Genomic DNA, 449,962 nt, shown 5'->3' on the forward strand with positions numbered 1-449,962 from the left:
CCTTCGCCGCCCTGTGCGCGGGCATCGCCGGGATCCTGATCAGCTCGAACGTCTCCAGCGCCGACGGCAACAACGCCGGCCTGTGGATCGAGCTGGACGCGATCCTGGCCGTGGTGATCGGCGGCACCTCGTTGTCGGGCGGCCGGTTCTCGCTGGGCGGGACCGTGGCCGGCGCGCTCGTCATCCAGACGCTCACCACGACGATCTACTCCATCGGCGTGCCGCCCGAGACGACCCTGCTGTTCAAGGCGCTGGTCGTGACGGCGGTCTGTCTGGTGCAGTCGCCGTCGTTCCGCGCGAAGGCGCTGCGCCGGCGCGGCGGCAGCGCGCCGCCCAGCCCGGCCCCCGAGGAGAAAGTGCGGGTGACCCTGTGACGACCATGACCGTGGGCCGGGTCGCGTTGCCGGCCCGGCACCTGCCCGTGCTGGTGACGGCGTGCCTGTTCGTGGCGATGTTCGTCGTCGGCGGCCTCCGGTACGAGGGGTTCGCCAGCGGGCAGGTGGTGCTCAACGTCTTCATCGACAACGCGTTCCTGCTGGTGGTGGCGGTGGGGACGACGTTCGTGATCCTGGCCGGGGGCATCGACCTGTCGGTGGGGTCGGTGGTGGCGCTGTCCACGATGATCTCGGCGTCGCTGATGTCGGGGCCGGGGTGGCCGCCGTACGTGGTGGTGCCGGTGGTGCTGGCCGTCGGGTCCGGGCTCGGGCTGGTGATGGGGTACATCGTGCACGCCTTCGACATCCAGCCGTTCATCGTGACGCTGGCCGGGATGTTCCTGGCCAGGGGGCTGTGCTACACGATCGGCACGGACTCGATCCCGATCGAGGACCCGACGTTCACGGCGTTCGCGCAGACCAGGATCGACCTGTTCGCCGGGCTGTGGATCTCGCCGAGTGTGCTCATCGCGGTGGGGGTCGTGCTGGTGGCGGCGTACGTGCTGCACTACACCCGGCTCGGCCGGGCCGTGTACGCGACGGGCGGCAGCGAGCAGTCGGCGCTGCTCATGGGCCTGCCGGTGGGCCGGACGAAGATCACGGTCTACACGGTGAGCGGCTTCTGCTCGGCGCTCGGCGGCGTGCTGCTGTCGTTCTACATGCTCTCGGGCTACGGCCTGCACGCCGTGGGCATGGAGCTGGACGCCATCGCCGCCGTGGTGATCGGCGGCACGCTGCTCACGGGCGGCAGCGGCTTCCTGCTCGGCACGGTGCTCGGCGTGCTGGTGCTCGGCCTGATCCAGACGATCATCAGCTTCGAGGGCACGCTCAGCTCCTGGTGGACCAAGATCTTCATCGGCCTGCTGCTCTTCGTCTTCATCGTGCTGCAACGGATCTTCAGCGCGCGCCCAAGGCGCTGACCTGCGAGGAGACTGCCGCGAAAGTTACCTAAAGGTTTCCGTGAGGTTATGCTCAACCGTTGACATCGTCTTTGTTAGCGATAACAATCGGCGGGAACGAAGCGAGAACTTTGTTCTGATTCGGCACGTTCTGTGACTGAGTCCTCTGCAAGATCGGCAGTTAACGCTCACATTCCGCTGCCGCAACCCCCATTGCAAGGAGTGCCACATGAGGTTGGGACGTATCGGGGGCGTGGTGTCCGCCATCGCGCTCGCCGCGACCATGACGGCCTGCGGCTCCAGCCAGAAGACGGTCGACGCCGACGCCTCCACGTCGGCCGCCGCCGGCGGCGCGGGCGCCCTGATCGGCGTCACGATGCCCACCAAGTCGTCCGAGCGGTGGATCCACGACGGCGACAACGTCAAGCAGCAGCTCGAACAGCTGGGCTACAAGGTCGACCTCCAGTACGCGGAGAACGACATCCCGACGCAGGCCAACCAGATCGAGAACCAGATCACCAAGGGCGCCAAGCTCCTGATCATCGCCTCGATCGACGGCACCGCGATCACCTCGCAGCTCCAGCAGGCCGCCGACGCCAAGATCCCGGTCATCTCCTACGACCGCCTGATCCGCAACAGCCCCAACGTCGACTACTACGCCACCTTCGACAACTTCAAGGTCGGCGTGCAGCAGGCGACCTCGCTGCTCAAGGGCCTCGGCGTGGACGACGGCAAGAAGGGCCCGTTCAACGTCGAGCTCTTCGGCGGCTCGCCCGACGACAACAACGCCACGTTCTTCTGGAACGGCGCCATGTCGGTGCTCCAGCCCAAGATCGACGACGGCACCCTGCTGGTCAAGAGCGGCCAGAAGGACTTCAAGACCGCCGCCATCCTGCGCTGGGACCCGGCCACGGCCCAGAAGCGCATGGAGGACATCCTCACCAAGACCTACACCGGCGGCACCAAGGTGGACGGCGTGCTGTCCCCGTACGACGGCCTGTCCATCGGCATCCTGTCGGCGCTCAAGAGCTCCGGCTACGGCACCAGCGGCCAGCCCTACCCCGTCGTGACCGGCCAGGACGCCGAGCTCGCCTCGGTCAAGTCGATCATCGCCGGCGAGCAGTACTCCACCATCTTCAAGGACACCCGCAAGCTCGCCGAGCAGACGGTGAAGATGGCCGACGCGGTCCTCAAGGGCGGCAAGCCCGAGGTGAACAACACCAAGGACTACGACAACGGCAACAAGGTCGTCCCCTCCTACCTGCTCGACCCGGTGATCGTGGACAAGAGCAACTACAAGGAGATCATCGTCGGCGGCAACTACTACACCGAGGACCAGCTCAAGTAAGGGCCCGCCCCGGGGGACCGCGGTCCCCCGGGGGCACTTCCCACACCTGAGCGAGGGGCATATGACCGAGCACATCTTGCGGATGAGCGGGATCACCAAGACGTTCCCCGGCGTCAAGGCGCTGCAGGACGTCAACCTGGCCGTCCGGCGCGGCGAGATCCACGCCATCTGCGGCGAGAACGGCGCCGGCAAGTCGACGCTGATGAAGGTGCTGTCCGGGGTCTACCCGCACGGCGACTACGAAGGCGAGATCACCTTCGAGGGCGCGCGCTGCGAGTTCGCCGGCATCCGCGACAGCGAGCACGCCGGGATCGTCATCATCCACCAGGAGCTGGCGCTCAGCCCGCAGCTGTCGATCGCGGAGAACATCTTCCTCGGCAACGAGCGCGCCAGGCGCGGCTTCATCGACTGGAACCGCACCAACTACGAGGCCGCCGAGCTGATGCGCCGCGTCGGCCTCCAGGAGAACCCCACCACCACGGTCTCCGACCTCGGCGTCGGCAAGCAGCAGCTCGTCGAGATCGCCAAGGCGCTGTCGAAGGAGGTGAAGCTGCTCATCCTCGACGAGCCGACCGCCGCGCTCAACGACGACGACTCGGCCCACCTGCTCGACCTGCTGCGCGGCCTGCGGGACGAGGGCATCACCTGCGTGATCATCTCGCACAAGCTCAACGAGGTGACCGCGATCGCCGACTCCGTCACGATCATCCGCGACGGCCGCACCATCGAGACCCTGGACATGGCCACCGACCACGTCACCGAGGACCGGATCATCTCCGGCATGGTCGGCCGCGCGCTGGACAACCGCTTCCCGCCGCACGAGTCGACGATCGGCGAGGAGGTGCTGCGGATCGAGGACTGGACGGTGCACAGCCCGAGCCAGCCAGGCCGGAAGGTCGTGGACGGCGCCTCACTCACCCTGCGCAGGGGCGAGATCGTCGGCCTGGCCGGCCTGATGGGCGCCGGGCGCACCGAGCTGGCGATGAGCCTGTTCGGCCGCACGTACGGCGTGCACATCTCCGGCAAGGTCTTCAAGGACGGCGAGCCGATCGAGATCCGCAACGTGCAGGACGCGATCCGCCACGGCCTGGCCTACGCCACCGAGGACCGCAAGCGGTACGGACTCAACCTCATCGAGGACATCAAGCGCAACATCAGCGCCGCCGGGCTCAAGGGCCTGGCCCGGCGCGGCTGGGTGAACGAGAACGAGGAGTACAAGGTCGCCGAGGAGTTCCACCGGAGCATGAACATCAAGGCGCCCAGCGTCAACAGCGTCGTCGGCAAGCTGAGCGGCGGCAACCAGCAGAAGGTCGTGCTCTCCAAGTGGATCCTGACGCAACCTGACGTGCTCATCCTCGACGAGCCCACCCGCGGCATCGACGTCGGCGCCAAGTACGAGATCTACACGATCATCAACCGCCTCGCCGACCAGGGCAAGGCCGTGCTGGTGATCTCCAGTGAGTTGCCTGAGCTGCTCGGCCTGTGCGACCGCATCTACACGCTCTCCGAAGGTCGCGTCACCGGCGAGGTCCCCCGCCGGGAGGCCACCCAGGAAAGCCTCATGCATCTCATGACCAAGGGACAGGAGTAGCTCCGATGAGCAGCATCACGCCCGCCGACGTGCAGGTCGGCGCGGGAGGCGACGGGGGAGCGCCGCGGCGGCCCGGCCGGGTGTCGCTGGGCGGCATGTCGCTGAACCTGCGTTCGAGCGGCATCTACATCGCCTTCGCGCTGATCATCGTGCTGTTCTCGGTGCTCACCGACGGCGCGTTGCTCCAGCCGCAGAACATCTCCAACATCATCGTCCAGAACTCCTACGTCCTGATCCTGGCGATCGGGATGATCCTGGTCATCATCGCCGGGCACATCGACCTGTCGGTCGGCTCGGTGGTGGCGGTCACCGGGGCGCTGGCCGCCGTGCTCATGGTGAACATGGGCCTGCCGTGGCCGCTGGCCCTGCTGATCACGGTCGCCGCCGGCGCGCTGATCGGGGCCTGGCAGGGGTACTGGATCGCCTACTTCGGCATCCCGGCCTTCATCGTCACCCTGGCCGGCATGCTGCTGTTCCGCGCGCTCACCATGACCGTGCTCGGCAACCAGGGCATCGGCCCGTTCCCCGACCAGGTCCGCACGCTGGCCAACGGCTTCACCGACGGCTACCTCGGCAACGTGGGCCTCGGCCCGCTGGGCGGCGCCGACCTGTTCAGCCTGCTCATCGGCCTGGTCGCGATCGGCGGCATGGTCGCCGCGCAGTGGCGCACCCGCAACGCCCGCAGGGGCTACGGCCAGTCGGTCGAGCCGATGGCCGTGTTCGCGCTGAAGATGGCGGCCGGCGCCGCGCTGATCCTGTTCCTGGTCGTGCAGCTCGCCCGCTTCAAGAACCTGCCGTGGGTGCTGGTGCTGCTGGCCGCGCTGGTGCTGGCGTACTCGCTGATGGCCAACCGCACGGTCTTCGGCCGGCAGATCTACGCCATCGGCGGCAACCTGCAGGCGGCGGTCATGTCCGGCGTCAAGGTCAAGTCGGTGGTCTTCTGGATCTTCGTCAACATGGGCGTGCTGGCCTCCGTGGCCGGCATCATCTTCGCCGGCCGGCTCAACCAGGCGGGCCCGACCGCGGGCAACAGCTTCGAGCTGGACGCCATCGCGGCCGCCTTCATCGGCGGCGCGGCCGTCCAGGGCGGCGTGGGCAAGGTCGTCGGCGCGATCACCGGTGGTCTGATCATGGCTGTCATCAACAACGGCATGTCGCTCATCGGCTCGCCCAGTGAGCGCGTGATGCTCGTCAAGGGCGCCGTGCTGCTGGCCGCCGTCGCGTTCGACGTGTGGACCAAGCGGCGCGCCGGCGCCTCCCGCTGACCGCCGCAGGCCCCGGCAAGCCCCGCGAAAGGAGAACCCGTGGTACCGAGCCCCAGGCCGCGTCCGCCGGTCATGGCCGACGTGGCCAAGGAGGCCGGCGTGTCGCACCAGACGGTCTCACGGGTGCTCAACGACCACCCGAACGTCCGGGCCGACACCCGCGCCCGGGTGGAGGAGGCGATCGTCCGGCTGGGCTACCGGCGCAACCTGGTCGCCCGCGCGCTGGTCACCAAGCGGTCGCGCACCCTCGGGGTGGTGAGCTTCGACACCACCCTGTACGGCCCGGCCAGCATGGTCTACGGCATCGAGCAGGCGGCCAGGACCGCGGGGTACTTCGTCAGCATCGTGAGCCTGAAGTCGATCGACGCGGCCAGCGTCCGCGACGCGCTCGACTACCTGGCCGAGCAGAGCGTGGACGGGGTGGTGGTGGTCGCGCCGCAGCGCTCGGCCGCCTCCGCGCTGGAGAGCCTGCCGGCCGGGGTGCCCGCGGTCGTGGTCGAGGGCGCGCACGGCGCCGACGTCTCCGCGGTCTGCATCGACCAGGTCGAGGGCGCCAGGCTCGCCACCCGGCACCTGCTCGACCTGGGCCACGAGACGGTCTGGCACGTCGCGGGGCCGTCCGACTGGCTGGAGACCGAGGGGCGCGTCGAGGGCTGGCGGGCCACGCTGGAGGCGGCCGGCCGGCCGGTGCCCGAGCCGCTGCCCGGCGACTGGAGCCCGCGCGCCGGGTACGCGGCCGGCCGGCGCCTGGCCGGGATGGACGGGGTCACCGCGGTGTTCGCCGCCAACGACCAGATGGCGCTGGGCGTGCTGCGCGCGCTCAGCGAGGCCGGGGTGCCCGTCCCCGGGCGGATCAGCGTCGTGGGCTTCGACGACATCCCCGAGTCCGAGTTCTTCTCCCCGCCGCTCACCACGGTCCGGCAGGACTTCGACGTGGTGGGCCGCCACTGCATCGAGGTGCTGCTGCGGCAGATCGACGCCGGGCCGGCGGCGTACGAGCGCATGGTGGTGCGTCCCAGCTTCGTCGTCAGGTCCAGCACCGCGCCGGCCCGATAGCCGGCAGGCGAACAGACAACTCTCTGGAGTGCAATGTGAACGCTAACAAGTTCGTGGTCGGAGTGGACTTCGGCACGCTGTCGGGGCGCGCGGTCGTCGTCCGCGTGTCCGACGGCGCGGAGCTGGGCAGCGCCGTCCACGAGTACGCCGAGCGCGTCATCGAGCACACGCTCCCCGGCACCGGCGTGCGGCTCGGCCCCGACTGGGCGCTGCAGTCGCCGCGCGACTGGCTGGACGTGCTGCGCGTGGCCGTGCCCGGGGCCCTGGCCGCCGCCGGGGTCGCCGCCGAGGACGTGATCGGCATCGGCACCGACTTCACCGCCTGCACCGTCCTGCCGACCACGGCCGACGGCACGCCCCTGTGCTTCGAGACGCCCGAGCAGCCGCACGCCTGGCCGAAGTTGTGGAAGCACCACGCCGCCCAGCCGCACGCCGACCGCATCAACGAGCTGGCCGCGCGGCGGGGCGAGAGCTGGCTGCCGCGCTACGGCGGCAAGATCTCCTCGGAGTGGGAGTTCGCCAAGGCCCTGCAGGTCCTGGAGGAGGCCCCCGAGGTGTACGCCAGGGCCGAGCGCTGGATCGAGGCGGCCGACTGGATCGTCTGGCAGCTGTCCGGCGTCGAGAGCCGCAACATCTGCACCGCCGGCTACAAGGGCGTCTTCCAGGACGGGAGCTACCCCTCCGAGGACTTCCTCGCCGCGCTCAACCCGGGCTTCTCCGGCTTCGCCGGCAAACTGGCCACCGGCGTGGTCGGCGACGACGTCGGCGGTGTCACCCTGGCCCCCCTCGGCGGCCTGGCCGGCGTCCTGACGGCGCGGGCGGCCGGGTGGACCGGCCTGCCCGAGGGCATCGCCGTGGCCGTCGGCAACGTGGACGCCCACGTCACCGCCGCCGCCGCGGACGCTGTGCGACCCGGCCAGATGGTGGCCATCATGGGCACCTCCACCTGCCACATCATGCCCAGCGACCGGCTGGCCGAGGTGCCCGGGATGTGCGGTGTCGTCCGGGACGGCATCGTGCCCGGCCTGTGGGGCTACGAGGCCGGCCAGTCCGCCGTCGGCGACATCTTCGCCTGGTACGTCGACGCCTTCGGCACCGACGGCCACGAGCGCCTGACCGAGCTGGCCGAGCGCCAGGCCGTCGGCGCGCACGGGCTGGTCGCGCTCGACTGGTTCGGCGGCAACCGCTCGGTGCTCGTGGACCACGACCTGTCCGGCGTGATCGTCGGCCAGACCCTCGCGACCAGGCCCGAGGACGTCTACCGCGCGCTCATCGAGTCCACCGCGTACGGCGCCCGCATGATCGTCGAGACGTTCGAGAAGTCCGGCGTGCCGGTCGAGGAGTTCGTGGTCGCCGGCGGGCTGCTGAAGAACCGCTTCCTCATGCAGGTCTACGCCGACGTGCTGCGCCGCCCGCTGTCGGTCATCGGCTCCGACCAGGGCCCCGCGCTCGGCTCGGCCGTGCACGCCGCCGTCGCCGCCGGGGCCTACCCGGGCATCGAGGAGGCCGCCGCGGCGATGGGCAAGCGCACGCGGGCGGCGTACGTGCCGGACGAGGCCCGCGCCGACGCCTACGACCGCCTGTACGCCCAGTACCGCGAGCTGCACGACCACTTCGGGGACGGGCGCATGCTGCACACCCTCCGCGCGATCAGGAACGAGGCCGCCAAGTGAACCACGAGGCAATGAGAGCGACCGTCGCCGGGCTGCACGCCGAACTGGTGCACTACGGCCTGGTCGTCTGGACCGCGGGCAACGTCTCGGGCCGCGTCCCGGGCGAGGACCTGTTTGTCATCAAGCCGTCCGGGGTCTCCTACGACGAGCTGACCCCGGAGAACATGGTCGTCTGCGACCTGGACGGCAACCTCGTCGAGGGGGCCCACGCGCCCTCCAGCGACACCGCCGCGCACGCCTACGTCTACCGCGAGATGCCCGAGGTGGGCGGCGTCGTGCACACCCACTCGACCTACGCCTCGGCGTGGGCGGCCCGCGGCGAGGCCATCCCGTGCGTGCTGACGGCCATGGCCGACGAGTTCGGCGGCGAGATCCCGGTCGGCCCGTTCGCGCTGATCGGGGACGACTCCATCGGCCAGGGCGTCGTGCAGACGCTCAAGGGGCACCGCTCGCCGGCCGTCCTCATGCAGAACCACGGCGTCTTCACCATCGGCAAGGACCCCAAGGCCGCCGTCAAGGCCGCCGTGATGTGCGAGGACGTGGCCCGCACCGTCCACGTGTCCAGGCAGCTCGGCACGCCGCTGCCCATCGGCCCGGCCCACGTCGACCGCCTGTACGACCGCTATCAGAACGTCTACGGACAGAGGAGCCCGCGTTGAACATCTGGTTTCTGACCGGCAGCCAGGGACTGTACGGCGAGGACACGCTGAGCCAGGTGGCCGAGCAGTCGCGGCGCATCGCCGAACAGCTTCCCGTGCCCGTGCAGTGGCGGCCCGTGCTGACCGACGCCGCCGCGATCAGGCGCGTCATGCTGGAGGCCAACGCGGACGACGAGTGCGCCGGCGTCATCGCCTGGATGCACACCTTCTCCCCGGCCAAGATGTGGATCGCCGGCCTCGACGCGCTGCGCAAGCCGCTGCTGCACCTGCACACGCAGGCCGACGTCGAGCTGCCGTGGAGCTCCATCGACATGGACTTCATGAACCTCAACCAGGCCGCGCACGGCGACCGCGAGTTCGGGTTCGTGCAGACCCGGCTCGGCGTGCCGCGCAAGACCGTCGCCGGGCACGTCAGCGACCCGGCCGTCGGCGCGCGCGTCGAGGCGTGGGCGCGGGCGGCCAGGGGCGTGGCCGAGGTGCGGGCGCTGCGGCTGGCCCGCTTCGGCGACAACATGCGCGACGTGGCCGTGACCGAGGGGGACAAGGTCGAGGCGCAGCTGCGCTTCGGCGTCTCGGTCAACACCTACGGCGTCAACGAGCTGGTCGAGGCCGTGGACGCGGCCTCCGACGCCGACGTGTCGGCGCTGGTCAAGGAGTACGCCGAGCTGTACCGGGTGGCCCCCGAGCTGCTCGGCGAGCGCCACGAGTCGCTGCGGTACGCCGCCAGGATCGAGCTCGGCCTGCGCGGCTTCCTGGAGCGCGGCGGCTTCCGCGCCTTCACCACGAACTTCGAGGACCTCGGCGGCCTGCGTCAGCTCCCCGGCCTGGCCGTGCAGCGCCTGATGGCCGACGGCTACGGCTTCGGCGGCGAGGGCGACTGGAAGACCTCGGTCCTGCTGCGCACCCTCAAGGCCATGAAGCCGGGCGGCACGTCGTTCATGGAGGACTACACCTACGACCTGACGCCCGGCAACGAGCTCATCCTCGGCGCCCACATGCTGGAGGTCTGCCCGTCCATCGCCGCCGGGACGCCGTCGTGCGAGATCCACCCGCTGAGCATCGGCGGGCGGGAGGACCCGGTGCGGCTGGTGTTCGACGCCGCGCCCGGCCCCGGCATCGTCGTCGGCCTGGCCGACATGGGCGACAGGTTCCGCCTGGTGGCCAACGAGATCGACGTCGTCGCGCCGCCGCAGCCGCTGCCGAAGCTGCCCGTGGCCCGCGCCGTCTGGTCGCCGCGGCCGAACCTGCGCACCTCGACCGAGTCCTGGCTGACCGCCGGGGCGCCGCACCACACCGTGCTGTCCACGGCCGTCGGGCGCGAGGAGCTGACCGACCTGGCCGACATGCTCGGCGTGGAGCTGCTGGTGATCGACAAGGACACCACGACGGCGCAGTTCACCAAGGAACTGCGCTGGAACCAGGCGTACTACCGGCTCGCCCAGGGCTTCTAGTCCTCCGGCGGCTTCTTCGGGGCGTTCCTGCGCTGCTCCTCGGCACGTTCGCGGCAGCGGCGCAGGAACTCGGCGTCGTCGTCGGGGTCGGTGGCGGCGAACCGCCCCGGGCGGTCGTACTCGGGGAACGCGCTCGGGCGCGAGGCCGCCTGCGGGGCGCGTTCCGGACGGCCCGCCACGAGCCAGATGACCGAGCCGACCAGCGGGAACAGCAGGACCACCAGCACCCAAACGATCTTGGGCAGGTTCCTGCAGACCGCGTCCGGCGTGGTGATCACGTCGAAGAGGCAGTAGAGCCACAACACGAGGGTGGCCAGGCCCATGGCCTCGGACAGATACAGCACGGGGCCGAACGTAGTGACGGGCGGGGGAGTCGGCAAGGGAAACCGGATGAATAGGGTGAAGCCGTGATGTTGACCAACTGGGCGGGCAACACCGCCTTCCGGGCGCGGGCCGTCCACCGTCCCGCCTCGCTCGACGAGCTGCGCGGCCTGGTGGCCGAGAGCGACCGGGTGCGGGCCCTGGGCAGCGGTCATTCCTTCAACGACGTCGCCGACACCACCGGCGACCTCGTCGTGCTCGACCGCATGCCCGCGACGGTCGAGATCGACAGCGCGGCGCGCAAGGTCCGGGTCGCGGCCGGCACCACGTACGCGCGGCTGGCCGAGGCGGTGCACGCGGCCGGGTTCGCGCTGGAGAACATGGCCTCGCTGCCGCACATCTCGGTCGCCGGCTCGGTCGCGACCGGCACGCACGGCTCCGGCGACGCCAACCGCTGCCTGGCCGCCGCCGTGTCCGGGCTGGAGCTGGTCACCGCCGACGGCTCGCTGCTGTCCTTGTCGCGCGGGGACGACGACTTCGCCGGCGCGGTCGTCTCGCTGGGCGCCCTCGGCGTCGTCCACACGCTGACGCTCGACCTCGTACCGGCCTTCGAGCTGCGCCAGTACGTCCGCGAGGGCCTGACGCCCGACGCGCTCGACGGATTCGACGACATCATGGCGAACGGCTACAGCGTCAGCCTGTTCACCGACTGGCGCGACACCCGGATCTGGCTCAAGCGCCACGAGGAGTTCACCGCCGGCTCCTGGCACGGCACCCGCCCCGCCCCCGAACCCCGCCACCCGCTGCCCGGGATGCCCGCCGACGCCTGCACCACGCAGCTCGGCGTGCCGGGCCCCTGGCACGAGCGGCTGCCGCACTTCCGGCCCGACGCCCCGCCGAGCGGCGCCGGCGACGAGCTCCAGTCGGAGTTCCTGCTGCCCCGCGCGCACGCGGTCGCCGCGCTGCGCGAGCTGTACGCCGTCGGCGACCGCGTCCGCCCGGCCTTGCAGATCTCGGAGGTGCGCACGATCGCCGCCGACGACCTGTGGCTCAGCCCCTTCCGCGACCGCGACAGCGTCGGCGTGCACTTCACCTGGATCAGGGACGTCGCCACCGTGCTCCCGGCGATCGACCTGGTCGAGCGGACGCTCGCGCCCTTCGACCCGCGGCCCCACTGGGGCAAGCTGTTCACCCGCCGCCCCGGCTGCCCCGCCGGCTTCCGCGAGCTGGCCGGGCGGCTGGACCCGGCGGGCAAGTTCGCCAACGACTTCGTCCGGCTACTGCCGGAGGAGTAGCGGCCCGCGCCGGGCATGCGCCCGCCGTCGTAGCGGGCCACCGGTCCGGCGGACGATGTGCCGGCCGGGTCGTCGCGGCATCGTGGAGCGCATGACCGATCACCCGTTCAGATTCGGGGCCGTCGCCGGTTACGCCCCCACCGCGCAGGCCTGGACCGGGCTGGCCCGCAGGGTCGAGAGCCTGGGCTTCGCCACCCTGCTCGTCCCCGACACGCTCGGGACGCTGTCGCCGTTCGCCGCCGCGGCCGCGGCCGCCGCCGTCACCACGACGTTGCGCGTCGGCACGTACGTGATCAGCGCCCCGTACCGCACGCCCGAGACCGTCGCCTGGGAGACCGCCACCCTGCACACCCTCACCGGCGGACGCTTCGAGCTGGGGCTGGGCGCCGGCCGTCCGGGCGCCGAGCAGGACGCGGCGGCGCTCGGCGTGCCGTTCGGCACCCCGGCCGAGCGCGTGGCACGCCTGGCCGCGACGATCGACGCGGTCAAGGACGTGCCGATCCTGGTCGCCGCGACGGGCGCGCGCGTGCTGGGGCTGGCCGCGCGCACGGCCGACACGGTGGCGCTCGGCGTGCCGCCGCAGCACACCGAGGACCAGGTCGCCGCCAAGCTGGACGAGCTGTACGAGCTGGCCGGCGACCGCTTCCACGACCTGGAGCTCGGCATGAACCTGGTGGCCGCCGGCGGCGAGCCGCCCGCCTGGCTGGCCGGCCGCTTCGGCCCGCTCGGCCCCGAGGCCACCGGCCTGCTCACCGGCACCCCCGACGAGATGGCCGACGTCCTGCGGCGGCGCAGGGACCGGCTCGGGATCTCGTACGTGACGGTGAACGCCCAGTTCATCGACGCCTTCGCGCCCGTCGTGGAACGTCTGGCCGGTACCTGACGGAAACTGACAGGTAAGACCGGCAGGATGTCTCCCATGACCGCACAGGGAACCTTCGACACCGCCGGCTGGGACGCCAAGCCGCCCTTCGACGACCGCGACGGCGTCGCGCTCGGCCTCGTCAGCATGACCAAGACCTTCCACGGCGACCTGACCGGGACGAGCGTCGTCCATCTGATGGTGGCCTCGACCCCGGTGGAGGACTCGCGCGCCTACGTGGCGCTGGAACGCATCGAAGGCACCTTGGAGGGCCGGAAGGGCGGCTTCGTCGTGGCGCACCAGGCGCTGAGCGACCGCGGAGGCCAGTCGCTCACCATCACGATCGTGCCCGACTCGGGCGTCGGCGAGCTGACCGGCATCACGGGACGGATGAACATCATCATCGCCCCGGACGGCTCGCACTCCTACACCCTGGACTACGAGCTGCGGGAGAGGAAGTGACCCGGGCGAACACCCGGGTGGATGAGGGGTGGAGCTATGGGGATTCGAACCCCAGACCTCCTCCATGCCATGGAGGCGCGCTACCAACTGCGCCATAGCCCCTTGCTGCGGTCACAAGTGTATCGGACTCCGGGACCCGCCACACACATGCGCGTACCAGGCATACGCTGAGTCAAATCTTGCTACTCTCCGTGCCATGTCCAGCGTGCAGGCCGTCCCGTTGACCCCGCGGTGCGCGAAGATCCTCGCCGCTCGTGAGCATGCCGTCGTCGAGGTCAGCGCGTTCAACGGGTTCTTCACCCTGCGGGCCATCCGCAGCCTGCTGGAGTGGGCGACCCGCACGTTCACCGGTGTGCACGTGCTCGTGCCGGGCGTCGAGCTGGCCGGCACGCTGGTCGCGCGCGGGCTGCCGTCCGGGGCGGCGCTGATCAAGGCGCGGTCGGCGGCCAACAACACGCGCAACCGGGTGATCCGGGTGCTCGAAGGCATGGGCGCGGCCAACGCCACCGTCTTCGACTGGAACGAGCTGGCCGGCAACCGCGCCTACCGGCGCTCCCGGCGGGAGCTGGAGCGGCTGGCCGCCAAGGACGCCGCGTTCCGCGCCCGGTGCGTGGCGGCGGTGCTGCCGAGCGTCGGCGGCCAGGAGCTCACCCCCGAGCAGGCCGCGAACGCGCTGCCGTTCCTGCTGGCCGGGCTGCCGCTGGTGCTGAACAGCCCGGCGATCCTGCGCACGGGCTCGTCGGTGTTCTGCCACCCCGAGCCCATGCCGCTGGTGGGGGAGCTCTACGCGGGCACACTGCCCGTCTCGCGCTCGCCCCACCAGGGCTTCGTCGCCTCCCGGCCGGCCCCCGACCCCGCCTGACTCCCGGTCGGCGGTCAGCCGACCGAGCGGGCCTTGTCGATCAGGGTGACCAGCTCGGCGACCATCGGGTCCTCCGAGGTCCGCGCCAGGCGCCCGGCGTGCTCGCGCAGCGCCGGCAGGTCCAGGCCGAACGCCTTCCTGTCGCGCAGGTAGACCGCGAAGGCCGCGACCACCACGTCCACCTGCAGCCGGACCGGCGTACCGGTCCAGATCGAGGCGTTCAGCTCGTCGGCCCGCAGCGACTTGCCGGCCTCGGAGGCCGCCCGGGTGTCGGGGTCCTGCCAGCGCACGGTCGCCTGGGCGAGCTGGCCCCGCGCGCCCGGCTTGAGGTGCAGGGCGTACAGGGCCGTGACCGAGTGGCCGGGGCCGATCTCGCCGCCGTCGCGGCTGTCGTCACGGAACTCCTCGGCCGACATCGCGCGGTTCTCGTAGCCGATGAGCTGGTAGCTCTCGACGACCGAGGGGTTGAAGACGACCTGCGCCTTGGCGTCGCGGGCCCGTACCTCGATGGTGGCCGGGAGCTGGGTGGTGAAGACCTTCTCGGCCTCCTGCTCGGAGTCCACGTAGACGGCCATGCCGTCGCCGTTGTCGGCCAGCTGCTCCATCAGCTCGTCGCCGTAGTCGCGGCCGACGCCGACGGTGAGCAGCGTGACCTGCTTGCCCGCGTACTCCTTGACCTGCTCCACGATGGACCGCCACTCGGTGTCGCCCTGGTTGGCCAGGCCGTCGGAGAGCAGGACGACCCGGTTCGTGGCGGCGGCCCGGAACGCCTGCGACGCCTCCCGGTACCCGGCCAGGACGCCGCTCTGCAGGTTCGTGCCGCCGGCGGTGTCCAGCTCGTCCACCGCGGCGTGGAGCTGGCTCCTGGCGGTGAGCGGCGTCATGGAGGCCAGCACCTCCGCCTCGTCGCTGAACGCCACGAGCGACACCTGGTCGCCGGGCGCGAGCTGGTCGAGCAGCTTGTGCAGGGCCGACTTGACCAGGTCGAGGCGGCCGGTCTCGGCCATCGAGCCGGAGACGTCGACCACGAACGTGAGGTTGGCCGGGCGGCGCGCGGCCGAGTCGGAGGCGCGGGTCTGCAGGCCCACGCGGAGCACGGCCTCGTCGCGGCCGGGCAGCCGGGCGCCGTCCACGTGCACGGCGAAGCCGTCGTCGGAGGGCTGCGCGTAGTCCTGCCCGAAGGCGTTGACCCACTCCTCGGGGCGGATCTCGCCGGGCGCGGGCCAGCGCCCTTCCTGGAGCGTACGGCGGGCGTAGCCGTACGAGGCGGTGTCCACGTCCAGGGCGAAGGTGGAGATCTGCGCCTTGGTCGTGTCCTGCTCGGATTCCTGGGTGCCGGCCGGGGACGCGCTCGGCGCGGGTTGACGCTGTGTGTCGGACAGGGGGGCCCGCGCGGCGCTGCCGGTGGACGATCCGCCGGAGCCGCCGCACGCGGCGAGTCCGAGAAGCGCGGCGAGCCCGACGCTGACGGCCAGGGGACGAACGGCTAAGGGGCGACATCTCATCACAACCACCTCCGCGTCCTATGACGGAGATCCGTGTGGCAGCGGCCGGGCCGGAGACGCAAGCGAGCACAAACCGCGATCGTCACGTGATCAGTTGTGACAGATCCGGATCGATGAGGTGGGCGGGGATGTGCGCCGCGGACGGTCGCGCGGGCCTGGAGGAGGCCGCCGTCGCCCCGCCGTTACCGGCCGTCGCCCGGTCGTTATCGGCCTTCGCCCCGCCCGTCGCCCGGTTGTCGCCTGGTTGTCGGGCCGGTCGTCGGCCGGTCGCGTCACCAGTGCAGCAGGAGCAGTTCGGCGGAGAAGCCGGGCCCCAGGGCCATCAGGACGGCGGGGCGCCCGGGGTGCCCGCGGGTCTCCTGGAGCACGTGGAGCACCGAGACCGACGACAGGTTCCCGTACGTCCGCAGCGACCGCCAGGTCACGTCCAGGGCCCTGGGATCGAGGTCGAGGCTCTGCACGATCTTGTCGATGACCTTGGGGCCGCCGGGGTGGCAGATCCACGTCGGCACCTGGTCGGGGGTCAGGCCGTAGTCGGCCAGGAAGGCCCTGATGTCGTCGGCCAGCACCTGGTCCACGAAGTGGGTGAGGTCGGCGTCGAGCACGATGTGGAAGCCGTGGTCGCCCACCTCCCATCCCATCAGGTGCTCGGTGTCGGGGTAGAGCCTGCTGCGGGTGGCGACGACCTCGGGGCCCCGGCCGCGCCCGGTGGCCACGACGGCCGCCGCGCCGTCCCCGAACAGGCCGCTGGCGATCATGTTGGCGATCGAGGAGTCGTCGCGCTGGATGGTCAGCGAGCACAGCTCCACGCAGACCAGCACGGCGGCGTGGTCCGGCCAGCCGCGCAGATAGTCGTGCAGGCGCGACAGGCCCGAGGCCCCGGCGGCGCAGCCGAGGCCGAACACGGGCACCCGCTTGACGTCGCCGCGCAGCCCGAGGCGCTGGGCGAGCCTGGCGTCCAGCGAGGGCGTGGCCAGGCCGGTGGTCGAGCAGAACAGCAGGTGGTCGATCTTCCCCGGCGGCACGTCGGCCTTTTCGAGGGCGCCTCGGACGGCCTGTTCGCCCAGGTCGAGGGCGATCTCGACGTACATGGCGTTGGCGCGGGCGAAGGAGTCGAGCTTGGTGTAGCCGTCCAGCGGGAGTGCGAGGTTGCGGCCCACGACGCCGGTGGCCGCGTGGAAGCGCCGCAGCAACTCCTCGTCGCAGTCCGTCAGACGGGAGAACGCTTCGGTGATCTCCGCCTGCTCGTAGCGGTGATCGGGGAAAACGGTCTCTACCCCCGAAATATGCATATATCACTCCTGCCGCAGGGAGCGGAGCGCTAACCTGCTGGCGCCGGATATGGGCGGTTAATATGCGTATGTGCCGCTTCCGACCTCCGGCCGACCGCCCTCGACCTCCGCCGCCCCGCTTCCGGCCCCCGCCCGGCCGCCGGTTCCGCCTCCGGTTCCGCTGTCGGTTCCCGCCCGGTTGCCCACGGTCGCCGTGCTGGCCTTCGACGGGATGGCGCCGTTCGAGCTGGGGTGCGTCGTGGAGTTCTTCGGGCTGCCCCGGCCCGAGCTGGACGTCCCCTGGTACGACCTCAAGGTGTGCGCCGAGACCGCCGAGCCGCTGCGCGTGGTCGGCGGGTTCACCATGCAGGCCGCGCACGGGCTCGACGTCTTGGCGGGGGCCGGGACGGTGATCGTGCCCGGCGTGGCCGACGTCCGGGGCGAGGTCTCGGGCGAGCTGGTCGAGGCGCTGCGCCTGGCCCACGGCCGGGGCGCCCGGATGGTGTCGATCTGCTCCGGCGCGTTCGCGCTGGCCGCCGCCGGCCTCCTGGACGGCCGCGAGGCCACCACCCACTGGAGGTACGCCGACCTGCTCCAGCGGCGCTTCCCCGCCGTCCGCGTCAACCCCTCGGTCCTGTACGTGGACGGCGGCGACGTGCTGACCAGCGCGGGCAGCGCCGCCGGCCTCGACCTGCTCGTCCACCTGGTACGCAACGACCACGGGCCGAACGTGGCCAACGCGGTCGCCCGCCGCCTGGTCGTCCCGCCGCACCGGGAGGGCGGTCAGGCCCAGTTCATCGAGGCCGCCGTCACGCCCGTGGCCGACGACGGCGGCGTGGCCAGGGCGATGGGGTGGGCGCTCGACCACCTGGCCGAGCCGATCGGCGTGGCGGACCTGGCCGCGGTGGCGCACATGTCGCAACGCTCGTTCATCAGGCACTTCAAGCGGCAGACCGGGACCAGCCCGCTGCGGTGGGTGATCTCGCAGCGGGTGGCGGCGAGCCTGCCGATGCTGGAGACGACGGCGGTGCCGGTGGAGGAGATCGGGGCGGCGGTCGGGTTCGAGAGCCCGGCGACGTTCCGCCACCACTTCACCCGCGCGATGCACACCTCGCCCTCCGCCTACCGCCGCGCCTTCGGCCCCTGACTCAACCCGTCGCCGTCTGGCCGGGGCGGGGGAGAAGGCCGTCCACCAGCGCGCGCAACCCCAGCTCGTAGGTGTCCTCGGCGGTGAGCTCGGCCCAGCGGCCGCCCAGTTCGGCCAGGCGGGGCAGGGCGGCCGGGTCGAGGCCGGCGAAGACCTGGTCGCGGTAGGTCGGCCCGCCCTCCTCGCGCCTGCGCCCGGCCGCCGCGCGGACGGCGATCTCGCCCGCCGTGTAGTGCCAGATGATCCGGTAGAGGTGCACGGCGCGCTCGGCCGTCAGGCCCGCGCCGAGGGCCGCGTCGATGATCTTCTCCGGGTACCACAGCGCGCCGACCGCGAGCAGGTCGTCGGCGCGCAGCACGTCCACCGCCCAGGGGCAGCCGGCCACCGCGTCGCGCATGGCCAGGGCCACCGCGACCACCCGTTCGCGCGGGTCGGCGGGCAGGTCGGGGCGCGGCAGCCCGGCCGCGTACTCGTCGAGCAGGAGCAGCAGCAGCTCCTCCTTGTCGCGGACGTGGTGGTAGAGCGCCATCGGCGTGCTGCCGACCTCCTTGGCCAGCCTGCGCATGGTCAGCCCGCCGACGCCGTCGGCCTCGATGACCCGGTGCGCCGCTGCCACGATGTCCGCCCGCGAGATCCGGGGCGGCCTTCCAGTGCGTGCGGGCATGCCGTCATGTTACTTTCTATACATGTATAAAAAGACATCTCCCTGGACGGCGGTGGTGGTCCTGGCGTTCGCGGTCGCCGTCGGGTCACTCCAGATGACCGTCGTCGTCCCGATGCTCCCGCTGCTCCAGAGGCAGTTCGGCGCGTCACCCACCTCCGTCTCCTGGACGCTCACCGCCGGCCTGCTGTCCGGCGCGGTCGCGATCCCGCTGCTGTCCCGGCTCGGCGACATGTACGGCCGCCGCCCGGTCGCCCTGTCCGCGCTCGCCCTGCTCGTCGCAGGTGCGGCGGTCGCCGCGCTGTCCGGCGCGCTCGGCGCGGTCGTCGCCGGACGGGTGCTCCAGGGCGTGTCCGCCGCGCTGCTCCCGCTGGCCATGGGGCTGGCCAGGCAGGCGGTCCCCGCCCACCGGCTGGCCACGGCGATCGGCGTGCTGAGCGCCACGATCGGCGTGGGCAGCGGCGGCGGCATGATCCTGGCCGGGCTGGTCGGCGGCGACCACCGGGCCATGTTCTGGATCCTGGCGGCGCTGGGCGCGCTGAGCTTCGTGCTGGTGGCGGCGCTGGTGCGGGAGGCCGTGCCGGCCGGGCGGGCGGGGCGTCCCGACCTGGTGGGGGCCGTGCTCGTCGCCGGCTGGCTGGTCTGCCTGCTGCTCGCGATCAGCAAGGGCGGCGCCTGGGGCTGGACGTCGCCGCCGACGTTGGGCCTGCTCGCGGGGGCGGTCGTGCTCGCGGTGGCGTGGGTGGTCACGGCCCGGCGCACCGCCGCGCCGCTGATCGAGATCCCCATGCTGCTGCACCGGGGCACGGTGGGGGCCACGGTGGCCTCGTTCCTCATCGGGTTCGCGCTGTTCGGGGCGATCACCACGCTGTCGGCGGTCGCCCAGGGCAACCTCGGGGCCTCGGTGCTGCAGGTGGGGCTGTACCTGCTGCCGACCACGGTGCTGATGCTCGCCGTCTCGATGCTGGCCGGGCCGCTGATGCGGCGCTTCCCGGCCGCGGCGCTGGTCTCCGGCGGCTCCGCGCTGGTCACCGCCGCCGCGGTGTGGCTGGTGGTCTTCCGCGACACCGCCGCCGACCTGTACGGGGCCGCCGCCGTCCTGGGCCTCGGCGTCGGCCTGGTGTACGCGGCGCTCGGCACGATGGCCGTCGAGCACGTCGAACCGGCCAAGACCGCCGCGGCCGGAGGCGTGAACGCGCTGGTCAGGGTCGTGGGCAGCAGCCTGGCCGGAGCCGTCGGCGCGGCCGTGTCGGCCGCCGGGGGAGCGGGCTGGAGCTTCGGCGTCGCCGCCGGGGCCGCCCTGCTGGCCGCCGTGTTCGCGGCCGTCCACCGGGCGAGGGCGGTGGCGTGGGCATGAGCGCGGAACAGCGCCTGATCGCGTGGGGCGACGAACTGGTGAAGCTGCACGACGGCTTCCGGCGGGAGCTGGCACGTCTGCGGGCCGGCGGCGAGGGGTTCGACCTGCGCACGCACTGCCTGGCCTTCTGCGCCGCCCTGCACGCCCACCACGAGGGCGAGGACGCGGTGCTGTTCCCGCACCTGGCCGCCGAGCGTCCCGAGCTGGCCGACGTCCTGGCCCGGCTGGGCGCCGAGCACCGCGTGGTGGCCCGGCTGGTGGCCCGCGTCCGCGACCTGGCCGGCACGGACGCGAGCGCGGGCGACGAGCTCGACCGGCTGGCCGCCGAGCTGGAGGCCCACCTGGACTACGAGGAGGAACAGCTCGTCCCGCTGCTGAACGGCATGACCTCGATGCCCGAGAACCTCTGAGCCCGCCGCCCGTCGTCAGCGGGTGACGGGCGGGTTGAAGCGGTGGAGTTCCGGCGGGGTCCAGCCCGCCCCGACCGTGCCGTCCACCTCCGTGTACGCGGTCAGCTCGAACCGCACCGACCGTTGCTCCGCGGCCCAGTCCACCTCCGCCCGGCCGGTCAGGTGAAGGGTCCGGCCGGCGTCCCAGTCGACGAACAGCAGCCCGGCGGCCGGGTCGAGCTCCAGGTTGCCGAGCGTCATGTACATCGAGTTGCCGACGTAGTCCGGGAACTCCAGCGACCCCGGCCCGCTCACCCGGACGAACCCCGGGTTGCCGCCCCGGTGGGAGACGTCGGCCCCCAGCCCCGCGGCGCGGGTGGCGATGAAGAACGTGTCGGCCCGCTCGATCCACTCGACGTGGCCCGGCGCGAGCCGCGTCCCGCCGCCGACGACCTCCGGGACGCCGGGCGCGGCGGTGGGCTCGCGCGCCTGGATGTACTTGGGGCAGTTGGCGTACACCTGCTCCGTCCAGATCACCAGGCCGCCGCCCGCCTGGACGGCGGTGCCGTTCACGCGCATCCGGCGCCGGGTGCGCGGCTCGATGGCCAGCAGCCCGATGTCGCGTTCCGCCGTGAACAGGCCGCGCAGCGGCGCCGCGGGCAGGGCGCGGACGGTGATCGTGCGGTCGTCGTCGGCGTCGGCGAACCCCGGCTGCCCGGTCAGCACGTCGGCCCACACCTGGCCGAGGTCGTCGGCCGCGCCCGCGACCAGCAGGTGCTGGGCCCGCAGGAACGCGGCGGCCACCTCGGGGATCTCGGGACGGGTGCGCGAGCTGCCGAGCGCGCCCGGCGTCCGCACCCCGGCGCGGGCCTGGACGGCGATCTCCCCCGGATGTCTCATTTAGAAGAATCCGCAGGTGGGAGCGCCGGCCGTGGGAGCGGGACGGTCGCCCGCGGCGCCAGGGGCGGAGATCTCCAGCCGGATGCCGTCGGGGTCCTCGAAGAACACGCCGCCGGAGGAGGCGCCCTCGCCGTGCGGGACCACGCCGTCGTGGTGCAGCTTCGCGCCGATCTCCCTGATGACCTGCTCGGCCCTGCGCACCGCGTCGAGGTCCTCGACCTGGAAGGACAGGTGGTGCAGGCCGGGCAGGGCGGTGGGGAAGCGGCCGTCGCTCTGCTGCCAGAGCGTGACGACGAGCTTCCCGTCCTGGGCGAGGAGGGCGTAGCGGCGGCCGTCCTCGGCGGACTCGTGGGCGACGGTGAAGCCGAAGACGCGGCCGTAGAACTCCTTCGACCTGTCGAGGTCGGTGACGTTGAGCCCGACGTGCCCGGTCCGGAATGACATGCGACTCTCCTCGTCTAACGGTTGCACGACTGATTGGCCGTTAGAAATCAATATAACGGCAAAAGTGGGTCGTTGGCGTTAGAGAGGGCTATTTCTTGTGTTCCCGGTAGTGCCGCGCCGCCCGCGCGCGGTTGCCGCACGCCGGTGAGCACCACTCCTGGCGCGGGTGCTCCTTGACGAAATAGAGCACGCAGCGCGGGGCCCCGCAGGTGCGGAGCAGGACGCGGTCGGGGCCGGCCAGGAACTCCACGGCCGCGACGGCGAGCCGCCCCCGCAGGCGCGTGGACGGGTTCGCCTTGGTCGCGGGGGCCATGGTCAGCGCCGGCTCGCCGGTCCACGACAGCTGCGGGGCCGTGGGAGCGGCCAGGGCGGTCGCGTTGACCAGGGACAGCGACTCGGCGAAACCGGGCAGGGTGGCCGCGTCCGCGACGCTCGGCGGCTCCGGGGCGATCGCCCTGGCCAGCAGCGCCCGGACGGCCTGGCGCAGCCGTACGGTCTGCTCGCGCAACTCCTCCGTGGCGGTGAAGCCGGGCGGCAGGTCCAGGTCGGCCGCGTGCTCACGGAGCCATTCGGTCATCGCGGCGGCGTCGCGCAGCCGGTCGACGGGCCCGGAGCGGTCGGCCCTGACCGTGCCGGCGAACTCCATGGTCAGCGTGGTGGACATCTCTCCAATCTAACGCCTGCTCGATCGTGCGGCCGTTAGGTAAAGAATTGCTCATTCAGAAAGATTGCGTGATCAGAAAAAATGCGTACTCTGAAAGAGTGACCGGTTTGAGGGAACGGAAGAAGCAGGCGACCCGTGAGGCGCTGATGGACGCGGCGCTCCGGCTGGCCCTGGAGCGCGGGCTGGAGAACGTCCGGGTGGAGGACGTCGCCGAGCTGGTCGGCGTGTCGCCGCGCACGTTCAACAACTACTTCTCCAGCAAGTACGAGGCCCTCGCCGCCCGCCACACCGACCGCGTCCGGCGGACGGTGGCCGTCCTGCGCGCCCGCCCGGCGGCCGAGCCGCTGTGGGAGGCGCTGATCGCGGCCGTCGCCGAGCCCTGGGAACACGCCTTGACCAGCCCGGGGCCGCCCGACGCCGACCGGCTGGCCCTCACCAGGCTGCTGGCCGAGGAGCCGGCGTTGCGCGCCGAGGCGCTGAAGGCGCAGTTCGCGGCCGACGGCGAGCTGGCCGCGGCCGTGGCCGAGCGCACGGGCACCGACCCGGACGAAGACCTCTACCCGCACCTGGTGGCGGCCACGGTGAGCGCCGCCGTGCAGGTGGCCGTCGGCCACTGGCTGCGCTCCGACCCGCCCGTCCCGCTGGTGCCGGTGCTGCGCGAGGCGCTGCACCGCCTGGCCGCGGGGCTGCCCGCCCCCCACCCCAGAACCGAAGGAGAGACCCCATGACCTCGACAGACGCCGCGGTCGCGGACGTCGTCATCGCCGGCGCCGGCCCCAACGGCCTGATGCTGGCCTGCGAGCTCAGCCTGGCCGGAGTCCGGCCCGTCGTGCTCGAACGCCTGCCCGCCCGCAGCGGCCGGCCCAAGGCCAACGGCATCATCGGCCAGGTCGTCGGCCTGCTGCACCAGCGCGGGCTCGCCGCGGCGCCCGCGCCGGTGCCCGCGTTCGTCTTCGGCGCCATGCCGCTCGACCTGGCCGGGCTCGACGGCAACCCGCTGCGGGCGCTGCCCGTCCGGCAGCCGGAGCTGGAGGAGCTGTTCGAGCGGCGGGCCACCGAGCTGGGCGGGCAGATCCGGCGCGGCCACGAGCTGACCGGCTTCGAGCAGGACGCCGAGGGCGTCACGCTCGCGGTGACGGGCCCCGAAGGCCCCTTCGAGCTGCGGACGCGCTACCTGGTGGGCTGCGACGGCGCACACAGCCTGGTCAGGAAGCGGGCCGGCATCGGCTTCCCGGGGGTGAGCGCGCCCGACGTCGTCAGCCGCACGGCCCACGTCACCGTGCCGGGGGCGGTCGTGCGGCCCGGCACGGCCGAGATGGAGGTGCCCGGCCACGGCGCGTTCGTGCTCTACACCTGGCACCGGACCGAGCGCGGCGCGTACGCGATGCTGCCCACGGGGCCGGGCGAGCTCTCGGTCACCGCGATGGAGTGGGGCGGCGAGGTCCCCGGCGACGACGTGCCGATGACGATCGGCGAGCTGCGTGCGAGCCTGGCCCGCGTGCTCGGGGCCGACCTGCCGCTCGCCCCGCCCACCGGCGAGGGCCCCCACCTGCTCCGGCGGCTGAACGGCCGCGAGACCCGGGTGGCCGACCGCTACCGGGCGGGCCGCGTCCTGGTGGCCGGCGACGCCGCCCACGTGCACTCGGCCATGGGCGCCCCCGGGCTCAACCTCGGCCTCCAGGACGCCGCCAACCTGGCCTGGAAGCTGGCCGCCGAGCTCCAGGGCTGGGCGCCCGAGGGGCTGCTCGACACCTACGACGCCGAGCGCAGGCCCGCCGCCGAGCGGGTGGCCCTGCACTCCAGCGCCCAGCTCGCCCTGGCCGCGCCGGGCCCCGACGTGACCGCCCTGCGCACGCTGTTCGCCGAGCTGCTGGACGACGACGCCAACCGGCGGCGCGTCGCGGCGCTCATGGCGGGCTCCGACCTGCCCTACCCGACGCCCGGCAGCGGGCATCCCCTCGCCGGCCGGTTCCTGGCCGATCTGCCCGCCGAGCCCGCCTCCCGGGCCCGTCCGCTGCTGCTCGACCGCACCGGCGAGCTGCGCGTGCGGCACGAGCGGGTCGAGACGGTCACCGTGCCGTCGTGCCCGGCCGAGGCCGTGCTGGTCCGCCCCGACGGCTACGTGGCCTGGGCGGGCACGCCGGACGAGACGCTGACGCAGGCGCTAGAGACCTGGTTCGGCAAGGGTGTCGAGGTGGCGGCGTAGACAGCGGCGCATCAGGCCGGGCGTCATCCGCTCGGGGTGCAGCACGCCCTCGACCGTGAGCCCGTCGATCAGCGCGCACAGCCGTTCGGTCTCCACCTCGACGTCGGCGTCCAGGCGGCCGTGCGCGGCGATGCCCTCGATGATCCGGCCGACCAGGCGGCGCATGCCGTCGTACGCCTCGCGGGCCTGCGGCCGCAGCTCCGGCCGGGTGCGCGCGGCCGTCGTGAAGGCCAGCCAGACCGCCGCCTCCTCCAGCCGCGGCTCGTCCAGGGGCAGCAGCTCCGACAACATCTGCTCCACCAGCTCGGCCCGCTCCTCGCCGTTCCGCGCGGCGAGCAGCGGGCCGACGCGTTCCTCCAGACGCGCGCTGATCCGCTCGATCGAGGCGCGCATCGCGAAGGTCATCAGCTCGGTGTGCCCGGCGAAGTAGTGGCGGACCGAGCCGATGGCGAGCCCGGCCTCCTCCGCCACGTTCCGCAGCGACGCCTGCTCGAATCCGGCGCGGCGCACGACCCGGAACACGGCGTCGGCCACCTCGTCGCGGCGGGCCTCGGGATCCACGACTTTCGGCATGTTGTCCTTTATAGCACGGCCCTGCTAATTTATTTAGCATGGACGTGCTACTAATCGCCGCACTCGTCGTCTACTCCGTGGCCCGGCGCATGATCGGCCAGCCGCTCGTCGCCAAGGACGTGTACGCGCCGCCGGTCATCCTCATCGGCATCGGCCTCCACGGCCTGCTCGACCTGCGCCCCACCGCGCTCGACATCATGTGGCTGGCGGTCACCGCCCTGATCGGCGTCGCCTTCGGCGCAATGCGCGCGGCCACCACGCAGGTCTTCCCCAAGGAGGGCGTGCTCTGGCAGCGCTACACCTGGCGGACGCTGGTCGTGTGGGTCGTGACGTTCGCGATCAGCTTCGGCGTGGGCGCGCTGGCGCTGGCCACCGGCATGCACGAGGAGGTTCGCTCGATCCCGCTGTCGATCGGCGTCGGCCTGCTCGGCGAGGCCCTGGTGATCCTCGCCAGGTCGCGGACGGCGGGCGTGCCGTTCAGGCGTTAGTCTGCGGTCAGAACAACATTCTGTGCACGAGGAGAGCCATGCCGGACAACCTCATCTTCCGCCTGCCGCCGACGTTCGAGACGATCGAGGAGGAGCGGCGGCACCGCAAGGAACGCCTCGCGGCGGCGCTGCGCATCTTCGGCAGGTTCGGGTTCGAGGAGGGCGTGGCCGGGCACATCACCGCCCGCGACCCCGAGCTGAGCGACCACTTCTGGGTCAACCCGTTCGGCATGTCGTTCAAGCACGTCAGGGTCAGCGACCTCATCCTGGTCAACCACGAGGGCCAGGTCGTCGAGGGCCGCTACCACGTCAACGAGGCCGCCTTCGCCATCCACTCGCAGGTGCACCAGGCCCGTCCCGACGTCGTCGCGGCCGCCCACAGCCACTCGATCCACGGCCGCGCCCTGTCGGCGCTCGGCCAGACCATCGAGCCCATCACCCAGGACGCCTGCGCCTTCTACCAGGACAACGCGCTGTTCGACGACTACACGGGCGTCGTGACCGATCTGGAGGAGGGCAAGCGCATCGCCGCGACGCTGGGCGGCAACAAGGCCCTCGTGCTGCGCAATCACGGCCTGCTGACCGTCGGCGACACGGTCGACGCGGCCGCCTGGTGGTTCATCACCATGGAACGCTCGGCCCAGGTGCAGCTCCTCGCCAAGGCCGCCGGGCAGGTCGTGCCCATCGAGCCCGACAACGCCGCGCTCACCCACCAGCAGATCGGCAACGACCTGGTCGGCTGGATCAACTACCAGCCGCTGCACGACCAGATCGTGCGCGAGCAGCCCGACCTGTTCGAGTAGGGGCTCTCAGGAGCTGCGGAAGGTGTGCCGGTAGGTCAGCGGCGCGACGCCGACGGCCGCGTGCAGGTGCTGCCGGAGCGAGACCGCCGTGCCGAAGCCGGAGCGCCTGGCCACCTCCTCCACGCCGAGGTCGGTGGTCTCCAGCAGCCGCCTTGCGTGGCGGACGCGGTGGCCGGAGAGCCATTTGGCCGGGCTCATCCCGGTCTCCTCGCGAAAGCGCCTGGTGAAGGTGCGCACGCTCATCCTGGCGTGCGCGGCCAGCACGGCCAGGTCGAGCGGGGCGTCGAGGTGGGCCAGCATCCAGTCGCGGGTCGCGGCGGTGCCGCCGGCGCCGTCGTGCGGCAGGGGGCGCTCGATGTACTGCGCCTGGCCGCCGTCCCGCCAGGGCGGCATCACGCAGCGGCGGGCGGTCCGGTTGGCCACCTCGGTGCCGTGGTCGCGCTTGATCACGTACAGGCACAGGTCGAGGCCCGCCGCCACCCCGGCCGAGGTCAGCACGTCGCCGTCGTCCACGAAAAGCACGTCGGGGTCCAGCTTGACCTGGGGGAACAGGGCGGCGAACCGGGCCGCCTCGCGCCAGTGCGTGGTGGCCGGACGGCCGTCCAGCAGACCCGCCGCGGCCAGCACGAACGCGCCCGTGCAGATCGACATGACCCGCGGCCGGTTTTGCAGGGCCGCGCGCAGGGTGGCGGTGATCGTGCCGTCCTTCATCGCCCGTCCCGCGTGGATGCCGGGGACCAGCACCGTGTCGGCCGTGTCGAGCACGTCGAGGTCGTGGTCGGGCAGCACGGTGTAACCGGCCGTGCAGCGGACCGGCTCGCGGTCGGGGGAGCAGGTCACGACCTCGTAGAGCTTCTCGCCGTCCGGCGTCTCGGCCGACTCGAAGACCTGGCCGGGCACGCCGAGGTCGAGCGGGGCGAAGTGGTTCAGCACGACGACCGCGACACGATGGGCCATGGCCCGATTCTTGCACATATTGGCTTTCGGGCCACTCGCGCCGTCAAAATGCGATGAATCAGGATTGGCGCATGACGTTGAGCACCACCCCCGCCCCCACGCGGACCCGCCGGATCCATCGCGCCTGGTGGGTCGCGGCCGTGGCCTTCGTGGCCATCCTCGGCGCGGCCGGCTTCCGCGCCACCCCCGGCGTGCTGATCACCCCGCTGCACGACGAGTTCGGCTGGAGCACGGGCACGATCTCGCTGGCCGTGTCGATCAACCTGGTGCTCTACGGGATGACCGCGCCCTTCGCCGCCGCGCTGATGGACCGCTTCGGCATGCGCCGCGTGGTGTCGCTGGCCCTGCTGCTGGTCGCGGTGGGCAGCGGGCTCACCGTGATCATGACGGCGAGCTGGCACCTGCTGCTGTTCTGGGGCGTGTTCATCGGGCTCGGCACCGGGTCGATGGCGCTGGTGTTCGCCGCCACGGTGACCGACCGCTGGTTCGTCCGGCACCGGGGGCTGGTCACCGGCATCCTGACCGCGGCGGGCGCGACGGGGCAGCTCATCTTCCTGCCCGTGCTGGCCTGGCTCGCCGAGGGGCCGGGCTGGCGGGTGGCCTCCCTGACGGTGGCGGGCGCCGCGCTCGCGGTGGTGCCGTTCGTCTGGTGGTTGCTGCGCGACCACCCCGAGGAGGTGGGCACGACGGCGCTCGGCGCCGAGACGGGCGCCGTACGGACCCGGCCGGCCGGCGGGAACGCGGCGGCGCGGGCGCTGACGGTGCTGCGCTCGGCCGCGCGCACGCGGCCCTTCTGGTTCCTCGCCGGCGGCTTCGCGATCTGCGGCATGAGCACGAACGGCCTGGTCGGCACGCACTTCATCCCCGCCGCGCACGACCACGGCATGGCCGAGCCGGTCGCCGCCGGCCTGCTCGCGATCATCGGGATCTTCGACATCGCCGGGACGGTCGCCTCCGGCTGGCTCAGCGACAAGGTCAACCCCAAGCTGCTGCTCGGCGTCTACTACGGCCTGCGCGGCCTGTCGCTGATGCTGCTGCCCGGCCTGTTCGCAGCCACCACCGAGCCCAGCATGCTGATCTTCATCGTGTTCTACGGCCTGGACTGGGTGGCCACCGTGCCCCCGACCGTCGCCCTGTGCCGCCAGATCTACGGCCAGGACGGCGCGGTCGTGTTCGGCTGGGTGTTTGCCTCGCACCAGGTGGGCGCCGCCGTCGCCGCCGTGGGCGCCGGCCTGACCCGCGACCACCTCGGCGCCTACGACCTGGCCTGGTACGCCGCCGGCGCCCTCTGCCTCCTGGCCGCGGGAATGTCCCTGGCCATCCGGCATGCTAGACGGTGATGAACGAGACCGAACTGATGGTCCTCCCCCTCGTGGTCAGGATCGAGAGGGCCGCTCCCCCCGAGCGCACCGACGCGCTGGAGGCCGCCGCCATGGCCGTGCTGAGCCTGCTGGACGACCCGGGGGAGTGGGCCGCCGAGCTGCACGCCTGGCAGTCCACCGGCAAGATCCGCAAGGTGGTGCGGCGCGCCAGGGGCGCCGAGTGGCGCAGGGCCGCCGCGCTCCCCGGCCGCACGGTCGAGCACCGCACGGCGGAGGTGCGGGTGCACCCGCCCGTCCCGCTCGACGCCTGGCCCAAGGACCTGGCCCGGCTCCAGGTGGGCGGCACCGAGCTGAGGGACGCCGCCGAGCCCGGCGACCCGCCCTCCGGCCCACCGGTCCTGTGGGAGAACCCCGTGCTGACCATGTCGGCGGGCAAGGCCATGGCCCAGGCCGGGCATGCCGCGCAGCTCGCCTGGTGGGCCAGTGACGAGGCCGAGCGGGCCGCCTGGCGGGCGGACGGCCTGGCCGTCTCCGTGCGCGCCGCGCCCGGCAGGGACGACTTCGACGCCAAGGTGGCCGCCGGGCTGCCCGTGGTGCGCGACGCCGGGTTCACCGAGATCGAGCCGGGTTCGTGCACGTTCGTCGCCGAGGCGCCCTGGCTCCTGCGGCGGGTCGCTAGATCGTGAAGACGTCGGCCAGCACGCCGCCCGCCGGGGTGATCCGGGCGGGCGACGGGCTGTCGTAGACGACCATGAGCCGGCCGTCGGGCAGCACGGCCAGGCCCTCCGGATGGTCGTCGCCGACGCCGTAGGGCAGCTCCAGGACCGTTTCCAGGTCGTGCGCGGGCACCAGCCCGCCGCCCTGCCGCTCCCGCCAGCGCACGACCCGGACCGGGCCGTCCAGGCTCATCGTGGGCCCGGTGAGCAGCAGCAGGTCGCCGCCGTGCGGGCACATGTCCCGCACGCCCAGCCCGCCGAGGTCCAGGAAGTGCTTGCGGTACGGGCCGTCGAGCCGTAACCGGCCGCCGCCGTCGTCCACGGGACGGATCTCCAGCACCACCGCCCAGCCGCGCAGCACCGGCCCGCGCAGCCCCAGGTAGACCCGCTCGCCCACGACCGCGATGCCCTCGATGTCGAGCCCGTTGTCCTTGCCCGGCAGCGCCAGGAACGGCGCCAGATGGCGGTCGCCGGACAGCATGGCGGCGACGTTGCGCTCGCCGGACAGGATCGCGCCGGGCAGCGGACGCTCGCCGGTCGCGTCCAGCGGCAGGCGGACCAGGATGAACCGGTTCTCCTCGCGGACGACCGTGCCCAGCCGCCTGATCGACTTCTCCGGGCTGCCCGGCTTGGCCTTGCGGCGCTTGAGGCTGTGCGAGCCGACCGCCCACAGATGGCCGTCGGCCCTGGCCAGGCCCTCGATGTCGGCCTCGTCGAAGCGTCCGGCGGGCAGGTCCACGTAGTCGGCCAGGAAGAAGGAGCGCTCGTCGCCGAAATGGTCGCCGGTCCAGGTGAGCCGCTCGACGGTGGCGGTCTCGTCGCCGGCCACCCACAGTCCCGACGGCTCCCACCTGACCGCGGAGAGATTCGTGTGCGTCTGGGCGAACCGGGAGTCCTCGCCGAACCGCAGTTCCACCTGTTCCACCCCGCCATGATTGCACTTCGGTCGCTTCACACACGCAATGGCGGGATATGTCGTACGCTCCCGTCGTGCTCCATGGGGAAGATGAGACCGAGGGTTCACGAGTGAGAACCACAGACCGCCCTGCGAACCCTGTTTCACCGCCCAGGCGCTCCCGCATCGGCGATGTCCGGATGCGGTCGATATATCGGGGGCTCGCCGTCGTGGCGGCCGTGGCGGTCGGCGCCACGGTGATCGTCCTGGCGCTCCCGTCCGGGCCGGACGAGGTCGTGGCGGGGCCGGTAACCGCGCCGCCGGCCGCACCCGCCTCGTCCGCACCCGCCTCCTCCGCGCCGGCCCCCACGCCGTCGGCCACCCCCACGCCGACGTCGTCCGCCACGCCGACGTCCTCCCTTACGCCGACGTCCGCTCTCACGCCGACCCCGACGCCGTCGCCGGGCTCCTCGCTCGCGCCCGGCTACACCGCCATGCAGGCCCTGTACGCCGACCCGCGGGTGCCCCGCCTGACCGGCCGCGTCAAGCGGATGGCCCTGCCCCGGCCGGCCAAACGGCTGGTGAAGGACCGGCGCACCGGCCTGGCCGTGCCCCGGCTGGGCAAGCCGTGGAAGACGCACGGGGCGGCGCCGTTCACCAGCAAGCAGGTGCTGCCGGCGGTGCGCGGCGGCAGGCTGCGCGGCATGCTGGTGACCTGCCCGCTGCCGATCATGGAGCAGAAGTCGCCGCGCGACACGGCGCTGCTGGCCGCGCGCTGGACGCTCAACCACCACCCCAAGGGCTCCAAGATCAGTTGGCTCGCCTCACAACGGGTTAAAACCGGATGGATGCTCGTATACCGCGTCAAATACGGCAAACATTCCTCCCGAGCGGCCGTCGTGGTGATGGACGGGGGAATGAGCAAGCCAGGACTTGCGTTCGTCACAGTGCCTGACTCGCAGAGGAAGCGTTGGCGTGATATTGGCCGCGTGGTCTCAGGAGTGCGTGTTCTAGGCTAGAAAGATCATGTATGCGGCGATGTGGGGGAGTGACGCCGTGGAACGCTCTGGACCGCCGCAGGCACCGAACAAGGGCAAGGTCAAGCCGCCCTGGCGCTCGGAAGGCCTGCCCGGTTCGCCAGGCGGGCGGCCGAAGATCAACTGGTGGCGCTTCGTCGTCACCCTGCTCGTGGTGTACGCGGGCTTCTTCGTCGTCTCCTCCCTGGTCGACAACAACTCGGTCGAGACGATCTCCTACACCGAGTTCACCAAGCAGGTCGAGGCGAAGAACGTCAAGGACATCTACGCCCAGGGGCTGTCGGTCGAAGGCGATCTGAGGAGCGCGGCCAAGAACCCCGAGAGCAACGAGTCCTACACCAAGTTCCAGACCGAGATCCCCGCCTTCGCCAACACCGACCAGCTCGACCAGCAGCTCAAGTCGGCCCAGGTGGAGACCACGTCCAAGCCGCTGACCCGCGGCTTCTTCTCCAACCTGCTGCTGTCGCTGCTGCCCGTGCTGCTGCTGGCCGGCCTGTGGATCTGGATCATGCGCCGCGGCGCCAGCATGATGGGCGGCGGCCTGAGCGGGCTCGGCAAGTCCAAGGCCGCAAAGCCGGTCGAGGCCCACAAGGTGCGCGTCACGTTCGACGACGTCGCCGGCATCGACGAGGTGGAGAACGAGCTCGTCGAGGTCGTCGACTACCTGAAGGACCCCGGCAAGTACCGCCGGCTGGGCGCCAAGCTGCCCAAGGGCGTGCTGCTCGCCGGTCCTCCCGGCACCGGCAAGACGCTGCTGGCCAGGGCCGTGGCGGGCGAGGCCAAGGTGCCGTACTTCTCGGCCAGCGCCTCCGAGTTCATCGAGATGATCGTCGGCGTGGGCGCCTCGCGCGTCCGCGACCTGTTCGAGGAGGCCCGCAAGGTCGCGCCCTCGATCGTGTTCATCGACGAGATCGACGCCATCGGACGGGCCCGCGGCGGCGCGGGCGGCATCGGCGGCCACGACGAGCGCGAGCAGACGCTGAACCAGATCCTCACCGAGATGGACGGCTTCTCCGGCGCCGAGGGCGTGATCGTCATCGGGGCCACCAACCGGCCCGAGATCCTCGACCCGGCGCTGCTGCGTCCCGGGCGCTTCGACCGCACGGTGCAGGTGGGCCTGCCCGACGCGGCAGGACGCACGGCCATCCTGGAGGTCCACTCGCGCGGCGTGCCGCTCGACGGCGAGGTCAGCCTCGACCGCATCGCCAAGACCACCCCCGGCATGACCGGCGCCGACCTGGCGAACCTGGTCAACGAGGCCGCACTCCTCGCCGCCAAGCGCGGCAAGGAGAAGGTCGACATGTCCGACTTCGCGGACGCACTGGAGAAGCTCCAGCTCGGCGCGGCCCGCAGCATCGTGATGCCGGAGGAGGAGCGCACCCGCACCGCCTTCCACGAGGCCGGGCACGCCCTGCTCGGCATGCTCCAGCCCGGCGCCGACCCGGTCAGGAAGATCTCGATCATCCCCCGCGGCCGGGCGCTCGGCGTCACGCTGTCCACCCCCGACACCGACCGCTACGCCTACGACGAGCCGTACCTGCGCGGGCGCATCACCGGCGCGCTCGGCGGCATGGCGGCCGAGCAGGTCGTCTACGGCATCATCACCACCGGCGCCGAGAACGACCTCGAACAGGTCACCATGATCGCGCGCGGCATGGTGGGCCGCTGGGGCATGTCGGAGAAGATCGGCCCGCTGACCATCCTGCCCAACGACGGCTCCTCGCCGCAGGCGTCGCCGGCCACGCTGGCCACCGTCGACGAGGAGGCGCGGCGCATCGTGGACGAGTGCTACGAGCGCGCCGTCCAGGTGCTCACCGAGAACCGCGAACGGCTCGACGGCATCGTGGCGGCCCTGCTCGAACACGAGACGCTCGACGAGGCGAGCGCGTACGCCGCCGCCGGCCTGGCCAGCGGCAGCAAGCAGCCCGCCCTCGACTGAGCCCCGCGGGAGACCCGCCTTTCCCGAGACTTAGGGGAACCCCGGCCTTGCCTCGATCACGGCCGGGGAACGTCTCCCGCGACTCGGATCGGGGGACTGCCTTGACACTGAATGACGAGCTTCTCACCCAGCTCGGCGACTCAGGCGTAGACCAGATCGCCGGCATGCTCGGCACCGACACGGCCACGGCGCGCAAGGTCGTCGAGGCCGTGGCCGGCACCGTGATCGGCGGCATGGCCCGCAACGCCGAGCACCCCGACGGCGCCGAGGCCCTGCGCGGCGCCCTCGACGACCACGTCGACGCCGACCCCTTCAACGGCGACGTGGCCTCCCTGACCCGCGACGGCCACAGCATCCTCGGCCACGTCCTCGGCGGCCAGGGCACCGAACGGGCCGCGGCCGGGCTCTCGCAACTGGCCGGCGTCAGCTCCGGCACCATCATGCGGCTGCTCCCGCTGGTCGCCCCCATGGTCATGTCCCTCCTGGCCGGCCGCGCCGCCAAGGCCAACATGGACGCCTCCGCCCTGGCCGCCGACCTGCGCGAGGAGCACGCCTCGCTGCCCGGTGGCCTCGGCCATCTGCTCGACGGCCTGCTGAGCGGCATCTTCGGCGGCGCCGTCCCGGCCCAGGGCGGACCGTACGACCCGGCCGACCGGCAGCCCGCGAGGGGCACCCCCAACCACGACTGGTGACCGCGCGGGCCTTCGGTAAGCTGGGACGGTGATCGTTCTGGCCTCTGCCTCGCCCACCCGCCTCACCGTTCTGCGCAACGCCGGCCTCGACCCCAAGGTGATCGTCTCCGGGGTCGACGAGGACGCCTTCTCCGCGCACTCGCCGGCGGCGCTCAGCCTCGTCCTGGCCAAGGCCAAGGCGCAGGCCGTCGCGAGCGGGCTGGAGGAGGGGCTGGTCATCGGCTGCGACTCGATCCTCGAACTCGACGGCCGCCCCTACGGCAAGCCCGGCACCCCCGAGGAGGCCGTCGAGCGCTGGCGCATCATGCGCGGGCGCACCGGCCGCCTGGTGACCGGCCACTGCGTGATCGACGTGCCGGCCGGCCGGCAGGCGGCGCAGGTGGCCACCACCGTGGTGCGCTTCGGCCAGCCGTCGGAGGAGGAGATCGCCGCCTACGTCGCCACCGGTGAGCCGCTCGGCCTGGCCGGCGGGTTCAGCATCGAGGGGCGCGGCGGCTGGTTCGTCGAGGGCATCGAGGGCGACCACGGCAACGTGCTCGGGGTGTCCCTGCCGCTGCTGCGCGAGCTGTTCGACGAGCTGGGTTACGCGGTCACGTCGTTCTGGCGCTAGCCTGCCGGGCATGCGATCTCTGCGCGACTTCGCCGCCGGCGTCGGCTTCTTCTTCCAGGGTCTCGGATGGGTGTCGCGGCACGGCCGGTGGTGGCTGTTCGGGCTGATCCCGGCGGTGATCGCGTTCGCCGTCTACGTGGCGGCGCTGATCCTGCTCGGCACCCACGCGCGCGACGTGGCCGAGTTCTTCACCCCGTTCGCCGACTCGTGGAGCTGGGCCGACCTGTTCCGCACGCTGGTCGGCATCGCGATCTTCCTCGGCGGGCTGGCGCTGGCGGTGCTGACGTTCACGGCGCTGACGCTGGCGATCGGCGAGCCGTTCTACGAACGGCTCTCGGCCGAGGCCGACCCGCTGCCCGGCGCGGTGGAGCAGCCGTGGTGGCGTACGCTGCCCCGCTCGATCAGGGACAGCCTGATCACCCTGTTCTACGTGCTGCTGTTCACCGTGCCGCTGTTCTTTCTGGGGTTCGTGCCGGTGATCGGCCAGACGGTGGTGCCCGTGGTCGGCGCCTTCGTCTCCGGGTTCTTCCTGACGGTCGAGCTGACCACGCTGGCCCTCGAAAGGCGGGGGGTGGCCAGGAAGGAACGGTTCGCGCTGCTGCGCCGGAACATGGCGACCACGCTGGGGTTCGGGGTGGTGGGGTTCCTGCTGTTCCTGGTGCCGTTCGTGGCGGTGGTGGCCATGCCGGCCGCGGTGGCCGGCGCCGCCCTCCTCGTACGCGCCCGCACAACCCCCACCCCACCCCCCGACCCCACCCACGTGACCCCATCCGCGTGACCCCCCACTGGCGTAACCCCACAGGCGTAACCCCCCCACCCGCCTGATCCCCGTCTCCGGCTTCGCCGCCTGATCTGCCGGTTTGTTCCATTCGTGCGAGGTCGTCCACAGGGTGGGCCGTCGGGGCGCTCGTCATCCACAGAACCGCGCTCGGGCGTTCGCGAGGCGTGCCTCCCCGGCACCCTTGACGCTCATGACGACCAACGCCCCGGCCCCCTGCCTCACGCTCACCAGCCCGGCCGACATCCTGGCCGCCGTTCCCTACCTGGTCGGCTTCCACCCCCACGACAGCCTGGTCGTGGTCGGCCTCCACCGGGGCCAGGCCAAGGTGGCCGCGCGGTGGGACCTCCCGTTCCCCCGGGGCACCCTCGACCCCCTCCCCGGCCTGCTGTCCCGTGAAGGCGTCACCGAGCTGGTCATCGTCGGCTACGGCAGAGGCGACACGGTCACCCCCGCCGTCGACGAGGCCAGGCGGCTCGCCGCCGCATCGGAGATCCGCGTGGGCGAGGCGCTCCGCGCCCACGAAGGCCGCTACTGGTCCTACGTCTGCGACCTGCCCCGGTGCTGCCCGCCCGAAGGCACCCCGTACGACCCCACCACCAGCCAGATCGCCGCCGAGGCCACCGTGCGCGGCCTGGTCGCCCTCCCCGACCGCCGCAGTCTCGAACGCACGATCGCCCCCGCCGCCAGCCCGGTCCGCATGGCGATGCGCCAGGCCACCGCCACCGCCGTCGCCGAGGTCCGCGCCCGCCTGGTGGCCGCCCCGGACCTGGACACCTTCGCCCGCGGCTACGTCGCCGAGGCGCTCGCCGAAGTCCGCGCGACCCTGACCGCGCACGCCGACGGCCTCCGCCTCGACGACATCGCAGCCGCCCGCCTGGGCCTGGCCCTGACCGTGATCAGAGTCCGCGACGAAGCCTGGACCATGATGCGCGAGGCCCATTTGCCTCTGTGGAAAGACCTCACCCGCCGCCTGGAGCCCCGCTTCGTCCCGCCGGCCGCCTCCCTGCTGGCCATGGCGGCCTGGCGTACGGGCGACAACATCCTGGCCACCATCGCCCTCGAACGCGCCCTCACCACCGACCCCCACTACTCGATGGCCAATCTCCTGATGCACGCCCTGCAGAGCCTGCTCTCACCCGCCGTCGTCCGAGACCGCCTGCCCAGCCCCGCCGAGCTCGACACCGCCATGGGGCCGGCCAACGGCGGCTGGCTGATCCCCATGCTCGGCCTGCTCGACGACGTCCCGCCCCCGCCGGGGCCCGACCGGCACCGGGGGCCGGTCGGGAGCGCATGAAGAAAGGGTGCCGGTGGCCTCCACCAGCACCCTTCCCGCCGGAACTACAGGCTGCCTTCTTCGCGGCGCCGGCGCTCGTTGTAAGCACGCATCCGAGGGGGATAGCCCGTCAGCTGCACGTCGTACACCGGTAACGCCAGATCTCGGGCCACCTTGTGGATCACCGCGGGCGACCCGACCCTGCGCCTGGTCCACTCGCCGTCGTCGGCCACCGCCACAGCGGTCGTGTCGGTGGCGAACGTCTCAGGCTCGACGTAGAACTCGACGCCACGCCGCGAACGTGCGAAGGCGATGAGCGCTTCGATGTCGGCATCGGTCGCCTCGCGGTCGAACCGCGCGATCTTCTGCCCGCGCAGCCGACGGATACCGTAGCGGTCTCGCCATCTCATGGATCCTTTTTATACCGTCCGGAGCGCCGGTGTCGGGGATGATCTCGGGGACAGCTCGGGGTTTCTCCCGATGGCACGTCCGGCTCCGAGGACGCAGTATGAAAGTTGACTGCCGATTCCAAGGAGAGGCATGACCATCATGGCTGGGGTACCCAAGACCCCCGGGCCGGGACAGGTGCCGCCAGCTCATCTGCGCGTCACCCACCAGGACCGAGAGCACGTCGTCGAGCACGTCAAGGCTGCCTACGCGGAAGGCCGCTTCGACAAGCTGGAGTTCGACGACCGGCTGGAACGTGCGATGACCGCGCGTACGCACGGCGACCTGATGCCCATCATGAACGAGCTGTACGGGACGATGGCGGTGCCGAGATTCGCGCCGCCGATGCCCCGTCCGGTCCGTCCGGAACGGGCTCCGGAGAGCAACGAACGCGTCCAGGCCGCCTTCGGCCACCTGCTGATGGCCATCGGGATCCCGGTGGTGGGCCCGTTGATCCTGCTGCTCACGGCGGCCAAGACCTCTCCGTACCTGCGGCGGCAGGCGCTGGAGGCCCTGAACTTCCAGCTCACCGTGGTGGGGGCGACCTGCATCCTGCCGCTCACCGTCATCGGCATCGTGCTGCTGCCGGTGATCTGGGTCGGCGCCGTCGTCCTGGGCATCGTCGGTGGCATCTCGGCCCTGGCCGAGAGCAGCTTCCGCTACCCGCTGACGGTCCGCCTGGTCAAGTAACGCCTCCCGGCAGCACGCGGGGGAGCCTGCTCTCGACGAAACGGCGGCGTGCGCACGGGTTGGAGAAAAGCCGACGCGCGGTGCCGGCCAATAGACGGACGCGCAATTCGCAGAGGCGGGGGCCTCGCGGACAGCGGATGTCGGGGGGATATCCGAGAGGTGGATCGCGACGTCCGAGGATCTGGATCAGGACCAAGCGATGCCGAGACCCGGGCAACTCAGATCGGGCTCAAGGGATGTCGGGGGGGACCGGGGGCCGAGACACGCGGTACCGGGACCAAGGGACGTCGGGGGACGTCCAGGGACATCGGGGGCGTCCCCGGGAAATCATGGTCCGGGGATTTCGGGTCGGGATGCCTGAGGGATCACGGGATCGGCACCGCATCGAGGTATCCGGGGATGCGGGTGGGCGGGGGAATATCGGGTCGAGGGCCTTGAGGTATCAGGCTCGAGACCGGGGAGCGGGACCGAGGGATGTTGCGGGACATTTGGGGATGCCAAGTGCCCGGAGACTCGGGTCGGGGGCCCAAAATATCGGAACCGCGGTGTCGGGACTGCGATCGGGGAGCCGTCCGGGAGCGGGCCTGCGGGATGTCGGGGGACGTCCGGGAATGGCGAGGCCCGGGGAGATCCGGATCGGGCCCCGCGGCATGGTCGCAGCTCCCGGACATCCGGGGGCCCAGTCCTCGGGTTCCAGCCCTCCGGGCATTCCGGTCGCAGCCCCGACATTCCGGGTTCGGTCCCCGGGTGACCGATCTCCGCCCCCCGAACACCCCGATCCCGATGTCGCGGTTCCATTTCCTCGACTCCCCAGCCCTCCGATAGAGACCGGCGATCGGGCTGGGATGTCGGCAGCCAGTATCGGCGCATTTGTGGGATTCGTGGAGGGCGGTGTCGGTGGAGGGCCCGGCCCGCCCCCAGGGACGAATGAGCGGGGGCGGGGCCGAGGAGAGAGACCGAACGCGGTCAGCGGGCCAGGACTTCGTAGCGGACGGTCATCACGCCCGCCCCCAGGCTGCCGATCGCGTCGAACGCGGCCCTGGAGAGGTCGAGGCACCGGCCGCCCACGTACGGGCCGCGGTCGTTGATGCGTACGGTGACCGCCGAGCCGTTGCGCGGGTTGGTGACGCGGACACGGCTGCCCAGCGGAAGGGTCTTGTGCGCGGCGGTCATGGCGGAGGGGTTGAAGCGTTCGCCGCTGGCCGTCATCTGGGGCTCGCCGTAGTACGAGGCGCCACACGTCCCGGAGGACAGGACGCGGACCTTCGGCTTCGTGGCCCGGAGCTTGACCGGCTTGACGGTCTTGGTCGTCTTCTTCGCCGAGTCGGACGTTGCCGTGTCGGATGCCGCTGTGTCGGATGCCGCCGTGTCGGACGAGGCTGTGTCGGATGCCGACGTTTCGGTGGCGTCGGGCCGGGCGGCGGCGGGGGCCTTCGGCGCGGGGTTGGCGCCGTGCGGGGAGTTCGGGACGCCCTTCGCGCTCGGCCCCGAAGCAGTGGAGGTCGAGGCGCTGGGGCTCGAAGCCTTGGGAACCGGGGTGGCGGTCCTGGTCTGGGAGACGTTGGCCGCCACCGGCGGGTTGGGGGTGCCGGTGGAGGTGGTCGCCGTGGCGGCGTCCTTGGCGGCGGTGGTGCCGGGGGCGTCGTTGCCGACGGCGGCCCAGGCGGTGGTCGAGGCGGCGGCCACTACGGCGGCCCCAGCGGCGATGGCGGTCCAGCGGCGCTTGCCCGGGGAGAGCTTGCGGTCGTTGGGGGACGATTTGTGGGAGTGCTGGCCCAAGGTAAACCACGGTCCTAGCTAGGGGACAGGAAAGGGAAAGGCCAGGTCATGGGGGGTGGGAGGCGTGTGACGGCCTGTCCGCCCGCAAGGGATGGGGGATCCGGCGGGCGAGGACGAACATATGCGACAAACAGCAGGTAAAGACAACTTAATGCGACATACAGTGACATATCTCACTTAAGGGCGCAAGAGGCCCAGAACGCCGAGCGTACGCCGAGGATCTTGGGCTTTCCGGAGAACGACAGAACTCGTCTAACACCACGCCTCAGGCCAACCCGACCGAAGCCCACAAACAGGCGCAACTCGATCTAAGGCCGCAACTGGGCTGACCTTGATCTAAGGCCGCGAACGGCCCACCCGCCCCTCAGGTCGAGACCGAGGGCATCCTCACGCCATGAACAGCAGCGCACGGCGACAAGACGGCCAGCCTCCTCCTCGCCGCCGCACTCGCCGCGGTGCCTGTTCTTGGGTGCGCAGTCCGTTCGAGGAGGGTGTGCGGGGGATTGGTGGCGAGGCGGGGGCCACCCCGTGCTCGTCGGCGCTCGCGTGCCGCTGAGCCTGCTTCTTGGGTGTGCAGTTCCGTACGGGGAAGGGTGCGAGGGTCTGTCGGCAAGGCGGTGGGGCGGCGGTTGTTGGGCGCGGATGTGCAGCGCGTTCGGGAGTGTGTGCAGGGGGAAGCGACGGGAGCGGCAGGTGACCCCTCGCTTGCCTCCAAGGGGTCTGTGCGGTGTGGTCAGAGCATGAGGGAGCGGACGGTGTCTACGGTGTCGGCGTCCTCGGGGCGTTTGTCCGGGCGATAGCGCAGCACCCGGGCGAACCGCAGCGCCATCCCCCCGGGGTAGCGCGGCGAACGCTGCACGCCGTCGAAGGCGATCTCCACCACCAGCTCGGGCCGCAGCTTGACCGCCCACTCGTCGGTGGGGCCGTCGGCGAGTTCGAGGAAGCGTTCGGTCTGCCAGGCCAGCAGCTCGTCGGTGAGCCCCTTGAACGTCTTGCCGAGCATGACGAACCCGCCCTCGGGGTCGCGCGCGCCCAGATGCAGGTTGGACAGCTTGCCCTCGCGCCGGCCATGGCCCCACTCGGCCGCCAGGACGACCAGGTCGAGCGTGTGCCGGGGCTTGACCTTGATCCAGCCCGCGCCGCGCCGGCCGGCCGCGTACGGGGAGGACAGGGACTTCACCACCAGGCCCTCGTGGCCCGCCTTGACCACGTCGGTGAAGAACTTCTCCGCCTCGGCCACATCGGCGGTGATCAGCCGCGGCGTCAGCAGGCCGGGCGGGACGGCGCGGGCCAGGGCCTCCTGGCGCTGCGAGTACGGCAGGTCGAGCAGGTCGGCGCCGTCGGCGCGCAGCGCGTCGAAGAAGAACACGCTGAGCGGGGTCTGCTCGCGCAGCCTGGCGACGTCGGTCTTGCTGGAGACGCGGCTCGCGGTCACCTGGAACGGGTGGGGACGCCCGTCCGGCCGCAGCGCGAGGACCTCGCCGTCGAGCACCAGGTCGGCGGAGTCGAGCCCGAGCACCGCCTCGACCAGCTCGGGCACCTGCGCGGTGATGTCGTCGAGAGTGCGGGTGAAGACCCGCACCTGCGCGCCCGAGCGGTGGGCCTGCACGCGTACGCCGTCGAGCTTCCACTCCAGGGACGCGGGCGAGCCGGCCTTCTCCAGCGCGGCGGCCACGTTGGGCGCGCTGCCGGCGAGCATGGGGGAGACCGGCCGCCCCACCTCCAGCTTGAACGCGTGCAGCGCCGCCACGCCGCCCGTCAGCGCCGCCGCGCCCACGGCGGGCAGCCAGCCGCGCAGGGTGAGCGCCCGCCGCACGTCGGCCGACGGCGCGCCGGACGCCTTGGCCAGCGCTTCGATCATCACGCCGTCGAGGGCGCCCTGGCGCAGCTCGCCGTTGAGCAGCCTGCGCATGAACTGCTGCTCCTGGCTGGTCAGCCCGGCGAACAGCTCGGCGACCAGCGCTCTGCGCGCCGCCTGCGAGCCGGGGCCGGAGACGGCCTTGATCCGGGTCAGCAGCGCGTCGACGGTCGTGAGGGTGGCGGTTGCGGCGAGCTTGGGCTGCGGGACGTCCTCCAGTGAGCGCCAGCCCACGCCGATCTGGCGCTGCGGCAGGTCGCCCGACAGGTAGGCGATGGCGATCTCCGCCTCGTCCGGGCCGACCCGGGCGAGCAGTTCGGCCAGATGCCCGACCTTGCCCAGCCGTGCGGAGGTGCGCGTCACCGCGTCGGAGGTCCGGACCACGTCGATCAGAAGCACACCGCTATCGTGCCTCACCACGCCGACATTTCCCCACCCGATATGTGCCGGGTTCTCCAAAGCAGGGGTAGCCGGGCGGGCCGCCGTCGGCGGCCCGCCCGTTCCCGGTCTAGCTGACGCCGAGCAGGTCGACCACGAAGATCAGCGTCTCGCCGCCCTTGATGCGCGGCGGCGCGCCGCGGTCGCCGTAACCGAGGTGCGGCGGGATGACCAGCTTGCGACGGCCGCCGACCTTCATCCCGGCGACCCCGCGGTCCCAGCCCGCGATGACGCGGCCGCCCCCGAGCGGGAACTCGAACGCCTGGCCGCGGTTCCACGACGCGTCGAACTCCTCCCCGGACGAGAACGAGACACCCACGTAGTGGACGCTGACGTTGTGGCCCGGCTTGGCCTCGGGGCCAGTGCCTTCGACGAGGTCGACGATCTCCAGGTCGGCGGGCGGGTTGCCCTCGGGGAAGTCGATCTCGGGCTTCTCGAGTGCCACGAATGTGCTCCTGTTGACGATGACAATAACCCGACGACTCTATGCCGTCGGGGTACGGCCGTCGTTCATGCCCGCCCCTTTCTCCCGGCGCCGGGCCGCCCGAAGCCGGGAGAAAGGGCACGTCACCGGCGCCGGTGGATCACCAGCTCTGGTGCAGCGGCATGCCCTCGGCGTAACCGGAGGAGCTCTGGATGCCGACGACGGCCTGCTGGTGGAACTCCTCCAGGTTCGCCGCGCCCGCGTACGTGCACGACGACCGCAGGCCCGCGACGATCCCGTCGATCTGGTCCTCCACGCTGGGCCGCTTGGGGTCGAGGTACATGCGCGAGGTCGAGATGCCCTCCTCGAACAGCGCCTTCCTGGCCCGGTCGTAGGCGGAGTCCTCGGCCGTCCTGAGCCGTACGGCGCGGGAGGAGGCCATGCCGAAGTTCTCCTTGTACTTGCGCCCGTCGGCGTCGGTGCGGGCGTCGCCGGGCGACTCGTACGTGCCGGCGAACCACGAGCCGATCATCACGTTGGACGCCCCGGCCGCCAGCGCCAGGGCCACGTCACGGGGGTGCCGGACGCCGCCGTCCGCCCAGACGTGCCTGCCGAGCCGCCGGGCCTCGGCCGAGCATTCGAGCACCGCCGAGAACTGCGGCCGCCCGACGCCGGTCATCATCCGCGTGGTGCACATGGCGCCCGGCCCCACGCCGACCTTGAGGATGTCGGCCCCGGCCTCGACCAGGTCGCGCACGCCCTCGGCGGTCACCACGTTGCCCGCCGCGACCGGCACGCCGGGGTCGAGCGCCCGGACGGCGCGCAGGGCGGCGATCATCTTCTCCTGGTGGCCGTGGGCGGTGTCCACGACCAGGCAGTCGGCCCCGGCCTCCAGCAGTTCCTTGGCCTTGGCGGCGACGTCGCCGTTCACGCCGACGGCCGCGGCGATGCGCAGGCGGCCCTGGGCGTCGAGCGCGGGCTGGTAGAGGGTGGCCCGCAGCGCGCCCGTGCGGGTGAGGATGCCGACCAGCCGGCCCTCGTCGTCCACGATGGGGGCGAGGCGGTGGCGGCCCTCGTGCAGGCGGTCGAAGGCGCCGCGCGGGTCGAGTCCGGCGGGCAGCGTGAGCAGCTCGCTCGACATGACCTCGGACAGCTGCGTGTACATGTCCACGCCCTGGCAGTCGGCCTCGGTCACCACGCCGACGGGCCGGTTGTCCCAGTCGACGACGATGACCGCGTTGTGGGCGCGTTTGGGCAGCAGTTGCAGCGCCTCGCCCACGGTGTCGTGCGGGGTGAGGGTGAGCGGCGTGTCGTGGACCAGGTCGCGCTTCTTGACCCAGTCGACCACGTCGGCGACGACGTCGAGGGGGATGTCCTGGGGGATCACGGTGATCCCGCCGCGGCGGGCCACGGTCTCGGCCATGCGGCGGCCGGCGACCGCGGTCATGTTGGCGACGACTATGGGGATCGTGGTGCCCGTGCCGTCGTTCGTGGAGAGGTCGACCGCGAGCCGCGATCCGACCGAGGAGCGCGACGGCACCATGAACACGTCGCTGTAAGTCAAATCGTAACGAGGCTCTTGGTCGTTGAGAAACTTCACGTTCATCCATCTTATGGGGTGACAGGTCCAACAAGGGGTTTCCCCCGTTCTCCGGGGCTTATGATCGGCCGGGGACACATTTGGGGGAGGTAAGTCGTGGACATCGTCGAACGGGCCGAGCTGACCGTCGTGGGCTTCGCCGTACGCACGACGAACGCCGACGAGGCGGATCCGGCGCGGGCCGCGTTGCCCGCGCTGTGGCAGCGGGCGGGCGCGCCGGGGGCCTTCGCGCACGTGCCGGGCCGCATCGACGAGAACCTCTACGCGGTGCTGACCGACTACGAGAGCGACCACACCGGCGCCTACACGCAGATCGTCGGCATCGGCGTGCGCACGGTGCCGCGCCTGCCCGAGGGCATGGTGGCGGTGCGCGTGCCGGCCGCCAAGTCGATCCGGCTGACGGCCCGCGGGCAGCTGCCGCAGGCGCTGATCGAGGCGTGGCAGCAGGTGTGGCAGCACACCGAGTCGGGCGGCCAGCCCTCCCGCGCCTTCACCACGGACCTGGAGGTCCATCACTTCGAGGGCGCCGACCTCTACGTGGCCGTCTAGGCCCGGGGAGTCACAGGCCGAGCGCCTCGGCCGCCGCCGCGACGGCCGTCGGCTTGACCTCCTCCAGGGGGAGGCCGGCGTACTCGACCGTGCAGTCGGCCATGCCGCCGAGCGCCAGTGTGGCGCGGATCTGCTGGGCCCGCGTGAGGTCGGGGCCGAGCAGCAGGGCGATCAGCTCGCGCCGCCATTCGAACATGCGCTGACCCAGGTCCAGGTAGGCCAGGATCGAGATGTCGCGCACCATCATCCCGGTCACGTCGCGGTGGCGCCACATCAGCTCGAAGTAGTCGTCGAGCAGCGCCCGCGGGTCGCCGGGCTCCTGCCTGGCGGCGAAGCGCTCGAAGTCCTCCACCAGCGGCTGCACGATGCTGCGCACCAGGTCGTCGCGTGAGGCGAAGTGGTAGTAGAGCGCTGGCTTGGTGATGCCCAGCCGGTCGGAGATCTGGCGCAGGCTGGTGTTCTGCACGCCCTGCTCGGCGAACAGCTCGCGGGCCACCGCCTGGATGCGGGACTTTGTGTCACTGGGCATGCCTGAAGTTTATCCCTTACCTACCGTTAAGTAAGGACGCGTGCTAGCGTGGACTTACCAACCGTTAAGTAAGGAGGAGGCCATGAAGGTCCTCATCTCGGGAGCCAGCGTCACCGGGCCGGTGCTGGCGTACTGGCTGACCAGGTACGGCTTCGAGGTCACGGTGGTCGAACGCGCCCCGGCGCTCAGGAAGTCGGGCGGCCACGCGGTGGACCTGTTCCGGCCCGCCATGGACATCGTCGAGAAGATGGGGCTCCTGGAGCCGGTCATGGCGAAGAAGACCGGGACCGACTGGCTCCGGGTCCACCGCGAGGGCCGGGCGCGGCCCGTGGAGCTGGAGCTGCGCCGCATCCTCAGCGCCGTCTCCGACCGGCACGTCGAGATCATGCGCGACGACCTGAGCGAGGTCTTCCACGAGGCCACCCGGCGCGACGCCGCCTATGTCTTCGGCGACTCCATCGCCTCGATCGCCGAGGACGGCGAGGTGCGCTTCGACAGCGGCCGGCAGGACCGCTTCGACCTGGTGATCGGCGCCGACGGACTGCACTCCAACGTGCGCCGCCTGACCTTCGGCCCCGAGGAGCGCTTCGCCACCTGGATCGGCGCGTACCTCGCCGTCGCCTCCGTCCCCGACTTCCTGGGCCTCGACGGCCGGATGGAGGCCCTGGCGGGCGAGGGCTACATGGCCGCCGTCTACAGCGCCGCGCACATGGACGACGCCCGCGCCGGCTTCCTGTTCAGGACGCCCGAGCCGCTCGACTACCACTACCGGGACGTGGCCCGGCAGAAGGAACTGCTGCGCGAGCGGTTCGGCGGCCTCGGCTGGCAGGTCCCCAGGATCCTGGACGAGGTGGACCGCACGTCCGTCTTCTACTTCGACTCCATCACCCAGCTCAGGCTCGACTCCTGGTCGCGCGGCCGGGTGACGCTGGCCGGCGACGCCGGTTACTGCCCCGGGCCGGCCGTGGGCGGCAGCACGAGCCTGGCGGTCGTGGGGGCGTACGTGCTGGCGGGCGAGCTGGCCGCGCACGGCGGCGACCACCGCACGGCCTACCCCGCCTACGAGGCCGAGATCGGCGAGTACGTGCGCCGCAGCCGCGCCTTCGCCCGCCGCGCGGCCAGGGGGATCGTCCCCGGGAGCCGCTTCGACGTGTGGGCGCTCACCCAGGGCATCCGCCTGGTCAGCCACCTGCCGGTCGCCCTTACCAGGGCCGCCACCAGGATCAGCAGCAAGGGGGTGCGCCTGCACGACTCGATCCGGCTCAAGGACTACGCCGCCCACGCGCGCCCGGCGACGTCGTCCCGCCCCTGACGAAGGCTCAGGCCAGCACGCCCTGCTCCCGCAGCTTCTCCGCCTCCGCCGCCGGCAGCCCCCACGCGGACAGGTCCGTGAGGCGGGTGGCTGGCGACAGGTCCGGGTCCGGCACGCCGAGCAGGCGCGGTGCGGGCACCGGATGGGTCACGCCGCCGACCTCGGCGAACGTGCCCCGGGCGACGTTGTGCGGGTGCCGCGCGGCCTCGGCCATGGACAGGACGGGCGAGACGCAGGCGTCCGAGCCCTCGAACAGGGCCTCCCACTCGGCGCGGGTGCGCTTGGCGAACTCCTCGGCCAGCCGGGCCTTGAGCGCGGGCCACTGCGTCCTGTCGTCGCGGTCGGGCAGGCCGGTCAGGCCCATCAGGTTCACCATGGCGTCCCAGAACTGCGGTTCGAGCGAGCCGACGGCCAGGAAGCCGCCGTCGGCGGTCTCGTAGGTGTCGTACTGGGGGGCGCCGGTGTCGAGCAGGTTGGTGCCGCGCGGGCCCCAGAAGCCGCTCTGCGCGGCCTGGTAGAACATCGAGAACAGCAGGGCGGCGCCGTCCACCATGGCGGCGTCGATCACCCGGCCCTTCCCGGTGCGCTCGCGTTCGAACAGGGCCAGCAGCACGCCGTAGGCGAGCATGAGGCCGCCGCCGGCGAAGTCGCCGAGGATGTTGATCGGCGGGGTCGGCTTGCCGCCCTCGCGGCCGAGCATCGACAGCACGCCGGAGATCGCGATGTAGTCGATGTCGTGGCCGGCGGTGGGCGCGAGCGGGCCGTCCTGGCCCCAGCCGGTCATCCGGCCGTAGACCAGCCGCTCGTTCACCGCGTGCAGGTCGGCGGGGCCGATGCCGAGCCGTTCTGCGACGCCGGGACGGAAGACCTCGATCACCACGTCGGCGTTGCGGGCCAGCTCCTTGAAGGCGGCCACGCCCTCGGGCGACTTCAGGTCCAGGCCGATCGTCCGCTTGCCGCGGTCCATGACGTCCGTACGAGGTCGGTCGGAGACGGCCTGCACCCGGTCGACCCGCAGCACCTCGGCGCCGTGGTCGGCCAGCATCATCCCGGCGAACGGCCCCGGGGCCAGCCCCGCGAGCTCCAGCACGCGCACTCCGGCCAGCGGGCCGCCACTACCCTTCGACATGGACATCTCCTCGACAGTCGCACAGGCAAACGGTTGGCTTCACGGCTCCGAACCTGCCTCAGTAGAACAACATTCGGCAAGTCGTGGCAAGCGGCCTTTTGCGTCCTTCCCGCGAACTCGTGGGAGGTATGGGAAACTTGCCCACTGTTCGGGTGGTCTACAGATCGCCGGCGTCCAGCGGCTGTCTGCAGCAGGCGCTCGCGCCGCTACAGGGGTAGGACATGGTTTCGGAGAGCAACCGGCTTGTCGCCAGGCGCTACCAGTTACGGCGTGAACTGGGCCGCGGGGGTATGGGCGTCGTCTGGGAGGGCTACGACACGCTGCTCAACCGGCAGGTGGCCATCAAGGAGGTGTTGCTGCCCGAGGGGTTGTCGCCGGGCGAGCAGGAGCGCCACCTCATGCGCACCGCCCGCGAGGCCCGTACGGCGGCCAAGCTCAACCACCCCTCCGTGGTCGCGGTCTACGACGTGGTCGAGGAGGGCGGCCGGCCCTGGATCGTCATGGAGCTGGTCGCGCACCCCTCGCTCGAAGAGGTCGTGGCCACCTCGGGGGCCCTGCCCGTGCGGCAGGCGGCCGACGTGGGCCGCCAGGTGCTGTCGGCGCTCAGAGCCGCCCACGAGGCCGGGATCCTGCACAGGGACGTCAAGCCCGCCAACATCCTGCTCGCCGACGACGGCCGCGCGGTGCTGATGGACTTCGGCATCGCCACGGTCGAGGGCGACGCCTCGCTGACCAGGACGGGCATGGTGACCGGCTCGCCCAGCTTCCTGGCCCCCGAACGGGTGCGCGCGGACGAGGCCGGACCGCCCTCCGACCTGTGGTCGCTCGGCGCGACGCTGTTCGCCGCGATGGTCGGCCGCTCGCCCTTCGACCGCGGCGAGGCCATGGCGACGATCAACGCGCTGCTCAACGAGGAGCCCGACTACCGGCGCATCCCGCCGGTCATGCACCCGATCCTGAAGGGCCTGCTGCGCAAGGAGCCCGCCGACCGGGTGGACGCCGAGGAGGCCGACCGGCTGCTCGCGGCCATCGAGGTGGCGGCCAAGCCCGCCTACACCGACCTGCCGGAGAAGAAGCCGGGCAGCGGGCGCGGGCGGGCCGTGCTGGCCGTGGCCGCCGCCGCCGTCGTGGTCGTCGCGGGCGGCGCGGTCGCCTACTTCAAGCTCGCCACGCCCGCCGAGGGCGCTCCGCGCACCGCCCAGCCGGCCGCCGCGGCCAGCCCGCTGAGCCCGTCACCCTCGCAGCAGCCCACGACGAGCCGGACGCCGTCGGCGACCCCCACGCCGACCGTGCGGCGGGTGCGCCCGGCCGTACGGGCGTGGACCTCGCGGGAGGGCTGGTCGATCCTGCGCCCGATCGGCTGGCGGGGCGCGCTGCGCGAGTCCGTCACCGAGTGGACGCGCCGCGACGGCAACGCCCACCTCGGCGTGGAGGCCCTGTACTCCAGCCTCGACGCCAACCAGATCCTGCGCGACTCGGAGGAGACGCTGCGGCAGGAGGGCCAGGAGGTGATCAGCCGCGGCCGCCGCGTGGTCAACCACCGGGGCGTCAAGGCGGTCGAGTGGGAGTTCTCCTGGACCGCCGCCAGCGCCGCCGGCACCCACTGGATCAGGCCGGGCATGACCTACCACGAGGTGCGCCGCGCGGTGGTGTCCGGCGAGACGGCCTACATCCTGTCCTGGACGGTCACCCAGGACCAGTGGCTGCGCAACAGGGCCCTGATGCGACAGGTGATCGACAGCTTTACGGTGAAGGCATGAGCCCCTGGAACCTGCTCGCCCTGCCGCCGCTCCCCGAGGAGGCGACGCGCGGCCTGCTCGCCCCGCTCGGCGACCGGGTGACGGTCCGCGTGCCCGCCACCCGCGACCGGGCCGGGCTGCTGGCCGCGCTGCCCGAGGCCGAGATCGTGCTCGGCGACTGGACCTCCACGCTCGTGCTCGACGCCGAGGCGGTCAAGCACGCGCCCGCGCTGGCCTTCGTGCAGCAGCCCTCGGTGGGCGTCGACGGCCACGACCTGGCCGCCCTGGCCGAGGCCGGGGTGCCGCTGGCCAACACGCCGGGCGTCAGCGCCGTCGCGGTGTCGGAGTGGTGCCTGGCCGCCACGCTGTCGCTGTCGCGCCGGCTGGGGGCCGCCGACGCCGCCGTGCGCGCGGGGGAGTGGCCGCAGCAGGGCCTGCGCCCGCGCGAGCTGAGCGGCCGCCGGGTCGGCGTCGTCGGGTACGGCCCGATCGGCGAGAACTGCGTGCGCCTGTTCGGCGCCCTGGGCTGCGAGGTCTCCTACTGGACCAGGTCCCCGCGGCAGGCGCCGGGCCGCGCCGACCTGGAGACGCTGGTGGCCGCCAGCGACGTGCTGGTGGTGGTGATCGCGCTGTCGGAGGAGACCCGCGGGCTGATCGACCCGCGCCGCATGAAGCAGGGCGCGCTGCTGGTCAACGCGGCCAGGGGCGGGGTCGTCGACCAGGCGGCGCTGGTCGCCGCGCTGCGCGACGGGCACCTCGGCGGGGCCGCGCTCGACGTGTTCGACACCGAGCCGCTGCCCGCCGGCGACCCGCTGCGCGATCTGCCGGACGTGCTGCTGTCGCCGCACGCCGCCGGGGTGACGCCCGAGGCGACGACGCGCCTGCTCACGGCCGTGCTGGACAACCTCACGGCGGCACTGGAGGGACGAGAGGTGCGTGCCGTGCTCAATGGGATCTCACCCCTGGTTCGACGTAGATTTCCGCATTTGCCTGCCACATAGGCGTTTCACCTGGCACGATGAACAGTTTTCGTGTCTTTAACGACCCCGGTCTGTTCGAGGCGGGCTGCGGGAGATACGGTCTTACGGACGATCTCTACCAGCTCAAGGGGGTGCTTCCGTGACGACGACGATGTCGACACACCAACGGGCAGTAGAGCAGATCCGGCAGTCCTACGCCGAGATCCCCGGCGACGCCGCTCCCCGGTTGGCCAAGTCCACGTCCAACCTGTTCAGGTTCCGTGACGGAGGCAGGACGGCCAAGCTGTCGGCCCGAGACCTCGACGAGGTCATCAGCGTGGACCCGGCGACGATGACGGCCGAGGTCCAGGGCATGACCACCTACGAGCACCTCGTCGAGGCCACGTTGCCGCACGGGCTCATGCCGTACGTGGTGCCGCAGCTCAAGACGATCACGCTCGGCGGCGCCGTCACCGGCCTCGGCATCGAGTCGACCAGCTTCCGGGACGGCCTGCCGCACGAGTCGGTCGAGGAACTGGAGATCCTCACCGGCGACGGCCGCATCGTCGTGGCCCGTGACGACAACGAGCACCAGGATCTGTTCCGCGCCTTCCCCAACTCCTACGGGACGCTCGGCTACGCCCTGCGCATCCGGATCAAGCTCCGCAAGGTCCAGCCGTACGTGCACCTGACGCACATCAGGTTCACCGACGCGGCCAAGTGCATGCTGGCCATGCAGGAGATCTGCGACAGCATGGTGCACGACGGCGAGCAGGTCGACTTCGTGGACGGCGTCTTCTTCGACCCGGAGGAGATGTACATCACGCTGGGCCGCTTCGCCGACCGCGCGCCCTACGTCTCCGACTACACCGGCATGCGCATCTACTACCAGTCGATCAGGCAGCGCAGCCGCGACTGGCTGAGCATCCACGACTACCTGTGGCGCTGGGACACCGACTGGTTCTGGTGCTCGCGGGCGTTCGGCGTGCAGCAGCCGGTGGTCCGCTCGCTGATGCCGCGCCGCTGGATGCGCTCCGACGTCTACCGCAGGCTCGTCGCCCTCGACCGGCGGACCGGCCTGACCGCCCGCATCGACCGCTGGCGCGACCAGCCCGTCCAGGAGTCGGTCATCCAGGACGTCGAGGTGCCGGTCGAGCGCGGCGCGCAGTTCCTGGAGTTCTTCCACGACAAGGTGGGCATGACCCCCGTCTGGATGTGCCCGCTGCGGTCGAGCTCCCAGTGGCCGCTGTACCCGCTGGAGCCCGGGAAGCTCTACGTCAACTTCGGCTTCTGGGGCATGGTCCCGCTGCCCCGCGGCCAGTTCGACGGCTACTACAACAGGCTCATCGAGGACTCGGTACACGAGCTGGACGGCCACAAGTCGCTCTACTCGACCTCCTTCTACGCCCGTGAGCAGTTCTGGGAGCTGTACAACGGTGATGCTTATTGGCCGGTCAAGCGGGAATACGACCCGAACGGTCGCCTGCTGGACCTGTACGAAAAGTGTGTACGGGGAAGGTGAGCATGGCTCTCGCAAGCATCTTTGAGAAGATCGTCGGCTCTGACGCGAACATCTCGTTCATGGCCTATGACGGCAGCAAGGCCGGTCCCGACGGCGCCGACCTCGGTCTTGAGGTCAAGTCGCCCATCGCGGTGGCCTACCTGGCACAGGCCCCCGGGGAACTGGGTCTGGCCAGGGCGTACATCTCGGGGCACATCGATGTGCACGGCGACTTGTACACCCTGCTCGACCGCATGTGGAACATCACCACCAACGACCTGACCGCGGGCGAGAAGCTGGCCGCCGTACGGTCGCTGGGCGTCAAGCCGTTGCTGATGCGGGTGCCGCCGCCTCCGCAGGAGGTGCGTCAGAGCGCCCTGGCCCGGCTCGGCTCGCGGCACGCCAAGCAGCGTGACGCCGAGGCGATCCACCACCACTACGACGTGTCCAACCGGTTCTACCGGTGGGTGCTGGGGCCGTCCATGGCCTACACGTGCGCGACCTACCCCGAGGAGGGCGCGACGCTGGAGGAGGCCCAGTACACGAAGTTCGACCTGGTGGCCAGGAAGCTCGACCTCAAGCCGGGCATGCGCCTGCTCGACGTCGGCTGCGGCTGGGGCGGCATGGTCATCCACGCCGCCAAGCACTACGGCGTCAAGGCGCTGGGCGTGACGCTGAGCCGCCAGCAGGCCGAGTGGGCGCAGAAGGCGATCGCCGACGAGGGCCTCCAGGACCTCGCCGAAGTGCGCTTCATGGACTACCGCGACGTGCGGGAGACCGGTTTCGACGCGGTCAGCTCCATCGGCCTGACCGAGCACATCGGCAAGGACAACGTCCCGTCGTACTTCGAGTTCCTCTACGGCAAGCTCAAGCCCGGCGGCCGGCTGCTCAACCACTGCATCACCCGTCCGACGGGCAAGGAGAAGACGTTCAACAAGGGCGGCTTCATCAACCGCTACGTCTTCCCCGACGGCGAGCTGGAGTCGGTGGGCTGGCTGATCAGGCAGATGGAGGACATCGGCTTCGAGATCCGCCACGAGGAGAACCTGCGCGAGCACTACGCCAAGACCCTGCGCCACTGGTGCGACAACCTCGACGCCAACTGGGACGAGGCCGTCCAGGAGGTCGGGATGGGCACGGCCAGGGTTTGGGCCCTGTACATGGCGGGCTGCATTGTGGGCTTCGAGCGCAACAAGGTCCAGCTGCACCAGGTGCTGGGCGTCAAGCTCGACGACGACGGCCGGTCCGGTGTGCAGCTGCGCCCGGCGGTCAACTGGCCGTGACGGGCGGGAGAGGGCCCATCGCCCTCTCCCCACGGCTCACCCCGCCCCAAGGCGCGGTCCGAGCGGCCGGCCCCCTGGGTGTGTCCGGGGTCAGAGGTGGCCCACGGCGGTGACGGGCGCGCGGGTGCGCGGGCACGACCAGGTCGCGACGCCGTCCACCACCGTCGCGGCCAGCGGGTGGGTGCCGGGATGCTCGGGGCACTCCGGCCACACCGCGGGCAGCCCCTGACCCCACAGCGCCTCGACCGCCCACTCCTGCGCCTGGTCGGCGAGGTCGGCCACCTGCTCGGCCGGGCCGCCGGCGACGCCGAGGCGCAGGCCCACGCCGCTGCCGTCGGGCGCGAACAGCATGAGCACCCGCTCGCCGCCCCAGAGCGGCGTCTCCTCCCGCAGGTCCGGACGCACCCCGCAGGTGGCGCGCAGGTCGCGGAGCACGGGCAGCAGCGCGTCGGGGATCGGCTCGTCCACACCCCGGATCCTAGACGTCCCCCGGCCGGGTCCCTGAACGGCGCTTGGCGTCGCCCGGCGTAGCGTGGTCTCACGGCCGGAAGGAGGGGCGGACGGTGACGGCTGGGAACAAGATTCGGGTGCGCCGGGTCTACGAGGAGCCCGCGCCGGACGACGGCGCGCGGGTGCTGGTCGACCGGCTGTGGCCGCGCGGGCTGGCCAAGGCCGACGCCCATCTCGACGAATGGTGCAAGCAGGTCGCTCCCTCCACCGAGCTGCGCACCTGGTACCGGCACGACCCCGACCGGTTCGCGGAGTTCGGCGACCGCTACCGGGACGAGCTGGCCGAGCCTGAGCGGGCCGAGGCGGTCGCCCACCTGCGCGAGCTCGCCGGGAAGGGCCCGCTGACCCTGCTCACCGCCACCAGGCAGCCCGAGATCAGCGAGGCCGCGGTGCTCGCCGAACTGCTCGGCGCCTGACCGCCGGGGACGCTCAGCGGGCGGAGGGCCCGCCGGCGGCCAGGCCGTCGAGCGTGCGGGTGAGGAAGTGCCAGCTCAGCTCGGCGTCGCGGGTGTGGCCGTGCGGGGCGCGGAACAGGGCGACGTACTGGGCCACGTCGTCGAGGCTCCAGCGCAGCCGGTAGAGGGCCAGGGCGGCAGGGTCGGGCGTACGGCCGGTGGCGGCCGCGTACCTGGCCAGGTCGCCGGGGGTCCTGGCGACCAGCCACAGGTCCCGTTCCGGCACGGCCAGGCCGACGGTGTCCCAGTCGATCAGCAGGCAGCGGTCCTCGTGCCGGAGCACGTTGCCGGGGTGGGGTTCGCCGTGGGTGACGACGGGCGGGCCGAGGTCGCGGCAGCCGCGGTCGAAGTCGCGCAGCCGGGCGTGCAGGGTTCCGGCGTGCCGGTCGAGCAGGGCTCGGGCCCGCTCGGCGTACGGGCCGCCGGTCCACGGGCGGCCGGTCTCGTCGAGGGCCCGCTCCAGCGCCGCCCGTCCGGCCGGCTGCAGGGGGCGGGACGGGGTGGATGGGGGCGGGGGCGTGCCGTGCAGCTCGGCCAGCAGGTCGATGACCTGGGCGCGGTCGTGCTCGGCCGGCTCGTCGTCGAAGCCGCCGGTGACGCCGTCGACGAACGGGAAGACGCTCAGCGCGTACCGGGCGGCGAGCGGGCGGAGCAGCGCGCCGCCGTCGAGGTCCGGCACGGGCGCGACCACGAACTTCAGGGTCGCTGACAGCGCCGCCGCCGTCTCCAGCGCCCGGCCCAGCTCCCCGAACGCCACCCGCGCCCCTTCGCCCAGGCCACCGGCCGCCCGTGGCTCGCGGGGGAGGGGGGCATTCGGTGCGGAGGGCAGGGTGGCGGCGGTGAGGAACCAGCGTTGTCCGTCGGCGCCGGTCGCGATCCAGTGGTGGTCGCCGAAGCCCACCGGCGCGTGCGCCAGCCCGACGGCCTTGATCCCCCACGCCTCCAGGGCGGGCGCCAGCAGCGATTCGTCCAGATCCGCGGGCTTGTCACGCATCCGGCCACATTAGCGACCGCCCTCGCCGCCGGGCATCCCGATTAACAGCTCCATGGCCGCCAGCACGTCGTCCACCGTGAGGTCCGCCGGGGGAGCCGCCGCGCCCGTCCCGCGGTCGATCCAGATCGTCCGCAGTCCGGCCGCGCGTCCGCCCGCGATGTCCTTCTCCGGGTCGTCGCCCACCATCCACCCGCCCGCCGGCACGGCTCCGCACCGGTCGGCGGCGATCCGGAACAGCCGCGCGCCGGGTTTGCGCACGCCCTCCGCGCCGGAGATCGCCCACCCGTCCACCCGCTCGGCCAGCCCGGTACGCCGGATCTTGCCCGTCTGGTTGTCGGCCATCCCGTTCGTCACGATCCCGACCGCCCACCCCGCCGCCCGCAGCCGGTCGAGCCCCGCCAGCACCTCGGCACGGCACTCCACCAGCCACGGCAGCCTGGCCCGGTAGGCCCGCCACAACTCCTCGACGGGCTCGGCAAGCGCGAAGCGCTCGCGTACGCGGGCGAAGAAGGCGTCCATCGGCACGGACCCGTCGGCGTCCAGCCGTACCAGCCAGTCCACGGCGTCCGGGCCCAGCCGGCGCCCCGCGGCGAACTCGGCCGCCCACAGCCGGAACGCCGCCAGCCGGTCGATCAGCGTGTTGTCCAGGTCGAACAGCACGAGCGGGCGGGCCTCGGTGATCGGCTCAGCGGTCGGCTCAGCGGTCGGCTCGGTGATCGGCGCAGCGGGCGGCGCGGCCGGAAGGCGCGGGCCGGGGCCCGCGCCGCGGCCGGTCAGCGGAGCTCGCGCTTGAGGATCTTGCCCGTGGCCGTCATCGGCAGGGCGTCGCGGAACTCGACGATCCTCGGGTACTTGTAGGCCGCCATGTTCTCCTTGGCCCAGGCGATCAGCTCGTCCTCGGTGACCGACGAGCCGGGCGTGCGGATGACGTACGCCTTGACCTCCTCGCCGTGCGACTCGTGCGGGACGCCCACGACCGCCGCCAGGGACACCGCCTCGTGGGTCATGAGCACCTCCTCCAGCTCGCGCGGGTAGACGTTGAAGCCGCCCCGGATGATCATGTCCTTGGCCCGGTCGATGATGGCGTAGTAGCCGTCGGCGTCGCGGGTGGCGATGTCGCCGGTGCGGAACCAGCCGTCCTTGAGCACCTCGGCCGTCGCCTCCGGGCGGCCGTAGTAGCCCTTCATGACGTTGTGGCCGCGGATGGCGATCTCGCCGGGGCCCTCGCCCTCGACCGTCTTCCAGTCGCCGTCGATCAGCTTCATCTCCACGCCCCAGATGGGCGTGCCGATCGTGCCGGGCTTGGTGGGCCGTCCGAGCTGGTTGAAGCTGGCCACGGGGGAGGTTTCCGACAGGCCGTACCCCTCCAGGATGCCGATGCCGAAGGTCTGCTCGAAGTCCTTCAGCACCTCCACCGGCGAGGACGCGCCGCCGGCCACGGCCACCTTCAGGCTGCGCGGCACCTCGGCGCCCTCGGCGTGGATCTTCGTGAGCATGCCCCAGTACATCGTCGGGACGCCGGCGAAGGTCGTCACGCTCTCCTTGCGCATGAGCTCCAGGGCCTCGCCCGGCTCGAAGCGCGGCATCAGCACGACCGTCGCGCCGCGCATGAAGGCGGTGTTCATGACGGTCGTCTGGCCGAAGGAGTGGAACAGGGGCAGCACCGCGAGGTAGGTGTCGCCGCCCTCGCTGCGCGGGAACATCCGGTCGCTGATCAGGGCGTTCATCAGCATGTTCTGGTGGCTGAGCTCGGCGCCCTTGGGCTGGCCCGTGGTGCCCGAGGTGTAGAGGATCACGGCGGTGTCTTCGGGGTCGGTCTGCACCGTCTCGAAGTCGGCCGGCACGCCGTTGAGCGCCGCCCACACCGTCTCGCCGTACGGGGACTCGGTGGCCAGCGGGGTGGCGGGCAGCACGAAGAAGTGCTCGCAGCCGTCCGCGGCCTCGAAGCCCGCCTTGCCGCGCTCGCCCAGCGGCAGCTCCGGCGAGCCCTCGAAGCAGAACAGCGCCTTGGCGTCGCTGTCGTCGAGGTGGTAGGCGATCTCCCGGCCCTGCAGCAGCACGTTCAGCGGCACCACGGTGGCGCCGGCCTTGAGGATGCCGAAGTAGACGAACGGGAAGTACGGCAGGTTGGGACAGGCCAGCGCCACCTTGTCGCCCTTGCCGATGCCCCGCGACACCAGCAGGTTCGCCACCTGGCGGGCGACAGTGTCGATCATGCCGTACGGCAGGCGCATGTCGCCGAAGACGATCGCCGTGCCGTCGGGGTTGTTTCTGGCGCTGTCCTCCAGGACGACCGACAAGTTGAGCATGAACGCCTTCCTCCTCTGTACGCGCTTGCCCGCCATCTTGGCATCACCCCATACCGACCGGTAGGTAACCAAGGTTACAGATGCATATGGACGCGAAAGCTCACCTGGAGTAAGCAAGTGGCAGGTTACTTAGCCCCCTGGAGTGCTCATGCAGTACGACTACGTGATCGTCGGAGCGGGGTCCGCCGGGTGCGTGCTGGCCAACCGGCTGTCGGCGGACCCGTCGGTGTCGGTGGCGCTGGTCGAGGCGGGCGGGCATGACGACAAGCTGGAGATCCGCATGCCCGCCGGCTTCGCCAAGCTGTTCAAGACCGACTACGACTGGAACTTCACGACGGCCAAGCAGGGCGAGATGTCCGGCCGCGAGCTCTACTGGCCGCGGGGCCGGGTGATCGGGGGCTCGTCCTCGCTCAACGCGCAGATGTGGGTGCGCGGCTGCCAGGAGGACTACGACCAGTGGGGGGTGCCCGGCTGGACGTACGAGGAGGTCCTGCCCTACTTCACCAGGGCCGAGCAGCGCGTCGGCAGCAACCACGGCGGCGTCTACGGCACCTCCGGTCCGCTCTACGTCTCCGAGCTGCGCAGCCCCAACGTCACCACGGCGGCCTTCCTGCGGGCCTGCGAGGAGCTGGGCCTGACCCGGCTGGCGGAGCTGAACGGCCGCTCCAACGAGGGCTACTGCCCCACCCCCGTCACCCAGAACCGCGGCCGCAGGTGGAGCGCCGCGGACGCCTACCTGCGCCCGGCCGCCGCCAGGCCGAACCTCACCGTGCTCACCGGCGCGACCGTGGACCGCGTGGTGTTCGAGGGCTCCCGCGCGGTCGGCATCGAGCACAGCGGCGGCACCCTGGTCAGGGCGGCCAGGGAGGTCGTCCTGTCGGCGGGGGCGATCGGCTCGCCGTACCTGCTGATGCGCTCCGGGGTGGGCGCGGCCGATGAGCTGCGCGACGCGGGGGTGCCGGTCGTGCGCGAGCTGCCCGAGGTCGGCAAGAACCTCCAGGACCACCTCGCCTCCGGCGTGTACGTCGAGTGCAAGGAGCCGGTGACGCTGACCAAGGCCGAGTCCCTGGTGAACCTGCTGCGCTACATCGTGCTGCGTTCGGGCATGCTGACCACGAACGTCGGCGAGGCGGTCGCCTTCGTCCGGACCTCGGCCGAGGAGCCCGCCCCCGACATCGAGCTCGTCTTCGCCCCCGGCCCGTTCGTCGACCACGGGCTCACCCCGCCGACCGGCCACGGCCTGACCGTCGGCGTCGTGCTGCTGCAGCCGCAGAGCCGCGGCAGGGTCGGGCTGAGCGGCCGCGACGTGCTGATCGACCCCGGCTATCTGAGCGCGGAGGCCGACGTCAAGCGCCTGGTCGCCGGGCTGAAGACGGCCAAGCAGGTGTTCGCGACGAGCGCGATGAAGCGGTACGCGGGCGGCCCGATGGCGCCCTACTGGGGGCCGGAGAGCGACGAGGAGCTGGCCCGGTGGGTGCGCGAACGCGGCGAGACCCTCTACCACCCCGTCGGCACCTGCCGGATGGGCGCCGACGAGGGGTCGGTCGTGGACCCGTCGCTCCGGGTGCGCGGCCTCGAAGGGCTCAGGGTGGTGGACGTGTCCGTCATGCCGACGCTCAACCGCGGCCACACGCACGCCCCGGCGATCATGATCGGCGAGAAGGGCTCCGAGTTGATCCTGGGAGACCGGTAGCCGCGATGCGGCGGACCTTGACGTAAGTGAGCACTTGCCCAAGGCTTGGACGGTATGACGCTCTCCGCGGATCTGGACATCTCGCAGATACCGTTCTGGGGACTGCCGCAGGCGGACCGCTTGGAGACCTTCCGCCGCCTGCGCCGGCTTGAACGGCCCCTCTTCGTGCCGGAGCAGACCGTGCCGTTCATCGGCGGCGGGCCCGGCTACCACGCCCTCGTGCGCCACGCCGACGTGACCGAGGCCAGCAGGAACGCGGCCGTCTTCAGCAGCGAGCCGTGCTCCAACAGCATCCCGGACATGCCGCGCTGGCTCAGCGTCTACTTCGGTTCGATGATCAACATGGACGACCCGCGCCACGCCCGCCTGCGCAGGATCGTCTCCAGGGCCTTCACCCCGCGCATCCTGGCCAAGATGGAGGAGGACCTGGCCAGGGCCGCCGCCGAGATCGTGGACGAGGCGATCGAGCAGGGGCCGGGCGACTTCGTGGCGCAGGTCGCCGCCCGGCTCCCCGTACGGGTCATCTGCGACATGATGGGGATTCCGCCGAAATTTCATGACCTGGTGTTGCGGCGGACCAACGTCATCCTCGGCAACGCCGACCCCGAGTACACCGGCATCGACCCGAACTTCAGCCGCGTCAACGTCGCCCGCGGCCTGGCCAAGCTGCTGCGCGCCGGCTACTCGCTGAACCGGATGGCCGCCCGCCTCGGCGACGAGCGCCGCAAACGCCCGACCGGCGACCTGGTCAGCCTGCTCGTGGGCGGCGAGGAGCGGCTCAGCCCGCAGGAGCTGGGGTCGTTCTTCATCCTGCTGGTGGTGGCCGGCAGCGAGACCACCCGCAACGCCATCGCCTACGGGCTGAAGCTGTTCACCGACCATCCCGGCCAGCGGGAGCTGCTGCTGGCCGACTTCGACGCGCGCGTCGGCCGGGCGTGCGACGAGATCGTGCGCTACGCGACCCCGGTGATCCAGTTCCGCCGCACGCTGACCCGGGACCACGAGATGAACGGCGTGCCGTACAAGAAGGGCGACAAGGTGCTGCTCTTCTACAACTCGGCCAACCGCGACGAGTCCGTCTTCACCGACCCGGACGTCTTCGACATCACCCGCGACCCCAACCCGCACGTCGGCTTCGGCGGCCCCGGGCCGCACTACTGCCTGGGCGCCCACCTGGCGCGCAGGGAGATGAGCGTGATGTTCCGCGAGCTGTTCACCCGCCTGCCCGGTATCAGGACGGCCGGCGAGCCCGACTTCCTGCTGTCGAACTTCATCAACGGCATCAAGCACCTGCCGTACACGTTCTGACCGCCTCGGCCAGGTCGTCGTCCGCGCCGCGCCAGGCCACGAACCCGTCCGGCCGCACCAGCACGGTCCCGTACGGCCAGCCCTCGACCACGTGCACCGGGACGCCGGGGTCGGGCACCGGCGCGCCGGTGAACACACTGAAATCGGGCCCGACCAGGTCGAGGCTGGACCGTTCGCCGATCCACACGTGCGGCAGCCGCGAGCCGGGCGAGCCGTCGAGGCAGAGCGTCACGTCCTCGGTGGAGGGCAGGCCCTCGACCGCCGAGGCGCCGCCGTAACGGTAACCGACGTGCACGATCGGGGCGTTCACCGCGCCCGCCGCCGCCCTGAGCCGGGCGGCCTCGGGGCCGGAGCCGAAGTGCATCCGCAGGTCCCGCATCCGCAGCCGCGACTGCTCCAGCGCCAGCAGCGCGACCGGCCGCCGCTCGTCGTGGTAGGTGTCCAGCAGTGCGGGCGCCGACCGGCCGGTCAGCACGCGGGCCAGCTTCCAGGCCAGGTTGTGGGCGTCGGCGACCCCCGTGTTCAGCCCGAACGCGCCCGTCGGCGGCACGGCGTGCGCCGCGTCGCCGGCCAGGAAGACCCGCCCTTCGCGGAACCGGTCGGCGACCTGGCCGCGGGCCCGCCAGCCGAGCACGCTGACGATCTCGACCTTCAGCCCGGGGTCGCCGATCGCGGTCCTGAGCAGGTCGGGGCTCGGTTCCTGGGCGGTGTGGAAGACCCATTCGGTCTCGCCGTCGATCGCCATGAGCATGCCCGGCGCGTCGGGAGTGGTGAGCTCGGCGAGCGCGAAGCCGTACCCGTCGGTCAGGTGGCTCAGGTCGGCGTGGAACATGACGTTGTGCAGCTCGGGGCCGAGCGCGCCGGGGCCGGTCACGCCGATGCCGAGCGCCGCCCGTACCCCGCTGCGCACGCCGTCCGCGGCGATCACGTAGCGGGCGCGCAGGGTGCGGGTCCCGTCCGGGCCGGACACGACCGCCGTCACGCCGTCGGCGTCCTGCTCCAGGGAGAGCAGTTCGGTGTCGTACGCGACGTGCGCGCCGCGCTCGCGGGCGGCGTCGAGCAGCACCCGGTCCAGCCGGTTCTGCGGGCATATGCCGCGCAGCCGGGCCGGGCTGTAGGCCGCCGTGTCGAACATCCGCGTCCGGGCGGGCAGACCGGCCGCGATCGCGGCGAGGTCGGCGCCGGCCAGCGTGTCCACGGTGATCTTGCCGAGGGTCGCGTTCGTCATGTCGATGGCCACCTCGTCCACCGCCCGCTCAAGGCCGGCCTCGCGGAGCAGCTCGACCGTCCGCGGGCCGATGCCGGTGGCGCGGGGGTGCGCCCGCGGGCCGGGCTCGCGCTCGACGACCAGGGCGGGCACGCCGTGGCGGGCGAGGAAGACAGCCGCGCTCAGCCCGACGCTGCCGCCGCCGACGATCAGGACGTCGGCGTTTTGTGGGAACACTGTTTCCGTCATGGGCACACTGTAACCACGGGCGTACGATGAAGGCCAGAGGGGGGAGCCGGATGTCACTGGTGTGGAGTCGCGAGCCGTACGCGCCGAAACGTCAGGCCCTGAGCGTCGAGGCGATCGTGCGGGCCGCGATCGCGGTGGCCGACGCCGAGGGCCTCGACGCGGTGTCCATGCGCCGGGTGGCGAGCGAGGTCAAGTCGGGCACCACCTCGCTCTACCGCTACCTGGAGAACCGCGACGAGCTGCTCGACCTCATGGTCGACGCGGTGTGGGGCGAGGGGGAGCCCGGTCCGCTGACCGGAGACTGGCGGGCCGACCTGGCCGGGGTGGCCCGCGACCAGCGCGCGGGCGTGCTGCGCCATCCGTGGCTGGCCGCGCTGATGACGAGCAGGCCGGCGCTCGGGCCCAACTCGCTGCGGCGGGTGGAGCACGCGCTGTCCGCGGCCCGGCCGCTGACCTCCGACATCACCCGGGCCGCCGCCGTGATCGGGGTGATCGGCGACTACGTGCTCGGCGCGGTGGCCAAGGAGCTGGCCGAGCAGGAGGCGCTGCGCCGTACGGGGCTGTCGGAGGAGGAGTGGCGGGCGACGATCGGCCCCTATGTCCGCGAGGTGATGGCCACCGGCGCCTACCCGGAGTTCAACCGGCGGGTGGCCGAGGCCGACGACCTCAGCTTCGCCGACCAGTTCGAGTTCGGGCTGGAGTGCCTCCTTCAGGGGTTCGCGGCGCGAATCCGCTGAGCAGGGCCGCCACGGCCAGCTCGAAGCGCTCCCGGTGGTCCTCGGGCGTGCCGAGGCCGTCGGCGACCGCCCGCGCCAGCACCGGATGGTCCGCCAGGTCAAGGTCGGGCTGCCGCGGGCTGTCCGGTCCCGCCTCGGCCAGCGTGTGCCCGATCACGAACGTCGACACCGCGTTGATGACGTGCAGCGCCTCCTTGGCCGTGAAGCCCGCCCGGGTCAGCGCGGCGGCGGCGCCTTCGACCATGCCCAGGGCTCCCGGCGTGGCCACCGGCCGGATGGCGACCACCGGCATGAGCGCGGGATGCCGCAGCAGCTCGGCCCTGATCGACTCGGCGAACGCCCGCATCCACCCCCGCCAGTCGCCGGAGGGCTCGATCGTGACGCGCGAGAGCACCAGCTCGACCAGCCCGTCGAGGACCGCGTCCTTGTTCGGCACGTAGTAGTAGAGCGTCATCGCCTCCACGCCCAGCTCCTTGCCCAGCTTGCGCATGGACAGCCCGGCCGCGCCCTCGCGGTCGAGGAGTTCGAGGGCCGCCTCCAGCACCCGCTCCCTTGACATCCGCTCTCTCATACACCGTAAGATACTGCTGTCTTACACCGTAAGAGAGAGGGCCGACAGTGATCACCGACTTCTTCGCCGCCGTCAACGAACGCCGCCTCGACGACCTGGGCGACTATCTGACCCCCGACGTCGTCGACCACAACAAGATCATTTTTGGCGAGCCGGACGAGCCCGGCGCCGCCTTCGAGGGCATCCGGATGCAGCTCGACGCGTTCGACCCCTTCCACATCGAGGTCGAGGAGGTCGTCGCCGAGGGGGACAGACTGGTCGCCCGGCTCCGCATGACCGGCACGCACTCCGGCACCCACCCGCGCATGCCCACGCCCACCGGGCGCAGTTTCGACGTCGAGGCGATCTTCCTGGTCACCCTGCGCGAGGGGCGGATCAGCGAGATCCGCGCGGTCAGCGACCGGCTGGGCCTGTTCCTCCAGCTGGGCTGGGACTGGCCGGAGAGCGACTGACCCGCCCGCCCGCCAGGGCCAGCGGCAGCAGCGCGCCCGCCAGCGCCAGCCCGGCCGCCACCAGCAACATCGTGGACACCCCCGACCGGTACGGCGCCGCCAGCACCGCCACGCCCACCGCCGTGCCGACCTGCTTGAGCGTGTTCACCGTCCCGGTGGCCATGCCCACCTGATCCATCGGCGCGGTCAGGCCGACCTGGTTGGCCACCACGTTGCCCGCGCCGAGCCCCAGGCCGCCGAGGAACAGCCCGGCCATGATGGGCGTCCACCGGTCGGCCGCCGGGATCGCCATCACCAGCAGCGCCACGGTGATCAGCGCCGGGCCGGCGGCGATCAGCACGCCCATGGGCCAGCGGTGCAGCACCTGGCCGACCGCGATCGGGCCGATGACCGCGGCCACGCTGAAGGCCAGGAAACGCACCCCGGCCTCGATCGGGCTCGCCTCCAGGGGGCCCTGCACGTACAGGGTGAGGTACGTGAACCCGCCCAGCAGCGCGGCCAGCATGAGCAGCGTCGTGGCCGAGCCGACCGCGAACACCCGGTTCCGGAACAGCCCGAAGTCGATCATCGGGGTCGCCGTCCGCCGCTCGGCGAAGACGAACGCCGCCAGCAGCGCCAGCCCGGCCACCAGCAGCAGCGGCACGTCGTGGATGAGCGCCGGGATGACGGCGAACAGCGCCGCGGCGATCAGCACGACGCCCAGCGGGTCCAGGTGACCCCGGCCGCGCGACTCCGGCACCCGCTGCCGCAGCGCCACCACCACGAACACGCCGATCGGCAGGTTGATCAGGAAGATGGCCCGCCAGCCGAACGTCGCCGTCAGCACGCCGCCCACCACCGGGCCCAGCGTCATCGCCAGGCCGGAGACGGCGCTGAAGATGCCGAGCGCCCGGCCCCGGGCCGGGCCCTCCGGGTAGACCGAGGCGATCAGCGGGGTCGTGGTGCCGTACAGCGCGGACGCGCCCAGGCCCTGGACGCCCCTGGCCACGTCCAGCAGGGCAGCCGTGGGGGCCAGCGCGCAGGCCAGCGAGGCCACCGTGAAGACCGTCACGCCCACGGCCAGCATCCGGCGGCGGCCGTACCTGTCGGCCAGCACCCCGGCGGGCAGCAGGACGGCGGCCAGCGTCAGCGCGTACGCGTCCACCACCCACTGCACCTCGGGCAGGCTCGCCCCCAGGGCGGCGCGGATGTCGGGCAGCGCGATCGTCACGGCGGTCAGGTCCACCACCACGAGCACGATGGTCAGTGAGGCGAGAGCGAGAACCCATCCGCGTCGCATGCCTGCTCCTCACGATGAAAGGCCCCTTGTGCAGTGGTACTCCCGGAAGGAGGCGAATGCTAGGTTTCGCAGTCATGGAGATCAGAACGATCCACGCCAACGGTGTGGAGTTCGCGTATCTGACCGTGGGGGAGGGGCCGCTGGCGTTGTGCCTGCACGGGTTCCCCGACACCGCGCACACCTGGCGGCACCTGATGCCCGAGCTGGCCGGACGCGGCTACCGCGCCGTCGCGCCGTTCAGCCGCGGCTACGCGCCCACCGAGATCCCGGCCGACGGCGCGTACGAGGAGGCCGCCCTGGTCGCCGACGTGCGCGCGTTGCACGAGGAGCTCGGCGGCGACGAGAACGCGGTGATCGTCGGGCACGACTGGGGAGCCTTCCCCGCCTACGCCCTGGCCGGGCGTTTCCGCCGGGCGGTCGCGCTCGGGGTGCCGCCGCCGGGCGCGCAGCTTCCCGGGCTGCTGGCGTACGAGCAGCTCAAGCGGTCGTTCTACATCTTCCTGTTCCAGACCGTGCTGGCCGAGCCGGCCGCCGCAGACCCGGCCTTCCTCGACCGGCTGTGGCGGGACTGGTCGCCCGGCCACGACCCGGCCGAGGACCTGGCGTTCGTCCGGCGCAGCCTGGGCGAGCCCGCCAACATGGCGGCGGCCATCGGGTACTACCGCGCCGCGCTCGGCACCACGCCCCCCTCGGGCCGCTACCCGGACGTCGACCCCGCCACCGCGGGCCCGGTCCTGTACCTGCACGGCGAGCGCGACGGGTGCATGGGCGTGGAGATGGCCAAGGACGCGGCCGGCAGCCTGCCGCCGGGGTCGCGGGTCGAGCTGGTGGCGGACGCGGGCCACTTCCTGCACCTGGAACGGCCCGCGGAGGTCAACCGCCTCATCCTCGACTGGCTCGGCCCCGCCTCCTGACCTCGGCGATCACCGGGTGGCACCTCGGCCGGCGCGGTCCCGCCTGCTGAGTACGGTGATCACCGGGTGGCGTCCTGACAGGCTCACCGGGAGCGCCTGCTCGATCGTGAACCCGCGCGGCGCGCCGCCCGGTGTCCCGCCGGCGCCGGGATCGTCGTGGAGCAGTGCAACGGCCAGACCACCGGGTTCCAGCACCCGCCGCACCTCCCGCCACAACGGGTCCAGGCCGGGCCCGAGCAGGCCGCGCGGCGGCACCTGACGTCCCCAGGGCGGGTTCACCAGCACCCGCCGCACGCTTCCGTCCGCCACGGGGAGCCGTCCGGCGTCGGCGAGCCCCCAGCGGAACGGGCGCGGACCGTCCAGTGGCGGGGCGGCCCGCGCGTTCGCGGCGGCCGCCGCGACGGCGGCCGGGTCGCGGTCGAACCCGACGAACCCGACACCCCCGACGAGCCCGGCGAGCCCGGCGGGCCCGGCGGGCCCGGTGTGGGGCGCGCGCGTGAGCGCGTGGGCCTCGATGAGTGTGGTGCCCGCCCCGCAGCAGGGGTCGAGCACGACGCCGCGGAAGCCCTCCGCGCCCAGCCCGGCGAGCTGGGCCATCGCGGCCGCCAGCGGCGGGTGCAGCGTGCCCGGGATCGAGGCCGTCTTGTACGGCCTGCGGTGCAGCGGCCGGTCACCGGCCCGCCGGGCGATGACCGCCTGGTCGCCCTCGATCGTCACCCGCCACGCCGTCGCCCCCGCGGGTGGCCGGCCGCCGTCCCGCCGGGAGTGGTAGCGCAGGCGCCACGACCGGGCCAGCTCGGTCCCGACGGCGTCCTCGATCTCGTGCCTGGTGTAGTTGCGGCGTCCCACGAACGAGGCCGAGACCTCGACGTCGGGGCCGCCGGGCGGGCCGAGGTCGATCCCGCGGGCCGCCCGCGCCAGCCGGGCGAGCGCGGAGCGGCCGTGGCCGACCCCGTCCACCACGGCCGCGGCCAGCAGGACGTCGTCCGCGGTGCGCAATCCCAGGAGCCCGGCGCCGGGCCGGACCTCGAACCACACCTCCCGATGGCGGACGCCGACGACGACCCCGAGACGGGCACGCCGAATCTCCGCCGCGACCAGGGGCTCGGTGCCACGCACCGCCCTGGCCACCGCCAAGGTGAGCAACTGTTCTTCTCCCACGTAGCGACCCGGGACGGCGGCAGGCCGCCCCGCATCACCGGCGGTGGGTCAGCCCACGGCCCGCCGGCGGATCGCTAGCCGAGGAGGAAGAAGAACGTCATGCGCGGCACCCTACAAAGCCCCGACGGCGCGAGCCACCGGTTTTCGGGCAGCCACGTACGGTGTACGTCGAACCCATTGACGTAAGTGGTCGCTTTCCGAATGATGGCCCTATGACCGTCCTGGACTTCGACCTTTCGGACCGGAACTTCTGGGCCAGGCCCATGAGCGAGCGCGAGGCGGCGTTCGACCGGTTGCGCGCCCGCGAGACGCCGGCCTTCTTCGAGGAGATGGAGATGGCCGTCGCGCCCAAGGGGCCCGGCTACTACGCGCTGGCCAGGCACGCCGACATCCTGGAGGCGAGCCGCAACCCCGAGGTCTTCTGCTCCGGCGACGGCGGCGCGACGAACATCCCCGACATGCCCGCCGAGTTCACCGAGTACTTCGGCTCCATGATCAACATGGACGACCCCCGGCACGCCCGGCTGCGCAGGATCGTCTCCCGCGCGTTCACCCCCAAGATGATCAAACAGTTCGAGTCGGACGTCGAGGCCGCCGCCGTGCGCATCGTGGACGACCTGGTGGCCGCCGGTCCCGGCGGCGACTTCGTCACCGACGTGGCCGCGCGCCTTCCGCTGAAGATCATCTGCGACATGATGGGCATTCCCGAGCGCGACTACCGGTTCGTCTTCGACCGCTCGAACATCATCCTCGGCGGCTTCGACCCCGAGTACACCGGTGGCGACCTCGACCAGCTCGCCACCCGCCTGCTCACCGCCGGGATGGAGCTGCAGCAGCTCGTCCAGGACCTCGCCGCCCACCGCACCGCCAACCCCACCAACGACCTGACGTCCTCGCTGGTCAACGCCAACATCGACGGCGAGCGGCTGACGATGCAGGAGCTGGGGTCGTTCTTCATCCTGCTGGTGGTCGCGGGCAACGAGACGACCAGGAACGCCATCTCCTACGGCCTGCGCCTGCTCACCAAGAACCCCGACCAGCGCGCCCTGTGGCTGGAGGACGTCGAGGGCCGCGCTCCCGGGGCGGTGGAGGAGATCGTCCGGCTGGCCTCGCCGGTGAACTTCATGCGCCGCAAGGTCACCCGCGACCACGAGATGAACGGCCACCTCTACCGCGCCGGCGAGAAGGTGGTGCTGTTCTACTGGGCGGCGAACCGGGACGAGCGGGTGTTCGCCGACCCGTACCGCTTCGACATCACCCGCCACCCCAACCCGCACGTCGGCTTCGGCGGGCCGGGGCCGCACTTCTGCCTCGGCGCCCACCTGGCCCGGCGGGAGATCACGGTGATGTTCCGCGAGCTGCTGCGCCGGGTGCCGCAGATCGAGGGCGGCAGGCCCGACCGCCTGCACTCCTCGTTCATCAACGGGATCAAGCACATGGAGTGCACGTTCTGAGCCGGGCGCGGCGGCGCCCGGGGCTCAGGACTGCGCGCTCAGCTTGAGCTGGTTCATCACGGTACGGATGTCCGGCAGGAGCTGCTTGCCCTCGTCCGGGATCGACACGAACACGATGGCGGGCACGCTGCCGCCGGTGTTGACCGCCATCGTGACGATCGTGGCCTTCTCCGTGCCGGCGGTCATGGCGTAGGCGATGAGCCGGCCGGTGGAGGCGCCCACCTTGATCGGCTGCTGCGCGATCTTCCTGACCTTGTTGCCGTCCGGGTAGAAGTCCTTGCGGGCCTGCAGCACCATGCGCCGGATGACCGGCTCCAGGTCGTCCTCCTGGTACAGGGAGGACAGGTTCGCCGGCAGCGGGCCCGACATGACCTGGGCGTACTTGTCGGGCGCGACCTCCGTGTACTGGCGGGTGTCGTAGCCGAACGTGGACTTGACCGTGGCCCGCTGGTCGAGCTGCCAGCTGCCGCCCAGGCGGGGCAGGGAGACCCCGGCCGCCGCGTCCTCGACCCGGCCGGTCACCGGGGACGCCTTGCCCGGGTACTTGGGCAGGGCGGGGATCGTGGTGGAGCGCTTGCCCGTGCCCGCCTTCGTGGGGCCGGCCGAGGCCGTGGGGGAGGAGGCGGTCTTGCCCTCAGGGGTGTCCTCGCCGGCCAGCGGGCCCGCGAGGAAGGCCCACAGCAGCGCCGCGACCAGGGCGATCACGACCGAGCCGCCGAGCGCGTAGATCCAGATGGGCTTGCCCGGCTCGTCGTCCAGGGAGTCGTGGTCGCCGCCCTGGTACTCGTCGCCGAAGACGTTGTTCCAGAGCTCCTGCTGGCGGTCGGGGGGCGGGGTGCGCGAGCCGCTGATCTGACCGGCCGTCACGAAGCGGCGGTCGGGGTCGGAGGGGTCGCGGTTCAGGTTGGAGCCGGGGCGCGGCTGGTCGGGGTGGCCGTCGCCGGGCATGCCCGGTCCGGCCGGGGGCGCTCCGACGTGGGCCGCCGCGAGCGGGCCCGGGGGCATCGCGGGGTCGCCCACCATGGTGTCGGCCTGCCGGCCGCCGTACATGACGGTGTGCTCGTCGGCCGGGCCGGCGGACGGCGCGCCAGGCCCGCCAGGTCCGCGAGGTCCGCCAGGTCCACCGGGGCCGTCGAGCGGCGACGGCGCGGGCTGGACGGGGGCGTCGAGCGGGCCGGGCGCGCGGCCCAGCGTGACCGTGCGGTCCAGCGGGTCGGCGGCGGACGCCGACGGGGCGGGGGAGGGGGCAGGGGCGGGGCTGTTGGGCCAGGGCGCCGGCGTGGACAGGTTGGACCACGCGCCGGGGGACGGCGTCGGCGGCTGCGACCAGGCGGGCACCGGGTCCTGCGGCTGGGCCGGCTGCTGCTGCTCCGGCCAGGAGACGGGAACCTCCTGGCGGGGGGTCTCGGGCCAGCCCTGCTCCTGCCGGGGCGGGTCGGGCCAGGACGGCCGCGCCGGCTCCGGCCACGACGCGTCGCCGCCCCGCTGCTGCGCGCGGGAGTCGTTGCGAGACGAGTCGTTGCGCGGTGAGTCGTTCCGCGACGAATCGTTGCGCGGGACGTCGGGCCAGGAGGGGTCGGGGCGCGGCGGCTCGGGCCAGGAGGGCGCCTGCGGGGCCTCGGGCCAGGACGGCTGGGCCGGGGCGGCCTCCGGCCACGACATCGGCACGCCGGAGGACTCCTGCCCGCCGGACGGCCAGGAGGAAGGCACGTCGTTGCGGACCTCCGGCCAGGACGGTGGCAGGTGCGACGCTCCGGAGCTCGCGGAATTCTCCGTTGCCATTGCTGCCGGCCCTCCCGAGGTTGTGTCCGGATGTGCCGCTATATCCGGATTTGACGTACCAGGCATGATCTCATGGGATTTTCCAGGAGATACGGCTGGTTTCGCAGCGAAACGAGCGAAGCCGCGCGGATCGGTTGGCGGATCCTGCAGCGGCAGGTCGCCCTCCGGTCGATCTGGCTCAGCTGGGTACACCACGCGACGACAGTATTCTAAAGGGACATATGAGGTCACAACGGATACATCACCATCAGGTCTCGCTGGACCTGAAGGGTCTATTGTGCCTGCGCCGGTCCCCGGAGTATCTGCATTCCGTCGAAGACGTGCGCTAGGCTTGACACATGCGTTCCGCGACCCTGCTTCTTAGCGGGCCGCGACGGCCCTGAGAGGTCTCGCCGTCGCGGCTACCCCTCGTCGTGCACGAGGGGTTTTCTTATGGGTCCGAGTCAAGCCAGAAGGACAGTAGCCGTGAGTGAGTACGACCCGCAGGCGCTGCAGGCCAAGTGGCAGCAGCGATGGGAGGAACAGGAGCCCTACCGGGCGAGCGAGGACGCGGCCGACACCCGGGAGCGGCGCTACATGCTCGACATGTTCCCCTACCCGTCGGGCGACCTCCACATGGGCCACGGCGAGGTGTTCGCCATCGGCGACGTCGTCGCGCGCTACTGGATGCAGCAGGGCTACAACGTCCTGCACCCGATCGGCTGGGACTCCTTCGGCCTGCCCGCCGAGAACGCCGCGATCAAGCGCAACGCCCACCCCGCCGAGTGGACCTACGCCAACATCGAGACGCAGGCCCACTCCTTCCGGCGCTACGGCATCTCCTTCGACTGGTCGCGCCGCCTGCACACCAGCGACCCCGAGTACTACCGCTGGAACCAGTGGCTGTTCAACCGCTTCTTCGAGCGCGGCCTGGCCTACCGCAAGGGCGGCCTGGTCAACTGGTGCCCCAACGACCAGACGGTGCTGGCCAACGAGCAGGTCGTGGCGGGCAAGTGCGAGCGCTGCGGCGCCGACGTCATCCGCCGCGAGCTGACGCAGTGGTACTTCAAGATCACTGACTACGCCCAGCGCCTGCTGGACGACATGGAGCAGCTCGACGGCTGGCCCGAGCGCCTGCTGACCATGCAGCGCAACTGGATCGGCCGCTCCGAGGGCGCCGACGTGCTGTTCGAGATCGAGGGCCGCGACGAGCCGGTCCACGTCTACACCACGCGTCCCGACACCCTGTACGGCGCCACGTTCTTCGTGGTCGCGGTCGACGCCGCGCTGGCCGACGAGATCGTCACCGACGAGCAGCGCCCGGCCTTCGAGGCCTACCGCGCCGAGGTCGCCAAGCTGAGCGACATCGAGCGCCTGTCCACCGACAAGGAGAAGACCGGCGTCTTCCTGGGCCGCCACGCGGTCAACCCGGTCAGCGGCGAGCGCATCCCGGTCTGGGCGGCCGACTACGTGCTGTCTGACTACGGCCACGGCGCGATCATGGCCGTGCCCGCCCACGACCAGCGCGACCTCGACTTCGCCAGGAAGTTCGAGCTGCCGGTCAAGGTCGTCGTCCACACCGGCCTGGCCGACCCCGGCGAGACCGGCGAGGCCACGCCCGGCGAGGGCACGCTGGTCAACTCCGGCCCCCTCGACGGGCTGACCAAGGCCGAGGCCATCGCCAAGATCATCGAGATCCTGGAGGCCGAGGGCCGGGGCACCGGCGCGGTCAACTTCCGGCTGCGCGACTGGCTGCTGTCCCGCCAGCGGTTCTGGGGCACGCCGATCCCGATCATCCACTGTGCCGACTGCGGCGAGGTGCCCGTCCCCGACGAGCAGCTGCCCGTCACGCTGCCCGACCTGCGCGGCGAGGCGCTGGCGCCCAAGGGCGTCTCCCCGCTGGCCAGCGCCACCGAGTGGGTCAACGTCGAGTGCCCCAAGTGCGGCGGTCCGGCCAAGCGCGACACCGACACGATGGACACGTTCGTCGACTCGTCCTGGTACTTCCTGCGTTACACCTCACCCGGCTACACCGACGGGCCGTTCGACCCCGAGCAGGTGCGCAAGTGGGGCCCGATCGACCAGTACGTCGGCGGCATCGAGCACGCCGTCCTCCACCTGCTGTACTCGCGTTTCTTCACCAAGGTCCTGCACGACATGGGCATGGTGAGCTTCACCGAGCCGTTCCTGCGCATGCTGAACCAGGGGCAGGTGATCAACGGCGGCAAGGCGATGTCGAAGTCCCTGGGCAACGGCATCGACCTGGGCCAGCAGATCGACGCGTACGGCGTCGACGCCGTACGCCTGACGATGATCTTCGCCGGTCCGCCGGAGGACGACATCGACTGGGCCGACGTCTCGCCGGCCGCCTCCCAGAAGTTCCTGGCCCGCGTGCTGCGCGTGATGTCGGAGGCGACCGCCGAGCCGGGCGTGTCGTTCGAGGGCGGCGACGCCGAGCTGCGCAAGGTCACCCACCGCACGATCGACGAGGTCACCAAGCTGGTCGAGTCGCAGCGCTTCAACGTCGCGGTGGCCCGCATGATGGAGCTGACCTCGGCCGCCCGCAAGGCCATCGACTCCGGTCCCGGCGCGGCCGACCCGGCGGTGCGCGAGGCCGCCGAGTCGCTGGCCGTCATGCTGTCGCTGGTGGCGCCCTACGTCGCCGAGGAGGGCTGGGAGCGCCTGGGCCGCACCGGTCCGGTCGCCTTCGCCGGCTGGCCCGTCGCCGACCCCGCGCTGCTGGTGCAGGAGTCGGTCACGTGCGTGGTGCAGGTGGCGGGCAAGGTGCGCGACCGGCTGGAGGTCGCCCCCGACATCTCCGAGGACGAGCTGCGGGCCCTGGCCCTGGCCTCCGACAAGGTGTCCGGCTACCTCCAGGGCGCGCCGCGCAAGGTGATCGTGCGCGCGCCCAAGCTGGTCAACATCGTCCCGTAGGCGGCTAGATCCGGCGCAGGGCCGGCAGGAGCTCCTTCTCCGCCCAGTCGAAGAACGGCTCCTGCTGGTCGTGCCCGATCTGCACGAGCGCCACGTGCGTGTACCCGGCGTCGGCGAACTTCCTGACGCCCTGCACGACCGCGTCCAGGTCGTCGCCGCAGGGCACGCTCTGGGCGACGTCCTCGGGGCGCACCGAGCCGGCCGCGGCGGCGAAGTTCACCGGGCCGGGCAGCTCGGCCATGACCTTCCAGCCGCCGACGCCCGACCAGCGCCACAGCCGGTGGGCCCGCTCCTTGGCGGCCTCGGGGTCGGTGTCGTAGGCGATGGGCAGCTGGCCGTAGACCGGTCTGCCCTGGCCGCCCGCGGCGTGGAACTGCTGCACCACCTCGGGCATCGGGTCGTTGATGACCAGCACGTCGCCCAGCTCCGCGGCGAGCTCGGCCGACCGGCCGCCGGAGGCGGCGATGCCGATCGGCACCTGCTCGTCCGGCAGGTCGTAGAGCTTGGCGGAGTCGACGTCGAAGAACTCGCCCTGGTAGGTGACGTACTCGCCGCTGAACAGCTCCTTGATGATCTGCACGGCCTCGGCGAACATCCGGTGCCTGGTGTCCACCGGCGGCCAGCCCTCGCCGACGACGTGCTCGTTGAGGTTCTCGCCGGCGCCCAGGCCCAGGGTGAACCTGCCCTCGCTCAGCACCCCCATCGTGGCCGCCTTCTGCGCCACCACGGCCGGGTGGTAGCGCATGATGGGGCAGGTCACGTACGTCATGAGCGGCAGGTGCTCGGTCACCTGCGCCGCCGCGCCCAGCACCGACCAGCAGTACGGCGAGTGGCCCATCTCCTCGATCCACGGGAAGTAGTGGTCGGAGATGACCGCGTAGTCGAAGCCGACGCGCTCGGCGGTGGCGGCGTAGTCCACCAGTTCGCGGGCCGGGGTCTGCTCGGACATCAAGGTGTAGCCGATTTGTACCATGTGGTCGGGCTACCCAGGTTTGTCCGGATTAGGGTCGGGCGTCCGGAGATCAATCGTCACTGCGCAGCTCCTCGATCACCAGCCCGAGGCCGATGGCCAGCAGCCAGAGGTCCTTGGACAGGCCGATGCCCTGCTGGGTCGGGCGAAGGCTGCCCTCCTCGCGCATGCCCGGCGTCCTGAGGTAGAGCCCGAGCAGGCCCGCCGCGAACGCGGTCAGCCCCGCGCCGGCCAGCAACGACGGCACGAACGGCAGGACGAGCGCGGCCCCGAGGGCGAGCTCGCCCTTCGACAGCAGCCGGGTGAAGGCCACCGGGTCCTGGCCGCGCAGGAACGGGTACGTGCCCGCGGCCATGCCGTGCAGGCCGGCCGCCGTCTGCTCGTCGGCCTTGGTCTTGCCGATCCCGGAGTTGAGGATGATGGCGGCGGCGGCCAGGCGGCCCGGGATCTGGTGTGGGCGGACGAAAAATCGCATGATTCCTCACAGCGTGTGATTTCTGGCGATTGGCTCCTTCCCTGCCGTTCCCCGCACATCCGGGACATCGGACGGTCTTGGCTGTTCGCGGACGGTGGACCGCTGCTCTGAGAGAAAATCTTTAGCTGGTTTGGTGTCTCGCATTAGTGTCTAGCTGTGACATATGGCGCATACCTGAGATATCCACATCTGTCTGGTGACCTGGTCACCTTCGTCGCCGACGACGATGTCTGGCTCGCCCCCGTCGCCGGCGGCCGGGCCTGGCGCTTCACCGCCGACCGCGTGCCGGTCTCCACCCCGCGCTTCTCGCCCGACGGCTCGCGCATCGCGTGGACCAGCGGCAAGGAGGGCGCCCCCGAGGTGTTCGCGGCCGAGCTCGACGGCGCCGAAGGCACCCGGCTGACGCACTGGGGCAACGCCATGACCGGCGTCCGCGGCTGGACCGCGGACGGAGCCGTGCTCGCGGTCAGCTCCACCGGGGAGGCGTCGCGTACCCGGCTGTGGGCGTACGCCGTCCCGCTCGACGGCGGGCCGGCCGAGCGGCTGCCGTACGGCTGGGTCGGCGAGGCGGCCGTCAGCGGCGCGAAGGTGGCCACGGTGTCGCCGGTCTGGCGCGAGCCGTCCCAGTGGAAGCGCTACCGGGGCGGCACGGCGGCCAAGATCTGGGTCGACGCCGACGGCGACGGGGAGTTCGTCCGGCTGTTCGCCGACAGCCCCGCCCAGCACTGGGCGGTGAACTGGGTCGGCGACCGGATCGTCTACCTGTCCGACGCGGACGGCGTGGGGAACCTCTACTCGGCCCTTCCCGACGGGTCCGACGTGCGCCGGCACACCAGCCACGACGAGTTCTACGCCCGTCACGCCACGAGCGACGGCGAGCGGGTGATCTACAGCCACGCGGGCGACCTGTGGCTGCTGGAGAGCCTGGACGCCGAGCCGTACAAGCTGGAGGTGAAGCTCGGCGGCCCGCGGCCGGGACGGGCGCGCCGCCCCGCGCCCACGCGCGTCGGCGCCTTCTCCCCGGACACGACCGGGCGGGCCAGCGCGGTCGAGATCCGCGGCACCGCGCACTGGGTGACCCACCGCGACGGGCCCGCGGGCGCGCTCCGGGTGGAACCCGGCGTGCGGGTACGCCTGCCGCGCGCCCTCGGCGCCGACGGCCGGGCCGTGTGGGTCTCCGACGCCGGCGGCGAGGACGGCCTGGAGATCGGCACCCCCGGCGGCGAGATCAGGAGCCTGGCCGGCGGGCAGCTCGGCAGGGTGCTCGAGCTGACCGCCGCCCCCGACGGCAAGCACGCGGCCGTGGCCACGCACGACGGGCGGCTGCTCGTCGTGGACCTGGAGTCGGGCGACCTGCGCGAGCTCGACCGCACCACCCAGGGCGACATCAGCGGGGTGACCTTCTCGCCGGACTCCGGCTGGCTGGCCTGGGTGCATCCGGACCACGAGCCGCTGTCGCAGATCAAGATGGGCCGCGTGGACGGCACGTCGGTGATCGACGTGACGCCGCTGCGCTTCTCCGACTACGACCCGGTGTTCACCAAGGACGGCAAGCACCTGGCCTTCCTGTCGGTGCGCACGTTCGACCCGGTGTACGACGCGCACGTGTTCGACCTGTCGTTCCCGGCGGGCTGCCGGCCGTACATCGTGCCGCTGCAGGCCGCCACGCCGTCGCCGTTCGACCCCTCGTTGCAGGGACGGGGGTTCAACGGGGAGGACGACAAGCCCGGCAAGGACGACAAGAAGGACGACGCGCCGCCGCGTACCGAGGTGGACCCGGAGGCGCTGGCCTCCCGCGTGGTGCCCGTACCCGTGCCGGCGGGCCGCTACGGCAACCTCAGGACCGCCAAGGACGCGCTGCTCTGGCTCCGCCACCCCCTGACGGGCCAGCTCGGCGACGGCACCGAGCCGGTGAACGAGACCGTGCTCGAACGCTACGACCTCAAGAAGCGCGCCAAGGCCGAGCTCGGCAAGGAGGTGCGGGCCTTCGAGGTCAGCGGCGACGGCACCAGGCTCGTCACCAACGGCAAGAACGGCCTGCAGACGCGGGCGGCCGGCGAGGGCGACGAGGTCGTCACCATCGACCTCGACCGCATCACCGTCCAGATCGACCCGGTCGCCGAATGGCTCCAGGGCTACCGCGAGGCCGGCCGGCTCATGCGCGACCACTTCTGGCGCGAGGACATGGGCGGCCACGACTGGCAGGCCACGCTCGACCGGTACGAGCCGCTGGTCAGCCGCCTCGGCTGCCACTCCGAGCTGATCGACCTGCTGTGGGAGGTGCAGGGCGAGCTCGGCACCTCGCACGCCTACGCCAGGGGCCACGACGGCGTCAACGACCCGCGCCGCCGCCAGGGCCTGCTCGGCGCCGACCTGGCCAAGGACGAGGACGGGACCTGGCGGGTCGAGCGCATCCTGCCGGGCGAGACCTCCGACCACGCGGCCCGCTCGCCGCTGCTCGCGCCCGGCGTCGCGATCCGTCCCGGCGACGCGATCGTGGCGGTGGGCGGGCGTCCGGTCGATCCGGTACGCGGCCCGCTCGCGCTGCTGTCCGGCACCGCCGACCAGCCCGTGGAGCTGACCGTGCGGCCCGCGGCCGGCGGCTCGACGCGCCGGGTCGTCGTCACCCCGCTCGCCGACGACAGCCAGCTGCGCTACCACGACTGGGTGGAGAGCCGGCGGGCCTTCGTCCGCGAGTCGTCCGGTGGGCGGCTCGGTTACCTGCACGTCCCGGACATGGTGGCCTCGGGGTGGGCGCAGTTCCACCGCGACCTGCGTACCGAGATGGCCTTCGAGGGGCTGGTCGTGGACGTGCGCGAGAACGGCGGCGGGCACCTGTCGGAGCTCGTGCTGGAGAAGTTGTCGCGCAAGGTCACCGGCTGGGCGCGGGCCCGCGGCTACGAGCCGATGCGCTATCCCGAGGACTCGCCCCGCGGGCCCATCGTGGCCGTCGCCGACGAGTTCGCCGGGTCCGACGGCGACATCGTCAGCGCCGGGATCAAGAACCGCGGCCTCGGTCCGCTGGTCGGCACCAGGACCTGGGGCGGCGTCATCGGCATCGACTCGCGCTACTCCCTGGTGGACGGGACCGTGGTGACCCAGCCGCGGTACGCGTTCTGGCTGGAGGGGCCGGGCTGGGGCGTGGAGAACTACGGCGTCGATCCCGACGTCGAGGTCGTGATCACGCCGCAGGACCGGGTGGCGGGCCGCGACCCGCAGCTGGCGAAGGCGGTCGAGCTGGCGCTCGCCGCGCTGGAGGAGCGTCCGGCCGCCACCCCGCCGGAATTGCCGCCGCTGAGCTGACCGCCCTGAGGGGCGGCCCGTCGGGGCCGCCCCTCAGGCTGGCGGATCTCGGGGGAACGGCGGTTCGGCCTCGTCGCCTCGAAGAGCGCCGGGCCCCTCCTCAGTTCAGCCTGGTGAGGATCTCCGAGAGCACCGGTTCGGTCGTCGCGAAGTTCAGCCGTACGTAGTCCGCGCCGCCGGGCCCGAACGACGCGCCGTCGTTGAGCCGCACCCGGGCCTCCCGCTCGATGAGCTCGGCCATGCCCGGCTGCCCGGTGTGCAGCCAGGCCAGGTAGGTGGCCTGGGGCATCCGGTACCCGAACCGGTCCGGCAGCCGCTCGGCGAGCAGCCGGCGGTTGCGGTCGAGCAGCGCCCGGGTCCGGTCCAGCCAGGCGTCGCCGTGCCGCCAGGCCGCGACCGTGGCCTCCACCCCGAACAGGTGCGTCGACCCGAAGAGGAACGGCGGCTGCGCCGCCAGGGCCGCGCGGATCCCGGCGTGCCCGATGTGGGCGACCGAGCAGCGGATGCCGCCCAGGTTGAACGCCTTCGTGGCCGAGGTGAGGGTGACCGTGCGCTCGGGGAGGATCGTCGCGAAGGGGATGTGCCGGTGGGGCGCGTAGGTGAGGTCGGCGTGGATCTCGTCGGCCAGCACCAGCAGGTCGTGGCGTTCGGCGTGCTCGGCCAGCCCTTCCAGCTCGGCGCGGGTGAACACGCGGCCCGTCGGGTTCTGCGGGTTGACCAGCAGCAGCACCCGGCAGCCGGACAGGTCGGGCACCTCGAACCGCCACGCGTCGCCGTCCGGTTCGAGCTGGATGGGGACGAGCGGACGTTCCATGACATCGAGGGTCGTCAGGAACGGATGGTAGGCGGGGGTGTGCAGCGCGACGCCGTCCCCCGGCTCGGTCCAGAGGTGCAGCAGCACCTGGAGGGCCTGGTTGATGTCGCTGAACGTGTGGACGTGCGAGGGGTCGGCCGTCCAGCCGTGGCGGACGGCCATGCGCTCGGCGAACGCCTCGGCCAGGGGGCCGGCCTGCGGCTTGTCCAGCCAGGTCGGGTAGCCGAGGTCACCGGCGGCGCGGCGGGTCAGGGCCTCGATCACCTCGGGGGCGGTGGACAGGTCCATGTCGGCGATCCAGGCGGGGATGACACCGGGGGCGGTGATTGCCCATTTGAGACCGTCATGCGTCTCTTTGAGGTCCTTCAACTCTTTGGAGGCGGGGGTCTCTTTTGGGGCATTCGTGTCGGTCACGGGCACAGTCTAGGAGTCTGCGGTGTGGCGGTATGGGGGGCCTGATGCCGGTGCCTGCCGTCTGGTGCCTGCCGTCTGGGGCGCGGGGCTGGGTGCGTTGGGTTCCGGGGCCCGAAGGAACGTCCCGGGAGAAAGGCGAGCGGGTGATGCGACGCCGCCCTCCACGCGAGGCCGGGGTGGAAGGGCCTCGCGTGGAGGGCGGCGTTCGGTGCGTGCGACTTGCGAGGAATCGCCACATGGCGCCGACGACCACAGCCCCCGTGCGAGGGAAGCCGGATCGCGGAGAAACCGAACGGCGGCCGCAGCCTCAGGGAGGAGGGTCGGCCGGCGGAGGACTAGAGGCGGCGGAGGACGGCCACCACCTTGCCCAGCACGCTGGCCTCGTCACCGGGGATGGGCTCGTAGTTCGAGTTGTGAGGCACCAGCCACACGTGCCCGTCCTTGCGCTTGAACGTCTTGACCGTGGCCTCGCCCTCGATCATGGCGGCCACGATGTCACCGCTCTCGGCGACCGGCTGCTGGCGGACGACCACCCAGTCGCCGTCGGCGATGGCGGCCTCGATCATCGAGTCACCGGCCACCTGGAGCAGGAAGAGCGTGCCCTCGCCGACGAGCTGCTTGGGAAGGGCGAAGACGTCCTCCACGCTCTCCTCGGCCAGGATCGGGCCACCGGCGGCGATGCGGCCCACGAGCGGGACGTAGGCGGCGGTCGGCCGGCTCACCGGGGCCTCGTCGTCGGTGGCGTCGGGGTCGACCCACAACACGGGCTCGCCGGGCAGGCGCACCTCCAGGGCGCGCGGCCGGTGCGGGTCGCGGCGCAGGTATCCCTTGCGCTGCAGGGCGGTCAACTGGTGCGACACGCTGGACGTGCTCGTCAGCTGCACGGCCTCGCCGATCTCGCGCATCGAGGGCGGGTAGCCGCGCTGCTGCACCGAATCGCGGATCACTTCGAGGATCTTGCGCTGCCTGGGCGTCAGGCCCAGGGAGTCGCGTCGGCGCACCGCGAGGTCTGTGACCCCGTTAGCGTCTTCCCGCTCGCTCATGCTCTTCCTCCTCGCCTGGCGGCGGCCCGCCTCACCGGCGAACCTCCCGGTCCGTGGTCTTGATGTCGCACACAGCGACCGTATCGCTGTTGAAGATCATCTTCAAACAATTGTTCGAGTCTTCCTCGAAATTGTCGCCAGCGTGGTGTACAACATCGTACGGGAGTTCGATCGACACCGTGTTCGATTTGCTGATCTTATTTTGGCCGTTTCCTCGGGCCAGACGGCGGGAGGTCAATCGTGCGAACGACCCCGAGCACCGACCCGACCAGCGAAGACGCCAACCGGCTCACCCTCATCGCCGACGCCACCCGGGGCGCGGGCCGACGGGGGGACGACCCGCACACCGGCTCCGGCCGCCACGAAAATCCGGGAAAACGACCGGCTCCCGATTCGAACACCCGGCGGCGTCGCGCCGGCGGCTCAGGGGGAGCCGTCCACGGCTCGGGCCGCCCCCGGCTGTGGCTGGTCCCCTCCCCGCGTCCCGACACGGACACGGACGCCGACCGGACGCTGCCTCAGGAGGGCGGTGGACGGCCCCTCGCCGACGACACGCTGACTGGCCGCCGTCCCGAAGGCAAACAGGGCACCCCCGGCACGGACGTGACAAAACCCCGCGCCCGCCCGCCCGAGCCCGGCCCCTGGCGCCGACGGCCGCCCGAAGCGAGCGGACGACGTCCGGAAGACGAGACGGAGGGGCGGCGAGGCCGAGGTCAGGCGGAGGGGCCGGGCAGGCGCGGCGAGGCCGACGTGTCAGGAAGCCGAGGTCTGGCGGAGGCGTCGGGGAGGCGAGGTCAGGGGGGCCGTGCGGCGCGACCGGCGGGCCGGAACTCGGCGATCGTGCCGGAAGGGGAGCGGGAGCGCCGGGCGGAGGCCCGGGCGGACCGCCCCTGGGAACGGCGGCGTCCAGGGGAGGCCACGGGCCGGCCCGAGCTTCGCAGGCGGCGCTCTGGTGAGCCCACGGCCCGGCCCGAGACGCGAAGGCGCCGCTCAGGTGACTCGACCGAGCAGCCCGAAGCAGAGGGGCGGCGCCGGAAGAGGAGCGAGCGGTTGGGCGAGCAGGGGCGGCGCCGGGAGGAGGCCGCCGAACGGTCCAGCAAGCAGGGGCGACGCTCGGGACGGTTGGTGGAGCGGCCGGGCGAGCCAGGGCGGCGCTCAGAGCAGTCGGCCGAGCAGTCGGCCGAGCGGTCGGACAGGCAGGGGCGGCGGTCGGGACGGGCGGCGGCGCGGTTCTCGGTACGGGGGCGGCGCTCTGGGGAGGCCAAGGGCCGGGATCGGGGGCAGGTGGTGAGCGGGCCGGGGGGCTCGCGGCGCCGGGGGGCGCGGAGGAACGGGGGTTCTGGTGACGGTGAGGCTCGCGGGGGGCGGGAGATGTTGGGACGTGTTGTGGGGGCGGAAAGTGCTCCGGCCGGTGACGGTGCGGGGCTTGTGCGGGATGGCCGTACGTTGCGGCGGGGCCGTGGGCGGGGTGTCGGGGTGATTCCTACGGGGGCCGGCGTCAAGGCTCCGGCTCCTCCGGTGCGGCTGACCCGTCGGGGGCGGATCGTGCTGCTGGTGGTGGTGATGGTGCTGCTGTCCCTGGGCGGGTTCTGGCTCGGGACGCGGGCGGCCGGGCATGCGGCTGTGGGGGCCGGGGCGCCCGGCGCTTCGGCTGTGGGCGTCGGGGTGGCCGGCCGCGCGGCCGTGAGTGCTGGGCTGCCCGGCCGGGCGGGGTAGCCAGGGGCGGAGGTCGGCTGAAGGCACTCCCTGCGCGAGATCGCCGGACGCTGGGCGCAAGGGGTAGCGCTCCAGAGGGCCGACCTCATGGGTGTCCAGGGATGGGCCCAGGCTGATGGGCCCTGGCCCTAGCAAGCAGGCACAGACGGGGTCCCGCGGGAACGGGTGCGGGCTGGCATGGCCTCAGGAAGGCGGAAAGCGGGCAGGTGGCCTGGCCTCAAGGGAACGGGGGGAGGAGTCCCTCCAAGCTGCCCCACGGGCCAGGCCGGCCTGGGCCCCCACCAGGTGCGCGCCGGACGGCCTGGCACCGGCACCTCGCCCTGGCCATGCTCCCCCTGGCCATGCTCGCCCTGGCCATGCTCGCGCTGGCCATGCTCGCGCTGGCTCTGCTTGGGGCCATCGCCGCCGCCGGGCCGTCCAGTACTGATGACCGCGTCTTGGTGACGGCCCTTCAGAGCTGGCGGTTACCGGCCGTGCTCATCCTGACCTCGACCTGCACGATCACGGACGTCGTGCGCTGGTCAGGCTGATGGCGTTGTCATCAGGCAGCCGTCCGACACCGCCACTGTCAGGGCGGATCCCAACCGTGATCGCGATGTGTCACTGGAGGACAGCTAGTCGAGCGGTCGCTCAACAGGCACTCCACAGGTTCTCAACATCGGCCTGGCTACCTTCGCGGTGTCCAGTACGACGAGCACCAAGGAGAACTCGATGCGAACGTTCAACACGATGGTCGTCGGTGCGGCGGTCGCCGCCGCGGCTCTGACCGCGGGTACCCCCGCGCAGGCCTCCGTCCAGACCAGCGCCCAGACCTCCCTCACCGCCGTCACCACGGCCACCGCGGCGGCCGGCTCGGCGACGATGTCCTGCCGTGAGGTGCGTGTGTACCGTCCGGAGATGCGCAAGGGACACGTGGCCGCGACCGGCTGGGCGATCGGCTGCTCCAGCAACCAGCGCGTCAAGATCATGCTTCAGCGGAAGCGCTGGTGGGGCTGGCAGAACATCTCCAGCGCCTCCTGGTACGGGGCGGGCAAGAGGACGTTGTACAAGGGCTGCAAGCGGGGGGACACCTTCACCTACCGCCTGCAGGGCCAGGTCAGCTACTACGCGGGAAGCAAGTACGTGGTGCACAACGGCTGGAGCCCCACGATGCGCGCGAAGTGCCCGTGACGCGCTCCGTCCGCCACCCCGTGGGGTGACCATCCACGACTCCAGTGTCGCTGGGTGATCTTGAGGCGTTGGGTCGCATGGGGATGGCCACCGCGTGATCCTTCGGAGCTTGTGAAGACAGCCGAAGATCGCGCGGTGGCCGCGTGCCTGGCTCAGGGGCGGGGCTCAGGGCGCAGGGAAGCGGGTCCGACAGGGGCCCTTGAAGGCGGCACACCCCGCGCGGGCTCAAGGAGGCGGGAGCCGCTGAGTGGGGGGCCGTTCAGTACTCGCCAACGCGTTGGGTTCAGGAAGCGGACCCCGAGGGCGTGGGCGGGGCTTCGGGGGTGGCACGCGTAAGGGAAGCGGCCCAGCAAGGGCGCCCGGTGAGTCGGCCAGGTCGTGGGGAGGGCAGGGACGCAAGCGAAAGGCCAGGGGACAAGCGGAAGACGGGGAGGCAAGCAAAAGGGCGGGGGCAAGCGAAGGCCGGGTGGGGGTTCCGGGTTGTTTTGTGGGGGTAGAGGAGGGGGCTTCGGGGGTGGTGGGAGGTGGGGGGAGGCTGTGGGCTCCGGTACCTTTGTGGGGCCTGTTTGGGCTGGTCGCCGTCGGGTGCGAGGGGGCCGGTCGGGTGAGGCGCGCGAGGGGGCCGGCCGACGCGACACGCCCGGGGCTCGTGTGACGCGGGGGCTGATCAGCGACTTCAGCTCCACGGTGTTGCTCAACTTGCGTTCATGGTCGCGCGCTTCTACGGTTGGACCACAACATCTAGTAGTTACACCGATGTCGGTTCACCACACCTTGTGTTTCCGTGACCGCACCATGGCGAGCCGTGGGGCGTGCGCGAGCGTACCGCGGCGAGGGTTTTACGCGTGTGGTGGGCCGGGCGGGTCGAGGAGGCGAAGCCGTGCACTGTCCGTTCTGTCGCCACCCTGACACCAGGGTCATCGACAGCCGGTCCACGGACGACGGCGCGGCCATCAGGCGCCGGCGCACCTGTCCCGAGTGCGGGCGCAGGTTCACCACGCAGGAGACCGTCCTGCTGATGGTGAGCAAGCGTAGCGGGGTGACGGAGCCGTTCTCGCGGGACAAGGTCGTCGCGGGCGTGCGGCGGGCCTGTCAGGGCAGGCCGGTCAGCGAGGACTCGCTGGCCCAGCTCGGGCAGCGGGTAGAGGAGGCCATCCGGGCCAAGGGCGCGGCCGAGCTGCCGTCGAACGAGGTGGGCCTGGCGATCCTCGGCCCGCTCCGGGAGCTGGACGAGGTGGCCTACCTGCGATTCGCATCGGTTTATCGCGGTTTCGAGAGCCTGGCGGACTTCGAGGCCGAGATCTCACAGTTGAAGGCGGAGAAGGGGGAGTCATGACGGACACGGCCAGCGGTTCAGTGGCGCGCGGGGGTAAGCGGCCGCGGAAGGGGCTGAGGATGAAGCGGATCTTCACGAAGCCCGGCGTGCACCCGTATGACGAGGTCCAGTGGGAGCGCCGTGACGTCGTGATGACGAACTGGCGCGACGGCTCGATCAACTTCGAGCAGCGGGGTGTCGAGTTCCCCGAGTTCTGGTCGGTGAACGCGGCCAACATCGTGACGACCAAGTACTTCCGCGGCGCCGTCGGCACGCCGCAGCGCGAGTGGAGCCTGAAGCAGCTCGTCGACCGGGTGGTCGGCGTCTACACCCGCACGGGCGTCGAGCACGGCTACTTCGCCAGCGACGAGGACGCCGAGATCTTCGACCACGAGCTCAAGCACGCGCTGGTCCACCAGGTCTTCGCGTTCAACTCGCCGGTCTGGTTCAACGTGGGCACCGCCTCGCCGCAGCAGGTCAGCGCCTGTTTCATCCTCTCCGTGGACGACCAGATGGAGTCGATCCTGGAGTGGTACAAGGAAGAGGGCGTGATCTTCAAGGGCGGTTCGGGGTCGGGCGTCAACCTGTCCCGCATCCGTTCGTCCAAGGAACTGCTCTCCAGCGGCGGCACGGCCAGCGGGCCGGTCAGCTTCATGCGCGGCGCGGACGCCTCCGCGGGCACGATCAAGTCGGGCGGCGCGACGCGCCGGGCGGCCAAGATGGTCGTGCTCGACGTCGACCACCCCGACATCGAGGAGTTCATCGAGACCAAGGCGCGCGAGGAGGACAAGGTCCGCGCGCTGCGTGACGCCGGTTTCGACATGGACCTGGGCGGCAAGGACATCGTCTCCGTCCAGTACCAGAACGCCAACAACTCGGTGCGCGTCTCCGACGAGTTCATGCGCGCGGTGGAGAAGGGCGACCAGTTCGGCCTGCGTGCCCGCCTGACCGGCGAGGTCATCGAGAAGGTCGACGCCAAGGACCTGTTCCGCAAGATGGCCAAGGCCGCCTGGGAGTGCGCCGACCCGGGCGTGCAGTACGACGACACGATCAACGACTGGCACACCACGCCGGAGACCGGCCGGATCACCGCCAGCAACCCGTGCTCGGAGTACGTGCACCTGGACAACTCCTCGTGCAACCTGGCCAGCATCAACCTGCTGAAGTTCCTGAAGGACGACAACACCTTCAACGTCGCCGACTTCGTCAAGCTGACCGAGCTGATCATCACCGCGATGGACATCTCGATCACCTTCGCCGACTTCCCGACCGAGAAGATCGGCGAGACCACGCGGGCCTACCGCCAGCTCGGCATCGGCTACGCCAACCTGGGCGCGCTGCTCATGGCCACGGGCCACGCCTACGACTCCGACGGCGGCCGCGCGGTGGCCGGGGCGATCACGTCGCTGATGACCGGTGTGTCCTACCGGCGCAGCGCCGAGCTGGCCGGCGTGGTGGGCGCGTACGACGGTTACGCCCGCAACGCCGAGCCGCACAAGCGGGTCATGCGCAAGCACGCCGCCGCCAACGACAACCTGCGCACGGTCGGCACCATGGACGCGAAGATCCACGCCGAGGCGTCGCGCCAGTGGTCGGAGTGCCTGAAGGTCGGCGAGAAGAACGGCTACCGCAACGCCCAGGCCAGCCTGCTCGCCCCCACCGGCACCATCGGCCTGATGATGGACTGCGACACCACCGGCATCGAGCCCGACCTCGCGCTGGTCAAGTTCAAGAAGCTGGTCGGCGGCGGCTCGATGCAGATCGTCAACCAGACGATCCCGCGGGCGCTCAAGCAGCTCGGCTACCAGCAGGAGCAGATCGAGGCGATCGTCGAGTACATCGGCGAGCACAGCCACGTCGTCGACGCCCCTGGCCTGCGCAAGGAGCACTACGAGGTGTTCGACTGCGCGATGGGCGAGCGGGCCATCGCGCCGATGGGCCACGTGCGGATGATGGCGGCGACGCAGCCTTTCCTGTCCGGCGCGATCTCCAAGACGGTCAACCTGCCGGAGTCGGCCACGATCGACGACATCGAGCAGGTCTACCTGGAGGGCTGGAAGCTCGGCCTGAAGGCGCTGGCCGTCTACCGCGACAACTGCAAGGTCGGCCAGCCGCTGTCGGCCGGCAACGGCGCCAAGAAGGACGAGCCGAAGGCCGTCGAGGCCGAGCCCGAGGTCAAGGTCATCGAGGTCAACCGGCCGACCCGGCGGCGCATGCCCAACCAGCGTCCCAGCATGACCACCCGCTTCACCGTGGGCGGCGCCAAGGGCTACATGACCGCTTCGTCCTACCCTGACGACGGGCTCGGCGAGGTCTTCCTCAAGATGTCCAAGCAGGGCTCGACGCTGGCGGGCGTCATGGACGCCTTCTCGGTGGCGATCTCCATCGGCCTCCAGTACGGGGTGCCGCTGGAGACGTACATGAGCAAGTTCGTGAACATGCGGTTCGAGCCGGCGGGCATGACGGACGACCCGGACATCCGGATGGCCACGTCGGTGATGGACTACATCTTCCGCCGCCTGGCCCTCGACCACCTGCCCTACGACGAGCGGGCGGCGCTCGGCATCTTCTCGGCGGCCGAGCGCGCCGCGCAGCAGCGCGGCGAGGACCCGGCGGCGCTGGCGGAGGCGGTCGACCGGGAGGCGCTGGCCCAGTCGGCGCCCATCGAGAAGCCCAAGGAGGAGCCGAAGGAGGAGCCGGTCCGGGAGCTGACGCTGGAGAGCCACCAGCGCTTCACCGCCGACGCGCCGCTCTGCATGACCTGCGGCACCAAGATGCGGCCGGCCGGAAGCTGCTACGTGTGCGAGGGCTGCGGCTCGACCAGCGGCTGCAGCTGATCCACGCTGAACTGAGATGAGGGGGGCCCGGGAACGGGTCCCCTCATCGGCTTTCCGGGGGGCGGGGTCCGGTCGGGCGTTCGGGGGTCAGGTTCCGGTCGGGCGTTCCGGGGTCAGGCTCCGGTCAGCAGGTCGCGCAGGATGTCGGGTTTGTCGGTGATGATGCCGTCCACCTGGTACGTCAGCAGGCGTTGCATGACGTCGGGGCTGTCGACCGTCCAGGCGAAGACCTTCATGCCGTGCTCGTGGGCCAGCTTGACGTACGAAGGGGTGAGCGCGGCGTACGGCGGGTTGACGTGGTCGGCGAACCTGGCCAGGCCGGGCAGCGCGGCGGCGCTGGGCGTGCCGAGCAGCCCGATCGGCACCTCGGGCAGCAGCCGGTGGAAGGCGCGCATCGAGTCCCAGTCGAACGACTGAACCACCAGCCGCCCCGGCGCGAGCCAGGAGGGCTCGGCGCGCAGCGCGCGGACGATGCGGGCCTCGATGCCCGGGTAGAGCTTCGGCTCCTTGACCTCCAGCAGCATGCCGGCGCGGGACCCGGCCGTCGCGCGCAGCGCCTCCTGCAAAGTCGGCACCCGCTCGCCGGTGTACTCCCGGTCGAACCAGGAGCCCGCGTCCAGCCTGCGGATCTGCGCGAGCGTGAGGTCGCGCACCCGCCAGGGGGCCAGGCCGGGCAGGGCGCGCTCGGCGTCGGTGGTCCGGGCGAGGGTGGTGTCGTGCATCAGGACCAGCTCGTGGTCCTTGGTCTCCTGGACGTCCAGCTCGAACAGGTCGGCCCCCTGGCGGGCGGCGAGCTGGAAGGCTGCGACGGTGTTCTCCGGCGCGTACGCCGAGGCGCCCCGATGGGCGACGTTGACCATTGTGGTCACAGCGGCGGCGGAGGAGGGCGGGGAGGCCAGGGGGAGGAGGGCGAGGGGCAGGAACAGGGCGAGTCGCCGCAACATGGATCTCCTCGGTGGGGGAGAGACCGACAACCCCGACCATGACCAGCGAGGATGACCGTGAGTTGAGGGCAGAGTAACGCAGCGGTGCCCATCCGATGAGGCTTCGACACGCGGACATGCCTGAGGGCGGGCCGCCCGCGGCGGCCCGCCCTCAGCTGTCACCGAACGAGTTACCGAACGGTGTTACCGAACCCGGGTCACTTCAGGCCGGCGTCCAGCGCGGTGGTGAGGACGCCCGGATCGCCGGACATCTCCCAGATCATCGCGCCCAGCAGGCCCTTGCTCTTCAGCCAGGCCGTCTTCTTGCCGATCGACCAGGCGTCGTCGAACGTCCACCACTGCCCGTTGTTGCCGGTGTAGCAGTAGGTGGCGACGGCGACCTCGTCGTGGCGGATCGTGCAGCCGGGCACCATGGCGAGCAGGTTGCTGTAGCCGCGCGTGCCCGCCTCCTCCTGGAACTGGCCGGGAGCCGCGCCGTGCGCGTCCTGCCACTCGCCCGCCTTGCCGCCGTCGGTCACCTGCTGCCAGCCGCGGCCGTAGTAGGCCAGGCCGATGGTCAGCTTGCGCGGGTTGACGCCGGCCTGGAGGTAGACGTCCACGGCCTTCTCGACGCTGAAGTCCGGGTTGTACGGGCTGTCCGCGTCGAGGTACAGGTTGCCCTGGTGGCCGGTGCGGTTCGGCTCCCAGGAGTTGTCGCTGCCCGCGCCGTGGAAGTCGTAGCCCTGGATGTTGAAGATGTCCAGCGACTTGGCGACCTCGGGCAGGTCCCAACCGGCGGCGATCTTGGCCGGGTCGGCCGGGGTGAACGCCGTGAGCTGGTACCGCTTGCCGGTCGTCGTGGTCAGCGCGTCGAGCTGGCGGCGGAACTCGGCGATCAGCAGCGTGTTGTTGGCCTTGTCGTTCTGGCCGATGTGGTTGCCCGCGTGCCCCTCGGCGCCCGGCCACTCCCAGTCGAGGTCGATGCCGTCGAAGATGCCCGCGGCCGTGCCCGGACCGCCCTTGCCGTTGTAGTCGGGCAGGTTGCCCTTGATGTAGGTGTCGATGCAGGAGGACACGAACTTCTTGCGCGAGGCGTCGGTCGCCGCCACGTCGGAGAAGTACTTGGAGTACGTCCAGCCGCCCAGCGAGATCAGCACCTTGAGGTTCGGGTACTTCGCCTTGAGCTTCTTGAGCTGGTTGAAGTTGCCCTGCAGCTTCTCCCAGCCGGTGTCGGCGACCCCGTCGACCGACTGGGCGGAGCTGAACGGCCTGCCGTAGTCGGCCTCGGCGTCACCGGCGCCGTCGCCCTGGTTCGGGTCCTGCGGGTCGGACGTGGTGCCCTTGGTGACGCCCTGCAGGCAGGTCAGGTTCTTGGGGTCGATGTTGGCGAAGGCGTAGTTGATGTGGGTCAGCTTCGCCGCGGCTCCGGTGGTGTCCAGGTTGCGGACGAAGTACTGCCGGCCGTAGATGCCCCACTGGACGAAGTAGCCGACGCGGGCGTACCCGGTCTCGACGATGTCCGACGTCGTCACCTTCACCGGGGTGGAGGCGGCCGAGAGGTTGTCGTACAGGTCGCGGGCCTTGACCGTGAAGGAGTACTCGGTCGAGGGGGACAGGCCGGAGACGACCGCCGTCGTGCCCGTGACGGTCGTGGCCAGGGTCGAGCCGGCGAAGACGTCGTAGTTGGCCACGCCGGTGTTGTCGGTGGAGGCCGTCCAGGCCAGCGTGACGCTGCTGGAGGACTTGGCCGTGCTGCGCAGTCCCGACGGCACCGACGGCGCCTGCGAGTCGTCGGCCGGGTTGCGGGTGGTCACCTTCAGCGGCGCGGAGGCGGCCGACAGGGTGCCCTTGCGGTCCTTGGCCTTGACGGTGAACGTGTACTCGGTGTTCGGCGTCAGGCCGGAGACCGTGCCGGAGGTCTCGGTGACCGAGGCGGCCAGGGCGGAGCCGTTGTAGATCTCGTACCCGACGATGGGCAGGCTGCCCTGGGTGGCGGCGTCCCAGGCGAGGGAGACGGTCTTGGTGGTCTTGACCGGCGAGCGCAGGTTCCCGGGGGCGCCGGGCGGCGCGTCGGGGGTGCCGTCGCAGTTGACGTCGTTGATCCGGCAGCTCGTCGGCTCGGCGTTGGCCGTGCTCACGGTGAAGCTCGGGCTGTAGGGCTCGGTGGTCGCGCCCGCGTTCACGGTGGTGTTGTAGTGGACGGGGGTCAGGGTGACGGTCCGCCCGCTCTGGGTGAGTGAGCCGTTCTGGGCGTTGCTCGCGGTGACGCCCGCGGGCAGCTCGAACACGATCGACCAGCCGTTCAGCGCGGTGGTGCTGTTGTTGGCGACGATGAACTTGGCCGAGGTGCCGTTGACGTCGTACGTGGCGCTGACCGGCGGCTTGGCGGGCGGGTCACCGCCGGTGCCGTCGCAGTTGGCGCCGTTGATCAGGCAGCTCGTCGGCTGGACGGCCGAGCTCAGCGTCACCTTGGGGCTGTAGGGTTCGGTGTTCTTCCCCGCCTGCACGGTGTTGATGTAGAAAGCGGGGGTGAGCGTCACCTTGGTGCCGTTCTGGCGGATGGTGGCGTTCTGGGGGTTGCTCGCGGTGACCCCGGACGGCAGCTCGAAGACGATCGACCAGCCGCTGACGGCGGTCGTGCCCGGGTTGCTCACCAGGAAGGTGCCGGTGTTCCCGGAGAGGGAGAACGTGGCGATGAGGCGGCTCGCGGCCTGTGCGGGAAGGGTGCACATGCCGATGATCACGAGGACGGCGATCAGGGGGGTGACTAATCGGCGCACGTCAAGGACCTTTCTTTAAAGAAAGTTTCCTAACAATTACGCGGATCGTAAGCCCCTCCCACTCAACTTGCAAGGGCCTGTCTGATCTAGCCTGACAAGATGCGAGGGGTGCTGCCGGTCCTGCTGTCGGCGTGGTTCATGGCCCAGTTCGACTTCTTCGTGGTCAACGTGGCCGCGCCGGCCATCGAGCACGACCTGAGCGCCGGTCCGGCCGCCCTGGAGCTGATCGTGGCCGGGTACGCCTTCACGTACGCGGCCGGCATGATCACCGGCGGCCGGCTCGGCGACCGCTACGGCTACCGGCGGCTGTTCGTCCTCGGCGTGGCCGGGTTCACCGTCGCCTCGGTGTTGTGCGGCCTCGCGCCCGGGGCCGCCTGGCTGGTCGCCGCCCGGCTGCTCCAGGGCCTGGCCGGCGCCGTCATGGTGCCCCAGGTGCTGGCCATGATCTCGGCCGTCTACCCGCCGGAGCGCCGCGGCCGCGCCCTCGGCTGGTACGGCGCCGCCGGCGGCCTCGGCTCCATCGCCGGCCAGGTGCTCGGCGGCCTGCTGCTCACCGCCGACGTGTTCGGCCTCGGCTGGCGGGTGATCTTCCTGATCAACCTGCCGGTCGGTCTGGTCGTCGTGCCGCTGGCCCGCTGGCTGCTGCCCGAGGCCGACCCGCACAAGCCCGTCGCGTTCGACCTGCCGGGCGCGGCGGGGCTGGCCGCCGGGCTGGCGCTGCTGCTGGTGCCGCTCGGCCTCGGCAACAGCCTGGGCTGGCCCGCCTGGACGTGGGCCGCCATGGCGGCGAGCGCGCCGGTGTTCGCGCTGACCTGGTGGTGGCAGCGGACGCTGGCCGCCCGGGGCGGGCAGCCGGTGCTCGACCTCGGCCTGCTCAAGGTCCACTCCTACCTGGCGGGCGTCGGGGCGATCGTCGCGTTCATGGCGTACTTCGCCTCGTTCATGTTCACGCTGACGCTGCTGCTGCAGAGCGGGCTCGGGCTCACCGCGTTCCAGGCGGGCCTGGCCTTCGCGCCGATGGGCGTGCTGTTCACCGTGACCTCGCTGCTCGGCACCCGCCTGGTCGGCCGGTACGGGCTGGTCGTCGTCATGATCGGCGGCCTGGTCACCGCCCTGGGGCTGGCGCTGCTGGTGGCCGGGGCCGGGTGGGGGCTGCCGTACGTCATGGTCGCGCTCATGCTCGTGGGCTCGGGCAACGGCCTGGTCCTGCCGCGGCTCATCGGCGCGGCGCTGGTGGAGGTCGCGCCGCACCAGGCCGGCATCGGGTCGGGCGTGCTCAGCACGGCGCAGCAGTTCGCCGGCGCGGGCGGCGTGGCGGTGATCGGGGCGGTCTACTTCGCGGTCGCCGAGGGCGGCCACCACGCGCGGGCCATGCGCTGGTCGGCGGCCATCGACCTGGCGCTGATCCTGCTGGTGGTGGCGATGGTGGCCTACAACCGGCGGCGCGCGGTCAGGGCGTCGGCAGCAGGGCCCCGTAGAGCCGTCTCGCCTGGATCCTGACCACCAGCCGGCGGTCGGCGACCATCCGGTGCAGGAACGCCAGCTCGCCCGCGGCGTCACCGAAGGACGGCTGCATGGCCAGCAGTTCCAGGCCCACCTCGTCACCCGGCCGGTCGCTCACGGGGGACAGCTCGGCCTCGCCCTCGGCGACGGCGTAGGAGCCGAAGTCGTCGCTGGTGACGTAGAGCGCGCAGCGGGGGTCCTGGTGCAGGCGGCGCACCGTCAGCCGGTCGGCGACGGTCGAGATCCGCACCACCCGCCGCGGCGGGTCCCAGGTGTAGACCACCGTGGACAACAGCGGACGGCCGCCGCCGCCGTTCGTGGCGAGCGCGCCGAAGCGCTGGCCGGCGAGCAGCGCCGACAGGTCCTCCTCGGGCAGCTCCAGCGGCTGTGCGCCCGTCGAGCCCATCGCCCCCATTGCCTCCTGTGACATCCTTCGACCCCCGTCGTGATGCGAATATGTCAGCCTATCCCGAGTTGCCGGGAGAACGACTGGACGTCGGAGATCACCCAGTATTCGGAGAATCGTCCGTCCGTGGCACGCAGGAGGTCGTGCCCGGAGAAGGAGACGGGGGTGCCCGGCGGGGCGCTCGCGCCGGGCAGGCCGCCCCGGTAGGCGCCGGTGAACGTCCACCGGGCGGCGACCAGGTCGCCGTCGACGGCCGGGCCCACGTCGAGCGTGACCCGGACGTCGTCGAACGGCTCGTGGCCCTGCCGGATCGCCTCGATCAGCCCGTCGGGGCCGTGCACGTCCGCGCCGGGCCAGTGGCCGACGAACTCGGGGGTCACCAGGTCGTGCGCGAGGGGGAAGTCGCCGTTCCAAAGTTCGAGCAGCCAGCGCTCGTACAGTTCAGTCAGCATGGCGGCACGACTACCCGCGCGGGAGGCCCCTAGCCGCAGTTGCCCCAGCTGGTACGGCCGCCGCCGGCGATGGACCCGTCGGTGCCCTGGATCGTGCCCCAGAACTTCACGCAGGCGCCCTTGGCCCAGTACTTGACCGGCCCGGCGTACTGGCCGAACTTGCCGGCGTCCATGCGCACGATCGGGTCCTGCTTGTCGTCCTTGACCGGCTTGGGCATGACGGTGAGCCTGGCGCTCATCTGCGTCTTCGAGCCGATGAAGCTGGACTTGATGGTGACCACGCAGTTCTGGCCGGTGCCGCGGTTGTACAGGAGGTAGACCGTGCCGTAGCGCTTGCCGCCCTGGGTCTTGACGGGCTTCGCGCCGCCGGTGACGAGCCCGAAGCCCGATCCGCAGACGCCCTGCGGAGTGCTCGCGGCCGTGGCGTTCGCCGGGGTCGCGAGAACGCCGCTGAGACCGATCGCCGCCGTCAGAAGGATTGCCTTTGCGGGCATGCGCACCAGTACGTCCCTTTCGATTGGCCTTGACTGAAGATCTCGACAAGCATGCCCGAAATCTGGTTATCGGTCCAGGCTTTACGGGGGAAAGCATGGCAACGGTAAGTTGCCGCCATGACTCTCGCCATCATCAACGGATATGTCGTGCCGGTTGACGGAGATCCCATCGAGGGCGGCACCGTCCTGGTCGGCGACGGGAAGATCCTCGCCGTGGGGCGGGACGTGACCATCCCCGACTCCGCCACCGTCGTGGACGCGGACGGCGGCTGGGTGCTGCCCGGTTTCGTCGAGGCGCACGGCCATCTCGGCGTGTACGAGGAGGCCGAGGGCTGGGCGGGCAACGACACCAACGAGATGACCGACCCCAACGGGGCCCGGCTGCGCGCCCTGGACGCCATCAACCCGGCCGACCAGGGCTTCGCCGACGCGCTGTCCGGCGGGGTCACCACGGTCGTGATCAAGCCGGGCTCCGGCAACCCGATCGGCGGCCAGACGGTCGCGGTCAAGTGCTGGGGCAGGTCGGTCGACGAGATGCTGGTCAGAGAGCCGGTGAGCGTCAAGAGCGCGCTGGGGGAGAACCCCAAGCGCGTCTACGGCGACCAGAAGAAGCTGCCCTCCACCCGGCAGGGCGTGGCCGCAGTGATCCGCGACGCCCTCATGAAGGCGCAGGACTACAAGGCGAGGAAGGCCGCGGCCGAGCGCGAGGACAAGCCGTTCGACCGCGACGGCACGCTGGAGATCCTGGTCCGGGTGCTCGACGGCGAGCTGCCGTGGTGCCAGCACGCGCACCGCGCCGACGACATCGCCACCGCGCTGCGCCTGGCCGACGAGTTCGGCCACCGGCTGATCCTCAACCACGGCACCGAGGGCCACCTGCTGGCCGACACGCTGGCCGAGCGGAACGTGCCGGTCATCATCGGCCCGCTGTTCACCAGCCGGTCGAAGGTCGAGCTGCGGCAGCGCGCCCTGCGCAACCCGGGCATCCTCGCGCGGGCCGGGGTCGAGCTGGCGATCACCACCGACCATCCGGTGGTGCCCATCCACTTCCTCGTCCACCAGGCCACCCTGGCCGTCAAGGAGGGGCTCGACCGGGACACCGCGCTGCGCTCGATCACCGTCAACCCGGCCCGCATCATGGGCCTCGACGACCGGGTCGGCTCGCTGCGTCCCGGCCTCGACGGCGACGTGGTGATCTGGTCGGGCGACCCGCTCGACGTGATGAGCCGGGCGCTGAGGGTGTTCATCGCCGGGCGTGAGGTGTACTCCTACGTGGACGGGGAATCCGTCGTGGCCGATCCCTATTACCGCGAGTCACGGTGATGTAGGCGACTGTCAAGTGCGCGACGGCCGGGAACGCTCATAGTAGGTGCACTGAGTCGGAGAAAGGCGCCCCCCATGACAGCTCCGCACCCCGCCAGGAGACCCAGCAAGGCGCTCCTGATCGGACTGGTCGTCTCAGGCGTCCTGGCGCTGATCGTCCTCGGTCTCATGTTGCACAAAGGCGGGCCGGTCGGGTTCGGGCTGTCGGCGGTGCTCGGGATCGCGCCGCTGCCGGTGCTGCTGGCCGCGGTGCTCTCGCTCGACCGGCTGGAGCCGGAGCCGAAGCTGCACCTGGCCTTCGCCTTCGCGTGGGGCGCGGGCCTGGCGATCGTGCTCGGCGTCGGGCTGACGCTGGCCGGACAGGCGCTGTTCCTGCGGGCCGGGTACGGCGCCCAGCTCGTCAACGACGTCGGCACCGTGTTCCTGGCACCGGTGATCGAGGAGGCGCTGAAGGGGTCGGCGCTGCTGCTGCTCCTGCGCAGGAAGCAGGAGATCGACGGCCTGACCGACGGCATCGTCTACGCCTCCATGGCGGGGCTCGGCTTCGCCGCCGTGGAGAACATCGGCTACTACCTGATCGCGTTCGGCCAGGACGGCACCGGCGCCGCGGTCCGGCTGTTCGTGCTCAGAGGGCTGATCGACCCGCTCGGCCACCCCATCTACACCTCGATGATCGGGCTCGGCGTCGCCTACGCGCTCACCCGCCGCACGCCCGCCAGGTTCGCCGCGATCCCGCTCGGCTACCTGGGCGCGGTCGTCCTGCACGGGCTGTGGAACGGCGCCGCCTCCACCCAGTCGCTGGCCTGGCTGGGCACGGCGTACCTGGTGATCATGGTGGCGCTGGTCCTGCTCATCGTGGTCACCGTCGTCGAACGCCGCCAGCTCGTCTCGAAGATGGGCGTCTACCTGCCCGGCTACGGCCAGACCGGCCTGGTCACGGCGGAGGACCTGAAGATGCTCAGCACGCTCAAGGCCCGCAAGGCGGCCCGCAGGTGGGCCAGGGGCGCCGGGCTCGGCCGCGCGATGAGCGACTACCAGCAGGCGGCGACCGAGCTGACCGTGCTGCACCTGCGGGCCGAACGGCAGGGCATGGACCCGGCCAGGTTCGCCATGGAACGCGACGCCCTGCTCACCTCCATGGCCCACGCCCGCCGCTGGTAGCCGGGCCCGGGCTCAGCGGCGGGCTCAGGGGCGGACCCAGGGGCGGACCCAGCGGCGGGCTCAGGGGCGGGCTCAGGGGCGGGCTCAGGGGCGGGTGAGCACGGCGGACAGGGCCGTCACCGCCGCCAGCACGATGCAGGCCGCCACCGCGACCGTCGTCCCCCGGTCCACGCCGAACGCGCCGACGACCGCGGCCACGCCGGCCGCGCCCAGGGAGGAGCCGACGTAGCGGGCGGTGTTGTTGGCGCCCGACCCCATGCTGACCCGGTGGGCCGGCACGCTCTCGATCGCCAGGTGGGTGATCGAGGAGTTGATCAGCCCCGACCCGGCGCCGCTCACCACCAGCCCGGCGATGACCAGCGGCAGGTCCAACGAGCCGCCCACGCCCAGCAGGCCGGCGAACCCGAGCGCGGTCAGGCCGAGGCCGAGGGCCAGCCGGGCGGCGGTGCGCAGGCGTACCAGCCGGGACGCCAGCGACACCGCGAACGACGTGCCCGACCAGAGGCAGAACAGCAGGCCGGTCTGCAGCGGCGTCAGTGCGTGCGCGGTCTGGAGCACGGTCGGCAGGTAGCTGAGCAGGCCCACCACCGCCGCCCCGACCACCAGCGCGCCGCCGGTGGCGACCAGGAACGCCGGCCGTCCGAACAGCTCCAGGTCGAGCAGCGGCTCCGGACGCCGGCGCTCCACCGACACGAACGCCGCCACCAGCACCGCCGCCAGCGCGAACGCCCCGATCACCACCGGACGCCCCCACCCGGCACGCCCTTCGGTGACCCCCGCGACCAGCGCCCCCACGCCCAGGCTGAGCAGCACCACGCCGGGCACGTCGAACCGGCGCGGGGCGGGGGAGCGCGACTCGGCCAGCAGCCGCGCCGAGGCCACCGCCAGGGCTAGCGCGGCGGCCGACAACACCCAGTAGACCGCCCGCCAGCTCACCGCGGTGGCCAGCACGCCGGAGGCCAGCGGGCCGAGCGCGGTGCCCAGCCCGATCATGGCGCCGTACAGCCCGGTGGCCCGCACCCGCGCGGCGCCCGAGGGGTAGGCGTGGCCGACGATGCCCAGGCTGGCGGCCAGCATCGCCGCGCTCGCCCCGCCCTGCGCCAGCCTGGCCAGCACGAACACCGGCACCGACGTGCTCAGCGCGGCCGCCACCCCGGCGGCGGCCAGCACGGCCGACCCCCACACCAGCACCCGCCTGCGCCCGTGGTCGTCGGCCAGCCCGCCGGAGACCAGCAGCAGCGCCGACAGCCCGAGCGAGATGCCGCCCAGCATCCACACCGGCCCCGTCGGCCCGGCGTCCAGGGACGCGGCCGTCTGCGGCAACGTCACCATCGGCACCGTGTAGTTCGTCAGCACGAGCAGGGGCGCCGAGGACGCCACGGCCAGCGTGCCCGGCCGGACCCGGGTCAGTTCGGTCATTGAACTCATGCGGCGCAACGTATCACGGTTCGGTGAATGAACTAACATGGGTCCCATGGCGCTCGGCAAGAACTACGACGGCCAGGACTGCTCGCTGGCCAGGGCCCTGGAAGTGATCGGCGAACGGTGGACGCTGCTGGTCGTCCGCGACGCCATGTACGGCGTACGCCGCTACGGCGACTTCCTCGCCCACCTCGACATCCCGAGGGCGGTCCTGTCCCAGCGGCTCGGGGCGCTGGTCGAGGCCGGCGTGCTGGCCAGGAGCCGCTACCAGGACAACCCGCCGCGCGACGAGTACGTCCTGACCGCCACGGGCCGCGAGTTGTGGGTCCCCATGCTGGCCCTGTCCCAGTGGGGCGAGCGCAACCTCGGCGGGGACGGCCCGCGCCGCCTGTTCCACCACGCCGCCTGCGGCGCCCGGCTCGACCCGGTGTCGCGGTGCCCGTCGTGCGGCACGGCCGTCGGGCTGGAGGACATCGAGGTGCGCCCCGGCCCCGGCCTGACGGACAACCGTGATGATCCGGTCAGCGTTCTCCTCAGGGCACCCCACAGGATGCTTGCCCCGATCTCCTGACAAAATCGGGCGGTACCCCTCGAAAGGAGATCAGATGAGCTGGGCGGAGATCGGGTCCGAGGAGGAGTTGCGGGAACTGCTGGGCGAGGTGATGCCGAGGGCCGTGACCAAGGAGCGGGTCCGGCTGCACGCGCGTGACCGCGACTGGCTGGCGGCCTCCCCGTTCTGCCTGATCGCCACGTCCGACGCCGAGGGCAACTGCGACGTCTCGCCCAAGGGCGACCCGGCCGGGTTCGTCCACGTCATCGACGACACCACGATCGCCATCCCCGACCGGCCGGGCAACCGCCGGGCCGACGGGTTCCTCAACGTGCTGAAGAACCCGCACGTCGGCCTGATCTTCCTGATCCCCGGCCGCAACGAGACCCTGCGCGTGAACGGCCGCGCCCGGCTCGTGCGCGAGGCGCCGTTCTTCGACGAGATGGTCGTCAAGGGCCACCGGCCGCGGCTGGCCCTGGTGGTGGAGATCGAGCAGATCTTCTTCCACTGCGCCAAGGCGTTCCTGCGCTCGCAGCTCTGGACGCCCGACTCCTGGAACCCGTCCGTCCTGCCCTCGCACGCCACTCTGATCAAGGAGGTTCAGGTGGTCGAGGAGACGCTGGAGCAGTTGGAGTCGTACTACGGCGAGGGCTACGCCAAGAGGCTCTACGGCTGAGACCGGACGGCCGGCGGGGGGAGCCGGTCGTGTCGGGCCTCAGCGGTGCGGTGAATCCCGTGCGGTTCAGGCGGCCGGCGTCGGTCCGCCGGGGAAGCGGATCACGTTCCGGCCGCTGTAGGCCCGCAGGTCGACCACCTTGGGGTCGGTGGCCTCGGTCCTTCGGCGGCGGACCGCCGCCCGGATGTCGCGGATCTTGTGCCTGGCGATGTGCGGCGGCACCACCGCAAGCCTCTTCATGTGAGCCCCCCGTGATGTTTCTGTTACCTCTGTTATCTACCGATACAGCCGTAAGTTCGCTGTAAAGGGTAGCTAATAGGGCAACTTTCGCCCTGACGGGGTGCGCAGATCGGGTTCGGCCGACGGATGCGGACGCCTGATGGCCGTCGATTTCGGGACTCTGACACGTTTCACGGTCTTCCCCCTTCCGGGCCGCCGCCGGCTGACGGCGGCTCGGCGGGTGCCGCCACCCGCCTTGCGCGCCAACCTAACCGGGGCTCCCGGGACCGCTCAACGCATTTCTACGGCCTCGCGTGCGGGTGCGCCCGCGTCACGTCCCCGGAACCAGGCGGGCGGTCACGCCGATCCGGTTCCAGGCGTTGATCATCGCGATGGCGACGACGAGGGCGGCGAGCTGCTTGTCGTCATAGTGCTCGGCCGCCTGCTGCCACACCTCGTCCGGCACGGCCTCGCCGCGGTCGGCCAGGCGGGTCGCCTCCTCGGTCAGCGCCAGCGCGGCCCGCTCGGCCGGGGTGAAGACCGTGGCCTCCCGCCAGGCGGCGACCGACCACAGCCGCTCGTCGCTCTCCCCGGCCTTCTTCATGTCCCCGCTGTGCATGTGCACGCAGTAGCCGCAGCCGTTGATCTGGCTGGCCCGCAGCTTGACCAGCTCGATCGTGGCCGCGGGCAGGTCGCTGCCGTGCATGTACGCCTCCACCGCCAGGAACCCCCGGTACGCCTCCGGGGCGAGCTTGGCGATGTCGATGCGCTGGGTCATGGTGATCCTCCCTGTGTCGTCACTTCCATGACACAGGACGAGGCGGCCCGGCGCGATGTGACAGCTCCGGAAGGAGGGGATTCGTCTCAGCCCCGGCAGTTGCCCCACGAGCCGCGGCCGCCCCACGCCTCGACACGGTTGTCCGGGGTGCGCGTCCAGCCCGCGTACTTCACGCACTTCCAGCTACCGTCGATGTGGCCGGTCTCGGCGTAGAAGCGGTAACGCTGCACGTCCTCGCTGCGGCCGCCGCCGCGGACCTCGATGGAGGCGCCGGTGACCGTAGGGGTGCCGCGGAAGGCGGTCTTGATCGCCGCCACGCAGTTCTTCCCGGCGCTCTTGTTGTACATGAGGTAGACGTGCCCGAACACCTTCCCGTCGCGCGTCTTCATCGCGCGGTGGCCGTCCTGCACCCGGTGGTAGCCCGCGCCGCAGACGCGCTCGGGCGTCTCGGGGGCGGTGGCCGCGGAGGCGGCGGAGGGGGTGGCAGCGAGACCGGCGGCGACCAGTCCGGCCGCGATGACCGTTCGCGTCAGCACGATATTCCCTTCGGCGGGGGATATTAAGGACGTCGTCGATCTTTACCGAGACTTGACCGCAATTCAAGGGGGTTGGTGAATGCCGCTCATCGCGGTGTCCGCCGTCTGGGCGGTGTTCTGGGGGTCCTGGGCGGCTCTGCTGCCTGCCGTGAAGCAGGAGCTCGGCGTCTCGGCGGCGCAGCTCGGCACGGCGCTGAGCGCGGTGCCCGTCGGGGCCCTGCCCGCGATGGCGCTGACCGGCCGGCTGGCCCGCGGGCGCGAGCGCCATGCCCTCATGGCGACGACCGTCCTGTTCGGGCTGGCCGTGGCGGCCCTGGCCGCGGTCACCGCGTACTGGCCGCTCGTGGCCGGGCTGCTGCTGCTCGGCGCGGCCAGCGGGGCGCTGGACGTGGCGCTCAACCTGACCACGGGACGCGTCGAGCGCGAGAGCGGCCGGCGGCTCTTCCAGGCGGTGCACGCGGCCTTCCCGCTCGCCGTCATCGTGGCCGCCCCGCTCACCGGCCTGGCCCGCTCGCTCGGCATGGACGTCCGGGCCGTGCTGCTGGTGATCGCGGTGCTGGTGGCGGCGACGTCCCTGTCGCTGCCCGCCCTGCCCGTGGGCGGCGGCCGGGCCGCCCCCTCCGGCGACCACCACGCGGGGCGCCGGCTGTGGGGCGTCGCGCTGCTGCTCGGGACGCTGGCCGGATGCGTGTTGGTGATCGAGAACGCCGTCGAGCAGTGGTCGGTGCTCCTGCTGGAGGAGCACCGGGCCGCCACGCCGCTCATGGCGAGCCTGGCCCCCTCGGTCTACATGGCCGCGCTCACGGCCGGCCGGATCGCCGCGCAGACCCTGCCTCCGGTGCCCCTGCGCGCGCTGTACCTGGTCGCCGGGGTGGGCGGCGCGGCCGGGATCGGCCTGGCCGGCCTCGGTGACGGTGTGCCGCTGTCGATGGCGGGCTTCGCCCTGACGGGGCTGGCGCTCGGGCCGCTGGTGCCCGCGCTGCTCAGCCGCTCGGCCGCCGACGACCCGACCGGGACGCTGGTGTGGGGCGTGTCGATGGTCTCCTACGCCGGGTTCGTCGTCAGCCCGCTGCTGGTGGCGGGGCTGACCGGACCGTTCGGGCTGCCCGTCGCGCTAGCCGCGCTGGGCCTCCTGGGGCTGCCGCTGATCGTACGTTTCGTCATCATCAAGGGTGACTCGGCGTGAATATGGCGTTTCGTTGGGGAAAGCGCACCATGGTTCGGGGTATTGCCCCAGGTGATTCGGACGTGAAGAGGGGATCACCATGGCCGTCTGCGACAACTGCGGCAACGACTACGACATGGCCTTCGAGGTGCACGCGCAGGGAGCCGTGCACACCTTCGACTGCTTCCAGTGCGCGATCGAGGCCATGGCGCCGATCTGCGAGCACTGCGGCACCAAGGTCATCGGGCACGGCGTCCAGTCGGGCGAGCACTGGTACTGCTGCGCCCACTGCGCCCGCGAGGAGGGCAACAAGGGCATCGTCGACCGGGTGATGGCGAGCTCGTCCGCCTGACCGGACGGCGTCAGGCCGGGCCCAGCAGCGACCGCACGCGGCTCAGGGCGCGGTCGAGCGCGTCCTGAGGCACCGGCGCGGCCAGGTCGAGGGTGATGGCGTCGTTCTTCGCCTCCCACACACCGGCCACCCGGCCCTCGTGCACCACGACGGGCGAGATCCAGCCCGCCTGGCGGCTGACCTTGGGCTTGAGCGGCGGCGGGACGAGCGGGGCGAGCGTCCGCGGCGCCCCCAGGATGAACTGGTCGAAGCCCGGCAGCAGGTGGACCTCCTGCGAGGGCCGGGTGGCGGCCAGCTCGTCGGCGTGCTCGGCCAGCGCGTACAGGGTCGTGCCGTCGTCGGCCCTGACCTCCACCAGCTCCGGGGCCAGGCCCTTGACCCACGCCTTGAGCACCGCCTTCCTGGCCACGCCGCCGAACAGCCAGGTGTCGAACATCTCCGGCGTGGCCGGCCCGTGGGCCCCCAGGAACGCCCGCAGCACCCGCACGCCCGCCTCCTCCTGGCCGGGCAGCTCCCCCGGCCAGCCCGGCACCCACGACCGCGGCGCGGTGAAGGTCACCTTGCCCTCGCGGGGCGGCCCGTAGCACAGCTCGCCCAGGCGGCTCAGCGGCTTGAGCAGCGCCCCCCAGCCGGACGTCAGCGCCTCGCGGAGATGGGCGTCGCCGGTCAGCGCCACGATCGCGTCGACCAGCTCCTCACGGGTCAGCGGCGCTCCCTTCAGCGCCTCGGGGACGGCCTCGATGACGGCCTCGATCTCCGCGGCGGTCACGCCGTGCCCGCGCTGCCAGGAGCCCTTCTCCCAGAAGCGCAGCGTGCTCAGCGCCGCGCACAGGCCGGCCAGCTCGTCGGCGGGCACCAGGTGGAGGGTGCCGCGCATGAGCCAGGTCTTGACCAGGGTCCGATCGCTCCACAGGGCCCGGTCGATCTCACCGGGGTCGGGCCGGGCGCTCCTGACCGCCACCGCGAGCTGGGCCGAGGAGGCGACCTGCGCCTGCACCCCGCACAGCCGGCGGGCCACCGACACCGCGTCCGGCCCGTCGGCCGCCGCCACGAACTGCCTGCGCAGGCGCCAGGAGAGGATCTGCGGCCAGGTGAGCTCCATCGTCATGCGTCACTTCTACCGCCTCCCACCGACATTCCGCACATTGGGCGAAAAGCCGGGCTGCTGGCCACGGCCGGGGTGGCGACCAGCGAGGCCATCCACATCGCCGTGGCCGCCGCGGGGCTGGCCGCGCTCTTCGCGGCCGTGCCGGTCGCCTTCACCGTCGTACGGATCGGCGGCGCCGCGTACCTGATCTACCTGGGCGTGCGGATGTTGCGGGACCGCAAGGGCGGGGTGAGCGACATGCCCGAGCCGGGCACCGGGATGTCCGGGCGCCGGGCCTACCTGAGCGGCCTGCTGACGAACCTGCTCAACCCCAAGATGGTCACCTTCACCGTCGCCTTCCTCCCGCAGTTCGTCGATCCGGGGCTGGGGCGGATGTGGCTGCAGTTCGCCGTGCTCGGCGCCGTCCTGATCGCCTTCGAGTTCGTCGTGGACGACGCGGTGGGCGTGCTGGCCGGGCGCATCGGCGGATGGCTGCGCCGCAGCGCCGTCGCCCGCCGCCGGGTGAACACGGCGACGGGCGGCATCTTCGTCGGGCTCGGCGTGAAGCTCGCCGTGGAGCGTTGAACGCCGGTCAGCCGGTGAAGCCGATGTCCTCGTAGCGCAGGTCGTAGAATCCGCGCGCGCCGACGTTGGCCAGCGTCTGCTTGGCCGCCACGTTCTGCGGACGCTGGTAGAGCGGCAGGACGTTGACCAGCTTCCAGATCAGCCCGTCGGCCTCGTTCGTCTGGGTGCGGGCGCCGGCCGGGTCGAGGTTCTGGGCCGCCTTGTCCATGGCCTGGTCGATCTCCGGCGAGCCGGTACGGCCGAAGTTGGCGTTCCACGTCTTGCCGTTCGCCGAGTTCGCGTAGATCCCGTAGCTGCTCGAAATCGGGTAAGGCGTCCCGATGTAGGCGAAGGGCGTGATGTCGAAGTTGCCGGGGATGACGTACTTGGTGAAGAAGTCGTCGCTCGGCACCGCCTTGATGGTGAGCTTCACCCCGATCTGGGCCAGCATGTTCTGGGCCAGCTCACCCTCCGACTTGCTGAGCTGCACCCCGGACGGCACCACGAACCGCAGGTCGAGCGGCTGCCCGTTCTTCTGCCTGACGGCCCCGTTCAGCTTCCAGCCGGCCGCGTCGAGCAGCTGCTTGGCGCGTTCGGGGTTGTAGACGCCGAGACTTCCGGCGTTGTCCAGGTAGCCCTCCTGGGTGTTCATGAAGAAGTGGTTGTTCAGCAGCGCGATCGGCCAGTCGAGGCCCTGCAGGTCGGACTGCGCGATGGCCTGCCGGTTGATGCCGAGCTGGATGGCCTGGCGCACGTTCACGTCTTTGAGCGGCTCGCTCGACCCGTTGAAGGTGAAGTGCCGGAAGTCGGGCCCGGCGGCCTGGCGCACCTGGGCGCCCTGCGTGGCCCTGGCCCGCGCGTAGTCGGGCGCCGACGGCCCGACGTCGATGAGGTCGAGCTCCCCGTTGCTGAACGCGCCGATCAGCGAGTCCTGCTCCGAGGCCCGGTAGATGATCTGGTCGAGCTTGGCCCGGTTGCCCCACCAGGCGTCGTCGCGGACGATCGTGATCGTCTTGGCCGTCTGGTCGAAGCCCTTGAACTTGAACGGTCCGGCGGTCACCGGGATCTTGTTCAGCCACGCGGTGTTGAAGGCCTGCGGCGTCCGGTTCGTGGCGGCCGGCAGCAGCGGCCCGAACAGCGACTGCCAGTCGCCGAACGGCTTGGCGAAGGTGACCTTCACCTCGTGGTCGTCCTTGCCCCGCTCGACCTTCTCGATGTCCTGGTAGCCGGTGGCCGAGACGATGTGGAACTCGGGGTTGCGGCCGTTGAGCGCCTGCCACTGGGCCTGGTAGTCGGCCCAGGTGATCGGCTGCCCGTCCGACCACTTGGCCTTGGGGTTGAGCGTGTAGGTGACGACCTGCTTCGGGCTCTGGTCGGTGACCTTGGCGTCGAGCACGTAGTCGGGATCGACGGTGATCTCCGCCTTCTCGTCGGAGACGAACGGCGAGGGCAGCAACGCGTTGCTGATCACGGCCGCCACCGCCAGGTTGCCGTCGACGTGGTTCCGGTTCCACTGGCTGGGGAACTCGTTGATGCCCCAGCGCAGCGTTCCGCCGTCCTTGACCTTGTCGCGCGGCTGCGGGTTGATGTCGAAGGCCTTGATGGTCTTGTGCGCGCCTTCCGTGCCGCTCGCCGAGCCGCCCCCCGAGCCGCCGCCGCCACAGCTCACCAGCGACAGCGAGCCGGTCACGGCGACGGCCACGACAAGACGTGAAGCTTTCATCGAGCGCATTCCTCCTGATCTAGACGACGTCGAGCCTCTCGGCGTAATGGCAGGCCGCGCCCTGGTCGTCGCCCACCGGCAGCACCTCGGGCTCGACGTCCACGCAGAGCGCGCGCTCGTCGTGGGTGAGCACCGAGCGGAACTTCGGGCAACGGGTGCGGAAGCGGCAGCCGGTCGGAGGGTGGGCCGGGCTCGGCAGGTCGCCTTCGAGCAGGATGCGCTCGCGTACGCGCTCACGCGCCGGGTCGGGCAGCGGGATCGCCGACAGCAGAGCCTGCGTGTACGGATGCGCCGGAGCCCCGTAGACCGCGTCTACCTGCCCGATCTCGGCGATCCTGCCCAAATACATGACCGCCACCCGGTCGGCGATGTACCGCACCACCGCCAGGTCGTGCGCGACGAACAGGTACGACAGCCCGAGCCTGGACCGCAGCGAGCCGAGCAGGTTGATGATCCCGGCCTGGATCGACACGTCGAGCGCGGAGACCGGCTCGTCCAGCACCAGCAGCCTGGGCTCCAGCGCCAGCGCCCTGGCGATGCCGATGCGCTGGCGCTGGCCGCCGGAGAAGTCCTGGGGGTAGCGGGCGGCGTGCGCCGGGTCGAGGCCGACCAGCGCGAGCAGCTCGCCCACCCGCCGGCCCGGCCGGCGCTCGCCGTGGGTGCGCAGCGGCTCGGCCAGGATGTCGTAGACCGTCATGCGCGGGTCGAGCGAGGCCATCGGGTCCTGGAAGACGACCTGCATGTCCCGCCGGATCGCGGTGCGCCCGGCGCCGTCCAGCCGGGCGGTGTCGCGGCCGAGCACGACCACGCGCCCCTCCTGCGGCGGGACCAGCTCCAGGATCTGGGTGAGCGTGGTGGTCTTGCCGCTGCCCGACTCGCCGACCAGGCCCAGCGTCTCGCCCCGGCGGATGTCGAAGCTGACGCCCGCCACCGCGTGCACCGTGCCGACCCTGCGCTTGAACAGCGCCCCCTTGAGCAGCGGGTAGTCCTTGACCAGGCCGTCGACCTCCAGCACCGGCTGCTCGGCGCGGACCGCGGGGGCGACGGGCTCCCCGGCCGCGTGGCGGCCGGGGCCCTGAGGGCGGACGATCTCCCAGCGGATGCACGCCGCCCGGTGGCCCGTCGCCACCTCGAACAGCGGCGGCTCGGCCGCGTCGCACTCGTGGATCTTCAGCGGGCAGCGCGGCGCGAACGGGCAGCCCGGCGGCAGCGCCGCGGGGGAGGGCGGGTTCCCGGCGATCGGCAGCAGCGGCTGACGGCCGCCGCGGTCGACCCGCGGGATCGAGGCCAGCAACCCCGCCGTGTACGGCATGCGCATCCGGTAGTAGATGTCGTCGACGTCGCCCACCTCGACCGGGCGCCCGGCGTACATGACCAGGACCCGGTCGGCGAAGCCGGCCACCACGCCGAGGTCGTGCGTGATCATGATGATCGCCGCGCCGGTCTTCCGCTGGGCCTTCTTCAGCACCTCCAGCACCTGCGCCTGGATGGTCACGTCGAGCGCGGTGGTGGGCTCGTCGCAGATGATCACGTCGGGGTCGTTGGCGATGGCCATCGCGATCATCACGCGCTGCCGCATGCCGCCGGAGAACTCGTGCGGGAAGGCGAGCGCCCGCTCGCTCGGCGACGGGATGCCGACCAGCTCCAGCAGCTCGACGGCCTTGACCGCGGCGTTCTCCTTGCTCACCCGCTGGTGGACGCGGACGGCCTCGGCGATCTGGTCGCCCACCCGGTAGACGGGCGTGAGCGCCGACAGCGGGTCCTGGAACACCATCGACACGGTCTTGCCGCGGAAGCGGGTCAGCTCCCGCTCGGAGGCGCCGATCAGCTCCTTGCCGTGCAGCCGCACCGACCCGGTGACCCGGGCGCTCGGCGGCAGCAGGCCCATGACAGCGGCCGAGGTGACCGACTTGCCCGACCCGGACTCGCCCACGATGCCCAGCACCTCGCCCGGGCTCACCGAGTAGGTGACCCCGCGCACCGCGCGCACGTCGCCGAAGGACACGTGCAGGTCGCTGACCTCCAGGACGGGGTTCGCCGCCGGCCTCATCGCCGCGCCGCCGGGTCGAAGGCGTCGCGCAGCGCGTCGCCCATGAGGTTGACCGCCAGCACGGTGACCACCAGCAGCCCGGCCACGAACCAGAACGTCCAGGGCGCGTAGACCGCCGTGCGCGAGCCGTCGGCGATCAGCGTGCCGAAGGACACGTCGGGCGGCTGGATGCCGAACCCGAAGTACGACAGCGAGGTCTCGGTCAGGATGGCCGCGCTGACGTTGAGCGTGGCGTCGACGATGAGCAGCGAGGACAGGTTGGGGATCACGTGCCGGAAGATGATCCGCACCGGCGGCACCCCCATGAAGCGAGCGGCCTGGATGTACTCGCGCTCCTTCAGCGAGATCGTCATCCCCCGGACGATCTTCGAGGTCACCATCCACAGGAACAGCGCCAGCATGATCACGAACAGCACCCACTGCCCGGCCCCGAACAGCGGCGACATGATCGCCAGGATGAGGAACGCGGGCAGCACGAGCAGCAGGTCGGTCACCCAGCTCAGCGCCCGGTCGGTCCAGCCCAGGAAGTAGCCGGAGAAGGCGCCCACCACGGCCGCCACCGCCGTGGACACCAGCGCCGCCAGCAGGCCCACGATCAGCGACTTCTGCATGCCGCGCAGCGTCACCGCGTAGACGTCGGCGCCCGTCTGGAGCGTTCCGAACCAGTGCTGCGGCGAGGGCGGCTGCAGGAACGCCGTGAAGTCCTTGTCGGTGTAGGACCACGGGCTGAACAGCGGCCCGGCGAACGCCAGCAGGAACATCAGCGCCAGCACCGCGAACCCGATCAGCCCCTGCGGCGAGCGGAAGAACCGCCCGGCCACCACCCGCAGCCGCGACGGCGCCCGGCCCAGGTCGCCGGTCAGCTCCTCCGCCAGCTCCTCCTCGGAGAGCGTCATCACGCCCGCACCCTGGGGTCGAGCGCGGCGTGCAGCAGGTCGGAGGCGAGCGCGGCGCACAACACGGCCACCGCGGCCAGGAAGGAGATCGCCGCCACGGTGTTGACGTCGTTGGTGAAGATCGAGTTGATCAGCTGCTCGCCCAGCCCGTGCCAGCCGAAGATCTTCTCGGTGAAGGTGGCCCCGGTCAGCAGGGTGCCGAACGTGAAGGCGAAGTAGGTGGCCACCGGGATGAGCGCGGTGCGCAGCGCGTGGCGGGTCAGCGCCCGGCCCCTGCTCAGCCCCTTGGCCCTGGCCGTGCGGACGAAGTCGGCGCCGAGCACGTCGAGCATCATGTTGCGCTGGTAGCGGCTGAAGACCGCGACCAGGCCGACGGACAGCGAGATCGTCGGCAGGATCAGGTGTTGCACCCGGTCGAGCACGTAGCCCCAGAACCCGGTCTGCAGGCCGGCGCTGTACTCGCCGCTGACCAGCAGCACCTGGCGGCCGAAGAGGTTGTCGTTGGCCCAGGCGGCGGCCAGGATCAGCATGTTGGCCAGCACCACGACCGGCACCGCGAGCACGACGAACGACAGGCCCGTGGAGAGCCGGTCGAACCAGCCGTACTGCCGCACCGCCGCGTACGCGCCCACCAGCACGCCGAGCAGGCTCCCGAACAGCAGCCCCAGGATGACCAGCCGGAACGTGACCCCCATCCGCCGCCGAAGGTCCTCGTTCACGGGCGAGCCGGTGACGGTCTTGCCGAAGTCGCCGTGCAGCACGCCCGCGGCCCAGGTGGCGTAGCGCTGCAGCAACGGGGTCTTGTCGTTGAGGTTGAGCGCGGTGAGCTGGGCGTCGACGACGGCGGGCGGCGGTTTCGGGGTGCGGTCGGCGTAGTTGGAACGCGGGTCGAGCGCCCCGGCGGCCAGCAGGTACGCCAGGCTCGCGGCCACGCCGACCAGCACCACGTAGTTGAGCAGCCTGCGGGCCAGGAACCCCGCCATCGTCCCCCTCCCGGACGCGCACGATAGGTAGTCATACTGCTACACCCAGCAGCATCGTGGCGCGGGGAAATGCCAAAGAGGGGTTAACGTCCGGAAAGTTCGTCCACGGCGGTGCGCACGTCGTCGCTGGTGATCGTCGTGAGGTCGGCGGCGCTGGCCGACCCGCCGCCCGACGCGTGGGCGGCCAGGCGCACGTCGCGGCGCATCGCGGCCCGTTCGAACAACGAGCGGGCGAAGCGGCCGTTGCCCAGGCCGTCGATCAGGCGTTCCTCGCACACCCAGGCGAACACCTCGTCGAGGTCGCGCAGGGCCTGCTCGTCGAAGCTGTCACCGGCCTTGCCGGCCAGCAGCACCGCGATCTGCGACAGCTCGCGCGGCGAGTAGCTGGGGAAGGCCACGCGCTGGTTGAACCGGCTGGCCAGGCCCGGGTTGGTGGCCAGGAAGGAGTCCATCTCGCGCGAGTAGCCGGCCAGCACGATGACCAGCCGGTCGCGGTCGTCCTCGGCCCGTTTGAGCAGCGTCTGGACGGCCTCGGAGCCGAAGGCGTCGCCGCCCGCGTAGCCGGGGTTGACCAGGCTGTAGGCCTCGTCGATGAACAGCACGCCGCCGAGCGCCCGGTCGACCAGCTCGTTGGTCTTGATCGCGGTCGCGCCGAGGTGCTGGCCGACCAGGTCGGCCCGGTGGGCCTCGACGACGTCGGGCCTGGCCAGCAGGCCGAGCGCGGCGAAGACGCGGCCGAGCACCCGCGCGACGGTGGTCTTGCCGGTGCCGGGCGGCCCGGCGAAGACGAAGTGCCGCATCTGGGGCGGCGTGGGCAGCCCGCGCTCCTGCCGCATGCGGGCCACCTGGAGCTGGGCGGCGATGGCGTGCACCTGCCGCTTGACCGGCTCAAGACCGGCCATCGCGTCGAGGTCGGCCAGCGCCTCCTCCAGCGTGGGCGTGGCCACGTAGCCGCGGAAGCGGGCGGTCAGCTCCTCGAACGCCTTGGTCACGTCGGGCGTGGTGGTGGTCACCAGGTCGTGGGTGGTCGGGGTGCCGCCGGCGCCCACCACGCGCACGTCTCTGGCCTGCGCGGCGGCCTCGACCAGGCTGCGCACGAAGCGGGCGTTGCCCAGCTCGTCGACCAGGCCGCGCCGCTGGACGTCTTCGTAGAGGCCGAGCAGGGCGCGCCTGGCGTCGGGGGCCATCGTGTCGCCCCTGCGCCGCTGGAGCACCTCGGTGATCTCGGCCAGCTCGGGGGCGGAGTAGCTGGGGAAGCGCACCCGGGTGGCGAACCTGCTGGCCAGGCCCGGGTTGCTGGACAGGAACGAGGCCATCTCCTGCTCGTAGCCGGCCAGGATGATGATCAGGCGCTCGCGGTCGTCCTCGGCCCGTTTGAGCAGGGTCTGGACGGCCTCGGCGCCGAACCTGTCGGGCTGGCCGTCGGAGGAGTTGACCAGGCTGTAGGCCTCGTCGACGAACAGCACGCCGCCGAGCGCCCGGTCGACCAGCTCGTTGGTCTTGATCGCGGTCGCGCCGAGGAACTCGCCCACCAGGTCGGCCCGCTGCGCCTCGACCACGTAAGGGGTCTCCAGCAGGCCGAACGCGTAGAAGATCTTGGCCAGCGCGCGGGCCACGCTGGTCTTGCCGGTGCCCGGCGGGCCGACGAAGACGAAGTGCCTGGTCGGGCGTTCGGCGGTGTAGCCGGCCTCGGCCCGCAGCCGGGTGGCCTCGATGGAGGCGGCGATCGAGCGGACCTGCTCCTTGACCGGCGCCAGCCCGATCATGCCCTCCAGCTCGGCCAGCGCCTCCTCGACGGAGATCTGGGGCGGCGCGCCCGCCTTGTCGGCCTGCGGCTCGGGCCGGCCCTCGCGGGCGCGCACGCGCACCTGCTGCTCCTCGGCGGACAGCTCGGCCTTGGCCCGCCGCGCCTGGAGGAACCGGTGGACCAGCACGACGACGGCCGCCAGGCAGGCGCCCCAGAGCGCGACGGCGGCCGACAGGAAGGAGAGCCCGAAGGCCAGCACCCCGGCCGGCACGAGCGCGGCCAGCGTGGTCACCCACGGCGTGACCCAGCGGATGAGGTGGGCGGCGGCGGCCACGGGCAGGGCCAGCGCGACCATCGCGTGCAGCGCCATGGAGCCCGAGGGGAAGCGCCAGGAGAACAGCGGCAGCGCCAGCACCACCCAGCCGGCCACGACCAGCGCGGTCGCGGCGGCCCGCGGGAAGCGCATGGTCAGCGCCACGAAGGCGAGCGCCATCAGGACGAGGGGGAACGTCTTCAGCAGATCCCAGCCGAGCGCCGCGCCCACGCCCATGACGACGATGAGCAGGACGGCGTAGAGCACCCGGCGCACGGCGGGGGGGATCTGGAAATAACGCAGTCTCACCTGCTCGAACAGATCCCGCGCCGCGGCCCGCCCCGCGGCCTGGGCCCTGTCGGACTCACGCATCACGCCTCCCCGGTCCGCCCCCGGTTATACCGCACCCGACCGACGATTGGGCGGGCCTGACACGCTAGGTGGAGGTCACGAAAAGGGCGATCTGCCGTCCGAGTTCGGTGCCGGCGTCCTCCTGGAGGAAGTGGCCGGCGCCGGCGATCACCGGATGGGACAGCCCGGCCGTGCCCGCGACGGCCTTGAGCATGATGGGGGCCATGCCGCCGGTGATGGGGTCGCCGTCGGAGAAGGCCACCAGGAACGGGCGGTCGAGCGTGGTGAGGATCTGCCAGGCAGCGCGGTTGGCGGGCGCGGCGGGGTCGTCGGGCGTGATCGGCACGAGCCCGGGCAGGGCACGCGGGCCCGCTTTGTACGACTCGTCCGGGAACGGCGCGTCGTAGGCCGCCCGCACCTCGTCGCTGAGGCGCGTCCGGCAGCCCGCCTGGACCAGCCGGGCGATGTCCAGCGTGGGGGCGCCGGCGACGGTGTCCCTGAAGCGGTGCCAGACGTCGGGCATGGGAATGTCACCCGAGGGCAACCCCGTGTTGGCGGCCACGATCCTGGCCACGCGCTCGGGGTGCTCGGCGGCGATCCGCAGCCCGATCAGGCCGCCCCAGTCCTGGCCGACGACGGTGACGCGGTCCAGGGCCAGCGCGTCGAACAGCAGGGCGCGGGTCCACTCGACGTGCCTGGCGTAGGTGTGGTCGGCGGGGTCCACGGGTTTGTCCGAGCGGCCGAAGCCGATCAGGTCGGGGGCGATCGCGCGCAGCCCGGCCGCGGCCAGCTCGCGCATGACGTGGCGGTAGAGGAAGGACCAGCTCGGCTCGCCGTGCAGCAGGACGACCGGCTCGCCGTCCGCGGGTCCGGCCTCGACGTAGGCCATGCGCGGGCCGTCCGGCAGGTCGGCGTGGCGGGGCTCGTAGGGGAAGTCGGGCAGGTTCGCGAAACGCTCTTCGGGGGTGCGCAGGGTCCGCATAGAACAAAACTCTATTCACCGTCGCTGGTGCCTGCCGGGGAACTCGCCGACGAGCACCTGCTTGGGGGTGACGCGCAGCACGTCCGGACCGGCCAGGGCGATGCCGCGCACCTCCACCCAGAACCGCCGCTGCAACGGGTCGGCCGCGAACACCGCGACGCGCGGGTCGGCCGCCACGCCCTCCCACGCCTCGGGCCCGGCGATCAGCCGCAGCTCGCCGGAGGAGGTGACGGACCCGGCCGCGCCCACGACCCGGGGGCCCGCGGGGTCGCCGTAGGACAGGACGAGGCTCCTGGCGTAGGAGAACGCCTGGCGCGCCTCCGGGGTCAGGACCACCGAGGGCGCGCCGCCCATGGGCAGGTCGCACATGACGAGCGAGGCCCGCCAGGGCCCCGGCGCGCCGCGCCACCACGCGCGCAGGGCGCGGGCCGCGAACACCGTCATCGCCGCGGCGAGCGCGCCCACCCCCGCCCGCCAGCCCCAGGCCGACCCCAGCGCGCCGCCGGCGGCGCAGCCCAGGGCGGCGAGCGCCACCAGACCGCCCGCGGCCAGCAGCCAGCCGTCGCCCCCGCGGCGGGCCCGCAGCCAGGCCCGCACCATCGGGAACGGCACCGCCACCGCCGCCACCGCGGCCCGCGGCTCGACCGCCAGCGCCCCGCCGACCAGCGGCACCAGCACCGACCAGGTCCTGATGAGGACGATCCACAACGTCACGCCGGCGTTCCTGGCCGCCGTGCGCTCGCCCGTGACGCGGGCCAGCTCGGCCAGCGCGGGCATCGGCCGCCCCCGCCACGACTCCGCCAGCACCCGGACGACCGCCAGCGCCGGCCACATCAGCACCACGATCCCGGCCAGCCCCGCCCAGACCGGATCCCGCCAGGACGGCGCCGCGTGCGCCGCGCCCAGCAGCAGCCACCCCGCGAACGCCGGCACCGACAACCCGGCCGACACCACGGCCGCGCCCAGCCAGGGATCGCGCCCCGCCATGGCCGGCACGTACGCCCAGACCCCCACCCGCCGCGCCTGCCGGACCGTCAGCGGCACCAGCGCGGCCAGCGCGGCGAACCCGCACCACCGGGCCCAACCCGCGGAGTCGAGGGCCAGCGCGGCCGCCGTGACGGCGATCGTGGCCAGGGCGAGCAGCAGCCGGGCCTGGCGCGCCCACACCTCCAGCGCCCGCCTGGCCCGTCCCGTCTGGCGCGGGTCGACCGGCCAGGCGGGATCGTGGTGCGGGCGCGGACGGTCCCAGCGCAGCAGGCACAGGGCCAGGTTCACGCGGGCCTGCGGATGGGCCGGAGCCGTGGCGAGCGCGGCGCGGTAGGCCCGCCCGGCCCGCGGATGGTCGCCGCGCAGCAGCGCCAGGTCGCCGAGCAGGACCTCGGGGTCGGCCTCCTCGGGGGCGAACCGCGCGGCCAGCACGGCGTCGGCGACCGCCGCGGGCCAGCGGCCGGGGATCCGGCGGGAGATCGCGGCCAGGCGCAGGCGGGCCGACCAGGAGCCGGGCGCGAGGTCCACCGCGCGTTCTGCCGGGGGGAGGGCGTCGGCGTCGCGGCCCTGGCGTTCGTGGGCCAGGCTGATGAGGCGGCAGGCCCATTCGTCGCCGGGGTCGAGGTCGGCCGCCCGGCGCGCGGCCTCCAGCGCCGATTCGGGACGGCCCGCGTTCAGCCTGGTCAGGGCCTCGGTGCACCACTCGCGTGAGGACTTATCGGAAATATCATCTTTACCGGCACTTCCAGCGTTCCCCACGGCTCCCATGATCGGGTGACGGATGGAGGTTGGGTAGATCCGGACATATGGCTGTATCTCACTAGAGAGGTGGGGGGCCTCGCGGATCGGCCCATACCGCTATGCCGAGCGCCTGGCATGGCCTAAGCTGCCACGCAAGCCGGAGTGGAGAGCCGCGGCAGGAGAGGGCGCGAGACCGCCCCCCGTGAGTTCCCCCGCTTTCGACCGTTCTGCACGTGCAGGCCCTGGTGACCGGATCGGCCTGCAAGGAGGCCCATGACCGTCACCCAGGCCGCACCCCTCGTACGGCGTGCCGATCGCCCGCGACGGGACAACCGCTGGGCCGTCCTCGTGCTGCTCTGCCTGAGCCTGCTGCTGATCACGGTCGACGCCACCGTCCTGCACATCGCGGTGCCCGCGCTCACGGCCGCGCTCGAACCGTCCTCCGTCGAGCTGCTGTGGATCATCGACAGCTACTCGCTCGTCGTCGCGCCGCTGCTCATCGTGTTCGGCACGCTCGGCGACCGCTACGGCCGCAAGCGGCTGGTCCTGGGCGGTTTCGTGCTGTTCGGCGTGGCCTCGGCGGGAGCGGCGTTCGCGCCCACGCCGCTGACCCTGGTCCTGGCCAGGGCGCTGCTCGGCGTCGGCGGCGCCATGATCATGCCGGCCACGCTCTCGCTGATCCGCCAGGTGTTCACCGACCGGCGCGAGCGGGCCGTCGCGCTCGGCGTCTGGAGCGCGGTCGCCGCGGCCGGGGCGGCGGTGGGCCCGCTGATCGGCGGCGTGCTGGTCGGCCTCTGGTGGGGCGCGGTCTTCCTGATCAACGTGCCGATCCTGCTGGTGCTGCTGCCGCTGGCCGTCCGGCTGCTGCCGGAGTCGCCGCTGCGCAGAGAACGTCCTTGGGACGCGACGAGCGCCGTGTTGTCGGTGCTCGGCCTGCTCGCCCTGGCCTTCGGGCTGAAGGAGGCCGGGTCGGGGACGCTGCTGCCGTTCTGGGCCTCGGTGCTGGTCTTCCTCGGCGGCGCGGGGCTGCTGGTCGCGTTCGTCCGCCGCCAGTCCCGTCTGCCGGCGCCGCTGCTGGAACTGGCCCTGTTCCGGCGGCGGGAGTTCACCACCGGCGTGGCCGGCGTGCTGCTGGGCGTGTTCGCGCTGGTCGGGCTCCAGCTCATGCTGGCCCAGTACCTGCAGCTCGTGCTGGGCGACAGCCCGGTGCGCGCGGCGGTCAGGATGTTGCCGCTGGTGCTGTCGGCCGTCACCGGCGGGCTCGCGGCGGCCCACATCCTGCCCAGGATCGGCATGCGCGCCACGATGAGCGGCGGGCTCGGGCTCGTCGCGCTGGCCCTGACGCCCACGCTGGGCTGGGGCGTCGAGGGCCATCCGGTGATGCTGGCGGTCTGCTTCGTGGGCATCGGGTTCGGCGTGCAGGTGGCGCTGCTGGCCGCCTCCGACACGATCATGTCCTCGGTGCCCGAGTCCCGGGCCGGCGGGGCCGCGGCCATCGAGGAGACCGCGTACGAGCTGGGCGCGGGCCTCGGCGTCGCCGTGCTCGGCACGATCACCACGCTCGCCTACGCGCCCGCCCTGCCCGCCGTGCCCGGCGTGTCGGCGGGCGGCATGGACCAGGCCAGGCAGTCGCTGGCCGGCGCCGCCCACGTCGCCCGCGAGATCGGCGGCAGCACCGGCGACGCGCTGCTCGACGCCGCACGCTGGGCCTTCGTCAACGCCCTGCACACGACCGTGGTCGTCAGCGTCGTCCTGCTCGGCCTGACCGCCGTCGCGGTGGCCATGCTGCTCAGCCGTGATTGAGGTGTGCCGGGCCCCGGACAGGGCAGACAAATATCGTGAAACAGGCCCTGCGTGATGTCGCCGCCTTAGTCGCCCGCGTCGGCGTGGGCGGCATCTTCTTCGCCAACGGCTGGACCAAGCTGGAGGACGGGCTCACCGCCACCGGCGCGAAGTTCCTCCAGCAGGGCGCGCCCGCGCCCGGCGCGTGGGCCACGGTCACCATGCTCACCGAGCTGATCGGCGGGGCGCTGCTGATCGCCGGGCTGGGGGTCGCCGTCACCGGGCTGATCCTGTTCGCCGAGGCGCTGGGCGTCTTCCTGGTGGCCCCGCCGCTCAACCCCATCAGCATGAACGAGCTGATCCTGCTCGGGGCGGCCGCCATCCTGCTCGCCGTCGTGGGCGCCGGACGGCTGTCGGTCGACCACATGGTGGTGATCCGCAGGCGGGAGACGGAGGCGGCCAACGAGTTCGCCGCCGACGCCGAGGCCGACCGGGTCATCGCCTCGCTGCGCGACGCCGACGCACCGGCCCGCCGGCCGAAGCCGGCCGAGGACGCCGTCCCCGAGGAGGCCGGTCGGCAGGCCGGGGACGCGCCCTCGCCCATGACGGACACCATGCCGCACCCCCGGCCCCGCACGCGCCCCGCCGGCCCGCCGGCCACCGAAGAGTCCGCGCCGGCCCCCGTGCCCGGCGACACGCTGGTGGCGGGCCGCAAGAAGCCCGCGCCCCGCGGACGCCGTCCCTCAGCGGACGGCTGAGCGCGCGGGCACGCGCAGCGCGCCCTGGGTGAGCGCGATGGCCAGCAGGATGACCAGCGCGCCCACCGGCTGGTTCCAGGTGATCGTCTCGTCGAGCAGCAGCACGCCGGAGGCCACCGCGAACACCGGCAGCAGGTACGTCACCGTCGAGGTCGTCGTCACGCCCGCCAGGGCCTGGACCCGGTACAGCAGCAGGTAGGCCACGCCCGTGCCGAGGCCGCCGAGGCCCAGCAGGCTCCACCAGACCTCGGCGGGCGCCGCGGTGTCCACCAGCGGCACGCCCGCCACCAGCGTGATCACCGCGAGCTGGGCCGCGCCGGTCAGGAGCTGCCCCGCGGCCAGCACCACCGGCGGCTCGGACCGCCGCCCGGTGATGAAGCGCCCCATGTACGCCCCGCCGACCCCGTAGCACAGCGCCGCCCCGAAGCAGGCCAGGCTGCCGCCGAGCTGCCCGCCCGCCATGGGCTGCCACACCCCCAGCACCACCATGACGCCGGCGAACCCGAGACCGAGCCCGGCCGCCCGCGCGGCGGTCGCCCGCTCGGCCCGCAGCACCAGCGTGAAGGCCAGGGTGCACAGCGGCGTGGTGGCGTTCCAGATCGCGGCGACGACGGAGGAGACGTACTGCTCGCCGTAGGCGAACAGGGTGAAGGGCAGCGTGGTGAGCACGATGGAGGCGATCTGGAAGTGCCCCCACAGCCGCGGGTCGCGGGGGAGCGGCCGCCTGGTCACCGCGAGCGCGACCAGCAGGGTGACCGCGCCGACCGCCATGCGGCCGAACGACACCTGCAGCGGGTGCAGCGCGCCGACGGCGATCTTGATGAAGAAGAAACTGTTGCCCCAGATGGCGGCCAGCAGCAGGAACGCGGGCAGCCACCTCCCCGTGGCCTCGCTGCGCACGTACGCCTCCTGTAGATGAACCATCGAGGAGCGTAGCGGTCGCAACCGACAATTGGGAGAAGTCACATGTCGGCGGTGAGCCGGGCCACCACCCGCATCTTGTTCATCGCGTCCAGCGCCGCCACCTTGTACGACTCCGCCAGCGTCGGATAGTTGAACACCGCGTTGACCAGGTAGTCGACGGTCCCGCCGCAGCCCATCACGGTCTGGCCGATGTGCACCAGCTCGGTGGCCCCCGTGCCGAACACGTGCACGCCGAGCAGCCGCCGGTCCTCCGAGGAGACCAGCAGCTTGAGCATCCCGTACGAGTCGCCGATGATCTGCCCCCTGGCCAGCTCCCGGTAACGCGAGATGCCCACCTCGAACGGGATCCGGTCGCGGGTCAGCTCGTCCTCCGACCTCCCGACGAAGCTGATCTCGGGGATCGTGTAGATGCCGATGGGCGGCAGCTCCCGCAGCTCCGCCACGGGTTCGCCGCAGGCGTGCTGGGCGGCCACCCGGCCCTGCTCCATCGAGGTGGCGGCCAGCGCCGGGAAGCCGATCACGTCGCCGACCGCGTAGATGTGCGGCACGTCCGTGGCGTAGTGCTCGTCCACCCGGATCCGGCCGCGGTCGTCGGCGGCCAGCCCGGCGGCCTCCAGGTTCAGCTCGGCCGTCCTGCCCTGGCGTCCGGCCGAGTACATGACGCAGTCGGCGGGGATGCGCTTGCCGCTCTCCAGCAGGGTCAGCGCGCCGCGCGGGCGGCGTTCGACGGCGGCGACGTGCTCGCCGAAGCGGAAGGTCACCGCCAGGTCGCGCAGGTGGTACTTGAGCGCCTCGACGATCTCCAGGTCGCAGAACTCCAGCATGCGCTCGCGCCGTTCGACCACGGTCACCTTGGTGCCGAGGGCGGCGAACATGGAGGCGTACTCGATGCCGATGACCCCGGCGCCGACCACGACCATCGTCTCGGGTACCCGGTCCAGGTGCAGGATCGCGTCGGAGTCGATGACCGTGCGCTCGTCGAACTGCACGCTGTCCGGGCGCGCGGGGGAGGTGCCGGTGGCGATCACGATCCGGTCGGCGGTGACCTTGCGCTCCTCGTCGCCGCTGATCCCGATGGTGTGCGGGTCGAGGAAACGTCCGGTGCCGGGCAGGACCGTGACGTGGTTGCGGCCGAGCTGGCTGCGGATCACCTGGATCTCGCGGCCGATCACGTGCTGGGTGCGCATCCCGAGGTCGGCGACCGTGATCTCGTCCTTGACGCGGTAGCTGGCGCCGTACAGCTCCCGCTGGTTGAGGCCGGTGAGGTAGAGGACCGCCTCGCGCAGCGTCTTGGACGGGATCGTGCCGGTGTTGATGCAGACGCCGCCGATCATGTTCCGTTTCTCGACCATGGCCACGCGCCGGCCCAGCTTCGCCGCCGCGATGGCGGCCTTCTGCCCGCCGGGACCGGAGCCGAGCACCAGCACGTCGTAGTCCGCCACATCGCCCAGTGTGAGCGCGCGGGGTTACCGGCGGAAGACCCGTCGGCCAGACTGCGCGTATGCAACGTGCATTCCGTCAGGTCGACGTGTTCACCTCCGTCCCTTATCGCGGCAACCCGCTCGCGGTCGTGCTCGACGGCCAAGGGCTGGACACCGAGGAGATGCGGCGCTTCGCCGCCTGGACGAACCTGTCCGAGACGACGTTCGTGCTGCCCCCCACCGTGCCCGGGGCCGACTACCGGGTCCGGATCTTCACCGGGGGCGGCGAGCTGCCCTTCGCCGGGCATCCCACGCTCGGCACCTGCCACGCCTGGCTGGAGAGCGGCGGCCGGCCGCGGGACGCGGCGGAGATCGTCCAGGAGTGCGACGCCGGGCTGATCCGGGTGCGCAGGACCGCGGACGGGCTCGCCTTCGCCGCGCCCGAGCTGCTGCGGTCCGGGCCGGTCGAGGAGGAGCTGGCCGAGCGGCTGGCCGAGACCCTGCGCATCGGACGCGAGCGCATGCTGGCCGTCGAATGGGCCGACAACGGGCCCGGCTGGGTGGTCGTGCTGCTCACCGCCGCCGAGGAGGTGCTGGAGCTGCGGCCGGGCGCGATCGAGCACATGGTCGGCGTGGCGGGGCCCTGCCCGGAGGGCTCGCCGTACGCCTACGAGGTGCGCGTCTTCGCTCCCGACGTCGAGGATCCGGTGACCGGCAGCCTGCACGCGTCCCTGGCGCAGTTCCTGCTGCGCACGGGCCGGGCGAAGGCGCCGTACACGGCGGGGCAGGGGACCGTGCTCGGCCGCGCCGGGCGCGTGCGGATCACCGCCGACGAGCGGGACGTGTGGGTCGGCGGGTCGGTCGTCACCTGCGTCAGCGGCCAGGTCGCGTTGTGAAGCGCACCTCGTCGCCGGGCCGCAGCTGCGCCGCGACCGGCAGGTCGGCCTGCCGCACCACCGCGATCACCGGGTAGCCGCCCGTGGGCGGGTGGTCGGCGAGGAACACGATCGGCTGCCCGCTCGGCGGCACCTGCACCGCGCCGGTGACCATGCCCTCGCTCGGCAGCTCGCCCTGCCTGGCCCGCGTCAGCCCGGGCCCGCGCAGCCGCACCCCGACGCGGTTGCTGTCCTGGCTCACCTCGTACGGCCCCCCGCACAGCGCCTCCAGCGCCCCAGGGACGAACCAGTCGTCCCGCGGCCCGGCGAGCACCCGCAGCACGGCGGGGGCGGGCCCCGCCGGCGGCGCCAGGTCCACCGAGATCTCCCCGGCGGCGGACCCGCCCACCGGCAGCAGCGTCCCGGCCCGCAACGGCTCGGGGCCGAGCCCCGACAGCGAGTCGGTGGACCGGCTGCCCAGCACCGGCTCGACCGCGATCCCGCCGCGCACCGCCACGTACGTGCGCAACCCCCACTCCGGCGCACCCAACCGCAGCTCGCCCCCCGGCGGCACCCAGAACGGCACCCCCATCCGCGCCTCCGCCGGCGCGCCGGTCAGCGCCGCCCACGCGCCCTCGTGGAACCGCAGCCGCGCCAGCCCGAACGTCACCTCGACGCCCGCCGCGTCCTCGCGGTTGCCCACCAGCCGGTTGGCCAGCCGCAGGCTCGGCGCGTCGGCCGCCCCCGAACGCGGGACGCCCAGATGGGCCAGGCCCGGCCGCCCCAGATCCTGGACGGTCGCATAAGGGCCGGGCGCGATCACCTCGATCATGCGCGCTCGAACCGCACGCGCATCCCCGGCCGGAACAACGACGGCGGCTCGGCCGTCACGTCCCACACCCGCGTCGCCGTGCGCCCCAGCAGCCGCCACCCGCCGGGCGAGGCCGTCGGGTAGACCGCCGAGTACGGCCCCGCGACCGCCACCGAGCCGGCCGGCACCGACGTGCGCGGCGTGTCCAGCCGGGGCAGCTCCAGCACGGGGTCGAGCCCGGTCAGATAGGCGAACCCCGGGGCGAACCCCAGCCACCCGACCACCAGCTCGCGCCCGGTGTGCCGGGCGACCACCTCCTCGGCCGAGATCCCGGCCAGCGCCGCGACGGAATCGAGATCGGCCCCGTCATAGACGACGGGAATCGTCACCACCGGCCCGGCCGGCACGTCCGCCCCGGCCGCCGCCTCGCGGGCCGATCCGGTCAAGGCCGCCAGCCTGGCCCGCAACCGCTCCCGGTCGGCGCCCGGGGCCACCACCAGCACGGTCTCCGGCCCCGGCACGACCTCCACGACCCCCTCGGGCCGCTCGGCCCGCAGCGCCGCGTCGAGCCGGTGGGAGGCCGCCAGCGACCCGGTCTCGACGAGCAGCGCATGTTCTCCCGCCGGACGGATCACGCGAACGCCTGCAGGACCACTCCGGCCGCCAGCAGGTCGTTGCGCACGGCACGGGCCAGCCCGACGGCGTCAGGGGTGTCTCCATGGACGCACAGCGACCGGGCGGAGACGGACACCGGACTGCCGTCCACGGCCGTCACAGAGCCCTCCAGGGCCATCCGGCGGGCCCGCGCGGTGACCGCCGCCGCGTCGTGGATCACCGCGCCCGCCTCGCGCCGCGGCACCAGCGCCCCCGCCGCCGTGTACGCCCGGTCGGCGAACGCCTCGCTCACCGTCGGGACGCCCGCCGCCGCGGCCACCTCGTGCACGACCGAGACCGGCAGCGTCAGCACCGGCAGCGTCGGGTCGTAGTCGGCGACGGCGTCGATCACCGCCGCCGCCTGCACCTCGTCGCGGCAGACCCGGTTGTACAGGGCGCCGTGCGGCTTGACGTAGGAGACCCGGCCGCCCATCGCCCTGGCGATGCCGTCGACGGCCGCGAGCTGGTAGAGCACCTCGGCGCACAGCTCCTCGGGCTCGACCTCCATCTCCCTGCGGCCGAAGTGGGCCAGGTCGCGGTAGGACACCTGGGCGCCGATCGACACGCCGCGGTCGACGGCCGCGGCGCACGTGCGCCTGATCGTCACGGGGTCGCCCGCGTGGAAGCCGCAGGCGACGTTGGCGCTGGTGACGATGTCGAGCAGCGCGAGGTCGTCGCCGAGCCGCCAGATGCCGAAGCCCTCACCGAGGTCGGCGTTGAGGTCGATCACCATCCCACCATCATGGCGCAGCGCTACCTCGGCGCGACGAACAACGTCTGAGTCGCCGTGCCGACTTCGCCGCGCTCGTCGTACAGGGTGGTGCGGGTCAGGCCGCGGCCGGAGGGGCCGATCGCGGTGGCCGCGTCCATGCAGGTCCACTCGCCCACCGGGGTGCGGAACAGCGAGATCGTCAGGTCGACGTTGACGAAGACGTGGGTGGCGAAGTCGACGGCCGGGCTCACGCCGTTGCCGCTGTCGGCGAACGCGGCCAGCCGTTCGAACGGGGTGATCTCCTCGCCCTCCACCAGCGGCACGGTCAGCCTGCCCCACACCGTGGCCGGACCGGGCAGCATCGGGCCGCCGCGGGCGAACCGCCAGTCGAACGCCCTGCCGTAGCCGAAACCGGACACCAGGTAGGAGGCCGCGTGCTCGGGCGAGGGCGGCGGCACGGGCGCGGGCGGCCCGGCGGCCGGCGTGGCGGGCGTGTCGGCCTCGCGGATGCGCCACGCGGTGGCCCTGGCGTACTCGCGCCCGCCGGACAGCACGGCCGCCGACAGGCATTGCACCCGCTTGCCGTCGCGGACGACGTCGGTGACGACCTCCAGCTCGGCCACGGGCACCGGGGCGAAGACGTCGACCGCCAGCCTGGACAGCGCCAGGCCGGGCAGCGGCGCGGTGCGGTCGAGCTCGTGGACCATCAGGGCGGTCACCGGGCCCATGTGCTGGGAGCCCGGGTCCCACGGCCCCTGGGTGTGCTCGGAGGCGAGGTAGCGGCCCATGGCCAGCCGGCGGTACATCGACATGGGACGGACCCTAGATCTCGTCGGGGATGTCGGCGATGTCGTCGAGGGCGGCGGCCAGCTCGTCGGGGTCGCCGCCGATGCGCTCGGCGATCTCGATCAGCACGTGGAGCACGTCGTGGCGGTCGTGGCCGAGGTCGAGCAGGCGCTGGGCGGCCTCCCACAGCTGGGGCGGGTCGCCGTCCCACAGCCGGGTCGCGATCTCCTCGTGCCAGGCCAGGTGCTCCTGGTCGATCACGCCGCCGTGGTCGATCTCCAGTAACGTGCGCCGGTCGGCCTCGTCGGCCGGGTTGAGCCGGTCGAGGTCGATGCCGTTGTGCACGCCCTGCAGGTAGGGGAACGCGAACACCCGCCTGGCCAGCGCCGACAGGTCGCCGTCGGGCAGCAGCCGCTCCAGCAGCGGCCGGTCGAGCCCGAACGACGTCGGGTCGCGGTAGGCCTCGGGGAACTTGCCCGTGGCCTCCCACACCGCGTCGAGGGTGGCCTTGAGCCCCTGCTCGGGCAGGCCGGTGCGGCGCGCGGCGAAGCGCACCCACGCCGACAGCACGTGCGGCATCGCCTCCTGCTCGGCCGCGCTCAGCATCACCTTGCGCGGCAGCCAGTCGAGCAGGAACGTCTCGCACTTGGTCGGGCTGACCCGCAGCGGCCGGTTGAAGTCGCGCTCGCAGCCGTAGTCGATGATGTGGTCGGCGCAGCGCGAGGCCGCCGACGGGTCGGACAGGTGCTCGGCGGCGTCGGAGGCCAGGAACTCGGCGGCCAGCATGGCCCGCCGCTCGCGGCTGTAGGGCGCCTCGATGTGCAGCGGCGCCGGACGTTTGCGGCCCGGCGGCAGCGCCTTGAGCCGGGCGCGGGCGAAGGCGTGGTAGGCGCTGTAGCTCTCGCTCACCGGCGGCGGCGTCTTGGGCTCCCTGGTGGCCTTCATGGCCGAGTCCAGGAGCGCCCTGGCCTGCTCGGGCTGGATCTCCTCGAACAGCAGCATCGGGTTGCCCGCCGCCTCGGCCCTGGCCTGCTCCAGCAGCTTGTCGACGTGCGAGGACACCCACGCGTCGCGGGCCATGCCGTTCATGTTGTGGTCGACGACCACGACCAGCGCGTGCCGGTCGCTGGGCACCGATGCCTCGTTCCACCGGTAGGCGAACGTGCAGATCACCGTGTCCTGGTCGCCGTAGGCGTCGCGGGAGACGTAGCAGCCGGTGGGCTTGACCGCGCCGACCTTGTCGGCCCAGCCGGGCCTGGCCACGCCCGACTCCATCATCGCCAGCGCCGCGCCCTCGGCCTTGGCGCCCTGGCGGGCGGTGCCCAGGTAGGCCAGGCACACCAGCAGCGTCAGGGAGGCCGGGGTGCCGGCCTTGGCCGCGTAGTCGACCAGGCCCTCCCCGAGGACCTGCTCCACGTCACCGCCCCTGACCCGCCTGCCCCACCAGGCCCCGATCATGTCTGAGACCATCAGCTCCGCGTCGAGAGGGCTGCGCACCGCGAGCAGCTCGCGGGCCGCCTGCACCATCTCCTGGAACACGTCGTCGGGCGGGCTGCTCTCCCGGGGATCTCGTCGGTGTCGGCGCACGCCCTCACTCTCTCGTATTCCAGGCGCAAACGGTGAAGAGAACTCGGCCTGGTGACCCCGATGTTATCGGTGGAGCCGCGATCAGCGGGGACTTCGGGGCGGCGGGGCGGAGTTCACGATGGCGAGCAGATGCTCGCGCGCGATGCGCTCCACGACCTCCGGTGTGGGCGGGACGCCGAGATGCTCGGCGCACGCGCACACGTCGGCCACGCACCGGTCGATCGTGTCCACGGGTACGGTCAGGAACTCTTCGGCCAGCCGGAGACTGACCGGCTCCCTGAGGAAGCGTGTGGCCAGAGCGAGCATAGATGTGAGATTCCTCTGGAGACCCGGGAGCAAACCCCCAGGAACGTATGCAGGGTGACTTGCGCTCCCATTTCATCTTTTCTCGGCCTTGTGTCAAGGCTCTGAGGCGCCTGTGTTCGCTTCTCGTGCAAAGCTGTTTCCATGCGCATCCAGCTCGCCCAGCGGGACGAGGCAGACGAGCTCCTCGGCCGCAGCCCGCTCGCCCTGCTCGTCGGCATGCTGCTCGACCAGCAGATTCCCATGGAATGGGCGTTCACTGGGCCGTACACCATCTCGGAGCGCCTGGGGCACGACCTGACCGCCGAGGAGATCGCCGCCTGCGACCCCGAGGCGTTCGCCGCGCTCCTGGCGCAGAAGCCGGCCGTGCACCGATACCCCAAGTCGATGGCCGCCCGCGTCCAGCAGCTCGCGGCCTACCTCGTCGAACACTACGACGGGCGGCCCGAGCTCATCTGGAGCGACGCGGCCGACGGGAAAGACTTGTTGAAACGACTGCAGGCCCTTCCGGGATACGGCAAGCAGAAGGCCCAGATCTTTTTGGCATTGCTGGGCAAGCAGCTGGGGGTCCAGCCGTCAGGCTGGCGTGAGGCAGCCGGACTCTACGGCGAGGAGGGGTCATACCGTTCGGTCGCCGACGTGGTCGACACCGACAGCCTGGGCCGGGTGCGCGCCGCCAAACAGGAGGCCAAGCGCGCGGCCAAGGGCGAGTAACCTGATCTTGCTGCGCAATGTGGAGCGACTTTGACAGGATGCGTTGACCCTTATGGCGACCGGGCGGCGGCGGGGGCTTCCGTCGGCGCATGCCCATCGCCGATGATGTACTGCAGAATCCGGTCGCCCGGAGCTGCGCTACGCCGATACACAGTTATGGAGATGTGCCGCGTGGGAGACCCTGGCACGCGACGGAGGTGCCGACCATGAGCGCCGAGACCTCCGTTCCCCGTCCCCGGGAGTCGGATGTGGACATCTCAGACTCCGCCCTGTTCAAGGGCATGCTGTCGGAGGCCGAGTTCGCCTTCGCGTTCTTCGACGGCGATGGCCGCGTCCAGCGGGTCAACGACGTGTTCAGCGACGTCGTCAGCGTGCCCGCCGAGCGCCTGGTGGGCCGCCTGCCGGTCGAGGTGCTGGCGGCCGACCTGAGCCAGATCATCACCCACGCCGTCCAGGCCGTCATCGAGAGCGACGCGCCGGTCACCGAGGGCCGCGTGCGCGTGCGGTCCGCCGAGGGCGACACCCGCCACTGGTCGCTGTCGTTCTCACCGGTCCACGACGAGGCGGGCGAGCTGCGCGCCGTCGCGCTGGTGGGCCTCGACGTGACCGAGAGCCGGCAGACCGAGGAGGCGCTGCGCCGCAGCGAGGAGCGTTACCGCTCGCTGGTGGAGGCGCAGTCCCAGCTCGTCTGGATCACCTCGCCCACGGGCGCCGTCGTCGAGGACGCGCCCCAGTGGCGCGCCATCACCGGCCAGGGGCTGGAGGAGTACCTCGCCAACGGCTGGCTGGAGGTCGTCCACCCCGAGGAGCGCCAGCAGACCGAGGAGGCCTGGCGCGAGGCGCTGCGCGGCCGCACGATGTTCGAGTGGAACTACCGGGTCCGCACCCGGGCCAGCGGCTACCGCCACTTCGAGGTGCGCGCGGTGCCGATCATCAGGCACGGCAGGGTCGTGGAGTGGGTCGGCGCCAACACCGACGTCACCCCGCAGCGCGAGGCCGAGGAGATGCGCGGCAGGCTGACCGACCAGCTCGGCGCCGCCGCCCTGCGCACCGCCCGGCTCCAAGGCGCCACGGCCCAGCTCGCCGAGGCCCTGACGGTCGAGCAGGTCGTCCAGGTCATCATCGACGTCGGCCGCACCGCCCTGGCCGCCGACCGCTCGGCCGTGGCGCTGCTCGACACCGACCGCGCCGCGCTCAAGCTGGTCAACGGCGAGGGCATCCCCGAGGTCCAGGGCTCGGGCGACGAGATCCCGCTGTCCCACTCCAACGTGATGACGATGGCCGTCAACAGCCGCCGTCCGGTCTTCGCCGAGTCGCCCGAGTCGCTCAAGGCGCAGCTGCTGGAGGCCGGCGACGACGAGGAGGCGCTGGCGGGGTTCATCAGCCAGGGCGACGAGCGCGCCTGGGTCGGCCTGCCGCTTCTGGCCGCCGGCCGGGCGCTCGGCGCGCTGCGCTTCTCGTTCACGCGCCCGCAGAAGATCTCCCAGGAGGACGGCGTCTTCCTGGAGGCGCTGGCCGGGCAGTGCGCCCTGGCCGTCGAGCGGGCCACGCTCTTCGAGCGCGAGCACCGCACGGCCGAGACGCTCCAGCGCAGCCTGCTGCCCGACCGCCTGCCCGTGGTCAAGGGCCTGGTGCTGGCCCAGCGCTTCCGTTCTGGCAGCCGCCACGTCCAGGTCGGCGGCGACTGGTACGACGCGTTCGTCCTGCAGGACGGGCGTGTCGCGGCGGTCGTCGGCGACGTCATGGGCAAGGGCGTCAAGGCCGCGGCGGGCATGGGCCGCATCCGCAACGCGATGCGGGCGCTCGCGCTCACCAACCCGCCGCCCGCCGCCGTGCTCACGGGCCTCGACCGGGTCTTCGAGGCCACGGAAGAGGAGGAGCAGGTCACCACGCTGGCCTACATGGTCGTCGAGCCGGTCACCGGCGAGGGCACGCTGGCCATGGCGGGCCACCCGCCGCCCGTCCTGGTCTCGCCCCAGGGCACGGCGATCCTGTGCGACGCCGAGCCCGGCACGCCGCTGGGCTGGCCGACCAGTCGCCGGCAGTTCCGGTTCGTGGTGCCGCCGGGACACACCGCGGTGCTCTACTCAGACGGTCTCGTGGAGAACAGGAAGCGAGGGCTTGACGCCGGTCTCGCAGAGATTTGCAGTGTTGTGACCGAAGCGCCGCCTGAGGTGGTCAGCAGTCCGCACATGTTGCTGGACTTCCTGGTTGACCGGATGTTGTCTGGATATGAACAGGATGATGACGTTACCGCGCTCGCAATTCACGTCCCGCCGGCCACGAAGAGTGACTGAATGAAACAGTCATAACGGTTGCTTTCGGGTATCAGTGCCCCGCTTACGTACGCACTACTGTCTTGGTCGGCCTAGGGTGGAGGACAACCGCCGGGAGGTGGCCGTATGGAGTGCGGGGTCGTGCCACAATGCTGTGTCAGGTCCGTCGCGCTTCGCACGGCCTCACCGATCTCCGAGAGAGGCAACAGCCCCCAGCGGGCATCTGGGTCCATTGTCGCCACGCGTTCGTTCGAGAGGTGTTCGTGTCGCCTGCAAGTTCGACTCGCTCGAAGCCACAAGAGCTGAACGAGCCCGTCATTCAGCGACTGCTCGAGCGTGGGCGCTCGCAGGGTTTCCTCGAGTCTGAGGATGTCCGTCAGGCCTTCGAGGAGGCGGACATCCCCATGTCGCACGCCGCCGCGTTCTTGCGGAACCTCAGCAAAGAGGGCGTGACCGTGGTGGTGACCGCCGCGGATTCGGCTGCGCCGAAGAAGTCTCGTGGTCCAGCAAAGCGCCGCACCGCTGCCCCCGTCAAGACCAAGACGGCAGCGGCCGCCAAAGAGCAGCAGCCCGAGACCGTGACCGCGGTCGTGGGCGCCGCTGAGGCCGAGCCGGCCGCCAAGAAGCCGGCTCCGGCCAAGAAGGCCGCTCCCGCTCCGAAGAAGGCGGCTCCGGCCGCCGCCAAGAAGGCCAAGCCAGAAGTCAGCGCTGGGCCTGCCGAGACCAAGCCGAAGGCACCCGAGGGCCTCAAGGCGGCCGACTCCGACGACGACGATCTCGAGCTCGACGGCGACGTGGAGCTGGAGGACCTCGAGGACATCGAGGTCGACGACATCGTGGCCGAGGACGACTCCGACGCCGAGGGTGACTCCGACTCCGACGACGACTCCGACGACGAGCCCAAGGCCGCCGACGTCGCCGCCGCCACCGCGGACAAGACCGAGGACGAGGTCCTCATCCTGTCCGACGACGACGACGACGCCCCAGTCGCCCAGGTGGCCGCCGCCGGCGCCACCGCCGACCCGGTGAAGGACTACCTCAAGCAGATCGGCAAGGTCCCCCTGCTCAACGCTGAGCAGGAGGTCGAGCTGGCCAAGCGCATCGAGGCCGGTCTGTTCGCCGAGGAGCAGCTCGGCGGCGGCGAGACCGACAGTCTGCCGGTCGATGTCCGGGCCGAGCTCGAATGGATCGCCGAAGACGGCCGCCGGGCCAAGAACCACCTGCTGGAGGCCAACCTCCGGCTCGTGGTCTCGCTGGCCAAGCGCTACACCGGGCGCGGCATGCTGTTCCTCGACCTGATCCAGGAGGGCAACCTCGGTCTGATCAGGGCCGTGGAGAAGTTCGACTACACCAAGGGCTACAAGTTCTCCACCTACGCCACGTGGTGGATCCGGCAGGCGATCACGCGTGCCATGGCCGACCAGGCGCGGACCATCCGCATCCCGGTCCACATGGTCGAAGTGATCAACAAGCTGGCCCGGGTCCAGCGGCAGATGCTGCAGGACCTCGGCCGCGAGCCCACGCCGGAAGAGCTGGCCCGCGAGCTGGACATGACGCCCGAGAAGGTCGTCGAGGTCCAGAAGTACGGCCGCGAGCCCATCTCCCTCCACACCCCGCTGGGTGAGGAGGGCGACAGCGAGTTCGGTGACCTCATCGAGGACTCCGAGGCCATCGTGCCGGCCGACGCCGTCAGCTTCACGCTGCTGCAGGAGCAGCTGCACTCCGTTCTCGACACGTTGTCGGAGCGGGAGGCGGGCGTCGTGTCGATGCGGTTCGGCCTCACCGACGGGCAGCCGAAGACGCTCGACGAGATCGGCAAGGTTTACGGGGTCACCCGTGAGCGCATCCGCCAGATCGAGTCGAAGACCATGTCCAAGCTGCGTCACCCGTCCCGGTCCCAGGTTCTGCGCGACTACCTGGACTAGGAGCCACCTCGTCGATCGCCCCGTCCGGAACCCTCCGGGCGGGGCGATCGCCGTTTCCGGGGGCGTCAGGCCGGGTCGGTGACGTGCACGTCGAGCAGCCAGGGGCGGTTCGGCCGCGTGGGCTCGGCGAGGTCGACCGTCCAGCCCAGGTTGCCGAGGGTCTTGGCCAGTTCGCCGGGCATGCCGGGGGCCTCCTCCTGCTGGAGCAGGACGCGGGCGATCTCGCCCCGCGTGGCCTTGGCCATGTGGCTGACGACCTTGCCGTCGCGGAAGACGCGTACCGACACCGACCGGTCGCCGGGCTGCCAGGCCCCCGCGTACGTGGCCGAGCGCAGGTCCACCACCAGCCCCGGCAGCCGGTCCAGCTCCTTGGCCAGGTGCGTGCGCCAGTAGGCGGCCAGGCCGCCCAGCGGCGGCAGGCTGACCCCCATCGACAGGCGGTACGGCGGCACCCGGTCGGAGACGCGCAACACGCCCCACAGGCCGGAGAAGATCAGCACGGACTCCTCCGCCCTGGCCCTGGCGGCGTCGTCCAGGGTGTTCAGGCCGAGGTTGTCGTACAGGACGCCGGTGTAGAGATCGGCGGCAGGAAGGGTGGGCGCGGTCTTCAGCGCCGTGTTCTTGGCCGCCTCGCCCGCCAGACCGGGCGTCAGCCCGAGCACCTGCGCGGCGTCGCGGCGCTTGGAGGCCCGGATGAGCGCGGTCACGACCCGCTTGCGGGCACGGTCGAGCTTGGGGAAGGACAGCTCGCCGAGCGGCGGACCGCTCCCCTCGGCGGCCTTTCCTTCGGACGGCGGCAGCAGAATCAGCACAACCCCACACCCTAACGGGCCGGTCAGAGGGTGTTCGCGCTGGTCGGCTAGGCTGCGCGGATGAACGTCGACCTGCTGGTGCACCAGGCGTGGCCGGCCTACGAGCAGCGTGCCCACGACGGCTGGGTGCTGCGTTCCGCCGGCGGCGTGACCAAACGGGCGAACTCGGTGCTCGCCCTGAATGCCCCCGCCGACCTGGACGCCGCGATCGGCGCCGCCGAGGCGTTCTACGGCGAGCGGGGACAGAGCTGTGCCTTCTCCGTCGGCCCCGGCACCTGGTCCGGCCTGGACGCCGAGCTGGCCCGCAGAGGGTACGAGCTGGTCGATCCGACGGTCGTCATGGCCGGGTCGCCGTCGGCCGAGCCGCGCGGCCCGGTGCGGATCGAGGACCATCCATGGCCGGAATGGCTGGAGACCTGGTGGTCCGTGGACGGCCGGTACGGCGCCGGCCTGGAGGAGGCCGCCCGCATCTGCACCGGCGTGCCCGCCTGGTACGGGGCCGCCGAGGAGGACGGCGTGCCGGTGGCGGTCGGCCGGGTCGTGCCGCAGGGGGGCACGGCGGGGATCTTCTGCATGGCGACGTTGCCGCGGGCCCGGCGGCGCGGGCTGGCCCGTACGGTGCTGCGCGCCCTGACCAGGCATGCCGGGGCGAAGAACGCGTACCTGGTCACCACCGAGCCCAACCACGGGGCCCAGGCTCTGTACCGCAGCGAGGGTTTCCAGACCATCGGCCGATACCACTACCGCGTACGAACACCATGACCTGAGCCGTACGACCAGCCTGGACCACAGGCGTGTGCACGGCCCGAACCACGCCGCGCGCGGAGGGCCTTGGCTCCGGCGCCCAAGCGGCCCTCTGACCACCGTGCGGGGGCCCGGTACACGACAGGCACGGCCTGCGCCCCGCCTCCGCCCGCGCTCTGGATCTGCGTGCACGTGTGTCCAGGGCCGCCGCCTGCGTGCGCCCGGACATCGCCTGCGTGTGGCCTGATTCACCGCCTGCGTGTGCCCTGGACCACCGTCTTCGTGCAACCCGGCGACCGCCTTTGCGCACCCAGCCCTGCCTGTGCGCGGTCTGGCCGCTACGTGCGTGTGACCTGAACCATCGCTTGCGGGCGCTCAGGCCACCGCCTGGACGGGGTTGAACGCAGAACGGCGATCCCGGCGTGGTGTGCCGGGATCGCCGAACTGGCCGTGCAATATGTGGTTATGTGATCACAACGAACACGTCAGCGGTCGTCGTTGGGGTTCATTGATGGGGTTTCGCTGAGGCGAGCCGACTCGTCCAGGATGTCGGCGCCCTTTTCGCGCAGCGCTGCGACGTGCTGACGCCCATGGTGGGCGCAGAACAGCAGCTCCCCACCAACAGGCAGGGTCGCGCGAATGTAGGCCTGGGCGCCGCAGCGGTCGCAGCGGTCGAGGGCCGTCAGCGGCTTAACGGGGGCGAGAGCTCCAGTCACGTATCGCCTTTCGGGTCACCCCCGCCGAAGCGAGGATCTGGCGTCAGTCACTTGAGACAACATCTAACCGGACGTGGACGTTCCCAACCTCCGCCTCGCTACGCCCAGAGCAGAATGTGTCCGAAAGTAATGGTGATCAGCCGGTTGGTAACGGCAAACGTGTCGCCATGGCAAGCTTGTACGCGCGCCTGAGGGAAGAACGGTAGGCTACGCACACGTGTTCGATGCTTAGACCAGGGGAGCAAGAGTGACGGTAGTGGAGGCGGGTTACACAGCTCGTCACCTGTCGGTGCTTGAGGGCCTCGAGGCCGTACGCAAGCGGCCGGGCATGTACATCGGGTCCACCGACAGCCGCGGGCTCATGCACTGCCTCTGGGAGATCGTGGACAACGGGGTCGACGAGGCCCTGGCCGGCCACTGCGACCGCATCGAGGTCGAGCTCTACGCCGACGGCTCCATCGAGGTGCGGGACAACGGCCGCGGCATCCCCGTTGACATCCATCCCAAGACCGGCCTGGCCGGCGTCGAGCTCGTCTACACCAAGCTTCATGCCGGCGGCAAGTTCGGCAGCGGCTCCTACGGCGCCTCCGGCGGCCTCCACGGCGTGGGCGCCTCCGTGGTCAACGCCCTGTCCTCCCGGCTCGACGTCGAGGTCGACCTCGACGGGCGGGTCCACGAGATCAGCTTCAGGCGCGGCGTGCCCGGCGTCTTCGACGGCGACGGGCCCACGGCCAAGTTCAAGAAGAAGTCCGGGCTGCGGATCGGCGGCAACCTGCCCAAGAACGTCACGGGCACCCGTGTGCGCTTCTGGGCCGACAAGCAGATCTTCCTGCCCGACGCCGAGGTCTCGCTCGACGAGATCCACGTGCGCCTGCGGCAGACCGCGTTCCTGGTGCCCGGCCTGACCCTGGCGGTCTTCGACAGCAGGGGCGAGGAGCGTACCGGCGAGGAGTTCCGCTTCGACGGCGGCATCTCCGAGTTCACCGAGTTCCTGGCCCGCGACGAGCCCGTCTGCGAGGTGCTGCGGCTGCAGGGCGTGGGCCACTTCCACGAGACCGTGCCGGTCCTCGACGACCAGGGCCACATGACGCCCACCGAGGTGCAGCGCGAGCTCACCGTCGACGTGGCGGTCCGGTGGGGCAAGGGTTACGAGTCGACCGTGCGCTCGTTCGTCAACGTGATCGCCACGCCCAAGGGCGGCACCCACCTGACCGGTTTCGAGCGCGGCCTGGTCCGCACGATCAACGAGCTGCTGCGCGAGACCCGGCTGCTGAAGAGCGGCGACGACCCGGTCAACAAGGAGGACATCTCCGAGGGGCTGACCGGCGTGGTCACCGTCCGGGTGCCCGAGCCGCAGTTCGAGGGGCAGACCAAGGAGGTGCTCGGCACCTCCGCGGCCACCCGCATCGTCTCCCACGTGGTCTCGCGCGAGCTCAAGGAGCTGTTCGCCAACCCGCCGCGCGGGTTCAAGCAGCCGCTGCGGGCCGTGCTGGAGAAGATCGTCGCCGCCGCCAAGGCCCGCATCGCGGCCCGTGAGCACCGCGACAACCAGCGGCGCAAGAGCGCCCTGGAGAACTCCGCGCTGCCCGCCAAGCTGGTCGACTGCCGCAGCGACGCCGTCGACCGCAGCGAGCTGTTCATCGTCGAGGGCGACTCCGCGCTCGGCACGGCCAAGCTGGCCCGCGACTCCGAGTTCCAGGCGCTGCTGCCGATCCGCGGCAAGATCCTCAACGTGCAGAAGGCGTCCGTGAGCGACATGCTCAAGAACGCCGAGTGCGCCGCGATCATCCAGGTGGTGGGGGCCGGGTCGGGGCGTTCGTTCGACATCGAGGCGGCCCGCTACGGCAAGGTCATCCTCATGGCCGACGCCGACGTCGACGGCGCGCACATCCGCTGCCTGCTGCTCACCCTGTTCCACCGCTACATGCGGCCGATGGTGGAGGCCGGCCGGGTGTTCGCGGCCGTGCCGCCGCTGCACCGCATCGAGCTCACCAACCCCGGGCGCGGCAAGGAGAAGTACATCTACTGCTACTCCGACGCCGAGCTGCAGAAGGTCCTGCGCGACCTGGAACGGCGGGGCAAGCGCTGGAAGGACCCGGTGCAGCGGTACAAGGGCCTGGGGGAGATGGACGCCGACCAGCTCGCCGAGACCACGATGGACCCGCGGCACCGGGTGCTGCGCCGGGTGCGCATCGAGGACGCCGAGGGGGCCGAGGCCATCTTCAGCCTGCTCATGGGGAGCGACGTGGCGCCGCGACGGGAGTTCATCGTCAGCAGCGCGGCCGAGGTCGACCGCGACCACATCGACGCCTGAGCCTGGAGGCTCTCACCCGGGGTCACGCCCCTGGCCCCGGGTTTCGCTGACACCGGCTCAAGCAAGGGCCCAGATTTCCGGGGGCCTTGCGCCCATGTCCGCGGCGCTACCCTGCTTCAACCTCGTTGACAGGACACCATCGGGTCGCAACGCGATGCCGGGCTTCCGCGATGGCCTCCCATGTGTCCCCGACCGTAAGACGGGCGCGTGTCATGGGGCTGCGCCCTGGCCGGGCTTCGGCGGGCCACCGAATGTCATGTCACCGCGCCTCAATTTGGCTCCTGGGCGCTCAAGGTGCGTCATCGGGCCAGGCGATGTTGGGTACGGGAGGACGCCGGATTCCGGGTGTCATCGGGCCAGGGCGACGCCGGGCTCACGAGGACGCCGGATTGTAGGGGCAACGGGCTCAGAGCGGGCACCGGCTCAGGGGGACATTCAGGGCCTCGGAACGCCCCCGGGCAGCAGGGTTTCTGGCCCAAAGAGGTGTGGGGTTGGCGCGCGGGCTGGCTTGAGGAAGTCCTCATGGGAGGTCGGCGCGGAGCTCCCGGCCGGGGCGCGGGCGCTACACGTTTGGTAGGGCGAAGGGCTGCTTGGCAACCCCGGCGACCCGGTCTCGAAGGGTTCTGCCCCGGTCGGAAGGGCCTGTCGCTCCCGCCGCCAGACGGCCCGCCCTGGCGGCACGCTGGTCACAGGGCGTTCAGGGGGCGCTTGCGGTGATGCGCTCTCTGCCGCACGTGGTCTTTCGCAGGCAACTCGGTCTCGCCCGCCACCGACGGCTCGGCCGGATGGGATGGGCTTCGGTTGCAGCGCAGCGCGCCTTGGGTTCTGTGCCGGCTGCGGAGATGTGCAGCGGGTATGGGCCGCTCGGGCCCGTTCATGGTTACGCCTAAAGCCCCGACCGGGGTAGTGGGCGCGTCGGCTTGGGGCGTCACCCGGAACCTGCGCCGCTTCGGTGTGCCCGCGCAGAACGTGGGAGCCAGTCATCGCGGTGGCCGCTGGAAGGCGCGCTTGGGAGATCGAGGGCCTTGCACCAGCTTCGTTGACCGGCGTCGCACCGGACGGGCACTGGCCCCAAGGCCCTCAGGGCTCAGGTAGGGCTCTGAGGCCAACGGCTGGGGCTGGGGCGCTCCTAGGGCTTTCTGGCGGCTCCTGGGGCCCTGTGGCGGCGTTGGTGGGCGCGCTGGCGGGCCTCTAGGTGTTGCGGTGCAGCGAGGTGCACGGTGGGCCGCCCGCATGAGGGGCCCGAGAGGAGGCATGAGGGGCCCGAGAGGAGGCATGAGGGGGAGGGTGGCAAGTCGGGGAGCGAGGTAGGGGCCTGGGCCTGGTGCCCAGCAGCGGGATTGCATGTGGGGCTTGAGTGCTCATGGCGCATAGGCCCTGCTGGTGGGGATGGCTGCTTCTGGGACTGGCAATTCCCCGGTCCCGGGCTCGGTTCTGGGCTCTTGGTCGGCTTCTGTGGTGGGTGGGGGTTCCGGCCTGCTTCGTGCTTCCCTCCTTGTGGAGGGTAAGCGTCAATTACCTAGTGTCATCCACGGGTCGGCGGGGTACGGGCGGGACGCAGCCGTTTCGCGGATTACCTCCTCGGACGAGCCCTGCCAGATCCCCCCACGAAGTTCACGGCCCCGATGGGCGGGGGGAGAGGAACGGCGATGGGGGTGACCGCGGGCGCGGCGGTGGATCTGGGGGCGGCGCGCATGCAGATGGCGTTGTCCCTCGGCTGGCACATCATCATCGCCTGTCTCGGCGTCGGCATGCCCGCCATCACCCTGCTGGCCGAGTGGCGCGGGCATCGCACCGGGGACAACAACTACCGGCTGCTGGCGCGACGCTGGGCCAGGGCGCTCGGGGTGCTGTTCGCGGTCGGCGCGGTCTCGGGGACGATCCTGTCGTTCGAGATGGGCCTCCTGTGGCCGGGCATGATGGGCGTGTACGGCGAGGTCATCGGCCTGCCGTTCTCGCTGGAGGGCATCGCGTTCTTCGTCGAGGCCATCTTCCTCGGCATCTACCTGTACGCCTGGGACCGCCTGCGTCCCGTCCCGCATCTGCTGACCGGGATCCCGATCGTGCTGGCGGGGGTGGCCAGCGCGTTCTTCGTGGTCGCCGCCAACGCCTGGATGCAGCAGCCCACCGGGTACGAGGTCGCGGGCGGCCGGATCGTGGCCGTCGATCCATGGGCGGCGATGTTCAACCGGGCCACGCCGCCCCAGACCGTGCACATGATCCTGGCGGCGTTCATGGTGGCCGGGTTCCTGATGGCCGGCGTGTACGCGGTCGCCATGCTGCGCGGCCGGCGCGACCGCTACCACCGGCTCGGCCTGCTGCTGCCGCTCACGGTCGCGGCGGCCGTCACGCCCGTGCAGATCGGCGTCGGCGACTGGGCCGCGCACTTCGTGGCCGAGTACCAGCCGGTCAAGCTGGCCGCCATGGAGGGCGTGTTCCGTACGGGCCGGGGCGTGCCGCTGCACCTGGGCGGGGTCGCGGTGGACGGCGAGCTGAAGTACGCCCTGGAGATCCCCTACGGCCTGTCCCTGCTGGCCCACTGGAACCCGCACGCGGAGATCGCCGGCCTGGAGCAGGTGCCGCTCGCCGACCGGCCGCCGGTCAACATGGTGCACTGGGCGTTCCAGATCATGGTGCTGGTGGGCTTCGGGCTGCTGCTGCTCGGGGCCTGCCTCGCGCTGTCCTGGAAACGGCGGCGTGACCTGCCGGAGTCCCCGTGGTTCCTGCGCGCCGCCGCGCTGTCGGGCGTGGCCGCCGTGCTGGCGCTGGAGAGCGGCTGGGTGGTCACCGAGGTCGGACGCCAGCCGTGGATCGTGTTCCGGGTGATGCGCACGGCGGAGGCGGTCAACCCCGCGCCGGGCCTGGTGTACGGGTTCGCGCTGGTCACGGCCGTCTACGTGGTCCTGACCGTGGCCACCGTGTACGTGATGCGCCGTCTGTCCCGCGACGTGCCGGTGCCGCTGGCGCCGCAGGAGCCCGACGTCACCGGCTACAAGGTCGTGTGACGATGCCGCTGCCGCAGATCATGCTGGCCGTCCTGTGGATCGGGCTGACGGCGTACGTCCTGTTCGGCGGCGCCGACTTCGGCGGCGGCGTCTGGGACCTGCTGGCGGGCGGCGCCGAGCGCGGCCGGCGGCGGAGGGACCTGGTGGAGCACTCCATCGGCCCGGTCTGGGAGGCCAACCACGTCTGGTTGATCTTCGTGATCGTGCTGGCCTGGACCGGCGTGCCGTCGGTGTTCGCCTCGGTCGCCTCCACCCTCTACATCCCGCTCACGCTGGTGGCGCTGGGCGTGATCGGGCGCGGCGCGGCGTTCGCGTTCCGCAAGGTCTCCTCGCGGCTCTGGCAGCGGCGGCTGTTCGGCGCCACCTTCGCCTTCTCCTCGGTGGTGACCCCGTTCTTCCTCGGCGCCGCGGCGGGCGGCATCGCCTCCGGCCGGGTGCCGCCCGGCGTCGCCAAGGGCGACCTGGTCGGGAGCTGGGTCAACCCCACGTCGATGGCGGTCGGCGCGCTGGGCGTCGGCACGGCCGCGTACCTGGCCGCCGTCTACCTGACCCGCGACGCCCAGCGCGGCGGCCAGGAGGACCTGGCCGAGGAGTTCCGGCGGCGGGCGCTGGGCTGCGGGGCGGTGGTCGGCGTGCTGGCGGCGGTGAGCCTGCTCGTGCTGCGCGCCGACGCGCCCGCCCTGTTCGCCGAGCTGACCACCGGCCGCGCCCTGCCGCTGCTGGCGCTGTCGGTGCTGGCCGGGCTGGCCTCGCTGGTGCTGCTGTGGCGGCGGGCCTATCTGGCGGTACGCCTCAGCGCCGCGCTGGCCGTGACCGGGCTGCTGTGGGGCTGGGGCGTGGGGCAGTATCCCGTGCTGCTCCCCGGCCTCACCCTCGACCAGGCCGCGGCCACCGACGCGGTGCTGGCGGCCAGCCTGGGCTCGCTGGCCGTCGGCGCGGTCCTGCTGGTCCCGTCGTTGTGGTGGTTGTACGCCACCTTCCAGCGCGAGCGCGGCGAGATCAGTCGCCGACCGGCGTGAGCAGGCCCGTGCGCACGTCGTAGATCGCGCCCGTCACCGGCATGTCGGCGGGCAGGAACGGGGTCGTGCGGATGCGGGTGAGGTCGTGGCGCAGCGCCTCGCCCTGGTCGGGGACGGTGTGGAACTCCAGGCTGCGGGTGTCGACCCCGCGGGCGCTGGTCAGGTCGTGCACGTCGGCGTCCGTCACCTTGGTCATCCCGCAGTCGGTGTGCGGCATGACCAGGACGCGCTCGACGCCCAGCAGGTACACGGCGAGGACCAGCGTGCGCAGCACGTCGTCGGTGACCCGCGCGCCGGCGTTGCGCAGGATCTTGGCGTCGCCGGGCTGCAGGCCCAGCAGGCCCAGCGGGTCGATGCGGGAGTCCATGCAGGTCACCACGGCAAGCCCGCGGGCTGCCCGGCCGGTGAGCCCGGAGTCGCCGAAGTCCTTGGCGTACTTCGCGTTGGCGGCATACAGGTCGTCGAACGCAGTCATGCCTCAGATCTTCCCTTACGTCCCAAAGATGATGCTTTCCGGGGTGGCGACTGGCGCGAGTTCCCGAAGGTCCCACGAAAATCACTCACCTTGCGTGATGATGTCGTCACCATCTGTACGTCGTCGAAGAAGGTCAGTCGTGAGTAGGTCCGAATCGCTCGCCGCGTATCTCCGCGCTCAGGCCCGGCGCCGCCTCGACCGTGTGGAGTCCAACGACGACGGGCGCAACGCCAGATGCGCGCTGGCCCTGCTCGACACCGCCGCGTACGCCGCCGGCCTGCCCGAGGACGACCCGATCATCCTCATGCTCGACCAGGCGGGCTGCTACGGGCCGCTCGGCTGCGAGGAGTTCGACCCTGGGGAGGCCGGCGTCCGGCTGATCCGGTCGTGGACCGGCGGCGAGCCCCACGAACTCCTGCTCGCCCTGCCCGCCGCCATCGAGGCCGCCGCCTCCGCCTGACCGCGTTCAGGCCGCGGTCAGGCCCTGTTCAGGCCGTGGGCTCGTTCCCGGGCCGCCACTTGATGCCGCAGCCGATCGAGGCGCGCTGCTCGGCCGGGACGGGATCGCCCGCCAGCAGCGCGTCGACCGCCGCGCGCAGCGAGGAGCCCGTCACCGGGACCGAGTTGCCCGGGCGCGACCCGTCGAACTCTCCCCGGTAGACGAGCCGCAGGTCGCCGTCGTAGAGGAAGAAGTCGGGCGTGCAGGCCGCGCGGTAGGCCTTGGCGACGTCCTGGGTGTCGTCCAGCAGGTACGGGAACGGGAACCCCGCGCGCCGGGCCTGCCCGGCCAGGTGTGTGGGATCATCGTCGGGGTAGTTCACGCTGTCGTTGCTGCAGATGCCCACCACCGACAGCCTGGAGCCGTAGCCCGCGGCCAGCGTGCCGAGGCCCGTCTCGATGTGCCGTACGTAGGGGCAGTGGTTGGACAGGAAGACCACGAGCGTGGCGGGAGAGCCCTTGAGGTCCGCGAGCGAGACGCTGCCGCCGTCGATGGCGGTGAGGTCGAAGGCGGGCGCGGGAGTGCCCAGGGGAACCATGAACGAATTGGCAGCCATGACCCCCATTCTCGTCGGCCGGGACGCCGGCGAAACAAGTCCAGGAGGTGAATGATGGCCGGCATCGCGGAGTTCCGCACGACGGTCCTCGACTGCCCGGAGCCGCGGGCGCTCGCCGAGTTCTACTCGCGCCTGCTCGGCTGGCCCGTCACGTACGAGGACGACACCTGGGTGGTCGTCGAGGACGGCGGCTCGCCCAAGCGCCTGGCCTTCCAGCGCGTGCCCGGCCACCGGCCGCCGACCTGGCCGGAGGGCGATCGGCCGCAGCAGCTCCACATCGACGTCACCGTCACCGACATGGACAAGGCCGAGCGGCAGGTGCTGGAGATCGGCGCGACCAAGCACGAGCGGCAGCCGAGCGAGGACGACAGCTTCCGGGTCTTCCTCGACCCCGCCGGCCACACGTTCTGCCTCTGCCGCGACTGACCGGACACCCGCCCCGCGCAGGCGGGGCGGGCCTCCGTGACGCCGGTCAGCCGGGGATCACTCCTCGTCGGTCGCCGGCGGCGCCGGCGCGTCGGCCTGCGGCCCCGCGGCCAGGGCGCCGCCGACGGCGCCGATGGTGTGGGTCAGCCGCACGCCGGAGCCGTCGCGGCGGCCGATCTCCTCCGGCAGCGGCACCGGCTTGCCCACCGCCGACACGGCCTTGGCGGGCGCGGGGCCGGCCCAGGCGAGCAGCAGCTCGTCCTCGCCCTTCAGGAACCGCTGGGCCCGCACGCCGCCGGTGGCCCGGCCCTTGGCAGGGAACTCGGCGTAGTCGGAGACCTTGCCGCCCCCGACCTGCGTGCCCGGCAGCGCCGTCGAGGACCCGGCCACGGTGACCACCTGCGCCGGACGCGAGGGGTCGACCACGCCGAACCAGATCACCCGGGCGCCGCCGTCGAGCCGGATGCCGGCCATGCCGCCGGCCGGACGCCCCTGGGGGCGCACCAGCGAGGCCGGGTAACGCAGGAGCTGGGCGTCGGAGGAGATGAAGACCAGGTCGTGGTCCTCGGAGTCGAGCTCGGCGGCGCCCACCACGGTGTCGCCGTCCTTGAGAGTGATCACTTCGAAGTCGTCGCGGTTGGCCGGGTAGTCGGGCACCACCCGCTTGACCACCCCCTGGGCCGTGCCGAGCGCCAGCCCGGGGCTGTCGGGGTCGAGCGAGCCGAGGCCCACGACCTTCTCGTCGGGCTGCAGCGAGACGAACTCGGAGACCGGATGGCCGCCCGACAACGTCGGCGGGTTGGCCGAGGGCGGCAGCGTCGGCAGGTCGACGACCTGGACCCGGATCAACCGGCCCAACGACGTCACCACGCCCACCTCGCCGCGTACGGACGTGCGGGCCACCGACACCAGCACGTCGTGCGCCGAACGGTCGCCCTCACCCGCCAGCGGAGCCGCGTCGGAGGTGCGGGCCAGCAGCCCCGTGGAGGACAGCAGCGCCCAGCACGGGTCGTCGGCCACCTGGAGCGAGGCCACCGGCGTGCGGGCCACGCCCGGCGCCTCCAGCAGCACGGTACGGCGCGGCGTGGCGTACTTCTTGGCCACCTCGGCCAGCTCGCCCGAGACCACCTGCCGCAGCTTCGCCTCCGAGGACAGGATCTCGGTGAGCGCCGCGATCTCCTCGCTCAGCGTCTGCTTCTCCTGGTCGAGCTCCAGCTTGTCGAACCGGGTCAGCCGGCGCAGCGGCGTGTCGAGGATGTAGGCGGCCTGGATCTCGGTCAGGTCGAAGACCTCCATCAACCGGGCGCGGGCCTGCGCCGAGTCGTCGGAGGAACGGATGACCTGGATGACCTCGTCGATGTTGAGCAGCGCGATGATCAGGCCGTCGACCAGGTGCAGGCGCTCCTCGCGCTTGCGCCGGCGGTACTCGGACCTGCGCCGCACGACCTCCAGCCGGTGGTCGACGTAGACCTGCAGCAGCTCGCGCAGGCCGAGCGTGCGCGGCTCGCCGTCGACCAGGGCGACGTTGTTGATGCCGAAGGTCTCCTCCATCGGCGTGAGCCGGTAGAGCTCCTCCAGGACGGCCTCGGGGATGAAGCCGTTCTTGATCTCGATGACCAGGCGCAGGCCCTTGTGCCGGTCGGTGAGGTCCTTCAGGTCGGCGATGCCCTGGAGCTTCTTGCTGGTCACCAGCTCCTTGATCTTGGTGACCACGCGCTCGGGGCCGACGTTGTAGGGCAGCTCGGTGACGATGATGCCCTTGCGCCGCGGCGTGATCTGCTCGACCGCGCACCTGGCCCGCATGCGGAACGTGCCGCGCCCGGTCTCGTAGGCGTCGCGCACGCCCTGGAGCCCGATGATCGAGCCGCCGGTCGGCAGGTCGGGGCCGGGCACGAACTTCATCAGCTCGTCGAGCGTGGCGTCGGGCTTCTTGATCAGGTGGCGGGCGGCGGCCACGACCTCGGCGAGGTTGTGCGGCGCCATGTTGGTCGCCATGCCGACCGCGATGCCGGTGGTGCCGTTGACCAGCAGGTTGGGGAACGCCGACGGCATGACCGTGGGCTCGGTCTCCTGGCCGTCGTAGTTGGGCTTGAAGTTGACGGTGTCCTCGTCGAGCGACTCCACCATGAGCATCGCCGCCGGGGCCAGCCTGGCCTCGGTGTACCGCATGGCGGCCGGCAGGTCGTCGGGGGAGCCGAAGTTGCCGTGGCCGTCGACCAGCGGCAGGCGCATCGAGAACGGCTGCGCGAGGCGCACGAGGGCGTCGTAGATGGCGCTGTCGCCATGGGGGTGGAGCTTGCCCATGACGTCGCCGACGACGCGGGAGGACTTGACGTGGCCGCGCTCTGGACGCAGGCCCATCTCGCTCATGGAGTAGAGGATGCGCCGCTGCACCGGTTTGAGGCCGTCGCGAGCGTCGGGCAGAGCCCGCTGGTAGATCACCGAGTACGCGTACTCGAGATAGCTCTTGCGCATCTCGGAGGAGACGTCGATGTCGACGATCCGCTCCTCGAAGTCCTCAGGCGGGGGTGCAGTCGTACGTCGGGCCATGTCGAACATTGTGCCGAAGAGACTCGGGTGCCCGCGACTCGTCGGCGCGCCGCCCCGGGCTTGACCAAGCAATTGCTTGGGTCTTACCGTCGGAGGCGAGGACCCCGTCCACCCGCCTCCGGAGGCTTCGCCATGATCGAGTTCCATCCCGTGACCAAGCACATCGGCGCCGAGGTCACCGGGGTCGATCTGCGCAAACCCCTCTCCCCGGAAGACGTCGCGACCCTGCGCGAGGGGTGGCTGCGGCACCTGGTGCTGTTCTTCCGCGACCAGCACATCGACGACGAGCAGCACCTGCAGTTCGCCCTCAACTTCGGCACGATCAACCACCCGGCGTTCAAGAAGGACTCCGGCAGCCCGATCCACATCCTCGACCAGACCTCCCCGAAGGGCGAGGGCGGGGACGAATGGCACAGCGACAACACCTTCGAGCCCACGCCGCCGATGGGCTCGCTGCTGCGCTGCATGCAACTGCCGAGCGTGGGCGGCGACACCTGCTGGGCCAACACCTACCTGGCCTACGAGACGCTGTCGCCGTCGATCCAGCGGCTGTGCGACGAGCTGACCGCCGTGCACGACATCACGATGTCGATGAAGAAGGCGATCTCCAAGGGGCACCCGTTCGACCTGGCCGAGATCCAGGCCAAGTGGCCGCCGGTGGAGCGCCCGGTGGTCCGCGTGCACGCCGAGACCGGGCGCAAGGCCCTGTTCGTCAACCGGGCCTCCACCACCCGCCTGGTGGGGCTGAGCGACCGGGAGAACGAGGCCCTGCTGCCGCTGCTCATCGACCACATCCGCTCGCCCGAGTACCAGTGCAGGCTGAACTGGCGTCCCGGCACGCTGGCCTTCTGGGACAACCGACCCACCCAGCACTACGCGGTCGCCGACTACACCGAACGCCGCCGCATGCACCGCGTCACGATCAACGCCTTCCCCGAGCACGCGGACGAGGAGCGCCTCACAGCTTGAGCGAGGCCCAGCCCGACAGGGCGAGGAACAGGAACAGCAGCGTCTCCACGCCGTAGACGATGTTGCGTCCGGTCGGGCCGAACAGCACGTACGCCACGGCGGCGAGCGTGCACCCGACCACGAGGAGCACGTCCACCACCCCGAGCACGATCGCCAGCGCGAGGCGCACCAGGAACCACAGGAAGCCCAGGCCGAACCAGCTCGACATCGTGGAGTCGTCGTAGGCCCACCTGGACAGCGCCATGGGGGAGTAGAAGGAGGTGTCCCAGTACTCCTGCCAGCGCTCCCCGACGCCTGCCGACCGCTCCTTGACGGTGGCCTGGGCGTTCTTGAACTCGATGGTCCGCACGGCGCCGTTCGTCACGTCGATGAGCACCTGCCGGCGGACGACCTGGATCACGGCCGTGCCGTTCACCACGGCCATGAACTCGCCGGAACCGCTGTTGACCTTGTAGATGTGATCGAAGCCCGCCACGTCCGGCTTGTCCGGGCTTCTGCGGGCGTCGCGGACGACCACGTAGAAGGCGTCGTCGTCGGCCTCGGGCAGGTTGTACTCGGCGCCGATCGAGAAGATGCCGACCGGCGTGACCAGCGAGGTCTCCCCCGAGACCTGCACCTTGCCGTCGCTTCCCCATTCCAGCTTCACCGGCAGGAAGGCGGGGTGGTAGGACGCCTTCACGTCGGTCCCGGCGCAGCCCGCCGTGGTGAGGATCATGACGGCCAGCACCACCCGGGCCATCATCTCGAAGTGATCTTTCGTGTTCCTCCGGCGACGCGTCGCCGCCGGTACGACCGGGGTGTGGACAAGCCCCGTCATCAGCCCTCCTGGGGGGCGAAAGCGCTTGACGACTGCTCAACGTTCCGTCCCGCCCCCCGGTTCCGCACGGCGGACCCCGCACCTTCGTCCGGACGGGGACGCGCGGTGGGCCTGTTCCGTCGGTGGAAGCTGGTAATAAGGGGGGCATGATTGAAGCCCCCGACGCGGCGATGCTGCGCGAAGAGGCCGAGGAGCGGCTGCGGGCCCTGGCCGGCGACCACGCCCGGCTGCGAGACGACCAGTGGTCCGCCATCGAGGCGCTCGTGCTCGACCGGCGCAGGGTCCTCGTCGTGCAGCGCACCGGCTGGGGCAAGTCCGCCGTCTACTTCGTGGCCACCGCCCTGCTGCGCGAGCTCGGCGAGGGCCCCACGGTCATCGTCTCGCCGCTGCTCGCCCTCATGCGCAACCAGATCGCCGCCGCCGAGCGCGCCGGCATCAGGGCCGTCACCATCAACTCCGCCAACCCCGAGGCGTGGGAGGAGATCTACGGCCAGGTCGCCGAGGGCATGGTCGACGTGCTGCTGGTCAGCCCCGAGCGGCTCAACAACCCCGACTTCCGCGACAACGTGCTGCCCGAGCTGGCCGAGAGCGCCGGGCTCGTGGTCGTCGACGAGGCCCACTGCATCTCCGACTGGGGCCACGACTTCCGGCCCGACTACCGCCGGCTCGCCACGCTGTTCGACGAGCTGCCGCCCGGCATCCCGGTGCTGGCCACCACCGCCACGGCCAACGCCCGCGTCACCCGCGACGTCGCCGAGCAGATGGGCGAGGGCACGTTCGTGCTGCGCGGCCCGCTGGAGCGCGAGAGCCTCCACCTGAGCGTCGTCAAGCTGCCCTCGGCCGAGCAGCGCCTGGCCTGGCTGGCCCAGACCCTGCGCGAGCTGCCGGGCTCCGGCATCGTCTACACGCTCACCGTCGCCGCCGCCCACGAGATCGCCGGCTACCTGCGCGAGCAGGGTCACGAGGTGGCCGCCTACTCCGGCCAGACCGACCCGGCCGAGCGGCTGGCGGCGGAGGAGGCGCTGCTCAACAACAAGATCAAGGCGCTGGTCGCCACGAGCGCGCTCGGCATGGGGTTCGACAAGCCCGACCTGGGCTTCGTCGTGCACGTCGGCGCGCCGCAGTCGCCCGTCGCCTACTACCAGCAGGTCGGCCGGGCCGGGCGCGGCGTCGAGCGGGCCGAGGTCATCCTGCTGCCCGGCACGGAAGACCGCGAGATCTGGGCCTACTTCACCTCCCTGGCCTTCCCGCCCGAGCCCGTCGTGCGCGCCACGCTCCAGGCGCTCGAACAGGGCGGCGTGATGTCCACCCAGGCCCTGGAGACCGCGGTCGACCTGAGCCGCAGCCGCCTGGAGATGATGCTCAAGGTCCTCGACGTCGACGGAGCCGTGCGCCGGGTCAAGGGCGGCTGGGAGTCCACCGGCGAGCCCTGGGCCTACGACACCGAGCGCTACGCCCGCATCGCCGCCGAGCGCAAGGCCGAGCAGGACGCCATGCTGCGCTACCTGACCACCGAGGAGTGCCGCGAGCAGTACCTGCGCAGGCACCTCGACGACGACACCGCCACGCCCTGCGGCCGCTGCGACAACTGCACCGGCCGCCACCGCTCGCCGGAGATCGCCGCCCAGGCCGTCGAGACCGCCCGCGAACGTCTGAGCAGGCCCGGCGTCGAGATCGAGGCGCGCAGGCAGTGGCCCACCGGCCTGGCCGACCTGTCCGGCAGGATCAAGCCCGAGCTCGGCGCCGAGCCGGGCCGCGCGCTCGGCCGGCTGACCGACATCGGCTGGGGCAACCGGCTGCGCGAGCTGCTCGCCGGAGCCGACGGGCCGATGGCCGACGACATGTTCAAGGCCGTCGTCCAGGTGTTGTCGGCGTGGGACTGGCAGGAGCGGCCGGTGGCCGTGGTCAACGTGCCGTCGGCGACGCGCCCGCAGCTCGTGCGCGGCTTCGCCGAACGGCTGGCGCAGGTGGGCCGGCTGACCTACCTGGGCGAGCTGGGCTACCGGGCGGGGTCGCCCGGCCGGCAGTTCAACAGCGCCAAGCGCGTCCAGGCGATCAGGGGCACGCTGGCGATGCCGAAGGACCTCGGCGCCGCGATCGCGCAGTGCGGCGGCCCGGTGCTGCTGATCGACGACCGCGTGGACACGGGCTGGACGATGACCCTGGCGGCGGCCCTGATCCGGCACGCGGGCGCGCCGGCGGTGCTGCCGCTCGCGCTGGCCACCACGTCCTGACCGGCGGAAGGAAGCCCGGCCGGGGCAGGGGAAGCCCGGCCGGGGAACGGGTCAGAACGGCGGGCGCGCGCCCAGGTGCATGATGGCCTTGGCGGCGAGCCGGCACCCGGCGGCCAGCGACTCGGCCGGCGGCTTGCCGGCCAGCCACGGCGGCAGGAACCCGGCCGAGAACGCGTCACCCGCGCCCGTGCCGTCGACGATCTTGTCGACCGGCTCGGCGGCCACCCGGACCGGGTCGGGGCGGCCGTTGCTGAACCACAGCGCGCCCTCGGCGTTCATCTTGATGACGACCTGCGGGAACCACGCGGTGAGCACCTTGGCGGCGGCCTCGGCGTCGTCGCGGCCGGTCAGCACCTTGGCCTGGTCGATGTTGGCGAACAGCAGCTTCGCGCCGTTGGTCCATTCGAGGAACGGCTCGGCGCCCGTGCGCTCCAGCGGCGCCGAGGAGGCGCAGTCGACGGAGATCGACATGCCCGTGCGGCGCGCCATGTCGAGCGCCGCCAGACCGGCGTCGCGCGAGCCCTCGTTGACCAGCGTGTAGCCCGACAGGTGCAGGTGGGCGCCCGAGGCGAACAGGTCGCGCGGCAGGTCTTCGGGGGACAGGGCGGCGTTGGCGCCCGGGTCGGAGAGCATCGTGCGCTCGCCCTTGTGTGTGACGAGCACCACGCAGGTGCCGGTGGGCCGCTCGGGATCCATGACGAGCCGGGCGTCGACGCCGTAGCCCATCAGCTCCATGTCGCGGTTGCGGCCGGTGATGTCGGCGCCCCGGCGGCCGATGAAGGCCACCTCCGCGCCCTCGACGGCGAGCCACGAGGCGATGTTGGCGCCGGAGCCGCCGCCGTGCATCGTCACGATCGCGGGCGTGTCACTCGCCCTGGCGAGCGCGTAACGGGCGCGCGCGACCGCGTCGGTCATGAGATCGCCCACCACGACGACCCGCGTCATGATGCCACCACCTTGCTGCCTTCAGAACGACCCTGGCCACGGCAAAACTAACAGCTTCCGGGCTGTTCGTGGGGCTGACCCCGGACACCGGGCAGCAGTCGATGCACAAGCGTTGCCCAAGAGGCCCACCGGTCTTGGCATGTGGGATGCGGGTTTACGCTCGTGGCGTGGAGGCACAGTATCCGGCTCACTGGGAGGCCGACGTCGTCCTGGCCGACGGGGGCACCGCGCACGTGCGCCCCATCAGGCCCGCCGACGCCGACCGTCTCCGTGCTTTCTACTCCCGTCTGTCGGCCGAGTCGATCTATTTCCGGTTCTTCGGCCCCCGGCCCCGGCTGTCCGACCGCGACGTCGAGCGCTTCACCAACGTCGACTACGTCAACCGCGTGGCCCTCATCGCCACCATCGGCGCCGAGATGGTCGCGGTCATCCGCTACGACCGCACCGAGCCGGGCGAGGCCGAGGTCGCCTTCCTGGTCGAGGACGCCCACCAGGGCAGGGGCGTGGCCTCCGTCCTGCTGGAGCACCTGGCGGCCACGGCCCGCGAGCGCGGCATCGAGCGGTTCGTCGCCGACGTGCTGCCCGCCAACATGAAGATGATGGGCGTCCTGCGGCAGGCCGGCTACACCGCGCAGAGCCAGTTCGCCGACGGCGTCGTCCGCATGACCCTCGACCTGACCCCGACCGAGACCTCGGCGGAGGTGACGACCTCGCGCGAGCACCGGGCCGAGTCGCGCTCGATCGCGCGCCTGCTGGCCCCCGGCTCGGTCGCGGTCATCGGCGCCTCGCGCGAGCCCGGCGGCGTCGGCCAGACCGTCCTGCGCAACCTGCTGGCGGCCGACTTCACCGGCCCGGTCTACCCCGTGCACCGGCAGGTGCGGGCCGTCGCGGGCGTGCGGGCCTACCCCAGCGTGACCGAGATCGACGGCGAGGTCGACCTGGCGGTCGTGGCCGTGCCCGCCGAGGGCGTCCTCGACGTGGTCAAGGAGTGCGCCGAGAAGGGCGTGCACGGGCTGGTCGTGGTCTCCTCCGGGTTCGGCGAGACCGGCGCGTCCGGCCGCGCCCGGCAGGACGAGCTGGCCCGCATCGCCCGCTCCTACGGCCTGCGCGTGGTCGGCCCCAACTGCCTGGGCATCGCCAACACCGACCCGGCCGTCAAGCTCAACGCCACGCTGGCCGCCACCGTGCCGGGCCGCGGAAGGGTGGGTTTCTTCAGCCAGTCGGGCGCGCTCGGCACCGCGCTGCTCCAGCGCGTGGCCCAGCGCGGCATGGGCATCTCGTCGTTCGTCTCGGCCGGCAACCGCGCCGACGTCTCGGGCAACGACCTCCTGCAGTACTGGGAGGAGGACGCCGCGACCGAGGTCATCCTGCTCTACCTGGAGTCGCTGGGAAACCCGCGCAAGTTCACCCGGCTGGCCAGGCGCATCGCGCGCAACAAGCCGATCGTGGTGGTCAAGAGCGGCGGCACCCCGGCCGGCCACTCGGCCGAGGAGCTCGGGCTGCCCGACTCCGCGATCAGCTCCCTGTTCGCCCAGGCCGGCCTGATCAGGGTCGACGACCTCATCCAGCTCTTCGACGTGGGCCAGCTCCTGGCCTACCAGCCGCTGCCCGCCGGGCCCAGGGTCGCGCTCGTGACCAACTCCGACGCCCTCGGCCTGCTGGCCGCCGACTCCTGCCTGGCGGCCGGCCTCGAACCGCGCCCGCCGGTCAACCTGGGCGCCGCGGCCGGGCCGGCCGAGTTCGGCGCGGCGCTCGCCGGCGAGCTGGCCGCCGACGAGGTCGACGCGGCCGTCGTGATCTACATGCCGCCGATCCCCGGCGAGTCGGACGAGGTGGCGGCCGAGCTGCTGCGCGTCTCGCAGGGGTCCGCCAAGCCGGTGCTGGCCACGTTCCGCGGGCATCTCGGCATGCATCCGTCGCTGCGCGTGCCCAGCGGCTCCGGCGGCACGCCCGCGCGGGGCTCCATCCCGTCGTACGCGGCTCCGGAGGAGGCGGTCAGGGCCCTGGCCCACGTGGTGCGGTACGCCACCTGGCGGGCGCATCCGGCCGTGCCGCCGCCCGAGCTCGACGGCCTCGACACCGCCCGCGCCCGCGAGCTGGTGCTGGCCGCGCTGTCCGGCGCCCCGGCCCCGGCGGGGGAGGAGCCGGGCGGGTTCGCCGAGCCAGGCCCGCCGGTCGAGATCGACGCCACCGAGCTGCTGTCGTCCTACGGGCTGACCGTCTGGCCCGCCGAGGTCGTCCGCTCGCCGGAGGAGGCCGTGGCCGCCGCCGAACGGCTCGGCTGGCCCGTGGTGCTCAAGGTGGCCGACCCGGGGGCCTCGCGCCGCGCGGGCACCGTACGCCTGGGGCTCACCGGCCCCGAGATGGTGCGCCACGCCTACGCCGAGTTCGCCGACCAGCTCGGCGAGCGGGTCGAGCTGGCCGTGCAGCGCATGGCGCCGCAGCCGGCCGTGCCCACCGTCGTGGGGGTCGTCGAGGACCGCGCGTTCGGGCCGGTGGTCTCGTTCGGGCTCGGCGAGGTGACCGCCCGGCTGCTGCTGGACCAGGGCTTCCGGCTGGCGCCGCTGACCGGCGAGGACGCCGCCGCCCTGGTGCGTTCCGTACGCGCGGCCCCGCTGCTGTTCGGCGAGTACGGCTACCCGCCCGTCGCCGTCCCCGCCCTGGAGGAGCTGCTCGTCCGCGTGGGCCGCCTGGCCAACGACCTGCCGCAGGTGGCCCGGCTCGACCTCGACCAGGTGCTGGTGGGCGAGTCGGAGGTGCTGATCCTGGGCGCCCGCGCCACCCTGCGCACCCCGGCCGGACCACGCCTGGACGGCGGCCCGAGAAGGCTCTCCTGACCGCGCGCACAATGTCGCTCATGTCTAGACAAAGACGTTCATAGAGCGTTATGTCTGGCGGGTGAGTGCACTGCGCGGCCCTGGCAGGATGGAGGCATGAGGGAAACCCGAGTCTCAGCCGCGGGCCTGCGTGAAGCGATCGAGCGCAGCGGCTACTACCCCGACCTCGTCACCGATGCGGTCGAATCCGCGCTGGGCAAGGAGGCCGTGACCGCGTTCGTGGTCCACCACGAGGCCACCTTCGATCCCGCGATGGAGGTCCGCAGGCACGTCACCGTCCTGGTGCTGTCGACGTCGAGGCTGCTGGTCTGCCACACCGACGAGCACCCGGCGGTCGAGGGCGTCTCGGCCTCCCACGCGTCCACGACCACCGAGGCGGTCCGGCTGAGCCGCGTGCAGTCGGTGGCCGTCACCCGCGTGGTGCCCGACCCGGCCTCCTACGTGCCGGGCGTCCCGCCCACGGAGGTCACCCTCACCATCGGCTGGGGCGCGATCTCCCACGTCGACCTGGAGCCGGCCACCTGCGGCGACGAGAACTGCGACGCCGACCACGGCTACACCGGCGCGATCACCGCCGACGACCTGTCGCTGCGGGTCAGCGAGGCGGCCGACGGCCCCGAGGCGGTCACCCACGTGCTGGCCTTCGCCAAGGCCCTGTCCGAGGCCACCGCCCGAGCCGCCGCCTGACCACGACGGCCCGCCGTTCGGCACATCGCCCGGCCACCCCAGGCGACCGTCAGAGCCACCGTCAGGGCCGCCGCCTGACCACCCCCGGCCACTAGGATGTGGGGATGCTGCCGGACTACGGCGCCGGGTCGCTGGCGGACCTCCCCGGTTCGCTGCTGGCCGCCCTCGGCCTAACCGAGCCCAACCCGCTGGCCCTCGACCCCGCGGCGCGCGTCTGCCTGCTCCTGGTCGACGGCCTGGGGGCCGAGCTGCTCCGCGCCCACCCCGAGACCGCCCCCTTCCTGTCCGCCCTGCCCGCCCGCACCCTCACCGCCGGTTTCCCCGCCACCACCGTCACCAGCCTGTGTTCGCTCGGCACCGGCCTGACCCCGGGCGAGCACGGCATGGTCGGCCTGACGCTGGCCGTCCCCGGCACCGGCCACCTGTTCAACTGCCTGCGCTGGACCCTCCCCGGCGGCCGGACGATGGACCCCGAAGAGTGGCAGCCCGCCCCCACCGTCTACCAGCGAGCCGCGGCCCAGGGCGTCGACGCCGTCTACGTCGCTCCCGCCGAGTTCGAGGGCTCCGGCCTGACCAGGGCCGTCTACCGAGGCGTTCGCCATGTGCCCGCCGACGGCGTCGACGACATCGTCGCCCGCGTCGGCGAGGTGCTGCGCGCCGCGCCCCGCGCCCACGTCACCGCCTACTACGGCAAGCTCGACGCCGTCGGCCACATGTCCGGATGGGGTGGCGCGGAGTGGCTGGGCGAGCTGGCCGTCGTCGACCGCCTGGCCCGGCGGCTGGCCGAGTCGCTGCCGGCCGGTTCGGCCCTCTACGTCACCGCCGACCACGGCATGGTCAACGCCACCGAGAAGCTCGACGCCGAGCGGGTGCCCGCGCTGACCGAGGGCGTGGCGCTGCTCGGCGGCGAGGCCCGGGCCAGGCACGTCTACGCCGAGCCCGGAGCCGCCGGGCACGTCCTGGAGGCGTGGCGCGCGACGCTCGGCGACCGCGCCTGGGTAGTGTCCAGGCAGGAGGCGGTCGAGTCCGGGTGGTTCGGGCCCCGGGTGCGCGAGGCGTGGCTGGGGCGCATCGGCGACGTCGTGGCCGTGCCCCGCGCCGGTCTGGCCCTCACCGCCCCCACCCGTCATCCGATCGAGGCGCTGTTCACCGGCTACCACGGCTCGCTGACCGCCGCCGAGCTCAACGTCCCGCTGCTGGAGGTATCCACCCGATGAGTGCGCTGATCACGCCCGCCGAGCTCGCCGCGCTGCCCGACGTGTCCGTGCTCGACGTGCGCTGGCGGCTCGGCGGCCCGCCCGGCGTGCAGCTCTACCGCGAGGGGCACCTCGCGGGCGCCGTCTTCTGCGACGTCGACGCCGACCTCGCCGCGCCGCCCGGTCCCGCCGGCCGCCACCCGCTGCCCGGCGCCGACGAGTTCCAGCGGGCCATGCGCGCGCTGGGCGTGTCCGACGCGCGCCCGGTCGTGGTCTACGACGACGCCGGCTCCACGACCGCCGCCCGCGCCTGGTGGGCCCTGCGCTACTTCGGCCACCGATCCGTACGCGTGCTCGACGGCGGCCTGGCGGCCTGGGCCGAGGCCGGCCTGCCGATCACGAAGGACGAGCCCGAGGTCGCGCCGGGCGACTTCACCGCCAGGCCCGGCGGCATGCCGACGCTGACCGCCGACGAGGCCGCCGCGGTGGCCGCCGAGGGCGTGCTGCTCGACGCCCGCGCCGCCGAGCGGTACCGGGGCGAGGTCGAGCCCGTCGATCCGGTGGCCGGGCACGTGCCCGGCGCGGTGAGCGCGCCCACGACCGGCAACGTCGACCAGGGCGGCAGGTTCCTCGCCCCCGCCGTCCTGCGCGACCGCTTCGCGGGGCTGGGCGTGCGCGCGGGCGTCCCGGTGGGCGCCTACTGCGGGTCGGGGGTCACCGCCGCCCACGAGGTGCTGGCCCTGGAACTGGCCGGCGTGCCCGCGGCCCTCTACGTCGGCTCCTGGTCGAACTGGGTCGCCGACCCCGCCCGCCCGGTGGCCACCGGCTGACGCCCGAACGCGGTCAGCCGGCCGGACGGACGGGCCGGTCGCCCGCCCCGAAACAGACGAACCCCAGCAGGCCGGTCTTGGCCGACGCGCAGGCCAGAGCCGCGTCCGGCGCCTGCCCATCGGCCAGCAGCTCGTGGAAGGCGCCCATCATGGCCATCGCGGCCTCGTCCCCGATGGGCACCATCCCCGCCACCACGCACGAGCTCCCGCGCGCCAGGAACGTGCCCGGCAGCCCCAGCGGCGCCCCCTCCGCAGGGGTGCGGGCCATGCCGGAGTTGCACGCCGACAACACGACCAGCTCCGGCGCGCGGTGCAGGCCCAGCAGGTCGTAGGCCATGAGCTGCCCGTCGCCGAGGGTGATGCCGGACAGCAGCGGGCTGCGGGCGTGGAAGGCGCCGTGCGCGGCCAGATGGAGGACGTCGGCCTCGCCGAGCGCCGCCAGCACGGCGTCCCGGCGGCCGGGCACCGCCCGCGCGCCCGGATGGCAGGCCAGCACGCGGGCCACCTCCTCCTCCGCGTGGGCCAGCTCGGGGCCGGCCGCCGCCAGCACCACCGGCGCTCCCGCCCGCACGCGGGCCCGCCGCCGCGCCCCCACCCACGCCGCCGCGCTCGCCGCCACGCTCACAGGACGCTCGCGCAGCCCCGGCAGCGCGCCCCAGGGCAGGGTGTGCAACGGCCCCACCGGCACCACCACCAGCGGCCGGTCACCGAGCTCGGCCGCGAGCGGCCCCAGCAGCAGCCGCTCCAGCTCCGCGCCGGCGCCGGTCAGCTCGGTGAGCGCCTGCGCGGGACCGGCCACGTCGAGCCCCGCACCCCACTGACGCAGGGCGTGGCGCAGCCGCATGATCGCCTCACGCGCCTGCCGCACGCCGCCCAGCCGCCGCAGGATCAGCCGGTCGGCGGTGATCAGCACCACCAGCAGCGTCTCCTCCTCGGCCACGAACTCCACCAGCGCCGCGCCGTCGAGCGCCGCCCGGACCCGGTCGATCTCCACCAGGCCGCAGGCGTGTTCCGGCGCCGCGACCGCACGCCACCGCTCGGCCCACTCGAACACCTCGCCCGCGCACCCGTCGCGCACCGCCAGGCCCAGCCCGAAGGCGGCCAGCCGCTCACCGGACCGGGCCGCGTGCGCCCGCAGCGCCGGATCCTCGAACGTCTCCACCTGCCCGCTCACCTCGGCCAGCCCGTCGCGGACCGCCCGCAGCGCGCCCGTGACGTCCTCCCGCAGCGCCGCCTCCAGAGCCAGGGCGTGCTGGCGGACGGTCGCCGGGATCTGCGCGAGCTGCGTGGTCTGCGGCTCGGGGGCCAGCGAGGTCAGGCGGGTGCCGGCCGGCATCCAGCGTTCGGCGCGCTCGGCGTGCCGGGTGAGCCTGCGCAGCTGTGCCGAGGCCACCGGATGGTCGTCGACGGCCAGCGCCGCCTCGGCCGCGCTCAGCCGCAGCGCCGCGGCGGCGGCCATGTGCGAGGAGACGTCCTCCAGCTCGTCGGCGCACTTGATCAGATCGGCGACCAGCTCGGACGTGACCGGCCCTATCGCCAGCCTGGCGCGCAGGACGACCTCGCCGGCCAGCGGCAGCCACGACAGCCGCTCCTGCTCGGCCAGCTCGCGCGCCGCCTGCTCGGCCACCTGCCGGGCCCGGTGGGGATCGCCGGTGAGCAGCTCGACCTGGGCCAGCTTGAGCCGCGCCTCGGCCAGCGCCACCTGCGCGCCGGAGGACTCCAGATCGGGCACGGCCAGGCTCAGCATCGCCCTGGCCTCGCCGGGCAGGTGCGCCGCCAGCAGCGCGCCGGCGAAGTCGGCCCGCATCGTGGCCAGCCGCTCGGGGAAGCCGAACAGGGTGTCCTCGGCCTCCCGGTAATGCTCGAACGCGCCCGCGATGTCCCCCCGCCGCACGGCCAGGAACGGCAGGTTGGCGGCCGACAGCCGGGCCAGGTGGCGCAGGCCGGCGTACTGGGCGATCTGCAGGCAGGCCGCGATGTCGCGCATGGCGGCGTCCCAGTCGCCGCGGTAGGCGTGGATCAGGCCGCGGTTGAGCAGGCCGCCGGCCAGGAAGCGCCGGTCGTCGACCGTGCCGGGCGCGGCCACCAGGGCCCGCAGCGACCGGTCGCAGGCGGCGATGGCCTCCTGGTGGCGGCCCAGGTGGGCCAGGGCTACCGCGCGCTGCGTGTCGAGCTTGGCGCGGTCGAGGGGCGACAGGTAGGCCCAGGCCAGGGCGGCCACGCGCAGGGCCTGGAGCGGGTGCCCGCGCTCGGTGCGCACGGTGACCAGCGACAGCCGCGCCTGGGCCTGGCGCTCGGCCGGGGCGCCCGGAGTGGCGATGGCCTGCCGCAGGCAGTGTTCGGCGCTGAGGAGGTCGCCCAGCTCGCGGGCGGCCAGAGCCATGGCGCGCAGCGCGATCGCCTCGGCTTCGGGCGCCTCGGCGCGGCGGGCGGCGGCCAGGACGGTGCGGCCGGCGTAAAGGGCCTGCTCGGGATCGACGTGCGCGCGCAGCACGGCGGCCTCGGCCGCCTCGACGAGCGGACCGTGGTCGGGGGCTGATCCTGGTGGGGGAGAAGTGACGCTCATGGGGGGCTGACCGGCGGGGAGGAGGGGTGGGGGCGTACTGCGTGGGCGGCGGCGTCACGGCCGGATGCGCACCCACCTGGTCTGGACGGGGGCATGACCGGGACGGTGGCACACGATGCTCAGCCAGCCGGGCGGCAGCCCGGTGGCGGCGAACCGGCCGTCCTGGGCGACCTGCCGGGTGAGCGTCAGGTGGGGGGTGCGCACGTCGATGGCGGCGCCCTCCCCGGGATCGGGAAAGATCTGCCCGGCGACGTCGATCAGCCCGTCGCCCACGGTCACCTCCAGGTCGAAGGTGAGACCGTCGGTGACGAACCGCACCAGATGCGAGCCGTCGTCGCGGTCGGGCGCACCGGACCGCGCCGCCCGGCCACCGCCGTGGTCGGCGGGGTTGGCGGTCACCGCCTGGGGGACGCGCAGCCCGTAGATGTCACGCGCGGCGGCCGACACGTGCCCGGGCATCGGATCCATGCCGGCGGCCAGCCGGAGCGCTGCCAGGAAGTACTCGTCGTTGATCATTGCGCTGTCTCCTGTAGTGAGAGCAGAGTGCGCAGTTTCTCCAGGCAGCGGGCCCTGGTCGGCCCCACGCTGCCCACGGGCAACCCGAGCCGCATCGCCATCTGCTGGTTTCCCAGATCGGTCGCGACCAGCTGCAGCAGAGTGCGGCAGGGTTCCTGCAGGGCGGAGACCGACTTCCACAGCAGCCGCCTGCCGTCGGCCTCCAGCACGGCGGACGCCGGATCGGGCTCCTCGACGGCGCCGAAGGTGGGCCTGCCCTCCGGATCGGCGACCAGCAGGCCCGACGGCTCCTTCCGGAGCAGGAGGAGCGCCTCGCGGCGGGTGGTGGTCATCAGCCAGCCGCCCACCCGCGAGGGGTCGCGGATGTCGTGCATGTGCTGGAGCAGCCGCAGCCAGGCGCCCTGGACCGCGTCGGCGGCGTCGGCCTCGCCCAGCCCGCACGAGCGGGCCAGCGCCCACATGCGCGGGCCGAACCGGGACTCCATCTCGTCCCAGGCGGATCGGTCGCCGTCGGCCGCGTCGCGGAGCAGCTCCGCCGGATCGCGCAAGTCGCTCATGCGGCCTCCTTTCGTCCCGCACGGGGAGGTCATCCTGCCTCACCGTGATTGGCCGAGGACTGAGCGTAAACTCTACAGACTCGTGGGTACGAGAACTCCCAGATCGGGAATTTGCCGGGACTGCCGGGGGTCGAGCAGTCGTTCGACGGCTTCCTTGGCCGGTTCGCGCCGGGCGGCGTCGGCCACGGCCCCCGACACCAGCGCGGTGGCGAACGACGTGCCGCTCCAGGCCGCGTAGCCGGCGAACTCGCCGGTGTCCAGGAAGCTGCTGGTCAGCCAGTCGCCGCAGGCGCAGGCGTCGACCCAGGTGCCGTACCCGGAGAAGGGCGCGCGGCGCTCCTGGGCGGCGTCGAGGGCCGCCACGCCCACCGCGCACGGCAGGGCGGCGGGCCAGAACGGCCGGTCGGAGGCGGTGTTGCCGGCGCAGGCCACCGTCACGGTGTCCTTCAGCGCGCCGATGGCGTCGGCCAGCAGGGGCGGCGGCCGGTCGTCGAAGGAGTGGCAGCCGAAGGAGAGGTTGAGCACCTGGGGCGGGTCCTCGCGCATGCGGTGGAGGGTGCGCACCACGGTCGCCTCGTCGCCCAGGCCGTCGCCGTCGAGCACCCGGCGGACCCGCAGCCTGGCGCCCGGGGCCCGGCGGGCCAGCAGGCCGGCGACGAACGTGCCGTGCCCGGCCTGCGCCCCTTGGGCCGCGTCGGCGCTCTCCGGGCCGAGCCTGGAGTACCAGTCGCTGCCCGACCACCACGGGTGCTTGGCCACGCCGGTGTCGAGCAGGGCCACGACCACGTCCGAACGCGACCTGGCAGGTCTGAAGGATACGGGCGGCGTGGGGAACGGCCGGGACGCCGGCCCGCCGAAGAACAACGGCTGGCCGGTGAGCACGTGGTTGGGTGAGGCCCGGAAGCCCCGGTCACGAAGCTCGGCGGTGATCTCGCACGGGTCCACCCCGGCCGACAGGTGCAGGACGGTGACCCCGTCGGCCTCGGAGACCGCCTGCGTCCAGCGGGCGGCGGCCGACACCGCGCCCCGGTCGACCAGCACCTGGCCTGGCCGGATGAACGCCTCGCCGACAGATTGCATGTCCATGAGCCGGTTGTTTCCCCGCCCGCCACAACTGTCACGTGACACGCCCGCACCAACTTGGTATGGCCCCCCTCTGGTGTCCGATGGCGACCGACGGTAGTCTTCCCCTAGTCACTTGTGATCATCCCGGGGCGAGGCCGTTGGGGAAGGCGCACCTCGTACCGAAACGGGAGGTCCGGTGTCTGCTCGTGGCGTGCTTTACGTCCACTCGGCTCAGCCCGCGCTGTGCCCTCACATCGAATGGGCAGTCGCGGGTGTCCTCGGCGTGCCCGTTGATCTGACGTGGACACCGCAACCAGCCGCGCCGAACGTCGTGCGCGCGCAGGCGGAGTGGGAGGGCCGCGCCGGCATCGCGGCGGCCATCGCCTCTTCCCTCATGGGCTGGCAGCGCCTGAGATTCGAGATCACCGAGGATCCCTCGCCCGGCGTCGACGGCTCCAGGCACGCCTACACGCCGACGCTCGGCGCCTTCACGGCGGTCATCGGCGCGGCCGGGGACATCATGATCCCCGAAGACCGCCTGCGCGCCGCCATGATGATGGCCGCCCAGGGCCGGTGCGTGCTGGAGGACGAGCTCGACAAGCTGCTCGGCCGGCCGTGGGACGAAGAGCTGGAGCCGTTCAGGTACGCCGGCGACGGCGCTCCCGTCCGCTGGCTGCACGCCGCCGTCTGACCCGTCCCGCCTCCCGCCCAGCGCCTGCCGGGGGCGGCCCGCGGCAAGCACGTCATGCCCTGGAGCCGTCCGGCTTCCCGAACAACGGAAAGGCCCCGCACCGGGTCGCGGTGCGGGGCCTTTCGCGTGGATCTGACCTCTACAGCGGGATGTTGCCGTGGGCGCCCCTGGCCGGGGTGGCCTGGGCGAGCACCTTGGCGATGGCGCCGCGCGTCTCGGCGGGCTTGATCACCTCGTCGATGACGCCCAGCTCCTGGGCGCGGGCCAGGCCGCCGGCGAGCTGCTCGTGCTCCTCGGCGAGCCGCTGCTCCAGCGCGGGCCGCTCGTCCTCGGGTGCGGCGGCGAGCTCGCGCCGCTTGAGCACGCGCACCGCCGCCACCGCCCCCATGACCGCCACCTGGGTGGTCGGCCAGGCGAACACCTTGGTGGCGCCCAGCGCCCGCGAGTTCATCGCGATGTACGCCCCGCCGTAGGCCTTGCGCGTGACCACGGTGACCCGGGGCACCGACGCCTCGGCGAAGGCGTGCAGCAGCTTGGCGCCGCGCCGGACGACGCCGTCGTGCTCCTGGCCGACGCCCGGCAGGTAACCGGGTACGTCCACGAGGACAACCAACGGCACTCCGAACGCGTCACACATACGTACGAAGCGAGCGGCTTTCTCGGCGGACGTGGCGTCGAGGCAGCCGCCCAGCCGCAACGGGTTGTTGGCGACGACGCCGACCGTCCGGCCGCCGAGACGGCCCAGGGACGTGACGACGTTGGGCGCCCATTTGGCGTGCAGTTCGACGCCGGCCTCGTCGAGCAGGCCGTTGACCAGCGGCTTGACGTCGTAGGCCCGGCGCGCGGACTCCGGCAGCAGCGAGGAGAAGTCGACCTCCTCGACCGCGCCGGGCCGCACTCGGCCCTGGTGGCCGAGCAGCGTGGCGAGCCGGCGCGCCTGGAGGTAGGCCTCGGCCTCGGTCTTGGTGACGACGTGCACGACGCCGCTGCGCCTGCTGTGCGGCTCGGGGCCGCCCAGCGCCTCGCTGTCGACGCTCTCGCCGGTGACGCTGCGCACGACGTCGGGGCCGGTCACGAAGATGCGGCCGGTGTCGGCCAGGATCACCAGGTCGGTGAGCGCGGGGCCGTAGGCGGCGCCGCCGGCCGCCGGGCCGACGACCACCGAGATCTGCGGCACGACGCCCGACGCCTTGGTCATGGCCGCGAACACCCGGCCGACGGCGTGCAGCGACTCGACGCCTTCGGCGAGCCGGGCGCCGCCGGAGTGCCAGATGCCGATGACCGGCACCCGCTCGCGGACGGCCACGTCGTAGGCGTGCACGATGTGCTCGCAGCCCTCGCTGCCCATCGCGCCGCCCTGGAAGCGCGCGTCGCTGCAGAAGGCGGCGACGGGCACGCCCTCGATCCTGCCCATGGCGGCCAGGACGCCGCTGTTGTCCTGCGGGGTGATGAGCCGCAGCGAGCCCTCGTCGAGCAGCGCTGCCAGGCGGACGACTGGATCGCGGGGGTCGGCGGGCTTCTGGCCGGAGCCTTCACCCACCACCCGGCTGTCCAGTACGGTCATCAAGCCCCCTTGAAGACGACGGTCACGTTGTGCCCGCCGAACCCGAAGGAGTTGTTGACCGCGGCGATGTCGCCCTGCGGCAGCGAGCGGTTCGCGCCGTGGACGATGTCGACCTCGATGCCGTCGTCGAGGTTGTCGAGGTTGATGGTGGCCGGGACGATCCGCTCCTGCAGCGCCTTGATCGTGAAGACGGACTCGATGCCGCCGGCGCCGCCGAGCAGGTGACCGGTCATGGACTTGGTCGAGGTGACCAGCGGGTGGGTGCCGATGGCCTTGGCCACGGCCTGCACCTCGCCGACGTCGCCCGCCGGGGTGGAGGTGGCGTGCGCGTTGACGTGCTTGACGTCGAGGCCGGTGATCTCGGCGTCGGTCAGCGCCTGCGTCATCGCCATGATGATGCCGCGGCCCTCGGGCTCGGGCTGGGTGATGTGGTGGGCGTCGGCCGAGTAGCCGACGCCGGAGGCGTAGGCGTAGATGCGCGCGCCGCGCGCCTTGGCGTGCTCCTCGGACTCCAGCACCACGATGCCGGCGCCCTCGCCGAGCACGAACCCGTCACGGTCGCGGTCCCACGGCCGGGAGGCGCCCTGCGGGTCGTCGTTGCGGGTGGACATCGCCCGCGCGGCGGCGAAGGCGGCGATGTTGAGGCCGTGGATGGCGGCCTCGGTGCCGCCCGCGACCACCACGTCGGCGCGGCCGAGCCGGATCATGTCCATGGCGTAGCCGATCGCCTCGGCGCCGGAGGCGCAGGCGGAGACGGTGGCGTGCACGCCCGCCTGGGCGCCCAGGTCGATGCCGATCCAGGCGGCCGGGCCGTTGGGCATGAGCATCGGCACGGTGAAGGGCGACAGCCGGTTCCAGCCGCGCTCCTTCCACGTGTCGTAGGCGGTCAGGGTGGTGCTGATACCGCCGATGCCGCTGGAGACCACGACGCCCAGGCGCTCGGGGGCCACCTCGGGGGCGCCGGCGTCCTGCCAGGCCTCCCTGGCGGCGACCAGGGCGAACTGCTCGCTGCGGTCGAGACGGCGGGACTCGGGGCGGGGCAGCACCTCGGTGGGGTCGACCGCCGCCGTCCCCGCGAACCGCACGGGGACGGAGTCGATCCACTCCGTGGTGAGGGTCTCCACACCCGACTGACCGGCGAGGAGCGCCGTCCAGGTCGAGGTGACGTCTCCACCGACGGGCGTCGTCGCGCCGAGCCCGGTGACGACGACACGTACCCGGTTCGCACTCACGTTTTCGCGCTCCTTACTGGTCAGAACTGCTGGGTGTCAGGCCTGGATGAAGTTGAGGACGTCCTTGACCGTCTTCAGGTTCTTCAGCTGGTCGTCGGGGATCTCGACGCCGAACTCGTCCTGAGCGGCCACGGCGATCTCGACCATGGACAGGGAGTCGATGTCGAGGTCGTCGACGAAGCTCTTCTCGGGGGTCACCTCGCCGGCCGGAATGCCGGTGATCTCGTTGATGATCTTGCCGAGGCCCGCGAGGATCTCCTGCTCGGTGGCAGCCATGTCGCTACTTCTCCTTCATTTTCTGGTTTCTGTACGGCTTCCGCCGTACGAGCTGAGGTACGGCGGGAGCCGTACCGGATCCTACGGAATCTCGATCACTTGGCCCGCATAGGTCAGACCGGCGCCGAAGCCGAGGATGAGCGCGAGGTCGCCTGAGCGGACCTCGCCGCGCTCCAGCATCCGCGAGAGCGCGAGCGGGATGGAGGCCGCCGACGTGTTGCCCGCGGTGACGATGTCACGGCCGATGACGGCCTTGTCGGCACCGAGCTTGCGCGCGATGGCCTCGATGATGCGCAGGTTGGCCTGGTGGGGGACGAACGCCGCCAGCTCCGAGGGGTCGACCCCGGCGCGGGCGCACGCCTCCAGGGCCACCGGGTGCAGCGCGGTGGCCCAGCGGAAGACCGTCTGGCCCTCCTGGGAGAGGAACTTGGTGCGGTCGGCGATGGAGATGGCCTCGGACTTGTCGCCGGCGCTGCCCCAGACGACCGGGCCGATGCCGGGCGTGTCGGTCGGGCCGACCACCGCGGCGCCGGCGCCGTCGGCGAAGATCACGGCCGTGGACCGGTCGGTCCAGTCGACCCACTGCGACAGCTTCTCCGAGCCGACGACCAGCACGTTCCTGGCCGCGCCGCCGCGGACGGCGGCGCTGGCGGTGGCCAGCGCGTAGCAGAAGCCGGCGCAGGCGGCGTTGACGTCGAAGGCGCCCGGGGACTTGATGCCCAGCCGGTGGGCCACGACCGCCGCGGCGTTGGGGATCTGGGTCTCCAGCGTGCAGGTGGCCACGATCACCAGGTCGACCTCGTCGGGGGTCAGGCCGCTGGCCGCCAGCGCCTTGCCGCCGGCCTGGACCGCCATGTCCTCGACGGACTCGGTGGCCGAGGCGACCCGGCGCTCCTTGATCCCGACGCGGGACTGGATCCACTCGTCGTTGGTGTCCATGGTCTTGGCCAGGTCGTCGTTGGTGACGACGTTGTCCGGCTGGTAATGGCCGAGGGCCAGAATCCGGGCGCCGGGGGCGATGTCGGGGATCCTCACTTGATCAGCTCCCTGGCCGCGTCGAGGTCGTCGGGTGTCTTCAGCGCCACGGTCTCGACGCCGCGCAGGCCGCGCTTGGCGAGCCCCGTCAGCGTGCCGCCGGGCAGCAGCTCGATCATCTTGGTCACGCCCAGCTCGGCCATCGTCGCCATGCACAGGTCCCAGCGGACGGGGCTGCTGATCTGCGAGATGAGCCGCTGGACGAACTCGGCGCCGCCGGCGGCCGGCCGGCCGTCGGCGTTGGACAGCAGCGTGACCTGCGGGTCGCCGGGCACGACGTTCCAGGCCGCCTCGCGCAGGGCGTCGACGGCGGGGGCCATGTGCTCGGTGTGGAACGCGCCGGCCACCTTGAGCGGAATGAGCCTGGCACGGGCGGGCGCGTCGTCCTTGAAGGCGGCGAGCTGCTCCAGCGTGCCGCCCGCCACGATCTGCCCCGCGCCGTTGATGTTGGCCGGGGTCAGCCCGTGACGCTCGATCGCGGCCAGCACGTCGGCCTCCACGCCGCCGAGCACGGCGGTCATGCCGGTCTCGGTGACGGCGGCGGCCTTGGCCATGGCCTGGGCGCGCTCGCGGACCAGGCCCAGGGCCTGCTCGGAGGTGAGCACCCCGGCCAGCGCGGCCGCGGCGAACTCGCCCACGCTGTGGCCGGCCAGCACGTCGGGGGAGGCCCCCAGCGCCTCGGCGGCGGCCAGCGCGGCGGCCACCAGCAGCGGCTGGGCCACGGCGGTGTCGCGGATCTCGTCGGCGTCGGCGGTGGTGCCGTAGGCCACCAGGTCGATCCCGGCGACCTCCGACCAGGCGCCGAGTCTGTCGGCCAGACCGGGCAACTCAAGCCAGGGGGTCAGGAAGCCTGGGGTTTGGGCGCCTTGGCCCGGAGCGACGAGTACAAGCACAAAAACCACCATGCCCTGTAGAACTTCGACACGCGGATGGAGATCCGTACGAACTTTGTCCCGGGTGCTTTGTAGGAACCCTACAGTGAAGATTTCGGGAATGTTACGTTAGGGCCCGCCATGCCGCGGCGCCTTCGGAAAGCCGGCCCAGGATGAGACCGACCTGCAGCGTGAAGGCCGACCTGCCCTCGGTGGGCTGGTAGCCCGTGAGCTCGGTGATCTTCTTCAGACGGTAGCGGACCGTGTTCGGGTGCACGAACAGCAGCCGCGCCGTCGCCTCCAGGGAGGTGCCCTGTTCGAGGTAGGTGGCCAGCGTATCGAGCAGGGGTGTGCCGGCCAACGGCAGGTAGACGTTCTCGATGAGCTGCTCCCTGGCGTCGGCGTCGCCGTCGAGGGCGCGTTCGGCCAGCAGGTCCTCGGCGTGCACCGGCCTGGGGGCGTCCGGCCAGCCCGCGGACGCCTTCAGCCCGGCCAGCGCGGCCCGCGCCGACCGCGCGGCGGCGTGCAGGTCGGGCACCTCGGGACCGATGACGATCGGGCCCACGCCGAAGCGCGCCACGACCTGCCGGGCCGCGTCGTGGACGCTGTCGGCGCCGCCCACGATCACGATCAGCCGGTCGGCCTGCACGCCGGCCAGCAGGTCCATGCCGATGCGGCGGCCCTTGTCGCGCAGGCCGTCGATGACCGCGCGCGGGTCGTCGTCGGGGGCGTGCCCGGCGATCACGACGACGGGGGAGGAGGTCCAGCCGAGGGCGGCGGCCCAGGAGTGGAGGCCGTCGTCGACCTCGCCGCGCACCAGCGCGTCGACGATCAGCGCCTCCAGTCTGGCGTCCCAGGAGCCGCGGGCCTCGGCCTCGCGGGCGTAGACGTGCGCGGCGGCGAAGGCCACGTCGCGGGTGTAGCGCAGCATGGCCTGCTGGAGCTGGTCCTCGCCGCCCGGCGCGGCCAGCTCGTCGGTCTGGGCCTCGACCACCTCGACCACGATCCGGACGATGTCGACCGTCTGCTGGAGCGAGATCGAGCGCTTGAGCTCGCGCGGGGCCGTGCCGAAGAACTCGATGCTGGGCGTCGGCCGGTTCTCGCCGGCGTGCTGGAACCACTCCACGAACGCGGCGATGCCGGCCTGGGCCACCAGGCCCACCCACGAGCGGTCCTCGGCGCTGAGCGCCCGGAACCAGGGGAGCTGGTCGTCCATGCGGGCCATCGCCGCCGTGCCGAGCGCGCCCATGGCGCGCTCGAGCCTTCGCGTGGTGTCCTCCCGGGTCCGGTCTGTCACGCCTCCTAGAGTGCCAGGTCGCTTCCGATGACCGGAACGGTGGTGTTTCAGATGACCGCAACCGCCGTGATCAGGCCGATCGCCACGTGGGTGACCGCCAGCAGGCGCGCGCCGGGCTGCAGCTCCGGCTCCTTCACCAGCTCGCGTACGGAGATCCCGACGACCTTGTCGAACACCAGCATCGCCACCGTCTGCACCACGATGCCGACCAGCCCGAACACGGCCGTGCCCGCCAGCCCCTCGGCCAGCCGGCCGCCGGAGGACCAGATGGACGCGGCCACGATGAGCCCGATCGCCGCCAGCGCGGACGTGGTGAGCAGCGTCGCGTTCGCGTTGCGCTGGGTGCGGATGATCTCGCTCAGCTTGCCGGGCGTGGCCCAGTCGATCACGTAGAAGCCGACGATCAGCAGGATCACGCCGACGGCCGCGTACGCGGCGATCGCGCCGGCGCCGCGGGCCAGGACTTCGAGAAGGGTCACGTCATTTCCAATCACGGGGGTGCTTCAGTTCGCGATGCGATGAGGGACGAAGGAGGAGGTGTCGTCGGTGATCAGGCCGGTGGTCTCCCTGATGCCGAGCCCGGCGGCCTCGTCGGCGACCACCCAGGCGCCGAGCACCGGCCGCTGGCCCTCGAACGCCGGCAGGGCCTGGAACCCCTGGAAGACGTAGCCTTCCCGGCCGTAACGGCCCGGGGTCTCCTGGGTGCCCTCGGGGGTGACGATGCGCATCGAGGCGCCCTCCCTGCCCAGCAGCGGCTTGGCGATGTAGGAGGTCAGCTCGCGCGGCCCGTCGAGGTAGGCGGGCAGCAGGTTGGGATGGCCGGGGTAGAGCTCCCACAACACGGCGAGCAGCGCCTTGTTCGACAGCAGCGACTTCCACAGCGGCTCGATCCAGGTGGAGTGGCGCACCGCGTGCCGGCCGAAGTCGTCGGCGAGCATCCACTCCCAGGGGTAGAGCTTGAACGCCGAGCGGATCATCTCCTCCCCGGCGTCGACGAAACGGCGGTTGAGCTCGTCCCAGCCGATGTCCTCCATGGCGACGGCGACCGTCCGCCGGCCCGCCTGCTCGGCGGTCTCCTGCAGGTAGGCGACCGTCATGGCCTCCTCGCCCGTCTCGTCGGCGTTGGTGAAGGCGAAGTGCGTGGGGCCGGGCGGCAGCGGCAGCTCGCGCCAGCGCTCGATGAGCCGCTCGTGCAGGGAGTTCCACTGGTCGTCGCCGGGGTGGACGTCCTGCAGCCAGAACCACTGGATCACCGACGACTCCACCAGCGACGTCGGTGTGTCGGCGTTGTACTCCAGCAGCCGGGCCGGGCCGGTGCCGTCGTAGCGCAGGTCGAAGCGGCCGTACAGGTGGGGGTCGCGGCGCTCCCAGGAGCGGGCCACGGCGTCCCTGGCCCACTCGGGGACGGCGAAGTCGGCGTAGCGGCCGGTGGAGACGACGTGCTCGACGGCCCGCAGGCACATGCCGTGCAGCTCCTCGACCTGCTCCTCCAGCGACTCCACCTCCTCCAGGGACAGGACGTAGTGCACCGACTCGTCCCAGTAGGGCCTGCTCAGGCCCTCGGGGTGGGCCATCCGGTGGTAGGCCAGGCCCTGGCCCTCGATCGTCTTCTCCCAGCCGGGACGGGCGATGCCATGCTCGCGGCGCACGTCAGCTCCCGCCGCCCCAGCTGTTGCCGAAGCCGCCGCGCTGGATCGACTTGCCGCTGCGGGTGGAGATGTTCACGTCGGACGGCCGGTACGTGGTGCCGCCCTGCATGCGGTTGCCGACCCGGCGGCCGCCGTAGTACCACATGTACGCGCCGCGCGAACCGGCGTAGTAGTGGGACCCGCCGCCGCCGCTGCCGCCGTCGTCGTCGCAGTAGTCGTCGTCGACGACCTCGTACGTGCCGTCCTCCAGCTGCACCACGCAGTCGGCGGTGACGTCGTCGTCGTCCTGGGTCGCCGCGCAGTAGCCCACCAGCATCACCGACAGGACCCCGAGAATGGTCAGTGGGACGGCCTTGGACGACTTGCGTGGGGGTGGGGGAGCCGGCATGCGCGGCGGTTGTGCCATGTGGTTCCTGCTTTCCTGGGCGAATCAGCCTATCGGTGCGCTTCGCCCCTGTTCAATGCCGGTCGTCGTCCGCTCGGGTATGAATGACTCATGGAACCGGTCCAGGCCCTGCGCGAGATCGCCTTCCTGCTCGAACGCGCAGGTGAGCCCACCTATCGGGTCCGCGCGTTCCGTCGCGCGGCCGCGGTCGTGGACGACCTGCCGGAAGGGGAGCTCGCGCGGCTGGCCGGAGCCGGCGGGCTGGGCGACCTCCCCGGCATCGGCAAGGTCACCGCCCTCGTGATCAACGAAGCGCTCGACGGTCAGGTTCCGACGTATTTGCGTAGGTTGCGGGCCACCGAGGGCGTCGAGCTGGACGCCGAGACCACGGCCCTGCGCGAGGCGCTGAAGGGCGACCTGCACAGCCACTCCGACTGGTCCGACGGCGGCTCGCCGATCGAGGAGATGGCCGAGGCCGCCAGGGGGCTCGGGCACGAGTACTGGGCGCTGACCGACCACTCGCCACGCCTGACCGTGGCCAAGGGACTGTCGGCCGAGCGGCTGGAGCGGCAGCTCGACGTGGTGGCCGGGCTCAACGAGCGGCTGGCGCCCTTCCGGATCCTGACCGGCATCGAGGTCGACGTCCACCTCGACGGCTCGCTCGACCAGGACCCGGCGCTGCTCGGACGGCTCGACGTGGTCGTGGCCAGCGTCCACTCCAAGCTGCGCATGGACCGGGAGGAGATGACCCGCCGCATGGTCACCGCCGTCGCGAACCCCCTGGTCGACGTCCTCGGCCACTGCACGGGGCGGGTCGTGCGGGCGGGCGGCGAGCGCGGGGTCAAGAGGCCGGAGTCGGAGTTCGACGCCGAGCTGGTCTTCGAGGCGTGCCGGCGGTTCGGGGTCGCCGTGGAGATCAACTCCAGGCCCGACCGGCTCGACCCGCCCAAGCGGCTCATGCGGCTGGCGTACGAGACGGGGTGCGTGTTCTCGATCGACTCCGACGCGCACGCGCCCGGGCAGCTCGACTGGCAGCGCTTCGGCTGCGAGCGGGCGGCCCGGTGCGGGATCGAGGCCGCGCGGATCGTCAACACCTGGCCCCTGGACCGGCTGCTGGAGTGGACGGCGGGGTGAGCCCTGGGTGGCGGCCGAGCCAGGTCGTTGTCGCGGAGGCCGCGCGGAGCCGGTGATTGTCGGTGGCGGCGCGTAGCGTTCCGGCTGTGAACCGTACCGACCGGCTCTATGCGCTCGTCGAGGACCTGCGCGCCATCGCGCCACGCTGCCGCTCCGCCCGCGAGCTCGCCGAGCGGTTCGAGGTCAGCGTGCGCACCATCGAGCGCGACATCACCGCGTTGCAGGGGTCCGGGGTGCCGATCTACGCCGAGCCCGGTCGCAGGGGCGGCTACGCCCTCGACAAGAAGATGTCGCTGCCCCCGCTCAACTTCACCCCGGCCGAGGCGGTGGCCATCGCGGTGGCCCTCAGCCAGGCCGGCGACCAGCCGTTCGGCCGCCAGGCCCGCAGCGCGTTACGCAAGGTGGTCTCGGCCATGCCGGGGCCCGAGGGCGATCTGGCCAGGGAGCTGGCGCGGCGGGTGCAGCTCGTCAGCGAGCCGCCCGAGCCCGGCTCCCCGACCCGGCCGCTCGGCGCCGAGGGCATCTCCAGGGCCATCGAGGAGGCGCTGCTGCGGCGGCGCGTGCTCAGGCTCGACTACGCCGACGCCAAGGGCGCGCTCACCTCGCGCGACGTCGAGCCGGGGGTGTTCCTGGGCGGGCGCGGCGGTTTCTGGTACCTCGTGGCGTGGTGCCGGTTGCGGGAGGACGTCCGCGTCTTCCGGCTCGACCGCATCGCCGCGGCCGTCGTCACCGTCGAGCGCTGCCCCGAGCGGCCGCTCGAAGGGTTCGCCCCCGACGTCCCGGAGATGGTGGTCCGCGGAACCATGCTCGATTAATCATGCGAAAACACCGACATAGGGTTGTCGCCATAGCGATACATCGTTGTCTTGTTCGAAAGACGAGGAGACGATGATGGACAACACGGTGACCTGGTTCGAGATCGCGACCGACGACCCCGAAGGCGCCGAACGTTTCTACGGCGGGCTGTTCGGCTGGTCGTTCAGCCGCGACGACGACGGCCCGCTCGACTACCGCATGATCGGCTACCCGGGCGGCGAGCGGCCCGGCGGCGGGCTGTTCAACAACAAGGGCGACTTCCCCGCCCACGCGGTGTTCCACGTGCAGGTCGCCGACGTCGAGGCCGCGTGCGCCAAGAGCGAGGCGCTCGGCGGCAAGGTCGAGATGAAGGTGATCGACGACGGCGCCGGCACCGACTTCGCCTATCTGCGTGACGTCTCGGGGAGCCTGTTCGGAGTCTTCCACCGCAGGTGAGCCCTTCGGCGGCGGACGCCGCCGGAGCTCGCGGGACCTCGCCGCGATCGCGCCCCCGGGGAAGCACCTTCCCCGCCGAACCGGGGCCGCGCGACGCGGGCCGTCCCGCCTGGAAGCGGTTCACCCGCCCTGGACACGCCGCCGATCGCCGAGCGGCGGCGCGTCCAGGGCCCCTTCCCCCGACAGGGGGTTCGCGTCAGAAGCGTCAGAAGCCTCAGCAGCGTCAGAAGGCGGCGGCCGCCAGCCAGCGGGTCAGCAGGTCGTGGTCGCCGAAGACGGCCGGCGACCGCGGGGGCCGCCGACCGTAGAGCACCAGGAGCAGCTCGCTCGCCGGGCCGCGGACAGCGGCGTCGCCCTTGGTGTGGCCGCGTTCGCAGCTGACCGCCCCGTCGGCGCCCTGCGTGATGGTCCACTCGCCGTCGAGGTCGCTCGCGTGGAGGTGGATCGTGGCCCCCTCCGCGCCGAGCCCGGCCAGCGACCTGGTCACCCAGGTCGCGTACGGCAGGTTGTGCAGGAACTCCTCGACGCCGTCCACGGCGGTCGCCGCCGGGATCTCCGGGTCGAGGCCGAGTGCGAGTTCGGCGTCGGCCCGGTGGATCACCAGCTCGAAGAGCATCCTGGGCGCCCACCATCCGGCCCGCCGGTCCGGGCCCCACGTCCACACCGCGAGGTCCGGGTCGGTGGTGCGCAGCACGTCCAGGAGGGCGGCGGCGCCCTCCATGAGCCAGGCGGCGTCGCCGTGCGCGCCCTCGGCCAGGCCGCTGGGCACCTCGCGCGACCAGACGCGCTCCTGGACCCGGTTGCGCAGCACGTACGTCGCCCAGCGATGGGTCCGGCCGACATGCGTGACGAGATCGCCGATCGTCCATCCCGGGCACGTCGGCACCGGGACGGACAGATCGCTCGCCAGCGCCGCCAGCCGCGCGGCTTCGCCCTCGATCCGGGCGATGAAGGTGTCGTTGTCGGTCACCCGTCACACACTAGGCCGCCGGGCAGGTCGCGCCCTTGGCGGGCAGCTTGCCCTCCACCAGGTACGCGTCCACCAGCCCCTGCACGCACTTGCTGCCCGACAGGTACGCCCCGTGCCCCTCGCCCTCGTACGTCACCAGCCGCGCGGTCCTGAGCTGGGCCGTCAGCCGCGGCGCCCACTGGTACGGCGTGGCGGGGTCGCCCTTGCCACCCACGACCAGGATCGGCGCCGACCCGGTGGCGTTGACATGCCGCGCCTCGTTGCTGCCCTTGGCCGGCCACACCCGGCACAGCCCGCCCGAGCCCTCGCTGCCGAACAGCGGCGAGATCCGCAGCGCCGCCGCCTCGGTGCGCCGCAGCTCGGCCTCGCTGGGCCGCTCGGCGGTGTCCACGCAGGTGATGGCCGGGAAGCTGGTCATCTGCGTGGAGTAGGTGCCGTCCTCCGAGCGTCCGGTGTAGGAGTCGGCCAGGTACATCAGCGCCTCGCCGTGGCCCTTCAGCGCCTCGCCGAGCGCCTTCTCCAGGAACGGCCAGGTCAGCTCGGAGTACAGGGCGGCGGCCACGCCGGTGGAGGCCAGGCCCTGGGTGAGCTGGCGGCCGTCCACCTTCAGCGGCTTGGTGGTGAGCTGGTTCATCAGGTTCTCGACGTTGGCGTTCGCGGCGGTCACGTCCTTGCCGACCTCGCAGCCGCCCTTGACGCAGCTGCGCAGGAAGCTCTCGTACGCCTGCTGGAAGCCGCGGGTCTGGGTCAGCGTGCGCTGCTCGAAGGTGACCGTCGGGTCGAGCGGCGCGTCGAGCAGCATCCGGCCCACGTTCTTGGGGAACTGGGTGGCGTAGACGGCTCCGAGCTGGGTGCCGTACGACATGCCGACGTAGTTGAGCTTGGGGTCGCCGACGGCGGCGCGGATGCGATCCATGTCACGGGCGGCGTTGACGGTGCCGACGTAGGGGAGGACCTTGCCGGAGTGCTGCTGGCAGAGCTGGGCGAACTCCTTGTTGGCGTCCAGGCTCTCCTGACGGGTCTGCGCGTTGGTGGGCAGCGTGTCCAGGGAGACGAACCGGTCCATCTGCGCGCTGTCGCCGCAGCGCACGCCCGCGCTGCGCTCGACGCCGCGCGGGTCGAAGCTGACCAGGTCGTAGTGGGCGCGCAGGGTGGTGAGCACCTTGGCGGCCTGGTCGAGGGTGTCCACGCCGGAGGCGCCCGGCCCGCCGAAGTTGAACACCATCGAGCCGAGCCGCTTCTTCGGATCGGTGGCCGACAGCTTGATGAGCGCCAGCTCCAGCTTGTCGCCGTCGGGGCGGGAGTAGTCGAGGGGCACCGCCAGCTTCCCGCAGCGCACCGAGGCGTCCTGCTGTGCCGGTGGCTCGCCGTCCGGGCGCTTGATGTCGGTGCACGGCCCCCACGCGATCTTGTCGGTGTCGGCGGCGGGCCCGTCGGTGGCGGGCTCTGCGGGTGCACTCGCGCAGCCCGCGGCCGTTATGAGCAGGGCGGCGGCTAGGACGCGTCGCATACGAACATTCCCCTTCGTGTCTTCGGGGGAAGTAGTGCCCACGATACGGGACCTCGCGTCGAACCTGGGTGAGGCGGCACGTACCCCTCCTGGACGTGCCGCCTCACCCGTCGGACGGAGCGCAGGCCCGGACATGACGGCGCTCCCGCGAGAGACAGTTCGCGGGAGCGCGCCTTCCGGATGACTCAGACGCCCATCGACTGGGTGTCGTTGCTCTCCGCGCCGCCGGCTTCGGTGACGCCGTTCTTCAGGTGGTAGCGGGCGATGGCCTCGCGCAGCACCTCGCCGTCGAGCTCGCCCCGCTTGACCAGCCGGGTGAGCACGGCCAGCGTGATCGAGGCGGCGTCCACGTGGAAGTGGCGACGCAGCGCCGAGCGGGTGTCGGACAGGCCGAACCCGTCGGTGCCCAGCGAGGACCAGTCACCCGGCACCCACTGCGCGATCTGGTCCTGGACCGCCTTCATGTAGTCGCTGACGCCCACGAACGGGCCGCTGGCCTGCGAGAGCGCCTGCGTCACGTACGGGACGCGCTGCTCGGCGTCGGGGTTGAGCAGGTTGTGCTCCTCGCACGCCAGCGCGTCGCGCCGCAGCTCGGACCACGACGTCGCCGACCACACGTCGGCGGACACGCCCCACTCCTCGGCCAGCAGGCGCTGGGCCTCCATGGCCCACGGACCCGCCACGCCCGAGGCCAGGATGTTGGCCTTCGGCCCCTGCGTCTGCGGGCCCTCGGCGAACTTGTACAGGCCCTTGAGCAGGCCCTCGACATCGAGGTCGGCCGGCTGCGCGGGCTGCAGGTAGGGCTCGTTGTAGACGGTCAGGTAGTAGAAGACGTCCTCGGGCTGCTCGCCGTACATGCGGCGCAGGCCGTCCTTGACGATGTGGGCGACCTCGAAGGCCCAGGACGGGTCGTAGGAGACCGCGGCCGGGTTCGTCGAGGCGATGAGCGGCGTGTGGCCGTCTTCGTGCTGCAGGCCCTCGCCGTTGAGCGTGGTGCGGCCGGCGGTGGCGCCGAGCAGGAAGCCGCGGCCCATCTGGTCGCCCATCTGCCACATCTGGTCGCCGGTGCGCTGCCACCCGAACATCGAGTAGAAGATGTAGACCGGGATCATGTGCTCGCCGTGCGTGGCGTAGGAGGTGCCGGCCGCGATGGTCGAGGCCATCGAGCCCGACTCGCTGATGCCCTCGTGCAGGATCTGCCCCTGCACGGCCTCCTTGTACGACAGCAGCAGCTCCCTGTCGACCGCCTCGTACGTCTGCCCGTGGGGCGAGTAGATCTTGGCCGTCGGGAACATGGCGTCGAGACCGAACGTGCGGGCCTCGTCGGGGATGATCGGCACGAACCGGTGGCCGATCTCCTTGTCGCGCATGAGGTCCTTCAGCAGGCGCACGAACGCCATGGTGGTGGCGACCTGCTGCTTGCCCGAGCCCTTGCGGAACTGGCTGTAGACGTCGTCGCCGGGCAGCTTGACCGGCTTGGCGCGCATGACCCGCTTGGGCAGCACACCGCCGAGCGCCGCGCGGCGCTCCTTCATGTACTGGATCTCGGGGTCGTTCTCGCCCGGGTGGAAGTACGGGGGCAGCTCGCCCTCCAGGGCCGAGTCCGGGATCGGCAGGTAGAGCCGGTCGCGGAACTCCTTCAGCTCGGCCTTGGTGAGCTTCTTCATCTGGTGGGTGGCGTTGCGCGCCTCGAAGTCCTTGCCCAGCGTCCAGCCCTTGATGGTCTGGGCGAGGATCACCGTCGGCTGGCCGACGTGCTCGCGGGCCGCCTTGAAGGCCGCGTAGACCTTGCGGTAGTCGTGGCCGCCGCGCGACAGCTTGCGGATGTCGTCGTCGGACAGGTGCTCGACCATCTTGCGCAGGCGCGGGTCGCCGCCGAAGAAGTGGTCGCGGATGTAGCCGCCGGTCTCGACCGAGTAGGTCTGGAACTGGCCGTCGGGCGTGGTGTTCATCTGGTTGACCAGCACGCCGTCGACGTCGGCCGCGAGCAGCGGGTCCCAGTCGCGGCCCCACACGACCTTGATCACGTTCCAGCCGGCGCCGCGGAAGTACGACTCCAGCTCCTGGATGATCTTGCCGTTGCCGCGCACCGGGCCGTCGAGCCGCTGCAGGTTGCAGTTGATGACGAACGTGAGGTTGTCCAGCTCCTCGCGGGCGGCCAGGCCGATCGCGCCGAGCGACTCGGGCTCGTCCATCTCGCCGTCGCCCAGGAAGGCCCACACGTGGCTGCGCGAGGTGTCCTTGAGCTCGCGGTTGAGCAGGTAGCGGTTGAACCGCGCCTGGTAGATCGCGCCGATCGGGCCGAGGCCCATGGAGACCGTCGGGAACTCCCAGAAGTCGGGCATGAGCCGCGGGTGCGGGTAGGAGGGCAGGCCGCGGAAGCCGTGCGACAGCTCCTGCCGGAAGGCGTCGAGCTGGGCCTCGTTGAGGCGGCCCTCCAGGAAGGCGCGGGCGTAGATGCCCGGCGCGGCGTGGCCCTGGAAGAACACCTGGTCGCCCGACTCGCCGTGGTCCTTGCCGCGGAAGAAGTGGTTGAAGCCCACCTCGTAGAGCGAGGCCGCCGAGGCGTAGGTGGCGATGTGGCCGCCCACGTTCGTACGGGCGTTGGCCCGCGACACCATGACCGCGGCGTTCCACCGGATGTAGGCACGGATGCGCCGCTCGACGTGCTCGTCGCCCGGGAACCAGGGCTCGCGCTCCGGCGGGATCGTGTTGATGTAGTCGGTGCTGCGCAGGCCCGGCACGCCGACCTGGTGCTCGCGGGCCCGTTCCAGCATGCGGAGCATGAGGTAGCGGGCTCTGGTGCGGCCTTCGGTCTTGACGACATTGTCGAGAGACTCGAGCCACTCGTTGGTCTCACTGGGGTCGACATCAGGCAGCTGGCTGGGTAGGCCGTCGCTGATGATCGAGAATCGCTGGCGTCCGGAAGCCACTGGGTCTCGCCTTCCGAGAATGACTGAAGTCTGGTCTGGGTCGCCTTCCATCCTGGTCGCTAGTCGTAGAAAACGCATCTCTACTGACGGGTAACCAGAGCGTCCCTGCTGGCAGGGCCATGTTGGTGGCCTAGACCACCGATGGTAGGACGAATCGCCACCAAAGGTTACATCGGTGGAGCAATTTAACAAGACTAGAAAACGGACGAAATTTCCCCCCAATCCTAGGGGGCTGGCCCGGTGGGTCGGCCTCCGCCCTCAACCCTCCCCCGAACCGGGCGGTCCTCACCCGGAGGGGGCGGCCGCGCCGCGCCGCGCGAGTCTAGCCACCGTCCTTGTGGTGGGGGCGGGCGGGGCGGCGTCCGCCGAGAGGGCCGAGGCGCACACCTCTTCTCCTTGCTTCTGTACGCGCTTCGAACCCGCCTCGCGGGGCCTTCGTGACGTGCGAGGTCTCAGGCGGGCCTCGGAGCGTGCGGCCTGTCTCGGGTGTATCCCGTTGGAGAACGCGGAGGGTGGCCTCCTGGGAACTCAGGTGGCGTCAGGCCGTCGCGAAGCCGAGCCCCGCATCCTGTCGGCCCGCCCGAAGCCGGGCACCGCATCCTGTCGGTCGACCCGAGGCCGGGCCCGCACCCTGTCGGCTGGCCTGAAGCTGTGTGTCCGGCTTCCTGGACGCCCCTCTCCTTGTCTCTCTTGTCGAGCCGACCCTCTGTCGCGCATCCCGCCGCTGCCTCCGCGCGGGTGCACAAACGGCTCTCGGCCGGGCCGCTGCCGAAATGAGGCCATATCGGAACCATCAGGCGACAGAGCCGGACGCGACTCCGCCGTCCTGCCCCTGACCAGCCGTAACGCCGTGGTGGTCAGGTGATCCGACGACCACGGTCCGGCCGTGGCGGCCGAAACGTCGCGTCCGTGCCGCGTAACGTTTCGGTCATCATTTTCGGCCCCGATGAAGACCGGGCAAAAAATCGCCGTCCCCGGCATCCGCTCTTTTCTCGGGCCGTTCGTCGTACCAATGTGGAAGGTATGAATGCGACGGCAGGAGACCGGCTCCTGATGCACGGCAACACGGTCGGCGAAAGGGAGCGGAGCGGCGTCATCACCGAGGTCCACGGCACGGACGGCGAGCCTCCGTACATGGTGCGGTTCGACGACGGCCACACCGGGCTGGTCTTTCCCGGCCCTGATGCGGTCGTTGTGCCTCAGTAGGATTTCCCTGTGAGATCAGAAATCATCTCCGTGGCCACGGGTTCACGCGAGACCGTGCACGACATCACCGCTGAATGCGCTGAATTCGTGCGCGCGCAGGGAGAAGACGGCCTGTTGCACGTTTTCGTGCCGCACGCGACCGCGGGCGTGGCGCTGCTGGAGCTCGGCTCCGGCAGCGACGACGACCTGCTCGCCGCGCTGCGAGACCTGCTCCCGGCCGACGACCGCTGGCGTCATGCCCACGGTTCGCGCGGTCACGGCAGGTCACACGTCATGCCCGCGCTGATCCCGCCGTACGCCACGATCCCCGTGCTGGGCGGGAGAATGGCGTTGGGCACATGGCAGTCCGTCGCGCTGGTCGACCTCAATGTCGACAACACGCAACGCCAGGTTCGCCTGTCGTTTTTGTCAGATTGATTCTGGCCGACTACGGCCGTACCCGTGGCGACCGTTGACGACTGAGGGTCACAGCGTGTGGACTGTGCCGAAGCGATAAACCGCATAGAGCGGGGCCACTCAAGCAGGAGGGATAAACGTGAGCGCGACCGCGGGTCAGGCGCAGGGCGAGCGCGGCCTGGCCGAACGACTCGGCCTCAAGCCGGGTCAGGTGGTGCAGGAGATCGGTTGGGACGAGGACGTCGACGACGAGCTTCGCGACTCCATCGAGGACCTGACCGGCAACGAGCTGCTGGACGAGGAGAGTGACGACGTCGTCGACGTGGTGCTGCTGTGGTGGCGCGACGGCGACGGGGACCTCTTCGACGCCCTCAGCGACGCCATGCGAGCACTCGCCGAAGCCGGCCAGATCTGGCTGCTGACTCCCAAGGCCGGGCGCGATGGCCACGTGGAGCCGAGCGACATCGGGGAGGATGCCGCTACCGCGGGTCTCTCGCAGACCAGCAGCATCTCAGCCGCACCCGACTGGTCCGGGACCAGGCTCGTCGCACCGAAGGGCCGACGTTAGGAAACTCCGAGGCCGGCCGATACGGCAGGATGGTGGGCTGTGAACGCACATCCTGCCGAGGTCGGCGCACTGGCTCCGGATTTCGAGCTGCAGGACCAGCACGGCGCCCCGGTGAGACTGTCCAGGTTCCGGGGCGAGAAGGTCGTGCTGGTCTTCTATCCGCTTGCCTTCAGCGGGATCTGTGAGGGCGAGCTCACCGCGCTGCGCGACCAGCCTCTCGACGCGCGGGTGCTCGCCGTGTCGGTCGACTCCGTGTTCGCCTTGCGTGCCTGGTCCGATCGGGAAGGTTACGGATTCGCCCTACTCTCCGATTTCTGGCCACATGGACAGGTCGCCCAGGCGTACGGTGTGTTCGATGAGGCGAAGGGGCTCGCACGTCGGGGGACCTTCGTCATCGACGGCGAGGGCGTGATCCGGTGGTCGGTGATCAGTCCGATCTCCTCGGCACGTGACGTCGCCGACTACGTCAAGGCACTCGCCGACATTTCCTGACTTCGGAGGGAACGATGCCCTGCTACCGATGCGGGGCCCGGCAGACCGACCCGGTCCGTGGCGCCAGCCCGTGGCAGCGCGGGGTGCGCAACGAGTCCCAGGTGCTGATCTGCCCGGACTGTCAACGGCTGCACGACCTCGATCTCGACTCCTGCGCCACCTGCGGGTCCACCGCGCTCATCTGCCGGCTGGGGGAGATCGAGTGCCGCGGCTGCGGCGCCGTCCGGCAGGCCCGGGCGCCGAAGGGGTTCGAGGAGCAGGGGGCGTACGTGGGGTCGGGGGCTCCGCCCGGGCTGTCGGCGGAGGTCGAGGCGGCGCTCAACCGGGTGCTGGGCAGGGCCTGACCGCCTGGGCGATCTTGAGTTCGAGGCCCAGGCCTCGTGTGGTTGATCGCCAGTTCAGGGCCCTGGTGTCGCCGGCCTGGATCGCGGCGCGGCGCCGTCCTTCCGGCTGAGAGATTCTCAAGCGCCTTTTCAGACATTTGCTGACCTGCGCTATCGTCTCCTTTCGTGTCCGCTATGAGTTCGTTCGTCGTCGCGCTCGACGTCGGTGGCACGTCCATGAAGGGCGGCCTGGTCAGCGAGTCCGGTGAGGTGTTGCTGAGCGAGCGGCGCCACACTCCTCGCGAGGAGGGCCCTGAGGCGGTCGTGTCCGCCATTTCAGACTTCATCGGCCACCTGGCCTCCTCCGGCGACGGCGAACCGGCAGGCGTCGGTCTGGCCGTCCCGGGGCTGGTGTCCGAGAGCGCGGCCCTCTATGCGGCGAACCTGGGCTGGCGTGACGTCCCCGCCTCGAACTTCACCACCCTGGACATCCCCGTCATGCTGGGCCACGACGTCCGCACGGGCGGCCTGGCCGAGAGCATCCTCGGCGCCGGAAGAGGCGTCTCCGACTTCCTCTTCCTCCCGATCGGCACCGGTATCGCCGGAGCCTCGATCATCAACGGCGACCCGTACGGCGGCTCCTCCGGCTGGGCCGGCGAGATCGGCCACACCCCCGTCTTCCCCGACGGCGAACAGTGCGCGTGCGGCCAGTTCGGCTGCCTGGAGACGTACGCCTCGGCGGCCTCGGTCGGCCGCCGCTACAGCCAGCGCGCGGGCGTGGAGGGCGTACGCGCCGAGCAGGTGGTCGCCTCCGACGACCCCATCGCCATCGAGGTGTGGGACGAGGCCGTGGAGGCCCTGTCGCTCGCCCTGGCGACGTACACGCTGCTGCTGGACCCCTCGGTGATCGTCCTCGGCGGCGGCCTGGCCGAGGCCGGTCCCGCCCTCTTCGATCCCGTACGTACCCGCCTGGTCAAGCGCCTGGCCTTCCGCGACGCGCCTCCGCTCGTCCCGGCCGCGCTGGGCGTCGACGCCGGCATGCTGGGCGCCGCCCTGCTGGGCTGGCGAGCCGCCGGCCGCCCCGAACTGGGCCCCGGCTGGACGGTGAATGTGCGATCGGCCCCTCTGGTGTCGTAAGGTTAGTGCCGATCAGGGGGCGGTTAGCTCAGCGGTAGAGCACTCGCCTTACAAGCGAGGGGTCACTGGTTCGAACCCAGTACCGCCCACCAGCGTAAACGTACAATCTCTGATCTTGAAAACGGCGTCCGAGTGACTAAGTGAGGGACTAAGTCCCGAAGATCTTGTCCATCGCCGCAGCTCCCTGCATGATCACGGGCCGGATCTGATGCCGGTAGACGGTCTCGGTGACCACCGTGTTGGAGTGCCCGACGAGGCGTGAGATGTCCTCGATGGGGACGCCGGAGTCTGACAGCACGGACACGAAGCTGTGCCGTAGCTCACGAGGTGACCACTCCCGTCCGGTGAGCCCTGCCGCCTCGACGACCTTGCGGAGGTCGCGTCGTACGTTGTGGGCCGTGACGGGCGTTCCTGTCCGTGTGCAGAACACAAGGCCTGTGTCCTGCCAGCGGTCCCTTCGGCTGGGACCTCGCCCAACGCGACCGCGAAACCCCGCTGTTCACCGGCGAGAAGACCATCGCCAACCGCGACGTCGCGATCATGCTCAGCGTCCGGGCCGGCCACCCGGTCATCCACCGCCGCAGCATGTGGCACCGAGGACACACCGCCGTCATCCACGGCGCGTCGGCCCGCCTGGAGATCAACTCTTACACCAACGCCGACATGCTCCCCGACTGGGACGACCCCAAGCGCCACGCCCAGTGCCGCAAGCGGCCCGGCTTCTTCTACCAGTCGCTCGTCCGTGAACACGGCCCTGTCCGATGGCTGACTCTCACCAGTGCCCGCATCGCCTACGAAGACGAACGAGCCGCACTCGGCATGGACTACGCCGAAGCCGTCCTCATCATCCGCCGCACCACGGCCCACCCCAACGGCCGCCCCATCGAAGTCACCGAGGTCAAAGCCCCTGCCAACCGCTACGAGATCGGCTACCACCGCGAACTCGCCGACGACCCCGAAGCCGACTTCACCCCGCAAGAACTCAGCGACAACGGCATAGACCTGGTGATCTAAAGCGGTGGATGCTCATCAGCCTCGTTAGCAGGACGGACTACTGGTGAGCGCGGAACATAGACATAAGAGGTGCCATCAGGGTGGAACTCGTACTTGGCGAGCCGCTTGCGTCTCATGCTGGCCTTGGTAAGCAGAGAGAGCAGGTAGGCGACTCCGAACATCAGCCCCGGGATCCAGTACGGCAGCGTCGACTGGGCCAGCGCAAAGTACAGGCCATATATGAGCGCACCGAAGATCAATCGCCGCTCCAGGAAGAACCGGCCTTGAATGTCGTCTCTGGCCCACCAGCGGTACCGCCAGGGCAGTCGAAAGTCGAACATCTGGTACGGCAGCCAGTACCACAGGGGCGGATGTTCGCGTAAACGCAGCATGAACCCGCCGCGGAGCACGTCCACACAGTCGCGCATGGTCGGGTGGTGCTGTCCTGGCTCGGCCAGGTCCAGCAGAGTGCTCAGCAGTTCGGCGCCACGGAATTCTCGGAAACGAGGTGGATAGGCCAGGCGCATCAGTAAGTGGCAGCGGCGCTCGTAGGCGGAGGTGATGTCGGGGGTCATCACATCCCCATCCCGGGCTGGAGGTTCAGGCGTCGCTGAGCGGTGGCGGCCAGGCGCGCCAAGCGGGCGGTCTCTTCGGCCAGCACCTGACGACCGTGGCCAGTCAGGTCGTAATAGCGACGGTGACGGCCGGAGACGACCTCCTCCTTGACGACGATCACCAATCCGTCGCCCGCCAGCCGGTCGAGAGCACCGTAGAGGGTGCCCGCACCGAGCCGTACTCGTTCTTCGGACAGTTCCTGCACTGCCTTGATCACGCCGTATCCGTGAAGGGAGCCTTGGGAGAGGGCCAAGAGGATCAGATAGCTCTGCTCGCGGAGCGCCATATCCGATATATATCGCTATTCGTACTATCACTGCAAATGCGGCTGGCCGTTTTGTCTGGTCTCCCTTTGTCAACCTTCAGTTGATGCTTGACGGTCTGGCATCGGTTGATGGTTCAGAGTTTCTTTACTGGTTCAAGGGCTCGCTGCGCTCGCCACGGGGCCGCCGGCCGCTTAGCGGTCTGGCGGGCTTGCGCGTGCGGCCTGGGGGCCGTTCGCGCCCGCCACCGCACGCGGGCTGGCGCCCCCGACGTTGAGCTTTCAAGATCCTGCCGCCCCGCTTCCGGTGCTCGGGCCCGGAGGCCCTGCGCTCCGGGTCGGGCTGCCATCGATTCGCCCGGGTTGCTGCCTGTGGTGGTGCCCGGCTTGCCGCAGGGCCGTTCAGGCCGACCCGTGAAGAGGCCGCTGCTTCTTCCCTAGCCTGGTCTCCGCTTGCAGGTTCGCGGCCAGTTCATCCAACGTCGCCCCGCAACGGACGTTGGACTGGCCGCTTCTACAGGGAACGGACTGTTTCCGAATGGCCGCCCACCCTGCGGCCATGTCGTGAACCTGCCACTCCGGGTACTCGGCGATCAACTTCGCCAAGGTCATGGGCATGGTTGCACTCCGGCGACCGGCGTACAGAGTGGCCGAGACTCCCGAAGCCGGGTGTAGCGGAGAGCGATTCGGTACGCGCACCGAGTGGGCCCGGTGGAGGGGGGCCAGGCATAGATGACTCGCTGTCGTCTCGCGTCCCATGCTGGTCGCCACCAGTACCGCCCGTTGTGACACCTGACGACCGTTCCGACCCGCACGGACACCAGCGCAAGCGTGCCACTGCGCAGGATCTCCTTCACTGGGGGCTCGCTTCCGTGGATTCCGGGCGCAGACTGCGGATCGTCTCCGAGAGGGGGTGGCGTCGTTGAAGGTCCGCGTAGCGGAAGGCGACCCGGCGCGCGGCTCTCGACGGTTCGATGGCCGGATGGCGGGCGTACAGCACTCGTTTACGGCGGTCGTCCCAGCCTGCCCGCCACCAGTACCAATCGCCGTCGCACCAGACGACGAGCCCGATCCACACGGACACCAGGCTCAGGCCGTAGCCGTCATGGACGTCTGCGGATACGCCATGAGCGGCGAGGGCGTCGGCCAGGGCATCGGCGGCGTGCTTCTCTGGCGTGGGGTGTCGGTTCGGCGGTTGCATGAGTGGCCTCCCACCACGTACGGCAGTGACGTAGCGTGACGGTATGTGTCGGCTGAGCTGTGAGGCCGGAAAGAAATTCAGGGGTCCGTCGTAGGCATCGGATGAGGATGAGGTGCATGCGAGGAATGACCAGCAATCTGTCCATCGGCCAGCGCGTGGCCTGGTACCGGCGACGGCGTGGGATGTCTCAGGACGTATTGGCCGGGCTGGTGGGACGGACCACCGATTGGCTGAGCAAGGTGGAGAACGACCGCATCACCTTGGATCGTCTGTCCGTCATCAAGTCCCTGGCGAGCGTATTGGACGTGTCCCTCGGTGATCTACTGGCCGAGCCGCACCTGTTCGAGTGGACGGACGGAAGCGGCGATCAGACCATCCCCGCACTGCGCGCCGCGATCACGGACTATCGACAGCTCTCGCCGATGGCCGGGCTCGTGGAGAACGCGGAACCCTCCGATCAGGCCGACCTGCGACGTGCCCTTGCCGAGGTGTGGAGGGCGTACCAGGGAGCCCGGTACAGCTACGTGATACGGACTCTGCCCGGACTCCTGGGGAAGGCGCATCATGCTGCGCGCGCAGCGAACGGTGCCGCCCGCATGGCCGCATCGGGAGTGCTCGGGCAGGTCTACCACGCCGCTGCCAGCATCCTGGCCAAGGTGGGTGAGGCTGATCTCGCATGGATCGCCGCTGAGCGGGGACTCTCCTTTGCACGGCAATCCGGTGATCAGCTTGTGACGGCCTCATTGCTTCGCTCCGTGACCCACGCCCTTCTGTCCAACGGCCGTTACGAGGCAGCCAAGCAGCTCACGATGGACGCCGCCGACCTGCTGTCTCCTGACCTCCCGCACGCCACGGCTGAGCTGCTTTCGGTGTACGGGACGCTGTACCTCGCCGGATCGATGGCGGCGGCGCGAGACGACGACCGCAGCACGACACGCGCGTTCCTCGCCGAGGCGCAGGAAGCGGCGGTGCGGCTCGGCGGTGACGCCAACCATGTCTGGACCGCGTTCGGGCCGACGAACGTGCGTATCCATCAGGTTGCCACGGCAATCGAGCTGGGAGACATCCAGGTGGCTGTGGAGCTCGGGCCGAAGCTGGATACCAGCGGGCTTCCGATCGAACGTCGCGCTCGTCATGGCCTGGCCGTGGCGCATGCCCTGAGCCTGTGGAACCGTACCGACGACGCGATGGCCGCGCTGTTGGAGGCCGAGACCATCGCTCCCGAGCAGGTGCGCCATCACTACCTCAGCCGCCAGCTCACGATGTCGTGGATCAGAAGGCAGAAGGGCAAACCCAGTTACCAACTCGCAGCTCTCGCGCGGCGACTGCACATCGTGTGAAGACAGTCCCTGTGGCGTAAGGTCGGGGCTGTGAACGATCAGGAGGCTCCGCCGTTCGCCCAGGCCCGTGCCGCTGCCGGTGCGCTGTTCTTCGATGACAGCGGTCGTGTGCTTCTCGTCCGTCCTACGTACAAGCCCTCCATGGACATCCCGGGCGGGTACGTCGAGCCGGGGGAGACCCCGTACGAGGCGTGCGTTCGAGAGGTGCAAGAGGAGCTGGGCATTCAGCCGGCCATCGGTCGCCTCCTCGTGGTCGATTGGGCGCCTCTCCCCAAGGAGGGTGACAAGGTCCTGTTCGTGTTCGACGGCGGCACCTTGGACGGCGAGTTGCTCAAGCAGATCAGGTTCGTGGACAACGAGTTGAGCGCTTATGAGTTTCACCCCGTCGAGGAACTGGACGGGCTGTTGATCGAGCGGCTTGCCCGTCGTGTCAAGGCAGCTGCCACTGCACGCGAGCTTGGCAGGACCGTCTATCTGGAGCACGGCCAGGCCGCCCCCGCTGAGTGACTATCTGAGTGACAACGGCCCAGGACGAGCGTGGACGGTCGAGGACCAGGGCGGAACGTTCGCCGAGGTGGGACCCCGAATCACCCGAGGTCCCACCCTCTCGCGGCGAGCCTTACAAGCGAGGGGTCACTGGTTCGAACCCAGTACCGCCCACTTCCTAGAAAGCCCCGTTTCCCATCGCGGAAACGGGGCTTCGTGCCATTAGCGTGCCATCGGCCGGTGCGTGGACTCTTTGCGATCTTCGCGTGCCCTGGGGGCTGGCCCTCTCCGAGACGGTCGACCCGAAAAGCGGGGGGCAGGTATGAGGCTTCCACCCCCGAGGCGGTGCCACGCCTGCACAGCGAGCTCTACGGGGCTGCTGTTCCGCGTCTACCTGGAGGTCCCGTCGGTGCTTAGAAAGAGTGCCAGACGGACTGGACGGCGATGGACAGTCCAACGCCGTACAGCTGAGGATCATCGCGACGATCGACAAGGTTCGATTGGTGGCTGTCCCGGCGCGAGCGTGGGACATGCCCAACCCTGACATGAAGATGGCGACTAACGACACCCAGATCCCGACGCGGGCCAACACCATGGTCACGTCGAGCAGGAGGGCGAGGATGCCGAGGCAAAGGCCGACGACACCTATCCAGTTGTGCGTTGCCGGTGCTGGCATAGGCGGCTGCTGAGGGTACTGCCCGTACGGCTGTGACGGCTGGTGGGGATACGGCTGGCCGTCCTGGTCCTGCGGGCCGGGATACGCCATGCGGGGCTCCTGAGGGAGTAGGGGGGCGTGCGTAAGACGCGTCGATAGCCTGTGCGGTTTGCACCGTTACACGACAGGGCCGTTCAAGTCCTGCAAGCGCGTAATTTCAGGCTCCAGGGCGGAGGCGACTCCGACATGACACCGCACCGCGCATCCTGTGGGTCTGGGGGTCTCGAACTCGGGGTCCGGGCCGCGATTCTCGCGGCTGTTTCCGAAGTCGTATCGCTTGTAGAACTCCACGATGTACGACTGGTAGGTTCGGCGAATTTCTGTGATCCCGACCGCTCGCGGCCGCCTTCGGGACGGGTTCCGCCGGGGCCAACATGGGCGCCCGTTGGTCAGCCGGCAATTCAGCGCGTCTGCGACGGTGTGGTTGGTTGTGTGATCGCAAGGCCATCCTCGTGATCGCGTAGAACATCCGTGAGCACGCTGGAAGGTGCCCTCCCGGCGGTTGGCCACTCTATCCGCGTGAAAGGGATACGCGTCGCCGTGAAAGGAAGGCGGCGAACAACGTGGCCCCACCCGCAGCGACCAGTACGGTCGCGGGAATCCTGACGAGGCTCCGCAGGTCTGTGCAGTTGTCCAAATGGTGCAGCCTGTCGGCCAAGGCGGAGGACGGATCGAGTTGCGTCCAGGTGACTCCGACAAATGCCGAGCCGCAGGATTCACCGCCTGACGTGACGGACATCAGGCCGGTGAGAATGCCCGAGCCGATTAACAGGAAGGCGACGAACGCCATCGCTTTGGGAGACATGCCAGTCCTTACCTGGATCCAACCGCAGTGGATCATTTCATGGCGAGGCTTGAGCCGGGAAGACGTCTGGCTCAGCCAGGGGGGCGACAAGCGCCAGGGGGCAGCCCCGTTTCCATTTGCGGCAACGGGGCTTCGTGCCGTCAATGGGGATCGGCCGGTGCGCGAGCTCCTCCCGATCTCTGCGTCAACGGCGGCGGCGTGACGCTCGACGGGTCAGGTGCCTGGCATGCTCTGGGGCGTGAGAATTCGTACTGCGACGCGCCGGGATCTGCCCGCGATCATCGCGCTCCTGGCCGACGAGGACACCGTGATCGATCCCGAAACCGTTGAGGTCGACGGGGCGTACGAGCGAGCCTTCAAGGCCGTCGACACCGACGAGCGCAACGAGATGATCGTCATGGACGAGGCAGACGGTACGGTCGTCGGCTGCCTCCAGCTGACGTACATCCCCGGCCTGGGACGACACGGTCAGGAGCGGGCGCTGATCGAGGCGGTCCGGGTGCGTGCCGATCGGCGTGGGGCAGGGCTCGGGCGCGAACTGCTCACCTGGGCGATCGAGCGGGCACGCGCCCGCGGCTGCACCCTGGTCCAGCTCACCAGCAACAAGCGACGCACCGAGGCCCATCGTTTCTACGACTCTCTCGGCTTCGTCCGCAGTCACGACGGGTTCAAGCTGTCGTTCTGAGGCGGGGCGCCGAGCGGGGTGGTCATGGCCCTCTGCGAGATGAGCCGACGATTTTGATCGTGCGTACTCCGGGTTTTCCGATCAGCTCGGTGAGTGCCGGTTTCGAGTGTCCGTAGACGACCAATCCATAGATCCTGCCTTCATGTGCCGCCTGACGTAAACGGCGGAGATCGAGCCCGAAGGACTTCAGGCTCAGTGCGTCGGTTCACTGCAACTTGGCCGCCCAACGTCTGTACAGCTCGATCGGTGAAGTGTTCTCGCATTCGGTTTCATAGACCGCGCACGACCGCCAGTAGACCGGTTTGTCGGCGTCCCCGCGCGATCGGGAGAGGAACAGGAACGCGGCGTCCGATCGAATTCCTCGCACGCCCAGGGTGGTGGTCAGCTCGTTCTCGGTCATGGGGGCGGTCAGTTCCACGACGGCGGTGGAGAAGTCATTTCTGCCCAGGGCCGCTATTGCCTGGCGGGCCCGGCTTTTGGCCGGCTCGTCGGCCCCCTCGCCGCCGTGGAACGAGCGCAGCAACGGGCTCATCGTCGCCTCCGGCATGGCGGGAGCGGAGGTCCTGCCCAGCACGTCGGTCACTAATTCTTCGTGTGCTGGACGACCTCGCAGACTCGGATGCGTCTCGAAAGTGCTGACCGTCACGCCCATCGACAGGGGGCCCACACCCACCTCGTGGCCCACGATGACGTCGTACTCCGGATGCGCCACCTGAAAGGCGCCGCCATAGACCTCACGCATGCGTTCAGCGCGCCCGCCGAACAGGTGCACGCCTTCGGCCAGACAGGCGAGCAGAACGAGTATGACGACGATGACGTACCCGGTTCTGCGTGAATTCCTGGTGCGGCTGTCTGCGGTCAAGGCGGTCTCCCGTGCGTGCCGATGCCGGTCGAACAGTGGTGATCAAATCAGATCGCCGGTGAATGGGGGCGCCTGGCCGACACCGGTACGGCATCGTTTGTTCCGCCGTGCCGGCCGGTGTAGCAGTGCCGCACCAAGATCGCACTAAGATCGCGTCCCGTGTCTTCGGAACATTTATGGCGGTTTATCAGGATCGGATTAGTAAGTCTGATTCTTCTGGCGGCGGTCGCGGGGCTGGTGCTCGGCGACACCTGGCTCTGGGTGGCCGCCGAGTGGTCGCCGCCGACCTTCGGCGAGCTCTCCACGGGGGACGGGTCCGACGCCTCGGTCGGTCTTGCGCTGTTCGGGGCCGCCCTGGTGAAGGCGGCGCTCCTGTGGCGGATTCTGCGCACCCCGGAACGGGGGCCGCTGGACCGCGGGGAGAGGGCGCTGCGCCGGCTGTTGTATCTGGCGGTGGCCCACGCGCTCGTGCTGTGGTACCCCGTCGCGCTGCTCCCGGACGCGGTCGACGCGGCGTTCACGCTCGTTCTGTGGGCCGCGATCGACGTCCTCTACCTGCTCGTCATCCGGTGGCGGTCCCGCCTGTTGCGTGGGGCGGCCGGAGTGCTGTTCGCGGTGGAGCTGGCCGGGGCGGCCAATGAAGTGCTCGACGACCTCGACCTTCCGGAGCTCGGACCGGGCGGCGTCATCCAGGCGGTCCTGATCGGGGGCGGAGTGCTGGCGACCCTCGTCACCGTCCTCGGGCAGTGGCGTGACGGCCGCTGGAGCCGCGGCACGCTGATCGCCGGGGTGTCGTCGGTGGGCGTCTACGCGCTGACGATCCCGTTCAACCTGCTCGTCGGAGGGCACTTCGGCGGCGGTCTGGCGATGGTGATCGCGATCGACGCGATGGGGCTCGTCAGCACCGTGTGGATCGCGGCCACCGCTCGTGAACTGCCCGCCGAGGGCCGTCCGGCGGATCTTCCGTCCGTCCGGCGGCGCGGGTCCCGCGTCGCGGTGGCGGCTGTCGCCGTGCTGTCGCTCGTCGTACTGATCAATCCGGAGCAGGACGCGCGCCTGACCTACACCGCCGGGTCGGCGGACTGCTACGACCGGCCCAGCTTCGGCGACGTGAAGCCCGCGGAACGCGACGCCGTGTTCCTGTGCCGGGCGCGGAGCGCAGACGGCGCAGGCCCGCCGATGTTCCCGGAAACCACGTCGGACCAGGCGGTCCTCGCGTACGGACGGGCGCTGTGCCGGGCGAAGGACGCCGACGAGCAGGAGGCCATCCTGACGCGGGCCGGCAGCGCCCGGGCCGCCTGGCGGGTGTACCCCGAGGAACTGGTCTACGTCTGCCCGGAGATCATCGGCGCCACCCGTCCCGACCTGCTGCGGTCGACGGCGGAGGAGGCGGCGGCGAACGCGGCCCACATCGCCGGGGAGAACGCGAAGTGCCGGGACCCGTGGCCCCGGACGAAAGGGGTCGTCCAGGCCACGGCCAAGTACTTCCTGTTCGTCGACGGCGATCCCGGATACCTGGTCCAGGACGGCGAGGGCGAGTCGGCCATGGAGGAGGCGGAGCTGGCCACGGTCCGGTCCTACGAAGACGGCGCCCTCGTCGGGGTGGCCCGCGGCGCGGTGCTCATCGGGCACGTCGAGGACGTCGTCGATCTGTGCCTCACGGTGAAGGCCTTCCGCGCCGCGCCGCCACTGCGGACCGCCGGGTGGGACCAGGTCCACGAGGTGCCGATCGTCAGCCGCGGCGGCCGGCTCGCGGTGCCCGAGATGGGCGACGGCGGTGACGTGGGCGCGGGCGCCCCGATGCCGAACCTGGCGATCGCCGGGAAGGGCCGCTACCGGCTCCGTGTCCACGTGCGGATCGGTGAGGCAGGGGAGGAGCACCTGGTCGTCGTGTTCCCGGGCGCGTCGAGGAAGAGGCTGAAGCTGAAGTCCTGACCCGAGGCCGGGCGAGCCGGGGCTGGTCAGCGGCAAGGAGCGGATGCGGCACGGGCCGGGCGGGAACGCTCTCCGATCGCCAGATCGATGTGCACTGACTGCGACTTCTCCGTAGCGGCGGCGAAGTATTGTGGTGGAGGTCCCCGGGGTAAGGCTCTTAAGCCGAAGGGGCTGCGCAGTCCGTGAACGGAGAGCCACCTGCCATGCGAAATCGCACGTTGCGGATCCCCGCCACCGCGGCCGCCGTCCAGGAAGCCATTGACCAGGCGACGGCGGGAGAGGTCGTCCTGCTGGAGCAGGACGGTCGCCTCGTGGCCGCGGTGGTGCCCTACGAGGTGGCCGCCGCCGGCGTCGACCTGCTCAACGAGGCCCAGGACGCCGCTGACCGGCTGTCGGGGCTCAGGCTGATCGCGGAGCTCGAAGCCGGCATGGAGACGATGCGGCTCAGCGACCTGCGCCGTGAGCTTGCCTCATGAAGGGCTACTACGAGATCCAGCTCTCGTCATCGGCGGTGCGGCAGCTCCGTGCCGTGCACGCCGCGGAGCCGATGGCCGCCACGTTCGTCCTCAACGGCCTGGAGTATCTCTCCACCGACCTCGACTCGGGGCTGCTGCGCACGATCGACAAGGAAGCGGGCCTGCTCAAGGCGGAGATGGGCGACTTCGAGGCCCTGTGCTGGGTGCGGCACGAGGAGATGAGCCTGGTGATCCTGACCGTCTCACGGAGTCGTCACCCAGCGTGACGCCGCGCCCTCGTTCGCCCGGACGGCGAAGTCGCGGACGTCCCGCATCCGCCGCGTGCTGACCGGCTCGGCGTAGATGTAGGGGCACATGTCCGACCGGGTCATCTTCGATCGCTGGTAGAGCGAGAAGTCGCACCAGGCGTAGTCGTGCCGGGTGAGCTGCTCGATCACCTCCTCCCTGATGTGTGCGCCGTACATGGAGTCGTGCATCTCGATCAGGAGCGCCGGCTGGTGGTGGGCGATCGTCTCCGCCGCGCCCGCCAGCGCCTTCCCCTCATGACCCTCGATGTCCATCTTGACCAGCCGGATCCTCTCCCGGGACCGGGAGGCCATGACGTCGATCGGCAGGCCGTCGGCCGCACCGAGGAACGCGCCGTACCCCTCCTCGCCGTGGTGGAGGGTGGAAGTGACGCAGTCGGCGGGGATGGTCGCCGGCTCGCCGGCGGCGAGCGTACGGGTGCAGGGGCCGGCGGTGACGTCGTAGGGGTCCCAGAGTCGCAGTCGTGCTCCGGAGTCGTGCGCGGCCGCCGGGTGGACGTCGACGTTGCCGATCTCGTTGAGCTGCAGATTGTGGTGCAGCGCGCGCAGTGCGACCGGGTTCGGCTCGACGGCGATGACCTTCGTGAAGGCCCTGGCCATCCGTAAGGCGTAGTGGCCGACGTGGGCGCCGACGTCGAGGAAGGCCGAGCCCGGCTCGGCGAAGGACTGCAGGAGGCGCCAGATGTCCTGCTCGTGCGGCCCCGGGCCGACGCGGTCACCGCTGGCGGGCCGGAGGGCCCAGGTGAGTCCGTCACGCTGCGAGAGGGAAGGTGTCGTCGACATCAGGACTCCCGGGGAGGTGTTCCGCGCTCACCCACGTGTGATCGTTCTCGCGTCGGAGGAGATCCAGCTTCGGTGCGGGTAGTAGCTCCTGAGTTCCCGCATGCGCGAGGAGTCCGTGAAGAAGACGAACTCCAGGTTGGCCCGCCGCAGCATGCTGTGTTTCGCCTCCTCGCCCAGCAGGCCCCCGATTAGCGGGACCGCGTTGACCGCCACTTCGGTGAGCGTGGACAGGCCGGTCATCGCGAACCGTTCGGCGACCTTCGCCAGTCCGGGCATCTTCCTGCGCAGGAAGATGCCGAGCTTCGTTGGTTTGACCGCCAGATGAGGACGCGTCGCCCGGATGTGGTCGCAGATGCGCTGCCAGTAGTCGGCGGCGCAGTCGGCCAGGGCCGCGGCCAGCACGTCGTCCGCGTCATGGGCGTTCGAGACTTCGAGGTAGGACTGGATCTCGAACAGCTCCCTGGCCTGTTGGCGCAGTTCGACGATCTCCTCGAAACGCAGCATGGCCAGCAGGTCGGGCGGCGGACCCTCGACCATCCGATAGGCCGTCTCGACGAGCTCCTGCACGTCGAACTGGGGATCCGGCCGGCTGGGCGCATGCTGCGCACCGGTGAGGACGGCCTCGGCGAGGCCGGTGGCGTCCCCGGAGTTCCAGTCCGAGCCCATGATCCTCGCGTTGAACGCGCGGGCGTGCGCGGTCTCGTCGAAGAGGCCGTGGATCTGGATCAGCTCGCTGCTCACCGGCAGTCCGGAGTCGTGGAGCAGCGCGAAGATGGGAGTGTGGGAGAACCGCGGCCTCGACAGGATGTCGTCGTACCGTCTTCTCAGTTCGATCGGCTGCGCCGACAGCAGGCCGGTCAGGACGGAGTCAGGTGAGTTGGCGGCCTCGCGGACCTGCCGCATGAAGTCGTCCTTGGCGGTGACATAGTCGTAGCGGACGACTACGGAACCGTCTCCGGCGAGAACGCCGTCGAGTTCCCTGATCATGCGGTCGCGGGCGGCCGAGACCGGCGAGACGACCCATCCCTTCCCGTCGGGGCTGTTCCGCTTCCAGCTGTCCAGGACGTCCGCCAGAGAGTCGCAGGGGTCGAGCCGGTCCTCCTGGTAGAGGTAGTTGTGGGCGCGGAGCCCGACCGCGACGACGCCTCCCGCGACGAGATCTCTGAGCAGGCGGTAGAAGTTGTTCTCCCGCAGGTCCGACCTGCTGAAGTCGCCCACGACCCGGGGGTTGTCCACGAGCTGCGTGTCATGCACGTAGACCCGCTCGTTGAAGAGCGCCCCGAACACCAGCAGGGCCCGCAGCTGCATGGTGGAGCTGATGCCGGCCCAGATCGGTTCCAAGGCGGCGAATTGGGACGTGGCGCGCAAGGCGTTGATGGAGCGGGAGTCATCGCGCTTCATCTCTTCGAGATACCACCCTTCGGTCGCCACCCCTAAGGGAAGCACAGCCGGGTACCGCAGGGAAGGTCATCATGGATAGTGGCCCGGCCGGTGAGCCCGCGTCGTACGATCCGCTTGGGTCGCTCGTGGTGTCTCCTCGGGGAAGGGGCCGGTTGTGTCGTCGCTCGAAGAGGCCGTGGAGTCCAGGGATCATCTCGTCGCCGTCTGGAGCGAGCTGGTACGGGACAGAGGCGGCCGGATCGGTACGGACGACGGCGTCGTGCACATGTGGGCCGACAGCGCCTTCGGCTTCTGGAACACCGTGACCCTGGCCGGTACGGGCATCCCCGCGGACGCGCTCGGCGAGCGGCTCGCGCGGGCGGCGTCCTTCATGAGGGGCAGGTCCGAAAGCGGATATCTGTGGGTCTTCGAGGATCTGCTGAGCCCCCAGGCGCGCCAGAGCCTGTTCCGGCGCGCGGCCGAGGCGGGGCTGGAGCCGGCGTTCTCGGGCCGGGGCATGGCGGGCGACCTGTCCGTGCCCGAGCCGGATCATCCGGACCTGGAGTTCCGGCGGGTGGAGAACGAGGAGCACCTCGCCGCGTACGGCGACATCAACGCACGCGCCTACGGCATGCCGCCCGAGGCGGGCAGGCTCGCCCTGGCCGGCTCCCAACTGTGGCGCGGCGACGTGCACGCCTACCTCGGGTACAGCGACGGACGGCCGGTGACCTGCGCCGCCACCGTCGCCGGGCCGCATTCCATCTTCCTGGCGCTGGTCGCCACCCTGCCGGAGGAGATGCGCAAGGGGTACGGCGAGGCCGTCACCCGCAAGGCGATCCACGAAGGCGGCAGGCGGAGCGGGCACCGGCGGCTGGTGCTGCACGCCACGCCGGCCGGGCAGCCGGTCTACGAACGCATCGGCTGCCGCGCCAACACCGCGATCCACTTCCTCCGACTCGCCGGGCATGCCTACATCGGATGATCACGGGTAGCGCTGTGCGACCACCCCAGCTACAGAAGTGGAACACGGCATGATCACTCTCATTCTGCTCATCCTCGCCCTGGCCTGCTTCGTCCTGTCCGCCTTCAACATCGGCGGCGCGCGCGTCAACCTGCTCGCACTCGGTCTGGCGCTCTGGGTGCTCAGCGAGATCATCCCGAAGCTCGGCCAGCTCTGAGCCCCGGCGCCTGAGACCACCCCCTACGGGCAGGAACACGCACATGGACGCCCTCACCATCGTCGCTCTGCTGGCACTCCTCGCCGGAATCCTGGTCGCCCTCACCCAGAGGGTGTGGCCCATCGCGTTGTTGTGCGGGGGACTGTTCATGTCCGTGCTGGCGGACGCCGGTCTCATCGTCACGTAGGCGAAGGAGACCGGCCGCCCGGCCCGTGCGGGTTCAGCAGTAGGTGATGCCCGTGACGGTGAACGGGATGTTGTGGTAAGGCGTGTACTCCGACCGCTGGCCGGGGGAGACGCAGGGGCCGACCTCCGGCCACGAGCCCACCGTGGGGTCCGGATGGGTGACGCGGATGACCACGGCGTAGTTGCCGGAGCCGCCGCTGCAGTACGCCCAGGCGGTCTTGCCGTCCCGGCCGGTGGTGCAGCCGGTGGGGGAGGCGTGCGCGGGGGAGGCGGCGCCGAAGAGGGCGACGGTGGTGAGGACGGTCGCGAGGGGGAGGGTCAAGTGCTTTCTCGCGCGCATGTGCTGACCTCCAGTGGGTCGTCAGGCAGTGCACTCTTAGGAAAGCTTCTTAAGAGAAAGTAGCCGCACCGTCGCCGCCGTCAAGCCCCTGTCCGGTCGCCGGGACGCCGCCGTCAGCGGGGACGCGGGCCCTTCTTCTTGCGGCTCGTCGGCGCGGCGCGGCGACCGGCGCGGTTCTGGGCGGCGGGCTTGGGGGGCTGGCGTCGTGCCTGCTTCTCCTGGCGCTCGGCGGGAGCGGCGGGAGCGCGGCCCCGGGAGCTGTTGACGGTGCGGCCGCGCACGATGCCGATGAAGTCCTCCACCAGGTCGGTGGTCGCGTCGGTGGGCCAGGCCAGGGCGACCTGGGACTGGGGCGCGTCCGTGACCGGGCGGTAGGTGAGGTCTTTGCGGTGGTGGAGGCGGGCCAGCGACTGGGGGACCAGGAGCAGGCCGGTGCCGGCGGCCACCATCTCGACCGCCTCGGCCGTGGTGGCGGGACGGGTGAAGGCCGCTTGCCCGGGCCGCGACGACCACTCGATGGCGTCGTCGAGGGGATGGAAGATCTCCTCCTCGGCCAGGTCGGCGAGGGTCACCTCGTCGGCGGCGGCCACGGCGTGGTCCTTCGGCACCACGACCACCGTGGTCTCGACGTAGAGGGGGATCGCGCTCAGGCCCTCGCGGTCGATCGGGAGCCGGACGAACGCGGCGTCGGCCCCGCCGCCCCGCAGGAGGGCCAGCGCCTCGGGGGTGGGGGCCGTGACCAGCGTGAGCGGCACGTCGGGCAGCCTCTCGGCCCAGACGCCGGCCCACTTGGCGGGGGTCACGCCGGGCGCGTACGCCAGCCGGAAGTCTTCGCCGCTCTCGTCAGTCACGTCCTCAGGGTATCGATGTCGGGGACGCTGTCCCGACTGGCTAGGCTTGGGGGCATGACCTCGTCCAAACCGAAGAGCATCCAGACGATGAAGCCCGAGACGGCGGCCAAGAAGCTGGGTGTCCTCCTCTCGGCCACGCCCGCGGAGTTCCAGGCGGGCGTCGTCTCCAGGGACGAGTTGAACGAGCTGCAGGCCAAGCCGCCCGCGTGGCTCGCCGACCTGCGTCGTAACGGGCCGCACCCCAAGCAGGTCGTGGCCGCCAAGCTCGGCGTCTCCATCTCGGGGCTGCTGCGGGCCGGGATCACCGAGCCGCTCACGACCGCCGAGATCGACGCGCTGAAGGCGGAGAACCCCGACTGGCTGGAGCGGGAGCGCACCGTCCAGGCGGAGGCCCGCAAGGAAGCCCTCCGGCTCAAGCAGCGCTAGTCGCCGCGTTCCGGACCTGACGGCGCGGCCCGCCGGTGGGCAGGCCGCGCGTCACCGCCCGGTCAGGCGCGTGCCAGGTCGGGGATGCTGGACAGGCCGTGGGCGAGGTCGTCGTCCGTGGGCTCGTCGTCGGGCAGCAGCCCGGCCTGGAACATCTCGTACGCGGCCAGGTCGAAGTGGCCGTGCCCGGACAGCGCGATGAGAATCGCCTTCGACTGGCCCTGCTCACGGCAGCGCAGCGCCTCGTCGATGGCGGCCCGCACCGCGTGCGCCGACTCGGGGGCGGGCACGATGCCCTCCTCGCGGGCGAACAGCACGCCGGCCTCGAAGCAGGCGGTCTGCCGTACCGCGACCGCCTCCATCAGCCCGTTCTCGACGGCCCGGCTGATCAGCGGCGAGATGTCGTGGGCGCGCAGCCCGCCGGCGTGCACGGGCGGCGGCACGAACTTGTGGCCCAGCGTGTGCATCCGCGACAGCGGGGTGAGCCGGGCCGCGTCGGAGTGGTCGTAGGCGATGCGGCCACGGGTCAGCGTGGGGCAGGCGACCGGTTCGGCCGCGACGAGCCGGATCTCGCGCCCGCGGCGCAGCTTGTCGCGCAGGAACGGGAAGCACATCCCGGCCAGGGTGCTGCCGCCGCCGCAGGGGCCGACCACGATGTCCGGGTAGTCCTCGGCGAGCTCCATCTGGAGCATCGCCTCCTGGCCGATGACGGTCTGGTGGGCGCACACGTGGTTGAGCGAGCTGCCGCGGGTGTAGCCCAGGTCGGGATTGCCGTAGGCGACCTCCAGGGCCTCGGACTTGGCGATGCCGAGGCTGCCGGGGTGGTCGGGGTCCTCGGCCAGCACGGCCCGTCCGGCCGCGGTCAGCGGGCTGGGGCTGGAGTTGCAGACCGCGCCGTACGCCTCCATGAGGGCCCGGCGGTACGGCTTCTGCCGGTAGCTGACGCCCACCATGAACACCTGCGCGCTCAGCCCGAACATGGCCGCGGCCGAGGCGATCGAGCTGCCCCACTGGCCCGCGCCGGTCTCGGTGACCAGTCCCGTCTTGCCGATCTGCTTGTTGTAGTACGCCTGCGGCACCGCCGAGTTGGGCTTGAGGCTGCCGACCGGCGAGACGCCCTCGTACTTGTAGTAGATGCGGGCGGGGGTGTCCAGGGCGCGTTCGAGGCGGCGCGCCCGGTAGAGCGGGGTGGGCCGCCACTGGCGGTAGATGTCGCGGACCGGGCCGGGGATCTCGAACTCCGGCTCGGTGCTGAGCTCCTGGTCCACCAGGGGCTCGGCGATCGTCCTGCACAGCTCGGCCCGGGTGATCGCCGCGCCGGTGGCCGGGTCGAGGATGGGGGCCGGCTCGCCGAAGTCCGCGGCGATGTTCAGCCACGTGTACGGGATGTCGTCCTCGTTCAGGGTGTATTTGACGGTCTCGTTCAACGGATACCTCTCATAAGGACTTCGTCGAGGGATGTCAGACGCCCGCTTCCGCGGTCAGCGAGCCCTTCACGGTCTGGTCCCCGCCGCCCAGCAGCGCGGGGTGGGACGTCCTGAACCCCTCCAGGACCAGCTCGTAGGGGAAGTCGTCGAACTCGCCGTGCCAGTGCAGGAACTCCATGTGCCGCCGGCCTGCCTCGTCGTGCGGGTGGTAGACGCTGTCGGCGGTGCCGTCGAACTCCAGGGGCTTCAGGCGGTACAGCCGGCACAACATCTTGTTGAACACGGGGGTGGCCTTCACCCAGCGGCCTTCGAGCTGGACGGAGACCAGGCCGTGGAAGCGGAACACGTCGCCGCCGACGAGCTCCTTGAGCCGTCCGGAGGCCAGGTGGTTGCGCACGTCGGCGAACACCAGCCGGGACGGGATGCCGAGCGCACGGGCGGCGGCGGCGTACACCACCGACTTGTGCAGGCAGAAGCCGCTGCCCCGGGCGATGATCGTGCTGGCCCGCAGGCCGTCGCGGGACATGTCGATGTCGTAGACGTCGTACAGGATGGTGTCGCGCACCTGGTAGTAGAGGCGTACGGCCTGCTCGGTGGGCGTGGCGGCGCCCTCGACGGCCCGTTCGGCGAACTCGCGCACCACGGGGTGGCCGGCGTCCAGGAACTTCGTGGCGGCCAGGTCGGCGGCCAGGTCAGCGGTCATGTGTGTGACTCCTTGAGGCCGAGCATCCGGGCGATGCGGATCCGTTGCATCTCCGAGGTGCCGGAGTAGATGGTGCCGCCGACCGCGTCCCGGAGCTCCTTCTCCAGCCCGGTCCCGGTCAGGTAGCCGCTGCCGCCGAAGATCTGGATCGCGGCCAGCGCCGACCTGACGTTCGCCTCGCTGGTGACCACCTTGGCGATCGCGATGTCGGTGGCGACGTCCCGGCCGGCGGCGAAGCCGCGCGCGGCGTCGTACAACCAGCGCCGGGCGGTCTCCACGCCGATCTTCATGTCCACGATCTGGCCGGCGACCATCTGGAACGAGCCGATCGGCCGGCCGAACTGGCGGCGCCGGGAGGCGTGCTCGACGCAGCGGTCCAGCCGGTGCCGCATCGCGCCGGCCTGGACGATGAAGGAGCACAGGATCTCCCACCGCATCACGTGCTCCAGCACGGTGAAGCCCATGCCGGGCCGGCCCACCACGTTGGCGGCCGGGACCCGGCAGTCGCGCAGCGTCAGCTCGCCGAGCGGGGACGTGCGCAACCCCATCTTGGGCACGTCCGGGCCGGTCAGCAGGCCCGGGGTGTCCCGTTCGACCAGGAAGGCGGTCAGGCCGAACGGGCCCAGGTCGCGGTCGGTCACCGCGTAGACCACGATCAGGTCGGCGACCGGGCCGTTGGTCACGAACACCTTGTCGCCGTCGAGGATCCAGTCGTCGCCGTCCGGTTTGGCGGTCATGCCCATGCCCAGCACGTCGGAGCCGCCCCCGGGGTCGGTGATCGCGTGCGCGGTGATCGTCGTGCCGTCGCAGATGCCCGGCAGGTGGCGGGCCTTCAGCTCGGGGCTGCCGAAGCGTTGCAGCGGGATCCCGGCGCTCACGATCTGCGTGCAGAGCGAGAAGCACAGCCCGCCGTCCCGGCAGCCCTCGCCGAGGCCCTCCAGGACGTACATGGTGCTGAGCAGGTCCAGGCCGCGGCCGCCCCATTCCGGCGAGAACGGCAGGCGCAGCAGCCCGGAGGCGCGCACCTGCTCCCACTTGTGCGCCGGCAGGCCGGCGGTCCGGTCGGCGTCGCGGTCGGCGTCCAGGTGGCCTTCGCCCAGCACCTCGTACCAGTCCGCGAACTCGGCCCTGAGCTCGCGGTGTGTGTCGCTCCACTCGTCCATGGGTGACCAGATCCGTCAGTAGTGGGAGAACTCAGCCTCAGCGAGCTGGTGGCGCTCGTCGCCCTGCAGCGCGGGGGAGAAGACGCAGATCAGCCGCAGGTCCTCGCCGGGGTCGGCGATCAGGTGGTGCGGGTCGTTCTGGTCGAGCGCGTACATGGTGCCCGGCTCCAGGACGTGCTGGCGGCCGTCGGCGTCGATCACGGCGCCCCGGCCGCTGATGCAGTAGCACGCCTCCAGGTGCTTGCGGTACTGGAGGGGGGAGCTGGTGCCGGCCCAGACGATCGTGTCGGTGAGCGAGTAGCCCATGCCGTCGCGCTCGACCAGGAAGCGGTGGCTCAGGCCGTTCCCCCACTCGACCGGCGTCACGTCAGAGATCTTGCGGATGATCATTGCAGTGTCCGTTCTGCTGGTGCTGATAATGCTTTTCCGACGAATTCGTCAATGGCGGCCACGGTCCGGAAGTTCTCCGGTGCGATGTCCAGCTCGTCGACCGGGACGCCGAACTCGTCCTTGATCCAGCCGATGAGCTTCAACAGGCCCAGACTGCTGATGACCCCGTTGCGGAAAAGGTCGTAGTCGGCCTCGAGTTCGTCGGGCGGAGTATCGGGGAGATACTCGGTCACCACGAATTCTTTAATCCGGTGTGTGATGTCCACGAAAGGCAGCATCACACGCGCGCGCACGCGGTCGCATCTCCGAGAATGCGCGTGCCCGCAATAGGCTTTTGCGTGTCAGCCGATGCGCTTTCGGTCCACCTTTCCGGTCGAGGTGCGCGGGAACGGCTGCTCGACCAGCCTGATGGCGGACGGGATCGCGGCCCGCGGCAGCCGCATCGCGCAGTGCGTCCGCAGGCGCAGCCCCGACAGCCGCCCCGGCCCCGTCCCGCGGACGAACGCGGTGAGCCGGGTCTCGGTGCCGTCCACGGCCGGGACGACGGCGGCCTCCAGGACGTCGTCGTGCTCCAGCAGCACCCGCTCGATCTGCTCCAGGTTCACCCGGATGCCGCGCACCTTGAGCTGGAAGTCGTCCCGGCCGACGAGGAACAGCCGGCCGGCGGCGTCCCGGCGGACCAGGTCGCCGGTGCGGAAGAAGCGGCGGCCGTCCGGCCCGGTCACGAACCTGCCGGTCGCCGCCGCCGGGTCCGGCGTCACGTACCCGTCGGTCTGGAAGGGCGTCCAGACCAGGAGCTCGGTGCCGCCGTCGTCCGGCGGGACGGGGGCCAGATCGGGGCCGAAGGCCACGACGACGCCGGGCAGCGGGCGGCCGATCGGCAGGGGGGCGGGCCCGGCCGCCTCGGCGGCGTCGAACTCGTGCCAGAAGCTGTCGTTGGTCTCGGTGCAGCCGTAGACGTTGTGCAGCCGGGCGCGCGGGAACCGGCGCGGCAGGCCGGCGCGCAGCGGGACCGGCGCGTGGTCGCCGGTGACGATGACGTGCCGCACGTCGGGGAAGACGCCCTCCTCCAGCAGCTGGTACAGCATGGGCACGCCCTGGACGACGGTGACCCCGCAGGCGGCGAAGAAGTCGCAGACGTAGCGCGGGTTGGCGGCCAGCGCGGGGTCGACCAGGGCGACGCAGCCGCCGTGCCGCAGCGTGGCCCACACGTCCAGCAGGCACAGGTCGAAGTTGAGCGGCGCGTAGTTGAACACCACCTCGCCGGGGCCGAGGCCGAACGCGTCGCCGGCCCAGCCGGTGAACCGCGCCACCGCCCCCGCCGACAGCGGGACGATCTTCGGGGTGCCGGTCGAGCCGGACGTGGTCAGCATGAACACGGTGTCCTGCTCGGCGACCGCCACCGGCACGGGGACCGCGGGCCCGCCGCTGGGCTCGTCGCCGGGCCCGCTGATCACGGCGGTGACCACGTCGGGGTGTTCGGCGGCGTCCTCGGGGGTGGCGGCCAGCACCTCGACGCAGCCCGCCCGCGCGCACAGCTCGCCGAGCGCGACCGCGCCGAGGTCGATCGGCGGCAGCAGCAGCGGACGCCCGGCCGCCAGGCAGCCGAGCACCAGCGCGACCGCCTGCGGCGACTTACGGGCGAGCACCGCGACCGGGCCCGGCGCAAAAGCGTCGAGTTCTTTCTGGGCCCGTCCGGCCATGGCGGCCAGTTCGGCGTAGCTGACTTTCTCCGTCCTGGTTCGCAAGGCTGGTGCGGACGGTTCTCTCTCGGCGTGCGCGATGAAATCGCGGAGCAGTTCTGTGGTCATCGGAAGGTCACCCATCGATTTCTTGGTTGCCGGATACCAATGATTTTGTTCGATGTGCGACCGCGAAATCGGAAATGCGGGCTTCAGCTAATTGCCCGCGTCCGGCAGCTTCCTGCAACGCCTCGACCACGAGAACGGGTCAGGACCGTACTTCCAGTTCTTCGGCCCGCTCCGGCGGGCCGGCCGCCGGGGCGGGCGGCTCCTCCTCGGCGCGGGTGGCCAGCACGCAGCCGCCCAGGATCAGCGCGAACGAGACGACGATCAGGGCGGTCAGCGGCTCGTCCAGGATCAGCACCCCGGCGACGATGGCCACCGCCGGGTTCATGTACGTCGACACCAGCGCCCGCGACGGCCCGGCCTCCTTGATGAGCTCCACGAACACCACGAACGCCAGCCCGGTGCAGACGACGCCGAGGCCGCCCAGCGCCGCCAGCACCTGCCAGCTCGGCATGGCGGACGGCCAGGTCCAGATCGCGGCGGGCGTGTAGACCAGCGCGGCCAGGGTGAGGCAGGCGGCCGTCAGCGGGATGGTGGGCAGGTCCCGCAGGTGCCGGTCGGCGACGAGCGGGGCGATCGAATAGCAGAGCGCGGTCAGCAGCACCTCGCCCATCGCCCAGGCGTCCCCGCCGCCCAGGTGCGGCCCGGCCAGCACGGCGACGCCGGCCAGGCCGATCACCAGCCCGATCCAGCGGGTTCGGCCGAGCCGTTCACTGCCGCCGCTCAGGCGGGCCAGCGCCACGCCGAGGATGGGCGCCGCGGCGATCAGCAGGCCGCTGGTCGAGCTGGTCAGCCGCCGTTCGGCGTCCGACAGCAGCCACCAGGGCGCCAGGATCTCCAGGCAGGCGAACGCGAGGACCGGCCGCCAGTACCGCCGGACCATCGCCAGCTGCCCGCCGCGGATCGCCAGCGGCAGCAGCAGCGCGGCGCCGATCGCGGTGCGCGCGAAGACCAGCACGGGCACCGGCACGCCGCCGACCGCGACCTTGATGAGGAGGTAGGGGATGCCCCAGATCACGGACATCAGGGCGAACAGCACCCAGCCACGGCGGCTCACATGCGTCTCCTTGGGGTCGGGATGAACGGCCTGCTCATGAAATGTCTGCTCATGGACGGTCTGCTCAGGCGGAGGGCGGGGAGGCGGCAGGAGGGGCGGGAGCGGCGCCGGGGATGCGGGCCGGCGGCCTGCGGAAGACCGACGGCGAATCCATGAAAATCCTCCAGCCTATTCGCTGCCGCGCGACAATTCCCGCACGAAAGCAATTCTTCCCGAGAATCGCACGGCGCCCGTGTCGCGGCTTCTTTCAACGTGCTCTTTCAGTGGACAATCAGCTCGACGCCAAGGGATGCTGGACGCGCGACCGGAGTGCCGCCGATCGGTGTCCTCGCAGGTCAGCCGCGAAATCACCGGCCCTCGCCGGACGGCATCGGGCCGTTGGTCCCGCCGCGCCAAGCCGTGCACTGTCACCCTGAAACGGAGGGAAACCACCATGACCGATAAATCCCCCAACCCCGCGCTCCGGCAGCTCGACGTCCTCATCGGCACCTGGCGGGTCAGCAACGTCGAGGACGGCAAGGCGACCGACGCCGGCACCGTGCGCTTCGAATGGCTGGAGGGCGGCAACTTCCTGGTCCAGCACGTCGACCTGGCCGACACCAAGGCCGTGGAGTACATCGGCTACGACGAGGAGAGCAAGACCCTCAAGTCCCACCTGTTCGGCCAGTCCGCCGAGATCCTCAAGTACACCTGGGAGGTCAGCGGCGACACGCTGACCATCTGGTACGGCGACCAGGGCTCGCCCGCCCGTTTCGTCGGCAAGTTCAGCGAGGACGGCGACACCAACTCCGGCGCCTGGGAGTGGCCCGGCGGCGGCTACCAGTCCACGATGACCCGGGTCTAGCCCCGCGCGGCGCTCCGGCCCGGCGGCGAGGTCGCCGGGCTGCGGCCGGGCGCGATCTGGCAGATTCCTGTCAAGGGTGGCCGAAAAGTCCGTAAGATACGGGCCCTAATGGTACGGATGTGACTTGGGGGCCCTGACGTGACGCTGCTGTCCCGGCGAAATCTTCTCAAAACCGGCGCCATCGCGGTTCCGGCCGCGATCCTCGCACCCGCGACGGCGGCCCGGGCCGCGCGGCCGGAGCTGCCCGGGGTCGAGATGTCGGGCGTCGCGCCCGCCTCGCTGGCCGGTTTCGACAACCTGGTGAAGAAGTTCGTGCTGGACCGGAAGATCACCGCCGCGCAGCTCGCCATCATGAAGAGCGGCAAGATCGTGCTGGCCAGGGGCTACCGCTACAACGACTTCTCCAGGGCGCTGCCCGCGGTCTCGCCGACGTCGTTGTTCCGCATCGCCAGCCTGAGCAAGAACATCACCTCCGCCGCGATCATGCGGCTGGTGCAGGACGGCAAGCTCAGCCTGTCGGCCAAGGTCACCCAGCTTCTCGGGCTCACCCCGCTCGACGAGCGCATGGGCCAGGTCACCGTGCTGCGCCTCATGCAGCACCTCGGCGGCTGGGACCGCGGCGTCTCCAAGGACCAGCTCTGGCTGGACCACACCATCTCCGCCGCGCTCGACGTGCCGCTGCCGATCAGCCACGCCGACATCGTCAAGTACGCCACCGCCCGGCGGCTCGACTTCGACCCCGGCAGCAAGATGGTCTACAGCAACTACGGCTACCTGCTGCTGGGCCGGGTGATCGAGAAGGTCTCCGGCATGTCGTACGAGTCGTACGTCAAGACCAGGCTGCTCCAGCCGCTCGGCATCACCCGCATGCGGCTCGGCCGCAGCCTGCGGAGCGAGGCCGCGCCCGGCGAGGTCGCCTACGAGTCGCAGTACACCAACAAGTCGGTGGTGGACGCCTCCGGCACCGTCGTCCCCTACCAGTACGGCGGCTTCAACATGCCGAACCAGGACGCCAACGGCGGCTGGCTCGCCTCCGCCGTCGACCTGGTCCGCTGGACGCTCGCCTTCGACAAGCCCGGCACGGTGCTGAGCTCGGCCTCGATCGCCAAGCTGGTCGCCAAGCCGGAGATCGGCGTCAACCAGTACGGATCCTGGTACGGCGGCGGCTGGTGGGTGCGCCAGGTCACTGGCCACCTCAACACCTGGCACGACGGCTCGATGCCCGGCACGTACTCCTACCTGGCCCGGCTGCAGAACGGCTTCAGCTACGCGGTCGTGTTCAACCGCAGGGAGGAGACCGGGTCGCTCGACTTCGACACGATCGACGACGACATGAACAAGGTCACCGTCTCCTCCTGGCCCACGACGGACCTGACGTCCCGCTACTTCTGAGGGCGCCGCGAGGGCCGGAAATCACTACTTCTGAGCACATCGCGAGCTTCAGGTGCTCATTTCAGTGACTGGAGCTCCTTGAGGTAGTCCTTCAGCGGCTTGAGACCCACCTCCGCGCGTCGTTCGTCGACCCGCGCCTCGTCCTCGATCGGGGTGCGGGGCCGCCATTCGCCCTCGGGGGTGGTCTCCCACTGCGTCCCGTACACCTGGGGCTTCTTCTCCGCCACGCGTACACGGTCCACCAGGTAGGCCAGGTCGGACGGGTCGGCGTCGCCGTCGTCCACCGCCCGCCGCATCATCTCCAGGCCCCGGCGCTGGAAGGCCAGGTCGCGGTCGGCGTGCTGGACGAGGGCCCAGGCCGCCTGCGCGCCGTCCTTGCCGACCAGTTCGTACCCCGGCCAGCCGTAGGCGTCGAGGATCTGCCGCATGCGCTCGGTGTTGGCCTTCTCGGTCCGGTCCCAGTCCTCCTGGCTGGCCTCCAGGGTGCGCTGCTCCTGGTCCGTCTTGAGCATCTTCAACAGTTCGGCCCGCAGTGCGGGGTTCCTGGGGGCGTCGTCACCGCACGCCGTGACCATGAGGAACGCCGCGAACAGCCACAGGGACAAGACCCGCATGCCCTCGATCATCCCTCCGTCCGTCCCGGGACGCGAGGGATGACCGCTGCATCCGGGTACGCGCACTCATATCCGGGTACGCGCGCTCACATCCGGGTACGCGTGTACGTCTGAAGCGCGTCGCGGACGAACCTCGCCCCGGCGGCGTCGCCGTACATGGCGGCGAAGCGGGGGTCGTCGACGTACATGTCGCCGAGGCAGCTCACCATCTCGATCGAGCGCTCGCGGTCGCCCTCGGCCGTGGGCGTGCCCGGGATCTGGCTCAGCCACCGCACGTGCCGGGCGGCCAGCGATTGGGCGCGGTCGGACGTCGGCGAGACCCCGGCCTGCACCGCGGCGACCCACGCGGCGACCAGGTCCTCGGCCGCCCGCTTCCAGGCCCGCTGCTGGTCGAGCGTCTTGCCGTGCCACCAGTCGTTGCTCACCTGGAACGCGCGCTCGCCCCAGCGTGCGATCACGTCGTCCTTGTAGTGGTCGTTGAAGCCGGCCAGCATGACGTCCATCCGCGGTTCCGCCCCCGCCAGCAGGGCGTCCAGCGTGTGACGCACGGAGCTGATCTGCCGGTCGATGCGGTCGCGCTCGTCCTCCAGCGCGGCGATGTGGGCCCGCAGCCCGTCGCACGCGTCCACCTCGTCGGCCAGGACCTCGGCGATGGCCGGTAGGCCCATGCCGAGCCGGCGCAGCAGCAGGATCCGCTGCAGCCGCACGACCGCGGCGGAGTCGTAATGGCGGTGGCCGTTCGCGCCCACCCGGGACGGGATCAGGAGCCCGACGCTGTCGTAGTGCCGCAGGGTGCGGCTGCTGACGCCGGCCCTGGCCGCCAGCTCCTGGATCGTCCACTCCATCGGTCCAGTGTCACCCGCGGCGGAGCGTGGTCGCGATGATCTCCGCGCTGTCGGCGTGCAGGGCCTGCGCCGCCGTCCGGCCGGTCGCGGCCAGGTAGGCGTCGACCAGCCGGTTGCCCGCGGCGTACCCGGCGCCCATCGGCAGGCCCACCGGGGTGACGCCGAGGTGCTCGGCGCCGGCGTCGCCGTGCACCCAGGCGGTGAAGTTCTCCATGCCCGTCACGTCGAGGCCGGTGAGCACCTTGTCGAAGACCGCGTCGTCGTGCAGGTGGGGCACGCCGATGCGGGCGTAGCCGAGCTCGTCGCCGTAGAGCTGGCGGGCGAAGGCGTCGGCCAGGCCCTCGCCGACGATGTGCTCGCCGACCGTGACGGTCATCGGGTCCCACACCACTCCGCCCGGGCTCCATCGCAGGTTGTGGTGGAGCTCGTGCACGGCGGTGGCCTCCAGCCGCTCCACGTTCTCGGGGAAGGGCCACAGCGTGATGGCGATGTTGCCCGAGATGCCGCCGAACCCGGTCAGCCCCTTGCAGGGCCCCATGAAATGCTCGTCAGCCGGGTCGCCGAGCACGAACAGCACGGTGATGTCCGGAACCGCCAGCCCCGGCGTCGCCTCCGTCAGCACGGCGAGAGCGTCGTCGAGCGCGCGCCGTATCCGCTCCCAGGCTCCGGCCGCCTCCAGGGTGTCCAGCGCGTCGAGGCAACGCTCCTCGTCACGGTCGATGGGGAACCCGGACGTCTGGAGATGCACGGACACCAGATCGACCTCGCCCGGGTAGTAGCGGTACATCCCGGCGTTGGGCTCCAGCATCGAACGCAGCAGGCCGGCGCGGTCCGCCACCGGGGCCAGCAGGATCCGCCGCATGGCGGAGCAGGTGTCAAGAACGGTGATCGACATGGCCTCGATGCTAGAAGTTGACGCAACGTCAACGTCAACCCGAGTTTTGCCGCGTGGCGGAATCCGGCCAGACTGGGCCGGACAGTTCGAAGGAGAACCTGATGGCCAAATACCTGCTGCTCAAGCACTACCGGGGCGCGCCGGCGGCGGTCAACGACGTGCCGATGGGCCAGTGGACGCCGGAGGAGGTCGCGGCCCACGTCCAGTACATGCGGGACTTCGCCGCCCGGCTGCAGGAGAGCGGTGAGTTCGTCGACAGTCAGGGGCTCTCGCCCGAGGGCACGTTCGTCCGCTATGACGGCGAGGGGCGGCCGCCGGTCACCGACGGCCCGTTCGCCGAGACCAAGGACCTGATCGCCGGCTGGATGGTGATCGACGTCGCGAGCTACGAACGGGCGCTGCAACTGGCCGGCGAGCTGTCCGCGGCCCCCGGCGCGGGCGGCGAGCCGATCCACGAGTGGCTGGAGGTGCGGCCCTTCCTGACCGGGACGCACCTGGTGGCGGAGTGAACGAGTCGTTCTCTGACCGGGACGCACGTGGTGGACAAGTGAACGAGTCGTTTTCTGACCAGGCCGCACCTGGTGGCCGGGTGAACGAGTCGCTGCTGCGGGAGCTGGTGCCCGCCGTGATCGGCGTCGTCGTCCGCCGCGGCGCGGACTTCGCGGCGGCCGAGGACGCCGTCCAGGACGCCCTGACCGAGGCCGTGCGCGTATGGCCGGACGACTCGCCCCGCGACCCCAAGGGCTGGCTGGTCACCGTGGCCTGGCGCAAGTTCCTCGACGCCGCCCGCGCCGACGCCTCCCGGCGGCACCGCGAGACCCGCGTCGACAGCGAGCCCCCGCCGGCCCCCGGGGAGGCGGTGGACGACACGCTCCAGCTGTACTTCCTGTGCGCGCACCCGTCGCTGACGCCGGCCTCGGCCGTCGCGCTCACGCTGCGCGCGGTCGGCGGGCTGACCACGCGCCAGATCGCGCAGGCGTACCTGGTGCCGGAGGCGACCATGGCCCAGCGGATCAGCCGGGCCAAGCGCACCGTCTCCGGCGTGCGGTTCAACCAGCCCGGCGACGTCGCCACCGTGCTGCGCGTGCTCTACCTGGTCTTCAACGAGGGCTACTCCGGCGACGTCGACCTCGCCGCCGAGGCGATCCGGCTCACCCGGCTGCTCGCGGCGAAGATCAGGCACGAGGAGGTCGCGGGCCTGCTCGCGCTCATGCTGCTGCACCACGCCCGGCGACCGGCACGCACCGCCCCCGACGGGAGCCTCGTGCCCCTCGCCGAGCAGGACCGCGGCCTGTGGGACACCCGCCTGATCGCCGAGGGCGTCGACGTGCTCCAGGCGGCCCTCGCCCGCGACCGGCTGGGCGAGTTCCAGGCCCAGGCCGCCATCGCCGCGCTGCACGCCGACGCCCCGACGGCCGGGGAGACCGACTGGCCGCAGATCGTCGAGTGGTACGACGAGCTGGTGCGCCTCACCGGCAGCCCGGTGGCCCGCCTCAACCGGGCCGTCGCCGTCGGCGAGGCCGACGGCCCGCGGGCCGGTCTGGCCGCCCTGGCCGAGCTCGACCCGGCCCTGCCCCGCCACGCCGCCGTCGCGGCCTACCTGCACGAACGCGCCGGCGACCCGGCCACCGCGGCCCGCCTCTACGCCGAGGCCGCCCGGTCAGCCCCCACCCTCCCCGAACGCGACCACCTCACCCGCCAGGCGGCCCGGCTGGGCGAGGCGTGAGGGGCTAGGGCTGACGTCGTCCGGCTGGGTGGGGCGTGAAGGTCCGGGGCTGACGTCGTCCGGCTGGGCGGGGCGTGAAGGTCCGGGGCTGACGTCGTCCGGCTTCGGGCGGCCGGATCATCAGCCTCCGGTGACGACGAGTACCAGCCCGGACGCCACCAGCCCCACCTCGACCACCACCACGAACGCGCCGGCGGGCAGCCGGTCGACGATCTTCTTGCCCGCCCAGGCCCCGGCCGCGCTCGCCGGCGCCAGGGCCAGCCCGGTGGCGACGCCGGACGTGGTGAGCACGGCGGCCGCGCCGAAGACGACCAGCTTGGTCAGGTGCATCACCACCGCCGCCGCGGCCTCCGTGCCGATGTAGGCGCCGCGCAGCAGGCCGCGGGCCAGGAAGAACGGCGCGACCATCGGCCCCATGGAGCCGACCAGCGCCGAGCCGAACCCGGACACGGCTCCGACGGCCGCGAACGCCGCGTCGTCCAGCCGGACGCCATGCGGCCGCCTGCGTCGCCAGACCACCATGACCAGCAGGAACACCCCGATGACCCGGGTCAGCGCGGCCAGCGGGGCGGCGGCGAACACCAGCGCGCCGGCCGCGGCGGCGGGAACCGCCCCGGCCGCGAAGACGCCCACCAGACGGCGGTCGACCTCGTCCCGGTTGAACCACACCCGGCTGCCGTTGCCGGCGAGCTGCGCGACGGTCAGCACCGCGACGGCGTCCCGGGCGCCCAGGACCGCGACGAACACCGGCAGCAGCAGCACCCCGCCGCCGAACCCGGCCACCGCCGACAGCGTCGCGGTGGCGAACGTCGCCACCACCATGACGACCACGACCAGGACGGTGTTCACGCTTCTCACCTCCCCTGGAGGGCGCGGCCTGTCATTCTCCGGACGCGGAGCAGCAGGAGCAGCCGGGGGCGCAGGTGGCGCATCCGTCCGCCTGCTCCTCAAGGCCGGCCGGGACGGCGCAGCAGGCGTCACCGCGCCAGGCTTCGCGGCCCTCCTTGACCGCGACCGCCGCGATCACCAGCGCGGCGACCGGGTCCGCCCAGGACCAGCCGAACAGGCTGTTGAGCGCCAGTCCCACCAGCAGCACGCCGGACAGGTAGGTGCACAGCAGGGTCTGCTTGGAGTCGGCCACCGCGGAGGCGGAGCCGAGCTCGCGTCCGGCGCGGCGCTGCGCGTGGGACAGGAACGGCATGACCACCAGCGACAACGCGGCCAGGATCAGGCCGGGCGTCGAATGCTCGGCCTCGCCCACCCCCAGCAGCGTACGGACGGCGTCGAAGGTGACGTAGGCGGCCAGCGTGAAGAAGGAGATCGCGATGACGCGCAGTGCCGTCCTCTCCCGCCTTTCATGGTCGGCCGCGGAGAACTGCCAGGCCACCGCGGCGGCCGAGGCGACCTCCACCACCGAGTCCAGCCCGAACCCGACCAGCGCGGCGGAGGAGGCCAGGGTGCCGGCGGTGATGGCCGCCACCGCCTCGATCGCGTTGTAGGTGATGGTGGCCGCGACCAGCAGGCGGATGCGGCGCCGCAGGGCCGTCCGGCGCGCCGGGGTGGTGAGGTGCGCGGCGGTCACGACACCGGCTCCTGCGTGACCTCGACGGGGCCGGGACGCAGCGTCACGGCGTGGCCGGTGGCGGCCAGCAGCTGTTCGGCGGAGGCGAGCAGGTCCATCAGCTCGGGCCGGGTCAGGGAGTAGAACGACTGGCGGCCCTCGGCGCGGTAGTCGATCAGGCCGCAGTCGCGCAGACAGGCCAGATGCTTGGACACCGTGGACTGAGCCAGGCCGAGCTGGGTGGTCAGGTCGACCACGCGGGCCTCGCCACGGGCCAGGCGCTGGACGATGCGCAGCCGGGTCTCGTCGGCCAGGGAGTGGAACAGCGCGGCCGCGGGGGAGATGCCGGCGGCGATGTCCGCACTGACACAACGGCCACCTTCGGAATCAATCGCCATGTGGCGATGTTAGCCCGGATTCGGCATCTATGGCGAGGGTGGTGGTGTTCGCCTGGAGGTCGGTCTCTCGCCTTCCGGTGTCTGTCCGGAAGTGTTCGCCGGACCTCTGCCGGGTCTTTCGGGACGGGGTGGGGATCTGGGAGGCTCGCCTTCGTGAGTGCACCAGGGCCGCGGGGCCGCCCCGCCGCCGATGAGCGCGAGACCGTCGTGATCCTTCGGGTGCTCGGGACGACCGGCATCGCGGCGGGGCTGGCCTCGGCTGCGTTCATGCTGCTGCAGTGGTCGAGCCCGCCGCTGCCCTGGCTGGCGTTCCTGCTCGTCGTCGCGCTCGTCGGGGTCGGCCTGCGCGTCGAGGCGGCGATCCTGGCGCGTTCCGCTCGCTGACCCGGCGCCCCTGGCGACCGGCGTGTGTCCCGGCCGGTTGGCCGGGACGTTCAGGCGGGACGTTCGGCGGGCTCGCGCGGGTCAGCGTTCGCAGACGACGCCGTCGCCGTCGCGGTCCTGGTACCAGGCGTACTCGGGGTCGATGCCGCGGCGGTACGGGCCGTAGCCGGCGGCGTTCGCCTCGGCGCAGGTGCGGAAGCGCGGGTCGGTGCCGGCGGGCGGGGGCGGCGTGGGGGACGGGGTCGGAGTCGGGGACGGGGTCGGCGTGGAGGTGGACGTGTCACACCTGCCGGACCAGATCCGCAACTTCTCCGCCTTGGCCTTCGCCTGCTCCGTGCGGAAGAGGCTCTTGTACCCGTCGTCCGGCTTGAAGGGGACGGCCTTGCCGTAGCCGTAGCGGATCAGGTTGCGATTGACGTGCACGCCCTTGGCGTTCCACACGTGCGAGGGCGGGACGCCCGGCGTCCTGGCGGTGAGCAGGTGTGCCGTCGTCCCGGGTGGCAGGAGCGCCGCCGTACGGGCGGTGGCAGTCCTGGACCAGCACCGCCCGCGCTCGGGGGTGTCCACGCCGAGCAGCTGCACGCGGATCTTCGTGGTGCCGCGCACGACGTCGATGGTGTCGCCGTCCACGATCTTGACGACCCGTGCCGCGACCGTGCCCTTGGGGACGGCGGCCGCGTCGGCCGGCGTGCTCAGGGCGAGGGTGAGGGGCAGCAGGGCGGCCGTGGCGGTGACGATCCTGGCCGTGCTCGCGTTCGTTGGCATGGCGTGACTCCAGGGACGGATGGTCCGGACGTGAGGAGACGCGCCGACGGAGACAGGGGTGTACCGCCGGAAGGGCACGGTTATGTCACTCCTGGTCGAGGTGCGGCGACGCTGCGCTTAGGGTTTGACTGATCGCCGGCCCCCTCGGGGTGGCCGACATCCAAGGTCAGAGGCTTGTGCGGCCCCCCTCGGCCTGCCTCGTGCGGACGGTTGCGCGTGCGGGGCCGGGCGGGTCGTCAGGGACGGTCCGGCGCCGGAGCCGCGATATGCTCGTACTGGTGTTCGATAAGCTGCCTGCCTCTGGGGGAGTGTCGTGGTTGTCACCAAGGAAGCCGGATGGGTGGGCTTGAGCTGGGATGACTGGTCCGATCTGAGCGAGATCCGCGCCCGCCTCGACTCCGGCGCCGATCCGCATGCCGACCTGTGGCACGAGGGGCCGCCCCTCCACCTCGCGGCCGAGTACGGCTCGCCCGAGGTGGTCGCCGAGCTGGCCCGCCGGGTCGGCGACGTCGACGCCGCGTACGAGGGGCACAGCGCGCTCTGGCGGGCCGTGTTCGCCCACCAGAGGGACAACGCGCTCGCCCTGGTCGCCGCCGGGGCCGATCCGTGGCGGCCGATGACGGGCGGCTGGTCGCCCGGGCGGCTCAGCCTGGCCGGTCCCAACCCGGGCCTGTTCTTCCCCTTCCCGCGCGACAAGCCCACGCTCTCGGAGGCGGAGAACGCCGCCGTCGTGGAGGCCGAGCGGCTGATCGAGGCCCTGGGCGACTTCGAGTACGACGGGCTGGGGCTGGTGTGCGTCGCGGGCGTCAGCGCGGCGGAGGCCGCGCGGCGGCTCGGGGCGACGGTGGCCGAGGGAGCCGGGATCGACGGGGTCCTCGACGAGCCGTACCCGGGCGAGCGGAACGGCCTGGTGGGAGCCACCGACGTGCCGGGCGGATGCGTGATCAGTCGGCGCCGGGGTGCCGAGGTGACCAGCGCCGACGTCATCAACCGCCTGTCGGCAGGGACCGTCTGCTACGCGATGTACGCCGATCCGAAGGGCGGCAACCAGGGCTACAGCTCGCGGGACGGTGTCGTCGAGGAGTGGGACGCGTGTCCGGGCGGCGGCTGGGTGTCGCCGGACAGCTCGGCGGACGAGGTGCTGAACGCCTTCCTCTACCAGGGGGAGGGGGTGGCGTACTGCTGCGCGTACACGGGGTTGCGGCTCACCGACGCCCGGCCCGTCCTGGGGCCGCCCGACATCTGGCTGCACCTTCCGCCTCGCGGCTGACGCCGGTCGGCCGGTACGTGCTGCTCCGGACTCAGGGCATGGCGGCCGAGGCCGCGCCCAGCACGGCCCCGTGTGCGCCCAGGGTCGAGAGCCGGACGGGGATGGAGTCGAGGCCGCGGGGCGCGTACCGGCGGATCGTCTCGAACAGGGGGACGGTCAGGAGCTCGCCGAGGCCGGTGACGCCGCCGCCCAGGACGATCACGTCCGGGTCCAGGAGGGTGGCGGCGGAGGCGATCGAACGGCCGAGGATGACGGCGGCCTCGTGGATCACCTCGTGGGCCAGGAGGTCGGCGGTTTCCGGCCCAGCCTGCTGTCCGGTGGCCCTCAGGGGGTTCCGTGGGCCGGGGGTTTCGGCCGGGTGTCGCAGGGCGGGGGGCTCGGCGTTGTGTCGGGTTGTGGAGAGGGATTTGAGGTCGGGGGCGGTGCCGCCGCGGGCGTGGTAGGCCGACAGGATCGCCGGGCCTGACGCGTACGCCTCCAGGTGCCCCGTCGCGCCGCAGGGGCACGGGCGGTCGGCGTCGGCGTTCGGGGGCAGGACGGCGGGGGTGTGGCCGAGGGAGCCCGCCATGCCGTTGCGGCCACGCAGGAGTTCGCCGTCCCGTACGAGTGCGCCGCCGACGCCGGTGCCGATCGTGAGGACCAGGGCCAGGCGGCTGCCCCGGGCCGCGCCGTGCCGGGCCTCGCCGAGCGCCCAGGCGTGGACGTCGTTGAGCACGGTGACGGGCAGGCCGAGCCGTTGGGTGAAGGCGGTGGCCAGGTCGGTGCCTCGCCAGCCGGGCAGGGCGTCGGTGGCGTGCGTGACCACGCCGTTGTCGTCGATCGTCCCGGCGCTGCCGACTCCGCAGGCGATGACGTCCATTCCGGCGGCGCGTGCCTGGGTGAGCCGGTCTTCGGCCAGCTCCAGCGCAGCGGCCAGCACCGCGGCGGCACCGCGTCCGGCAGGTGTGGGGACGCGGGCGGGGAGGTGGATCTCCGTCTCACCCCCGGTGGCCAAGGCTGGGATCAGGGCGGCGGCGGTCTTGGTGCCGCCGATGTCGATGCCGAGCACGGCGGGGATGCCGTTCGTGCGGTGTCGCACGGTGGGGTTGCTGGTGGCGGGGCGCCGCACGATGGGGGCGCTGTTCAGCTGGGTGTGTACCGCCGGGGTGCTGTCTGGGAGGGGTCTCACGGCGCTGTTCGGGCGGGGGTGTTCGGCTGGGGTGCTGTCTGTGGGGAGCTGCGCGGCCCTGTTCGGGTGCGGGTGTACGTCTGTGGGGAACTGCGCGGTGTTGTTCTGGTGCGGGCGTTCAGCTGAGGGGAGTGGTGCGGTGCTGTTCGGGTGGGGGTGTTCGGTTGGACGGACTTGCGTGGTGCTGTTCGGCGAGGCGGTGCGGGTGGCGGCTGGGCGGCGTTGTGAGGGGAGCATGGGGGCGTCGGTGTGATGAGGGTGGACGCGGGATGGGGTGGGGGTCACCGGCTTGCCCTGGGGGTGGCTGCGGTGAGGTGGCGGGTGAGGGCGAGGGGGTCGGTGATGGCGGCGCCGATCACGACCGACCAGGCGCCTCGGGCGAACGCCTCCGCCACGTGGGCGTCGGTGCGGAGCCGGCCCTCGGCGACCGTACGGACCCCGAGGGCGGCGAGTTCTCCGACCAGATCGAGGTCGGGCTCATGGGGGAGCCCCGGCCGAGGGGCGGCCCCGGTCCCTGGGCGGGAGGTGGAGTCAGCGGCGGCTCTCAGGGGCGCGGCGGGATCAGTGGTGGTGGAACTCCGGGTGACGGCGGGGTCGGTGGGGGAGCTCCGGGTGACGGCGGGGTCGGTGGTGGTGGAACTCGGAGCCGGGACGGTATCTCGGGCGGTGGGGGTTGGGGTGGCGGCGGGGTTGCCCACAGGGGCGGGGGTGCTGTCGAGGGTGGGGGCGGGGGCGGTGTAGGGGGTGTAGCCGGAGAGGGTGGTGGAGATCAGGGCTGCGCCTCGGCTCCAGGCCAGCAGTCCTTCCTCAGCTGTCGAGACGTCCGCCATGACGGGTACGCCCAGCTCCTTCCATACCCGTTCGACCAGGGACGGCAGGTCGCCCGCCTCCGGTTCGGCCTCCGCCGTCACCTCCAGGGCCACCACGTCGGCGCCGGCTCGTACCAGGGCTTCGCACAGGGCGAAGGTGGGGGTGATCAGGGGGCGGGCGTGGGGGCGAGGCACCTTGGCCAGGCCGATCAGGGGCAGGCCGGTGACGGCCTTGACCGCGCGGACGTCCTCGGGGCCGTTCACGCGCAGGCCGGCCGCGCCGCCGAGTTCGGCGCAGCGGGCGAGGAGCGCGATGGTGCGCGGGTCGCGGAGGGGGTGGCCCTCGGGGGCCTGGCAGCTCACGACCAGGCCGCCTTCGATCGCGGTCACCACATCCATTTGGTACAGCCCAATCTTCCGGCATAGAGGCAGTAACCCACCTCACTTGCCCGATTGGTATAGCCCAATTACGATCGGAGCGTCAAGAGCACCCCCTGACCGAGGACGACCACCCGTGACGAAGATCGGCCGGCTCACAGACCATCTGCTCACGCTCATCGAGACCGAGCTGAAGCCGGGCGAACGGCTGCCCGCCGAGCGCGATCTCGCCGAGGAGTTCGGGGTCAGCAGGCTGACCGTGCGGCGGGCGGTCGACCGGCTGGAGACGGACCAGAGGGTCTACCGCGTCCAAGGGGCGGGGACGTTCGTCGCGCACCGGAGCATCGCCAAGACGATCGAGCTGACGTCGTTCAGCGAGGACATGCGGGGGCGGGGGCTGGAGCCGGGGTCGCGGCTGCTGGAGGCGGCCGAGGTGCCCGCCGGGGCGCGGGTGGGGCAGGCGCTCGGCATCAGCCCGGCGGACGCGGTCGTGCGGCTGTGCCGGGTGCGTACGGCCAACGGTTCGCCGATGTGCCTGGAGCGTGCCCACGTGCCGGCCGCGTTCGTGCCCGGTCTGCTCGACCGGCCGCTCGGCGGGTCGCTGTACGAGGTGCTGGCGGGGGCGTACCGGATCAGGCTGGAGCGGGCCGAGCAGTCGATCAGGGCGACGGTGCTGGAGCCGGAGGAGGCGGAGCTGCTGGAGGCGGCGCCCCTGGCGCCGGCGCTGCTGGTCGAACGGGTGGCCTACGACCAGCGGGGAAGGGCGGTCGAGGCGGCCAAGTCGATCTACCGTGGCGACCGCTACTCCTACGAGATCGCGATCCGGCGGTGACGGCCGGCCGGGGGCGAAGGGGGCTTGCCGGAGGCGACGGGTGGGGTAGACGACGGAAGGACGGGATTGTCCTCAAAGAGGTCGATCCGAGTGTTTGGCCATGCGATGGAGAGGTCGATCGGAGTGCTCGACCATGCGTCAGAGAGGTCGATCGGGGTGTTCGGCCGTGCGATGGAGTGACATGTCGGGCCGGCGGCGGGCGGTGCTGCTCGGGCTCGGTTCGGCGGAGCTGGCGCTCACCGGGGCCGCCGCCGTGGATCTGTGGCGCCGGCCGCAGCGGGAGATCCACGGCTGGAAGGGCGTCTGGTGGCTGGGCATCTTCGTGCAGCCATTCGGGCCGATCGCCTACCTGGCGTACGGCAGGCGAAGGGGCCGCGGGCGCTGACGCGAGCCACCCCTGACGCGAGCCACCCCTGACGCGAGCGTCGAAGCTCCCGTGCCGCCGGGCGGTGAAGCCGCGCGTAAGCGGGGGAAGCCACGCGTCAGCAAGGGAGGGAGGCCGCGCGTCAGCGGGCGGTGAAGCCGCCGTAGCCGTTGGGGTTCATGGTCGCGTGCGGACAGAAGCCGCCGTAGCCGTTGGTGTTCATCCGCGGGTGTCCACCCAGACGCTCACCGTGGTGTGCGGCGTGATCCCGGTGTAGGAGGTCTGCCCGGCCGGCACCCACGGGCCCTCGATCGGGATCAGGCCGACCTCGGGCAGGAAGTGGCGCTGGATCACGTGGATGCGGTGCTCGCCGGTGCCGCTCGGGCAGTAGCTGGTGGCCCAGCGTTCGGCCTGGTTGAGCTGGTACGTGCAGCCGGTGGGCGCGGCGGAGGCGGCCGGGGCGCCCAGCAGGACCAGGCCCGTGGCCAGGGCGGCGCAGCCGGCGGTCCGTCTTCTCGCGTTCATGCGGGGCTCCTCGAAGGTGTGCGCGCGGCGAGAAATTGCTTAGGAAAGTTTCCTAAACATTAGAGCCCGGGAAGCCGTACCGTCAACGGGTCACCACCTGTCGTGAACCTGCGGCCTGATCAGCTCGTCGTAGACGGCCCGTACGGCCTCCAGCGTCTTCTCCGGAAGCGGCTCCAGGTCGGCCGCGGTCGCGTTGGACCGCGCCTGGCCGGGGTTGCGCGCGCCGGGGATGACGACCGAGACGCCGGGCTGGTCGAGGATCCAGCGCAGCGCGAACTGGGCCATGGACGCCCCCTCCGGCACCAGCTCGGCCAGCCGCCGCACCGCCTCCAGGCCGGTGGCGAAGTCCACGCCGGAGAAGGTCTCGCCGACGTCGAACGACTCGCCGTGCCGGTTGTAGGTGCGATGGTCGTCGGGGGCGAACACGGTGTGCTCGTCGTAGCGGCCCGACAGCAGGCCGCTGGCCAGCGGGACGCGGGCGATGACGCCCACCCCGGCCGCGCGGGCGGCGGGCAGCACCCGCTCCAGCGGCTTGAGCCGGAACGCGTTGAGGATGATCTGCACGGTCGCCACGCCGGGCCTGGCGATGGCGGTCAGCGCCTCCTCGCAGGTCTCCACGCTGACGCCGTACGCCGCGATCTTCTGCTCGGCGACCAGCGTGTCCAGGGCGTCGAAGACCGCGTCGGAGGAGTACACCGGGGTGGGCGGGCAGTGGAGCTGGACCAGGTCGAGGGTGTCCACGCCGAGGTTGCGCCGAGAGCGCTCGTTCCAGGCGCGGAAGTTGTCCATCACGTAGTTGGCCGGCACCTGCGCCATCCGGCGGCCCATCTTGGTGGCCACGGTGAGCCCGGGATGCGCCTTGGCGAAGCGGCCGACGATCTGCTCGCTGCGGCCGTCGCCGTAGACGTCGGCGGTGTCGACGAACGTGACGCCCGCCGCCACGGCCGCCTCCAGGGTGGCGAACGCCTCGTCCTCGCTCACCTCGCCCCAGTCGGCACCGAGCTGCCAGGCGCCGAGGCCCACGACGCCGACCTGGCGTCCCGTACGTCCGAGTGTGCGGTGTTCCATGCTGTTTGTCCGTTCGTCTGGTTCCTGCGACCAGTGTTCCGGACGAAAGGTACGGGCGCGCCGCGGGGGCACGCCCGTACCGCCATCATCGGGGCCGGGAGCTGCACCGCACGCCCGTACGGCCGTCATCGGGGCCGGTAGCTGCACCGCACGCCCGTGTGCACGGTGGCCCGCAGCTCGTCCCCCAGTGCCTGGTCGGCCGACGAGACGCGGGAGATCGCCCGCCGGATCGCCTTGCCCACCGCGATCCGCGCGCGTTCCTCCGTGCCGGTGAACGGCCGCGCCCGCCCGCCGATCCCGGTCGCCGCCGACAGCTCGGCCACCAGCCACTCGCGCTCCAGCCGCAGCGCGGCGGCCCGTTCGAGGTCGTTCATCGCCTCCAGTTCGTCGATGTCGGCCTGCAACTGGGTCAGCCGCTGCCGGTAGGTCTCCCTGGCCAGGTCGTCCAGCACCGGCTGCGCCGAGGCCGGCTCGCTGTCCTGCGCCGGCGCGCCCGCGGCCAGGTCGGCGGCCAGGATCTCGCGCCCCGGGTTGGCGATCAGGGTCGCCAGGTGCTGCATGCCGACGCTGTGCTCGACGACCACCAGCCGCCCGCCGTGCTCGACCTGCCAGTGCCGTCCGTGCCTGCGCAGCCGGAACGCCCCGTGCGCCGCGCCCGCCCTGCCGACCACGGCGGGCAGCACCATGCCGAGCTCCCTGGCCTCCTGCGCGGCGGCGTTCTGGGCGGCCCGCGCCGCCTTGTCGTGCGGCCCGTCGCGCAGCGCGAGCGTCTGGCCGAGCCGCCAGCGCGACAGCGTCGCGGCGGGCCAGTGGCCGAGCGCGAGACTGGCCCGGACGGCCTCCGCCAGGTGCCCGGCGGCGCGGTCCACGTCGCCGGTCGTGAGCGCGGCCATGCCCAGGCTGTGCTGCACCGAGCCCAGGCAGAGCACGCCCAGGCTGGCCACCACCGGCAGAGCCGCGAACGGCAGCAGCAGCGCGTACGCCTCGGCGGCGGCGCCGGCGTCCTGGAGCAGGTGGGCGGTCTCGACGACGCAGTACATCGAGAACAGCCACGTGCTCGACCTCGGCAGGTCGGCCAGGTCCCGGCCGCGCAGCCGGGCCAGGTGGCCGGCCGCCGCCCTGCGGTCGCCCGAGGTGGCCGCGGCCAGCGCGAGGCCGGCCAGGTAGGAGTTGTCGATCGGGCTGAGCGTGGGCGAGCTGACCAGGTTGGCCACCGTCGGCAGCAGCTCGGCGATGCGTCCCTGGTACCAGCGGATGGCGGCGATCTGGCCGCCGTACCAGCCGGTGGCGTCCATGTCGCCGGCCTGGACGCCGCGCTCGAAGCAGTCGCCGGCCATCTTCTCCGCCTGCTCGAACCGGCCCGCCCGGATGGCCAGCATCACCCTGATCACGTCGGTCACGAACCCGACGGCCAGGTGGTCGTGCTCGGCCAGCAGGCCCCGCAGCTCCTCCAGGCAGCGTCCGGCGTGCGGGTCGGCCGCCAGGTAGAGGTCGACCGTCCGCCACAGCAGGCCCATCAGCAGGTCGCCCCTGCGCCGGGTGACCGCCGCCTGGCCGATCAGCTCCCTGGCCAGCTCCAAGCGGGCCGGCCCGTGCTCCGGCCCGAGCAGGCAGTGGTGGGCCAGGCTCAGCGCCTCGGCCAGCGCCGCCGGATCGCCCGCGCTCCTGGCCCGCGCGACGAGCCGGAGGATCTCCTCGTGGCCGCCCGCGCTGTAGTCCTCCTCCCCGGTCATCCTGATCCGCAGTCGCAGCGCCAGCGACGAGTGCGGATCGATCAGCGACAACGCGTGCCGCTGACGCGCGCGCACCATCTCCGACTCCGCGCACGTGCGGTGCTCCTGCACCCACACCCCGCCCAGGCCGAGCGCCGCCCTGGCCAGGGCGGGCACGTCGCCGCACGCCTCGGCCTGCCGGTAGGCCGATTCGAACCAGCGTCTGGCGGTCTGCAGATCCCCGTTCACGTACAAAGCGCGCTCACCGAGCACGAGCGCGAGCCTGATGTCCGGATACGGGGGCAGGCGAACCCCCAGCTCCTCTAAAACGCCCACGGTTTCCGTCCCCATTCGGTCATCCGGGCTGAGCTTCCAGACGGTCCCCCGAATACCGTTCTGCCGTAACGACGTACGGGGGCGGTGGACGGTTCAACCAAATGCGCTGGCTACCCTGTGCGCATGATTCGCCCCGCCACCCCAGCAGATGTCCCCGCCATCGTGCGCATGATCCTTGAGCTGGCCACGTACGAGAACGCCGCGCACGAGGTGCGCGTGACCGAGGAGATGCTGCGGACCTCGCTCTTCGGCGAGCGGCCCGCCGTGTTCGCGCACATCGCCGAGCAGGACGGCGAGCCCGTCGGCTTCACGATCTGGTTCCTGACCTACTCCACCTGGCGCGGCGTGCACGGCATCTACATGGAGGACCTGTACGTGCGCCCCGAGCACCGGGGCGGCGGCCACGGCCGCGCGCTGATGGCGGAACTGGCGAGGATCTGCGCCGAACGCGGCTACCAGCGCCTGGAGTGGTCGGTGCTCGACTGGAACGAGCCGTCCATCGCCTTCTACGACAAGCTCGGCGCCGTGCGGCAGGACGAGTGGCTGAAGTACCGGCTGACCGACGAGCCGCTGGAGCGGCTGTCCCGCTGAGGACGTCGGCGAAGCTGAGGACGTCGGCGAAGTGGTGTGCCGCGCAGGCCGGCCCCCCGGCGTGACCTGCGCGGCCTCCCGGTCACACTCCGACGTGCGAGCGGGACCGCTGGCCCTGCGTGCTGTCGAACATCTCGGTGCCGCGCTCTTCGAGGTCCTTGTGGGTCTCCTCGATCCGCAGCGCGACGCCGATCGCGAAGAACGTGGGCGCCCACTCGCCGATGAAGATCCCCCACCGGTCGGCCCGGTCGAGGCCCGCGCCCTCCTTGTTCTTGGAGATCATCCAGGAACAGAAGGACAGGCCGATGGACGCCAGCCCCGCGGCGTACATGTGGCCTGACTTGATGCCCATCTGGTGCAGCTTTTTGATCATTATTCCCCCCTTGCCATGAGTGCTGTTACCCCGGGGAAGACCACGTAACCAGCCAGAACTCCGTTCATTACCGGCGTGTTTCGCCGGTGACGGTTGTGCGCGCCTTGTTACCGCGGTGAATCACCCGTAACCGCCGTACCTCCGCCGGCTGCCGGAACGCGTAACGCGGCCCTCCTACCGTGGTGCTCCCGACGCCGAGCGGAGGAGAGATCGATGGCGCGCTGGATCACCGAGTGGCACCCCGACGACCCGGCCTTCTGGCAGCGGACCGGCAGGCACGTCGCCCGGCGCAACCTGGTCTTCTCCATCGTGGCCGAGCATCTGGGGTTCACCGTCTGGACCCTGTGGAGCGTCGTGGCCACCAGGATGGGGGCCTACGACTTCTCCACCGACCAGCTCTTCTGGCTCGTCGCGCTGCCGAACCTGGTCGGGGGCGTGCTGCGGGTGCCCTACACGTTCGGGCCGGGCCGGTTCGGCGGGCGCGACTTCACCGTGGCCAGCGCGGCGCTGCTGCTGGTCCCGGCCGTGCTGCTCGGGGTGGCAGTGAACGATCCCGGCACGCCGTACTGGCTGTTCCTGGTGATCGCGGCGCTGGCCGGGGTGGGCGGCGGGAACTTCGCCTCCAGCATGGCCAACATCACCTACTTCTACCCGCGCGGCAGGCAGGGGCTGGCGCTCGGGTTGAACGCGGCGGGCGGCAACGTCGGGGTCAGCTCGGTGCAGCTCGTCGTGCCGCTGGTGATCGGTTCGCTCGGGACGGCCGCCGCCGGCTGGTTCTGGATCCCGTTCATCGTGGCGGCCGCGGCCTGCGCGTGGTTCTTCATGGACAACCTGGCCGGCGCCAGGGCCGAGCCGCGCGAGCAGCTCGCGGTGGCCGGACGGGCGCAGACGTGGATCATGTCGGTCCTGTACGTCGGCACGTTCGGGTCGTTCATCGGCTACTCGACGGCGTTCCCGCTGCTGAGCAAGAGCCTGTTCCCCGAGGCGCCGTACGCGGCGGTCGCCTTCGCCGGGCCGCTGCTCGGCTCGCTGGTCAGGCCGGTGGGCGGCTGGCTGGCCGACCGGCTGGGCGGCGCGCGGGTGACGCAGTGGAACTTCGCGGCCATGGGCGCCGGGGTGCTGCTGGCCTGGGCGGCCGGCGTCGCGGGCGGCTTCTGGCTGTTCTTCCTGGCCTTCCAGCTGCTCTTCCTCACCGCGGGCATCGGCAACGGCTCGACGTACCGGATGATCCCGGCGATCTTCCACGCCAAGGCGGTCGCCGAGCGCGGCGCGGGCGCGGAGGCCCTGCTGCACGGCCGGCGCCAGGCCGCGGCGGCGATCGGCGTCATCTCGGCGGTCGGCGCGCTCGGCGGCTTCCTCGTCAACCGGGCCTTCGGCATGGCGTTCGCCGCGGCCGGCACCCCGGCCCCTGCGTTCCTGGCCTTCGCCGTCTTCTACGCCGGCTGCCTGGCGCTGACCTGGTGGTGCTACACGCGCACCGTCGGCGTCACGGTCGTCGCCAGCCTCGCCCACGCGCGGGTCTGACATGACGAAGACACACTGCCCCTACTGCGCCCTCCAGTGCGGCATGGAGATCGGCCCGGCACTGGAGATCACCCCCAGGACCGACGTCCCGGCCAACGCCCCCGGCGCGCTGTGCCAGAAGGGCTGGACGGCGGCCGAGCTGCTCACCAACGGCGAACGCCTGACCACGCCGCTCCTGCACGGCGAGCCGGTGGAGTGGGAGACCGCCCTCGACCACGTCGCCGCCCGGCTGCGCGCGATCCGCGCCGAGCACGGCCCCGACGCCGTGGCCGTGTTCGGCGGCGGCGGGCTGACCAACGAGAAGGCCTACCAGCTCGGCAAGTTCGCCAGGGTCGCGCTCGGCACCAGCCAGATCGACTACAACGGCCGCTTCTGCATGTCCTCGGCCGCCGCCGCCTCCCTCCGGGCCTTCGGCATGGACCGGGGCCTGCCGTTCCCGGTCACCGACCTGGCCGACGCCGACGTCGTGCTGCTGGCCGGCGCGAACGTGGCCGAGACCATGCCGCCGTTCGTCCGGCACCTGTCGGGGCCGCGGCTGATCGTCGTCGATCCGCGCCGCACCCCGACGGCCCGGCTCGCCTGGCTGCACCTGCAGCCCACGCCCGGCACCGACCTGGCGCTCGCCCTCGGGCTGCTGCACCTGGCGATCGCCGACGACCTCGTGGACGCGGATTACGTGGCCGCCAGGACCACCGGCTTCGACGACGTGCGCACCTCGCTGGCCGCCTGGTGGCCCGAACGCGTCGAGCGCGTCACCGGGGTGCCGGTGCACCGGATGCGGCAGGCCGTCCGCGCGCTGGCCGCCGCAGGGAACGCGTACGTGCTGACCGGGCGCGGCGCCGAGCAGCACGCCAAGGGCACCGACACCGTCACCGCGTTCATCAACCTGGCCCTGGCGCTCGGCCTGCCCGGCCGGTACGGCTCCGGCTACGGCTGCCTGACCGGCCAGGGCAACGGCCAGGGCGGCAGGGAGCACGGCCAGAAGGCCGACCAGCTCCCCGGCTACCGCCGGATCGACGACCCGGCGGCCCGCGCGCACGTGGCAGGGGTGTGGGGCGTGCGGGCCGAGGACCTGCCGGGGCCGGGGCGGACGGCGTACGAGCTGCTGGACGCGCTCGGTACTCCGCGGGGGCCGCGGGCGCTGCTGCTGTTCGGGTCCAACCCGGTGGTGTCGGCGCCCGCGTCCGGGCACGTCAGCGGCCGGATCGCCGGGCTGGACCTGCTGGTCGTGGCCGACGTGGTGCGCTCGGAGACCGCGGCCATGGCCGACGTGGTGCTCCCGGTCACCCAGTGGGCCGAGGAGAGCGGCACGATGACCAACCTGGAGGGCCGCGTCCTGCTCCGCCGCCGGGCCGTCGCGCCGCCGGAGGGCGTCCGGAGCGACCTGGACGTCATCGCCGGGCTGGCCGCCCGGCTCGGCCACCGCTTCGACACCGAGCCGGCCGCCGTCTTCGACGAGCTGTGCCGGGCCGCGGCGGGCGGCGTCGCGGACTACTCCGGCATCAGCTACGAGCGCATCGCCGCCGAGACCGGCGTCTTCTGGCCCTGCCCGGCCCAGGACCACCCCGGCACGCCCCGGCCGTTCCTGGACCGCTTCGCCCACCCGGACGGCCGCGCCCGGTTCGTCCCGGTCGAGCACCGGCCCGCGGCCGAGGAGCCCGACGCGGACTACCCGGTGTACCTGAGCACCGGCCGCGTCCTGGCCCACTACCAGAGCGGCGCCCAGACCCGCCGGATCGCGTCGCTGGTGCAAGCCGCCCCCGAGCCGTTCGTGGAGCTGCATCCCGACCTGGCCGCGCAGCTCGGCGTCGCCGCGGGCGACCTGGTGCGGGTCAGCAGCCGCAGGGGCCGGAGCAGGGCGGTGGCCAGGATCAGCGACGCCATCAGGCGCGACACCGTGTTCATGCCCTTCCACTGGGAGGGCGCCAACCGGCTCACCAACCCGGCGCTCGACCCGGTCTCCGGCATGCCGGAGTTCAAGGTCTGCGCGGTCAGGGTGGAGAGGGACTCATGAGGCTCGTCGTCGTGGGGAACGGGATGGCCGGGTCACGCCTGGTCAGCGAGGTGCGGGCGCGCGACCCGCGGATGCGGGTGACCGTGTTCGGGGCCGAGGCGGGCCCGCCGTACAACCGGGTGCTGCTGTCGGACGTGCTGGCCGGGAGCGCGCGTCCCGACCAGGTGCGCCTGGTGGACCCCTCCTGGTACGCCGCGCACGGCGTGGAGGCCGTGCCCGGCGCCGAGGTCGCCCGCATCGACCGGGACGCCAGGCACGTGGTGACCGCGGACGGGCGGCGCGAGCCGTACGACCTGCTGGTCCTGGCCACCGGCAGCCAGGCGGTCGTGCCGCCGCTGCCCGGCGTCGGGCGGGCCGTGCCGTTCCGCACGCTGGCGGACTGCGAGCGGATCATGCGGGCCGCCGGGCGGGCGCGCCGCGCGGCCGTCGTCGGCGGCGGGCTGCTCGGTATCGAGGCCGCCCGCGGCCTGGCCGGGCGCGGCCTGCCGGTCACGCTGCTGCACCTGGCCGGGCACCTGATGGAACGCCAGCTCGACGCCGAGGCGGGCCAGGTGCTCGGCGAGACCCTGGCCGGGCTCGGCGTGGCGGCCCGCACCGGCGTCAGCGCGGCCGCGGTCGAGCCGGACGGCGTCCGCCTGGCGGGCGGCGAGCTGGTCGAGGCCGACCTGGTCGTCCTGGCCTGCGGCGTGCGCCCGGTCACCGGGCTCGCCGCCGCGGCGGGGCTGGAGGTGCGGCGCGGCGTCGTCGTGGACGACGAGCTGCGCACCGGCGACCCGTCGATCTTCGCCGTCGGCGAGTGCGCCGAGCACGACGGCACGGTGTACGGCCTGGTCGCCCCCGCCTGGGAGCAGGCCGCCGTGGCGGCCGAGGTGATCACCGGCGGCAAGGCCCGTTACCGCGGCTCCCGGCTGGTCACCAGGCTCAAGGCCAGGAGCGTCGAGCTGGCCGCCATGGGCGAGACGCAGCTCGGCGAGGAGCACGCCGAGGTGGTGCGCTTCAGCCACCGCGCCCGCGGCACCTACCGCAAGCTCGTCATCCGCGACGGGCGGCTGGTGGGCGCGATCCTGCTGGGCGAGAGCGATGCCGTCGGCACCCTCACCCAGCTCTTCGACCGCGGCGGCCCGGTGCCGGGCGACCGCGCCGGCCTGCTGTTCCCGGGCCTGTCGCCGGCGCCGGTCGCGGGCAGCCCGGTGCTGATGCCGGACGCGGCCGAGGTCTGCCGGTGCAACAACGTGACCAAGGGACAGATCCGGGCGTGCTGGGAGGCCGGAGCCCGCGACGTGGCCGGGGTGGCCGCCGCCACCAGGGCCACCACCGGCTGCGGCACCTGCCGCGACGCCGTGGAGGGCATCGTCGGCTGGTTGTGCGATCAGGAAGGAGTGCCGGTATGAGGAGGATCGTCGTCGTCGGGTACGGCCCGGCCGCGCACCGCTTCGTGGAGACCCTGGCGAGCCGGGGCTTCGACGGGCGGATCACCGTCATCGGGGAGGAGCCGCGCCCGGCCTACGACCGGGTGGCGCTGACCTCGTACCTGTCGGGGGCCACCCTGGCCGACCTCACCTACCCGGTGCCCGCCGGGACCGTGACGCGGCTGGGCAGCCGGGCCGTCGCCGTCGACCGGGCGGCGCGGACGGTGACCGTCGAGGGCGGGGCCGCCGAGCCGTACGACGTGCTCGTGCTGGCGACCGGGTCGGCGCCGTTCGTGCCGCCGGTGCCAGGACGCGAGCACGCCCACGTCTACCGCACGATCGACGACCTGGACGCCATCCGGGCGGCCGCCCGGGACGCGGCCGAGGGCGTCGTGGTCGGCGGCGGCCTGCTCGGCCTGGAGGCGGCCGACGCGCTGCGGGCGCTCGGCCTGAGGGCGCACATCGTCGAGATGAGCCCCTGGCTGATGCCCCGCCAGGTGGACGAGGGCGGCGGCGCGGTGCTCAAGGGCCACATCGAGGCCCTCGGGCTCGGCGTGCACGCCGGGTCGGGCGTCCAGGAGGTCGTCACCGGGCCGGACGGCCGGGTCGCCGGGGTGCGCACGCCGTCCGGCACGCTGATCGAGGGCCAGGTCGTGGTGTTCTCGGCGGGCGTCAGGCCGCGCGACGAGCTGGCCAGGGCGTGCGGGCTGGAGGTGGGGGAGCGGGGCGGCGTCGTGGTCGACGACGGCATGCGCACCGCCGACCCGTCGGTCTACGCGATCGGCGAGTGCGCGCTGGCCGGCGGCGCGGTTCACGGTTTGGTCGGGCCGTGCAACACGATGGCCGAGGTGGCCGCCGACCGGATCATGGGCGGGACGTCGTCGTTCGCGGGCGGGGACACCTCCACGAAGCTGAAGCTGCTCGGCGTCGAGGTCGCCCAGTTCGGCGCGATGGACGGCGCCCTCGACGTCACCTACATGGACCCGGTCGCCGGGGTCTACAAGAAGCTGTTCATCAGCGACGACGCCCGCACGCTGCTCGGCGGCATCTGCGTGGGGGACGCCGGGCCGTACGCGGCGCTGCGGCCGTTCGTCGGCAAGCCGTTGCCGGCGCCGCCCTCCGACCTGCTGTTCAGCGGCTCCGGGGCGCCGCTCGACCTGCCCGGCGACGCGCAGGTCTGCTCCTGCAACAACGTGTGCGCGGGGGACGTCCGGCACGCCGTCGCCGAGCTGGGCGTGACCGACGTGCCCGGCCTCAAGGCGTGCACGCGGGCCGGCACCACGTGCGGGAGCTGCGTGCCGATGCTCAGGCAGCTCCTGGAGGAGTCGGGGGTCGAGGTCGGCAGGTCGCTGTGCGAGCACTTCGCGTACTCGCGGGCCGAGCTGTTCGACATCGTCCGGGTGCGGAAGATCACGACGTTCTCCCGGCTCATCGCCGAGCACGGGCAGGGGCGCGGCTGCGACGTCTGCAAGCCCGCGGTGGCCTCGATCCTGGCCTCGCTGCACAACGGGCACGTGCTGGACGGCGAGCGGGCCGCGTTGCAGGACACCAACGACGCCTTCCTCGCCAACATCCAGAAGAACGGCACGTACTCGGTCGTCCCGCGTATCCCGGGCGGCGAGATCACGCCGGACAAGCTCATCGTGATCGGCGAGGTCGCCCGCGACTTCGGGCTCTACACCAAGATCACCGGCGGCCAGCGCATCGACCTGTTCGGTGCCCGGGTCGAACAGCTCCCGGAGATCTGGCGACGGCTGGTGGACGCCGGCTTCGAGTCCGGCCACGCCTACGGCAAGGCGCTGCGCACGGTGAAGTCGTGCGTGGGCTCCACCTGGTGCCGCTACGGCGTCCAGGACTCCGTCGGCCTGGCCATCGCCCTGGAGCTGCGCTACCGCGGCCTGCGCTCGCCGCACAAGCTCAAGTCGGCCGTGTCCGGCTGCGCCCGCGAGTGCGCCGAGGCCAGGTCGAAGGACTTCGGCGTCATCGCCACCGAGCAGGGCTGGAACCTGTACGTCGGCGGCAACGGCGGCTTCCGGCCCCGCCACGCCGACCTGCTGGCCACCGACCTGAGCACCGGCGACCTGATCAGGACCGTCGACCGGTTCCTGATGTTCTACGTCCGCACCGCCGACCGGCTGCAGCGCACCGCCGCCTGGCTGGAGTCGCTGGACGGCGGCCTCGACCATCTCCGGAAGGTGATCATGGAAGACTCGCTCGGCATCTGCGCCGACCTCGACGCCCAGATGGAACAGCACGTCGCCACCTACGCCGACGAGTGGGCGGCGACCCTGGACGACCCGGAGAAGCTGGGCAGGTTCGTCAGCTTCGTCAACGCCCCCGGCGTGCCCGACCCGTCGATCGTGTTCGCCTCCGAGCGCGGCCAGATCAGGCCGGTGATGGCCCGATGAGCTGGACCCCGGTCTGCGAGTACGCGGCCCTGCCGCCGGAGCGCGGCGTCTGCGCGCTGGTCGGCGACCGGCAGGTGGCGCTGTTCCGCACCTACGAGGGGCACGTGCACGCCCTGGACAACCTCGACCCGTTCAGCGGCGCGTACGTGCTCTCCCGCGGCATCGTCGGCACCAGGCGGGGCGAGCCCACCGTGGCCTCGCCGCTGCACAAGCAGGTCTTCTCGCTGGTGTCGGGGGCGTGCCTGGACGAGGAGGCCGTCCAGGTGCCCGTCTACGCCGTGCGGGTGGCGGCCGGGCGGGTGGAGGTGAGCGTTTAGCCGATCAGAGCAGGGGCATTGACCTGCTGAAACACGGGGGACAGGAGGTGCGCCGTGGCCTACGACGCCTCCGCCTACGGGCGCGGGATCGCCGACATCTACGACGCCACGGTGACGGAGCTGCCGACCGGCGCGGCCGTCGAGCGGCTGGCGACGCTGGCCGAGGGCGGCCCCGTGCTGGAGTTCGGCATCGGCACCGGGCGGCTGGCGCTCCCGCTCGCCGCCCGCGGCCTGTCCGTCGCCGGGATCGACGCCTCGCCGGAGATGACCCGCGAGCTGCGCGCCAAACCCGGCGGCGCGGCCGTCCCCGTGACGGTGGGCGACTTCTCCACCATGCGGGTCGAGGGCTCGTACGCGCTGGTGGTGCTCGCGATCAACACGATCTTCGCCCTGCCCACCCAGGAGGCGCAGGTCAACTGCTTCGCCAACGCGGCCCGGCACCTGCGCGGCGGCGGGCGGTTCGTGGTCGAGGCGTGGGTGCCCGACCCGGCCGCCTTCCGCGACGGCTCGGCGCTGCGGCTGCTGTCGCTGGCCGAGGACGCCGTCCTCATCGAGGCGGCCAGGCTCGCCCCGGCCACCCAGCACATGCGCACCACCCGCGTACGGCTGACCGGCGAGGGCGTGCGGCTGCTGCCCGCCAACCACCGCTACGCCTGGCCCGCCGAGCTCGACCTGATGGCCAGGCTGGCCGGGATGGCCCTGGAACACCGCTGGGCCGACTGGATCGGCACCCCGTTCACCGACGAGAGCCGCGCGCACGTCTCCGTCTACCGCAAGGCCGCCTGATGCGCCTGCCGCCCGCGCGTGGCCCGCTCACCGACCTGCTCTTCGACCGGCTCGCCCGGCCGCCCGCGACGCTGCCCGACGCCCCCGGCCCCGACGGCGAGGAGGATCTCCAGCTCGCCCTGTTCGCCTGCTACGAGCTGCACTACCAGGGCTTCGACGAGGTGGACGACCGCTGGGAGTGGGAGCCGTCGCTGCTGCGCCTGCGCGGCCTGCTGGAGGACCGGTTCGAGCGGGAGCTGGCCGGGGCCGTGCCGCGTCCCGGGCCGGTGCCGCCCGGCGAGGTGCGGCGCGCGCTCACCGCGCTGACCGCCGAGGACGAGGACGGCCCGTCGGTCTCGCTGCACCTCCAGCGCGAGGCCGGCATCGACGCCTTCCGCGAGTTCGTGATCCACCGCTCGATCTACCACCTGAAGGAGGCCGACCCGCACACCTGGGCGATCCCGCGCCTGCGCGGCCGGCCCAAGGCGGCGCTGGTGGAGATCCAGGCCGACGAGTACGGCGGCGGCCGGCCCGAGCGCATGCACTGCGAGCTGTTCGGCCACACCATGCGCGGCCTCGGCCTCGACGACTCCTACGGCGCGTACCTGCCGCGGGTCCCCGCGGTCACCCTGGCCGTCAGCAACGCCATGTCGCTGTTCGGGCTGCACCGGCGGCTGCGCGGCGCGCTGGTCGGCCACCTGGCCGCGATCGAGATGACCTCGTCGCTGCCCAACCGCCGCTACGCCGCGGGCCTGCGCCGGCTCGGCGGCGACGCGGCGGCGGCCCGGTTCTACGAGGAGCACGTGCAGGCCGACGCCGTGCACGAGCAGATCGCCGCGGCCGACCTGTGCGGCGGGTTCGCCGCCGCCTTCCCCGCCCTGACCGGCGACGTCCTGTACGGCGCGGCCTGCGCCCTGGCCCTCGAACGCCGCTGGGCCGAGCACGTCATGGGCCGCTGGGAACGCGGCGCGTCCTCGCTGCTCGGCCAGGAGGTGCCCGCGTGATCGACCTGGACTACGTGATCCCGCTGCGCTGGCAGGACGACTCCGGCCTCGACGAGCTGACCGAGTACCTGCGCGCCCTCGCGCCGCACGTACGCGTGACCGTGGTCGACGGCAGCCGGCCCGAGCTGTACGCCCGCCACGCCCGCCGCTGGCGCTGCCTGATCCGGCACGTCAGCCCGGCGGCCGGCCTGTCCTTCGCCAACGGCAAGGTCAACGGCGTGACGACCGGGCTGCGGCTGGCCGAGGGCGACCGGGTCGTGATCGCCGACGACGACGTGCGCTACGACCTGCCCGCGCTGGCCGAGATGCACGCCCTGCTCGCCCGCGCCGAGCTGGTCAGGCCGCAGAACTACTTCGACCCCGCCCCCTGGCACGCCCGCTGGGACACTGCCCGCACCCTGCTCAACCGCGCGTTCGGCGCCGACTACCCGGGCACGTTCGGCGTCCGGCGGTCGTTCTTCCTGGCCATGGGCGGCTACGACGGCGACGTGCTGTTCGAGAACCTGGAGCTCGTCCGCACCGTGCGCGCCCACGGCGGGCGCGAGCTGCGCCCGCCCGGCCTGTACGTCCGGAGGCTGCCGTGCGACGCGCGGCGGTTCTGGTCGCAGCGGGTCCGGCAGGCCTACGACGACCTCGCCCAGCCGGTGCGGCTGGCGTCCTTCCTGGCGGTGCTGCCCGCGCTCGCGCTGGTGCGCCGTCCGCTGCCGCTGCTGGCCTCCGCCGGGGCGGCCGTCGCGCTGGCCGAGGCCGGGCGGCGGCGGGCCGGCGGGCGGCGGGTCTTCCCGGCCGGCGCCTCGCTGTTCGCGCCGGTGTGGGTGCTGGAGCGGGCGGTGTGCTCCTGGCTGGCGGTGGGGGCGGCCTGCGCGGGCGGCGTGCCGTACGCGGGGGGACGGCTCGCGCGGGCCGCCCACTCGGCGCGGTGGCTGCGCGCGCGGGCTCAGGAGTCGGCCGGCGGGTCGGGCTCGCTCGACGCCCGGAAGCCGACGGACTTGTGGGAGCCGTCGCAGAACGGCTTGGTCGACGATCGGCCGCACCGGCACAGCGCGACCGTGGCCCTTCCCGGGTCGATCGGCTCGCCGTCCTGAGTCAGCAGCTCGAAGGGGCCTCTGATCAGCAGCGGGCCGTCCTCGCAGGGCGTGACGGTGGTCGTCGGCTCGTCCATCGTCGTCACCTGCCCCGCCGGCCGGCCCTCTCACCTGCGAGGACGTCGCTAGAGCGTCTCCACGGGCGGGTAGACGTGCGGGGTGGGGTGGGCCGCGGGAAGGACGCACCGCCGCCCGGACCGGACGCTGGCACAGCGCTCGGCGTCCTCACGCTGGGGCAGTGGTTCCGGATTCGCCTGTGTTGGCCGCACTGGAGGGACGCTATAGGCGGCCCCCACCCGCCCGGTCTCGGGGCGGCAACGATCACAGCTCTGACCGGTCTCACCAATGACAGTGAAGCGTTACCGTGAGTAATGCCGACATGAGGTAAAGGGGTCGTGCGGAGTGCCTAAACCGGGCATTCGGGGACGACCGGCGAGGGCATCAACCCGGCCATGAGCAAGATTTCTGAGCGCAGGGCACTCCTGCTGGCCGCGATCGTTCCCGTCGTCCTGGTCGCGGGCTGCTCCGCGGGGAGCAACACGCAGGCGATGAAGGGGGAGGCCAGCCCGGCCACGCCGACCGAGACCATGATGACGCCCACCGAGACCGGCATGGAGTCGCCGACCACGACCGAGACCATGACCGAGACCGCCACGCCGACCGGCACCATGACGGCGGCCACCCAGCCGCGCGCCGCCGTCCAGAACTACTTCGACGCCCTGAAGTCCGGCAACGTGGACGCGGTCGTGAAGACGTTCACCAGCGACGCCGTGGTGGCCTTCGACGGGCAGGCCACGGCCACGGGCTCGCAGGCCGTCCGCAGCCTCTACGAGAAGCTGCTCAAGGACGGCGCCGACCTGAAGTCGGCCACGCACACCATCGACGAGACGCGGAACGCGGGCACCCAGGACGCCTTCGCGCGCTCGACCAGCAAGCAGGGCGACACCACCTACCGCGAGCTCTTCATGCTCTCGCACCAGGGCGGCCAGTGGCTGATCTCGCGCTTCATGAACAACCAGGGCGGCTGACCGGCCCCGCTCCGAAATACGGTAGGGGGGTACCGTGTTGCGGTCGGTGTAGCGAGCGAGAGGACCGGGAGATGGCCGGGTACACCGACGGCAAGCAGGACCACCTCCGGCGGCTGCGCCGGATCGAGGGCCAGGCGCGGGGCATCCAGCGCATGGTCGAGGACGACAAGTACTGCATCGACATCCTGACGCAGGTCTCGGCGACGACGAGCGCGTTGCAGTCGTTCGCGTTGTCGCTGCTGGAGGAGCACATGGCGCACTGTGTGGTCGAGGCGGCGCGCAAGGGCGGGGCCGAGGCGGAGGCCAAGGTCAAGGAGGCGGCCGACGCCATCGCCCGCCTCGTCCGGTCGTGACGGATCCACGCGGGGCGCGCGGGCGGGTTAGCGTGGAGGACGTGCAGGACCTGACGCGGTTCCAGAACCCCCGCTTCGCCCAGGCGTACGAGCGGATGAGCGCCGAGTCGGAGCGGCGGGGCGCGGCCGAACACCGGCGGCGCCTGCTGGCCGGGCTGGCCGGGCGGGTGCTGGAGGTCGGCGCGGGCAACGGGCTGAACTTCGCGCACTACCCGGCGGGGGTGCGCGAGGTGGTCGCCGTCGAGCCGGAGGACCGGCTGCGGCGGCTGGCCGGCCGGGCCGCGGCCGGCGCGCCGGTGCCCGTGAGCGTGGTCGCCGGGCACGCCGCGGACCTGCGGTTCGCCGACGCCTCCTTCGACGCCGTGGTGCTCTCGCTGGTGTTGTGCTCGGTGCCCGACCAGCGCGCGGTGCTCGGCGAGGTGTCCCGGGTGCTCAGGCCCGGCGGCGAGGTGCGGTTCTACGAGCACGTGCGCTCCTCGCGCGCCGCCGGCGCGCTGGTGCAGGACCTCGTGACGCCGCTGTGGCGGCGGATGGCCGGCGGGTGCCGCCTCAACCGTGACACCGAGCGCGCCCTGATCGACAGCGGGCTGGTGGTCGAGGAGCGCGAACGGTTCGCCTTCCGGCCGCTGCCGTTGTCGCCGAGGTTGCCGCACATTCTCGGACGCGCCAGGAAACCGGTTTGACCGGCTGCCCGGACGGTTCTTCTCGGCCGCTGTGGCGACAAATCTGGAAAAATGGGTTTTTGTTCTGATGCGTGTTATTGCGCTGTGGTGTCACCCGGAATACGCGGAGTGATACGGCGCTGATCCACCAACGCCAGATAAACCGCGAACGCCCCCTGCGCCCACATCCCTGCCTGCTGCGCGGTCAGCCGGACCTCCTCGCCCTCGTGCGTGACGATCAGATAACCACCCGGCGCGCGGCGCCAGGCGACCAATACGTTCTCGTAAACCAGAACGTCGAGCATCGCGGTCAGATATTCGCCTCCGGTGGCGGACACGGCGTAAGCCTCCTCGCCGAATTCTCGCCCTGATTTCTTCGTGCTGACTCCATTGTGCGCGTCGCACCGGAAATTGTCGCACCCGTTCGGCGGAAAACGGCCGGCTGCCCCGCCGAGTCGCGGGCGGGAACCCGGCGGGGCCGGGCGGTGTAGGGAGGTCGGAGGTGCGTGATGAAGAGAAACGTGGCCGTACCGGCTGCTCTGGCGGCCGCCGTGCTGGTCGTCCTGGTGGCGTCCGGATGGTGGGCGGGGGCGGCGTCCGCGTCCTCGCGCGGGGGGTGGGCGGTGACCTACCTCGATCCGCCGCCGGCGGCGTTCGCGGGCGGGAGGACGTACACGCTGGGGTTCTGGGTGCTGCAGCACGGCACGCATCCCTACGCCGGCGAGCTGGACCCCGTCGGCCTGCGCCTCACCCGGGCCGACGGCAGGACCGTCACCTTCGCCGGCACCCCGCTGCCGGAGGCCGGACACTACGCCACGTCGGTGGCCGTGCCGGACGGGGTGTGGCGGGTGGAGGGCCTCCAGGGCTGGTTCGAGCCGTACGCCGTGGGGACGCTCACGGTTCCCGGGCGGCTGCTGGCCGACCCGGTGCCGCCGGACAAGGTGGCGACGTTCGGCGGCGATGGGAAGGACCCTTGGGGCGCGGTCCGGCCGCCGGGCTTCCCGCCGGGCAAGAGCACACCGGTGCCGAGCGGTGAGCCGACCGGGACGCAGGCCGGGACGCAGGCCGGGACGCAGGTCGGAGGCGGGGCCGGGGCCGCTGGGAGTGCGGCTGCGCGGGTTCCTGCCGGAGAGGCGCCGGGCGGCGGGGTTCCGGCGTACCTGCTGGTGCCCGCGGCGGTGGCCGGCGCGCTGGTGGCGCTCGTGGCGTCCCGCCTGCCGCGCCTTCGCGGCACGCCGGGACGACCGGGACCCGCGGGACGAGCGGGACGACCGGGACGACCGTCCGGCGCGCGCCGGAACGCCGCCGCCGACGACCCTCCCGACGAGGACGGCTCCACGGAGACCCTCGTCATCGGCGGTTAGCGCCGCCAGGGCAGGTCAGGCGGAGGGCTCGCGGAACTGTTCGATCATCGCCGCGTACCCGTCGCCGGCACGGCCGCCGGCCGCCGCGCGCCGCGCCAGGTCCAGGAAGAGGTCCGGCAGCTCGGTGTTGACGCCGAGCGCCCGGCTCTCCTGCGCCAGGTGCTCCATCCCGCCCAGGTGGACGGCGAGGGTGGCGTCGGCGGCCGGGTACCGGCCCTCGTCGATCTGCCGGGCGTAGGCGGAGACGTACCCGGTCGTCACGCCGATGGCGGTGGTGGCCAGGGACGCGAAGGTCGTCGCCTTGACGTTCGCGGCGCCCAGCAGGGCGGCGCCCTGGAGGAAGCCGTTCAGCACGCCCCACATGACGCTCAGGACCGACATGTCGTACAGGGCGGACAGGGCGTGGTCCTCGCCGAGATGGACGGTCCCGTCTCCGGAGAGCGCCCGCAAGGTGGGCAGGTGCTCCTCGAAGGCGGCCTCCGGGCCGGAGTACAGCACCGTGGCGTCGGCGGTGCCGATCGCCTGGGGGAGGGCGAGGATCGCCCCGTCGAGATAGACGCTCCCGATCGTGCCCGCCCACCTCGCGGTGTCGCGGGCCTGGACGGAGGTCGCCGTGGTCAGGTTGACGAGGGTGCGGCCGGCCAGCGAGGAGGCGACCGGTTCCAGCAACCCGTGCACGGCGTCGTGGTCCGAGACGCAGACGACGACGAGCGGGCTCGCCTCGACCGCGCTTGCGACGGAGCCGGCCAGGCTGGCTCCCTTGGCGACGAGGTCGCCGGCCTTGGCCGCCGAGCGGTTCCAGACGGTGGTCGGGTGACCGTTCGCCAGGAAGGCCGTGGCCAGCGCCTGGCCCATCAGCCCGAGGCCGACGACGGTGACGGGCGCCCGGGAGGCGGACGAGAGGGACATGTGGGCTCCTGTGTGGTTCGCGCGGCTTGCGCCGCGATGGATGGCGGGGCTGCGGTCCGGCGGGGGGCGGTTCAGGCGAAGAACCCGACGATGCTGCGGATGCGGCCACCGTCGAACTCCACGACGTCGTAGCCGGTGACGGCCGGGCCGAGCCGCCAGCGGAACAACGCGCGGTCATGGTGGACGCCGACCACGGCGTCGAGGATGAACCGGAGGTCGCCGAGCCCGCTCCGGACGCGGCCGATCACCTCGGACAGCTCGGCGTGCCCGCGCAGGCCCGCGTTCTCGGGATCGACGTAGAGCGAGTCCTCGGTGAGGACGGACCTCATCAGGGCCGACCGGGCGGCGGCGTCCGGCTCGTTCCAGACGTCGAGGTAGGCGTGGATCACATCGGTGGTGCTCACCTGCTGACTCCCAACACAGCGTTCGATTACTACACGCCGTTCAGTAAACAGCATGCCGTGTAAGCTGTCGACCGTGAGCGACCCCAGGACGAGCCGCCGGGACCGGCTACGCGCCCAGACCAGCGCCGAGATCAAGGCCATCGCTCTGCAGCTCATGGCCGACGGCGGCCCCGACGCCATCTCGCTGCGCGCGATCGCCCGCGAGATGGGCATGACGGCCGGTGCGATCTACAGCTACTTCCCCACCCGCGACGACCTGGTCACGACGCTCATCGGCGACGTCTACACCTCGGCCGTCGACGCGGCCGAGGCCGCCCGCGACGCGGTGCCGGAGAACGATCCGGGCGGGCGGATCCTGGCCTGGGCCCGGGCCATGCGCGAGTGGGCGCTGGCCAACCCCGAGGGCTTCCGGCTGGTCTACGGCGACCCCGTGCCGGGCTACCGTCCGCCCGGAGAAGGTCCGGGCAAGGAGGCCGAAGCGCGCGCCTGCGCCGGCATCGTCGGGCTGGTCGCCGCGGCCTGGCCGGCGGCCCGGGAGTGCGCGTCCGGGGGCGGCGCCTACACCTGGGACGACTTCGACCCCGCCCTGGTCGCCCACGTCCGGGAGGACTTCCCGGACCTGCCGCCGGCGGCCATCGCGGTGACGCTGCGGGTGTGGGGCCGCATGCACGGGCTCGTCGCCCTGGAGATCTACGGTCACCTGCGCGCCCTCGTCCACGACCCGGCCGCCGTCTACGACGACGAGATGCGCGACCTGGTCACCTCCCTCGGCCTCAAGCACTGACCCTCCGGTCGCCGACCCGGCCGCGTTCGTGCTGGTAAGGGGGGATGTCGGTCGCGGGGAAGTCGGATTCCGATTGCTACCGTGAGGGGCAGGTGATTCTGATCTTCGGGGCTCTGCGGTAGGTGAGAGCGGTGGGCGCTGTGCTGGGGCTCGTGGCGCTGCTCGCCGCCGGGGTCGCCGCGGTGTACCTGGCCTCCCTGGCCCTGTCGCCCGGCGGAGTCGTACGGGTGGGGCCGTTCCTGTCCGGGGCGCGGCCGCGGGAGCACGCGGTGTCCCGCTTCCACGTCCGGTGGTACGCCGTGACGCTGGTCTTCCTCGCCTTCGACATGGAGATGGTCTTCATGTACCCGTGGGCCCTCGTGGTGGCCGAGGTGGGGCTGCCGGCGGTCGTGGAGATGTTCGCCTTCCTGGGGCTGCTGCTGGTCGGCGTCCTGTACGCGTGGCGGGAAGGGGCGTTCCGGTGGGCCTGAGGGGGTGGCTGCTGCGGCAGGCGGCGCTGCGGCCCCGGGTGCTCCTCGTCGCCTGCCCGTACGGGACGGGCGCGCGGCTGCTGGCCGAGGCGGAGGCGGACCGCCGTGGCTGGCCGGTGGCGGCGTCGGCGGCGGAGGCGAGCGTGATGGTGGTGTGCGGGCGTCCCGGGGCGGAGCTGGCGGCGGCCGTACGGGAGGTCTGGAGGGCGGTCCCGGTGCCGAGGGCGCTGGTGGAACTGCCGCCGGACGTCCCGGCCGACCGGGTCGTGGCCGCGCTGGACGACGCCGTCCGCACGCTGGGGGACGAACCCGTCCAGTGGCGGCAGGCCGGCGTCCTGGCCACGGGGACGTCCGCGGACGACACCCCCATGGCCGACCGAGGGGCCGACCGGGACGGGCTGAAGCTGGACCGGCTGCACGTGCCGCTGGGACCCGTGCTCGCGGACTGGCCCGCGGGGCTGGTGGTGGAGACCGTCCTGCAAGGGGACGTCATCCAGGAGGCGCGGGTGCGAACCCTGCCGGCCGACGGCACGGGGGACGCGTTCTGGACGCCGCAGCCGGGCGCGAGCCCGGCGGAGGCGCGGCGGCGGACGGCGGCGGCCCGGCTGGACGGCCTCGGCAGGCTGCTCGGCGTGGCCGGATGGCCCGCCGCCGCCGCGGACGCCCGGCGCCTGCGCGACCGCCTGCTCGCGGACGCCGTGGACGAGCGGGGAAGACGCCGATGCGTCCGGTTCACGCGGCGGGTGCGCCGGTCATGGGTCCTGCGGTGGATGTTGCGCGGCGCGGGTGAGCTCGGCCCCGACGCCCCACAGCGGCTGCGTGGGGACACCCTGGATCGTGCGCGCCGGTGGCTCGACGACGTGGAGGCCCTGACCGGAGAGGACGTGGAGGCCCTGACCGAAGAGCACGTGGACGCCCTGACCGGAGAGGACGTGGACGCCCTGACCGAAGAGCGCTCCGGACCCTGGGACGGCGATGACGTCCCGGTGGACCGGGTGCTGGCGTTGTTGCCGGGCCTGCTGGCCGGGGCCGAGCTCGCCGTGGCACGCCTGATCGTGGCCGGTCTCGATCCGGACCTCGACCGGCTGCCGTCGCCAGCCAGGGACGGGTGAACCGGTGGCTGCGGGGACGGCCGCGGGGATGGCCCTGGGGATGGCGGGGCTGACGTGGGGGGCGGCGGCCTTCGACGCGGCGCTCGGCGCGGGCCGGAGCTCGTGGCGGGCGGCGGCGGTGGCGCCGTTCAGGGAGGGGGCGCGGCTGGTGGTGCAGCAGCGGCGGCGGACGGACCGGGCCGACGTCCTGCTCACCCGGGCCGGGGTCGTGGCGTTGCCGGTGGCCGCGCTGCTGGCCGCCGTCGTCCTGCCGGTCGGGGGCGCGCCGGTGCTGGACCTGGGGGCGGGGGTGGTGTGGTTCAACGCCATGGAGGTGTGCGTCTGGGGGGCCCTGTGGCTGGTCGGGTGGGGGGTCAACGCCGTGTGGCCGCTGGTCGGCGGCTACCGGTTCCTGGTCCAGGGCCTGGCGTACGAGCTGCCGCACATGTTCGTGCTGATCACCGCGGGGGTGGGGGCGGGGTCGTTGCGGTTCGCGGACCTCGTGGCGGCGCAGCGCGGGTTGTGGTTCGTGGTGTGGATGCCGGTCGCGTTCGTGGTCTATCTCGTCTCGGCGGTGGCGATGGCGTTCTGGGGGCCGATGGGACAGCCGGTCGGGCGGGACGTGTGCGGCGGCGTGCCGGGCGAGCTGGGCGGCCCCGACCGGCTGGTCTTCCTGGCCGGACGCCACGCGCTGCTGGTCGTGGCGGCGGCCGGGGCGGTGCCGCTGTTCCTCGGGGGCGCGGCGGGGCCCGTGCTGCCCGGCTGGGCGTGGGGGCCGGTCAAGACGGCGGCGGTGCTGGCCGTGCTGGTGCTGGCCGGGCATCGCATGCCGGTCGTGCGGATGGACCGGTTCGTGCAGTTCGCGTGGGTGGTGCTGATCCCGGCGACGCTCGTGCAACTGCTGGTCGTCGCGGTGGCGGTGCTGCCGTGAACGTGGCGTTCTGGGCGCTGGCGGTCGTCGCGGTGGCGGGTGGGGTGGCGGTGTTCGTGGTGGACTCGATGGCGCGGGCGACGTTCGCGCTGCTGGTCTCGCTGCTGGCCGTGGGCGGGACGCTGCTGCTGATCGACCTGGAGTACCTGGGGGTGCTGGTCGTCCTCATGATGGTCATGGAGATGCTGGTCATGGCCGTCTTCATGATCATGTACATGATGAACCCGGCCGGGCTGATGCCGATGAAGATGGTGCACAACCAGCGGGGCGCGGCGGCCGTCGCCGGAACGGTGTTCGTCCTGCTGGCCGCCGGGGCGCTGCTCGTCCGCCCGCCGAGCCGGCGCGGACGGCCGCCGGCGGACCCCACGCACGCGCTCGGCCTGTCCCTGATGGGACCGAAGATGCTGGTCATGATGGTCGCCGGGGTGGCGATCCTGGCGACGATGATCTCGGCCGTGCTGCTGGCCACCCACCGGGGACGGTACGATCGATGACGCTCCAGGCCTTCCTGCTGCTGGCCGCCGCCCTGTTCGCCGTCGGCCTGTACGGCGTGCTGTCCCAGCAGTCGATCGTCATGCTGATGATGGGCCTGGAACTCATGATCAACGGCGTGCTCGCGGCCGCCGGCGCCTTCTGGTATCACGTCGCCCCGGCCGCCGCGGACGGCCAGGTCCTCGTCCTGGTCGCGGTCACCGTGATGGCGCTGGAGATGGCGATGGGCTTCGCCGTCACCACGGCCGTCTTCCGCGCCCGCGACGTGGACACGACCGACGCCGCCGGAGACCTCAAGGGATGAGCCCGTCCCTGTGGCTGCTGCCCGCGCTGCCCGCCGCCGCCGGCGCGCTGCTGATCGCCGTGCGCCGCGCCGCCCCCGCCCTGTCCGTCGCCACGGCCGCGCTCACCCTCGGGCTGGCCGGGCACGCGGCGGCGACCAGGCCCTCGGCGACCGCCCGGCTGATCGTCGGCGAAGGGCTGGCCGTGGACGGGCTCTCGGCGGTCATGGTGGTCACCGTGGCGGCGGTCGGGCTGGCCGTGCTGGTGTTCGCGGCGGCTGAGCAGCGGTCGGGGCGCTTCCACGGGCTGATGCTGATCTTCCTCGGCGCGATGCTGGCCACGGTGACCGCGACGGACCTCGTCCTGCTGCTGATGGGCTGGGAGGTCATGGGCGCGATGTCGTACGCGCTGATCGGCTACCGGTGGCGCGACCGGGAGCGCGTACGGTCCGGAGCCGTCGCCTTCGTCACCACCCGGGCCGGCGACCTGGGCCTGTACGTCGCCTGCGGCGCGGCCCTGGCCGCGGGCGGCGGCCTGGCGCTCGCCGGGCTGCCGGGGCTGCCGCCGCCGTGGCGGGACGTGGTGGCGGGCGGGATCGTGCTGGCCGCGCTGGGCAAGTCGGCGCAGGGGCCGTTCGCGTTCTGGCTGTCGCGGGCGATGGCGGGCCCGAGCCCGGTGTCGGCGTTCCTGCACGCGGCGACCATGGTGGTGGCGGGGGCGTACCTGCTGCTGCGGTTGCACGCCCTGCTCGCGGCCACCGGCTGGGCGGCGGCGGTGGCGGCCTGGACGGGCGCGCTGACCGCGCTGCTGCTCGGCCTGGTCGCGCTGGCGCAGCGGGACCTCAAACAGCTCCTGGCCGCCTCGACCTGCGCGCAGGTCGGGTTCATGGTGCTGGCGGCGGGGGCGTCGGCGGTCTCCGGCGGGACGGCCCACCTGGTCGCGCACGCCGCCGTCAAGAGCCTGCTGTTCCTCGCGGCGGGGGCCTGGCTGGCGGCGCTCGGCACCAAGGACCTGGCCGGGCTGCACGGCGCGGCCCGGCGGTTCCCGCTGGTGGGGGTGGCGTTCGGGGTGGGGGCCGCGGCGCTGGCCGGGTTGCCGCCGCTGTCGTTGTGGGTGACCAAGGACGCCGTCCTGGGCGGGGTCGCGCAGCCTGGACCGCGCGTGGTGGCCTTCGCCGCCGGGTTGGTGGCCGCCCTGTACGCGGGGAAGGCGCTGGCCGCGGTCTGGCGGGCCGCCGACGCGGCGACCGGCACCGGGAGCGAGCGGCGGGCCACGGGCCGGGTGGCCTGGCCCGAGCTGCTGCCGCTGCCGGTGCTCGCCCTGGTGGCGGCCGGGTTCGGGATCGTCGGGCTGCCCGCGCTGCACGGCTGGTGGTCCCGGCTGGTGGGCGACCCGGGCGCGCCCGGCCTCACGGCGGGCGAGCTGGCCCTGTCCGGGGTCCCGGCGCTCGCCCTGGTGACCGCCCTGATCGCGGTACGGCCAGGGCAGGGCGTGATCGGGGTGCGGCCCGAGACGGCCGTGATCGCGGTGCGGCCCTGGACGGTCGCGCCTTCGCGCGTGGGCGGGGTGTTCGGGCGCTGGCTGGGGCTGGAGCGGGCGGCGCGGGCCGTGGTGTGGCGGCCGCTGCTGCGGGCGGCGCGGTGGGCGGCCTGGTTCGACGAGCGGGTCGTGCACGGCGCGGTCGAGGCGGTCGCGCGGGCGGGACTGCGGGCCGCGCGGCTGGCCGGAAGCCCGCTGGAGTCGGGGCTCGACGGGCTCGTACGACGGATCGGCGGCGCGGTACGACGCCTCGGCGGGCTGGCCAGACGCCCCCAGACCGGACAGGTCCACACCTACTTCGCCCAGGCCGCCGTCGCCCTCGTCGTGCTGGCCGTCGTGTTCGCGATCGTGAGGTGAGGCGTGCTCGACGTCGTCGTGTTCCTGCCGCTGGCCGCCGCCGCCCTGTTCGTCCTGCCCGGCGTCACGGCACGCGCGGCCGGCCTGGTCCGGGTGGCCGCGTCCGCCGCCGATCTCGCCCTGGTCATCGTCCTGTGGACCGGGTACGGAGGCGGCCTGGCGTACGAGACCAGGCTGCGCTGGATCCCGACGGCGGGGGCCGGCTACCACGTCGGCGTGGACGGCCTGTCGCTGCCGCTGATCGCCATGACCGCGGTGCTGTTCCTGCTCTGCGCCGTCCACTCGCTGGGCGAGCCCGCCAGGCCCAAGGCGCACGCGGCGCTGTTCCTGTTCCTGCAGACCGTCTCCACCGGGCTGTTCGCGGCGCTCGACCTGCTGCTGTTCTTCGTCTTCTTCGACCTGTCCATCGTCGGCATGTACTTCGTGATCGTCGGCTGGGGGCACGGCGACCGGGCCAGGTCCGCGCTGACGTTCTTCCTCTACACCTTCCTGGGCTCGCTGGCGCTGCTGCTCGGCTTCGTCGGCCTCTACCTGGCCGCCGACCCGCACACCTTCGACCTGGCCGACCTCACCCGCCGCCCGCCGGACGCGGGCCCGGCCGTGCTGCTCGCCATCGGGATCGGCCTGGGGGTCAAGACGCCGGTCGTGCCCGTGCACACCTGGCTGCCGCCCGCGCACACCGACGCCCCGGCCGCCGGATCGGCCATCCTCGCCGGGGTGCTGCTGAAGATGGGCGCGTACGGGCTGGCCCGCATCGCCGTGCCGCTGCTGCCCGGCCCGTGGCGCGCGTACGCCTGGCTGGTCATCGTGATCGGCCTGGTCAGCGTCCTGTACGGCGCCCTGGTGGCGCTCGCCCAGGAGAACCTCAAACGGCTCGTCGCCTACACCTCGGTCAACCACATGGGCTACGTCGTGCTCGCCCTGGGGGCCGCCGGGCTGGCCGGGGGCCCGGCGCGGGCCAAGGAGCTGGCGGTCAGCGGCGCGGTCACCCAGATGGTCAGCCACGGTCTGGTCACCGGCGCGCTGTTCCTGATCATCGGCGTGTTGTGGGACCGCGCGGGCGGCTACGCCCTCGGCCGCTACGGCGGCATCGCGGGACGGGCGCCCGTGCTGGCCTGGCTCACGGCGGTGGCGGCGTTCGCCTCGCTCGGGCTGCCCGGACTGTCCGGGTTCATCGCCGAGTTCCAGATCTTCACCGGGGTGATCGGCTCGGGGGCCGTGGTCGCGGGCGCGCTCTCCGTGACCGGCATCCTGATCACCGCCGCGCTGTTCCTGCGGGCGCTGCAACGCGCGTTCCTCGGCGAGCCGGGCGAGCTGACGCCGCGGGTCACCGACCTGCGTCCGCGCGAGCTGGGCGCGATCGCCCCGCTGCTCGTGCTGTCCCTGCTCATCGGCCTGGCGCCGCGCCCGCTGCTGGACCTGATCGAGCCCGCCGCCCGTGCCGTCGTCGCCCTGGCGGGCCGGTGAGCGCACCCCACGGCGGCGCAGCGGTGACCGCGATGCTGCCCGAGGTCGTGATGGTGCTGGGCGCGGTGACGGCGCTGCTCGCGGGGCTGTTCGTGGCACGCGGGCGGCAGCGCGTCGCCGCCTGGGTGTGCATGGCGGCGCTCGCCGCGGCCGCCGCGGCGAGCGCCGCCGCCCTGCCGCGCCCCGCCGTCCTGGCCTTCGACGCCTACGCCGTCGATCCGCCGACCGGAGCCGCGCGGCTGACCGTCTGCCTGGCCGCCCTGCTGGCCGTGTGGCTGGCGACCGGCCGGGTCAGGGGGGACGGCAGGGAGGCCGAGCTGTACACGCTCATGGTGCTGGCGGCGCTGGGGTCCGTGCTCATGGCGGGGGCGGACGACCTGCTCGTGCTGGTGGCGGCGTACCTGCTGGCGAGCGTCCCGGCGTACGCGCTGGCGGGGTTCGCCAAGGACGCGTCCGGCACCGAGGCGGCGCTCAAGTACTACCTGATGGGCGCCTTCCTCGGCGTGCTCATGCTGGCCGGGGCCACCGTTGTGTACGGCTGGTCCGGCGCCACCGCCTACCCCGCCGCGCGCGCCCCGGCGGTGGGCGCGGTGCTGCTGCTGGCCGGGCCGCTGTTCAAGGCCGGGGGAGCGCCCGCGCACTTCTGGGTGCCCGACGTCACCGAGGGCACGTCGGCGCCGGTGGCCGCGTTCGTGACCACGGTGCCCAAGATCGGCGCGCTGGTGGCGCTGTACCGGCTGGCGACGACGGTGCTGGACGAGCCCGCGCTGCTCGCGGTGCTGGCCGCCGTGACGATGACGCTCGGCAACCTGGCCGCCTTCCAGCAGGAGAACGTACGGCGGTTGCTGGCGTACTCGACGGTCAGCCAGGCCGGTTACCTGCTGGTCCCGGTCGCGGTGGCCGGACGCACCGCCCTGGCCGCGCCCGCCCTGCTGGTCTACCTGGCCGCCTACGCGGTCACGAACCTGGGCGCGTTCGCCGTCGTGGTCGCCACCGGGGCCGAGCGGCTGCCGGACTACGCCGGGCTCGGCCGCCGCTCGCCCTGGACGGCGTTCGCGCTGGTGGTATGCCTGCTCGGCCTGGTCGGGACGCCGCCGACCGCGGTCTTCGCCGGGAAGCTGCTGATGTTCGCGGCCGCCTGGGACGGCGGGTACGCCTGGCTCGCGGTGGTCGCCGCCGCCAACACCGTCGCGAGCCTGTTCTACTACCTGCGCTGGATCCGCCCGGTCTTCGCCGCGGAGGGCCCGGCGCACCCCGCCGCGTCGAGCCCGGTCGCGCAGGTGTGCGCCGCCGCCTCGATCCTGCTCGGCCCGGCCGCCGGGCTCGCCGTGCTGATCGCCCGCTGACCCGGCGCGCGGGTCACAGGTCGCGTTCCTGGGCGTCGAGGATGGCGACCGAGACCTCGACCGCCCTGGCCGCGTCGCCCGCCTCGATCGCGGCCAGCAGGTCGTCGTGCGACGGGTCGGGCGCCAGCGCGGCCTGCTCCTGGTCCCGGACGCTGTCGCGCAGCGCGTCGCGCATGCTGCGGTAGAGGTCGGCCAGCAGCGGGTTGTGCGCGGCGTCGGCCACCAGCAGGTGGAAGTCGGCGTCGGCGTCGGCGAACCCGTCGAGGTCGCCCGCGCGCGCGGCCGACCCGCGGCGGGCCAGCGCCTCGCGCATCGCGGCCACGTCGTCGCCGGTGCGCTTGACCGCCGCCAGCCGGGCGGCCACCAGGTCGAGCCCGCGGCGCACGTCGATGATGTCCATCGCGGCCGCCCGGTCGAGCCGCCGGCGCAGCGCCACCTGCGACTCGTCGGTGGCGGTGACGTACGTGCCGTCGCCCTGCCTGGTCTGCAGCAGCCCGGCGTGGGCCAGCACCCGCACCGCCTCGCGCACCGACAGCCGGCTCATGCCGAGGCTCTCGGCGAGCCGGCTCTCGGACGGGATCTTCGTCCCGACCGGCCACGCCCCACTGGTGATCTCCCCGCGGAGCTCCTCGATGGCGGCATCGACGAGCGAGGTCCGCGCGACGTTTCGCATGCGATCTCTTCCGTCCCGGTGAGCCTCCAGCCTAGAGGAGCGCGGCGGCCAGGCGCTCGATCGTCTCGCGGCCCTCCAGCGGTGTCACCCAGGCGGCCGGCAGCGCGTCCGCGCCGCGCAGCGCGCCCACCAGGTTGCCGCAGACCGAGCCGGTCGAGTCGCTGTCGCCGGAGTGGTTGACCGACAGCAGCAGCGCCCGCTCGGGCGAGGGCTCGGCCAGGGCGCAGTAGACGCCGATGGCCAGCGCCTCCTCGGCCACCCACGCGCCGCCCAGCGTCTCCACCCGCTCGGGGGAGTGCGGGCCGGACGCGGCCAGGTCGAGTGCCGCGCGCAGGGCGCCGGACGTCTCCTCGTGCCCCGGACGACCGGCGAGCAGGCCGAGGGCGTGGCCGACGGCGGCCTCCAGCGGCTCGCCGGCCATCAGGCGGGCGACGATCGCGGCGAACGCGCCCGCGGCCAGGTAGCCGGTCGGATGGCCGTGGGTGATCTGCGCGCAGACCGCCGCCAGCTCGAACGCGGCGCCCGCGTCGTACGGGGCGACGAGCCCGAACGGCGCCGAGCGCATGACGGTGCCGCAGCCCTTGGAGTCCGGGTTCACCGGGCCGGGCACGCCGGACGGCGACGGGCCGGGGAAGGGTTGCCGCAGCCCGGACAGGCAGGCGTTGCCCGGGGCCCGCCGGGAGTACAGCCAGCCCTCCTCGCGCAGCGCGCCGGTCCGGTGCGGCCGGTCGGCGGGCGGCGGAGCCTGGTGCTCCTGGGTGTCGAGCCAGCGCAGGTACGCCTGCCGCACCTCGCCGGGCGTGCGGTCGCGGGTCAGCGCCTCGACGGTGAACAGGGTCATCTGGGTGTCGTCGGTGACGAGCGCGTGCCTGCCCCGCCAGGTCGTGACATAGCCGGTGACGCCGTCCTGGCCGTGCTGCCGGCGGATCTCCCGCAACGACTCGAACTCGATGGGCGCCCCGAGGGCGTCGCCGATCGCGCCGCCGAGCAGGCAGCCCCGGATCCGGTCCTGTGCCTCCATAGGTGGGATCTTGTCAGCTTTCTGGCCGGGTGAGACATTGCGGGGGAAATTACGACACTTGTCACGGAGGTCACGCGTGCCACAATTACGCCCGGCCCTCTTCGCGGTCGCCCTCACCTTGGCGATCGCGACCCCGGCGCAAGCCGCTGCCGGACCCACGATCACCGTCAAGGACGGCCGGACGCAGCCGGTCTTCTCCTACGCCGACGCCGTCCGCGAGCACGTGTACGTCGAGTCCACCGTGGACAGCGACCTCGACGGCGCGCTCGACCGGGTCAGGGTGGACATCATCCGTCCCAAGGAGTCCGGTCCGGGCCTGAAGGTGCCCGTGATCATCGACGAGAGTCCGTACTACGACAACTCCGGGCGCGGGAACGAGGGGGAGCGCAAGCAGTACGACGCCTCCGGCAATGTCACGAAATTCCCCCTGTTCTACGACAACTACTTCGTCCCGCGCGGCTACGCCGTGCTCAACGTGGACATGCTCGGCACCACCAGGTCCGACGGCTGCCCCGACATGGGCGGCAAGGCCGACGTGCTGGGCGGCAAGGCGGTCATCGACTGGCTGAACGGCCGCGCCAAGGCGGTCAGGGCCGACGGCACCCCCGCCGTGGCCGACTGGACCACCGGCGACGCCGCCATGATCGGCAAGTCCTACGACGGCACGCTGGCCAACGCCGTGGCCGCCACCGGCGTCGAGGGCCTGAAGACGATCGTCCCCATCTCGGCCATCAGCTCCTGGTACAAGTACCAGCGCTCGAACGGCGTGGTCTACAACTACGACTACGCCTCCTGGCTGACCAACTACGTCGACACCGACCCCGAGGCCAAGTGCCAGGCCGTCCGCGACCGCATGGACGCCGAGGACGGCGACGACACCGGGAACTACAACGCCTTCTGGAACGAACGCGACTACCTCAAGGGCCTGCTCGGCGACGCCTCGAAGGTCAAGGCCAGCGTCTTCGTCGTGCACACGGTCAACGACCTCAACGTCCGGCCGGACAACTTCTCCGCCTGGTGGCAGGCCCTGGCCCAGCGGAACGTGCCGCGCAAGATCTGGGTCGGCCAGTACCAGCACGTGGACCCGTTCGACTTCGAGGGCCGCAGGGACCTGTGGGTGGACACCCTGCACCGCTGGTTCGACCACTGGCTGCACGGCGTCCGCAACGGGATCACCAACGAGCCCCGCGCCGACGTGCAGCTCGGCCCGGCGCAGTGGACCACCCAGCGCGACTGGCCGGCCCCGTACGCGCTCAAGGCCGTGCTGCGGCCCGCCGCCGACGGCTCGCTCGGCCTGCTCAAGGCCCGCGGCGACAGCACCGCCACCTTCACCGACCTCGCGCTGAGCGAGACCGAGATGGTGGCCGACGTCGGCACGGCCAAGCCGGGCCGCGCCGCCTTCACCACCGGCGCGCTCCCGCTGGACCTGCGCCTGTCCGGCACGCCCACCGCCGACCTGCGGGTCAAGCTCGACAAGCCCACCGCCAACCTGACCGCCCTGCTCGTCGACTTCGGCGAGGACACCCGCGTCGACTGGCGGCGCGGCCAGGGCGTCACCACGCTCACCGAGGAGGACTGCCACGGCGAGAGCACCGCGGCCGACGACGCCTGCTACAAGAAGGTCACCACGAACGTGGCCACCCGGCCGCTGGAGATCGTCGCCCGCGGCTGGATCGACGTCCAGAACCGCGACTCGCTCAGCCAGGCCCAGCCGCTGCCCGTCGGCACGTACGGGACGGTCAGGTGGCAGACGCTGCCGCAGGACTACACCTTCAGGAAGGGCCACCGGATCGGCCTGGTGCTCGCCGGGACCGACACCACCTACACCAGTGAGGAGGGCACCGGCGCGACCGTCACCGTCGACCTGACCCGCAGCAGCGTGGCCGTGCCGCTCGTGCTCGGGACGCCGCTGGCCGACGTGCCCAAGGACAGCGCGACGTTCAGGGGGCCGCGACAGCTCGACCTGCCCGAGCCCGAGCCCGGGTTCCGGTTCTTCTAGCCGCGCGTGGGGCCCCGGCCGGTCCGGGGCCTCATCGGCAGTTGCTCCAGCGGACGCCGCCGGCGTCGAGCCGCCGCACGCCCTTGTCCCTGGCGACGGTCCAGCCCACCTTCAGGGTGAGCGTGCCGCCGGCGGTCGCCGTGCCGCCGGTGCGCAGGCCGTCGCCGGTGGCGCGGCCCGTCCAGACGATGGTGATCCGGCCGCGCCGCACGTCGGGCCCGCCCGGGCAGCCGGGCCGCGAACGCGGGTCCAGGACGCGGAACGTCGTGCCGTCGACGACGATGCCGCGCGTGCCGGTGGCCGAGACGACCCGGCACGTCCCGGTGCACGCCAGCGAGAACGCCCCGGCCCGCCCGGACCCCAGCCACGCCGACCGGGGCGACACCCGGGCCGTGGGCGCCGCCGGTCTCGGCAGGTCGGCCTGCCGGTCCAGGGACGACAGGGCGGACCCGGCGGCCGGGCCGATCGCGGCCGTCCAGCGTGTGGGCGTCTCGGCCGGGACGGCCGCCTGCACCGCCGCCCTGGTGACCACCGCGGGATGCGCGCGCGCGTTGAGCACGGCCCACACCAGGCCCACCACCAGCAGCCCGACGCCCAGCAGCAGGCCCAGCCTGGCCACCGTGCGGATCGGGGCCTCGGTCTCCTCCTCGGGCTCCGCCGGCTGCTCCCGCCAGAACTCCTGCCAGGGGGCCTCGCCGTCGAAGCGGTCGAGACCGCCGGGCTCGCCGTTCCAGCCGATGCCGCCGTACCGGATGATCATCGCGCCGGGCGGGGCGGCGGCGCCGTCACCACCACCGGCCTCACCGCCGCCGACCGGCGCGCTCAACGGACCGGTCACGGGGCTGTTCACCGGGCTGCCGCCCGGCCCGTTGATCACGGTGCCGCTGAGGCCGCCTTCGGCCCGGTTGTCGTAGACGAGCTTGTCGCCCGGGGAGCCGCCGCGGAAGGGCCGGGCGCGGCTCGTCGGCGTGAACGGGTGCCGCCCGCGCGCCGCCCGCCCCGGGGGCTCCTGGTCGGCGGCGGCCGCGCCCGCCGCCGACCAGGGGTTTCCCGGTGTCGCCGTCGTGGGGTCGGCGACCGGGGGCATCGGCGTCGCCCCCACGCCCGGCGGGGCCGCGAGCGGCTCCACCAGGGTGCGTGCCAGCACGGGGAAGCCGTCCGCCCGCCAGAGGGGTCCCTCTCCGGGCAGCGGCTGCGCCGAGGCGAGCCGGTTGGTCAGTGTGCCGGGCAGCTCCGCGATCGGCAGCCGGCGCAGCAGCGTGGCGGCCGACATGGTGCGGGGCGCGGCCCGGCAGGCGGTGCAGCCCTGGATGTGCCGGCTGATCCGGGCGCGGGCCCGGCGGCCCGGCGAGGTGACCCAGGCCGCCACCCGCGTGGTCAGATCAGGACATCCCGTACGGCCGCGCGCGGCGATGATCGCGGCGAACCAGCCCTCCAGCGCGTCGGCCGCCCGCGCCACCACGGCGCTGACCTCGTCCTGGCTCAGGCTGAAGACGGTGGCCAGCTCGGCGTCGGACAGGCCGTGGCGCAGGGACAGGTCGAGCAGCTCGCGCAGCGGGCGGTCGAGGGAGAGCAGCGCCTCGGGCAGCAGCTCCGACATCCGCCCCGGACGCGACCAGGAGCCGATGCTGGCCGGCTTGGCCACGAACGCGCGGTGGGCGCGGGCCAGGGCGTAGAGCCAGGGCCGGTGCAGGGCGGGGTCGCGCAGCCGGTCCGCGTAGAGGTGGGCGGACACCAGCGCGCCGGCGGCCGCCTGCTCGGCGTCGCCCGCGGCCAGCTCGGTGCGGCAGTAGTCGTAGAGGCGGGAGCCGTGCGTGTCGCACAGCTCGCGGATGGCCTGGCGCGCTTCGTCCGAGAGCGTTCGCCACATGCAGTGTCGCACCTCCTCAGCGGTGTCAGACGGGCCGGGCCCCACCGGCGGAGCCGGGAACGGTGTCGAGCAGCGAGGCCTGCGCGAGATAGGCCCGCGTGGCCTCCGGGTCGCCGGCGATGGCCCGCAGCCCGGCCATCGCCGCGGCCAGCCGGGCGCTGTCGCGCTCGCGCACGCCGGCCGGCCGCGTCTCGCCGCGCGGCATCACCCGCTGCAGCAGCACGGCCCGCCGCCGCCACGCCCACGCCTCCAGCGCGGTGGGCGGCGCGAAACCGCCGAGCACGGCCGCGATCACCTGGCCGACCTCGACGGCGTCGTGGATGCCGGCGTTCATGTTGAGGCCGCCGACCGTGGAGGTCAGGTGCGCGGCGTCGCCGACGAACAGCACCCGCCCGCAGCGGTAGGAGGTCAGCACGCCCCTGGACAGCCCGAACCGGTCGGCCCCGGTCACGTGGATGGGCCCGCTCGCCCCCGGCAGGGCGCGGCGGACCAGCATCGAGACGTTGGGCGAGGACAGCGGCTCGGTGGCGTCGCAGGGGATCCTGAAGATGATCCGCCAGTGGTCGGGCAGCGCGAGCAGCGTGCACGACTGCTGTACGTCGCGGACGTAGGTGAGCGGCGCCAGGCTCGGCAGCAGCCGGTCGAGCGGCGAGTCGGTGAACACCCGCAGCGCCTGCGTCGGGTAGGCCGACCTGGGGAAGGGCAGCCCCAGCGAGCCGCGCACCGTGCTGTGGCCGCCGTCGGCGGCGATCATGTACCGGGCCCGCGTCCAGGTCTGGCCGACGCGGACGCGGATGCCGGTGCCGCCCTCGGAGACCCCGTCGACGCGGGTGCCGAAGCGCACGTCCACGTCGGGGTAGGCGTTGAGGGCCGCGAGCAGCAGCGGGGTGAGCGCGGCCTGGTCGGCGTGGATCCTGAACGGGTGCTTGGTCAGGCCGTTGAGCCGGTTCATGCCCATCTCGGCCAGCACGATCCCCGACCGGTCGCGCCACTGCACCCGCTCGACCACGCGGCCCTTGGCGACGAGTTGCGAGGCCACGCCCAGCTCGTCGAGCAGGTCGAGCGTGGCCGGATGGAAGGTGCAGGCCCGCGCCTGCCCGGCGAGCTCGTTCTCCCGCTCCAGCACGGTGACCGGGATCCCGGCCCTGGCCAGCGAGAGCGCCGCGGTCAGCCCCGCCGGGCCGGCCCCGACGACGATCACGCCGTTCATGCGGGGCGCCTCCCCTGCTCCGCCATGTGGCGGCGGTAGGGCACCCGGCTGAGCGTGACGTGCTCGCCGATGGCCCGCGACAGGGCCCACCAGGCGGTGCAGAGGTTGGACGTGAGCAGCGTGCGGTCGTTGCCGGCGCTGAGCGGCCCGAGCACGGGCAGCGTGGCCATGCCGGTGCCGGTGAACAGCAGCACCGCGTCGCCGGGCACCTCGGCCCGCTCGACCTGGGTGATCAGCTCGGCGGGGGTGACCGCGTAGGAGGAGTAGCCGCCCTTGGCCGCCCGCACCTGCACGACCTGGGTGACGTTGAGCCCCGCCGTCTTCCAGAAGCGCTCGGCCAGCTCGGTCAGCCACGGCTGGTACGGCGAGACCAGCACGATGTCGCTCACGCCGACGTGTTCCACCGCCTCCCTGGTGGCCTGCGTGGAGGAGGCGAACGGCACGCCGGTCGAGGCCGACAGCCGCGCGCACTGGTCGGCGTCGTCGTCGGGGCCCAGCAGGTAGCGGGACTCGCTGCAGGCCATGACCAGGGCGTCCAGCGGCAGGCCGTCGAACGCGCAGACCATGCCGGGCAGGGCCTCGTTGTAGCTCTCCAGCCGTTCGGCGAGCGACACTCCCCGGTGCACGGGGAATCGGGTGACGTGCATGTCGGCGCGCGAGCCGAGCAGGCGGGTCAGCTCGGGCTCCGCCGAGGGATTGGCGGGGGCGACGATCACGCCCACCCTGCCGCGGCTCATCTCGCACCTTCCGGGTCGGGGACCGTCCGCATGACGGTCAGGCCAGCGCCTGGTCGATCTCGCCGATCGCCTGCACGGACACCTGCCGGATCCGGCGCAGCCGGTGGACGGTGCGCGCCGGGGCCTCGGCCCGCGGCGGCTCGTCCCGGCCCTCGTCCCTCGGCTCGGCGGGCTGGGGCCGTGCTCCCCGGGCGTGCACCTCGTGCGGCTGCCGCCTGGACATCTCGTCGGTGAGCATGATCACTCCTGTCGGTCGCGGATCCGGGTGACGCGGGCCGGGCGCGGCCCGCTGACGTCATGGCCACCGGCACGGGGGCCCACGCGGGCGCCGGCCCCCTGAGGGGGCGGTCGATCAGAGCCGTGGCGCCCGTCACGCCGATCGTCCCGCCCGGCGTCGCCGCCGTGCCGGTGGCGCCGGCCGGGGAGCCGGGCGGGCCCGCCTCCCCGGTCGGGGAGGCCGCCGCCCGATCACGGGCGGACGGCCGCGAGGAAAGCCGGCCCCAGGCACTACCCCTTGGTTTGGCCGGCACGCCAGCCGCTACCGCGCCGGCCGACAGCACCGTGCCGACTTTGTCGGGCACGTGACGCACGGTGCCGGAGGGATGGGGTAGCGCCGGAGCCGGCCGCATGAGGGCCGCCGGCACGGCCGCGCGCGGCGCGGGCGGTGCGGGCGGGCCGGTGGGCGGCGAGGCCCGGCGGGGGACGGGGAGCGGCGTCATCGCGCCGTCTCCGGGTCGAGCGCGGCAGCGGCCCTGTTGGGCACGCTGACGCAGACCATGCGCTCGGTCAGCCCTGCGCGCGGGCCCGAGGCGCGCGAGCGGGCGGGCGGCGCGGTGCCGGCCACCGTGCGCGCGACCCTGGCGGCCAGCGCGAGGTGCTCGGCGCAGCGCCGGCTCACCGTCGACTCCAGCCCGGCCACCTGGGCCAGCCTGAGCCTGATGGGTTCCAGCGACGACCGGCGTTCGAGCCCGTCGAGGTCGGCCAGCCGGACGGGCCAGCGCAGCGCGTCGCGGCAGCGCTCGACCACCGCGGCGGGCAGCTCGGCGGCGGGCAGCCCTTCGTGCCGCAGCCGGGTGGCGATCATGACGGCCGCGAACGACGTGCGGTCGAAGTGGGCCAGCCGCCCGGACAGGGCCGCGCCCAGCATCCTGGCGCGGTGGCCCAGGCAGACCGCGCTCCAGCCGAGCAGCAGCAGCCGGTCGGGACCCGGCTCGGTGTGCCAGCCGGCCAGCCGCAGCTCGCGGGCCATGCGGTGGTGCAGGCGCCAGCGGTGACGGGGGCTGTCCAGCCAGATCTCGACCCCGCCCAGCGGCAGCTCGGCGACCTGGACGTCGCGGCTCGTCAGCGGGCCGGCGACCCGCGCGCAGATGCGCCGGACGACCTGCTGCTGCCCCCGGGAGACCGGATCCTCCAGGAAGCGTGAGCCGTCGAGGGAGTCCATGGTCACGTCCGGCCACCTCCTTGCCGGAGACTCTCGCGAATCGTCCGGGCTGTTAAGCCACAGTTACCACGCGCTCCGATACTGTGCTGGAAAGAGGGGCTATGTCAACTCACACTTTGCGAATAAGTTGATACCTACCCGCCGGGCAGAGCTGGCCCGCGTGGCAGGGGACAGTGGGGGTCTCGTACCTTAGGCTGGGAAAAGTTCACGGGCGGTAGGAGGTGCGCCGTGGCGAACTTCGCCGAACGGCTCGATCTCGCGCTGACCAAGCGCGGCTTCACGGGCGCCCAGGTCGCCTCCGCCCTCACCGAGGCGGGCATACCCATCACGCGCGCCTACGTCAGCCAGCTGCGCACCGGCAAGCAGACCAACCCCACCCTCCAGGTGCTGCGGGCGCTGGCCGCCTGCCTCCAGGTGAGCGTGGGCTGGCTGGTGGGCGACGAGCACTACGAGTCCGGCGCGGTCGAGGACCTGCAGCTGCGGGCGGCCGCGATCGGCCTGTCGGCCTCCGGGTTGTCGGAGGGGTCGCTGGCCGTCCTGCGCGGCGTGGTCGAGCTGGCGCGCCGGGCCGAGGGGCTGCCGGGCGAGCCGGAGCCGGCGGCCGAGATCCCCGAGGCCGCCACGCCGCTCAACGACTCACAGCGCCGCGCCCTCGGCAAGCGGCTGCACGGCCTGCGCATGGGCGTGCGGCTCTCGGTCGAGCAGGTCGAGGGCTCGCTCGGCAAGGGCGCCGCCGCGATCCCCGCGATCGAGGAGGGCCGTCTCGCGCCCACGCCGATCACGGTCGAGCGCCTGCTCGGCCTCTACGGCGTCACCGCCCCGCCCGTCCGCGAGTACGTGCTCTCGCTGGCCAGGGGCGAGCGCGAGGCCGCCTGGTACGACGCCCAGTCGGTGCCCGTCTGGCTGGCCACGGCCTACGCGCTGGAGCAGCGGGCCACGGTGATCCGCACGTACCATCCCCAGTTCGTCCCGCCGATGTTGCAGACCGAGGACTACGCGCGGGCCGCGATCACCGTGGCCGGGCCGGCCACGCTCGGGCAGTCGTCGGTGGAGGAGGCCCTGGCGCTGGTCATGGCCCGCCAGGAGGCGCTGGCCGGGGCCGGTGACACGGTGTTGTGGGCGGTGATCGACGAGGCCGTGCTGCTGCGCTCGATCGTCGGCCCGCACGCCCAGCTCCGCCAGCTCGACCTGCTGCTCGACCACGCCAAGCGGCCCAACGTCTCGCTGCACGTCGTGCCGATCGACGACCCGGCGTACGTGCCCCGCACCGGCCCGTTCACGCTGTGGCGCTTCGCCGAGGCGTTCGAGCCCGACGTCGCCTGCGCCCACGGCGTCGAGGCCGACGAGCTGATCACCGACGCCGCCGCGGTCGAGACCTACCACCAGGCGTTCACGAAGTTGTCGGTGACGACCACCACCCGCGAGGAGACGTACGAGGTGCTGGAGTCCCACCGCGAACGCCTGTCGCGCTCGACAGCGAAATGATCTCCGGCCGGCGCCATTCAGGTAAGGCATATTTCCGCAGAATTCATGCTTTTCCTGTTGTCTTCCGGCGCGCAACGAGGATCATAAGGTCTGGGTCATCGAGTGGGGTCCGAAAGGACCGGCTTTTCCCGAGATAGTGGGCGAGGGGAAAGGGGCAACACTCAATGCGTCAGCGTGCCATCCGTAACTTGGCGAAGCTGGAGATGACCCGAGCCATGACCACCCGGGTGCTCGACGCGGCCGCGGGCGGGAAGAACAATTTCTCGGCCGACCGCGATCTGGTACGCCGATATGACCAGGCCGCGTCCGTGACGACCACCGCCGCGCGGGCCGTGCTGCAGTTCCTGGTGCGCGTGGTCCGGCATCTGGCGGCCGAAGGCGTGGACCAGTTCGTCGTCGTGGGCAGCGGCGTGCCCAGCGGCCTGCCTCCGGGCGGCCGGTTGCACGACGTGGCCGCGGGCTGCCACGGCGGCTCCGGAGGCGTGCCCGCCCGGGTGGTCTACGTGGAGAACGACCCGATGGTGCTGGCCGGCGCGCGGGCCACCATCGAGCCGGGCACCGATCTGGTCCGCGTGGTCGAGGGCGACGTGCGCGAGATCGACGCGATCCTCGACGACCGGGTGGTGCGCGCCTTCCTCGACTGGGACCGTCCCGTGGCCGTGCTGCTGCTGTCCGTCCACAGCCTGGCCGACGACGAGTACGTCCACTACGTGATCGAGCGGGTCCGCCGGGCGGCGTCCGACGGCAGCTACCTGTCGCTGCTGCAGACCACCTTCGACGGCGTGCCGGGCGAGTTGCTGCCGGCGGTCCGGGACCTGCTGGCGATGACGCTGCCCGGCCACGCGATCCGCGGCAGGCAGGAGGTGGCGGCGCTGCTCGACGGGCTGGTGCTGGTCGATCCTGGGCTGGTGTGGGTCCCGGAGTGGCGGCCCGACGACCACGGCGCCGCCTGCTCCGGCCGGCCGAGCTCGTCGGGCACGTACGGCGCCGTGGCGCGCGTGCCGTGAACTCCCGGGCGCCCTGGGCGTCAGGACCCGGTGAACGCCAGGGCGCCCTCAGGCCCCTGGCGAGGCGGCGGCGGGCGTGGCCGGGTCGCCGGCCGCGCCCTTCGCCGGCTCGACCCCGAACGCCAGCACCGCCACCACCGCCAGGATGAGCGGGACCGCCCCGAGCAGCGCGGTCGTGCCGATCGACGGCGCCGCCGCCCCGGCCACGAGCACGGCGGTCACGGCCACGCCGCCGGCCTTGCCCATCCCCGCCGACAGCCCGGAGCCGCGCGAGCGCACCCGGGTCGGGTAGATCTCCGAGCTGTAGGCGGCCAGCACCGCGGCGATCGTCGCCGTCCCCACGATCGGCCCGGCCAGCAGCACGTACAGCCAGGTACGGTCGTGCGCCAGCGTCTCGCCGGAGAAGGCCAGCACCGCCAGCGCCACGCCGACCAGCGCCGACAGCGTGACGATCGTCTTCTTCGCGCTCCACAGGCCGTACATGGCGGCCGAGACGAAGATCAGCGGCAGGCCCAGCAGCGTCGAGTCGCGCAGCGCCCGGTCGGCCGTCTGCTGGTCCAGGCCCAGCTTCTGCAGGTTGGACGGGATCCACAGCTGGAAGCCGTAGGTGACCAGGCCGATGCTCAGCCCGAGCACCACGACGGCCACCGTCAGCCCGGTGAACGGACGGCGGAACAGCCGCGAGTAGCCGCCCGCGTGCTCGTCCTCCACCCGCTCGACGCCGGCGGTGGCCTCCTCGGTGGTGGCGGCCGCGCCGTACCTGGCCAGGACGGCGCGGGCCTCGGCGTCGCGGCCGTGCGCGAGCAGGAAACGCGGCGACTCGGGGATGAAGCGGTTGAGCAGGATGAGGAACACGCCGGTCGGCAGCCCGACCAGCCACAGCATCCGCCAGGAGAACGTCGGCGCCAGCGACGCCGACAACCAGCTGGCCGCCAGGTAGGCGACCGCCAGGTTGCCGCCGATGAGCACCATCACCCAGCCCTTGTGCCGCGGCGGGATCGTCTCGGCCAGCAGCGAGAACGTGATCGGCAACATGCCGCCCGCGCCCAGCCCCATGGCCACGCACATGGCCAGGTTCCACTCGAAGTCCGGCATGACGCCGCAGATCGCGGTGCCGATGAACAGCACCCCGGCGAACAGGATCGACGGCTTGCGCCCGATCTTGTCGCCCATCCAGCCCCACAGCAGCGAGCCGAGCACCGTCCCGGTGAGCCCGGCCAGCGGCAGCAGCGCCACGGGCAGCTCGCCGGCCGGGTTGAGCGCGGACTTCAGGCCGTACTCCTTGGCCATGCCGGGCGCGACGAAACCGAGCGTGATCGGCTTCATGGCATCGATGATCACCGCGACCGACATGACCACGATCAGCCCGATGTGCGCCGGCCGCATGCGCGCGTCGTCCAGGGCGCGGACGCGTACCTCGGCGGCCGGTCTGGCCGTCAGCGCGCCGGGCGGGATAAGCCCGTACGCGGTGACCGCCAGCCCCGCCACGATCAGCGCCATGCCGATGGTCATCGGCAGGTCCATCGGCATGCCCGCCAGGCGGTAGTGCATGTCGGCGCCGTGCAGGTACATCGGCAGATGCAGCACGACCCCGGCCACCGTGGCCAGGAAACCGAGCCAGAAGTACAGCGGTCGAGCCAGCTCGACGCCCCCCATTGCCCCTCCGTAAGCAGAACCGTGCGCAGATCCGGGATCAGAGCAGGCGGCCGCCGCGCAGCCGCCATTCGACGAACAACACCCGCATCGGCCCGTTCACGAACAACCACTGGCCGAGCCAGACGAAGGCGAACATCACCGCGAACGCCCACGCCCTGACCGGGCCGGCGACGCCGGGGACGAGCCCGCCGTCCAGCAGCACCCACATCAGCAGCCCCTCGGGCACGGCCGTGACCAGCCCGAACAGCGTCGGCCAGTCCTTGTCCCAGCGGAACTGCATGAGCAGGTGGTACAGCAGCTCCCACCCGACGCCCACGACGGCGACGGCCAGCAGCACGAGGAAGGCGTCCCGGAAGGACATCGGCAGCACCAGGGTGATCAGCGCGGTCAGCGCCGCCCCCACCGTGGCCAGCGTGAACAGCCGGGTCTGCAGCCGCCCGGCCAGCGTGGGGATCAAGCGAGCCTCCTGTTTCCCGCCCACCGCAGCCACTGGGCCGTGGACCGCACCGGCCCGAGCCCCTTGCAGAACCCGCGCCTGGTCAGGTCGGCGGCGATGTCGAGCGCGGCGGTCTGCATGCCGAGGAAGCTGTCCACGGCCAGGAAGTGGTTGCCGGCCGTGGCGGCGCCGGAGGCGTACAGGACGCCGCCCTCGCTCTCGGCGCCGAGCACCTCGAAGTTCTGGCCGACGCTCAGCCGGCCGGCCTTGTTGGGCCGGGCGTCGCCGTGCCGCAGCAGGTCGTCGAGGACGCGGTGCTCCGGCATGTCGGCCTCCAGGCCGGTGCAGTCGATGATGAAGTCGGACACGTACTGCATGGCGGCGGCGTTGACGCTGCGGGTGTGGGTGATCAGGCGGCCGTCGGGGGCCCGTTCGATGCGGTCGACGACGGCCTGCGTGGGGTGGTACCAGTTGCCCTGCCGGCCCCTGCGCATCTGCTCCTGCCAGCGGGCCAGCTTCGGGGTGGTGGTGCCGGCCAGCGCCTTGGAGATCAGGGCGCGCTGCTCGGGCGTGGCCTTCCTGAACCGGGCCTTGAGCTGGCCGCCGAAGGCCGACTTGGGCATCGTGAACGCCTGGTAGGCCCAGCCGTCGCCGCCCTTGCGCCGCATGAACACGCTCGGGCCGTGCGGACCGGCCACGTACGTGCGGAACAGGTGGACGATCTGGGTGTGCAGGCCGTACCGCTCGCGGTCGTCCATCAGGCGCTGGAGCACCCGGGAGGCCACGATCCCGGCGCCGCGCACGACCACCACCCCGGGCCGCTTGCGCAGCTGATCGTAGACGTGCTCGTGCGGCTCGTAGGCGTTGACCACCCGGTAACGCTCGCCCTGCGCCTGCCGGAACTCCTGGAGGTCGTCGAGGAACTTCAGCCCCGGGTAGCCGACGGCCAGGTGCACGTACTGGGAGCGCAGCACCACCCGCTTGGTCGGCGAGGTGCCCGGCGGCGGCGTCAGCACGGTGAAGTACCCGCCGCCCAGCCGCTTCCTGACCATGCGCACCTGGCCCTTGGCCAGCATGTGCCAGTAGCCGATGCGGTCGGCCTCGCGCCGCACGCTCTGCGTGACCAGCCCGGCGCGCGGGCTGTAGAAGTCGGTGAACAGCGGCTCGGCGAGCACCTGGAGGATCGGCTTGAGCGAGCCGTCCTGCCAGGCCTCCTGCACCGCGTAGGAGGGGAAGCCCCAGATGTTGTCGGGGCGCGCCCCCGCGTCGGACCGGATGCGCTCGTGCGCGGGCAGCTGCGAGACGCGGGTCAGGTACTCCCACGTCTGCCAGGGGGTGTCGCTGGTGGAGAGCACCCGCATGGCCGGGATCGGCACGCCTCTGATGCGCAGCACGTCGACCAGCGTGAACGAGCCGAGCCCGCCGCCCACCGACACCAGCGGCACGTCGTGGACGGGGATGCCGGCCGACTGCACCAGCCAGTCCGTCCAGGACGAGGAATGCAGTAGCTCCGGAGTGAGATCTCCCCGTGACATGCTGTGACCGAGCCCTCCCTGTCGCGGTTAAAAGTAGCGTAAAAGCCGGGGATTCAGTCCCACCAGAACGACCAGGCGTGTTGCCCGATGATCTGGTCGGCGTACCCCTGGAGGTCGCCCGGTCCCTGCACGACGTTGTCGGGGCAGAATGCCCAATGCTCGGCGGCGACGTGCAGGGCGTGCTCGGGGTCGGCCGGCGGCGCGGCCACGCTGAGGTCGAGGGTGTTGAACCCGACGCTCACCACGCGGGCCCCGAACCGGTCCTCCCAGCTGCGCACCACGGCCGCCATCGGCACCATCCACTCGTTGTGGTGCAGCGCGCCCTGCCAGCCCATGACCGCCAGCGCGTCGGCCCCCCGGCCGGCCGCGACCAGCCCGAGCGGCATGCCCCTGGGCGCCAGCTCGCGGGCCAGCCAGTCGGCCACGTCGCCGGGGTCGGCGCGGGGCACCCCCGGCGGCGCCAGCCCCGGGCAGAGCGCCCCGTACGGCTCTAACTCCGCCAGCGCGTCGCGCGGCATCTGCGAGACCCACTCCTGCCACACCTCGGTCATGAACCCCTCGGCGGTGAAGTGGCCGATCAGCATCGGGTCGTCGGGCACGATCTGCCCGATCGCCCACGGCTGGGCCGACTCGTCGAGCAGCACCGGCCACAGGCCGCTGTGCGCGTGCCAGACCCGCATGAACGACCAGTCCTCGCCGGCGGCGTGCTCGTCGCTCATCCAGAACGCCGGCCGGGCCGCCACGACCTGCCGGGTGTAGGCCGGGTCGGGCCAGACCACGTCGCCGGCGGGCAGGCCCGGGGGCAGTCTGCGCCCCCTGCCGCCGTCGGCGAACAGCTGGCACAGCTCAGGTGGCAGCTGGTGATCGTCCATGCCCTACCGTTCCGATACCGAATACCGTCTCGGAGATGGTAGTGCCGCCGGTCGCCCTGGGGCTTTGGTGGCACGCGAAACCTTCTCGGACCAGCGGATGCGGTACTTCACGGCACAATGATGGCTGTGATCCCCTTTGATGCGGTTCTCACCGATCTTGATGGCGTGCTCCGCCTCTTCGACCACACCGTCCAGGCCGAGATCGAGGCCCGGTACGCCCTGCCGCTCATGGCGACGGCGTTCGCCCCCGAGCTGATCGAGCCGGCCATCCTGGGCCGGATCAGCGAGCGCGAATGGCTGGAGTCGGTGGCGGTCGCCCTCGGCGGCGACGAGCGGGCCCGCCGGGCGGTGGCCGAGTTCGCGGCGGTGCCGTTCCGGGTGGACGAGGAGGTCAGGGAACTGCTGGCCAAGGCGCAGCAGCACGTGCCGGTGATCATCGTGACCAATGCCACGGACACCGTGGAGGAGCACCTCGACCGGCTCGGGCTCACGTACTTCGCCGACGACCTGGTCAGCAGCGCCAGGGTCGGCGTGATCAAACCCGACCCGCGCATCTACGAGATCGCCGCCGAACTCGCCGGGGCCGACTCCGCGCGCTGCCTGTTCGTCGACGACCGGCTGCCGAACGTGGAGGCCGCCAGGGCGCTCGGCATGACGGGCGTCCACTACCGCACTGTCGCCGACCTGGCGGCCGTCCTCGGCGGGCTCTGAGGCCGGACGTGCGCCGGCCCCGCCCGCGGGAGAGCGGACGGGGCCGGCGGGCGGGCTAGTCGGCGCAGATCGCGAACACGCTGATGCCGACGTCGTTGTAACCGATCTGGCGGCCGAGGGCGATCCAGCCGCGGGCGTCATCGGTGGGGAACGACCCCACCAGGATCGCGCCGTTGCCGCGGGCCTCGCCGCCGCCGCCGAGGACGTGCTTGGAGCCCGGGCAGTAGACCGTGCGGCGCTGGAAGTTGGGGACGTTGGCGTTGGGCAGGGTGACGAGCTGGTAGCCGGGCGGCAGCGCGGCGCGCGTGGCCGCCGACACGGGACTGGACGCCTGGAGGGCCACGACGGTGGCCGTCACGCAGGCCGCGGTGGCGAGGGCGATGACGGAAAGGAACAGAGACTTCTTGACGGGCATGGTCTCTCCTTGTCCTGTTCCCTGACAGGCACGGTTTCCGGGCAGCACACGACACGCCGGCTCATGCGGTGCTTAAGGGGGCGACGTGAGAGCAGGGATGAGGGTGTTGACACGTTGAGTATCTGCTCCGTCGCATTCCGTGTCCATATGTGGTTCGCGGGTTTTCCGGGAATCCGGGTTTCCGGCGCGGCCCGCGCCGGCCGCGCCGGAAACGTTCAGTGGCCCCGGTCGTGGGCCCGATCATGGGCCCGGTCGTGGCTGCGGTCAGTAGCCGCTGCCGCCGCCGTAGGGCGACTTCGTCCTGGGGGCGGCGGAGCGGGTGGGCGCCGGCGTGCTCGCGGGGGCGGCGGCCGTGGAGGTCGGCTTCGTGCCGGCGGGCGCGATCACGCCGATCAGGCCGTGCTTGGCGCCCTCGATGCCGGCCGAGAACCACAGCGTGTTCACGCCGCCGGTGGCCGCGGTGCCGGGTTCGAGGTCCCACAGGCCGGGGAGCTTGACGGGCCGGCCGCCGGACGTGGTGATCGCGCCCAGGTGGCGGTCGCCCTTGTAGGCGTGCACGGTGCCGTCGCCGAAGTTGCCGACCAGCAGGGCGCCCGCGTACTGGCCCCAGCCGCGCGGCGCGGCGGTCATGGCCCAGGGCGCGTCGAGCCCGACCCTGGAGATGCGGCCGGTCAGGCGGCCGTCGGCGTTGAAGCGGCTCACGAAGCCCTTGCCGGCGCCGAAGACGGGCTTGCCGGTGGTACGGTCGCGCAGCGCGTACGCCACCCACACGCTGCCGTTGACCACGGCCACGTTGTAGGCGTTGTAGCCGCGCGGCACCCGCGAGTCCTGGAACTGCCAGCCGGCCAGGCGGATGCGCCGGAAGTTCTCGTCGAAGGCGTGCACCCGGCCGTGGGCGAAGTCGGCGGCCAGCAGGAACTCGCCCTCGTTGGTCCGTACGAGCTCCAGGCCCTTGTAGTCGGCGCCGCGGGTGAACGCGGCGATCACGGCGTTGGCCGGGTCGGCCTCGGCGTTCCAGCCGGTGATCGCGCCGCTCGGGCTGCAGAAGATGAACGTGGCCGGTCGCCCCTTCACGGTGAAGCCGTCACCCGGGTTGAACACCTGGCCGGTCGGGGAGCCGCCCGGGATCCACACCTCCGTCTTCTCCTTACGGCCCGTGCCGGAGTAGACGGTGGCGGTGCCGGTGCCGGCGTTGGAGACCCACAAGGTCTTGCCCATGGCCAGGCCCCACGGGTTGACGACCTTGGGGTCGGTGACCGGGGCCTTGCCCTTGACGTCCGACACAAGGTTGATGACGTCGAAACGGGTCCTGGTGGTCGCCTGCGCGGGGGCGGTGAGGGTCGTCCCCGCCACGACGGCGACAGCGCAGAGCGTGATGATGCGGAGCCGCATCCGTGCCTCCTAGTGAGCGCTTGTGACGCGAGATACGCGGCGGACGCGGAGCGGGTTCAGCGGGGCCGGAAATACCGGCGGGTGAGTTTTCCCGTCCAGGGCGGGGGAGAAGGAGAGTCATGAACGTGTTGGGCATCGACATCGGCGGTTCGGGAATCAAGGGCGCCCCGGTCGACACCGAGGCCGGAGAGCTCGTCCAGGAGCGGTTGCGCATCGCCACGCCCCAGCCGGCCAAGCCCGAGGGGGTGGCCGAGGTGGTGGCCGAGATCGTCAAGCATTTCGACTGGGACGGCCCGGTCGGCGTCACCTTCCCCGGCGTCGTCGTCGACGGGGTCGTGCAGACGGCGGCCAACGTCCACCACTCGTGGATCGGCGTCGACGCCGCCGCGCTCTTCGGCGGCGCGACGGTGCTCAACGACGCCGACGCCGCCGGCATCGCCGAGATGACCTTCGGCAGGGGCCGCGACCAGAAGGGCACGGTGCTGATCCTGACCTTCGGCACCGGCATCGGCAGCGCCCTGTTCGCCGACGGCACACTCGTCTGCAACACCGAGCTCGGCCACCTGGAGCTGCGCGGCAAGGACGCCGAGGAGCGCGCGTCGGCGCGGGCCCGCGAGGAGCACGACCTGAGCTGGGAGAAGTGGGCCGAGCGGGTCGAGGAGTACCTCAGGCACGTGGAGATGCTGTTCTCGCCGGGGCTGATCGTGATCGGCGGGGGCGTGAGCAAGAAGGCCGACAAGTTCCTGCCGCACGTCACCATCGACACTCCAGTGGTCCCCGCCGCCCTGCAGAACGAGGCCGGCATCATCGGCGCCGCCCGCCACGCCGCCACCACCCGGCCGGCGCGGTAGGGGGCCGCGGCCGCCGTCCCGGCACGGCCGGGCAGCGCGGCCGCGGTGCCGGGCGCGATATTGGGATGCGGGGGGCGGGTCGCGTCGGGCACCATGGGCCGTTGGCTCCGGGGCCACGGGGCTCAAATATCCTGAAAGCAGTATGGGAACGCCTTCGTTGTCCTCTCCGCTCGCCGACCTCCAGTCCCGCCTGCCCGAGCTCATGCCGCGCGACCAGCGGCGGCTGCGGCGCAGGCTCGACGGCATGCGCCGGGTCCGCTCCCGCGACGCCCGGGACAAGATCGTCACCGAGATCCTCGCCGACGTCGAGCGCGCCGAGCAGCGGCTGGCGCGCCGCCGCGAGGCCGTGCCGCAGGTCCGCTACCCGGAGAACCTGCCGGTCTCCCAGCGCAAGGACGACATCCTGGCCGCCATCCGCGACCACCAGGTCGTGATCATCGCGGGCGAGACGGGCTCCGGCAAGACCACCCAGATCCCCAAGATCTGCCTTGAGCTAGGGCGCGGCGTGCGCGGGCTGATCGGCCACACCCAGCCGCGCCGCATCGCCGCCCGCACCGTCGCCGAGCGCGTCGCCGAGGAGCTCGGCACCGAGCTCGGCGAGGTCGTCGGCTACAAGGTGCGCTTCACCGACCAGGCGAGCGACCGCACGCTGGTCAAGCTGATGACCGACGGCATCCTGCTGGCCGAGCTGCAGAACGACCGCATGCTCGACCAGTACGACACCCTGATCATCGACGAGGCCCACGAGCGCAGCCTCAACATCGACTTCATCCTCGGCTACCTCAAACAGCTCCTCCCGCAGCGCCCCGACCTCAAGGTCGTCATCACCAGCGCCACCATCGACCCCGAGCGCTTCTCCCGCCACTTCGGCGACGCGCCGATCATCGAGGTCTCCGGCCGCACCTACCCGGTCGAGGTCCGCTACCGCCCGCTGGCGGAGGACGACGACCAGACCGGCGGCATCGTCGACGCCTGCCGCGAGCTGGTCACCGAGGGGCCCGGCGACATCCTGGTCTTCCTGTCCGGCGAGCGGGAGATCCGCGACGCCGCCGACGCCCTGTCCAAGGCCGACTTCCGCAACACCGAGATCCTGCCGCTCTACGCCCGGCTGAGCGCCGCCGAGCAGCACCGCGTCTTCCAGCGCCACACCGGCCGCCGGATCGTGCTGGCCACCAACGTGGCCGAGACCTCGCTGACCGTGCCCGGCATCAAATACGTGGTCGATCCGGGTTTCGCCCGCATCTCCCGCTACAGCCACCGCACCAAGGTCCAGCGCCTGCCCATCGAGCCCATCTCGCAGGCCAGCGCCAACCAGCGCAAGGGCCGCTCGGGCCGCACCTCCGACGGCATCTGCATCCGGCTCTACGAGGAGGAGGACTTCCTCTCCCGGCCGGAGTTCACCGACCCGGAGATCCTGCGCACCAACCTGGCCTCGGTCATCCTGCAGATGACCTCGATCGGGCTGGGCGACATCGAGGCGTTCCCGTTCGTCGAGCCGCCCGACCGCCGGCAGGTCAAGGACGGCGTCAACCTGCTCCACGAGCTGGGCGCGTTCGACGCCCAGGGCAAGCTCACCGGAATCGGCCGCAAGCTGGCGAGCCTGCCGGTCGACCCGCGCCTCGGCCGCATGGTGCTGGAGGCCGAGAAGAACGGCTGCCTGCGCGAGGTCATGGTGATCGCCTCCGCCCTGTCCATCCAGGACCCGCGCGAGCGGCCGTCCGACAAGCAGCAGCAGGCCGACGAGAAGCACCGGCGCTTCGCCGACCCCGAGTCCGACTTCCTGACCTACCTCAACCTGTGGAACTACCTGCGCGACAAGCAGAAGGAGCTGTCCTCCAGCGCGTTCCGGCGGCTGTGCAAGGCCGAGTTCCTCAACTACCTGCGGGTCCGCGAGTGGCAGGACATCTACAGCCAGGTCCGCCAGGCGCTCGGCGCCCAGCCCGGCAGCGTGCCCGCCGACCCCTACCAGGTGCACGTGTCGCTGCTGGTCGGCCTGCTGTCGCACATCGGCGTCAAGGACGTCATGGACAAGCAGCGCGCCGCCGACGGGCGGCGGCCGATGCAGGAGTACATCGGCGCGCGCAACGCCCGCTTCGCGATCTTCCCCGGCTCGGCCCTGGCCAAGAAGCAGCCGCAGTGGGTGATGTCGGCCGAGCTGGTCGAGACCTCGCGGCTGTGGGCCCGGGTCAACGCCAAGATCGAGCCCGACTGGGTCGAGCCGCTCGCCCAGCACCTGGTCAAGCGCACCTACTCCGAGCCCCACTGGGAGAAGAACCAGGGCGCGGTGATCGCCCTGGAGAAGGTCACCCTGTACGGCGTGCCGCTCGTGGTCGGCCGCAAGGTCAACTACGGCCGCATCGACCCCGACCTGTCACGCGAGCTGTTCATCCGGCACGCCCTGGTCGAGGGCGACTGGGACACCCACCACCGCTTCCTCAAGGACAACCGCCGGCTGCTCGAAGAGGTCGAGGAGCTGGAGAACCGGGCCCGCCGCCGCGACATCATGGTCGACGAGGAGGTCCTGTACGACTTCTACGACCAGCGCGTCCCCGCCGACGTCGTCTCGGCCAGGCACTTCGACTCCTGGTGGAAGAAGGCCGGGCGTGAGCAGCCCGAGCTGCTCACGTTCTCGCCGGAGATGCTGGTCAACGAGGGCGCCGACATCAGCGCCCGCGACTATCCCGACACCTGGAAGCAGCTCGGTCAGCGGATGAAGCTGACCTACCAGTTCGAGCCGGGCGCCAACGCCGACGGCGTCACCGTCCACGTGCCGTTGCAGGTGCTCAACCAGGTGAACTCCGACGGCTTCGACTGGCAGATCCCGGGCCTGCGCGAAGACCTGATCACCGCGCTGATCCGGTCGCTGCCCAAACACCTGCGCCGCAACTTCGTGCCCGCCCCCAACTACGCCAGGCAGGTGCTGACCGGGGTCAGGCAGGGCGGCGAGCCGCTGCTGGAGGCCGTGGAGCGCGAGCTGCTGCGGCTCACCGGCGTCCGGGTGCCGCGCGAGGCCTGGCAGCTCGACCAGGTGCCCGACCACCTGCGCATCACCTACCGGGTGATCGACGAGCGCAAGCGCACGGTGGCCGAGGACAAAGACCTCGACGCGCTCAAGCGCCGGCTCGCGCCGCGCCTGCGCAAGACCCTGTCGGAGGCCGGCGACGACCTGGAGCGCACGGGCCTGCGCACCTGGAGCTTCGGCACCCTGCCCAAGGTGTTCGAACAGGGCCGGATGAAGGGCTACCCGGCGCTCGTCGACGCGGGCGAGTCGGTCTCCGTCAAGATCTTCGAGACGGCCGCCGAGCAGCGCCGCGCCCACTGGCCCGGCACCCGGCGGCTGCTCCTGCTCAACGTCACCAACCCGGCCAGGTCGCTGCTCGGCGGCCTGTCCAACCAGGCCAAGCTGGCGCTGTCGCGCAGCCCCCACGGCGGCGCCGTGGCGCTGTTCGACGACGTCGTCAACGCGGCCGTCGACAAGCTGATGCTCGACCTCGGCGGCCCGGCCTGGGACCCGGCCGGCTTCGACCGCCTCCACCAGCACGTCCGGGCCGAGCTGCACGACACTGCGGCCGACGTGCTGGCCAAGGTCGAGCAGATCCTGAGCGTCTGGCACGCCGTGGGCACCCGCCTCGACGGCCTGCGCGCGAGCGCGTCGACCGACGACGTGCGCGAGCAGCTCGGCAAGCTCGTCTTCAAGGGCTTCGTCACCGCCACCGGCACCCGCCGCCTGCCCGACGTCCTGCGTTACCTGCGGGCCATCGAGCGGCGTCTCACCAAGCTCCCGGAGGAGCCCTGGCGGGACGAGGAGTGGATGGACCGCGTGCACAAGATCGAGGACGACTACCATGACCTGCTGGCGAGCCTCCACCCGGCCCGCCGGGGCGACCCCGACGTGACGGATATCCGCTGGATGATCGAGGAGCTGCGGGTCAGCTTCTTCGCCCAGACCCTCGGCACCCCCACGCCGGTGTCGGAGAAACGCATCGCCAAGGCGATGGAGAAGCTGCGGCCCTGAGCTCGGGGCTTCACACGGACGTACAGGGGGAGTGATGGTCAAGGCCGTCAAGGCCGTCGTGCTCGACGTCGGCGAGACGCTGATCGACGAGACGCGCATCTGGTCGCGCTGGGCCGACCGGCTGGGGGTCAGCAGGTTCGTGCTCATGGGCGCGCTCGGCGGCATGGCGGCGCTCGACCGTTCCCACCGTGAGGCGTTCGAGCTCGTCCGGCCCGGTCTCGACGTGCAGGCGGAGATCGCCGCCTGGGAGCGCGACGACCCGGCCGGGCTGCGCAACCACTTCGACGCCGACGACCTCTACCCCGACGTCCGGGAGGCCCTGGCGGCGCTGCGCGCGGCCGGGTTCCAGGTGATCATCGCCGGCAACCAGCCCAGCCGGGCCTTCGACGCCCTCGTGGCGATGGACCTGCCGGTCGATTCGGTGCACACCTCCGAGGGCTGGGGGTTGTCCAAGCCCGCCCCCGAGTTCTTCGCCAAGGTGGCCTCGGTGGCCGATCGTGAGCCCGGCGAGATCCTCTACGTCGGCGACCGGCTCGACAACGACGTGCTGCCCGCCGCCCGTGCGGGCATGCGCACGGCGTTGCTGCGCCGCGGCCCCTGGGGCTTCCTGCACGCCGAGCGCCCGCAGGCGAAGGCCGCCGACATGATCGTCGACGACCTGCACGCCCTGCTCCCCGCCCTGCGCCGCCTCACCTGAGGCCCGCGAGGGGCTTCCGGGCCCCAGGTGAGCCGTGCGAGGGGTGTGCGGGTCAGGTGAGGTCCTCGTCGGGGTCGATGCGCAGGGCGCGCTCCTCGGCCGACAGGTCCTCCCGGTCCGCGTCCCAGTCCACGCCGATGGCCTCGTCCTCGGTGTCGGGGTGGGCGCCCTCGTCGGGCTCGGTCAGGCGGTGCTCCTCGCGCGGGGCGCGGCGCGGGCGGTCGGGCAACTCCTGGCGCAGCCGTTCGTCGAGCGTGGCCTCGTGCTGGGGGTCGTCCTCTTTGACCTCGTGGTGCAGGCCGAGGTCGTCGGTCCACTCCCTGACCTCGATGTCCTGCTCGTCGGCCATGCCGAATCGGTCCGGAGGTAGTTCGCTCATACTGCGCCCTCTACCCACCGTACGGACCGGAATCCTACGACTTGGCCCGGCTTAGGGCCTCCGGTAGCTCATCCTTGTCCATCTAGCGGCCGATCGCGGCGCCGACCAGGGAGCGGGGGTCGGCGGCGCCGGCCAGCATGCCGTCGGGGCGCACGTCGATGAGGTGGGCGTGGCCGAAGGAGCCGCCGTACGGCAGCGTGCGCACCGGGTGGCCGAGCGCGGTCAGGCCGTCGGCCCAGGTCGTGCCCTCCTCCAGGTCGAGCACGGCGTCGTCGGGGGCGTCCCAGGTGTCGAAGCCGTTGCCGTTGCCGCTGCCCAGCCGCCAGCGCGGCGCGGCGAGCGCCTGGCCGGGCTCCTCGCCGTGATGCAGCAGGCGGGTGATGACCTGGGCCAGGATCTGCGGCTGGGCGTCGCCGCCCATCGTGCCCACGACCGTGCGCAGCCCGCCGCCGGGACGGGTGATCAGCGCGGGGGCCAGGGTGTGCGGCGGACGGCGGCCGGGGCCGTACTCGGCCGGGTGGCCGGGACGCAGCGAGAAACCGATGCCACGGTTGTGGAGGTTGATCCCGGTACGCGGCTCGAAGAGCATGCCGCCGAACCCGGACGCGTTCGACTGGATCAGCGACACCCCCATGCCGTCGCCGTCGACCGCGCACAGGTACGTCGTGTCACCGTCGGCGGACGGAGCCCGCAGGCGGCTGCGCCTGACCGGGTCGACCAGGGCCCGGCGGCGGGCGATCTCGCCGGGGTCGAGCAGGTCTTTGGCGTCTTCGTGCAGCAGGTCGAGCCGGTCGTGCCCGGCGGCCCTGGCGGCCTCGGCCAGCAGGTGGGCCCAGGCCGGATGGCGGGGCGAGGCGGGCAGGTCGAGCCCGTCGAGGACGGCCAGGGACATCAGCAGCAGGTAACCCTGGGAGTTGGGCGGCATCGACCAGACGTCGTGGCCGAAGGCGCGCACCCGCAGCGGCTCGACCCAGTCGGCGCCGGGGGCGGCCAGGTCGGCGGCGGTGTACTCGCCCGCGCCGAGCTCGATCAGGCCCTGTCCGAACTCGCCGAGGTAGAAGCCGTCGCGGCCGCCGTCGGCCACCGCCTGGAGCGCGCGGGCCACGCCGGGGCGGGTGACGCGGTCGCCGGCCTGGCGGACGGGGGCGAAGTCGCCGCCGCCCGGCCGCGCGGCCGCCGTACGGGCGCCGGGGACCAGCAGCGGGGAGGCGGGGAAGCCGTCGCGGGCCAGCGCGATCGCGGGCCGCAGCAGCTCGGCCATGGGCAGCCGGCCGTGCCTGGCGTGCAGGGCGAGCCACCCGTCGACGCAGCCGGGCACCGGCACGGACCTGACGTCGTGCAGGTGCGGCATGCGGGTGTGCCCCTCGGCGCGCAGCCGGGCGGGGTCGGCGCCGGACCCGGCGCGGCCGGAGGCGTTGAGCGCGGTGACTGTGCCGGCGGCCGTGCCGGTGACTGCGCCGGTGGCCGTGCCGTCGTGGACGAGCGCGAACAGGTCTCCGCCGAGCCCGCACATGTGCGGCGCGACCACGGCGAGCACGGCGTTGGCCGCGATCGCCGCGTCGGCCGCCGAACCGCCGCGGTCCAGCGCGCCCACCCCGGCGGCCGAGGCCAGGTGGTCGACGCTGCAGACCATGCCGTTCGGGGCGTATCTGGTGTTGTGCACGTGAAGAGACTAAGCCCGTTCCGGGGCCAGCCGGTTCTCCAGGCGGTTCTCCAGGAGCGGACGGAAGGCCGCCTGCCGGACGGTCCGGCCGGACAGGCGGGCCAGCGCGAGCGCCGCGAGCAGGGTCGCGGCCACGCACGACACGCCGCCGATGCCCAGCGACAGGCGCGGCCCGAACGCGTCGCTCAGCCAGCCGAGCAGCGGCCCGCCGATCGCGCCCGCGCCCGCGCTCACCATGCCCAGCGCGGCGATGACCCGCCCGCGCATCTCGTCGGGGCTGTCGAGCTGCGCCCGCGCCGAGACCGTGGTGTCGATGATCACCGCGCCCGCCGCGATCGGCAGCATCATCGCGGCGAACGTCCCCAGAGCGGGCATCAGGCCGCTCAGCGTCTGCGCGACCCCGGTCAGGAACGCGGTGATCAGCAGCAGCCGGATCGTCAGGTGCGGGCGGGCGGCGGCCAGGAAGCCGCCCACGACCGTGCCGGCGGCGAACACGCTGGACAGCAGGCCGTACCCGGCGGCGCCGGCCGCCAGCGGGCCCGCGCTCATGGCGGCCATGGTGACCTGGTAGTTGCGGCCGAGGCTGCCCAGCACGAGCGAGAGCGCCAGCACCACGAGCAGCCAGGGGGTGCGCAGCACGTACCGCAGGCCGGCCGCGACCGCGCCGGGCTGCCGCTCGGAGCCGGCGAGCCGGTGGAACTCCGCGCGCCGCATGAGCGCGACGGCCGCGATCACGACGAAGAAGGTGGCCGCGTTGAGCAGGAAGAGCCCGCCGTTGCCGGTCAACGGCAGCAGCACGCCGGCCAGGCTCATGCCGAGGATGCGTCCTGAGGAGTTCAGGATCGAGCCGAGCGCCATGGCGTTGGGCAGGTCGGCCGGTGGCACCACCTCGGCCCCGAAGCGTCCGAGCGCGGGCCCGCCGAGCGCGGAGACCACGCCGCCCGCCAGCGCGACCGCGTAGATCGGCACGACGGAGTCGGCGCCGGAGAAGGCGATCAGCGCCAGGACGGCGGCCAGCGCGGCCTGCGCGAGCTGCGCGGCGACGACGACGGGCCGGGTCGGCAGCCGGTCGGCCAGCGCGCCGCCCCACATGCCCAGCAGCAGCGTCGGCAGCGCCTGCATCACCAGGCTCAGCCCCACGCTGGTGGCCGACCCCGTCATGGTGAGGATGAGCCAGTTCACCCCCAGGACCTGCATCCAGGTGCCGGTGACGGAGACGATGTCGGCTCCCGCCCAGAGCCGGTAGTTGTGGTGGCGCAGGGCGCGGAAGGTGGAGGAGCGCGGTGGCAAGACTGGTCCTAGCCTCGGTACGGGGAAACGCGGGAGTCAACGCGCGCCACGATCGCGACGATTCCGATTTGCCCGAAATGTGAGGTAAGACACGGTTAAAACAGGTTTAGCGTGAAAAATTAGACCAGTTCGAGGGGGCGGTCCCGATCCACCAGGGCCGCGTAGTGGCCGCCGAGCGCCATCAGCTCGTCGTGGGTGCCGCGCTCGACGACCTTGCCGTGGTCGAGCACGACGATCTGGTCCGCGTCGCGGACGGTCGACAGGCGGTGGGCGATCGTGATCGTCGTACGCCCCCGCGCCAGCGTGTCCAGGGCTTCCTGGACGGCTCGCTCGGTCTGGGTGTCGAGGGCGCTGGTGGCCTCGTCGAGGATCAGCACCGGCGGGTTGCGCAGCAGCGTGCGGGCGATGGCCAGGCGCTGCTTCTCGCCGCCGGAGAACCGGTAGCCGCGCTCGCCCACCATCGTGTCGTAGCCGTCGGGCAGCGAGGCGATGTGGTCGTGGATGCGCGCGGCCCGCGCCGCCGCCTCCAGCTCCTCGTCGGTGGCCGCCGGACGGGCGAAGCGCAGGTTGTCCGCGATCGAGGCGTGGAACAGGTACGTCTCCTGCGAGACCACCCCGACGACCTCGCTCAGCGTCTCGAACGTCAGGTCGCGTACGTCCACGCCGTCGATGGTGACCCGGCCGCCGGTCACGTCGTACAGGCGGGGGAGCAGGTAGCTGAGGGTGGTCTTGCCCGAGCCGGTCTCGCCCACGACGGCCAGCGTCGTGCCCGCGGGGACGGTGACGTCGACGGCGTGCAGGGTGCGCTCGTCCTCGTAGGCGAAGTCGACCCGCTCGAAGCGCACCTCGCCGCGTACCCGGTCGAGGGTGCGGGTGCCGGGGTGGATGTCCACCGACAGGTCCAGGTACTCGAAGATGCGGCCGAACAGCGCCAGCGAGCTCTGCACCTCGACGCCCAGCCGCAGCAGCGACACCGTCGGCCGGAACAGGCTCGACTGCAGCGTGGTGAAGGCGACCAGGGTGCCGACGGAGATGATGCCGGTGTAGCCCACGGCCCAGTAGATCAGGGCGGGCATCGCGGCCATGATGATCTGGATCGACGACTGCCGCCAGCGTCCGGCCATGCTCGTCCGTACGCCGAGCTCGGCCAGCTCGTCGGAGGCGCGGCCGAACCGGTCGGTCAGCTCGGCGGAGCGGCCCATCGTCCGGCCCAGCAGGACGCCGCTGATCGACAGCGACTCCTGGACCATCGAGGAGATCACGGCGAGCTTGCGCTGCCGTTCGTTGGTGATGCGCTTACGCTCGGCGCCGACCTTCCTGCTGATCCACACGAACACCGGAAGCAGCAGCAGCGAGATCACCGTCAGCCGCCAGTCGAGGGCGAGCATGGCCACGATCGTGGCGATGACGGTGGTGAGGTTGGAGATGATCGAGGTCGCGGTCGAGGTGACCACCGACTGCATGCCGCCGATGTCGTTGGCGATGCGCGACTGAACCTCGCCTGTCTTGGTGCGGGTGAAGAACGCCAGCGACATGCGCTGGAGGTGGGAGTAGACCGAGATGCGCAGGTCGTGCATCACCCGCTGGCCCACGGTGGTGGAGATGAGCGTCTGCAGCACGTCGAACACGCTCGTGGTGACCGCGACCGCGATCATGCCGAGCGCCAGCAGCGTGAGCAGCAGCGCGTCGCGGGACGGGATCGCCACGTCCAGCACCTCGCGCAGCAGGAACGGCGAGGCCAGCCCGACCAGGGACGACAGCAGGATGAACGCGCCCACCAGGATCAGCCGGCCGCGATAAGGGGTGAAGAGTCCGATGATGCGCCGCAGCGGCGCGCGTGGTTCGTCGGCCAATATGGGGCCTCCTTTCGGATGTCCACTCAAACAGAGGTTAACTCATAATTGTTCCGGCTAAAATCGTCGGTATGGGAGAGAAGGAGCTCGCGGAGCTCTTGCACCTGGTCAGCAGGCGTCTGCGACACGGATACGTGCATCGGCTGGTGCCGCTCGGGCTCAATCCGGGACAGGCTCGGGCGTTGCGCGTGCTCGGCGAGGCCGGCCGGCCGCTGCGGATGGTGCAACTGGCCGACGAGCTGCGGATCGTGCCGCGCTCGCTGACGCCCGTCGTGGACGCGCTGGAGGAGGCCGGGCTGGTGCGCAGGGAGGTCGATCCGGCCAACCGCCGCTCGACGCTCGTCGTGATCACCGACGCGGGCCGGGCCATGGCCGAACGGGCCAGGGACGCGCGCAGGGAGGCCGGCGAGGGCCTGTTCGCGGTGCTGTCCCAGGAGCAGCGCGACCAGCTCAGGGATCTGCTCGGCACGGTGGACGGCCAGTTCCGATGACCGCGCCGCCGACGACCGTGCACGGGTTCGGGATGACCGCGCAGACGACGACCCTGCCATGGAGGGGCGGCCTGTTCAGGTGAGCGCGCCGCCGACGACCGTGGCCAGGCAGGGTGGGCGGGCCAGAAGGGCCGAGTACGGGTAGCGTCCCCGGGCGTCGAAGACGGCGAAGTCGGCCCGGCTGCCCGGCCCGAGGGAGCCGATCCGGCCCGGCCCGGCGTCCAGGCCCAGTGCCCGCGCCCCGCCCAGCGTCGCGGCCTCGACCAGGCGGCGGTCCAGTCCCCGAACCCGCAGTCCGAGCTCCCGGGCCCGCCGCCGGACGTCGGCCGCGAGCCCGAGCAGGTCGCCGGGCCCGAGCAGGTCGCCGGTACCGGCGCCGGCCGGGTCGAGGCTGCTCGGGTCGAGGTGGCCCGGAGCGTGGTGGCCCGGAGCGTGGTGGCCCGGAGCGTGCTGGCCGGGAGCGTGGCTGCCCAGGGCGAGGCTGCCCAGGGCGAGGCGGTTGCCCTCCTCCAGCAGGGCCAGCACGTCGGCGGCCTGCTCCTGCCCCGGCGGGCAGATCGCGACCACGCTCCGGCGCAGGCGCAGCAGCTTGCGCTCGCCGGGGTCGAGCGGGCGGGCGCAGGCCACGTGACAGTGGGGGCCGAGCGCGCCGGCCTCGTCCAGGGCCATGGGCGAGTGCCGGTCCAGTCCGGCCAGCAGCCGCAGGCCGAATGTCCTGGCCAGCACGGCGACGTCCTCCAGCACGTGCGGATCGCGGGTCCGGACCGCGATGCCGACCGGGCACGGCCGGTCCACCTCGCGCAGCGCCGTGATCAGCGCGTCCCGGTCGTGCTCCTCCCACTCCTGCTCGCCGGCGCTGGACGCCTCGACGTACGAGATGCCGGGAACGCCGGCGAGATCGGCGGGGTCGGACACCACGGCGGCCCGCGTGGTGACGCCGGGGCCCGGGGGCGTCGGCGCGCAGCAGGCGTCCACCAGCCCGGCCACGATCATGCCCGGCCAGCGGACCTCCTCCGCGACGCGGAAGCGGGACAGCAGCTCGGCCCGCGAGCCCACCTGGAGCACCCGCCCGCCCCTGATCACCACCGTCCCGTCGCGCACGGGCTCGGCGCAGACCGGCAGCACCAGCGGAGCGGAATGGGCCACGACGCGCGAGGGCGCACGCCTCCCCGGAAACGGCCCCAACGCCGCCCCCCGAACCGGCCCCGAAGCCCGCCCCGAATCCGGGTCCGGCACCCGTCCTGGAACCCGCGCAGCACGCTTCGCACCCGGCATCGGCGCTCCCGTCGGATTTGCCCTTTTGGCATTAAACGCGAGCGGCGGCGGCGAAGGCAATCAGTCGCCGCGGGCGTCCCGGGGCTGGTAGCGGCCGGACAGCCGGGCCAGTTTCAGGCCGAGGTGCAGGGCCAGCCGCTCGCCGCCGTCCTTGAGGTCCGTACGCGCCAGCTCCTCCACCCGCTGCAGCCGGTAGTACAGCGAGGTGCGGTGCAGCCGCAGCGCCCGGGACGTCGCCACCGCGCTGCCCGCCAGGTCCAGGTACGTCTCCAGCGTCTCCAGCAGCGGCAGGTACTGCTCGTCGGCCAGCAGCCCGTCGAGCCCGGGATGCACCTCCTGGTCCGCTAGCTGGGTGAGCATCCGGTAGACGCCGAGCCGGGCCCACTCGGCCGACCGTCCGAGCCCCGGCACCCGCGCGGTCACCTCCGCCGCGTGCCGGGCCTCCGCGTACGACCCGGCCGCCTGCGCCAGTTCGAGCCGGGTGCGCCCGACCCCCACCACCACGGGCACCGGCATGGCCGCGTGCAGCTCGTCGGGCGGGACCGGCGGTCCGGCGGTGAGCAGCACGGCGTGGTCGTAGCGCACCAGGTGCAGCGGGTGGTGGCCGCTCAGCCGCCGGCGCAGCGCCAGCAGCCCCTGTTCGAGCGCCAGGCGCAGCCCCTCGTCGGGCTCGGCCGAGCGCGGCCGGGCCACCAGCACGGTCACCGGCTGGCCCTGCGGGAACGCGCCCGCCTCGATGAGCTGCCTGGCCGCGTCCCGCTCGCCGCGCAGCAGCCCGGTGACCGCCTCCAGCTCCCGGTGGGAGGCCAGCCCGGTCGCCAGGCTCTCGTGGAACAGCGCCAGCGCCAGCCCGGGGACGGCCGCCACGGCCTCGGCCACCTTCTCCTCGGACATGGCCGGCTCGGCGTCGATGAACCACAGGAAGCCGAGCAGGGCGTCGGCGTGCCGCAGCGGGACGCACACGCGCGGCAGCAGGCCCAGGTGCGGCGCGCCGGCCGTGCGCAGCGGGGCCTGCGCCTCGTGCACGCCGGCCGCCCGCAGCCACTCGCGCACCTCGGGGGTGGTGTGCCGGCGCAGGATGGAGTCGCGGCGGATGTCGTCCATGGCGCCGTTCTGCTCGCTGTAGGCGATCACGCGCTGCACGCGGTCCTCCAGCAGGAGGGGACGCCCGAGGCGCACGGCGAGGTCGTCCACGATCCGCTGGAGATCCGCCACTGCTCCACCTAGGTCACGCTGGACATTTCGACAAATGTCGGAAGGGTTGCTACACGTCTTCCCTACAGCTGATCGGTGATCTCCGTCAATAACGTCTATACCGTCAATCCGTGAATGCCCCGAAGAAGCTGCTGAAGGGTTTGCTGGCGGCCATCGTGCTGTTCCCGGTGAGCCTGATGGCGACCCCTGCTTCCGCAGCACCCCCCACCGTCGATCCCGAGTACCCCTGGCGGCAGAACCACTGGCCGCAGACCCAGCCCTGGCAGCAGGACGAATCGGCCGACGCCCAGACGTTGCGCGCCCGTCCTCCCGGCGGCCTCACGCCTCTCGACCCGCAGAACTGGGAGAACCCCGACCACATGACGTGGGCGGACTACAAAAAGCCTCCGGGCACGAACTGGAACGACCCGGCCGTCAAGGGCTCCAAGCGCACCTTCAAGGGCGCGCTGGTGCTGCTCGACTACCCCAACCAGGCGTTCGTCGTCACCCAGCCCAAGGGCTCGACGATCTACGCCAACCCGAGCGCCGAGGCCCATGACGTCCCGCGCGACCAGGTGGCCAAGTTCTACCAGGACTTCCTCAACACCCCGAACGACCTCAACAAGGGTCACACCATCCACGAGTACTGGATGGAGGACTCCGGCGGCCGGTACGGCGTCGAGCTGACCGGGTTCGGCCCGTACACGATGCCGGGCAAGGACCACGAGTACGCGCTGGAGCCCGGCTTCAACGGCACCTCGGGCTGCCCGGCGGGCGACACCTGCACCAAGAACCTGCGCACCGACGGCCACAACGCCTGGATCAACGCCGTCGGCGAGGACGTCGCCAAGCAGTACGACTTCGTCTTCTACCTCAGCGCCGGCCAGGACGAGTCGTCCACCTGGCAGGAGTTCGGGATGATGAAGTTCCCGACCAAGGAGGACGTGCCCGACGAGTGGGGCCCGCCCGACCCGGCCCTGCCCAACTGGCTGAAGACGCGCTACGTCGACTGGTCCTCCTGGCAGGCGGCTTCCAACTTCTGGCCCAACGCCAACATCGGCGTCGACTCCGTCCAGGCCGAGAGCTCCGGCATGGCCGTCTACGCCCACGAGTTCAGCCACATCCTCGGCGTGCTGGACAACTACAACAACCCGTACGGGGTGCCGCCGGTCCGGGCGTACACCGGCGTCTGGGAGATGCTCAGCCGCGGCAGCTTCAACGGCCCCGGCGGGCCGCACTCCCGCTGGCTGATCCCGCCCACGGCGGGCGCGTCCATGGGCGCCCAGCACATGCTGCGCAACAAGCTCAAGCTCGGCATGGTGGACGAGCAGAACGTCCTGCGCCTGTCGCGTGAGGCGCTCGACGAGTCCGGCCTGGTCACGGCCAAGATCCTGGCCCGCGCCGTGCGCCCGGGGCAGAACGACCTGTCGGGCGTCAACATCTCCTTCGACGCTCCCGGCGACAAGAGCACCTGCCCGGCGACCGACCCGCTGTGCGACCGCGGCGGTTACCAGAACTACACGGTCGAGGTCGTGGACCGGATGGGCTCCGACTCCTTCACCCCCGACTCCGGCGTGCTCCTGGCCAAGACCAAGAACGAGGACCGGGCGCCGTTCGAGTGGGTGATCGACGCCAACCCGCAGGACATCGGCATGACCGACTACGTGATGCCCGACGGGACCAAGGTGCCGATCACCGTCGGCGACTACCGCCAGCTCTCCGACGCCCTCTTCCACGCCGGGACCGACTCCGGCAGCGAGTACGAGTACGTGGACCAGGCCAACCGCCTGCACTTCTACGTCACCGACCTCAAGCGCAACCGGAACGGCGAGCTGTCCTACACCGTCGCCATCCGGTCGCTGGACGGCGCGGGCCCGCAGAAGCGCGGCGTGCGGGTGCTGCCCGCGGCCGGCGTCCCCACCGGCAAGAACGTCTCCACCTGCACGTTCCCGGTGTTCAACACCGGCAAGGCGGCCCCCGCCCAGGGGCAGCACCCCGAGGACGTCAGCGCCTACCTCGACTCCGACGTCTACCGGGTCAAGGCCGAGGTGCAGGGCAAGGGCTGGACCGCCCAGGTGCCCAACGCCCTGGCCTCCGTCGCCTTCGGCAAGCAGGCGCCGGTGACGGTCAACGCGGTGCGCGCGCCCGGCGGCGACCGTCTGGCCCGCGTCAAGCTCACCGCGGTCTCGGAGAGCGACCCGACCAAGACCGCCACGGCCACCTGCCACGTGATCGGCCTGTAGCGGAACGATGGGGTACGGCTGGCGCTCGCCGTGCCCCATCGGCTTGAATCACCCCCGGAAGGGGGTGTTCGGTGCCGGGAAACTTACCGGACAAACCGCGACGTAAGCGGGTCACATGGGCAGCGCCCGTCTCGGCGGGGCTCGCGGCCGGCGCCGCCAGTGTGCTGGCCGCCTCGCTGGAGTGGGACATCCCGCCGATGGCCAAGATCGGCGTGACGCTCGCGGCGGCGCTGCTCGTCGGCGTGACCACGTGGGCCACCACCGAGGCCACGCCCCGGCGGCGCGCCGCGCCCGCGCCCGAGCCCGGCGGGCGGCCGCCCGACCAGTGGCCGCCCGTGCCCGAGCACTTCACCGGGCGCGCCGACTCCCTCGCCACCCTGCGCGAGGTCTTCGCCGCCCGCCGCAAGTCCTCCGACCTGTCCCCGCCCCTGGTCGTCTCCGTGTACGGCCGCGGCGGCGTCGGCAAGTCGGCGCTGATGACCAGGTTCGGCCAGGAGGTCGCCGACTGGTTCCCCGACGGCCGGCTGCACGCCGACCTGCGCGGCGGCGTCGACGCCCCGGTACGCCCCGAGGAGGTGCTGATCGGCTTCCTGCGCGGCCTGGGCGTGCGCCTGGCCACCGACCCCGGCGGCCTCGACGAGCTGCGCACCCTCTGGCTGACCTGGACCAAGGGCCGCAAGATCCTCATCGGCCTGGACAACGCCCACGACGCCGCCCAGGTCAAACCGCTGATCCCGGCCGAGCCGGGCTGCGCGGTGCTGGTCACCTCGCGCTCCCCGCTGTTCCTGGACGGCACCCACGACACCCGGCTCGGCGTGCTCACCGAGGCGCAAGGCGTGGAGCTGCTGGCCCGGCTGGCCGGCGGCGCGCGGGTCGTGGACGACCTGGAGTCGGCCAAGGAGATCGTCCGGCTCTGCGACCACCTGCCGCTGGCGATCAACATCTGCGGCGGCCGGCTGGCCACCCGCGAGCAGTGGACCATGCGCGAGATGGCCGGGCGGCTGACCGACGAGCGCCGCCGTCTCGACCAGCTGGAGGTGGCCCAGGGCGTGGACAAGAGCGTGCGGGCCTCCGTGCAGCTCAGCTACGACGACTGCACCGGCATCCAGCGCCGCCTGCTGCGCCTGCTCAGCGCGCTGCCCGCGCCCGACGTGCCCGGCTGGGTGGCCGGCGAGCTGCTCGACATCTCCGGCCTCGACGGCGCCGACCAGCTCGAAGCGCTGATCGACGCCCAGCTCGCCGAGTGCTCCGGCACCGACCAGACCGGCGCGATGCGCTACCGCCTGCACGACCTGGTCCGGGTGTTCGCCGCCGAGCTGGCCGGCCAGGACGAGGAGGAACGCCGCAGGGCCGCCGTCGAGCGCGTCCTGCACGGTTACCGCCGCCGGGCCGAGGAGGCCGCCCAGAACCGCTGGCCGCAGGACTGGAGCAAGGGCGGCCGGCGCGCCGACGCCGAGGGGCAGCTCGGGGCTGGCGACTGGCTCAACGCCGAGCGGCTGTCCCTGCTCGCCATGATCAACCTGGCCGCGCAGCTCCGGCTCTGGGAGCTGACCTGGGGGCTGAGCAGGGCGTTCTGCTCGTTGTGCCACTCGCTGCGGGCCTACTGGGCCGACTGGGCGGACGTCGCCGACATCGGCTGCGAGGCGGGCCGGCGTACCGGTGACCGGCGCGCGCTGGCCATCGCGCTGCTGAACAGCGCGATCGTGCGCGGCGGCATGGGCCTGCGCGAGCGCGCTCTGCGCGAGGCCGAGCAGGCGCTGGAGATCTTCGGCGACCTCGGCGAGACCTGGTGGGCGGCCAGGGCCAGGCGCACGGTCGGCATGACCCTGATCAGCGGCGGGCACCTCGACCGCGCCCAGGACTACCTGATCGGGGCGATCACCGCGTTCAAGCACGAGGACGACCTGTGGTGGATGGCCCGCACCCAGCGCAACCTGGCCGAGATGCGCATGGCGGAACGCCGTCCCGAGGAGGCCCGCGACCTGCTCGAAGACGCCCTGGAGATCTTCCAGCGGGCGGGCAACCGCTACTCCGAGGCCCAGACCCTGCGCGTCTACGGCGAGGTGCTGGCCGCCCAGGCGCGCGGCGAGCGCCGGGCCGGCGACCACCGGGCCTCCGACGCCCTGTTCGTCCGGGCCGGGTTCAGTCTCGACCGGGCGGCCGAGATGTTCCGGCAGCGCGGCGAGCTGTGGGAGGAGGCCCGCTGCCTGCGCGCCGCGGGCGAGGTGGGCGATCCGGCGGGCGGGCTGCGCGAGCTGGAGTACGTCCGGCGGGCCGAGGAGATCCTGGTGGCGCTCGGCGACTCGTGGGGGGTGGCGCGCACCGCGGTGTCGGCCGGGCGCGCCCTGGCCCGGCTGGGCCGGATCGAGGAGTCCGAGCACGAGCTGCGCCGCGCCGTACGGGGGTTCCAGGAGCTGGAGGACCGCTGGTGGATGGCCAGGAGCCTGCGCTACCTCGGCGAGGCGCACCTCGACGCGGGCGGGCCGGACGCGGCGGTCGGGCCGCTGGAGCAGGCCAGGGAGATCTACCGCAGCCTGGGGAACGAGGCAGGCATGCGCCGCACCCTGGAGCTCCTGCGGCAGGCCCGGCCCTGACCGCCCGCGGGGTCAGGAGTCGCGCGAGGGGTGCCGCTGCGGGCCGGTCGCGCCGCGATCGTGCCGGTCACGCGGGCCGGTCGTGCGGTGCGCGGCGCGGTCGTGCCCGCCGGTGCGGGGGCCGAGCGCGCCGGTGCCGTAGGCGTCGCTGAAGGGGCTTCTCAGCAGCTCGCCCGCCGCCTGCCTGGCCTGCAGCACGCTCTCCTCGAACAGTTTGCGCACGTGGGCCGCCTGGTCGGACAGCTCCCTGATGCGCTCGTGCGCCAGCTCGTCCCGTACGGTGTCGGCGAGGAGCTGCTGGTACTCGGGGGTCTTGGCGGCCAGCGCCTCCAGGCGTCTGTGCGCGTGGTACACCTTGTCGGCCTTGAGCACCTGCTTGGCGTACTTCTCCAGGTGGCGTACGCGGTGCGAGAGCGAGGTCCAGGCGGCGTCGAGGGCGCTGGTGTACGGCTTGAAGGCGTCCTCCATGCCCGGCGGCAGCTCGCGGGGGATGAGCCTGCCCTGCTCGGCGTGCATCGACGACAGCCGCCGCAGCCGGTGGGCGATCTGCCAGACCTCCTCGGGCAGCGACACCTGGTTCTCCGCCGAGTCGATCAGCCCGGCCTTGTGCACCTTGGAGTTCAGCACGGCCGTGGCCGCGTCCTGGGCGCGGCGCAGCAGCACCTGGCAGGGACGGTCGAGGTCCTCGGGCAGGACGTAGTGGTCGGCGTGGGCGGTGGCGAGTCGTAGTCGTCGTTTGACGATCCGGTGGGAGCTGTCCAACGCCATCCACCGGATCAGGGCGATCAGCCCCATGCCGAGCCCGGCCACGAAGACGACCTCGAGGCTGCTGGTCACGATCAGGACCATCACCAGCAGGGCCGGAAGCGCGAAGAGCAGGGCGGGGCTGAAGCTGGGATCCATCCGCCTGCCGGAACGGGCCATATGAAGGATGTGCGGGCTCGACCGCAACTCGACCGAGACGTCCGGGGGCAGCGATGGATCGATCACCAGCCGGGGAGGCAGCGCGCGTGGATCCATACGTTCATGCTGCGTTATGAACAAGGAATCCGCTCATGATTGGCCGACATATAAGGTCGAAGTAATGGATGAGATGACAAGATGGATCGATCTGGAAGGCGCCGTCAACGTACGTGACCTGGGCGAACTTCCCACCCGTGACGGCGGGCTCACCCGCCGCGGCCGGATCTTCCGAGCCGACAACCTGCAGGGCCTCACCCCCGCGGACGTGTCGCTCCTGGTGGGCGAGCTGAACCTGCGCCACGTCGTGGACCTGCGCTCGACCGCCGAGGTCAACCTGGAGGGCCCCGGCCCGCTCACCCGGGTGCCGGAGGTGACCCACCACCACCTGACGCTGTTCGCCGAGGGCGGCAGGCACACCGACGTCGAGGCCGACTCCATCGACGGCGACCGCGTGCTGCCCTGGCAGGAACGGGACGTCGACGAGGAGCTGCGCGTGACCGGCTTCTACTTCGGCTACCTGCGCGACCGTCCGGACGCCGTCGTGGCGGCCCTGCGCGCCATGGCCCTCGACGACGGCGCCGCGCTGGTGCACTGCGCGGCGGGCAAGGACCGCACCGGCGTGCTGTCGGCGCTGGCGCTGGAGGTCGCCGGGGCCACCCGCGAGGCCATCGTGCGGGACTACGTGGCCACGGGCGAGCGCCTGGAGCTGATACTCAAGCGCCTGCGCGCCAGCGACACCTACCGGGACGACCTCGACTCCCGCCCGGCGGACGACCACCGGCCCCGGGCCCGCTACATCGAGCAGTTCCTCAAGGTGCTGGACGACCGCTTCGACGGCCCGATGGGCTGGCTGCGCGGCCACGGCTGGACCGACGCCGACGACGCGGCCCTGCGCGCCCGCCTGCGCGACTGATCAGCCAGCCCAGCTGTCACCCCAGGTGGACGACCATGCGCTGGGCGGCCGACAGGTGGGCGGCCTCGATGACGGCCAGCGTGTCGATCGAGCCGCGCGGGTCGACCGGCGGCGGCGCGCCCTCGCGCAGGGCGCGCTCCACCCCGCGGTAGAAGTCCAGGTACGCGCCCGGCTCGGTGGGAACGGGCCGGGCGTCGTCGTCGGTGCCGAGCAGGCCCCAGCGGCTCTCCTCGTCGGCGCCGAAGCCGGGGGAGTCGGGGGTCAGGCCCGCCCGCAGGCGCTCCTCCTGCACGTCCATGCCGTGCTTGACGTACGCGCCCGCCGAGCCCAGCACCCGCAGCCGCGGCCCGAGCCGGGCCGCCACCGAGCTGGCCCACAGGTGGGAACGCACGCCGCCCGCGTGCCGCAGCGCGATGAACGTGTCGTCGTCGGAGGCCACGCCGGGCCGCCGCACGTCGCTCTCGCAGTAGACCTCGTGCGCCGGGCCGAACAGCTGCAACGCCTGGTCGACCAGGTGGCTGCCCAGGTCGTAGAGCAGGCCGCCGATCTCCTCCGCGCCGCCGGTCTCCCGCCAGCCGCCCTTGGGCACCGGCCGCCAGCGCTCGAACCTCGACTCGAAGCGCAGCACGTCGCCGAGCCGCCCCTCGGCGATCAGCCGCCGCACGGTGCGGAAGTCGCCGTCCCAGCGCCGGTTCTGGAACACCGTCAGCATGACGCCGGCCTGCTCGGCCAGCCGGACCAGCTCGCGGGCATCCTCGGCGGTGCGGGCGACCGGTTTGTCCACGACGACGGGCAGGCCCTCGGCGAGCGCGGCGGCGGCCATGCTCACGTGCGTGCGGTTGGGGGAGGCGACCACCACGAGGTCGCTGTGCTCCCACAGCTCACGCACGTCCGGCACGCCGGCCGCGCCGTACCGGTGGGCCACCTCGGCCTGCCGCTCCGGATTGCGCGTGACGACCGCCGACAGCCGCAGGCCCGGAGTGGCATGGACGAGCGGGGCGTGGAAGTACGCGCCCGCGGTGCCGTATCCGATCAGGCCGACCCGGATCTCGCTCATCCGCCCAGGTTAGCCGGTACGGCCCGGGCCGCCCGTCACTCGTCGTCGCGTTCGGCCAGGAAACGTTCGAACTGGGCGGCCAGCTCGTCGCCCGTGGGCATCGGGGTCGTCTCGGCCATCAGGTTCTGCCGCTCCGTGCCGCCCGCGAACGCGTCGTACTGCTGCTCCAGCCCGCTGATGGCGGTCGACAGCTCCGAGGACGCCTGGATCTGCTCCTCGATCTCCGCCGTCGTGCGGTGGGCCGCGTCGCGCAGCGCCTCCATCGGGAACACCAGGCCGGTGCCCCGCGTCACCGCCTCCAGCCCGGTCACCGCCGCCGTCGGGTACTCCGCCTGCGAGAGGTAGTGCGGCACGTGCACCGCGTACCCGACCGCGTCGTGCCCCTGCGCGCCCAGCCGCAGCTCCAGCAGCGCGGCCGCGCTCCCCGGCACCTGGACCCGGCCGAAGGCGCTGGTCTGGGAGTTGATCAGCTCGGGCCGGCTGGCGTGCATGGTGATGCCCAGCGGACGCGTGTGCGGCACCGCCATCGGGATGCCGTGCAGCGTGACGATCTTGCTCACCTTCAGCCGGTCCAGCAGCTCTCCCACCGCGCGGGTGAACAGCTCCCATTCCCGGTCCGGCTCCGGGCCGCTCATCAACAGGAACGGCGTGCCCGTGGCGTCATGGGCGACATGGACGGCGAGCTCGGGGCTCTCACACTCGACCCAGCGGTCGGTGTCGAAGGTCATGATGGGCCGCCGCGACCGGTAGTCGAGCAACCGGTCCACGTCGAACGTCGCCACGACCCGGTGCTCCAGCTCGGCCAGCAGGTGGCCCAGCGCGAGGCGTCCGGCACCGCCCGCGTCGACGAAACCGTCGAAGTGGTACAGCAACACCGGATCAGTCAACTCGGGCGCGTCGTCTGCGAGCCTGTAGAGATCCTTCGGGTCGAACACGGTTGGACAGCCTTTCCCTAGGTACTCTTCCCCAGAACCTATGGCGAGTCGGATCGATTCCGCGCAAGGCACCCTATCGAGGCACAATCCGGCATCCGGTCGGAGGCGGGGGTCCGCCCTGGCCGGCGCGGCGGCTCCAGGATGTCGTCCGCCGGTGCCGGAGGCTGGCGTTCCGGTCAATCTGGCCATCATCAAAGGTGACATTTTGCTGATGGCGGCGGCCGATCATGGTCGCGCGGAGCCCGATGAATGATCGTCGCGTCTGGATACGGCTCCGGCCGCGCCTGCGGCCGGGCGTGCGGGCCGCTCTCCGTGGGCGGGTTCACGCAGGAGTCGGCCGTGGTCAGAGCGCTGCCGGGGGCGGGAGCCGATCAGCGGGACGGCGTCCTGTCGGCATTGGACCCGGCCTCAATGTTGGCAAATGCCCAGTTTATCCACCAGTTCCCTTGGAGGGATCCATAGTGTGAAAAAGGCATTAAAGGGCTCCAAGTTGTCGAGTGTGGCCTTTTGAACAGCCGATCGTCATGCTGAAGGGCGTGGCAACTTCTGCGCATTCCTTCAGTAGGCGACCGCTCCACATCCCTCCGCTCCCATGCCCGTTCCCCAACGAGATCAACGTGCATGCCGCGGAGGTCGACGCGGAGAGCCATACGTGGCTGGCCGCCTCCAGCATGCTCAAGGACGCCGACACCATCGAGCACTTCCGGCGTTCCAAGATCGGCCTGCTCGCCGCCCGTACCAACCCCGAGGTCCCGCGCGACAGCCTCCGGCTGATCAACGACTGGTACAACTGGCTCTTCGCGTTCGACGACGCCTTCTGCGAGGGAGAGCTGATGGGGCACCGGGCCTCCGCGCTCGCCCGCGCCCTGCCGCCGCTCCTGGAGATCCTGGACGACCGCAGGAAGCCGGACGACGACGACCCCTTCGGGCTCGCCCTCAACGAACTCCTCCACCGCATCGTCTCCACCTCCACCCCGGCGCAGGTGGATCGGTGGCGCATCACGGTCAAGGAGTACCTGTTCGCCCAGATCTGGGAGGCGGCCAACCGCGAGGCCGACCTGATCCCCACCCCGCAGGACTACATCCTGATGCGCCGCATCACCGGAGCCACCTACACCTGCTTCGCCCTCATCGACGCCGGCGGCGGCTACCGCCTCGAAGCCGAGGAGTGGCACCATCCCGACGTGCGGATGTTGTCGGACCTGGCCTGCGACCTCATCGGCTGGGACAACGACCTGCTCTCCTACGCCAAGGAGTGCGACAACGACAAGGCCCGGCACAACCTCGTCACCGTGCTGGCCACCCACCGGAACCTCACCCTCCAGGACGCCCTCCTGGAGGTCTCCGACATGCACAACCAGGCGCTCGCCGCCTTCCTCGACCGGCGCGCGGCGCTGGAGAAGTGGGCCCCGCCGCCCGTCCGCACGTACGTCCGCGGCCTTGAGCACTGGGTACGCGGGCACATCGAGTTCTCGCTCGGCAGCGCGCGCTACGTGCACGCGTGGCCGGAGGGGACCCGCTGGCCCCAGGCCGTGTGAGGCCCCGGGATCAGTCCTCGGCCGGGGCGTCCAGGTCGCCGAGCGCGAGCGTGGACGCCTCGTCGAGGTCGAGCCGGGCGCCGTTCTCGAAGGCGTTCTTGTAGGCCAGCTCGCCCATCATCGACTTGCAGTCCTCGACGCACGCGTCGTGGTCGTCGGTCAGGAACGGGGCGCCCATCTGCGGCAGGCCGGCCGTCCGCCAGTTCTGCTGCAACGCGCCCAGCAGCTTGGCCGCCGTCGGCGCCTGCTTGAGCGCGATGAGGATGCGCGCGGTCGTCTCCAGCACCAGCAGCGTGCCCAGCGTGTCGTGGAAGTGCCGCTTGATCCGCAGGCCCTCGCGGGCGTTGTGCAGCGCCTCGCCCGGCCTGCCGGTCGCGAGCCTCGTGCGCGACATCGCCCACTGGGCGTACGAGCTGACCCACAGCTCGCCGCGCTCCCGGCACACCTGAAGGCAGTCCTGGAGCAGCGACTCGGCCTCGAACAGCTCGCCCTGCGCCGACAACACCAGCGACAGCTCGACGATCGCGGGCAGCAGGCCCGGGTTGAGCTCCTTGTTGTCGGTGTTGAACTCGATCGCCACGCCCAGCAGCGCGCTGGCCTTCTGCAGGTCGCCCTGGAGCAGCGCGGCCGTGCCCTGCATCTTCGAGGCCAGGATCACCGCCCTGGAGTCGCCCACCCGGACGGCCTCCGTGCTGCACTGCTCGGCCGCCGCCAGCGCGCCCTCGCTGTCACCCTGCGCGCTGCGCACGTAGGACAGCACCCACAGGGCCTTGCAGCGCTCCTTGCTCGGCGAGGGGTTGGCCTCCAGCGCGCGTTCGAGGTAGAGCCGCCCCTCCCGGACGAAACCGCAGCACACCCACATGAACCACAACGACGCCAGCAGCGTGAGCGCCGAGCCGCTGCGCATGGAGGAGGACAACGCGTGCTCCAGCGCGACCCGCACGTTGTCGTGCTCCTGACGCATGCGCACGAACCAGTAGATCTGACGCGGACCCGACCACGCGTCTTCGCTGCGCTGGGCCAGGCTCAGGTAGTACTCCAGGTGGCGCTGCCGCATCTGCTGGGCCTGGCCGAGCTTGTCCAGCCACTCCTCGCCGTACTCGGCCAGCGTGTCGATCAGCTTGTAGCGGACGCCGGAGTGGTGGCTCCTGATCATCAGGATCGACTTCTCCACCAGCCCGGTGACCAGATCGGTGATGTCCTCCGAGGGCAGGCGCCCGTCGGAGCAGACGAACCTGGCCGCGTCGAGCTCGAAGTCGCCGGCGAACACCGACAGCCGCGCCCACAGCAGCCGCTCGGCGGGCTCGCACAGCTCATGACTCCAGCCGATCGCCGCCCGCAGCGTCGCATGGCGCGGCAGGGCCGTACGGCTCGCGCCGGCCAGCAGGCTGAACCGGTCGGCCAGCAGCCCGAGGATCTGCTCCACCGACAGGGCGCGCAGCCGCACCGCCGCCAGCTCGATCGCCAGCGGGATGCCGTCGAGCCTGCGGCACAGCTCGGCCACCGCGCCGATGTTGTCCTCGTCGAGCTGGAAGTCGGGCACGACCGCCCCGGCCCGCAGCGCGAACAACTGCACCGACTCGTTGGTGAACAGGTTCTCCGTCGGGTCGTCGCCGGGCACCACCAGCGGCGGCACCGGCACCACCTGCTCGTACGGCAGGTGCAGCGACTGCCTGCTCGTGGCCAGCACCTTCAGGTTGGGCGCGGCCTCCAGCAGCTCGTGGACCAGCTCGGCGCAGCCCTGCACGAGGTGTTCGCAGGTGTCGATGATGAGCAGCATGTCGCGTTCGCCGACCCACTCCGACAACGACTCCGACTCCGCCCGCGAGGACTGGTCGGCGATGCCGAGCGCCGAGGCGATCGTGTGCTTGACCATGCCCGCGTCCTGCAGCCGGGCCAGGTCGGCGAACCACACGCCGTCGGGGTACTGCGTGCGGACCTGGTGCGCCAGCCGCAGCACCGTGCGCGACTTGCCCACCCCGCCGATGCCGGTGACGGTCACCAGCCGGGACTCGGCGAGATGCCGCTTGAGGTTGGCGAGTAACCGGGTCCGCCCCACGAAGCTGGTGAGCTCCGCCGGTAGATTGCCTTCTCTCCGCCAGCCTGTAGGGGTGGCCATGCGCAGCCTCACGGGGGATAGGCGACACCTGCCCTGGCATCGTACCGCCGGGCACAAGGGCTGTCCGTGGAGCCGGGAAGACGACCGGTGTTGGTTTGTACGTCTCGGTAGCATGTTTTCCGTGGACGAATTTCTCCCGGAGCAGACTTCGGACGACACCGACCTCGGCTGGGGCGACTGGCGTGAAGCCGACGCCGACGCCTTCTACCTCGACAACAAGCCTCCGCACTGGGGCTGACCTGGCCGCCCGCGCCGCCCTGTGGCCGGGCGCCCACCTTCCTGGCTCCCGGCCGTTCCCGAAACGGCCCGCCTGATCCCCCTTTCCGGCCCATCACACTCAGGCCCGCCCTATCCGGGTACGTAACTTTGTATCCCGCCGAATCCCACTCGCCCCATTAGGGCGTGCCTCAAAGGATCGTCAGCCGGTCAATGACGGCGGCTTTCGTGAGGCGGACAGCGGGTTTGCCGTACCGGGCGGCGATACCGCGATGACGTTCGAGCCGATCGATGCCATGAGCGCTCGTCGGCACGTCACAATCGACGGCTGAACGGGCGCGGCGGCCGGCCACGTCAAAGGACGGCGAGCGGCCTTCCCGGCCTTCCCGGCCTTCGTGACCTTCGCGGCCGCGACGCCGCTGCCAGGCGGCGATGCGGTCGCCCATGCAGGCCACCACGGCTCCGGGCCGGGCCTGGTCCGGGGTGGGGTGCGCGGATGGCGTGCAGCACGTGAGGCAGGCGGGTCCAGCCGGGGATGCTCCCCGCCGGTGACCACGAAGGCGCGCGGGGCCGTCAGTCGATGTCACCGGCCGCCTCTGCTCGTGCAGGTGAGTCGGCACAGGCCAGCTCTTTGCACCTGACCCGAGCAGCGCTCGGCTACCTGCCGACGCCACCCGCGCGGACCGTCTCGCTCACCCGGGCCGGTGAGGTGCGCCAGGGGGCGCCGTGGCCGGGGAGCACCCAGGACGCCGGCAGCCGGGCGATCCGGTCAAGGGAGACGAGTGCCTGGGCCGGGTCGTCGGTGAAGGGGGCCGGTTGGGGGCCTTCGCGGCCGGTGAGGACGTGCCGGGTGGTCAGGGCGTCCCCGACGAAGACGGCGTCGGCGAGCGGGACGTGCACCGCCACGCTCCCGGGCGAGTGCCCCGGCATGCCCACGATCACCGGGCTCCCGGGCAGGTCCAGGACGTCGCCGTCACCGATCTCGGTGACCTCGCGGACGTGGCGGGTGCGCAGCCCGTTCTTGCCCAGCGAGTAACTCAGGAATCCCAGCGCGGGACCGAGCCGCACAGGCCCCACCGCGACCTTGGGCTTCTGCCCGGTACGGGCGCGGACGGCGTCGGCGGCGTGCACGAACACCGGCACCCCGTGCTCACTTCGCAGGCGTTCGGCGAAACCGAGGTGGTCGGAGTCGCCGTGGGTCAGGACGAGTCCCCGGATGTCGTCCACGGACTTGCCGATGGAACGGAGTTCGCGCTGCAGATCCCGCCAGTGGCCGGGCAGCCCGGCGTCGATGAGCGTGATGCCCTCGGCGGTGTCGACGAGATAGCAGGCCACGACGTCGTTGCCGAGGCGATGCAGATGGGGAGCGAGTTTCATGGGACCTCCGGGCGCCGGGGCGCCGATCGTGTAACGGGTGGATGTCTGCCGCACGCGCCTCGCCTCAGAGCATTCCGTGCGGGACGCGCGCCGCTTCCGGCACCGGCTGCACCACGTCCCAGTGCTCGACGATCTGCCCGCCGGCCAGCCGCCAGATGTCGACGACGGCGACGCCGCGCGGGTCGTCGTCCGTGGTCATGAGGTAGTGCATCACCACGTGATCGTCGTCGGCGATGACCCGCTTGAGGTCGAGCCGGGCACGCGCCACGGGAGCCTCGGCGATGTGGGCGATGAACGCGTCCCGCCCGGACGGGTTGCCCGGGCTGTGCTCGACGAAGTCCTCGTGCAGGAGCGTGCGGAGCACGTCGATGTCCCCGGCCGCGAACCGGGTGAAGCCGTCGAGGACCAGGTGCTTGTTGCGGGTGGTCGTGCTGCTGTCGTTCATGGGGGACACCGTCGCAGCGCGCGCCCGGGGGTGTCGATTACATGGCATGTAATCGCGCAGGTCAGCGGGGTGCGACGATAATCGCCGGATGAACCAGGACCGGCCGATCGGCGAGTTGCTGCGCGAGTGGCGACGCCGCAGGGGGCTCAGCCAGCTCGATCTGGCGCTGCAGGCGGACGTGTCCGCCAGGCACGTCAGCTTCGTCGAGACGGGACGGACCATCCCCAGCAGCGCGATGGTGCTGCGTCTCGCCGAGCATCTGGGGGTCCCGCTGCGGGAGCGCAACCGCCTGCTGGTCGCGGCCGGTCACGCGCCCGTCGTCCGCGAACGGCCGCTGAAGGACCCGCACCTGGCCTCGGCGCGGAACGTCCTGGAGCAGATCCTGCGCGGGCACGAGCCGTATCCGGCGCTGGCCGTGGACCGGCACTGGAACCTGCTGTTCGCCAACTCGGCGATCGACGTCTTCCTGGAAGGCGTCGACGCGGCGCTGCTCCGGCCGCCGGTCAACATGATGCGGCTCGGTCTGCACCCGGGCGGGTTCGCCTCGCGGTTGCTCAACCTCGGGCAGGTCCGCGGATTCCTGCTGCCCCGGCTCGCCCGCCAGGTCGCGCAGAGCGGGGACGCCGAACTGAGCGCGCTGTACGAGGAGGTGCTGTCCTACGGTCCCGCGGGCGATCCGCGGCCACCGGATCCGGCCGAGATCGCGCTGCCCGTCCGCATCCGCCACCGCGGCGCGGAGTTGTGTTTCATCAACACCATCACGACGTTCGGCGCGGCCTTCGACGTCACGCTTGAGGAGATCGCCGTCGAGGCGTACTTCCCCGCCGACGACGACACCGCCCGCTTCTTCAGGACGGCGGCCACAGAACCCTCCGCCTGACGCCGTCCGTGCCGGCGCCACGGCCTTCCGCGACGTCTCAGACTTTTTCAAAATTCTTCGGGACGCGTGTCGATCCGCCCCCGTCCCGTTCGACGCGTCGATGAAAGGAAGGGGACGGGCACGGATCCGGCCCCCGCGACACGTCTCGAAAGGACGACCGGCGACATGCAGAAGATCACGACCTACCTGTGGTTCGACAACCAGGCCGAAGAGGCGGCCGAGTTCTACACCTCGATCTTCGCCGACTCCCGCATCCTGGAGGTCCAGCGCTACCCCGAGGGCGCCCCCGGGCCTGCCGGGCAGGCCATGGTGGTCTCCTTCGAGCTGGCCGGGCAGCGCTTCCTCGCCCTGAACGGCGGCCCGCAGTTCACCTTCACCGAGGCGATCTCCCTCTACGTCGACTGCGCCTCCCAGGAGGAGGTCGACGACCTGTGGGCCAGGCTCACCGACGGCGGCGAGGAGTCGCAGTGCGGCTGGCTGAAGGACCGGTACGGCCTGTCGTGGCAGATCGTCCCGAGGGCGCTGCAGGAGCTGATGAGCGTGCCGGACCCGGCCGCCGCCCAGCGGGTCGCGCAGGCCATGCTGGGCATGCGGAAGATCGAGATCAAGGGCCTGGAGGACGCCGCCAAGGGCGTCAGCTGACCACGTCCTTGCGCCGGAACCTGCGGAAGGCCACGGCGATCAGGATCGCGGCATAGGTGATCGACACCGAGGCGCCCTTGGCCATCCCGCTCCAGTCGAGCTCGGGGGCCAGGGCGTCCAGCCACGCGTTGTTCCAGAACGTCGGCAGGAACTCGCGCAGCGTGCCCAGCGCCTCGACCGCCTGCAGGATGGTGCTCACGATCCACAGGCCCACCGCCCCGCCCACCGCGCCGAGCGGCGAGTCGGTCACCGTGGAGACCAGGAACGCCAGGGCCGCCACCACGAGCTGGCTGACCAGCGCGTAACCGATCACGATGCCGAACCGGGGCAGCACGTCGAGCGCCGGGATCGTCTCGCCGGTGCCGGGCACCTGGATGTCGTGCCAGCCGAACGCGACCGTGCCGGCCAGCAGCGCCATCAGCGGCAGGCAGATCACCGCCGCAGCCGAGAAGCCGAGCGCCACGATCAGCTTCTGGCGCAGCAGGCGGTCGCGGGGGACCGGCGCGGCCAGCAGGTAGCGCAACGACGACCAGTTGGCCTCGGCGGCCACCGTGTCGCCGCAGAACAGGGCGACCGCCACCACCAGCAGGAAGCTCGCCGACACCGACAGGGCGAACGCGGCGAAGTTCAGGCCGCTCGCGGTGGCCAGGTCGCTGATCCGCACCGACGACGGCCCCTGGTTGCCGGACTGCGGCCCGAACTGGAACGCGATCACCAGCACCCACGGCAACGCCAGCAGCAGCCCGAACATGACCAGCGTCCGCCGCCGCTTGAACTGCCTGACGATCTCCACGCGCAGCGGCAGCGTGCGGCGCGGCGCGTAGCCGGGCGCGGCGGTCATGATCTGTCTCCGATGAGGTCGAGGAACACGTCTTCCAGGCGCGGACCGCCGTGCCCGTTGCCGTTGCCCGCCGCCGAGCTCAGCAGCCGCGACACGGGCCCGGTGGAGACCAGCCGGCCGCGGTGCATGACGACCACGTGGCTGCAGGTCTGCTCCACCTCCGCCAGCATGTGGCTGGAGACGATGACGGTACGGCCGTCGCGCGCGTAGCGCTTGAGCACCTCGCGCATCTCCCGGATCTGGGGTGGGTCGAGACCGTTGGTGGGCTCGTCGAGCACCAGCAGGTCGGGCAGGCCGAGCATGGCCTGGGCGATGGCCAGCCGCTGGCGCATGCCCTGGGAGTAGGTGCGCACCGCGCGGTCGAGCGCCTTGCCCAGGCCCGCGATCTCCAGCGCCTCCTCGAAGTGGGCGTCGGCGGCGGGACGGCCGGTGGCCGCCCAGTAGAGCTCGATGTTGTCGCGGCCGGACAGGTGGGGCAGGAAGCCGGGACCCTCCACGAACGAGCCCAGCCTGGACAACACGGGCGCACCGGGGGTGACGGGGTCGCCGAAGATCCGGATCTCGCCGGAGTCGGGGCGGATCAGGCCCATCATCATCCGCATCGTGGTCGTCTTGCCGGCGCCGTTGGGGCCGAGGAGGCCGAGAACCTGGCCCTGCTCGACCCGGAACGACAGCCCGTCGACGGCCCGCTCGCCGTTGCGGTACGCCTTGGTCAGCCCGACGATCTCCAACGGCACCTCACGCCCGCCGTCACCGCCCGGCAGCTCACGCCCGCCGTCACCGCCCGGCGCCTCCGACGTCCCGTCGCCGTTCGGGCTCACGCCGGCCTTCGCCGCCGAGCCGCGGCCCGAGGGACGGCCGGTGGCCAGGAGGACGGCGGCGGCGAGCACGGCGGCCAGCGGCATCGCCCACACCCACCAGGCCACCCCGGTCGGCGGCGCGGCGAGCGTGCGGACCGTGGGGACGGCCAGCGTGGGCGAGGCCAGGGAGACGCCGAACGCGGCGGGCTCGGCCGGGGTCGCGAACCCCATGTCCGTCGTGGTCACGACCAGCCGCAGCCGGTGGCCCACGGCGAACCGGTGGTCGACGGCCGGCAGGGTGACCGTGGCCTCGGCCGAGCCGGCCCCCTCGGGGATCGTGACCCGGAACGGCGCCACCAGCCCGGCAGGCAGCGCGGGCGGCTGGACGGCGTCGGCGACGTCGTAGAGCTTGGCGAACAGGGTCGCCTGGCCCTTGCCCGACACCTTGACCTTGACCGTGGGGCTGCCGGTGAGCTGGAGCGGGGCGGTGAGCGGCGGCGACTCGAACGCCGCGCTCTGGCCGGGCATGTCGATGGACACGCCCGTGCCGCCGCCCTGGCCGCTCAGCAGCCCCCCGACGCCGGGAACGGTCGAGATCGAGGCGGGGGCGCCGCCGGGCGGGTTGACGACGTTCTGCTCGGGGCCGGCGAGCTGCACCGTGGCGGTGTCGGTGCCGGCCAGGCCGGGGTAGGCGGCGGCCTCGGGGTGGAGCCTGACGCGCTGGCGGGTGCCGGGGTCGCGGCCGCCGTCGCGGGTGACGGTGAACGCGCTCACCGCGGGCGCGGCCTCGCGCTTGAGGTGGCGGGCGAACCAGGCCGAGGACTGGTCGTAGAGCCAGTCGGCCTCGCCGTTGCCGCCGTCGTGCCCGCCGTCGAACCAGGCCATGCTCACCGGCGTGCCGGCGGCGGCGATGGCCCGGGCGTTGGCGTCGGCGTGGGCGAGCGGGAACAGGGAGTCGCGCTGGCCCTGGAGGAGCAGGGTGGGCGCCTTGATCCGGCCGGCCACGGTGACCGGGCTGGATCTGCGCAGCAGCGCGACGGCCTCGGGCGTGGCCCGGCCGTCTTCGGCGACCTGCTGGTAGATCGCGCAGATCGCCGGCAGGAAGCGGCCGCACCTGGCCTGCTCGACGGTCAGCGGGGCGGCGGCCTCGCGGCGGGACTGGGCGGCGAAGGTGTCGAGGGAGACGCCCTGGCCGAAGAAGATGCCCGCCCACATGCGCTTGAACACGCCGTCGGCCACGCCCTGCCCGATCGCGGCCTGCGGGCCCGTGGCGGACCCGGCGGCGGCGTTGGGGAAGAGGGCGTCGGCCAGGTCGGCCCAGGTGATCTGCGGGACGATGGCGTCGACGCGCTGGTCGTAGGCGGCGGCCATCAGGGCGATGGCCCCGCCGTACGAGCCGCCCGTGATGCCCACGCGCGGGTCGCCGGCGGCGTCGAGCCGCACCTCGGGCCGCCTGGCCAGCCAGTCGACGAGCTGCTTGACGTCTTTGACCTCGTAGTCGGGCGAGTTGAGCGCGATCTCGCCCGTGGAACGGCCGAAGCCGCGCGCGGACCAGGTCAGCACGGCGTAGCCGTCCTGGGCCAGGCGGGCGGCCTGCTGGCGGACGCTCTGCTTGCTGCCGCCGAACCCGTGGGCGACCAGCACGGCGGGCGCCTTCCCGCCGCCGGCGGGCGGGAAGAACGTGGCGTCGAGCTCCACCCGCTGGTCGTCGGCGGGCCCGTCGACGACCGTGATCCGCTGGTCCTGACCGCGCGCCTCCGCGGTGGACGGCCACACCAGCCACGTCGTCACCCCGATGACGGCGAGCACCGCGACCAGCGCGGCCACACGTTTCATGGCGGTGAGCCTACTTTCCGCACCTGAGAGATCCCTGAGACGGCCCTCAGCCGAGGATCGCGTAGACGGTGGAGGCGTGCGCGGCCGGATCGCCGTCGCCGTCGGGCGTCAGCGTGACCTCCGAGAAGGCCAGCGAGCGCCCCAGCTTGGTGACGCGCACGTCGAGCAGCACGTCGCGGCCCACCACCGGCCGCTGGAACGTGGTCGACTGCTGCACGGTGGTCATCGGCACGAACCCGCCCCTGGCGGAGGAGATCGCGACGACGGTGGCGGTGTCGGCGGCGGCCATCATCGCCTGGCCGCACAACCCGCCGCCTTCCCTGGCCAGAGAGTCGGACCAGGGGAGCCGGACGACGGCGTGGCGCTCGCCCACCTCCTCCACCCGCAGCCCGAGCTCCTGGATCCAGGGAGCGAAGTATTGCCGGAGAATCGCCTGTGCGTCTTCTGGAGTCACGCGCTCATCATGCACGCTGTAGGGCATGGCGGAGGAGCGGAGCGAGCGTCCTGTGGACAACCCAGAGCGGGGGGAGCGTCCTGTGGACAACCCCGGGCAGGGGGAGGAGCGTGACCTGGCCGAGGTGTTCCTGCCGTCCACCTACGCGGCGGGCGTCCCCTACGACCTGTACGCCCGGCTCCGCCGGGAGAGCCCGGTCTGCTGGATCCCCGAGCCGGCCGTCGGCCCCTGGCGCGAGGGGCCCGGTTACTGGGGCGTGTTCCGGCACGCCGACGTCAAACGGGTGCTGCGCAGCCCCGACGACTTCTCCTCCCACCTCGGCGCCACCCAGATCCGCGACCCCGACACCCCTGCCGACCTGGAGTTCGTCCGGTCGATGATGCTCAACATGGACCCGCCCGAGCACTCCAGGCTGCGCCGGATCGTGGCGGCCGCCTTCACGCCGCGCGCGGTCCGCGCCCTGGAACGCACGATCAAGGACCGGGTGGCCGCGCTCCTCGCGCCCGGTGAATGCGACTTCGTCGAGGTGGCCGCCGACCTGCCGGTCTGGACGCTGGCCCACGTGATGGGCGTGCCCGAGCAGGACAGGCGGCTGCTGTACGACTGGGCCTCCCGCGTCATCGGCTACCAGGACGACGACTACGCCGGCCTGTCCACGGCCGAGGTCGAGTCCCTGACCCCCGTGGGCCGGCTGGCGGTCGCCGCCCGTCCCGAGCTCGAACCGGGCATGAACCCCAGGTCCAGGGCCGCGCTGACGGACATGTTCGCCTATGCCCACGCCCTGGCCGACACCCCGCACGAGTCCGTCATGTCCGCCATGAGGAAGGGCGGCCTGACGGAGGCCGAGTTCGAGAACATGTTCTTCCTGTTCGCCGTCGCCGGGAACGAGACCCTGCGCAACGGCATCCCCGGCGGCCTGCTCAGCCTGCTGCGCCACCCCGCCGAGCTGGCCCGGCTGCGCGCCGACCCGTCGCTGCTGGAGTCCGCGGTCGAGGAGATGCTGCGCCACTGGCCCCCGGTGATGGACTTCCGCCGCACGGCCACCCGCGACCTGACGCTCGGCGGCCGGCGCATCCAGGCGGGGGAGAAGGTGGTCGTCTACCACGCCTCGGCCAACCGCGACCCGGCCGTCTTCGCCGACCCCGACCGCTTCGACGTCGCCCGCACCCCCAACGACCACGTCAGCTTCGGGTTCGGCCCGCACTTCTGCCTCGGCGCCCACCTCGCCCGCGTCCAGCTCCGGGCGGTCTTCGCCGAGCTGCTCGCCTGGGACGTCGAACTTACCGGCCCCCCGGTACGCCTCACCTCCAACTTCCAGAACGGCCTCAAACACCTCCCGGTACGCCTGACCCGCCGCCCGGCCTGAAGGCCGCCGCTCATCCAGACAAATGGGACATCTGAGACCGATGGGCCGGATGACCGTAAGATTTGCGCCGTGAAGTCACCAGCATCGTTCAAGAAGGCCGCGGCATGGGCCTTGCCGTACTGGACCAGAGGCCAGGCGGGGCGCGAGACGCCGCAAGACCTGTTCCGGGTTCTCTACTTCGGATGGCTGGTGGCGCTCACGCTCAAGCTCCTCGGCTCGGCCTGGGACGTCTCGTGGCACTTCAAATGGCTGCGCGACGACCTCGCCCCGCCCCACCTGCTCAACTCCGCCGGCACCGCCCTCGTCGTCGTGCTGGCCGTCGTCCACGGCTACACCGGCTACGGCGTCGACAAGGCGGCGCTGCGGCTCATCCAGTGGGGGACCGGGATCTTCCTCGTCGCGGTGCCGCTCGACCTGATCAACCACCGCGTCAACGGGCTCGACATCACCTCGTGGAGCCCGTCGCACATCATGCTCTACGTCGGAACGTTCTTCATGATCATGGGTGTGATCAGGGGCTGGTTCATGGGCGCGCCCCCCGGCCGGGAGCGCACGGTCGTGCTGGGCGCCTTCCTCGCGTTCTTCCTGGAGAACGTGCACTTCCCCGAGCAGCACCAGGAGTACGGCATCCTGTCGCTCGGCGCCTGGGACAACCAGGCCACCTACGCCGAGCCGATCCTGCTGCGCTTCGCCGCAGACCAGATGGGCCGTCCGGTCGACCGGATCATGATGGCCGGGTTCACCCTGCCGGTGCCCGACTACCTCTACCCGGTCTACGCCGTCGTCGGCGGGCTGTCGGTGCTGGTCGCGGCCAGGCTGCTGATCGGCAGGTTCGGCGCGGCGACGCTGGTGGCCGGCGCGTACGTCGGATTCCGCACGCTGATCTGGCCGCTGCTCACCTTCGGCGGCTTCCCGCCGTCGGCGGTGCCGTTCTTCTTCGTGGCGGCCGGGCTGCTGGTGGACCTGGCGTTCCTGGTGCGCGTCCCGGCCGTGCGCGCCGTCGTGGGGGCGGCCGTGGTGACCGCCGGCGCCTACGGCGCGCTGGTCGCGCAGAACGCGGCCCTGGGCCCGGTCTACGGCGCGATCAAGGGCCAGACCGGCCTGTACGGAGCCCCGCCCCTGGTCACGTCGTCGGCCCTGTGGGCCGGGCTCGGCCTGATGGTCGCCTGGCTGGCCGCCGAATGGCTCGCCGGGCGGCGCGACCGGCGGGCTCAGCCGATCGAGGCCCGGGTGATCGCGACCGCCACCCCGTAGGCCAGCCCCATCACGCCCACCTCGGCCGCCGTCCAGCTCACCAGGGCGGTGGCCCCGCCGCGGCGGATCACCGGCAGCAGGCGGAAGCGGATGTGGGCGGCCAGCGGCACCAGCAGCGCCACCAGCGCCGTCTTGATCACCACGAGCACGCCGTAGTGGCTGGTCAGGATCGCGCCGGGCAGCTCGACGCCGGGCGTGAGGGCCATCGTGCCGAGCCCCGTGACCAGCCCGGACAGCGAGACCAGGAGCAGGCAGACGGTGGCCATCCTGGAGAACTTCGGCAGCGCCACGGCCAGCAGCCCCCGGTGGGGGGCGACGAACACGGCCGTGGCGGCCAGGCCGCCCGCCCAGGCCGCCGCGCCCATCACGTGGATCTCCATCGAGATCATGATGGGGTCGTGCCAGACGGAGTTGACCGCGTGCCCGGTGACCGGGATGGGCAGCAGCCCGAACAGCGCCACGATGATCCGCAGCTCCGCGGGCACCTTCTCGCCGAACCTGACCGCCATCAGCCCGATGCCCGCCGCCGCCAGCGCGCACGCCGCGCTGAAGAGCAGCCCCTGCCCGGTGCCGACCTCCTCGACGTAGGAGGCGATCAGGCCGAACGTGGGCACCCGGCCCGGATTGAGCTCGGCCGTCTGGAACACGATGGTGAGCAGCGCGCAGATCGCCCACGCCCAGGCCGCCAGCACGGCGAGCGGACGCACCCGGCGCAGCACCGGCTCGGTGGCGTCGGGGTCGTCGAAGCCGAGCAGCTTGGGCACCAGGCTCAGGCCGACCACGGCGACGGCGGCCAGGTCGAGCAGCACCCGGACGACCGGCAGGCCGTAGGCCACGACCGGCCCCGGCATGGGGATGCCCGGCACGGACTCCTGCGCGGTGAACGTGGACGCCGCCACGGCGGCGACGATCCCGCACACGACGAAGGCGCCGACGACGAGCCGCCCGCCAAGCGCCTGCTGCCCGGAACGGGAGGAGACGGTCGCGGTCACGCCCGCGTCCCGCCCTCGGACGAGGCGGCGCCCTCAGCGGGCTCGGCGGCGGCGGAGGTCGCCGACGTGGCCGAGGTGTCCGCCGGGTCCGCGCCGGCGGGGGTGGCGCGGCGGAGGGCGACGGCGGTGCCCGCGGCCAGCAGCAGCAGCGCGGCCACGATCCACACGACGGCCATGCCGGCCCCGCCGTTGGCCGCCGCCTCGGCCGCCTCGGCGCTGTCGCCCTGCTCGGCCTGCCCGGCCGAGACGCCGGTGGCGGAGGCGGCCATGGTGAAGCTGATCTTCCCGGTCACCGGATGGCCGTCGGAGGACAGGATCCGGTAGCCCACCACGTACGAGCCGCCCGCGGGCAGCGGCCTGACCTTGACGGAGACCCGCTCGGCGGCCACCTCCGCCGCGCCGTCGGCCCACGAGGAGCCGTCCGCCCCCGTCACGCCCACCTGCGCGTAGCCCTGGCGCACCGCCTGGTCGAACACCAGCGTCACCCGCGCGGGCGAGGCGGACAGCGTGGCGCCGTCCTTCGGATCGCTGCCGACCAGCACGTTGTGCGCCTGTGCGGGAAGGGCGAACCCGACCGCGGCGCACGCGAGCAACAGGACCGTGAGTAGCCGCCTCACCGATCAAAACCTTCCATCGAACGAGTCTCGAACCCGTATATGGTCCCACCCATGACGGACCTCTTCGGCGGCGCGGCGCCCTACTACGCCAAGTACCGGCCCGGGCACGGCGATCCGGCCATCGACCGGCTGGCCCGCGCGTTCGGTCCGGACGGCGTCGTGCTCGACCTCGGCTGCGGCCCGGGGACGATCGCGATCCCGCTGGCCGGGCGGGTGCGCGAGGTGCTGGCCGTGGACCCCGACGAGGAGATGCTGGCCGAGGGGCGGCGGCTGGCGGCGGGCGTGCCCGGCGTCCGCTGGCTGCGCGGCGACTCGACAACGCTGCGGGAGCTGCCGCCGTTCGGTCACGTCGTGATGGGCCGGTCGTTCCACTGGATGGACCGCCGCGCGGTGCTGGCCGACCTCGACGCGCTGCTGCCGCCCGGCGGCGTCGTCGCCCTCGTCGGCCCGACCCGCGACCCCGCCGAGGAGCCGTGGGAGCCGGTCATGCGCCGGGTGCGCGAGGAGTTCGGGGCGAACACCTGGACGGCCGCCGGCTCCTTCCAGCGGACCGGCGAGCACCACCACGACGTGCTGGCCGCCTCGCCCTTCGCCGAGCTGGAGTCGAGCCGGTACGAGCACCGCCTGGCCTACGACCTCGACGCCGTGCTCGGCCTGCAGCTCTCCTACTCCTACACGGCCCCGGCCAGGCTCGGCGACCGCCTGCCCGCGTTCGTCGAGGCGGCCAGGGCCGCCCTGCTGGCCGCCGAGCCGTCGGGCCGCTGGGAGCTGACGACGACCACCGAGGTCCTCATCGCCCGGCGTCCGGCCTGACCGGTCCGGTGGCCCGGACGGACGGGCCTCAGCGCCGGGTGAGCCGCCGGACCGCGAGGCCCGCCACCCGCACCGCCGCCGACGGCCACAGCCGGGCGGCGCGCCAGGCGATCCGGCCCGAGGCCGGCGCCACGATCAGCGCCTTGTTCCTGGCCACCCCGCGCAGGATGTCCCCGGCCAGCGCGTCGACGGGATAGAGCCGCCCCTGCGCCCGCACCGCCGCGCTCCTGGCGTGGGCGGCGATCTCGTTCTGCGGCAGCCCCGGGTTGGCGTGGTCGAGCAGCGGCGTGTCGATGAACCCCGGGCAGACCACGCTCACCCGCACCCCGTACGCGGCCGCCTCGGCCCGCAGCGCCAGCGAGAGCCCGACCACGGCGTGCTTGCTCGTCGTGTACGGCAGCATCAGCGGCGCGGGCACCAGCCCGGCCAGCGACGCGGTGTTGACGATGTGCCCGAAGCCCTGGTCCACCATGATCGGATAGGCCGCGTGCACGCCGTGGACGACGCCGCGCAGGTTCACGTCGATCGTCCGGTTCCAGTGGTCGAGCGTCAGCTCGCGGGTGCGGCCGCCGACCGCGATGCCGGCGTTGTTGAACAGGAAGTCGAGCCGCCCACGTTCGGCCTTCACCCGGGTGACCAGCGCGGCCACGGCCTCGGCGTCGGTGACGTCGAGCCGGGCGAACTCCAGCCCGGAGTCGGCGGCGGCCTGCTTGCCCGCCCGCTCGTCGACGTCGGCGATCACCACCGTCACGCCCCTGCGCCGCAGCTCCCGCGCCACCGCGAGGCCGATCCCGGAGGCGCCTCCGGTCACCACCGCGACCTTCACCGGCCCGGCTCCGCCCATATCCCCATGGCCTGCCAGACCTTCCTGCTGACGACGTTGACGAGCCCGATCTCGGCGCACAGCTCGCGCGTGCGGCCGACCGAGTCGCGGATCTCACGCCGGGCGGCCGGGTTGTCGCGGTAGATCTCGGCCACGACCTGCGGCGGGACGCGGAAGTGCCTGATCAGCGGGCCGGGCGGCGCGAGCATGATGCGGGCCATCACGCCGAGCACGACCGGCGAGATCACGCTCAGCAACATCCGCCGGTGGCGGGGCATGCGCGGCACGCGGTCGCGGAGGTAGTGGCGGGCGAAGGAGATGTGCCTGGCCTCCTCCGCGATGTGGATGCGCATGATCGTCTCTTCCAGCGGATGGTGGGCCCGGCCGTCCTTCAGCACCTTACGCTGCACGTGGTCGATCGGGTCCTCGCCACCCAGGACGAAGACGAAGAACAGCTCGGTGGAGATCAGCGGGATCCAGGGCGCGATCTGGGCGACCAGGGACAGCGGCCGCGGCATGCCGCGTATCGGGAGCTTCGTGCGGTTCACGAACTCCTGGAACATCATCCCGTGATGTCCCTCTTCGATGGTCTCGTGGTAGACGTACCGGAACTCGGGGGAGCCGTTCGGCAGGCGGTAGGCGTAGTTGAGCAGGCCGCGCTTGAGCAGGTTCTCGAACTGCAGGCCGATCTTCATGGCGGTGGCGACCCGCCACAGGCCGATCCTGGCGCGGACCTCGGGGGAGCGGCTGCGGTACCACGGGTGGCCGCCCAGCTTGTCGACCTCGGGCAGCTCCCAGCGCGGGTCGGCCTGGTCCACGCGGAACTCCGGGTCGTCCCACGGGATGTCGCGGTAGGGCTCCCAGTGTCTGTCGACCGACGCCTTCGACAGGCGTTCGACGACGGCCTCGTAGGCGGTGCGGTCGGCGATCCTCTCGTCGTTCTCCCTGGCGGCGGCAGAGCTCGGTGCGGATGTCATCGCGGGTGCTCCTCTCCTCGCCCTTGTAATTGTACGAAGGATCCAATAGGCGTGGAAGAGGGGCCCGGGTCACAGGTTCTCGACGGGCAGCCCCAGCTCTCCGGCGACCGCCGTACGCAGCAGGACGGCGGCCCGGCGGCGCGAGAGCATGTGGGGATGCACGTGCGTCTGGACCGCCAGGCCGTCGATGAGCGCGAAGATCCGCCAGGCCGCCTCCTCCGGATCGCCGCAGGCGAACGCGCCGGAGCGCACGCCGTCCTCGATGATCGAGCGCAGCAGCGAACGGCTGCGCGCGTCGATCCGGCGGGAGATCTCCGCCAGCTCCGGGCTGCGCATCGCCTCGGCCCAGGCGTCGATCCACAGCCGCCACTCGTCCGAGGGGATCACCGGCGAGCAGCGCCGCAGCAGGGCGCGCAGCCGTTCGAGCGGGCCGGCGGGGGACTCCTCGATGTCGGACAGCGCATCCAGATGCAGCCTGGCCGCGTAGCCGAACGCCTGCGCGAACAGCCTGTCCTTGGTGTCGAAGTGGTAGAAGAGCAACGCCTGGCTGACGCCCGCCGCGCGGGCGATGTCGAGGGTCCGGGTGTGACCGAACCCCTGCTCGGCGATCACTTCGCAGGCCGTCTTGAGGAGGTCTTCGCGCCTTAATCGGCTGAAAGTGGGTGTCACAGCGAGTAACTCTAACTACTGATCAACGGTATTTGTAGGACAAACCGGGCGCCGCGTTCGGAGGGCTCGATGGTGAGCGTGCCCTCGTGGGCCTCGGCGATCTCGCGGGCGATGGGCAGGCCGAGCCCGGTGCCGCCGGCGTCGCGGCGGCGGGAGTCGGCCAGCCGGATGAACCGCCGGAAGACGGCTTCGCGCTGGTCGGCGGCGATGCCGGCGCCGTCGTCGAGCACCTCCAGCACCGCCCGTCCCTCGTGTTCACCCACAGTCACAGTGATCATGGTATCGGCGTGCCTCTCGGCGTTGTCGAGCAGGTTCGCCAGCAGGCGGGACAGCCGCAGCGCGTCGCCCTCGACGACCACCCCCGAGCGCAGCCGCGTCTCCACCGGCTTGCGCTCCGGACGGCGGAGCAACTCCTCGCGCACCAGCCTGGCCAGGTCCACCGGCTCCCGGCGGCCGGGCGCGCCGGCCTCCAGCCGGGCCAGGGTCAGCAGGTCGCCGACGATGTTCTGCAGGCGGTCGAGGCCCTCAAGTACGCGCCGGCCGGTCCGGGGCCAGTCGGTCTCCTCGGGGGCGAGCATCGCCTCCTCGACCTGCGTGCGCATCGCCGCGATCGGGCTGCGCAGGTCGTGGGAGGCGTCGGAGGCGAACCTGCGCTGCTGCTCCACCGCGCGTTCGAGCCGGTCGAGGGTCTCGTTCACGGTACGGGCGAGGTCGTCGAGCTCGTCCCGGTGCCGTCCCCTGGGCACCCGGCGGCCGAGGTCGGTGGCGGTGATCTCGGCCAGTTCGTCCCTGATCGCCCAGACCGGGGTCAGCGCCTTGCGCGCGGTCAGCCAGGCCACGCAGGCCGTGACGGCGGCCAGCAGCAGCACGCCGAGCGCGGTGGCCGGCGGGTACCAGGGACTGATGTACCAGGGGAGCTGGGGGGTGTAGGCGTAGATCATCCAGGGTCTGCCGCCGACGTGCGCCCGGAAGCCGACGGTGATCAGGCAGTGGACGCCGCGCAGCCGGTTCGTGCAGGACGTGGTGTCGAGACGGGCGTCGGCGCCGGTGGCGGTGCTGGTGCTGAGCGGCGGCTGACCGGTCAGGCGCGGGCTGGCCTGCCGGATCCGGCCGTCCGCGTCGACGACCTGGATGAGGTCGGTGCCCTCGGTGACGGCCACGGGCCGCAGGCGGCCGGGCGCGTCCCGCTCGACGACGAAGGCGATGCGGCGGGCGGCGCCGGCGGTCTGCTCGGTGAGGAAGCCGGTGGCCAGCGTGTGCAAGAGCGGCGTGACGAGGAGCGCGGTGACGCCGTAACCCGCCAGCGCGCACAGCAGGGCGGCCAGCGTCAGCCGCCGTTGCACGGACCAGCGTCTGAACATGCGCACGCACCCTCCGACGACCAGATGATCACAGGAGGCGGGAGTGGTCCTAATTAGCGGAGATTCGGCGACAAATGCAGCCGAATGGGCCTCCAGAGCATTGCTCTATGCGTGCCGCCGCGACCTGACTAGAGTAAGTGAACACTGATGCCAAGGAGTCGATGTGGACCTTGCAGAGTATCGGCGTGCCGCCGCGGAGTGGCTGCGCGACAACGTCCCGGCCGACGATCAGTCAGGGGCCGACGCCCTCGCCCGCGCCAAGGAGTTCATGGCCAGGCTGTACGACGCCGGCTACTCCGGCATCACCTGGCCGCGGGAGTGGGGCGGCCAGGGGCTGACGCAGGCCGAGGAGCGCGCCTTCGCCGCCGAGGCGCGTGACTACACCCTCCCCACGTACGTCTTCTCCATCGGGCTCGGCATGACCGGGCCGACGCTGGTGGACCGGGGGACCGACGCGCAGCGCGAGCGGTTCGTCCGGCCGCTGCTGCGCGGGGAGGAGGTCTGGTGCCAGCTGTTCTCCGAGCCGGGCGCCGGCAGCGACGTGGCCAGCCTCCAGACCCGCGCCGTACGCGACGGCGGCACCTGGGTCGTCAACGGCCAGAAGGTCTGGACCTCGGTCGCCCACCACGCCGACTGGGGCCTGCTGCTGGCCCGCACCGACGTCGAGGTGCCCAAGCACCGCGGCCTGACCATGTTCGTGATGGACATGCACCACCCCGGCGTGACGGTCAGGCCGCTCAAGGACATGTCCGGCCGGGCCAACTTCAACGAGATCTTCTTCGACAACGTGACGATCCCCGACGAGCACCGGATCGGCGAGGTCGACGACGGCTGGAGCGTGGCCGTCACCACTCTGCTGCACGAGCGGCTGTCGATCTCGGCGGGCGTCGGCATGGGCGGGCAGAAGGACAACCCGGCCACCTTCGAGGCGCTGCGCGAGACGCTCGACACCAGCGACCCGCTGGTCCGCGACCAGCTCGTCGAGCTGCACATCCGCAGCCGCGCCCTGGCCCTGTTCAACCAGCGGCTCGCTCAGGAGACCAGGGCGGGCATCTTCCCCGGCGCCCGCGGCAGCGCCGCCAAGCTGCTGCTGGCCGAGCTGACCCTGTTCCAGGCCGACCTCGCCACCCAGCTCGTCGGCCCCGAGTCCGTGGTCGGCGACCACCCGCTGTCCCGGTCGATCTCGCTGGCCCCCGGCATGGCGCTGGGCGGCGGCACCAACGAGATCATGCGCAACATCGTCGGCGACCGCGTGCTCGGCCTGCCGCCGGAGCCACGGGTGGACAAGACCGTGCCGTTCAAGGACCTGAAGGTGGGGACGCAGGGGTGAAGCTCGTACTCAGCCAGGAACAGCAGCAGCTCCGCGAGGCCGTGCGCGACTTCCTGCGCGCCGCCTCGCCGCTGCGCAAGGCCCGCGAGGGCTACGACCCCCAGGTGTACGCCCGGCTCAACGGCGAGCTCGGCCTGTCCGGCCTGGCCGTCCCCGAGGAGCACGGCGGCGCCGGGGCCGGGCTCGCCGACCTCGCGGTGGCCCTGGAGGAGACCGGCGCCGCGCTGCTGCCCGGCCCCTTCCTCGCCACCCAGTTCGCCGCGCTCGCGCTCACCCAGGTGTCGGACAAGGAGCTGCTGGGCGGCATCGCCGAGGGCCGCGTCGCCGCCACGCTCGTCCAGCCCGAGAGCGACCTCGCCTTCGACGGCACGGCCGTCACCGGCGCCCTGCCCCGGGTGCTGTCCGGCATGGAGGCGGACGTGCTGCTCGCGCCCGCGCCCGGCGACGGCGGCGTGCTGCTGGTGGCCGTCGACCTGGCCGGCCCCGGCGTCACGCGGACCCCGCTGGAGACGCTCGACCTCACGCGCGGCCAGGCGCGGGTGACCCTGGAGCACGCCCCCGCCCGCGTGCTCGGCCGTCCGCCCGCCGGCAGCGGCATCGGCGACCGGCTGTGCGTCGCGCTCGCCGCCGAGCAACTCGGCGTGCTGCGCGCCTCGCTGGACGCCATCGTCGCCTACGCCAAGATCCGCGTCGCCTTCGGCCGCTACATCGGCTCCTACCAGGGCGTCAAGCACAAGCTCGCCGACATGCACGGCAAGCTCGAACAGGCCGAGTCGATCGTCAGGTACGCCGCCTGGGCCGCCGACGAGTCGCCCGCCGAGCTGCCCGGCGCCGCCGCCCTGGCGCAGGCGTACGTGGGCCGCGCCTGCTTCGAGGTCGCCCGCGACCACCTGCTCCTGCACGGCGGCATAGGTTTCACCTGGGAGCACGACGCGCACCTGTTCTACAAGCGGGCCAAGGCCGACGAGGTGCTGCTCGGCCCGCCCCGCATCCACCGGGCCCGTCTCGCGGAACTCCTGGAGCTGTAGATGGACATCAGCGGCCTTCCCGGCTTCTACGCCATCGCCGCCGCCGACCCCGGCCGCCTGGCCGTGATCGACACCGACGGCACGCGGACCACGTACGGCGAGTTGCTCGCCCGGGTCAACCAGGTCTCCCACGGCCTGCGGGCCCGCGGGCTGGGCAAGGGCGACGTGGTCGCGGGCGTGCTGCCCAACGGCGTCGACGCCGTCGTCATGCTCATGGCGACCGGCCAGATCGGGCTCTACTACGTGCCGGTCAACTGGCACCTCACCGAGTCAGAGGTGTCCTACATCCTGGCCGACTGCGACGCCAAGGTCGTCGTCACCGACGCCGCGCACGCCGTGCCGGGCGCCGAGATCGGCACCTCCGGGCTGGCCGAGGGGCAGCCCGCGGACGCCCCCGAGGGACGTACGGCCGGGGCGGTCATGTGGTACACCTCCGGCACCACCGGCTTCCCCAAGGGCGTGCAGCGCCCGCTGCCCGACGCCGAGCCGGAGGCCCTCGTGCCGCTGTACACGTGGTTCCTTGGCGAGGTCGTCGACCTCGCGCCGGGCGACGCCGTGCACCTGGTGACCTCGCCCATGTACCACTCGGCGCCCTGCGCGCACACCCAGTTCGCGCTGCACCTCGGGCACACGGTGGTGATCGCGCCCAGGTTCGACCCGGTCGACATCCTGGAGCTGATCCAGCGCCACCACGTCTCCAACGCCATGATGGTGCCGACCATGTTCCACCGCATGCTCCAGCTCCCCGAGGACGTCCGGGCCAAGTACGACGTGTCGAGCCTGCGCCAGGTCATCCACACGGCCGCGGCCTGCCCGGTCGCCGTCAAGCAGGCGATCATGGACTGGTGGGGCCCGGTGCTGTACGAGTACTACGGCTCCACCGAGTCCACGATCGCCTTCTCCGTCAAGCCGCACGACTGGCTGGCCAGGCCCGGCACTGTGGGCCGCCCGGCGCCGACGTTCGAGGCCAAGATCTGCGACGAGAAGGGCGAGGAGCTGCCGCCGGGCGAGCCCGGCATGATCTACGTCAAGTCCTCGATGGGCTCCTTCGAGTACCGCAAGGACCCGGCCAAGACCGCCGCCAGCATGCTGGGCGAGTGGTACGCCCCCGGCGACATCGGCTACCTCGACGACGACGGGTTCCTGTTCCTGTGCGACCGGCGCACCGACCTGATCGTCTCCGGCGGGGTGAACATCTACCCCGCCGAGATCGAGGCCGCGCTGCTGGAGCACCCCGCGGTGGCCGACGTCGCCGTCATCGGCGTGCCCGACGAGGAGTGGGGCCACAACGTGGTCGCGCTCGTCCAGCCCGCCGAGGGCGTCGAGCCGGGCCCCGAGCTCACCGCCGAGCTGCTCGAACACTGCGGGCCCCGGCTCGCCCGGTTCAAGCACCCGAAGGTCGTCGAGTACCGCGACCGGCTCCCGCGCACCCCCACGGGCAAGCTGTCGCGCTCGAAGGTGCGCGAGGGCTACCTGGCCGAGGCGGGGAACACCAGCTCCTCGCTGTAGTCGCGGCCGTCGCCGAGGTAGAAGCGGGTGGCGAGGGTGCGGTCGGCGGTGTCGAAGACCGTGGTCCACAGCGTGCGGAACGGCCCGGCGGCATCCTCCGCCGGCCGCACCGCGCGCAGGCTGTCCCGCAGGTCCTCGGCGGACATGGTGGCGCCCTTGCTGCGCTCGTACAGGGTGCGCAGCCGGCCGTAGGTGCCCAGGCTCGCCGGGGTGTCGGCGGGCAGGGCCATCGGGTCGGGATGGCGGTGCAGCAGGTGGTTGGTGACGCACAGCGGGCCGTCGCCGAACTCGACGGCGTGCTCGGTGCCGTCCGTGCCGCGCTCCCACACGAACGCCTGGCCGTGGGCGTCGGCGACCAGGTAGTGCAGGGGCAGGCCGAGGTCGTACTGCTTGGCCCCCAGCAGCGCCTGCCTTGCCTGGGCCGCGGTCTCGCAGGTGTCCATGAGGAACCGGGGCAGTTGCAGGCTGCCGAGCCCGACCTGCGGGACGTCCAGCCGCGGCGGGGCAGCGGTCTCGGCGTCGGCGATCAGCAGCATGACGGCCAGGCCGGCCTCGTTGATGCCGTCGATGCAGCCGTCGAGGCCGTTCATGGTGATGACGGTCGAGGCGAGCCCGTCGTCGGGCACGGTGCTGATCACGTACGGGCGGGCGGCCATGGGCAGCTCGCCGGGGCGGGCCGGCTCGCCCATGAGCTGACTGGTGGTGTGCAGGAAGAAGTCGTAGTTGCGGCCCACCCTGCCGTGCCCGTCGGCGGAGGCGGACGGCGGGCACCACAGGGCCGAGCAGGCGGCGCCCGCGGGCACGTAGTTCCAGCCGTCGAGGGCCAGCTCGTCCTGGTCGGGGTCGAGGCCGAGCGCCGCGGCGGCGCCGTCCATGCGGGCGTGGTGCTGCGGCCAGTTCCGTTCGAACCAGGACATCCTTGCTCTGATCACCGCCGGGTCGGCGGTCCTGGGCGACCAGCCGAGCCGGCGGGCCTCCTCGGTGAGCACCCGGCCGATCTCGAACTGGCTGCCGGTGACGGTGAGGTGCGTGACGAGCTGGAAGTCGTCATTGCCGCCGGCCACGCAGGTCATGTTGGTCATGCCGCCGATGCTGCCGCCGCCCGCTGACCGGGCTCCTACCGTCCGCTGACCGCCCGCCGCCAGGCGATCAGCCGGTCAGCTTCTGCACCTGCTGGACGACCACCAGGACGGTCAGCGTCCCGAAGAACAGCACCGACCAGACCAGCGCCCCCAGCCGGTACGACCTGACCTTGATCGCCTCCGGCAGCGCCCGCCGGTTCAGCACGATCAGCAGGATCGAGTACACGAACATCATCACCGCCGCGAAGCAGGCCGAGAACACCAGCAGGATCAGCGGCTGGTCGAGCCCGAGCAGCAGGATCGCGATGCCGACCAGCGTCATCGCCCAGACGGTGACGAAGTACACGCGGTTCACCGACACGGGCCGGTCGCGCAGGTAGACCGTCTTGATCGTGTCCGAGGCCAGCCGCGAGGTGTAGTCGACGATGCCCATCGCCGAGGCGAACAGGGCCAGCGCGCCGATCAGCCAGAACAGGATCCCGAACCACGTGCCGACCACGCCCTGCAGCACCTCGCCCTCGACCTTCAGGAAGCCGATGTCGTTCCTGCCCGCCACCTCCGGCCGGCCGAAGACGGTCGAGTAGGCCAGCATCGACATCAGCCCGATCGTCAGGAACGACACCAGCGCGAACGTCGCGCCCTGCTCGGCGTTGGCGAAGCGCCACCACCGGCGCCAGCGCGCCAGGTTGTCGTCGGTCGGCGGGAACTGGAAGCCGGTCGAGGCGGCCGCCTCCTCCTCGCCGGTGACCGGGCTGACCAGGCGCGGGACGTACACGCCCATGCCGAAGCCCTTGTCGCGGATCCAGTTGCTCTGGCACAGGTTCTGGCCGCCGCCCGCGCCGGCGTAGGCGACGGCGCCCATGAGCACGGCGATCCCGAGCTCCCCGGCCGGGAAGCGGGCGCCCACGGTGAGCCCCTTGCCCAGCTCGACCCAGCTGTCGGCGTTGATCGCGAACAGGATGGCGACCACCGCCAGCGTGGCCACCAGGGCGATCTTCACGAAGATCACCCGTTCGAGGACCGTGTAGATCACCGGCGCCAGCGTCAGGCCCAGCGCGATCACGACGAGCATGCCGATCGCGATCCAGCGCACCCCGCCCGCCCCGGCCCCGGTCAGGTACGTCACCATGGTCGCGGACGTGGTCACCCACCCCGGCCACAGGTTCGAGGCCAGCGTCATCACGACGAAGACCAGCCCCCAGTGCCGCCACATCCGGCTGAACCCGGTCAGCGCGGTCTCGCCGGTGGCCAGCGTGTACCGCTCGATCTCCATGTTCAGGAACCACTGGGTGACGATGCCGACCGCCGCGCCCCAGACGAACACCAGCCCCACCTGGGAGGCGATGTAAGGCCAGAGGATGAACTCGCCCGACGCCAGCCCCACCCCCGCCCCGACCAGCCCCGGGCCGATGACGCGCCAGGTCGAGCGGGGAGGGTCGGGCAGGTCGCGGACGGCGACGGACGGCAGGACTCGCGCGGGGACGGTGGGGGTGAAGTCCGTCATGCGGATCTCCTCGGTCGGCTTCCCGTACCGTCACCTTACGCAGATCGCTTACGCCGGTGAACTATCCGGTCAGGGTCACCACGTAGTCCCCTTGGCCGGTGAGCCCGTCCACCCGCCCGCCGGACTCCATCAGGCCGCCCAGCACCTCGCGCATCGCCGTCCGCCAGGCCCTGGCCGCCGCCGGGTCGTGCACGCGCAGCCGTTCGACGTCGTGCGGCGTGCCCACCAGCACGACGTCCGCGTCGGCCGGCCGCACGACCGGGCCGGAGCCGTCCTCGGCCAGCACCCGGACGCGGCCCTCGGCCGGTTCCACCCGTGGCCCGAGCGGGCGCTCGTCCAGCGGCCACACCGCCAGCAGGCGGTCGGAGGAGTCGCCCTCGTTGATCGCGTCGGCCATGACGCCGTAGAAGTCGCGCAGGTACTCCTGCGGGCGGGCGCCCAGCTTGACCAGGTTGAACCGGGCGTTGCGGCGGACGAGCGGATCGAAGGTCCAGGTGACGCGGTCCAGGCCCCGATCCAGGCACCACGCCCGCTGGTGCAGCTTGAGCGCGTAGCCGATGCCCCGGCCGATCGAGGCGCCCGTCACGTGCGAGTGCAGCGCGCCGTCCGCCGCCCGGAAGCCCACCGACGCGCCCACGAGCACGTCGTCCTCGTACGCGCCGGCCACGTAGTTGCCGGTGTGCGCGAACCCGGCCATCAACTCGACGCTGATCGGCGCGTTGCCCGGATCGGGCCGCCAGATCTCGTCGAAGAGCCGGAAGACCTGCGCGAACTCGCCCATCTCGTGCAATTCGCGGATGGTCACACCACTCTTGGCCGCCGCCTCGGCGGCCTCCTCCCGGCTCGTCATGCCCCCCACTATGCCCGCCGGACGGCGGCATGCCCGCCCGCGCTCGGCGGACGGGCATGTCAGGGACTGCCGGGGATCACTTCACCAGCGGCCCGAGCGTGCGTTCCATCAGGCAGTCGTTCTCGAACTTCCTGTCGTAGGACGTCGTGCGGCCGTACCAGTGGCCCCTGACGCGCACGGAGACGGGGGAGTAGTTGCGCGGGCAGGCGCCCGGGTCGACGTTGAGGTCCTTGACCACGCCGTCGACCTCGTGCAGCTCGGCGCAGGCCGTGCGCGGGCGCGGGTGGGTGCCGCCGTCGGGGTCGCAGGTGAGCCGCATCGCGTACGCGCCGCCGCCGTTGCTGGGCGTGACGGTGATGTACAGCAGCACGCCCGGCTCGTCGGCGGCGGCGGCACCGGCCGGGCTCGCCCCGAACGGGACGACGAGCGCGGCGGACGCGCACAGGGCTAGGGCGGCCGTCCTGCGAGCGGCGGTCAGCACGGATTTCATGGAACCTCCCTGGTCAACGTGCGCCCCGAGAGTGGCGGCGCACGTCAAATGACTACAGGCAGTCACCATATCGATACCACTGGTGAAGGAGTGACAGAATGCTGTCCCGGCCGCTCACACCCGCTCCCCGCCGACCCGCCCCGGTTGTTTCAGCGCACGGCCTCGATCAGGGCGCGGAGGAGGGCTGCGCGGCGCGGCATCTCGGCCACCACCACGTGCTCGTGGTCGGCGTGCGCGCCGCCGCCCACCGCGCCCAGCCCGTCGAGCGTCGGGCAGCCGGCCCCCGCGGTGAAGTTCCCGTCGGAGGCGCCGCCCACCGCGGCGGCGGTCAGCGGGCCCACGTCCAGACCTCCGGCCAGGTCCTGGGCCAGGGCGTAGAGCGAGGCCGACATCGCGGCTTCGAGCGGCGGCCGGTTGGGGCCCCCTTCGACCTCCAGCCGCGTGCCGGGCACCGCGGGGGCCAGCGCCCGCATCGCGGCGTCCACCCGCAGCTGCTCGGCCACCGTGCTCGCCCGCACGTCGACCCCCACCGTCGCCTCGGCCGGGACGGTGTTGAGCGTCGTCCCGCCGCGCAGCACGGTCGGGGTGACCGTCGTGTCACCGGCTCCGAGGGCGGCGATGGCCAGGATCTGGTGCGCCAGCTCGACGCCCGCGTTCGCGCCCTTCTCCGGCTCCAGCCCGGCGTGGGCCGCCTTGCCGCGCACCCGCAGCGTGTACATCGACGTGCCCTTGCGGGACGTCTTCAGCGCGCCGCCGTCCGCGCTGGCCTCCATGACGAACGCGGCGGCCAGCCCCCGCGCGGTGTCCGTGATCAGCGGCGCGGACGTGATCGAGCCCAGCTCCTCGTCACCGGTGATCAACAGCGTGACGCCGTCGAGCGAGCCGAGCCCGGCGAGCGCGTGGAACGTCTGCACCAGCCCGGCCTTCATGTCGAACACGCCCGGCCCGCGCGCCACCCCGTCGACGACCGACCAGGGGTGGGTCGCCAGCGTGCCGATCGGCCAGACGGTGTCGTGGTGGCCGAGCAGCAGCACCCTGGGCGTGCCGAACGACCAGCGCAGATGGGTGACGCCGTCGATCACCAGGAACTCCGGCCGGGCCCCCAGATGGCGGGCCCCCATCGCGGCCACGACCTCGGCGCTGCGGGCCACGGCCGCGAGGTCACGCGAGAACGACTCGCACAGGACCAGCTCCTCCAGATCCTCGATCATGCCAGCCTCTCCCCGAGGAACCGGTGGACGTTCCCTCCGATGATCTTGGCGACGTCCTTCTCCGGCAGGCCGCGGGCGAGCAGCCCCTCGGTCACCATGGGCAGCCCGACGGGACCCTCCAGGCCGGGGATCGACGCCTTGGAGTCGAGGTCGTCGGGCTCCAGGCCCTCGCAGCACGGGGGCGTCAGATCGTCCATGACCTCGCGGATGAAGTCGGGGCCGAGGCCGACGTGGTCGATCCCGGCCACCTGCGCGACGTGCTCGATGTGGTCGAGCAGGCGGTCGAGCGTCATGTCCTCCTTACGCTCGGCCAGGAAGGGGGCGAAGAAGTTCACGCAGACCACGCCGCCCGTGGCGGCGACCGCGCGGAGCTGGTCGTCGGTGAGGTTGCGGTGGTGGTCGCGCAGCGCGCGGGCCGCGGAGTGGGTGGCCATGACCGGCTTGGTCGCCAGCTCCAGCACGTGGGCCACGCCCGACGCGCCGAGGTGCGAGACGTCGAACACCATGCCCAGCCGCTCCATCTCGCTCAGGGCGGCCACGCCGCGGCTGGTCAGGCCGCTGCCGGTGGCGTCCTCGGCGCTGCCGTCGGCCAGCGGCGTACGCCCGAAGTGGGCGATCGAGGCCACCCGCACGCCCAGCCGGTGGACGGTCGAGATCAGCTCGACGCTCTCGTCGAGCCCCGGCATGCTCTCCAGCGCGAGCACCAGGGCGATCTTGCCCTCGGCCAGCGCCGCGTCGATCGCCGAGCCGTCGAGGCAGAGCCGTACGGCGTCGGGGTTGCCCTCCGCGATCACGTGGGCGCACTCGATCATGCGCAGCGTCTGCCGCAGCGCGCCCTCGGGCCGGTACTGGTCGTCGATGAAGACCGGCAGGATCTGCAGGTCGACCCCGCCCTCGACGAGCTGCGGCAGCCACCGCCGGCGGAAGAAGGAGGCCCACTGCTGGGGCGGCCGGGCGGCGACCGCCATGAGGAGATCATTGTGGGTGTCGGCCACGACGGCACGCCGGTGCAGGGGAAGCGTCATGCGAAGGACGTTACCGCGCGCCCCCGACCTGCTCCAATGCGCCTCAAGTCCGATTTTTTGCCCATATCTTGTTCACCGCACCGAAGACGGGATCTCCTCGACCCTCCGGTACGCCCCGCGCGGCGGCCGGGCGGTGAGCCGCCGGTAGAGCGTCGTCGGGCCAGGCCAGTTGTTGGTGACCCGCCCCTCGGCCGTCTTGTACCAGCTCCGGCACCCCTCGCCCCACACCATGCGGTCCATCGCCGCGTCGAGCTGCCTGGTCCAGGCGGCCATCGCCTCGGGACGCACCTCGATCGGCCCCTGCTCGGCCACCCGCGCCAGGCACGCCATGACGTGCCGCACCTGGCACTCGATCATGTAGATGATCGAGTTGTGCCCGAGGTTCGTGTTCGGGCCGTAGAGCAGGAACATGCTGGGGAAGCCGGGCACCGAGATGCCGAGGTAGGCGTGCGCGCCGTCGCGCCACTGCGCGGCCAGCGACCGCCCGCCGAGCCCGGTGACCTCCATCGGGGCCAGGAACTCGGTGCTCAGGAAGCCGGTGGCGTACACGATCGTGTCGGCCTCGCGCAGCCCCTCGGCGGTCTCCACGCCCTTCGGCCCGATCCGGACGATCGGATCGGTGACGACGTCGACGTCCGGCCTGGTCAGCGCCGGGTAGAAGGCGCTGTCGATGACGACGCGCTTGCAACCGGGCGGATAGCCAGGCGTCAGCTTCGCCCGCAGGACGGGGTCGGGGACCTGGGCGCGCAGGTGGGCCAGGGCGCGCTTCCGCAGCAGGCCGGAGCTCCAGCCCTCGGCCAGGGCCGGGTACAGGGTGGCCTCGGCGTACCGGTAGATCCATTCGCGGTAGGCCCGCTGGAGGCCCGGGACGTAGTGGAAGGCCAGCCGGGCGAGCGGGCCGAAGGTGGCGTCGGGCTTGGGGATCACCCAGTTGGGCGTGCGCTGGAAGACGTCGAGGTGCGCGGCCCGCTCGGCGACGGCCGGGACGAGCTGGGCCGCCGACGAGCCGCTGCCGATCACGGCGACGCGGCGGCCGGTGAGGTCATGGTCGTGGTTCCAGCGGGCCGAGTGGAAGGAGACGCCCTCGAAGTCGGACATGCCGGGGATCTCGGGCAGGTGCGGGCGGTTGAGCTGGCCCACGCTCATGACGACCACGTCGAACGCCTCGGTGCGCTCGCCGCCGTCGTGGGTGCTGGTGACCTGCCAGCGGCGGCCGTCGAAGACCGCTCGCCGTACTTCCGCGCCGAAGCGGATTTTTCGCCTGACGTCGTATTTATCGGCGCAATGCTCTAGATAGGCGAGGATTTCGGGTTGGGCTGGGTAACGGCGGGTCCAGCTCGCGTACTTCTCGAACGAGTACGAGTACAGGTGCGAGGGGATGTCGCAGCCCGCGCCCGGATAGCTGTTGTCCCGCCACGTGCCGCCGAGGTCGGCGGCCTTCTCGAAGACCGTGAAGGAGCCGATCCCGGCGCGCCGCAGCCGGATCGCCATGCACAGGCCGCCGAAGCCCGCTCCGATGATCGCGACGCTGGGTGCCATGCCGTCCTCCGCGAAGTCAGGATCCACTTACAGTACGCCGAACCGCGTTCTGGCGACACCCTCCGCCACGCCCCGCGCGACCCTTCCGCGGGCCGGTAGTCTGCGCAGGTGGCTGCTGTGACGCTGACTGAGGTGATCGAGGTGCTCGAGGCGGCCTACCCGCCCGCCCGGGCCGAGTCGTGGGACGCGGTGGGGCTGGTGTGCGGCGACCCCGCCCGGCGGGTGCACAAGGTGCTGTTCGCCGTCGATCCGGTCGCGGTCGTGGGCGAGGAGGCCCTCGACTGGGGCGCCGACCTGATCGTCACCCACCACCCGCTCTACCTGCGCGGCACCACCAGCGTGGCCGCCACCACGCCCAAGGGCCGCCTGATCCACCGCCTGATCAAGCACGAGGTCGCCCTCTACACCGCCCACACCAACGCCGACACCGCCAATCCCGGCGTCTCCGACGCCCTGGCCAGGGCCGTGGGCCTGACCGGCGACCTCGTACCGCTCCAGCCCTTCCCCGACGACCCCTGGCGCGGCCTGGGCCGCATCGGCGAGCTGCCCGAGCCCATGACGCTGGGGGAGTTCGCCGCGCAGGCCGCCAAGGGGCTGCCGCGCACCGCCGGCGGCCTGCGCGTGGCGGGCGACCTGGCCCGGCCGGTCTCGCGCGTCGCGGTCAGCGGCGGCGCGGGCGACTCGCTGCTCGGCGCGGCCAGGTCCGCGGACGTCGACGTGTTCCTCACGGCCGACCTACGGCACCATCCGGCCGGTGAGTTCGTCGAGTCCGGTGGCCCCGCCCTGATCGACGCCGCCCACTGGGCCACCGAGTGGCCCTGGCTCGACAGCGCGGCGTCCATCCTGCGCTCCAGTGGCGTTACCGTTGAAACGCGCGTCTCCGCCACGGTCACCGATGCTTGGACAAGAGGATATTGATCATGAAAGCAGCCCCTGAGGCCCAGAAGCGACTGCTCGACCTGGCAGAGCTCGACTCCGTGATCGACCGGCTGGCGCACCGCCGGCGCACCCTGCCCGAGCTGGCCGAGATCGACGAGCAGTCCAAGCGCCTGGCCCGGCTCGTCACCCAGGTCATCGAGGCCGAGACCGAGGCCGGCGACCTCGCGCGCGAGCAGACCAAGGCGGAGAACGACGTCGACGCCGTGCGCACCCGCGCCGACCGCGACCAGAAGCGCCTCGACTCCGGCGCCGTGACCTCGCCCCGCGACCTGGCGAGCCTGCAGTCCGAGATCGCCTCGCTGCAGAAGCGCCAGGGCGACCTGGAGGAGGTCGTGCTGGAGATCATGGAGCGCAGGGAGGCGGCCGACAGCAAGGTCACCGACCTGGTCGCCCAGCGCGACGAGGTGGCCGCCACCCGCGCCGCCGCCGAGGACCGCCGTGACGCCGCGCTGGCCGAGATCGACAAGGAGGCGGGCGAGGTCCGGGGCCGCCGCGCCGCCGTCGCCGGCGAGATCCCCGCCGACCTGCTCAAGCTCTACGACAAGCTCAAGGAGCAGTACGTCGTGGGCGCCGCCATGCTGCACGGCGGTCGTTGCCAGGGCTGCAAGGTGGCCCTGTCCATCGCCGAGATGAACTCCATCAAGGCCGCCCCCCACGACGAGGTGCTGCGCTGCGAGGAGTGCCGGCGGATCCTGGTCCGCACCCCGGAGTCCGGCCTGTGACGTCCTACGTCATCGAGGCCGACGGCGGCTCGCGCGGCAACCCGGGCCCCGCCGGCTACGGCGCGGTCGTCCGGGACGCCGCCGACGGCCAGGTGCTGGCCGAGGCCGCCGAGGCGATCGGCGTCGCGACCAACAACGTGGCCGAGTACCGCGGGCTGATCGCCGGGCTGACCGCCGTGCTGGGGGTGGGCGGCGAGGGCGCCGAGGTGGCCGTGCGGATGGACTCCAAGCTGGTCATCGAGCAGATGGCCGGCCGCTGGAAGATCAAGAACGAGGGCCTGCGTCCGCTCGCCCTTGAGGCCGGCGCGCTGGCCAGGCGGCTGCGGGTGGTCGAGTGGACCTGGATCCCGCGCGAGCACAACAAACACGCCGACCGGCTGGCCAACGAGGCCATGGACGCCGCCGCCAAGGGCCTGACCTGGAAGGCGGGCGGCACCCACGACACCGGCGCGCCGGGGGCCGTCCCCGCTGCCGCCGTGCCCGCGGCCCGCACACCGGCGCCGGTCGTCGAGCAGACCGACCTCCTCGACGCGGGCGCCATCGCCGAGCTGTCGGCCCCCACGGCCTCCGTGGCCGCCGCCCAGCAGCGCTCCAAGGGCACCGGCTGGGCCCCGCCCACCCGCGTGGCCACCTCGTTGCTGCTGCTCAGGCACGGCGAGACGCCGCTGTCGGTCGAACGCAGGTTCTCCGGCCTCGGCGACGCCGAGCTCACCGCCAACGGGCTGGCCCAGGCGGCGGCGGCCGCCGACCGGTTGTCGCGGGAGCCGTACCGGCCGGACGTCATCGTCTCCTCGCCGCTCAAGCGGGCCAGGCAGACGGCCGAGGCCGTGGCCCAGCGCACCGGGCTCGACGTCGAGATCGACGAAGACCTCAGGGAAGCCGACTTCGGCGCCTGGGAGGGGCACACGTTCACCGAGGTGCAGCGTGAGTGGCCCGCCGAGCTGGCCGCCTGGCTGGCCGGCCCCGACGCCGCGCCGCCCGGCGGCGAGAGCTTCGCCACGGCGGCCCGCCGCGTCCAGGCGGCGGGGGAGCGGCTGGTGGAGCGCTACGAGGGCAAGACCGTCCTCGTCGTCTCCCACGTGACACCGATCAAGATGTTGCTGCGCGACGCCCTCACGGCGCCTCTGGGCGCGCTCTACCGGATGCACCTCGACCTGGCCTGCCTGTCGCTGATCGAGTACTACGCCGACGGCCCCGCCGTGGTGAAGTCCTTCAACGACACCGCCCACCTCCGTTGAGCACGCCCGGCGACACGACCCGTTCGCGTTGAGCGCGCGGTGGCGAAGTCGTGCCTCGACCAGCCTGCGGGCGTTGAGCGCGGCCGCGCCGGGAGCCGCCAGAACATCCCGGCGCGGCCGCTGCTGCCTCCGCCCCCCTCAGGCGGTGACATGCCCATCCCACCCAATCGATCTTGCGACTCGGTTGGGAACGGCTTGAGGTTTGATAACCTCCCTGAAGACGAGTCGGCCGGGCGGCCGCGTCGGGCCTTCGGGCCCGCCGAGGAAGGTCCGGGCTCCACAGGGCAGGGTGGTCGGTAACGCCGACCCGGGGTGACCCGCGGGACAGTGCCACAGAAAGCAGACCGCCTCCCGCCTCGGTGGGAGGTGAGGGTGAAAGGGTGGTGTAAGAGACCACCAGCGCCCACGGTGACGTGGGCGGCTAGGTAAACCCCACCCGGAGCAAGGTCAAGAAGGGACGCTCTCCGGAGCGTTCCGCGCGCGACGTTCGAGGGCTGCCCGCCCGAGCCGCGCGGGTAGACCGCTTGAGGCCGCCGGCAACGGCGGCCCTAGATGGATGGTCGCCCCTTCGTTCGCGAAGGACAGAACCCGGCCTACAGGCCGGCTCGTCTCTCACCTCCCAGTTCCTGGGCCTCGCGGCCGTGCACGATCAGGGCGTACAGCACCAGTACGTCCACCGCGATGACCGCGAGCGACCACCACGGGTTGACCGCGATCCAGGTCAGCTGCGTCATCGCGTTGATCATGACGAGAACCACCGCCACGATGCGGGCCCAGGTCTGCCCCACGCTCACCGCGATACCGGTCAGGAGCAGGACGACCCCGAACAACAGGTGGATCCAGCCCCAAGTGCCGACGTTGAAGAACAGCAGGCGGGATGGTGTGCGGACGAACAGCCCGCTGTTGATCACCGCGTAGAGACCGGTGATGATGTTGAACACGCCGGCCATGATCATGAGCATGCCGGCGAACCATACCCAGCCCACCCAGCCCGTTACGGGCCTGCTCTGGTACGTCATCGTCGAACCCTCCCCCGTGAGTTCACGTACACCGGCAGTCACCTGCCCGTCGAGCTGGGCTGTATGCGTCTTCCCAGCTCACAAGGTTTCGACGACGTGTCAGGCGCCCGGCGGCGAGGGGCGGAAACCCAGCCGCCTGCGGGGCTGCCTGACAGCCTCGGCACCCTGACGACGCCTCCACCGGGCCCCGACGGCGTCCCCACCGAGGCCCGGACGGCGCTACTCCGCCCGGGGCTCGACGGCGCTTCCACTTGGGTCCTGGCGGCGCTTTCGGGGTCAGGCGGAGCGGGCGTCCCAGGCGGCGAGGATGGCGGCCTCCTTCTCCGGGGCCATCCCGTGGACCATCCTGCGCCCGTAGGAACGCTGCTCCTCCGGGATCTCCCGCAGCCACGCCCACGTGTCACGCACGGTCTCCGCGACCGGACGCGCCCGCAGCCCCGCCGCCTCGGCCTTGCCCGTCGGCACGCTCCAGAAGTTGGCGTTCTCCTCCGACGGCGGCCCGCCCCACAGCGGCAGCTCCACGAACGCCCCGGCCCCCTGCGCGACCAGGAACTCCGCGTCCATCCAGACGAACTCCGCGTCGGACCCGGTGACCTGCTTGCACAGCTCCAGCCACTCGCCGTAGGTGGTGTTGCCCGCCGGGCCGGTCACCGCGAAGCGGCCGGCGACGCCCCGCTCGGCCTGGTCGAGGGTGAAGATGGCGACGTCGCGGGCATCGATGAGCTGCATCGGCTCGGCGGGATCGCCGGGCGCCAGCACCCGGCCGCCCCGCGAGATGCGGGTCAGCCACCAGGGCAGCCGGGCCACGTTCTCGTACGGGCCGAGGATCAGCCCAGGCTGGATGATCAGCGCGTTGCCGTCGAAACCCTGCTCGACCGCCCGCTCGCACCCGGCCTTCAGCACGCCGTAGTCGCCGTCGTCGGGACCGGCGTCGGGCTCGCACGGCCATCCGCCGGTGTCCTCGGTCGCGGCCTTGGCGGGGAACCCGTCGAGGGCCGAGACGCTGGAGATGAACGCGTACGTCGCCGCCCGGCCCGACAGCGCCCGCACCGACTCGCCCACCACCCGCGGCACATACCCGGACGTGTCCACCACGAAGTCCCACGACCGGCCGTCGGCCAGCCGCTCCAGGTCGGCGACGGACTCCCGGTCGCCGCGCACGGCCTCGACGCCCGGCACGTCGCCGCCGCTCTGCCCTCTGTTGAACGTCGTGACCTCATGGCCGCGCGCCAACGCCTCTTCCGCGATGGCGCGCCCCAGGAACCCCGTGCCGCCGATGAGCAAAATCTTCATGAACCCATCTTCGGCGCCCGGCGGGGCGCGGGCTCACAACTTCACGGAGAGCGAAGACCGCAGCGGCGGCACCAGGTGCACCCGCGCCGACCCGATGTCGAAGTACAGGCCCACCAGCTCCAGCTTGCCCGCCCTGACCTGCTCGTCCACCTTCCGGTAGGTGCGCAGGTTCTCCAGCTGCTGCTGGACGTTCACCCGGCACAACACGTCGAGGGCCCCCTTGTGCAGCCGGTCGCCCTCGGTCTCGATGAACCTGGCCAGGCTGTGGTTCCCGTGCCGCAGCCACCGCCGCAGCCCCGGCAGGCTGCCGGCCTGCACCCCGGCGCTGAGCACCCCGGCCATGGCCCCGCATCCCGAGTGCCCGCACACGGTGATCGTGCGCACGCCGAGCACCTGCGTGGCGTACTCGATCGCGGCCACCACCGAGTCGTCGTGCGGCTCGGAGCCGCGGCGCGGCACCAGGTTGCCGATGTTGCGCACGGTGAACAGGTCGCCGGGACCGCTCGCCGTGATCAGGCTGGGCACGATCCTGGAGTCGGCGCATGTGATGAACAGGTGGGTCGGCTGCCGCTTGTGCGCGAGCTCGGTGAAGATCGGCCGGACCAGCGGCGCCGTGGTGCGGTGAAAGTCGCGCGCCCCCTCGGTGCAGGTCGCCGGGGTCGAGCCGCCGTCGTCGGGGATGGCGCGGCGCTGCGGGCGGGCCCGCCGCTGCGCCCACGGCACCCATCGCCGGTCCGGCGACCTGCCGGGGTACGCGCGGGCCCCGCCGGCCGCCAGCGTGTACCACTCGTCGTGCGGCTCGTCGAGGTCGACCGTGCCGCCCGCCTGCTCGTGGTCCAGCCGCCAGGAGTGGATGGCCTCGAAGGCCGCGTTGTCCATGAAGTCGATGGTGAGGTCGAGGTCGACCGGCGTGCCCGCGGGGATCGACCGCAGCTCGTGCGTCAGCCTGGGCACGCCGAGGAACGTCAGCGAGCCGCTGATCGTCACGTGCAGCCGGCCGTCCGGCTCCTCGCGCCTGCGCACGCTCACCCAGGTCAGCCGGCGCAGCGCCAGCAGCGCGGCCAGTGCCGCCCCCGCCAGCACCCCCTCGGCCAGGCCCAGCACGATCACGGTCACCGCCGTCACCACGTAGACCGGCACCTCGCCGTGCCCGCGCCCCTTCCTGACGCGCGCCAGCCCCACCATCCGCACACCGGTGAACACCAGCAGCGCCGCCAGCGCCTCCAGCGGGATCAGCCGCACCGACCAGCCGAGACCCACCGCGAAGCCCAGCACCCACACCCCGTGCAGGATCGCCGCCGACCGGGTGCGCCCGCCCGCCCGCACGTTCGCCTCCGTACGGACGACGCCGCCGGCGATCGGCAGCCCGCCCAGCGCCCCCGACACCATGTTGGCCACGCCCTGGCCGGTCAGCTCCTGGTCGAGGTCGGCGCGGGGGCCGGGGTGCGTCCCGTCGGCGGCGGACGCGCACAGCAGCGACTCGACGCTGCCCAGCAGCGCGACGAGCAGCACCGCGCCCACGATCGTGTGCCAGTCGGCGGACGGCAGCACGGGGAATCCCCACCCGGAGAAGCTGCCCGCCAGGTCGATGTGGGTGACGTCCCAGCCGGCCAGCCAGGCGACGCCCGCCGTGGCCGGCAGCGCGACCAGCGGCGCGGGCACCACCCTGACGCGGGCCGGCAGCCGCGTCCACGACGCCAGCACCATGATCGTGAACAGGCCCAGCGCGACCTTGTGCCCGTGCAGGCCGGCGATCTGGCCGGGCAACTCGGCGAGGTTGGCCAGGGCCGACAGCTGGGGCTGTCCGCCGAGCACCACGTGGAGCTGGGAGAGCGCGAGGATCACGCCGACCGCGGCCAGCAGGCCGCGCAGGACCGCGGGGGAGACGGCCGGGACGACCCGGGCGGCCTTGACCACGCCGAGCACGAGCTGGACGACCCCCGCCAGTAGCGTGATCATGCACGTGGCCCGCCAGCCGTGGATCCGCACCAGCTCCACGACCACCACGGACACCCCTGCCGCGGGCCCGCTCACCTGAACGGCCGACCCGCCCAGAGACCCGGCCACGACCCCGCCCACGACGGCGGCGATGAGCCCGGCCGCCGGCGGGGCGCCCGAGGCCGCCGCGATGCCCAGGGAGAACGGGACTGCGACGAGGAAGACCACGAGCGAAGCGGGTAGATCATGCCGTAGCGTACGCAGCCAGCTACTGAGGGTATCGCCGATCATGTCGGAAACCCTAGTGGTGCGCCACCCCCGCTTTAGGGGGTCGTCGCGGGGGTTTTACTCATTCGGTAAGGGGCCGGAGATCACCGGTAGTAGTCGTTGTAGTCCTGCTCGGGAGCCCGGCGACGGCCGCCGCCGTTGTCGGCCTGGCCGGGAGCGGCGGCGCCCTGCGACTGCCCGCCGTACGTCGGCCAGTTCGCCGTGCCGGACGGCGGCTCGGGCCAGGCGGGGCCGGACCCGGCGGTGAAGTCGCCGGTCTCGTACGCGATGGAGGACGGCGCGGGCGGCACCGGCGGAGCCGACAGGACGTCGTCGTAGGCCGAGACCGCGCGGGCGGGGACGGTCGGCGTGCCGGTGGCCGGAGAGGGGCCCGTGATGGGCGAGCCGGAGTCGTCGGCCACGGCCCAGCCGGCGCGCACCTCGTACGAGGCCGGGAACGCGGCGGCCGGCGAGGCGGTGGCGGCGGGCTGCTCCACGAAGGCGGGCCAGGAGCTCGCCGGGCCGCCGTAGGAGGCGGGGGAGGGGTCGTCGAGGATGTCGGGCGAGGCGGCGGGCCAGGAGCCGGAGGTGGCCGCGGCGGGCGCGCCCGTCCAGGTGGTCTCAAGAGCGTCGGCCGCGTTGTTGGCGGCGTTGTTGTACGCGGGGAACGGGTCGCTGGTCGGCGCGCCGTGGATCGGCGCGACGGGCGCGACCGGGAAGGACCCGCTGGAGGTGACGCCCGCGTAGGAGCCGCCGCCGGCGGCCGGGTTGGCGGGGAACGAGCCCCCCGCTGCCGGGACGGCCGGGTGGGCGCCGCTCGCGGGCAGGGGCTCGGGGCGGGAGGCCGGCACGACCGGCTGGGCGCCGCCGAGGAGGCTGAGCACGTCGGGCGTGGGCGCCGCGAACGTCACCGTGCGCTGGTCGGCCATGTCGGAGGCGGAGGGGGTGGGCCGCTTGGCGGGCTCCACCAGGTCGGCGAGGTTGGCCGCGGCTGCGGCGGGCTGGCGCTGGGGCAGCGGGGCCTGGACGGTCGCGGCGTTGGGGTCGGCCGCGGCGGCCACGGGCTTGGGCTTCGCGGGACGCTCACGGCGCTCGGCGGGCTGCTCACGCTCGACGGGACGGGAGGCGCCCTTCCGGGCCGCCACGGTGCCGCCGGCGCCGAAACCGCCCTCCTCGGCGTCGCTGCGGATGTTCGCCCAGAACTCCTCGTCCTCGTGGTCGGTGGTCGGGTTGCCCCACTCGTCGACGCCACGCCTGCCACGCTGGCCGGTGCGCACGGGCTTCGGCTTCACCTCGTCGATCGGGGAGAAGTCAGGGCTGAAATTGGCCATGCGCGGTTCGTGCGCGGCGAACTCGTCGGTGGACCGGGCGTGCGTCATCTCCTCCTTCTCGGCCATCTCCTTCAGCCGTTCCGGAGGGAGAGAGCTCTCCCGGCGGTTCATGGAACGCATGCCCAGTGCCACGACGACGAGCACGAGGAGCACGACAGCGACCAAGCTCACGACGACCGCGATCATTGCACCACCCTCAAAGCCATGGCCTCCCTGTGGCATCGGTGAGATCGCGCGGCCATCGACGCGATCTGCCCCCTTTGATCACCAATGCCTAACAATTGGATCTGATTCTGTCGGACCACTATGAGAGTTGTCACACCCTACGCAAAGAATTGGTTCATCCGGTCTACCTGCGGTGATCGACCTGTCACTGGATGTTCACCGCCGTCAGCCGGCCCCGGGCGATCGTGTGGTCGGCGATCTCCTTCAAGATCTCGGGGAGGCCGCCCTCCTTCGCCTCGACCTTGTCGTTCAGCGTGTAGACGGTGAACCGGTAGCTGCCCGGAGTGTTGCAGGGCGGTTCGTAGCCCGCCTTCCCACTGGTCACCGTGGCCTGGCCGGAGCCCTCGGGAGGACTCTCGGCGGCGCCCGGCCCCAGCTCGGTCGTGGTCGCCGGGATGTTGTAGAGCACCCAGTGAACGGCCGATTCGGAGGGAGTATGGGAATCGACCACGATCGCGATCGACTTCGCCTTCGGCAAGGGTTCGCTGGACCAGCGCAGCGGCGGGCTGCCCTGGCGGCCTCGGCAGGAGAACTCGCTCGGCAGCGGCATGCCGTCGCGCAACTCGGGGCTCGAGACGTTGATCTCCGCGATCTCCTTGGCCTGGGATCTTCCGATGCCCAGGGCGGCGCAACCTGACAGGGTGAGCGCGAAAGCCACCACTGTCACACTGACAGCGGCCCGCCTCACACGTGATGCCGTGTTACACAGCCCCATGCCGGATGATGCTACGCGGCTCTCGGCGGTGCGCAGACCGTTTCCCGATGGTCGGTCGTCGGTAAAGGAGCCGAAACCGGCCAGAATGCGGGGATCCTGGGGGTGAAGTTGGCCACAGGGACGCCGTCGGCGGAGGCCCGGGGGTGACGATCTGATGACCTTCCTGGCCTGCCCGTTCCCCGGGGCGGGCGGCGCGGTCGCGGCGCGCGAGCTCACCGGACAAAACGGGCATGGTTTCGGACGGCGCCCGGCACGCAAAATTCAGATGCGCCGGACGAGGCAGATGTGCTTTGCGCTGGGGGGGCGGCTGCCCAGGTCTCTGCGCGTCGCGGAAGGGCGGCGGCTGCCTATGGCTGGTGAGGCCGGGGGGCTGCCGCGTCGCTCTGGCTTCGGGCGGACGGCGGCTGCCACGCTTCGTGAGGGCGTTTCGCGCGTGGTGCGGTAACGCGCCGCCGGGCCTGGATGGCACGAACGTGGCGCCGCCGACGTGGCCCAGCACGACAGCCTGCGGCCGGCCGCCACCGAGCATGCACCCGTCGCCCCCGGCCGGCCGTCCGACACGCCGCGCCGCCCGTCCGATCTTTACCTGCCGCCGGGCGGGGCACGCGGGGGCCTGCGCAATGCCGCCGGGCGGGCACTGGCGCTCCTCGGCCGGGCCGGACTCCCTTCGGCTCTTGGCCTATGACCCTCCGAGCAGCCTGAGCGTCGTCTATGCCCTCGTGCTCTCAGCGGGTGCGGGCCCTGCGCTCCCAAGCCCCGAGCAGAGGAAGCCTCTCCGCCCCCGGGCCCCCCGGGACCCCCGGCTCCCTGCCCTCGGCACCTCGGGGCCGGGACTTGGGGGCCCCTTGGCTTCTGCTCGCTGGCTCGGGTCTGCCGACCGGCACTGTCTCTCGCCCGTTCGCCGGCTCTACACTCCGGACCCCCGAGGGCCGGCTGGCCCTGGCTGTGGGGATGCCTTTCGTGGGTGACCTTGGCAGCCGTGCCGGGGATGGAAGAGATCTTGGGGTCGGGGTCAGATCGTCTTTCGGGGCGTGCGCCCTAAGCTGGTTCTTGTGACGTCAAAAGGCCCACTGCGTGACCCCGCGCACCGCGTCTCGCCCAAGGCCCGCCGCCTGTGGTTGCTGCAGGCGGCGATCGGATTCGTGCTCTTCGTGGGCGGTTCGGCCGTGGTGGCCGGGTGGGTGGGCGGCAGCGGCTGGTCGTGGGTGCCGTCCTGGTTCGCCGCGCGTTCCTGGTTGTTGCCGCTGGTGGTCGGGGTCGTGCTGACGCCGTTCCTGGCGGCGGAGCCGTTCATCAGGTACGCCGTCCACCGCTGGGAGTTGTCGGGCGACGTCGTCTACGCCAGGTCGGGGTTCCTGACCAGGGAGTGGGTGTTCGTGCCGGTGAGCCGCATCCAGACGGTCGACAAGGGCCAGGGGTGGATGGAACGGCTGCTCGGCCTGGCCACGCTGGAGATCCGCACCGCCTCGCACGCGGGCTCGTCCACGATCAAGGGCCTCGACTTCGAGGTGGCGGCCGGGCTCGCCGAACGGCTCGCCCACCGCGCCGAAGAGCTCAGGGACGACGCCACGTGACCCAGCCGCCGCCACCACCGCCCTCTCTGCCTCCTCCTCCGCCGCCCCCGCCCCCCGCGCCCAGGCGGCTGAGCCCCAAAGTGCTGCTCATCGACCCGGTACGCATGCTGCCCTCGCTGCTGCTGCCCCTGGTCGGCGTGCTGTTCGTGGGCGGCTTCTCGGCCAGGTCGTACGCGTGGGCGGCGTTCGGCGTCGTCGGCACCGTCGTGTTCGCGGTCATCCGCTGGGCCACCTTCACGTACGAGATCGTCGGCGACCGCCTGGAGACCAAGCGGTCGCTCATCAGCCGCTCGATCCGGACCATCCCGCTGGAACGGGTGCGCGGCGTCGACGTGTCCACGCCGCCCATGCACCGCATTCTCGGGCTGGCCGTGCTCAAGGTCGACACGGGCGCGAGCGGCGACGACGAGGAGGCCGCGCTCGACGGCGTCACGCTGGGCGAGGCCGAACGACTCAAGGCGGTGCTGCTGCGCCGTGCCGTCCAGGTCAGGGAGGCCGAGCACATCCCCGGGCCCGGCCCCGCGCCCGTGGACCGGCCGATCATCGCCGTCCCGCGCCGGTGGCTCCTGTACGGGCCGCTGTCCGGGGCGTACCTGCTCACGCCGTTCGCGCTCGCCGGCGGCGCGGTGGGGCTGGCCTTCCAGTGGGGCGACGACCTGGGCTTCGGCCAGGACGCCGCCTGGAACGCGGGAGAGTGGCTGTGGGAGCACCCCTACCTGCTGCTCGTCGTGGCGCTGCTGCTGGTCGTCGCCATGCCGTTCGTCGGCGGCGTGATGTACGCGGTCTTCAACTGGGACTTCAGGCTCACCCGCCGCGACGGCTACCTCGTGGCCGAACGCGGGCTGATCAACCGGCGCAGCGTGTCGCTGGAGTCCCGGCGGGTGCGCGGTTACGAGATCGTCGACGGCCTGGCCGAACGCCTGGCCGGGGTCGTACGCGTCTGGGCGATCGTGACCGGGCTCGGCGACTCCGAGACGCGCGGGCAGTTGCTGCCCGACGTGCCGCGCCAGGTCGCCGTCGGCGTCACCGCCGACGCCGTGGGCCCCTTCCGCTCCAGCCTGCGCGCCCATCCGCCGGTCGCCCGCAACCGCCGTCTGTTCCGGGCGGTCTTCCCGTGGCTCCTCCTGGCCACGCTGAGCGCCGCCGGGGCGTGGGCCACAGGAATGATGCTCTGGTGGATCCTGACGGTCCTGGCGTTGCTCCTGGCGGGCGCTGGGGTGTTCCTGGGCCTCGACCGGTACGCCTCCCTGGGGCACGGCTACGACGGCGCCCGGCTGGTGGTCCGGTCGGGCTCGTTGCGCCGTGCCGAGGCGGTGATCGAACGCCGGGCCGTGGTGGGCTGGCGGCTGCGCCAGACCTGGTTCCAACGGCGGGCCGGGGTGTTGACGCTGATCGCGGGGGTCGGAGCGGGCAAGGGCGGCTACGACGCGCTGGACGTCTCGGAGGCTCAGGGCGCGGCGTTCCCCGCCGAGGTGACGCCGGAGTGGCTGGCCCCGTTCATGCGGCCTCACACCGTCCCGCCACAGGACTGAACGCCTCCGCCGAACCCCGCGGTACTTCCTTCTTGAACGACCGAGGCCGCGCCCTCCTGTCGAGGTGGGCGCGGCCTGCGGTCGCTTGATCGGGTGCGGGTCAGTCCTGGCGGCGGGCGCCGAACATGATCTCGTCCCACGTCGGCACGGAGGCTCGGCGGCCACGCGAGTTCTTGCGCGCCTGACGCGCGGCCGGAGCGGGCGGCGGAGAGGGCACCGGGACGTCGTCCTTGCCGGGGCCCTTGGCGTCGTCCTTGCCGGGACGCGCGGCCGGGACCGGCGGGGTGCCCTTGGGCGCGCCGGGGCCCGGCTTGGGCCTGGGCGCGGGCGCCTTCTTCTCGGCCACCTCGACCTTCTCCTCGACCTTCTCCGCCACCTCCTCGGACGCTTCCGGCACGGCCGTGTCCTGGGCGGGCACGTCCTCGGCGGGCACGTCCTGGGCGGCGGGCTCCGGTGCCGTCGCCGGGCGCTCCTGCTCGGCGTCCGGGGACTTCGCGGCAGCCGGCTCCGGAGCGGTCGAGGACTCTTGGTCGGTCTCGGCGGCCGGCACGTCCTGCGGGGTGGCGGCTGAGGGCTCGTCGGCCGGTGCGTCCTGGGCGGCAGATGTCTCGGCGGCGGGTGCGTCGGGCGTCGCCGTCTCGGTCGGAGCCGGCTCGGCCTCGGTTGTGGCGTCCGACTCGGCGGTCGTTGCGGGTTCCGGGGCGTCCTCGGCGGCTGCCGGTGCGCTCTCGGTGGTCGGCGTGGGTGTGGTGGCCTGCGCCTGCGGTGCGGTTGCCGCGTCCTCCGGCTGGGAGGCTGCGGTCGTCGCGTCCTCCGGCTCGGTGGATTCGGGCGTCTTGGGCGCGGGCTCCGCGGCGGCCGGCGCGCTTGACGTCACGTCCGAGGCGGTCGCCTCGGTGGGGGCGGGCGTGGAGTCGGTGGTGGCGACCGTGGGCGTTTCGGTGGGTGCGGCGGAGGAAGCCTCCGCAGCGTCCGGGACGTCCGTCGCACCGGCCGCAGAGGCGTCTGACGAGGGCGCGGTGGAGTCGCTTGCCTCGGGCGTGGTGACCTGGGCGTCGCCGGTGTCGGAGGTGGTGGCGGCGTCTTCGGGCGCGGGAGAACCGGTGGTGTCTGTCTCGGCCGTGGCGGAGACGGACGTGGTGTCGGCCGCCGGCGTCGCGGAGTGCTGAGCATCCACGGCCGAGCCCGTCGGCTGGGCCTCCGTGGTGGCCGCGGCCTCCTGCTGCACGTCGGCCGTGGCGGAGGGCTCCGGCTGGACGGGCGCCGCGGCGGCGGGCATCGAGGTGGCGGGCTGGGCCGGGACGGAAGCGTCGGGCTGGGCCGTGCGCTCCCCGGCGGCCGTCGGCGAGGACGGCGGCGTCACCGGCCCTTCATGACCGGCCGACGTCGGCAGGACCTCAGGAGCCGCCGACGTGGCGGTGCCCTCGCGAGCGGACACCGCCGCCTGCCGACCAAGAGCCTCCGAAGCGGCAGGCGACTGAGCGCCGGCCTCCGGAGCGGCAGCCGACTGAGCGCCGGCCTCCGGAGCGGCAGGCGGCTGCGCACCCGGCGACGGACTGACCGACGCTTCCCCATCCAGCGACGGGCCGGCCGACGGCTGTGTGCCAGGTGCAGGGGTCGAAGGCGGCTGCGTACCGAAGTCCGGGGTGGCAGGCGGCTGCGTCCGGTAGTCCGAGGCCGCAGGTGGCTGCGGGCGGAGGTCCGGGGCGGTGGGTGGCTGGGTGGATGTCGTGGGTTCGGTGGGTGACGGGTGGGAGGTGAGCGGGCGGGAGGGCGGCGGGGTGGCGGGCGCGTAGATGGAGTCGTCGCGTTCGCCCGAACGGCCCGAGCCGAAGTCCGGCAGCCACGGTGACGTGCCGCCGCGGCGGGAGGAGGCGTCCGGAGAGCGGCCGAAGCCGGTCTCGCGGCCCGCGGTCTCCCCACGCTGGCCCTCAGCGCGCTCCCCACGCTCCCCGCGCTGCCCCTCGGCACGGGACGGGTCCGGGTGGAAGCCCTCGCCCCGGAAGGGGGCGCGGCTGGTCTCGGGCAGGGACGACGAGCCGTCCGACGCGCTCTCCCGCCCCGGGGACGGCCGCTCGAACGGCACGTCACGCCCGGAGACGTCGCGTCCCGCGAGGTCACGCCCCGGCAGGTCGGGGCCGCGGCCGTAGCCGCCGGTGTCGGCGGGCCTGGGCGGCGGGGTGTAGCCGACGGCCGGTTCCTCCGGCTCGCGGCGCACGACCGAGGGGAACGGCAGCGGGTCGGAGGCGAGCGGCGGCACCGGCTGCAGCTTGGCCACCCGCGGCGCGAACGGCGTGACCGTGGTGTCCTCCACCACGGCGGGCTCGGGATCGAAGTCGGCCGACGACAGGCGCATGGCCTCGTCGTCGTGCGGGGAGACGTGGCGCTTGCGCGGGTCGAAGAGCCATTCGGCGTGGCGCGTGTGACCGTTCCAGACGTAGCCGAGCTTGACCCGCCACAGGCCGTCGTCGCGCTTGGCGGAGTCCCAGTCGATCTCGTCGGTGGGCACGCCGCGCCTGGTCAGCCGCTCGGCCACCAGCTCGCCGAGGGTGGGACCGGGCGCGGTCTCCCCGGGCATGCGGACGGCGACGCGCTGCGCCTGCTGGGCGACGTACTCCCGCTCCTGCAGCACCGGGCCCTCGAACCAGCGGACTCGTTCGACCGGGATCCCGGCGGTCGCGGCGATCTCTTCCGCTGTCTCTCCGGCGCGGATGCGTGCCTGGATCTCCTTGGGGCGCAACGGGCTCTCCACTTCGATCTCGTACTGGCCGAGACGGGAGAAGTTGCCGCGGACGGCAGCACGGAGCCGGTCGTCCACGGGAAGGGTGAAGCGCGTACCTCGCCCGGCAGTAGCCAGCACGAGATAGGTGCCGTCCTCACTCACCGCGACGAGTCGGAGCTCCTGCATGCGAGTCCCTTCGTCAGCGTCGCCATTCTTCCCCCGGACCCTTGAGTCTCTCGCGTGTGCCGGTTGCCTGCCAGCACCGTACCCGGCATGTCCGAACATCGCCTTCCTGGGAAGCCCCGGGGGCGATGTGACGCCGGTCACATTTGTGGATTCCATTTCCTCTAACGCCCGCCGCTGTGCATGAGGAGGTTAGAGCTCCTCGACGGATTCTGGCGAATCGCGGCGCGTGCTGTTGTGCACTTCAGCGAACTCGCGACAAGGGAGGGGGCGGCGTCGGGACGGCGTTCGAGAAGACGCGTCGCGGCGGCGGCGAGGTACGGGGCGCCCGCCGAGAACGCCTGCCCGCCGGAGGAAACCTGGCACCAGCCCGAGTCGGCCGCGCCCACGACGAACACCCCCGAGCGCACCAGCGACCGTACGGCCGCGCCGAGCGCGGGCGAGTCGGCCCCGTCGGCGGCGAGCGTGACGACGGACGGGCCGCGCGCGTGCCGCCGGATCCAGTCGAGCCCGGCCAGCACGTCGGCCAGCGAGCCCGACCCCGCGCAGCCGAGCACCCGCACCGAGGCGATCCTGGCCTCCGGCGCCCGCGAGGCGACGGCCCTGGCCACGCGCGTGCCGTGCCCGCCGCAGTCGCGCCCGGTGCCGCCGGTGGCGTCGAAGGCGCGCCAGGCCCGGTCGCCGAACTCGGCCCGGGTGACGTCGACGCCGGTGTCCAGGACGAAGACGGTCGTGCCCGCGCCCGAATCGGCGCCCGTGGTGGCGTCCGTGTCGGGGGCGGGGGCGGGGGCGTCGCCGGGCATGGCGTGGATCTCGCGGTCGGGCTCGACGGCGAGGACCCGGCGATCGGATCTGAGCTCGGCCAGCTCGCCGACGGTGAGGAAGGTGGCGAAACCCGGCAGAGCCTCGGTGTAGTAACGCCGTACCCGCCATCTCACCTCCGCGACGAGGTCCCGGGCGTCCGCGCGGCTGCGGGCCGTGACGATGTAGGGCCGGGTGGGCTCGGAGGCCGAGGGGCGCAGGGCGAGTCCGGAGGCGGGCGTCATGGCGAGCGGGACAGCGGTCGTCGCGGCCGTCGCCACGGCCGCGGCGAGGTAGACGGAGGGTAGGCCGAATCGTCGGGGCACGAGTTACGAGGATGCCTGTCGCGCAGGTCACAGGAACAACGGGACACGCGCTCGCGTCTATTCACGAGGAAGCTCTTTACCGTACGCATGACCAGAGGGGACTGATCCGGGGGATGACCGGCGAGCAGCGGAAGTTCGAGCTGAGCGTGCCACAGATCCTCGGGAGCGCCCTCGCCGCCGTCACCGCCGCGGTGGCCGCCTCCTACCTCGGGGTGGCGGGCACCGTGATCGGCGCCGCCGTGGTCAGCATCGCGAGCACGGTGGCCAGTGCCGTCTATACGCACTATCTCAAGCGCACCGGCGACCGGGTCAAGCAGCACACGCTGTCCGCGTGGCGCGAGGAGCAGGAGGAGGGGCAGGGCCTGCTCGCCGCCGCCGCGAACGCCACCCCGGCCGCGGGCGAGGAGACCGCCGCGCACGCCACCCGGGCCGCAGGGGAAGGGACTGCCGCGCCCGCCGCCGGGGCCGCAGGGGAGCAGACCGCCGCGCACGCCGTCCGGGGAGGCGGCGGCCAGGGGCATGACACGCTGGTCATGCCGGTCGTCGAGCCCGCCGGGCGCGGCGGGCTGCCGTGGCTGAAGATGGCGGTCGCGGCCGCGCTGGTGTTCGCGGTCAGCATGGGCGGCATCCTCGCCTTCCAGGCCCTCGACCACCGGACGCTGCACGAGCGGGTCACCGGCGGGCAGACGTCGGTGAAGGAGCAGCAGCGCGCCCCCGTCAAGGATCAGGGGCACGACCGCCAGGACCGCGACGACCGGCCGATCGGTCCGACGCAGTCGCCGACCCCGACCCCGACCCCCACCCCGACGCCCACGGACACGCCGCGCACTCCGCCGCCCTCCGGGACCGGCGAGCCGAGTCCGAGCGGCACGCCGGCGCCCACGCCCACGGACACGGTCGAGCCCGTCCCCGAGACGCCCGGGCCCGGCGAGGAGGAGCAGGAGCGTCCCGACCCCGGCGAGCAGCAGTCCAGCGCGCCCCCGGCCACGACGCAGCCGGACGAGCCGCCGGCGCAGCAGGAGGGGCGCTAGCCGAGCACCACGTCGAGGTAGTCGTTGGTGAACACCCGGCGCGGGTCCAGCCGGTCGCGCAGCGCGACGAAGTCGTCGAAGCGGGGGTAGACCTTGCGCAGGTACGCGGCGTCCCGGGTGTGCATCTTGCCCCAGTGCGGCCGGCCGTCCAGCCGGTTCATGATCTCCTCCACGCCCTCGAAGTAGGCGGGGTTGGGCGTGGGCCGGTAGATGTGACAGGCGACGTAGGCCGAGTCGCGGCCGTACGCGGTGGACAGCCAGGCGTCGCTGGGCGGCGTGACGCGCACCTCGACGGGGAAGGTGACCTTCCAGTCCATCCGGTCGATCAGGTCGCGGGTCTCGCGCAGCGCCTGGGCCAGGTGCTCGCGCGGCACGGCGTACTCCATCTCCAGGAACCGCACGTCCCGGCGGGCGGTGAACACCTTGTACGAGGTGTCCACCGCCTCCGAGTCGCCGAGGGCCGCCGCGCTGATCGCGTTGATCCGCGGGATCAGCGCCGGACGCCGCCCGCCGACGGCGCAGGCGGCGCCGAAGACGGTGTTCTCCAGGAACACGTTGTCCAGCCAGTGCTTGAACGGGCTCGGCGGCCTGGCCGGGCCCGCGTCCCTGTTGTTGGTCTTGACCAGGCAGGCGTCGGTGTGCGGCAGCCAGAAGAAGTCGAGGTGCTCGTTGGCCGAGGTCAGCGAGTCGAGCGAGGCGAGGATGTCGGTGAGCGTCATCCTGCGACGCCGGTTGCGCAGCAGGAACGCGGGCTCCACCCGGAACGTCACGGCCGTCAGCACGCCCAGCGCCCCGAGACCGACCCGGGCCGCGTCGAACAGGTCCTCGCCGGGCACGGCCGTGGCGACCGAGCCGTCGGCGAGCACTAGCTCCAGCTCGGTGACCTGGTCGGCCAGGCCGCCGCTGTCGCGCCCGGTGCCGTGGGTGCCGGTCTGGATCGCCCCGGCGACGGTCTGCTCGGTGATGTCGCCCATGTTGGCCAGGGCCAGCCCGCGCTGGTCGAGCAGCTCGTTCAGCACCTTGAGCGGCGTGCCGGCCAGCACCGTGACGCGGTCCTCGCCGGCGGACCTGATGCCGCTCAGCCCCTCGGGGCGGAGCATGATCCCGTCGGTGAGGGCCACCCCGGTGAAGGAGTGGCCCGTGCCGACCATGCGCAGGCGGCGCCCGGCGGCCGAGGCGTCCCGCACGGCCTGGACGACGTCCGCCACGCTCGCGGGGGTGCGCACCTCGGCAGGGGCGCCCGTCTGATTCCCGGCCCAGTTAGTGAAGACCATGAGGCGCCCCTCCGAGCGTCGTTCCGATTAAACGTGAACGATACTCACTTATCCCAGCCTTCGGGAACCGGGAAAACCTGACCGGGCTGCAGGTTCTGCTGCTTGATCACGTCGGAGACCGTGACCAGCTGGTACCCCTTGGCCTGCAGCGACTTGACGATCGAGGGCATGGCGTCCACGGTCTGCTTGACCCAGTCGTGCATGAGGATGATGCCGTCGCGCTCGGCCACCTCAAGGGTCTTCTTCTTGATGGCCTCGACGTTCTTGGTGTCCCAGTCGTGCGAGCCGGCCGTCCACAGGATCATGGGCATGCCGAACTCGGTCGCGACGTCCGACACCTGGATGTCGGCCAGCCCGTACGGCGGGCGCAGCAGCTTGGGCTCGACGCCCGCCGCCTTCTTGACCGCGTCCTGGGTCTTCTTGATCTCGCTCCTGATGACCCCGGCGTCGATCTTGGTGAAGTCGGGGTGCTTGTAGCTGTGGTTGCCCACCTCGTGGCCCTCGGTGACCATGCGCTTGACGAAGGCCGGGCGGCTGTTCACGTACTGGCCCTCCAGGAAGAACGTCGCCTTGGCGCCGTACTTCTTGAGGGTGTCCAGCAGGGTGCCCGCGTACTGGCCGGGCCCGTCGTCGAAGGTCAGCGCGATGCACTTGACCTGCTCGCAATCGACCTCGGCCTTCTTCGGCGTCTGGGCGAACGCGGGCGCGGGAGCCAGGGTGACGCAAACTGCCGCGATAGCTAGAAGTGAAGTGATTTGTCGGGACATAGCAAAGCTTCCGGTGTGATGGGTGTTGCGAGGGATAACTCCCGACCGTAGCGGATCAGCTCTTCAGGGGTGAAGGCGCTTCCGGAAGTCTCAGCAAACCCGAACCTCCGACGCCCACGATCGCCGCCAGGAGCGCCGCGCACACCGCGAAGCCGAACGCGCTGGACGCGCCGAAGGCGTCGGTGAGCTGCCCGCCCGCCCACGCGCCGATCGCCACGCCGAACCCGATCGAGGTGGAGATCCAGGCCATGCCCTCGGTGAGCAGGGACGGCGGGACCAGCCGCTCGGTGAGCGAGAACCCGGTGATGAGCGTCGGCGAGATGGCCAGACCGGCCACGAACGCCACGGCGGCCATGACCCACGGGTCGTCCACGAGCAGGATCGGCAGCAGGCCCACCACGAACACGCCCAGCGCGCGGATGAACCGGGCGCGCAGCGAGATCCGCCACTCCCGCGAGCCGAACCACAGCCCCGACACCATCGACCCGCCCGCGAACGCCGCCAGCAGGAATCCCGAGGCGCCCTTCACGCCGTGCTCCTCGGCGAAGGCGACCATGATCAGGTCCACCGAGCCGAACACCGCGCCGAGCCCGAGGTAGACGCACGCCAGCAGGGCGATGCCGGGGATCAGGATGGGGGTGCCGCCGGCCGTCCTGACCGGTTGCACGGGCGGCTGCGTACGCCGCTGCGCCGCCAGGGCCAGGCAGCCGCCGAGCATGCACACCAGCGCCACCAGCAGCCCCGCGTACGGGTTGATCGCGGTGGCCAGCACCGTGACGAGCGCGGGCCCGGTGACGAAGACGACCTCGTCGGCCACGGACTCGAAGGCGAAGGCGGTGTGCAGCGTCCCGGTGCCGCCGTGGATCGTGGACCAGCGGGCCCGCACCATCGACCCGATGGACAGGGAGGACGCGCCGATCAGCAGGCCGGAGACGTACAGCGTCCACTCGGGCAGGCCGAGCGCGGCGCTGAGCATCAGCGCGGCCATCGCCAGCGCGTTGACCACCGAGAAGGGGGCGATCACCCGGTTCTGGCCGAACCTGTCCACCAGCCGCCCCGACAGCGGCGCCGCGATCGCGAAGGCCACGTTGGTGGTGGCGCCGACCGCGCCGGCGGTGGCGAAGGACCCGGTGACGGTGGAGATCAGCAGCACGACGCCGATGCCGAGCATGGACATCGGCATCCGGCCGACGAACCCGGCCAGCACGAATCCTTTGACTCCGGGCCCGTTGAACAATCCCCGGTAAGGCCCGACCACGCTGTTTCCCCCTTACTTGGCGCCCCCACGATGGCGCACCGTCTGTCCGGATGGCAAGTGATATTTCCGGTGAGTGGGTTAACGTGTGGCTGATGTCCGGTCTTCCCTCTCTCCGCGCGGTCCTGCTCATGGTCCTCGGCGTGCTCGTGGTCACCGCCGTGGCCGGGGGAGTCGTCGTGCTCATGGGCGATGACCTGGTCAGAACGGCCCAGGAGCCGGTGCGCAGGCCGATCACCCGCGCGGTTCCGGAGGCCGCTCCCCGCCTCGACCAGCTCGTACCCACGACGGCGCCGGTCAAGGATTTCGGCCAGGGCGGGCCGGGCGTCACCGTGACGCCGCCGCGCGTGCTGGCGATCGCGCCCGCCACGGTCTCCCGGCGGACGAGGCTCGCTCTGGGGGCGCTCAAGCACGTGCAGAAGGCCGCCGTCGTGGACGCCGGCGCGGTCAAGGTCGCCGGCACGTCGCTCAACCTGCTGGCCGTCGACCCGGCCGACTTCCGCTCCTGGACGCCCCAGCCCGTCGCCGACCAGCCCGCCGTCTGGAGCGCGCTGGCCAGGGGCGAGCTGGTCGCCGAGGCCGGCACGACGCGCAGGTACGGCATGATCCTCGGCGCGATGTACCAGGTGGACGGCGGCCCGAGACTCCGGGTCGCGGCCTCGGCCACGCTCGGGCTCTCCGGCGTGGACGGCCTGGTCAGCCTGGAGGTGGGCCGGTCGCTCGGCTTCGCGAAGGGCGTCGCGGTGCTGCTGCACGGCAAGCCGGGCACGATCGCCGAGGCCGGCGTGCGGCGGCTGCTCGGCAAGGGCGCGCAGGTCGTCGTGCTCGACGCGGCCAGCCGCACCCAGCGGCAACAGCAGCAGCAACCGCAGCGGCAACAGCAGCAGCCGGTCACCGTCGGCCGCCCGAACAGCTACCTCGACCTCTACAAGGCCGCCGCCACCCGCTGCCCCGGCCTGTCCTGGACGGTGCTGGCGGCCATCGGCCAGGTCGAGAGCAGCCACGGCCGCAACAACGGCCCCTCCAGCGCGGGCGCCCTGGGGCCGATGCAGTTCATGCCCGCCACCTGGAAGCACTACGGCGTGGACGGCGACGGCGACGGCAAGGCCGACATCTGGAGCCCCTACGACGCGGTGCCCGGCGCCGCCAACTACCTGTGCGCCAACGGCGCGGGCAAGGGCGGCGCGAAGCTGCGCAAGTCGATCTGGTTCTACAACCACTCGTGGGACTACGTGGACAAGGTCATGGGCATCGCCGAGGCGTACGCCCGCACCTACGCCTGAGGCCGCCCGCCGGGCCGGACCGGACGCGGGCAGCAGGTGAGCGGGCACGCGACGGGCTCCGGCTCGTCCATCAGCTCTCTGACCATGCGCACGAACGCCGGATGGGTGCCGGCCGTCGCCGCGCGCTCCATCGGCAGGCCCAGCTCGGCGGCCACCTGCCGGGCCTCGGTGTCGAGGTCGTAGACGACCTCCATGTGGTCGGAGACGAACCCGATCGGCACCAGCACGACCGAGCCGGCGTCCGTCTTGCGCAGGAAGTCGCACACGTCGGGCTCCAGCCACGGCACCTGCGGGGGGCCGCTGCGCGACTGCCACACCAGGTGCCAGGGCTCGTCGCGGCCCAGCGCCTGGTTGACCAGCTCGGCGCTGCGGCGGAGCTGGGACTCGTACAGGCCGCCCGAGGGGCCGGCGGTCTCGGCCATCGACACCGGGATGCTGTGGGCGGTGAACACCAGCCGGGCGTCCTGGCGGCCCAGCCGCTCCAGCGCCTGGCGCGTGTGGTCGGCCATCGCCGCGACGAACCCCGGATGGTCGCCGAAGTGCCGCATCTTGATCAGCTCGGGGCCGCCCTCGACGGAGATCCTGGCGATGTCCTCGTAGTACTGGCGGCAGCTCGAATATCCGGCGAACGCCGAGGTGGCGAAGACGGCGGCCCGGCGCACGCCGTCGGCCGCCATCCGCCGCACGGTGTCCTCGCCGAAGGGGTGCCAGTTGCGGTTGCCCCAGTAGACCGGCACGCCGGCGACCGGGCCCAGCGCCTCGACCAGCTCGCGGTTCTGCTGGTTGATCGGGCTGACGCCGCCGAAGCCCTGGTAGTGCTCGGCCACCGCGAGCAGCCGCTCGCGCGGCACGCCGCGCCCCCGCACGACGTTCTCCAGGAACGGCAGCACGTCGTCGGGGCCCTCGGGTCCGCCGAACGACAGGACGAGCAGAGCGTCGTAATCAGCCACGTGTCAAGCCTAGTCAGGAGAGCGGGCGGTCCGGCCCGAGGGAGGGGGAGGAGGCGCGGAGCGCGGTGTCGCCCGCGGAGCGCCGGTGACCAGGTAGGTTCGATCGAGTGAGCGCATTCGATGACATTCGTGACTATGTGGCCATTCCCCGGGTCCTCTCCCTGAAGCTCTCGCCTGACGGCTCCCGTCTGATCTCGGCCGTGCAGGCCCTCAATCCGGACGGCAAGTCGTACGGCAGCGCGCTCTGGGCGATCCCCCTCGACGGTGAGCCGTACCGTCTGACCCGTTCCGCCAAGGGCGAGACGGCCGCCGTCTTCACCGACGCCGGGGACGTGCTGTTCACCTCCGCGCGCCCCGACACCACCGTCAAGGACGCGACCGACGAGGTGCCCGCGCTGTGGCTGCTGCCGCGCGCCGGCGGCGAGGCCCGCCAGATCGCCACCCGCCCCGGCGGCATCGGCGCCGCGCGCACGGCGGGCGACGTGGTGGTGTTCGCCTCCGACGTGCTCGACGGCGACGAGTCGACCGAGGAGGAGCGGCGCAAGGCCCGCAAGGACGCCGGGACCAGCGCGATCCTGCACGAGGGCTACCCGGTCCGCTACTGGGACCACGACCTCGGCCCGGCCCGCACCCGGCTGTTCACCGGCCGGCTCGGCGCCGACCGCCTGGAGGACGTGCGCGAGCTGACCCCCGACGCGGGCGAGGCGCTGCGCGAGGCCGCCTTCGAGCTCACCCCTGACGGCTCCACCGTGATCGTCACCTGGCGCAGGTACCTGTCCGGCGGCGACAGCCGTACGGACCTGGTCGCCATCGACGTGGCCACCGGCGAGCGGCGCACCCTGCTCACCGACGAGGCGCACGACTTCGGCGGCCCGATCGCCGTCTCGCCCGACGGCACGCGGGTGGCCTGCGCGCGCGAGCGCATCACGAGCACGGACGTCTCCGTCCGCGTGGAGCTGTGGATCGCCGACCTGGCCACCGGCGAGGGCCGGGCCTACGCCCCCGACCTGTTCCCGACGGACCTCGCCTGGGCCCCCGACTCCTCGGCCCTCTACCTCGTCGCCGACCACCAGGGCCGCCGCCCGGTCTTCCGCGTCCCGCTGGACGGCGAGCACACCAGGCTCACCGGCGACGACGCCGCCTACCTCGGGGTCAACGCCAGCGCCGACGGCGCGTACGTCTACGCCCTGCGCAGCAACATCGCCCTCGCCCCCGCCCCCGCCAGGATCGACGCGGCCACCGGCGAGATCGCCGACCTGCCCTCGCCGGCCCCGCGCCCCGAGGTGCCGGGCACGCTGACCGAGATCTCGGCCACCGCCGACGACGGCGCGACCGTGCGCGGCTGGCTCGTGCTGCCCGAGGGCGCCTCGGCCGACAACCCGGCGCCGTTCCTGCTGTGGATCCACGGCGGACCGGTCGCGTCCTGGAACGACTGGCAGTGGCGCTGGCAGTCGTGGATCATGGCGCAGCGCGGGTACGCCGTCCTCATGCCCGACCCCTGCCTGTCCACCGGCTACGGCCAGGAGATGATCGACCGCGGCTGGGGCGCCTGGGGCCCGCGCACCCAGGCCGACCTCGACGCCATCGTGGACGTCGCCCTGGCCAGGGACGACATCGACGACGAGCGCGTGGCGGCGATGGGCGGCTCGTTCGGCGGCTACATGGCCAACTGGCTGGCCGGGCACACCGACCGCTACCAGGCCATCGTCACCCACGCCGCGCTGTGGAACCTCGACCAGTTCGCCGGCACCACCGACTCCTCGCTGTACTGGCAGCGCGAGTTCGGCGAGCCCGGCTCGGAGCGCTACGACCAGCTCTCGCCGCACCTCGGGCTCGGCAAGATCACCACCCCGATGCTCGTCATCCACGGTGACAAGGACTACCGGGTGCCGATCGGCGAGTCCCTGCGCCTGTGGTGGGACCTGCAGCGCACCGACGTCGAGTCGAAGTTCCTGTACTTCCCCGACGAGAACCACTGGATCCTCAAGCCGGGCAACATCGTCGCCTGGTACGAGACCGTGCTCGCCTTCCTCGCCCAGCACGTGCTCGGCGAGGAGTGGAAGCGCCCGGACTCGGTGGCCTGATGACCGACTTCCTGCGGCTGGCCGAGGACGTCGCCCGCGAGGCCGGGGACATGCTCCTGGCCAAGCGGCCCACGATGTCGGAGGACGTCGAGACCAAGTCCAGCCCCACGGACGTCGTCACCATCCTGGACAAGGCGTCGGAGGAGCTGATCCGCGAGCGGGTCCTGGCGGTCCGTCCGGGCGACCGGTTCCTGGGCGAGGAGGGCGGCGAGGCGCCGGGCGCGTCCGACGTGCGGTGGATCGTCGATCCCGTCGACGGCACCGTCAACTTCCTGTACGGCCTGCCCGACTGGGCGGTGTCCATCGCCGTCGAGGTGGCCGGGCGAATCGTGGCGGGGGTCGTCAACGTGCCGGCGCGGGGCGAGGTGTTCACCGCCGCGCTCGGCGAGGGAGCCTGGCTGGGCGGCGCGCGGCTGCGCTGCAACAGCGGGGTGCCGCTGGCCCGGGCGCTGGTCGCGACCGGGTTCGGCTACTCGGCGCCGCGCCGCGAGGTGCAGGGACGGGTCGTGGCGGCGGTGCTGCCGCGGGTGCGCGACATCCGGCGCGGCGGCTCGTGCGCCATCGACCTGTGCTCGGTGGCGGCGGGCCGGGTGGACGCGTACTACGAGCGCGGCACCAACGCGTGGGACCACGCCGCGGCCGGGCTGGTGGCGACCGAGGCGGGCGCCCGGCTCGGCGGCCTGCACGGCCGGCCGGTCGGCCCGGAGTTCGCGCTGTGCGCGGCTCCCGGCCTGTTCGAGGAGCTGCACGACCTGCTCGTGCCGCTGGACCCCGAACGCGACTCCTGACCGGGCCGCGGGCATGACAGGACGGCCGGGGCCCGGCGGGCCCCGGCCGTCGCACGCGTATGTCTAGCGCGGCAGTGGGACGCCGTGATCGTCGGCCAGGCGGCGCAGGTCCTCGATCTCGGCGGTGAGGGTGTCGGCGAGGTAGTCGTCGCCGGTGCTGCGGGCCTCGGAGAGGCTCTTGTAAGCCTGGTCGAGGCGGCGTTCGATCGTGGTGGTGAACTCGCCCATCTCACCTACTCTCTCAGGGGTTCGATCCGTGCGGGGCGAAGGGAACCATTGCCACTGGATGTCCGGGCAATGGGTGTCCCGACGGCATACCCCGGGTTATCGCCCTCTGAAACATGAATTTGTGCGGCCCCTGCCCGGCACACCCCTGGACATGCCTTACCGTGCGCTTATCGAGCCTGTAGGCAGAATGAGACACCGGAACCGGAAAGAGGGTGTACCAGGCGTGCGAGTGCTGGTTGTCGAGGATGAGCGGGTGCTCGCCGACGCGATCGCGACCGGGCTGCGGCGTGAGGCCATGGCCGTCGACGTCGCCTACGACGGCGGCGGCGCCCTTGAGCGCACCTCCTACATCGACTACGACGTGATCGTGCTCGACCGCGACCTGCCGGTCGTGCACGGCGACGAGGTGTGCCGCCGGCTGGTCGAGCAGCGCTCGGCCTCGCGGATCCTCATGCTGACCGCCTCCGGCGACGTGGACGACAAGGTGGAGGGGCTCGGCCTCGGGGCCGACGACTACCTGGCCAAGCCGTTCGTGTTCATCGAGCTGGTGGCCCGGGTGCGCGCGCTCGGCCGGCGTTCGGCGCCCGCCCTGCCGCCCGTGCTGGAGCGGGCCGGGATCCGCCTCGACCCGGGCAAGCGGCTGGTCGAGCGCGACGGCAAGGAGATCGTGCTCACCAAGAAGGAGTTCGCGGTCCTGGAGGAGCTGATGCGCGCCGAGGGCGCGGTGGTCAGCCAGGAGGACCTGCTGGACAAGGCGTGGGACGAGAACATCGACCCGTTCACGAACGTCGTCCGGGTGACCATGATGACGCTGCGGAAGAAGCTGGGCGAGCCTCAGGTGATCGAGACCGTGCCCGGGGTTGGGTACAAGTTGTGAGCGAACGGCCAGAGCGCGGGGCGGGGCCGACGCATCCGATGATCAGCCCCCATTCGGCCAGGAAGGCGACGCGCGTGCAGGAGGCGCCACCCCCGAGCGGGCCGCCGGCCTGGGACGGCCCGCCCCCGCCCGGCTCCGAGACGCCCGCCCGCAGCACCCTGGAACGGGTCAGGGGGCTGCCGGCCAAGGTGAGCATCCGGTGGCGGCTCACGCTCACCTACAGCGCTCTGGTGTTCGCCGCCGCGGCCGTGCTGCTCTTCGTCGTCTACTCGATCGTCGGCAAATCGATCGAGAACGCCTGGCCCGACCTGATCACCGACGACCTCGACCCGCTCGACGCCGCCATCATGCAGAACCGGTGGACCCTGGCCAAGGGGCGGGCCGTCAGCAGCGCGCGCGACGCGCTGTTCACCAGCTCCTTCATGGCGCTGGCCGGGGTCGGCATCCTCGCGCTCATCATCGGCTACTTCGTGGCCGACCGGGCGCTGCGGCCGGTCACCCAGATGACCAGCGCGGCCCGCAAGCTGTCGGAGAGCACGCTCGCCCACCAGCGCATCGCCCTGCGCGGCCCCAACGACGAGCTGAAGGAGCTGGCCGACACCTTCGACGCCATGCTCACCCGGCTCAACGTCGCCTTCGACACCCAGCGCAGATTCGTGGCCAACGCCTCCCACGAATTGCGCACGCCGTTGACGATTAACCGGACCGTCCTGGAGATCGCGTTGTCGGATCCGGAGGCGTCCGAGGACCTCAAAGCGCTCGGGCGCACGCTGCTGGAAGTCAACGCGCGTAACGAGAAGCTCATCGAGGGACTGCTGTTGCTCGCCAGGAGCGAACGAGAACTCGCGGTGCGCAAACCGCTCGACGTTCAGGAAGTCGCGCAGACGGCGGTGGAACAGCTCGCGCCCTTCGCCGCCGAACACGGCGTGACCGTTGTGGCCGAACTGGTCAGCGCGCCTACCGTGGGCGACCCGGTGCTTCTGGAGCGGTCGGTCAGCAACCTGCTGGAGAACGCCGTGAAGTACAACCTTCCTGAAAACGGAAAAGTCTGGATCCGGACGGGAATGGCAGACGGGGGGCTGGTTGTTCAGGTGGCCAACACGGGGCAGCACGTCCCGGCGTACGAGGTGAACAGCCTGTTCGAGCCGTTCAGGAGGCTCCACGCCGACCGCGTGGAATCGGCCAAGGGATCGGGTCTGGGGCTGTCCATCGTCCGTGCGGTGGTGCAGGCACACGGTGGAAACGTGACCGCGGTGCCGCGTGATGGCGGAGGACTTGTGGTGACGATTCGGCTTCCGACGCGTTGACCGAGCGTCCTTGAGTGGTCCATGGGGCGCCGACGGGTGACGTTCAGGGGTGTTCGTCCGCGTGTTGATGTAGTGGGGGCGTCTCGTTCTCGCCGTACATGTGGTTGGATGTGCCGTCGAACACGGTCGTGCATGACGCCAAGGCTGTGGGTTTCGCCATATTTGGCTAACCATTGCCGTCGGCAGCAGGCCCTGTCGTGTTGGGAGGTTCGTTGTCCGTTCGCGCGGGGTACCGATGGAAAATCTCCCCGACGGAACGGGCACAAGATGGGCCTCCCGGACGTTAGAAGACGCGCGATGAGCGCGAAGACATATAGATGAGGGGGATGGAGTAAGCACAATGGCTACCGACTACGACAGCCCGCGAAAGACAGACGACGACCTGGGGGAGGACAGCCTCCAAGAACTCCAGGCACGGCGTACCGACAAGTCGTCCGGCAGCATCGACATCGACGAGACCGACCTCGCCGAGTCGCTGGAGCTGCCCGGCGCGGATCTGTCGAACGAAGAGCTCTCCCTGCGGGTGATTCCCCGTCAGGCCGACGAGTTCACCTGCTCGCGCTGCTTCCTGGTGCACCACCGCAGCCAGCTGGCCTCCGAGAAGAACGGCCAGCAGATCTGCCGGGAGTGCGCCGCCTGACCGCTGGAGCGAAGGAGCTCAGGGTGAGGGACCCAAGGCACGACCGAGCCCGCCTACCCTGAGCGGTCGCGACCAAGAGGACGGAGGCATCGCGTTGGCCGAGCCCGAGAAGGACAAGCAACAGACGGACGACGGGATCGCCGACCCCGACAAGGAGGTCGGCGAGCTCGTTGTGCGGCTCACCGCGCCCGGTGAGCTGGAGCCGGCCGAGCGGCGCAGACTGCTCGGCCGACTAGCCAGGTCCCTGGCCGCAGGGGCGAAGAAGGCCCGCGAGAGCGGCGCAGGCCGCGGCCGCTGGCTGGCCGACGTCTTCCTCAACATCGCGCCCCGCATCCCCATCCGCGACCTGTCGACGTTGTCCGAGCATCATCACGGCCTCACCGGCGAGGAGCTCGCCGACGACCTGGTGCGCACCGCCCAGAAGGCCACGATGACGGTCGGAGCCATCGGCGGAGCACTGGCGGCGGCCCAGTTCGCCGCACCACCCCTCCTGCTCTCCGCGCCCGCGCAGCTCGTCGCGGAGACCATCGTCGTCGCCGCGATCGAGGTCAAGCTCCTGGCCGAGCTGCACGAGGTCTACGGCGTCCGCGTCCAGGGCAACGGCACGCAGCGCGCCTTCGCCTTCGCCTCCGCCTGGGCCAAGCAGCGCGGGATCGACCCCCTCGCCCCCGCGTCCGTCTCGCTCGCGCTCGGCGCCGCGTCGAAGGCCGCTCTTCGCAACCGTCTCATGCGCACGCTCGGGCGCCATCTGACCACGTTCGGCCCCTTCCTCACCGGAGCCGTCGCCGGCGGCGCGCTCAACCGCGGCGCGACCGGCAAGCTCGGCAAGGCCATCCGCGCCGACCTTCGCCTCAAGGGCCCGTCGTTGCCGCCGCCCGACCCCCGTGACGAGCTGACGCCGTAGCCAGGCGGCCGTGAGGTCAGACGTCCCGGCTGTCCACCACGCGCTTGAGCTTGCCCACCGACCGCTCCAGCGTCTCGGGGCCCACCACCTCGACCTCGACGCTCACGCCGACGCCCGCCTTGACCGCGTGCCGCAGCGCGCGCCCGGCCTCCTCGCGGCCGGTCGCGCCCGGCCGCGCCTCGACCCTGACGGTGAGCACGTCGAGCCGGTCCGGCCGGGTCAGGTGCAGCTGGAAGTGCGGCGACAGGCCGGGCACGCGCAGCACGAGCTCCTCGATCTGGGTCGGGAACACGTTCACGCCGCGCAGGATGATCATGTCGTCGGTGCGGCCGGTGACCTTCTCCATGCGGCGGAAGGCGGGCCTGGCCGTGCCGGGCAGCAACCGGGTCAGGTCGCGGGTGCGGTAGCGGATGACCGGCATGGCCTCCTTGGTGAGGCTGGTGAACACCAGCTCGCCGCCGTCGGGGGCGGGCTCGCCGGTGAACGGGTCGACGGTCTCGGGATAGAAGTGGTCCTCCCAGACGTGCAGGCCGTCCTTGGTCTCGACGCACTCGTTGGCCACGCCGGGGCCCATGACCTCCGACAGCCCGTAGATGTCGACGGCGTGCAGGTCGAAGCGCTCCTCGATCTCGGCGCGCATGCGCTCGGTCCAGGGCTCGGCGCCGAAGATGCCGATCTCCAGCGAGCTCTCGCGCGGGTCGAGGCCCTGGGCGGCGAACTCGTCGAGCAGCGCCAGCAGGTACGACGGCGTGACCATGATGACCCTGGGCCGCAGGTCGGTGATGAGCTGGACCTGCCGGGCCGTCATGCCGCCGGAGACCGGCACCACCGTGCAGCCCAGCCGCTCGGCCCCGTAGTGGGCGCCGAGACCGCCGGTGAACAGCCCGTAGCCGTACGCCACGTGCACCACGTCGCCTGGACGCCCGCCGGACGCCCGGATCGACCGGGCCATCACCTGCGCCCAGACGTCGAGGTCGGCCTTGGTGTACCCGACGACCGTGGGCTTGCCCGTCGTGCCCGAGGAGGCGTGGACGCGCGCCACCCGCTCGCGCGGCACGGCGAACATGCCGAACGGGTACGACTCGCGCAGGTCCTCCTTGGTGGTGAACGGGAAGAGCGCGAGGTCGTCCAGGCTCCGGCAGTCGCCGGGACGGACGCCGTGCTCGTCGAACTTGCGCCGGTAGAGCGGCACGTTGTCGTAGGCGTGGGTCAGCGTCCAGCGCAGGCGCTGCAGTTGCAGGGCCATGAGCTCGTCCCTGGAGACGCGCTCGACCGGGTCGAGCTCCTCGGGGGACGGCGGCGGGAAGGGCCTCATCTCAGCTCCCTGCTGCGCCCGCGGAACTCCGCGACCACCCGGCCGCCGGACCCGCGCACGGTGATGTCGTAGATGCCGCTGCGGCCGTAGGTGGTGCGCTCGGCCGCCTCGGCCACCAGCACGTCGCCCTCGTGGGCGGGGGCGACGAAGGTGATCTCGGCCCCGGCCGCCACGGTCACCGGGCCCCGGGTGTTGCACGCGCAGGCGAAGGCGGTGTCGGCCAGGAGGAAGACGTAGCCGCCGTGGCAGATGGCGTGTCCGTTGATCATCTGGCCGGTCACGGCCATCCGGCACACCGCGCGCCCCTCGGCCAGCTCCACCAGCTCGATGCCCAGGGCGGCGGAGGCGGTGTCGGCGTCCAGCATGCGACGCGCGCTCTCCAACTGGTCTCCCTTGCTTACTGACCGAATGTTCGGTAAACACTTCCCCGTCCTGCCGAGCACTGTCAAGGGAGGGCCGGCGCAGCGCAGCTGCAAGGGCCGTCTGTGGGGTATGTCCTGGTTCGTCAGCGGGTCGGCCTCAGCGCGTGAGGAGAGACGATGATCAAGCCGTTCGCCTCGTCGGCGGATCTCGGTGAGAAGCGGCAGTCCCTTGAGGTGCTGGCGGAAGGCGTCTACGCGCTCACCGCCGAGGGCGACCCCAACGTGGGCGCGATCGAGGGCGAGGACTTCCTGGTCTGCTTCGAGGCCCTGGCCACGCCCACGGCCGCCGGCGACTGGCTGGCCAGGCTGCGCGAGCACACCGGCAAACCGGTCAGGTACCTCGTGCTCTCGCACTACCACGCGGTCCGCGTGCTGGGCGCCTCGGCGTTCGGCGCGGACGTCGTCGTGGCCCACGACAAGACCCGCGAGCTGATCGCCGAGCGCGGCGAGCAGGACTGGGCCAGCGAGTACGCCCGCATGCCCCGCCTGTTCAAGGATCCCGGCTCGATCCCCGGCCTGACCTGGCCCACCGTCACCTTCAGCGACACCTTCACCATCGACCTCGGCGGCGGCAGGGGCGACCTGGTGCTGGCCCACTGCGGACGCGGCCACACCGAGGGCGACCTGGTGGCCTGGCTGCCCGACCGGCGCATCCTGTTCGCCGGCGACCTGGTCGAGTCGCAGGCCGCGCTCTACACCGGCGACGCCTTCCACCGCGAATGGGCCTCCGGCACGCTCGACCGCGTCGCCTCGTTCGGGGCCGAGACGCTGGTCGGCGGCAGGGGAGCGGTGGCCCACGGCAAGGCCGAGGTCGAGGCGGCCATCGCCCAGAGCCGCGACTTCCTCACCGTGATGCTGCGCGAGGTCGGCGCGGCGAGCGGGCTGAAGGAGGCGTTCGAGCGCACCCACCGGGCCCTGCGGCCGCGCTACGGCGGCTGGCCCATCTTCGAGCACTGCCTGCCCTTCAACGTCTCCCGCCTCTGGGACGAGCTCCACGGCGTCGAACGGCCGCGCGTCTGGACCGCCGAGCGCGACCGCGAAGTGTGGGACGAGCTCCAGTCATGAGGCCCGCGGAGTCCGTGCCGCAGGTCATCGTCGTCGGCGCGGGCCCGGTCGGCCAGACCGCCGCGTTGCTGCTGGCCCGCTGGGGCATCCGGGTGCTGGTGCTGGACCGGCGGCAGGCCCGCGACGGCGGCGGCTCGAAGTCGATCTGCCAGCAGCGCGACGTGCTCGACATCTGGGCCGCGGCGGGCGCGGGCCGGGTGGCGGAGGAGGGGCTGGCCTGGACCACCGCCCGCACGTACTACCGCGACCGCGAGCTGTTCTCGTGGTCCTTCGACGGCCAGGGCCCGCTGCCGCCGTGCGTGAACATCTCCCAGGCCCGCACCGAGCAGCTGCTCGACGAGGTCATCGCCGACCAGCCGCTCATCGAGGTGCGCTGGGGCCACGAGGTCACCGGGCTGGTCCAGGACCCGGCGGGGGTGGAGGTCCAGTGCGGGCAGCGGCTGCTGCGCGCCCCCTACGTGCTGGTCTGCGCGGGCGCGCGGGCCCAGCAGGTACGCCGGTCGCTCGGCGTCTCCTTCGACGGCGAGGCGTTCGACGACCAGTTCCTGATCTGCGACATCCGGGCGGATCTGCCCGGCTGGGAGAACGAGCGGCGTTTCTACTTCGACCCTGTGTGGAACCCGGGCCGGCAGGTCCTCATCCATCCCTGCCCCAACGGGACGTACCGGATCGATTGGCAGATCGCGCCGGACTTCATCCCAACAAGAGACGATATTTCGCAGAAAATCCAGCAAATCATCGGGGATCGGCCGTACGAGCTGATCTGGCACAGCACGTACCGGTTCCACTCGCGCATCGCCTCGCGGATGCGGGTCGGACGGGTGCTGCTGGCGGGCGACTGCGCCCATCTGGTGGCGCCCTTCGGGGCCCGGGGGCTCAACTCCGGCGTGCCCGACGCCGAGAACGCGGCCTGGAAGCTGGCCTTCGCGCTCAACGGCTGGGCCGGGCCCGAGCTGCTGGAGTCGTACCATGCCGAGCGGCACGCGGCGGCGCGGGAGAACCTGGAGGTGACCGCCGCCACCATGCGCTTCCTCGCGCCGCGGACGGACCGGGACCGGGCCAGGCGGCGGGAGGTGCTGGAGGCCGGCCTGGTCGCCGAGGTGGACTCCGGGCGCTTCGCCGAGCCCTACTGGTACGTGGACTCGCCGCTCACCACGCCGGAGCCGGGCCGGCCGTTCGGGGGGCGTCCGCCGAAGGGCGCGCTGTGCGATCCGGCCCCCGGAGTGATCCTGCCGGACGTGCCGCTGGCGAAGGGCAGACTGCGTGAGTTCTGCCGGGACGGTTTCCTCATTCTGTTGGGTGATATGTGCGATTCGAGTTTGTTTGTGCAGGTCCTGGGCAAGGTCATTACGGCACCGCTCGCCGTCCGCGAGCTCACGGAGATGGATGCGACCGGCTCGCTCGCCGAAAGACTCGGTGCGCGGCCGGATGAAGCATGGGTGATCAGGCCAGATGCCCACATCGCCGCGATCATTCCCCGCGGGGGGCCGGACGAGGTCGCGGCCGCCGTGAGCCGCGCCTGCGGCTCTCCTCGACCTGAGCCCTAGGAGGACTGCGTGACCGGCCGTAGCTCGTTTCTGATCGTCGCGAACCGCTTGCCGGTCGATCGCACGATCGAGCCAGACGGAACGGCCTCGTGGCGCAGGAGCCCGGGGGGGCTCGTGACGGCCATAGCGCCCGTGATGAAGCGCCGCCACGGCGCCTGGGCCGGTTGGCACGGCGCGCCGGACGAGAAGCTCGAACCGTTCGAGCAGGACGGCATGAGCCTCATCCCCATCCCGCTGTCGGCCCGCGAGGTCGAGCTCTACTACGAGGGTTTCTCCAACGCCACGCTGTGGCCGCTCTACCACGACGTGGTGGCGCCGCCGGTGTTCGAGCGGGAGATGTGGGAGACCTACCGTTCGGTCAACGAGCGCTTCGCCGCGGCCGCCGCCGAGGCCGCCGAGGAGGGGGCCGTCGTCTGGGTGCAGGACTACCAGCTCCAGCTCGTGCCCGCGATGCTCCGGCGGCTGCGGCCCGACCTGCGGATCGGCTTCTTCCTGCACATCCCGTTCCCGCCCGTCGAGCTGTTCTGGCGGCTGCCCTGGCGCAAGGAGCTGGTCGAGGGGCTGCTCGGCGCCGACCTGGTCGGCTTCCAGCTGCCCGGCGGCGCCTCGAACTTCCGCAGGCTGTGCCGGCGGCTGCTCGGGCTGCCGTACAAGGGGAACGAGATCTTCCTGGACGACCGGGTGGTGACCACGCAGGCGTTCCCGATCTCGGTGGACTTCGGGCAGCTCGACTCGCTGGTGCGCGAGCCGCACGTCGTGGCGCGGGCCAAGGAGATCAGGGGTGAGCTGGGCGATCCCGAGCACGTGCTGCTCGGCGTGGACCGGCTCGACTACACCAAGGGCATCGGCCAGCGTCTGGAGGCCTTCGGCGAGCTGCTCAAGGACGGCAGCCTGCGCCCCAACGAGGCGGTCTTCGTGCAGATCGCCACCCCGAGCCGCGAGCGCGTGGACGAGTACCGCAAGCTGCGCGACGACATCGAGCTGCAGGTGGGCCGGATCAACGGCGAGCACGCCCAGATCGGGGTGCAGCCGATCCAGTACTTCCACCAGTCCTACGGCCACGACGAGCTGGCCGCGCTCTACCTGGCGGCCGACGTCATGGTCGTCACGCCCCTGCGCGACGGGATGAACCTGGTGGCCAAGGAGTACATCTCCTGCCACCACGACCTGCACGGCGCGCTGGTGCTCAGCGAGTTCACCGGGGCGGCCGACGAGCTGCGGCAGGCGTACCTGGTGAACCCGTACGACATCGAGGACGTCAAGCGGCAGATGATCGCCGCCATGCGGGCCACGCCGCACGAGCTGGCCCGGCGGATGCGCACGATGCGCCGCCGGGTGGCCACCTACGACGTGGACCGCTGGGCGAGCGAGTTCCTCAGTGCCCTTGAGTCACCTGCTTCACAGACTTCCACGCGTCGTAGCGCTTCTTGGCGGTCCGGTTGACCACGATCTGCGCCACGGACATCCCGACGCCGGTGAGGATCGCGTAACCGATCGCCTCACCCATGCTCACCTCGGGCGAGTCGTCGTCGAGGGGCGGCTCCTTGCCGGTCGCCTTGACCCAGACGAACCCGAGAAGTTTCCTCATCCCCCAGGCGGTCGCCATGCCCACCAGACCACCGATGACGCGCCAGGCGATGTCGGGTTTGTCCTCCGCCATGCCAACTCCCTTCCCCTATGTAACGAACACTAGTCTCTAACGCTTGCCGGGCCCCCGAAGCCGTACCATAAGGAGGCATGACTCAACAGCGACTACGCCATGCATCCATGCCGGAAAAGCCGACCCTCGACGGCTTGGAGCAGGTATGGGTAGCTCGCTGGCAGGAGGAGGGCACCTACCGCTTCGACCGGACCAAGCCGCGCGAGCAGGTCTACTCCATCGACACGCCGCCGCCGACCGTGTCCGGCTCCCTCCACGTCGGTCATGTCTTCTCCTACACCCACAGCGACATCATGGCCCGCTACCAGCGGATGATCGGCAAGTCGGTGTTCTACCCCATCGGCTGGGACGACAACGGCCTGCCTACCGAACGGCGGGTGCAGAACGTCTACGGGGTGCGCTGCGATCCGTCGCTGCCGTACGATCCTGACTTCGTTCCACCGGACAAGCCGGGCAAACGTGAGATCTCGATTTCGCGGCGCAACTTCGTCGAGCTGTGTCACCAGCTCACCGCCATCGACGAGAAGGCGTTCGAGGAGGTCTGGCGCCGGGTCGGCCTGTCGGTCGACTGGGACCTGCTCTACACCACGATCAGCGACGAGTCGCAGGCGGTCTCCCAGCGGGCGTTCCTGCGCAACCTCGGCCGCGGCGAGGCCTACCTCGCCGAGGCGCCCACGCTGTGGGACGTCACCTACCGCACCGCGGTGGCCCAGGCCGAGCTGGAGGACCGCGAGTGGCCCGGCGCCTTCCACCGCATCTCCTTCTACGGCGAGCGCGGGCCGATCTGGATCGAGACGACCAGGCCCGAGCTGATCCCGGCCTGCGTCGCGCTGGTCGCCCACCCCGACGACGAGCGCTACAAGCCGCTGTTCGGCACGTCCGCGCTCACGCCGCTGTTCGGCGTCGAGGTGCCGATCCTGGCCCACCACCTGGCCGAGCCCGACAAGGGGTCCGGCATCGCGATGATCTGCACGTTCGGTGACGTCACCGACGTCACCTGGTGGCGTGAGCTGCACCTGCCCACCCGGCCGGTCATCGGCTGGGACGGCCGGCTGCTGCCCGAGCCGCCCGACGGCGTGGAGCCGGAGCCGTACAAGGAACTGGCCGGCAAGACCGTCCACAGCGCGCGCGAGCGCATCGTCGAGCTGCTGCGCGAGTCCGGCGACCTCGACGGCGACCCGCGTCCGGTGCAGCGCCCGGTGAAGTTCTACGAGCGCGGCGACAAGCCGCTGGAGATCGTCACCACCCGCCAGTGGTACATCCGCAACGGCGGGCGCGAGCAGGCGCTGCGCGCCCGGCTGCTGGAACGCGGCAGCGAGCTGGCCTGGCACCCGCCGCACATGCGGGTGCGCTACGACAACTGGGTCGAGGGCCTGACCAGCGACTGGCTGATCTCCCGCCAGCGCTTCTTCGGCGTGCCGTTCCCGGTGTGGTATCCGCTGGACGAGGCCGGCAACCCGGTCCACGACGCGCCGATCCTGCCGGCCGAGGAGTCGCTGCCGGTCGACCCGTCCTCCGACGTGCCGCCCGGCTACAGCGAGGAGCAGCGGGGCGTGCCCGGCGGGTTCATGGCCGACCCCGACGTCATGGACACCTGGGCGACCTCGTCCCTGACGCCGCAGATCGCCGGCCGCTGGGCGAGCGACGACGACCTCTACCGGCGCGTGTCCCCCTACGACCTGCGGCCGCAGGCGCACGAGATCATCCGCACCTGGCTGTTCTCCACGGTGGTCCGCTCCCACCTGGAGTTCGACGCGCTGCCGTGGACCGACGTGGCGATCTCCGGCTGGATCCTCGACCCCGACCGCAAGAAGATGTCCAAGTCCAAGGGCAATGTGGTCACCCCGCTCGACCTGCTGGAACAGCACGGCTCCGACGCCGTCCGCTACTGGGCCGCCAACGGCCGCTACGGCGTGGACACCACGTTCGACGTGGGCCAGCTCAAGATCGGGCGGCGGCTGGCGATCAAGATCCTCAACGCCTCGAAGTTCGTGCTCGGGCTGGCCGGCAGCGACGGCGAGGTCACCGAGCCGGTCGACCTGTCGATGCTCGCCGCCCTGTCCGACATGGCCCGCGAGGCCACGCAGGCGTTCGAGTCCTACGACCACACCCGCGCGCTGGAGGCCGTCGAGCGGTTCTTCTGGTCCTTCTGCGACGACTACCTGGAGCTGGTCAAGGCGCGGGCGTACGAGTCCGGGCCGGCCGCCGCCTCGGCGCACGCGGCGCTGCGGCAGGCGCTCGACGTGCTGCTGCGGCTGTTCGCGCCGGTGCTGCCGTTCGTGACCGAGGAGGTGTGGTCCTGGTGGCGCGAGGGCTCGGTCCACCGCGCCGCCTGGCCGGCTCCCGAGCGCGGCACGGGCGACCCGGCGGTGCTGACCGTGGCCTCGGAGGTGCTGCGGCGGATCCGCAAGGCCAAGTCGGAGGCCAAGTTGTCGATGCGGGCCGAGGTGTCCAGGCTGACCGTCACGGGGCCCGAGGCCGATCTCGTCCGGCAGGCCCAGGACGACCTGTGCGCGGCCGGAGTCGTCGAGGAGTTCGTCCTCGACGGCGGCGACGTGCTGACCGTCGAGGTGCACCTGGGCTGAGGACGGCCGTCCGGCACGGGCGGTGAGGGGCGCCTCCCTCACCGCCCGTCCGGCATCCCGGCGTTTATCGGTGCGCATCCCCGGCCCGGACGTGCCAGTCTTGAACACGTGCAGATCGACCGCCCCACCACACTCGTACCGCCCGTGCTGGCCAAGATGGCCGCATGGTGCGGGTGCCTGATCCTCGTCGGCGTGGTCGTCTACTTCTTCGTCCAGGCGATCGCCCGGCTCACCTTCGTGGCGCTGCCCGTGGCGATCGCGCTGCTGCTGACCGCGCTGCTGTTCCCGCTGACCAAGAGCCTGCGGCGGGCGGGCCTGCGGCCCATCTACGCCACCTGGCTGACCATGCTGGTCGCGCTCGCCGTCCTGGCCGGCACCGGCTGGCTGGTCGGCGCGCGGGCCAGCGAGGAGTTCCCCAACCTGGTCACGCAGGTGCAGGCCACCGCGCGCTCGGTCCAGGAATGGCTGATCACCGGCCCGCTGCACCTGAAGCAGGCCCAGATCACCGGCTACGTCGACGAGATCGCCACGATGGTCAACGCCCAGCGCACCGCCATCACCGGCACGGTGCTGTCGGCCAGCGCCGTCGCGATCGAGGTGCTCGCGTCCATCGTGCTGCTGCTGTTCGTGACGTTCTTCCTGCTCAAGGACGGCGACCGCATCTGGTCGTGGTTCCTGCGCGCCTTCGGCTCGATGTCGCCGCGGGTCGACCGGGCGGGCCGGGCGGCCTGGACCACGCTCTCCCACTACGTCCAGGGCACCGTGGCCGTGGCCGCCGTGCACGGCCTCATCATGGGCATCGTGCTGGCCGGCATGGGGGTGCCGCTGTGGGCGCCGCTGGCGGTGCTGATCTTCTTCGCCAGCTTCATCCCCATCGTCGGCATCTTCTTCGCCGGCACCGTCGCCACCCTCGTCACCCTCGGCGCCAAGGGCCTGGTCTACGCGCTGATCTTCCTCGGCATCCTCATCGTCGAGCAGCAGCTGGAGAACCACGTGCTCCAGCCGCTGATCGTGGGCAGGGCGCTCAACTTCCACCCGCTGGCGATCATCCTGGTGCTGTCGGTCGGCGGCATCCTGGCCGGCATCGCGGGAGCGGCCGTGGCCGTGCCGGTCGCGGCGGTGATCTACCGGGCGCTGCCCGAGCTGCGCCACAAACCGCCCGCCCTGCCGCCACCGCCCCACCACGAGCCGCCGGCGGAGGAACCGCCGTCCGGAGGCGTCCCTCCCGCCGGCGAGCCGCCGTCCGGGGGTGCGGTTCCCGCGGCGGGGTGACGTGAGGCGGGCCGGGCGGTTCCGATCCGGTGTCGAGGGCGAGTCCAGGGGCCGCAGCGAGTAACCTCGTCACCCGTGACGCGTTCCTCCCTCACCACCCCGCCGCCGGACGCCTCGGCGCCCGCGGCCCATCCCGGCGCCCCGGCGCCGGGCAGTTCCCTCGGCTCCCACTACAGCCGCTGCTTCGGCTGCGGCGGCGACCACCCGACCGGCCTGCACCTGAAGGCCGCCACGCCGGACGGCGTCACGGTCGAGGCCGAGTTCACCGTGGGGGAGGCCCACCAGGGCGCGCCGATGCTTGCCCACGGCGGCGTGCTGGCCGCCGCGATGGACGAGGTCATCGGAATGTCGGTCTACCTGTTCCACAAGCCCTATGTGACGGCCCGGCTGGAGACCGACTACCTTCTCCCCGTTCCCGTGGGCACGACACTCCACCTGCGCGCCTGGTGCAACGGGATCACGGGCAGGAAGGCGTACCTTGAGGCTGAGGGGCGCGTCGGCGCCCCCGACGGACCGGTCGCCGTCCGCGCGGCGGCGCTGTTCATCGAGGTGAGCATGGAACACTTCGCTGAGCACGGCGACCTTGCGGCCATCGCCGCCGAACACCAGGACTTCGAGGTGAACCCGTGAGCGACGTGGAGGTCCTCATCCAGCGGCTCGACACCGGGCTGCCGGTGCCGTCCTACGCCCACCCGGGCGACGCCGGCGCCGACCTCTACGCGGCCGAGGACGTCGAGCTGCTGCCCGGCGAGCGGGCCGTGGTCGGCACCGGCGTGGCGATCGCGCTGCCCGACGGCTACGCCGCGTTCGTGCACCCGCGCTCCGGCCTGGCCGCCCGCCACGGCGTCACGCTCGTCAACGCCCCCGGCACCGTCGACGCGGGCTACCGGGGCGAGATCAAGGTGACGCTGATCAACACCGACGCCAAGGAGCCGTTCCGCCTTCAGCGCGGCGACCGGGTGGCCCAGCTCGTGGTCCAGCGGGTCGAGCGCGCGGCCTTCCACGAGGTCGAACGCCTGCCCGGCTCGGTGCGCGGCGCCAACGGATTCGGATCGACGGGCCGCTGAAGCGGCCGGCCCGAAGCAAGCCTGGGGCTCCGGCCCCGCGAACAGGGAGAGTGAGGAACGTGTTCCGACGTCGTCGTCGTGAGCAGCCGGAGACGGTGGCCGAGCAGGAGTCCCCGGCCCCTACCCGCGAGTCCGGCCCGTGGGACGCCGACGAGCCCCACCCCGACACGGACAGGATCGACCTCGGCGGCCTGCGGCTGCCGCACAACCCCGACTTCGACGTGCGCCTGGCCTCGCTCGGCGACCAGCACGTCGGTGTCGTCGTCCTGTACGAGGACAGCTCGCTGCAGCTCCAGGCCCTGGCCGCGCCGCGCTCGGGCGGCCTGTGGGACGACGTCAGGACCAAGATCGTCGCCCAGGCCAAGACGCTGGAGGAGCGGGAGGGCCCGTTCGGCGTCGAGCTGGCCGGCGAGGTCGCCATGGAAGGCGGCAGCCGGGCGGCCCGCTACATCGGCATCGACGGCCCGCGCTGGTTCCTCCTGGCCGCCATCACCGGCCCCGGCGCCCTCGACGAGCGCGTCTCCGGGGCGTTCATCGACTTCGTCAAGGACGTCGTGGTCGTGCGCGGCGACGAGCCGATGGCCCGCGAGGAGCCCATCACGCTGAGCCGTCCGCACGAGCGGCAGGCCGGCGAGCAGGACGAACGCCCGGCGTTCAGCCCCTTCAAGCGCGGCCCGGAAATCAGCGAGACCCGCTGAGCGTCACCTCTCCGGGCCCCGCCCGGCCCAGCCCGGCGACATTCCCAAGACCCCCCATCGGCTATTCGCTGACGGCTTACCATCACATAGGCTGAACCATCATGAGTACGGCAGAGCCTCCGAAACGCGGGGGATTGCGCGGCTTCTTCAGCCGGCTGGCCACGACCCAGTCGGAGATCGAGGCCCAGGAACTGCGGGAAGACGCCGACGAGGTCGGCGCGACGCCCATCGTGTCGTGTGGCGGGCGCCGCAGGTTCTGTGTAGCGGGTACGCTACGTACGGTGACATTGCGCCCGCGGGGCGGCGCCCCCGCCCTGGAGGCCGAGCTGTACGACGGGTCCGACGTGATCGACCTGGTGTGGCTCGGCCGCCGCAAGATCGTCGGCATCGAGCCGGGCCGCACGGTCAAGGCCGAGGGCCTGGTCAGTATGCAGGACGGGCGCAAGGTGATGTTCAATCCGCGATACGAACTGCGCCCAGGGAGTTGATCAGGTGAGTGCTGAGGCGGAAGAGGCCGCGCACGAGACCGTCGAGGCGGCGGTGCGAGCCCAGCTCGCCAAGGCCTTCGGCGGCGTCCGCGGCATCATCGAGGCCGCGGTGCCGACGATCGCCTTCACGGTCTCGTGGATCGTCACCGAAGACCTGAAGACGTCGCTCATCGTCAGCATCTCGCTCTCGGTGGTGCTCCTGCTGGTCAGGGTGGTCCAGCGGTCCACGCCGCAGTTCGTGATCAACAGCCTGATCGGCATCGCCATCGGCGCGTTCTTCGCCAGCCGCACCGGCAACGCGAAAGACTACTTCCTGCCCGGCATCCTGTGGAACGGCGCGTACTCGCTGGGCATGTTGCTGTCCATCGTCACCCGCTGGCCGGTCGTCGGGTTCCTCATCGGCTCGGTCACCAACGACCCGGTGGGCTGGCACAAAGACGCGGGCGTCGTCCGGCTCTGCACGCGGCTGACCTGGCTGCTCATGGTGCCGTGCGTGGTGCGGGTGGCCGTGCAGGGCCCGGTCTACCTGTTCGGCGGCGGTGACGAGGCGGTGGCCGCGCTCGGCTTCGCCAAGATCGTGATGGGCTGGCCCCTGCAGGTGGCGGCCCTGGCCGCGATGCTCTGGCTGCTCGGCCGCGGCCGCACCCCCATCAAGCCCCCGGTCGCCCCGGCCTGACCCGCAGTGGACCTCCCGGCCGCCGAAACGTGTGCGCCTGTTCACCTGGCGTGAGCGCATTACATTGGTAGCGTAGATGCATGACAGCCGAAGCGGTGAGCCTCGAGATGACCACTTCCTCGCTGCCTGACTGGGTCTTCCCGCCGCCGGGAGGCTTTGTCGCAGAAGACCTGGATAACATTCCGAATCTGCCTGCGCACACAGAGTTGATTGACGGAAGCTTGGTCTTCGTGAGTCCCCAAGCGTCCTTCCACGCCGTGATAGTCGACCTCCTTGCTGCTGACCTGCGCGGAGCCGCTCCTGAAGAGCTCCGGGTTCGCCGCGAGATGAGCGTGGTTCTGGGACACGATCAACGCCCCGAGCCTGACCTCGTCGTGCTGAAGGCCGAGGCCCTCGGCAGCGGTCGCGAGACCTTCTACAAGGCACAGGACGTGGTCCTGGCTGTCGAAGTGGTGTCACCCGAGTCCCGTAGCCGGGACCGCGAGCGCAAGCCGGCTCTCTATGCCGCGGCCGGGATTCCGCACTTCTGGCGGGTCGAGGACGACGGCGGCGAGCCCGTCGTATACGTCTACGAGCGGGACCCCGCCACCCGCGCCTACGCGCTCACCGGCATCCACCACGACAGGCTCAAGCTGACCGTCCCCTTCGACCTCGACGTCGACCTGAGCCGGATCCATCGCCTCTGACCCCTCGGCCCGCCATGATGCTCAGACGAGCCATGGACGAGGACCCCTGGCGGGGCCAGTGGCCGGTGGTGACCGGGGGGAGCCACCGGGCGGACATCGGGTTCGCGGTGGCGCGCGAGCTGTCGGCGTCCGCCGCGCGGGTTGCGGCGCGGTCCTGGCCCTCGCAGGGCCCTGGCGCGGTAACCCGGCGGGCATCGACGGCGTGCTCGGCGCGCTGGGCGGCACTTGGTGACGAGCTGATGCACTTGGAGGCCGACCTGACGCCCTTGAGCGCGTGATGGAGCGGGCCGGGGACCGGGGTCGGGGACGCGTGGACGTGCCGGTGGCCGACCACGCGCGCAGCTCCCGCCAGGCGCTGGCTGAGCGGACCGCCGAGCTCGGCCTGGCGTGGGCGGTCAACGCGCGGCCAGTGTGCTGCTGACGCGGGCGTTCGCCGCCCGCCACGATGCAACCGGAGCAGGCCCGTCGGGGCGGGGACGCGTTGACGGCGGGCCGGTGGGGCGGCCGGAGGAGGGCGGCCGGCGGGTGCGACGGCTCGTCACGGACGGGGCCGCCTGGATCACGGGCCAGGTCGTCCACTCCGAGGGCGGCTTCCGCCGCTGGGTCAGGTGACCCCCGAACCCGCCGGGACGGCGTTCGCGGGCGGAACCGGAGCGGGGAGCGGGAGGTCGGTGGGCGTGGGAGTCTGGGGGAGATGAGGGGGAATGTGGTGGGCTGGGTGGTGGCGCGGGTGTGGAAGGCGCTGGGCGGGCGGCTTCGCTGGCGGGTGTTGTGGCTGACCCACGCCACCTTCATGGTCGGCGTCACCGGCCTCGTACGCGATTCCGACGGCCGGGTGCTCGTCCTGCGTCACCGTCTGTGGCAGGAGGGGCGGCAGTGGGGCTTCCCCACCGGGTTCGCCAGGCGGGACGAGACGTTCGAGGGCACGGTCGAGCGCGAGGTGTTCGAGGAGACCGGCCTGCGCGTGCGCACCGGCCGGCTGCTGCGCGTGCGCAGCGGGTTCGGGCTGCGGGCCGAGGTGGCCTACGAGGCCAGGCTCGTCGGCGGCACGCTCAGGATCGACCCGCTGGAGATCCTCGAAGCCCGCTGGGTCACCGCCGACGACCTGCCCGAGGGGCTGCAGGGCGCCCACCGCGACCTGCTCATCCCGAGTACGCCCACCCCGACCACCGACTGACCGCGACCACGATCACCGGCCCCTCGGGCGGCCGCCGCCGGTACTGGTGGTACTTGCCGGCCAGCGCCCGCAGGGCGGCGTCGTGGCCGTCCTCGCGCACGGTCGCCGTGCCGTCGGCGCGCGCCCACCACAGCCGGGTCCAGTCGTCCTCGTAGTGGTCGGCGAGCAGGCTGACCCGCGGGTTCGCCCGGATGTCGCGCAGCCGCGCCAGGTCGTGGGTGCTCTTCGGCTTGTGGTCGACGGCGGTGACCACGTCGTTCCCGAGGACGGCGAAGGTGACGGGCACCACGCGCGGCACCCCGGCCGCGTCGGCCGTCGCCAGGCGGGCGACGCGGGCGCCCTCGAACAGCGACCGGGCGCGGCCGGCGTCCATGCTCAGCGCTGCGAGAGCAGGTGGGCGAGCTCCTCCTCGACCTCCTGGCTGGCCACGAACAGCAGCTCGTCGCCGGCCTCCAGGGGGTCGTCGGCGGTGGGCACCAGCACCCGGCCCTCGCGCAGGATCGCCACCAGCGCGGAGTCGACCGGCCACGGCACCGACCCGGCGCGCTGGCCCACCACCGGGGCGTCCTCGGCCAGCGTCAGCTCGACCAGGTTGGCCTGGCCCTGGCGGAACGTCATCAGCCGCACCAGGTCGCCGACGCTGACCGCCTCCTCCACCAGCGCGCTCAGCAGCCGCGGCGTCGAGACGGCGACGTCGACGCCCCACGACTCGTTGAACAGCCACTCGTTGTTGGGGTGGTTGATGCGGGCCACCACGCGCGGCACGCCGTACTCGGTCTTGGCCAGCAGCGACACCACGAGGTTGACCTTGTCGTCGCCGGAGGAGGCCACCACGACGTGGCAGTTGCCGAGGCCGGCCTCGTCGAGCGAGGCGATCTCGCACGCGTCGGCGAGCAGCCACTCGGCGCGCGGCACGCTGTCGATCTTGATCGCCCGCGGGTCGACGTCGATGAGCAGGACCTCGTGGCCGTTCTCCAGCAGCTCGGAGGCGATGGAACGGCCCACGGCGCCCGCGCCGGCGATGGCGATGCGCATCAGTCGTCCTGTTCCGGCGCCGCGGCGAGCACCTTGTTGATCCGGTCCATGTCGTTCTCGGCCGCGATGACGTGGAGCAGGTCGCCCTCCTGCACCACGGTCTCGTCCGTGATGGTCAGGGCCTCGCCCATGCGGTTGATGAAGGCCACGCGGGCGCCGGCCCGGCTCTCCAGGTCGACGACGCGGGTGGCGATCCAGGCCTGGTTGGCGGCCACCTCGGCCAGCACGACCGTGCCCGTGGGGTCGCGCCACAGCGGCTCGGCGCCCTCGGGGAGGATGCGGCGCAGGATCTGGTCGGCCGTCCAGCGGACGGTGGCCACCGTGGGGATGCCCAGCCGCTGGTAGACCTCGGCACGCCGGGGGTCGTAGATGCGGGCCACCACGTTGTCGACGCCGAACGTCTCGCGGGCCACGCGCGCGGAGATGATGTTGGAGTTGTCGCCGCTGGAGACGGCGACGTAGGCGGCCGCCGACTCGATGCCGGCCTCGGTGAGCACGTCGCGATCGAAGCCGACGCCCGTCACCCGCCGCCCCCGGAACCCCGCGCGCAGGCGGCGGAACGCCTGCGGGTCACGGTCGATGATGGCGACGGAATGGCCGCTGTCCTCGAGGATGTGGGCGAGGGTCGAACCGACCCTGCCGCATCCCATGATCACAATATGCATACTCCCCCGCACTTCGCGGTCGGCCGGTTGCTCGACACCAGTATGGCCCGATGGGGGAGCGCCGCGTTTAGGGCATCGGCATGCGGCTAGCATCTCGTTACGTGGCGAAGGTAACGGATCTTGTCAAACGCGTGCTCGTGGGACGTGCCCTGCGAAGCGGGCAGCTCCACGAGCAACTCCTGCCCAAACGCATCGCCCTGCCGGTCTTCGCCAGTGACGCGCTGTCCTCGGTGGCCTACGCCCCGCAGGAGATTTTGGTCATCCTGTCGCTGGCGGGCGTCTCGTTCTATTCCTACAGTCCGTGGATCGCCGTCGCCGTCGTGGTGGTGATGCTCACGGTCGTGGCGTCGTACCGGCAGAACGTGCACGCCTATCCGAGCGGCGGCGGCGACTACGAGGTGGCCACCACCAACCTGGGCAAGAACGCGGGGCTCACCGTCGCCAGCGCCCTCATGGTCGACTACGTGCTGACCGTCGCCGTGTCGGTGGCCAACGGCGTCGACTACGTCGGCGCGACCATCCCGTTCGTGGCCGAGCACCGGCCCGCGATCGCCATCATCATCGTGATCCTGCTCACGGTGGTCAACCTGCGCGGCATCCGCGAGTCCGGCGCCGCCTTCGCCGTCCCCACGTACGCGTTCATGTTCGCGGTGATCGGCCTGGTCGCCTGGGGCGGCATCCGGCTGCTGGTGTTCGGCGACGAGCTGCAGGCCCCCAGCGCCGGGTTCACCATCCGGCCCGAGCAGACGAACCTGGCCTCCTTCGCCGCGGCCTTCCTGATCCTGCGCGCCTTCTCCTCCGGCTGCGCCGCACTGACCGGCGTCGAGGCCATCAGCAACGGCGTGCCCGCCTTCCGCAAGCCCAAGAGCAAGAACGCCGCCACGACCCTGCTCATGATGGGCCTGATCGCCATCACCATGTTCGGCGGCATCATCGCGCTGGGGCTGGCCTCCGGCGTGCGGGTGGCCGAGCCGAGCGTCGTCGCCCACGACCTGCTCAGGCCCGACGGCACCCCGGTCGGCGAGGGCTACTACCAGCAGCCGATCATCTCGCAGGTGGCCGACGCGGTGTTCGGCGGCGGCTCGCTGCCGTTCGTGGTGATCTCCGCGGTGACCGCGCTCATCCTGTTCCTGGCCGCGAACACCGCCTTCAACGGCTTCCCCGTGCTCGGCTCGATCCTCGCCCAGGACCGCTACCTGCCGCGCCAGCTCCACACCCGCGGCGACCGCCTGGCCTTCTCCAACGGCATCATCATCCTGGCCCTCGGCGCCTGCCTGCTGCTGTGGGGCTTCCAGGCCGACGTCAGCCGCCTGCTCAACCTCTACATCGTCGGCGTGTTCGTCTCCTTCACGCTCAGCCAGACCGGCATGGTCATCCACTGGACCCGTCACCTGAAGACGGAGACCGACCGCCAGGTCCGCCACCAGATGCACCGCTCGCGCGTGATCAACTTCTTCGGCGCCATCATGACCGGCCTGGTGCTGATCGTCGTGCTGCTGACCAAGTTCCTGGTCGGGGCGTGGATCGTGGTCATCGCGATGCCGGTGCTGTTCCTCATGATGAAGGGCATCCGCCGCCACTACGACAAGGTCGCGACCGAGCTGGAGATCACCGACGACTACGAGCCCGCCATGCTGCCGGCCCGCAACCACGCGATCGTGCTGGTCTCCAAGATCCACAAGCCGACCATGCGGGCGCTCGCCTACGCCCGCGCCACCCGGCCGTCCTCGCTGGAGGCGATCACGGTCGGCGTCGAGGGCGAGGAGGCGCGCCAGCTGCAGGAGGAGTGGGAGCGGCGCGGCATCCCGGTGCCGCTCAAGATGCTCGACTCGCCCTACCGCGAGATCACCCAGCCCATCCTCGACTACGTCAAGACCCTGCGCCGCCGCTCGCCGCGCGACGTGGTCACCGTCTTCATCCCCGAGTACGTCGTCGGCCACTGGTGGGAGCACCTGCTGCACAACCAGAGCGCGCTGCGGCTGAAGGCCAGGCTGCTGTTCAAGCCGGGCGTCATGGTGACCAGCGTGCCCTGGCAGCTCCACTCCTCCGACCGGCTCAAGGGCCGGCCCGAGCCGTACGCGCCGGGCGCGGTGCGCCGTCCCTGGCACCAGACCGTCAAGGACGAGGGGGAGATCAAGGCACGCTGACCAGCGTCCGCAGCCGCCACGTCTCGGAGGCCGTCCAGCCCGGCGGCGCGGCGACGGCGGCCCACCCGTCCACGATGTTGGCGCCGTAGCGGTGGCCGTGGCCGGGCGGCACGGACATCGCCGCCGTCATGTCCACCAGCACCTGCCAGAACGTCACCAGCGGGAACCAGTTCATCTGCGGGTTCACCCCGGGCCCCCGCGGGCCCTCCAGCCAGGCAGGCCGGTGGTAGATCAGCGTGGGCGACCACCACACGACGGGGTCGGTGGCGTTCTGCAGGTAGACCACGCGCGGCGGCGGCCACGGGCTCCGGGGACGCCACAGGTCGGCCGGGTGCTGGGCGAAGCGGGCCGTCCTGCCGCCCTGGTAGACCGGCCGCCAGACGGGGGTGCCGGGATCGCGGTGGGCGGTGAGGTGGTCCCAGATGTGGTTGGCGTTGGGCGGGCCGACGAACAGCGCGCCGTCGGTCCGGGCGACCAGGTCGGTCAGGTCGCGGAAGGCGTTCTCCAGCTCGTAGGAGCCGAGGCTCTCACCGGCGACCAGCAGCCGGGGCCGGTGGCCGGGCGGGAGCCGGTCCCACCTGGCGCGCACCGCCTCGAACAGGGCCCGCCCGGCGGCCGCCGCCTTGTGCCGGTCGGCCAGGAACGACACCCAGCTCGGCAGGTAGGAGTACTGCACCGCGACCATGGCGGTGTCGCCGTTGTACATGAACTCCAGCGAGTCGGCGATGTGCTGGTCGACCCAGCCGGTGCCGGTCGTGCCGAGCACCGCGAGCACCGGACGGCCGAAGCCGCCCGTCCGTTCCAGCTCCCGTACGGCCACCGCGGCCTGCTGCCGGGGCGAGGAGGTGGCGCCGAGGCCGACGTACACGCGGATGGGCTCGGTCGCCGGCCGGCCGGAGAAGGCGGTCAGCTCGGAGACCGTGGAGGCGGTGCCGGTGAAGCGGCGGCCCTCGCGGCCCAGGGAGTCCCAGGCCACCAGCGACCCGGGCCCGCCGGACACCTTGGCCGAGCCGGGCCGGCGCACGCCCGGATGGGTGCCCTGGTTGGTGACCGAGGAGACGTCGCTCATCGTGTTGAGGAACCCCGAGAACAGCACGTCGTCGGCGAGCACCGCGACCACGGAGGCGACGATCAGCACGCCGGCGATGTGGCCCACGTAGGCGGGGACGTACCGGTCGAGCCAGTCGATCAGCCCGCGCCCGGCCAGCCGGACGAGACGGGCCAGCAGCAGGCACAGCGCGAAGAGCGTGACCGCCACCGCGAGGATCACCGGCGGGAACCAGGTGATCCGGGTGTCCATGCCCATGAGCGCCCGCACGTCGCGCTGCCAGTCGATGCTGTACCAGAGCGCCACGACGGTCAGCCCCGAGCAGCCGCCGATCATGATCTGCCAGGCGGCCCGCCGCCCCCGCTCCGGCAGCCGGTACGGGATCGCCGCCCGCCCCAGCGCGCCCGCCGCGGCCCCCACGCCATAGCCGAGGATGCCGGTGACCGCGCCCATCACGCCCTGGAACAGCCACGTGCGCGGCAGCAGCGACGGCGTCAGCGAGGCGCAGGCGAACAGCACGGCCAGCAGCGTGCCCCCGAATCCGAGCCGCCGGCGCACCACCCGACCTCTGTCCATCATCACCCACAGTAGTGACTCAAGTCCGGAAAGTGGCTGTCCGGGGCGCGAGGCGGGGGACGAGGACGTCGCCCGTGGCGGCTCACCATAGGGTGGGGGTGTGGAACAGGCATCTCTGGAGTTGACGGTCGGTCCGGTCGCGCATGGCGGCTGGTGTGTGGCACGCCATGAAGGGCGGGTGGTCTTCGTCCGGCACGCGTTGCCCGGCGAGCGGGTGATCGCCGACGTGACCGAGGAGACCAGCCGGTTCCTGCGCGCCGACGCCGTGGAGATCCTGGAGCCCTCGCCCGACCGCGTCGTCCCGCCCTGCCAGTACGCCGGCCCCGGCCGCTGCGGCGGCTGCGACTGGCAGCACGCCACGCTTGAGGCGCAGCGCCGGCTCAAGGCCCAGGTCGTGGCCGAGCAGCTGCACCGGCTGGCGGGCATCGAGCGCGAGGTCGTCGTGGAGGAGGTGCCCGGCGCCAAGGACGGGCTCGGCTGGCGCACCCGCGTGCAGTTCGCCGCCACGCCCGCCGGCGAGCTGGGCTTCCGCCGGCACCGCTCGCACGAGATCGAGGTCGTCGACGCCTGCCTGATCGCCCACCCCGAGGTCGAGGCGGTCGCCGCCGAAGACCACGAGTGGCCCGGCGCGGCCGGCATCGAGGTCATCGCCTCCGCCGGCGGCGACCGTGCCGTGGTGGTCTCGCCGCGCCCGCGGCGCAGCGTGAGCGTGCCCGAGCTCGACGCGCCCGCCTCGATCCTGCTCGACCAGGGCAAGGGCCGCACGGTGCCGCGCCGCGGCTCCGGCGTGCTGCACGAGCACGTGGGCGACCGCGAGTTCCGGGTCGCGGGCAGCGGCTTCTGGCAGGTGCACCCGGGGGCGGCCGAGACGCTGCTCGACGCGGTGCTGGCCTACGCCGCGCCCGAGCCGGGGGAGTGGGCGCTCGACCTCTACTGCGGGGTCGGCCTGTTCGCGGCCGGGCTGGCCGAGGCGGTCGGGCCTGAGGGCGCGGTGTTCGGGCTGGAGTCCGACGCGGCGGCCGTCCGCGACGCCCGCGCCAACCTGCGCGACCTGCCGCAGGCCAGGGTCGAGCGCGGCCGGGTCGAGGAGGCGCTCGACCGGTTCCAGATCGAGCGCGCCGACCTCGTCGTGGTCGACCCGCCGCGGTCGGGCCTCGGGCGCGAGGTGGTGGAGCGCGTCGCGGGGCTGGAGGCGCTGCGCATCGTCTACGTCTCCTGCGACCCGGCGACGCTGGCCAGAGACCTCAAGTGGCTGGGCGAGCTGGGCTACGAGCTGACCGACCTGCGCGCCTTCGACGCCTTCCCGATGACCCACCACGTCGAGTGCGTGGCGCTGCTGGTGAAGCGCTGACCGCCGCCGCCCGGCCAAGGCGTGACCTCATCGTGACGGTTTGCCGGAACCCCGGGCGGGTGAAGCTGTCTATCGTGCATCCATGGTCGCCTCCGGAGGCGCGGGCCGCCCAGGATCGGACAGGCCGCCGATGACGCCGCTGACGATGAGCCATCGGCACCTGCCCGGCGTGACCGTGATCGAGGTGTGCGGTGAGGTCGACGCCACCAACCACACGCGATTACGGGAGCACGTCCGGCAGGCCAGGGCGCGTCCGGCCGATCACGTGGTGTTCGACCTGAGCGCGATGACGTTCATGGACAGCTCGGGGCTGCACGCCCTGCTCGCCTGCCACCAGGAGGCCCGCACGCACGACGCGCGGGTCTACCTCGCGGCCCCGCAGGGCGCCCCCGCCCGGCTGCTGGAGATCACCGGGGTCGACGCGCACCTGCCGGTCTACCCCACCGCCGACGCCGCCGTGGCCGCCGCCGCGGCCGATCCGCCCGGCTGAGCCTTTGGTCACGCCCGTCCAGACCAAGGACGGACGCGCCGCGCGGGCAGGCGTCCCTAGCGTCGGGGCATGACGCAAACCACCCTCGCCGGACGCGTCCAGGAGATCGACGCCGTACGCGGGTTCGCGCTGGCGGGCATCCTGGTCGCGAACATCGGCTTCCTGGCCGACCCGGGGTACGCGCTGTCGGGCGCCATGCCCATCCCCGACGGGCCCGTGGCTCTGGCGATCACGGCGTTCGTGCTGACGAAGTTCTACATCATCTTCTCGTTCCTGTTCGGGTACTCCTTCACGCTGCAGATGCGGGCGGCCGAGCGGGCGGGGGCGAGCGTGCGGGCCAGGACGTTGCGCCGCTGCCTGGCGCTGTTCGTCATCGGGCTGGCCCACGGTCTGCTGCTGTGGATCGGCGACATCCTCACCCTGTACGCCGTGCTCGGCCTGGTCCTGCTGGCCCTGCGCGGGCTCAGACCGAGGACGGCCGTCATCGCCGGCTCCTCGATCATCGGCGCGCTGACCCTGTTCTGGCTGGCCCTCGCCTGGCTGTCCACCCTCGACCCGGCCGCCGGGCAGCTCGCCGCGGCCGACCCGGCGGCGGCCGCCCGCGTGCTGGCCCTGGCCACCGGCGGGCCGCTGGACTTCCTGACGATGCAGACCGAGCTCTACCCGCCGCTGGTGGCGATGATCTGGCTCTTCCAGGGGCCGACCGCGCTGGCCATGTTCCTGTTCGGGCTCGCGGCCGGCAAGTCCAGGCTGCTGGAGGGCCTCGGGCAGCGGCCCCGCCTGCTGGCCCGCGTCCAGTGGGCGGGCTTCGGCGCCGGCCTGCCCGGCGGCCTGCTGTACGCCTGGACGTCCGGCCGGACCGGCGCGGTCGAGCTGCTCGGCGGCGCGGTCAACACGCTCACCTCGATCCTGCTGGCCGCCGCCTACGTCGCCACCCTGCTCCGGCTGATCGGCCGCTTCCCGGCGGCGGGCCGCGTCCTGGCCGCGCCGGGACGGGTGGCCGCCTCCAACTACGTCGGCCAGTCGCTGCTCATCGCCCTGGTCTTCACCGGGTACGGGCTCGCCCTCGCGGGCAGGCTGTCACCGATCGCGGTGATGGGCGTCGCCCTGATGATCTACACCGTGCTCGTGTGGGCGAGCGGACGCTGGCTGCGCACCCACCGCCACGGCCCGGTGGAGTACGTGCTGCGCCGGATCACCAACTGGCGCTGAGGTCAGAGCCAGCCCATGCGCTGGGCGGTGCGGATCGCCTCCAGCCGGTTCTGGGCGTTGAGCTTGGTCATGGCGCTGGACAGGTAGTTGCGCACCGTGCCCTCGGTGAGGTGCAGCTCGCCGGCGATCCTGGAGATCGTCGCCCCGTCGCCCGCCAGGCGCAGCGCGTCGCGCTCCCGTTCGGTCAGCGGGCTGTCGCCGGCGGCCATCGCGGCGGCGGCCAGCTCGGCGTCCAGGTAGCGGCCGCCGGCCATGACCTTGCGGATCGCCATGGCCAGCTCCTCGGCGGAGGCGTCCTTGCCCAGGAAGCCGCTCACGCCGGCGGCCATCGCCCTGCGCAGGTAGCCTGGGCGGCCCAGGCTCGTCAGGATGACGATCTTGCACTGGGCGCTGATCCGCTCGGCGGCGCTCAGGCCGTCCATGCCGGGCATCTCGATGTCCAGCACGGCCACGTCGGGGCGGTGCTCGGCGACCGCGTCCACGACCTCGTCGCCCCGGCCCACCTGGGCCACGACCTCGATGCCGTCCTCCAGGTCGAGCAGGGCGGCGATCGCGCCGCGGATCAGGTGCTCGTCGTCGGCGAGCAGCACGCGGGTGGTCATGCCGGCACCGCCGCGCGCAGCAGGTAGCCGCCGTCGGACGTCGGCTCGGCCCGCAGCACGCCGCCCGCCGCGCCGACCCGCTGGGCCAGCCCCGCCAGCCCGTTGGCCGCATGCTCGCCCACCGGGCCGCTCACCCCGTCGTTGGACATCTCCAGGACCCCGTTCTCGATCGTGATCGTGCAGCGTTCGGCCTTGCTGTGCTTGAGCACGTTGGTGGCGCCCTCGCGGACGACGGTGGCGAGCAGGGTGCGCGCCTCCGGGGCCAGCGCCGTGGTGTCGGCCCGCACCGTGCAGCGGACCTCGGCCGCCTCCAGCACCGCCCGGACGCCGGCCAGCACCTCGTCCAGGTCGAGCGCCCGGTAGTTCTGCACCACGGTCCGCACCTCGCGCAGCGACCGCCTGGCCAGGTCGCGCACCTCGAACATGGCCCGCTCGGCGGCGGCCGGGTCGCCGGGCAGCGAACCGGCGGCGCGGGCGGTCCTGGCCGAGACGTCGGCCAGGCTCTGCCCGAGCAGGTCGTTGAGGTCGCGGGCGAAGCGCAGCCGTTCCTCCGAGACCGCCAGCCTGGACCTGGCCTCCTGCCCTTCGTGCGCCTCCTTGGCCACCCGCCACAACCACAGGTTCGCCAGCACGCCGCCCACGCCGATCCCGGTGAACACGGCCAGCACCACGACCGCCGACAACATCTCCACGGGCAGGCCCATGGTCAGCGCGAGGACGACCACCAGGACGGCGATCCAGCCGACCGACAACGTGACGATCGTCCGGCGGCGGACGAAGGGGGCCAGCATCGCCAGCCACACCGGCACGGTGTACAGGATCGTGCCGGCCGCGAGGACCAGGGCGAGCACCCCGGAGACGGCCAGCAGCGCCGTCGGGCGGGGTCCGCCGCGCACGGCGATCCGGAACGGCCGCGTGGCCAGCGCCATGAACACCAGCAGCAGCACGCCGGCGGCCACGAACACCTGCCGGGGCAGGTCGACGTTCTGCCCGAGCAGGTACAGGTTGTAGAAGCCGGTCGCGGACACCAGCAGGATGATGTCGGTGGAGTAGACGATCAGCCAGCGGACCTTGTCCAGCCGGGTCGGCCGCCTCACGCGGGCACCGCCGCGCGCAGCAGGAACTCGCCGGTGGGCGTCGGGGCGGCCGAGAGCGAGCCGCCCGCCGTGGTCAGGCGCTCCGACAGGCCGCGCAGGCCGCTGCCCGGGGCCGCGGAGAGGTCCTTGACGCCGTCGTTGCGCATCTCCAGCACGCCGCCCTCGATCGTGATCGCGCAGGTGGTGGCCGAGCTGTGCTTGAGCACGTTCGTGCCGCCCTCGCGCACGACCCACGCCAGCAGCGCGCGCCCGGCGGGGGACAGGTCGCCGGCCCTGGTCTCGATCAGGCAGCGGGCGCCGGCCGCCTCCAGTGCCGACCGTACGCCGGCCAGCTCGCTGTCCAGGTCGAGCGTGTGGTAGCCGTCCACGGCCAGTTGCACCTCGGCCAGCGAGTCGCGGGCCAGTTCGCGCACCGCGTCCATCTCGGCGAGGGCTCTGGCCTGGTCCTTGGCCGACAACTTGGCCGCCAGCTCGCTCTTCAGCGTGATCACCGACAGGCTGCGGCCGAGCAGGTCGTGCAGGTCGCGGGCGAAGCGCAGGCGCTCCTCGGCGATGGCCAGGCGCGCCTTGGCCTCCTGGCCGTCGTTGGCGTCCCTGATCGTCCACCACAGCCAGCGCCACAGCAGCATGGCCGCGACCATGAGCGCGCAACTGGCCGCCTCGGGGATCAGCGTGCCGGCCCAGGACCGGTCGGTGATCAGCACGACGTACGCGCTGACCAGGACGGTCACGGCGGCTCCCAGGCAGGCCGTGGCCCACAGCGGCAGGTAGAAAGCGACCACCGACACCCACAGGACGCCGGTCTCCAGCCAGGTGGCCGTGCTCGCCATCTCGTCGTGCGGCAGCAGCAGCACCGAGCCGGCCGCGCACGCCCCGGACACCAGCAGCTTCGCCGTGGGCCGCGGGCGGTCGTCGAAGGCGGCCCGCAGGACGGAGGGGAACAGCGTGAACTGGCCCGCCAGGAAGGCGATCGCGAGCAGCGCCTGCGGGACGCCCATCTGGCCGCGCGCGGCGTAGATGAGGACGAGGGTGACGAACACCAGGCCCAGGAGGATGATCATGGCGTCCATCCAGTGGATGAGGATCTTGCGCGCGCTCGCGGCACGGCTCGCCATCGTCGTCCACACCCCCTGGATTCGGGGAAAATCCTATGTCAGGAGTGGGTCCTCCAGAGAATGCGGGATATTTCCGGTTTGGGGGGTGTGCCGCGCAGCGACAACCAGGCCAGCCCGTGCCGGACGGCGTACTCCGACAGCTTGCGGGCCTCCGGCTCGTCCAGATCGCCGGGCCTGGCCAGCACCGGGGTCAGGGCGAGCCGCTCCCACACCTGTTCCTCGCCGGGCAGGCCGTAGGCCCGCGCGAGCTGCCCGGCCGCCGCCCGCACGGCCGACCCCAGCCTGCGCAGCCGCCCCTGCGGCCCGGTGCGCGGCTCCATCTCGGCCAGCAGCTCGACGGCGTCCACCCGGACGCCCTCCCGCCGGGTCGCGCGCAGCGCCGCCAGGTCGGCCGCCTCCAGGCCGTCCGGTGTCAGGCGCAGGGTGAAGAAGACCCGCAGCGGCCGTTCCCCTTGGAGGGCGTGCAGCGCCCGCGCCCTGCGCAGCGCGGCGGCCGGGTCGGCGTCGCGGATCTCGAACCCCGCCGCGGCGGCCCCGAACGCGCCGACCGCCCTGCGGTAGGCGGTGGCCAGGCCGCCCGGCCTGGTGCACCTGACGGCCGGGTCGTCCCCGCCGGGCCCGCCGAACACCGGGAAGGCGTCGCCGCCCGCCGCCCTCAGCCGCCCGAGCCCCGCGGCCACCGGGTCGCCCGCCGGCCGCGGCGGCCCGGCCCACCGGACGAGGCAGCCGTCGTCGCCGGCGACGAGGTGGCCGAGCGCGTACCGGGCGACGCCGGTGGCGCGCGACTCGGCCGCCAGGTCGAAGCCCGGGTCGCGGGCGGTGTCGACGAACCCCACGAACGAACGCGGCGGCTGCCGGACCGCCGCCGGCCGCTCCGGCGGCGCGAAGCGGACGGGAGCGGCGCCGGACGGCGGCGCGGGCTCGGCGCCCGCGGGCAACATCCGGATCGCCAGGGCCGTGGCTCCGGCGAGCGCGAGCGCGGCGAGCACCGCCAGCGGGCGGGGGAGCGTGCCGGACTCTCTTGCTTTCCGCGACATATGCCACCCATCGTGATCGATCGGCTACTTTCAGCGGTTGCTGGTGAAGGTAGCAAGCGTTCGCCGACGGCGCGGGGCTTTTCCGGTCGCCGTCCGATGTGGGCGGATAATGAGCCTCATGAAGCTGCGGATCTTCACCGAGCCCCAGCAGGGCGCCACCTATGACGACCTGCTCGCCGTCGCCCAGGCCGCGGAACGCCTGGGGTTCGACGCCTTCTTCCGGTCCGACCACTACCAGCGCATCGGCCCCGGCGACCCCGGCGCCGGCTCCACCGACGCCTGGGTGACGCTCGGCGCCCTGGCCAGGGAGACCTCCACGATCAGGCTCGGCACGCTGGTGACGCCGGCCACGTTCCGGCTGCCCGGCCCGCTGGCGATCAGCGTGGCCCAGGTCGACCAGATGAGCGGCGGCCGGGTCGAGCTGGGCTTCGGCACCGGCTGGTTCGACGGGGAGCACTCCGCGTACGGCATCCCGTTCCCGCCGCTCGGTGAGCGGTTCGGCCGGTTCGAGGAGCAGCTGGAGATCGTCACCGGTCTGTGGACGGCGAAGGACTCCTACTCCTTCGAGGGCCGCTACTACCGGCTGGTCGACTCGCCGGCGCTGCCCAAGCCGGTCCAGCGGCCCCGTCCGCCGGTGATCATCGGCGGCTTCGGCGCCAAGCGCACGCCCCGGCTGGCGGCCACGTACGCCGACGAGTACAACGTGCCGTTCCGCACCCTGGCCGACACCGGGCAGGCGTTCACGCGGGTCCGGGAGGCGGCCGACGAGGCGGGCCGCGGCCTGATCCTGTCGGCGGCGCAGACCGTCGTCGTGGGCGCCGACCAGGCCGAGATCGAGCGGCGCGCCGCCGCCATCGGCCAGGACCCCGGCGCGCTGAGCGAGGGCGGCCTGTGCGGCACCCCCGACGAGGTGCTGGCCAAGCTGGGCGCCTTCGCCAAGCTCGGGGCCGAGCGCGTCTACCTCCAGGTCCTCGACCTGGCCGACCTGGAGCACCTGGAGCTCATCGCCGCCGAGGTCCTGCCGCACGTGTAATTCCGTTGGCGGTGCTTCGTCCGGCTACGGCACACTTGGGACGTGCTGCTGACGATCACGACCACCGCCACGCCGGCCACCGACCTGGGCTTCCTCCTGCACAAGCATCCCGAGCGCGTGCAGGAGTTCGGCCAATCGTTCGGCACGGCCACGGTGTTCTATCCGGAGGCGGGCGAGGAGCGCTGCACGGCGGCCCTCCTGCTGGAGGTCGACCCGATCGCGCTGGTCCGCTCGCGCGGCCGGAACTCGCCCGACTTCAGCCTGTCGCAGTACGTCAACGACCGCCCGTACGCGGCCTCCTCGCTGCTGGCCGTCGCGCTCGCCGACGTCTTCCGCACTGCGCGGGCGGGCCGCTGCAAGGCCCGTCCGGAGCTGCCGGGCACCCCGCTGCCGCTGGAGATCCAGGTGCCCGCGCTGCCCTGCCGGGGCGGGCCGGAGCTGGCCCGGCGGCTGTTCGAGCCGCTGGGGTGGGCGGTGGAGGCGCAGACGCTGCCACTCGACGAGGGTTTCCCCGAATGGGGCGAGTCCCGGTACGTGCGGCTGACCCTGCGCGGCACCGTCCTGCTGGCCGACGCGCTCAACCACCTCTACGTGCTGCTCCCCGTGCTCGACGACGGCAAGCACTACTGGATGGCCTCCGACGAGATCGACAAGCTGGTCAGGGCGGGGGCGGGCTGGCTCGGCGGTCATCCGGAGCGCGGCCTGATCGCCCGGCGCTACTTCGGGCGGCGCTGGGCGCTGGCCCGCACCGCGCTGACCAGGCTGGCCGAGCTGGGCGACGAGACCGAGGAGGAGCTGGAGCCGGCGCTCGCCGAGGAGGCCCCCGCCGGGGAGACCGCGGCTGACGAGGCCGCCTTCGCCGAAGCCGTCGCCGAAGCCGAAGCCGTCGCCGGGGCCGGTGGCGAAGCGGGGACCGCCGGAGCCGGGGCCGATGGCGAAGGCGCTGCGGAAGGCGGCGTCCAGGGCGACGTCACCGAAGGCGGGGGTGAGAAGGCGGGCGCGGCGCGGAAGGCGCGGCCGCTCAACACGCTGCGGCGCGAGGCCGTGCTGCGCAGGCTCGAAGAGCTCGGCGCGACGAGCGTGATCGACCTGGGCTGCGGGCAGGGCGAGCTGGTCGCCGCGCTGCTGGCCAGGCCCAGGTTCGCGCGCGTCGCCGGCATGGACGTCTCCTCCCTGGCGCTCACCATCGCCGCCCGCAAGCTGCGCCTGGACCGCATGCCCGACAGCAAGCGGGCCCGGCTCACCCTGTTCCAGGGCGCGCTCACCTACACCGACAAGCGCCTGGCGGGCTACGACGCCGCCGTGCTCATGGAGGTCGTCGAGCACGTCGACCCGCCGCGCCTGGCCGCGCTCGAACGCGTCGTGTTCGGCCGCGCCCGCCCGGGCCATGTGCTCGTCACCACCCCCAACATCGAGCACAACGTGCGCTACGAGTTCCTGACCGGCCTGCGCCACCCCGACCACCGCTTCGAGTGGACGCGGGCCGAGTTCGCCGCCTGGGCCGCCCGGGTGGCCGCCCAGTACGGCTACCACGTCGCCGTCGAACCCGTCGGCGAGGACGACCCCGAGGTCGGCCCGCCCACCCAGATGGGAGTCTTCACCCGTGATCAGCGTTCCTGAGCTGTCCCTCGTGGTGCTCGTCGGCGTCTCCGGCAGCGGAAAGTCCACCTTCGCGCGCCGGCACTTCAAGCCCACGCAGGTCATCTCCTCCGACTTCTGCCGCGGCCTGGTGTCCGACGACGAGAACGACCAGGCCGCCACGCCGGCGGCGTTCGACCTGCTGCACCACATCGTCGGCGTGCGCCTGGCCAGGGGGCTGTTCACCGTCGTGGACGCCACCAACGTCCAGTACCCCGCCCGCAAGAGCCTCATCGAGCTGGCCAGGAAGCACGACGTGCTGGCCGACGCCATCGTGCTGGACACGCCCGAGGACGTGGCGATCGAGCGCAACGCCGCGCGTCCGGACCGCGACTTCGGCCCCGGCGTGGTGATCCGTCAGCGCAAGGAGCTGCGCCGCTCGCTGTCCAAGATCTCCGCAGACGGCTTCCGGCGGGTGCACGTGCTGCGCGGCCTGGAGGAGATCGACAACGCCGAGATCACCTACGAGAAGGCGTGGTCGGACCGGACCGAGCTGACCGGCCCGTTCGACATCATCGGCGACGTGCACGGCTGCCGCTCGGAGCTGGAGACGCTGCTGGCCAAGCTCGGCTGGCAGGGCCTGACCCACCCCGAGGGCCGCACCGCCGTGTTCGTCGGCGACCTGGTCGACCGCGGGCCCGACACGCCGGGCGTGCTGCGCCTGGTCATGGACATGGTCGAGGCGGGCACCGCGATCTGCGTGGCCGGCAACCACGAGCAGAAGCTCGTGCGGGCGATGAACGGCCGCAAGGTCACCGTCGCCCACGGCCTGCGCGAGTCGCTGGACCAGCTCGCCGCCGGGCCGCCCGAGTTCGCCGAGCGGGCCCGGACGTTCATGGACGGCCTGCTCAGCCACTACCGCCTGGACGGCGGCCGGCTCGTCGTCGCGCACGCCGGGCTGAAGGAGTCCTACCACGGCCGCGCCTCCAAGCGCGTGCGCGCCTTCGCCCTGTACGGCGACACCACCGGCGAGACCGACGAGTACGGCCTGCCGGTCCGCTACCCGTGGGCCGACGAGTACCGCGGCCGGGCCATGGTCGTCTACGGCCACACGCCCACGGTCACCCCCGAGTGGATCAACAACACGATCTGCCTGGACACCGGCTGCGTCTTCGGCGGCCACCTGACCGCGCTGCGCTACCCCGAGCGCGAGATCGTCCAGGTGCCGGCCGAGCAGGTCTGGTACGAGCCGACCAAGCCGCTCGGCGCCCCCGCCCGCGAGCCGGGCATGCTCGACGTCGGCGACGTGATCGGCACCCGGCACGTCGAGACCCGCTTCGGCGGCCGGGTCAAGGTGCTGGAGCAGAACGCGGCCGCCGCGCTGGAGATCATGAGCCGGTTCGCGGTCGACCCGAGCTGGCTGGTCTACCTGCCGCCGACGATGGCGCCGCCGGAGACGTCCAGGCTCGACGGCTACCTGGAGCACCCGCACGAGGCGTTCGAGGAGTTCGCCGCGGCGGGGGTGAGCGAGGTCGTGTGCGAGGAGAAGCACATGGGCTCGCGGGCAGTGGCCGTGCTGGCCAGGACGCCCGAGGTCGCCGCGGCCCGGTTCGGCGTGGCCGACGGCAGCACCGGCGCGGTCTACACGCGTACCGGGCGGCCGTTCTTCCGGGACATGACGCCGCTGGTCGAGGCGGTGCGCGCGGCCTGCGAGCCGCTGTGGGAGGAGCTGGGCTCCGACTGGGTGGTGCTCGACTGCGAGCTGCTGCCCTGGTCGGCCAAGGCGGGCGAGCTGATCAGGTCGCAGTACGCCTCCGTCGGCGCCGCCGCGCGGGCCGCGCTGCCGGAGGCCGTCACGGCTCTGGAAGCGGCGGCCGGACGCGGGCTGGATGTGGGTGGGTTGTTGACCCGCACCCGACGCCGCTTCGACAACGCTGCCCTGTTCCGCGACGCCTATGCGCGCTACTGCTGGCCGGTGGACGGTCTCGACGGGATCAGGCTGGCGCCGTTCCAGATCCTGGCCTGCGAGGGACGGGCCACCGCGCTGGAGCCGCACGCCTGGCACCTGTCCACGCTGGCGCTGCTCGACTCGCCGCTGATCGCGCCGACCAGGAACGTGACGGTCACCCTCGACTCGCCGGAGTCCAGGGCCGCGGCCACCGCGTGGTGGGAGGCGCTGACCGCCGCCGGGGGAGAGGGCATGGTGGTCAAGCCGGCCACGTACGTGCCCGGGCGGGTGCAGCCCGGCGTGAAGGTGCGCGGCCGGGAGTACCTGCGGATCATCTACGGGCCCGACTACACCGAGTCCCTCGACGTGCTGCGCCGCCGTTTCCTCGGCAAGAAGCGCTCGCTCGCGCTGCGCGAGTACGCCCTCGGCCTGGAGGCGCTGTCGCGCCTGGCGGACGGCGAGGCGGGCTGGCGGGTGCACGAGCCGGTCTTCGCGGTGCTCGCCCTGGAGTCCGAGCCGGTGGACCCGCGCCTGTGACCCCGTCCCTCCGAAGGAGCCTGTGATGACCGCCGACCGTCACCGTCCCGGCTACGTCCGGCGCGCTCTCGGGCGCGCGCTGCTGCGGTACGCCGTGGCGGTGGCGGTGGCGGTCGTCGTGATCGCGGTCTTCTGGCTGACCCGGGCCTGACGTCCGGTTTGTGGCAAGGTTGGGTAAGCGCCGCGCTACACAGGTGATCTCCGGGTAGGTCCCCGATCACGGGGAAGGGACCTGTATGGCAACTCGGTACACCCATCAGGAGCATCTGGGCCACGTCGTCTTCATCACCGCGGCGGCGGCCATCGGCGGGTTCCTGTTCGGATACGACAGCTCGGTCATCAACGGCGCGGTCACCGGCATCCAGCGGCACTTCGACGTGGGAGCGGTCCAGATCGGCTTCGTCGTGGCCATCGCGCTGCTCGGGTCCGCGCTCGGGGCCTGGATCGGCGGCGGGCTGGCCGACCGGTGGGGGCGTACCCGGTCGATGCAGGTGGCCGCCGGTCTGTTCACCGTCAGCTCGATCGGGCAGATGTTGCCGTTCGCCATCTGGGACCTGGGGTTGTGGCGGGTCATCGCGGGCTTCGCGATCGGCATGGCCTCGGTGCTCGGGCCGGCCTACATCGCCGAGGTCGCGCCGCCCGCCTACCGGGGGCGGCTGGGCTCGTTCCAGCAGCTCGCCATCGTGCTCGGCATCGCGGTCTCGCAGCTCGTCAACTACCTGATCGCCGAGCTGGCCGGCGGCGACGTCAACAACCACCTGTGGGGGCTGCAGGCGTGGCAGTGGATGCTGGGCGCCTGCGCCGTCCCGGCCCTGCTCTACCTGCTGTTCGCCTCCACCATCCCCGAGTCGCCGCGCTACCTGATCATGTCCGGACGGTCGCGGAAGGCCCGCGAGGTGCTGGCCGAGGTCGAGGGCGAGGACGTGGACCTCGACGCCCGGATCGCCGAGATCCAGCACGTGCTGCGGACCGAACGCGTGCCGGGGCTGAAGGACCTGCGCGGCAGCGCGCTCGGCCTGCTGCCGATCGTCTGGGTCGGCGTCATCCTGTCGGCGTTCCAGCAGCTGGTCGGCATCAACGTGATCTTCTACTACTCGTCGGTGTTGTGGCAGTCGGTGGGCATCAACCAGAGCAACTCGCTGCTGATCAGCTTCTCCAGCTCGATCATCAACATCATCGGCACGTTCATCGCGATCGCGCTGGTCGACCGGATCGGGCGCAAGCCGCTGCTGCTCGTCGGCTCGGCCGGCATGGCGATCGCGCTGGGCACCGCGGCCTGGGCGTTCAGCGCGTCGCGGGAGGTCGGCGGCGTGGTCTCGCTGCCCAGCCCGCAGGGGCCGATCGCGCTCGTCGCGGCCAACGTGTTCGTGCTGTTCTTCGCCCTGTCGTGGGGCGTGGTGGTCTGGGTGCTGCTCGGCGAGATGTTCCCCAACCGCATCCGCGCCGCCGCGCTCGGCGTCGCCGCCGCCGCGCAGTGGATCGCCAACTGGCTGATCACCGTCTCGTTCCCGGCGCTGTCGGAGTGGAACCTGCCGCTCACCTACGCCATGTACGCCCTGTTCGCCGCGCTGTCCTTCTTCTTCGTCAGCAAATGGGTCAAGGAGACCAAGGGCCGCAAGCTGGAAGACATGGGCTGACCACGCCGCGGAGTGGGCTAACCTCCGGCACGTGCTTGTCGACGTGCTCGGTCCCGGCCTGAACGTGCTCTTCTGCGGCATCAACCCCGGCCTGATGTCGGAGGCCACCGGCCACCACTTCGCCCGGCCGGGCAACAGGTTCTGGCCCGCGCTGCACCTGTCCGGCTTCACGCCGCGCCTGCTGGCCCCCGCCGAGCAGCACCTGCTCCCCTCGTACGGGCTGGGCATCACGAACATCGTCCCCCGGGCCAGCGCCAAGGCGGCGGAGCTGACCAGGGACGAGCTGATGGCGGGCGGCCGGCAGCTCGCGGAGAAGGTGGCCGGGCTGGGGCCGCAGGTGCTGGCCGTGCTCGGCATCTCGGCGTACCGGACGGCCTTCGCGCGGCCCAAGGCGGTCATCGGCCCCCAGCCCGAGCAGGTCGGCGGCGCCCGCGTGTGGGTGCTGCCGAACCCGAGCGGGCTCAACGCCCACTGGACCGTCGCCACGATCGCCGGGGAGATGGCCCGCCTGCGCGCCTCGCTGCGCCCGGGCCCGGAACCGACGGTCTCTGACCTGCGCTTGTAGACGGATCCAAGTCACGCACAAGCCTTGATCGCTAGATACGTACCCGGTTCGTTGTGTCTTCGCACTGGGGGGTCTGGTGGCAAGCCGGCGATTGTCGCGCGTGGTCTGCGCATTGGCGTTGTTAGTGGGTCTGGTCGCGGCCGTGCCGCCGCCGGCCGTCGCGTCCGCGGCACCGGACGCCGAGACCGCGGCGCTGCTGTCCGCGGTGGAACGGTTCACGGCCGCCGGCGGCGGCCTGGCCACGCTCGGCCCGATGGGCGAGCAGCTGCCGTTCGTCGGCCTGGTGCCCGGCGGCGAGGACGCCCTGGGCCTGGCCGACCTGTTCCAGGTGGCCGTCCACGACAAGCTCAAGGGCCTCACCACCCTGGACGACCTCCAGGACGAGTACGAGCTGTCCGGCCCCCGCGCCGGAAAGCTCCTGGCCAAGGCGAGCACGCAGAACGGGATCAGGCGGCTCGACCTGACCCTGGAGGTCACCAGGACGGCGGCCGGCCGCCCGATCTCCGTCAGCAGCGCCCAGCCCAAGGTCTCGCTGACCACCTCGGGCGGCGTGGACGTCACGCTGAAGCTCACCGCCAAGCTGCCCTTCGCCTACGACCCGGCCACCAAGTCCGCCTGGCTGGCCAAGGACGCCGGGATGACCGTGCGGGCCGAAGGCAGGCTCGCCGCCGGGGCCAGGCCCACCGCCGCCTTCGGCATCCTCGGCGTCGACCTCTCGGCGGCCTCGACGCTCTCCGTCGACGCCGAGTTCGCCGCCACCGCCGCCGACCCGGACGGCAACGGCAGGCTGGACACCTCGGAACTGGGCTCGGAGAGCCTGTTCAGCTTCGCCCGCAAGGGCGCGGCCGCCGCCCGGCTGCAGGTCACCGCGCAGCCGTTCGCCGGCGCCCAGGTCGAGGGGGCCGCCGCGACCATCGACGCGAGCTGGCCCGACCTCGCCACCGGCGGGCCCGCCGTCAGCGTGACCCAGGCCGACCTGGACCGGCTCGGCCGCTTCCAGACGCTCACGCCCAAGGACCTGCTCGACGGCCTGACCCACCTGGCCAACGCCGTCACCGCCGCCCAGCGCGCCCGCTGGGACGGGCAGGGCGACCTCGACCTGCCGTTCATGCGCGGCTCGCTGGCCGACGCCGTGCAGGTGTCGGAGGCGATCCACGCCTTCGCCGCCGCCAGCGTGGACCGCAACACCGGCCGGCCCACCTTCACCTCGATCCAGGACCTGTTCGCCGCGCTGGGCAAGGCCCGCGGCCTGCCCGGAGGCGCGATCATCAAGGTCGCCGACGCCGGTTACGACGACGCCGCCAAGAAGATCGCCTTCACCCTCGTCGTGGACCGGACCGTCAACCCGGCCCCCGAGCCGCTCAACCCCGCGGGCCAGACCGTCAGCGGGACGGGCGCGGGCGTCACGTACGCGGCCAAGACGCTGCGGCACGCCGGGCAGAAGTGGACGCCGGGGCAGTTCGCCGGGCGCACGGTCACCGCCGGAGCGTCGAGCGGCATCGTGGCCGACAACACCGCCGACACCGTCACCCTCGCCGAGGAGGGATGGCGCGGGGGCGTGCCCGCCGCGGGCGCGCCGTACCGGATCTCCGCGAACGACCCCATGATCGGGCAGATCGCCTTCGGCGACACGTTCAAGGCCGCCGCCGGGCTCGACCGCGCCAACGCCACCGCCGCCGTGGCGGGCGTCATGCGCGGCTACCACGCCTCGGCCACGGTCGTGCTCGACCTGAGCGACCCGGTGACCGGCCAGGGATGCGCGCAGCGGCCGGACGGGCAGCAGAAGGCGTGCCCGTACAAGCACGTCAACGGCGACGGCAGCGCGACCGTGGTGAACGAGCTGCCCAGGGCCGCGGACCGGATCATGTTGCGGACCGGCCGCGACCTGTTCGGCGCCCGCGTGTCGGTGCTCTCCTCGGTCAACGTCAACGCCGTCGCGGGCTACCTGGGCGTCCAGCTCACCGGCGACCTCACCATGGGCAGCAGGAACGGCGGCGACCTGGTCAAGGTCGGCCTCAAGGACCTCGGCGACGTGCCGCTGACCAGGCTGTTCGAGCGGCTGGCGAGCAAGCCGGGCGACGTCCTGACCTCCCAGGTGGACGCGGTGGCCAAGGCGCGGCTCACGCTGGGCGTGCCGGGCCTGGCCGACTTCTTCGGCGGCAGGGTCTCCGGCGAGGTGGAGATGCCGGACCTCGGCAAGCCCGCCACCGTCAGCTTCCGCGGTTTCGACCAGATCGGCCGGGTCAAGGACTTCGCCTTCGACCCCGACAACCCGCAGGCGCTGTTCGGCGCGCTGATCAAGTCCCTGGGCGCGGTGGCCACCTACCTCGACGGCGTCAAGGGCACCGGGCCGGTCAACGAGGCGATGACGGCGAAGCTGCCGCTGCTCGGCCGCTCGCTGTCCGACCTGGTGGCCGCGGAGGAGACGGGCTCGGGCCCCGGCGTCGTCTACGGCGACGGCGCCTGCGGCAACGAGAACGCCTACGTCACCGACCCTTCGCGCACGTTCACTCAGGCGCACGTCGGCCGCCGCGTCGCCGTCGGCACCCGGGTGCTGACCGTCGCGACCGCGTGCGGCGAGCACACGTTGTCCTTCGCCGAGAAGTTCGGCCAGGCCGTGCCCGAGGCGGGCGCCGCCTACGCGCTGCGCTCGCCGCTGCGGGACGCGATCGACCGCCTGACCGCCGCGCCGCCGGACACCGTCCAGGCGCTGGTGGCCGAGCTGAACAAGGCGCTGGGCGGCCAGGTGCGCATCGGCTACGAGGACGGCGCCCTGCGGCTGTCGCTGGCCTACGACAAGAAGGCGGCCGTGCAGGAGCCGCTGCGCTTCGCCTTCGGCGACAGCAGCCTGGTCGCCGCCAAGGGCTCGGCCACGCTGGACGCCGCCGTCGAGGGCGAGGTGCGCCTCGGCCTGCGCGTGGCGCTCAAGCGCGGCTTCGACCCGGCCCGCGACCTGCTCATCGAGACCGACTCCGGCCTCGACCTCCAGGCGAAGGCGCAGCTCGACGGCACGGTCCAGGCCGACGTCGGCCCGCTGCCGCTGGCGATCGGCAAGGAGGGCGACGACCCGCTGCAGGCCAGGCTCGGATACGGCGTGAGCCTGCGCTACGGCGGCGAGTCCCAGGACGCGGTGACCCCCGCCGCGTTCTTCTCCGGGCTCGACCTGGCGCTGAACGAGACGAGCGAGCCGGTCGCCTGCGACCGCGACCCGCACCGCGACGACACCGACCTGGCGTTGTGCGCCGTCCTGCCCGCCTACCTCAACGGCGCGCCGCTCACCGCGGACGGCAAGCACGCGCTCGTGCTGCGGCTGCCCAGGGCCGCCCCGCTGGCCGAGATGTTCGACCTCACCAAGAAGCTGCCCGGTGACGTGAACCGGCTGGAGCTGCCCTCCTTCGACTTCTCCACCCTGCCTCCGGGCCTGGAGCTGGACTGGACCAACCTGGGCGACGGCATCGACCGCTACCTCACCGCCCTGGAGACCGGCATGCGCATGGCCTCCGGCAAGGGCAGGTTGCCCATGGTCGGCGCCGACCTCCAGCAGGGGGCCGACTTCGTCGGCGCCAAGCGTCAGGAGATCAAGGCCGCCCTCGCCAAGCTGCCGAACGGCGGCAAGGTGCCCACCGGCGGCGACCTGCGCAAGTGGTACAACGACGAGCTCGCGCCCAAGGTCGGGCCGGGCGTGCAGCCGGTGATCACCTGCGTGCAGGCGCCCGTCCCCGACCCCGCCAAGCCCGAGGCCTGCGACGCGGCCAAGGGCACCGAGCTGACCGGCATCGCGTTCAAGGTCAGCGTCGGCAAGGGCGACGTCGATCCCGAACAGGGCTGCGTCAAGGACTGCATGGGCGTGGAGCGGCCGCTCGACGTCGGCGTCCCCGGCCTCGCGCTGAAGCAGGGCAAGGGCAAGGGCGTGCGGGCCGAGCTCGGCTGGCACGCCGAGGTCATGGTGGGCCTGGACCGGACCAGCGGCTTCTACGTCGACGCCGGCGAGGCCAACCGGCCGCGGGCGACCGTCGGCGTGAACGTCTCGCTGCCCGAGGAGATCAACGCCCGGCTGGCGATCCTCGACGTCACGCTCAAGAACCGCGAGCAGAACGCTCCCGACCTGTTCGCGGGCGCCTTCACCATCGGCTTCAAGCCGGTCGGCCGGATCGGCCTGGACCAGCTCGCCGACGCCGGCGGCCTGGTGGAGACGTCACTGAACGCCAAGGTCGCGGTGGACTGGCGCTTCAAGGTGACGGCCGGCTCGGCCATGTTCCCCGGCCTGTACGGCGACTTCGACCTGGACTGGGACCTCACCAAGGGCGGCTCGCCCGACCCGGCGAACCTCAACATCGCCTTCAACAACGTGAACCTGGAGGCCGGCGACTTCTTCCGGAGCGTCCTCGGGCCGGTGGTGACCCAGGTCAAGAAGGTCACGGACCCGGTCAAACCGGTGATCGACCAGCTCTACGCGCCCATCCCCGTGCTGTCGGACCTGAGCAGGGCCGCGGGCGGCGGCGAGGTGAACCTGATGACGATCGCCAAGAAGTACAACATGGTCGCCGGCGGCGGCACGACCAAGTTCATCGAGCGGATGATCGAGGTCGGCAGGCTGGTGACGTCGCTGCCCGACTGCCAGGGAGAGCTGCGCATCCCGATCGGCAGCTTCACCGTGGCCGGTGACCGCGCGCTGGACACCGAGAACTCGCCCGACGTCGCCGACTCGCTGATCAAGGACGTGGCGCCCGCCACGGACGACCTGTTCGCCGCGCTCGACCAGGGCGCCAGGTCGTGCGGGAAGGCCAAGACCGCCGCCGCCGACGCGCAGGGGCCGATGGAGCACTCCGCGAAGGCGGGCTTCAGCTTCCCCGTGCTGCAGAACGCCGGACGGTCGATCTTCAGCCTGCTGATGGGCAAGGACGTGGAGCTGGTCGCGTTCGACTCCGGGCCGCTGCGCCTCGGCTTCTCCTACAGCCAGTCCTTCGGCCCGGTCTGGTCGCCGCCGCCGATCATGGTGGTCATCTCCGGCACCGCCGGGGTCGAGGCCCAGATCAGGGCGGGCTTCGACACGTACGGCATCCGCAAGGCGATCGAACAGGGCAAGGTCGACCTCCAGGTCCTCGACAGCCTCTACCTGAAGACCACCGACGACCAGGGCCGACCGCTGCCGGCGATCTCCCTGACCGGGCGGCTGGAGGCGGGCGCGGCGGTCGACGTGGTGCTGGTCAAGGCGGGCGTGAGCGGCGGCATCTTCCTCACCGTCGCCATGAACTGGCTCGATCCCACCAATGACGGCAAGTTCCGGTTCTTCGAGTTCGCCGACGTCCTGCTGCGCAACCCGCTGTGCCTGTTCTCGCTGGACGGCGAGCTGAAGGTCTACCTGAAGGCGTGGGTCGAGGTGGGCATCTCGATCTTCAAGAAGCGGTTCGACTGGACCATCGTCGAGGCCAAACTGCTCGACTTCTCCGTCCGGCCCAAGTGCGACGAGGACCCGCCGAAGCTCGCGACCGAGGCGGGCGACGCCCTGGTGCTGCACGTCGGCGGGATGCGCAAGGCCAGGGGCGGCAGCACCGCCAAGCCGGGCGACGACGCCGAGCAGTGGACCGTCAGTCAGCTCCCCGGCGACGAGGGCTTCGTGGTCAGCGCGCTGGGCGTGCGCGAGGAGCACCGCGCGTCCGGCCTGACCCGGGTGCTGGCCGACGGCCGGGGCGCGAAGGGCGCGCTGCGGCTGGTCTTCCAGGGGTACGGCGACGACACCGCCGGAGCTCACCCGTTCGACCGGACGGTGGTGGCCTTCGGCGGCGACGGCGACGACCTGATCCTGGCCGGCGCCGGCCGCAACGTGATCGACGGCGGCAAGGGCGACGACCAGATCACCAGCGGCGACCAGTACGACGGGCCCGCCGCGATCGTGGCCGGCGGCCCCGGCGACGACTACGTCACCATGGGCGGCGCGGGCGGCTGGGTGGCCGGCGACGGCCGCCTGACCCCCGCCACCCGCAAGGTCGGCGACGTCGACGTGGCCGACTGGACCGGCGACGACCTGCCCGGCGCGCCGGACGACGGCCCGGCCGACGGCGGCGACCGCATCGCGGCCGGTCTCGGCGAGAACCGGCTGTACGGCAACGGCGGGAACGACACCATCGCCGTCGCCTCCGACAGCCCGCTGGCCGCCACCGACCCCTCGCCGCGGTTCCGCGCGCAGCCGAGCCTGCTGGTCGGCGGCCCCGGCGCCGACACCCTGACCGGCGGCTCGGCGGCCGACGAGATCTACACCGGGCCGCGCGCGGAGATCGGCCGCGACGAGGCGGGACCCGCCGACTCCGGACCGAACTACGTCGACACCGGCGCGGGCGCCGACAAGGTGTACGGCGGTCAGGCCGTCGACCTGGTCGCCGGCCACTCGGCGCCCGGCGAGGCCGTGCAGATCATCGGCGGCGGCGGGGACGACGTCCTCGCGGGCGGCCACGGCAAGGACGACATCTCCGGCGGCCCCGGCGACGACTGGGTGATCGCCGAGCCGTCCGACGTCGGCGAGGCCCAGGGCCGCGACGACTTCGGCCCGGCCCGGCTGGTGCGTCACCTGCCGCTGCCGGCGGGCGTCCAGCCCTCGGCCAAGGAGCTGTCCGGCGGCGACGGGAACGACCACGTCATCGGCGGCGACGGAGGTGCGACCGTCTTCGGCGACCGCCGGCGGGACGAGCCGTGCGAGGAGCACGACGGCGACGCCGACGGCCGGGACCTGATCATCGGCGGCGCGGGCAAGGAGACCGTGTCGGCCGGCGGCGGCGCCGACCGGGTCGAGGCCGGCGGCGGCCAGGACGTGGTCTGCGGCGAACGCGGCGACGACCGCCTGGCCGGCGGCTCGGGCGACGACCGGGTCTCGGGCGGCTCCGGTGACGACACGGCGCTCGGCGACGACGGCGCCGACGAGGTGACCGGCGGCTCCGGCGACGACACCCTGTACGGCGGCGCGCACGACGACACCGTCGTGGGCGAGTCCGGGCAGGACCGCGCGTTCGGCGGCGACGGTGACGACCTGGTCGTCGGCGGCGCCCGCACGGCGGGCAAGGACGACAAGGGCGACTTCCTGTACGGCGACGCCGGGGCGGACCGGCTGATCGGCGACAACGGCGACGCCGGCGGCCCGTTCGACCTCGACGGCACCCCGCAGGAGGCCGGCGGCCCGGACGTGATCCACGGCGGCGACGGCGCCGACCGGGCTCACGGCGGGATCGGCGCCGACGAGGTGCACGGCGACGCGGGCGACGATCACCTGGAGGGCGGCGTCGGCGGCGACGAGGTGTACGGCGAGGCGGGGGAGGACGAGCTGGTGGGCGGCGCTTCGGGCGCGTACCCGGACGGTGGTGACACGCTGCTGGGCGGCGACGGCCCGGACGTGATCGCCGCCGACAACGCCACCCTGACCACCACCGCCACCCCGTCCGGCGTTCCGTCGGCCACCCCGTCCGGTGCGGCCAGCCCGTCCGCCGCGGCGACGCCGTCCGGTGAGCCGGCGGCCGGTGCGGAGGTGGCCGACCCGGCGAGCTCGGTCGCCGTGCGGCCGGGACAGGCGGCCGTGCACCAGGTGAAGCTGCTCGCGGGCGGCTTCGGCCCGGACGTGGCCGACGGCGGCGCGGGCAACGACGCGATCTTCGGCCAGGGCGGCCCCGACCGGCTGCGCGGCCAGGACGGCGACGACTACGCCGAGGGCGGCGCGGGCGTGGACTGGGTCGAGGGCGACCAGGGCGACGACGACCTGGTCGGCGGCACCCACACCGCGGCCGACGACGCCGCCGACGCGCTCTACGGCGGCCCCGGCGACGACGTCGTGGCCGGCGACAACGCCGTGGTGACGCTGACGGGCACCCCGGCCAGGGCCACCGTCCGCATCGGCTCGGCCGGCACCCCGATGACCCCACGCGCCGTCACCCTCCTGGCCGACGGCCCAGGCGAAGGCTCAGGCTCTGGTGGCGGGGCCGGGGCGGATCGGGTGTCCGGCGGGGGTGGCGTGGACGTCCTGTGGGGGCAGGGCGGCGACGACCAGATGTCCGGCGGCGGCCAGGGCGACCACGCCGAGGGCGGCGACGGCGCGGACCAGATCCGCGGCGACCTGCCGCTGACGGCCGAGTCCACCCGCACCACCACGCGACCGCTGGCCGACCCCGGCTGGAGAGGCGACGCCAGTGGCCAAGCCGACCTGGAGGGCGACGACACCCCCGGTCAGGACGACCTGATCGGGGGCTCGGCCAAGCAGGCCGCCGCCGACGAGGCCGACGCGATCGAGGGCGACGGCGGCGCCGACGTCCTGCTCGGTGACAACGGCTCGCTCGTCCGCACCGTGACGGGCAACGCCGAGAAGGTCTACACCGAGCGCTACCCGGCGGGCCAGGCGCCCGCGGACGCCACCCGCGTACGCAGCCACGACCCGGCCCTGCCGGGCGACTCGACCAGGTTCTGCACCCAGGCCCAGGCCACCTGCGAGCCGGCCGGCTCCTACGGCGCCGACCACCTGTACGGCGACGACGGCGACGACGCGCTGTGGGGCCAGGACGGCGACGACGAACTGCACGGCGGCCAGGGCGACGACGACCTGTTCGGCGAGCTGGGCGACGACGACCTGTCCGGTGGCGCGGGCGAGGACGCCATGCTCGGCGACCGCGGCGGCGTGCTGAACGAGCGCATCGACGCCTCCGACGCCCAGCGGCTCGGCTTCACCGTCAGCCTCAACGCCCCGCCGAAGGAGACCTACAAGGGCTTCCAGCCCGGCACCTACGACCGCCGCACCGACCTGCTGCACGACACCGACGGCGACACCTGGACGGCCGCGTCCATGCCGCACGACGGTTTCGCCAAGGGCGGCGCGGACCGCATGCGCGGCGGCCCCGGACGCGACAGCATGCACGGCGGCGCCGGCGACGACCTGGTCAACGGCGACAGCGGCGGCGACGAGGTGTTCGGCGGCGACGGCGACGACCTGCTGTGGGGCGGAAAGGGCTGCGACCCGGCCCTGGACGCGGCCACCGCCGACTGCCTGTCCGGCGGCGTGTTCGACCCGGCCGCCCGCGGCACCGGCGACCGCTTCGTCGACCACGTCTTCGGCGGGGCCGGCGCGGACCTGCTCGACTACAACCCGCGCGGCTCCTACCCCGGCTCGTGCGCCCCCGGCAAGATGCCCGAAGGTGAGCTGACCACGGTGGTGGACCCGTGCGCGTGGTTCCGCATGACCGACAAGGACAACGCCGCCACCGTCGACGACCAGCACCACCAGGGCGTGGACTGGCAGTACGGCGGCGCGGACCGCGACGTCCTGCAGGGCGACCGCACGGCCAACGGGCCCAACCCCGGCGACAAGATGATCGACTGGAACGGCGGCTTCAACCTCTACACCCACTGCGGCCCGGCCAACGGCGGGCACAACATCGTCCGCCAGCACTCCCCGGCGATGCTCGACTTCCTGGCCAAGGTGGCCTGGGGCGCGGGCGCGGGCCGCAGCGCGGGCGACCCGTCGGGTTCGCGGGAGGTGGCCGTCCCGGTCTCGGGCGACAGCGGTTCGCCCTATCCCACCTCACCTGGCCACTTCGACTCGCCCGTGGCCTGCGCGGGCTGATCAGGAGACATGCCGATGTCACGCCGACTGATGGCGACCACCCTGGCGGGGGTGCTGGCGGCCGTGGGACTCACCACGGCCCCGGCCCACGCCGCCGCCCCGGGACAGCCGTCCTGCGTCCCGGGGGACTGCTTCACCGTCGACGTCTCGCTCGACCGCGCCCCCGCCGTGGGGCAGAGCGCGAAGCTCACGGTCGAGGTGACCCCGAAACAGGACCTGCCCGACGCCACCACGATCATCGAACTGCCGGACACCCTGAAGTGGGCGACCCCGCCCGCCGGACTCGACCGCGCCGCCGCGACGATCGGCCGCAGCCCGGTGGACCGGGCCACCCGGACCTGGCGGGCCCGTGCGGGCCGGACGGTCCGGTACGAGGGCGTCGTCACGGCGGTCGGGCCCGGCCCCGCCTCCATCCGCGTCCAGGCTCGCGACGGACGTCCGGGGCCCGCTTCCGGCGGGCTCGCCTACGTCACCGTGGGCGCGCAGTCGTCGGTGTTCGGCATGCCGCGCGAGGGCCGCGGGCGCCGTACGGAGAGGACCGCGAGGGCGTCGGCGGCCGGCGACACGTGCGTGCAGGGGCGCGTCACCTACTTCAAGGCGGACGGAACCGTCGGCGGCGTGCCCATGGCCGAGGTGGACGCGTTCGACACCGACACGAACGGCCGGCTCAATCTCGGCTGGGCCGAGACGGACGCGTCCGGCGCCTACAAGCTGTGCTTCCCCGGCACCGAGGAGGACGGCACGGGCCAGGACGTCAACATCGAGGTCAGCCCGGTCAGCAACTACTGGTCCGTGGGCATGTCGGAGAAGGCCGGCGACATCTACACCGACGCCGGCCCGACCACACCGGACGTCCCTCCCGGCACGTCGGCCACCGTCATCGACTACCGCAGCGCGGCCGGCGACCCGATGGAGGGGGCGTTCCGCCTGCACTCGGCCGCCTACGACACGTGGAGGGCCTACACCGGCTGGCTGAACGACCCGGCCGACGACTGCTGGAAGCCGGGCGAGGCGAACTGCCAGTCCGTGACGCTGATCTGGCGGCCGGACAAGGTGCTGCCCGCGTCGTACTACTGCCCGAGCACCGGCCCCGACTGCCTGGGCCGCTTCCAGATCAACCTGGACGCCTCGATACCGCTGGAGAAGATGACGCTTCCCCACGAGCTTGGGCACTTCATCATGGATTACACCGGCGTGACGCCGTCGACGGGTGGCCCCTGCGGACAGCACCACATGAAGGCGCCGATGATCAACCCGGCCTGCGCCTGGATCGAGGGGTGGGCCGACTGGGTCGCCGTCCAGACCTACGACGACACCCACTACCGGTGGTCCACCTCCGCGATCGACCTGGAGAGCCCGCGCTGGTTCAGCGACGGCTGGCCGACCGGGGCGGACGCGGGCAGGACCGAGGGCCGCGTGGCCGGGGTGCTGCTCGACCTGGCCGACTCCGGAACGCGGGACGAGAAGTACTGGGACCTCGGCGGCGCCGGGCCCGAGACCGTCGTGGCCGCGTTCAGGAAGGCGGCCGCCCAGGACATCGACCACTTCCTGACCCTGCTCGACCCGCAGCACCACGACCTCGCGGAGGCGGCGCTGTTCCAGAACGCCGTCTCCACCCAGCACGTGGAGGACCTGGCCGACCGGCATCCGATCCGCCGGCCCGCCAACGTCCCGCTGCAGACGGCCTTCGTCACCACGCCCGGCAAATGGCACGTGGTGGCCGCCGTCACCGGACCGGACGGCGCGGACGTCGACCTGGCCACCACGCCCAACGCCGGCGGCGACGCCGTCAGGAGCGCCGACTGGACCGCCACCAACATGGACTTCGTCGCCGTGCAGCCCAGCTCCGCCACCCGCAACTGGTTCGTCAACTCGGTCAGCTCCGACGCCGACTACGAGGAGTACGCGATGGAGGTGACCGAGGCGGCCGCGGGCAACCTGGAGGCCGGGACGCCGCAGGAGTTCCCCATCGCCGCCGGCCGGCTGGCCGAGGTGCGGACGACGTGGATCGAGAAGGGCGTGCCCGCCACGCTCACGGTCGTGCCGCGCAACGGGCAGGACCTCGACCTCTTCGTGATGGCGCCCGACTCCGCCGCGTGGGGCCTGCCGCGTTCCGCCGCCCGCAAGTCCGCGAGCGGCGGCCCGAACAAGATGGAACGCCTGACCATCAGCGACCCGAAGGTGACCGGGCTGTACGCGGTCATCGTGGTCAGGAAGGCCGGCGACGGAAACGTCCTGCTGACCCGCGTCTGACCCGCGTCTGACCCGCGTCTGACCCGCGTCTGACCCTGGATGCCCCGCGACGCGCGGGGCATCCGTCGAGGGCTACCTGGCCGCGAAGTCCTGCGTCCAGTGGACGGGGCCCTGGCCGTTCCTGGCCGCGCCCACGCCGATCACCGTGTACCGGCAGTTCATGATGTTGGCCCGGTGACCCGAGCTGTTCATCCAGGAGTTCATCACGGCGGCCGGGGTGGCCTGGCCCTTGGCGATGTTCTCGGCGAAGGCGGTCCCGCCGGTGAAGCCGGCCGCCCTGATGCGGTCCATGAAGCTGCGGCCGTCCTTCGAGGTGTGGTCGAAGTAGCCCTTGGCGGCCATGTCGGCGGAGTGGCCGTACGCCGCGGCGCGCAGCTGGGCGTCGTGCTTGAGCGGCTGGCAGCCGCCCTTGGCGCGCTCGGCGTTGACCAGGCGCAGGACCTCGTTCTCCTCGGCGGTGCCCACCGTGCCGGCGGGACCGGTCGCGGTCGGCTGAGGGGTGGCGGTGGCCGTCGGGGTGGGCTTGGGCGACGCCGTGGGCGTCGAGGCCGGGGCGCAGGTCAGCCGGACCGCCCTGGACGTCGCGCCGCGGCCCCGGTGGTCGGTGGCGACCGCGTAGTAGACGCCGGGCGCGCAGGGGAGGGTGAGCGCGACGCTGCCGGACCGGGTGGAGCCGCTCTTGACGACGGGGTCCGTGCCCGGGACGGCGCGCTTGAGCCGGACACGCAGGAGCGCGTCCGTACGGCAGCCCTGACGGGCGGCGGAGGCGACGATCTGAGCGGTGTCGTTGACGCGAGGCGTGGCCACGGTGACCCGGCAGCGGCCGGCGGCCTCGCTGCCGGCCGCGGCTGCCGTCGCGGCGTTCGCCGGGGTCGTCGGCGTGCCGAGTGCAGCCAGGCTCACCAGGCCGGCGAGTACCCCTAGGGGTCTGCGCATGGGGGCTTCCTCCAGTTGCGATGGACGCTGGATCGCACCGCATTCTGGTAGGACCGCAACCCCCGTGTCACGAAATTTGCGAAATTTCCCTGATGTCCGGGTAAACCAAAGTGTCAGGAGATGCGTCGTGGCCCGTTCCAGCCCGGGCCGGAACCCCGGGCGCGCTCAGACCCGGAACTCCTCCGTCCGGTGGGCGTACGGGGGCACCGCGGCCCGCATCTCGTCGGTGACCGACGGCGGCGGCAGCGGCACGATCTCCCGCCGGTGGAAGTCGCGCACGTCCTCGCCCTCGGTGAACAGCTCCTGGACCGCCCGCAGGCAGGGGCCGATCACGCCGGGATCGGTGATGCGCCGGCCGCCCCGGCCGCCGCCGTACTCGTCGTAGAGGACCTCGTACATCAGGACGGGGGAGAAGATCACCAGCTCGGGCACCGGTTCGAGGGCGGCCACGCGCGCCGCGGGCACCACCCGGCAGGGGGAGCCCGCCCTGGCCCGCATGTCCAGCAGGTGCATCTCCCACTGCAGGTACGCGCTGACGGGGAACTCCACCACGCGCACCCGGCTCACCGGCATCCGGTGGCGGAAGTAGCCGGCCACGAGCGGCGCCATCTGTTCGGCCAGGGAGAGGGAGCCGGCCCAGTCGCCGTCCATCATGGCCCGCCAGCTCGCCACGTCCGGCTCGTAGAAGCTCTGGGCGCGCTCCAGCTTCCACAGGGGGACGACGCAGTCCGCGTGGTCGCGCTCGAAGGCCGCCAGGTAGCCGGGCGCGTCCAGGACGAGCGCGTCGGCGCCGCCCACCGCGGCGAACGGATTCGTGACGGCCACCACGGAACCCGGCTCGGTCATACGACGCCCCTTCGTTCGGTGAGATCCGCCCGCCAGATCATGAAATGTCAGTTGATTCTGGTCAAGGCCCAACGTCACGAAGGGACGCGAAGGTCACCCGCGGTAGTGAAAGCGGCGGTGCACCAGGTTGAACACGGTGGCCACCAGGAAGACCGCCAGCAGGATCTTGAAGAGGCCGAACCCGAAGACCAGCCCCAGCACCCCGAAGACGATCAGGAGGGGGAGGAGGCCGGGACCGCGGTGGCCGCGCCAGTGACGGCGGGAATGGTCGTGCCAGGGACGGCCGGCCTGCGCGTGGCGCATGGTCTGCATCTGGTGGCGGTGCGCCCTCATCGCCTGCCGCCAGGCGTCCCGGTCGAACTGGGGCATCTGCTGAGGGTGGGCGTAGGAGGGGGACGAGCCGGGCAGGTCGGCCGTCACCTGGGACAGGTCGCGGACCGTCTTGGAGGCCAGCGCCCGGTCGAGGCGTTCGTCGAGCTCTTCGTGGGTCAGGCGGCCCTGGGCGAAGTGCTCGCGCAGGGCCGCCATCGTCTGCTCGCGCTCGGCGTCGCCGATGCGGAGATCGTTGTGGTCCATGTCTGGTTCCTCGCTCTCCCCGAACCGGCCTGTCGCTGCGGAGCCGGTCACCTGGTTACTCCTCGCCCGGTTCGCCGTCGGCCAGGATCTGGTAGAGCTTGCGCCGGGTCTCAACCAGAGTCTTACGCGCTTCGCGGATTTGTGCGTCGTTTCCGGTCTGAAGAACCTGCATCATGGCGAATGCCGACTGTCGGGCGATGTGCCAGAGATCGGCGGTGTTGTCGTCGATGTCCGGACGCATCTCGTCCCAGGGGGCGCGGACCTCGTCGGCGTGCGCGTCGATGTAGGCGCGGCCCTCGTCGGTGAGGCGGAAGGTCTTGCGGCCCTCGTTCTCCTCGGCGATCACCAGGCCCTCGTCGGTGAGCTGCTGCAACGCCGGGTAGACGGCGCCGGGGCTGGGCTTCCAGCCGCCCTCGCTGCGCTCGGCGATCTCCTGGATGATCTGGTAGCCGTTGCGCGGCTCCTCGGACAGCAGGGCCAGGATCGCGGCGCGGACGTCGCCCCGCTTGGCCTTGCGGCCCCGGCCGCCGCCCCAGCCGTGGTGCCCGCCCCAGGGGCCGCCCGGGCCGAAGGGGCCGCCGCGGCCGAAGTCGAACGGGAACGGTCCGCCCGGCCCGCCGCGCCGGCCGCGTTGCCTGCGCTCGCCCGGCCCGCCGCCGCCCCGGTGATGGTGGTGATGGCCGCCCATCTGCTCGAAGGCGTCGGCGATGGCCCTCAGCTTCTCGCGGGCCGCGCGCAGGTTCTCCCGCGGGCCGAACCACTGGTCGCCCGCTGCGTGTGCGTAAGTCATGCTCTTTCTCCCTATGTCGCGATCTGTTCTCGATGCGTCAACGATATATCGCTACTGTTTCGTTGGCAAGGCAGGGCGCAGAGTGAGCCAGATCACGAAAAAGTTGCGGAATTGGGGAACAGTCTTGGGATGTCCGCCGTTGAACAGAGCAGACGAGGTCGTTCCGCGTCGGCAGGGCTGGGGGGTGCTGTCGCCGCGGAGACGACCTCGTCTGCGTTTGCGGGTGTTCTCGGGCGGACCGTTCCAGCGTCAGCAGAACCTGGCGGCCGGGATCTCCGCGTAAAGCGGCTCTTTGCAATACAGTCCCGATCATGATGGGGCACACGCACGCGATGACCGGGGCGATCGCGTGGCTGGCGCTGGCGCCGCCGCTCGCCGCACTGCCGCTGCTGAACGAGAGCTCCCGGTTCATCGAGACCGGCATCATGGCCGGCGCGCTCGGCCCGGCCGAGCTGATCGCCGGCGCCCTGGTCTGCGCGGGGGCGGCCATGCTGCCCGACCTCGACCATCCCAGCGCGACCATCGCCCAGACCTTCGGCCCGGTCACCTGGCTGCTCAGCAAGTTCGTGTCCTGGATCAGCGGCGGCCACCGCGGCATGACGCACTCGCTGGCCTTCGCGGCGGCGCTCGGGTTCGGCGTCCACTGGCTGGTCAACTCCTATCCGATCGCCCGTGACATCACGGTCGTGCTGATGATCGGGCTGGCCCTGCGGGCGATCGGCATCGGCATCCCGGGCAACAAGGCCGGGTCCATCATGATCAACATCGGCATGACGGCCGGGCTGTACGCCGTGTTCCTCTCCCTGAACGTCGGCTACGCCTGGCTCGGGCTGGCCGTGGGCGTCGGCTGCCTGATCCACGTCGTCGGCGACTGCATGACGGAACGGGGCTGCCCGGTGCTGTGGCCGCTCGGCGCCAAGTTCGTGCTGCCGTGGAAGATCGGCATCAAGACCGGCAAGAAGTTCGAGCAGAAGATCCTCGCGCCGATCCTCTCCGTCGCCATCATCGGCCTGCTCTTCTGGCGGCTCGCCCCGCTTTAACTTGATGTCGAGATACCGTAGTAATATCTTGACGTCGAGACATCCGCCGCGAGCCCCGCAAGTTAGGTTCACCTAACGTACGTGTCGTTCCGTGGGTGCGGCAGGATTCAACTGAGCAATTGTCTGATGGAGGAGGCGAATCACCGTGTCCGCGAACAGCTTCGGCAGCCGTGACACGCTACGCGTCGGCGACGCGTCGTACGAGATTTTCCGGCTTGACGCCGTCGAGGGCGCCGCACGCCTCCCGTACAGCCTGAAGATCCTGCTGGAGAACCTCCTCCGCACCGAGGACGGCGCCAACATCACCGCCGACCACATCCGGGCGCTCGGCGGCTGGGACCCGGCCGCGACGCCCAGCGTGGAGATCCAGTTCACCCCGGCCCGCGTCATCATGCAGGACTTCACCGGCGTCCCCTGCGTGGTCGACCTGGCCACCATGCGCGAGGCCGTGCGCGACCTGGGCGGCGACGCCGCCAGGATCAACCCGCTCGCGCCCGCCGAGATGGTCATCGACCACTCCGTCATCGTCGACTACTTCGGCCACCCCGACGCCTTCCAGCGCAACGTCGAGCGCGAGTACGAGCGCAACCGCGAGCGCTACCAGTTCCTGCGCTGGGGCCAGACGGCCTTCGACGAGTTCAAGGTCGTGCCGCCCGGCACCGGCATCGTCCACCAGGTCAACATCGAGCACCTGGCCCGCGTCGTCATGATCCGCGACGGCAAGGCCTACCCCGACACCTGCGTCGGCACCGACTCCCACACCACGATGGAGAACGGCATCGGCGTGCTCGGCTGGGGCGTCGGCGGCATCGAGGCCGAGGCCGCCATGCTCGGCCAGCCGATCTCCATGCTGATCCCGCGCGTGGTCGGCTTCAAGCTCAGCGGCAAGCTGCCCGCCGGCGCCACCGCCACCGACCTGGTCCTGACGATCACCGAGATCCTGCGCAAGCACGGCGTGGTCGGCAAGTTCGTCGAGTTCTACGGCGAGGGCGTCTCCTCCGTGCCGCTGGCCGACCGGGCCACGATCGGCAACATGAGCCCCGAGTTCGGCTCCACCTGCGCCATCTTCCCGATCGACGGCCAGACCGTCGACTACCTGCGCCTGACCGGCCGCTCCGAGGAGCAGATCGCGCTGGTCGAGGCGTACGCCAAGACCCAGGGCCTCTGGCTCGACCCGCAGGGCCCCGAGCCGGTCTTCTCCGAGTACATCGAGCTCGACCTCGGCACGGTCGTGCCGTCGATCGCCGGCCCCAAGCGCCCCCAGGACCGCATCGAGCTGTCGGCGGCCAAGGACGCCTGGCGTCGCGACGTCCAGAACTACGTGGCCGACGGCGTCGACGAGGAGGGCGAGGAGTCCTTCCCGGCCTCCGACGCGCCCGCCTCCAACGCCCGCGCCGACGGCGGCCGGCCGCACAAGCCGGTCCCGGTCACGCTGGCCGACGGCACGTCGTTCGAGATCGACCACGGCATCGTGTCGATCGCCGCGATCACCTCGTGCACCAACACCTCCAACCCGTACGTCATGATCGGCGCGGCGCTGCTGGCCCGCAACGCCGTCGAGAAGGGCCTGACCCGCAAGCCGTGGGTCAAGACCTCGCTGGCCCCGGGTTCGCAGGTCGTCACCGGCTACTTCGAGCGCTCCGGGCTGCAGCCGTACCTCGACAAGATCGGCTTCAACCTGGTCGGCTACGGCTGCACCACCTGCATCGGCAACTCGGGCCCGCTGCCCACCGAGATCTCCGACGCCATCCAGGCCAACGACCTCGCGGTCACTGCGGTCCTGTCCGGCAACCGGAACTTCGAGGGCCGCATCAACCCCGACGTCAAGATGAACTACCTGGCCTCGCCGCCGCTCGTGGTGGCGTACGCGCTGGCCGGCACGATGGACATCGACCTCGACAACGAGCCGCTCGGCCTCGGCTCCGACGGGCAGCCGGTGTTCCTGCGCGACGTCTGGCCCGCGCCGGAGGAGATCGCCGCGGTGGTCAACTCCTCGATCGGCCGCGACATGTTCGAGCGCGACTACGCCGACGTGTTCAAGGGCGACGACCACTGGCGTTCGCTGCCGATCCCGACCGGTGACACCTTCGAGTGGGACCCGTCCTCCACGTACGTGCGCAAGGCCCCCTACTTCGAGGGCATGCCGGAGAAGCCGGAGCCGGTGACCGACATCTCGGGCGCCCGCGTGCTGGTCAAGGTCGGCGACTCGGTCACCACCGACCACATCTCCCCGGCCGGCTCGATCAAGGTCGGCACCCCCGCGGCCCAGTACCTGCAGGCCAACGGCGTCGAGGTGCGCGACTTCAACTCCTACGGCTCGCGGCGCGGCAACCACGAGGTGATGATCCGCGGCACGTTCGCCAACATCCGCCTGCGCAACCAGATCGCGCCGGGCACCGAGGGCGGCTACACCCGCGACTTCACCCAGCCCGACGGCCCGGTGTCGTTCATCTACGACGCCTCGGTCAACTACGCCGAGGCCGGCACGCCGCTGGTGGTGCTGGCGGGCAAGGAGTACGGCTCGGGCTCCTCGCGCGACTGGGCGGCCAAGGGCACCGCGCTGCTCGGCGTGCGCGCCGTGATCGCCGAGTCCTACGAGCGCATCCACCGCTCCAACCTGATCGGCATGGGCGTGCTCCCGCTGCAGTTCCCCGAGGGCGCCACGGCTGCCTCGCTCGGGCTGACCGGCGAGGAGACGTTCGACATCACCGGCGTCGAGGCGCTCAACGGCGGCGGCATCCCGTCCACCGTGCACGTCAAGGCCGGCGACGTCGAGTTCGACGCGGTCGTCCGCATCGACACGCCCGGCGAGGCCGACTACTACCGGCACGGCGGCATCATGCAGTACGTCCTGCGCTCGCTGCTGGCCAAGTAGAACTTCCCGCGCCCGCGCCCGGTCAAGAGCCGGACGCGGGCCGGGGACGGGGCGCGGATCCTCACGCGCCCGCATCGGGGGTTTCACCCGACCCGTGAGAGCCGCCCGGCGGAACACCCTCCGCCGGGCGGCTCTCCGCTGTCCAGCGGCGTCTCAGCGGCTGGACGTGCGGTAACGGTGGGTCGCCAGCGGGGCGAAGACGGCGATGAGCGCCGCCGACCACAGCAGGCTCGCCGCGACCGGATGTTGCAGCGGCCAGACCGACCCGGCCGAGGTCGGGTTGCCGAACAGGCGGCGGGCGGCGGCCACGGTCGCGCTCATCGGGTTCCAGTCGGCCACCGGCCGCAGCCAGGCGGGCAGGCCCTCGGTGGGCACGAACGTGTTGGCCAGGAAGGTCATCGGGAACAGCCAGCCGAACGTGGCCGCGTCGGCCTGCGTGCCGCTGCGCACGTACAGGCCGATGCAGGTGCCCACCCAGATCATCGCCAGGCCGAACAGCGCCAGCAGGCCGAACGCCGCCGCCGTCTGGCCCGGTGAGCCGTGCGCACGCCAGCCGGCCAGCAGCACGGCCGCCGCGACCATGGCGGCCAGCGACATCAGGTGCATCGACAGGTCGGCCACGCTGCGCCCGATGAGCACGGCGCTGCGGGCGATGGGCTGCGCGCGGAACCGGTCGATGATCCCGCGTTCCATGTCCTCGGCCACCGCCGTGGCGGCCGCGGTCGCCGTCATCGCCATGACCTGCATGAAGATGCCCGGCATGAGGAAGCTGCGGTAGTCGCCGCCGCCGGGCAGGGTGATCGCGCTGCCGAAGACGTACCCGAACAGCACGGTCATGATGACGGGGAACACCAGGAACCCGGCGATCTCCCCCGGTTGGGCCTTCCACCGCGAGTACGTGCGGCCCGCGATGGTCAGGGAGTCGGTGACGGTCCAGCGCAGGTTCATGCTCGTGGCTCCTGTCATGCGGTCAGGTGGAGGAAGACCTCGTCGAGCGTCGGACGGCGGAGCGCGAGATCCTCGACGGCGATCCCGGCCACGTCGAGGGCGCGGGCGACGCGGACCAGCGACTGGGCCCCGTCGGGCGCCGGCAGCGTCACCAGGGTCCCGCCCGGCTCGAAGGCGAGCCCGGACGTGGGCCCGGATGTGGGCCCGGACGTGGGCCCGAGCGTGGGCCCGAGTGTTCCGAGGGCCGCCGCCGCGTCGCCGGGATGGCGGAAGACGATCTGCACGCGGTCGCCGCCGACCTGCCTCTTGAGCGCGCCGGGGGAGCCCGCCGCCGCGACCCGGCCCTCGCGCAGCACCACGACCTGGTCCGCCAGGTGGTCGGCCTCGTCGAGGTACTGGGTGGTCAGCAGCAGCGTGGTGCCCTCGCGGACCAGGCCGCGCAGCGCGTCCCAGAGCTCGCGGCGGCTGCGCGGGTCGAGCCCCGCGGTCGGCTCGTCCATGAACAGCACGGGCGGCGCGACGATCAGGCTCGCGGCCAGGTCGAGCCGCCGCCGCATGCCGCCCGAGTACGTCCTGACCGGCCGCCGCCCGGCCGCGGCCAGCCCGAACCGCTCCAGCAGCTCCTCGGCCCTGCTCCTGGCCCGCGCCCTGGACAGGTGGTAGAGGCGGCCGAACAGCTCCAGGTTGCGTCGGCCGGTCAGCAGCTCGTCCACGGCGGCGTGCTGACCGGCCAGGCCGATGCGGAAGCGCAGCCGGGCCGCGTCGCGCACCACGTCGAGGCCGGCGACCTCGGCCCGGCCGCCGTCCGGGCGGAGCAGGGTGGCCAGGATGCGCACGGTCGTCGTCTTGCCTGCTCCGTTGGGGCCGAGCAGCCCGCACACCGTGCCGGCCGGGACGTCGAGGTCGATGCCCCTGAGCGCCTCCGTGGCCGCGTACCGCTTACGCAAACCCTCCGCGCAGATCATCGCGAGGCTCCTTAACGGCGTTAAATCTAACAGCGTTAAGGATGCATTGAACGTTGTTAAGCTGTCAACCGTGGCACTTGAGAAGGGCACCATCGTGGCCGCGGCGCTGCGGTTGCTGCAGGAGACCGGGCTCGACGGGCTCACGCTGCGGCGGCTCGCGGGCGAGCTGGGCGTGCAGGCGCCCGCGCTCTACTGGCACTTCACGAACAAGCAGGAGCTCCTCGACGCGATGGCCGAGGCGATGACCGCCGCCCACATGACCCGCCCCGCGCTCACCGAGCCCGCCGCCTGGCGCGAGTGGATGAGGGACCACGCCCATCGCGACCGGGCGATGCTCAACTCCTACCGCGACGGCGCCCGGCTGGTGGCCGGCACCCGGCCGTCACCGGTGCTGTTCGAGGTGGTGGAGCGGTCGGTGGCGGCCCTGGAGTCGGCCGGGTTCGAGGTGGGCGACGCCGTTCGCGGGCTGTTCGCGATGAGCGTGTACGTCGCCGGGTTCGTGCTGGAGGAGCAGGCCGACCGGACCCGGCCGGACGCCGACGGCGCCATGCCCGACATGGCCGCCTTCCAGCGGGCCCACCCCCGGCTGACGGCCGGGCTGGCGGAGGTGGGCGACCCGCAGGGGGAGCGGTCGTTCGAGGACGGGCTGCGGCTCATCCTCGACGGCATGCAGGCCCGCCTCGACGGTCAGGAGACCTGCGAGGCGGGGGCCGACCAGGTGTCGCAGGCCGCCGGCGAGACCGCCCGGTAGCCGCGTTCCAGCCAGCGCACCCGGTTGGCGCCCGTGCCGTGGCTGTGCTCCTCGCCCTCGTCGCCGGCGGCCCGGGTGGTGTCGAGCAGCCCCGTCCAGTCCTGCCGGGTACGGCTCAGCGACGGCCACACGCTGCCCAGGAACGCGCCGGCCAGGCAGTCGGCCTGGAGCTCGAAGCGCCGGCTCTGCGCGCCCTTGCGCACGCCGAGGAGGCTCTGCACGTGGTGGCCGTACTCGTGGGCGGCGACCTTGAACGGGTAGAGGTCGGTGCGGCCCTCGATCCAGGCGCCGGTCAGCGGGAGGACGAGGGTGTCGCGGCCGATGCAGTAGAAGGCCGCCGCGTGCTCGGGCCAGGCGAACCCGCACACCTCACGCACCGGCTCGTCGTAGTAGCGGACGACGGGCTTGCGGAACGTCCGGCCGGTGCGCCTGAAATGGGCGGACCACGACTTGTCCAGGCACTTCAGAACCGCTGTGAGGTATTCGCGGCTCCTGGGGATCCCGCCTGAGCTCATCGGCGTCTCGGGGCAGGCCGACCGGGCGAGCCTCGGCGCCGCGACGGCCTCCACGGGCCCGGCCTGAAGGACGACCGCCAGCACCGACAGGGCGACGAGGGCGACGAGGGCACGCGGAGCGGGGGAGTGCACGGTGAGCAGCATAGAGCTTCCCCGACCAACGCACCCGCCCCGCGCCCCGACCAACGGACTCAGGTCAACGCACCCCGCCCCCCGCCTCAGCACCACCGCGCCCCCGATCCCGCACCCCCGCACCCCCCGCACCCCCCGCACCCCCGCCCCCGCACCCGCACCCCCCCGCCCCCGCACCCCGCCCCCGTGGCCCGCTCGCCCGGTGGGGCTGTCCATCAGGGGTGACGCTGGGTGAGGGTGGTTGACTTTCGGCGTGAGTGATGCGGGATTTGTGTTGCTTGTCGGGAGTTTGGCGGTTTTTCTGGGTGCGGTCGTGCAGGGGAGTGTGGGGTTCGGGCTGGGGCTGGTGGCCGCGCCCGTGCTGACGATGCTCGACCACAGCCTGATGCCCGGCGCGATCCAGGTGGTCAACATGACGCTGCCGCTGTTCACGCTGGCCGCCGAGTGGCGGCGGGTGGACTGGCGGGGGCTCGGGTTCGCGTTGCTGGGCCGGGTCCCCGGCAGCGCCGTCGGCGCCGTCATCGTCGTGTACGTCTCCGTCCAGGCGCTCGGCGTGCTGGTCGGGGTGATGGTGCTGCTGGCGGTCGGGCTCACCGCGCGTACGGTCAGCGTCGTCCGCAACGGCGCGACGATCACCGGCGCGGGCTTCGTGTCCGGGATCACCGGCACCGCCACGGGCATCGGCGGCCCGCCCCTGGCGCTGGTGTACCAGAGTGCCAAGGGGCCGCAGATCCGGGCCACCCTGGCGATGTTCTTCTTCCTGAGCGCCGCGCAGTCGATCGCCATCCTGGCGTTCGTCGGCCACCTGCCCGCCCGCGCCCTGGCCGCCGGCGCGACCCTGATCGTGCCGATGATCCTGGGCTTCCTGGCGTCGCGGCCGCTGCGCCGCCACCTGGACGGCGGCAAGGTGCGGACGGCCGTCCTGGTCGTGGCGACCGCGTCGGCGCTGGCCCTGATCGCGCAGAGCCTGCTGACCTGATCCGCCGGGTTACTCGCCGGGCTACTCGCCGGTCTGCCCGTCGACGGACTCGCGGATGAGGTCGGCGTGGCCGTTGTGCCGGGCGTACTCCTCGATCATGTGCACGAGGATCCAGCGCAGGTGCGGGCGGCGGCCGTCCGGCCAGGGACGCTGGGCGGGCTGGTCGAGCCCGCCGGCAGCCAGCGCCTCGGCGGTCAGGGCGCGCGAGCGGGCCACCGCGTCCCGCCAGAGCGCGCGCAGCTCGTCGGGGGAGTCGTGGGCGGCGGAGTGCCAGTCCCAGTCGGGGTCGGCCGTCCAGTCGACGGTGTCCCAGGGGGCGTGCGGGTCGTTCCCGTGCAGACGGCGGGAGAACCAGTGGTCCTCGACGTAGGCCAGGTGCTTGAGCATGCCGCCGAGCGTCATCGAGGAGGCGGCGGTGGTGGCGCCGAGGCCCGCCGCGTCGAGGCCGGAGCACTTCCACTCCAGGGTGGCCCGCAGGAAGTCGAGGAAGCCCAGGAGGGTCTCGGTCTCGTCGCCCATGAAGGGCGGTTCCGGGCGTCCCTGCTCGTCGAATTCGGTCATGAGCGGGCAGTCTACCGACGGGTTCAAGCAGGAGGACGCCCACGCGCGACGACGGCCCCCGCGGACGCGGGGGCCGATCGGCGCTCGCCTAGGCGGCTGAGAAGCTGCCCGACCCCGCCGGGACGTGGCTGCCGTAGCCGGGCCGGACCGTGACGGACGACCCGAAGCAGAACGGGTCGCCGTAGATGCGGACGACCTGATCGGTCTGGTTGTTGAGCACGTGTGCGGCGAGGGGCAGCTTCGTGCAGCCCCTGGGGTCGTTGTAGACCTCGAGGGGGAGCGTCTCGACCTGGAAGACGACGACCTGGCCGGTCGCGGCCCGGGCGGGGGCGGCCGCGACGAGCGGCGCGGTCGCCGAGGCGAGGACCAGGGGGAGGGCGGCCAGGCGAGCAGGGAAGCGCATGGGCGGGATTCCTTTCGTTTCGAGGGCCCCTCAATCCTCATGCGCCTCACGCGTCACGCACAGTAACCGTAAGGTGACATTCGACCTCGCCGTAAATCATGCGCCGAGCCGCTGGGCAGGTGCGTTGCCCGATGGGGTCGTCCGCGGACGGTTACTCTCCGTGATGGATCAGGCGGTGCATTCCGGGATGTCGTCGCGCAGGCCCAGGCGTCCCTCGTAGACCGCCACCTTGTTGGTGATCAGCTTGAGGCAGCCGTCGAGCTCCCGCATCCGGGCGAGCACCCGTTCCTGATGTTCGCGCAGCACCTCCAGCCGTTCCGCCTCGTTGCCGTGGCCCGCCCTGACGAGCTCGGTGTAGCGCCGGATGTCGGTCAGGGGCATGCCGGAGGCGCGCAGCCGGATGCACACGCCGAGCCAGTCGACGTCACCCTCGCTGTAGACCCGGCGTCCCGTGGCTCCCCGCTGTACGGGCTGGGTCAGCAGGCCCTCCTGCTCGTAGAACCGGAGCGTGTGCACGCTGAGCCCGGTGCGCTCGGCGACCTGGCCAATGCTCAAACCTGCCATGCCGTCCAGTTTGACCTAGAGCCGACTCTAGAACCTACGGTTCCGGGACATGAGATATCGCATCCTCGGCGGCACCGGCATCGAGGTCAGCGCCCACTGCCTCGGCACCATGATGTTCGGCTCGGCCGGCAACCCCGACCATGACGACAGCATCCGCATCATCCACGCCGCCCTCGACCAAGGGATCAACTTCGTCGACACCGCCGACATGTACTCGGCGGGCGAGTCGGAGGAGATCGTGGGCAAGGCGTTGCAGGGCAGGCGAGACGAGGTGGTGCTGGCCACCAAGGTGCACTTCCCGATGGGGGAGGGGCCTAACCGGGGCGGCAACTCGCGGCGCTGGATCGTCCGCGAGGTGGAGGCGAGCCTCAGGCGGCTGCGCACCGACTGGATCGACCTCTACCAGATCCACCGCCCTGACCACCGGACCGACATCGAGGAGACCCTCTCCACGCTCACCGACCTGGTGCGGCAGGGCAAGATCCGCGCCTTCGGCAGCTCGGCCTTCCCTGCGCACGAGACGGTCGAGGCCTACCACGTGGCCCGGCAGCGTGGCCTGTACCGGTTCCGCGCCGAGCAGCCGCCGTACAACATCCTGGCCCGCGGCATCGAGGGCGACGTGCTGCCCACGGCGCAGCGGCTCGGCATGGGCGTGCTCACCTACAGCCCGCTGGGCTGGGGTTTCCTGACCGGACGCTACCGCAAGGGACAGCAGATCGACCTGTCGCGAGGTCGCGCCGCGCGGGCGCCGGAACGGTTCGACCCGTCCATCCCGGTCAACGCGGCCAAGCTGGAGGTCGTCGAGGAGCTGGTGAAGCTGGCGGACGAGCTCGGCTGCACCCTGCCGGCCCTGGCCGTCGCCTTCGTCACGTCGCATCCGGCGGTCACCTCGGTCATTCTCGGCCCGCGCACGATGGAGCAGCTGGAGGGCTCGCTGAAGGGCGCCTCATTGTTGCTCGACGACGCCGTGATGGACCGGATCGACGAGCTCGTGCCGCCCGGCACCAACGTCTACCACCCGGTCGGCCTCTGGAGCCCCGCCCCCCTGGCCGATCCCGCGCTGCGCCGCCGCCACCTGGGCGACCGCGCCGCGAGCTGACCCGGACGTCCGCCGGAGCTCGCGCGACGATCTCCGGCGGCCGGCGCCCGCCCCGGTCCCGCCACGTCGCCCGACCGGCCCCGGCCCCTGAAAGCCGGCTGCCTCTGCCGGTCCCGGCCGCCCCGGAGTCGGCCGCTTCCCGCCCACGCCGGCCCGCTCCCGGTCACGGAACCGCGTCCTCGTGTTTCTGGATTGTTACCGGAAACAACAAACTCTCGGACGGAAGGGTCTTCCAAAGCAGGCCGCGGCGGAATACGTTGCCGCAAACAACATTCATCCGGGCCCCTCCGGAAGAAAGGACCCTGCATCATGCGCAAGGGGATCCTCAGCCTGACCGCCGCGGCGGCGACGCTCGCCCTCGGTCTCACCGCCTGCGGGGGCGACAGCGGTCAGACCGGCACCACCTCCACCTCCTCCGCCTCGGCGACGCAGGCCGCGAAGGCCGGCAAGATCGGCGTCATCCTCCCGGACAGCAAGTCGTCGGCGCGCTGGGAGACGGCGGACCGCAAGTACCTGGAAGAGGCGTTCAAGGCCGCCGGCGTCCAGTACGACATCCAGAACGCCCAGAACGACAAGACGGCGTTCCAGACCATCGCCGACCAGATGATCACCAACGGGGCCACCGTCCTGATGATCGTCAACCTGGACAGCGGCAGCGGCAAGGCCGTCATCGAGAAGGCCAAGTCGCAGGGCGTGGCCACCATCGACTACGACCGACTGACCCTGGGCGGCGGCGCCGCCTACTACGTCAGCTTCGACAACACCAAGGTCGGCACGCTCCAGGGCGAGGGCCTGAGCAAGTGCCTGGCCGACAAGAAGGCCGACAAGCCCATCGTCGCCTACCTGAACGGCTCGCCGACCGACAACAACGCGACCCTGTTCAAGAACGGCTACGACGGCGTGCTCAAGCCCAAGTTCGACGCCGGCGAGTACGTCAAGGGTCCCGACCAGGCCGTGCCCGACTGGGACAACACCCAGGCCGGGACGATCTTCGAGCAGATGCTCACCCAGCAGCCGAAGATCGCCGGCGTGCTGGCCGCCAACGACGGCCTCGGCAACGCCGCCATCACCGTGCTGAAGAAGCAGAACCTCAACGGCAAGGTGCCGGTCACCGGCCAGGACGCCACCGTCCAGGGCCTGCAGAACATCCTGGCGGGCGACCAGTGCATGACGGTCTACAAGGCGGTCAAGAAGGAGGCCGACGCCGGGGCCAAGCTCGCCGTCGCGCTGGCCAAGGGCGAGAAGCCCACGGCGAGCGCCAGCGTCAAGGACCCCGAGACCAGCCAGGACGTGCCCTCCGAGCTGCTGGAGCCGCAGGCCATCACCTTCGACAACGTCAAGGACGTCGTGGCCGACGGTTACGTCACCAAGGAGGAGCTCTGCACCGCCGACTTCGCCAAGAAGTGCACTGAGGCCGGAATTCAATAGCATGGACGGGCGCGGCCGGGTGCCACCGGCGCGAGGCCGCGCCCCTCTTTAGGGAGCCCCATGACCCCCCTCCTCGAAGTGCGCGGGATCGACAAGAGTTTCGGTCCGGTGAAGGTGCTGCACGAGGTCGAGTTCTCCGCCTACCCCGGCGAGGTCACGGCGCTGGTCGGCGACAACGGCGCCGGCAAGTCGACGCTGGTCAAGTGCATCGGCGGCATCTACCCCATCGATTCCGGCCAGATCCTCTTCGACGGCCGCCAGGTCGCCGTCCACACCCCCCGGGACGCGGGCGAGCTCGGCATCGAGATCGTCTACCAGGACCTGGCGCTCTGCGACAACCTCGACATCGTCCAGAACATGTTCCTCGGCAGGGAACGCAAGAACGGCTTCCTGCTCGACGAGGACAGCATGGAGGAGCTGGCCGAGAAGACGCTCAGCAGCCTGTCCGTGCGCACGGTGAAGTCCATCAGGCAGCAGGTCTCCAGCCTGTCCGGCGGCCAGCGGCAGACCGTCGCGATCGCCAAGGCCGTGTTGTGGAACAGCAAGGTCGTCATCCTCGACGAGCCCACCGCGGCCCTCGGCGTGGCCCAGACGGCGCAGGTGCTCGAACTCGTGCGCAGGCTGGCCGACACGGGCCTCGCGGTCGTCCTCATCTCGCACAACATGAACGACGTGTTCGCCGTCTCCGACCGGATCGCGGCGCTCTACCTCGGCAGGATGGCCGCCCAGGTCAAGACCGCCGACGTGACGCACGCCCAGGTCGTCGAACTGATCACCTCGGGTCGCAGCGGCGAACTCGGCCTCAAGAACGGGGTCACCCCATGAGCAAGGTCAAGGAACTCCCGGGCGAGGCCATCGTCGTCGCCGCGCAGTCCCCGTCGATCGCGCACAGCGTGCGGGCGTACTGGGAGCGCGTCCGGGGCGGCGACATGGGCGCGCTGCCCGCCGTGCTCGGCCTGATCGTGCTGTGCACGGTCTTCGCCCTGGCCCGGCCCGCGTTCGTCACCTCGATCAACTTCGCCAACCTGTTCACCCAGGGCGCGAACGTCACGCTCATCGCCATGGGCCTGGTGTTCGTCCTGCTGCTGGGCGAGATCGACCTGTCGGCCGGCTTCGCCAGCGGCGTCTGCGCGGCGGTGCTCGCCGTCACGCTGGCCACTTTCGGCCTGCCCTGGTACGTCTGCGTGCTGGCCGCCATCGCCACCGGCGTGCTCATCGGCATCGTCCTGGGCACGCTGGTGGCCAAGGTCGGCATACCGTCGTTCGTGGTCACGCTGGCCGCCTTCCTGGCCTTCCAGGGCCTGGTCCTGGTGCTGGTCAACGAGGGCACCAACATCTCCGTCCGGGACAGCGTGATCGTCGCCGTCGCCAACAAGAACCTGCCGCCGCTGCTCGGCTGGATCCTGTACGCGGTGTGCGTGGCGGGCTTCGCGGCCGTGCAGCTCCTGCGGGCCAGGAACCGGTCCGCGCGCGGCCTGGTCGCCGACCCGCTGTCGCTGATCGCGGCCCGCGTGGGCGCCCTGGCGCTGCTCGGCGGGCTCGCGGTCTACGTGCTCAACCTGGAGCGCAGCCGCAACCCCGCGCTGGTCTCGCTCACCGGCGTGCCGATCGTGGTGCCGGTGATCGTCGTGCTGCTGGTCGTGTGGACGCTGGTGCTGCGGCGCACCGCGTTCGGCCGGCACCTGTACGCGGTCGGCGGCAACACCGAGGCCGCGCGCCGGGCGGGCATCCCGGTCGACCGCATCAAGATCGCGGCGTTCGTGATCTGCTCCGCGATGGCGGCGGTCGGCGGGATCGTGGCCGCCTCCCGGGCCAGCTCGGTCGACCCGAACACGGGCGGCAGCTCGGTGCTGCTGTACGCGGTCGGCGCGGCCGTCATCGGCGGCACCAGCCTGTTCGGCGGCAAGGGGCGGGTGCTCGACGCGGTGCTCGGCGGCGCCGTGGTGGCCGTGATCGAGAACGGCATGGGCCTGATGGGCTACGGTGCCAGCGTGAAGTACCTGGTCACCGGGTGCGTGCTGCTGCTCGCCGCGGGCGTCGACGCCCTGGCGCGCAAGCGGGCGGCTGCTGCTGGTCTAAGGTGATCAGCGACCCGCAGCCCCTGAAGGAACCCCAGACGATGCGTGCCGGACCGTCCCAGGAGGACATCAGGCGCCACAATCTCGGCGCGCTGCTTCGCCATGTCCATCTGGGCGGGCCGATCTCGCGCGCCGAGCTGACCTCGAAGATGGGGCTCAACCGCAGCACCATCATGGCGCTGACGTCCGACCTCACCGCCGCCGGGCTGGTGCGGGAGGAGCTGCCGCGCGAGACCGGCCGGGCCGGCCGGCCCTCGCTGGTGGTGCGCCCGGAGTCGGCGCGCGTCTACGTGTTCGCGTTCGACGTGGGCCCCGACCGGCTCGTGGCGGCGCGGGTGGGGCTGGGCGGCGTCATCCTCGACCGCAGGGAGACCACCCGCGACCGGGGCAGGTTCGCCCTCGACGAGCTGGCCGGGGTGCTGTCGGGGTTCGCCAGGCAGATGCGGCGCAAGACGCGCGACGACACCGTGTGCGTCGGCGCCGCCGCCGCCGTGTCCGGCGGGGTGCGCAAGGGCGACGGCGTGGTGACGTTCGGGCCCAACCTGATGGCCCACGACGTGCCGTTCGGCGAGGAGCTGGGCCGCAGGCTGGGCCTCGGGCTGCCGGTCAGCGTGGGCAACGACGCCAACCTGGCGGCCCTGGCCGAGCACAGCCGGGGCCTCGGCGTGGGCGTGCGCGACCTCATCTGCCTGCACGGCGACGTGGGCATCGGCGGCGGCATCATCACCGGCGGCCACCTGCTCGGCGGCTTCGACGGCTACGGCGGCGAGGTCGGCCACATGGTCGTCAACCCCGGCGGGCGCGAGTGCTCCTGCGGCTCGCACGGCTGTCTGGAGGCCGAGGTGGGGGAGCGGGCGCTGCTGGAGCTGGCCGGCCGTTTCGGGCCCGGCCAGCACGGCCGGGACGCGGTCCGCGCCGTGGTCGACGCGGCCGACCGGGGCGACATCGTCGCGCAGGAGGCGCTGAGCCGGGTCGGCGACTGGCTCGGGCTCGGCGTGGCGAACCTGGTCAACATCTTCAACCCGGAGATGGTGATCTTCGGGGGCATGTTGCGGGAGGTCTACCTCGGCTCGGCGGCGCAGGTCCGCACCCGGCTGGCGCTGCACGCCATGGCCCCCCAGCGCGAGCACGTACGGCTGCGCACGTCGGCGCTCGGCGACCACGTGACCCTGGTCGGGGCGGCCGAGCTGGCCTTCGCCCACGTGCTGGCCGACCCGCTGGAAGTGCTGGCCAGGGTCAGCTCCTAGCGCACCCGGGCCTTGGGGGCCGTCCAGGTGTCGCAGGCGGCGGCGGAGCCGTCGCGGTAGCCGCGGTTCTGCCAGTAGGCCAGGTTGCGCGGGCGTCCGTGGATCTTGCTGTAGTCCGCCCGGCGGACGGCGTCCAGCCATTCGCGCCAGGTGACGTCGGGTTTGATCGAGGTGAGCGCGGCGCTGTAGAAGACGCCGGCGAAGCACTCGGCCTGCATCTCCAGCCGGTGGCTGAGCAGGGTGCGGGCCCCCGTGGAGGCGGGCTGGTACAGGGCGTTCTGCGCGTCCAGCACGCCGGTGAGCTCCTGGACGTGGTGTCCCCACTCGTGCGCGACGGAGTGCGCGATGTTCATCCGGAACGGGTCGTCCAGGTCGTGCTTCATGACGCGGATGACGATCGTGCGCTGCACCGGGCAGTACTGCGCGCCGTTGGCGGTGATCCGGCCGCAGACCGAGTCGCCGCCGGTGGTGACGGTCACCTCGGGCGGGGTGTAGGTCAGACCCGCGGCCGCGAACCGGCCGGCCCAGAACCGGTCGGCGCATCTGGCCATGGCCCGGTGGAACGACTTGAGCGAGGCGGCGCTGCCCGCCCGGATGGCGGGGACGGCGCAGGCCAGGCGTTCCCGTGAGACGACCGGCGCGGCCGACAACCCCCCTCGCGCCGGGCGGCCCGCCGCGGCCGACGGAGCCGGCGACAGAAGAACCGCGATCATGCACATGGCGAGCGCCATGAGGGGAATGCGCACGATCGCGGATCTTAGAGGAGTTTGTACGAGTTTGGCTTAGCTGACCTTGCCCTTGGGGGCGGCCCAGGTGTTGCAGGAGCCCGCCGACTTGCCGGTGAAGCCGCGCTTGAGCCACCACGCGACGTTGGCGTCCGAGCCGTGGCTCAGGTCGGCCGAGGAGCGCGTCTTCACGCCGAGCGCGCTCAGGTCGGCCGGGTCGTGCGTGCCCTTGAGCAGGGAGTCGAACTCCTTCTGGCTACGGCCCAGCGAGTCCCAGACGCTGCCCATGAACACCCCGGCGTAGCACTCGGCCTGCAGCTCGGTACGGCGCACCGGCTCCAGGTTCTTCGGGTTGTCCAGGACGTACTCGCCGCGCTTGTTGTGCCGGAGCATGCCGGTGAGCTTCTGGACGTGGTGGCCGTACTCGTGGGCCACCACCAGCATCAGCACCGGGTCCGACGGCTCCTCCACGACGTTCGGGCTGAGCAGGAGGGTCATCGTCTTGTTGACCGGGCAGTACAGCGCCTGCGCGCCCCCCGGGAAGCCGCCGCAGCCCGTGGGGGCGCCCAGCTTGGTGATCACCTGGAACTTCGGCTTGCTGAAGGCGAAGCCCGCCTGCTTGAGCTTGGGGGCCCAGGCCTTGTCGAGGCATTCGAGCACCGCCTCGAAGTAGACCCGCGCCTCGTCCTCGGTCCCGGACCTGACCGGCGGCTCCTCGCACGTCCTGAGCGCGAGCCGGCCGGTCTTGTAGATCGGGTTCTTCGTCAGGACCGGCTTGCTCGCCGGGGCGGCCACGGCCGCGTGGGCCGTACCGGCGACGAAAACGCTCGCCAGTGCTCCGGCAATGATCGCCAATCGGGGGGTACGCATGGGAAGGCACACTACAAAAGAGAGAGATCAAGGTAAAGCGGAAATGCCAGACGTCACTGGACGTTTCGCGCAGCCGCCGCCCACGTGTTGCACGCGCCCGGCGCGCCCCGGTTGAAGCCCCTGGTCATCCAGGCCGCCTGCGTCGGGCCCTTGCCGTGGTCGTTCTGCGGCCAGCCCTTGGCGCCGTTCTTGTAGAACCACTGGACCGTGTAGTCCCAGTCGGACTGGTTCACCAGGGCGGTGCCCTTCATCGTGCTCATGAAGACGGCGGAGAAGCACTCGGCCTGGAGTTCGGACTTGCGCGAGAGCTGGAGGCGCGCCGCCTTGCCCGCGGTGTTCCTGGCCGTCCAGTAGTAGTTCCAGATGCCGGAGGCCTGCTGGACGTGGTGGCCGTACTCGTGGGCGATCAGGCGGCTGATGCCCAGCGGGAACGGGTTGCGGAGCTGGGCGCGGGTGATCAGCAGGTACATCGTGCGGTCGGTGGAGCAGTAGACGCCGTCGGCGCCGGTGTTCCAGGCGCCGCAGGGCGTCCTGACCTTCTTGGTGATGATCCGCAGCCGCGGCTTGCCGAACGGCATGCGGGCCTTGCGGAACTGCGTCGCCCACGCCTTGTTCAGGCAGTTCGTCACCCGCGTGAGGAAGCGGCGGTAGGCGATCATGCTGCCCGCGGGCAGCGCGCCCGGCGCGCAGTTCACATCGGCGAGCCTGCCGGTCCGGTAGAGGGCGTTGGCCGTGGCCTGCGCCAGGCCGCCGGGCGCGGCGGCGCCGGCGCGGGCCGCGGCGGGCGATGAAGCGAGTTTCTGGGCTTGGCTGACCGGCGTACGCTCGGCCGAGGTCGTGGCGACGTCGGAAAGCACGAGCACGAGGGAGGCGGCGGCCATGGCGAGTGCGAGAGCCGCGGCGACCACGGCCGCGATCTTGCCTTTAGGGAGGGAGTTCATATGTCCGGAAAGACTAGGTCAAGATCGGACATAAGTGGGTGGATTTGACTCGATGGAGTCAGCGAGACGTCGGCGAACTAGACTCTTCTGCGTCGTCGAAAAGGAACAGACGGCGAACGAGGCAGAGGGGAGTCGCATCCGTGAGCGGGTTGCTGGGCTCGATAGAGGGACCGCACGACGTCAAACGGCTCGCTGTTGAGGAGCTGCCGCGGCTCGCGGGGGAGATCCGTGACCTGCTCGTCGACGCCTGCGCCAGGTTCGGCGGCCACCTCGGGCCGAACCTGGGCGTGGTCGAGCTCACCATCGCCGTCCACCGCGTCTTCGACTCCCCGCGCGACCCGGTCATCTGGGACACCGGCCACCAGGCGTACGTGCACAAGCTGCTCACCGGCCGCGCGGCCGGGTTCGAGGCGCTCAAGCAGGAGGGCGGCCTGTCCGGCTACCCGAGCCAGACCGAGTCCGAGCACGACTTCGTCGAGAACTCCCACGCCTCCACCGCGCTGTCCTACGCCGACGGCCTGGCCAAGGCGTTCAAGCTGCGCGGCGAGCGCGAGCGCACGGTCGTCGCGGTGATCGGCGACGGCGCGCTCACCGGCGGCATGGCCTGGGAGGCGCTGAACAACATCGCCGCGATCAAAGACCTGCCCGTCGTGATCGTGGTCAACGACAACGGCCGCTCCTACTCCCCGACCATCGGCGGCCTGGCCTCCCACCTGTCCTCGCTGCGCGTCAACCGCCGCTACGAGGACATGCTCGAATACGTCAAGGACAAGCTCGGGAACGTTCCCGTCCTCTACGACGCCCTCCACGGCTTCAAGAAGGGCGTCAAGGACGTCCTGGCCCCGCAGGTCATGTTCGAGGACCTCGGCCTGAAGTACGTCGGCCCCATCGACGGCCACGACGAGCAGGCCATGGAGGCGGCGCTGCGCAAGGCCCGCGCCTTCCGCGGGCCGGTCATCGTCCACGCCCTCACCCAGAAGGGCCGCGGCTACACCCCCGCCGAGAACCACGACGAGGACCAGTTCCACTCGCCCGGCGCCTTCGACCGCGCCACCGGCGCCGAGAAGCCCAAGCCGCGCATCTGGACCAACGTCTTCAGCGAGGAGCTGGTCAGGCTCGGCAAGGAGCGCGAGGACCTGGTCGCCATCACCGCGGCCATGCTCCACCCCACCGGCCTCAACGCCTTCGCCGACGCCTTCCCCGACCGCATCTACGACGTCGGCATCGCCGAGCAGCACGCGCTCACCAGCGCCGCCGGCCTGGCGCTCGGCGGCCTGCACCCGGTCGTGGCCGTCTACGCCACCTTCCTCAACCGGGCCTTCGACCAGCTCCTGATGGACGTCGCCCTGCACCGGCTGCCGGTCACCGTCGTCCTCGACCGGGCCGGCGTCACCGGCGACGACGGCGCCAGCCACAACGGCATGTGGGACCTGTCGATCCTCCAGGTCGTGCCCGGCCTGCGGATCGCGGTGCCGCGCGACGGCGACCGCGTCACCGAGCTGCTGCGCGAGGCCGTGGAGGTCTCCGACGGGCCGACCGTGCTGCGCTTCCCCAAGGGCCCGGTGGCCGAGCCCCTGGAGTCCGTGGGCCGCCTGGGCGAGATGGACCTGCTGCGGGCCGCCGAGGGCGAACCGGACGTGCTGCTGGTGGGCGTCGGCCCGATGGCGCACGTGTGCATGGAGGCGGCCGTCCTGCTCGACGCGCAGGGCATCTCGGCCACCGTGGTCGACCCGCGCTGGGTCAAGCCGCTCGACGAGGCGCTGACGCTGGCCGCCGGCGCCCACAAGCTGGTCGCCGTGGTCGAGGACAACGGCCGCGTGGGCGGCGTGGGCGACGCCGTGGCCCGCCTGCTCCGCGACGCCGACGTCGACGTCCCGGTGCGCACCTTCGGCATCCCGCAGGAGTTCCTCGACCACGCCAAGCGGGCCGCGATCCTCGGCCGCATCGGCCTGACCGGCCAGGACCTCGCGCGCCAGATCACCGAGGCCGTCGCGAAGCGGACCTCCCGCGTGGAGCAGCCGGTCCGCCGTTGAGCACCCGGCGGACCACGGCGGTGATCGCCAGCATGACGACCACCGCCGCGGCCGCCGCCGGCAGCAGCAGGCCCGCCTCCCGCCGCGCCATCTGCCCGGCCGCCGCCCCCAGCACGACGTACGTGCTCACCCACGCCGTGCTGCCCAGCAGGGCCCACGGCATGAACCGGCGGTAGGGCATGCCCACCGCGCCCGCCAGGGCCGGCGTCAGCGCGTGCACCACCGGCAGGAAGTAGGCCAGGGCCAGCGCCCAGCCGCTGCGCCGCAGGATCTGCTCCGCCCTGGTCCAGCGCTCCTCGCCGACGCGCCGGCCGAGCCTGCTGTCGCGCAGGCGGGGGCCGTACCGGCGGCCCAGGCGGTGGCCGCCCGTCGCGCCCAGGAGGCAGGCCAGCACGCCGGTGCCGATCAGGGCCAGCGTCTCGGGCACGCCGCCCGACGTGGCGCCCGCGACGATCAGCAGGCCGTCGCCCGGCGTGATCAGGCCGATCCCGACCGAGGCGTCCAGCGTCAGGAAGACCAGGACGAGCGCCAGCACCACCGCCACGTCCTGACCGGCCAGCGTGTCCAGCAGGTCGTCCACCATGATGCGGGTCCGCTACCCCCGACGAGGCGCTTCACCGGCCGGCCCGGCGCGAGCGCATGATCACGGAGGGTCTGGGAAGGATCGCTGATCGTGGACATCTTTCGCACGAAGAGCGTCGAACAGTCGATCCGCGACACCGAGACTCCCGAGCATCAGCTGCGTAAACGCCTGACCGCCATGGACCTGATGGTGTTCGGCATCGGCGTGATCGTCGGCACCGGGATCTTCGTGCTCACCGGCCAGGTGGCCAAGGAGGTGGCCGGGCCGGCGGTCGCGGTCTCGTTCGTCGTGGCGGCCGTCGTGTGCGGACTGGCGGCGCTGTGCTACGCCGAGTTCGCCTCGACGATCCCCGTGGCCGGGTCCGCCTACACCTTCTCCTTCGCCACCCTCGGCGAGTTCCCCGCCTGGGTGATCGGCTGGGACCTGATCCTGGAGCTGGCGCTGGCCGCGGCCGTGGTGTCGGTCGGCTGGTCGGGCTACTTCGCCTCGATGCTCGACTCCGTCGGCATCCACCTGCCGGCCTCCATCGCGGGCGACGATCCCGTGGTCAACGTGCCCGCGGTGGCCATCGTGCTGATCCTCACCGCGATCCTGGTGGCCGGCATCAAGATCTCCTCGCGGGTCAACCTGATCCTGGTGATCACCAAGATCACGGTGGTGCTGCTGGTCATCGTGGCCGGGCTGTTCTTCGTCAAGGCCGCCAACTACACGCCCTTCATCCCCGACCCGGTGGCCTCGCCGCGGGTCGAGGGGCTGAAGGCGCCGCTGATCCAGGTGCTGTTCGGGGTCACGCCCGTCGCGTTCGGCGTGATCGGCATCTTCTCGGCCGCGGCGATCGTGTTCTTCGCCTTCATCGGCTTCGACATCGTGGCCACCGCCGCCGAGGAGACCGTGCGCCCGCAGCGCGACGTGCCGCGCGGCATCATCGGCTCGCTGGCCGTCTGCACGATCCTCTACGTCGCCGTCTCGCTGGTCGTCGTCGGCATGCAGCCGTACAAGCAGCTGAGCACGAGCGCGCCGCTGTCGGACGCGTTCACCGCCGTCGGCCACCCCTGGCTGGCCGCCATCATCAGCGTGGGCGCCATCGCCGGTCTGACGACCGTGGTGCTGGTGCTGCTGCTCGGGCAGACCCGGGTGTTGTTCGCCATGTGCCGCGACGGCCTGCTGCCGCGCCGGCTGGCCGTCGTCCACCCGACCTTCGGCACGCCCGCCAGGCTCACCGTCCTCATCGGCCTGGTGACCATGGCGCTGGCCGGGTTCGTGTCGTTCGGGGAGCTGGCCGAGCTGGTGAACATCGGCACGCTGTTCGCGTTCATGGTGGTGTCCGTCGGCGTGATCGTGCTCCGGCGCACCCGGCCCGACCTGGAGCGGGCCTTCCGGGTGCCGATGGTGCCGCTGCTGCCGATCCTGTCGGTGCTGGCCTGCCTCTACCTGATGCTCAACCTGCCGTTGGAGACCTGGCTCAGGTTCGTCGTCTGGATGATCATCGGGGTGGTCGTCTACTTCGCCTACGGCTACCGGCACAGCAGGCGGGGCGCCGTGCCCGGCCGGTGACGCGCGAGGGGGGCGGGCCGGCCGCCCGCCCCCCTCACCCGCTCAGATCGCCAGGAGCGTTCCGAGGCCCGCCTTCATCGTGCAGGCGTTGGTGTAGACCTTGCCCCACTGGACGGTCTTGCCGTACCACTTGCCGAGGATCATGACGGCGCGCGGCTCCACCTCCTTGCCGCAGGCCGCGGCCGCCTTCGGCGAGACGTTGATCTTGGCCGGGTCGCCCTTCACCTTGCGCAGGAGCTCGCAGGCGGCGTGGGCGGAGGGGTGGGTGCCGCCGTCGGGGCTGCAGTTGAGCCAGGCGCCCTTGGTGGGGCCGTTCTTCACTGCCACGGTGACCTTGAGGACGACCTTGGGGGTGGGGGGCGCCGCCGCCAGGGAGGGCGACGACGCGCCCAGCACGAGGGCTCCGCACAGAGCGATCGTGCCGACTGCTCGCATCATGGTTACTCTCCGTTCGTAGGACGGCACAGTACGCTACGGCGAAGGCGGCCATGACGTACGGAGACCCGCCGGGCGGGCCTCCGTAAAATCACGCGGGCAGCGAGGCCACACCGGGCGGAAGGAACCGGGGCTGGGCGATCCCCGACCTGTCCAGATAAGGCGTGATGCCACCCAGATGGAACGGCCAGCCGGCGCCCAGGATCATGCACAGGTCGATGTCCTGCGGCCCGGCGACGACGCCCTCGTCCAGCATGATCCGGATCTCCCGGGACAGCGCCCCGAGCACGCGCTCGCGGACCTGCTCGGCCGTGGACGGCGAGGTGCCGCCGGCGAACAGGGCCACCGCCTCCGGGTCGAGGGAGAAGTCCGGACGGTAGACGCCGGGCTTGCCCGAGGCGACCAGCTTGGCCATGTTCTCCGAGACGCCGAACCGCTCGGGGAAGGCCGCGTGCAGCGTCTCGGCGACGTGCAGGCCGACGGCCGGGCCGACGAGCTGCAGCAGCGCGAACGGCGTCATCGGCAGCCCCAGGCCGTCGAGCGCGTGCTCGGCGACCTCCAGCGGCGTGCCCTCGTCCACGGCGGCCACGACCTCGCCCATGAAGCAGGTCAGCAGCCGGTTGACCACGAACGCCGGCGCGTCCTTGACCAGCACGGACGACTTCCGCAGCGACTTGCCCACCGCGAACGCCGTGGCCAGCGTGGCGTCGTCGGTCGAGGCGCCCCTGATGATCTCCAGCAGCGGCATCACGGCGACCGGGTTGAAGAAGTGGAACCCGACCAGCCGCTCGGGGTGCGCCAGCCCGGCGCCCATCTCGGTGAGCGAGAGCGAGGAGGTGTTGGTGGCGAGCACGCACTCGGCCGACACCACGGCCTCGACCTCGGCGAACACCTGCTTCTTGACCGCCATGTCCTCGAAGACGGCCTCGATGACGAAGTCGGCGTCGGCGAAGGCGTCCTTGGTCAGGGAGCCGGTGACCAGGGACTTGAGCCGGTTGGCCTGGTCGGCCGAGACGCGGCCCTTGCCCAGCAGCTTGTCGACCTCGGCGTGCACGTACCCCACGCCCTTGTCCAGGCGGGACTGGTCGAGGTCGGTCAGCACGACCGGGACCTCCAGGCGGCGGGCGAACAGCAGCGCCATCTGCGAGGCCATCAGCCCGGCGCCCACGACGCCGACCTTGGTGACCTTGCGGGCCAGCGACCTGTCCGGCGCGCCGGCCGGACGCTTGGCCCGGCGCTGGACCAGGTCGAAGGAGTAGAGCCCGGCCCGCAGCTCGTCGCCCATCAGCAGGTCGGCCAGCGCCTGCGTCTCGGCGGCGAAGCCCTCGTCGCGCGAGGCGGTCGCGGCCAGCGCGATCAGGTCGAGCGCCCGGTAGGGGGCGGGGGAGGCGCCGCGCAGCTTCATGTCCACCAGGAAGCGCGCGTCGGCGACGGCCTTGTCCCAGCCGTCGTGCTCCAGCCGCTCGACGGCGACCTCGCCCTTGACCACGCGGGCGGCCCAGCGCAGCGACTCCTCCAGGAAGTCGGCCGGCTCGAACATCGCGTCCGCGACGCCCAGCTTGTACGCGTCCGCGCCCTTGATCATGCGGTTCTGCGACAGCGGGTTCTCGATGATCAGCTTGATCGCGTTCGCCGGGCCGATCAGGCGGGGGAGCAGCTGCGTGCCGCCCCAGCCGGGCACCAGGCCGAGGAAGCACTCGGGCAGCGCCACCGCGGGCACGCCGGAGGAGATCGTCCGGTACGCGCAGTGCAGCGCGATCTCCAGGCCGCCGCCCATGGCCGCGCCGTTCACGAACGCGAACGTCGGGATCGGCAGCTCGCCCAGCCTGCGGAAGACGTGGTGGCCCAGCGCGCCGATGGCCTCGGCCTCCTCGCGGGAGGCCACGGCGGCCGCGCCCTTGAGGTCGGCGCCGACGGCGAAGATGAACGGCTTGCCGGTGACGCCCACCGCGGCCAGGTCGGTGCGCTCCGCGATCCGCGACAGGGCCTCCTCCAGCGCGAACAGGCCGTGCGGGCCGAAGGTGTTGGGCTTGGTGTGGTCGAAGCCGTTGTCCAGGGTGATCAGGGCCATCGTGCCGGCGCCGCCGGGCAGCGGCACGTCGCGCACGAGGGCCTTGGTGACGACCTCGTCGGTGTTGCGCCCGCTCAGCAGCGCGCGCCAGGTCTCGATGTCGCTCATGCCAGGTTCTCCCAGATCACAGTGCCGCCCATGCCCATGCCGACGCACATGGTGGTGATGCCGTACCGCACGTCGGGCCGCTCGCCGAACTGGCGGGCGAGCTGCGTCATGAGCCGCACGCCCGAGGAGGCCAGCGGGTGGCCGAAGGCGATCGCGCCGCCGTAGGGGTTGACGCGCTGGTCGTCGTCGGCGATGCCGAAGTGCTCCAGGAAGGCCAGCACCTGGACGGCGAACGCCTCGTTGATCTCGAACAGGCCGATGTCGCCGATGGACAGCCCGGCCAGCCGCAGCGCCCGCTCGGTGGACGGGATCGGGCCCACGCCCATCACCTCGGGGTCCACGCCCGCGAAGGCGTAGGAGACCAGGCGCATCTTCGGCGTCAGGCCCAGCTCGCCGGCGACCTCGCGGGCGGCCACGATGCAGCCGGTGGCGCCGTCGTTGATGCCGGAGGAGTTGCCCGCGGTGACGTTGCCGTGCGGGCGGAAGGGCGTCTTGAGCGCGCCCAGCGCCTCCATCGTGGTGCCGGGGCGCGGCGCCTCGTCCTCGGCGGCCAGGCCCCAGCCCTTCTCGGCCGTCCGGACCGCGGTGGGCACGAGGTCGGGCTGGATCTTGCCGTCGGCATACGCCTTGGCCGCCTTCTCCTGCGAGAGCACCGCGTAGGCGTCGGCGCGCTCCTTGGAGATCGACGGGTAGCGGTCGTGCAGGTTCTCGGCGGTCATGCCCATGACCAGCGCGCTCGGGTCGACCAGCTTCTCCGACAGGAACCGCGGGTTGGGGTCCACACCCTCGCCCATGGGGTGGCGCCCCATGTGCTCGACGCCGCCGGCGATGGCCACGTCGTAGGCGCCGAAGGCGATGCCGCCCGCGACCGTGGTGACCGCGGTCATCGCGCCCGCGCACATGCGGTCGATCGCGTAGCCGGGCACGCTCTTGGGCAGACCGGCCAGCACCGCCGCCGAGCGGCCGATGGTCAGGCCCTGGTCGCCGATCTGGGTCGTCGCGGCGATGGCCACCTCGTCCACGCGCTCGGGAGGCAGACCGGGGTTGCGCCGGATGAGCTCGCGGATGACGCGGACGACCATGTCGTCGGCGCGGGTCTCCGCGTACAGTCCCTTCGGCCCTGACCTGCCGAAGGGCGTGCGTACGCCGTCGACGAACACGACGTCACGAGAGGAAGGCACGGATTCGCTCCTCGTTCTTGGATGGGGTTCCGCGCCTATGCTACTCGTCGGTAACCACCCCGCAGACGAGGGCGGCGGTCAGCAGCGCGTAAACGATCGGCATGGGCGGTTCCCAGAGATGGGCGCGGGCTCCGAGCAGGGCGGCGACCGCCACGGCCGCGCCCGTCCAGAGCGCCGCGCCCCCTCGTGGACGCGCGCCCCGGCCGGGATCCCACGGATCGCCAGGTGATCCTCCCGGACGACCGGCGCGCGCCACTATCCCCAGGGCGTCCCGTGCCCACCAGATGAGGAACGACACCCCCGCGGCCAGGCCGATCACCATGGCGGCCTCGACGGCCCAGCTCAGAGCGTCGGCGAAGGCGTACAGGGCGGCCGCCCTGAACTGGCCGGGAGAGGTGGCGCCGAGCAGCAGCAGCGCGGCCCAGCCGGACGCGACGCCGAGCCGGCTCAGCGGACGCCGCCGGGCCGAGGGCGGCACGGCGAACAGCTCGCGCTCGCGCCGGCGCACCAGGCGCGCCCGCGCGCCCCACACCAGCTGGGTGACCGCCAGGACGGGCAGCGCGGTCGCGAACACCACCAGCGAGAGCACGGCGAGCGGTAACGTCTGCTCTCTGGTCGGCGCGCGGTCGGCCAGCACCTGTGACGTGGCCAGCAGCGCGATCGAGCCGGCGAGCGCGACGAAGACGGCCCGGCGGGCGGTCCGGGCGGCGGTGCGCAGCCCGGCCAGCGCCTCGGCGCCTGGAGGGGGCGCCATCTCGGTCAGAAGCATGGACGTCATGATGGCGTCACGGACCGTAGTGACGCCGTGGATTCGCGCGCATTGCATGGAGCCCTCGCCGGACGCGTCCGCCGGAGGCTGCTATGGGGTGAAATTTGCGACACGCCGTATATACGGCGGATTATCAGTATGCTGCGCGTCACACCAGAGGGGGCCGCGCTCTGCGAGGGGCGCGCGGGGGTGCGTCCTGTGCGGGCGCGCGTAGAGGGGGGCGCGTGAGCGAGGGCCGGAGAGCGCCGGAACGGCCGCAGCATCGCCCCGACCGCCGCCCGGACCGCCGCCCCGATCAGCGCCCCGACCGTCGCCTGGACCGGCCCCCGGGGCCTGCGCGGCGGATCACGCCGCTGGCGTGGGTGAGCATGGTGCTGACGTTCGTGCTGGTCGTCGTCACGCTGGGCGGGTACGCGTACTACCGCAGCATCTTCGCCGACATCCCGATCCTGCCGCCGGTGGAGGCCGGGTCGCGGCCGCCCGAGACCGGCGCGCTCAACGTGCTGCTCGTCGGCTCGGACTCGCGCGAGGGCGACAACAAGAAGTACGGCGCGAAGTCGCAGGGCCTCGGTGAGCGCACCGACACGATCATGGTGCTGCACATCTCCCCGGACCGGGACAAGGCCACCATGATCAGCTTCCCCCGGGACACCATGGTCATGATCCCGCAGTGCCGGAGCCGCACCGGCACGATGCTGGCCGGCGGGCTGCGCCAGATCAACTCCGCCTTCAACGACGGCGGCATCAACTGCACGGTCCGCACGCTGGAGTCGCTCACCAACATCAAGATCAACCACATCGTGAAGGTCGACTTCACCGGCTTCAAGGGCATCGTCGACGCCCTCGGCGGCATCGAGATCTGCCTGCCCAAGGCGGTCAACGACCCCAAGGCCAAGCTCGTGCTCAGCGCGGGCAAGCACGTCGTCAAGGGCGAGCAGGCCCTCGGGTACGTGCGCACCCGCTACGCCCTCGGCGACGGCAGCGACCTCGGCCGCATCCAGCGCCAGCAGGTCTTCCTCACCAAGGTGCTGGACAAGATCACCGATGGCGGGCTGCTCACCGACCCCGCCAAGCTCAACGCGTTCCTGCGGGCCGGGGTCAAGGCCGTCTCCCTGGACAGCGAGCTCGCGCAGCCGGACCGGATGCTGGAGATCGCCAGAAGCGTCCAAGGGCTGACCGCCAAGGAGCTCAAGGGCATCACCGTGCCGGTGGAGGCGTACCCGGCCGACAAGAACCGGGTGCAGCTCAAGCAGCCGGACGCGCGCAACTTCTTCGAGGCCGTGCGCTCCGACGTCAACGTGACCCCGCCCTCGGCCGCCGCCAAGCCGAAGGTCGAGAACGGGCAGGTGCGCGTCCAGGTGCTCAACGGCACCACCGAGCTCGGCAAGGCCGGTCAGGTGGCCGACGAGCTGGCCGACCAGGGGTTCGCCGTCGTCCAGGTCGGCAACGCCGCGCCGGTGGCCACCACGTCGATCCGGTACGCGAAGAAGGACGCCGACAACGGCGCCGTCTACGGGGACGCCGTGGCCGCCCGGCTGTCGAAGGACAAGCGCACGCCGGTGGCGGGCAAGGTCGCCCCGGTGAACCCGAAGCCGTACGCGACCAAGGTCACCCCGCTGCCCGACGGGCCGATCGTGCAGCTCGTCATCGGGGCCGACTGGCCGGGCGTGCGGGTGGCGTCGGCGATCCCGGGCTCGCTCAAGGACAAGGTGGTCGACTCCACCACGAACCCCTGCCTGTGACCCGGCCGGCGGGTTAGAGGTCCTCGGCCAGCAGCAGATCGACCAGGCCGGGGAAGCGGGCGTCGAGGTCGTCGCGGCGCAGCCGGATGAACAGCTTGCGGCCCTCCGGGCGCTGGCAGATGACGCCGGCCTCGCGCAGCACCCGCCAGTGGGCGGTCAGCGTCGACTTCGGCACGTCGGCCACGACCTCGCCGCAGAACAGCTCGTCCCCCGAGGCCAGCGCGCGAACGATTTTGGCGCGTACGGGATGGCCGAGCGCGGCGAGCACCTCCACCAACTGGATCTGGTCACGCGACGGGTGCAGCATGCCGCCATTGTACGGATAACACGAACGGTGAGTTGACGGACATTGTTCGTATGTACGAAGATTACGTACTCATCCGCGTTCGAGGAGGCTCCTGTGTTCGATGTCGCCGTGGTGGGTGGCGGGCCCGTGGGCATGTTGCTCGCCGCCGAGCTGGGCCTGCAGGGGGTGCGGCCGCTGGTGCTCGAACGGCTCGCCGTGCCGACCGGCCAGTCCAAGGCCGGGACGCTGCACGCGGGCACGGCTCGGAGTCTGGACCGGCGCGGGCTGCTGGAGGCGGTGGGGCGGTCCACGTACGGGAGCGTGAGCTTCCACTTCTCCGGCATGTTCGGGCTCGACCTCGGCGCGGTCTCGGACGGCGGCCCGAGCATCGTGGGCAGCCCGCAGGCGTGGGCCGAGCAGGTGTTCGCCCGCCGCGCGGCGGCCCTCGGCGCGGAGATCCGGCGTGGCCAGGAGGTCACCGGCCTGGAGCAGCGGGACGACCACGTCGCCCTGACCGTGAACGGCCGCGAGCTGACCGCCCGGTACGTCGTCGGCGCCGACGGCGCGCGCAGCGTCGTGCGCAAGGCCACCGGCATCCCGTTCACCGGCGCCGGGGCCCGCGTCGCCGCGCTCATGGGCGACGTGCGGCTGCTCGACCCGTACACGGTGCCGCCGGGCTACACGCGTACGCCGCGGGGCTGGGCCATCGTCTGGCTCGACCCCGCCGGGCACAGCCGCGTCACCACCTACGACTTCCGCGCCCCGCACGCCGACCGGGAGGCGCCCGTCGCGATCGAGGAGCTCCAGGAGGCGGCCGAGCACATCCTCGGCGTCCCGGTCCCGATGGCCGGCGCGCGCAACCTGTCCCGGTACGGCGACGCCGCCCTGCAGGCCGAGACCTACCGCGTGGGCCGCGTCCTGCTGGCCGGGGACGCCGCGCACGTGCACTTCCCGTGGGGCGGCCAGGGGCTCAACACCGGCCTGGGGGACGCCTTCAACCTGGGCTGGAAGCTGGCCGCCGAGGTGCGCGGCCAGGCCCCCGCCGGGCTGCTGGACAGCTACCACGCCGAGCGCCATCCGGTCGGCGCGCGGGTGTTGTGGAACGTCCGGGCCCAGAGCGCGCTGGCCCACCCCGACCCGGCCGTCGACCCGCTGCGCGAGCTGTTCGCCGAGCTGATGCGGTTCGACCAGGTCAACGAGTACCTGAGCGGGATGATCGCCGGGGTGGACACCGCCTACGACGTGGGCGTGCCCGGAGCCGGGCGGATGGCTCCCGACCTGGCGGTCAAGACGGCCGGCGGCGTGGTGCGCACCGCGGAGCTGCTGCGCGGCGGCCGGGCGCTGCTGCTGGACCTCGGCGGACGCGACGACCTGGTGGCGGCGGCCGCGCCGTGGGCGGACCGGCTGGAGATCGTGCGGGGCGGCGCGGAGCACGACGCCGAGGCGCTGCTCGTGCGTCCCGACGGTTACACGGCCTGGACGTCGGAGGCGCGGGGGCATCCGCTGGAGGCCGCGCTCGCCCGCTGGCTGGGGCGAATGTGACGCAGAGTAACTTTAGCGAAACATGTGAAATATCCGGACAAGTCTGTTAAGAAAGGTCGCGGTCCGTATTCAGAGCTAGAGAGGTTCCATCGTGGCGCGCGACGAGAACGACAGGCCGTACGAGGATGGGCAGGGTAAAGCGTTAAACCCGGAGCTGACCGGAGACGTGCTGTCCCCCCGGTGGAGCACCGAGGACACCGACGAGCAGCCCGCGATCCAGGTCTCCGGCAACGAGACCTACATCCTCCCGGCCGGCCAGGCCGCGCAGCCCGTCGAAGCCCCGGCGACCCCCGTGACCCCCGCCGACGCGCCGCACGACGTGCTCGACGGCCCGAGCGGCCCGCACGACGTCCTGGACGGGCCGAGCGGGTCCCACGAGGCCCTGAGCGGGCCGCACGAGACGCTGGCCGGGCCGTACGAGAGCCTGAGCGGGCCGCACGCCGTCGTCGAGGCGGACGGGCCCGGCGTTCCCGGCGGTGACCCGGCGGCCGACGACGACCTGCCCTACCTGCCGCTGGACCAGGGCTACAAGCCCGACGGCGACGACGACGCGGGTGAGACCAGGCGCGGCTTCCTCGGCTCCGGCTGGACCGACGACGCCGACGACCGCCGGGTCGGCGCCGGGCGCGATCGCGAGGTGCGCCGGCGTACCAGGGTGCTGGTGCTGGCGGCCGCCGCGGTGGTGCTGGTCGGCGCCGGGGCGGGCTGGCTGCTGACCGGCACCTCCTCCGACGACCCGTGCGGGGTCGGCGCCTGCGCCGGTGCCAGCCAGGTCACCGCCCCGCCGCAGACCGCGCTCCCGGAGGAGACCGAGTCCGCCCCCGAGCCCGAGGAAACGGACACCGCCGAGCCGACCGTGTCCGAGACCGTAACCCCCACCCCCGTGGCCCGCCGCCCCCGTCCCACCCGCGAGCCGTCGGCGCGGCCCACCGCCACCCGCGAGAGCCGTCCGACGGCCACGCCTGACGAGAAGGTCACCCACGGCCCGCAGGACGGGATGAACGAGACCTCCGACGGCACCCCCGAGGACTCGGCCGAGGAGTCGGCCAAGGCGCCCGCCACCAGGCAGCCGGAGCGGCAGGAGAGCGCGCCCCCCACCCAGGCGCCGCCCGCGCAGCAGGAGCAGCCCGCCCCCGCGCCGAGCGAGAAGAAGGGCCTGTTCGACATCCTGTTCCCCTGGGCGTGAGGGGCCCGTCGCCGTCCTGGTGAGCGCGGTGCCGCGAGTTGTGCCGCCGCCGCGGGCGGGCGTGCGAGGATGCGGAGCCAGGTCGTCGTCTGGCAGACTTGGAAACCGCTTTCCGGGAGGTCTCGTGGTCACGCTTGAGGACGTCGCCAAACAGGCCGGCGTCTCCCTCGCCACCGCCTCGCGGGTGCTCAACGGCAGCACCCGCCAGGTGGGCGCGACCCTGCGGGCCCGCGTCGAACGGGCCGCCGACGAGCTCGGCTACCGCGCCAACATCGCCGCCCAGACGCTGGCCCGGGGGGCGAGCAACGTCATCGGCATCGTCGTCCACGACCTGACCGACCCCTACTTCGCCGCGCTGGCCGACGGCGCGATGCGGGCCGCCGCCACCGAGGGCATGCTCGTCATGGTGGGCACCACCCACCGCGACCCCGAGCAGGAGATCGCCTACGTCGCCACCATGAACGCCCAGCGCGTGCGCGCCGTGCTGCTGGTCGGCTCGCGGGTCGCCGACCCCGTCGTGACCGGGCGGCTGCGCGAGGAGCTGGCCCGCTACCAGGAGGGCGGCGGACGGGCCGCGTGCGTCGGCCAGGACCTGCTCGGCGTGGACACCGTCGCGCCCGCCAACCGGGCCGGCGCCGCGGCCCTGGCCCGCGCGCTGGCCGGGCTCGGGCACACCCGCTTCGCCGTGCTGGCCGGGCCGCCCCACCTGGTGACCGCCGCCGACCGGTGCGAGGGGTTCACGCAGGCGCTGCGGGAGCTGGGCCTGCCCGAGCCCGTCGTGGTCCACGGGCCGTTCGACCGCGACGGCGGCTACCGGGCCGCGACCGAGATCGGCGCGGCGACCTGCGTGTTCGCGGTCAACGACGTGATGGCCGTGGGCGCGCTGGCCGCCTGCCGCGAACGCGGGATACGGGTACCCGAGGACGTCTCGGTGGCCGGGTTCGACGACATCGTCACGCTGCGTGATCACGTGCCCGCGCTGACGACCGTGCGGCTGCCGCTGACGGACATGGGGGCGCGGGCCCTGGAGCTCGCGCTCGGCCGCGAGGACGCCGCCGCCCCCGTGGTCGAGCACGTCGCGGGCGAGGTCGTGCTGCGGGAGAGCGTCAGGAGGATGGCATGAGCGTGACGGGCGCGGAAGCCGGGGTGACGGCGTGAAGCTGGCGGTCAGCACGTTGGGGATGCCGGGGGAGGGGCTGGAGCGGGCGGCCGGGATCGCCGTGGCGCACGGCTGCCAGGGGCTTGAGCTGCGGCTGCATCCGGACACCGGCGTCCATGCCGGGCTTACCGCGCGGGAGCGGCGCGCGGTGCGGGAACGGGTGGAGCGGGCGGGGCTGGAGATCGCCGCCCTGGCTGGATATGTCGGCATCTGTGAGCCGGGGCCGGACGAGCCTGTCGCCGACGCGCTCCTCGCCGACCTGCGGCTGGCCGCCGATCTGGGCGCGCCGGGCGTGCGGGTGTTCCCGCGCGGCGACGATCCGGCGGTCGGCGCCCGCCGGCTGAGGTCTGTGGCCGGTACGGCCGCCGCCCTCGGCGTACGCGTCCTGGTCGAGACGCACGACCGGATGCCCACCGGCGCGGCCGTGGCCGGGCTGCTGGCCGAGGCGGGCCGCCCCGAGGTCACCGGCGCGCTGTGGGACCTGCTGCACCCCTGGCGGCACGGCGAGTCCCCGGCCGCCACGCTGGCCGCGCTCGGCCCCTCGCTCGCCTACGTCCAGGTCAAGGACGCCGTCTCGGCCGAGGACACCACCCCGGTCCCGATGGGGACGGGCTCGGTCCCGCTGGAGGAGGCCGGCGACCTGCTGCGCGCGGCCGGCTACGCCGGATGGGTCTCGCTGGAGTGGGAGCGCACCTGGTACCCGGACGTGGCGCCGGTCGAGGAGATCCTGCCGGGCGCGGTCGCCTGGGTGCGACGGTTCACCGCTTAGATAGGGGAATGCCCCTTAACAAGAACAAAGTCCTCGTGGTCGGCATGGACGGCCTGCGCTTCGACCGGCTCGTCGCCCTGGCCCCGCCGGTCCTGTCGTCGTTGATGGCCTCCGGCGCGTACGGCACCAGCCGGCTCCCGTACGGCGAGGCGGCGGCCCCCAGGACGGAGTCGCCGGGCGAGGTCGTGCCCAAGGCTCCGGAGCCGCCGGCGGCGGGCCGCGTGATCAGGTCGCGCACGGACTCGGGCCCCGGCTGGTCGTCGATCGCCACGGGCGCCTGGCCCGACAAACACGGCGTCGTGGACAACAGCTTCACCAGCCCCCAGTTCACGAAATTTCCGGACTTTTTGAGTCGTGCGAAGAATGCCCGCCCCGACCTGGTGACCGCCGCCTTCCTCTCCTGGGCCGCCCTCGGCGAGCACGGCGCGTTCGGCCCCGCCATCGACCACCGCATGGTCCTGGACGGCTACGCCCTCACCTGGACCGCCGCCGACCGGCAGATCGCCGACGCCGCCGAGCGCCACCTCGCCGAGACCGGCCCCGACCTCGCCTTCGTCTATCTCGGCGACACCGACGAGGTGGCCCACGCCCTCGGCCCCCACTGCCCCGAGTACGCCGCGGCCCTGCACGCCCAGGACGCCTACCTGGGCCGCCTGCTCGACGCCGTCCGCGCCCGTCCGGGGGAGAGCTGGACGGTGCTGGTCACCACCGACCACGGCCACGTGGACGAGGGCGGCCACGGCGGCACCTCGGCCGAGGAGCGCACGGTGTTCGTGATCGCGAACCGGCTGGACGCGGACCTCGGCGGCCGCCCGCTGGCCGAGCCCCGCCTGGTGGACGTCGGCCCCACCGCGCTGGCCCTGCTCGGCGTGCCGCTCGACCCGGCCTGGGAACTGGACGGGACACCGCTGTTCAACAGTTGGTGAATTTATGGCAGACTCGGGAGAGGGGGTGCCTTCCATGAGGACCACACACGACCTCTCCGAGATCGACGCCACGATGCTCGCCGAAGTGGGCGGAAAGGCCGCCAACCTCGGCGAGCTGACTCGCGCCGGCCTGCCCGTCCCGCCCGGCTGGGCCCTGACCACCGACGCCTACCGGCAGGTCGCCGCGGGGCTCGACCTCACCCCGGGCGACGGGCTCGCCGCGCGGGCCAGGCGCCACCTGCTGCGGGCCGAGATACCCGCCCCGGTGCGCGAGGAGATCGTGACGTCCTACGCGCGGCTCGGCGCGGACGTCCCGGTGGCCGTGCGCTCCTCGGCCACGGCGGAGGACCTGCCGTTCGCCAGCTTCGCCGGCCAGCAGGACACCTTCCTCAACGTGGTGGGCGCCGAGGCGGTGCTCGACGCCGTGCGCCGCTGCTGGGCCTCGCTGTGGAGCGACCGGGCCGTGGCCTACCGGGAGGCGAGCGGCGTCGGCCACGCCGGCGTCCGGCTCGCGGTGGTCGTCCAGGTGATGGTGGACGCGCGGGTGGCCGGGGTGATGTTCACCGCGAATCCGGTGACCGGCAGGCGGCGCGAGACCGTCCTCGACGCCGCCCCCGGACTCGGCGAGGCGGTCGTCTCCGGAGCCGTCGATCCCGACCGGTTCGTCGTCTCGGGCGGCGAGGTGCTGGAACGGCGGGCGGGCGGCCCGAAGCTGGCCGTCCGGCCGCTGCCCGGCGGCGGCGTCGAACACGTCGAGACCACCGCCGGCGGGCTGTGCCTGACCGACGCGCAGGTGCTCGCCCTGGCCGAGCTCGGCGCGCGCGTCGAGGACCACTACGGCACGCCGCAGGACACCGAGTGGGCCATCGGCCAGGACGGCACGCTCTGGCTCACCCAGGCCAGGCCGATCACCACCCTCTATCCGCTGCCCCGGCCGGTCGGGCCCGGCCTGCGCGTCCACCTGTCGCTCAACGTCGCCCAGGGCGTGATGGGGCCGTTCACGCCGATGGGGGTGTCGGTGTTCAACCTGGTGGCCTCGGGGGCGGCGACCCTGTTCGGGCACGCGCCCGCCGACCGGCTCGACGGCCCGGCGTTCCTGTCCGAGGCGGGGCAGCGGTTGTGGATCGACCTGACCACGCCGCTGCGCAGCCGTACCGGCCGGGCGGTCCTGACCCGCATGATGCCCCTGGGGGAGGCGCGGGCCGCGGCCGTCGTGCGGGAGCTGGCGGGCGACCCGCGGCTGTCGGTCGTCCAGACCTCGCCGCGCCCGTTCCTGCGCGGGCTGCGCCGCTTCGCGCGCCGCGTGCACGCGCCGGCGCGGGTCCGCGACGCGCTGCTGAGCCCGGCCAGGGCGCTCGCCCTCGCCGCCCGCGTCGGCGAGGAGCTGGACCGCAGGCTCGAACCGCCGCCCGGCGCCACCCCCGCCCAGCGCCTCGACCACGCCGAACGCCTGCTCGCCGGGACGTTCCCGGCCATCGTCTCGATCATGCCGATCGTGATCACCGGCTACGCCCTGCTCGGCCTGGCCGCCCGGCTCTCCGGCACGCGGGTGGGCGACCTGCAGGACGTCCTGCGCGGCGTCCCGAACAACCCGACCACCGAGATGGACCTCGAACTGTGGGACCTGGCCGGCCGCGTCGAGCCCGAGGCGTTCCGTGAGGAGCCCGCGGCCGAGCTGGCCCGCCGCTACCGGGCCGGCGAGCTGCCGCCGCGGGCCCAGAAGGAGCTCGCCGCCTTCCTCGGCCGGTACGGCCACCGCGGCGTGGCCGAGATCGACGTCGGCGTGCCCCGCTGGTCCGACGACCCCACGCACATCCTCGGCGTACTGGCCAACTACCTGCGCATGGACGCCGGCGCCGCCCTCGCCCCCGACGCGCTGTTCGCCAGGGGCGCGCGGGCGGCGCGGGAGGAGGTCGAGCGGGTCGCCGCGCTGGCCGCGCGCAGGGGCCGGTGGCGGGCGCCCGTGGTGCGCTTCGCGCTCGGCCGCACCCGGGCGTACGCGGGGCTGCGCGAACTGCCCAAGTACCACGCGGTCAGGGCCATCGCCGCCGTCCGGCACAGCCTGCGCGCGGTCGGGGAGCACCTGGCCGCCGCCGGCGTCCTGGACGACGCCGCCGACGTGTACTTCCTGCGCCTGGAGGAGGCCAGGTCCGCCCTGTCCGGCGGCGACCTGCGCGACCTGGTACGCGAGCGGCGCACGACGTACGAGCGGGAGTCGCGCCGCCGGCACGTGCCCCGGATCATGCTCTCCGACGGCACCGAGCCCGAGGCCCTGGCCGGACCCGTCCCCGACGGCGCGCTGACCGGCACGGCCGCCTCGGCCGGCACGGTCACCGGCCTCGCCAGGGTGGTGCTCGACCCGAACGGCGCCCACCTCGAACCGGGCGAGATCCTGGTCTGCCCCTCGACCGACCCCGGCTGGACCCCGCTGTTCCTCACGGCCGGCGGCCTGGTGATGGAGATGGGCGGCGCCATGTCGCACGGCGCCGTGGTGGCCCGCGAGTACGGCATCCCCGCCGTCGTCGGCGTCCGCGACGCCACCGGCCGCATCGCCACGGGCCAGGAGATCACCGTCGACGGAGCGGCGGGCACGGTGACGCTTTAGAGCACTATGGTGATCAGGTGCCCGATCCGTACTGGAATCACAACGTGCACTACCAGCGGCTGGTGCTGAGCCTGATCCCGCCCGGCTCGTCCCGCGCCCTCGACGTCGGCTGCGGCGACGGCCTCCTGGCGGGCAAGCTCGCCGCCCGCGTCCCCGACGTGACCGGCGTCGACCGGTCCGCGCAGGCCGTCGCCCTGGCCAGGTCCCGCCACGGCGACCGGCCCGGCCTCACCTTCACCGAGGCCGACTACCTCGACCCGGCCGCGCTGCCGGAGTCCGGGTACGACTTCGTCAGCGCCGTGGCCGTCGTGCACCACGCCGAGTTCGGCGCGGCCGTCGGGGCGTTGCGGCGGCTGCTCGCGCCCGGCGGCCGGCTGGTGGTCGTCGGGCATGCCAGGAACCGTTCGCTGCTCGACTGGGTGATCAGCGGCACGGCGCAGGTCGTCACCCGCGTCCACCAGCTCCGCCACGGGCCCAAGAGCGGGCCGTCCGTCCCCGTCATGGACCCCGACATGGCGTGGGCCGAGGTGGGGCGGGCCGCCAGGCGGTTGTTGCCGGGCTGCCGGTTCCGCCGGTTGTTGCTGCGGCGCTACCTGATCGTCTGGGACGCGTCCCGTTAAGCCCGTGCCGCCCCGGGTAACCGGAGGAGGCATCACGTTTCCGGATGAGGCGGTTCCATGCTGGTCACAGAGCTGGTGCGCAGGGTCGGCGGGACCCTCGCGCAGTCTCAAGGACGCTTCCCCCTCTACGCCGACCCCGTGACGGGCGAATGGACCTGGTCCGAGGACGGAGACTGGTGCGGCGGCTTCTGGGGCGGCCTGCTGTCCCTGGCCGCGGTCGCCACGGGCGAGCCCCGCTACGCCCGCGCCGCCGGCCAGGTCGCCGAGCGGCTGGCCGCCCGCACCGACGCCCCCACCCTGCTGCGCGGCATGTTGTTCTGGTACGGCGCCGCGCTCCCGGCCGTGCTCGCCGGCGACGAGGATCCCGGCGCCACGACCGCCGTGGCCGCCGCCCGGTCGCTGAGCATCGGCTTCGACCCGCTGGCCGGCCTGCTCCCGCCCCAGGAGGAGGACGTCGTCAAATACGGCTGGCCGCGCCCCGGCGCCTGCGTGGACGGCCTGCCCGGCACCGTCCCGCTGCTGGCCTTCGCCTGCGAACGCACCGGAGCCCGCGAGCTGCTGGTGATGGCCGAGTCCCACGCCCGCACCGGCTACGCCATGTGCGTACGGGAGGACGGCTCGGTCGCCCAGACCTCGGCCGGCGCCGTCAACGGCTCCTCGCCTGCCAGCACCTGGGCCCGCGCGCAGGCGTGGGCCATGCTGGGCCTGGCCCAGGCCGCCCACCTGTCGGCCGAGTTCATCGGCCCGGCCACCGAGGTCGCCGACTGGTACCTGGCCCACGTCCCGTCCGACCTGGTCTGCTACTGGGACTTCGACGACCCCGGCATCCCCGCCGCGCCCCGCGACACCTCGGCCACCGCGATCGCCGCCGCCGCCCTGGCCAAGCTCGCGCCGCTGGCCAAGGACGGCTACCGGGAGCAGGCCGCCCGCACGCTGGACGCGCTGGCCCGTGACCACCTCAACGAGCACGGCGGCCTGGTGGACGGCTGCTACGACCGGCGCAAGGGCCTGGCCACCGCCCACGAGCTGGTCTGGGGCGACTACTTCCTGCTCGAAGCCGCCCTCACCCTCGACGGCACGATCGACCCCGGCCGCGTCTAGGTGTACTGACCACAGAGGTTGGGGCGGTAGTCGGCCGCGTCAGCTTCTTCGCCGACAGGGCGGCGGCACAGGCGTGGAGCCGGGCGCGCCCGCAGGTGGCTGGGCGGCTGCTCGCCCGGCGCCGAGCCCGGGAGATGGGCGTGGACATCTCCGGCCCGCTCATGCGCCCATAGCCGGAAATCGGACAGTGAATGGCCTGGGAACTGGTCAGGTGAAATGCCGACACTCGGCGGGCAGGTCCTGCGACCGTCCCACCGAGGAAGGCTGATCGATAGTGACAGAACGCGTACGCGTGGCGGTGCTGGCCGGCGGGCCGTCCGCCGAGCACGAGGTGTCGCTGCTGTCGGCACACGCCGTGCTCGACGCCCTGCCGAAGGAGCTGTACGAGCCCGTGCCCGTCATCATCGACCGCCAGGGCAGGTGGCCGATGGAGCTGCGACCCGATCAGGTGGACGTGGTCTTCCCGGTGCTGCACGGACCGTTCGGCGAGGACGGCGTCGTCCAGGGGCACCTGGAGACGCTGGGCATCCCGTACGTGGGTTGCGGCGTCCTGGCCTCCGCCGTGGCGATGGACAAGGTCGCGATGCGGCGCGCGTTCCTGGCGGAGGGCATCCCTGTCACCCCCGGTGTGTGGTTCACCGAGCACGAATGGCGCGCCACCATCGACTCCTGGGGGCTGGTGAAGTCGCTCGACTGGCCGATGTACGTGAAACCGTCCGGTCTGGGCTCCTCCATCGGCATCTCGCGTGTCACCACGATGGAGGAGCTGCGCGCGGGTGTGGAGCTGGCGCTGACCCACGACCGGTTGGTCATCGTCGAGCAGGAGGTAGCCGCGCGCGAGCTCATCTGCGGCGTGCTCGGCGGTCATGACTTCCCGGAGGCGTCGCTGCCCGGCGAGCTCCTCGTGCCGGGCGACTGGCTCGACTACGAGGCCAAGTACCTCAGCAATGCCGAGATCGCCACGATCCCCGCCGTCCTGCCTGAACGCGTGGCCGAGGACGTGCGCGAGATGTCGCTGCGCGCCTTCCGGGCGATCGGCGGTTACGGCCTGGCCAGGGTCGACTTCCTCTACGAGGAGGAGTCGGGACGCCTGTACGTGCTGGAGATCAACACCATGCCCGGCTTCACGGCCCGTTCCGTCTACGCCAGGGCCTGGGCCGAGAGCGGTGTCCCGTACCCGGATCTGCTGCGCCGCCTCATCGACCTCGCGTTCGCCCGGAGCGGCAAGTGATCGCCAGAAGCAGGCACGTGACCGTCAGGAGGGGCAAGTGATCGCCACGACGCTGGAGAGGATCGCGCAGGTCGTCGGCGCGAGCCTGCACGACGTGCGCGATCCGCGGGCGCTGGTGACGGCGCCCGCGGCAGTCGATTCGCGCGAGGTGGTGCCCGGCGGCCTGTTCGCCGCGACGGTCGGCGCCCGCGTCGACGGCCACGACTACGCGGGCCGTGCCGTCGCGGGCGGCGCCGTCGCCGTGCTGGCCTCGCGGCCCGTCGGCGTGCCCGCCCTCGTGGTCGACGACGTACAGCTCGCGCTCGGCGTGCTGGCCAAGCACCTGCTCGGACGCATCAGCCCGACCGTGATCGGCCTGACCGGCTCCGTGGGCAAGACCACCACCAAGGACCTGCTGGCGCAGGTGCTCGAACGGCACGCCGCGACGGTCGCCACGGACAGGTCGTTCAACAACGAGCTCGGCCTGCCGCTCACCGTGCTGCGCGCCGATGCCGCCACCCGGTACCTGGTGCTGGAGATGGGGGCGAGCAGGAAGGGCGACCTGACGTACCTGACCGGACTCGCGCCACCGCAGCTCGGGCTGGTGCTCAATGTCGGCAGCGCGCACGTGGAGCGCATGGGATCCGGGCCGGCCGACATAGCCGAGGCCAAGGGCGAGCTGGTCGAGGCGCTTCCCGCGGACGGGTTCGCGCTGCTCAACGCCGACGACCCGTACGTCGTCGGGATGGCCGGCCGTACCAGGGCCAAGGTCCTGCTGTACGGCGCGGCGGCGGGGACACAGGTGCGGGCGGAAGGCGTGCGGCTGGACGACCGCGCGCGGCCCGCGTTCGAGCTGGTGACGCCGGACGGCAGCGCCCCCGTCACGCTCGACCTCATAGGCGAGCATCAGGTGGGCAACGCGCTGGCCGCCGCCGCCGTGGCCACCGCGCTCGGCCTGGGCGCCGCCGAGATCGCCGAGGGACTGAACGCCGCCCGGCGGCGCTCCGCGGGCCGGTTGGAGATCGTCGAACGACGTGACGGCATCACCATCGTCGACGACGCCTACAACGCCAGCCCCGAGTCCATGAAGGCCGGGCTGCGGGCGGTGCGGGCGATGGCGGGCGCCCGCCGTACCGTCGCCGTGCTCGGCGCGATGGGGCAGCAGGCGGACACCTCGCGCGCCCGGCACGCCGAGATCGGCCGGCTCGTCGCCGACCTCCGCTTCGACGTGCTGATCGCGGTAGGGGAGGGGGATCCGCTCGCGATGGCGTGGGCGGCGGAGTCCGCGAACCGGGGCGTGGCCGTCCACACGGTCGAGGACGTCTCCGGCGCCACCGAGCTGGCCGGCTCGCTGCTCGAACCGGGCGACGTGGTGTTCGTCAAGGCCTCAAGCGAGATCGGGCTCGGCGCCTGCGCCCGCGCGCTGGCCGACGCCTGAACAGCTGCTGTTCCGCCGAATGACCAGCCACCCTGTCAAGCCTTCCGGCGACGAGCCGGCGAAACGGAGTTCCATGCGCACCATCGGTCTCATCGGCGGGTTGAGCTGGGAATCGACGGTGATCTACTACCAGATCATCAACCAGCGCACCCGCGAGCACCTCGGCGGCAGCCATTCCGCCAACAGCCTCATCTGGTCGGTCGACTACACGACGGTCGAGGACCTCATCTTCGCCGACCGCTGGGACGAGGTGAGCACGTTGCTGACCGGTGCGGGCAGGCGACTGGAGGATTCCGGCGCCGACGTCCTGCTCGTCTGCAGCAACACCTTCAGCCGGGTGAGCGACGACGTGGAGCGGGCCGTGGGCGTGCCGGTGCTGCACATCGCCGACGCCGTGGGCGCCGAGATCCGCGCCAGGGGCATGCGCAAGGTCGGCCTGCTCGGCACCAGGTTCACCATGGAGGAGCCCTTCTACCTGGATCGGCTGGCCGCCCACGGCGTCGAGGTGGTCGTCCCGCGTCGCGAACAGCGGAAGCTGGTCCACGACGTGATCTTCGACGAGCTGGTGCGCGGGGTGATCAGGGAAACGTCCAGGGACGCCTACGCGCGGATCATCCAGGACCTCGCCGACGACGGCGCGGAGGGCGTCGTCCTCGGCTGCACGGAGATCGAGCTGCTGATCAGTGAGAAGCACAGCCCGATCCCTGTGCTGCCGAGCGCCCGGCTGCACGCCGAGGCGGCGGTCGGTTTCGCCCTCGCCGAGTGATTCACGTACGGCTGGTGCCGTACAGCTCGCGGTGCCACAGGTCGGCGCAGACCCGCTCGATGCCGGCCGCCAGGTGGCGGCGGTAGGTGGTGAAGGGGATGCCGAGCCGTTCCGCGGCCAGCTCCTGCGTGGGCGTACCGCAGAGGAACGTGACGGACAGCGCCCGGTGGAACTTGACCGAGCGCGGGTCCTCGCTCAGGTCGCCGATCGCCTGGCGCAGCAGGTCACCCAGTGCCGTGGCGGGATTCTCCTCCTCGGCGACCAGCCTGGTGCGCGTCAGGGGGGAGGTGGCCAGCTCGTCCGGCCGCGGCAACCTGCGCAACGCTCCGCGGACCGCGTCGGCGAACTCCTCCCTGGACAGCACCGCCAGTCTCGCCGTCGCGGCGCCAGGGCCGCCGGCGGGCCTCTTGACCATCTGCTCCAGCCACGCCTGCGCGGGCACCGCCCGCCAGTCATGGACGAACAGGCCGCCGGAGATGTCACGCATCCCGTGATACCGCTCCGTGCGTGCTTCGATGTACGACCAGGCCAGCCGTTCGGCCCGCAGACAGTTGCCGAGCGCTCGCCACTGGATCAGCTCCAGCAACAGCGCGTTACCGCGGTACGGCGGAAGCACCCACTGCCTGCTGACCGCCAGGTGCTCACCGGCGCGCAGCGGGGCGGTGGCGCGCGCGTGCGCCCACGCCGCGGCCACGACGGGATCGGCCGCCAGCTCCTCCTCATCGAGCTCCGTCAACCGCAGCCACGCGGAGAGAGCCACCGGCTCGCCCGTCTCGGCGCTTCGATAGAGGCGGAACGCCTCCGGCTGACGCTCCACCCAGAATGCCGCCTCCTGTACCAGGACGCCGGCCTCCGCCTCCGCCTGCGCCTGCGGCAAGGTCTCTTCCTGGAACTCGCCGTCGCCGGCAGGCGGCCCGTGGTGGAGATGGAGCAGTGCCGCCACCGCGCCGGGCACGTCCGCGTCGCTCGCCGTACGCACCCTGTCCGCCACGTGCGCATGCACGCGCTCGTGCATCACCGTGTACGCCTCGGGGTCCCGCCAGCGCAGATCCGCCTCCAGCAGCCGCCGGACCACGCCGTGCGGGAACAGCCCGAGACCGCTCGATTCGACGAACGGCAACCGCCGCAGCCAGCGGAACAGCGTCCCCGCGTCCTCGGGGAAGGCCGCCCGCAGCAGGTCCTCCGTCGTCGTGTACGCGTGCGCGCAGATCTCCAGGGCACGCCGGTGCGCGGCCGAGGGCAGCTCGCCCACCAGCTGATCCAGCAACTCGGCCACCAGGTGCTGATCAGGCCTCCATCGCCCGCCGTCCTTCGCCGCCACGGCCGCCCCCAGGAGCAGCGCCAGCGGGTGACCGCCGGCGAAGGCAAGCAGCGGCTCGCGCGCCTCGGCCGGCACGCCGGCGGCGTCCAGCAGGGCGTGCGCGTCCGCGGCCCGCAGATCGCGCAGCGGCAGCACCTCCAGCGACCCCGCCCATGCCGGGTCCGCCTGCCAGCGCACATCCGGCGGGTTCCGTCCCGCGATCACCGCCAGCGCCCCCGCGGGCACCCGCGGCAGGAACCGTTCGCGCAGCCACCCCTCCAGGCTCTGCACGCGGTCGAAACCGTCGAACAGCAGCACCGCGTCGTCCTGGCAGGCCGCCGGGTCCATCAGGCGCTCGTCCAGCATGGACACGGGCCGCCCCGCCGTCTCGGCCTCGTCGGCGAAGCGCCGCAGCAGGGCCGACTTCCCGATGCCGCCCGGACCGTGCACGTACAGGACACTGCGGGCGCCGCTGTACAGCGCCGTGGTGAAGACCGCGAGCTCCTCCTCCCGCCCCACGAACGCCATCTCGCGCGCCGCGCGCAGCCGCCGCCCCAGAGAACCGGACATGGATCGCTAGCCCTTCTCGAAGAGGTGGTGCACGCCGGGGTGGGGGAGCCGTCGCGGCGGTATGCCCAGCCTGTCCGGGCGGTGCTCGAAATGCCACCACTCGTTGTCGTACAGGCGGTAGAGGTCGTAGCGGGCGCCGTGCTCCTCCAGCCAGCGAGCGCCTTCGTGCGGGCGCACGTCCAGGGCGATGCCCTTGACGTGGCTGGACTCGGCCGGTGGCAGCACGAGCATGCGGGCCAGGACCGGAGAGCCGGAGCGGCGCACTTCGTCGTCGAACATCCGCTGCTGGACGACGGGGTCGCGGTGTCCGGAGGTGACGCCGATGAGCTGGCCGTGACGCCACAGCGCCTCGGTGCGCGCCGCGGTGAACGCGGCCATCGCGCCGTCGGTGAGCCCGGCGAGGTTCTCGGCGGGGAATCGCATCCGCAACGCCCAGCGGCAGGCCATTTCGCGGGCGCGGCCTGGATGGCGAACGAAGGCTGGCGGCAGCAGCAGCACGGCGAGCACCAGCGTGGCCGCGGCGTACAGCCTGTCTCGGGGCCGGGGAGGGATGGTGCGTGGTTCGTCCATGACGAACCACCCTTGGCGCCAAATATGAGCGCATCGTCCGCCGAATGTCACCGTTTGTCGACGGCCCCAGGCTGTGCGCCTCGGGCGAACTGCCAGGGCGGCCGGACGGCATCCTCCAGTGCCGGGACCGGAGCCCCCGCTTACGCGATCAGGAGGCTGGCCGGCGCCGGACGGGTTACACCCGCGCCGGCATGGACTCGATCGCCGCCGCGGCCGGTGTATCGACTTTTCCCTCGGCCGGGTCGCCGCAGTGACCTCTTTCCCCGATCACTTCGCTCTGGTACGGGCCATCGAGGCCGAGGCCCCTGCGCCGGATCGCCGACCGCGGCCTGCTGGACATCCATGACGCCGACAGCGCCGCCGCCCACCGCACCCTGTTGACCGTCACCGATGTCAACCAGCGGACGTTCTACGGCGCCGTCCCGCTGCCCCAGGAAGAGATCACTCAGCTCGTCACCATCGGAGTGCGGGCCTTCCTGCGCAGTTACGCCCCCACCGTCCCTTGGCGTGAAGCTTCGCGGCGCCGGACCGTGAGGCCCGGCGCCGCCGCGGGCGGCCAGGTCAGTCGCGCGCGGAGCCGCCCGTGGCCGGTGTGTTCAGCTGCGTGCTCGTCAGGCCGGTGAGCTCCTCAAGGGAGACACTGTGCCGCGACCCGTCCTGGAGGATCGCCGTGACGCTCTTGACGCCGCCACGAAGCGAGGCGTTCTCGCGCTCCTCCGTCGCCGGGGCGTCCGGCCACCAGGCCGCGAAGTAGCCGCCGGTGACGGTCGCGGTCACGTCGCCTTTCGCCTCCGTGGAGAGCTCCAGACCCACCACGTCGGCACCGACTCTGCCGGTCACGGTACGCACGCTCTCCTCACTCGTGCTCAGGGCCGAACCGAGGGCGGCCCGCGCCGACCCCGCAGGAACCGGTGGAAGCGGTTGCGCGCCGGGCCCCGGCGCGCTGCCGTGCGCGCCGACGAGGTCGCCGTCGCGGAGCAGGCAGGTGATCTCGGCCAGGTGGTTGCTGCCGTCGTTGACGTAGACGAGCGTCCATGGCCCCCGGCCCTCGGTCACCACGGGCCGGAAGCCGAGGTCGCGCCCGGTTGTGCGCTTGGCAGTGTCCTGGGCATGGTCGAGGCACTTCTCCTGGGCGTCGACGGCCCGGTCACCGCTCACCGTGTGCGGCGTCGCGGTCCACGCCGCCATCGCCGAGCCGCCGCCGAACACGCCGGGCAGCAGCAGCGCTGCCGCGATGCCGGCGGCCACCCCTCCGCCGGCAACGGTGAGACGCCTGGCGGTGAGTACGCGAGGGCCGCTGGTCGTCGGTGCGGGCGCTCCCATGGGGGCGGTGGCGATCACCCGGGCCAGCAGGGCCCGAGCCCTGGGGTCGGTGCCCGTGTCCAGGTCGGCGGGGGTGACGGCCGGGTCGAGGCCGCGCAGGGCGTGGTCGAGGCTGTCGTTCATCGCATGCTCCTGGAGTCCACGGTGGCGGTCGCCACGGGCTGGGTCGTAGTGGCGGGGGCGGCGCCGGCGTGGTGGCGCAGGGCGCGCCGGGCCCGGGTGAGCCTGAGCCGGAACGCGACGGGGGAGATGCCGAGCACCCGGGCGGCCTGTGGGGCTGTGAGGCCGTCCCAGACGGCCAGGGCGAGCGTCTCCTGGTGGCGCGGGCTGAGCCGCCGCCACGCCTGGACGAGGTCGAGCCGACGTGCCACCAGCTCGGGGTCCAGCCCGGCCGCCGCGGCACCGGTCAGCCGGCTGTCGGCGATGCGGACGGTGAGCGCCTGCCGCCGCTGGTCGGCCCGCAGCCCGTTGCGGAGAGTGCGGTGCGCCACGCCGAACAGCCAGGCGCGCGCCTCGTCCGCCGCGCGCGGCACGTCGTCCAGGCGCCGCCAGGCGACGAGGAACACGTCGGCGACCACATCCTCGGCGTGGGAGGGGTGGACGCGACGTTCGACGAACCGCAGCAGCGCGGCATACGTCTGCTCGTAGAGGTGGGCGAAGCGCTGGCTGCGCGGCGGCCCGGTGTCGGTGACGTTCATGCCTATGTCATGTCCGGCGGGCCCGTAGGTGTGTCGCGAAACCCTAGACCACCAGCTCGGCGTAGCGGGTCTTCATCGTGGCCAGCACCTCGTCCGGGTCGGCCGCCCAGACGTCGGCGTTGAAGATCTCGACCTCGATGTCGCCCGTGTACCCGGCGGCCAGCACGGCCCGGGTGATCGGCGCGAAGTCGATCACCCCGTCGCCCATCATGCCCCGCCCGAGCAGCACGTCGGCGGGCAGCGGGTGCAGGTAGTCGCACACCTGGTACGACGCGATGCGCCGCCCGGCCCGCGCGACGTCCTCGGCCAGCCTCGGATCCCACCACACGTGGAAGGTGTCCACCACCACCCCGACCTGCTCCTCCGGGTAGGGCAGGCTGAGGTCGAGCGCCTGGCCCAGCGTGGACAGCACCGCCCGGTCGGGGCAGTAGATCGGATGCAGCGGCTCCAGCGCCAGCCTGACGCCGCGCTCGCCGGCGTAGGGCGCCAGCACCGACAGCGCCTCGGCGACCCGCTCCCGCGCACCGGCGACGTCCTTGGAGAAACCGGGCGGCAGCGGCTCGCCCGGCCGCACCCCCGGCAGCCCGCCGACCACCATCACCAGGCACGCGGCCGCCAGCTCGGCCGCCTCGTCCACGGCCCGCCGGTTGTCGTCGAGCGCCCGCTCGAACGCGCGCCGCCCCTCCGCGCCGGGCAGCCCGCCCGCCGTGAGGAAGCCGCCCCGGCACAGCGAGGACACCCGCAGCCCGGCCTCGCGCACCAGTTTGGCGCTGCGCGCGAGCCCCTCCTCGGCCACCTTCTCGCGCCACAGCCCGATCGCCTCCAGGCCGTGCCGCGCGCAGCCGTCCACGGCCTCGGCGACCGACCAGCGCCTGGTCGTCCACTGGTTCAGCGACAGGCTCACAGGCCGTTCACCGCCAGCAGCGCCGTCATCCTGCGCACGGCCAGCTCCTGGTCGGCCAGCAGCCCGGCTTGGTCGGCCAGCCTGAACACCTCCGCCAGATGGCGCAGCGAGCGCGCCGACTGGGCGCCGTTCACCATGGCGAACGCGTCCTGGTGGCCGTTGAGCCAGGCCAGGAAGACGATGCCGGTCTTGTAGTGGTACGTCGGCGCCTCGAAGATCTTCCGCGACAGGGCGACCGTGGGGGCCAGGATCTCGTCGTAGCGGGCCAGGTGGCGGGCCGCCTCCTCGCCGGTGGTTGCTTCGGCGGCGTCCAGCTCGCGCAGGGCGGCGGCGGCGGCCGGGGCGATCGCGTCGAAGATGCCGAGCAGCGCGTGCGAGCCCGACCTGATGAGCGAGGGGTAGTTGAAGTCGTCGCCGGTGTAGAGCCGGACACCCTCGGGGAGCGCGGCGCGCAGCCGCACCTCGTGCTCCTCGTCCAGCAGCGACACCTTGACGCCGTCCACCACGGCGGCGTGGGCGTGGACCAGCTCCAGGAACGACTCCGTCGCCGCGTCCACGTCCGGCGCGCCCCAGTAGCCGGCGAGCTGCGGGTCGAACATCTCGCCCAGCCAGTGCAGGATCACCGGGCGGTCGGCCAGGCCGAGGACCTTGCCGTACACCTGGTGGTAGTCGGCGGGCCCGGCCGCCACCCTGGCCAGCTGCCGGGAGGCCATGACGATCACGCCCGCCCCGGCCGCCTGGACGGCCTCCACCTGCTCGGCGTACGCGGCGGTGATCGTGTGCAGGTCGGCGGCGCCGGGCGCGTGGTCGGTGCCCGCGCCGCAGGCCACCAGCGCCGCCGGATCGCCGAAGGCGCGCGCCTCCTCGGCGCTGAGCCGGATCAGCTCCCTGGTCGCCGCCCAGTCCAGGCCCATGTTGCGCTGGGCGGTGTCCATGGCGTCGGCCACCCGCAGGCCGTGCGACCACAGGTGGCGGCGGAAGCGCAGCGTGGCCTCCCAGTCCACGGCGGCGGGGGAGCCCGGCGTGTTGTCGCCGAGCGGGTCGGCGACGACGTGCGCGGCCGCGTAGACCACCCGGCTCGCGGCCGGGGCGGCCGAGGCCGGCCAGGTCACCGGCTCGCGCAGCTCGTACGCGCCGCCCGGCAGGTCGATCCTCACAGCTGCGGCACCTCGATCCGGCGGCCCTCGGCGTTCGAGCGCAGGCCCAGCTCGGCGAGCTGCACGCCGCGCGCCCCCGAGGCGAAGTCGTTGGGGAACGGCGCGTCCTCCAGCACGTGCCGGACGAACGCCGCCCACTGGACCTTGAACCCGTTGTCGAACTCGGCGTTGTCCGGCACCTCCTGCCAGTCGTCGCGGAAGCGGGCCGTGGCGGGCAGGTCGGGGTTCCACACCGGCTTGGGGGTGGCGGCCCGGTGCTGGAAGCGGCAGTTGCGCAGGCCCGCGACGGCGCTGCCGTGCGTGCCGTCCACCTGGAACTCGACCAGCTCGTCGCGGTTCACGCGGACCGTCCAGGAGGAGTTGATCTGAGCGATCACGTCCCCTTCGAGCTCGAAGATCCCGTACGCGGCGTCGTCCGCGGTGGCCTCGTACGCGCGGCCCTGCTCGTCCACCCGGGACGGGACGTGCGTCACGGCCTTGGCGTAGACCGACCGGACCCGGCCGAACAGGTTCTCCAGCACGTAGTGCCAGTGCGGGAACATGTCGAGCACGATCCCGCCGCCGTCCTGCGCCCGGTAGTTCCAGGACGGGCGCTGCGCCTCCTGCCAGTCGCCCTCGAACACCCAGTAGCCGAACTCGCCGCGCACCGACAGGATCCGGCCGAAGAACCCGCCGTCGATCAGCCGCTTCAGCTTGAGCAGGCCCGGCAGGAACAGCTTGTCCTGCACGACGCCGTTCTTCACGCCCCTGGCCGTGGCGGCCTCGGCCAGCGCGACGGCCTCCTGCACCGACTCGGCCGTGGGCTTCTCGGCGTAGACGTGCTTGCCCGCCTCGATGGCCTTGAGCACGGCCTTGACGCGGGCGCTGGTGACCTGGGCGTCGAAGTAGATCAGGTTGTCGTCGGCGGCGAGGGCGGCGTCGAGGTCGGTGGTGAAGTCGGGGATCCCGTGCCGGTCGGCGATGTCGGCGAGCTTGTCGGCGTTCCGGCCGACCAGGACCGGGCGCAGCCTGACCCGGTCGCCGTCCGAGAGCGTGACGCCGCCCTGCTCGTTGATGGCCAGGACGGAACGGACGAGGTGCTGGCGATAGCCCATTCGTCCGGTGACGCCGTTCATCACGACGCCGATGGTGCGCACGCTCATGGGGATCCCTTCAGGCAACGGATGGGGAAAGCGCTTTCCCGAAACGTACGGCCGTCCCCCTCCGAGCGTCAAGTGGGACGGTGACGCCGGCGGGCGGAGGCGGGCCCTCCGCCCGTACGCCGGCGAGGGAAGCTAGCCGTCGAGCCGGGCCAGCGCCTTGGCGATGGGATGGGCCGTGAGCGAGAGCTGCCACTCACGCGCCCCGAGCGCCCGCAGCCGCGTGGTCACGCTCTCGTCGGTGATCTCAGCGGGTGGTTCCCAGGTGAGCCTGCGCACCGCGTCGGGCTGGAGCAGGTTCTCCGTGGGCATGCGGTGCTCCTCGGCCAGCGCGGCGACCACGGCCCGCGCCGCCGCCAGACGCTTGGCCGCCGCCGGGTCGCGGTCGGCCCAGCGGTTGGGCGGGGGCGGCCCGTCGCCGGGGGTGCTCGGCTGGGGCAGCTCGGCGTCGGGCAACGTCCGCGCCCGGTTGACGGCGGCCAGCCAGTCGTTCATGTACCGGCGGGCGCTGCGGCCGGTGAAGGCCGAGATCTCGGTCAGGGCCTTCTTCGTGCGGGGCCCCTCAAGGGCGGCGGTGACGATCGCGGCGTCGGGCAGCACCCGGCCGGGGGCCAGGTCGTTCTCCCTGGCGATCGTGTCGCGCATGGTCCACAGCTCGCGCACGATGGCCAGCGCGCGCACGTTGCGCACCTTGTGGATGCCCGACGTACGCCGCCACGGGTCGGAGCGCGGCGCCGGCGGCGGGGTGTTGAGCACGGCCGCGAACTCCTCGCGCGCCCACTCCAGCTTCCCCGACCCGGCCAGCTCCTCGTGGAGCATGTCGCGCAGCTCGACCAGCACCTCGACGTCGAGGGCGGCGTAGCGCAGCCAGTCCTCCGGCAGCGGCCTGGTGGACCAGTCGGCGGCCGAGTGGCCCTTCTCCAGCCGCAGCCCGAGCACGGTCTCGACCATCGTGCCGAGCCCGACGCGTTCGTAACCGAGCAGCCGGCCGGCCAGCTCGGTGTCGAAGATCTCGCGCGGCTTGAAGCCGACCTCCATCAGGCACGGCAGGTCCTGGGACGCGGCGTGCAGCACGACCTCGGTGCCGGTGAGCGCGGCGTCGAGCGCCGACAGGTCGGGGCAGCCGACCGGGTCGATCAACGCGGTGCCGGCGCCGGCCCGGCGGAGCTGGACCAGGTAGGCCCGGTTGCCGTAGCGGTAGCCGGAGGCGCGCTCGGCGTCGACCGCCACGGGGCCGGTGCCCGCGGCGAAGGCGTCGACGACCCGCGCCAGCCCGTGCGCGTCGGCGATCACCGGGGGGATGCCCTCGCGGGGTTCGAGCAGGGGCTCGACGATGCGTTCTTCTGTCATGAGCTCACCGACCTCATGACGCTGGTGCTGTCTTGACTGGTGCCCTCACTTCGTACGGTCACTCTCCGGATCATCACGTCGGCGCGGCAGCGCGGCCACGTCGGGCGGGAGCGGCGGGATCCCCGCCGCCAGGCACATGAGGTCGCACCAGGCGGCGACGTGGCCGGACAGATCCTCCTCGGCGGGCGACCAGGACGCACGCAGCTCAAGCTCGGTCGTGACCGGGTCTTCCGCCTTGTTGCCGAAGCCCTCGGACACGGCTCTAGTCACGGTACCGCCCGCGGCGGAGTAGTCGGCTTCGTGCGCCTCCAGGGCCTCGGTCAGCCAGCTCCACACGACCGGGCCGAGCAGCGGGTCGGAGGTGATCTCCGGCTCCATGTCGGCCCGGACGTAGGCCACCAGCCGGAACGGGCCCTCCCAGCCGCGCTGGCCGTCGGGGTCGTAGAGCAGGATCAGCCGGCCGACCGCGAGCTCGTCGTCGTCGCGGTAGACCGAGGCGCCGATGGCGGCCGAGTAGGGGGCCAGCCGCTGCGGCGCGGGGAGGTCCTCCAGCTCGATCTCCGGCCTGACCTCGGACAGCCGCAGGCTCTGCGCCGCGCGGGTGAACGCGGCGGGCGGCGGTGGCTGGTCACCGAGGGTCATAGCCGAAGCGTAGGTCGAGGACGGACGGAAGGGGACCACGGGGGTGCTCATCCTTGGTGATCAAGCCGCTGCCGTAACCAGCTGGCGAACCGGTCGGGTGGTCTCGGCCGAGCCGAGCAGGATCGCGTGGCCGCATTCGGCGCAGGCCCATTCCGGGCACTCGCCAGGACCGTGTCCGTCGAAGCAGGGCGGCTGCTCGAACAGCCGCTCGCCGGCGCAGGCAGCACAGCGCTCGCTGCGAACTTCCGGGGAACTCCACAACGCGGTCATCGCACCAGTCATCGAACCGGGGCCTTTCTTCGGGTCGTGGCTCCGACGTTGGCACGAGCCGCTGACAATTCCCCGCAACGCGCTCGGCGTGTCCCGAAAGTGGTCGCTGAATCGGTGCCGCGCGGTGGGTTGGTGAACATTTGGTCCAGTCGAGACCGGCTCTCTGGGCGGGCATGGGGTGTGTTCGACCCGTGTGCGACGCCGCTGCCGGGCAGACCGGTAAACCTTCATCTGGCTATCTGATCATGATTTTGGGTATCCAATGCATGTTTTTCCGACACCCCGCGCCGATGTCCGGGCCGATCCGGTCACCCCCGCGCCGATGTCCCGGCCGATCGGGTGCCATGGCACCCTTGGAGGGTGAATCTCGCCGACTCAGCCTTCCTGCGCGCCTGCCGCAGGCAGCCCGTCCCGCACACCCCGGTCTGGTACATGAGGCAGGCCGGGCGATCGCTGCCCGAATACCTGAAGGTCCGCGAGGGTGTGCCGATGCTCACCGCCTGCGCGACGCCCGACCTGATCGTCGAGATCACCATGCAGCCCGTGCGCCGCTACGGCGTCGACGCGGCCATCTTCTTCAGCGACATCGTCGTCCCGCTCAAGGCCATCGGCGTCGACCTCGACATCAAGCCGGGCGTCGGCCCGGTCGTCGCCGACCCGATCCGCGACGCGCGGGCCGTGGAGGCGCTGCGCCCGCTGGAGCCGGGCGACGTGCCGTACGTGACGGAGGCGATCTCGGCCCTGGTCGGCGAGCTGGGCGGCACCCCGCTGATCGGCTTCGCCGGCGCGCCCTTCACGCTCGGGTCCTACCTCATCGAGGGCGGCCCGTCGAAGAACCACGACCGCACCAAGGCCATGATGTACGGCGAGCCCGCCCTGTGGCACTCCCTCATGGAACGCCTGTCCGACATCGTGCTGGAGCACCTGCGCATCCAGATCGCGGCCGGCGCCTCGGCGATCCAGCTGTTCGACTCGTGGGTGGGCGCGGTGGCCCCGGAGGACTACCGCGAGTTCGTCCTGCCCCACACCCGGCGCATCTTCGAGGGCGTCGCGGGCGTGCCCCGCATCCACTTCGGCGTGGGCACCGGCGAGCTGCTCGGCGTGCTCGGCGAGGCCGGGGCCGACGTCGTGGGCGTCGACTGGCGGGTGCCGCTCGACGAGGCGGCCCGGCGCGTCGGGCCGGGCAAGGCGCTGCAGGGCAACCTCGACCCGGCGATCCTGCTCGCGCCGTGGGAGGTCGTGGAGCGCAGGGCCCGCGAGGTGCTGCGGCGCGGCGCGGCGGCCGAGGGGCACGTGTTCAACCTCGGCCACGGCGTGCTCCCCTCGACCGACCCCGACCAGCTCAAGCGCCTGACCGACCTGGTGCACGAAGCGGGCGCCTGACCCTCACGCCGCCGACGGCCCGGGCTCGGCGGGCTCGGGCGCGGGGTCGGGCGCGGCAGGGGGCACGGGGCGGCGCGCGCGGTTGCGCCGCACCAGGAACACCGCCACGGCCACCAGCGGCGCCAGGACGAGCAGCCACGGCAGCAGCGCGCCGACCACGGTCAGCGCCGTCTTGGTGAACGACACCA

General features: G+C 72.1%; 414 protein-coding genes, 2 tRNA genes, 1 other RNA gene and 1 pseudogene (2 of these 418 only partly in view). 212 read left to right on the forward strand and 206 right to left on the reverse strand.

Annotated elements, in window-relative coordinates; all coding sequences use genetic code 11:
* The 9 genes from ACFYUV_RS00300 to araA form a co-directional block, all read left to right on the forward strand.
* Window positions 1-374 carry the 3' end of an ABC transporter permease gene (locus tag ACFYUV_RS00300; RefSeq protein ID WP_352326440.1) on the forward strand. It extends 640 nt beyond the left edge of the window, so 374 of the gene's 1,014 nt are visible here — the last part of the coding sequence; its start codon lies off the left edge, out of view; the stop codon is at window positions 372-374.
* Window positions 375-379: 5 nt separating this feature from the next.
* Window positions 380-1,354, forward strand: coding sequence for a galactofuranose ABC transporter, permease protein YjfF (yjfF, locus tag ACFYUV_RS00305; protein ID WP_387665247.1), 975 nt, complete (start codon window positions 380-382; stop codon window positions 1,352-1,354).
* 208 nt (window positions 1,355-1,562) lie between these two features.
* A complete protein-coding gene (gene chvE, locus ACFYUV_RS00310) occupies window positions 1,563-2,681 on the forward strand; it encodes a multiple monosaccharide ABC transporter substrate-binding protein (protein WP_352326442.1) in 1,119 nt (372 codons plus the stop codon).
* A gap of 61 nt (window positions 2,682-2,742) precedes the next feature.
* Entirely contained in the window at window positions 2,743-4,272 is a 1,530-nt protein-coding gene (mmsA, locus tag ACFYUV_RS00315) for a multiple monosaccharide ABC transporter ATP-binding protein (RefSeq protein ID WP_358284042.1), read from the forward strand.
* A gap of 5 nt (window positions 4,273-4,277) precedes the next feature.
* Window positions 4,278-5,537 carry a multiple monosaccharide ABC transporter permease gene (mmsB, locus tag ACFYUV_RS00320; protein WP_352326445.1) on the forward strand — a complete coding sequence of 420 codons (1,260 nt, stop codon included), beginning with the start codon at window positions 4,278-4,280 and terminating at the stop codon, window positions 5,535-5,537.
* A gap of 72 nt (window positions 5,538-5,609) precedes the next feature.
* Window positions 5,610-6,593: a LacI family DNA-binding transcriptional regulator gene (locus ACFYUV_RS00325; protein ID WP_387665250.1), complete on the forward strand. Its 984-nt coding sequence runs from the start codon at window positions 5,610-5,612 to the stop codon at window positions 6,591-6,593.
* A 53-nt stretch (window positions 6,594-6,646) separates the two neighbouring features.
* Entirely contained in the window at window positions 6,647-8,266 is a 1,620-nt protein-coding gene (gene araB, locus ACFYUV_RS00330) for a ribulokinase (protein WP_387665253.1), read from the forward strand.
* Between the two features lie 11 nt (window positions 8,267-8,277).
* Window positions 8,278-8,925, forward strand: coding sequence for an L-ribulose-5-phosphate 4-epimerase (locus ACFYUV_RS00335; protein WP_387663448.1), 648 nt, complete (start codon window positions 8,278-8,280; stop codon window positions 8,923-8,925).
* Entirely contained in the window at window positions 8,922-10,376 is a 1,455-nt protein-coding gene (gene araA, locus ACFYUV_RS00340; protein ID WP_358284047.1) for an L-arabinose isomerase, read from the forward strand. The genes ACFYUV_RS00335 and araA overlap by 4 nt, the downstream gene beginning before the upstream one ends.
* On the opposite strand, the gene ACFYUV_RS00345 is transcribed toward araA, so the two are convergent.
* Window positions 10,373-10,720 carry a PLDc N-terminal domain-containing protein gene (locus ACFYUV_RS00345; RefSeq protein WP_387663450.1) on the reverse strand — a complete coding sequence of 116 codons (348 nt, stop codon included), beginning with the start codon at window positions 10,718-10,720 and terminating at the stop codon, window positions 10,373-10,375. The genes araA and ACFYUV_RS00345 overlap by 4 nt on opposite strands.
* A gap of 66 nt (window positions 10,721-10,786) precedes the next feature.
* Between ACFYUV_RS00345 and ACFYUV_RS00350 the strand changes: the two genes are divergently transcribed.
* From ACFYUV_RS00350 to ACFYUV_RS00360, 3 genes are all read left to right on the forward strand, one after another.
* A complete protein-coding gene (locus ACFYUV_RS00350) occupies window positions 10,787-11,992 on the forward strand; it encodes an FAD-binding protein (protein WP_387663452.1) in 1,206 nt (401 codons plus the stop codon).
* Between the two features lie 91 nt (window positions 11,993-12,083).
* Window positions 12,084-12,875 carry an LLM class flavin-dependent oxidoreductase gene (locus ACFYUV_RS00355; RefSeq protein ID WP_387663454.1) on the forward strand — a complete coding sequence of 264 codons (792 nt, stop codon included), beginning with the start codon at window positions 12,084-12,086 and terminating at the stop codon, window positions 12,873-12,875.
* A 36-nt stretch (window positions 12,876-12,911) separates the two neighbouring features.
* Window positions 12,912-13,316 carry a DUF3224 domain-containing protein gene (locus tag ACFYUV_RS00360; RefSeq protein ID WP_387663456.1) on the forward strand — a complete coding sequence of 135 codons (405 nt, stop codon included), beginning with the start codon at window positions 12,912-12,914 and terminating at the stop codon, window positions 13,314-13,316.
* Window positions 13,317-13,345: 29 nt separating this feature from the next.
* Here the strand turns inward: ACFYUV_RS00360 and ACFYUV_RS00365 are convergent.
* Window positions 13,346-13,418: transfer RNA gene (locus ACFYUV_RS00365), tRNA-Ala, on the reverse strand.
* Window positions 13,419-13,512: 94 nt separating this feature from the next.
* Between ACFYUV_RS00365 and ACFYUV_RS00370 the strand changes: the two genes are divergently transcribed.
* A complete protein-coding gene (locus ACFYUV_RS00370; protein ID WP_358284056.1) occupies window positions 13,513-14,178 on the forward strand; it encodes a tRNA-dependent cyclodipeptide synthase in 666 nt (221 codons plus the stop codon).
* A 14-nt stretch (window positions 14,179-14,192) separates the two neighbouring features.
* Here ACFYUV_RS00370 and ACFYUV_RS00375 read toward each other — a convergent pair whose 3' ends face one another.
* A complete protein-coding gene (locus tag ACFYUV_RS00375) occupies window positions 14,193-15,683 on the reverse strand; it encodes a von Willebrand factor type A domain-containing protein (protein WP_387663459.1) in 1,491 nt (496 codons plus the stop codon).
* Window positions 15,684-15,955: 272 nt separating this feature from the next.
* Entirely contained in the window at window positions 15,956-16,975 is a 1,020-nt protein-coding gene (locus tag ACFYUV_RS00380) for a 3-oxoacyl-[acyl-carrier-protein] synthase III C-terminal domain-containing protein (RefSeq protein WP_358284061.1), read from the reverse strand.
* Window positions 16,976-17,153: 178 nt separating this feature from the next.
* On the opposite strand from ACFYUV_RS00380, the gene ACFYUV_RS00385 reads away from it, so the two are divergent.
* Window positions 17,154-18,101 (forward strand): helix-turn-helix domain-containing protein, encoded by a 948-nt coding sequence (locus tag ACFYUV_RS00385; protein ID WP_387665256.1) that lies wholly within the window; start codon window positions 17,154-17,156, stop codon window positions 18,099-18,101.
* A 1-nt stretch (window position 18,102) separates the two neighbouring features.
* Here ACFYUV_RS00385 and ACFYUV_RS00390 read toward each other — a convergent pair whose 3' ends face one another.
* Window positions 18,103-18,765 (reverse strand): TetR/AcrR family transcriptional regulator, encoded by a 663-nt coding sequence (locus tag ACFYUV_RS00390; RefSeq protein ID WP_387663461.1) that lies wholly within the window; start codon window positions 18,763-18,765, stop codon window positions 18,103-18,105.
* Window positions 18,766-18,787: 22 nt separating this feature from the next.
* Here ACFYUV_RS00390 and ACFYUV_RS00395 point away from each other — a divergent pair, with 22 nt between their 5' ends.
* Both ACFYUV_RS00395 and ACFYUV_RS00400 read left to right on the forward strand, forming a co-directional pair.
* Window positions 18,788-20,119, forward strand: coding sequence for an MFS transporter (locus tag ACFYUV_RS00395; RefSeq protein ID WP_387663463.1), 1,332 nt, complete (start codon window positions 18,788-18,790; stop codon window positions 20,117-20,119).
* Complete coding sequence (locus tag ACFYUV_RS00400; RefSeq protein ID WP_387663465.1) at window positions 20,116-20,529, forward strand: hemerythrin domain-containing protein; 414 nt, start codon at window positions 20,116-20,118, stop codon at window positions 20,527-20,529. The genes ACFYUV_RS00395 and ACFYUV_RS00400 overlap by 4 nt, the downstream gene beginning before the upstream one ends.
* Before the next feature lie 15 nt (window positions 20,530-20,544).
* On the opposite strand, the gene ACFYUV_RS00405 is transcribed toward ACFYUV_RS00400, so the two are convergent.
* The 3 genes from ACFYUV_RS00405 to ACFYUV_RS00415 all read right to left on the reverse strand — a co-directional run bounded on the left by ACFYUV_RS00405 (window position 20,545) and on the right by ACFYUV_RS00415 (window position 22,516).
* Window positions 20,545-21,408: a pyridoxamine 5'-phosphate oxidase family protein gene (locus tag ACFYUV_RS00405; protein WP_387663467.1), complete on the reverse strand. Its 864-nt coding sequence runs from the start codon at window positions 21,406-21,408 to the stop codon at window positions 20,545-20,547.
* Window positions 21,409-21,852, reverse strand: a complete 444-nt coding sequence (locus ACFYUV_RS00410) for a VOC family protein (protein WP_364329419.1) — start codon at window positions 21,850-21,852, stop codon at window positions 21,409-21,411.
* Between the two features lie 88 nt (window positions 21,853-21,940).
* Window positions 21,941-22,516 (reverse strand): CGNR zinc finger domain-containing protein, encoded by a 576-nt coding sequence (locus ACFYUV_RS00415; RefSeq protein WP_387663468.1) that lies wholly within the window; start codon window positions 22,514-22,516, stop codon window positions 21,941-21,943.
* A gap of 98 nt (window positions 22,517-22,614) precedes the next feature.
* On the opposite strand from ACFYUV_RS00415, the gene ACFYUV_RS00420 reads away from it, so the two are divergent.
* Together ACFYUV_RS00420 and ACFYUV_RS00425 are read left to right on the forward strand one after the other, a co-directional pair.
* Window positions 22,615-23,244 carry a TetR/AcrR family transcriptional regulator gene (locus tag ACFYUV_RS00420; protein WP_387663470.1) on the forward strand — a complete coding sequence of 210 codons (630 nt, stop codon included), beginning with the start codon at window positions 22,615-22,617 and terminating at the stop codon, window positions 23,242-23,244.
* The gene (locus tag ACFYUV_RS00425; protein ID WP_387663471.1) at window positions 23,241-24,722 is read left to right on the forward strand and encodes an FAD-dependent monooxygenase; all 1,482 of its coding nucleotides are present in this window, start codon (window positions 23,241-23,243) and stop codon (window positions 24,720-24,722) included. Before ACFYUV_RS00420 ends, ACFYUV_RS00425 begins: the two co-directional genes overlap by 4 nt.
* Here the strand turns inward: ACFYUV_RS00425 and ACFYUV_RS00430 are convergent.
* Window positions 24,681-25,295: a TetR family transcriptional regulator C-terminal domain-containing protein gene (locus tag ACFYUV_RS00430; RefSeq protein WP_358284086.1), complete on the reverse strand. Its 615-nt coding sequence runs from the start codon at window positions 25,293-25,295 to the stop codon at window positions 24,681-24,683. The genes ACFYUV_RS00425 and ACFYUV_RS00430 overlap by 42 nt on opposite strands.
* A 38-nt stretch (window positions 25,296-25,333) precedes the next feature.
* Between ACFYUV_RS00430 and ACFYUV_RS00435 the strand changes: the two genes are divergently transcribed.
* Window positions 25,334-25,783, forward strand: coding sequence for a hypothetical protein (locus ACFYUV_RS00435; RefSeq protein ID WP_387663473.1), 450 nt, complete (start codon window positions 25,334-25,336; stop codon window positions 25,781-25,783).
* Between the two features lie 38 nt (window positions 25,784-25,821).
* Entirely contained in the window at window positions 25,822-26,586 is a 765-nt protein-coding gene (locus ACFYUV_RS00440; RefSeq protein WP_352357888.1) for a class II aldolase/adducin family protein, read from the forward strand.
* Between the two features lie 6 nt (window positions 26,587-26,592).
* Here the strand turns inward: ACFYUV_RS00440 and ACFYUV_RS00445 are convergent, their stop codons facing one another.
* A complete protein-coding gene (locus ACFYUV_RS00445; RefSeq protein ID WP_387663476.1) occupies window positions 26,593-27,543 on the reverse strand; it encodes a GlxA family transcriptional regulator in 951 nt (316 codons plus the stop codon).
* Between the two features lie 71 nt (window positions 27,544-27,614).
* On the opposite strand from ACFYUV_RS00445, the gene ACFYUV_RS00450 reads away from it, so the two are divergent.
* On the forward strand, window positions 27,615-28,883 hold the full coding sequence (locus ACFYUV_RS00450; protein ID WP_387663478.1) for an MFS transporter: 1,269 nt from the start codon (window positions 27,615-27,617) through the stop codon (window positions 28,881-28,883).
* Window positions 28,883-29,551, forward strand: coding sequence for a peptidyl-tRNA hydrolase (locus ACFYUV_RS00455; protein ID WP_387663480.1), 669 nt, complete (start codon window positions 28,883-28,885; stop codon window positions 29,549-29,551). Before ACFYUV_RS00450 ends, ACFYUV_RS00455 begins: the two co-directional genes overlap by 1 nt.
* Here ACFYUV_RS00455 and ACFYUV_RS00460 read toward each other — a convergent pair.
* On the reverse strand, window positions 29,541-30,506 hold the full coding sequence (locus tag ACFYUV_RS00460; RefSeq protein ID WP_387663482.1) for a DUF3616 domain-containing protein: 966 nt from the start codon (window positions 30,504-30,506) through the stop codon (window positions 29,541-29,543). The genes ACFYUV_RS00455 and ACFYUV_RS00460 overlap by 11 nt on opposite strands.
* A 170-nt stretch (window positions 30,507-30,676) precedes the next feature.
* On the opposite strand from ACFYUV_RS00460, the gene ACFYUV_RS00465 reads away from it, so the two are divergent.
* The 6 genes from ACFYUV_RS00465 to ACFYUV_RS00490 all read left to right on the forward strand — a co-directional run bounded on the left by ACFYUV_RS00465 (window position 30,677) and on the right by ACFYUV_RS00490 (window position 36,829).
* Complete coding sequence (locus ACFYUV_RS00465) at window positions 30,677-31,495, forward strand: hypothetical protein (RefSeq protein WP_387663484.1); 819 nt, start codon at window positions 30,677-30,679, stop codon at window positions 31,493-31,495.
* A 37-nt stretch (window positions 31,496-31,532) separates the two neighbouring features.
* Complete coding sequence (gene ftsH / locus ACFYUV_RS00470) at window positions 31,533-33,452, forward strand: ATP-dependent zinc metalloprotease FtsH (RefSeq protein ID WP_358284106.1); 1,920 nt, start codon at window positions 31,533-31,535, stop codon at window positions 33,450-33,452.
* A gap of 101 nt (window positions 33,453-33,553) precedes the next feature.
* Window positions 33,554-34,144, forward strand: coding sequence for a DUF937 domain-containing protein (locus ACFYUV_RS00475; protein WP_387663487.1), 591 nt, complete (start codon window positions 33,554-33,556; stop codon window positions 34,142-34,144).
* Between the two features lie 28 nt (window positions 34,145-34,172).
* Window positions 34,173-34,754: a nucleoside triphosphate pyrophosphatase gene (locus ACFYUV_RS00480; protein WP_352327805.1), complete on the forward strand. Its 582-nt coding sequence runs from the start codon at window positions 34,173-34,175 to the stop codon at window positions 34,752-34,754.
* Window positions 34,755-34,764: 10 nt separating this feature from the next.
* Window positions 34,765-35,532 (forward strand): EI24 domain-containing protein, encoded by a 768-nt coding sequence (locus tag ACFYUV_RS00485; protein WP_387663489.1) that lies wholly within the window; start codon window positions 34,765-34,767, stop codon window positions 35,530-35,532.
* A gap of 193 nt (window positions 35,533-35,725) precedes the next feature.
* On the forward strand, window positions 35,726-36,829 hold the full coding sequence (locus ACFYUV_RS00490) for a DUF4192 domain-containing protein (RefSeq protein ID WP_387663491.1): 1,104 nt from the start codon (window positions 35,726-35,728) through the stop codon (window positions 36,827-36,829).
* Window positions 36,830-36,873: 44 nt separating this feature from the next.
* On the opposite strand, the gene ACFYUV_RS00495 is transcribed toward ACFYUV_RS00490, so the two are convergent.
* A complete protein-coding gene (locus tag ACFYUV_RS00495; protein WP_352327808.1) occupies window positions 36,874-37,218 on the reverse strand; it encodes a hypothetical protein in 345 nt (114 codons plus the stop codon).
* Between the two features lie 130 nt (window positions 37,219-37,348).
* Between ACFYUV_RS00495 and ACFYUV_RS00500 the strand changes: the two genes are divergently transcribed.
* On the forward strand, window positions 37,349-37,945 hold the full coding sequence (locus ACFYUV_RS00500; protein ID WP_387663493.1) for a DUF1707 and DUF4870 domain-containing protein: 597 nt from the start codon (window positions 37,349-37,351) through the stop codon (window positions 37,943-37,945).
* Window positions 37,946-38,911: 966 nt separating this feature from the next.
* Here ACFYUV_RS00500 and ACFYUV_RS00505 read toward each other — a convergent pair.
* The 4 genes from ACFYUV_RS00505 to ACFYUV_RS00520 form a co-directional block, all read right to left on the reverse strand.
* Window positions 38,912-39,724: a septal ring lytic transglycosylase RlpA family protein gene (locus ACFYUV_RS00505; RefSeq protein ID WP_387663495.1), complete on the reverse strand. Its 813-nt coding sequence runs from the start codon at window positions 39,722-39,724 to the stop codon at window positions 38,912-38,914.
* 733 nt (window positions 39,725-40,457) lie between these two features.
* A complete protein-coding gene (locus tag ACFYUV_RS00510) occupies window positions 40,458-41,981 on the reverse strand; it encodes an ATP-dependent DNA ligase (RefSeq protein WP_387663497.1) in 1,524 nt (507 codons plus the stop codon).
* A 109-nt stretch (window positions 41,982-42,090) separates the two neighbouring features.
* The gene (locus ACFYUV_RS00515; RefSeq protein ID WP_352357863.1) at window positions 42,091-42,465 is read right to left on the reverse strand and encodes an FKBP-type peptidyl-prolyl cis-trans isomerase; all 375 of its coding nucleotides are present in this window, start codon (window positions 42,463-42,465) and stop codon (window positions 42,091-42,093) included.
* A 139-nt stretch (window positions 42,466-42,604) separates the two neighbouring features.
* Entirely contained in the window at window positions 42,605-44,044 is a 1,440-nt protein-coding gene (locus ACFYUV_RS00520) for a GuaB1 family IMP dehydrogenase-related protein (protein ID WP_387663500.1), read from the reverse strand.
* A 96-nt stretch (window positions 44,045-44,140) separates the two neighbouring features.
* Here ACFYUV_RS00520 and ACFYUV_RS00525 point away from each other — a divergent pair, with 96 nt between their 5' ends.
* Window positions 44,141-44,593, forward strand: coding sequence for a GyrI-like domain-containing protein (locus tag ACFYUV_RS00525; protein WP_387663502.1), 453 nt, complete (start codon window positions 44,141-44,143; stop codon window positions 44,591-44,593).
* A 10-nt stretch (window positions 44,594-44,603) separates the two neighbouring features.
* On the opposite strand, the gene ACFYUV_RS00530 is transcribed toward ACFYUV_RS00525, so the two are convergent.
* On the reverse strand, window positions 44,604-45,122 hold the full coding sequence (locus tag ACFYUV_RS00530; protein WP_364329365.1) for a helix-turn-helix domain-containing protein: 519 nt from the start codon (window positions 45,120-45,122) through the stop codon (window positions 44,604-44,606).
* Between the two features lie 82 nt (window positions 45,123-45,204).
* Here ACFYUV_RS00530 and ACFYUV_RS00535 point away from each other — a divergent pair, with 82 nt between their 5' ends.
* Window positions 45,205-46,434, forward strand: a complete 1,230-nt coding sequence (locus ACFYUV_RS00535; RefSeq protein WP_387663504.1) for an FAD-dependent monooxygenase — start codon at window positions 45,205-45,207, stop codon at window positions 46,432-46,434.
* 7 nt (window positions 46,435-46,441) lie between these two features.
* Here ACFYUV_RS00535 and ACFYUV_RS00540 read toward each other — a convergent pair whose 3' ends face one another.
* A complete protein-coding gene (locus tag ACFYUV_RS00540; protein WP_387663506.1) occupies window positions 46,442-47,563 on the reverse strand; it encodes a CaiB/BaiF CoA transferase family protein in 1,122 nt (373 codons plus the stop codon).
* Between the two features lie 221 nt (window positions 47,564-47,784).
* Here ACFYUV_RS00540 and ACFYUV_RS00545 point away from each other — a divergent pair, with 221 nt between their 5' ends.
* The 4 genes from ACFYUV_RS00545 to ACFYUV_RS00560 all read left to right on the forward strand — a co-directional run bounded on the left by ACFYUV_RS00545 (window position 47,785) and on the right by ACFYUV_RS00560 (window position 53,045).
* The gene (locus ACFYUV_RS00545) at window positions 47,785-49,323 is read left to right on the forward strand and encodes a protein kinase (protein ID WP_387663508.1); all 1,539 of its coding nucleotides are present in this window, start codon (window positions 47,785-47,787) and stop codon (window positions 49,321-49,323) included.
* The gene (locus ACFYUV_RS00550; RefSeq protein ID WP_387663510.1) at window positions 49,320-50,303 is read left to right on the forward strand and encodes an NAD(P)-dependent oxidoreductase; all 984 of its coding nucleotides are present in this window, start codon (window positions 49,320-49,322) and stop codon (window positions 50,301-50,303) included. Before ACFYUV_RS00545 ends, ACFYUV_RS00550 begins: the two co-directional genes overlap by 4 nt.
* A 130-nt stretch (window positions 50,304-50,433) precedes the next feature.
* Complete coding sequence (locus ACFYUV_RS00555) at window positions 50,434-51,783, forward strand: FAD-binding oxidoreductase (RefSeq protein WP_364329616.1); 1,350 nt, start codon at window positions 50,434-50,436, stop codon at window positions 51,781-51,783.
* 2 nt (window positions 51,784-51,785) lie between these two features.
* Window positions 51,786-53,045 carry a cyclopropane-fatty-acyl-phospholipid synthase family protein gene (locus ACFYUV_RS00560; RefSeq protein WP_352357847.1) on the forward strand — a complete coding sequence of 420 codons (1,260 nt, stop codon included), beginning with the start codon at window positions 51,786-51,788 and terminating at the stop codon, window positions 53,043-53,045.
* A gap of 90 nt (window positions 53,046-53,135) precedes the next feature.
* On the opposite strand, the gene ACFYUV_RS00565 is transcribed toward ACFYUV_RS00560, so the two are convergent.
* Complete coding sequence (locus tag ACFYUV_RS00565; protein WP_387663512.1) at window positions 53,136-53,513, reverse strand: hypothetical protein; 378 nt, start codon at window positions 53,511-53,513, stop codon at window positions 53,136-53,138.
* Between the two features lie 95 nt (window positions 53,514-53,608).
* Between ACFYUV_RS00565 and ACFYUV_RS00570 the strand changes: the two genes are divergently transcribed.
* Window positions 53,609-53,971: a DUF488 domain-containing protein gene (locus tag ACFYUV_RS00570; protein ID WP_387663514.1), complete on the forward strand. Its 363-nt coding sequence runs from the start codon at window positions 53,609-53,611 to the stop codon at window positions 53,969-53,971.
* Between the two features lie 13 nt (window positions 53,972-53,984).
* Here the strand turns inward: ACFYUV_RS00570 and ACFYUV_RS00575 are convergent, their stop codons facing one another.
* The 3 genes from ACFYUV_RS00575 to ACFYUV_RS00585 all read right to left on the reverse strand — a co-directional run bounded on the left by ACFYUV_RS00575 (window position 53,985) and on the right by ACFYUV_RS00585 (window position 57,313).
* A complete protein-coding gene (locus ACFYUV_RS00575) occupies window positions 53,985-55,004 on the reverse strand; it encodes a phosphotransferase (RefSeq protein WP_387663516.1) in 1,020 nt (339 codons plus the stop codon).
* Window positions 55,005-55,013: 9 nt separating this feature from the next.
* Window positions 55,014-55,664, reverse strand: coding sequence for an HAD family hydrolase (locus tag ACFYUV_RS00580; RefSeq protein WP_387663518.1), 651 nt, complete (start codon window positions 55,662-55,664; stop codon window positions 55,014-55,016).
* Between the two features lie 113 nt (window positions 55,665-55,777).
* A complete protein-coding gene (locus ACFYUV_RS00585) occupies window positions 55,778-57,313 on the reverse strand; it encodes a long-chain fatty acid--CoA ligase (RefSeq protein ID WP_387663520.1) in 1,536 nt (511 codons plus the stop codon).
* A gap of 148 nt (window positions 57,314-57,461) precedes the next feature.
* On the opposite strand from ACFYUV_RS00585, the gene ACFYUV_RS00590 reads away from it, so the two are divergent.
* Both ACFYUV_RS00590 and ACFYUV_RS00595 read left to right on the forward strand, forming a co-directional pair.
* Window positions 57,462-59,006 (forward strand): GMC family oxidoreductase, encoded by a 1,545-nt coding sequence (locus tag ACFYUV_RS00590; RefSeq protein ID WP_387663522.1) that lies wholly within the window; start codon window positions 57,462-57,464, stop codon window positions 59,004-59,006.
* 54 nt (window positions 59,007-59,060) lie between these two features.
* On the forward strand, window positions 59,061-60,314 hold the full coding sequence (locus tag ACFYUV_RS00595) for a cytochrome P450 (protein WP_387663524.1): 1,254 nt from the start codon (window positions 59,061-59,063) through the stop codon (window positions 60,312-60,314).
* On the opposite strand, the gene ACFYUV_RS00600 is transcribed toward ACFYUV_RS00595, so the two are convergent.
* Complete coding sequence (locus ACFYUV_RS00600; RefSeq protein WP_387663526.1) at window positions 60,289-61,770, reverse strand: FAD-dependent oxidoreductase; 1,482 nt, start codon at window positions 61,768-61,770, stop codon at window positions 60,289-60,291. The genes ACFYUV_RS00595 and ACFYUV_RS00600 overlap by 26 nt on opposite strands.
* 50 nt (window positions 61,771-61,820) lie before the next feature.
* Here ACFYUV_RS00600 and ACFYUV_RS00605 point away from each other — a divergent pair, with 50 nt between their 5' ends.
* Window positions 61,821-62,507 (forward strand): TetR/AcrR family transcriptional regulator C-terminal domain-containing protein, encoded by a 687-nt coding sequence (locus ACFYUV_RS00605; RefSeq protein WP_387663528.1) that lies wholly within the window; start codon window positions 61,821-61,823, stop codon window positions 62,505-62,507.
* On the opposite strand, the gene ACFYUV_RS00610 is transcribed toward ACFYUV_RS00605, so the two are convergent.
* Window positions 62,437-63,078, reverse strand: a complete 642-nt coding sequence (locus ACFYUV_RS00610; protein ID WP_387663530.1) for a TetR/AcrR family transcriptional regulator C-terminal domain-containing protein — start codon at window positions 63,076-63,078, stop codon at window positions 62,437-62,439. The two genes, ACFYUV_RS00605 and ACFYUV_RS00610, sit on opposite strands and share 71 nt — an antisense overlap.
* A gap of 47 nt (window positions 63,079-63,125) precedes the next feature.
* Between ACFYUV_RS00610 and ACFYUV_RS00615 the strand changes: the two genes are divergently transcribed.
* Window positions 63,126-63,530 (forward strand): ester cyclase, encoded by a 405-nt coding sequence (locus ACFYUV_RS00615; protein WP_387663532.1) that lies wholly within the window; start codon window positions 63,126-63,128, stop codon window positions 63,528-63,530.
* Here ACFYUV_RS00615 and ACFYUV_RS00620 read toward each other — a convergent pair.
* Window positions 63,472-64,809, reverse strand: coding sequence for an MFS transporter (locus ACFYUV_RS00620; RefSeq protein ID WP_387663534.1), 1,338 nt, complete (start codon window positions 64,807-64,809; stop codon window positions 63,472-63,474). The genes ACFYUV_RS00615 and ACFYUV_RS00620 overlap by 59 nt on opposite strands.
* A 74-nt stretch (window positions 64,810-64,883) precedes the next feature.
* Here ACFYUV_RS00620 and ACFYUV_RS00625 point away from each other — a divergent pair, with 74 nt between their 5' ends.
* On the forward strand, window positions 64,884-65,723 hold the full coding sequence (locus ACFYUV_RS00625) for an alpha/beta fold hydrolase (protein WP_387663536.1): 840 nt from the start codon (window positions 64,884-64,886) through the stop codon (window positions 65,721-65,723).
* Window positions 65,724-65,732: 9 nt separating this feature from the next.
* Here ACFYUV_RS00625 and ACFYUV_RS00630 read toward each other — a convergent pair whose 3' ends face one another.
* On the reverse strand, window positions 65,733-66,869 hold the full coding sequence (locus ACFYUV_RS00630; RefSeq protein ID WP_387663538.1) for an RNA methyltransferase: 1,137 nt from the start codon (window positions 66,867-66,869) through the stop codon (window positions 65,733-65,735).
* Window positions 66,870-67,096: 227 nt separating this feature from the next.
* On the opposite strand from ACFYUV_RS00630, the gene ACFYUV_RS00635 reads away from it, so the two are divergent.
* Window positions 67,097-68,338 carry a cytochrome P450 gene (locus ACFYUV_RS00635; RefSeq protein WP_387663540.1) on the forward strand — a complete coding sequence of 414 codons (1,242 nt, stop codon included), beginning with the start codon at window positions 67,097-67,099 and terminating at the stop codon, window positions 68,336-68,338.
* Window positions 68,339-68,362: 24 nt separating this feature from the next.
* Here the strand turns inward: ACFYUV_RS00635 and ACFYUV_RS00640 are convergent, their stop codons facing one another.
* The gene (locus ACFYUV_RS00640) at window positions 68,363-70,048 is read right to left on the reverse strand and encodes a hypothetical protein (RefSeq protein WP_387663542.1); all 1,686 of its coding nucleotides are present in this window, start codon (window positions 70,046-70,048) and stop codon (window positions 68,363-68,365) included.
* Window positions 70,049-70,552: 504 nt separating this feature from the next.
* Between ACFYUV_RS00640 and leuS the strand changes: the two genes are divergently transcribed.
* Entirely contained in the window at window positions 70,553-73,033 is a 2,481-nt protein-coding gene (leuS, locus tag ACFYUV_RS00645) for a leucine--tRNA ligase (RefSeq protein WP_387663544.1), read from the forward strand.
* Window positions 73,034-73,037: 4 nt separating this feature from the next.
* On the opposite strand, the gene ACFYUV_RS00650 is transcribed toward leuS, so the two are convergent.
* Entirely contained in the window at window positions 73,038-74,006 is a 969-nt protein-coding gene (locus ACFYUV_RS00650) for a TIGR03557 family F420-dependent LLM class oxidoreductase (protein WP_387663546.1), read from the reverse strand.
* 49 nt (window positions 74,007-74,055) lie between these two features.
* Complete coding sequence (locus ACFYUV_RS00655) at window positions 74,056-74,478, reverse strand: hypothetical protein (RefSeq protein ID WP_387663548.1); 423 nt, start codon at window positions 74,476-74,478, stop codon at window positions 74,056-74,058.
* A gap of 156 nt (window positions 74,479-74,634) precedes the next feature.
* Here ACFYUV_RS00655 and ACFYUV_RS00660 point away from each other — a divergent pair, with 156 nt between their 5' ends.
* A complete protein-coding gene (locus tag ACFYUV_RS00660) occupies window positions 74,635-77,781 on the forward strand; it encodes a PDZ domain-containing protein (RefSeq protein ID WP_387663550.1) in 3,147 nt (1,048 codons plus the stop codon).
* A 100-nt stretch (window positions 77,782-77,881) separates the two neighbouring features.
* Here the strand turns inward: ACFYUV_RS00660 and ACFYUV_RS00665 are convergent, their stop codons facing one another.
* Both ACFYUV_RS00665 and lexA read right to left on the reverse strand, forming a co-directional pair.
* On the reverse strand, window positions 77,882-79,009 hold the full coding sequence (locus tag ACFYUV_RS00665; RefSeq protein WP_387663552.1) for a MalY/PatB family protein: 1,128 nt from the start codon (window positions 79,007-79,009) through the stop codon (window positions 77,882-77,884).
* Window positions 79,010-79,344: 335 nt separating this feature from the next.
* A complete protein-coding gene (gene lexA / locus ACFYUV_RS00670) occupies window positions 79,345-80,052 on the reverse strand; it encodes a transcriptional repressor LexA (RefSeq protein ID WP_352357808.1) in 708 nt (235 codons plus the stop codon).
* A gap of 1,518 nt (window positions 80,053-81,570) precedes the next feature.
* Between lexA and ACFYUV_RS00675 the strand changes: the two genes are divergently transcribed.
* From ACFYUV_RS00675 to ACFYUV_RS00695, 5 genes are all read left to right on the forward strand, one after another.
* Entirely contained in the window at window positions 81,571-81,768 is a 198-nt protein-coding gene (locus ACFYUV_RS00675) for a hypothetical protein (protein ID WP_387663555.1), read from the forward strand.
* A 326-nt stretch (window positions 81,769-82,094) separates the two neighbouring features.
* Entirely contained in the window at window positions 82,095-82,298 is a 204-nt protein-coding gene (locus tag ACFYUV_RS00680; protein WP_387663557.1) for a hypothetical protein, read from the forward strand.
* A gap of 181 nt (window positions 82,299-82,479) precedes the next feature.
* Window positions 82,480-82,938 (forward strand): hypothetical protein, encoded by a 459-nt coding sequence (locus tag ACFYUV_RS00685; RefSeq protein WP_387663559.1) that lies wholly within the window; start codon window positions 82,480-82,482, stop codon window positions 82,936-82,938.
* Between the two features lie 880 nt (window positions 82,939-83,818).
* Entirely contained in the window at window positions 83,819-84,274 is a 456-nt protein-coding gene (gene nrdR / locus ACFYUV_RS00690; RefSeq protein WP_103955744.1) for a transcriptional regulator NrdR, read from the forward strand.
* Window positions 84,271-87,090, forward strand: coding sequence for a vitamin B12-dependent ribonucleotide reductase (locus ACFYUV_RS00695; RefSeq protein ID WP_387663561.1), 2,820 nt, complete (start codon window positions 84,271-84,273; stop codon window positions 87,088-87,090). The genes nrdR and ACFYUV_RS00695 overlap by 4 nt, the downstream gene beginning before the upstream one ends.
* Before the next feature lie 113 nt (window positions 87,091-87,203).
* Here ACFYUV_RS00695 and ACFYUV_RS00700 read toward each other — a convergent pair whose 3' ends face one another.
* Both ACFYUV_RS00700 and ACFYUV_RS00705 read right to left on the reverse strand, forming a co-directional pair.
* Window positions 87,204-88,034, reverse strand: coding sequence for a glycerophosphodiester phosphodiesterase (locus ACFYUV_RS00700; RefSeq protein WP_387663563.1), 831 nt, complete (start codon window positions 88,032-88,034; stop codon window positions 87,204-87,206).
* A 197-nt stretch (window positions 88,035-88,231) separates the two neighbouring features.
* A complete protein-coding gene (locus tag ACFYUV_RS00705; RefSeq protein WP_387663565.1) occupies window positions 88,232-90,793 on the reverse strand; it encodes a glycosyl hydrolase family 18 protein in 2,562 nt (853 codons plus the stop codon).
* Between the two features lie 99 nt (window positions 90,794-90,892).
* On the opposite strand from ACFYUV_RS00705, the gene ACFYUV_RS00710 reads away from it, so the two are divergent.
* Window positions 90,893-92,293, forward strand: coding sequence for an MFS transporter (locus ACFYUV_RS00710; protein WP_358284184.1), 1,401 nt, complete (start codon window positions 90,893-90,895; stop codon window positions 92,291-92,293).
* Here the strand turns inward: ACFYUV_RS00710 and ACFYUV_RS00715 are convergent.
* Genes ACFYUV_RS00715 through ACFYUV_RS00725 form a run of 3 tightly spaced genes read right to left on the reverse strand, consistent with a single transcriptional unit; the run spans window position 92,244 to window position 93,648 of the window.
* Window positions 92,244-92,726, reverse strand: coding sequence for a pyridoxamine 5'-phosphate oxidase family protein (locus ACFYUV_RS00715; protein ID WP_387663567.1), 483 nt, complete (start codon window positions 92,724-92,726; stop codon window positions 92,244-92,246). The two genes, ACFYUV_RS00710 and ACFYUV_RS00715, sit on opposite strands and share 50 nt — an antisense overlap.
* A 29-nt stretch (window positions 92,727-92,755) precedes the next feature.
* Window positions 92,756-93,154 carry an ester cyclase gene (locus tag ACFYUV_RS00720; protein WP_387663569.1) on the reverse strand — a complete coding sequence of 133 codons (399 nt, stop codon included), beginning with the start codon at window positions 93,152-93,154 and terminating at the stop codon, window positions 92,756-92,758.
* Window positions 93,155-93,183: 29 nt separating this feature from the next.
* A complete protein-coding gene (locus ACFYUV_RS00725; protein ID WP_387663571.1) occupies window positions 93,184-93,648 on the reverse strand; it encodes a hypothetical protein in 465 nt (154 codons plus the stop codon).
* 117 nt (window positions 93,649-93,765) lie between these two features.
* On the opposite strand from ACFYUV_RS00725, the gene ACFYUV_RS00730 reads away from it, so the two are divergent.
* Complete coding sequence (locus ACFYUV_RS00730; RefSeq protein WP_387663573.1) at window positions 93,766-94,971, forward strand: amidohydrolase; 1,206 nt, start codon at window positions 93,766-93,768, stop codon at window positions 94,969-94,971.
* 75 nt (window positions 94,972-95,046) lie between these two features.
* Window positions 95,047-96,132: a PrsW family intramembrane metalloprotease gene (locus ACFYUV_RS00735; RefSeq protein ID WP_387663575.1), complete on the forward strand. Its 1,086-nt coding sequence runs from the start codon at window positions 95,047-95,049 to the stop codon at window positions 96,130-96,132.
* A gap of 84 nt (window positions 96,133-96,216) precedes the next feature.
* Here the strand turns inward: ACFYUV_RS00735 and ACFYUV_RS00740 are convergent, their stop codons facing one another.
* The gene (locus tag ACFYUV_RS00740) at window positions 96,217-97,560 is read right to left on the reverse strand and encodes an MFS transporter (RefSeq protein ID WP_387663577.1); all 1,344 of its coding nucleotides are present in this window, start codon (window positions 97,558-97,560) and stop codon (window positions 96,217-96,219) included.
* A gap of 46 nt (window positions 97,561-97,606) precedes the next feature.
* Here ACFYUV_RS00740 and ACFYUV_RS00745 point away from each other — a divergent pair, with 46 nt between their 5' ends.
* Both ACFYUV_RS00745 and ACFYUV_RS00750 read left to right on the forward strand, forming a co-directional pair.
* Window positions 97,607-98,125, forward strand: a complete 519-nt coding sequence (locus tag ACFYUV_RS00745) for a winged helix-turn-helix transcriptional regulator (protein WP_387663579.1) — start codon at window positions 97,607-97,609, stop codon at window positions 98,123-98,125.
* A gap of 34 nt (window positions 98,126-98,159) precedes the next feature.
* Window positions 98,160-98,780 (forward strand): pyridoxamine 5'-phosphate oxidase family protein, encoded by a 621-nt coding sequence (locus ACFYUV_RS00750; protein ID WP_387663581.1) that lies wholly within the window; start codon window positions 98,160-98,162, stop codon window positions 98,778-98,780.
* A gap of 66 nt (window positions 98,781-98,846) precedes the next feature.
* Here the strand turns inward: ACFYUV_RS00750 and ACFYUV_RS00755 are convergent, their stop codons facing one another.
* From ACFYUV_RS00755 to ACFYUV_RS00765, 3 genes are all read right to left on the reverse strand, one after another.
* Complete coding sequence (locus ACFYUV_RS00755; protein WP_352357779.1) at window positions 98,847-99,020, reverse strand: hypothetical protein; 174 nt, start codon at window positions 99,018-99,020, stop codon at window positions 98,847-98,849.
* Between the two features lie 310 nt (window positions 99,021-99,330).
* The gene (locus ACFYUV_RS00760) at window positions 99,331-99,777 is read right to left on the reverse strand and encodes a carboxymuconolactone decarboxylase family protein (RefSeq protein WP_387663583.1); all 447 of its coding nucleotides are present in this window, start codon (window positions 99,775-99,777) and stop codon (window positions 99,331-99,333) included.
* 86 nt (window positions 99,778-99,863) lie between these two features.
* Window positions 99,864-100,313, reverse strand: a complete 450-nt coding sequence (locus tag ACFYUV_RS00765) for a hypothetical protein (protein WP_387663585.1) — start codon at window positions 100,311-100,313, stop codon at window positions 99,864-99,866.
* 79 nt (window positions 100,314-100,392) lie between these two features.
* Between ACFYUV_RS00765 and ACFYUV_RS00770 the strand changes: the two genes are divergently transcribed.
* Both ACFYUV_RS00770 and ACFYUV_RS00775 read left to right on the forward strand, forming a co-directional pair.
* The gene (locus tag ACFYUV_RS00770; protein ID WP_387663587.1) at window positions 100,393-101,499 is read left to right on the forward strand and encodes an MFS transporter; all 1,107 of its coding nucleotides are present in this window, start codon (window positions 100,393-100,395) and stop codon (window positions 101,497-101,499) included.
* 79 nt (window positions 101,500-101,578) lie between these two features.
* Complete coding sequence (locus ACFYUV_RS00775) at window positions 101,579-101,830, forward strand: hypothetical protein (protein ID WP_352326656.1); 252 nt, start codon at window positions 101,579-101,581, stop codon at window positions 101,828-101,830.
* Between the two features lie 10 nt (window positions 101,831-101,840).
* On the opposite strand, the gene ACFYUV_RS00780 is transcribed toward ACFYUV_RS00775, so the two are convergent.
* On the reverse strand, window positions 101,841-102,938 hold the full coding sequence (locus ACFYUV_RS00780) for a winged helix DNA-binding domain-containing protein (RefSeq protein ID WP_387663589.1): 1,098 nt from the start codon (window positions 102,936-102,938) through the stop codon (window positions 101,841-101,843).
* A 36-nt stretch (window positions 102,939-102,974) separates the two neighbouring features.
* Here ACFYUV_RS00780 and ACFYUV_RS00785 point away from each other — a divergent pair, with 36 nt between their 5' ends.
* Window positions 102,975-103,502 carry a LysE family translocator gene (locus ACFYUV_RS00785; protein ID WP_387665260.1) on the forward strand — a complete coding sequence of 176 codons (528 nt, stop codon included), beginning with the start codon at window positions 102,975-102,977 and terminating at the stop codon, window positions 103,500-103,502.
* Window positions 103,503-103,509: 7 nt separating this feature from the next.
* Here ACFYUV_RS00785 and ACFYUV_RS00790 read toward each other — a convergent pair whose 3' ends face one another.
* From ACFYUV_RS00790 to ACFYUV_RS00820, 7 genes are all read right to left on the reverse strand, one after another.
* Window positions 103,510-105,204, reverse strand: a complete 1,695-nt coding sequence (locus ACFYUV_RS00790; protein WP_387663591.1) for an ABC transporter family substrate-binding protein — start codon at window positions 105,202-105,204, stop codon at window positions 103,510-103,512.
* Between the two features lie 19 nt (window positions 105,205-105,223).
* A complete protein-coding gene (locus tag ACFYUV_RS00795) occupies window positions 105,224-107,254 on the reverse strand; it encodes a dipeptide ABC transporter ATP-binding protein (protein WP_387663593.1) in 2,031 nt (676 codons plus the stop codon).
* Complete coding sequence (locus ACFYUV_RS00800) at window positions 107,251-108,150, reverse strand: ABC transporter permease (protein ID WP_387663595.1); 900 nt, start codon at window positions 108,148-108,150, stop codon at window positions 107,251-107,253. Before ACFYUV_RS00800 ends, ACFYUV_RS00795 begins: the two co-directional genes overlap by 4 nt.
* Window positions 108,150-109,133 (reverse strand): ABC transporter permease, encoded by a 984-nt coding sequence (locus ACFYUV_RS00805; RefSeq protein ID WP_387663597.1) that lies wholly within the window; start codon window positions 109,131-109,133, stop codon window positions 108,150-108,152. Before ACFYUV_RS00805 ends, ACFYUV_RS00800 begins: the two co-directional genes overlap by 1 nt.
* Window positions 109,134-109,216: 83 nt before the next feature.
* A complete protein-coding gene (locus ACFYUV_RS00810) occupies window positions 109,217-111,565 on the reverse strand; it encodes an AAA family ATPase (RefSeq protein ID WP_387663599.1) in 2,349 nt (782 codons plus the stop codon).
* 64 nt (window positions 111,566-111,629) lie between these two features.
* Window positions 111,630-112,526, reverse strand: a complete 897-nt coding sequence (locus ACFYUV_RS00815) for a haloalkane dehalogenase (protein ID WP_387663601.1) — start codon at window positions 112,524-112,526, stop codon at window positions 111,630-111,632.
* Between the two features lie 15 nt (window positions 112,527-112,541).
* A complete protein-coding gene (locus ACFYUV_RS00820) occupies window positions 112,542-114,281 on the reverse strand; it encodes a hypothetical protein (protein WP_387663603.1) in 1,740 nt (579 codons plus the stop codon).
* Between the two features lie 246 nt (window positions 114,282-114,527).
* Between ACFYUV_RS00820 and ACFYUV_RS00825 the strand changes: the two genes are divergently transcribed.
* Together ACFYUV_RS00825 and ACFYUV_RS00830 are read left to right on the forward strand one after the other, a co-directional pair.
* Window positions 114,528-116,057, forward strand: a complete 1,530-nt coding sequence (locus ACFYUV_RS00825; RefSeq protein WP_387663605.1) for an MFS transporter — start codon at window positions 114,528-114,530, stop codon at window positions 116,055-116,057.
* Between the two features lie 35 nt (window positions 116,058-116,092).
* Window positions 116,093-116,794, forward strand: a complete 702-nt coding sequence (locus ACFYUV_RS00830) for a DoxX family membrane protein (RefSeq protein ID WP_387663607.1) — start codon at window positions 116,093-116,095, stop codon at window positions 116,792-116,794.
* On the opposite strand, the gene ACFYUV_RS00835 is transcribed toward ACFYUV_RS00830, so the two are convergent.
* On the reverse strand, window positions 116,780-117,718 hold the full coding sequence (locus tag ACFYUV_RS00835) for a DMT family transporter (protein WP_387663609.1): 939 nt from the start codon (window positions 117,716-117,718) through the stop codon (window positions 116,780-116,782). The two genes, ACFYUV_RS00830 and ACFYUV_RS00835, sit on opposite strands and share 15 nt — an antisense overlap.
* A gap of 38 nt (window positions 117,719-117,756) precedes the next feature.
* Window positions 117,757-119,160, reverse strand: coding sequence for a Si-specific NAD(P)(+) transhydrogenase (gene sthA, locus ACFYUV_RS00840; RefSeq protein WP_387663611.1), 1,404 nt, complete (start codon window positions 119,158-119,160; stop codon window positions 117,757-117,759).
* Between the two features lie 59 nt (window positions 119,161-119,219).
* Here sthA and ACFYUV_RS00845 point away from each other — a divergent pair, with 59 nt between their 5' ends.
* Entirely contained in the window at window positions 119,220-120,035 is an 816-nt protein-coding gene (locus ACFYUV_RS00845) for a PhzF family phenazine biosynthesis protein (RefSeq protein WP_387663613.1), read from the forward strand.
* Here ACFYUV_RS00845 and ACFYUV_RS00850 read toward each other — a convergent pair.
* The 6 genes from ACFYUV_RS00850 to ACFYUV_RS00875 all read right to left on the reverse strand — a co-directional run bounded on the left by ACFYUV_RS00850 (window position 120,013) and on the right by ACFYUV_RS00875 (window position 124,870).
* Window positions 120,013-120,846, reverse strand: a complete 834-nt coding sequence (locus ACFYUV_RS00850; protein WP_387663615.1) for a biotin-dependent carboxyltransferase family protein — start codon at window positions 120,844-120,846, stop codon at window positions 120,013-120,015. The two genes, ACFYUV_RS00845 and ACFYUV_RS00850, sit on opposite strands and share 23 nt — an antisense overlap.
* Window positions 120,843-121,460 carry an allophanate hydrolase subunit 1 gene (locus ACFYUV_RS00855; RefSeq protein ID WP_387663617.1) on the reverse strand — a complete coding sequence of 206 codons (618 nt, stop codon included), beginning with the start codon at window positions 121,458-121,460 and terminating at the stop codon, window positions 120,843-120,845. The genes ACFYUV_RS00850 and ACFYUV_RS00855 overlap by 4 nt, the downstream gene beginning before the upstream one ends.
* Window positions 121,457-122,212: a LamB/YcsF family protein gene (locus ACFYUV_RS00860; RefSeq protein WP_387663619.1), complete on the reverse strand. Its 756-nt coding sequence runs from the start codon at window positions 122,210-122,212 to the stop codon at window positions 121,457-121,459. The genes ACFYUV_RS00855 and ACFYUV_RS00860 overlap by 4 nt, the downstream gene beginning before the upstream one ends.
* A gap of 20 nt (window positions 122,213-122,232) precedes the next feature.
* Entirely contained in the window at window positions 122,233-123,003 is a 771-nt protein-coding gene (locus ACFYUV_RS00865; RefSeq protein ID WP_387663621.1) for a thioesterase family protein, read from the reverse strand.
* 10 nt (window positions 123,004-123,013) lie between these two features.
* Complete coding sequence (locus tag ACFYUV_RS00870; protein WP_387665263.1) at window positions 123,014-124,504, reverse strand: hypothetical protein; 1,491 nt, start codon at window positions 124,502-124,504, stop codon at window positions 123,014-123,016.
* 141 nt (window positions 124,505-124,645) lie between these two features.
* Complete coding sequence (locus ACFYUV_RS00875) at window positions 124,646-124,870, reverse strand: hypothetical protein (protein ID WP_125639785.1); 225 nt, start codon at window positions 124,868-124,870, stop codon at window positions 124,646-124,648.
* Window positions 124,871-125,011: 141 nt separating this feature from the next.
* Here ACFYUV_RS00875 and ACFYUV_RS00880 point away from each other — a divergent pair, with 141 nt between their 5' ends.
* From ACFYUV_RS00880 to ACFYUV_RS00890, 3 genes are all read left to right on the forward strand, one after another.
* A complete protein-coding gene (locus tag ACFYUV_RS00880; protein WP_352329753.1) occupies window positions 125,012-125,581 on the forward strand; it encodes an HhH-GPD-type base excision DNA repair protein in 570 nt (189 codons plus the stop codon).
* A 206-nt stretch (window positions 125,582-125,787) separates the two neighbouring features.
* The gene (locus ACFYUV_RS00885; RefSeq protein ID WP_387663623.1) at window positions 125,788-127,878 is read left to right on the forward strand and encodes a SpoIIE family protein phosphatase; all 2,091 of its coding nucleotides are present in this window, start codon (window positions 125,788-125,790) and stop codon (window positions 127,876-127,878) included.
* Between the two features lie 242 nt (window positions 127,879-128,120).
* Window positions 128,121-129,782, forward strand: coding sequence for an RNA polymerase sigma factor (locus ACFYUV_RS00890; protein WP_387665266.1), 1,662 nt, complete (start codon window positions 128,121-128,123; stop codon window positions 129,780-129,782).
* Window positions 129,783-129,847: 65 nt separating this feature from the next.
* On the opposite strand, the gene ACFYUV_RS00895 is transcribed toward ACFYUV_RS00890, so the two are convergent.
* Window positions 129,848-130,594, reverse strand: coding sequence for a YaaA family protein (locus tag ACFYUV_RS00895; RefSeq protein ID WP_387663625.1), 747 nt, complete (start codon window positions 130,592-130,594; stop codon window positions 129,848-129,850).
* Window positions 130,595-130,654: 60 nt separating this feature from the next.
* On the opposite strand from ACFYUV_RS00895, the gene ACFYUV_RS00900 reads away from it, so the two are divergent.
* Window positions 130,655-131,356 carry a GNAT family N-acetyltransferase gene (locus ACFYUV_RS00900; RefSeq protein WP_387663627.1) on the forward strand — a complete coding sequence of 234 codons (702 nt, stop codon included), beginning with the start codon at window positions 130,655-130,657 and terminating at the stop codon, window positions 131,354-131,356.
* A gap of 467 nt (window positions 131,357-131,823) precedes the next feature.
* On the opposite strand, the gene ACFYUV_RS00905 is transcribed toward ACFYUV_RS00900, so the two are convergent.
* Window positions 131,824-132,054, reverse strand: a complete 231-nt coding sequence (locus ACFYUV_RS00905) for a hypothetical protein (RefSeq protein ID WP_125639804.1) — start codon at window positions 132,052-132,054, stop codon at window positions 131,824-131,826.
* Between the two features lie 247 nt (window positions 132,055-132,301).
* Here ACFYUV_RS00905 and ACFYUV_RS00910 point away from each other — a divergent pair, with 247 nt between their 5' ends.
* The 3 genes from ACFYUV_RS00910 (at window position 132,302) to ACFYUV_RS00920 (ending at window position 138,392) form a co-directional block, all read left to right on the forward strand.
* The gene (locus ACFYUV_RS00910) at window positions 132,302-134,368 is read left to right on the forward strand and encodes a DNA topoisomerase IV subunit B (RefSeq protein WP_352327648.1); all 2,067 of its coding nucleotides are present in this window, start codon (window positions 132,302-132,304) and stop codon (window positions 134,366-134,368) included.
* Window positions 134,369-136,017: 1,649 nt separating this feature from the next.
* A complete protein-coding gene (locus tag ACFYUV_RS00915; protein WP_387663629.1) occupies window positions 136,018-137,373 on the forward strand; it encodes a cytochrome ubiquinol oxidase subunit I in 1,356 nt (451 codons plus the stop codon).
* Window positions 137,374-137,375: 2 nt separating this feature from the next.
* Window positions 137,376-138,392 (forward strand): cytochrome d ubiquinol oxidase subunit II, encoded by a 1,017-nt coding sequence (locus ACFYUV_RS00920; RefSeq protein ID WP_387663631.1) that lies wholly within the window; start codon window positions 137,376-137,378, stop codon window positions 138,390-138,392.
* Here the strand turns inward: ACFYUV_RS00920 and ACFYUV_RS00925 are convergent.
* Complete coding sequence (locus ACFYUV_RS00925) at window positions 138,373-138,867, reverse strand: carbonic anhydrase (protein WP_358284263.1); 495 nt, start codon at window positions 138,865-138,867, stop codon at window positions 138,373-138,375. The two genes, ACFYUV_RS00920 and ACFYUV_RS00925, sit on opposite strands and share 20 nt — an antisense overlap.
* Window positions 138,868-139,006: 139 nt before the next feature.
* Between ACFYUV_RS00925 and ACFYUV_RS00930 the strand changes: the two genes are divergently transcribed.
* Window positions 139,007-139,327, forward strand: coding sequence for a hypothetical protein (locus tag ACFYUV_RS00930; RefSeq protein ID WP_352357718.1), 321 nt, complete (start codon window positions 139,007-139,009; stop codon window positions 139,325-139,327).
* A gap of 28 nt (window positions 139,328-139,355) precedes the next feature.
* Here ACFYUV_RS00930 and ACFYUV_RS00935 read toward each other — a convergent pair whose 3' ends face one another.
* Window positions 139,356-139,922, reverse strand: a complete 567-nt coding sequence (locus ACFYUV_RS00935) for a thioredoxin family protein (protein ID WP_358284265.1) — start codon at window positions 139,920-139,922, stop codon at window positions 139,356-139,358.
* A 51-nt stretch (window positions 139,923-139,973) separates the two neighbouring features.
* Here ACFYUV_RS00935 and ACFYUV_RS00940 point away from each other — a divergent pair, with 51 nt between their 5' ends.
* Complete coding sequence (locus tag ACFYUV_RS00940) at window positions 139,974-140,348, forward strand: VOC family protein (RefSeq protein WP_387663634.1); 375 nt, start codon at window positions 139,974-139,976, stop codon at window positions 140,346-140,348.
* A 57-nt stretch (window positions 140,349-140,405) separates the two neighbouring features.
* Here the strand turns inward: ACFYUV_RS00940 and ACFYUV_RS00945 are convergent, their stop codons facing one another.
* The gene (locus tag ACFYUV_RS00945) at window positions 140,406-142,898 is read right to left on the reverse strand and encodes a DNA topoisomerase (ATP-hydrolyzing) subunit A (protein WP_387663636.1); all 2,493 of its coding nucleotides are present in this window, start codon (window positions 142,896-142,898) and stop codon (window positions 140,406-140,408) included.
* Between the two features lie 132 nt (window positions 142,899-143,030).
* Here ACFYUV_RS00945 and ACFYUV_RS00950 point away from each other — a divergent pair, with 132 nt between their 5' ends.
* The gene (locus ACFYUV_RS00950; protein ID WP_358284271.1) at window positions 143,031-143,867 is read left to right on the forward strand and encodes a TauD/TfdA family dioxygenase; all 837 of its coding nucleotides are present in this window, start codon (window positions 143,031-143,033) and stop codon (window positions 143,865-143,867) included.
* Here the strand turns inward: ACFYUV_RS00950 and ACFYUV_RS00955 are convergent.
* Entirely contained in the window at window positions 143,857-144,684 is an 828-nt protein-coding gene (locus ACFYUV_RS00955; RefSeq protein ID WP_387663638.1) for a hypothetical protein, read from the reverse strand. The genes ACFYUV_RS00950 and ACFYUV_RS00955 overlap by 11 nt on opposite strands.
* A 146-nt stretch (window positions 144,685-144,830) precedes the next feature.
* Between ACFYUV_RS00955 and ACFYUV_RS00960 the strand changes: the two genes are divergently transcribed.
* Window positions 144,831-146,918 (forward strand): RecQ family ATP-dependent DNA helicase, encoded by a 2,088-nt coding sequence (locus tag ACFYUV_RS00960; RefSeq protein WP_387663640.1) that lies wholly within the window; start codon window positions 144,831-144,833, stop codon window positions 146,916-146,918.
* A 51-nt stretch (window positions 146,919-146,969) separates the two neighbouring features.
* On the opposite strand, the gene ACFYUV_RS00965 is transcribed toward ACFYUV_RS00960, so the two are convergent.
* A complete protein-coding gene (locus ACFYUV_RS00965; RefSeq protein ID WP_352323632.1) occupies window positions 146,970-147,863 on the reverse strand; it encodes a sugar kinase in 894 nt (297 codons plus the stop codon).
* A 167-nt stretch (window positions 147,864-148,030) separates the two neighbouring features.
* Between ACFYUV_RS00965 and ACFYUV_RS00970 the strand changes: the two genes are divergently transcribed.
* The 4 genes from ACFYUV_RS00970 (at window position 148,031) to ACFYUV_RS00985 (ending at window position 153,413) form a co-directional block, all read left to right on the forward strand.
* Window positions 148,031-150,700, forward strand: a complete 2,670-nt coding sequence (locus ACFYUV_RS00970; protein WP_358284279.1) for a GNAT family N-acetyltransferase — start codon at window positions 148,031-148,033, stop codon at window positions 150,698-150,700.
* Between the two features lie 96 nt (window positions 150,701-150,796).
* Window positions 150,797-151,387, forward strand: a complete 591-nt coding sequence (locus ACFYUV_RS00975) for a DUF5998 family protein (protein ID WP_387663643.1) — start codon at window positions 150,797-150,799, stop codon at window positions 151,385-151,387.
* Window positions 151,388-151,491: 104 nt separating this feature from the next.
* Window positions 151,492-152,604 carry an alkaline phosphatase family protein gene (locus tag ACFYUV_RS00980; RefSeq protein WP_387663645.1) on the forward strand — a complete coding sequence of 371 codons (1,113 nt, stop codon included), beginning with the start codon at window positions 151,492-151,494 and terminating at the stop codon, window positions 152,602-152,604.
* Window positions 152,601-153,413: a sulfurtransferase gene (locus ACFYUV_RS00985; protein WP_387663647.1), complete on the forward strand. Its 813-nt coding sequence runs from the start codon at window positions 152,601-152,603 to the stop codon at window positions 153,411-153,413. Before ACFYUV_RS00980 ends, ACFYUV_RS00985 begins: the two co-directional genes overlap by 4 nt.
* 13 nt (window positions 153,414-153,426) lie before the next feature.
* Here ACFYUV_RS00985 and ACFYUV_RS00990 read toward each other — a convergent pair whose 3' ends face one another.
* The 4 genes from ACFYUV_RS00990 to ACFYUV_RS01005 all read right to left on the reverse strand — a co-directional run bounded on the left by ACFYUV_RS00990 (window position 153,427) and on the right by ACFYUV_RS01005 (window position 158,138).
* Complete coding sequence (locus ACFYUV_RS00990) at window positions 153,427-155,979, reverse strand: CHAT domain-containing protein (RefSeq protein WP_387663649.1); 2,553 nt, start codon at window positions 155,977-155,979, stop codon at window positions 153,427-153,429.
* A gap of 54 nt (window positions 155,980-156,033) precedes the next feature.
* Entirely contained in the window at window positions 156,034-156,495 is a 462-nt protein-coding gene (locus ACFYUV_RS00995) for a hypothetical protein (RefSeq protein ID WP_352323638.1), read from the reverse strand.
* Window positions 156,492-157,052, reverse strand: a complete 561-nt coding sequence (locus ACFYUV_RS01000; protein WP_352357697.1) for a sigma-70 family RNA polymerase sigma factor — start codon at window positions 157,050-157,052, stop codon at window positions 156,492-156,494. The genes ACFYUV_RS00995 and ACFYUV_RS01000 overlap by 4 nt, the downstream gene beginning before the upstream one ends.
* Before the next feature lie 72 nt (window positions 157,053-157,124).
* Window positions 157,125-158,138 (reverse strand): S8 family serine peptidase, encoded by a 1,014-nt coding sequence (locus ACFYUV_RS01005; RefSeq protein ID WP_387663651.1) that lies wholly within the window; start codon window positions 158,136-158,138, stop codon window positions 157,125-157,127.
* Window positions 158,139-158,313: 175 nt separating this feature from the next.
* Here ACFYUV_RS01005 and ACFYUV_RS01010 point away from each other — a divergent pair, with 175 nt between their 5' ends.
* On the forward strand, window positions 158,314-158,808 hold the full coding sequence (locus tag ACFYUV_RS01010; RefSeq protein WP_352323642.1) for a DUF3145 domain-containing protein: 495 nt from the start codon (window positions 158,314-158,316) through the stop codon (window positions 158,806-158,808).
* A gap of 139 nt (window positions 158,809-158,947) precedes the next feature.
* On the opposite strand, the gene ACFYUV_RS01015 is transcribed toward ACFYUV_RS01010, so the two are convergent.
* From ACFYUV_RS01015 to ACFYUV_RS01055, 9 genes are all read right to left on the reverse strand, one after another.
* Window positions 158,948-160,372, reverse strand: a complete 1,425-nt coding sequence (locus ACFYUV_RS01015; protein ID WP_387663653.1) for an acyl-CoA carboxylase subunit beta — start codon at window positions 160,370-160,372, stop codon at window positions 158,948-158,950.
* A complete protein-coding gene (gene fabF / locus ACFYUV_RS01020) occupies window positions 160,372-161,604 on the reverse strand; it encodes a beta-ketoacyl-ACP synthase II (RefSeq protein WP_358284293.1) in 1,233 nt (410 codons plus the stop codon). The genes ACFYUV_RS01015 and fabF overlap by 1 nt, the downstream gene beginning before the upstream one ends.
* A gap of 36 nt (window positions 161,605-161,640) precedes the next feature.
* Entirely contained in the window at window positions 161,641-161,880 is a 240-nt protein-coding gene (locus tag ACFYUV_RS01025; RefSeq protein WP_125639869.1) for an acyl carrier protein, read from the reverse strand.
* Window positions 161,881-161,961: 81 nt separating this feature from the next.
* The gene (locus ACFYUV_RS01030) at window positions 161,962-162,915 is read right to left on the reverse strand and encodes a beta-ketoacyl-ACP synthase III (RefSeq protein WP_358284296.1); all 954 of its coding nucleotides are present in this window, start codon (window positions 162,913-162,915) and stop codon (window positions 161,962-161,964) included.
* A complete protein-coding gene (locus tag ACFYUV_RS01035) occupies window positions 162,912-163,808 on the reverse strand; it encodes an ACP S-malonyltransferase (protein ID WP_387663656.1) in 897 nt (298 codons plus the stop codon). Before ACFYUV_RS01035 ends, ACFYUV_RS01030 begins: the two co-directional genes overlap by 4 nt.
* A 103-nt stretch (window positions 163,809-163,911) precedes the next feature.
* On the reverse strand, window positions 163,912-165,036 hold the full coding sequence (locus ACFYUV_RS01040) for a helix-turn-helix domain-containing protein (RefSeq protein ID WP_352358034.1): 1,125 nt from the start codon (window positions 165,034-165,036) through the stop codon (window positions 163,912-163,914).
* 95 nt (window positions 165,037-165,131) lie between these two features.
* Window positions 165,132-165,563 carry a DUF350 domain-containing protein gene (locus tag ACFYUV_RS01045; RefSeq protein WP_352323647.1) on the reverse strand — a complete coding sequence of 144 codons (432 nt, stop codon included), beginning with the start codon at window positions 165,561-165,563 and terminating at the stop codon, window positions 165,132-165,134.
* A 24-nt stretch (window positions 165,564-165,587) separates the two neighbouring features.
* Window positions 165,588-166,733 carry a glutathionylspermidine synthase family protein gene (locus ACFYUV_RS01050; protein WP_387663658.1) on the reverse strand — a complete coding sequence of 382 codons (1,146 nt, stop codon included), beginning with the start codon at window positions 166,731-166,733 and terminating at the stop codon, window positions 165,588-165,590.
* Window position 166,734: 1 nt separating this feature from the next.
* A complete protein-coding gene (locus ACFYUV_RS01055; protein ID WP_387663660.1) occupies window positions 166,735-167,139 on the reverse strand; it encodes a hypothetical protein in 405 nt (134 codons plus the stop codon).
* A gap of 90 nt (window positions 167,140-167,229) precedes the next feature.
* Here ACFYUV_RS01055 and ACFYUV_RS01060 point away from each other — a divergent pair, with 90 nt between their 5' ends.
* The 3 genes from ACFYUV_RS01060 to ACFYUV_RS01070 all read left to right on the forward strand — a co-directional run bounded on the left by ACFYUV_RS01060 (window position 167,230) and on the right by ACFYUV_RS01070 (window position 169,503).
* On the forward strand, window positions 167,230-168,252 hold the full coding sequence (locus tag ACFYUV_RS01060) for a PHP domain-containing protein (RefSeq protein WP_387663662.1): 1,023 nt from the start codon (window positions 167,230-167,232) through the stop codon (window positions 168,250-168,252).
* Between the two features lie 86 nt (window positions 168,253-168,338).
* Window positions 168,339-169,067 carry a helix-turn-helix transcriptional regulator gene (locus ACFYUV_RS01065; RefSeq protein ID WP_387663664.1) on the forward strand — a complete coding sequence of 243 codons (729 nt, stop codon included), beginning with the start codon at window positions 168,339-168,341 and terminating at the stop codon, window positions 169,065-169,067.
* 73 nt (window positions 169,068-169,140) lie between these two features.
* The gene (locus ACFYUV_RS01070) at window positions 169,141-169,503 is read left to right on the forward strand and encodes a VOC family protein (RefSeq protein ID WP_387663666.1); all 363 of its coding nucleotides are present in this window, start codon (window positions 169,141-169,143) and stop codon (window positions 169,501-169,503) included.
* Window positions 169,504-169,726: 223 nt separating this feature from the next.
* On the opposite strand, the gene ACFYUV_RS01075 is transcribed toward ACFYUV_RS01070, so the two are convergent.
* From ACFYUV_RS01075 to aceE, 3 genes are all read right to left on the reverse strand, one after another.
* A complete protein-coding gene (locus ACFYUV_RS01075; RefSeq protein ID WP_387663668.1) occupies window positions 169,727-170,473 on the reverse strand; it encodes a maleylpyruvate isomerase family mycothiol-dependent enzyme in 747 nt (248 codons plus the stop codon).
* A 10-nt stretch (window positions 170,474-170,483) separates the two neighbouring features.
* Window positions 170,484-171,983, reverse strand: a complete 1,500-nt coding sequence (locus ACFYUV_RS01080) for an alpha/beta hydrolase (protein ID WP_387663670.1) — start codon at window positions 171,981-171,983, stop codon at window positions 170,484-170,486.
* 185 nt (window positions 171,984-172,168) lie between these two features.
* Window positions 172,169-174,967, reverse strand: a complete 2,799-nt coding sequence (aceE, locus tag ACFYUV_RS01085; RefSeq protein WP_358284315.1) for a pyruvate dehydrogenase (acetyl-transferring), homodimeric type — start codon at window positions 174,965-174,967, stop codon at window positions 172,169-172,171.
* Between the two features lie 858 nt (window positions 174,968-175,825).
* Here aceE and ACFYUV_RS01090 point away from each other — a divergent pair.
* From ACFYUV_RS01090 to ACFYUV_RS01120, 7 genes are all read left to right on the forward strand, one after another.
* Entirely contained in the window at window positions 175,826-176,122 is a 297-nt protein-coding gene (locus ACFYUV_RS01090; protein ID WP_387663673.1) for a DUF1918 domain-containing protein, read from the forward strand.
* A 9-nt stretch (window positions 176,123-176,131) separates the two neighbouring features.
* Window positions 176,132-176,539 (forward strand): secondary thiamine-phosphate synthase enzyme YjbQ, encoded by a 408-nt coding sequence (locus tag ACFYUV_RS01095; protein WP_352321050.1) that lies wholly within the window; start codon window positions 176,132-176,134, stop codon window positions 176,537-176,539.
* A 118-nt stretch (window positions 176,540-176,657) separates the two neighbouring features.
* Entirely contained in the window at window positions 176,658-177,086 is a 429-nt protein-coding gene (locus ACFYUV_RS01100) for a DUF3052 domain-containing protein (RefSeq protein WP_352321051.1), read from the forward strand.
* A 39-nt stretch (window positions 177,087-177,125) separates the two neighbouring features.
* The gene (locus tag ACFYUV_RS01105) at window positions 177,126-177,578 is read left to right on the forward strand and encodes a peroxiredoxin (RefSeq protein ID WP_387663675.1); all 453 of its coding nucleotides are present in this window, start codon (window positions 177,126-177,128) and stop codon (window positions 177,576-177,578) included.
* Window positions 177,579-177,592: 14 nt separating this feature from the next.
* Window positions 177,593-177,922: a hypothetical protein gene (locus ACFYUV_RS01110; protein WP_352321053.1), complete on the forward strand. Its 330-nt coding sequence runs from the start codon at window positions 177,593-177,595 to the stop codon at window positions 177,920-177,922.
* A gap of 174 nt (window positions 177,923-178,096) precedes the next feature.
* Entirely contained in the window at window positions 178,097-179,038 is a 942-nt protein-coding gene (locus tag ACFYUV_RS01115; RefSeq protein ID WP_358284323.1) for an ROK family protein, read from the forward strand.
* A gap of 17 nt (window positions 179,039-179,055) precedes the next feature.
* A tRNA-Val gene (locus ACFYUV_RS01120) sits at window positions 179,056-179,130 on the forward strand.
* A gap of 56 nt (window positions 179,131-179,186) precedes the next feature.
* On the opposite strand, the gene ACFYUV_RS01125 is transcribed toward ACFYUV_RS01120, so the two are convergent.
* A complete protein-coding gene (locus ACFYUV_RS01125; RefSeq protein WP_387663677.1) occupies window positions 179,187-179,468 on the reverse strand; it encodes a tyrosine-type recombinase/integrase in 282 nt (93 codons plus the stop codon).
* Between ACFYUV_RS01125 and ACFYUV_RS01130 the strand changes: the two genes are divergently transcribed.
* The gene (locus ACFYUV_RS01130; protein WP_387663679.1) at window positions 179,456-180,052 is read left to right on the forward strand and encodes a UTRA domain-containing protein; all 597 of its coding nucleotides are present in this window, start codon (window positions 179,456-179,458) and stop codon (window positions 180,050-180,052) included. The two genes, ACFYUV_RS01125 and ACFYUV_RS01130, sit on opposite strands and share 13 nt — an antisense overlap.
* On the opposite strand, the gene ACFYUV_RS01135 is transcribed toward ACFYUV_RS01130, so the two are convergent.
* The 3 genes from ACFYUV_RS01135 to ACFYUV_RS01145 form a co-directional block, all read right to left on the reverse strand.
* Complete coding sequence (locus tag ACFYUV_RS01135; RefSeq protein ID WP_387663681.1) at window positions 180,049-180,606, reverse strand: hypothetical protein; 558 nt, start codon at window positions 180,604-180,606, stop codon at window positions 180,049-180,051. The genes ACFYUV_RS01130 and ACFYUV_RS01135 overlap by 4 nt on opposite strands.
* Window positions 180,606-180,932 carry a PadR family transcriptional regulator gene (locus ACFYUV_RS01140; RefSeq protein WP_387663683.1) on the reverse strand — a complete coding sequence of 109 codons (327 nt, stop codon included), beginning with the start codon at window positions 180,930-180,932 and terminating at the stop codon, window positions 180,606-180,608. The genes ACFYUV_RS01135 and ACFYUV_RS01140 overlap by 1 nt, the downstream gene beginning before the upstream one ends.
* Before the next feature lie 829 nt (window positions 180,933-181,761).
* A complete protein-coding gene (locus ACFYUV_RS01145; protein WP_387663685.1) occupies window positions 181,762-182,109 on the reverse strand; it encodes a hypothetical protein in 348 nt (115 codons plus the stop codon).
* 125 nt (window positions 182,110-182,234) lie between these two features.
* Here ACFYUV_RS01145 and ACFYUV_RS01150 point away from each other — a divergent pair, with 125 nt between their 5' ends.
* Both ACFYUV_RS01150 and ACFYUV_RS01155 read left to right on the forward strand, forming a co-directional pair.
* The gene (locus ACFYUV_RS01150; RefSeq protein ID WP_387663687.1) at window positions 182,235-183,449 is read left to right on the forward strand and encodes a helix-turn-helix domain-containing protein; all 1,215 of its coding nucleotides are present in this window, start codon (window positions 182,235-182,237) and stop codon (window positions 183,447-183,449) included.
* Between the two features lie 30 nt (window positions 183,450-183,479).
* Window positions 183,480-183,956: an NUDIX domain-containing protein gene (locus ACFYUV_RS01155; RefSeq protein WP_387663689.1), complete on the forward strand. Its 477-nt coding sequence runs from the start codon at window positions 183,480-183,482 to the stop codon at window positions 183,954-183,956.
* Between the two features lie 1,205 nt (window positions 183,957-185,161).
* On the opposite strand, the gene ACFYUV_RS01160 is transcribed toward ACFYUV_RS01155, so the two are convergent.
* Entirely contained in the window at window positions 185,162-185,455 is a 294-nt protein-coding gene (locus ACFYUV_RS01160; RefSeq protein WP_387663691.1) for a hypothetical protein, read from the reverse strand.
* Window positions 185,456-185,681: 226 nt separating this feature from the next.
* On the opposite strand from ACFYUV_RS01160, the gene ACFYUV_RS01165 reads away from it, so the two are divergent.
* On the forward strand, window positions 185,682-186,140 hold the full coding sequence (locus ACFYUV_RS01165; RefSeq protein WP_387663693.1) for a GNAT family N-acetyltransferase: 459 nt from the start codon (window positions 185,682-185,684) through the stop codon (window positions 186,138-186,140).
* Between the two features lie 205 nt (window positions 186,141-186,345).
* Here the strand turns inward: ACFYUV_RS01165 and ACFYUV_RS01170 are convergent, their stop codons facing one another.
* The gene (locus tag ACFYUV_RS01170) at window positions 186,346-187,002 is read right to left on the reverse strand and encodes a hypothetical protein (protein ID WP_387663695.1); all 657 of its coding nucleotides are present in this window, start codon (window positions 187,000-187,002) and stop codon (window positions 186,346-186,348) included.
* Between the two features lie 159 nt (window positions 187,003-187,161).
* Here ACFYUV_RS01170 and ACFYUV_RS01175 point away from each other — a divergent pair, with 159 nt between their 5' ends.
* The 3 genes from ACFYUV_RS01175 to ACFYUV_RS01185 all read left to right on the forward strand — a co-directional run bounded on the left by ACFYUV_RS01175 (window position 187,162) and on the right by ACFYUV_RS01185 (window position 189,679).
* On the forward strand, window positions 187,162-188,937 hold the full coding sequence (locus tag ACFYUV_RS01175) for a hypothetical protein (RefSeq protein WP_387663697.1): 1,776 nt from the start codon (window positions 187,162-187,164) through the stop codon (window positions 188,935-188,937).
* Between the two features lie 203 nt (window positions 188,938-189,140).
* On the forward strand, window positions 189,141-189,413 hold the full coding sequence (locus ACFYUV_RS01180; RefSeq protein WP_352358868.1) for a hypothetical protein: 273 nt from the start codon (window positions 189,141-189,143) through the stop codon (window positions 189,411-189,413).
* Window positions 189,410-189,679, forward strand: a complete 270-nt coding sequence (locus ACFYUV_RS01185; protein ID WP_387663699.1) for a hypothetical protein — start codon at window positions 189,410-189,412, stop codon at window positions 189,677-189,679. Before ACFYUV_RS01180 ends, ACFYUV_RS01185 begins: the two co-directional genes overlap by 4 nt.
* On the opposite strand, the gene ACFYUV_RS01190 is transcribed toward ACFYUV_RS01185, so the two are convergent.
* Window positions 189,656-190,501, reverse strand: a complete 846-nt coding sequence (locus tag ACFYUV_RS01190) for an FkbM family methyltransferase (protein ID WP_387663701.1) — start codon at window positions 190,499-190,501, stop codon at window positions 189,656-189,658. The two genes, ACFYUV_RS01185 and ACFYUV_RS01190, sit on opposite strands and share 24 nt — an antisense overlap.
* Before the next feature lie 27 nt (window positions 190,502-190,528).
* Complete coding sequence (locus ACFYUV_RS01195) at window positions 190,529-191,902, reverse strand: hypothetical protein (protein WP_387663703.1); 1,374 nt, start codon at window positions 191,900-191,902, stop codon at window positions 190,529-190,531.
* Window positions 191,903-192,056: 154 nt separating this feature from the next.
* Between ACFYUV_RS01195 and ACFYUV_RS01200 the strand changes: the two genes are divergently transcribed.
* From ACFYUV_RS01200 to ACFYUV_RS01210, 3 genes are read left to right on the forward strand one after another with little or no spacing between them, the layout of a single operon-like run.
* Entirely contained in the window at window positions 192,057-192,863 is an 807-nt protein-coding gene (locus tag ACFYUV_RS01200) for a GNAT family N-acetyltransferase (protein ID WP_387663705.1), read from the forward strand.
* 49 nt (window positions 192,864-192,912) lie between these two features.
* On the forward strand, window positions 192,913-193,059 hold the full coding sequence (locus ACFYUV_RS01205) for a hypothetical protein (RefSeq protein WP_352323191.1): 147 nt from the start codon (window positions 192,913-192,915) through the stop codon (window positions 193,057-193,059).
* A gap of 43 nt (window positions 193,060-193,102) precedes the next feature.
* Window positions 193,103-193,246, forward strand: a complete 144-nt coding sequence (locus ACFYUV_RS01210) for a hypothetical protein (RefSeq protein ID WP_357965512.1) — start codon at window positions 193,103-193,105, stop codon at window positions 193,244-193,246.
* Between the two features lie 33 nt (window positions 193,247-193,279).
* On the opposite strand, the gene ACFYUV_RS01215 is transcribed toward ACFYUV_RS01210, so the two are convergent.
* Complete coding sequence (locus ACFYUV_RS01215; RefSeq protein WP_387663708.1) at window positions 193,280-193,567, reverse strand: hypothetical protein; 288 nt, start codon at window positions 193,565-193,567, stop codon at window positions 193,280-193,282.
* Between the two features lie 131 nt (window positions 193,568-193,698).
* Window positions 193,699-194,436, reverse strand: coding sequence for a LysR family substrate-binding domain-containing protein (locus ACFYUV_RS01220; RefSeq protein ID WP_387663710.1), 738 nt, complete (start codon window positions 194,434-194,436; stop codon window positions 193,699-193,701).
* Between the two features lie 54 nt (window positions 194,437-194,490).
* On the opposite strand from ACFYUV_RS01220, the gene ACFYUV_RS01225 reads away from it, so the two are divergent.
* Window positions 194,491-194,862, forward strand: coding sequence for a DUF5997 family protein (locus ACFYUV_RS01225; RefSeq protein WP_352323187.1), 372 nt, complete (start codon window positions 194,491-194,493; stop codon window positions 194,860-194,862).
* Between the two features lie 62 nt (window positions 194,863-194,924).
* On the opposite strand, the gene ACFYUV_RS01230 is transcribed toward ACFYUV_RS01225, so the two are convergent.
* The 7 genes from ACFYUV_RS01230 to ACFYUV_RS01260 all read right to left on the reverse strand — a co-directional run bounded on the left by ACFYUV_RS01230 (window position 194,925) and on the right by ACFYUV_RS01260 (window position 201,410).
* Window positions 194,925-196,289 carry a TrpB-like pyridoxal phosphate-dependent enzyme gene (locus ACFYUV_RS01230; protein WP_358284361.1) on the reverse strand — a complete coding sequence of 455 codons (1,365 nt, stop codon included), beginning with the start codon at window positions 196,287-196,289 and terminating at the stop codon, window positions 194,925-194,927.
* A gap of 34 nt (window positions 196,290-196,323) precedes the next feature.
* Window positions 196,324-196,992: a transglutaminase family protein gene (locus ACFYUV_RS01235; RefSeq protein WP_387663712.1), complete on the reverse strand. Its 669-nt coding sequence runs from the start codon at window positions 196,990-196,992 to the stop codon at window positions 196,324-196,326.
* Window positions 196,989-198,155, reverse strand: coding sequence for an acyl-CoA dehydrogenase family protein (locus tag ACFYUV_RS01240; protein WP_358284364.1), 1,167 nt, complete (start codon window positions 198,153-198,155; stop codon window positions 196,989-196,991). The genes ACFYUV_RS01235 and ACFYUV_RS01240 overlap by 4 nt, the downstream gene beginning before the upstream one ends.
* A gap of 15 nt (window positions 198,156-198,170) precedes the next feature.
* Window positions 198,171-198,545, reverse strand: coding sequence for an ectoine synthase (locus ACFYUV_RS01245; RefSeq protein ID WP_352323183.1), 375 nt, complete (start codon window positions 198,543-198,545; stop codon window positions 198,171-198,173).
* Window positions 198,542-198,838 (reverse strand): acyl carrier protein, encoded by a 297-nt coding sequence (locus ACFYUV_RS01250; protein WP_387663715.1) that lies wholly within the window; start codon window positions 198,836-198,838, stop codon window positions 198,542-198,544. Before ACFYUV_RS01250 ends, ACFYUV_RS01245 begins: the two co-directional genes overlap by 4 nt.
* A gap of 48 nt (window positions 198,839-198,886) precedes the next feature.
* Window positions 198,887-200,371 (reverse strand): AMP-binding protein, encoded by a 1,485-nt coding sequence (locus ACFYUV_RS01255; protein ID WP_387663717.1) that lies wholly within the window; start codon window positions 200,369-200,371, stop codon window positions 198,887-198,889.
* A gap of 124 nt (window positions 200,372-200,495) precedes the next feature.
* Entirely contained in the window at window positions 200,496-201,410 is a 915-nt protein-coding gene (locus tag ACFYUV_RS01260; RefSeq protein ID WP_387663719.1) for a DMT family transporter, read from the reverse strand.
* A 433-nt stretch (window positions 201,411-201,843) separates the two neighbouring features.
* Between ACFYUV_RS01260 and ACFYUV_RS01265 the strand changes: the two genes are divergently transcribed.
* Window positions 201,844-202,254: a hypothetical protein gene (locus tag ACFYUV_RS01265; protein WP_358284371.1), complete on the forward strand. Its 411-nt coding sequence runs from the start codon at window positions 201,844-201,846 to the stop codon at window positions 202,252-202,254.
* A gap of 138 nt (window positions 202,255-202,392) precedes the next feature.
* The gene (locus tag ACFYUV_RS01270; RefSeq protein WP_387663721.1) at window positions 202,393-203,646 is read left to right on the forward strand and encodes a serine hydrolase domain-containing protein; all 1,254 of its coding nucleotides are present in this window, start codon (window positions 202,393-202,395) and stop codon (window positions 203,644-203,646) included.
* Between the two features lie 56 nt (window positions 203,647-203,702).
* Here the strand turns inward: ACFYUV_RS01270 and ACFYUV_RS01275 are convergent, their stop codons facing one another.
* The 3 genes from ACFYUV_RS01275 to ACFYUV_RS01285 form a co-directional block, all read right to left on the reverse strand.
* Window positions 203,703-204,260 (reverse strand): DUF6624 domain-containing protein, encoded by a 558-nt coding sequence (locus ACFYUV_RS01275; RefSeq protein WP_387663723.1) that lies wholly within the window; start codon window positions 204,258-204,260, stop codon window positions 203,703-203,705.
* An 86-nt stretch (window positions 204,261-204,346) separates the two neighbouring features.
* Window positions 204,347-205,105 carry a TipAS antibiotic-recognition domain-containing protein gene (locus tag ACFYUV_RS01280; protein ID WP_387663725.1) on the reverse strand — a complete coding sequence of 253 codons (759 nt, stop codon included), beginning with the start codon at window positions 205,103-205,105 and terminating at the stop codon, window positions 204,347-204,349.
* Between the two features lie 10 nt (window positions 205,106-205,115).
* The gene (locus ACFYUV_RS01285) at window positions 205,116-206,000 is read right to left on the reverse strand and encodes a DUF2268 domain-containing protein (RefSeq protein ID WP_387663727.1); all 885 of its coding nucleotides are present in this window, start codon (window positions 205,998-206,000) and stop codon (window positions 205,116-205,118) included.
* Window positions 206,001-206,101: 101 nt separating this feature from the next.
* Here ACFYUV_RS01285 and ACFYUV_RS01290 point away from each other — a divergent pair, with 101 nt between their 5' ends.
* Together ACFYUV_RS01290 and ACFYUV_RS01295 are read left to right on the forward strand one after the other, a co-directional pair.
* The gene (locus ACFYUV_RS01290; protein ID WP_387663729.1) at window positions 206,102-206,509 is read left to right on the forward strand and encodes a YciI family protein; all 408 of its coding nucleotides are present in this window, start codon (window positions 206,102-206,104) and stop codon (window positions 206,507-206,509) included.
* Window positions 206,510-206,589: 80 nt separating this feature from the next.
* Window positions 206,590-207,726 (forward strand): RNA polymerase sigma factor, encoded by a 1,137-nt coding sequence (locus tag ACFYUV_RS01295; protein ID WP_387665270.1) that lies wholly within the window; start codon window positions 206,590-206,592, stop codon window positions 207,724-207,726.
* A gap of 120 nt (window positions 207,727-207,846) precedes the next feature.
* Here ACFYUV_RS01295 and ACFYUV_RS01300 read toward each other — a convergent pair whose 3' ends face one another.
* From ACFYUV_RS01300 to ACFYUV_RS01310, 3 genes are read right to left on the reverse strand one after another with little or no spacing between them, the layout of a single operon-like run.
* A complete protein-coding gene (locus ACFYUV_RS01300) occupies window positions 207,847-208,575 on the reverse strand; it encodes a TSUP family transporter (protein WP_387663731.1) in 729 nt (242 codons plus the stop codon).
* Window positions 208,576-208,606: 31 nt separating this feature from the next.
* Window positions 208,607-209,308, reverse strand: coding sequence for a cation transporter (locus ACFYUV_RS01305; RefSeq protein ID WP_387663733.1), 702 nt, complete (start codon window positions 209,306-209,308; stop codon window positions 208,607-208,609).
* Window positions 209,305-209,685 carry an ArsR/SmtB family transcription factor gene (locus tag ACFYUV_RS01310; RefSeq protein ID WP_387663735.1) on the reverse strand — a complete coding sequence of 127 codons (381 nt, stop codon included), beginning with the start codon at window positions 209,683-209,685 and terminating at the stop codon, window positions 209,305-209,307. Before ACFYUV_RS01310 ends, ACFYUV_RS01305 begins: the two co-directional genes overlap by 4 nt.
* Before the next feature lie 153 nt (window positions 209,686-209,838).
* Between ACFYUV_RS01310 and ACFYUV_RS01315 the strand changes: the two genes are divergently transcribed.
* The gene (locus ACFYUV_RS01315; protein WP_387663737.1) at window positions 209,839-210,069 is read left to right on the forward strand and encodes a hypothetical protein; all 231 of its coding nucleotides are present in this window, start codon (window positions 209,839-209,841) and stop codon (window positions 210,067-210,069) included.
* Between the two features lie 81 nt (window positions 210,070-210,150).
* Here ACFYUV_RS01315 and ACFYUV_RS01320 read toward each other — a convergent pair whose 3' ends face one another.
* Complete coding sequence (locus tag ACFYUV_RS01320) at window positions 210,151-210,834, reverse strand: thermonuclease family protein (RefSeq protein ID WP_387663739.1); 684 nt, start codon at window positions 210,832-210,834, stop codon at window positions 210,151-210,153.
* Window positions 210,835-211,174: 340 nt separating this feature from the next.
* On the opposite strand from ACFYUV_RS01320, the gene ACFYUV_RS01325 reads away from it, so the two are divergent.
* On the forward strand, window positions 211,175-212,104 hold the full coding sequence (locus ACFYUV_RS01325) for an ankyrin repeat domain-containing protein (protein WP_387665273.1): 930 nt from the start codon (window positions 211,175-211,177) through the stop codon (window positions 212,102-212,104).
* A 31-nt stretch (window positions 212,105-212,135) separates the two neighbouring features.
* On the opposite strand, the gene ACFYUV_RS01330 is transcribed toward ACFYUV_RS01325, so the two are convergent.
* On the reverse strand, window positions 212,136-213,182 hold the full coding sequence (locus tag ACFYUV_RS01330; protein ID WP_387663741.1) for an ROK family protein: 1,047 nt from the start codon (window positions 213,180-213,182) through the stop codon (window positions 212,136-212,138).
* 371 nt (window positions 213,183-213,553) lie between these two features.
* Window positions 213,554-214,480: a hypothetical protein gene (locus ACFYUV_RS01335; RefSeq protein ID WP_387663743.1), complete on the reverse strand. Its 927-nt coding sequence runs from the start codon at window positions 214,478-214,480 to the stop codon at window positions 213,554-213,556.
* A 115-nt stretch (window positions 214,481-214,595) separates the two neighbouring features.
* On the opposite strand from ACFYUV_RS01335, the gene ACFYUV_RS01340 reads away from it, so the two are divergent.
* Both ACFYUV_RS01340 and ACFYUV_RS01345 read left to right on the forward strand, forming a co-directional pair.
* On the forward strand, window positions 214,596-215,291 hold the full coding sequence (locus tag ACFYUV_RS01340) for a GntR family transcriptional regulator (RefSeq protein ID WP_358284400.1): 696 nt from the start codon (window positions 214,596-214,598) through the stop codon (window positions 215,289-215,291).
* Between the two features lie 166 nt (window positions 215,292-215,457).
* Window positions 215,458-215,676, forward strand: coding sequence for a PLDc N-terminal domain-containing protein (locus tag ACFYUV_RS01345; protein WP_387663745.1), 219 nt, complete (start codon window positions 215,458-215,460; stop codon window positions 215,674-215,676).
* Window positions 215,677-215,874: 198 nt separating this feature from the next.
* Here ACFYUV_RS01345 and ACFYUV_RS01350 read toward each other — a convergent pair whose 3' ends face one another.
* The 3 genes from ACFYUV_RS01350 to ACFYUV_RS01360 form a co-directional block, all read right to left on the reverse strand.
* The gene (locus tag ACFYUV_RS01350) at window positions 215,875-216,180 is read right to left on the reverse strand and encodes a hypothetical protein (RefSeq protein WP_364328984.1); all 306 of its coding nucleotides are present in this window, start codon (window positions 216,178-216,180) and stop codon (window positions 215,875-215,877) included.
* Between the two features lie 90 nt (window positions 216,181-216,270).
* Window positions 216,271-217,248: an aldo/keto reductase gene (locus tag ACFYUV_RS01355; RefSeq protein ID WP_387663748.1), complete on the reverse strand. Its 978-nt coding sequence runs from the start codon at window positions 217,246-217,248 to the stop codon at window positions 216,271-216,273.
* Window positions 217,249-217,373: 125 nt separating this feature from the next.
* Window positions 217,374-219,296: a hypothetical protein gene (locus ACFYUV_RS01360; protein ID WP_387663750.1), complete on the reverse strand. Its 1,923-nt coding sequence runs from the start codon at window positions 219,294-219,296 to the stop codon at window positions 217,374-217,376.
* A 123-nt stretch (window positions 219,297-219,419) separates the two neighbouring features.
* Here ACFYUV_RS01360 and ACFYUV_RS01365 point away from each other — a divergent pair, with 123 nt between their 5' ends.
* Window positions 219,420-219,887: a GNAT family N-acetyltransferase gene (locus tag ACFYUV_RS01365; RefSeq protein ID WP_387663752.1), complete on the forward strand. Its 468-nt coding sequence runs from the start codon at window positions 219,420-219,422 to the stop codon at window positions 219,885-219,887.
* Window positions 219,888-219,969: 82 nt separating this feature from the next.
* Here ACFYUV_RS01365 and ACFYUV_RS01370 read toward each other — a convergent pair whose 3' ends face one another.
* Complete coding sequence (locus tag ACFYUV_RS01370) at window positions 219,970-220,260, reverse strand: hypothetical protein (protein WP_352358938.1); 291 nt, start codon at window positions 220,258-220,260, stop codon at window positions 219,970-219,972.
* 213 nt (window positions 220,261-220,473) lie between these two features.
* On the opposite strand from ACFYUV_RS01370, the gene ACFYUV_RS01375 reads away from it, so the two are divergent.
* From ACFYUV_RS01375 to ACFYUV_RS01410, 8 genes are read left to right on the forward strand one after another with little or no spacing between them, the layout of a single operon-like run.
* Complete coding sequence (locus ACFYUV_RS01375) at window positions 220,474-221,784, forward strand: MFS transporter (protein ID WP_387663754.1); 1,311 nt, start codon at window positions 220,474-220,476, stop codon at window positions 221,782-221,784.
* A 1-nt stretch (window position 221,785) separates the two neighbouring features.
* The gene (locus ACFYUV_RS01380) at window positions 221,786-223,798 is read left to right on the forward strand and encodes a molybdopterin oxidoreductase family protein (RefSeq protein WP_387663756.1); all 2,013 of its coding nucleotides are present in this window, start codon (window positions 221,786-221,788) and stop codon (window positions 223,796-223,798) included.
* Window positions 223,795-225,189: an FAD-dependent oxidoreductase gene (locus ACFYUV_RS01385; protein ID WP_387663758.1), complete on the forward strand. Its 1,395-nt coding sequence runs from the start codon at window positions 223,795-223,797 to the stop codon at window positions 225,187-225,189. The genes ACFYUV_RS01380 and ACFYUV_RS01385 overlap by 4 nt, the downstream gene beginning before the upstream one ends.
* Entirely contained in the window at window positions 225,186-227,615 is a 2,430-nt protein-coding gene (gene nirB / locus ACFYUV_RS01390; protein WP_387663760.1) for a nitrite reductase large subunit NirB, read from the forward strand. Before ACFYUV_RS01385 ends, nirB begins: the two co-directional genes overlap by 4 nt.
* Entirely contained in the window at window positions 227,612-227,932 is a 321-nt protein-coding gene (gene nirD, locus ACFYUV_RS01395) for a nitrite reductase small subunit NirD (RefSeq protein WP_358284421.1), read from the forward strand. The genes nirB and nirD overlap by 4 nt, the downstream gene beginning before the upstream one ends.
* A 54-nt stretch (window positions 227,933-227,986) precedes the next feature.
* Window positions 227,987-228,718: a class I SAM-dependent DNA methyltransferase gene (locus tag ACFYUV_RS01400; protein ID WP_387663763.1), complete on the forward strand. Its 732-nt coding sequence runs from the start codon at window positions 227,987-227,989 to the stop codon at window positions 228,716-228,718.
* Entirely contained in the window at window positions 228,718-229,701 is a 984-nt protein-coding gene (locus ACFYUV_RS01405; protein ID WP_387663765.1) for an iron-containing redox enzyme family protein, read from the forward strand. Before ACFYUV_RS01400 ends, ACFYUV_RS01405 begins: the two co-directional genes overlap by 1 nt.
* Window positions 229,698-230,786, forward strand: coding sequence for a glycosyltransferase (locus tag ACFYUV_RS01410; protein ID WP_387663767.1), 1,089 nt, complete (start codon window positions 229,698-229,700; stop codon window positions 230,784-230,786). Before ACFYUV_RS01405 ends, ACFYUV_RS01410 begins: the two co-directional genes overlap by 4 nt.
* Here the strand turns inward: ACFYUV_RS01410 and ACFYUV_RS01415 are convergent.
* A pseudogene (locus tag ACFYUV_RS01415) lies at window positions 230,750-230,863 on the reverse strand (hypothetical protein); the annotation flags it as partial. The gene ACFYUV_RS01410 and the pseudogene ACFYUV_RS01415 overlap by 37 nt on opposite strands.
* Window positions 230,864-231,238: 375 nt before the next feature.
* On the opposite strand from ACFYUV_RS01415, the gene ACFYUV_RS01420 reads away from it, so the two are divergent.
* From ACFYUV_RS01420 to ACFYUV_RS01430, 3 genes are all read left to right on the forward strand, one after another.
* A complete protein-coding gene (locus tag ACFYUV_RS01420) occupies window positions 231,239-231,814 on the forward strand; it encodes a YybH family protein (RefSeq protein ID WP_387663769.1) in 576 nt (191 codons plus the stop codon).
* 71 nt (window positions 231,815-231,885) lie between these two features.
* The gene (locus tag ACFYUV_RS01425; RefSeq protein ID WP_352322745.1) at window positions 231,886-232,167 is read left to right on the forward strand and encodes a metal-sensitive transcriptional regulator; all 282 of its coding nucleotides are present in this window, start codon (window positions 231,886-231,888) and stop codon (window positions 232,165-232,167) included.
* Window positions 232,168-232,208: 41 nt separating this feature from the next.
* On the forward strand, window positions 232,209-232,850 hold the full coding sequence (locus tag ACFYUV_RS01430; RefSeq protein ID WP_358284429.1) for a class I SAM-dependent methyltransferase: 642 nt from the start codon (window positions 232,209-232,211) through the stop codon (window positions 232,848-232,850).
* A 74-nt stretch (window positions 232,851-232,924) separates the two neighbouring features.
* Here ACFYUV_RS01430 and ACFYUV_RS01435 read toward each other — a convergent pair whose 3' ends face one another.
* Window positions 232,925-233,167, reverse strand: coding sequence for a hypothetical protein (locus ACFYUV_RS01435; RefSeq protein WP_387663771.1), 243 nt, complete (start codon window positions 233,165-233,167; stop codon window positions 232,925-232,927).
* Between the two features lie 171 nt (window positions 233,168-233,338).
* Here ACFYUV_RS01435 and ACFYUV_RS01440 point away from each other — a divergent pair, with 171 nt between their 5' ends.
* Window positions 233,339-234,193, forward strand: coding sequence for a hypothetical protein (locus tag ACFYUV_RS01440; RefSeq protein WP_387663773.1), 855 nt, complete (start codon window positions 233,339-233,341; stop codon window positions 234,191-234,193).
* Between the two features lie 15 nt (window positions 234,194-234,208).
* Here ACFYUV_RS01440 and ACFYUV_RS01445 read toward each other — a convergent pair whose 3' ends face one another.
* Window positions 234,209-235,102, reverse strand: coding sequence for an NAD(P)-dependent oxidoreductase (locus ACFYUV_RS01445; RefSeq protein WP_387663775.1), 894 nt, complete (start codon window positions 235,100-235,102; stop codon window positions 234,209-234,211).
* A 71-nt stretch (window positions 235,103-235,173) separates the two neighbouring features.
* Entirely contained in the window at window positions 235,174-235,506 is a 333-nt protein-coding gene (locus ACFYUV_RS01450; protein ID WP_387663777.1) for a nuclear transport factor 2 family protein, read from the reverse strand.
* Window positions 235,507-235,579: 73 nt separating this feature from the next.
* On the opposite strand from ACFYUV_RS01450, the gene ACFYUV_RS01455 reads away from it, so the two are divergent.
* From ACFYUV_RS01455 to ACFYUV_RS01495, 9 genes are all read left to right on the forward strand, one after another.
* Window positions 235,580-236,290 carry a TetR/AcrR family transcriptional regulator gene (locus tag ACFYUV_RS01455; RefSeq protein ID WP_387663779.1) on the forward strand — a complete coding sequence of 237 codons (711 nt, stop codon included), beginning with the start codon at window positions 235,580-235,582 and terminating at the stop codon, window positions 236,288-236,290.
* A gap of 131 nt (window positions 236,291-236,421) precedes the next feature.
* The gene (locus ACFYUV_RS01460) at window positions 236,422-236,760 is read left to right on the forward strand and encodes an NADH-quinone oxidoreductase subunit A (protein WP_352358972.1); all 339 of its coding nucleotides are present in this window, start codon (window positions 236,422-236,424) and stop codon (window positions 236,758-236,760) included.
* Window positions 236,751-237,872: a hypothetical protein gene (locus ACFYUV_RS01465; protein ID WP_387663781.1), complete on the forward strand. Its 1,122-nt coding sequence runs from the start codon at window positions 236,751-236,753 to the stop codon at window positions 237,870-237,872. The genes ACFYUV_RS01460 and ACFYUV_RS01465 overlap by 10 nt, the downstream gene beginning before the upstream one ends.
* Window positions 237,873-237,876: 4 nt before the next feature.
* Window positions 237,877-238,782, forward strand: coding sequence for an NADH-quinone oxidoreductase subunit H (locus tag ACFYUV_RS01470; protein WP_387663783.1), 906 nt, complete (start codon window positions 237,877-237,879; stop codon window positions 238,780-238,782).
* Window positions 238,779-239,276 carry an NADH-quinone oxidoreductase subunit J gene (locus ACFYUV_RS01475; RefSeq protein ID WP_387663785.1) on the forward strand — a complete coding sequence of 166 codons (498 nt, stop codon included), beginning with the start codon at window positions 238,779-238,781 and terminating at the stop codon, window positions 239,274-239,276. Before ACFYUV_RS01470 ends, ACFYUV_RS01475 begins: the two co-directional genes overlap by 4 nt.
* A complete protein-coding gene (nuoK, locus tag ACFYUV_RS01480) occupies window positions 239,273-239,578 on the forward strand; it encodes an NADH-quinone oxidoreductase subunit NuoK (RefSeq protein WP_352358980.1) in 306 nt (101 codons plus the stop codon). The genes ACFYUV_RS01475 and nuoK overlap by 4 nt, the downstream gene beginning before the upstream one ends.
* Window positions 239,575-241,452 carry a proton-conducting transporter membrane subunit gene (locus ACFYUV_RS01485; protein WP_387663787.1) on the forward strand — a complete coding sequence of 626 codons (1,878 nt, stop codon included), beginning with the start codon at window positions 239,575-239,577 and terminating at the stop codon, window positions 241,450-241,452. The genes nuoK and ACFYUV_RS01485 overlap by 4 nt, the downstream gene beginning before the upstream one ends.
* A gap of 3 nt (window positions 241,453-241,455) precedes the next feature.
* The gene (locus ACFYUV_RS01490; RefSeq protein ID WP_387663789.1) at window positions 241,456-242,919 is read left to right on the forward strand and encodes a NuoM family protein; all 1,464 of its coding nucleotides are present in this window, start codon (window positions 241,456-241,458) and stop codon (window positions 242,917-242,919) included.
* On the forward strand, window positions 242,916-244,265 hold the full coding sequence (locus tag ACFYUV_RS01495) for an NADH-quinone oxidoreductase subunit N (protein WP_387663791.1): 1,350 nt from the start codon (window positions 242,916-242,918) through the stop codon (window positions 244,263-244,265). Before ACFYUV_RS01490 ends, ACFYUV_RS01495 begins: the two co-directional genes overlap by 4 nt.
* Window positions 244,266-244,278: 13 nt before the next feature.
* Here ACFYUV_RS01495 and ACFYUV_RS01500 read toward each other — a convergent pair whose 3' ends face one another.
* Both ACFYUV_RS01500 and ACFYUV_RS01505 read right to left on the reverse strand, forming a co-directional pair.
* Entirely contained in the window at window positions 244,279-244,938 is a 660-nt protein-coding gene (locus tag ACFYUV_RS01500) for a FadR/GntR family transcriptional regulator (RefSeq protein WP_387663793.1), read from the reverse strand.
* Window positions 244,939-244,969: 31 nt separating this feature from the next.
* Window positions 244,970-245,959: an ADP-ribosylglycohydrolase family protein gene (locus ACFYUV_RS01505; protein WP_387663795.1), complete on the reverse strand. Its 990-nt coding sequence runs from the start codon at window positions 245,957-245,959 to the stop codon at window positions 244,970-244,972.
* Window positions 245,960-246,035: 76 nt separating this feature from the next.
* Here ACFYUV_RS01505 and ACFYUV_RS01510 point away from each other — a divergent pair, with 76 nt between their 5' ends.
* The gene (locus ACFYUV_RS01510) at window positions 246,036-247,958 is read left to right on the forward strand and encodes a Xaa-Pro dipeptidyl-peptidase (protein WP_387663797.1); all 1,923 of its coding nucleotides are present in this window, start codon (window positions 246,036-246,038) and stop codon (window positions 247,956-247,958) included.
* 31 nt (window positions 247,959-247,989) lie between these two features.
* Here ACFYUV_RS01510 and ACFYUV_RS01515 read toward each other — a convergent pair whose 3' ends face one another.
* The 5 genes from ACFYUV_RS01515 to ACFYUV_RS01535 form a co-directional block, all read right to left on the reverse strand.
* Complete coding sequence (locus ACFYUV_RS01515; RefSeq protein WP_387663799.1) at window positions 247,990-249,828, reverse strand: hypothetical protein; 1,839 nt, start codon at window positions 249,826-249,828, stop codon at window positions 247,990-247,992.
* A 25-nt stretch (window positions 249,829-249,853) separates the two neighbouring features.
* Entirely contained in the window at window positions 249,854-251,038 is a 1,185-nt protein-coding gene (locus tag ACFYUV_RS01520) for an FAD-dependent oxidoreductase (RefSeq protein ID WP_387663801.1), read from the reverse strand.
* On the reverse strand, window positions 251,035-251,775 hold the full coding sequence (locus tag ACFYUV_RS01525) for a hypothetical protein (RefSeq protein WP_352358998.1): 741 nt from the start codon (window positions 251,773-251,775) through the stop codon (window positions 251,035-251,037). Before ACFYUV_RS01525 ends, ACFYUV_RS01520 begins: the two co-directional genes overlap by 4 nt.
* Before the next feature lie 37 nt (window positions 251,776-251,812).
* On the reverse strand, window positions 251,813-252,013 hold the full coding sequence (locus tag ACFYUV_RS01530; protein ID WP_387663803.1) for a hypothetical protein: 201 nt from the start codon (window positions 252,011-252,013) through the stop codon (window positions 251,813-251,815).
* Between the two features lie 477 nt (window positions 252,014-252,490).
* Window positions 252,491-253,222 (reverse strand): hypothetical protein, encoded by a 732-nt coding sequence (locus ACFYUV_RS01535; protein ID WP_387663805.1) that lies wholly within the window; start codon window positions 253,220-253,222, stop codon window positions 252,491-252,493.
* Window positions 253,223-253,444: 222 nt separating this feature from the next.
* Between ACFYUV_RS01535 and ACFYUV_RS01540 the strand changes: the two genes are divergently transcribed.
* On the forward strand, window positions 253,445-254,701 hold the full coding sequence (locus tag ACFYUV_RS01540) for a Scr1 family TA system antitoxin-like transcriptional regulator (RefSeq protein WP_387663807.1): 1,257 nt from the start codon (window positions 253,445-253,447) through the stop codon (window positions 254,699-254,701).
* 188 nt (window positions 254,702-254,889) lie between these two features.
* Window positions 254,890-255,708 carry an SAM-dependent methyltransferase gene (locus ACFYUV_RS01545; protein WP_387663809.1) on the forward strand — a complete coding sequence of 273 codons (819 nt, stop codon included), beginning with the start codon at window positions 254,890-254,892 and terminating at the stop codon, window positions 255,706-255,708.
* Window positions 255,709-255,756: 48 nt separating this feature from the next.
* On the opposite strand, the gene ACFYUV_RS01550 is transcribed toward ACFYUV_RS01545, so the two are convergent.
* From ACFYUV_RS01550 to ACFYUV_RS01565, 4 genes are read right to left on the reverse strand one after another with little or no spacing between them, the layout of a single operon-like run.
* Window positions 255,757-257,364, reverse strand: coding sequence for an MFS transporter (locus tag ACFYUV_RS01550; RefSeq protein WP_387663811.1), 1,608 nt, complete (start codon window positions 257,362-257,364; stop codon window positions 255,757-255,759).
* A 37-nt stretch (window positions 257,365-257,401) separates the two neighbouring features.
* A complete protein-coding gene (locus tag ACFYUV_RS01555; RefSeq protein WP_352359010.1) occupies window positions 257,402-257,821 on the reverse strand; it encodes a hypothetical protein in 420 nt (139 codons plus the stop codon).
* Window positions 257,818-259,335, reverse strand: a complete 1,518-nt coding sequence (locus ACFYUV_RS01560; protein WP_387663814.1) for a hypothetical protein — start codon at window positions 259,333-259,335, stop codon at window positions 257,818-257,820. The genes ACFYUV_RS01555 and ACFYUV_RS01560 overlap by 4 nt, the downstream gene beginning before the upstream one ends.
* Before the next feature lie 53 nt (window positions 259,336-259,388).
* Window positions 259,389-260,207: a DUF4253 domain-containing protein gene (locus ACFYUV_RS01565; RefSeq protein WP_358284479.1), complete on the reverse strand. Its 819-nt coding sequence runs from the start codon at window positions 260,205-260,207 to the stop codon at window positions 259,389-259,391.
* A gap of 126 nt (window positions 260,208-260,333) precedes the next feature.
* Between ACFYUV_RS01565 and ACFYUV_RS01570 the strand changes: the two genes are divergently transcribed.
* On the forward strand, window positions 260,334-260,918 hold the full coding sequence (locus ACFYUV_RS01570) for an HAD family hydrolase (RefSeq protein ID WP_387663816.1): 585 nt from the start codon (window positions 260,334-260,336) through the stop codon (window positions 260,916-260,918).
* Window positions 260,919-260,973: 55 nt separating this feature from the next.
* Here ACFYUV_RS01570 and ACFYUV_RS01575 read toward each other — a convergent pair whose 3' ends face one another.
* Both ACFYUV_RS01575 and ACFYUV_RS01580 read right to left on the reverse strand, forming a co-directional pair.
* Window positions 260,974-261,333 (reverse strand): hypothetical protein, encoded by a 360-nt coding sequence (locus ACFYUV_RS01575; RefSeq protein ID WP_358284483.1) that lies wholly within the window; start codon window positions 261,331-261,333, stop codon window positions 260,974-260,976.
* 264 nt (window positions 261,334-261,597) lie between these two features.
* A complete protein-coding gene (locus tag ACFYUV_RS01580; protein WP_387663819.1) occupies window positions 261,598-262,725 on the reverse strand; it encodes a TIGR03118 family protein in 1,128 nt (375 codons plus the stop codon).
* Window positions 262,726-262,844: 119 nt separating this feature from the next.
* Between ACFYUV_RS01580 and ppgK the strand changes: the two genes are divergently transcribed.
* The 3 genes from ppgK to ACFYUV_RS01595 all read left to right on the forward strand — a co-directional run bounded on the left by ppgK (window position 262,845) and on the right by ACFYUV_RS01595 (window position 268,288).
* Window positions 262,845-263,576 (forward strand): polyphosphate--glucose phosphotransferase, encoded by a 732-nt coding sequence (ppgK, locus tag ACFYUV_RS01585; protein WP_364328860.1) that lies wholly within the window; start codon window positions 262,845-262,847, stop codon window positions 263,574-263,576.
* Window positions 263,577-263,718: 142 nt separating this feature from the next.
* Complete coding sequence (gene hrpA, locus ACFYUV_RS01590; protein WP_387663821.1) at window positions 263,719-267,591, forward strand: ATP-dependent RNA helicase HrpA; 3,873 nt, start codon at window positions 263,719-263,721, stop codon at window positions 267,589-267,591.
* A gap of 34 nt (window positions 267,592-267,625) precedes the next feature.
* The gene (locus tag ACFYUV_RS01595) at window positions 267,626-268,288 is read left to right on the forward strand and encodes an HAD family hydrolase (RefSeq protein ID WP_387663823.1); all 663 of its coding nucleotides are present in this window, start codon (window positions 267,626-267,628) and stop codon (window positions 268,286-268,288) included.
* A 52-nt stretch (window positions 268,289-268,340) separates the two neighbouring features.
* On the opposite strand, the gene ACFYUV_RS01600 is transcribed toward ACFYUV_RS01595, so the two are convergent.
* From ACFYUV_RS01600 to ACFYUV_RS01615, 4 genes are all read right to left on the reverse strand, one after another.
* Window positions 268,341-268,667: a DUF5709 domain-containing protein gene (locus ACFYUV_RS01600; protein ID WP_352359025.1), complete on the reverse strand. Its 327-nt coding sequence runs from the start codon at window positions 268,665-268,667 to the stop codon at window positions 268,341-268,343.
* 82 nt (window positions 268,668-268,749) lie between these two features.
* Window positions 268,750-270,330, reverse strand: a complete 1,581-nt coding sequence (locus tag ACFYUV_RS01605) for a gamma-glutamyltransferase family protein (RefSeq protein ID WP_387663826.1) — start codon at window positions 270,328-270,330, stop codon at window positions 268,750-268,752.
* 9 nt (window positions 270,331-270,339) lie between these two features.
* On the reverse strand, window positions 270,340-271,620 hold the full coding sequence (locus tag ACFYUV_RS01610; RefSeq protein ID WP_358284496.1) for an MFS transporter: 1,281 nt from the start codon (window positions 271,618-271,620) through the stop codon (window positions 270,340-270,342).
* A gap of 119 nt (window positions 271,621-271,739) precedes the next feature.
* Window positions 271,740-273,473 carry an ABC transporter ATP-binding protein gene (locus ACFYUV_RS01615; RefSeq protein ID WP_387663828.1) on the reverse strand — a complete coding sequence of 578 codons (1,734 nt, stop codon included), beginning with the start codon at window positions 273,471-273,473 and terminating at the stop codon, window positions 271,740-271,742.
* 71 nt (window positions 273,474-273,544) lie between these two features.
* Between ACFYUV_RS01615 and ACFYUV_RS01620 the strand changes: the two genes are divergently transcribed.
* A complete protein-coding gene (locus ACFYUV_RS01620) occupies window positions 273,545-273,964 on the forward strand; it encodes a MarR family winged helix-turn-helix transcriptional regulator (RefSeq protein ID WP_387663830.1) in 420 nt (139 codons plus the stop codon).
* A gap of 75 nt (window positions 273,965-274,039) precedes the next feature.
* Here the strand turns inward: ACFYUV_RS01620 and ACFYUV_RS01625 are convergent, their stop codons facing one another.
* Together ACFYUV_RS01625 and ACFYUV_RS01630 are read right to left on the reverse strand one after the other, a co-directional pair.
* On the reverse strand, window positions 274,040-275,110 hold the full coding sequence (locus ACFYUV_RS01625; protein WP_387663832.1) for a hypothetical protein: 1,071 nt from the start codon (window positions 275,108-275,110) through the stop codon (window positions 274,040-274,042).
* Window positions 275,111-275,299: 189 nt separating this feature from the next.
* Complete coding sequence (locus ACFYUV_RS01630) at window positions 275,300-276,454, reverse strand: PucR family transcriptional regulator (protein ID WP_387663834.1); 1,155 nt, start codon at window positions 276,452-276,454, stop codon at window positions 275,300-275,302.
* 110 nt (window positions 276,455-276,564) lie between these two features.
* Here ACFYUV_RS01630 and ACFYUV_RS01635 point away from each other — a divergent pair, with 110 nt between their 5' ends.
* Both ACFYUV_RS01635 and ACFYUV_RS01640 read left to right on the forward strand, forming a co-directional pair.
* Window positions 276,565-278,676 (forward strand): M6 family metalloprotease domain-containing protein, encoded by a 2,112-nt coding sequence (locus ACFYUV_RS01635; RefSeq protein ID WP_387663836.1) that lies wholly within the window; start codon window positions 276,565-276,567, stop codon window positions 278,674-278,676.
* Between the two features lie 71 nt (window positions 278,677-278,747).
* Window positions 278,748-281,270: an ATP-binding protein gene (locus ACFYUV_RS01640; RefSeq protein ID WP_387663838.1), complete on the forward strand. Its 2,523-nt coding sequence runs from the start codon at window positions 278,748-278,750 to the stop codon at window positions 281,268-281,270.
* A gap of 12 nt (window positions 281,271-281,282) precedes the next feature.
* Here ACFYUV_RS01640 and ACFYUV_RS01645 read toward each other — a convergent pair whose 3' ends face one another.
* Window positions 281,283-282,290 carry a hypothetical protein gene (locus ACFYUV_RS01645; protein ID WP_387663840.1) on the reverse strand — a complete coding sequence of 336 codons (1,008 nt, stop codon included), beginning with the start codon at window positions 282,288-282,290 and terminating at the stop codon, window positions 281,283-281,285.
* Window positions 282,291-282,363: 73 nt separating this feature from the next.
* Between ACFYUV_RS01645 and ACFYUV_RS01650 the strand changes: the two genes are divergently transcribed.
* Entirely contained in the window at window positions 282,364-283,146 is a 783-nt protein-coding gene (locus tag ACFYUV_RS01650; protein ID WP_387663842.1) for a tyrosine-protein phosphatase, read from the forward strand.
* A gap of 16 nt (window positions 283,147-283,162) precedes the next feature.
* On the opposite strand, the gene ACFYUV_RS01655 is transcribed toward ACFYUV_RS01650, so the two are convergent.
* A complete protein-coding gene (locus ACFYUV_RS01655) occupies window positions 283,163-284,203 on the reverse strand; it encodes a Gfo/Idh/MocA family oxidoreductase (protein ID WP_387663844.1) in 1,041 nt (346 codons plus the stop codon).
* 35 nt (window positions 284,204-284,238) lie between these two features.
* Window positions 284,239-285,138, reverse strand: coding sequence for a PAC2 family protein (locus ACFYUV_RS01660; protein WP_352359047.1), 900 nt, complete (start codon window positions 285,136-285,138; stop codon window positions 284,239-284,241).
* 617 nt (window positions 285,139-285,755) lie between these two features.
* Between ACFYUV_RS01660 and ACFYUV_RS01665 the strand changes: the two genes are divergently transcribed.
* Window positions 285,756-286,676 (forward strand): hypothetical protein, encoded by a 921-nt coding sequence (locus tag ACFYUV_RS01665; RefSeq protein ID WP_387663846.1) that lies wholly within the window; start codon window positions 285,756-285,758, stop codon window positions 286,674-286,676.
* A 10-nt stretch (window positions 286,677-286,686) separates the two neighbouring features.
* On the opposite strand, the gene ACFYUV_RS01670 is transcribed toward ACFYUV_RS01665, so the two are convergent.
* The 4 genes from ACFYUV_RS01670 to ACFYUV_RS01685 form a co-directional block, all read right to left on the reverse strand.
* Window positions 286,687-288,807, reverse strand: a complete 2,121-nt coding sequence (locus tag ACFYUV_RS01670) for an ATP-binding protein (protein ID WP_387663848.1) — start codon at window positions 288,805-288,807, stop codon at window positions 286,687-286,689.
* 395 nt (window positions 288,808-289,202) lie between these two features.
* Entirely contained in the window at window positions 289,203-289,457 is a 255-nt protein-coding gene (locus ACFYUV_RS01675; RefSeq protein WP_387663850.1) for a hypothetical protein, read from the reverse strand.
* 211 nt (window positions 289,458-289,668) lie between these two features.
* Window positions 289,669-290,388, reverse strand: coding sequence for an MBL fold metallo-hydrolase (locus tag ACFYUV_RS01680; RefSeq protein ID WP_387663852.1), 720 nt, complete (start codon window positions 290,386-290,388; stop codon window positions 289,669-289,671).
* Between the two features lie 64 nt (window positions 290,389-290,452).
* Window positions 290,453-290,833: a nuclear transport factor 2 family protein gene (locus tag ACFYUV_RS01685; RefSeq protein ID WP_387663854.1), complete on the reverse strand. Its 381-nt coding sequence runs from the start codon at window positions 290,831-290,833 to the stop codon at window positions 290,453-290,455.
* An 88-nt stretch (window positions 290,834-290,921) separates the two neighbouring features.
* Here ACFYUV_RS01685 and ACFYUV_RS01690 point away from each other — a divergent pair, with 88 nt between their 5' ends.
* The gene (locus ACFYUV_RS01690) at window positions 290,922-291,713 is read left to right on the forward strand and encodes a helix-turn-helix domain-containing protein (RefSeq protein WP_387663856.1); all 792 of its coding nucleotides are present in this window, start codon (window positions 290,922-290,924) and stop codon (window positions 291,711-291,713) included.
* A 165-nt stretch (window positions 291,714-291,878) separates the two neighbouring features.
* Window positions 291,879-292,355 (forward strand): VOC family protein, encoded by a 477-nt coding sequence (locus tag ACFYUV_RS01695; RefSeq protein WP_387663858.1) that lies wholly within the window; start codon window positions 291,879-291,881, stop codon window positions 292,353-292,355.
* Here the strand turns inward: ACFYUV_RS01695 and ACFYUV_RS01700 are convergent.
* Genes ACFYUV_RS01700 through ACFYUV_RS01710 form a run of 3 tightly spaced genes read right to left on the reverse strand, consistent with a single transcriptional unit; the run spans window position 292,348 to window position 296,286 of the window.
* Complete coding sequence (locus tag ACFYUV_RS01700) at window positions 292,348-293,196, reverse strand: ABC transporter permease (RefSeq protein ID WP_387663860.1); 849 nt, start codon at window positions 293,194-293,196, stop codon at window positions 292,348-292,350. The two genes, ACFYUV_RS01695 and ACFYUV_RS01700, sit on opposite strands and share 8 nt — an antisense overlap.
* Window positions 293,193-295,832 carry a CocE/NonD family hydrolase gene (locus ACFYUV_RS01705; RefSeq protein WP_387663862.1) on the reverse strand — a complete coding sequence of 880 codons (2,640 nt, stop codon included), beginning with the start codon at window positions 295,830-295,832 and terminating at the stop codon, window positions 293,193-293,195. Before ACFYUV_RS01705 ends, ACFYUV_RS01700 begins: the two co-directional genes overlap by 4 nt.
* A 46-nt stretch (window positions 295,833-295,878) precedes the next feature.
* Complete coding sequence (locus tag ACFYUV_RS01710; RefSeq protein ID WP_352321529.1) at window positions 295,879-296,286, reverse strand: PaaI family thioesterase; 408 nt, start codon at window positions 296,284-296,286, stop codon at window positions 295,879-295,881.
* Window positions 296,287-296,311: 25 nt separating this feature from the next.
* Here ACFYUV_RS01710 and ACFYUV_RS01715 point away from each other — a divergent pair, with 25 nt between their 5' ends.
* Window positions 296,312-297,652, forward strand: coding sequence for a cytochrome P450 (locus tag ACFYUV_RS01715; RefSeq protein ID WP_387663864.1), 1,341 nt, complete (start codon window positions 296,312-296,314; stop codon window positions 297,650-297,652).
* 69 nt (window positions 297,653-297,721) lie between these two features.
* Complete coding sequence (locus ACFYUV_RS01720) at window positions 297,722-298,906, forward strand: hypothetical protein (protein ID WP_387663866.1); 1,185 nt, start codon at window positions 297,722-297,724, stop codon at window positions 298,904-298,906.
* Here ACFYUV_RS01720 and ACFYUV_RS01725 read toward each other — a convergent pair.
* Together ACFYUV_RS01725 and ACFYUV_RS01730 are read right to left on the reverse strand one after the other, a co-directional pair.
* Window positions 298,864-299,898, reverse strand: a complete 1,035-nt coding sequence (locus ACFYUV_RS01725) for a CopD family protein (RefSeq protein WP_387663868.1) — start codon at window positions 299,896-299,898, stop codon at window positions 298,864-298,866. The genes ACFYUV_RS01720 and ACFYUV_RS01725 overlap by 43 nt on opposite strands.
* Window positions 299,895-300,515 (reverse strand): copper resistance protein CopC, encoded by a 621-nt coding sequence (locus tag ACFYUV_RS01730; RefSeq protein ID WP_387663870.1) that lies wholly within the window; start codon window positions 300,513-300,515, stop codon window positions 299,895-299,897. Before ACFYUV_RS01730 ends, ACFYUV_RS01725 begins: the two co-directional genes overlap by 4 nt.
* Before the next feature lie 51 nt (window positions 300,516-300,566).
* Between ACFYUV_RS01730 and ACFYUV_RS01735 the strand changes: the two genes are divergently transcribed.
* Entirely contained in the window at window positions 300,567-301,328 is a 762-nt protein-coding gene (locus ACFYUV_RS01735; protein ID WP_387663872.1) for a class I SAM-dependent methyltransferase, read from the forward strand.
* A 28-nt stretch (window positions 301,329-301,356) separates the two neighbouring features.
* Here ACFYUV_RS01735 and ACFYUV_RS01740 read toward each other — a convergent pair whose 3' ends face one another.
* From ACFYUV_RS01740 to ACFYUV_RS01755, 4 genes are all read right to left on the reverse strand, one after another.
* The gene (locus tag ACFYUV_RS01740; RefSeq protein ID WP_387663874.1) at window positions 301,357-302,154 is read right to left on the reverse strand and encodes an SDR family NAD(P)-dependent oxidoreductase; all 798 of its coding nucleotides are present in this window, start codon (window positions 302,152-302,154) and stop codon (window positions 301,357-301,359) included.
* On the reverse strand, window positions 302,151-303,128 hold the full coding sequence (locus tag ACFYUV_RS01745) for a diiron oxygenase (RefSeq protein ID WP_387663876.1): 978 nt from the start codon (window positions 303,126-303,128) through the stop codon (window positions 302,151-302,153). The genes ACFYUV_RS01740 and ACFYUV_RS01745 overlap by 4 nt, the downstream gene beginning before the upstream one ends.
* Window positions 303,129-303,197: 69 nt before the next feature.
* A complete protein-coding gene (locus ACFYUV_RS01750; protein WP_387663878.1) occupies window positions 303,198-303,797 on the reverse strand; it encodes a TetR/AcrR family transcriptional regulator in 600 nt (199 codons plus the stop codon).
* 11 nt (window positions 303,798-303,808) lie between these two features.
* Complete coding sequence (locus tag ACFYUV_RS01755; protein ID WP_387663880.1) at window positions 303,809-305,158, reverse strand: ATP-binding protein; 1,350 nt, start codon at window positions 305,156-305,158, stop codon at window positions 303,809-303,811.
* A gap of 163 nt (window positions 305,159-305,321) precedes the next feature.
* Here ACFYUV_RS01755 and ACFYUV_RS01760 point away from each other — a divergent pair, with 163 nt between their 5' ends.
* Genes ACFYUV_RS01760 through ACFYUV_RS01770 form a run of 3 tightly spaced genes read left to right on the forward strand, consistent with a single transcriptional unit; the run spans window position 305,322 to window position 309,025 of the window.
* On the forward strand, window positions 305,322-306,488 hold the full coding sequence (locus ACFYUV_RS01760; protein ID WP_387663882.1) for an acyl-CoA dehydrogenase family protein: 1,167 nt from the start codon (window positions 305,322-305,324) through the stop codon (window positions 306,486-306,488).
* A complete protein-coding gene (locus tag ACFYUV_RS01765; RefSeq protein ID WP_387663884.1) occupies window positions 306,485-307,516 on the forward strand; it encodes an acyl-CoA dehydrogenase family protein in 1,032 nt (343 codons plus the stop codon). The genes ACFYUV_RS01760 and ACFYUV_RS01765 overlap by 4 nt, the downstream gene beginning before the upstream one ends.
* Window positions 307,517-309,025: an AMP-binding protein gene (locus tag ACFYUV_RS01770; protein WP_387663886.1), complete on the forward strand. Its 1,509-nt coding sequence runs from the start codon at window positions 307,517-307,519 to the stop codon at window positions 309,023-309,025. It abuts the gene before it with no gap.
* Here ACFYUV_RS01770 and ACFYUV_RS01775 read toward each other — a convergent pair.
* The 7 genes from ACFYUV_RS01775 to ACFYUV_RS01805 form a co-directional block, all read right to left on the reverse strand.
* Window positions 308,986-310,107 (reverse strand): C45 family autoproteolytic acyltransferase/hydolase, encoded by a 1,122-nt coding sequence (locus ACFYUV_RS01775; protein ID WP_387663888.1) that lies wholly within the window; start codon window positions 310,105-310,107, stop codon window positions 308,986-308,988. The genes ACFYUV_RS01770 and ACFYUV_RS01775 overlap by 40 nt on opposite strands.
* 67 nt (window positions 310,108-310,174) lie before the next feature.
* Window positions 310,175-311,611: an Nramp family divalent metal transporter gene (locus tag ACFYUV_RS01780; protein ID WP_387663890.1), complete on the reverse strand. Its 1,437-nt coding sequence runs from the start codon at window positions 311,609-311,611 to the stop codon at window positions 310,175-310,177.
* Between the two features lie 61 nt (window positions 311,612-311,672).
* Window positions 311,673-312,461: a GNAT family N-acetyltransferase gene (locus tag ACFYUV_RS01785; RefSeq protein WP_387663892.1), complete on the reverse strand. Its 789-nt coding sequence runs from the start codon at window positions 312,459-312,461 to the stop codon at window positions 311,673-311,675.
* A 76-nt stretch (window positions 312,462-312,537) separates the two neighbouring features.
* Window positions 312,538-312,951, reverse strand: coding sequence for an SSI family serine proteinase inhibitor (locus tag ACFYUV_RS01790; RefSeq protein ID WP_387663894.1), 414 nt, complete (start codon window positions 312,949-312,951; stop codon window positions 312,538-312,540).
* A gap of 149 nt (window positions 312,952-313,100) precedes the next feature.
* Entirely contained in the window at window positions 313,101-314,162 is a 1,062-nt protein-coding gene (locus ACFYUV_RS01795) for a M20 family metallopeptidase (protein ID WP_387663896.1), read from the reverse strand.
* Window positions 314,159-315,187, reverse strand: coding sequence for a dipeptidase (locus ACFYUV_RS01800; protein ID WP_387663898.1), 1,029 nt, complete (start codon window positions 315,185-315,187; stop codon window positions 314,159-314,161). The genes ACFYUV_RS01795 and ACFYUV_RS01800 overlap by 4 nt, the downstream gene beginning before the upstream one ends.
* 72 nt (window positions 315,188-315,259) lie before the next feature.
* Window positions 315,260-316,726, reverse strand: a complete 1,467-nt coding sequence (locus ACFYUV_RS01805; RefSeq protein WP_387663900.1) for a flavin-containing monooxygenase — start codon at window positions 316,724-316,726, stop codon at window positions 315,260-315,262.
* A 117-nt stretch (window positions 316,727-316,843) separates the two neighbouring features.
* Here ACFYUV_RS01805 and ACFYUV_RS01810 point away from each other — a divergent pair, with 117 nt between their 5' ends.
* From ACFYUV_RS01810 to ACFYUV_RS01830, 5 genes are all read left to right on the forward strand, one after another.
* Window positions 316,844-317,644 carry a Nif3-like dinuclear metal center hexameric protein gene (locus ACFYUV_RS01810; RefSeq protein ID WP_387663902.1) on the forward strand — a complete coding sequence of 267 codons (801 nt, stop codon included), beginning with the start codon at window positions 316,844-316,846 and terminating at the stop codon, window positions 317,642-317,644.
* Between the two features lie 2 nt (window positions 317,645-317,646).
* The gene (locus tag ACFYUV_RS01815; protein WP_358284573.1) at window positions 317,647-318,387 is read left to right on the forward strand and encodes a C4-type zinc ribbon domain-containing protein; all 741 of its coding nucleotides are present in this window, start codon (window positions 317,647-317,649) and stop codon (window positions 318,385-318,387) included.
* On the forward strand, window positions 318,384-319,625 hold the full coding sequence (locus tag ACFYUV_RS01820) for a bifunctional RNase H/acid phosphatase (RefSeq protein WP_364328728.1): 1,242 nt from the start codon (window positions 318,384-318,386) through the stop codon (window positions 319,623-319,625). Before ACFYUV_RS01815 ends, ACFYUV_RS01820 begins: the two co-directional genes overlap by 4 nt.
* A gap of 221 nt (window positions 319,626-319,846) precedes the next feature.
* Window positions 319,847-320,237, forward strand: an RNA gene (gene rnpB / locus ACFYUV_RS01825) — RNase P RNA component class A.
* Window positions 320,238-320,306: 69 nt separating this feature from the next.
* Complete coding sequence (locus ACFYUV_RS01830) at window positions 320,307-320,543, forward strand: hypothetical protein (protein ID WP_387663905.1); 237 nt, start codon at window positions 320,307-320,309, stop codon at window positions 320,541-320,543.
* 377 nt (window positions 320,544-320,920) lie between these two features.
* Here the strand turns inward: ACFYUV_RS01830 and ACFYUV_RS01835 are convergent, their stop codons facing one another.
* The 4 genes from ACFYUV_RS01835 to ACFYUV_RS01850 all read right to left on the reverse strand — a co-directional run bounded on the left by ACFYUV_RS01835 (window position 320,921) and on the right by ACFYUV_RS01850 (window position 326,356).
* On the reverse strand, window positions 320,921-321,937 hold the full coding sequence (locus ACFYUV_RS01835; protein ID WP_387663907.1) for an NAD-dependent epimerase/dehydratase family protein: 1,017 nt from the start codon (window positions 321,935-321,937) through the stop codon (window positions 320,921-320,923).
* A 33-nt stretch (window positions 321,938-321,970) separates the two neighbouring features.
* Window positions 321,971-324,166, reverse strand: coding sequence for a SulP family inorganic anion transporter (locus tag ACFYUV_RS01840; protein ID WP_387663909.1), 2,196 nt, complete (start codon window positions 324,164-324,166; stop codon window positions 321,971-321,973).
* 80 nt (window positions 324,167-324,246) lie between these two features.
* Window positions 324,247-325,644, reverse strand: coding sequence for a hypothetical protein (locus tag ACFYUV_RS01845; protein ID WP_387663911.1), 1,398 nt, complete (start codon window positions 325,642-325,644; stop codon window positions 324,247-324,249).
* Window positions 325,645-325,843: 199 nt separating this feature from the next.
* Window positions 325,844-326,356, reverse strand: coding sequence for a YbhB/YbcL family Raf kinase inhibitor-like protein (locus ACFYUV_RS01850; RefSeq protein WP_352324255.1), 513 nt, complete (start codon window positions 326,354-326,356; stop codon window positions 325,844-325,846).
* 1,109 nt (window positions 326,357-327,465) lie between these two features.
* Here ACFYUV_RS01850 and ACFYUV_RS01855 point away from each other — a divergent pair.
* The gene (locus ACFYUV_RS01855) at window positions 327,466-327,987 is read left to right on the forward strand and encodes a PH domain-containing protein (RefSeq protein ID WP_358284587.1); all 522 of its coding nucleotides are present in this window, start codon (window positions 327,466-327,468) and stop codon (window positions 327,985-327,987) included.
* Window positions 327,988-328,067: 80 nt separating this feature from the next.
* Window positions 328,068-329,519: a PH domain-containing protein gene (locus ACFYUV_RS01860; RefSeq protein WP_387663913.1), complete on the forward strand. Its 1,452-nt coding sequence runs from the start codon at window positions 328,068-328,070 to the stop codon at window positions 329,517-329,519.
* Between the two features lie 100 nt (window positions 329,520-329,619).
* Here the strand turns inward: ACFYUV_RS01860 and sepH are convergent, their stop codons facing one another.
* Window positions 329,620-332,427 carry a septation protein SepH gene (gene sepH / locus ACFYUV_RS01865; protein WP_387663915.1) on the reverse strand — a complete coding sequence of 936 codons (2,808 nt, stop codon included), beginning with the start codon at window positions 332,425-332,427 and terminating at the stop codon, window positions 329,620-329,622.
* Window positions 332,428-332,588: 161 nt separating this feature from the next.
* A complete protein-coding gene (locus ACFYUV_RS01870) occupies window positions 332,589-333,551 on the reverse strand; it encodes a S8 family serine peptidase (RefSeq protein ID WP_387663917.1) in 963 nt (320 codons plus the stop codon).
* 113 nt (window positions 333,552-333,664) lie between these two features.
* Here ACFYUV_RS01870 and ACFYUV_RS01875 point away from each other — a divergent pair, with 113 nt between their 5' ends.
* Window positions 333,665-334,582 (forward strand): hypothetical protein, encoded by a 918-nt coding sequence (locus ACFYUV_RS01875; protein WP_387663919.1) that lies wholly within the window; start codon window positions 333,665-333,667, stop codon window positions 334,580-334,582.
* Here ACFYUV_RS01875 and ACFYUV_RS01880 read toward each other — a convergent pair.
* From ACFYUV_RS01880 to ACFYUV_RS01890, 3 genes are read right to left on the reverse strand one after another with little or no spacing between them, the layout of a single operon-like run.
* Window positions 334,579-335,856: a D-arabinono-1,4-lactone oxidase gene (locus ACFYUV_RS01880; protein ID WP_387663921.1), complete on the reverse strand. Its 1,278-nt coding sequence runs from the start codon at window positions 335,854-335,856 to the stop codon at window positions 334,579-334,581. The genes ACFYUV_RS01875 and ACFYUV_RS01880 overlap by 4 nt on opposite strands.
* Before the next feature lie 44 nt (window positions 335,857-335,900).
* The gene (locus ACFYUV_RS01885; RefSeq protein WP_387663923.1) at window positions 335,901-336,623 is read right to left on the reverse strand and encodes a polysaccharide deacetylase family protein; all 723 of its coding nucleotides are present in this window, start codon (window positions 336,621-336,623) and stop codon (window positions 335,901-335,903) included.
* 55 nt (window positions 336,624-336,678) lie between these two features.
* Window positions 336,679-337,830, reverse strand: a complete 1,152-nt coding sequence (locus tag ACFYUV_RS01890) for an MFS transporter (protein WP_387663925.1) — start codon at window positions 337,828-337,830, stop codon at window positions 336,679-336,681.
* A gap of 143 nt (window positions 337,831-337,973) precedes the next feature.
* On the opposite strand from ACFYUV_RS01890, the gene ACFYUV_RS01895 reads away from it, so the two are divergent.
* Window positions 337,974-339,161, forward strand: a complete 1,188-nt coding sequence (locus ACFYUV_RS01895) for a lytic transglycosylase domain-containing protein (protein WP_358284604.1) — start codon at window positions 337,974-337,976, stop codon at window positions 339,159-339,161.
* Here the strand turns inward: ACFYUV_RS01895 and ACFYUV_RS01900 are convergent.
* Window positions 339,152-340,111 (reverse strand): ferrochelatase, encoded by a 960-nt coding sequence (locus ACFYUV_RS01900; protein WP_387663927.1) that lies wholly within the window; start codon window positions 340,109-340,111, stop codon window positions 339,152-339,154. The two genes, ACFYUV_RS01895 and ACFYUV_RS01900, sit on opposite strands and share 10 nt — an antisense overlap.
* Before the next feature lie 107 nt (window positions 340,112-340,218).
* Between ACFYUV_RS01900 and ACFYUV_RS01905 the strand changes: the two genes are divergently transcribed.
* Together ACFYUV_RS01905 and ACFYUV_RS01910 are read left to right on the forward strand one after the other, a co-directional pair.
* Window positions 340,219-342,195 (forward strand): prolyl oligopeptidase family serine peptidase, encoded by a 1,977-nt coding sequence (locus ACFYUV_RS01905; RefSeq protein WP_387663929.1) that lies wholly within the window; start codon window positions 340,219-340,221, stop codon window positions 342,193-342,195.
* Window positions 342,195-342,983 carry an inositol monophosphatase family protein gene (locus tag ACFYUV_RS01910; protein WP_387663931.1) on the forward strand — a complete coding sequence of 263 codons (789 nt, stop codon included), beginning with the start codon at window positions 342,195-342,197 and terminating at the stop codon, window positions 342,981-342,983. Before ACFYUV_RS01905 ends, ACFYUV_RS01910 begins: the two co-directional genes overlap by 1 nt.
* Window positions 342,984-343,046: 63 nt before the next feature.
* Here the strand turns inward: ACFYUV_RS01910 and ACFYUV_RS01915 are convergent, their stop codons facing one another.
* Window positions 343,047-343,211, reverse strand: a complete 165-nt coding sequence (locus ACFYUV_RS01915; protein ID WP_352324241.1) for a hypothetical protein — start codon at window positions 343,209-343,211, stop codon at window positions 343,047-343,049.
* 223 nt (window positions 343,212-343,434) lie between these two features.
* On the opposite strand from ACFYUV_RS01915, the gene ACFYUV_RS01920 reads away from it, so the two are divergent.
* The 4 genes from ACFYUV_RS01920 (at window position 343,435) to ACFYUV_RS01935 (ending at window position 346,939) form a co-directional block, all read left to right on the forward strand.
* Complete coding sequence (locus ACFYUV_RS01920; protein ID WP_349451511.1) at window positions 343,435-344,088, forward strand: response regulator transcription factor; 654 nt, start codon at window positions 343,435-343,437, stop codon at window positions 344,086-344,088.
* Between the two features lie 38 nt (window positions 344,089-344,126).
* A complete protein-coding gene (locus tag ACFYUV_RS01925) occupies window positions 344,127-345,395 on the forward strand; it encodes a sensor histidine kinase (protein WP_387665276.1) in 1,269 nt (422 codons plus the stop codon).
* A gap of 340 nt (window positions 345,396-345,735) precedes the next feature.
* Window positions 345,736-346,035, forward strand: coding sequence for a DUF4193 domain-containing protein (locus ACFYUV_RS01930; protein ID WP_352324238.1), 300 nt, complete (start codon window positions 345,736-345,738; stop codon window positions 346,033-346,035).
* Between the two features lie 94 nt (window positions 346,036-346,129).
* On the forward strand, window positions 346,130-346,939 hold the full coding sequence (locus ACFYUV_RS01935; RefSeq protein WP_358284617.1) for a hypothetical protein: 810 nt from the start codon (window positions 346,130-346,132) through the stop codon (window positions 346,937-346,939).
* Between the two features lie 16 nt (window positions 346,940-346,955).
* Here ACFYUV_RS01935 and paaK read toward each other — a convergent pair whose 3' ends face one another.
* Together paaK and paaI are read right to left on the reverse strand one after the other, a co-directional pair.
* Window positions 346,956-348,254 (reverse strand): phenylacetate--CoA ligase PaaK, encoded by a 1,299-nt coding sequence (gene paaK / locus ACFYUV_RS01940; protein ID WP_387663934.1) that lies wholly within the window; start codon window positions 348,252-348,254, stop codon window positions 346,956-346,958.
* The gene (gene paaI / locus ACFYUV_RS01945) at window positions 348,251-348,619 is read right to left on the reverse strand and encodes a hydroxyphenylacetyl-CoA thioesterase PaaI (protein ID WP_387665278.1); all 369 of its coding nucleotides are present in this window, start codon (window positions 348,617-348,619) and stop codon (window positions 348,251-348,253) included. The genes paaK and paaI overlap by 4 nt, the downstream gene beginning before the upstream one ends.
* Before the next feature lie 174 nt (window positions 348,620-348,793).
* Between paaI and ACFYUV_RS01950 the strand changes: the two genes are divergently transcribed.
* Genes ACFYUV_RS01950 through ACFYUV_RS01960 form a run of 3 tightly spaced genes read left to right on the forward strand, consistent with a single transcriptional unit; the run spans window position 348,794 to window position 352,731 of the window.
* The gene (locus tag ACFYUV_RS01950) at window positions 348,794-349,741 is read left to right on the forward strand and encodes an MBL fold metallo-hydrolase (RefSeq protein ID WP_387663936.1); all 948 of its coding nucleotides are present in this window, start codon (window positions 348,794-348,796) and stop codon (window positions 349,739-349,741) included.
* Window positions 349,738-351,288, forward strand: a complete 1,551-nt coding sequence (locus ACFYUV_RS01955; RefSeq protein ID WP_387663938.1) for an FAD-dependent monooxygenase — start codon at window positions 349,738-349,740, stop codon at window positions 351,286-351,288. The genes ACFYUV_RS01950 and ACFYUV_RS01955 overlap by 4 nt, the downstream gene beginning before the upstream one ends.
* 9 nt (window positions 351,289-351,297) lie before the next feature.
* Entirely contained in the window at window positions 351,298-352,731 is a 1,434-nt protein-coding gene (locus ACFYUV_RS01960) for a trehalose-6-phosphate synthase (RefSeq protein WP_364328663.1), read from the forward strand.
* Here ACFYUV_RS01960 and ACFYUV_RS01965 read toward each other — a convergent pair.
* Complete coding sequence (locus ACFYUV_RS01965) at window positions 352,664-352,948, reverse strand: DUF4235 domain-containing protein (protein WP_352324039.1); 285 nt, start codon at window positions 352,946-352,948, stop codon at window positions 352,664-352,666. The genes ACFYUV_RS01960 and ACFYUV_RS01965 overlap by 68 nt on opposite strands.
* A 107-nt stretch (window positions 352,949-353,055) precedes the next feature.
* Between ACFYUV_RS01965 and valS the strand changes: the two genes are divergently transcribed.
* From valS to ACFYUV_RS02015, 10 genes are all read left to right on the forward strand, one after another.
* Entirely contained in the window at window positions 353,056-355,533 is a 2,478-nt protein-coding gene (gene valS / locus ACFYUV_RS01970) for a valine--tRNA ligase (protein ID WP_387663941.1), read from the forward strand.
* A 108-nt stretch (window positions 355,534-355,641) separates the two neighbouring features.
* On the forward strand, window positions 355,642-356,805 hold the full coding sequence (locus ACFYUV_RS01975; RefSeq protein WP_387663943.1) for an AI-2E family transporter: 1,164 nt from the start codon (window positions 355,642-355,644) through the stop codon (window positions 356,803-356,805).
* Between the two features lie 75 nt (window positions 356,806-356,880).
* A complete protein-coding gene (locus ACFYUV_RS01980; RefSeq protein WP_352324042.1) occupies window positions 356,881-357,435 on the forward strand; it encodes a PaaI family thioesterase in 555 nt (184 codons plus the stop codon).
* Window positions 357,432-357,872 (forward strand): dUTP diphosphatase, encoded by a 441-nt coding sequence (dut, locus tag ACFYUV_RS01985; protein ID WP_387663945.1) that lies wholly within the window; start codon window positions 357,432-357,434, stop codon window positions 357,870-357,872. Before ACFYUV_RS01980 ends, dut begins: the two co-directional genes overlap by 4 nt.
* Before the next feature lie 59 nt (window positions 357,873-357,931).
* Window positions 357,932-358,570: a DUF3710 domain-containing protein gene (locus tag ACFYUV_RS01990; protein ID WP_387663947.1), complete on the forward strand. Its 639-nt coding sequence runs from the start codon at window positions 357,932-357,934 to the stop codon at window positions 358,568-358,570.
* 101 nt (window positions 358,571-358,671) lie between these two features.
* A complete protein-coding gene (locus tag ACFYUV_RS01995) occupies window positions 358,672-359,058 on the forward strand; it encodes an OB-fold nucleic acid binding domain-containing protein (protein WP_352324045.1) in 387 nt (128 codons plus the stop codon).
* A gap of 4 nt (window positions 359,059-359,062) precedes the next feature.
* Window positions 359,063-359,734: a DUF3159 domain-containing protein gene (locus ACFYUV_RS02000; RefSeq protein WP_387663949.1), complete on the forward strand. Its 672-nt coding sequence runs from the start codon at window positions 359,063-359,065 to the stop codon at window positions 359,732-359,734.
* A gap of 107 nt (window positions 359,735-359,841) precedes the next feature.
* Window positions 359,842-360,420 (forward strand): Uma2 family endonuclease, encoded by a 579-nt coding sequence (locus tag ACFYUV_RS02005; protein ID WP_387665281.1) that lies wholly within the window; start codon window positions 359,842-359,844, stop codon window positions 360,418-360,420.
* 387 nt (window positions 360,421-360,807) lie between these two features.
* Window positions 360,808-361,032 carry a hypothetical protein gene (locus tag ACFYUV_RS02010; protein ID WP_387663951.1) on the forward strand — a complete coding sequence of 75 codons (225 nt, stop codon included), beginning with the start codon at window positions 360,808-360,810 and terminating at the stop codon, window positions 361,030-361,032.
* 82 nt (window positions 361,033-361,114) lie between these two features.
* Entirely contained in the window at window positions 361,115-361,597 is a 483-nt protein-coding gene (locus ACFYUV_RS02015; protein WP_387663953.1) for an NUDIX domain-containing protein, read from the forward strand.
* Here ACFYUV_RS02015 and ACFYUV_RS02020 read toward each other — a convergent pair.
* Genes ACFYUV_RS02020 through ACFYUV_RS02030 form a run of 3 tightly spaced genes read right to left on the reverse strand, consistent with a single transcriptional unit; the run spans window position 361,563 to window position 363,297 of the window.
* Window positions 361,563-361,970, reverse strand: a complete 408-nt coding sequence (locus ACFYUV_RS02020) for a TIGR03668 family PPOX class F420-dependent oxidoreductase (protein ID WP_387663955.1) — start codon at window positions 361,968-361,970, stop codon at window positions 361,563-361,565. The genes ACFYUV_RS02015 and ACFYUV_RS02020 overlap by 35 nt on opposite strands.
* Before the next feature lie 2 nt (window positions 361,971-361,972).
* Window positions 361,973-362,632, reverse strand: a complete 660-nt coding sequence (locus ACFYUV_RS02025) for a TrkA family potassium uptake protein (protein WP_352324051.1) — start codon at window positions 362,630-362,632, stop codon at window positions 361,973-361,975.
* On the reverse strand, window positions 362,632-363,297 hold the full coding sequence (locus ACFYUV_RS02030; protein WP_352324052.1) for a TrkA family potassium uptake protein: 666 nt from the start codon (window positions 363,295-363,297) through the stop codon (window positions 362,632-362,634). Before ACFYUV_RS02030 ends, ACFYUV_RS02025 begins: the two co-directional genes overlap by 1 nt.
* An 80-nt stretch (window positions 363,298-363,377) precedes the next feature.
* Here ACFYUV_RS02030 and ACFYUV_RS02035 point away from each other — a divergent pair, with 80 nt between their 5' ends.
* On the forward strand, window positions 363,378-365,444 hold the full coding sequence (locus ACFYUV_RS02035; protein ID WP_387663957.1) for an APC family permease: 2,067 nt from the start codon (window positions 363,378-363,380) through the stop codon (window positions 365,442-365,444).
* Here ACFYUV_RS02035 and ACFYUV_RS02040 read toward each other — a convergent pair.
* On the reverse strand, window positions 365,431-367,071 hold the full coding sequence (locus ACFYUV_RS02040; protein ID WP_387663959.1) for an alpha/beta hydrolase: 1,641 nt from the start codon (window positions 367,069-367,071) through the stop codon (window positions 365,431-365,433). The two genes, ACFYUV_RS02035 and ACFYUV_RS02040, sit on opposite strands and share 14 nt — an antisense overlap.
* Window positions 367,072-367,189: 118 nt before the next feature.
* Between ACFYUV_RS02040 and ACFYUV_RS02045 the strand changes: the two genes are divergently transcribed.
* The 3 genes from ACFYUV_RS02045 (at window position 367,190) to ACFYUV_RS02055 (ending at window position 370,121) form a co-directional block, all read left to right on the forward strand.
* Window positions 367,190-368,419 (forward strand): class I SAM-dependent RNA methyltransferase, encoded by a 1,230-nt coding sequence (locus tag ACFYUV_RS02045; RefSeq protein ID WP_358285960.1) that lies wholly within the window; start codon window positions 367,190-367,192, stop codon window positions 368,417-368,419.
* Window positions 368,420-368,501: 82 nt separating this feature from the next.
* On the forward strand, window positions 368,502-368,909 hold the full coding sequence (locus tag ACFYUV_RS02050; protein WP_387663961.1) for an STAS domain-containing protein: 408 nt from the start codon (window positions 368,502-368,504) through the stop codon (window positions 368,907-368,909).
* Between the two features lie 69 nt (window positions 368,910-368,978).
* Entirely contained in the window at window positions 368,979-370,121 is a 1,143-nt protein-coding gene (locus ACFYUV_RS02055; RefSeq protein WP_387663963.1) for a DUF418 domain-containing protein, read from the forward strand.
* A 2-nt stretch (window positions 370,122-370,123) separates the two neighbouring features.
* Here ACFYUV_RS02055 and ACFYUV_RS02060 read toward each other — a convergent pair whose 3' ends face one another.
* Genes ACFYUV_RS02060 through ACFYUV_RS02075 form a run of 4 tightly spaced genes read right to left on the reverse strand, consistent with a single transcriptional unit; the run spans window position 370,124 to window position 373,972 of the window.
* Window positions 370,124-370,723 (reverse strand): response regulator transcription factor, encoded by a 600-nt coding sequence (locus ACFYUV_RS02060; RefSeq protein ID WP_125646369.1) that lies wholly within the window; start codon window positions 370,721-370,723, stop codon window positions 370,124-370,126.
* The gene (locus ACFYUV_RS02065; RefSeq protein WP_387663965.1) at window positions 370,720-371,820 is read right to left on the reverse strand and encodes a sensor histidine kinase; all 1,101 of its coding nucleotides are present in this window, start codon (window positions 371,818-371,820) and stop codon (window positions 370,720-370,722) included. Before ACFYUV_RS02065 ends, ACFYUV_RS02060 begins: the two co-directional genes overlap by 4 nt.
* Window positions 371,817-372,935: a sensor histidine kinase gene (locus tag ACFYUV_RS02070; protein WP_387663967.1), complete on the reverse strand. Its 1,119-nt coding sequence runs from the start codon at window positions 372,933-372,935 to the stop codon at window positions 371,817-371,819. Before ACFYUV_RS02070 ends, ACFYUV_RS02065 begins: the two co-directional genes overlap by 4 nt.
* A gap of 38 nt (window positions 372,936-372,973) precedes the next feature.
* On the reverse strand, window positions 372,974-373,972 hold the full coding sequence (locus ACFYUV_RS02075) for a hypothetical protein (RefSeq protein WP_387663969.1): 999 nt from the start codon (window positions 373,970-373,972) through the stop codon (window positions 372,974-372,976).
* Between the two features lie 118 nt (window positions 373,973-374,090).
* On the opposite strand from ACFYUV_RS02075, the gene ACFYUV_RS02080 reads away from it, so the two are divergent.
* The 8 genes from ACFYUV_RS02080 to ACFYUV_RS02115 all read left to right on the forward strand — a co-directional run bounded on the left by ACFYUV_RS02080 (window position 374,091) and on the right by ACFYUV_RS02115 (window position 393,115).
* Window positions 374,091-375,005 carry an LLM class F420-dependent oxidoreductase gene (locus ACFYUV_RS02080; protein ID WP_358284659.1) on the forward strand — a complete coding sequence of 305 codons (915 nt, stop codon included), beginning with the start codon at window positions 374,091-374,093 and terminating at the stop codon, window positions 375,003-375,005.
* A 42-nt stretch (window positions 375,006-375,047) separates the two neighbouring features.
* The gene (locus tag ACFYUV_RS02085) at window positions 375,048-376,625 is read left to right on the forward strand and encodes a 3' terminal RNA ribose 2'-O-methyltransferase Hen1 (protein WP_387663971.1); all 1,578 of its coding nucleotides are present in this window, start codon (window positions 375,048-375,050) and stop codon (window positions 376,623-376,625) included.
* Window positions 376,609-379,068 (forward strand): polynucleotide kinase-phosphatase, encoded by a 2,460-nt coding sequence (locus ACFYUV_RS02090; RefSeq protein WP_387663973.1) that lies wholly within the window; start codon window positions 376,609-376,611, stop codon window positions 379,066-379,068. Before ACFYUV_RS02085 ends, ACFYUV_RS02090 begins: the two co-directional genes overlap by 17 nt.
* Window positions 379,069-379,093: 25 nt before the next feature.
* Window positions 379,094-379,219 (forward strand): hypothetical protein, encoded by a 126-nt coding sequence (locus ACFYUV_RS02095; protein ID WP_387663975.1) that lies wholly within the window; start codon window positions 379,094-379,096, stop codon window positions 379,217-379,219.
* Between the two features lie 85 nt (window positions 379,220-379,304).
* Window positions 379,305-380,705: a sugar porter family MFS transporter gene (locus ACFYUV_RS02100; RefSeq protein WP_387663977.1), complete on the forward strand. Its 1,401-nt coding sequence runs from the start codon at window positions 379,305-379,307 to the stop codon at window positions 380,703-380,705.
* A 31-nt stretch (window positions 380,706-380,736) separates the two neighbouring features.
* Window positions 380,737-381,270: a G/U mismatch-specific DNA glycosylase gene (gene mug / locus ACFYUV_RS02105; RefSeq protein WP_387663979.1), complete on the forward strand. Its 534-nt coding sequence runs from the start codon at window positions 380,737-380,739 to the stop codon at window positions 381,268-381,270.
* 112 nt (window positions 381,271-381,382) lie between these two features.
* Complete coding sequence (locus ACFYUV_RS02110) at window positions 381,383-390,862, forward strand: hypothetical protein (protein ID WP_387663981.1); 9,480 nt, start codon at window positions 381,383-381,385, stop codon at window positions 390,860-390,862.
* 15 nt (window positions 390,863-390,877) lie between these two features.
* Window positions 390,878-393,115 carry a hypothetical protein gene (locus ACFYUV_RS02115; protein ID WP_387663983.1) on the forward strand — a complete coding sequence of 746 codons (2,238 nt, stop codon included), beginning with the start codon at window positions 390,878-390,880 and terminating at the stop codon, window positions 393,113-393,115.
* Window positions 393,116-393,187: 72 nt separating this feature from the next.
* Here ACFYUV_RS02115 and ACFYUV_RS02120 read toward each other — a convergent pair whose 3' ends face one another.
* From ACFYUV_RS02120 to ACFYUV_RS02135, 4 genes are all read right to left on the reverse strand, one after another.
* Window positions 393,188-394,051: a CAP domain-containing protein gene (locus tag ACFYUV_RS02120; RefSeq protein ID WP_387663985.1), complete on the reverse strand. Its 864-nt coding sequence runs from the start codon at window positions 394,049-394,051 to the stop codon at window positions 393,188-393,190.
* A 165-nt stretch (window positions 394,052-394,216) separates the two neighbouring features.
* Entirely contained in the window at window positions 394,217-394,897 is a 681-nt protein-coding gene (locus ACFYUV_RS02125; protein ID WP_387663987.1) for a DUF6879 family protein, read from the reverse strand.
* Between the two features lie 93 nt (window positions 394,898-394,990).
* On the reverse strand, window positions 394,991-395,473 hold the full coding sequence (locus tag ACFYUV_RS02130; RefSeq protein WP_358284683.1) for a DUF1707 domain-containing protein: 483 nt from the start codon (window positions 395,471-395,473) through the stop codon (window positions 394,991-394,993).
* Window positions 395,474-395,528: 55 nt separating this feature from the next.
* Window positions 395,529-396,263, reverse strand: a complete 735-nt coding sequence (locus tag ACFYUV_RS02135) for a PadR family transcriptional regulator (protein WP_364328582.1) — start codon at window positions 396,261-396,263, stop codon at window positions 395,529-395,531.
* A gap of 311 nt (window positions 396,264-396,574) precedes the next feature.
* Between ACFYUV_RS02135 and ACFYUV_RS02140 the strand changes: the two genes are divergently transcribed.
* Together ACFYUV_RS02140 and acnA are read left to right on the forward strand one after the other, a co-directional pair.
* On the forward strand, window positions 396,575-397,303 hold the full coding sequence (locus ACFYUV_RS02140; RefSeq protein ID WP_358284688.1) for a metal-dependent hydrolase: 729 nt from the start codon (window positions 396,575-396,577) through the stop codon (window positions 397,301-397,303).
* A 145-nt stretch (window positions 397,304-397,448) separates the two neighbouring features.
* Window positions 397,449-400,178, forward strand: coding sequence for an aconitate hydratase AcnA (gene acnA / locus ACFYUV_RS02145; protein WP_387663990.1), 2,730 nt, complete (start codon window positions 397,449-397,451; stop codon window positions 400,176-400,178).
* A 153-nt stretch (window positions 400,179-400,331) separates the two neighbouring features.
* Here acnA and ACFYUV_RS02150 read toward each other — a convergent pair whose 3' ends face one another.
* Window positions 400,332-401,126, reverse strand: coding sequence for an ABC transporter permease (locus tag ACFYUV_RS02150; RefSeq protein ID WP_387663992.1), 795 nt, complete (start codon window positions 401,124-401,126; stop codon window positions 400,332-400,334).
* Window positions 401,127-401,140: 14 nt separating this feature from the next.
* Window positions 401,141-402,091, reverse strand: coding sequence for an ATP-binding cassette domain-containing protein (locus tag ACFYUV_RS02155; protein WP_387663994.1), 951 nt, complete (start codon window positions 402,089-402,091; stop codon window positions 401,141-401,143).
* Between the two features lie 70 nt (window positions 402,092-402,161).
* On the opposite strand from ACFYUV_RS02155, the gene ACFYUV_RS02160 reads away from it, so the two are divergent.
* Window positions 402,162-402,842 (forward strand): TetR/AcrR family transcriptional regulator C-terminal domain-containing protein, encoded by a 681-nt coding sequence (locus tag ACFYUV_RS02160; protein WP_387663996.1) that lies wholly within the window; start codon window positions 402,162-402,164, stop codon window positions 402,840-402,842.
* Here the strand turns inward: ACFYUV_RS02160 and ACFYUV_RS02165 are convergent.
* Entirely contained in the window at window positions 402,779-403,501 is a 723-nt protein-coding gene (locus ACFYUV_RS02165) for a neutral zinc metallopeptidase (RefSeq protein WP_387663998.1), read from the reverse strand. The genes ACFYUV_RS02160 and ACFYUV_RS02165 overlap by 64 nt on opposite strands.
* A gap of 259 nt (window positions 403,502-403,760) precedes the next feature.
* On the opposite strand from ACFYUV_RS02165, the gene ACFYUV_RS02170 reads away from it, so the two are divergent.
* Window positions 403,761-404,468 carry a sulfite exporter TauE/SafE family protein gene (locus ACFYUV_RS02170; protein WP_387664000.1) on the forward strand — a complete coding sequence of 236 codons (708 nt, stop codon included), beginning with the start codon at window positions 403,761-403,763 and terminating at the stop codon, window positions 404,466-404,468.
* 21 nt (window positions 404,469-404,489) lie between these two features.
* On the opposite strand, the gene ACFYUV_RS02175 is transcribed toward ACFYUV_RS02170, so the two are convergent.
* From ACFYUV_RS02175 to ACFYUV_RS02185, 3 genes are all read right to left on the reverse strand, one after another.
* Complete coding sequence (locus tag ACFYUV_RS02175; protein WP_387664002.1) at window positions 404,490-405,029, reverse strand: DinB family protein; 540 nt, start codon at window positions 405,027-405,029, stop codon at window positions 404,490-404,492.
* A gap of 88 nt (window positions 405,030-405,117) precedes the next feature.
* Window positions 405,118-405,432, reverse strand: a complete 315-nt coding sequence (locus ACFYUV_RS02180; protein ID WP_387664004.1) for a hypothetical protein — start codon at window positions 405,430-405,432, stop codon at window positions 405,118-405,120.
* A 168-nt stretch (window positions 405,433-405,600) separates the two neighbouring features.
* Complete coding sequence (locus ACFYUV_RS02185) at window positions 405,601-405,996, reverse strand: MerR family transcriptional regulator (protein WP_387664006.1); 396 nt, start codon at window positions 405,994-405,996, stop codon at window positions 405,601-405,603.
* Window positions 405,997-406,045: 49 nt separating this feature from the next.
* Between ACFYUV_RS02185 and ACFYUV_RS02190 the strand changes: the two genes are divergently transcribed.
* The 5 genes from ACFYUV_RS02190 (at window position 406,046) to ACFYUV_RS02210 (ending at window position 411,848) form a co-directional block, all read left to right on the forward strand.
* Window positions 406,046-407,095 carry an aldo/keto reductase gene (locus tag ACFYUV_RS02190; RefSeq protein ID WP_387664008.1) on the forward strand — a complete coding sequence of 350 codons (1,050 nt, stop codon included), beginning with the start codon at window positions 406,046-406,048 and terminating at the stop codon, window positions 407,093-407,095.
* A gap of 309 nt (window positions 407,096-407,404) precedes the next feature.
* Window positions 407,405-408,523: a substrate-binding domain-containing protein gene (locus tag ACFYUV_RS02195; protein ID WP_358284711.1), complete on the forward strand. Its 1,119-nt coding sequence runs from the start codon at window positions 407,405-407,407 to the stop codon at window positions 408,521-408,523.
* A gap of 60 nt (window positions 408,524-408,583) precedes the next feature.
* Window positions 408,584-409,348 carry an ATP-binding cassette domain-containing protein gene (locus ACFYUV_RS02200; RefSeq protein WP_352365555.1) on the forward strand — a complete coding sequence of 255 codons (765 nt, stop codon included), beginning with the start codon at window positions 408,584-408,586 and terminating at the stop codon, window positions 409,346-409,348.
* On the forward strand, window positions 409,345-410,607 hold the full coding sequence (locus ACFYUV_RS02205) for an ABC transporter permease (RefSeq protein WP_358284713.1): 1,263 nt from the start codon (window positions 409,345-409,347) through the stop codon (window positions 410,605-410,607). The genes ACFYUV_RS02200 and ACFYUV_RS02205 overlap by 4 nt, the downstream gene beginning before the upstream one ends.
* Window positions 410,608-410,642: 35 nt before the next feature.
* Window positions 410,643-411,848 (forward strand): ROK family transcriptional regulator, encoded by a 1,206-nt coding sequence (locus ACFYUV_RS02210; protein WP_352325906.1) that lies wholly within the window; start codon window positions 410,643-410,645, stop codon window positions 411,846-411,848.
* Here the strand turns inward: ACFYUV_RS02210 and ACFYUV_RS02215 are convergent.
* Genes ACFYUV_RS02215 through ACFYUV_RS02225 form a run of 3 tightly spaced genes read right to left on the reverse strand, consistent with a single transcriptional unit; the run spans window position 411,845 to window position 414,384 of the window.
* Window positions 411,845-412,594, reverse strand: coding sequence for a neutral zinc metallopeptidase (locus ACFYUV_RS02215; RefSeq protein WP_387664011.1), 750 nt, complete (start codon window positions 412,592-412,594; stop codon window positions 411,845-411,847). The two genes, ACFYUV_RS02210 and ACFYUV_RS02215, sit on opposite strands and share 4 nt — an antisense overlap.
* A gap of 36 nt (window positions 412,595-412,630) precedes the next feature.
* The gene (locus ACFYUV_RS02220) at window positions 412,631-413,443 is read right to left on the reverse strand and encodes a neutral zinc metallopeptidase (RefSeq protein ID WP_387664013.1); all 813 of its coding nucleotides are present in this window, start codon (window positions 413,441-413,443) and stop codon (window positions 412,631-412,633) included.
* Between the two features lie 53 nt (window positions 413,444-413,496).
* Window positions 413,497-414,384 (reverse strand): neutral zinc metallopeptidase, encoded by an 888-nt coding sequence (locus ACFYUV_RS02225; protein ID WP_387664015.1) that lies wholly within the window; start codon window positions 414,382-414,384, stop codon window positions 413,497-413,499.
* Window positions 414,385-414,524: 140 nt separating this feature from the next.
* Between ACFYUV_RS02225 and dxs the strand changes: the two genes are divergently transcribed.
* Complete coding sequence (gene dxs / locus ACFYUV_RS02230; RefSeq protein ID WP_387656681.1) at window positions 414,525-416,417, forward strand: 1-deoxy-D-xylulose-5-phosphate synthase; 1,893 nt, start codon at window positions 414,525-414,527, stop codon at window positions 416,415-416,417.
* Here the strand turns inward: dxs and ACFYUV_RS02235 are convergent.
* Window positions 416,362-417,000, reverse strand: coding sequence for a DedA family protein (locus ACFYUV_RS02235; protein WP_387664017.1), 639 nt, complete (start codon window positions 416,998-417,000; stop codon window positions 416,362-416,364). The genes dxs and ACFYUV_RS02235 overlap by 56 nt on opposite strands.
* 90 nt (window positions 417,001-417,090) lie before the next feature.
* On the opposite strand from ACFYUV_RS02235, the gene ACFYUV_RS02240 reads away from it, so the two are divergent.
* Window positions 417,091-418,554 carry an amino acid permease gene (locus ACFYUV_RS02240; RefSeq protein ID WP_387664019.1) on the forward strand — a complete coding sequence of 488 codons (1,464 nt, stop codon included), beginning with the start codon at window positions 417,091-417,093 and terminating at the stop codon, window positions 418,552-418,554.
* Between the two features lie 42 nt (window positions 418,555-418,596).
* Here the strand turns inward: ACFYUV_RS02240 and ACFYUV_RS02245 are convergent, their stop codons facing one another.
* The 4 genes from ACFYUV_RS02245 to ACFYUV_RS02260 form a co-directional block, all read right to left on the reverse strand.
* The gene (locus ACFYUV_RS02245) at window positions 418,597-418,992 is read right to left on the reverse strand and encodes an SSI family serine proteinase inhibitor (RefSeq protein ID WP_358284727.1); all 396 of its coding nucleotides are present in this window, start codon (window positions 418,990-418,992) and stop codon (window positions 418,597-418,599) included.
* Between the two features lie 88 nt (window positions 418,993-419,080).
* The gene (locus ACFYUV_RS02250; RefSeq protein WP_387664021.1) at window positions 419,081-421,168 is read right to left on the reverse strand and encodes a 3-hydroxyacyl-CoA dehydrogenase NAD-binding domain-containing protein; all 2,088 of its coding nucleotides are present in this window, start codon (window positions 421,166-421,168) and stop codon (window positions 419,081-419,083) included.
* Window positions 421,165-422,328, reverse strand: coding sequence for a thiolase family protein (locus tag ACFYUV_RS02255; protein ID WP_387656872.1), 1,164 nt, complete (start codon window positions 422,326-422,328; stop codon window positions 421,165-421,167). The genes ACFYUV_RS02250 and ACFYUV_RS02255 overlap by 4 nt, the downstream gene beginning before the upstream one ends.
* A gap of 61 nt (window positions 422,329-422,389) precedes the next feature.
* Window positions 422,390-423,118 (reverse strand): hypothetical protein, encoded by a 729-nt coding sequence (locus ACFYUV_RS02260; protein WP_387664023.1) that lies wholly within the window; start codon window positions 423,116-423,118, stop codon window positions 422,390-422,392.
* 368 nt (window positions 423,119-423,486) lie between these two features.
* Between ACFYUV_RS02260 and ACFYUV_RS02265 the strand changes: the two genes are divergently transcribed.
* Window positions 423,487-424,860 carry an LCP family protein gene (locus tag ACFYUV_RS02265; RefSeq protein ID WP_387664025.1) on the forward strand — a complete coding sequence of 458 codons (1,374 nt, stop codon included), beginning with the start codon at window positions 423,487-423,489 and terminating at the stop codon, window positions 424,858-424,860.
* Between the two features lie 13 nt (window positions 424,861-424,873).
* Here ACFYUV_RS02265 and ACFYUV_RS02270 read toward each other — a convergent pair whose 3' ends face one another.
* On the reverse strand, window positions 424,874-425,167 hold the full coding sequence (locus tag ACFYUV_RS02270; protein ID WP_352365580.1) for a helix-turn-helix domain-containing protein: 294 nt from the start codon (window positions 425,165-425,167) through the stop codon (window positions 424,874-424,876).
* Between the two features lie 93 nt (window positions 425,168-425,260).
* On the opposite strand from ACFYUV_RS02270, the gene ACFYUV_RS02275 reads away from it, so the two are divergent.
* From ACFYUV_RS02275 to ACFYUV_RS02325, 11 genes are all read left to right on the forward strand, one after another.
* On the forward strand, window positions 425,261-426,688 hold the full coding sequence (locus ACFYUV_RS02275; protein WP_387664027.1) for an FAD-dependent monooxygenase: 1,428 nt from the start codon (window positions 425,261-425,263) through the stop codon (window positions 426,686-426,688).
* Between the two features lie 91 nt (window positions 426,689-426,779).
* The gene (locus ACFYUV_RS02280) at window positions 426,780-427,874 is read left to right on the forward strand and encodes a hypothetical protein (RefSeq protein ID WP_387664029.1); all 1,095 of its coding nucleotides are present in this window, start codon (window positions 426,780-426,782) and stop codon (window positions 427,872-427,874) included.
* Window positions 427,875-427,998: 124 nt separating this feature from the next.
* Complete coding sequence (locus ACFYUV_RS02285; protein WP_387664031.1) at window positions 427,999-428,997, forward strand: LacI family DNA-binding transcriptional regulator; 999 nt, start codon at window positions 427,999-428,001, stop codon at window positions 428,995-428,997.
* A gap of 31 nt (window positions 428,998-429,028) precedes the next feature.
* Window positions 429,029-429,802 carry a sugar phosphate isomerase/epimerase family protein gene (locus ACFYUV_RS02290; protein ID WP_387664033.1) on the forward strand — a complete coding sequence of 258 codons (774 nt, stop codon included), beginning with the start codon at window positions 429,029-429,031 and terminating at the stop codon, window positions 429,800-429,802.
* 8 nt (window positions 429,803-429,810) lie between these two features.
* Window positions 429,811-430,728 (forward strand): alkaline phosphatase family protein, encoded by a 918-nt coding sequence (locus ACFYUV_RS02295; protein WP_387664035.1) that lies wholly within the window; start codon window positions 429,811-429,813, stop codon window positions 430,726-430,728.
* Window positions 430,729-430,762: 34 nt separating this feature from the next.
* Entirely contained in the window at window positions 430,763-433,333 is a 2,571-nt protein-coding gene (locus tag ACFYUV_RS02300; protein WP_387664037.1) for a PEP/pyruvate-binding domain-containing protein, read from the forward strand.
* Between the two features lie 17 nt (window positions 433,334-433,350).
* A complete protein-coding gene (locus tag ACFYUV_RS02305; RefSeq protein ID WP_387664039.1) occupies window positions 433,351-433,953 on the forward strand; it encodes a class I SAM-dependent methyltransferase in 603 nt (200 codons plus the stop codon).
* Window positions 433,954-434,010: 57 nt separating this feature from the next.
* Complete coding sequence (locus ACFYUV_RS02310; protein ID WP_387664041.1) at window positions 434,011-435,054, forward strand: glycoside hydrolase family 88 protein; 1,044 nt, start codon at window positions 434,011-434,013, stop codon at window positions 435,052-435,054.
* A 274-nt stretch (window positions 435,055-435,328) separates the two neighbouring features.
* Window positions 435,329-436,285 (forward strand): D-alanine--D-alanine ligase family protein, encoded by a 957-nt coding sequence (locus ACFYUV_RS02315; RefSeq protein WP_387664043.1) that lies wholly within the window; start codon window positions 435,329-435,331, stop codon window positions 436,283-436,285.
* Window positions 436,286-436,322: 37 nt separating this feature from the next.
* The gene (gene murF, locus ACFYUV_RS02320; RefSeq protein ID WP_387664045.1) at window positions 436,323-437,702 is read left to right on the forward strand and encodes a UDP-N-acetylmuramoyl-tripeptide--D-alanyl-D-alanine ligase; all 1,380 of its coding nucleotides are present in this window, start codon (window positions 436,323-436,325) and stop codon (window positions 437,700-437,702) included.
* A gap of 73 nt (window positions 437,703-437,775) precedes the next feature.
* Window positions 437,776-438,468: an aspartate/glutamate racemase family protein gene (locus ACFYUV_RS02325; protein WP_387664047.1), complete on the forward strand. Its 693-nt coding sequence runs from the start codon at window positions 437,776-437,778 to the stop codon at window positions 438,466-438,468.
* A gap of 1 nt (window position 438,469) precedes the next feature.
* On the opposite strand, the gene ACFYUV_RS02330 is transcribed toward ACFYUV_RS02325, so the two are convergent.
* Window positions 438,470-440,338 (reverse strand): ATP-binding protein, encoded by a 1,869-nt coding sequence (locus ACFYUV_RS02330; RefSeq protein ID WP_387664049.1) that lies wholly within the window; start codon window positions 440,336-440,338, stop codon window positions 438,470-438,472.
* A gap of 6 nt (window positions 440,339-440,344) precedes the next feature.
* The gene (gene vanY-N, locus ACFYUV_RS02335) at window positions 440,345-440,908 is read right to left on the reverse strand and encodes a D,D-peptidase/D,D-carboxypeptidase VanY-N (RefSeq protein WP_387664051.1); all 564 of its coding nucleotides are present in this window, start codon (window positions 440,906-440,908) and stop codon (window positions 440,345-440,347) included.
* A 314-nt stretch (window positions 440,909-441,222) separates the two neighbouring features.
* Here vanY-N and ACFYUV_RS02340 point away from each other — a divergent pair, with 314 nt between their 5' ends.
* The gene (locus ACFYUV_RS02340; RefSeq protein WP_387665283.1) at window positions 441,223-441,531 is read left to right on the forward strand and encodes a TetR/AcrR family transcriptional regulator C-terminal domain-containing protein; all 309 of its coding nucleotides are present in this window, start codon (window positions 441,223-441,225) and stop codon (window positions 441,529-441,531) included.
* Here the strand turns inward: ACFYUV_RS02340 and ACFYUV_RS02345 are convergent.
* From ACFYUV_RS02345 to ACFYUV_RS02375, 7 genes are all read right to left on the reverse strand, one after another.
* Complete coding sequence (locus ACFYUV_RS02345; protein WP_387664053.1) at window positions 441,470-442,354, reverse strand: hypothetical protein; 885 nt, start codon at window positions 442,352-442,354, stop codon at window positions 441,470-441,472. The two genes, ACFYUV_RS02340 and ACFYUV_RS02345, sit on opposite strands and share 62 nt — an antisense overlap.
* On the reverse strand, window positions 442,351-442,929 hold the full coding sequence (locus tag ACFYUV_RS02350) for an RNA polymerase sigma factor (protein ID WP_387664055.1): 579 nt from the start codon (window positions 442,927-442,929) through the stop codon (window positions 442,351-442,353). The genes ACFYUV_RS02345 and ACFYUV_RS02350 overlap by 4 nt, the downstream gene beginning before the upstream one ends.
* Window positions 442,930-442,972: 43 nt before the next feature.
* On the reverse strand, window positions 442,973-443,833 hold the full coding sequence (locus ACFYUV_RS02355; protein WP_387664057.1) for a sugar phosphate isomerase/epimerase family protein: 861 nt from the start codon (window positions 443,831-443,833) through the stop codon (window positions 442,973-442,975).
* Window positions 443,830-444,990 carry a DUF993 family protein gene (locus ACFYUV_RS02360; protein WP_387664059.1) on the reverse strand — a complete coding sequence of 387 codons (1,161 nt, stop codon included), beginning with the start codon at window positions 444,988-444,990 and terminating at the stop codon, window positions 443,830-443,832. Before ACFYUV_RS02360 ends, ACFYUV_RS02355 begins: the two co-directional genes overlap by 4 nt.
* Window positions 444,987-446,132 (reverse strand): Gfo/Idh/MocA family protein, encoded by a 1,146-nt coding sequence (locus tag ACFYUV_RS02365; RefSeq protein ID WP_387664061.1) that lies wholly within the window; start codon window positions 446,130-446,132, stop codon window positions 444,987-444,989. The genes ACFYUV_RS02360 and ACFYUV_RS02365 overlap by 4 nt, the downstream gene beginning before the upstream one ends.
* A 132-nt stretch (window positions 446,133-446,264) precedes the next feature.
* On the reverse strand, window positions 446,265-447,479 hold the full coding sequence (locus tag ACFYUV_RS02370; RefSeq protein ID WP_387664063.1) for an HRDC domain-containing protein: 1,215 nt from the start codon (window positions 447,477-447,479) through the stop codon (window positions 446,265-446,267).
* A gap of 45 nt (window positions 447,480-447,524) precedes the next feature.
* Complete coding sequence (locus ACFYUV_RS02375; protein WP_352365603.1) at window positions 447,525-448,121, reverse strand: DUF3000 domain-containing protein; 597 nt, start codon at window positions 448,119-448,121, stop codon at window positions 447,525-447,527.
* A 654-nt stretch (window positions 448,122-448,775) separates the two neighbouring features.
* Here ACFYUV_RS02375 and hemE point away from each other — a divergent pair.
* Window positions 448,776-449,774, forward strand: coding sequence for a uroporphyrinogen decarboxylase (hemE, locus tag ACFYUV_RS02380; RefSeq protein ID WP_358285965.1), 999 nt, complete (start codon window positions 448,776-448,778; stop codon window positions 449,772-449,774).
* A gap of 3 nt (window positions 449,775-449,777) precedes the next feature.
* Here hemE and ACFYUV_RS02385 read toward each other — a convergent pair whose 3' ends face one another.
* Window positions 449,778-449,962 carry the final stretch of a DUF4349 domain-containing protein gene (locus ACFYUV_RS02385; protein WP_387664066.1) on the reverse strand. The gene runs 760 nt beyond the window's last position, so 185 of the gene's 945 nt are visible here — the last part of the coding sequence; its start codon lies beyond the right edge, outside the window; it ends in the stop codon at window positions 449,778-449,780.

The organism is Nonomuraea sp. NPDC003560 (assembly GCF_042878785.1).
GTDB lineage: Bacteria > Actinomycetota > Actinomycetes > Streptosporangiales > Streptosporangiaceae > Nonomuraea.

Bases quoted from the DNA above. Each gene is read 5' to 3' on its own strand.
- nirD (WP_358284421.1), top strand. From the start codon at position 227,612: ATGAGCTGGACCCCGGTCTGCGAGTACGCGGCCCTGCCGCCGGAGCGC.
- ACFYUV_RS00350 (WP_387663452.1), top strand. From the start codon at position 10,787: ATGTTGACCAACTGGGCGGGCAACACCGCCTTCCGGGCGCGGGCCGTC.
- ACFYUV_RS01235 (WP_387663712.1), bottom strand. From the start codon at position 196,992: ATGACCGCTGACCTGGCCGCCGACCTGGCCGCCACGAAGTTCCTGGAC.
- ACFYUV_RS01695 (WP_387663858.1), top strand. From the start codon at position 291,879: ATGCAGAAGATCACGACCTACCTGTGGTTCGACAACCAGGCCGAAGAG.
- ACFYUV_RS01835 (WP_387663907.1), bottom strand. From the start codon at position 321,937: ATGAAGATTTTGCTCATCGGCGGCACGGGGTTCCTGGGGCGCGCCATC.
- ACFYUV_RS02195 (WP_358284711.1), top strand. From the start codon at position 407,405: ATGCGCAAGGGGATCCTCAGCCTGACCGCCGCGGCGGCGACGCTCGCC.
- leuS (WP_387663544.1), top strand. From the start codon at position 70,553: ATGGGTCCGAGTCAAGCCAGAAGGACAGTAGCCGTGAGTGAGTACGAC.
- ACFYUV_RS01140 (WP_387663683.1), bottom strand. From the start codon at position 180,932: ATGGCGCTCCGCGAGCAGAGCTATCTGATCCTCTTGGCCCTCTCCCAA.
- ACFYUV_RS01690 (WP_387663856.1), top strand. From the start codon at position 290,922: ATGAACCAGGACCGGCCGATCGGCGAGTTGCTGCGCGAGTGGCGACGC.
- ACFYUV_RS01000 (WP_352357697.1), bottom strand. From the start codon at position 157,052: ATGAGCGACTTGCGCGATCCGGCGGAGCTGCTCCGCGACGCGGCCGAC.
- ACFYUV_RS02180 (WP_387664004.1), bottom strand. From the start codon at position 405,432: ATGCGCTTCCCTGCTCGCCTGGCCGCCCTCCCCCTGGTCCTCGCCTCG.
- ACFYUV_RS00555 (WP_364329616.1), top strand. From the start codon at position 50,434: ATGTCGACACACCAACGGGCAGTAGAGCAGATCCGGCAGTCCTACGCC.
- ACFYUV_RS02080 (WP_358284659.1), top strand. From the start codon at position 374,091: ATGAAGCTGCGGATCTTCACCGAGCCCCAGCAGGGCGCCACCTATGAC.
- ACFYUV_RS01110 (WP_352321053.1), top strand. From the start codon at position 177,593: ATGCCCTGCTACCGATGCGGGGCCCGGCAGACCGACCCGGTCCGTGGC.
- ACFYUV_RS01165 (WP_387663693.1), top strand. From the start codon at position 185,682: ATGCTCTGGGGCGTGAGAATTCGTACTGCGACGCGCCGGGATCTGCCC.
- ACFYUV_RS00435 (WP_387663473.1), top strand. From the start codon at position 25,334: ATGGACGTGCTACTAATCGCCGCACTCGTCGTCTACTCCGTGGCCCGG.
- mmsA (WP_358284042.1), top strand. From the start codon at position 2,743: ATGACCGAGCACATCTTGCGGATGAGCGGGATCACCAAGACGTTCCCC.
- ACFYUV_RS02100 (WP_387663977.1), top strand. From the start codon at position 379,305: ATGGCAACTCGGTACACCCATCAGGAGCATCTGGGCCACGTCGTCTTC.
- ACFYUV_RS01650 (WP_387663842.1), top strand. From the start codon at position 282,364: ATGACAAGATGGATCGATCTGGAAGGCGCCGTCAACGTACGTGACCTG.
- ACFYUV_RS01005 (WP_387663651.1), bottom strand. From the start codon at position 158,138: ATGGACATGCAATCTGTCGGCGAGGCGTTCATCCGGCCAGGCCAGGTG.
- ACFYUV_RS00990 (WP_387663649.1), bottom strand. From the start codon at position 155,979: ATGAGCGTCACTTCTCCCCCACCAGGATCAGCCCCCGACCACGGTCCG.
- ACFYUV_RS01060 (WP_387663662.1), top strand. From the start codon at position 167,230: ATGGAACCGGTCCAGGCCCTGCGCGAGATCGCCTTCCTGCTCGAACGC.
- ACFYUV_RS00485 (WP_387663489.1), top strand. From the start codon at position 34,765: ATGCGATCTCTGCGCGACTTCGCCGCCGGCGTCGGCTTCTTCTTCCAG.
- ACFYUV_RS00500 (WP_387663493.1), top strand. From the start codon at position 37,349: ATGACCATCATGGCTGGGGTACCCAAGACCCCCGGGCCGGGACAGGTG.
- ACFYUV_RS00950 (WP_358284271.1), top strand. From the start codon at position 143,031: ATGATCGAGTTCCATCCCGTGACCAAGCACATCGGCGCCGAGGTCACC.
- ACFYUV_RS01925 (WP_387665276.1), top strand. From the start codon at position 344,127: ATGATCAGCCCCCATTCGGCCAGGAAGGCGACGCGCGTGCAGGAGGCG.
- ACFYUV_RS01210 (WP_357965512.1), top strand. From the start codon at position 193,103: ATGGACGCCCTCACCATCGTCGCTCTGCTGGCACTCCTCGCCGGAATC.
- ACFYUV_RS00575 (WP_387663516.1), bottom strand. From the start codon at position 55,004: ATGCGTGACAAGCCCGCGGATCTGGACGAATCGCTGCTGGCGCCCGCC.
- ACFYUV_RS02190 (WP_387664008.1), top strand. From the start codon at position 406,046: ATGAGATATCGCATCCTCGGCGGCACCGGCATCGAGGTCAGCGCCCAC.
- ACFYUV_RS02235 (WP_387664017.1), bottom strand. From the start codon at position 417,000: ATGGTGGACGACCTGCTGGACACGCTGGCCGGTCAGGACGTGGCGGTG.
- ACFYUV_RS01830 (WP_387663905.1), top strand. From the start codon at position 320,307: ATGACCGCGAGCGACCACCACGGGTTGACCGCGATCCAGGTCAGCTGC.
- ACFYUV_RS00400 (WP_387663465.1), top strand. From the start codon at position 20,116: ATGAGCGCGGAACAGCGCCTGATCGCGTGGGGCGACGAACTGGTGAAG.
- ACFYUV_RS02005 (WP_387665281.1), top strand. From the start codon at position 359,842: ATGACCACTTCCTCGCTGCCTGACTGGGTCTTCCCGCCGCCGGGAGGC.
- ACFYUV_RS00610 (WP_387663530.1), bottom strand. From the start codon at position 63,078: ATGAGAGAGCGGATGTCAAGGGAGCGGGTGCTGGAGGCGGCCCTCGAA.
- ACFYUV_RS02365 (WP_387664061.1), bottom strand. From the start codon at position 446,132: ATGAGCGTGCGCACCATCGGCGTCGTGATGAACGGCGTCACCGGACGA.
- ACFYUV_RS00370 (WP_358284056.1), top strand. From the start codon at position 13,513: ATGTCCAGCGTGCAGGCCGTCCCGTTGACCCCGCGGTGCGCGAAGATC.
- ACFYUV_RS02055 (WP_387663963.1), top strand. From the start codon at position 368,979: ATGACGCAAACCACCCTCGCCGGACGCGTCCAGGAGATCGACGCCGTA.
- ACFYUV_RS01440 (WP_387663773.1), top strand. From the start codon at position 233,339: ATGAAGAGAAACGTGGCCGTACCGGCTGCTCTGGCGGCCGCCGTGCTG.
- ACFYUV_RS02015 (WP_387663953.1), top strand. From the start codon at position 361,115: ATGAGGGGGAATGTGGTGGGCTGGGTGGTGGCGCGGGTGTGGAAGGCG.
- ACFYUV_RS01790 (WP_387663894.1), bottom strand. From the start codon at position 312,951: ATGAAATCCGTGCTGACCGCCGCTCGCAGGACGGCCGCCCTAGCCCTG.
- ACFYUV_RS02135 (WP_364328582.1), bottom strand. From the start codon at position 396,263: ATGACTTACGCACACGCAGCGGGCGACCAGTGGTTCGGCCCGCGGGAG.
- ACFYUV_RS01225 (WP_352323187.1), top strand. From the start codon at position 194,491: ATGACCTCGTCCAAACCGAAGAGCATCCAGACGATGAAGCCCGAGACG.
- ACFYUV_RS00820 (WP_387663603.1), bottom strand. From the start codon at position 114,281: ATGGGAGCCGTGGGGAACGCTGGAAGTGCCGGTAAAGATGATATTTCC.
- ACFYUV_RS00685 (WP_387663559.1), top strand. From the start codon at position 82,480: ATGCGAACGTTCAACACGATGGTCGTCGGTGCGGCGGTCGCCGCCGCG.
- ACFYUV_RS02205 (WP_358284713.1), top strand. From the start codon at position 409,345: ATGAGCAAGGTCAAGGAACTCCCGGGCGAGGCCATCGTCGTCGCCGCG.
- ACFYUV_RS01550 (WP_387663811.1), bottom strand. From the start codon at position 257,364: ATGGGGGGCGTCGAGCTGGCTCGACCGCTGTACTTCTGGCTCGGTTTC.
- ACFYUV_RS00650 (WP_387663546.1), bottom strand. From the start codon at position 74,006: ATGGTACAAATCGGCTACACCTTGATGTCCGAGCAGACCCCGGCCCGC.
- ACFYUV_RS01080 (WP_387663670.1), bottom strand. From the start codon at position 171,983: ATGCGACGCGTCCTAGCCGCCGCCCTGCTCATAACGGCCGCGGGCTGC.
- ACFYUV_RS00810 (WP_387663599.1), bottom strand. From the start codon at position 111,565: ATGCGTGAGTCCGACAGGGCCCAGGCCGCGGGGCGGGCCGCGGCGCGG.
- ACFYUV_RS01025 (WP_125639869.1), bottom strand. From the start codon at position 161,880: ATGGCTGCCACCGAGCAGGAGATCCTCGCGGGCCTCGGCAAGATCATC.
- ACFYUV_RS00445 (WP_387663476.1), bottom strand. From the start codon at position 27,543: ATGGCCCATCGTGTCGCGGTCGTCGTGCTGAACCACTTCGCCCCGCTC.
- ACFYUV_RS00800 (WP_387663595.1), bottom strand. From the start codon at position 108,150: ATGACGCTCTCCGAGGAGGAGCTGGCGGAGGAGCTGACCGGCGACCTG.
- ACFYUV_RS00915 (WP_387663629.1), top strand. From the start codon at position 136,018: ATGGGGGTGACCGCGGGCGCGGCGGTGGATCTGGGGGCGGCGCGCATG.
- ACFYUV_RS01995 (WP_352324045.1), top strand. From the start codon at position 358,672: ATGAGTACGGCAGAGCCTCCGAAACGCGGGGGATTGCGCGGCTTCTTC.
- ACFYUV_RS01375 (WP_387663754.1), top strand. From the start codon at position 220,474: ATGGCGCGCTGGATCACCGAGTGGCACCCCGACGACCCGGCCTTCTGG.
- ACFYUV_RS01365 (WP_387663752.1), top strand. From the start codon at position 219,420: ATGATTCGCCCCGCCACCCCAGCAGATGTCCCCGCCATCGTGCGCATG.
- nirB (WP_387663760.1), top strand. From the start codon at position 225,186: ATGAGGAGGATCGTCGTCGTCGGGTACGGCCCGGCCGCGCACCGCTTC.
- ACFYUV_RS00745 (WP_387663579.1), top strand. From the start codon at position 97,607: ATGGCGCTCGGCAAGAACTACGACGGCCAGGACTGCTCGCTGGCCAGG.
- ACFYUV_RS01350 (WP_364328984.1), bottom strand. From the start codon at position 216,180: ATGAACGCGAGAAGACGGACCGCCGGCTGCGCCGCCCTGGCCACGGGC.
- ACFYUV_RS02295 (WP_387664035.1), top strand. From the start codon at position 429,811: ATGCCCCTTAACAAGAACAAAGTCCTCGTGGTCGGCATGGACGGCCTG.
- lexA (WP_352357808.1), bottom strand. From the start codon at position 80,052: ATGAGCGAGCGGGAAGACGCTAACGGGGTCACAGACCTCGCGGTGCGC.
- ACFYUV_RS00405 (WP_387663467.1), bottom strand. From the start codon at position 21,408: ATGAGACATCCGGGGGAGATCGCCGTCCAGGCCCGCGCCGGGGTGCGG.
- ACFYUV_RS02375 (WP_352365603.1), bottom strand. From the start codon at position 448,121: ATGACCCTCGGTGACCAGCCACCGCCGCCCGCCGCGTTCACCCGCGCG.
- ACFYUV_RS00415 (WP_387663468.1), bottom strand. From the start codon at position 22,516: ATGTCCACCACGCTGACCATGGAGTTCGCCGGCACGGTCAGGGCCGAC.
- ACFYUV_RS01705 (WP_387663862.1), bottom strand. From the start codon at position 295,832: ATGAAACGTGTGGCCGCGCTGGTCGCGGTGCTCGCCGTCATCGGGGTG.
- ACFYUV_RS01285 (WP_387663727.1), bottom strand. From the start codon at position 206,000: ATGTCGATCACCGTTCTTGACACCTGCTCCGCCATGCGGCGGATCCTG.
- ACFYUV_RS00975 (WP_387663643.1), top strand. From the start codon at position 150,797: ATGAGGGAAACCCGAGTCTCAGCCGCGGGCCTGCGTGAAGCGATCGAG.
- paaI (WP_387665278.1), bottom strand. From the start codon at position 348,619: ATGCTGGACGCCGACACCGCCTCCGCCGCCCTGGGCATCGAGCTGGTG.
- ACFYUV_RS02350 (WP_387664055.1), bottom strand. From the start codon at position 442,929: ATGAACGTCACCGACACCGGGCCGCCGCGCAGCCAGCGCTTCGCCCAC.
- ACFYUV_RS01580 (WP_387663819.1), bottom strand. From the start codon at position 262,725: ATGCGGCTCCGCATCATCACGCTCTGCGCTGTCGCCGTCGTGGCGGGG.
- ACFYUV_RS01685 (WP_387663854.1), bottom strand. From the start codon at position 290,833: ATGAACGACAGCAGCACGACCACCCGCAACAAGCACCTGGTCCTCGAC.
- ACFYUV_RS00920 (WP_387663631.1), top strand. From the start codon at position 137,376: ATGCCGCTGCCGCAGATCATGCTGGCCGTCCTGTGGATCGGGCTGACG.
- ACFYUV_RS00410 (WP_364329419.1), bottom strand. From the start codon at position 21,852: ATGTCATTCCGGACCGGGCACGTCGGGCTCAACGTCACCGACCTCGAC.
- ACFYUV_RS01385 (WP_387663758.1), top strand. From the start codon at position 223,795: ATGAGGCTCGTCGTCGTGGGGAACGGGATGGCCGGGTCACGCCTGGTC.
- ACFYUV_RS00425 (WP_387663471.1), top strand. From the start codon at position 23,241: ATGACCTCGACAGACGCCGCGGTCGCGGACGTCGTCATCGCCGGCGCC.
- ACFYUV_RS01885 (WP_387663923.1), bottom strand. From the start codon at position 336,623: ATGTCCCGACAAATCACTTCACTTCTAGCTATCGCGGCAGTTTGCGTC.
- ACFYUV_RS01015 (WP_387663653.1), bottom strand. From the start codon at position 160,372: ATGACCGTACTGGACAGCCGGGTGGTGGGTGAAGGCTCCGGCCAGAAG.
- ACFYUV_RS01240 (WP_358284364.1), bottom strand. From the start codon at position 198,155: ATGGACGAGTGGAGCGACACACACCGCGAGCTCAGGGCCGAGTTCGCG.
- ACFYUV_RS00380 (WP_358284061.1), bottom strand. From the start codon at position 16,975: ATGCATATTTCGGGGGTAGAGACCGTTTTCCCCGATCACCGCTACGAG.
- ACFYUV_RS01915 (WP_352324241.1), bottom strand. From the start codon at position 343,211: ATGGGCGAGTTCACCACCACGATCGAACGCCGCCTCGACCAGGCTTAC.
- ACFYUV_RS02175 (WP_387664002.1), bottom strand. From the start codon at position 405,029: ATGACCGAATTCGACGAGCAGGGACGCCCGGAACCGCCCTTCATGGGC.
- ACFYUV_RS02220 (WP_387664013.1), bottom strand. From the start codon at position 413,443: ATGCGTACCCCCCGATTGGCGATCATTGCCGGAGCACTGGCGAGCGTT.
- ACFYUV_RS01800 (WP_387663898.1), bottom strand. From the start codon at position 315,187: ATGACGCTTCCCCTGCACCGGCGTGCCGTCGTGGCCGACACCCACAAT.
- sepH (WP_387663915.1), bottom strand. From the start codon at position 332,427: ATGCAGGAGCTCCGACTCGTCGCGGTGAGTGAGGACGGCACCTATCTC.
- ACFYUV_RS02125 (WP_387663987.1), bottom strand. From the start codon at position 394,897: ATGACCGAGCCGGGTTCCGTGGTGGCCGTCACGAATCCGTTCGCCGCG.
- ACFYUV_RS02270 (WP_352365580.1), bottom strand. From the start codon at position 425,167: ATGCTGCACCCGTCGCGTGACCAGATCCAGTTGGTGGAGGTGCTCGCC.
- ACFYUV_RS00880 (WP_352329753.1), top strand. From the start codon at position 125,012: ATGCGCATCCAGCTCGCCCAGCGGGACGAGGCAGACGAGCTCCTCGGC.
- ACFYUV_RS00335 (WP_387663448.1), top strand. From the start codon at position 8,278: ATGAGAGCGACCGTCGCCGGGCTGCACGCCGAACTGGTGCACTACGGC.
- ACFYUV_RS01245 (WP_352323183.1), bottom strand. From the start codon at position 198,545: ATGATCATCCGCAAGATCTCTGACGTGACGCCGGTCGAGTGGGGGAAC.
- ACFYUV_RS00360 (WP_387663456.1), top strand. From the start codon at position 12,912: ATGACCGCACAGGGAACCTTCGACACCGCCGGCTGGGACGCCAAGCCG.
- ACFYUV_RS00545 (WP_387663508.1), top strand. From the start codon at position 47,785: ATGGTTTCGGAGAGCAACCGGCTTGTCGCCAGGCGCTACCAGTTACGG.
- ACFYUV_RS02330 (WP_387664049.1), bottom strand. From the start codon at position 440,338: ATGTCCGGTTCTCTGGGGCGGCGGCTGCGCGCGGCGCGCGAGATGGCG.
- ACFYUV_RS02185 (WP_387664006.1), bottom strand. From the start codon at position 405,996: ATGGCAGGTTTGAGCATTGGCCAGGTCGCCGAGCGCACCGGGCTCAGC.
- ACFYUV_RS02200 (WP_352365555.1), top strand. From the start codon at position 408,584: ATGACCCCCCTCCTCGAAGTGCGCGGGATCGACAAGAGTTTCGGTCCG.
- ACFYUV_RS00795 (WP_387663593.1), bottom strand. From the start codon at position 107,254: ATGAGGCCGGCGGCGAACCCCGTCCTGGAGGTCAGCGACCTGCACGTG.
- ACFYUV_RS01115 (WP_358284323.1), top strand. From the start codon at position 178,097: ATGAGTTCGTTCGTCGTCGCGCTCGACGTCGGTGGCACGTCCATGAAG.
- ACFYUV_RS00885 (WP_387663623.1), top strand. From the start codon at position 125,788: ATGAGCGCCGAGACCTCCGTTCCCCGTCCCCGGGAGTCGGATGTGGAC.
- ACFYUV_RS00865 (WP_387663621.1), bottom strand. From the start codon at position 123,003: ATGTCGATGTACCGCCGGCTGGCCATGGGCCGCTACCTCGCCTCCGAG.
- ACFYUV_RS01040 (WP_352358034.1), bottom strand. From the start codon at position 165,036: ATGGGCGCGCTCGGCACGGCGGCGATGGCCCGCATGGACGACCAGCTC.
- ACFYUV_RS01780 (WP_387663890.1), bottom strand. From the start codon at position 311,611: ATGACGGACTTCACCCCCACCGTCCCCGCGCGAGTCCTGCCGTCCGTC.
- ACFYUV_RS01055 (WP_387663660.1), bottom strand. From the start codon at position 167,139: ATGGCACAACCGCCGCGCATGCCGGCTCCCCCACCCCCACGCAAGTCG.
- ACFYUV_RS00940 (WP_387663634.1), top strand. From the start codon at position 139,974: ATGATGGCCGGCATCGCGGAGTTCCGCACGACGGTCCTCGACTGCCCG.
- ACFYUV_RS02265 (WP_387664025.1), top strand. From the start codon at position 423,487: ATGGTGCTGACGTTCGTGCTGGTCGTCGTCACGCTGGGCGGGTACGCG.
- ACFYUV_RS01185 (WP_387663699.1), top strand. From the start codon at position 189,410: ATGAAGGGCTACTACGAGATCCAGCTCTCGTCATCGGCGGTGCGGCAG.
- ACFYUV_RS01335 (WP_387663743.1), bottom strand. From the start codon at position 214,480: ATGGATGTGGTGACCGCGATCGAAGGCGGCCTGGTCGTGAGCTGCCAG.
- ACFYUV_RS01445 (WP_387663775.1), bottom strand. From the start codon at position 235,102: ATGTCCCTCTCGTCCGCCTCCCGGGCGCCCGTCACCGTCGTCGGCCTC.
- ACFYUV_RS00625 (WP_387663536.1), top strand. From the start codon at position 64,884: ATGGAGATCAGAACGATCCACGCCAACGGTGTGGAGTTCGCGTATCTG.
- ACFYUV_RS00735 (WP_387663575.1), top strand. From the start codon at position 95,047: ATGACAGCTCCGCACCCCGCCAGGAGACCCAGCAAGGCGCTCCTGATC.
- ACFYUV_RS00465 (WP_387663484.1), top strand. From the start codon at position 30,677: ATGCGGTCGATATATCGGGGGCTCGCCGTCGTGGCGGCCGTGGCGGTC.
- ACFYUV_RS00995 (WP_352323638.1), bottom strand. From the start codon at position 156,495: ATGATCAACGACGAGTACTTCCTGGCAGCGCTCCGGCTGGCCGCCGGC.
- ACFYUV_RS01425 (WP_352322745.1), top strand. From the start codon at position 231,886: ATGGCCGGGTACACCGACGGCAAGCAGGACCACCTCCGGCGGCTGCGC.
- ACFYUV_RS01275 (WP_387663723.1), bottom strand. From the start codon at position 204,260: ATGCGGGTCTTGTCCCTGTGGCTGTTCGCGGCGTTCCTCATGGTCACG.
- ACFYUV_RS00490 (WP_387663491.1), top strand. From the start codon at position 35,726: ATGACGACCAACGCCCCGGCCCCCTGCCTCACGCTCACCAGCCCGGCC.
- ACFYUV_RS02030 (WP_352324052.1), bottom strand. From the start codon at position 363,297: ATGCATATTGTGATCATGGGATGCGGCAGGGTCGGTTCGACCCTCGCC.
- ACFYUV_RS00600 (WP_387663526.1), bottom strand. From the start codon at position 61,770: ATGACGGAAACAGTGTTCCCACAAAACGCCGACGTCCTGATCGTCGGC.
- ACFYUV_RS01560 (WP_387663814.1), bottom strand. From the start codon at position 259,335: ATGTCACGGGGAGATCTCACTCCGGAGCTACTGCATTCCTCGTCCTGG.
- ACFYUV_RS00700 (WP_387663563.1), bottom strand. From the start codon at position 88,034: ATGTTGCGGCGACTCGCCCTGTTCCTGCCCCTCGCCCTCCTCCCCCTG.
- ACFYUV_RS01715 (WP_387663864.1), top strand. From the start codon at position 296,312: ATGGCGGAGGAGCGGAGCGAGCGTCCTGTGGACAACCCAGAGCGGGGG.
- ppgK (WP_364328860.1), top strand. From the start codon at position 262,845: ATGAACGTGTTGGGCATCGACATCGGCGGTTCGGGAATCAAGGGCGCC.
- ACFYUV_RS00325 (WP_387665250.1), top strand. From the start codon at position 5,610: ATGGCCGACGTGGCCAAGGAGGCCGGCGTGTCGCACCAGACGGTCTCA.
- ACFYUV_RS00595 (WP_387663524.1), top strand. From the start codon at position 59,061: ATGACGCTCTCCGCGGATCTGGACATCTCGCAGATACCGTTCTGGGGA.
- ACFYUV_RS00740 (WP_387663577.1), bottom strand. From the start codon at position 97,560: ATGAGTTCAATGACCGAACTGACCCGGGTCCGGCCGGGCACGCTGGCC.
- ACFYUV_RS02150 (WP_387663992.1), bottom strand. From the start codon at position 401,126: ATGAACCTGCGCTGGACCGTCACCGACTCCCTGACCATCGCGGGCCGC.
- ACFYUV_RS02155 (WP_387663994.1), bottom strand. From the start codon at position 402,091: ATGATCTGCGCGGAGGGTTTGCGTAAGCGGTACGCGGCCACGGAGGCG.
- ACFYUV_RS02130 (WP_358284683.1), bottom strand. From the start codon at position 395,473: ATGGACCACAACGATCTCCGCATCGGCGACGCCGAGCGCGAGCAGACG.
- ACFYUV_RS02050 (WP_387663961.1), top strand. From the start codon at position 368,502: ATGGTCGCCTCCGGAGGCGCGGGCCGCCCAGGATCGGACAGGCCGCCG.
- ACFYUV_RS01525 (WP_352358998.1), bottom strand. From the start codon at position 251,775: ATGAGCCGCGGCAGGGTGGGCGTGATCGTCGCCCCCGCCAATCCCTCG.
- ACFYUV_RS00430 (WP_358284086.1), bottom strand. From the start codon at position 25,295: ATGCCGAAAGTCGTGGATCCCGAGGCCCGCCGCGACGAGGTGGCCGAC.
- ACFYUV_RS00780 (WP_387663589.1), bottom strand. From the start codon at position 102,938: ATGACGATGGAGCTCACCTGGCCGCAGATCCTCTCCTGGCGCCTGCGC.
- ACFYUV_RS01310 (WP_387663735.1), bottom strand. From the start codon at position 209,685: ATGGCGATTGATTCCGAAGGTGGCCGTTGTGTCAGTGCGGACATCGCC.
- ACFYUV_RS00535 (WP_387663504.1), top strand. From the start codon at position 45,205: ATGAAGGTCCTCATCTCGGGAGCCAGCGTCACCGGGCCGGTGCTGGCG.
- ACFYUV_RS02115 (WP_387663983.1), top strand. From the start codon at position 390,878: ATGTCACGCCGACTGATGGCGACCACCCTGGCGGGGGTGCTGGCGGCC.
- ACFYUV_RS00550 (WP_387663510.1), top strand. From the start codon at position 49,320: ATGAGCCCCTGGAACCTGCTCGCCCTGCCGCCGCTCCCCGAGGAGGCG.
- ACFYUV_RS01145 (WP_387663685.1), bottom strand. From the start codon at position 182,109: ATGCAACCGCCGAACCGACACCCCACGCCAGAGAAGCACGCCGCCGAT.
- ACFYUV_RS00945 (WP_387663636.1), bottom strand. From the start codon at position 142,898: ATGGCCCGACGTACGACTGCACCCCCGCCTGAGGACTTCGAGGAGCGG.
- ACFYUV_RS00870 (WP_387665263.1), bottom strand. From the start codon at position 124,504: ATGGTGCAGGCGGCCCGCGAGCTGCTCGCGGTGCGCAGCCCTCTCGAC.
- ACFYUV_RS00720 (WP_387663569.1), bottom strand. From the start codon at position 93,154: ATGCTGACTGAACTGTACGAGCGCTGGCTGCTCGAACTTTGGAACGGC.
- ACFYUV_RS01795 (WP_387663896.1), bottom strand. From the start codon at position 314,162: ATGATCGAGGATCTGGAGGAGCTGGTCCTGTGCGAGTCGTTCTCGCGT.
- ACFYUV_RS01840 (WP_387663909.1), bottom strand. From the start codon at position 324,166: ATGATCGGCGATACCCTCAGTAGCTGGCTGCGTACGCTACGGCATGAT.
- ACFYUV_RS02165 (WP_387663998.1), bottom strand. From the start codon at position 403,501: ATGCTGCTCACCGTGCACTCCCCCGCTCCGCGTGCCCTCGTCGCCCTC.
- ACFYUV_RS02140 (WP_358284688.1), top strand. From the start codon at position 396,575: ATGATGGGGCACACGCACGCGATGACCGGGGCGATCGCGTGGCTGGCG.
- ACFYUV_RS02210 (WP_352325906.1), top strand. From the start codon at position 410,643: ATGCGTGCCGGACCGTCCCAGGAGGACATCAGGCGCCACAATCTCGGC.
- ACFYUV_RS01595 (WP_387663823.1), top strand. From the start codon at position 267,626: ATGGTCAAGGCCGTCAAGGCCGTCGTGCTCGACGTCGGCGAGACGCTG.
- ACFYUV_RS00935 (WP_358284265.1), bottom strand. From the start codon at position 139,922: ATGGCTGCCAATTCGTTCATGGTTCCCCTGGGCACTCCCGCGCCCGCC.
- ACFYUV_RS01770 (WP_387663886.1), top strand. From the start codon at position 307,517: ATGGACATCAGCGGCCTTCCCGGCTTCTACGCCATCGCCGCCGCCGAC.
- ACFYUV_RS01675 (WP_387663850.1), bottom strand. From the start codon at position 289,457: ATGGGCGACCGCATCGCCGCCTGGCAGCGGCGTCGCGGCCGCGAAGGT.
- yjfF (WP_387665247.1), top strand. From the start codon at position 380: ATGACCGTGGGCCGGGTCGCGTTGCCGGCCCGGCACCTGCCCGTGCTG.
- ACFYUV_RS00355 (WP_387663454.1), top strand. From the start codon at position 12,084: ATGACCGATCACCCGTTCAGATTCGGGGCCGTCGCCGGTTACGCCCCC.
- ACFYUV_RS01070 (WP_387663666.1), top strand. From the start codon at position 169,141: ATGATGGACAACACGGTGACCTGGTTCGAGATCGCGACCGACGACCCC.
- ACFYUV_RS01950 (WP_387663936.1), top strand. From the start codon at position 348,794: ATGATCAAGCCGTTCGCCTCGTCGGCGGATCTCGGTGAGAAGCGGCAG.
- ACFYUV_RS00695 (WP_387663561.1), top strand. From the start codon at position 84,271: ATGACGGACACGGCCAGCGGTTCAGTGGCGCGCGGGGGTAAGCGGCCG.
- ACFYUV_RS00955 (WP_387663638.1), bottom strand. From the start codon at position 144,684: ATGACGGGGCTTGTCCACACCCCGGTCGTACCGGCGGCGACGCGTCGC.
- ACFYUV_RS01515 (WP_387663799.1), bottom strand. From the start codon at position 249,828: ATGTGGCGAACGCTCTCGGACGAAGCGCGCCAGGCCATCCGCGAGCTG.
- ACFYUV_RS00585 (WP_387663520.1), bottom strand. From the start codon at position 57,313: ATGCTCAACTTGTCGGTCGTCCTGGAGGACAGCGCCAGAAACAACCCC.
- ACFYUV_RS02040 (WP_387663959.1), bottom strand. From the start codon at position 367,071: ATGATGGACAGAGGTCGGGTGGTGCGCCGGCGGCTCGGATTCGGGGGC.
- ACFYUV_RS01620 (WP_387663830.1), top strand. From the start codon at position 273,545: ATGGGAGAGAAGGAGCTCGCGGAGCTCTTGCACCTGGTCAGCAGGCGT.
- ACFYUV_RS02370 (WP_387664063.1), bottom strand. From the start codon at position 447,479: ATGACAGAAGAACGCATCGTCGAGCCCCTGCTCGAACCCCGCGAGGGC.
- vanY-N (WP_387664051.1), bottom strand. From the start codon at position 440,908: ATGGACGAACCACGCACCATCCCTCCCCGGCCCCGAGACAGGCTGTAC.
- ACFYUV_RS00450 (WP_387663478.1), top strand. From the start codon at position 27,615: ATGACGTTGAGCACCACCCCCGCCCCCACGCGGACCCGCCGGATCCAT.
- ACFYUV_RS01520 (WP_387663801.1), bottom strand. From the start codon at position 251,038: ATGAACGGCGTGATCGTCGTCGGGGCCGGCCCGGCGGGGCTGACCGCG.
- ACFYUV_RS01150 (WP_387663687.1), top strand. From the start codon at position 182,235: ATGACCAGCAATCTGTCCATCGGCCAGCGCGTGGCCTGGTACCGGCGA.
- ACFYUV_RS01290 (WP_387663729.1), top strand. From the start codon at position 206,102: ATGGCCAAATACCTGCTGCTCAAGCACTACCGGGGCGCGCCGGCGGCG.
- ACFYUV_RS01815 (WP_358284573.1), top strand. From the start codon at position 317,647: ATGAAAGCAGCCCCTGAGGCCCAGAAGCGACTGCTCGACCTGGCAGAG.
- ACFYUV_RS02060 (WP_125646369.1), bottom strand. From the start codon at position 370,723: ATGACCACCCGCGTGCTGCTCGCCGACGACGAGCACCTGATCCGCGGC.
- ACFYUV_RS01775 (WP_387663888.1), bottom strand. From the start codon at position 310,107: ATGACCAACATGACCTGCGTGGCCGGCGGCAATGACGACTTCCAGCTC.
- ACFYUV_RS01320 (WP_387663739.1), bottom strand. From the start codon at position 210,834: ATGCCAACGAACGCGAGCACGGCCAGGATCGTCACCGCCACGGCCGCC.
- mmsB (WP_352326445.1), top strand. From the start codon at position 4,278: ATGAGCAGCATCACGCCCGCCGACGTGCAGGTCGGCGCGGGAGGCGAC.
- ACFYUV_RS01805 (WP_387663900.1), bottom strand. From the start codon at position 316,726: ATGGCACCCAGCGTCGCGATCATCGGAGCGGGCTTCGGCGGCCTGTGC.
- ACFYUV_RS02245 (WP_358284727.1), bottom strand. From the start codon at position 418,992: ATGATGCGAGCAGTCGGCACGATCGCTCTGTGCGGAGCCCTCGTGCTG.
- ACFYUV_RS01135 (WP_387663681.1), bottom strand. From the start codon at position 180,606: ATGACCCCCGACATCACCTCCGCCTACGAGCGCCGCTGCCACTTACTG.
- ACFYUV_RS01265 (WP_358284371.1), top strand. From the start codon at position 201,844: ATGACCGATAAATCCCCCAACCCCGCGCTCCGGCAGCTCGACGTCCTC.
- ACFYUV_RS01680 (WP_387663852.1), bottom strand. From the start codon at position 290,388: ATGAAACTCGCTCCCCATCTGCATCGCCTCGGCAACGACGTCGTGGCC.
- ACFYUV_RS00680 (WP_387663557.1), top strand. From the start codon at position 82,095: ATGCTCCCCCTGGCCATGCTCGCCCTGGCCATGCTCGCGCTGGCCATG.
- ACFYUV_RS02075 (WP_387663969.1), bottom strand. From the start codon at position 373,972: ATGTCGCGGAAAGCAAGAGAGTCCGGCACGCTCCCCCGCCCGCTGGCG.
- ACFYUV_RS00590 (WP_387663522.1), top strand. From the start codon at position 57,462: ATGCAGTACGACTACGTGATCGTCGGAGCGGGGTCCGCCGGGTGCGTG.
- ACFYUV_RS01755 (WP_387663880.1), bottom strand. From the start codon at position 305,158: ATGTTCAGACGCTGGTCCGTGCAACGGCGGCTGACGCTGGCCGCCCTG.
- ACFYUV_RS00375 (WP_387663459.1), bottom strand. From the start codon at position 15,683: ATGAGATGTCGCCCCTTAGCCGTTCGTCCCCTGGCCGTCAGCGTCGGG.
- ACFYUV_RS01405 (WP_387663765.1), top strand. From the start codon at position 228,718: ATGCGCCTGCCGCCCGCGCGTGGCCCGCTCACCGACCTGCTCTTCGAC.
- ACFYUV_RS00495 (WP_352327808.1), bottom strand. From the start codon at position 37,218: ATGAGATGGCGAGACCGCTACGGTATCCGTCGGCTGCGCGGGCAGAAG.
- ACFYUV_RS00790 (WP_387663591.1), bottom strand. From the start codon at position 105,204: ATGAAAGCTTCACGTCTTGTCGTGGCCGTCGCCGTGACCGGCTCGCTG.
- ACFYUV_RS02020 (WP_387663955.1), bottom strand. From the start codon at position 361,970: ATGGACGCCGGCCGCGCCCGGTCGCTGTTCGAGGGCGCCCGCGTCGCC.
- ACFYUV_RS00540 (WP_387663506.1), bottom strand. From the start codon at position 47,563: ATGTCGAAGGGTAGTGGCGGCCCGCTGGCCGGAGTGCGCGTGCTGGAG.
- ACFYUV_RS00725 (WP_387663571.1), bottom strand. From the start codon at position 93,648: ATGCCCGCAAAGGCAATCCTTCTGACGGCGGCGATCGGTCTCAGCGGC.
- ACFYUV_RS01160 (WP_387663691.1), bottom strand. From the start codon at position 185,455: ATGTCTCCCAAAGCGATGGCGTTCGTCGCCTTCCTGTTAATCGGCTCG.
- ACFYUV_RS01530 (WP_387663803.1), bottom strand. From the start codon at position 252,013: ATGCTCACCGACGAGATGTCCAGGCGGCAGCCGCACGAGGTGCACGCC.
- ACFYUV_RS01195 (WP_387663703.1), bottom strand. From the start codon at position 191,902: ATGAAGCGCGATGACTCCCGCTCCATCAACGCCTTGCGCGCCACGTCC.
- ACFYUV_RS01370 (WP_352358938.1), bottom strand. From the start codon at position 220,260: ATGATCAAAAAGCTGCACCAGATGGGCATCAAGTCAGGCCACATGTAC.
- ACFYUV_RS00900 (WP_387663627.1), top strand. From the start codon at position 130,655: ATGAACGTCGACCTGCTGGTGCACCAGGCGTGGCCGGCCTACGAGCAG.
- ACFYUV_RS00605 (WP_387663528.1), top strand. From the start codon at position 61,821: ATGTCACTGGTGTGGAGTCGCGAGCCGTACGCGCCGAAACGTCAGGCC.
- ACFYUV_RS00655 (WP_387663548.1), bottom strand. From the start codon at position 74,478: ATGCGATTTTTCGTCCGCCCACACCAGATCCCGGGCCGCCTGGCCGCC.
- ACFYUV_RS01500 (WP_387663793.1), bottom strand. From the start codon at position 244,938: ATGCGAAACGTCGCGCGGACCTCGCTCGTCGATGCCGCCATCGAGGAG.
- ACFYUV_RS00395 (WP_387663463.1), top strand. From the start codon at position 18,788: ATGTATAAAAAGACATCTCCCTGGACGGCGGTGGTGGTCCTGGCGTTC.
- ACFYUV_RS01880 (WP_387663921.1), bottom strand. From the start codon at position 335,856: ATGGTCTTCACTAACTGGGCCGGGAATCAGACGGGCGCCCCTGCCGAG.
- ACFYUV_RS02095 (WP_387663975.1), top strand. From the start codon at position 379,094: ATGACCGCCGACCGTCACCGTCCCGGCTACGTCCGGCGCGCTCTCGGG.
- ACFYUV_RS01505 (WP_387663795.1), bottom strand. From the start codon at position 245,959: ATGGAGGCACAGGACCGGATCCGGGGCTGCCTGCTCGGCGGCGCGATC.
- ACFYUV_RS00760 (WP_387663583.1), bottom strand. From the start codon at position 99,777: ATGACCCAGCGCATCGACATCGCCAAGCTCGCCCCGGAGGCGTACCGG.
- ACFYUV_RS01420 (WP_387663769.1), top strand. From the start codon at position 231,239: ATGAGCAAGATTTCTGAGCGCAGGGCACTCCTGCTGGCCGCGATCGTT.
- ACFYUV_RS01355 (WP_387663748.1), bottom strand. From the start codon at position 217,248: ATGGAACACCGCACACTCGGACGTACGGGACGCCAGGTCGGCGTCGTG.
- ACFYUV_RS01745 (WP_387663876.1), bottom strand. From the start codon at position 303,128: ATGACATCCGCACCGAGCTCTGCCGCCGCCAGGGAGAACGACGAGAGG.
- ACFYUV_RS01565 (WP_358284479.1), bottom strand. From the start codon at position 260,207: ATGGACGATCACCAGCTGCCACCTGAGCTGTGCCAGCTGTTCGCCGAC.
- ACFYUV_RS02300 (WP_387664037.1), top strand. From the start codon at position 430,763: ATGAGGACCACACACGACCTCTCCGAGATCGACGCCACGATGCTCGCC.
- ACFYUV_RS02325 (WP_387664047.1), top strand. From the start codon at position 437,776: ATGCGCACCATCGGTCTCATCGGCGGGTTGAGCTGGGAATCGACGGTG.
- ACFYUV_RS00805 (WP_387663597.1), bottom strand. From the start codon at position 109,133: ATGGCGGGGTTCCTGGCCCGCAGGCTGCTCAACTACGTGGTGCTGGTC.
- ACFYUV_RS00815 (WP_387663601.1), bottom strand. From the start codon at position 112,526: ATGCGGACCCTGCGCACCCCCGAAGAGCGTTTCGCGAACCTGCCCGAC.
- ACFYUV_RS00980 (WP_387663645.1), top strand. From the start codon at position 151,492: ATGCTGCCGGACTACGGCGCCGGGTCGCTGGCGGACCTCCCCGGTTCG.
- ACFYUV_RS01380 (WP_387663756.1), top strand. From the start codon at position 221,786: ATGACGAAGACACACTGCCCCTACTGCGCCCTCCAGTGCGGCATGGAG.
- ACFYUV_RS01600 (WP_352359025.1), bottom strand. From the start codon at position 268,667: ATGAGCGAACTACCTCCGGACCGATTCGGCATGGCCGACGAGCAGGAC.
- ACFYUV_RS00755 (WP_352357779.1), bottom strand. From the start codon at position 99,020: ATGAAGAGGCTTGCGGTGGTGCCGCCGCACATCGCCAGGCACAAGATC.
- valS (WP_387663941.1), top strand. From the start codon at position 353,056: ATGCCGGAAAAGCCGACCCTCGACGGCTTGGAGCAGGTATGGGTAGCT.
- ACFYUV_RS00845 (WP_387663613.1), top strand. From the start codon at position 119,220: ATGCAACGTGCATTCCGTCAGGTCGACGTGTTCACCTCCGTCCCTTAT.
- ACFYUV_RS02025 (WP_352324051.1), bottom strand. From the start codon at position 362,632: ATGCGCATCGCCATCGCCGGCGCGGGCGCCGTGGGCCGTTCCATCGCC.
- ACFYUV_RS01875 (WP_387663919.1), top strand. From the start codon at position 333,665: ATGACCGGCGAGCAGCGGAAGTTCGAGCTGAGCGTGCCACAGATCCTC.
- ACFYUV_RS00770 (WP_387663587.1), top strand. From the start codon at position 100,393: ATGCCGCTCATCGCGGTGTCCGCCGTCTGGGCGGTGTTCTGGGGGTCC.
- ACFYUV_RS00985 (WP_387663647.1), top strand. From the start codon at position 152,601: ATGAGTGCGCTGATCACGCCCGCCGAGCTCGCCGCGCTGCCCGACGTG.
- chvE (WP_352326442.1), top strand. From the start codon at position 1,563: ATGAGGTTGGGACGTATCGGGGGCGTGGTGTCCGCCATCGCGCTCGCC.
- ACFYUV_RS00390 (WP_387663461.1), bottom strand. From the start codon at position 18,765: ATGCCCGCACGCACTGGAAGGCCGCCCCGGATCTCGCGGGCGGACATC.
- ACFYUV_RS00835 (WP_387663609.1), bottom strand. From the start codon at position 117,718: ATGGTTCATCTACAGGAGGCGTACGTGCGCAGCGAGGCCACGGGGAGG.
- ACFYUV_RS00825 (WP_387663605.1), top strand. From the start codon at position 114,528: ATGACCGTCACCCAGGCCGCACCCCTCGTACGGCGTGCCGATCGCCCG.
- ACFYUV_RS00455 (WP_387663480.1), top strand. From the start codon at position 28,883: ATGAACGAGACCGAACTGATGGTCCTCCCCCTCGTGGTCAGGATCGAG.
- aceE (WP_358284315.1), bottom strand. From the start codon at position 174,967: ATGGAAGGCGACCCAGACCAGACTTCAGTCATTCTCGGAAGGCGAGAC.
- ACFYUV_RS02310 (WP_387664041.1), top strand. From the start codon at position 434,011: ATGCTGGTCACAGAGCTGGTGCGCAGGGTCGGCGGGACCCTCGCGCAG.
- ACFYUV_RS00620 (WP_387663534.1), bottom strand. From the start codon at position 64,809: ATGCGACGCGGATGGGTTCTCGCTCTCGCCTCACTGACCATCGTGCTC.
- ACFYUV_RS02035 (WP_387663957.1), top strand. From the start codon at position 363,378: ATGCGGCTAGCATCTCGTTACGTGGCGAAGGTAACGGATCTTGTCAAA.
- ACFYUV_RS01735 (WP_387663872.1), top strand. From the start codon at position 300,567: ATGACGGACCTCTTCGGCGGCGCGGCGCCCTACTACGCCAAGTACCGG.
- ACFYUV_RS00635 (WP_387663540.1), top strand. From the start codon at position 67,097: ATGACCGTCCTGGACTTCGACCTTTCGGACCGGAACTTCTGGGCCAGG.
- ACFYUV_RS01280 (WP_387663725.1), bottom strand. From the start codon at position 205,105: ATGGAGTGGACGATCCAGGAGCTGGCGGCCAGGGCCGGCGTCAGCAGC.
- ACFYUV_RS02260 (WP_387664023.1), bottom strand. From the start codon at position 423,118: ATGCTTCTGACCGAGATGGCGCCCCCTCCAGGCGCCGAGGCGCTGGCC.
- ACFYUV_RS01575 (WP_358284483.1), bottom strand. From the start codon at position 261,333: ATGCCCGTCAAGAAGTCTCTGTTCCTTTCCGTCATCGCCCTCGCCACC.
- ACFYUV_RS01785 (WP_387663892.1), bottom strand. From the start codon at position 312,461: ATGACGAGCCGGGAGGAGGCCGCCGAGGCGGCGGCCAAGAGTGGTGTG.
- ACFYUV_RS01700 (WP_387663860.1), bottom strand. From the start codon at position 293,196: ATGACCGCCGCGCCCGGCTACGCGCCGCGCCGCACGCTGCCGCTGCGC.
- ACFYUV_RS02225 (WP_387664015.1), bottom strand. From the start codon at position 414,384: ATGAACTCCCTCCCTAAAGGCAAGATCGCGGCCGTGGTCGCCGCGGCT.
- ACFYUV_RS02070 (WP_387663967.1), bottom strand. From the start codon at position 372,935: ATGGCGAGCCGTGCCGCGAGCGCGCGCAAGATCCTCATCCACTGGATG.
- ACFYUV_RS00715 (WP_387663567.1), bottom strand. From the start codon at position 92,726: ATGTCACAGGAGGCAATGGGGGCGATGGGCTCGACGGGCGCACAGCCG.
- ACFYUV_RS00775 (WP_352326656.1), top strand. From the start codon at position 101,579: ATGGCCGTCTGCGACAACTGCGGCAACGACTACGACATGGCCTTCGAG.
- ACFYUV_RS00440 (WP_352357888.1), top strand. From the start codon at position 25,822: ATGCCGGACAACCTCATCTTCCGCCTGCCGCCGACGTTCGAGACGATC.
- ACFYUV_RS00530 (WP_364329365.1), bottom strand. From the start codon at position 45,122: ATGCCCAGTGACACAAAGTCCCGCATCCAGGCGGTGGCCCGCGAGCTG.
- ACFYUV_RS01180 (WP_352358868.1), top strand. From the start codon at position 189,141: ATGCGAAATCGCACGTTGCGGATCCCCGCCACCGCGGCCGCCGTCCAG.
- ACFYUV_RS01655 (WP_387663844.1), bottom strand. From the start codon at position 284,203: ATGAGCGAGATCCGGGTCGGCCTGATCGGATACGGCACCGCGGGCGCG.
- ACFYUV_RS01930 (WP_352324238.1), top strand. From the start codon at position 345,736: ATGGCTACCGACTACGACAGCCCGCGAAAGACAGACGACGACCTGGGG.
- ACFYUV_RS00860 (WP_387663619.1), bottom strand. From the start codon at position 122,212: ATGGTGATCGACCTCAACGCCGACCTCGGTGAGGGCTTCGGCATCTGG.
- ACFYUV_RS00960 (WP_387663640.1), top strand. From the start codon at position 144,831: ATGATTGAAGCCCCCGACGCGGCGATGCTGCGCGAAGAGGCCGAGGAG.
- ACFYUV_RS02345 (WP_387664053.1), bottom strand. From the start codon at position 442,354: ATGAACGACAGCCTCGACCACGCCCTGCGCGGCCTCGACCCGGCCGTC.
- ACFYUV_RS00750 (WP_387663581.1), top strand. From the start codon at position 98,160: ATGAGCTGGGCGGAGATCGGGTCCGAGGAGGAGTTGCGGGAACTGCTG.
- ACFYUV_RS00925 (WP_358284263.1), bottom strand. From the start codon at position 138,867: ATGACTGCGTTCGACGACCTGTATGCCGCCAACGCGAAGTACGCCAAG.
- hrpA (WP_387663821.1), top strand. From the start codon at position 263,719: ATGGGAACGCCTTCGTTGTCCTCTCCGCTCGCCGACCTCCAGTCCCGC.
- ACFYUV_RS00965 (WP_352323632.1), bottom strand. From the start codon at position 147,863: ATGACGCGGGTCGTCGTGGTGGGCGATCTCATGACCGACGCGGTCGCG.
- ACFYUV_RS00850 (WP_387663615.1), bottom strand. From the start codon at position 120,846: ATGATCGAGGTGATCGCGCCCGGCCCTTATGCGACCGTCCAGGATCTG.
- nuoK (WP_352358980.1), top strand. From the start codon at position 239,273: ATGACGCTCCAGGCCTTCCTGCTGCTGGCCGCCGCCCTGTTCGCCGTC.
- ACFYUV_RS00875 (WP_125639785.1), bottom strand. From the start codon at position 124,870: ATGCTCGCTCTGGCCACACGCTTCCTCAGGGAGCCGGTCAGTCTCCGG.
- ACFYUV_RS02250 (WP_387664021.1), bottom strand. From the start codon at position 421,168: ATGAGCGACATCGAGACCTGGCGCGCGCTGCTGAGCGGGCGCAACACC.
- ACFYUV_RS01955 (WP_387663938.1), top strand. From the start codon at position 349,738: ATGAGGCCCGCGGAGTCCGTGCCGCAGGTCATCGTCGTCGGCGCGGGC.
- ACFYUV_RS01255 (WP_387663717.1), bottom strand. From the start codon at position 200,371: ATGGGTGACCTTCCGATGACCACAGAACTGCTCCGCGATTTCATCGCG.
- ACFYUV_RS00710 (WP_358284184.1), top strand. From the start codon at position 90,893: ATGCGAGGGGTGCTGCCGGTCCTGCTGTCGGCGTGGTTCATGGCCCAG.
- ACFYUV_RS01965 (WP_352324039.1), bottom strand. From the start codon at position 352,948: ATGGCGGAGGACAAACCCGACATCGCCTGGCGCGTCATCGGTGGTCTG.
- ACFYUV_RS01205 (WP_352323191.1), top strand. From the start codon at position 192,913: ATGATCACTCTCATTCTGCTCATCCTCGCCCTGGCCTGCTTCGTCCTG.
- paaK (WP_387663934.1), bottom strand. From the start codon at position 348,254: ATGAGGCCCTTCCCGCCGCCGTCCCCCGAGGAGCTCGACCCGGTCGAG.
- ACFYUV_RS01645 (WP_387663840.1), bottom strand. From the start codon at position 282,290: ATGGATCCACGCGCGCTGCCTCCCCGGCTGGTGATCGATCCATCGCTG.
- ACFYUV_RS01895 (WP_358284604.1), top strand. From the start codon at position 337,974: ATGTCCGGTCTTCCCTCTCTCCGCGCGGTCCTGCTCATGGTCCTCGGC.
- ACFYUV_RS01190 (WP_387663701.1), bottom strand. From the start codon at position 190,501: ATGTCGACGACACCTTCCCTCTCGCAGCGTGACGGACTCACCTGGGCC.
- ACFYUV_RS01910 (WP_387663931.1), top strand. From the start codon at position 342,195: ATGACCGACTTCCTGCGGCTGGCCGAGGACGTCGCCCGCGAGGCCGGG.
- ACFYUV_RS00730 (WP_387663573.1), top strand. From the start codon at position 93,766: ATGACTCTCGCCATCATCAACGGATATGTCGTGCCGGTTGACGGAGAT.
- ACFYUV_RS00560 (WP_352357847.1), top strand. From the start codon at position 51,786: ATGGCTCTCGCAAGCATCTTTGAGAAGATCGTCGGCTCTGACGCGAAC.
- ACFYUV_RS02120 (WP_387663985.1), bottom strand. From the start codon at position 394,051: ATGCGCAGACCCCTAGGGGTACTCGCCGGCCTGGTGAGCCTGGCTGCA.
- ACFYUV_RS01485 (WP_387663787.1), top strand. From the start codon at position 239,575: ATGAGCCCGTCCCTGTGGCTGCTGCCCGCGCTGCCCGCCGCCGCCGGC.